At 45.1% G+C, this 461,373-nt stretch carries 461 protein-coding genes, 37 tRNA genes, 11 rRNA genes, 1 other RNA gene, 4 pseudogenes, 3 riboswitches and 7 other annotated features (2 of these 524 running past the window's edge); of the genes and pseudogenes, 116 read left to right on the top strand and 398 right to left on the bottom strand.

Going from position 1 to position 461,373, the window contains the following annotated elements:
- The 16 genes and pseudogenes from hisA to ACZ444_RS03065 form a co-directional block, all read right to left on the bottom strand.
- Positions 1-4, bottom strand: the beginning of a protein-coding gene (gene hisA, locus ACZ444_RS03140) for a 1-(5-phosphoribosyl)-5-[(5-phosphoribosylamino)methylideneamino]imidazole-4-carboxamide isomerase (protein WP_382358767.1). 707 nt of this gene lie to the left of the window's left edge; 4 of the gene's 711 nt are visible here — the first part of the coding sequence; its start codon is at positions 2-4; its stop codon lies beyond the left edge, outside the window.
- Between the two features lie 21 nt (positions 5-25).
- A complete protein-coding gene (gene hisB / locus ACZ444_RS03135; protein WP_382358768.1) occupies positions 26-610 on the bottom strand; it encodes an imidazoleglycerol-phosphate dehydratase HisB in 585 nt (194 codons plus the stop codon).
- Entirely contained in the window at positions 585-1,886 is a 1,302-nt protein-coding gene (gene hisD, locus ACZ444_RS03130; protein WP_382358769.1) for a histidinol dehydrogenase, read from the bottom strand. The genes hisB and hisD overlap by 26 nt, the downstream gene beginning before the upstream one ends.
- A gap of 5 nt (positions 1,887-1,891) precedes the next feature.
- Positions 1,892-2,518 carry an ATP phosphoribosyltransferase gene (hisG, locus tag ACZ444_RS03125; protein WP_382358770.1) on the bottom strand — a complete coding sequence of 209 codons (627 nt, stop codon included), beginning with the start codon at positions 2,516-2,518 and terminating at the stop codon, positions 1,892-1,894.
- Positions 2,519-3,760, bottom strand: a complete 1,242-nt coding sequence (gene hisZ / locus ACZ444_RS03120; protein WP_382358771.1) for an ATP phosphoribosyltransferase regulatory subunit — start codon at positions 3,758-3,760, stop codon at positions 2,519-2,521. It lies immediately after the preceding gene.
- Positions 3,761-4,021: 261 nt separating this feature from the next.
- Positions 4,022-4,522, bottom strand: coding sequence for a DUF3231 family protein (locus ACZ444_RS03115; RefSeq protein ID WP_382358772.1), 501 nt, complete (start codon positions 4,520-4,522; stop codon positions 4,022-4,024).
- Positions 4,523-4,808: 286 nt separating this feature from the next.
- Positions 4,809-5,243, bottom strand: coding sequence for a DUF4064 domain-containing protein (locus tag ACZ444_RS03110; protein ID WP_382358773.1), 435 nt, complete (start codon positions 5,241-5,243; stop codon positions 4,809-4,811).
- 371 nt (positions 5,244-5,614) lie between these two features.
- Entirely contained in the window at positions 5,615-6,361 is a 747-nt protein-coding gene (locus ACZ444_RS03105; RefSeq protein WP_382358774.1) for a YggS family pyridoxal phosphate-dependent enzyme, read from the bottom strand.
- A gap of 34 nt (positions 6,362-6,395) precedes the next feature.
- A tRNA-Ala gene (locus ACZ444_RS03100) sits at positions 6,396-6,467 on the bottom strand.
- 139 nt (positions 6,468-6,606) lie between these two features.
- On the bottom strand, positions 6,607-7,287 hold the full coding sequence (locus tag ACZ444_RS03095; protein WP_382358775.1) for a phosphatase PAP2 family protein: 681 nt from the start codon (positions 7,285-7,287) through the stop codon (positions 6,607-6,609).
- 237 nt (positions 7,288-7,524) lie between these two features.
- A pseudogene (locus tag ACZ444_RS03090) lies at positions 7,525-7,651 on the bottom strand (cell wall hydrolase); the annotation flags it as partial.
- A 144-nt stretch (positions 7,652-7,795) separates the two neighbouring features.
- The gene (locus ACZ444_RS03085) at positions 7,796-8,239 is read right to left on the bottom strand and encodes a hypothetical protein (protein WP_382358776.1); all 444 of its coding nucleotides are present in this window, start codon (positions 8,237-8,239) and stop codon (positions 7,796-7,798) included.
- Positions 8,240-8,587: 348 nt separating this feature from the next.
- Positions 8,588-8,980 carry a cupin domain-containing protein gene (locus ACZ444_RS03080; RefSeq protein WP_382358777.1) on the bottom strand — a complete coding sequence of 131 codons (393 nt, stop codon included), beginning with the start codon at positions 8,978-8,980 and terminating at the stop codon, positions 8,588-8,590.
- Between the two features lie 30 nt (positions 8,981-9,010).
- The gene (gene arcC / locus ACZ444_RS03075) at positions 9,011-9,961 is read right to left on the bottom strand and encodes a carbamate kinase (RefSeq protein WP_382358778.1); all 951 of its coding nucleotides are present in this window, start codon (positions 9,959-9,961) and stop codon (positions 9,011-9,013) included.
- Between the two features lie 299 nt (positions 9,962-10,260).
- Positions 10,261-11,760, bottom strand: coding sequence for a 23S rRNA (uracil(1939)-C(5))-methyltransferase RlmD (gene rlmD / locus ACZ444_RS03070; protein ID WP_382358779.1), 1,500 nt, complete (start codon positions 11,758-11,760; stop codon positions 10,261-10,263).
- Positions 11,761-11,956: 196 nt separating this feature from the next.
- Entirely contained in the window at positions 11,957-12,382 is a 426-nt protein-coding gene (locus tag ACZ444_RS03065) for an organic hydroperoxide resistance protein (protein WP_382358780.1), read from the bottom strand.
- Between the two features lie 242 nt (positions 12,383-12,624).
- Here ACZ444_RS03065 and ACZ444_RS03060 point away from each other — a divergent pair, with 242 nt between their 5' ends.
- Positions 12,625-13,392, top strand: a complete 768-nt coding sequence (locus ACZ444_RS03060) for an SDR family NAD(P)-dependent oxidoreductase (RefSeq protein WP_382358781.1) — start codon at positions 12,625-12,627, stop codon at positions 13,390-13,392.
- Positions 13,393-13,504: 112 nt separating this feature from the next.
- On the opposite strand, the gene ACZ444_RS03055 is transcribed toward ACZ444_RS03060, so the two are convergent.
- Genes ACZ444_RS03055 through ACZ444_RS03030 form a run of 6 tightly spaced genes read right to left on the bottom strand, consistent with a single transcriptional unit; the run spans position 13,505 to position 20,421 of the window.
- Entirely contained in the window at positions 13,505-13,975 is a 471-nt protein-coding gene (locus ACZ444_RS03055; RefSeq protein ID WP_382358782.1) for a glycosyl-4,4'-diaponeurosporenoate acyltransferase CrtO family protein, read from the bottom strand.
- A 19-nt stretch (positions 13,976-13,994) separates the two neighbouring features.
- A complete protein-coding gene (locus tag ACZ444_RS03050; RefSeq protein WP_382358783.1) occupies positions 13,995-15,113 on the bottom strand; it encodes a glycosyltransferase family 2 protein in 1,119 nt (372 codons plus the stop codon).
- Between the two features lie 24 nt (positions 15,114-15,137).
- Entirely contained in the window at positions 15,138-16,523 is a 1,386-nt protein-coding gene (locus tag ACZ444_RS03045) for an aldehyde dehydrogenase family protein (protein ID WP_382358784.1), read from the bottom strand.
- Positions 16,510-18,009, bottom strand: coding sequence for a phytoene desaturase family protein (locus ACZ444_RS03040; protein ID WP_382358785.1), 1,500 nt, complete (start codon positions 18,007-18,009; stop codon positions 16,510-16,512). Before ACZ444_RS03040 ends, ACZ444_RS03045 begins: the two co-directional genes overlap by 14 nt.
- A gap of 19 nt (positions 18,010-18,028) precedes the next feature.
- On the bottom strand, positions 18,029-18,889 hold the full coding sequence (locus ACZ444_RS03035; RefSeq protein WP_382358786.1) for a phytoene/squalene synthase family protein: 861 nt from the start codon (positions 18,887-18,889) through the stop codon (positions 18,029-18,031).
- A gap of 11 nt (positions 18,890-18,900) precedes the next feature.
- Entirely contained in the window at positions 18,901-20,421 is a 1,521-nt protein-coding gene (locus ACZ444_RS03030; RefSeq protein WP_382358787.1) for a phytoene desaturase family protein, read from the bottom strand.
- Between the two features lie 176 nt (positions 20,422-20,597).
- Between ACZ444_RS03030 and ACZ444_RS03025 the strand changes: the two genes are divergently transcribed.
- Positions 20,598-21,482: a MerR family transcriptional regulator gene (locus ACZ444_RS03025; RefSeq protein ID WP_382358788.1), complete on the top strand. Its 885-nt coding sequence runs from the start codon at positions 20,598-20,600 to the stop codon at positions 21,480-21,482.
- A 102-nt stretch (positions 21,483-21,584) separates the two neighbouring features.
- Here the strand turns inward: ACZ444_RS03025 and ACZ444_RS03020 are convergent, their stop codons facing one another.
- Genes ACZ444_RS03020 through ACZ444_RS02995 form a run of 6 tightly spaced genes read right to left on the bottom strand, consistent with a single transcriptional unit; the run spans position 21,585 to position 25,877 of the window.
- Positions 21,585-21,878: a PTS sugar transporter subunit IIB gene (locus ACZ444_RS03020; protein WP_382358789.1), complete on the bottom strand. Its 294-nt coding sequence runs from the start codon at positions 21,876-21,878 to the stop codon at positions 21,585-21,587.
- 12 nt (positions 21,879-21,890) lie between these two features.
- Positions 21,891-23,213: a PTS galactitol transporter subunit IIC gene (locus ACZ444_RS03015; protein WP_382358790.1), complete on the bottom strand. Its 1,323-nt coding sequence runs from the start codon at positions 23,211-23,213 to the stop codon at positions 21,891-21,893.
- 38 nt (positions 23,214-23,251) lie between these two features.
- Positions 23,252-24,265: a MoeB/ThiF family adenylyltransferase gene (locus ACZ444_RS03010; RefSeq protein ID WP_382358791.1), complete on the bottom strand. Its 1,014-nt coding sequence runs from the start codon at positions 24,263-24,265 to the stop codon at positions 23,252-23,254.
- A complete protein-coding gene (locus tag ACZ444_RS03005; protein WP_382358792.1) occupies positions 24,265-25,029 on the bottom strand; it encodes a thiazole synthase in 765 nt (254 codons plus the stop codon). Before ACZ444_RS03005 ends, ACZ444_RS03010 begins: the two co-directional genes overlap by 1 nt.
- The gene (gene thiS / locus ACZ444_RS03000; RefSeq protein ID WP_382358793.1) at positions 25,030-25,233 is read right to left on the bottom strand and encodes a sulfur carrier protein ThiS; all 204 of its coding nucleotides are present in this window, start codon (positions 25,231-25,233) and stop codon (positions 25,030-25,032) included.
- 41 nt (positions 25,234-25,274) lie between these two features.
- Entirely contained in the window at positions 25,275-25,877 is a 603-nt protein-coding gene (locus tag ACZ444_RS02995; protein ID WP_382358794.1) for a thiamine phosphate synthase, read from the bottom strand.
- 95 nt (positions 25,878-25,972) lie between these two features.
- Positions 25,973-26,081: riboswitch (TPP riboswitch) on the bottom strand.
- Positions 26,082-26,257: 176 nt separating this feature from the next.
- Here ACZ444_RS02995 and ACZ444_RS02990 point away from each other — a divergent pair.
- Positions 26,258-27,613, top strand: a complete 1,356-nt coding sequence (locus ACZ444_RS02990) for an IS1182 family transposase (protein WP_464433229.1) — start codon at positions 26,258-26,260, stop codon at positions 27,611-27,613.
- 238 nt (positions 27,614-27,851) lie between these two features.
- On the opposite strand, the gene ACZ444_RS02985 is transcribed toward ACZ444_RS02990, so the two are convergent.
- Positions 27,852-28,358 carry a DUF1722 domain-containing protein gene (locus ACZ444_RS02985; protein WP_382359128.1) on the bottom strand — a complete coding sequence of 169 codons (507 nt, stop codon included), beginning with the start codon at positions 28,356-28,358 and terminating at the stop codon, positions 27,852-27,854.
- 55 nt (positions 28,359-28,413) lie between these two features.
- Here ACZ444_RS02985 and ACZ444_RS02980 point away from each other — a divergent pair, with 55 nt between their 5' ends.
- Positions 28,414-28,884, top strand: a complete 471-nt coding sequence (locus tag ACZ444_RS02980) for an SRPBCC family protein (protein ID WP_382359131.1) — start codon at positions 28,414-28,416, stop codon at positions 28,882-28,884.
- A gap of 67 nt (positions 28,885-28,951) precedes the next feature.
- On the opposite strand, the gene ACZ444_RS02975 is transcribed toward ACZ444_RS02980, so the two are convergent.
- Positions 28,952-29,317 (bottom strand): DoxX family protein, encoded by a 366-nt coding sequence (locus tag ACZ444_RS02975; RefSeq protein WP_382359134.1) that lies wholly within the window; start codon positions 29,315-29,317, stop codon positions 28,952-28,954.
- A gap of 160 nt (positions 29,318-29,477) precedes the next feature.
- On the opposite strand from ACZ444_RS02975, the gene ACZ444_RS02970 reads away from it, so the two are divergent.
- Positions 29,478-29,852 carry a TIGR02328 family protein gene (locus ACZ444_RS02970; protein ID WP_382359137.1) on the top strand — a complete coding sequence of 125 codons (375 nt, stop codon included), beginning with the start codon at positions 29,478-29,480 and terminating at the stop codon, positions 29,850-29,852.
- A gap of 88 nt (positions 29,853-29,940) precedes the next feature.
- Here the strand turns inward: ACZ444_RS02970 and ACZ444_RS02965 are convergent, their stop codons facing one another.
- Entirely contained in the window at positions 29,941-30,732 is a 792-nt protein-coding gene (locus ACZ444_RS02965) for a sulfite exporter TauE/SafE family protein (protein WP_382359140.1), read from the bottom strand.
- A gap of 341 nt (positions 30,733-31,073) precedes the next feature.
- Between ACZ444_RS02965 and ACZ444_RS02960 the strand changes: the two genes are divergently transcribed.
- Positions 31,074-31,805 carry a DUF4396 domain-containing protein gene (locus ACZ444_RS02960; protein ID WP_382359143.1) on the top strand — a complete coding sequence of 244 codons (732 nt, stop codon included), beginning with the start codon at positions 31,074-31,076 and terminating at the stop codon, positions 31,803-31,805.
- A gap of 146 nt (positions 31,806-31,951) precedes the next feature.
- Here the strand turns inward: ACZ444_RS02960 and ACZ444_RS02955 are convergent, their stop codons facing one another.
- The 7 genes from ACZ444_RS02955 to ACZ444_RS02925 all read right to left on the bottom strand — a co-directional run bounded on the left by ACZ444_RS02955 (position 31,952) and on the right by ACZ444_RS02925 (position 38,372).
- On the bottom strand, positions 31,952-32,860 hold the full coding sequence (locus ACZ444_RS02955) for a glycine betaine ABC transporter substrate-binding protein (protein ID WP_382359146.1): 909 nt from the start codon (positions 32,858-32,860) through the stop codon (positions 31,952-31,954).
- 116 nt (positions 32,861-32,976) lie between these two features.
- Positions 32,977-34,206 (bottom strand): NAD(P)/FAD-dependent oxidoreductase, encoded by a 1,230-nt coding sequence (locus tag ACZ444_RS02950; protein WP_382359149.1) that lies wholly within the window; start codon positions 34,204-34,206, stop codon positions 32,977-32,979.
- Entirely contained in the window at positions 34,207-34,560 is a 354-nt protein-coding gene (locus tag ACZ444_RS02945) for a Rieske (2Fe-2S) protein (RefSeq protein ID WP_382359152.1), read from the bottom strand.
- 69 nt (positions 34,561-34,629) lie between these two features.
- Positions 34,630-36,093, bottom strand: a complete 1,464-nt coding sequence (gene betB, locus ACZ444_RS02940; protein ID WP_382359155.1) for a betaine-aldehyde dehydrogenase — start codon at positions 36,091-36,093, stop codon at positions 34,630-34,632.
- Between the two features lie 26 nt (positions 36,094-36,119).
- Positions 36,120-36,476, bottom strand: a complete 357-nt coding sequence (locus ACZ444_RS02935) for a Rieske (2Fe-2S) protein (protein ID WP_382359158.1) — start codon at positions 36,474-36,476, stop codon at positions 36,120-36,122.
- Positions 36,473-37,549, bottom strand: coding sequence for an amidohydrolase family protein (locus ACZ444_RS02930; protein WP_382359161.1), 1,077 nt, complete (start codon positions 37,547-37,549; stop codon positions 36,473-36,475). Before ACZ444_RS02930 ends, ACZ444_RS02935 begins: the two co-directional genes overlap by 4 nt.
- A 391-nt stretch (positions 37,550-37,940) precedes the next feature.
- The gene (locus ACZ444_RS02925; protein ID WP_382359164.1) at positions 37,941-38,372 is read right to left on the bottom strand and encodes a hypothetical protein; all 432 of its coding nucleotides are present in this window, start codon (positions 38,370-38,372) and stop codon (positions 37,941-37,943) included.
- Between the two features lie 197 nt (positions 38,373-38,569).
- Here ACZ444_RS02925 and ACZ444_RS02920 point away from each other — a divergent pair, with 197 nt between their 5' ends.
- From ACZ444_RS02920 to ACZ444_RS02910, 3 genes are all read left to right on the top strand, one after another.
- Positions 38,570-40,120 carry a multicopper oxidase family protein gene (locus ACZ444_RS02920; RefSeq protein WP_382359167.1) on the top strand — a complete coding sequence of 517 codons (1,551 nt, stop codon included), beginning with the start codon at positions 38,570-38,572 and terminating at the stop codon, positions 40,118-40,120.
- A gap of 240 nt (positions 40,121-40,360) precedes the next feature.
- On the top strand, positions 40,361-41,626 hold the full coding sequence (locus ACZ444_RS02915) for an alcohol acetyltransferase (RefSeq protein WP_382359170.1): 1,266 nt from the start codon (positions 40,361-40,363) through the stop codon (positions 41,624-41,626).
- Position 41,627: 1 nt separating this feature from the next.
- Positions 41,628-42,341: a DUF6320 domain-containing protein gene (locus ACZ444_RS02910; protein ID WP_382359173.1), complete on the top strand. Its 714-nt coding sequence runs from the start codon at positions 41,628-41,630 to the stop codon at positions 42,339-42,341.
- 102 nt (positions 42,342-42,443) lie between these two features.
- On the opposite strand, the gene ACZ444_RS02905 is transcribed toward ACZ444_RS02910, so the two are convergent.
- Both ACZ444_RS02905 and ACZ444_RS02900 read right to left on the bottom strand, forming a co-directional pair.
- Positions 42,444-43,466, bottom strand: coding sequence for an LCP family protein (locus ACZ444_RS02905; protein ID WP_382359176.1), 1,023 nt, complete (start codon positions 43,464-43,466; stop codon positions 42,444-42,446).
- 30 nt (positions 43,467-43,496) lie between these two features.
- Entirely contained in the window at positions 43,497-44,075 is a 579-nt protein-coding gene (locus tag ACZ444_RS02900) for a YkyA family protein (RefSeq protein ID WP_464433805.1), read from the bottom strand.
- Positions 44,076-44,234: 159 nt separating this feature from the next.
- Between ACZ444_RS02900 and ACZ444_RS02895 the strand changes: the two genes are divergently transcribed.
- Complete coding sequence (locus tag ACZ444_RS02895) at positions 44,235-45,590, top strand: IS1182 family transposase (RefSeq protein WP_464433229.1); 1,356 nt, start codon at positions 44,235-44,237, stop codon at positions 45,588-45,590.
- Positions 45,591-45,787: 197 nt separating this feature from the next.
- Here the strand turns inward: ACZ444_RS02895 and ACZ444_RS02890 are convergent, their stop codons facing one another.
- From ACZ444_RS02890 to ACZ444_RS02850, 9 genes and pseudogenes are all read right to left on the bottom strand, one after another.
- The gene (locus ACZ444_RS02890; RefSeq protein ID WP_382358983.1) at positions 45,788-46,696 is read right to left on the bottom strand and encodes a polysaccharide deacetylase family protein; all 909 of its coding nucleotides are present in this window, start codon (positions 46,694-46,696) and stop codon (positions 45,788-45,790) included.
- Between the two features lie 144 nt (positions 46,697-46,840).
- Positions 46,841-47,728: an anti-sigma-V factor RsiV gene (gene rsiV, locus ACZ444_RS02885; RefSeq protein WP_382358985.1), complete on the bottom strand. Its 888-nt coding sequence runs from the start codon at positions 47,726-47,728 to the stop codon at positions 46,841-46,843.
- Between the two features lie 21 nt (positions 47,729-47,749).
- Entirely contained in the window at positions 47,750-48,244 is a 495-nt protein-coding gene (locus ACZ444_RS02880; protein WP_382358987.1) for an RNA polymerase sigma factor, read from the bottom strand.
- A gap of 1,045 nt (positions 48,245-49,289) precedes the next feature.
- Positions 49,290-49,937: a class F sortase gene (locus ACZ444_RS02875; protein WP_382358989.1), complete on the bottom strand. Its 648-nt coding sequence runs from the start codon at positions 49,935-49,937 to the stop codon at positions 49,290-49,292.
- Positions 49,938-49,964: 27 nt separating this feature from the next.
- Positions 49,965-51,320, bottom strand: coding sequence for a copper amine oxidase (locus tag ACZ444_RS02870; RefSeq protein WP_382358991.1), 1,356 nt, complete (start codon positions 51,318-51,320; stop codon positions 49,965-49,967).
- A gap of 147 nt (positions 51,321-51,467) precedes the next feature.
- Positions 51,468-52,238 (bottom strand): anti-sigma factor, encoded by a 771-nt coding sequence (locus ACZ444_RS02865; RefSeq protein WP_382358992.1) that lies wholly within the window; start codon positions 52,236-52,238, stop codon positions 51,468-51,470.
- A complete protein-coding gene (locus ACZ444_RS02860; RefSeq protein ID WP_382358993.1) occupies positions 52,228-52,794 on the bottom strand; it encodes an RNA polymerase sigma factor in 567 nt (188 codons plus the stop codon). The genes ACZ444_RS02865 and ACZ444_RS02860 overlap by 11 nt, the downstream gene beginning before the upstream one ends.
- Before the next feature lie 332 nt (positions 52,795-53,126).
- A pseudogene (locus tag ACZ444_RS02855) lies at positions 53,127-53,435 on the bottom strand (IS3 family transposase); the annotation flags it as partial.
- Positions 53,436-53,796: 361 nt separating this feature from the next.
- Positions 53,797-55,227 (bottom strand): serine hydrolase domain-containing protein, encoded by a 1,431-nt coding sequence (locus tag ACZ444_RS02850; RefSeq protein WP_382358995.1) that lies wholly within the window; start codon positions 55,225-55,227, stop codon positions 53,797-53,799.
- 204 nt (positions 55,228-55,431) lie between these two features.
- Between ACZ444_RS02850 and nagZ the strand changes: the two genes are divergently transcribed.
- Together nagZ and ACZ444_RS02840 are read left to right on the top strand one after the other, a co-directional pair.
- The gene (gene nagZ / locus ACZ444_RS02845) at positions 55,432-57,165 is read left to right on the top strand and encodes a beta-N-acetylhexosaminidase (RefSeq protein WP_382358997.1); all 1,734 of its coding nucleotides are present in this window, start codon (positions 55,432-55,434) and stop codon (positions 57,163-57,165) included.
- 387 nt (positions 57,166-57,552) lie between these two features.
- The gene (locus ACZ444_RS02840; protein WP_382358999.1) at positions 57,553-58,557 is read left to right on the top strand and encodes a DUF3231 family protein; all 1,005 of its coding nucleotides are present in this window, start codon (positions 57,553-57,555) and stop codon (positions 58,555-58,557) included.
- A gap of 707 nt (positions 58,558-59,264) precedes the next feature.
- On the opposite strand, the gene ACZ444_RS02835 is transcribed toward ACZ444_RS02840, so the two are convergent.
- The 5 genes from ACZ444_RS02835 to ACZ444_RS02815 form a co-directional block, all read right to left on the bottom strand.
- A complete protein-coding gene (locus ACZ444_RS02835) occupies positions 59,265-59,474 on the bottom strand; it encodes a hypothetical protein (RefSeq protein WP_382359001.1) in 210 nt (69 codons plus the stop codon).
- Positions 59,475-59,594: 120 nt separating this feature from the next.
- Complete coding sequence (locus ACZ444_RS02830; RefSeq protein WP_464433229.1) at positions 59,595-60,950, bottom strand: IS1182 family transposase; 1,356 nt, start codon at positions 60,948-60,950, stop codon at positions 59,595-59,597.
- 114 nt (positions 60,951-61,064) lie between these two features.
- Positions 61,065-62,429, bottom strand: a complete 1,365-nt coding sequence (locus tag ACZ444_RS02825; RefSeq protein WP_382358598.1) for an endonuclease NucS domain-containing protein — start codon at positions 62,427-62,429, stop codon at positions 61,065-61,067.
- Positions 62,430-62,799: 370 nt separating this feature from the next.
- The gene (locus ACZ444_RS02820; protein WP_382358599.1) at positions 62,800-63,375 is read right to left on the bottom strand and encodes a hypothetical protein; all 576 of its coding nucleotides are present in this window, start codon (positions 63,373-63,375) and stop codon (positions 62,800-62,802) included.
- A 697-nt stretch (positions 63,376-64,072) separates the two neighbouring features.
- Positions 64,073-65,233: a reverse transcriptase domain-containing protein gene (locus tag ACZ444_RS02815; protein WP_464433568.1), complete on the bottom strand. Its 1,161-nt coding sequence runs from the start codon at positions 65,231-65,233 to the stop codon at positions 64,073-64,075.
- A gap of 157 nt (positions 65,234-65,390) precedes the next feature.
- Between ACZ444_RS02815 and ACZ444_RS02810 the strand changes: the two genes are divergently transcribed.
- Positions 65,391-66,510 (top strand): IS3 family transposase gene (locus ACZ444_RS02810; protein ID WP_138919703.1). Its coding sequence is split into 2 segments (ribosomal slippage): positions 65,391-65,659 and positions 65,658-66,510, totalling 1,122 coding nucleotides; the frame shifts between segments, so codons are not numbered across the junction.
- Between the two features lie 1,415 nt (positions 66,511-67,925).
- Here the strand turns inward: ACZ444_RS02810 and ACZ444_RS02805 are convergent.
- From ACZ444_RS02805 to ACZ444_RS02790, 4 genes are all read right to left on the bottom strand, one after another.
- Positions 67,926-68,975 (bottom strand): 2,3-butanediol dehydrogenase, encoded by a 1,050-nt coding sequence (locus tag ACZ444_RS02805; RefSeq protein WP_382359290.1) that lies wholly within the window; start codon positions 68,973-68,975, stop codon positions 67,926-67,928.
- 527 nt (positions 68,976-69,502) lie between these two features.
- Complete coding sequence (locus ACZ444_RS02800; RefSeq protein WP_010530576.1) at positions 69,503-70,015, bottom strand: type 1 glutamine amidotransferase domain-containing protein; 513 nt, start codon at positions 70,013-70,015, stop codon at positions 69,503-69,505.
- A gap of 248 nt (positions 70,016-70,263) precedes the next feature.
- A complete protein-coding gene (locus ACZ444_RS02795; protein WP_138600526.1) occupies positions 70,264-70,503 on the bottom strand; it encodes a hypothetical protein in 240 nt (79 codons plus the stop codon).
- A gap of 123 nt (positions 70,504-70,626) precedes the next feature.
- Entirely contained in the window at positions 70,627-70,872 is a 246-nt protein-coding gene (locus ACZ444_RS02790) for a hypothetical protein (RefSeq protein WP_382359294.1), read from the bottom strand.
- Between the two features lie 116 nt (positions 70,873-70,988).
- Here ACZ444_RS02790 and ACZ444_RS02785 point away from each other — a divergent pair.
- Positions 70,989-72,105, top strand: a protein-coding gene (locus ACZ444_RS02785) for an IS3 family transposase (RefSeq protein WP_382359297.1) whose coding sequence is annotated in 2 segments (ribosomal slippage) — positions 70,989-71,257 and positions 71,256-72,105 — 1,119 coding nt in all. Because the reading frame shifts where the segments join, the coding sequence is not laid out codon by codon here.
- 87 nt (positions 72,106-72,192) lie between these two features.
- Here the strand turns inward: ACZ444_RS02785 and ACZ444_RS02780 are convergent.
- From ACZ444_RS02780 to ACZ444_RS02750, 7 genes are all read right to left on the bottom strand, one after another.
- Positions 72,193-72,339, bottom strand: coding sequence for a GNAT family N-acetyltransferase (locus ACZ444_RS02780; RefSeq protein WP_464433803.1), 147 nt, complete (start codon positions 72,337-72,339; stop codon positions 72,193-72,195).
- A gap of 350 nt (positions 72,340-72,689) precedes the next feature.
- Positions 72,690-74,327 carry a methionine--tRNA ligase gene (gene metG, locus ACZ444_RS02775; protein ID WP_382359300.1) on the bottom strand — a complete coding sequence of 546 codons (1,638 nt, stop codon included), beginning with the start codon at positions 74,325-74,327 and terminating at the stop codon, positions 72,690-72,692.
- Between the two features lie 58 nt (positions 74,328-74,385).
- Positions 74,386-74,648 (bottom strand) — a binding site (T-box leader).
- 64 nt (positions 74,649-74,712) lie between these two features.
- Complete coding sequence (locus tag ACZ444_RS02770) at positions 74,713-77,760, bottom strand: non-ribosomal peptide synthetase (RefSeq protein ID WP_382359303.1); 3,048 nt, start codon at positions 77,758-77,760, stop codon at positions 74,713-74,715.
- Positions 77,753-78,313 carry a hypothetical protein gene (locus ACZ444_RS02765; protein ID WP_464433567.1) on the bottom strand — a complete coding sequence of 187 codons (561 nt, stop codon included), beginning with the start codon at positions 78,311-78,313 and terminating at the stop codon, positions 77,753-77,755. Before ACZ444_RS02765 ends, ACZ444_RS02770 begins: the two co-directional genes overlap by 8 nt.
- 251 nt (positions 78,314-78,564) lie before the next feature.
- Entirely contained in the window at positions 78,565-79,920 is a 1,356-nt protein-coding gene (locus ACZ444_RS02760; RefSeq protein ID WP_464433229.1) for an IS1182 family transposase, read from the bottom strand.
- A 193-nt stretch (positions 79,921-80,113) separates the two neighbouring features.
- The gene (locus ACZ444_RS02755) at positions 80,114-81,631 is read right to left on the bottom strand and encodes a pyridoxal phosphate-dependent decarboxylase family protein (protein WP_382357516.1); all 1,518 of its coding nucleotides are present in this window, start codon (positions 81,629-81,631) and stop codon (positions 80,114-80,116) included.
- Between the two features lie 13 nt (positions 81,632-81,644).
- A complete protein-coding gene (locus ACZ444_RS02750; RefSeq protein ID WP_382357515.1) occupies positions 81,645-82,487 on the bottom strand; it encodes an MBL fold metallo-hydrolase in 843 nt (280 codons plus the stop codon).
- Between the two features lie 205 nt (positions 82,488-82,692).
- On the opposite strand from ACZ444_RS02750, the gene ACZ444_RS02745 reads away from it, so the two are divergent.
- From ACZ444_RS02745 to ACZ444_RS02720, 6 genes and pseudogenes are all read left to right on the top strand, one after another.
- Positions 82,693-83,907 carry an MFS transporter gene (locus ACZ444_RS02745; RefSeq protein WP_382357514.1) on the top strand — a complete coding sequence of 405 codons (1,215 nt, stop codon included), beginning with the start codon at positions 82,693-82,695 and terminating at the stop codon, positions 83,905-83,907.
- Between the two features lie 443 nt (positions 83,908-84,350).
- The gene (locus tag ACZ444_RS02740; RefSeq protein ID WP_464433566.1) at positions 84,351-84,656 is read left to right on the top strand and encodes a transposase; all 306 of its coding nucleotides are present in this window, start codon (positions 84,351-84,353) and stop codon (positions 84,654-84,656) included.
- Positions 84,657-84,711: 55 nt separating this feature from the next.
- Positions 84,712-84,786 (top strand): annotated as a pseudogene (locus ACZ444_RS02735) (hypothetical protein); the annotation flags it as partial.
- Between the two features lie 105 nt (positions 84,787-84,891).
- Positions 84,892-85,404, top strand: coding sequence for a transposase (locus tag ACZ444_RS02730; protein ID WP_382357518.1), 513 nt, complete (start codon positions 84,892-84,894; stop codon positions 85,402-85,404).
- Positions 85,405-85,428: 24 nt separating this feature from the next.
- Positions 85,429-85,644: an integrase core domain-containing protein gene (locus tag ACZ444_RS02725; protein WP_464433801.1), complete on the top strand. Its 216-nt coding sequence runs from the start codon at positions 85,429-85,431 to the stop codon at positions 85,642-85,644.
- 583 nt (positions 85,645-86,227) lie between these two features.
- Positions 86,228-86,722 carry a helix-turn-helix domain-containing protein gene (locus tag ACZ444_RS02720; RefSeq protein ID WP_382357512.1) on the top strand — a complete coding sequence of 165 codons (495 nt, stop codon included), beginning with the start codon at positions 86,228-86,230 and terminating at the stop codon, positions 86,720-86,722.
- Positions 86,723-86,896: 174 nt separating this feature from the next.
- Here the strand turns inward: ACZ444_RS02720 and groL are convergent, their stop codons facing one another.
- The gene (gene groL / locus ACZ444_RS02715) at positions 86,897-88,531 is read right to left on the bottom strand and encodes a chaperonin GroEL (RefSeq protein ID WP_382357511.1); all 1,635 of its coding nucleotides are present in this window, start codon (positions 88,529-88,531) and stop codon (positions 86,897-86,899) included.
- Between the two features lie 57 nt (positions 88,532-88,588).
- Entirely contained in the window at positions 88,589-88,873 is a 285-nt protein-coding gene (gene groES, locus ACZ444_RS02710) for a co-chaperone GroES (RefSeq protein ID WP_382357510.1), read from the bottom strand.
- 297 nt (positions 88,874-89,170) lie between these two features.
- Here groES and ACZ444_RS02705 point away from each other — a divergent pair, with 297 nt between their 5' ends.
- Together ACZ444_RS02705 and ACZ444_RS02700 are read left to right on the top strand one after the other, a co-directional pair.
- Positions 89,171-89,884 (top strand): CPBP family intramembrane glutamic endopeptidase, encoded by a 714-nt coding sequence (locus tag ACZ444_RS02705; RefSeq protein ID WP_382357509.1) that lies wholly within the window; start codon positions 89,171-89,173, stop codon positions 89,882-89,884.
- Positions 89,885-89,890: 6 nt separating this feature from the next.
- Positions 89,891-90,094 carry a YdiK family protein gene (locus ACZ444_RS02700; protein WP_382357508.1) on the top strand — a complete coding sequence of 68 codons (204 nt, stop codon included), beginning with the start codon at positions 89,891-89,893 and terminating at the stop codon, positions 90,092-90,094.
- Positions 90,095-90,165: 71 nt separating this feature from the next.
- On the opposite strand, the gene ACZ444_RS02695 is transcribed toward ACZ444_RS02700, so the two are convergent.
- The gene (locus ACZ444_RS02695; RefSeq protein WP_382357517.1) at positions 90,166-90,819 is read right to left on the bottom strand and encodes a redox-sensing transcriptional repressor Rex; all 654 of its coding nucleotides are present in this window, start codon (positions 90,817-90,819) and stop codon (positions 90,166-90,168) included.
- 242 nt (positions 90,820-91,061) lie between these two features.
- Between ACZ444_RS02695 and ACZ444_RS02690 the strand changes: the two genes are divergently transcribed.
- Positions 91,062-92,978 (top strand): ABC-F family ATP-binding cassette domain-containing protein, encoded by a 1,917-nt coding sequence (locus ACZ444_RS02690; protein ID WP_382357507.1) that lies wholly within the window; start codon positions 91,062-91,064, stop codon positions 92,976-92,978.
- A gap of 298 nt (positions 92,979-93,276) precedes the next feature.
- Here the strand turns inward: ACZ444_RS02690 and tsaD are convergent, their stop codons facing one another.
- From tsaD to acpS, 37 genes are all read right to left on the bottom strand, one after another.
- Entirely contained in the window at positions 93,277-94,287 is a 1,011-nt protein-coding gene (gene tsaD / locus ACZ444_RS02685; RefSeq protein WP_382357506.1) for a tRNA (adenosine(37)-N6)-threonylcarbamoyltransferase complex transferase subunit TsaD, read from the bottom strand.
- Complete coding sequence (rimI, locus tag ACZ444_RS02680) at positions 94,277-94,732, bottom strand: ribosomal protein S18-alanine N-acetyltransferase (RefSeq protein ID WP_382357505.1); 456 nt, start codon at positions 94,730-94,732, stop codon at positions 94,277-94,279. Before rimI ends, tsaD begins: the two co-directional genes overlap by 11 nt.
- Positions 94,725-95,426 carry a tRNA (adenosine(37)-N6)-threonylcarbamoyltransferase complex dimerization subunit type 1 TsaB gene (gene tsaB / locus ACZ444_RS02675; RefSeq protein WP_382357504.1) on the bottom strand — a complete coding sequence of 234 codons (702 nt, stop codon included), beginning with the start codon at positions 95,424-95,426 and terminating at the stop codon, positions 94,725-94,727. Before tsaB ends, rimI begins: the two co-directional genes overlap by 8 nt.
- 16 nt (positions 95,427-95,442) lie before the next feature.
- A complete protein-coding gene (gene tsaE / locus ACZ444_RS02670) occupies positions 95,443-95,898 on the bottom strand; it encodes a tRNA (adenosine(37)-N6)-threonylcarbamoyltransferase complex ATPase subunit type 1 TsaE (protein WP_382357503.1) in 456 nt (151 codons plus the stop codon).
- A 10-nt stretch (positions 95,899-95,908) separates the two neighbouring features.
- Positions 95,909-96,877 (bottom strand): thiamine-phosphate kinase, encoded by a 969-nt coding sequence (thiL, locus tag ACZ444_RS02665; RefSeq protein WP_382357502.1) that lies wholly within the window; start codon positions 96,875-96,877, stop codon positions 95,909-95,911.
- Positions 96,878-97,070: 193 nt separating this feature from the next.
- A tRNA-Asp gene (locus tag ACZ444_RS02660) sits at positions 97,071-97,144 on the bottom strand.
- A 66-nt stretch (positions 97,145-97,210) separates the two neighbouring features.
- Positions 97,211-97,284, bottom strand: a tRNA-Met gene (locus ACZ444_RS02655).
- Positions 97,285-97,409: 125 nt separating this feature from the next.
- A 23S ribosomal RNA gene (locus ACZ444_RS02650) occupies positions 97,410-100,335 on the bottom strand.
- Between the two features lie 257 nt (positions 100,336-100,592).
- Positions 100,593-102,159: ribosomal RNA gene (locus tag ACZ444_RS02645) — 16S ribosomal RNA — on the bottom strand.
- The 16S and 23S rRNA genes sit together here with 14 tRNA genes alongside, the layout of an rRNA operon.
- A 161-nt stretch (positions 102,160-102,320) precedes the next feature.
- Positions 102,321-102,394, bottom strand: a tRNA-Ile gene (locus ACZ444_RS02640).
- A 5-nt stretch (positions 102,395-102,399) separates the two neighbouring features.
- Positions 102,400-102,473, bottom strand: a tRNA-Gly gene (locus ACZ444_RS02635).
- 40 nt (positions 102,474-102,513) lie between these two features.
- Positions 102,514-102,590 (bottom strand) — tRNA-Pro (locus ACZ444_RS02630).
- A 6-nt stretch (positions 102,591-102,596) separates the two neighbouring features.
- Positions 102,597-102,673, bottom strand: a tRNA-Arg gene (locus tag ACZ444_RS02625).
- A 60-nt stretch (positions 102,674-102,733) separates the two neighbouring features.
- A tRNA-Leu gene (locus tag ACZ444_RS02620) sits at positions 102,734-102,816 on the bottom strand.
- A gap of 51 nt (positions 102,817-102,867) precedes the next feature.
- Positions 102,868-102,950 (bottom strand) — tRNA-Leu (locus ACZ444_RS02615).
- A gap of 7 nt (positions 102,951-102,957) precedes the next feature.
- Positions 102,958-103,030 (bottom strand) — tRNA-Lys (locus ACZ444_RS02610).
- Positions 103,031-103,129: 99 nt separating this feature from the next.
- Positions 103,130-103,204, bottom strand: a tRNA-Gln gene (locus ACZ444_RS02605).
- Between the two features lie 7 nt (positions 103,205-103,211).
- A tRNA-Asp gene (locus tag ACZ444_RS02600) sits at positions 103,212-103,285 on the bottom strand.
- A 17-nt stretch (positions 103,286-103,302) separates the two neighbouring features.
- Positions 103,303-103,374, bottom strand: a tRNA-Glu gene (locus tag ACZ444_RS02595).
- 6 nt (positions 103,375-103,380) lie between these two features.
- Positions 103,381-103,472: transfer RNA gene (locus ACZ444_RS02590), tRNA-Ser, on the bottom strand.
- Between the two features lie 5 nt (positions 103,473-103,477).
- Positions 103,478-103,552 (bottom strand) — tRNA-Asn (locus ACZ444_RS02585).
- Between the two features lie 214 nt (positions 103,553-103,766).
- A complete protein-coding gene (locus ACZ444_RS02580; RefSeq protein ID WP_382359729.1) occupies positions 103,767-104,231 on the bottom strand; it encodes a SprT family protein in 465 nt (154 codons plus the stop codon).
- Positions 104,232-104,341: 110 nt separating this feature from the next.
- Positions 104,342-106,507 carry a Tex family protein gene (locus tag ACZ444_RS02575; RefSeq protein WP_382359727.1) on the bottom strand — a complete coding sequence of 722 codons (2,166 nt, stop codon included), beginning with the start codon at positions 106,505-106,507 and terminating at the stop codon, positions 104,342-104,344.
- A 191-nt stretch (positions 106,508-106,698) separates the two neighbouring features.
- Positions 106,699-107,301, bottom strand: coding sequence for a SpoIIE family protein phosphatase (locus tag ACZ444_RS02570; RefSeq protein ID WP_382359724.1), 603 nt, complete (start codon positions 107,299-107,301; stop codon positions 106,699-106,701).
- Positions 107,298-108,092, bottom strand: coding sequence for an RNA polymerase sigma factor SigB (gene sigB, locus ACZ444_RS02565; protein WP_382359721.1), 795 nt, complete (start codon positions 108,090-108,092; stop codon positions 107,298-107,300). The genes ACZ444_RS02570 and sigB overlap by 4 nt, the downstream gene beginning before the upstream one ends.
- Complete coding sequence (rsbW, locus tag ACZ444_RS02560; RefSeq protein ID WP_382359718.1) at positions 108,064-108,540, bottom strand: anti-sigma B factor RsbW; 477 nt, start codon at positions 108,538-108,540, stop codon at positions 108,064-108,066. The genes sigB and rsbW overlap by 29 nt, the downstream gene beginning before the upstream one ends.
- On the bottom strand, positions 108,537-108,872 hold the full coding sequence (locus tag ACZ444_RS02555) for an STAS domain-containing protein (protein WP_382359715.1): 336 nt from the start codon (positions 108,870-108,872) through the stop codon (positions 108,537-108,539). Before ACZ444_RS02555 ends, rsbW begins: the two co-directional genes overlap by 4 nt.
- A 71-nt stretch (positions 108,873-108,943) precedes the next feature.
- Positions 108,944-109,954: a PP2C family protein-serine/threonine phosphatase gene (locus tag ACZ444_RS02550; protein ID WP_382359712.1), complete on the bottom strand. Its 1,011-nt coding sequence runs from the start codon at positions 109,952-109,954 to the stop codon at positions 108,944-108,946.
- Positions 109,955-110,050: 96 nt separating this feature from the next.
- Positions 110,051-110,452, bottom strand: a complete 402-nt coding sequence (locus ACZ444_RS02545) for an anti-sigma regulatory factor (protein ID WP_382359709.1) — start codon at positions 110,450-110,452, stop codon at positions 110,051-110,053.
- Between the two features lie 2 nt (positions 110,453-110,454).
- On the bottom strand, positions 110,455-110,811 hold the full coding sequence (locus ACZ444_RS02540; RefSeq protein ID WP_382359706.1) for an STAS domain-containing protein: 357 nt from the start codon (positions 110,809-110,811) through the stop codon (positions 110,455-110,457).
- A gap of 4 nt (positions 110,812-110,815) precedes the next feature.
- Positions 110,816-111,685 carry an STAS domain-containing protein gene (locus ACZ444_RS02535; protein ID WP_382359703.1) on the bottom strand — a complete coding sequence of 290 codons (870 nt, stop codon included), beginning with the start codon at positions 111,683-111,685 and terminating at the stop codon, positions 110,816-110,818.
- A gap of 199 nt (positions 111,686-111,884) precedes the next feature.
- Positions 111,885-112,241 (bottom strand): type II toxin-antitoxin system PemK/MazF family toxin, encoded by a 357-nt coding sequence (locus ACZ444_RS02530; protein ID WP_382359700.1) that lies wholly within the window; start codon positions 112,239-112,241, stop codon positions 111,885-111,887.
- Positions 112,242-112,245: 4 nt separating this feature from the next.
- The gene (locus tag ACZ444_RS02525; protein WP_382359697.1) at positions 112,246-112,533 is read right to left on the bottom strand and encodes a CopG family ribbon-helix-helix protein; all 288 of its coding nucleotides are present in this window, start codon (positions 112,531-112,533) and stop codon (positions 112,246-112,248) included.
- A 265-nt stretch (positions 112,534-112,798) separates the two neighbouring features.
- Complete coding sequence (gene alr, locus ACZ444_RS02520) at positions 112,799-113,917, bottom strand: alanine racemase (protein WP_382359694.1); 1,119 nt, start codon at positions 113,915-113,917, stop codon at positions 112,799-112,801.
- Positions 113,918-114,020: 103 nt separating this feature from the next.
- The gene (locus tag ACZ444_RS02515; RefSeq protein ID WP_382359691.1) at positions 114,021-115,028 is read right to left on the bottom strand and encodes a LolA family protein; all 1,008 of its coding nucleotides are present in this window, start codon (positions 115,026-115,028) and stop codon (positions 114,021-114,023) included.
- A 72-nt stretch (positions 115,029-115,100) separates the two neighbouring features.
- Positions 115,101-116,624, bottom strand: a complete 1,524-nt coding sequence (locus ACZ444_RS02510) for an NAD(P)H-hydrate dehydratase (RefSeq protein WP_382359688.1) — start codon at positions 116,622-116,624, stop codon at positions 115,101-115,103.
- A gap of 64 nt (positions 116,625-116,688) precedes the next feature.
- Positions 116,689-117,057: a holo-ACP synthase gene (gene acpS, locus ACZ444_RS02505; RefSeq protein WP_382359685.1), complete on the bottom strand. Its 369-nt coding sequence runs from the start codon at positions 117,055-117,057 to the stop codon at positions 116,689-116,691.
- A 193-nt stretch (positions 117,058-117,250) separates the two neighbouring features.
- On the opposite strand from acpS, the gene ACZ444_RS02500 reads away from it, so the two are divergent.
- Positions 117,251-118,009, top strand: a complete 759-nt coding sequence (locus ACZ444_RS02500) for a rhomboid family intramembrane serine protease (RefSeq protein WP_382359682.1) — start codon at positions 117,251-117,253, stop codon at positions 118,007-118,009.
- Positions 118,010-118,121: 112 nt separating this feature from the next.
- Here ACZ444_RS02500 and ACZ444_RS02495 read toward each other — a convergent pair whose 3' ends face one another.
- Entirely contained in the window at positions 118,122-118,508 is a 387-nt protein-coding gene (locus ACZ444_RS02495) for a hypothetical protein (protein WP_382359679.1), read from the bottom strand.
- Between the two features lie 53 nt (positions 118,509-118,561).
- Entirely contained in the window at positions 118,562-119,821 is a 1,260-nt protein-coding gene (locus ACZ444_RS02490; protein WP_382359676.1) for a chromate transporter, read from the bottom strand.
- Between the two features lie 356 nt (positions 119,822-120,177).
- On the opposite strand from ACZ444_RS02490, the gene ACZ444_RS02485 reads away from it, so the two are divergent.
- Entirely contained in the window at positions 120,178-121,533 is a 1,356-nt protein-coding gene (locus tag ACZ444_RS02485; RefSeq protein WP_464433565.1) for an IS1182 family transposase, read from the top strand.
- Between the two features lie 498 nt (positions 121,534-122,031).
- On the opposite strand, the gene ACZ444_RS02480 is transcribed toward ACZ444_RS02485, so the two are convergent.
- Positions 122,032-122,385, bottom strand: a complete 354-nt coding sequence (locus tag ACZ444_RS02480) for a hypothetical protein (protein WP_382359424.1) — start codon at positions 122,383-122,385, stop codon at positions 122,032-122,034.
- Between the two features lie 1,140 nt (positions 122,386-123,525).
- Between ACZ444_RS02480 and ACZ444_RS02475 the strand changes: the two genes are divergently transcribed.
- The gene (locus ACZ444_RS02475; protein ID WP_464433219.1) at positions 123,526-124,719 is read left to right on the top strand and encodes an IS256 family transposase; all 1,194 of its coding nucleotides are present in this window, start codon (positions 123,526-123,528) and stop codon (positions 124,717-124,719) included.
- Between the two features lie 520 nt (positions 124,720-125,239).
- Here ACZ444_RS02475 and ACZ444_RS02470 read toward each other — a convergent pair.
- The 6 genes from ACZ444_RS02470 to ACZ444_RS02445 form a co-directional block, all read right to left on the bottom strand.
- Positions 125,240-125,695 carry an ASCH domain-containing protein gene (locus ACZ444_RS02470; RefSeq protein WP_382358402.1) on the bottom strand — a complete coding sequence of 152 codons (456 nt, stop codon included), beginning with the start codon at positions 125,693-125,695 and terminating at the stop codon, positions 125,240-125,242.
- Positions 125,696-125,711: 16 nt separating this feature from the next.
- A complete protein-coding gene (locus tag ACZ444_RS02465) occupies positions 125,712-125,828 on the bottom strand; it encodes a DUF3953 domain-containing protein (protein WP_464433798.1) in 117 nt (38 codons plus the stop codon).
- Between the two features lie 712 nt (positions 125,829-126,540).
- The gene (locus ACZ444_RS02460; protein WP_382358401.1) at positions 126,541-126,747 is read right to left on the bottom strand and encodes a hypothetical protein; all 207 of its coding nucleotides are present in this window, start codon (positions 126,745-126,747) and stop codon (positions 126,541-126,543) included.
- Between the two features lie 118 nt (positions 126,748-126,865).
- Positions 126,866-127,120, bottom strand: coding sequence for a DUF3951 domain-containing protein (locus ACZ444_RS02455; RefSeq protein ID WP_382358400.1), 255 nt, complete (start codon positions 127,118-127,120; stop codon positions 126,866-126,868).
- A gap of 218 nt (positions 127,121-127,338) precedes the next feature.
- Positions 127,339-128,796: a PH domain-containing protein gene (locus ACZ444_RS02450; protein ID WP_382358399.1), complete on the bottom strand. Its 1,458-nt coding sequence runs from the start codon at positions 128,794-128,796 to the stop codon at positions 127,339-127,341.
- Entirely contained in the window at positions 128,789-129,268 is a 480-nt protein-coding gene (locus ACZ444_RS02445; RefSeq protein ID WP_382358398.1) for a PH domain-containing protein, read from the bottom strand. The genes ACZ444_RS02450 and ACZ444_RS02445 overlap by 8 nt, the downstream gene beginning before the upstream one ends.
- Positions 129,269-129,870: 602 nt before the next feature.
- Between ACZ444_RS02445 and ACZ444_RS02440 the strand changes: the two genes are divergently transcribed.
- Both ACZ444_RS02440 and ACZ444_RS02435 read left to right on the top strand, forming a co-directional pair.
- Positions 129,871-130,629 (top strand): GNAT family N-acetyltransferase, encoded by a 759-nt coding sequence (locus ACZ444_RS02440; RefSeq protein WP_382358397.1) that lies wholly within the window; start codon positions 129,871-129,873, stop codon positions 130,627-130,629.
- Between the two features lie 90 nt (positions 130,630-130,719).
- Positions 130,720-131,079 carry a hypothetical protein gene (locus ACZ444_RS02435; protein ID WP_464433564.1) on the top strand — a complete coding sequence of 120 codons (360 nt, stop codon included), beginning with the start codon at positions 130,720-130,722 and terminating at the stop codon, positions 131,077-131,079.
- Positions 131,080-131,557: 478 nt separating this feature from the next.
- Here the strand turns inward: ACZ444_RS02435 and ACZ444_RS02430 are convergent, their stop codons facing one another.
- Positions 131,558-133,045: a degradosome RNA helicase CshA gene (locus ACZ444_RS02430; RefSeq protein ID WP_382358396.1), complete on the bottom strand. Its 1,488-nt coding sequence runs from the start codon at positions 133,043-133,045 to the stop codon at positions 131,558-131,560.
- A 315-nt stretch (positions 133,046-133,360) separates the two neighbouring features.
- Here ACZ444_RS02430 and ACZ444_RS02425 point away from each other — a divergent pair, with 315 nt between their 5' ends.
- Together ACZ444_RS02425 and ACZ444_RS02420 are read left to right on the top strand one after the other, a co-directional pair.
- Entirely contained in the window at positions 133,361-134,266 is a 906-nt protein-coding gene (locus tag ACZ444_RS02425; protein ID WP_382358395.1) for a DMT family transporter, read from the top strand.
- 115 nt (positions 134,267-134,381) lie between these two features.
- Positions 134,382-135,236: a DegV family protein gene (locus ACZ444_RS02420; RefSeq protein WP_382358394.1), complete on the top strand. Its 855-nt coding sequence runs from the start codon at positions 134,382-134,384 to the stop codon at positions 135,234-135,236.
- Positions 135,237-135,278: 42 nt separating this feature from the next.
- Here ACZ444_RS02420 and ACZ444_RS02415 read toward each other — a convergent pair whose 3' ends face one another.
- Complete coding sequence (locus ACZ444_RS02415) at positions 135,279-135,968, bottom strand: alpha/beta hydrolase (RefSeq protein ID WP_382358393.1); 690 nt, start codon at positions 135,966-135,968, stop codon at positions 135,279-135,281.
- Positions 135,969-136,226: 258 nt separating this feature from the next.
- Positions 136,227-136,502 carry a glutaredoxin family protein gene (locus ACZ444_RS02410; protein WP_382358392.1) on the bottom strand — a complete coding sequence of 92 codons (276 nt, stop codon included), beginning with the start codon at positions 136,500-136,502 and terminating at the stop codon, positions 136,227-136,229.
- Between the two features lie 183 nt (positions 136,503-136,685).
- Between ACZ444_RS02410 and ACZ444_RS02405 the strand changes: the two genes are divergently transcribed.
- The gene (locus ACZ444_RS02405) at positions 136,686-137,312 is read left to right on the top strand and encodes a VOC family protein (RefSeq protein WP_382358391.1); all 627 of its coding nucleotides are present in this window, start codon (positions 136,686-136,688) and stop codon (positions 137,310-137,312) included.
- Between the two features lie 75 nt (positions 137,313-137,387).
- Here ACZ444_RS02405 and ACZ444_RS02400 read toward each other — a convergent pair whose 3' ends face one another.
- The 6 genes from ACZ444_RS02400 to ACZ444_RS02375 all read right to left on the bottom strand — a co-directional run bounded on the left by ACZ444_RS02400 (position 137,388) and on the right by ACZ444_RS02375 (position 142,957).
- A complete protein-coding gene (locus tag ACZ444_RS02400) occupies positions 137,388-137,708 on the bottom strand; it encodes a thioredoxin family protein (protein ID WP_382358390.1) in 321 nt (106 codons plus the stop codon).
- Positions 137,709-137,777: 69 nt separating this feature from the next.
- Positions 137,778-138,593 carry a DUF368 domain-containing protein gene (locus ACZ444_RS02395; protein WP_382358389.1) on the bottom strand — a complete coding sequence of 272 codons (816 nt, stop codon included), beginning with the start codon at positions 138,591-138,593 and terminating at the stop codon, positions 137,778-137,780.
- Positions 138,594-138,711: 118 nt separating this feature from the next.
- The gene (locus tag ACZ444_RS02390; RefSeq protein ID WP_382358388.1) at positions 138,712-138,987 is read right to left on the bottom strand and encodes a YkvA family protein; all 276 of its coding nucleotides are present in this window, start codon (positions 138,985-138,987) and stop codon (positions 138,712-138,714) included.
- Between the two features lie 73 nt (positions 138,988-139,060).
- A complete protein-coding gene (typA, locus tag ACZ444_RS02385; protein ID WP_382358387.1) occupies positions 139,061-140,896 on the bottom strand; it encodes a translational GTPase TypA in 1,836 nt (611 codons plus the stop codon).
- 40 nt (positions 140,897-140,936) lie between these two features.
- A complete protein-coding gene (locus tag ACZ444_RS02380) occupies positions 140,937-142,271 on the bottom strand; it encodes a sensor histidine kinase (RefSeq protein ID WP_382358386.1) in 1,335 nt (444 codons plus the stop codon).
- Entirely contained in the window at positions 142,268-142,957 is a 690-nt protein-coding gene (locus ACZ444_RS02375) for a response regulator transcription factor (RefSeq protein WP_382358385.1), read from the bottom strand. The genes ACZ444_RS02380 and ACZ444_RS02375 overlap by 4 nt, the downstream gene beginning before the upstream one ends.
- Positions 142,958-143,129: 172 nt before the next feature.
- On the opposite strand from ACZ444_RS02375, the gene ACZ444_RS02370 reads away from it, so the two are divergent.
- A complete protein-coding gene (locus tag ACZ444_RS02370) occupies positions 143,130-144,545 on the top strand; it encodes a S1C family serine protease (protein ID WP_382358384.1) in 1,416 nt (471 codons plus the stop codon).
- A gap of 351 nt (positions 144,546-144,896) precedes the next feature.
- Positions 144,897-145,679, top strand: a complete 783-nt coding sequence (locus tag ACZ444_RS02365; protein WP_382358383.1) for a hypothetical protein — start codon at positions 144,897-144,899, stop codon at positions 145,677-145,679.
- Between the two features lie 65 nt (positions 145,680-145,744).
- Here the strand turns inward: ACZ444_RS02365 and ACZ444_RS02360 are convergent, their stop codons facing one another.
- The 5 genes from ACZ444_RS02360 to ACZ444_RS02340 all read right to left on the bottom strand — a co-directional run bounded on the left by ACZ444_RS02360 (position 145,745) and on the right by ACZ444_RS02340 (position 147,945).
- Positions 145,745-145,954: a zinc ribbon domain-containing protein gene (locus tag ACZ444_RS02360; protein WP_382358382.1), complete on the bottom strand. Its 210-nt coding sequence runs from the start codon at positions 145,952-145,954 to the stop codon at positions 145,745-145,747.
- 55 nt (positions 145,955-146,009) lie between these two features.
- Complete coding sequence (locus tag ACZ444_RS02355) at positions 146,010-146,705, bottom strand: TraR/DksA C4-type zinc finger protein (RefSeq protein ID WP_382358381.1); 696 nt, start codon at positions 146,703-146,705, stop codon at positions 146,010-146,012.
- A gap of 89 nt (positions 146,706-146,794) precedes the next feature.
- On the bottom strand, positions 146,795-147,241 hold the full coding sequence (locus tag ACZ444_RS02350) for a GNAT family N-acetyltransferase (RefSeq protein ID WP_382358380.1): 447 nt from the start codon (positions 147,239-147,241) through the stop codon (positions 146,795-146,797).
- A 47-nt stretch (positions 147,242-147,288) separates the two neighbouring features.
- Complete coding sequence (locus ACZ444_RS02345) at positions 147,289-147,600, bottom strand: hypothetical protein (RefSeq protein ID WP_382358379.1); 312 nt, start codon at positions 147,598-147,600, stop codon at positions 147,289-147,291.
- A 144-nt stretch (positions 147,601-147,744) separates the two neighbouring features.
- Positions 147,745-147,945 (bottom strand): cold shock domain-containing protein, encoded by a 201-nt coding sequence (locus ACZ444_RS02340; protein ID WP_382358410.1) that lies wholly within the window; start codon positions 147,943-147,945, stop codon positions 147,745-147,747.
- A gap of 294 nt (positions 147,946-148,239) precedes the next feature.
- Between ACZ444_RS02340 and trhO the strand changes: the two genes are divergently transcribed.
- Entirely contained in the window at positions 148,240-149,223 is a 984-nt protein-coding gene (gene trhO / locus ACZ444_RS02335; RefSeq protein WP_382358378.1) for an oxygen-dependent tRNA uridine(34) hydroxylase TrhO, read from the top strand.
- Positions 149,224-149,339: 116 nt separating this feature from the next.
- On the opposite strand, the gene ACZ444_RS02330 is transcribed toward trhO, so the two are convergent.
- The gene (locus ACZ444_RS02330; RefSeq protein ID WP_382358377.1) at positions 149,340-149,717 is read right to left on the bottom strand and encodes a winged helix-turn-helix transcriptional regulator; all 378 of its coding nucleotides are present in this window, start codon (positions 149,715-149,717) and stop codon (positions 149,340-149,342) included.
- A 259-nt stretch (positions 149,718-149,976) separates the two neighbouring features.
- Here ACZ444_RS02330 and ACZ444_RS02325 point away from each other — a divergent pair, with 259 nt between their 5' ends.
- A complete protein-coding gene (locus ACZ444_RS02325; RefSeq protein ID WP_382358376.1) occupies positions 149,977-151,143 on the top strand; it encodes an iron-containing alcohol dehydrogenase in 1,167 nt (388 codons plus the stop codon).
- Positions 151,144-151,315: 172 nt separating this feature from the next.
- On the opposite strand, the gene ACZ444_RS02320 is transcribed toward ACZ444_RS02325, so the two are convergent.
- The gene (locus ACZ444_RS02320; protein WP_464433563.1) at positions 151,316-151,762 is read right to left on the bottom strand and encodes a PCYCGC motif-containing (lipo)protein; all 447 of its coding nucleotides are present in this window, start codon (positions 151,760-151,762) and stop codon (positions 151,316-151,318) included.
- A 278-nt stretch (positions 151,763-152,040) separates the two neighbouring features.
- Here ACZ444_RS02320 and ACZ444_RS02315 point away from each other — a divergent pair, with 278 nt between their 5' ends.
- Positions 152,041-152,520, top strand: a complete 480-nt coding sequence (locus ACZ444_RS02315) for a glutathione peroxidase (protein WP_382358374.1) — start codon at positions 152,041-152,043, stop codon at positions 152,518-152,520.
- 82 nt (positions 152,521-152,602) lie between these two features.
- Here the strand turns inward: ACZ444_RS02315 and proS are convergent, their stop codons facing one another.
- From proS to ACZ444_RS02295, 4 genes are all read right to left on the bottom strand, one after another.
- The gene (proS, locus tag ACZ444_RS02310) at positions 152,603-154,000 is read right to left on the bottom strand and encodes a proline--tRNA ligase (RefSeq protein WP_382358409.1); all 1,398 of its coding nucleotides are present in this window, start codon (positions 153,998-154,000) and stop codon (positions 152,603-152,605) included.
- Positions 154,001-154,148: 148 nt separating this feature from the next.
- Positions 154,149-154,369: a binding site (T-box leader), on the bottom strand.
- A gap of 127 nt (positions 154,370-154,496) precedes the next feature.
- Positions 154,497-155,048 carry a cysteine hydrolase family protein gene (locus ACZ444_RS02305; protein WP_382358373.1) on the bottom strand — a complete coding sequence of 184 codons (552 nt, stop codon included), beginning with the start codon at positions 155,046-155,048 and terminating at the stop codon, positions 154,497-154,499.
- A 157-nt stretch (positions 155,049-155,205) separates the two neighbouring features.
- Positions 155,206-156,036 (bottom strand): bifunctional hydroxymethylpyrimidine kinase/phosphomethylpyrimidine kinase, encoded by an 831-nt coding sequence (gene thiD / locus ACZ444_RS02300; protein ID WP_382358372.1) that lies wholly within the window; start codon positions 156,034-156,036, stop codon positions 155,206-155,208.
- A 17-nt stretch (positions 156,037-156,053) separates the two neighbouring features.
- Positions 156,054-156,536 (bottom strand): DUF456 domain-containing protein, encoded by a 483-nt coding sequence (locus tag ACZ444_RS02295; RefSeq protein WP_382358371.1) that lies wholly within the window; start codon positions 156,534-156,536, stop codon positions 156,054-156,056.
- Positions 156,537-157,111: 575 nt separating this feature from the next.
- Here ACZ444_RS02295 and ehuB point away from each other — a divergent pair.
- From ehuB to ehuA, 4 genes are all read left to right on the top strand, one after another.
- Positions 157,112-158,017, top strand: coding sequence for an ectoine/hydroxyectoine ABC transporter substrate-binding protein EhuB (gene ehuB, locus ACZ444_RS02290; RefSeq protein ID WP_382358370.1), 906 nt, complete (start codon positions 157,112-157,114; stop codon positions 158,015-158,017).
- Positions 158,018-158,171: 154 nt separating this feature from the next.
- Positions 158,172-158,798: an ectoine/hydroxyectoine ABC transporter permease subunit EhuC gene (gene ehuC / locus ACZ444_RS02285; protein ID WP_464433796.1), complete on the top strand. Its 627-nt coding sequence runs from the start codon at positions 158,172-158,174 to the stop codon at positions 158,796-158,798.
- A complete protein-coding gene (ehuD, locus tag ACZ444_RS02280; RefSeq protein WP_382358369.1) occupies positions 158,798-159,532 on the top strand; it encodes an ectoine/hydroxyectoine ABC transporter permease subunit EhuD in 735 nt (244 codons plus the stop codon). The genes ehuC and ehuD overlap by 1 nt, the downstream gene beginning before the upstream one ends.
- Positions 159,529-160,299 (top strand): ectoine/hydroxyectoine ABC transporter ATP-binding protein EhuA, encoded by a 771-nt coding sequence (gene ehuA, locus ACZ444_RS02275; protein WP_382358368.1) that lies wholly within the window; start codon positions 159,529-159,531, stop codon positions 160,297-160,299. The genes ehuD and ehuA overlap by 4 nt, the downstream gene beginning before the upstream one ends.
- Positions 160,300-160,360: 61 nt before the next feature.
- Here the strand turns inward: ehuA and murB are convergent, their stop codons facing one another.
- From murB to ACZ444_RS02210, 13 genes are all read right to left on the bottom strand, one after another.
- Entirely contained in the window at positions 160,361-161,290 is a 930-nt protein-coding gene (murB, locus tag ACZ444_RS02270) for a UDP-N-acetylmuramate dehydrogenase (RefSeq protein WP_464433794.1), read from the bottom strand.
- Between the two features lie 14 nt (positions 161,291-161,304).
- Positions 161,305-162,135 carry an alpha/beta hydrolase gene (locus ACZ444_RS02265; RefSeq protein ID WP_382358366.1) on the bottom strand — a complete coding sequence of 277 codons (831 nt, stop codon included), beginning with the start codon at positions 162,133-162,135 and terminating at the stop codon, positions 161,305-161,307.
- Positions 162,136-162,334: 199 nt separating this feature from the next.
- Positions 162,335-163,117, bottom strand: coding sequence for a SurA N-terminal domain-containing protein (locus ACZ444_RS02260; protein WP_382358365.1), 783 nt, complete (start codon positions 163,115-163,117; stop codon positions 162,335-162,337).
- A 270-nt stretch (positions 163,118-163,387) separates the two neighbouring features.
- Positions 163,388-164,356: a siderophore ABC transporter substrate-binding protein gene (locus ACZ444_RS02255; protein ID WP_382358364.1), complete on the bottom strand. Its 969-nt coding sequence runs from the start codon at positions 164,354-164,356 to the stop codon at positions 163,388-163,390.
- A gap of 234 nt (positions 164,357-164,590) precedes the next feature.
- Positions 164,591-165,349, bottom strand: a complete 759-nt coding sequence (locus ACZ444_RS02250) for an iron ABC transporter ATP-binding protein (protein ID WP_382358363.1) — start codon at positions 165,347-165,349, stop codon at positions 164,591-164,593.
- A complete protein-coding gene (locus tag ACZ444_RS02245; protein WP_382358362.1) occupies positions 165,349-166,287 on the bottom strand; it encodes an iron chelate uptake ABC transporter family permease subunit in 939 nt (312 codons plus the stop codon). Before ACZ444_RS02245 ends, ACZ444_RS02250 begins: the two co-directional genes overlap by 1 nt.
- A complete protein-coding gene (locus ACZ444_RS02240) occupies positions 166,277-167,230 on the bottom strand; it encodes an ABC transporter permease (protein ID WP_382358361.1) in 954 nt (317 codons plus the stop codon). The genes ACZ444_RS02245 and ACZ444_RS02240 overlap by 11 nt, the downstream gene beginning before the upstream one ends.
- A gap of 233 nt (positions 167,231-167,463) precedes the next feature.
- On the bottom strand, positions 167,464-168,189 hold the full coding sequence (locus ACZ444_RS02235) for a DsbA family oxidoreductase (RefSeq protein WP_382358360.1): 726 nt from the start codon (positions 168,187-168,189) through the stop codon (positions 167,464-167,466).
- Positions 168,190-168,327: 138 nt separating this feature from the next.
- Positions 168,328-169,185 carry an MBL fold metallo-hydrolase gene (locus ACZ444_RS02230; protein ID WP_382358359.1) on the bottom strand — a complete coding sequence of 286 codons (858 nt, stop codon included), beginning with the start codon at positions 169,183-169,185 and terminating at the stop codon, positions 168,328-168,330.
- Between the two features lie 143 nt (positions 169,186-169,328).
- Positions 169,329-170,378, bottom strand: coding sequence for a type 2 isopentenyl-diphosphate Delta-isomerase (gene fni, locus ACZ444_RS02225; RefSeq protein ID WP_382358358.1), 1,050 nt, complete (start codon positions 170,376-170,378; stop codon positions 169,329-169,331).
- A 192-nt stretch (positions 170,379-170,570) separates the two neighbouring features.
- The gene (locus ACZ444_RS02220; protein ID WP_382358357.1) at positions 170,571-171,395 is read right to left on the bottom strand and encodes an aldo/keto reductase; all 825 of its coding nucleotides are present in this window, start codon (positions 171,393-171,395) and stop codon (positions 170,571-170,573) included.
- A 93-nt stretch (positions 171,396-171,488) separates the two neighbouring features.
- On the bottom strand, positions 171,489-172,055 hold the full coding sequence (locus ACZ444_RS02215; RefSeq protein WP_382358356.1) for a DNA-3-methyladenine glycosylase I: 567 nt from the start codon (positions 172,053-172,055) through the stop codon (positions 171,489-171,491).
- Between the two features lie 2 nt (positions 172,056-172,057).
- A complete protein-coding gene (locus ACZ444_RS02210; protein ID WP_382358355.1) occupies positions 172,058-172,900 on the bottom strand; it encodes a sulfurtransferase in 843 nt (280 codons plus the stop codon).
- 176 nt (positions 172,901-173,076) lie between these two features.
- Between ACZ444_RS02210 and pepT the strand changes: the two genes are divergently transcribed.
- Positions 173,077-174,306, top strand: a complete 1,230-nt coding sequence (pepT, locus tag ACZ444_RS02205; protein WP_382358354.1) for a peptidase T — start codon at positions 173,077-173,079, stop codon at positions 174,304-174,306.
- A 157-nt stretch (positions 174,307-174,463) separates the two neighbouring features.
- Complete coding sequence (locus tag ACZ444_RS02200; RefSeq protein ID WP_382358353.1) at positions 174,464-175,468, top strand: D-alanyl-D-alanine carboxypeptidase family protein; 1,005 nt, start codon at positions 174,464-174,466, stop codon at positions 175,466-175,468.
- 85 nt (positions 175,469-175,553) lie between these two features.
- Here the strand turns inward: ACZ444_RS02200 and ACZ444_RS02195 are convergent, their stop codons facing one another.
- On the bottom strand, positions 175,554-176,006 hold the full coding sequence (locus ACZ444_RS02195) for a DUF2269 domain-containing protein (RefSeq protein WP_382358352.1): 453 nt from the start codon (positions 176,004-176,006) through the stop codon (positions 175,554-175,556).
- Between the two features lie 106 nt (positions 176,007-176,112).
- Positions 176,113-177,186: a fructosamine kinase family protein gene (locus ACZ444_RS02190; RefSeq protein WP_382358351.1), complete on the bottom strand. Its 1,074-nt coding sequence runs from the start codon at positions 177,184-177,186 to the stop codon at positions 176,113-176,115.
- 42 nt (positions 177,187-177,228) lie between these two features.
- Here ACZ444_RS02190 and ACZ444_RS02185 point away from each other — a divergent pair, with 42 nt between their 5' ends.
- A complete protein-coding gene (locus tag ACZ444_RS02185) occupies positions 177,229-177,789 on the top strand; it encodes a nitroreductase family protein (RefSeq protein ID WP_382358350.1) in 561 nt (186 codons plus the stop codon).
- Positions 177,790-177,912: 123 nt separating this feature from the next.
- On the opposite strand, the gene ddlA is transcribed toward ACZ444_RS02185, so the two are convergent.
- The gene (gene ddlA, locus ACZ444_RS02180) at positions 177,913-179,019 is read right to left on the bottom strand and encodes a D-alanine--D-alanine ligase (RefSeq protein ID WP_382358349.1); all 1,107 of its coding nucleotides are present in this window, start codon (positions 179,017-179,019) and stop codon (positions 177,913-177,915) included.
- 139 nt (positions 179,020-179,158) lie between these two features.
- Positions 179,159-179,400: a binding site (T-box leader), on the top strand.
- Between the two features lie 88 nt (positions 179,401-179,488).
- Positions 179,489-179,870, top strand: a binding site (T-box leader).
- Positions 179,871-179,937: 67 nt separating this feature from the next.
- Here ddlA and trpE point away from each other — a divergent pair.
- The 10 genes from trpE to ACZ444_RS02130 all read left to right on the top strand — a co-directional run bounded on the left by trpE (position 179,938) and on the right by ACZ444_RS02130 (position 186,959).
- On the top strand, positions 179,938-181,335 hold the full coding sequence (trpE, locus tag ACZ444_RS02175) for an anthranilate synthase component I (RefSeq protein WP_382358347.1): 1,398 nt from the start codon (positions 179,938-179,940) through the stop codon (positions 181,333-181,335).
- A gap of 44 nt (positions 181,336-181,379) precedes the next feature.
- A complete protein-coding gene (gene trpD / locus ACZ444_RS02170) occupies positions 181,380-182,405 on the top strand; it encodes an anthranilate phosphoribosyltransferase (protein WP_382358346.1) in 1,026 nt (341 codons plus the stop codon).
- Entirely contained in the window at positions 182,406-183,206 is an 801-nt protein-coding gene (trpC, locus tag ACZ444_RS02165) for an indole-3-glycerol phosphate synthase TrpC (RefSeq protein ID WP_382358345.1), read from the top strand.
- Entirely contained in the window at positions 183,196-183,801 is a 606-nt protein-coding gene (locus ACZ444_RS02160; RefSeq protein WP_382358344.1) for a phosphoribosylanthranilate isomerase, read from the top strand. Before trpC ends, ACZ444_RS02160 begins: the two co-directional genes overlap by 11 nt.
- Positions 183,802-183,806: 5 nt before the next feature.
- Positions 183,807-185,012, top strand: a complete 1,206-nt coding sequence (trpB, locus tag ACZ444_RS02155; protein WP_382358343.1) for a tryptophan synthase subunit beta — start codon at positions 183,807-183,809, stop codon at positions 185,010-185,012.
- A complete protein-coding gene (trpA, locus tag ACZ444_RS02150) occupies positions 185,005-185,775 on the top strand; it encodes a tryptophan synthase subunit alpha (RefSeq protein WP_382358342.1) in 771 nt (256 codons plus the stop codon). Before trpB ends, trpA begins: the two co-directional genes overlap by 8 nt.
- 215 nt (positions 185,776-185,990) lie before the next feature.
- Positions 185,991-186,063 (top strand) — tRNA-Thr (locus ACZ444_RS02145).
- Positions 186,064-186,074: 11 nt separating this feature from the next.
- Positions 186,075-186,164 (top strand) — tRNA-Ser (locus ACZ444_RS02140).
- An 83-nt stretch (positions 186,165-186,247) separates the two neighbouring features.
- Positions 186,248-186,583, top strand: coding sequence for a thioredoxin family protein (locus ACZ444_RS02135; RefSeq protein WP_382358341.1), 336 nt, complete (start codon positions 186,248-186,250; stop codon positions 186,581-186,583).
- A gap of 157 nt (positions 186,584-186,740) precedes the next feature.
- Positions 186,741-186,959 (top strand): spore coat protein, encoded by a 219-nt coding sequence (locus ACZ444_RS02130; protein ID WP_382358340.1) that lies wholly within the window; start codon positions 186,741-186,743, stop codon positions 186,957-186,959.
- 143 nt (positions 186,960-187,102) lie between these two features.
- Here the strand turns inward: ACZ444_RS02130 and ACZ444_RS02125 are convergent, their stop codons facing one another.
- Entirely contained in the window at positions 187,103-187,336 is a 234-nt protein-coding gene (locus ACZ444_RS02125) for a hypothetical protein (RefSeq protein WP_464433562.1), read from the bottom strand.
- 48 nt (positions 187,337-187,384) lie between these two features.
- On the opposite strand from ACZ444_RS02125, the gene ACZ444_RS02120 reads away from it, so the two are divergent.
- The 4 genes from ACZ444_RS02120 (at position 187,385) to ACZ444_RS02105 (ending at position 189,019) form a co-directional block, all read left to right on the top strand.
- Positions 187,385-187,774, top strand: coding sequence for a spore coat protein (locus ACZ444_RS02120; RefSeq protein ID WP_382358338.1), 390 nt, complete (start codon positions 187,385-187,387; stop codon positions 187,772-187,774).
- 25 nt (positions 187,775-187,799) lie between these two features.
- Positions 187,800-188,243 carry a spore coat protein gene (locus ACZ444_RS02115; protein WP_382358337.1) on the top strand — a complete coding sequence of 148 codons (444 nt, stop codon included), beginning with the start codon at positions 187,800-187,802 and terminating at the stop codon, positions 188,241-188,243.
- A gap of 134 nt (positions 188,244-188,377) precedes the next feature.
- The gene (locus ACZ444_RS02110) at positions 188,378-188,794 is read left to right on the top strand and encodes a hypothetical protein (RefSeq protein ID WP_382358336.1); all 417 of its coding nucleotides are present in this window, start codon (positions 188,378-188,380) and stop codon (positions 188,792-188,794) included.
- Between the two features lie 12 nt (positions 188,795-188,806).
- Positions 188,807-189,019 (top strand): hypothetical protein, encoded by a 213-nt coding sequence (locus ACZ444_RS02105; protein WP_382358335.1) that lies wholly within the window; start codon positions 188,807-188,809, stop codon positions 189,017-189,019.
- A 73-nt stretch (positions 189,020-189,092) separates the two neighbouring features.
- Here the strand turns inward: ACZ444_RS02105 and ACZ444_RS02100 are convergent, their stop codons facing one another.
- Entirely contained in the window at positions 189,093-190,040 is a 948-nt protein-coding gene (locus ACZ444_RS02100) for a Gfo/Idh/MocA family protein (protein WP_382358334.1), read from the bottom strand.
- A gap of 197 nt (positions 190,041-190,237) precedes the next feature.
- Here ACZ444_RS02100 and ACZ444_RS02095 point away from each other — a divergent pair, with 197 nt between their 5' ends.
- The 3 genes from ACZ444_RS02095 to ACZ444_RS02085 all read left to right on the top strand — a co-directional run bounded on the left by ACZ444_RS02095 (position 190,238) and on the right by ACZ444_RS02085 (position 193,475).
- Positions 190,238-190,921: an acyltransferase gene (locus tag ACZ444_RS02095; RefSeq protein WP_382358333.1), complete on the top strand. Its 684-nt coding sequence runs from the start codon at positions 190,238-190,240 to the stop codon at positions 190,919-190,921.
- A gap of 129 nt (positions 190,922-191,050) precedes the next feature.
- The gene (locus ACZ444_RS02090) at positions 191,051-192,388 is read left to right on the top strand and encodes a nucleotide sugar dehydrogenase (RefSeq protein ID WP_382358332.1); all 1,338 of its coding nucleotides are present in this window, start codon (positions 191,051-191,053) and stop codon (positions 192,386-192,388) included.
- On the top strand, positions 192,366-193,475 hold the full coding sequence (locus tag ACZ444_RS02085) for a DegT/DnrJ/EryC1/StrS family aminotransferase (RefSeq protein WP_382358331.1): 1,110 nt from the start codon (positions 192,366-192,368) through the stop codon (positions 193,473-193,475). The genes ACZ444_RS02090 and ACZ444_RS02085 overlap by 23 nt, the downstream gene beginning before the upstream one ends.
- A gap of 4 nt (positions 193,476-193,479) precedes the next feature.
- On the opposite strand, the gene ACZ444_RS02080 is transcribed toward ACZ444_RS02085, so the two are convergent.
- From ACZ444_RS02080 to ACZ444_RS02035, 10 genes and pseudogenes are all read right to left on the bottom strand, one after another.
- The gene (locus ACZ444_RS02080; RefSeq protein WP_382358330.1) at positions 193,480-194,757 is read right to left on the bottom strand and encodes a glycosyltransferase family 2 protein; all 1,278 of its coding nucleotides are present in this window, start codon (positions 194,755-194,757) and stop codon (positions 193,480-193,482) included.
- A gap of 288 nt (positions 194,758-195,045) precedes the next feature.
- Positions 195,046-196,248: a hypothetical protein gene (locus ACZ444_RS02075; RefSeq protein ID WP_382358329.1), complete on the bottom strand. Its 1,203-nt coding sequence runs from the start codon at positions 196,246-196,248 to the stop codon at positions 195,046-195,048.
- Between the two features lie 13 nt (positions 196,249-196,261).
- Positions 196,262-197,092: a hypothetical protein gene (locus tag ACZ444_RS02070; RefSeq protein WP_382358328.1), complete on the bottom strand. Its 831-nt coding sequence runs from the start codon at positions 197,090-197,092 to the stop codon at positions 196,262-196,264.
- Positions 197,089-197,778, bottom strand: coding sequence for an ABC transporter ATP-binding protein (locus ACZ444_RS02065; protein WP_382358327.1), 690 nt, complete (start codon positions 197,776-197,778; stop codon positions 197,089-197,091). The genes ACZ444_RS02070 and ACZ444_RS02065 overlap by 4 nt, the downstream gene beginning before the upstream one ends.
- Positions 197,775-198,158, bottom strand: coding sequence for a GntR family transcriptional regulator (locus ACZ444_RS02060; RefSeq protein WP_382358326.1), 384 nt, complete (start codon positions 198,156-198,158; stop codon positions 197,775-197,777). The genes ACZ444_RS02065 and ACZ444_RS02060 overlap by 4 nt, the downstream gene beginning before the upstream one ends.
- Positions 198,159-198,303: 145 nt before the next feature.
- A complete protein-coding gene (locus ACZ444_RS02055) occupies positions 198,304-198,933 on the bottom strand; it encodes a Bax inhibitor-1/YccA family protein (RefSeq protein WP_382358325.1) in 630 nt (209 codons plus the stop codon).
- Positions 198,934-199,173: 240 nt separating this feature from the next.
- Positions 199,174-200,631, bottom strand: coding sequence for an amidase family protein (locus ACZ444_RS02050; RefSeq protein WP_382358324.1), 1,458 nt, complete (start codon positions 200,629-200,631; stop codon positions 199,174-199,176).
- Positions 200,632-200,739: 108 nt separating this feature from the next.
- Positions 200,740-201,234 carry a large conductance mechanosensitive channel protein MscL gene (mscL, locus tag ACZ444_RS02045; RefSeq protein WP_382358323.1) on the bottom strand — a complete coding sequence of 165 codons (495 nt, stop codon included), beginning with the start codon at positions 201,232-201,234 and terminating at the stop codon, positions 200,740-200,742.
- 158 nt (positions 201,235-201,392) lie between these two features.
- A pseudogene (locus ACZ444_RS02040) lies at positions 201,393-203,152 on the bottom strand (GMC family oxidoreductase).
- 16 nt (positions 203,153-203,168) lie between these two features.
- The gene (locus ACZ444_RS02035; protein WP_382358322.1) at positions 203,169-203,933 is read right to left on the bottom strand and encodes a gluconate 2-dehydrogenase subunit 3 family protein; all 765 of its coding nucleotides are present in this window, start codon (positions 203,931-203,933) and stop codon (positions 203,169-203,171) included.
- Positions 203,934-204,408: 475 nt separating this feature from the next.
- Between ACZ444_RS02035 and ACZ444_RS02030 the strand changes: the two genes are divergently transcribed.
- The 4 genes from ACZ444_RS02030 (at position 204,409) to ACZ444_RS02015 (ending at position 208,619) form a co-directional block, all read left to right on the top strand.
- The gene (locus ACZ444_RS02030; RefSeq protein ID WP_382358321.1) at positions 204,409-205,770 is read left to right on the top strand and encodes an FAD-dependent oxidoreductase; all 1,362 of its coding nucleotides are present in this window, start codon (positions 204,409-204,411) and stop codon (positions 205,768-205,770) included.
- A 227-nt stretch (positions 205,771-205,997) separates the two neighbouring features.
- Complete coding sequence (selD, locus tag ACZ444_RS02025) at positions 205,998-207,053, top strand: selenide, water dikinase SelD (RefSeq protein WP_382358320.1); 1,056 nt, start codon at positions 205,998-206,000, stop codon at positions 207,051-207,053.
- Between the two features lie 18 nt (positions 207,054-207,071).
- On the top strand, positions 207,072-208,127 hold the full coding sequence (mnmH, locus tag ACZ444_RS02020; protein ID WP_382358318.1) for a tRNA 2-selenouridine(34) synthase MnmH: 1,056 nt from the start codon (positions 207,072-207,074) through the stop codon (positions 208,125-208,127).
- A 99-nt stretch (positions 208,128-208,226) separates the two neighbouring features.
- A complete protein-coding gene (locus ACZ444_RS02015) occupies positions 208,227-208,619 on the top strand; it encodes a hypothetical protein (protein ID WP_382358316.1) in 393 nt (130 codons plus the stop codon).
- A gap of 58 nt (positions 208,620-208,677) precedes the next feature.
- On the opposite strand, the gene ACZ444_RS02010 is transcribed toward ACZ444_RS02015, so the two are convergent.
- Complete coding sequence (locus tag ACZ444_RS02010) at positions 208,678-210,030, bottom strand: tripartite tricarboxylate transporter permease (RefSeq protein ID WP_382358315.1); 1,353 nt, start codon at positions 210,028-210,030, stop codon at positions 208,678-208,680.
- Positions 210,031-210,036: 6 nt separating this feature from the next.
- Positions 210,037-210,273, bottom strand: a complete 237-nt coding sequence (locus ACZ444_RS02005) for a hypothetical protein (protein ID WP_382358314.1) — start codon at positions 210,271-210,273, stop codon at positions 210,037-210,039.
- A 202-nt stretch (positions 210,274-210,475) separates the two neighbouring features.
- Here ACZ444_RS02005 and ACZ444_RS02000 point away from each other — a divergent pair, with 202 nt between their 5' ends.
- Positions 210,476-211,087 carry a spore coat protein gene (locus ACZ444_RS02000; RefSeq protein ID WP_382358313.1) on the top strand — a complete coding sequence of 204 codons (612 nt, stop codon included), beginning with the start codon at positions 210,476-210,478 and terminating at the stop codon, positions 211,085-211,087.
- Between the two features lie 83 nt (positions 211,088-211,170).
- Here ACZ444_RS02000 and ACZ444_RS01995 read toward each other — a convergent pair whose 3' ends face one another.
- Entirely contained in the window at positions 211,171-211,341 is a 171-nt protein-coding gene (locus ACZ444_RS01995) for a hypothetical protein (RefSeq protein ID WP_382358312.1), read from the bottom strand.
- A gap of 210 nt (positions 211,342-211,551) precedes the next feature.
- On the opposite strand from ACZ444_RS01995, the gene ACZ444_RS01990 reads away from it, so the two are divergent.
- The 4 genes from ACZ444_RS01990 (at position 211,552) to ACZ444_RS01975 (ending at position 214,677) form a co-directional block, all read left to right on the top strand.
- Positions 211,552-211,728, top strand: a complete 177-nt coding sequence (locus tag ACZ444_RS01990) for a YfhD family protein (protein ID WP_382358311.1) — start codon at positions 211,552-211,554, stop codon at positions 211,726-211,728.
- 116 nt (positions 211,729-211,844) lie between these two features.
- Positions 211,845-212,276 (top strand): YueI family protein, encoded by a 432-nt coding sequence (locus tag ACZ444_RS01985; RefSeq protein ID WP_382358310.1) that lies wholly within the window; start codon positions 211,845-211,847, stop codon positions 212,274-212,276.
- Positions 212,277-212,339: 63 nt separating this feature from the next.
- Positions 212,340-212,594, top strand: coding sequence for a DNA alkylation repair protein (locus ACZ444_RS01980; RefSeq protein ID WP_382358309.1), 255 nt, complete (start codon positions 212,340-212,342; stop codon positions 212,592-212,594).
- Between the two features lie 106 nt (positions 212,595-212,700).
- Positions 212,701-214,677 (top strand): acetoacetate--CoA ligase, encoded by a 1,977-nt coding sequence (locus tag ACZ444_RS01975; RefSeq protein WP_382358308.1) that lies wholly within the window; start codon positions 212,701-212,703, stop codon positions 214,675-214,677.
- A gap of 311 nt (positions 214,678-214,988) precedes the next feature.
- On the opposite strand, the gene ACZ444_RS01970 is transcribed toward ACZ444_RS01975, so the two are convergent.
- From ACZ444_RS01970 to ACZ444_RS01955, 4 genes are all read right to left on the bottom strand, one after another.
- Complete coding sequence (locus ACZ444_RS01970) at positions 214,989-215,585, bottom strand: histidine phosphatase family protein (RefSeq protein ID WP_382358307.1); 597 nt, start codon at positions 215,583-215,585, stop codon at positions 214,989-214,991.
- Between the two features lie 79 nt (positions 215,586-215,664).
- The gene (gene panF, locus ACZ444_RS01965) at positions 215,665-217,122 is read right to left on the bottom strand and encodes a sodium/pantothenate symporter (protein ID WP_382358306.1); all 1,458 of its coding nucleotides are present in this window, start codon (positions 217,120-217,122) and stop codon (positions 215,665-215,667) included.
- A complete protein-coding gene (locus tag ACZ444_RS01960; protein ID WP_382358407.1) occupies positions 217,119-217,388 on the bottom strand; it encodes a YhdT family protein in 270 nt (89 codons plus the stop codon). Before ACZ444_RS01960 ends, panF begins: the two co-directional genes overlap by 4 nt.
- Positions 217,389-217,762: 374 nt before the next feature.
- Complete coding sequence (locus tag ACZ444_RS01955) at positions 217,763-218,191, bottom strand: DUF4064 domain-containing protein (protein ID WP_382358305.1); 429 nt, start codon at positions 218,189-218,191, stop codon at positions 217,763-217,765.
- A 166-nt stretch (positions 218,192-218,357) separates the two neighbouring features.
- Positions 218,358-218,474: riboswitch (TPP riboswitch) on the top strand.
- Between the two features lie 83 nt (positions 218,475-218,557).
- On the opposite strand from ACZ444_RS01955, the gene thiW reads away from it, so the two are divergent.
- The 5 genes from thiW (at position 218,558) to ACZ444_RS01930 (ending at position 222,007) form a co-directional block, all read left to right on the top strand.
- Positions 218,558-219,049 carry an energy coupling factor transporter S component ThiW gene (gene thiW, locus ACZ444_RS01950; RefSeq protein WP_382358304.1) on the top strand — a complete coding sequence of 164 codons (492 nt, stop codon included), beginning with the start codon at positions 218,558-218,560 and terminating at the stop codon, positions 219,047-219,049.
- A 12-nt stretch (positions 219,050-219,061) separates the two neighbouring features.
- Positions 219,062-219,865, top strand: coding sequence for a bifunctional hydroxymethylpyrimidine kinase/phosphomethylpyrimidine kinase (gene thiD / locus ACZ444_RS01945; RefSeq protein WP_382358303.1), 804 nt, complete (start codon positions 219,062-219,064; stop codon positions 219,863-219,865).
- The gene (gene thiM, locus ACZ444_RS01940) at positions 219,866-220,636 is read left to right on the top strand and encodes a hydroxyethylthiazole kinase (protein WP_382358302.1); all 771 of its coding nucleotides are present in this window, start codon (positions 219,866-219,868) and stop codon (positions 220,634-220,636) included. It abuts the gene before it with no gap.
- A 3-nt stretch (positions 220,637-220,639) separates the two neighbouring features.
- Positions 220,640-221,248, top strand: a complete 609-nt coding sequence (thiE, locus tag ACZ444_RS01935) for a thiamine phosphate synthase (RefSeq protein ID WP_382358301.1) — start codon at positions 220,640-220,642, stop codon at positions 221,246-221,248.
- 192 nt (positions 221,249-221,440) lie between these two features.
- Entirely contained in the window at positions 221,441-222,007 is a 567-nt protein-coding gene (locus tag ACZ444_RS01930; RefSeq protein ID WP_464433561.1) for a hypothetical protein, read from the top strand.
- Between the two features lie 65 nt (positions 222,008-222,072).
- Here the strand turns inward: ACZ444_RS01930 and ACZ444_RS01925 are convergent, their stop codons facing one another.
- The 6 genes from ACZ444_RS01925 to ACZ444_RS01900 form a co-directional block, all read right to left on the bottom strand.
- Positions 222,073-222,891, bottom strand: a complete 819-nt coding sequence (locus ACZ444_RS01925) for a squalene/phytoene synthase family protein (RefSeq protein WP_382358299.1) — start codon at positions 222,889-222,891, stop codon at positions 222,073-222,075.
- 108 nt (positions 222,892-222,999) lie between these two features.
- Entirely contained in the window at positions 223,000-224,562 is a 1,563-nt protein-coding gene (locus tag ACZ444_RS01920; RefSeq protein WP_382358298.1) for a BCCT family transporter, read from the bottom strand.
- A 219-nt stretch (positions 224,563-224,781) separates the two neighbouring features.
- Positions 224,782-225,522 carry a hypothetical protein gene (locus tag ACZ444_RS01915; RefSeq protein WP_382358297.1) on the bottom strand — a complete coding sequence of 247 codons (741 nt, stop codon included), beginning with the start codon at positions 225,520-225,522 and terminating at the stop codon, positions 224,782-224,784.
- On the bottom strand, positions 225,519-226,277 hold the full coding sequence (locus ACZ444_RS01910; RefSeq protein WP_382358296.1) for a hypothetical protein: 759 nt from the start codon (positions 226,275-226,277) through the stop codon (positions 225,519-225,521). Before ACZ444_RS01910 ends, ACZ444_RS01915 begins: the two co-directional genes overlap by 4 nt.
- Complete coding sequence (locus ACZ444_RS01905) at positions 226,255-227,154, bottom strand: ATP-binding cassette domain-containing protein (RefSeq protein ID WP_382358295.1); 900 nt, start codon at positions 227,152-227,154, stop codon at positions 226,255-226,257. The genes ACZ444_RS01910 and ACZ444_RS01905 overlap by 23 nt, the downstream gene beginning before the upstream one ends.
- On the bottom strand, positions 227,151-227,534 hold the full coding sequence (locus ACZ444_RS01900; protein ID WP_382358294.1) for a GntR family transcriptional regulator: 384 nt from the start codon (positions 227,532-227,534) through the stop codon (positions 227,151-227,153). The genes ACZ444_RS01905 and ACZ444_RS01900 overlap by 4 nt, the downstream gene beginning before the upstream one ends.
- Before the next feature lie 289 nt (positions 227,535-227,823).
- Between ACZ444_RS01900 and ACZ444_RS01895 the strand changes: the two genes are divergently transcribed.
- Positions 227,824-228,369: a DUF4362 domain-containing protein gene (locus ACZ444_RS01895; RefSeq protein WP_382358293.1), complete on the top strand. Its 546-nt coding sequence runs from the start codon at positions 227,824-227,826 to the stop codon at positions 228,367-228,369.
- Between the two features lie 159 nt (positions 228,370-228,528).
- Positions 228,529-228,978, top strand: coding sequence for a YaiI/YqxD family protein (locus ACZ444_RS01890; protein ID WP_382358292.1), 450 nt, complete (start codon positions 228,529-228,531; stop codon positions 228,976-228,978).
- A gap of 52 nt (positions 228,979-229,030) precedes the next feature.
- Here ACZ444_RS01890 and ACZ444_RS01885 read toward each other — a convergent pair whose 3' ends face one another.
- Positions 229,031-230,452, bottom strand: a complete 1,422-nt coding sequence (locus ACZ444_RS01885; RefSeq protein ID WP_382358291.1) for a glycoside hydrolase family 18 protein — start codon at positions 230,450-230,452, stop codon at positions 229,031-229,033.
- Positions 230,453-230,530: 78 nt separating this feature from the next.
- Positions 230,531-231,775, bottom strand: a complete 1,245-nt coding sequence (locus ACZ444_RS01880) for a cytochrome P450 (RefSeq protein ID WP_382358290.1) — start codon at positions 231,773-231,775, stop codon at positions 230,531-230,533.
- Between the two features lie 158 nt (positions 231,776-231,933).
- Between ACZ444_RS01880 and ACZ444_RS01875 the strand changes: the two genes are divergently transcribed.
- The gene (locus ACZ444_RS01875; RefSeq protein WP_382358289.1) at positions 231,934-232,224 is read left to right on the top strand and encodes a DUF3219 family protein; all 291 of its coding nucleotides are present in this window, start codon (positions 231,934-231,936) and stop codon (positions 232,222-232,224) included.
- Between the two features lie 516 nt (positions 232,225-232,740).
- Here ACZ444_RS01875 and thrB read toward each other — a convergent pair.
- From thrB to ACZ444_RS01860, 3 genes are read right to left on the bottom strand one after another with little or no spacing between them, the layout of a single operon-like run.
- Entirely contained in the window at positions 232,741-233,628 is an 888-nt protein-coding gene (gene thrB / locus ACZ444_RS01870) for a homoserine kinase (protein ID WP_382358288.1), read from the bottom strand.
- Positions 233,625-234,686 (bottom strand): threonine synthase, encoded by a 1,062-nt coding sequence (thrC, locus tag ACZ444_RS01865; RefSeq protein WP_382358287.1) that lies wholly within the window; start codon positions 234,684-234,686, stop codon positions 233,625-233,627. Before thrC ends, thrB begins: the two co-directional genes overlap by 4 nt.
- Entirely contained in the window at positions 234,683-235,990 is a 1,308-nt protein-coding gene (locus ACZ444_RS01860) for a homoserine dehydrogenase (RefSeq protein WP_382358286.1), read from the bottom strand. Before ACZ444_RS01860 ends, thrC begins: the two co-directional genes overlap by 4 nt.
- A 178-nt stretch (positions 235,991-236,168) precedes the next feature.
- Here ACZ444_RS01860 and ACZ444_RS01855 point away from each other — a divergent pair, with 178 nt between their 5' ends.
- Positions 236,169-236,936, top strand: a complete 768-nt coding sequence (locus tag ACZ444_RS01855) for a DUF3891 family protein (RefSeq protein ID WP_382358285.1) — start codon at positions 236,169-236,171, stop codon at positions 236,934-236,936.
- Here ACZ444_RS01855 and ACZ444_RS01850 read toward each other — a convergent pair.
- The 10 genes from ACZ444_RS01850 to ACZ444_RS01805 form a co-directional block, all read right to left on the bottom strand.
- Positions 236,918-237,103 carry a hypothetical protein gene (locus ACZ444_RS01850; protein WP_382358284.1) on the bottom strand — a complete coding sequence of 62 codons (186 nt, stop codon included), beginning with the start codon at positions 237,101-237,103 and terminating at the stop codon, positions 236,918-236,920. The genes ACZ444_RS01855 and ACZ444_RS01850 overlap by 19 nt on opposite strands.
- A 30-nt stretch (positions 237,104-237,133) precedes the next feature.
- Positions 237,134-240,004: a UPF0182 family membrane protein gene (locus tag ACZ444_RS01845; protein WP_382358283.1), complete on the bottom strand. Its 2,871-nt coding sequence runs from the start codon at positions 240,002-240,004 to the stop codon at positions 237,134-237,136.
- A 158-nt stretch (positions 240,005-240,162) separates the two neighbouring features.
- The gene (locus ACZ444_RS01840) at positions 240,163-240,618 is read right to left on the bottom strand and encodes a DUF2512 family protein (protein ID WP_382358282.1); all 456 of its coding nucleotides are present in this window, start codon (positions 240,616-240,618) and stop codon (positions 240,163-240,165) included.
- 281 nt (positions 240,619-240,899) lie between these two features.
- The gene (gene ytxJ / locus ACZ444_RS01835; RefSeq protein WP_382358281.1) at positions 240,900-241,244 is read right to left on the bottom strand and encodes a bacillithiol system redox-active protein YtxJ; all 345 of its coding nucleotides are present in this window, start codon (positions 241,242-241,244) and stop codon (positions 240,900-240,902) included.
- A 60-nt stretch (positions 241,245-241,304) separates the two neighbouring features.
- Entirely contained in the window at positions 241,305-241,718 is a 414-nt protein-coding gene (locus ACZ444_RS01830; protein WP_382358280.1) for a secondary thiamine-phosphate synthase enzyme YjbQ, read from the bottom strand.
- A complete protein-coding gene (locus ACZ444_RS01825) occupies positions 241,672-242,406 on the bottom strand; it encodes an RluA family pseudouridine synthase (protein WP_382358279.1) in 735 nt (244 codons plus the stop codon). The genes ACZ444_RS01830 and ACZ444_RS01825 overlap by 47 nt, the downstream gene beginning before the upstream one ends.
- A 27-nt stretch (positions 242,407-242,433) precedes the next feature.
- A complete protein-coding gene (locus ACZ444_RS01820; RefSeq protein ID WP_382358406.1) occupies positions 242,434-243,000 on the bottom strand; it encodes an NADPH-dependent FMN reductase in 567 nt (188 codons plus the stop codon).
- Between the two features lie 135 nt (positions 243,001-243,135).
- Entirely contained in the window at positions 243,136-244,161 is a 1,026-nt protein-coding gene (locus tag ACZ444_RS01815; RefSeq protein WP_382358278.1) for a TolB family protein, read from the bottom strand.
- 11 nt (positions 244,162-244,172) lie between these two features.
- A complete protein-coding gene (locus ACZ444_RS01810) occupies positions 244,173-245,027 on the bottom strand; it encodes a permease prefix domain 1-containing protein (protein ID WP_464433552.1) in 855 nt (284 codons plus the stop codon).
- 5 nt (positions 245,028-245,032) lie between these two features.
- The gene (locus ACZ444_RS01805) at positions 245,033-245,356 is read right to left on the bottom strand and encodes a PadR family transcriptional regulator (RefSeq protein ID WP_382358276.1); all 324 of its coding nucleotides are present in this window, start codon (positions 245,354-245,356) and stop codon (positions 245,033-245,035) included.
- A 138-nt stretch (positions 245,357-245,494) separates the two neighbouring features.
- On the opposite strand from ACZ444_RS01805, the gene ACZ444_RS01800 reads away from it, so the two are divergent.
- Positions 245,495-245,851, top strand: a complete 357-nt coding sequence (locus ACZ444_RS01800; RefSeq protein ID WP_382358275.1) for a DnaJ family domain-containing protein — start codon at positions 245,495-245,497, stop codon at positions 245,849-245,851.
- Positions 245,852-245,940: 89 nt separating this feature from the next.
- Here ACZ444_RS01800 and ltaS read toward each other — a convergent pair whose 3' ends face one another.
- The 9 genes from ltaS to rocF all read right to left on the bottom strand — a co-directional run bounded on the left by ltaS (position 245,941) and on the right by rocF (position 257,192).
- Complete coding sequence (gene ltaS, locus ACZ444_RS01795; protein WP_382358274.1) at positions 245,941-248,001, bottom strand: lipoteichoic acid synthase; 2,061 nt, start codon at positions 247,999-248,001, stop codon at positions 245,941-245,943.
- Between the two features lie 592 nt (positions 248,002-248,593).
- Positions 248,594-249,274, bottom strand: coding sequence for an ABC transporter ATP-binding protein (locus ACZ444_RS01790; RefSeq protein WP_382358273.1), 681 nt, complete (start codon positions 249,272-249,274; stop codon positions 248,594-248,596).
- A 2-nt stretch (positions 249,275-249,276) separates the two neighbouring features.
- Positions 249,277-250,323, bottom strand: a complete 1,047-nt coding sequence (locus ACZ444_RS01785; RefSeq protein ID WP_382358272.1) for an ABC transporter permease — start codon at positions 250,321-250,323, stop codon at positions 249,277-249,279.
- 88 nt (positions 250,324-250,411) lie between these two features.
- Positions 250,412-251,794 (bottom strand): sensor histidine kinase, encoded by a 1,383-nt coding sequence (locus ACZ444_RS01780; protein ID WP_382358271.1) that lies wholly within the window; start codon positions 251,792-251,794, stop codon positions 250,412-250,414.
- Positions 251,795-251,818: 24 nt separating this feature from the next.
- Positions 251,819-252,490 (bottom strand): response regulator transcription factor, encoded by a 672-nt coding sequence (locus tag ACZ444_RS01775; protein ID WP_382358270.1) that lies wholly within the window; start codon positions 252,488-252,490, stop codon positions 251,819-251,821.
- 109 nt (positions 252,491-252,599) lie between these two features.
- Positions 252,600-253,952 carry a phosphoglucosamine mutase gene (gene glmM / locus ACZ444_RS01770; protein WP_382358269.1) on the bottom strand — a complete coding sequence of 451 codons (1,353 nt, stop codon included), beginning with the start codon at positions 253,950-253,952 and terminating at the stop codon, positions 252,600-252,602.
- Between the two features lie 144 nt (positions 253,953-254,096).
- The gene (locus ACZ444_RS01765) at positions 254,097-255,326 is read right to left on the bottom strand and encodes a CdaR family protein (RefSeq protein WP_382358268.1); all 1,230 of its coding nucleotides are present in this window, start codon (positions 255,324-255,326) and stop codon (positions 254,097-254,099) included.
- A complete protein-coding gene (gene cdaA, locus ACZ444_RS01760) occupies positions 255,319-256,143 on the bottom strand; it encodes a diadenylate cyclase CdaA (RefSeq protein WP_382358267.1) in 825 nt (274 codons plus the stop codon). The genes ACZ444_RS01765 and cdaA overlap by 8 nt, the downstream gene beginning before the upstream one ends.
- Positions 256,144-256,289: 146 nt before the next feature.
- Positions 256,290-257,192, bottom strand: coding sequence for an arginase (rocF, locus tag ACZ444_RS01755; protein ID WP_382358266.1), 903 nt, complete (start codon positions 257,190-257,192; stop codon positions 256,290-256,292).
- Between the two features lie 200 nt (positions 257,193-257,392).
- Positions 257,393-257,495, top strand: a riboswitch (purine riboswitch).
- A gap of 133 nt (positions 257,496-257,628) precedes the next feature.
- On the opposite strand from rocF, the gene ACZ444_RS01750 reads away from it, so the two are divergent.
- Complete coding sequence (locus ACZ444_RS01750) at positions 257,629-258,489, top strand: 5'-methylthioadenosine/adenosylhomocysteine nucleosidase (protein WP_464433549.1); 861 nt, start codon at positions 257,629-257,631, stop codon at positions 258,487-258,489.
- A gap of 578 nt (positions 258,490-259,067) precedes the next feature.
- Positions 259,068-260,102: a PTS sugar transporter subunit IIC gene (locus ACZ444_RS01745; RefSeq protein WP_382358264.1), complete on the top strand. Its 1,035-nt coding sequence runs from the start codon at positions 259,068-259,070 to the stop codon at positions 260,100-260,102.
- A 438-nt stretch (positions 260,103-260,540) separates the two neighbouring features.
- Here the strand turns inward: ACZ444_RS01745 and ACZ444_RS01740 are convergent, their stop codons facing one another.
- Together ACZ444_RS01740 and ACZ444_RS01735 are read right to left on the bottom strand one after the other, a co-directional pair.
- Complete coding sequence (locus ACZ444_RS01740; RefSeq protein ID WP_382358263.1) at positions 260,541-260,816, bottom strand: hypothetical protein; 276 nt, start codon at positions 260,814-260,816, stop codon at positions 260,541-260,543.
- Positions 260,816-261,115, bottom strand: coding sequence for a DUF2089 family protein (locus ACZ444_RS01735; RefSeq protein ID WP_382358262.1), 300 nt, complete (start codon positions 261,113-261,115; stop codon positions 260,816-260,818). The genes ACZ444_RS01740 and ACZ444_RS01735 overlap by 1 nt, the downstream gene beginning before the upstream one ends.
- A 377-nt stretch (positions 261,116-261,492) precedes the next feature.
- Here ACZ444_RS01735 and ACZ444_RS01730 point away from each other — a divergent pair, with 377 nt between their 5' ends.
- Positions 261,493-262,044 carry a biotin transporter BioY gene (locus ACZ444_RS01730; protein WP_382358261.1) on the top strand — a complete coding sequence of 184 codons (552 nt, stop codon included), beginning with the start codon at positions 261,493-261,495 and terminating at the stop codon, positions 262,042-262,044.
- Positions 262,045-262,139: 95 nt separating this feature from the next.
- Here ACZ444_RS01730 and ACZ444_RS01725 read toward each other — a convergent pair whose 3' ends face one another.
- From ACZ444_RS01725 to ACZ444_RS01675, 11 genes are all read right to left on the bottom strand, one after another.
- Positions 262,140-262,610, bottom strand: coding sequence for a peptide-methionine (S)-S-oxide reductase (locus tag ACZ444_RS01725; RefSeq protein ID WP_382358260.1), 471 nt, complete (start codon positions 262,608-262,610; stop codon positions 262,140-262,142).
- 775 nt (positions 262,611-263,385) lie between these two features.
- Positions 263,386-264,684, bottom strand: coding sequence for a S8 family peptidase (locus ACZ444_RS01720; RefSeq protein ID WP_382358259.1), 1,299 nt, complete (start codon positions 264,682-264,684; stop codon positions 263,386-263,388).
- A 272-nt stretch (positions 264,685-264,956) separates the two neighbouring features.
- Positions 264,957-266,054, bottom strand: coding sequence for a phosphomevalonate kinase (locus tag ACZ444_RS01715; protein WP_382358258.1), 1,098 nt, complete (start codon positions 266,052-266,054; stop codon positions 264,957-264,959).
- A gap of 12 nt (positions 266,055-266,066) precedes the next feature.
- A complete protein-coding gene (gene mvaD, locus ACZ444_RS01710) occupies positions 266,067-267,044 on the bottom strand; it encodes a diphosphomevalonate decarboxylase (RefSeq protein ID WP_382358257.1) in 978 nt (325 codons plus the stop codon).
- Between the two features lie 359 nt (positions 267,045-267,403).
- Positions 267,404-268,369: a mevalonate kinase gene (gene mvk / locus ACZ444_RS01705; RefSeq protein WP_382358256.1), complete on the bottom strand. Its 966-nt coding sequence runs from the start codon at positions 268,367-268,369 to the stop codon at positions 267,404-267,406.
- Entirely contained in the window at positions 268,359-269,654 is a 1,296-nt protein-coding gene (locus tag ACZ444_RS01700) for a hydroxymethylglutaryl-CoA reductase, degradative (RefSeq protein WP_382358255.1), read from the bottom strand. The genes mvk and ACZ444_RS01700 overlap by 11 nt, the downstream gene beginning before the upstream one ends.
- A gap of 183 nt (positions 269,655-269,837) precedes the next feature.
- A tRNA-Gln gene (locus tag ACZ444_RS01695) sits at positions 269,838-269,909 on the bottom strand.
- Between the two features lie 6 nt (positions 269,910-269,915).
- Positions 269,916-270,001, bottom strand: a tRNA-Tyr gene (locus ACZ444_RS01690).
- Between the two features lie 44 nt (positions 270,002-270,045).
- Positions 270,046-270,121, bottom strand: a tRNA-Thr gene (locus tag ACZ444_RS01685).
- Position 270,122: 1 nt separating this feature from the next.
- A tRNA-Val gene (locus tag ACZ444_RS01680) sits at positions 270,123-270,198 on the bottom strand.
- A 94-nt stretch (positions 270,199-270,292) separates the two neighbouring features.
- Positions 270,293-270,460, bottom strand: a complete 168-nt coding sequence (locus ACZ444_RS01675; protein WP_382358254.1) for a hypothetical protein — start codon at positions 270,458-270,460, stop codon at positions 270,293-270,295.
- A 201-nt stretch (positions 270,461-270,661) separates the two neighbouring features.
- Between ACZ444_RS01675 and ACZ444_RS01670 the strand changes: the two genes are divergently transcribed.
- Both ACZ444_RS01670 and ACZ444_RS01665 read left to right on the top strand, forming a co-directional pair.
- Positions 270,662-272,233, top strand: a complete 1,572-nt coding sequence (locus ACZ444_RS01670) for an AAA family ATPase (RefSeq protein WP_382358253.1) — start codon at positions 270,662-270,664, stop codon at positions 272,231-272,233.
- Entirely contained in the window at positions 272,233-272,571 is a 339-nt protein-coding gene (locus tag ACZ444_RS01665; protein ID WP_464433546.1) for a hypothetical protein, read from the top strand. The genes ACZ444_RS01670 and ACZ444_RS01665 overlap by 1 nt, the downstream gene beginning before the upstream one ends.
- A 448-nt stretch (positions 272,572-273,019) precedes the next feature.
- Here ACZ444_RS01665 and ACZ444_RS01660 read toward each other — a convergent pair whose 3' ends face one another.
- Positions 273,020-274,438 (bottom strand): flagellin N-terminal helical domain-containing protein, encoded by a 1,419-nt coding sequence (locus tag ACZ444_RS01660; protein WP_382358251.1) that lies wholly within the window; start codon positions 274,436-274,438, stop codon positions 273,020-273,022.
- Between the two features lie 469 nt (positions 274,439-274,907).
- Between ACZ444_RS01660 and ACZ444_RS01655 the strand changes: the two genes are divergently transcribed.
- Positions 274,908-276,995: a catalase gene (locus ACZ444_RS01655; protein WP_382358250.1), complete on the top strand. Its 2,088-nt coding sequence runs from the start codon at positions 274,908-274,910 to the stop codon at positions 276,993-276,995.
- A gap of 222 nt (positions 276,996-277,217) precedes the next feature.
- Here ACZ444_RS01655 and ACZ444_RS01650 read toward each other — a convergent pair whose 3' ends face one another.
- The 13 genes from ACZ444_RS01650 to ACZ444_RS01590 all read right to left on the bottom strand — a co-directional run bounded on the left by ACZ444_RS01650 (position 277,218) and on the right by ACZ444_RS01590 (position 285,924).
- Positions 277,218-277,652, bottom strand: coding sequence for a cell wall hydrolase (locus ACZ444_RS01650; protein ID WP_382358249.1), 435 nt, complete (start codon positions 277,650-277,652; stop codon positions 277,218-277,220).
- A 159-nt stretch (positions 277,653-277,811) separates the two neighbouring features.
- A complete protein-coding gene (locus ACZ444_RS01645; protein ID WP_382358248.1) occupies positions 277,812-278,432 on the bottom strand; it encodes an NAD(P)H-dependent oxidoreductase in 621 nt (206 codons plus the stop codon).
- 219 nt (positions 278,433-278,651) lie between these two features.
- Entirely contained in the window at positions 278,652-279,182 is a 531-nt protein-coding gene (locus ACZ444_RS01640) for a YceI family protein (protein WP_382358247.1), read from the bottom strand.
- A 74-nt stretch (positions 279,183-279,256) separates the two neighbouring features.
- Positions 279,257-279,847, bottom strand: a complete 591-nt coding sequence (locus ACZ444_RS01635) for an alpha/beta hydrolase (protein ID WP_382358246.1) — start codon at positions 279,845-279,847, stop codon at positions 279,257-279,259.
- A 23-nt stretch (positions 279,848-279,870) separates the two neighbouring features.
- Entirely contained in the window at positions 279,871-280,479 is a 609-nt protein-coding gene (locus ACZ444_RS01630; protein ID WP_382358405.1) for a flavin reductase family protein, read from the bottom strand.
- Positions 280,480-280,492: 13 nt separating this feature from the next.
- The gene (locus ACZ444_RS01625) at positions 280,493-281,386 is read right to left on the bottom strand and encodes a VOC family protein (protein ID WP_382358245.1); all 894 of its coding nucleotides are present in this window, start codon (positions 281,384-281,386) and stop codon (positions 280,493-280,495) included.
- A gap of 29 nt (positions 281,387-281,415) precedes the next feature.
- The gene (locus ACZ444_RS01620; protein WP_382358244.1) at positions 281,416-282,399 is read right to left on the bottom strand and encodes a ring-cleaving dioxygenase; all 984 of its coding nucleotides are present in this window, start codon (positions 282,397-282,399) and stop codon (positions 281,416-281,418) included.
- 45 nt (positions 282,400-282,444) lie between these two features.
- Positions 282,445-282,810, bottom strand: a complete 366-nt coding sequence (locus tag ACZ444_RS01615) for a DoxX family protein (protein WP_464433791.1) — start codon at positions 282,808-282,810, stop codon at positions 282,445-282,447.
- A gap of 96 nt (positions 282,811-282,906) precedes the next feature.
- Complete coding sequence (locus ACZ444_RS01610; protein WP_382358242.1) at positions 282,907-283,356, bottom strand: MarR family winged helix-turn-helix transcriptional regulator; 450 nt, start codon at positions 283,354-283,356, stop codon at positions 282,907-282,909.
- Between the two features lie 161 nt (positions 283,357-283,517).
- Positions 283,518-284,381, bottom strand: a complete 864-nt coding sequence (locus tag ACZ444_RS01605) for a glycine betaine ABC transporter substrate-binding protein (RefSeq protein ID WP_382358241.1) — start codon at positions 284,379-284,381, stop codon at positions 283,518-283,520.
- Positions 284,382-284,846: 465 nt separating this feature from the next.
- Positions 284,847-285,524 carry a hypothetical protein gene (locus ACZ444_RS01600; protein WP_382358240.1) on the bottom strand — a complete coding sequence of 226 codons (678 nt, stop codon included), beginning with the start codon at positions 285,522-285,524 and terminating at the stop codon, positions 284,847-284,849.
- 59 nt (positions 285,525-285,583) lie between these two features.
- Positions 285,584-285,829: a hypothetical protein gene (locus ACZ444_RS01595; protein WP_382358239.1), complete on the bottom strand. Its 246-nt coding sequence runs from the start codon at positions 285,827-285,829 to the stop codon at positions 285,584-285,586.
- Positions 285,830-285,873: 44 nt separating this feature from the next.
- Positions 285,874-285,924: a hypothetical protein gene (locus tag ACZ444_RS01590; RefSeq protein ID WP_382358404.1), complete on the bottom strand. Its 51-nt coding sequence runs from the start codon at positions 285,922-285,924 to the stop codon at positions 285,874-285,876.
- Between the two features lie 272 nt (positions 285,925-286,196).
- Between ACZ444_RS01590 and ACZ444_RS01585 the strand changes: the two genes are divergently transcribed.
- Both ACZ444_RS01585 and ACZ444_RS01580 read left to right on the top strand, forming a co-directional pair.
- The gene (locus ACZ444_RS01585; RefSeq protein WP_382358238.1) at positions 286,197-288,647 is read left to right on the top strand and encodes a YheC/YheD family protein; all 2,451 of its coding nucleotides are present in this window, start codon (positions 286,197-286,199) and stop codon (positions 288,645-288,647) included.
- 80 nt (positions 288,648-288,727) lie between these two features.
- Positions 288,728-289,360, top strand: a complete 633-nt coding sequence (locus tag ACZ444_RS01580) for a hypothetical protein (protein ID WP_464433541.1) — start codon at positions 288,728-288,730, stop codon at positions 289,358-289,360.
- Between the two features lie 107 nt (positions 289,361-289,467).
- Here ACZ444_RS01580 and ACZ444_RS01575 read toward each other — a convergent pair whose 3' ends face one another.
- The 11 genes from ACZ444_RS01575 to ACZ444_RS01525 all read right to left on the bottom strand — a co-directional run bounded on the left by ACZ444_RS01575 (position 289,468) and on the right by ACZ444_RS01525 (position 297,214).
- A complete protein-coding gene (locus tag ACZ444_RS01575) occupies positions 289,468-289,641 on the bottom strand; it encodes a Spo0E family sporulation regulatory protein-aspartic acid phosphatase (RefSeq protein WP_382358236.1) in 174 nt (57 codons plus the stop codon).
- A 122-nt stretch (positions 289,642-289,763) separates the two neighbouring features.
- Positions 289,764-290,291, bottom strand: a complete 528-nt coding sequence (locus ACZ444_RS01570) for an MFS transporter (protein ID WP_382358235.1) — start codon at positions 290,289-290,291, stop codon at positions 289,764-289,766.
- A gap of 50 nt (positions 290,292-290,341) precedes the next feature.
- Positions 290,342-290,920, bottom strand: coding sequence for a choline uptake/conversion transcriptional regulator CudC (cudC, locus tag ACZ444_RS01565; RefSeq protein WP_382358234.1), 579 nt, complete (start codon positions 290,918-290,920; stop codon positions 290,342-290,344).
- A gap of 308 nt (positions 290,921-291,228) precedes the next feature.
- A tRNA-Thr gene (locus ACZ444_RS01560) sits at positions 291,229-291,301 on the bottom strand.
- Positions 291,302-291,308: 7 nt separating this feature from the next.
- Positions 291,309-291,383: transfer RNA gene (locus ACZ444_RS01555), tRNA-Asn, on the bottom strand.
- An 83-nt stretch (positions 291,384-291,466) separates the two neighbouring features.
- Positions 291,467-291,582: ribosomal RNA gene (rrf, locus tag ACZ444_RS01550) — 5S ribosomal RNA — on the bottom strand.
- Positions 291,583-291,700: 118 nt separating this feature from the next.
- Positions 291,701-294,626, bottom strand: a 23S ribosomal RNA gene (locus ACZ444_RS01545).
- 78 nt (positions 294,627-294,704) lie between these two features.
- Positions 294,705-294,777: transfer RNA gene (locus ACZ444_RS01540), tRNA-Ala, on the bottom strand.
- Positions 294,778-294,792: 15 nt separating this feature from the next.
- A tRNA-Ile gene (locus ACZ444_RS01535) sits at positions 294,793-294,869 on the bottom strand.
- A 126-nt stretch (positions 294,870-294,995) separates the two neighbouring features.
- Positions 294,996-296,562 (bottom strand): 16S ribosomal RNA (locus ACZ444_RS01530).
- A gap of 430 nt (positions 296,563-296,992) precedes the next feature.
- Complete coding sequence (locus ACZ444_RS01525) at positions 296,993-297,214, bottom strand: hypothetical protein (protein WP_382358206.1); 222 nt, start codon at positions 297,212-297,214, stop codon at positions 296,993-296,995.
- A gap of 176 nt (positions 297,215-297,390) precedes the next feature.
- On the opposite strand from ACZ444_RS01525, the gene pdaB reads away from it, so the two are divergent.
- Entirely contained in the window at positions 297,391-298,149 is a 759-nt protein-coding gene (gene pdaB, locus ACZ444_RS01520) for a polysaccharide deacetylase family sporulation protein PdaB (protein ID WP_382358205.1), read from the top strand.
- Positions 298,150-298,230: 81 nt separating this feature from the next.
- On the opposite strand, the gene ACZ444_RS01515 is transcribed toward pdaB, so the two are convergent.
- Entirely contained in the window at positions 298,231-298,878 is a 648-nt protein-coding gene (locus tag ACZ444_RS01515; protein WP_382358204.1) for a KinB-signaling pathway activation protein, read from the bottom strand.
- A gap of 184 nt (positions 298,879-299,062) precedes the next feature.
- Between ACZ444_RS01515 and gerD the strand changes: the two genes are divergently transcribed.
- Positions 299,063-299,656 carry a spore germination lipoprotein GerD gene (gene gerD / locus ACZ444_RS01510; RefSeq protein WP_382358203.1) on the top strand — a complete coding sequence of 198 codons (594 nt, stop codon included), beginning with the start codon at positions 299,063-299,065 and terminating at the stop codon, positions 299,654-299,656.
- Between the two features lie 132 nt (positions 299,657-299,788).
- On the opposite strand, the gene ACZ444_RS01505 is transcribed toward gerD, so the two are convergent.
- Together ACZ444_RS01505 and cwlD are read right to left on the bottom strand one after the other, a co-directional pair.
- Positions 299,789-300,856: an Mrp/NBP35 family ATP-binding protein gene (locus tag ACZ444_RS01505; protein WP_382358202.1), complete on the bottom strand. Its 1,068-nt coding sequence runs from the start codon at positions 300,854-300,856 to the stop codon at positions 299,789-299,791.
- Positions 300,857-300,988: 132 nt separating this feature from the next.
- The gene (gene cwlD, locus ACZ444_RS01500; RefSeq protein WP_382358201.1) at positions 300,989-301,705 is read right to left on the bottom strand and encodes an N-acetylmuramoyl-L-alanine amidase CwlD; all 717 of its coding nucleotides are present in this window, start codon (positions 301,703-301,705) and stop codon (positions 300,989-300,991) included.
- Positions 301,706-301,817: 112 nt separating this feature from the next.
- Between cwlD and ACZ444_RS01495 the strand changes: the two genes are divergently transcribed.
- Positions 301,818-302,222 (top strand): DUF948 domain-containing protein, encoded by a 405-nt coding sequence (locus ACZ444_RS01495; protein ID WP_382358200.1) that lies wholly within the window; start codon positions 301,818-301,820, stop codon positions 302,220-302,222.
- A gap of 27 nt (positions 302,223-302,249) precedes the next feature.
- Here the strand turns inward: ACZ444_RS01495 and ACZ444_RS01490 are convergent, their stop codons facing one another.
- The 67 genes from ACZ444_RS01490 to ACZ444_RS01160 form a co-directional block, all read right to left on the bottom strand.
- Positions 302,250-302,606 (bottom strand): DUF948 domain-containing protein, encoded by a 357-nt coding sequence (locus ACZ444_RS01490; protein ID WP_382358199.1) that lies wholly within the window; start codon positions 302,604-302,606, stop codon positions 302,250-302,252.
- A gap of 37 nt (positions 302,607-302,643) precedes the next feature.
- Positions 302,644-303,048 (bottom strand): DUF948 domain-containing protein, encoded by a 405-nt coding sequence (locus ACZ444_RS01485; protein WP_382358198.1) that lies wholly within the window; start codon positions 303,046-303,048, stop codon positions 302,644-302,646.
- Positions 303,049-303,267: 219 nt separating this feature from the next.
- On the bottom strand, positions 303,268-304,443 hold the full coding sequence (locus ACZ444_RS01480; RefSeq protein ID WP_382358197.1) for a GNAT family N-acetyltransferase: 1,176 nt from the start codon (positions 304,441-304,443) through the stop codon (positions 303,268-303,270).
- A gap of 88 nt (positions 304,444-304,531) precedes the next feature.
- Positions 304,532-304,924, bottom strand: coding sequence for a 30S ribosomal protein S9 (gene rpsI, locus ACZ444_RS01475; RefSeq protein ID WP_382358196.1), 393 nt, complete (start codon positions 304,922-304,924; stop codon positions 304,532-304,534).
- A gap of 19 nt (positions 304,925-304,943) precedes the next feature.
- On the bottom strand, positions 304,944-305,381 hold the full coding sequence (rplM, locus tag ACZ444_RS01470; protein ID WP_382358195.1) for a 50S ribosomal protein L13: 438 nt from the start codon (positions 305,379-305,381) through the stop codon (positions 304,944-304,946).
- A 229-nt stretch (positions 305,382-305,610) separates the two neighbouring features.
- Positions 305,611-306,363: a tRNA pseudouridine(38-40) synthase TruA gene (gene truA, locus ACZ444_RS01465; RefSeq protein WP_382358194.1), complete on the bottom strand. Its 753-nt coding sequence runs from the start codon at positions 306,361-306,363 to the stop codon at positions 305,611-305,613.
- 18 nt (positions 306,364-306,381) lie between these two features.
- Positions 306,382-307,182: an energy-coupling factor transporter transmembrane component T family protein gene (locus ACZ444_RS01460; RefSeq protein WP_382358193.1), complete on the bottom strand. Its 801-nt coding sequence runs from the start codon at positions 307,180-307,182 to the stop codon at positions 306,382-306,384.
- On the bottom strand, positions 307,175-308,047 hold the full coding sequence (locus tag ACZ444_RS01455; protein WP_382358192.1) for an energy-coupling factor transporter ATPase: 873 nt from the start codon (positions 308,045-308,047) through the stop codon (positions 307,175-307,177). The genes ACZ444_RS01460 and ACZ444_RS01455 overlap by 8 nt, the downstream gene beginning before the upstream one ends.
- Complete coding sequence (locus ACZ444_RS01450) at positions 308,023-308,862, bottom strand: energy-coupling factor ABC transporter ATP-binding protein (RefSeq protein WP_382358191.1); 840 nt, start codon at positions 308,860-308,862, stop codon at positions 308,023-308,025. Before ACZ444_RS01450 ends, ACZ444_RS01455 begins: the two co-directional genes overlap by 25 nt.
- A gap of 191 nt (positions 308,863-309,053) precedes the next feature.
- Positions 309,054-309,407 (bottom strand): 50S ribosomal protein L17, encoded by a 354-nt coding sequence (gene rplQ / locus ACZ444_RS01445; RefSeq protein ID WP_382358190.1) that lies wholly within the window; start codon positions 309,405-309,407, stop codon positions 309,054-309,056.
- Between the two features lie 55 nt (positions 309,408-309,462).
- On the bottom strand, positions 309,463-310,407 hold the full coding sequence (locus ACZ444_RS01440; protein ID WP_382358189.1) for a DNA-directed RNA polymerase subunit alpha: 945 nt from the start codon (positions 310,405-310,407) through the stop codon (positions 309,463-309,465).
- A 268-nt stretch (positions 310,408-310,675) separates the two neighbouring features.
- On the bottom strand, positions 310,676-311,068 hold the full coding sequence (gene rpsK, locus ACZ444_RS01435; RefSeq protein WP_382358188.1) for a 30S ribosomal protein S11: 393 nt from the start codon (positions 311,066-311,068) through the stop codon (positions 310,676-310,678).
- An 18-nt stretch (positions 311,069-311,086) separates the two neighbouring features.
- The gene (gene rpsM / locus ACZ444_RS01430; RefSeq protein ID WP_382358187.1) at positions 311,087-311,440 is read right to left on the bottom strand and encodes a 30S ribosomal protein S13; all 354 of its coding nucleotides are present in this window, start codon (positions 311,438-311,440) and stop codon (positions 311,087-311,089) included.
- Between the two features lie 24 nt (positions 311,441-311,464).
- A complete protein-coding gene (rpmJ, locus tag ACZ444_RS01425) occupies positions 311,465-311,578 on the bottom strand; it encodes a 50S ribosomal protein L36 (protein WP_382358186.1) in 114 nt (37 codons plus the stop codon).
- A gap of 36 nt (positions 311,579-311,614) precedes the next feature.
- Positions 311,615-311,833: a translation initiation factor IF-1 gene (infA, locus tag ACZ444_RS01420; RefSeq protein ID WP_382358185.1), complete on the bottom strand. Its 219-nt coding sequence runs from the start codon at positions 311,831-311,833 to the stop codon at positions 311,615-311,617.
- Positions 311,826-312,146, bottom strand: coding sequence for a KOW motif-containing protein (locus ACZ444_RS01415; RefSeq protein ID WP_382358184.1), 321 nt, complete (start codon positions 312,144-312,146; stop codon positions 311,826-311,828). Before ACZ444_RS01415 ends, infA begins: the two co-directional genes overlap by 8 nt.
- 185 nt (positions 312,147-312,331) lie before the next feature.
- A complete protein-coding gene (locus ACZ444_RS01410; protein ID WP_382358183.1) occupies positions 312,332-312,976 on the bottom strand; it encodes an adenylate kinase in 645 nt (214 codons plus the stop codon).
- Positions 312,977-313,008: 32 nt separating this feature from the next.
- Positions 313,009-314,301, bottom strand: coding sequence for a preprotein translocase subunit SecY (gene secY / locus ACZ444_RS01405; RefSeq protein ID WP_382358182.1), 1,293 nt, complete (start codon positions 314,299-314,301; stop codon positions 313,009-313,011).
- The gene (rplO, locus tag ACZ444_RS01400) at positions 314,301-314,741 is read right to left on the bottom strand and encodes a 50S ribosomal protein L15 (RefSeq protein ID WP_382358181.1); all 441 of its coding nucleotides are present in this window, start codon (positions 314,739-314,741) and stop codon (positions 314,301-314,303) included. The genes secY and rplO overlap by 1 nt, the downstream gene beginning before the upstream one ends.
- A 28-nt stretch (positions 314,742-314,769) precedes the next feature.
- The gene (rpmD, locus tag ACZ444_RS01395; protein ID WP_382358180.1) at positions 314,770-314,955 is read right to left on the bottom strand and encodes a 50S ribosomal protein L30; all 186 of its coding nucleotides are present in this window, start codon (positions 314,953-314,955) and stop codon (positions 314,770-314,772) included.
- A 12-nt stretch (positions 314,956-314,967) separates the two neighbouring features.
- Complete coding sequence (gene rpsE, locus ACZ444_RS01390) at positions 314,968-315,474, bottom strand: 30S ribosomal protein S5 (RefSeq protein WP_382358179.1); 507 nt, start codon at positions 315,472-315,474, stop codon at positions 314,968-314,970.
- Positions 315,475-315,497: 23 nt separating this feature from the next.
- Positions 315,498-315,860 (bottom strand): 50S ribosomal protein L18, encoded by a 363-nt coding sequence (gene rplR, locus ACZ444_RS01385; RefSeq protein ID WP_382358178.1) that lies wholly within the window; start codon positions 315,858-315,860, stop codon positions 315,498-315,500.
- A 32-nt stretch (positions 315,861-315,892) separates the two neighbouring features.
- Complete coding sequence (gene rplF / locus ACZ444_RS01380; RefSeq protein WP_382358177.1) at positions 315,893-316,429, bottom strand: 50S ribosomal protein L6; 537 nt, start codon at positions 316,427-316,429, stop codon at positions 315,893-315,895.
- 29 nt (positions 316,430-316,458) lie between these two features.
- Positions 316,459-316,857: a 30S ribosomal protein S8 gene (gene rpsH / locus ACZ444_RS01375; RefSeq protein ID WP_382358176.1), complete on the bottom strand. Its 399-nt coding sequence runs from the start codon at positions 316,855-316,857 to the stop codon at positions 316,459-316,461.
- A gap of 30 nt (positions 316,858-316,887) precedes the next feature.
- On the bottom strand, positions 316,888-317,073 hold the full coding sequence (locus ACZ444_RS01370; RefSeq protein ID WP_382358175.1) for a type Z 30S ribosomal protein S14: 186 nt from the start codon (positions 317,071-317,073) through the stop codon (positions 316,888-316,890).
- A gap of 16 nt (positions 317,074-317,089) precedes the next feature.
- Positions 317,090-317,629 carry a 50S ribosomal protein L5 gene (rplE, locus tag ACZ444_RS01365; protein ID WP_382358174.1) on the bottom strand — a complete coding sequence of 180 codons (540 nt, stop codon included), beginning with the start codon at positions 317,627-317,629 and terminating at the stop codon, positions 317,090-317,092.
- Between the two features lie 26 nt (positions 317,630-317,655).
- A complete protein-coding gene (gene rplX, locus ACZ444_RS01360; protein ID WP_382358173.1) occupies positions 317,656-317,967 on the bottom strand; it encodes a 50S ribosomal protein L24 in 312 nt (103 codons plus the stop codon).
- A 39-nt stretch (positions 317,968-318,006) separates the two neighbouring features.
- On the bottom strand, positions 318,007-318,375 hold the full coding sequence (gene rplN / locus ACZ444_RS01355) for a 50S ribosomal protein L14 (protein WP_382358172.1): 369 nt from the start codon (positions 318,373-318,375) through the stop codon (positions 318,007-318,009).
- A 42-nt stretch (positions 318,376-318,417) separates the two neighbouring features.
- Entirely contained in the window at positions 318,418-318,681 is a 264-nt protein-coding gene (rpsQ, locus tag ACZ444_RS01350) for a 30S ribosomal protein S17 (RefSeq protein WP_382358171.1), read from the bottom strand.
- Between the two features lie 24 nt (positions 318,682-318,705).
- Positions 318,706-318,903, bottom strand: a complete 198-nt coding sequence (gene rpmC, locus ACZ444_RS01345) for a 50S ribosomal protein L29 (RefSeq protein WP_382358170.1) — start codon at positions 318,901-318,903, stop codon at positions 318,706-318,708.
- Positions 318,893-319,327, bottom strand: coding sequence for a 50S ribosomal protein L16 (rplP, locus tag ACZ444_RS01340; protein WP_382358169.1), 435 nt, complete (start codon positions 319,325-319,327; stop codon positions 318,893-318,895). Before rplP ends, rpmC begins: the two co-directional genes overlap by 11 nt.
- 18 nt (positions 319,328-319,345) lie before the next feature.
- Positions 319,346-319,987 carry a 30S ribosomal protein S3 gene (gene rpsC / locus ACZ444_RS01335; protein WP_382358168.1) on the bottom strand — a complete coding sequence of 214 codons (642 nt, stop codon included), beginning with the start codon at positions 319,985-319,987 and terminating at the stop codon, positions 319,346-319,348.
- Between the two features lie 3 nt (positions 319,988-319,990).
- The gene (rplV, locus tag ACZ444_RS01330; RefSeq protein WP_382358167.1) at positions 319,991-320,332 is read right to left on the bottom strand and encodes a 50S ribosomal protein L22; all 342 of its coding nucleotides are present in this window, start codon (positions 320,330-320,332) and stop codon (positions 319,991-319,993) included.
- An 18-nt stretch (positions 320,333-320,350) separates the two neighbouring features.
- Positions 320,351-320,629, bottom strand: coding sequence for a 30S ribosomal protein S19 (rpsS, locus tag ACZ444_RS01325; protein WP_382358166.1), 279 nt, complete (start codon positions 320,627-320,629; stop codon positions 320,351-320,353).
- A gap of 52 nt (positions 320,630-320,681) precedes the next feature.
- Positions 320,682-321,518, bottom strand: a complete 837-nt coding sequence (gene rplB / locus ACZ444_RS01320; protein ID WP_382358165.1) for a 50S ribosomal protein L2 — start codon at positions 321,516-321,518, stop codon at positions 320,682-320,684.
- A gap of 24 nt (positions 321,519-321,542) precedes the next feature.
- Entirely contained in the window at positions 321,543-321,827 is a 285-nt protein-coding gene (rplW, locus tag ACZ444_RS01315; protein ID WP_382358164.1) for a 50S ribosomal protein L23, read from the bottom strand.
- The gene (gene rplD, locus ACZ444_RS01310; protein WP_382358163.1) at positions 321,824-322,450 is read right to left on the bottom strand and encodes a 50S ribosomal protein L4; all 627 of its coding nucleotides are present in this window, start codon (positions 322,448-322,450) and stop codon (positions 321,824-321,826) included. Before rplD ends, rplW begins: the two co-directional genes overlap by 4 nt.
- Positions 322,451-322,474: 24 nt before the next feature.
- Positions 322,475-323,107, bottom strand: a complete 633-nt coding sequence (rplC, locus tag ACZ444_RS01305) for a 50S ribosomal protein L3 (protein ID WP_382358162.1) — start codon at positions 323,105-323,107, stop codon at positions 322,475-322,477.
- Positions 323,108-323,135: 28 nt separating this feature from the next.
- A complete protein-coding gene (gene rpsJ / locus ACZ444_RS01300) occupies positions 323,136-323,444 on the bottom strand; it encodes a 30S ribosomal protein S10 (protein ID WP_382358161.1) in 309 nt (102 codons plus the stop codon).
- 367 nt (positions 323,445-323,811) lie between these two features.
- Complete coding sequence (gene tuf, locus ACZ444_RS01295; RefSeq protein ID WP_382358160.1) at positions 323,812-325,002, bottom strand: elongation factor Tu; 1,191 nt, start codon at positions 325,000-325,002, stop codon at positions 323,812-323,814.
- Between the two features lie 120 nt (positions 325,003-325,122).
- Positions 325,123-327,201 (bottom strand): elongation factor G, encoded by a 2,079-nt coding sequence (gene fusA, locus ACZ444_RS01290; protein WP_382358159.1) that lies wholly within the window; start codon positions 327,199-327,201, stop codon positions 325,123-325,125.
- Positions 327,202-327,243: 42 nt separating this feature from the next.
- Positions 327,244-327,714 (bottom strand): 30S ribosomal protein S7, encoded by a 471-nt coding sequence (rpsG, locus tag ACZ444_RS01285; RefSeq protein WP_382358158.1) that lies wholly within the window; start codon positions 327,712-327,714, stop codon positions 327,244-327,246.
- Positions 327,715-327,749: 35 nt separating this feature from the next.
- Positions 327,750-328,172: a 30S ribosomal protein S12 gene (gene rpsL / locus ACZ444_RS01280; protein ID WP_382358157.1), complete on the bottom strand. Its 423-nt coding sequence runs from the start codon at positions 328,170-328,172 to the stop codon at positions 327,750-327,752.
- A gap of 131 nt (positions 328,173-328,303) precedes the next feature.
- On the bottom strand, positions 328,304-328,555 hold the full coding sequence (locus tag ACZ444_RS01275) for a ribosomal L7Ae/L30e/S12e/Gadd45 family protein (protein WP_382358156.1): 252 nt from the start codon (positions 328,553-328,555) through the stop codon (positions 328,304-328,306).
- Between the two features lie 275 nt (positions 328,556-328,830).
- A complete protein-coding gene (rpoC, locus tag ACZ444_RS01270) occupies positions 328,831-332,451 on the bottom strand; it encodes a DNA-directed RNA polymerase subunit beta' (RefSeq protein ID WP_382358155.1) in 3,621 nt (1,206 codons plus the stop codon).
- Between the two features lie 114 nt (positions 332,452-332,565).
- Positions 332,566-336,102, bottom strand: coding sequence for a DNA-directed RNA polymerase subunit beta (rpoB, locus tag ACZ444_RS01265; RefSeq protein WP_382358154.1), 3,537 nt, complete (start codon positions 336,100-336,102; stop codon positions 332,566-332,568).
- 401 nt (positions 336,103-336,503) lie between these two features.
- Positions 336,504-337,103 carry a class I SAM-dependent methyltransferase gene (locus tag ACZ444_RS01260; protein ID WP_382358153.1) on the bottom strand — a complete coding sequence of 200 codons (600 nt, stop codon included), beginning with the start codon at positions 337,101-337,103 and terminating at the stop codon, positions 336,504-336,506.
- Between the two features lie 80 nt (positions 337,104-337,183).
- On the bottom strand, positions 337,184-337,552 hold the full coding sequence (gene rplL / locus ACZ444_RS01255) for a 50S ribosomal protein L7/L12 (protein WP_382358152.1): 369 nt from the start codon (positions 337,550-337,552) through the stop codon (positions 337,184-337,186).
- 55 nt (positions 337,553-337,607) lie between these two features.
- Positions 337,608-338,114, bottom strand: coding sequence for a 50S ribosomal protein L10 (gene rplJ, locus ACZ444_RS01250; protein ID WP_382358151.1), 507 nt, complete (start codon positions 338,112-338,114; stop codon positions 337,608-337,610).
- Between the two features lie 30 nt (positions 338,115-338,144).
- Positions 338,145-338,290: a sequence feature (ribosomal protein L10 leader region), on the bottom strand.
- 43 nt (positions 338,291-338,333) lie between these two features.
- Positions 338,334-339,032: a 50S ribosomal protein L1 gene (rplA, locus tag ACZ444_RS01245; RefSeq protein ID WP_382358150.1), complete on the bottom strand. Its 699-nt coding sequence runs from the start codon at positions 339,030-339,032 to the stop codon at positions 338,334-338,336.
- Between the two features lie 184 nt (positions 339,033-339,216).
- Entirely contained in the window at positions 339,217-339,642 is a 426-nt protein-coding gene (gene rplK / locus ACZ444_RS01240; RefSeq protein WP_382358149.1) for a 50S ribosomal protein L11, read from the bottom strand.
- 224 nt (positions 339,643-339,866) lie between these two features.
- Complete coding sequence (gene nusG / locus ACZ444_RS01235) at positions 339,867-340,400, bottom strand: transcription termination/antitermination protein NusG (RefSeq protein WP_382358148.1); 534 nt, start codon at positions 340,398-340,400, stop codon at positions 339,867-339,869.
- A 157-nt stretch (positions 340,401-340,557) separates the two neighbouring features.
- Complete coding sequence (gene secE, locus ACZ444_RS01230) at positions 340,558-340,734, bottom strand: preprotein translocase subunit SecE (RefSeq protein ID WP_382358147.1); 177 nt, start codon at positions 340,732-340,734, stop codon at positions 340,558-340,560.
- A gap of 37 nt (positions 340,735-340,771) precedes the next feature.
- Positions 340,772-340,921 (bottom strand): 50S ribosomal protein L33, encoded by a 150-nt coding sequence (gene rpmG / locus ACZ444_RS01225; protein WP_382358146.1) that lies wholly within the window; start codon positions 340,919-340,921, stop codon positions 340,772-340,774.
- A 60-nt stretch (positions 340,922-340,981) separates the two neighbouring features.
- Complete coding sequence (sigH, locus tag ACZ444_RS01220; RefSeq protein ID WP_382358145.1) at positions 340,982-341,641, bottom strand: RNA polymerase sporulation sigma factor SigH; 660 nt, start codon at positions 341,639-341,641, stop codon at positions 340,982-340,984.
- 168 nt (positions 341,642-341,809) lie between these two features.
- The gene (locus ACZ444_RS01215) at positions 341,810-342,319 is read right to left on the bottom strand and encodes an NYN domain-containing protein (RefSeq protein ID WP_382358144.1); all 510 of its coding nucleotides are present in this window, start codon (positions 342,317-342,319) and stop codon (positions 341,810-341,812) included.
- Positions 342,320-342,321: 2 nt separating this feature from the next.
- Complete coding sequence (rlmB, locus tag ACZ444_RS01210; RefSeq protein WP_382358143.1) at positions 342,322-343,065, bottom strand: 23S rRNA (guanosine(2251)-2'-O)-methyltransferase RlmB; 744 nt, start codon at positions 343,063-343,065, stop codon at positions 342,322-342,324.
- Entirely contained in the window at positions 343,025-343,462 is a 438-nt protein-coding gene (locus tag ACZ444_RS01205) for a Mini-ribonuclease 3 (protein ID WP_382358142.1), read from the bottom strand. Before ACZ444_RS01205 ends, rlmB begins: the two co-directional genes overlap by 41 nt.
- Complete coding sequence (cysS, locus tag ACZ444_RS01200; protein WP_382358141.1) at positions 343,455-344,864, bottom strand: cysteine--tRNA ligase; 1,410 nt, start codon at positions 344,862-344,864, stop codon at positions 343,455-343,457. Before cysS ends, ACZ444_RS01205 begins: the two co-directional genes overlap by 8 nt.
- 6 nt (positions 344,865-344,870) lie before the next feature.
- A complete protein-coding gene (cysE, locus tag ACZ444_RS01195; RefSeq protein WP_382358140.1) occupies positions 344,871-345,518 on the bottom strand; it encodes a serine O-acetyltransferase in 648 nt (215 codons plus the stop codon).
- A gap of 98 nt (positions 345,519-345,616) precedes the next feature.
- Positions 345,617-345,834, bottom strand: a binding site (T-box leader).
- An 81-nt stretch (positions 345,835-345,915) separates the two neighbouring features.
- Entirely contained in the window at positions 345,916-347,385 is a 1,470-nt protein-coding gene (gltX, locus tag ACZ444_RS01190) for a glutamate--tRNA ligase (RefSeq protein ID WP_382358139.1), read from the bottom strand.
- 188 nt (positions 347,386-347,573) lie between these two features.
- Positions 347,574-348,695 carry a PIN/TRAM domain-containing protein gene (locus tag ACZ444_RS01185; RefSeq protein ID WP_382358138.1) on the bottom strand — a complete coding sequence of 374 codons (1,122 nt, stop codon included), beginning with the start codon at positions 348,693-348,695 and terminating at the stop codon, positions 347,574-347,576.
- A 227-nt stretch (positions 348,696-348,922) separates the two neighbouring features.
- Positions 348,923-350,296 (bottom strand): DNA repair protein RadA, encoded by a 1,374-nt coding sequence (radA, locus tag ACZ444_RS01180; protein WP_382358137.1) that lies wholly within the window; start codon positions 350,294-350,296, stop codon positions 348,923-348,925.
- A 209-nt stretch (positions 350,297-350,505) separates the two neighbouring features.
- Positions 350,506-352,935: an ATP-dependent Clp protease ATP-binding subunit gene (locus tag ACZ444_RS01175; protein ID WP_382358136.1), complete on the bottom strand. Its 2,430-nt coding sequence runs from the start codon at positions 352,933-352,935 to the stop codon at positions 350,506-350,508.
- 17 nt (positions 352,936-352,952) lie between these two features.
- Complete coding sequence (locus ACZ444_RS01170; RefSeq protein WP_382358135.1) at positions 352,953-354,017, bottom strand: protein arginine kinase; 1,065 nt, start codon at positions 354,015-354,017, stop codon at positions 352,953-352,955.
- Entirely contained in the window at positions 354,014-354,541 is a 528-nt protein-coding gene (locus tag ACZ444_RS01165; RefSeq protein WP_382358134.1) for a UvrB/UvrC motif-containing protein, read from the bottom strand. Before ACZ444_RS01165 ends, ACZ444_RS01170 begins: the two co-directional genes overlap by 4 nt.
- A 16-nt stretch (positions 354,542-354,557) precedes the next feature.
- Positions 354,558-355,025 (bottom strand): CtsR family transcriptional regulator, encoded by a 468-nt coding sequence (locus tag ACZ444_RS01160; protein WP_382358133.1) that lies wholly within the window; start codon positions 355,023-355,025, stop codon positions 354,558-354,560.
- Between the two features lie 151 nt (positions 355,026-355,176).
- On the opposite strand from ACZ444_RS01160, the gene ACZ444_RS01155 reads away from it, so the two are divergent.
- Entirely contained in the window at positions 355,177-355,371 is a 195-nt protein-coding gene (locus ACZ444_RS01155) for a hypothetical protein (RefSeq protein WP_464433520.1), read from the top strand.
- A 246-nt stretch (positions 355,372-355,617) separates the two neighbouring features.
- On the opposite strand, the gene ACZ444_RS01150 is transcribed toward ACZ444_RS01155, so the two are convergent.
- The 29 genes from ACZ444_RS01150 to spoIIE all read right to left on the bottom strand — a co-directional run bounded on the left by ACZ444_RS01150 (position 355,618) and on the right by spoIIE (position 383,063).
- Positions 355,618-356,268: an MgtC/SapB family protein gene (locus ACZ444_RS01150; protein WP_464433518.1), complete on the bottom strand. Its 651-nt coding sequence runs from the start codon at positions 356,266-356,268 to the stop codon at positions 355,618-355,620.
- A gap of 303 nt (positions 356,269-356,571) precedes the next feature.
- Positions 356,572-356,687, bottom strand: a 5S ribosomal RNA gene (gene rrf / locus ACZ444_RS01145).
- Between the two features lie 128 nt (positions 356,688-356,815).
- A 23S ribosomal RNA gene (locus ACZ444_RS01140) occupies positions 356,816-359,741 on the bottom strand.
- A 258-nt stretch (positions 359,742-359,999) separates the two neighbouring features.
- A 16S ribosomal RNA gene (locus ACZ444_RS01135) occupies positions 360,000-361,566 on the bottom strand.
- Positions 361,567-361,802: 236 nt separating this feature from the next.
- Positions 361,803-361,878 (bottom strand) — tRNA-Ala (locus tag ACZ444_RS01130).
- Positions 361,879-361,881: 3 nt separating this feature from the next.
- A tRNA-Pro gene (locus tag ACZ444_RS01125) sits at positions 361,882-361,958 on the bottom strand.
- Positions 361,959-361,964: 6 nt separating this feature from the next.
- Positions 361,965-362,041, bottom strand: a tRNA-Arg gene (locus ACZ444_RS01120).
- Positions 362,042-362,044: 3 nt separating this feature from the next.
- Positions 362,045-362,134, bottom strand: a tRNA-Leu gene (locus tag ACZ444_RS01115).
- 23 nt (positions 362,135-362,157) lie between these two features.
- Positions 362,158-362,229: transfer RNA gene (locus tag ACZ444_RS01110), tRNA-Gly, on the bottom strand.
- Between the two features lie 20 nt (positions 362,230-362,249).
- A tRNA-Leu gene (locus tag ACZ444_RS01105) sits at positions 362,250-362,334 on the bottom strand.
- Between the two features lie 5 nt (positions 362,335-362,339).
- A tRNA-Lys gene (locus ACZ444_RS01100) sits at positions 362,340-362,415 on the bottom strand.
- A gap of 142 nt (positions 362,416-362,557) precedes the next feature.
- Positions 362,558-362,633 (bottom strand) — tRNA-Thr (locus ACZ444_RS01095).
- A gap of 1 nt (position 362,634) precedes the next feature.
- Positions 362,635-362,710, bottom strand: a tRNA-Val gene (locus ACZ444_RS01090).
- Between the two features lie 28 nt (positions 362,711-362,738).
- Positions 362,739-362,854 (bottom strand): 5S ribosomal RNA (rrf, locus tag ACZ444_RS01085).
- A gap of 128 nt (positions 362,855-362,982) precedes the next feature.
- Positions 362,983-365,908, bottom strand: a 23S ribosomal RNA gene (locus ACZ444_RS01080).
- A gap of 258 nt (positions 365,909-366,166) precedes the next feature.
- A 16S ribosomal RNA gene (locus ACZ444_RS01075) occupies positions 366,167-367,733 on the bottom strand.
- A 604-nt stretch (positions 367,734-368,337) separates the two neighbouring features.
- Positions 368,338-369,819, bottom strand: a complete 1,482-nt coding sequence (gene lysS, locus ACZ444_RS01070; protein ID WP_382358104.1) for a lysine--tRNA ligase — start codon at positions 369,817-369,819, stop codon at positions 368,338-368,340.
- A gap of 153 nt (positions 369,820-369,972) precedes the next feature.
- Positions 369,973-370,485: a 2-amino-4-hydroxy-6-hydroxymethyldihydropteridine diphosphokinase gene (folK, locus tag ACZ444_RS01065; RefSeq protein WP_382358102.1), complete on the bottom strand. Its 513-nt coding sequence runs from the start codon at positions 370,483-370,485 to the stop codon at positions 369,973-369,975.
- Positions 370,482-370,847, bottom strand: coding sequence for a dihydroneopterin aldolase (folB, locus tag ACZ444_RS01060; protein WP_382358101.1), 366 nt, complete (start codon positions 370,845-370,847; stop codon positions 370,482-370,484). The genes folK and folB overlap by 4 nt, the downstream gene beginning before the upstream one ends.
- Complete coding sequence (gene folP, locus ACZ444_RS01055; RefSeq protein WP_382358100.1) at positions 370,840-371,673, bottom strand: dihydropteroate synthase; 834 nt, start codon at positions 371,671-371,673, stop codon at positions 370,840-370,842. Before folP ends, folB begins: the two co-directional genes overlap by 8 nt.
- A gap of 101 nt (positions 371,674-371,774) precedes the next feature.
- The gene (gene cysK / locus ACZ444_RS01050; RefSeq protein WP_382358099.1) at positions 371,775-372,701 is read right to left on the bottom strand and encodes a cysteine synthase A; all 927 of its coding nucleotides are present in this window, start codon (positions 372,699-372,701) and stop codon (positions 371,775-371,777) included.
- A gap of 123 nt (positions 372,702-372,824) precedes the next feature.
- The gene (hslO, locus tag ACZ444_RS01045) at positions 372,825-373,703 is read right to left on the bottom strand and encodes an Hsp33 family molecular chaperone HslO (RefSeq protein WP_382358098.1); all 879 of its coding nucleotides are present in this window, start codon (positions 373,701-373,703) and stop codon (positions 372,825-372,827) included.
- Positions 373,704-373,705: 2 nt separating this feature from the next.
- Complete coding sequence (locus ACZ444_RS01040) at positions 373,706-374,503, bottom strand: type III pantothenate kinase (protein ID WP_382358097.1); 798 nt, start codon at positions 374,501-374,503, stop codon at positions 373,706-373,708.
- Positions 374,504-374,644: 141 nt separating this feature from the next.
- Positions 374,645-376,681 (bottom strand): ATP-dependent zinc metalloprotease FtsH, encoded by a 2,037-nt coding sequence (gene ftsH / locus ACZ444_RS01035; protein ID WP_382358096.1) that lies wholly within the window; start codon positions 376,679-376,681, stop codon positions 374,645-374,647.
- Positions 376,682-376,801: 120 nt separating this feature from the next.
- Complete coding sequence (hpt, locus tag ACZ444_RS01030) at positions 376,802-377,350, bottom strand: hypoxanthine phosphoribosyltransferase (protein WP_382358095.1); 549 nt, start codon at positions 377,348-377,350, stop codon at positions 376,802-376,804.
- Between the two features lie 15 nt (positions 377,351-377,365).
- Positions 377,366-378,754 (bottom strand): tRNA lysidine(34) synthetase TilS, encoded by a 1,389-nt coding sequence (tilS, locus tag ACZ444_RS01025; protein WP_382358094.1) that lies wholly within the window; start codon positions 378,752-378,754, stop codon positions 377,366-377,368.
- 78 nt (positions 378,755-378,832) lie between these two features.
- Positions 378,833-379,765 (bottom strand): protein kinase domain-containing protein, encoded by a 933-nt coding sequence (locus ACZ444_RS01020; RefSeq protein WP_382358093.1) that lies wholly within the window; start codon positions 379,763-379,765, stop codon positions 378,833-378,835.
- Positions 379,734-380,474, bottom strand: coding sequence for a VWA domain-containing protein (locus ACZ444_RS01015; RefSeq protein WP_382358092.1), 741 nt, complete (start codon positions 380,472-380,474; stop codon positions 379,734-379,736). The genes ACZ444_RS01020 and ACZ444_RS01015 overlap by 32 nt, the downstream gene beginning before the upstream one ends.
- 135 nt (positions 380,475-380,609) lie before the next feature.
- Positions 380,610-383,063 (bottom strand): stage II sporulation protein E, encoded by a 2,454-nt coding sequence (gene spoIIE, locus ACZ444_RS01010; protein WP_382358091.1) that lies wholly within the window; start codon positions 383,061-383,063, stop codon positions 380,610-380,612.
- A 240-nt stretch (positions 383,064-383,303) separates the two neighbouring features.
- On the opposite strand from spoIIE, the gene ACZ444_RS01005 reads away from it, so the two are divergent.
- Positions 383,304-383,377 (top strand) — tRNA-Met (locus ACZ444_RS01005).
- A gap of 88 nt (positions 383,378-383,465) precedes the next feature.
- Here the strand turns inward: ACZ444_RS01005 and ACZ444_RS01000 are convergent.
- The 24 genes from ACZ444_RS01000 to metG (ACZ444_RS00885) form a co-directional block, all read right to left on the bottom strand.
- On the bottom strand, positions 383,466-383,846 hold the full coding sequence (locus ACZ444_RS01000; protein ID WP_382358090.1) for a S1 domain-containing RNA-binding protein: 381 nt from the start codon (positions 383,844-383,846) through the stop codon (positions 383,466-383,468).
- Between the two features lie 73 nt (positions 383,847-383,919).
- Positions 383,920-384,300: an FtsB family cell division protein gene (locus ACZ444_RS00995; protein ID WP_382358089.1), complete on the bottom strand. Its 381-nt coding sequence runs from the start codon at positions 384,298-384,300 to the stop codon at positions 383,920-383,922.
- A gap of 4 nt (positions 384,301-384,304) precedes the next feature.
- Positions 384,305-384,904, bottom strand: coding sequence for a spore cortex biosynthesis protein YabQ (gene yabQ, locus ACZ444_RS00990; RefSeq protein ID WP_382358088.1), 600 nt, complete (start codon positions 384,902-384,904; stop codon positions 384,305-384,307).
- The gene (gene yabP, locus ACZ444_RS00985) at positions 384,901-385,212 is read right to left on the bottom strand and encodes a sporulation protein YabP (RefSeq protein WP_382358087.1); all 312 of its coding nucleotides are present in this window, start codon (positions 385,210-385,212) and stop codon (positions 384,901-384,903) included. The genes yabQ and yabP overlap by 4 nt, the downstream gene beginning before the upstream one ends.
- A gap of 54 nt (positions 385,213-385,266) precedes the next feature.
- Positions 385,267-385,524 carry an RNA-binding S4 domain-containing protein gene (locus tag ACZ444_RS00980; RefSeq protein ID WP_382358086.1) on the bottom strand — a complete coding sequence of 86 codons (258 nt, stop codon included), beginning with the start codon at positions 385,522-385,524 and terminating at the stop codon, positions 385,267-385,269.
- A 5-nt stretch (positions 385,525-385,529) separates the two neighbouring features.
- Complete coding sequence (gene yabN, locus ACZ444_RS00975; protein ID WP_382358085.1) at positions 385,530-386,981, bottom strand: bifunctional methyltransferase/pyrophosphohydrolase YabN; 1,452 nt, start codon at positions 386,979-386,981, stop codon at positions 385,530-385,532.
- The gene (locus ACZ444_RS00970) at positions 386,981-388,567 is read right to left on the bottom strand and encodes a putative polysaccharide biosynthesis protein (protein ID WP_464433510.1); all 1,587 of its coding nucleotides are present in this window, start codon (positions 388,565-388,567) and stop codon (positions 386,981-386,983) included. The genes yabN and ACZ444_RS00970 overlap by 1 nt, the downstream gene beginning before the upstream one ends.
- A gap of 156 nt (positions 388,568-388,723) precedes the next feature.
- Entirely contained in the window at positions 388,724-389,257 is a 534-nt protein-coding gene (spoVT, locus tag ACZ444_RS00965; RefSeq protein WP_382358083.1) for a stage V sporulation protein T, read from the bottom strand.
- A gap of 165 nt (positions 389,258-389,422) precedes the next feature.
- Positions 389,423-392,965 (bottom strand): transcription-repair coupling factor, encoded by a 3,543-nt coding sequence (gene mfd / locus ACZ444_RS00960; protein ID WP_382358082.1) that lies wholly within the window; start codon positions 392,963-392,965, stop codon positions 389,423-389,425.
- Positions 392,966-393,093: 128 nt separating this feature from the next.
- Positions 393,094-393,324: an anti-sigma-F factor Fin gene (locus ACZ444_RS00955; protein ID WP_382358081.1), complete on the bottom strand. Its 231-nt coding sequence runs from the start codon at positions 393,322-393,324 to the stop codon at positions 393,094-393,096.
- A gap of 112 nt (positions 393,325-393,436) precedes the next feature.
- Complete coding sequence (gene pth / locus ACZ444_RS00950; protein WP_382358080.1) at positions 393,437-393,997, bottom strand: aminoacyl-tRNA hydrolase; 561 nt, start codon at positions 393,995-393,997, stop codon at positions 393,437-393,439.
- 77 nt (positions 393,998-394,074) lie between these two features.
- The gene (locus ACZ444_RS00945; protein ID WP_382358079.1) at positions 394,075-394,707 is read right to left on the bottom strand and encodes a 50S ribosomal protein L25/general stress protein Ctc; all 633 of its coding nucleotides are present in this window, start codon (positions 394,705-394,707) and stop codon (positions 394,075-394,077) included.
- 116 nt (positions 394,708-394,823) lie between these two features.
- Positions 394,824-395,783: a ribose-phosphate diphosphokinase gene (locus ACZ444_RS00940; RefSeq protein WP_382358078.1), complete on the bottom strand. Its 960-nt coding sequence runs from the start codon at positions 395,781-395,783 to the stop codon at positions 394,824-394,826.
- A gap of 15 nt (positions 395,784-395,798) precedes the next feature.
- Positions 395,799-397,178 (bottom strand): bifunctional UDP-N-acetylglucosamine diphosphorylase/glucosamine-1-phosphate N-acetyltransferase GlmU, encoded by a 1,380-nt coding sequence (gene glmU, locus ACZ444_RS00935; protein ID WP_382358077.1) that lies wholly within the window; start codon positions 397,176-397,178, stop codon positions 395,799-395,801.
- Between the two features lie 219 nt (positions 397,179-397,397).
- Entirely contained in the window at positions 397,398-397,688 is a 291-nt protein-coding gene (gene spoVG / locus ACZ444_RS00930) for a septation regulator SpoVG (protein ID WP_382358076.1), read from the bottom strand.
- A 246-nt stretch (positions 397,689-397,934) separates the two neighbouring features.
- Positions 397,935-398,744 (bottom strand): pur operon repressor, encoded by an 810-nt coding sequence (gene purR / locus ACZ444_RS00925; protein WP_382358075.1) that lies wholly within the window; start codon positions 398,742-398,744, stop codon positions 397,935-397,937.
- A gap of 196 nt (positions 398,745-398,940) precedes the next feature.
- Complete coding sequence (locus ACZ444_RS00920) at positions 398,941-399,108, bottom strand: small, acid-soluble spore protein, alpha/beta type (RefSeq protein ID WP_382358074.1); 168 nt, start codon at positions 399,106-399,108, stop codon at positions 398,941-398,943.
- 190 nt (positions 399,109-399,298) lie between these two features.
- Positions 399,299-399,568: a biofilm formation stimulator Veg gene (veg, locus tag ACZ444_RS00915; RefSeq protein WP_382358073.1), complete on the bottom strand. Its 270-nt coding sequence runs from the start codon at positions 399,566-399,568 to the stop codon at positions 399,299-399,301.
- 225 nt (positions 399,569-399,793) lie between these two features.
- Positions 399,794-400,666 (bottom strand): sporulation peptidase YabG, encoded by an 873-nt coding sequence (yabG, locus tag ACZ444_RS00910; RefSeq protein WP_382358072.1) that lies wholly within the window; start codon positions 400,664-400,666, stop codon positions 399,794-399,796.
- A 116-nt stretch (positions 400,667-400,782) separates the two neighbouring features.
- Positions 400,783-401,667 (bottom strand): 16S rRNA (adenine(1518)-N(6)/adenine(1519)-N(6))-dimethyltransferase RsmA, encoded by an 885-nt coding sequence (gene rsmA / locus ACZ444_RS00905; RefSeq protein ID WP_382358071.1) that lies wholly within the window; start codon positions 401,665-401,667, stop codon positions 400,783-400,785.
- On the bottom strand, positions 401,657-402,226 hold the full coding sequence (rnmV, locus tag ACZ444_RS00900; RefSeq protein ID WP_382358070.1) for a ribonuclease M5: 570 nt from the start codon (positions 402,224-402,226) through the stop codon (positions 401,657-401,659). The genes rsmA and rnmV overlap by 11 nt, the downstream gene beginning before the upstream one ends.
- Before the next feature lie 67 nt (positions 402,227-402,293).
- Positions 402,294-403,514 (bottom strand): ubiquitin-like domain-containing protein, encoded by a 1,221-nt coding sequence (locus ACZ444_RS00895; protein ID WP_382358068.1) that lies wholly within the window; start codon positions 403,512-403,514, stop codon positions 402,294-402,296.
- 276 nt (positions 403,515-403,790) lie between these two features.
- Positions 403,791-404,567, bottom strand: a complete 777-nt coding sequence (locus ACZ444_RS00890) for a TatD family hydrolase (protein ID WP_382358067.1) — start codon at positions 404,565-404,567, stop codon at positions 403,791-403,793.
- 104 nt (positions 404,568-404,671) lie between these two features.
- Positions 404,672-406,633, bottom strand: a complete 1,962-nt coding sequence (metG, locus tag ACZ444_RS00885; protein ID WP_382358066.1) for a methionine--tRNA ligase — start codon at positions 406,631-406,633, stop codon at positions 404,672-404,674.
- Positions 406,634-406,915: 282 nt separating this feature from the next.
- On the opposite strand from metG (ACZ444_RS00885), the gene ACZ444_RS00880 reads away from it, so the two are divergent.
- A complete protein-coding gene (locus ACZ444_RS00880; RefSeq protein ID WP_382358065.1) occupies positions 406,916-407,194 on the top strand; it encodes an AbrB/MazE/SpoVT family DNA-binding domain-containing protein in 279 nt (92 codons plus the stop codon).
- A 99-nt stretch (positions 407,195-407,293) separates the two neighbouring features.
- Here the strand turns inward: ACZ444_RS00880 and rsmI are convergent, their stop codons facing one another.
- The 18 genes from rsmI to tadA form a co-directional block, all read right to left on the bottom strand.
- The gene (rsmI, locus tag ACZ444_RS00875) at positions 407,294-408,172 is read right to left on the bottom strand and encodes a 16S rRNA (cytidine(1402)-2'-O)-methyltransferase (RefSeq protein ID WP_382358064.1); all 879 of its coding nucleotides are present in this window, start codon (positions 408,170-408,172) and stop codon (positions 407,294-407,296) included.
- Positions 408,150-408,443 (bottom strand): GIY-YIG nuclease family protein, encoded by a 294-nt coding sequence (locus ACZ444_RS00870; RefSeq protein WP_382358063.1) that lies wholly within the window; start codon positions 408,441-408,443, stop codon positions 408,150-408,152. The genes rsmI and ACZ444_RS00870 overlap by 23 nt, the downstream gene beginning before the upstream one ends.
- On the bottom strand, positions 408,430-409,176 hold the full coding sequence (locus ACZ444_RS00865) for a tRNA1(Val) (adenine(37)-N6)-methyltransferase (protein ID WP_382358062.1): 747 nt from the start codon (positions 409,174-409,176) through the stop codon (positions 408,430-408,432). The genes ACZ444_RS00870 and ACZ444_RS00865 overlap by 14 nt, the downstream gene beginning before the upstream one ends.
- Positions 409,177-409,240: 64 nt before the next feature.
- Positions 409,241-409,582 (bottom strand): DNA replication initiation control protein YabA, encoded by a 342-nt coding sequence (gene yabA, locus ACZ444_RS00860; RefSeq protein WP_382358061.1) that lies wholly within the window; start codon positions 409,580-409,582, stop codon positions 409,241-409,243.
- Positions 409,583-409,595: 13 nt separating this feature from the next.
- Positions 409,596-410,423 (bottom strand): PSP1 domain-containing protein, encoded by an 828-nt coding sequence (locus tag ACZ444_RS00855; protein WP_382358060.1) that lies wholly within the window; start codon positions 410,421-410,423, stop codon positions 409,596-409,598.
- 4 nt (positions 410,424-410,427) lie between these two features.
- Entirely contained in the window at positions 410,428-411,417 is a 990-nt protein-coding gene (holB, locus tag ACZ444_RS00850) for a DNA polymerase III subunit delta' (RefSeq protein WP_382358059.1), read from the bottom strand.
- Between the two features lie 18 nt (positions 411,418-411,435).
- The gene (locus ACZ444_RS00845; RefSeq protein WP_382358058.1) at positions 411,436-411,876 is read right to left on the bottom strand and encodes a YaaR family protein; all 441 of its coding nucleotides are present in this window, start codon (positions 411,874-411,876) and stop codon (positions 411,436-411,438) included.
- Between the two features lie 53 nt (positions 411,877-411,929).
- A complete protein-coding gene (locus ACZ444_RS00840; protein WP_382358057.1) occupies positions 411,930-412,259 on the bottom strand; it encodes a cyclic-di-AMP receptor in 330 nt (109 codons plus the stop codon).
- Entirely contained in the window at positions 412,256-412,909 is a 654-nt protein-coding gene (gene tmk, locus ACZ444_RS00835) for a dTMP kinase (RefSeq protein ID WP_382358056.1), read from the bottom strand. Before tmk ends, ACZ444_RS00840 begins: the two co-directional genes overlap by 4 nt.
- Positions 412,910-412,923: 14 nt before the next feature.
- The gene (locus ACZ444_RS00830; protein WP_382358055.1) at positions 412,924-414,351 is read right to left on the bottom strand and encodes an aminotransferase class I/II-fold pyridoxal phosphate-dependent enzyme; all 1,428 of its coding nucleotides are present in this window, start codon (positions 414,349-414,351) and stop codon (positions 412,924-412,926) included.
- A 93-nt stretch (positions 414,352-414,444) separates the two neighbouring features.
- Positions 414,445-414,636 carry a sigma factor G inhibitor Gin gene (locus tag ACZ444_RS00825; RefSeq protein ID WP_382358054.1) on the bottom strand — a complete coding sequence of 64 codons (192 nt, stop codon included), beginning with the start codon at positions 414,634-414,636 and terminating at the stop codon, positions 414,445-414,447.
- A gap of 166 nt (positions 414,637-414,802) precedes the next feature.
- Positions 414,803-415,069: a pro-sigmaK processing inhibitor BofA family protein gene (locus tag ACZ444_RS00820; protein WP_382358053.1), complete on the bottom strand. Its 267-nt coding sequence runs from the start codon at positions 415,067-415,069 to the stop codon at positions 414,803-414,805.
- A 73-nt stretch (positions 415,070-415,142) separates the two neighbouring features.
- Positions 415,143-415,358 carry a YaaL family protein gene (locus ACZ444_RS00815; protein ID WP_382358052.1) on the bottom strand — a complete coding sequence of 72 codons (216 nt, stop codon included), beginning with the start codon at positions 415,356-415,358 and terminating at the stop codon, positions 415,143-415,145.
- Positions 415,359-415,369: 11 nt separating this feature from the next.
- Positions 415,370-415,966: a recombination mediator RecR gene (gene recR / locus ACZ444_RS00810; protein WP_382358051.1), complete on the bottom strand. Its 597-nt coding sequence runs from the start codon at positions 415,964-415,966 to the stop codon at positions 415,370-415,372.
- Positions 415,967-416,068: 102 nt separating this feature from the next.
- Positions 416,069-416,386, bottom strand: coding sequence for a YbaB/EbfC family nucleoid-associated protein (locus ACZ444_RS00805; protein ID WP_382358050.1), 318 nt, complete (start codon positions 416,384-416,386; stop codon positions 416,069-416,071).
- Between the two features lie 23 nt (positions 416,387-416,409).
- A complete protein-coding gene (gene dnaX, locus ACZ444_RS00800) occupies positions 416,410-418,116 on the bottom strand; it encodes a DNA polymerase III subunit gamma/tau (protein WP_382358049.1) in 1,707 nt (568 codons plus the stop codon).
- 162 nt (positions 418,117-418,278) lie between these two features.
- An RNA gene (gene ffs, locus ACZ444_RS00795) (signal recognition particle sRNA large type) lies at positions 418,279-418,544 on the bottom strand.
- A 91-nt stretch (positions 418,545-418,635) separates the two neighbouring features.
- The gene (gene tadA / locus ACZ444_RS00790; RefSeq protein WP_382358048.1) at positions 418,636-419,106 is read right to left on the bottom strand and encodes a tRNA adenosine(34) deaminase TadA; all 471 of its coding nucleotides are present in this window, start codon (positions 419,104-419,106) and stop codon (positions 418,636-418,638) included.
- A 71-nt stretch (positions 419,107-419,177) separates the two neighbouring features.
- Between tadA and ACZ444_RS00785 the strand changes: the two genes are divergently transcribed.
- Together ACZ444_RS00785 and ACZ444_RS00780 are read left to right on the top strand one after the other, a co-directional pair.
- Complete coding sequence (locus ACZ444_RS00785) at positions 419,178-419,711, top strand: cysteine hydrolase family protein (protein ID WP_382358047.1); 534 nt, start codon at positions 419,178-419,180, stop codon at positions 419,709-419,711.
- Positions 419,712-419,777: 66 nt separating this feature from the next.
- A complete protein-coding gene (locus ACZ444_RS00780) occupies positions 419,778-421,061 on the top strand; it encodes a glycoside hydrolase family 18 protein (RefSeq protein ID WP_382358046.1) in 1,284 nt (427 codons plus the stop codon).
- A 53-nt stretch (positions 421,062-421,114) separates the two neighbouring features.
- Here ACZ444_RS00780 and ACZ444_RS00775 read toward each other — a convergent pair whose 3' ends face one another.
- Positions 421,115-421,633 carry a type 1 glutamine amidotransferase domain-containing protein gene (locus ACZ444_RS00775; RefSeq protein WP_382358044.1) on the bottom strand — a complete coding sequence of 173 codons (519 nt, stop codon included), beginning with the start codon at positions 421,631-421,633 and terminating at the stop codon, positions 421,115-421,117.
- A gap of 86 nt (positions 421,634-421,719) precedes the next feature.
- The gene (locus tag ACZ444_RS00770) at positions 421,720-421,971 is read right to left on the bottom strand and encodes a PepSY domain-containing protein (RefSeq protein WP_464433500.1); all 252 of its coding nucleotides are present in this window, start codon (positions 421,969-421,971) and stop codon (positions 421,720-421,722) included.
- A gap of 234 nt (positions 421,972-422,205) precedes the next feature.
- On the opposite strand from ACZ444_RS00770, the gene ACZ444_RS00765 reads away from it, so the two are divergent.
- Positions 422,206-423,555: a flotillin family protein gene (locus ACZ444_RS00765; protein ID WP_382358042.1), complete on the top strand. Its 1,350-nt coding sequence runs from the start codon at positions 422,206-422,208 to the stop codon at positions 423,553-423,555.
- A 276-nt stretch (positions 423,556-423,831) separates the two neighbouring features.
- Here the strand turns inward: ACZ444_RS00765 and ACZ444_RS00760 are convergent, their stop codons facing one another.
- The 3 genes from ACZ444_RS00760 to ACZ444_RS00750 form a co-directional block, all read right to left on the bottom strand.
- Positions 423,832-424,254, bottom strand: a complete 423-nt coding sequence (locus tag ACZ444_RS00760; protein WP_382358041.1) for a hypothetical protein — start codon at positions 424,252-424,254, stop codon at positions 423,832-423,834.
- Positions 424,255-424,446: 192 nt separating this feature from the next.
- Positions 424,447-424,806 carry a hypothetical protein gene (locus tag ACZ444_RS00755; RefSeq protein ID WP_464433498.1) on the bottom strand — a complete coding sequence of 120 codons (360 nt, stop codon included), beginning with the start codon at positions 424,804-424,806 and terminating at the stop codon, positions 424,447-424,449.
- A 646-nt stretch (positions 424,807-425,452) separates the two neighbouring features.
- Positions 425,453-425,524, bottom strand: a tRNA-Arg gene (locus ACZ444_RS00750).
- Positions 425,525-425,707: 183 nt separating this feature from the next.
- On the opposite strand from ACZ444_RS00750, the gene ACZ444_RS00745 reads away from it, so the two are divergent.
- Together ACZ444_RS00745 and ACZ444_RS00740 are read left to right on the top strand one after the other, a co-directional pair.
- Positions 425,708-426,385, top strand: coding sequence for a deoxynucleoside kinase (locus tag ACZ444_RS00745; protein WP_382358038.1), 678 nt, complete (start codon positions 425,708-425,710; stop codon positions 426,383-426,385).
- Positions 426,369-427,043, top strand: coding sequence for a deoxynucleoside kinase (locus tag ACZ444_RS00740; RefSeq protein WP_382358036.1), 675 nt, complete (start codon positions 426,369-426,371; stop codon positions 427,041-427,043). Before ACZ444_RS00745 ends, ACZ444_RS00740 begins: the two co-directional genes overlap by 17 nt.
- A 30-nt stretch (positions 427,044-427,073) precedes the next feature.
- Here ACZ444_RS00740 and proC read toward each other — a convergent pair whose 3' ends face one another.
- The 6 genes from proC to guaB form a co-directional block, all read right to left on the bottom strand.
- Positions 427,074-427,889: a pyrroline-5-carboxylate reductase gene (gene proC / locus ACZ444_RS00735; RefSeq protein WP_382358035.1), complete on the bottom strand. Its 816-nt coding sequence runs from the start codon at positions 427,887-427,889 to the stop codon at positions 427,074-427,076.
- Between the two features lie 442 nt (positions 427,890-428,331).
- Positions 428,332-428,424, bottom strand: a tRNA-Ser gene (locus ACZ444_RS00730).
- A gap of 166 nt (positions 428,425-428,590) precedes the next feature.
- On the bottom strand, positions 428,591-429,868 hold the full coding sequence (gene serS, locus ACZ444_RS00725; protein WP_382358034.1) for a serine--tRNA ligase: 1,278 nt from the start codon (positions 429,866-429,868) through the stop codon (positions 428,591-428,593).
- A gap of 61 nt (positions 429,869-429,929) precedes the next feature.
- Positions 429,930-430,146, bottom strand: a binding site (T-box leader).
- Positions 430,147-430,218: 72 nt separating this feature from the next.
- On the bottom strand, positions 430,219-431,088 hold the full coding sequence (pdxS, locus tag ACZ444_RS00720; protein ID WP_382358033.1) for a pyridoxal 5'-phosphate synthase lyase subunit PdxS: 870 nt from the start codon (positions 431,086-431,088) through the stop codon (positions 430,219-430,221).
- Positions 431,089-431,162: 74 nt separating this feature from the next.
- On the bottom strand, positions 431,163-432,509 hold the full coding sequence (locus ACZ444_RS00715) for a serine hydrolase (protein ID WP_382358032.1): 1,347 nt from the start codon (positions 432,507-432,509) through the stop codon (positions 431,163-431,165).
- A gap of 195 nt (positions 432,510-432,704) precedes the next feature.
- Complete coding sequence (guaB, locus tag ACZ444_RS00710) at positions 432,705-434,171, bottom strand: IMP dehydrogenase (protein ID WP_382358031.1); 1,467 nt, start codon at positions 434,169-434,171, stop codon at positions 432,705-432,707.
- A 202-nt stretch (positions 434,172-434,373) separates the two neighbouring features.
- Between guaB and ACZ444_RS00705 the strand changes: the two genes are divergently transcribed.
- Positions 434,374-435,336, top strand: a complete 963-nt coding sequence (locus ACZ444_RS00705) for a YaaC family protein (protein ID WP_382358030.1) — start codon at positions 434,374-434,376, stop codon at positions 435,334-435,336.
- Between the two features lie 6 nt (positions 435,337-435,342).
- Here ACZ444_RS00705 and ACZ444_RS00700 read toward each other — a convergent pair whose 3' ends face one another.
- From ACZ444_RS00700 to dnaA, 8 genes are all read right to left on the bottom strand, one after another.
- A complete protein-coding gene (locus ACZ444_RS00700) occupies positions 435,343-436,428 on the bottom strand; it encodes an HD-GYP domain-containing protein (protein ID WP_382358029.1) in 1,086 nt (361 codons plus the stop codon).
- 96 nt (positions 436,429-436,524) lie between these two features.
- Positions 436,525-439,035 (bottom strand): DNA gyrase subunit A, encoded by a 2,511-nt coding sequence (gene gyrA, locus ACZ444_RS00695; protein ID WP_382358028.1) that lies wholly within the window; start codon positions 439,033-439,035, stop codon positions 436,525-436,527.
- A gap of 68 nt (positions 439,036-439,103) precedes the next feature.
- The gene (gyrB, locus tag ACZ444_RS00690; RefSeq protein WP_382358027.1) at positions 439,104-441,029 is read right to left on the bottom strand and encodes a DNA topoisomerase (ATP-hydrolyzing) subunit B; all 1,926 of its coding nucleotides are present in this window, start codon (positions 441,027-441,029) and stop codon (positions 439,104-439,106) included.
- A 113-nt stretch (positions 441,030-441,142) separates the two neighbouring features.
- Complete coding sequence (gene remB / locus ACZ444_RS00685; protein ID WP_382358026.1) at positions 441,143-441,421, bottom strand: extracellular matrix regulator RemB; 279 nt, start codon at positions 441,419-441,421, stop codon at positions 441,143-441,145.
- 15 nt (positions 441,422-441,436) lie between these two features.
- Positions 441,437-442,549: a DNA replication/repair protein RecF gene (recF, locus tag ACZ444_RS00680; RefSeq protein ID WP_382358025.1), complete on the bottom strand. Its 1,113-nt coding sequence runs from the start codon at positions 442,547-442,549 to the stop codon at positions 441,437-441,439.
- Between the two features lie 12 nt (positions 442,550-442,561).
- Complete coding sequence (locus ACZ444_RS00675) at positions 442,562-442,789, bottom strand: RNA-binding S4 domain-containing protein (protein ID WP_464433493.1); 228 nt, start codon at positions 442,787-442,789, stop codon at positions 442,562-442,564.
- Positions 442,790-443,000: 211 nt separating this feature from the next.
- Positions 443,001-444,137, bottom strand: coding sequence for a DNA polymerase III subunit beta (dnaN, locus tag ACZ444_RS00670; protein WP_382358022.1), 1,137 nt, complete (start codon positions 444,135-444,137; stop codon positions 443,001-443,003).
- Between the two features lie 182 nt (positions 444,138-444,319).
- Entirely contained in the window at positions 444,320-445,666 is a 1,347-nt protein-coding gene (gene dnaA / locus ACZ444_RS00665) for a chromosomal replication initiator protein DnaA (protein WP_382358021.1), read from the bottom strand.
- A gap of 556 nt (positions 445,667-446,222) precedes the next feature.
- On the opposite strand from dnaA, the gene rpmH reads away from it, so the two are divergent.
- The 10 genes from rpmH to ACZ444_RS00615 all read left to right on the top strand — a co-directional run bounded on the left by rpmH (position 446,223) and on the right by ACZ444_RS00615 (position 455,601).
- Entirely contained in the window at positions 446,223-446,357 is a 135-nt protein-coding gene (gene rpmH / locus ACZ444_RS00660; RefSeq protein ID WP_382358020.1) for a 50S ribosomal protein L34, read from the top strand.
- 65 nt (positions 446,358-446,422) lie between these two features.
- Positions 446,423-446,767: a ribonuclease P protein component gene (gene rnpA, locus ACZ444_RS00655; RefSeq protein WP_382358019.1), complete on the top strand. Its 345-nt coding sequence runs from the start codon at positions 446,423-446,425 to the stop codon at positions 446,765-446,767.
- Positions 446,768-446,947: 180 nt separating this feature from the next.
- A complete protein-coding gene (gene spoIIIJ / locus ACZ444_RS00650) occupies positions 446,948-447,721 on the top strand; it encodes a YidC family membrane integrase SpoIIIJ (protein WP_382358018.1) in 774 nt (257 codons plus the stop codon).
- The gene (gene jag, locus ACZ444_RS00645; protein WP_382358017.1) at positions 447,718-448,335 is read left to right on the top strand and encodes an RNA-binding cell elongation regulator Jag/EloR; all 618 of its coding nucleotides are present in this window, start codon (positions 447,718-447,720) and stop codon (positions 448,333-448,335) included. The genes spoIIIJ and jag overlap by 4 nt, the downstream gene beginning before the upstream one ends.
- A 293-nt stretch (positions 448,336-448,628) precedes the next feature.
- Positions 448,629-450,005, top strand: a complete 1,377-nt coding sequence (gene mnmE, locus ACZ444_RS00640) for a tRNA uridine-5-carboxymethylaminomethyl(34) synthesis GTPase MnmE (RefSeq protein WP_382358016.1) — start codon at positions 448,629-448,631, stop codon at positions 450,003-450,005.
- A 51-nt stretch (positions 450,006-450,056) separates the two neighbouring features.
- On the top strand, positions 450,057-451,949 hold the full coding sequence (gene mnmG / locus ACZ444_RS00635) for a tRNA uridine-5-carboxymethylaminomethyl(34) synthesis enzyme MnmG (protein WP_382358014.1): 1,893 nt from the start codon (positions 450,057-450,059) through the stop codon (positions 451,947-451,949).
- Between the two features lie 18 nt (positions 451,950-451,967).
- Positions 451,968-452,684 (top strand): 16S rRNA (guanine(527)-N(7))-methyltransferase RsmG, encoded by a 717-nt coding sequence (gene rsmG / locus ACZ444_RS00630; RefSeq protein WP_382358012.1) that lies wholly within the window; start codon positions 451,968-451,970, stop codon positions 452,682-452,684.
- A gap of 291 nt (positions 452,685-452,975) precedes the next feature.
- Entirely contained in the window at positions 452,976-453,842 is an 867-nt protein-coding gene (noc, locus tag ACZ444_RS00625; RefSeq protein WP_382358010.1) for a nucleoid occlusion protein, read from the top strand.
- Between the two features lie 165 nt (positions 453,843-454,007).
- Positions 454,008-454,781 (top strand): ParA family protein, encoded by a 774-nt coding sequence (locus ACZ444_RS00620; RefSeq protein WP_382358008.1) that lies wholly within the window; start codon positions 454,008-454,010, stop codon positions 454,779-454,781.
- Positions 454,762-455,601, top strand: coding sequence for a ParB/RepB/Spo0J family partition protein (locus ACZ444_RS00615; RefSeq protein WP_382358006.1), 840 nt, complete (start codon positions 454,762-454,764; stop codon positions 455,599-455,601). The genes ACZ444_RS00620 and ACZ444_RS00615 overlap by 20 nt, the downstream gene beginning before the upstream one ends.
- A gap of 317 nt (positions 455,602-455,918) precedes the next feature.
- Here the strand turns inward: ACZ444_RS00615 and yyaC are convergent, their stop codons facing one another.
- On the bottom strand, positions 455,919-456,581 hold the full coding sequence (gene yyaC / locus ACZ444_RS00610; protein WP_382358004.1) for a spore protease YyaC: 663 nt from the start codon (positions 456,579-456,581) through the stop codon (positions 455,919-455,921).
- An 85-nt stretch (positions 456,582-456,666) separates the two neighbouring features.
- On the opposite strand from yyaC, the gene ACZ444_RS00605 reads away from it, so the two are divergent.
- The 7 genes from ACZ444_RS00605 to rpsR all read left to right on the top strand — a co-directional run.
- Positions 456,667-457,692 (top strand): YkvI family membrane protein, encoded by a 1,026-nt coding sequence (locus tag ACZ444_RS00605; protein ID WP_382358002.1) that lies wholly within the window; start codon positions 456,667-456,669, stop codon positions 457,690-457,692.
- The gene (locus ACZ444_RS00600) at positions 457,689-458,666 is read left to right on the top strand and encodes a mechanosensitive ion channel family protein (RefSeq protein ID WP_464433488.1); all 978 of its coding nucleotides are present in this window, start codon (positions 457,689-457,691) and stop codon (positions 458,664-458,666) included. The genes ACZ444_RS00605 and ACZ444_RS00600 overlap by 4 nt, the downstream gene beginning before the upstream one ends.
- A 12-nt stretch (positions 458,667-458,678) precedes the next feature.
- Positions 458,679-458,876: a DUF951 domain-containing protein gene (locus ACZ444_RS00595; protein ID WP_382357999.1), complete on the top strand. Its 198-nt coding sequence runs from the start codon at positions 458,679-458,681 to the stop codon at positions 458,874-458,876.
- A gap of 216 nt (positions 458,877-459,092) precedes the next feature.
- On the top strand, positions 459,093-460,193 hold the full coding sequence (ychF, locus tag ACZ444_RS00590) for a redox-regulated ATPase YchF (protein ID WP_382357998.1): 1,101 nt from the start codon (positions 459,093-459,095) through the stop codon (positions 460,191-460,193).
- Between the two features lie 165 nt (positions 460,194-460,358).
- Entirely contained in the window at positions 460,359-460,652 is a 294-nt protein-coding gene (gene rpsF, locus ACZ444_RS00585) for a 30S ribosomal protein S6 (protein ID WP_382357996.1), read from the top strand.
- A gap of 12 nt (positions 460,653-460,664) precedes the next feature.
- The gene (ssb, locus tag ACZ444_RS00580) at positions 460,665-461,135 is read left to right on the top strand and encodes a single-stranded DNA-binding protein (protein ID WP_382357995.1); all 471 of its coding nucleotides are present in this window, start codon (positions 460,665-460,667) and stop codon (positions 461,133-461,135) included.
- 77 nt (positions 461,136-461,212) lie between these two features.
- On the top strand, positions 461,213-461,373 hold the 5' portion of the coding sequence (rpsR, locus tag ACZ444_RS00575) for a 30S ribosomal protein S18 (RefSeq protein WP_382357994.1). 70 nt of this gene lie beyond the right edge of the window; 161 of the gene's 231 nt are visible here — the first part of the coding sequence; the start codon lies at positions 461,213-461,215; the stop codon falls past the right edge of the window.

Below are 461,373 nucleotides of genomic sequence, written 5' to 3'. Positions count from 1 at the left end.
TCATAGACTCACCCCTTTTTATCTGCTACAGCATGCCTTTCGTGCTGGGAATACCTGTCATACGCCCACTGATGCGGCTTGCTTCATCAAGCGCCCGGCCGAATCCTTTGAAAATGGCTTCAATCATATGGTGGGTGTTCTCACCATAGGCAAGATTAATGTGCAGTGTCACCCCAGCATGGCGGGCAAAGGCGAGGAAAAATTCCTTCACTAGTTCGGTATCAAACTGCCCCGCTTTATCCTTTAATCCCTCCACATGATACACGAGATAACTCCGGCCACTGATATCCAGCGACACGGTTGCAAGCGCCTCATCCATCGGTGTTGTCACCGTCGCATACCGGGTGATGCCGGCTTTATCGCCCAGAGCCTCACGAAAAGCCTGCCCCAGCAAAATTGCGCTATCTTCGACCGTATGATGCTGATCCACCTCTAAGTCACCAGCACAGGTGAGCGACAGATCAAATAAACCATGTTTCGCCGCCAGCGTCAGCATATGATCCAAAAACCCGACACCGGACTGGATTGACGCGTTGCCTTCACCGTCCAGATGCCAGTCCAGACGAATCGCTGTTTCGGACGTTTCACGACTGAGAACGCTTTGCCGCATGATTAGCCTCCTTTCTTATCTGCACTGAATTCGCATGTGCTGTCAGCTGCTCCGACCGGGCCAATCGGTCAATCTGGTCAGCCGCCTGTTCGAGCGCGCTGGCACTGTATTCGATAATGCTGGTTCTTTTTATAAAATCATACACGCCGAGCGGTGAGGCAAATTTGGCTGTTCCTGATGTCGGAAGTGTATGATTGGGCCCGGCAAAATAATCACCCAGCGGTTCCGGTGAATAATGACCGAGAAAAATAGCTCCCGCGTTCTGCACGCGATCGACATACGCCCCGGCATCAGCCAGCATCAGCTGCAAATGCTCCGGCGCCAGATCATTTACGATGTCAAAAGCCTCATCGAGACGGTTCACAACAACAATCGCCCCGTGTTGATCAAACGCTTGATCAATAATGGCTTTGCGCTCCAATTGGTCTATCTGTTTTTCAATTTCTGCTTGAATGGCCTTCGCTTCCGAGGAAGAGTTTGTGATACAAATCGCTGCTGCATCCGTATCATGTTCTGCCTGTGACAAAAGGTCAGCCGCTGCAAACGACGGTGGTGCTGTGTCATCCGCCACGATACAAATCTCACTGGGACCGGCGATCATATCAATCGCCACATCACCGTACACCCACTTCTTGGCACGCGCCACATAGGCATTTCCAGGGCCGGTAATCTTAGAGACGCGGTCAATGCTTTCTGTTCCATAAGCAAGCGCCGCGATTGCCTGCGCTCCTCCCAGCTTATAAATGGCTGTCACCCCCGCCAGATCAGCTGCTGCAAGGACTTCATCGGAAATCCGGCCATCCGGACCGGGTGGTGTGGTCATGATGATCTGCTTCACGCCGGCAATCCGGGCAGGAATCGCATTCATCAAGACGGTCGACGGATACGCAGCTGTTCCCCCTGGGATATACAAGCCGACTTTTTCAATCGGCGTTACTTTCTGGCCGAGCTGTTTCGCATTCGTCTGTTCCAGAAACCAGGAGGCCTCTTGCTGGGCCTCATGAAACGCTGTGATATTATCACGGGCTTCTGCAAGAGCATCCATAAAAGCATCCGTCACATTTTCCCGTGCCGCATTTATTTCAGGACGCGAAACAGCAAGATCCGCCAGCTGCACACCGTCAAACTGCGCCGTCAGGTCAAATAGCGCCCTGTCGCCATCCTGTTGCACCTGACGGATGATTGCCTGCACCGCTTCATCCAGCTGCTGGTGCCCGCCGGATGGTTGCCGGCGCCCCTGCCGTTCAGCAAATTGCTCCTGTGTCATGATTTCCATGATGATCACTCCATTCCTGTTTTGAGCTGATTAATGAACGTATGGATGTCGCGTGACTTCGTGGTAAAGCTCGCTTTGTTCACAATCAGCCGCGTACTGATGTCGCCCAGTTTATCGAGTACCAGCAAACCATTCTCCTGCAATGTGGTGCCTGTTTCCATAATATCGACAATCACATCAGCGAGACCGATTAACGGCGCCAGCTCGACCGAACCGTTCAGCTTAATCACCTCAGCAGGTATACCGCGCCTGTCAAAGTAAGTCCGCGCAACGACCGGGTATTTCGACGCCACCATGATTTTTTGTGCTGGATCAGATGGCAGATGCTGCTTGCCTGCCAGGATAAATTGACACTGGCCAAGCGCTAGATCAAGAAGATCATAAACATCGGCCGCGCGCTCCATAATATTGTCTTTGCCAGTGACTCCGGCATCAGCCGCTCCCTTTTCCACATACGCGGGCACATCGAGCGGTTTTACCAATATCAGCCGGAGCTGACGCTGGTCGTCGCTGAAAATAAGCTTCCGGCTTTGCGGATGAAAATCCGGGAAACGATAACCCGCCTGCTCCAGCAGTTCAAGGACACTGTCTGCCGTCCGCCCTTTTGCCAGGGCAAGTGTAATGACCGCCATTCACGCACCTCCTATCGCTTCATGCAGCAGCGATTGCAATTCCTGTCCGTCGGTAAACGCCTGTTCTGTCTGTTGGTCATCAAACCAGTTGCCGTCGGGTGAGAAACAAGCCGTGCAGCTGCTGTCTTCGGCGGTGTGTCCGGAATCCCCCCGCGGATAGGTCACCACGGCATAACCAGCTTCACGCAAATCATTAGCCGTTCTTAAAGCATTGATCTGTTCCTGAGGTTCATAAAACAGCGTTATATCAACAGATGGCGCTGTGCTGACAAGGCGGTTTTCCTGTCGCAGCGCATCTGCTAGATAGCTGGTCTCATAGGCAAAGCCAATCGCCGGAAGCACCGCTCCAAACTGATCAGCCAGCCGGTCATAACGGCCGCCCATCACCACCGGTTTGCCGTAATCCGCTACAACTCCCTGAAAAATCACGCCCGAATAATAGTCCATGTTGTTGATCAGCCCGAGGTCAAATACAACCGCATCCGCCGCGTCATAGGCCTGCAACAGCTTGTTCAGCGCATGCAAATCAGCCAGTTCCGCCTTCATATCAGGCGTTAGGGCAAGCTCCTCGGCACGTTTAAGCACATCCTCCGGGTCGCCGTATAATAATGGAATGGTCTGCAGAATAGCTGCCAGATCATCCGGAACATTGACGTCCGCGAGAAACCGTTTAATATCAGCGAGATTTTTCGATTGCACCAGCATCTGCAGCTGCTCCCGTTCAGCAGGAGCTAAATCGAGCTGACGCATCACAGCTTTAAAGAACCCAGCATGCCCCATTTCAATTTTAAAACGTTCAAATCCGAGATCCTGCAGGCCATGAGCTGCCAGCGTGATCACCTCGGCATCTGTCTCCGGCCGGTCGCTGCCAAAACGCTCCACGCCTGCCTGCAGACGTTCTTCCAGCTCAGAGGCCTCCGGGTACTGCCGGAAAATATGCGACACATAAAATAAACGCGCTTCCCGTGTCGTCGACGAAGCCATCATACGGGTGATGGGGATGGTCACATCAGGCCGCATCACCATCACTTTGCCTGACTGATCAATCGCTTTAATCATATTTTCCCGCTTGACGGTTCCACTGACCAAATCATATAAATCGTACTGTTCAAATGTGGACGTCCGCACCTGACGAAACCCATATGTCTGAAAGCGATGTTTCAGCGTCTTGATTAACGCCTGGCCGGATTGAAATTCAGCCGATCCCGTATCCTGTGAACGATCAAACAAATACGACTCCACACCAGCACCCCCCCTTTAGTTGTATCCAATTCGACTTTATTACTTTATCACTTTATTTAATTAAAGTTTTGTAAAGTATATATGATGAAAAACGCTATGTCAATAGGGTGCGGGTGGGGTGCCAGGTACATACACAATTCTGAATTGTGTATGTACCTGGCATGTATGAAGTGGAACAGCAGATAAGAACGTAAAATCCGCATGAAATCAGATGTGAAACCTTGATTTCATGCGGATTGTTTAATTCAGGACTGAGCCTTTTTAATTATCATGGTGTAATGGCGGTGAAACTAACCATCCTTTGTCTTTGGTCAGTTTTAAATACTTTTCGCCCAGTGTTGCCTTTTGGGTATGAAACTGGCCAAACATCCTGGCAATATCTTCCCGGGTGGACGTGCCCATCATTTCACTGCACGAAACAAGACCTGCTGCAATTTGCCCAGCGACAGATGCGGCAATCTCCTGGTCCATAAAGCGTGCGCCTGCTGGTATATCTTCCACGTGCGCCTTGGGCCGTTCCGGTGGCGTCGGCGGCAGACCCACGCCATTCTTTTTGAGAAGTTCTTCCATTTCTTTAACTTCCTGCTGACCTTGCTGAATGGTATCCTCAAGTAATTTAGTCAGGTCCTCGTCACCTGCATGGTTGACCAGCGTCTGATACTCGGCAATCAGCCCTTTTCCGCCCATTACCGCTGTCCAGACACCAAACACCTCACCATAATGCATCGGCTCATCTGCGGGATTTCCATCTAAAATACCCATTGGCATCCTCCTAATCCATTTCATTGTATAGGTGACACTTTTTAAAGCACACGCCTATTGTGCCTCTGGCGTGGACATCTATTCAGGTGCCAGGTACATACACAATTCATAATGGTTAAATGATTAATCAGCAGTATGATGTTCAAACTCACGTTAAAAAACACAGAAATTAATCCTGTGTTTTTAGTTGCTATTTATTTTGTGAAATCAGGAATTAAAAGGTCCATTAAGGATGTTTTTCATTGAATCCACAATTTGAAAACTGCACATATTTTCACAGAAAGTATTATTGGTCGGCAGCATGAACGTTAAATTTACTCCGTTTAATGAGATAAATTCCAGATACTGCTTGTAAAACAGCCGGTATCAGCGTAAAAAATGATGCCACGGCGGCACAAATTAAAAAGATACCCGATAAATGCTTTTGGGATCTTAACAAGGCTAGACTTATTCCATTCAACACGACTGAAAACCCGATAAGAATTAATGGATAGTGCGCATATTGGTTAAGATAAGACAATATATCAGCAGCCAACGGAGCTGTATCAACATTATCTCGTTGTGCCTTTGGATCTTTAGACAATATGTCAGTCACTACTGTATTTGCCGTTTTATTTTGCTCCAACGGTCCTATCGAGCTTAAAAATATAAACGCAGCTATTAAAAGAACTATGGAACAAACAGATAAAATAACAATAATGGTATGTACAGAAGTCTTCATTGACTTTATCACCCTTTTAGCGCGCTCAGTCTGTTTCAACAACTTGAATAGTTTTAATGAGATTCTTAAACAAACGTTTGATTAACTTTGGCGATCCAGTCTAAAGAGGTGGGGACTATTAAAAGCAAGAGGCTGGGACAAAAGACAAGAATCATAAGCCTGCTTCGGAAAAAGACGCCGCTTTCCGCTCGCGGCTGGTGAGCCTCCTCGTGCTCGTCGCGTTACAAGGCGTGCGTTACCAGTTGCACTCGTGTGATGACCTCCTTTTACTGCTGGCAGATCGAGCACTTTTTCGAGCGCACCCGTTCACTGCCACGCCTGCCGCACAAAAATGCCAGGGTGGGTGTGGCGCCTCCCTGGCATTTGCTGTCTTAATCGTCTGTATCGGAAAGCTGTTCGTTCCAGTAGTAGCTGTCGGGGTATTCGCGGTCACCGAAGATGGCAGTTCCGACGCGAATCATGGTTGCCCCTTCTTCAATCGCTGCCTCCAGATCACCGGACATGCCCATTGAGAGGACGCCCATATCAACGCCCGGATAATCCTGGGCTTTGACCTGTTCCTGAAGTGACTTCAGCAGGCGAAAACTTTCGCGCGTCTCCTCGGAATTGGCCGACAGCTTGCCGATCGTCATCAGCCCTTTAATATGGAGTGTACTGAATTCAGACAGCTGTTCAATTAACGTGAGCACATGCTCCGGCGCGGCACCGAATTTGCTTTCTTCATAAGACGTGTTTACCTGTACAAGAATATCCAGTGTGCGATTATCTTTAAGAAGCCGATTGTGCAGCTTTTGAGCCAGTTTCAGACGGTCAACGGACTGAATACATGTGACATATGGCAGGACATTATTGATTTTATTCGTCTGCAGATGCCCAATAAAATGCCACTGGGCTCGATTATCTTCAATAAGAGGATATTTTTCCTGCAGCTCCTGGGCTTTATTTTCGCCAAGCAGTGTCTCACCGGCATCAAGCGCAGGCTTAATAGTTTCAGCACTGACGGTTTTCGTTGCCAATAAAAGCGTGATGTCGTCAGGATTTCTGTTCGCAGACCGGCAAGATGCATCAATTCTTTTTTTAATCTGATTCAGCTGTTCTTGAACTTTATTGGCGTTCATAACATTTCCTCTTCTTTAACACGAATTTTTGAAAAGGGGGTATCTGGATTCGAACCAGAATATAAGGTCTTGCACAACCTTGGCCTATCCATTTGGCTATACCCCCATAACATTAATTTTTAATTTTTTAGTAACTTTACAAAAACATGTAAACACAGTATAATAGCTAGCAATGAATCTTGTCAAGGACCTCACATGCACTCCCTTGTACCTCATAACGTGCACTGAGACCACCATCTTCTGCGTTAGTACTGCGAATCATGCGCCGCCTTCCGCACCGGCTTAATGAAACGATCGTGTTCCGGAAGATATGTATAAAGAAAAATGCTGAAAAACAGCCACGCTCCTCCGGCCAGTAATCCGCCCAGAACATCAGATAAGTAATGAACGCCCAGATAGACGCGGCTAAAGCCAATCAATCCGATTAAACCAACAGCGCTCATCCAGACCCATCCAGACGGCTTCGACATGCTTTTCATAGCACGGAACAGCAAAAAGGCTAGAAAACCAAAAAAAGCGATTGAATTCATGGCATGTCCACTCGGAAAACTGTCTGAACTCACCTGAACAAGATGCGTTATCTCCGGACGCGGCCGTTCAAAGACAGCTTTCAGCAACCAGTTGCAGAGCCGCACACCCAAAAGATTCAAAACGAACAAAAGCGTCAGCCAATAACGTTTCTGAACGAGCAGCACACATGCGAGAATCACCAGCATCGGATAGCTGACATAAGCCGAGCCCATATAAGTTATAACAACGAAAATAGCTTCTCCTGATGAACCAAGAAAATTGTATAAATAAGACTGCATCTGCTCATCGAAAGCCAGCAGCCAAGGCTGTTTATACGATAAACCAATCACAAGAAATAGTACAGCTGCCACAACCATACAGAATCCTAAAAAAATCCGCTTCTGGAAAACCGGCATGATGCGCATTCCCCTTTCAACGTTGTTTCATCCATCTGAAATACCATCTGCCAGCATACCATATCGCGCATAAAAGGGGCATCGATCGACTGCACCACAATTTCGATCGAGACTCACACAAAATCGATCGGCGACACTACAATTTCGATCGAGACTCACACTACAAGCAGCCAGGAATAGGACGTTATTGTAAAAGTGCCATCCTTCCACAAAAACATCCTTTCGATAGATACCTGGTCCGGCAAACGGCTGGCCGTACCATGTTTGCGGACAATCACCATAGGGGGTTGAAGTACCACAGTGAATATTTTGCCGGTTGGCGCCGCCAATACTTCAGATTTTTTCTCGCTAATCGTCTCTCAGCATCCCGTAGGTTCTCCGACGGCTTCCGCACGCATCATTCTGGCCATTAAGTCAACGTCTTTATCCTGGTATTTAATGAAAGCTATAAATTCACCTCCATAACATTTAATGAAGGTGTTTGCGCAAATAGATATGACTCCTTGGCCTATTCCTTCTGTCCTTCTGCTTGATCACGCAAGTTCTGTTTAAGCTCTTCAAATTCTTCCTCACTTAATTTATCTAAGGGATCCGGCCGGTACCAATGCAAAACTCCATTGAAAATCATGCCTCTGAATATTTCGCCTCCAATATTTAGTTTAAAATAATGGGAAACATGTGCTGGGCCTTTCATAACAGATTCAATTTCCACATCATCTGCATGCTGCAGTTTTTTGTCGCCCTCCAGCAATTGGTGAAGCTCCTTTTCAAGCCAATCCACCTGATCTTGATCAACATCCTGAATGGGGTGCGGATGCATCCATTGAATCTCGTTGTCCGTGTAATGGCCCCTATATTCTTTGCCATCCAGTAATATACTGAATTGCTGCCGTTCATGCGGCCGACCTTTAAAAATGGTCTTAACATCAAAATCTTTATTGTCTTTAACCAATATGAACACCTCACAATGTTGTTGTATGCTCAGCATTTATTGTGCACGGGATCTTACCTTCCATTCAAAACTGGCTTTACAAATGTTATTTTAAAATTATTAAAAATACGTTATAGTGGTAATAATTGCCTATACAAATGCTTTGGGGGTTATGAAGTGCTTTTAGCTCATATTCGAAACAGTGACTTTGCGGAGCAATCTGTGCAATCTCCCCAAGATCGCCACTCCCCTAATAAATGCGTCCGTTGATCACACTAAAATATGGTTCCGATCCTCATATTCTGAAGAAGATCGAAACCATTTTGCCAGGTACAGTCAGTCTTAGCCCTGTTTGCTCGTTTAATACCTTTACACGTTTCCCTCGTCGACCATGAATGATTTCATATCACTGTTTTTAACGTCTCCGTCAGATACAGGCAGAAATATACTTACCTGTTCTGTGGGTTCCGTATCAGCGTTGAAAACGGAATGCACAACGCCTTCAGGAACAATGAACGTATCACCATCCTGATAAGTCAGCCATTCGCCATTCTGCAGGCGTTTCACCTTGCCTTTAATAATATGAATAACTTCCGCTACATCATGATAATGCGGCAGGACGGCTCCACCTGTCTCGAGGTATTCCCGCATGACAGTACTGACATTAACGCCTAAGGCATCCGCGTCTTTGGAGCTCAGGATATTACGATGGTAGACATTGCGGTGTTCCTTGAATAAATGCCATGTTAATTGTTCTCCCACATTCACTGTCGTCCTTGTCAGTCATGAGGATCACTCCTTTTCTGAAGTTTTTACAATCGTTGTTCCGGTTTCACCCTGGATAGCATCCTTAGCCTTTTCCAGCGATGTAATAATTGATCTTCGTCCTTCTTTAGCGCTGACAAATTGTATAGCGGCCTGAACTTTAGGAAGCATGCTGCCCGGGGCAAACTGGTCTTCTTGAATTAGTTGTTCTGCCTCTGCACCAGTCAATTCGTCCAGATCCTGCTGGTCAGGTTCTCCATAATTGATCGCGATTTTTTCGACTGCGGTCAGAATGAATAAAAAGTCTGCATCGAGTTCATCAGCCAGGCACCTGCTGGCGGAATCCTTATCAATCACCGCATCAACGCCTGTCAGGGTATGACTCTCTTCTTCGACGACGGGGATGCCGCCACCGCCGGCTGCGATCACAATACGGCCCGTGTTGACCAGGTCGTTAATAATATCTTTTTCAACCACTTTTATCGGCGAAGGGGACGGAATGACCCGGCGATACCCTCGGCCGGCATCTTCTATATACGTGTCACCTGTTTCTTCCATTAACCTTTTCGCTTCATCTTTTGAATAAAATGATCCGATTGGCTTGGTTGGATTCTCAAATGCCTGATCATCCTTATCAACCGCCACTTGGCTCACAATGGTTGCCACCGATTTATCAATTCCGCGATTCAGCAGTTCTTCACGGATGGCATTCTGCAGGTGATAGCCTATATAGCCCTGACTCATGGCGCCGCATTCAGCAAAGGGCATGCTCGGCACCCCTGAATATTCCTGAGAGCCGTTTTCAAAGGCTAAATTAATAGCGCCAACTTGCGGGCCATTGCCATGGGAAATAATAACGTCGTGCCCTTCTTCAATTAAATCCACAATTGGTTTAGCGGATTCCTGTACTAATTGCATTTGCTCCTCGGGGGTATCGCCAAGAGCGTTTCCCCCAAGAGCAATGAGTATTTTACTCATGAACGCCATCCTTTCCATAAACGTTGTAGAAACGCTGCAGTCCTTTTTCAAAGCATGCCTTAGGCGCATGCTAATTGCTAGCGCTGCTCCCCCCCTTAAATGTTTCCGCTTGTGACTAAGAACAGACCCAGACAAAACGCGGAGAAAGCAATGGTTAAAGTGCATAGACCTCATGTACTTATAGAAGAAAGGATCTATTAACATCATCATATATGTGAATACTCTGATAAATATGAAATAAAAAAAGGGCCGCCATGATGGCAGCCCAGGATTGCCTTACCTATTATGCAGGCAATGCGTTATCGCTTACCTGCCTTCTCTTTTCGTACCAGTTTCGCCACAGCTTCGACATGATAGGTTTGCGGGAACATATCGACAGGCTGAATCGCTTCAACTGCATAGCCGTGCTTCGTTAAATACTTTAAGTCGCGCGCCTGCGTTTCAGGATTACAGGATACATATACCACCCGCTTGGGCTTCAGTTTGGCGATGCTGGACAGGAATGCTTCGTCACTCCCGCTCCGGGGCGGATCCATCAGCACAACATCAGCCTTTTCACCGCGCGAAGCCATTTGCACCATGAATTCGCCGGCGTCGCCCTGATAGAACCGGGCATTTTTCACACCATTGCGTTTGGAATTGCGAATAGCGTCACGCACCGCATCTTGATTTAATTCCACACCCATCACGCTGCCAGCTTTCTGACTGGCAATCAGACTGATGGTGCCAATGCCGGAGTACGCATCCACCACCGTTTCCTTGCCCGTCAGATTGGCCATTTCAATCGCCTTCGTATACAATTTTTCCGTCTGGGCCGGATTAATCTGATAGAACGACTTCGCGGATATTTCGAACGTCATGCCGCCAAGCGTATCGGTAATCGTCCCCTTGCCGAAAAGCACTTTTTCCTGATCACCCAAAACCGCGCTGGTGTTCCGCTTATTGATATTCAGCAGGAGCGTCGTGATTTCAGGATGGGCTTTGCGCAAGGCTGTTATAAAGTTATTCTTGCCTTTGAAGATAGGTGAGGCCGCTACCAGAACGACCATGATCTCACCGCTCGTCTGGCCGACCTTTATCAGCACATGCCTTAAAAAGCCCTGACCGGTATCTTCGTTGTACGGCTGCATTTTAAACGACTTCATCATGCCTTTAATGGTCTGCACGATTTCGTCTGCCTTCGGATCATGAATCAGGCACCGATCCATAGGGATGATCTGATGCGTATTCTGCGCATACAGCCCGCCAATCACCTGCCGATCTTTATTCCGGCCAATAGCCATTTGACTTTTGTTCCGGTAGTCATACGGATGGTCCATCGTCAAAATAGGTTCCGGCTTGCCGAACGGTTTCATGAGCGCATCGACCGTATTTTGCTTAAACTGCCCTTGCGCCTGGTTGCTCATATGCTGCAGCTGACATCCCCCGCATTGCTCATAATACGGACAGGGCGGCTCGACACGGTCTTCAGACTGATGGAGCACCCGCTTCAGCTCCGCATCACCAAACCTTCCCTTTTTGGAGACACGAACCTCAGCTGTCTCACCAGGCAGCAGGTGCGCGACCTCCAGCTGCTTGCCTTCCCATTCGACAAGTCCTTTCCCTTCATTGGTCAGACGCGAGCACGTTACTTTCGCCGTTGTGGCTTTCGGGCCGCCCTGGCGTGCATTTGGGGAGCTGTTTTTTGGATTGCCGCCTTTGGGTTTTCCTTTTGCCGGGCCCTGCTTTTTATTTGGTTTGCCAGATTGATGGTTTGATTGAGCGGGCTTTTTATCGTTACGGTTTTTTTGCTTGGACATAAGCATCTTCCTATCTCTGTTTCTTCTTGAACAACCTATTATAGACTACTTGGAGCGAACCGTAAAATGGAGATATGCAGTATGTAATAACTCTATATTTGGCACTTAATCGTTGCGTCATTTTTACAGATCCCGCGAATCACAAAAAAGGGACAAAGCCACTACGGCCTTGTCCCTCATTTAAGTATCATTTTCGTTAGTCCACTTTTTCTGTCTCCAGCGTCACGTCAATATTGCCTCTGGTTGCTTTGGAATACGGGCACGCCTGGTGCGCATCTTTGACCAGCTGCTGTGCTTCTTCTTCAGAATCAGCGCCTTTCATTTTGACATGAATAGTCGCTGCAATTTTAAAGCCGTCATCACTCGGATCTTTGCAAAAGCTTACGTCTGCAGTCGTTTCAGATTCAATCTTTTTCTTTTGCTGTGACGCGACAAGATTTAAGGCACCATCAAAGCAGGCAGAGTAGGCTGCTGCAAATAATTGCTCAGGATTAGAGCCCTTATCTTCCTTATTAGTGGCCGGATTGACTAAATCCAGATCGATCAGACCATCACTTGACTTAACGTGACCATCCCGGCCGTTTTGGGCTGTAGCGCTTGACGTAAAAATAACTTCACTCATAATAACGTCTCCTCCCTGACATGGGTTGTTTAATCTTCCTATACATTAATCTTCCCTATCACCGTGCAAGATAAACCGGAAACTTAGACTGTTCACCAGCAATTATAAAAGTTCACCGTCTGTGATCAGCTGTCCTGGCCGTATCTGCTTAAAACATGTATCCTATCATGATTTTTTCGCACCGCCATTATCATAACAGTCTATCAACCTATATATACTTATACTAAAGGGGGCTTTTTTAAATGGCGATCAACATGGCTGGCAAGGCTGGTTTAGTAACCGCAGCGGGGTCTGGTATTGGGCGAGAGAGCGCCCTGGCTTTTGCAAACGCAGGCGCTAAAGTCATGGTTTCCGATTTAAGTAAAGATACCGGTCAGGAAACTGTCAGATTAATTAAGGAAAATGGCGGAGAAGCAGTTTTCTTCAAATGTGATGTGACCGATGAAGATCAGGTGAAAGCACTGGTTGATGAGACTGTTTCAGCATTTGGTACCTTGGATTTCGCTCATAACAACGCTGGATTCAGTTTCTCGCAGAATAAAATTGGTGATACCGATTCAGATAACTGGGAGAAAACGGTTAAGGTTACCTTATATGGCGCCTTTTATGGCATGAAACATGAAGTGAACGCGATGGTGAAGACGGGCGGTGGCGCTATTGTTAATACGGCATCGAGCGCCGGAGTCGAGGGCGTTATGAATATGACACCCTATTCCGCAGCGAAATTTGGTGTGGTCGGCCTGACAAAATCTGTCGCCCTGGAATATGGTAGGCAAGGTGTTCGCGTGAATGCCTTTGCACCGGGATCAACGCTGACACCTGCCTTGAAAGGCTGGGCTGATAGTGCGCCGGAGCAATATGAAGCGATCCTGGAATCGATCCCTTCAGGTGACATGGCAGATCCTCAAGATCAAGCGAACGCCGCACTGTTCTTATGTTCGGATATAGCACCACAAGTTAATGGCGTCGTATTGCCAGTTGACGGAGGCTTTACAGCCGGTAAAATCTAATCATACGAAATGCTTCAAGGCTGCCGGTAAATCTCGACAGCCTTTTAATTTTATGACACTTTTAGGTCCTGGTTCCAGCGTCCTTACTCATGCTGCTTAGCGTATGACCAGATCAACGCGCTAAAATCACCTTAATACGTGCGCGGTTATAACGCTGGATCAGAATAAATGGGACATTTGCGAGAAGAGCGTAGCCGATCATCACCCAGCCGGCCCAGACAGGATTCCAGAGGAAAAAGACAGGCGCAGGCACAATCAGCAGCCAGTGTGTCAGCTCGGCACGCTTGGTTTCCGCAGCAAACCGCGTCAGTGCATCCCTGGTTGTGCCATGCAAGTACCGTTTATTATAACTTTGTTTCACAATGGAAGACCCTTCAATCAGCAAGTCCTTCCACCTTTTGACTGAAACTAATTGATTCCAGAGCGCCCCATCCCTTTCCCATGACGCAATGCGAAACCAGCGCCCATCCTTCTCAAAAAAAGAAACGGGCATCTTCAGGCAGAGATACGATATGGCATAGTGACAAATGCCCCAGGCTATAATATCCGAAACCACTATCCAGAGAGCAGTCGCGACTGTCATATCAGATGCCGCTCCTTTCTCACAGTTTGATTCTGCGTCCTTTCCACGTGACAGTCCGTAAAACATGCGTACGATAAAATGAATAAACAAACAGAACAGTGAAAAATAAAAACAAAGCGGGAAAGAACAAACATATCCACCAGTTAAAATCGCCCGCACGCCTTGCTAAACATAAGACATGAGCTGCGTACAACAGGTAACATACAGCGCTTATGCCGGCCCATACCGGGGCTCCAGCGGCCAAAGCAACGATAGGAAAAGCAGTGGCCAAAAAGGCGCCGCTCATCCACAGGCTAATCAGCACCATGACGATCCAATGCGTTGATTGCGAAGCGACAGCAAGATTTTTGGTCCATCCTTCGACGAGCTGTTTCATACCCTCCGGATACATGCGAAAGGCAATCATCCCTTTACCGGCATAATTGCGCACCGGCAGCTGATGATACCTAAAGACATCACTCAAAGCATAGTCATCCATAATCGATTCGGCCGCAGCTTCGTGCCCGCCTGTTAATTGATAGCTGGTCTTATCACATAAAATACAGGGACCAAACGAACCGGCCGTTTTAAATCTGTCCTGCCAGAATGTAAAGACATTAACCCCTGTCAGAACGATAATATTAAAAACAGCCGATAGATTCTCATACAGCTTAGTGATATGATGATAGGGCTGGATCGATAACAGCCCCTGCTCATTCTGTTTCTGATATGCCGTCACTATATGAAGCAGACTATGCTGACCGAGCAATTGAACATCCGCATCCAAAAACATCAGCCAGTCTCCCTGGGCGCAGTCTGCACCATAAGCACAAGCAGCCGATTTCCCTGGAGCCATGTGACTGACGCCTTTATTTTGAATGACTTTTGCCCCATAGGCTTCAGCAACAGCTGCCGTATCATCATCTGATGCATCATCAATAACCAGTATTTCGTAAGCCTGGAGTGATTGGTTTGTCAGGGATTGGAGCAAATCAGGCAATCGCTTGGCTTCATTTCGCGCCGGAACAATAATTGACAGATAAGGCAGCTGCCCCGTTTGGCTGCCAGGCTGAGGTGTCCGGAACGACCACAACATCAGTGTCCCGCCCGTCAAACCTGCCAGCACAAACAAAAGTGCCGTTAAAAACAACATGTTCATCAAACCCGCCCCCTCTTCAAACCATTAAAACAGCCATTTCCTGAATCGCTTAATCAAACCTAAGTTTTGCGTCGGCGCTCCGGGGTATTTTTGTGACAGATGCTTATAATGATAGGCCCGGTAATAGGTCTGTTCAAAGCTGCACTCAGCGAATCCCGCTTTACCGTGAGAGACACCGAACCCGCTCCTGCCGATGCCTCCAAATGGAACATGCGGATTAGCGGCGTGATGAATCACTTGATTAACCGATACGGTCGACTTCATTTCCTGCTGGGCTAATTGAATTGTCCGGTCATCTGTGCTGAATACATACGCCACAAGCCCGTCTTTCTGGAGTTCCGTTCCTTTTACCAGCGATTCTAAATCTGTATAAGGTATAACAGGTAAAATTGGGCCAAAAATCTCCTCACTTCTCACAGCGGCATCACGCGGCAAGTCCGTTAAAATCGTTGGTGTCAGCAGTAACTGATCACGATCGACTTCTCCGCCATAATAGATCGTTCCTTCCGTTAAGCAGTCACGTAACCGGTCCAAATGACGCGTATGAATAAGGCGGCCATAGTCGGGACTGGACCCAGCCTGATGTCCGTAAAAATCAATTATCACTTTTTTCAGCAGCGCAAGCGTTTGATCATACAGTGATTCAGGAACAAATAGTGTATCCGGGGCAATACATGTCTGCCCCGCGTTCAGGAATTTCCCCCAGACAATCTCCTGAATCGCTTGCTCCGAGAAACCTGTCTCATCCATCACACACGGGTTCTTCCCGCCCAGTTCCAACACAACAGGGGTCAACTGCTCAGCCGCCTGGCGATACACCTTTTGGCCAGTCGTCTGACCGCCGGTGAAAAAAATTAAATCAAACTGGAGCGCGATTAATGCCTGAGCCATACTAGCATCACCGGTCACAGCCAGCACCTGACTGGGGGAAAAATAATCAGCAATGGCCTCTGTCAAGGCAGCACTTGTCTGCGGCGCCAGTTCTGACGGCTTAATCACACACGCATTGCCCGCAGCTAAGGCACTGACAACAGGCATTAAGGCCAGCTGCAATGGGTAATTCCATGGACTTAAAACTAACACTGTGCCATAGGGCTGTCTAACTGATTCAATTTTTTCAATAAACCCTAGTTTGACATGGTAAGAACGATCGGGCTTTAACCATCGTTTTAAATGGGCCAGCACATAATCGATTTCATTTAATACAACGGCCAGCTCTGATGTATAGGCTTCAACCGCTGACTTATGCAGATCAGCCTGCAAGCTTTGCAGAAAGACATCTTCTTGTTCTATAAGCATTTGCTTCAGCCGTTTAAGAAGCTGCTCACGTTTGGCCAGACTGAGGTGGCGGTCTTCGGCCAAGCGGTCATCCAGCAATGCCTGCACACGGCTGATGTCAGGACGCGTCATGATTCTGGTCCCGTTTCACAATCATATCCTTCACTTGCTGACCGCTTAACGTCACCATAGGCATCCCGCCACCGGGATTAACCGTTCCGCCAACAAAATACAAGTTATCATAACGCTCACTTTGCTTAGGATGTTTAAAACCACTATTTTGCTTGCGGTCTGACAGAGTCCCATAAATCGAACCCCGATCTGAAAGATACACCCGTTCAATGTCCTCAGGTGTCCACATGTCCTGTGTCACAATGTTTTGCCGCAAATCCGTCAAACCCATCTTTTCCAGCTTGATCAGCACGCGGTTGGCAAAGGCTGCATAGTCCTGTTCTGAGAATGGTTTAGTCTGTTTATATGGGATATGCGGCAGAATCTTTAAGTTTTCATAGCCTTCGGGGGCCTGAGCCGGATCCGTTTTAGTCACATTCACTAGATAAATAACAGGATCATCCGGCAATTCATGGCGATGAAAGATACTATTCATCTGTTTTTTCATATTTTTTGAAAAGAAAAAGTTATGATGATGCAACTGCGGATAGCGTTTGCTCACACCTAAATGCAGGACAAGACCTGAACTGGATGGTTCAAATGTCTTCTTCAGCTTTTTCGCAGGCTTCTTTTCCTGCAGTAATTGTTCGTAAGCCGGGATCACTTCCATATTCGAGACATAATAATCCGCTGTCAGGCGTGTCCCGTCTTCTAACAAGGCTCCGGTTATCGTGCCTTTTTTCTTTTCCAGCTGGCAAACTCGCTGACCTGTATGACACTCAACACCAAGTTCTTCCGCCAGATTCACAAGGCCTTCTGCCAAATGATGCATACCGCCCAGCACATACCAGACGCCCTGGGCATGCTGCATATAAATCAGCATGTTCAGAATAGCCGGCGCATCATAGGGCGATGAGCCCACATACTTCACAAAATAGCTGAGCATATCACGAAATTGCGGATTGCTGATGCGTTTATCAATCCCCTGAAACATAGTCGACGTCAAATCAAAATTCTTAATCGAACGCAGCACACCATGAAATTGCAGCACATCTTTGGTACGATCAAACCCCTGCTTAAAATAACCCTGTTCCGTTGTTTCATAGAGTTTTTTCGAGTAATTTAACAGTTTTTGATACTGTCTGATATCACGCTTCTTAAGCGATGGATTATGCTCTTTCATTTTCTGTAAATGCTGATAGAGATCAATCACATGACCATCAGGGAAAAACGACCGCCATTGATGCTCCAAACGGACAAGCGGCACGTAATCGCTCATCCTTCTGCCGCTCTCTGTAAACAGCCGCTCAAAGATGTGTGGCATCGTCAGGATGGACGGGCCTAAATCAAATCCAAATCCATCCTGCTCCAACCGGTTTAACTTCCCGCCAAGGTGACTGTTTTTTTCATATAACGCGACTTTATAACCCTGCTGGGCCAACGATATAGCCGCTGATAAACCGCCAAGTCCGCCGCCGATTACTACTACGTTTTTGTCCGATCTCATGGTTAAAACACCTTTCGTTTTAAGAACAATTATTCATACCCGCTGTCATCTGCGCTATTTGTTGCGTATCCACATAATTTCGCCGTGATAAACAGTTGTGACCATTTTCCCTGACCACATCTAATATCCCGCGATACATTTGAGCCGACAGGTAGACAGGAAACTGGCTATCGGCATCAAACTGATTAATCTGCTGCAAAAAACGGTCATATAACTGTTCGGCACGCGCCGCGAGACGTTCCCACAATTGAACAAACGCTTGATTAATCAGACCTGTTTCCAACTGATACGGCGTATACGCAAAACGCTGCATTTCCCGCTGCGGCAAATAAATACGATCCTTTTCATAAAAATCTTCCCCAACGTCACGTAAAATATTGGTCAGCTGCATCGCAACACCCAGATCGATCGCCGGCTGCCTCACCCCATCACCCGATCCTGAAGCAAGGACAGGCAGCAGCATTAAGCCAACCGAACCCGCAACATAATAACTGTAATGCTCCAGTTCAGGTAATGTTTGCGGCGGTGTAAAACCAATATCCATCGCCTGGCCGGTCAACTGATCATAGAAGGGCTGGACCTGCATATCATAATGGTCAAAAACATACCTGAGAGCACGCCAAAGCGGATGATCAATCTCCTCATGAGCAGCGAATAAATCCAGCTCATACCTCAAACGCTGCAAAGCCAAACGCCTGTCATGCTCGGTGTCATTATCATCCACACAGTCATCCGCTTTACGGCAAAAAGCATAAATCGCATAGACTGCATTTGCCTTAGCCTCGGGCAGTTCAAGAAAAGCATTATAAAAACTTTTCGACTGCCGTTTAATCACCGCTTCACAGTATAAAAAGTCCGATTCCACTTGTTTCGTATTCATCGCCAATCCCCCTAGGATCCATAATCAAACATAAGACCTTGATCGTCATACAGTAATTCCTGTACAGCAATCCGCGCTGACAATAAGACAATCGGAACCCCAGCTCCCGGGTGGGTGCTGCTGCCTGTAAAATACAGATTCTCGCAATGCGTCGCTTTACTTTGCGGACGCAGATGATTACTCTGCGACAGCGTCGGCTGCAGGCCAAAAGCAGCACCATTGTACGCATTGAATTTGGATTCAAAATCCTTTGGCGTCATATAAGTCTCCGTCACAATCTCCTCGTCGACATTTTCAAAGCCCTTAATGGTCTTTAACGACTCCAGAATATAACGGCGGTAATCCTGAATGGTCTCCTCATCCCACGCATACTTAGCGGTCGATAAGTCTGACACAGGCATTAAAATATAGAGACCATCTTTTCCTTCCGGGGCCATCGAAGCATCTGCCTTCGATCCGATATAAACATAGAATGAAGCAGATTCCAGCTTGTTCCCCTCGAAAATATCATGTAAATTTTTATCCAGATCGTCGTTAAAAACAAAATGGTGCACCTGATCCACCTCATCGTATTTCCGGTCCATACCGAGATACAGCAAAAAACAGGAGCAGGAATACTTCATGCGGTCGATTTTTTTATCCGTATATTTTCCTTTAGCCTTGCTGTCCTGAACAAGATGCTTCATCGCAAAAGGAAAATCAGCGTTACACATCACAAAGTCGGCGCTTTCCTTGCGGCCATCGACATAAATGCCATCTGCTCTGCCATTCTCAATCGAAATTTCCTCAACTTGCGCGTTGTAATGAATCTCACCGCCGAGTTCACGAAACAGTCGTTCCATCGCCGTGGCCATCGTGTGCATACCGCCCTTAATAAACCAAACCCCGTAGAGAAATTCGATCATCGGAATCATCGAATAGAGCGAGGGACCGTTATACGGCGACACCCCTATGTAGAGGGTTTGAAAACTAATCATCTGCTTCAGCCGTTCATCCTGAATATAGCGACTGAGAAAGTGATCCGCGTTGTCCAGCGTTTTCAGCTTCATGGCTTGCTTCAGCATAAACGGATTAAAAAAATCTCTCGAACGGCGAAATGGCCGCTGTATAAAATAGTTTTTGGCAACCGTGAAGCGTTTATAGATTTCCTGCAAGTATGCAAGAAAGCCTTCCGCGTCTTCTTCACTGATAGATTCAATCGTTGCCATCAAATCTGTTAAATCAGATGAAATAGCCATAGACGGCGTACCATCCTGAAAATGAACCCTGTACATTGGATCGAGTTTTTCCATCGGAATATAGTCATCCGGGTCACGACCGCACAATTTAAAAATTTTCCTGTACAACTCAGGCATCATCACAATCGTCGGCCCCAAATCAAATTGATAGCCATCCTGTTCGATCCGATGCATTTTCCCGCCAGGCATGCTTTCTTTTTCATAGACGTCGACCTGATAACCCGCGTGCTGCAGGCGAATAGCACTGGCCAGGCCAGCCACACCCGCTCCAATAACATTAACTTGTTTACGCATTTATAGAACCCCTCTGTCAGCATATGGTGTCTCTTGCTTTACTTAACATTATACAGTATAATTATAAATTGTATAGTGTTTGACCTTAATTTTTGCTGAAAAGTTGTTTTATCTATGTCATTTGTATAATGTTATGGTAATATAGTTGTACATACTTAAAAGGGTGACAATCAATTATGGAGGATTTTCAGGACCAGTCTTATTATATTAAGGATATCGCAGACATCACTGGCCTTTCTGAACAGCTTATACGTAAATGGGAAAATCGCTATGCCATTATCCACCCGAAAAGATTAGACAATGGCTACCGGGTATACACCGAAGCGGATCTGCGGGTTTTACAATATGTTAAAGCTCTGCGGGATCAAGGCAAATCAATGAAGGATGCCCTAAAAATCATGGCTGTCGATCACAAAACAGCTAGGCAGCAGGATGAAACGCCTCAAGCCGAAAAAAGCCCCTGCGTCAGCAAATTAATTAGACGCGGAGCGATTTATGACGAAGAAGGCTTAATGACATTACTGACACGCGCCAATCATCAATACGGTCTTGATTTATTTTTGCAAAACACTGTACAGCCTTTTTTAAAAGAAGTTGGCGAATTATGGCAAAAAGGCATCTGGGACGAGAGCCAGGAGACCGTTTCCAGTCTGGTGGTGAAAGATTTCTTAACACAGATCAGCCGCAACTTTGCTAACAGTTCTCAGAGCCCTCATGTCCTTGGATTTTGCCTGCCGAATGAAACGCATGAAATCCCTTTGCAAATGTTATTATTGCAGCTTGAAATACGAGGGTGGCGGACAACACGGATTGGCGCATCACCAAAATTCTCAGCCATCGAGCAGCTGATCAGGCACATCCAGCCAAAGATCGTGTTACTGTCAGCCGCAACAACGATACCATTTAAAAGCGATCAGCATCTCTTCGAAAACTTAGATCACATAGCAAGGAGATACCCGCATATATCATTCTATATAGGCGGTCATGGCGTCTGGGATTATACAGAAATCGTCAAACCCCGCTATATGCAGGTAGCTTATTCTATAGACGATATCCGATAAACAACAGAAGCATCCGATCATACTCACCTGATGACCCGGTCTCCCTGCCAAAGCAGCTCTGACGTTTCGTAAACTTCGCCCTGAAAAATGTAAATACACTGGCTAAGCAGCTTCTATTTGCAAACGTTCTTTAATCTTTTCATAAACATCGTCTGATCCGATACCAGTCAGAAGTGGCACGCCATCAATAACTTCTGATTGGATATGTTTCGGAACAATCGTTGTGGCAATTAGCGCATCATACTGGTCCCAATTTTGATTGACATCACTCACTTTTCCCTGGTGAAGCTCAACGTCATCTGCAAAGTCTTTTCCACTGAGCCAGTCTTTTAGTTTTTCCATAACAACAGTTGATGTTGCGACACCAGTACCACAAATAATAAGCATCTTTTTCATAATCACCCTCCCCTATTTTTTTATTTTATTCACATACAGTAAACCGCCAAAAGCAAACAGTCCAATGAGGCCAATGCCGTACCAGTTCAAGAGTTTCCCTAACCCTGCAAAAATACCTGTCGTCCAGACAGCACCATCTACCAGGGACGAAATACGTGTATAGCCTTCCATATCAAAATCAGCCGCCATAGCCATATCAGTCAATAATGGCGTGATCCAAGTTGCGATATATAAACCCACGCCTATATAGATCGTCGCTGCCAGAAGTGTTCTGATGATGTTCCCTCTGAAAACCGGTACCATCAGACAGATGAGAAATGGCAGTGTTGCCAAATCGCCAAATGGGAGAACTGTATTGCCAGGCAGGACGACAGCTAATAGCAGTGTGATCGGAACCATAAGCAGTGAAGCTGATAAAACAGCCGGGTGCCCGACAGTCAGGGCGCTATCCATACCAATGTATAAATCACGGCCCGGAAAACGCCGCTTAATCATATCGCTTGCGGCTTGGGAAATCGGATTGAGTCCTTCCATTAACAGCGAAACCATTTTCGGCATCAGCACTAATACCGCTCCTGTTTTGACGGCCAGCTGCATCGTATCCGTTACGTTATAGCCAGCCAGCAGCCCGATAATCAAACCAAGTACTGTGCCGAGCACCATCGAGTCGCCTAAAAATCCGAAACGTTTCTGGATCGCTTCCGGACTGGCTTCAAGCTTATTTAAACCTGGGATTCTGTCAAACACAGCATCAAGAGGCTTTGCCAGGAAATACGAAGGAGCTGAGGCCGCATGGGGGAACGTGATCTGCTTATAGCCAAAATAATTTTCAATCTCCGGAGCCAGCAAATCGGCCAGCAGGAAAATAACCAGCACATGCACCGCAATCGTAAACAAACCTAGAGCAAAATCATTCGTCATGGCGTAAACAAGTGAGCCGGTGAACGCCACATGCCAATAGTTCCATACATCAATATTCAGCGTTTTCGTCAAACCAAACAGCAGCAGGATAAAATTAATCCCAAGAGCTATCGGAATAGCAAGACTTCCCAACGCTGTTCCATAGGAAATCGCTGAGGTAGCCGGCCAGCCTATATCAATGGTGTGCAAATCAAAATTAAAACGATTAACCATCGCTTCAGCTGCCGGTCCCAAACTGGACGTCAATAAATCAATGACCAGATTCAAGCCAACAAATCCGATGCCGACTGTCATCCCTGCGTAGAACGCATTTTTCAGTTTGGTTCCTAATAAAAGAGCAAATAAAAATATAATAATGGGTAGCATGACACTGGCTCCCAGATCAACAAACCACTGTAAGGCTTGCAAAGACACCCCCCTTTTCAGCGAAGCCGCTCCCTTTCAAATACTGATCAGGCAAAATATTGATGATAAAGCGACCTCGCCTCTGTTGCATCGTTTGTTCCATGCACGAGCACGCGTCCATCTTTGAACATAATCATCCGGTTCTGATCGGTACGAAACTGCAATAAAAACGAATTTTGGTTAACGTCACCGAGATTGGACAGATGCTTAGCGATGTCTTCCAGATTGCGTGTTTCTTTCGATGCCGGCCGAATTTGAACAGTGTCCCGGCCGCAAAGCACTTCCGTCTTCGTCTGGCTTTGACTCAGAAATGGATAGATGGGTTCTGTGCTACATGAGGGACAATCAACGAATTTAAGTTTATCGACATTGACCGATGAATGATCATTGGACCAAATATCAAATGAAATAAGTTCACGGCGCAAGTCAGACCAATTCTCTGTCAAAATCTTAAGAGCTTCAGCCGTTTGATAAGCAACAACCATTTGGACGACTGGACTGATCACACCCCCTGTGTCACAAGTCAATCCGCCTACTGGCATGCCCTGCAGCAAGCAATTTAAACAAGGCGAGCTCTGCGGCAGAATGGTATAACTAATCCCGTAACTGGCTACAATGGATCCATAAATCCAGGGAACGCTATATTTCTGCGCAGCATCATTGATAATCATGCGGATTTCAAAATTATCTGTTGCATCCATAATCAGGTCAGTATCTGGTGCGAATTGCTCCATCTCAGTCGGCGTTACATCCGCGATATGCGCTTCGATCGTTACGTCACGATTAATCGCCTGCAACCGTCTCTGAGCTGAAATGGCTTTAGGCATCTGCTGTTCGGCATCCTGTTCCGTGTACAGCTGCTGGCGCTGCAGATTGCTCCATTCAACATAATCACGGTCCACAATGGTAATCTTGCCAACGCCGGAACGGACTAATATTTCCGAATTGCCCGTTCCGAGTGCGCCGGCGCCTATCACAAGAACGTGTTTATTCTGCAGCATTTGCTGGCCATCTTCGCCAATTCCCCGAAATAGAATCTGCCGAGAATAACGTTCATTCATCAGACACTCATCCCCTCTGCCGGACTGCTGGCAGCAGCGTAGCGTTTTTTCGGGATGCGTCCAGCTTCATAGCCCAATTGGCCTGCTTGGACAGCAAGTTTCATCGCCTCAGCCATTTTCACGGGTTTTGACGCTTTCGCTACAGCAGAATTTAACAGAACGCCATCTGCCCCAAGTTCCATCGCTGTGACGACATCTTTAGGAGAACCGATTCCCGCATCTACAATGACCGGCACCGTTAAAAGTTCCGTTATCAAACTCAGATTAAGTTCATTCAGAATCCCTTGCCCGGATCCAATCGGCGAAGCACCAGGCATAACAGCATGAGCTCCTATTTCTTCAAGCCGCTGTGCCAGCACAACATCGTCAGACGTGTACGGCAGGACCGTGTAGCCTTCTTGAACCAGTTCCTCTGTTGCCTTTAACGTTTCCGTCGGATCAGGGAGCAATGTCTTGTCATCACCGATTACTTCCACTTTAATCATGTCACACAACCCTGAGGCGTTAGCCAGTTTAGCCGTGCGGACGGCTTCTTCAGCCGTCTTAGCACCTGCTGTATTGGGCAGCAAGCTATACTTCTCTACATCTAGTTTCTCCAGAAAATTCGGCTGTGACGGTTCGAATATATTCATCCGCCTGACCGAAAAAGTCAGGATATCCGCTTCTGATACATCAACAGCCTGTTTTTGTGTGTCAAAGTCGGGATATTTACCCGTCCCGAGAAATAACCGGGAATTAAATGTTTTATTACCTATCGTTAACATTTAGCCACCTCCTACAAATTGGACCAGTTCAATTTTGTCACCACTGCGAACTTCTTGCTTTTCATGCCTATCCTTATTCAAAATATCACCATTGTACTCCACAATAACGACGGTACTGCTAATATGAAAATACTGTTTCACATCCGAGACTGTCTTCACTGTCTCAGGCATATCAGTCATGTTGCCATTAATATTAAGCTGCATGTTATCACCCCCCTTTAAATGATTAAGCAAGCTTAAGGGTATCAGCCAGCTGTTAAAGCCTTTTTATAGCGCTGGACAGCATCGACGGGATTATCCGCCAGCAAAATACCGGACAGAACAGCAACGCCCGAAGCACCCGTGTCAAGAACATCGTGTACATTTTCCGGTGCTATCCCGCCAATTGCTATAACTGGAACTGACGCGCTCCGGACTGCATGCCGCAGATTTTCAAGTCCTCGTGGTTCCATACCCGGTTTTGACCCGCTCGCAAAAACATGACCATACAGTACATAATCAGCACCGTTAGCCTCGGCTTTCACAGCTTCCTGAACCGAATGAACGGAACACCCGATACGCCAATGTATATTAAGATGTCGGGCATTGGCAGCGTCCATACTCTCGTAAGTCAGCTGCACACCCCCTGTCATTTTCTCGTAAGCAGTGTCTGCATCTGTATTAACGATCACTTTGCTGCGCGGAATACCGGCTTCAGCAAGGTCATCAATCGCCTGCTTCAACTGTTCAGATGTCCATGTTTTTTCGCGTAAATGAAGCCAGTCAATATAGGTGTGAATGTCCCTGATAATCGACGTCAATTCTTCTAGTGATTGTTTGCCTGTGGAAATAACATGAAGCTCTGACATAAATGCCCCCTCTCACACACCAGCCGAACGCAAAAAACCACTTCCCAGCATGGAAAGTGGTTTCGTTTATATCGCAAATCATTAAGAGACTTGCAATGTTCACCTTGCCACTTCCCTACGCCGGCGTTAACCGTCTCAAGTTCAAAGGGTCTCAGAGTCAGTACTCTGATCTCAGCTTTTTAAAAAGCTCCCCTAGTGGGATTATTAAGATATTTTGATTTATTATTAGACTACCATAAAAATTTAGATATGAGCGAATTTCATAATTCATAGCCCTTGCGGCGCAAGGACTTAAAAACGTAAAAAAGGAAGTACCTCCCCAAATCTTGTATAATGGTAGTTGAACTAAAACATCCATAGAGATTGGAGGAATACTTCCTATGACTATTATACGACAACCAAGCTTATTTAGCATCCAAGAACTTTATGACATGGAACCTACCCAAAAGTATGAGGCGATCATTTCCGCCGTTGATTTGGATGCCATTTATCACGACATGGCTAAAAAATCCCGTTTGGGCGCGCCTGAAGAGCTGAATGTTGCAGCGATGATTATTTCCGTTTTCATTCGGTATGTTGAACGCATCCCAACCATAAAAGACCTGAAAAAACGCTTAGATGATGATATTGCCTTCAAATTGAATTGTGGATTTCTGGTTTCAGACAAGATTCCTTCGGAAGCTTCCTATTCCCGCCTTTTAACCAAGCTGAGCGAGTCAGATGCATTGGAAAAGGCCCAGGAAAAAGTTGTTCTTCAAGCCATTGCCGAAGGCTTTATCGCTGATGATACAGTCGCCATCGATGCGACTCATTTCGAAGCACGTGATCAGGCCCCGCCTAAAGAAGAAAAGGCAAAGCCGGAACCGAAAAAACGCGGCCGTAAATCCAGGGAAGAGCGTGACCAATGGCTCCAGGAACAAGCTGAGAAAGAAGCGAATCTGCCTCTTTATGACAGGAAAATCGAAGCTCAACTGGATGCATCTTTAACAGAACTTCGAGACGGTGTTCCCCGGGATCCCCAATGGGGGATCAAGAAAAACAGCGAAGGCAAAAATACATTCTGGTTTGGCTATAAAGGACATCTGGCTGTCGGCACATCAAGTCAATACATTTTACAGGCCCTTTTCTCATCAGGAAATCTAAATGATGGAAAAGCCGCAATTCCTTTATTGAAGGGGATGAATGAACGCTTGCCTCTTTCAAACTTGCGTTATCAGACGATGGATGCGGGTTATGATTTTGAACCGATTTACACGCAGGTCTATCGAATGGGCCAGCAATCTATCATTGCCTATAATAAACGCAATGAATCGGAACCCATAGGGTTTGATAAATATTTTGCCCCAACATGTTTCCGTGAACATTCGTACCGTTATGAAAGTTACGATGCCAAACATGAAACCCTGAAGTACACAAACCCAAAGGAATGCAAAGACTGCCCTTTAGCCCATGAAGACATATGCCAGAAAGTATTCAAGATGAAAATCACTAAAGACCTCAGGCGATACACAGCCCCGGCACGGGGCTCTAAAGCTTGGAACACCATCTACAAGCGCCGATCAGCCGTTGAACGTGTCAATGCCTATTTAAAGGAATTCTTTCAGCTCAACAATGTTCGCCATCGTTCAGGGAAACGCGCTCAGATCCATTTTGATATCGTTACGTTGATGTATAATGCATCGAAATTAGCCGCAGACCGCATTGATGCCGCGTTAAAGCAGCAGCAGGCTGCTTAGAGGAATTTTAAAAAAATACACATTAGAAATTCTGCAGGTCTTTGCGTTTTTAATAAGAGCAATTATGAAATTGATTCATGTAAATTTGTTGTAAATTATTAAATTAATATATTTCAAGTCATCACTGTTATGCGTGAATTCAAGTGATCATGAGCCAAGATTATACAGAAATTGTAAGCTCAGATATTACATGTAGTTTACTTAGTTGACGTTAGCCATTAAATAATGGAAAATCAGATTACGTTCGCCTGATCACGTGATCGCCTTGCCAGAGCAGCTCAGACGCTTCATAAACCTGTCCTTGGTACGTTAAACGCACAGGCACATGGTTAAACGGCTTTTCCCGCTGGCTCGGCCACAGACGCGAGGACAATAAGTAGTCAACGTGGTAATTAGTCGTTTCCCGCTCCAATTCCGCTAATGCTGCAGCAGGCTGATCCCGGATCAAGGCATTAATAGCCTGGCGTCGCTCATTGGACAGCAGCTGTTTAAAATAGCCAGCCGCATGATAGAGCGCGTTGGCTAGTTCAGGCAATGCCTCACTCGCTGTAGACTGATACGTCGCATCAATCCGTTGCAGCAGCGTATAGGCTTCATTCAAGCGTTGGGTGTCCGGGCGCAATAATTGTCTCACGTCGCGGTAAGCCGTCTGATCACACGCTAACACAAAATACTTATTCGCAGCCCAGACCGACTGGGCAGCTTTCAAAACCAATTTTTTATCGTCAATTTGATCGAGCTTCATCGCTATCACCCCTGATTCAGTCGTTATTACTCACATTTCAAAAGGAGTTATTTAAATGAAAATTTATCAAATGCGCCGTCAGCAGCAGCTCCCCATTTCTCTGGAAGAAGCTTGGACACTCTTTTCAGATCCTGGCAAATTACCTGATATAACGCCGTCATGGATGCAATTTACAGTGACGAGCCAGCCGAAAGGAAACATCTATCCAGGTATGATTACCACCTATCATTTGCGGCCACTTTTAGGTATCAGGTTAACCTGGGTCACGGAAATCACGCAGGTCCAGGATCAGGTCTATTTTGTGGATGAACAGCGCTTCGGTCCTTACCGCTTCTGGCATCACGAACATCACTTTAAAGCCATTGAAGGCGGGGTTGAAATCATCGATATCGTGAACTATGCCATGCCCGTGGGCGTCATCGGTCAAGCTGTTCATCAGGTTAATGTCGGAAGGAAACTGCATGACGTGTTTGATTACCGCTACCAAACGCTGAAACAAAAATTTGGCGTGATGCGGCATGTCTGATTAATCGAATATGCTGATATCAAACAACTCCCGCCGTGCTGAGCAGAGCGGATTGTTCTATATCCCATTAGCGTCTTCCCAGCTTTAATGCTCCGACAATCAGTGGAAGCTGCAGCGGTAAACGCAGCCATAACAGCCAGGGATTCGCTTGTTCTCCCGGGCGGACGGCAATTCTTTTTACAGCCATGTACACATTCGCAGGAAAAACGGCCACCATAAACAATGCTAAGAGTTTCCCAGTGATCTGCTGTCCTTTTTTCACCCAGAGCAAAACAGAAAATATGATTTCAAACACACCTGAGATGAGCACGATAGCCCTGCGAAAAGGCAGTGCTTTCGGAACAATTTTACGGAAACCCCGTTCATGGACAAAATGCAGGACACCGGCTGCGGCTAAAAGAAGCGAATACAGCGTTCGAAAAACACGTTTCATACGGGTTCCACCTTTCATAATTTTTCTTATCCTTTGTTCGCATTATCCACGATTTACCGCTGTAGATCAATTCATTACCATCCAAAGCAGCCGATCTTGTGTTAACATTTGCCTTAAACAGCCAAGCATACGCTCAAACAGCTTTAATGGAGGTCTCTCTATGCGCTTATGGCATGAAAAACTTTTACCTGAACTGCCCCGCCAGCAATTGCTCGGTCAGCACCGAGAGTGCTGCGCATTGCGAGGAAATGGCTGGGGAAAAAATCACAGCACCGTTAATTACGTGTTCCGCCATTCGCCATATAAATTGTACCAGTATCATATGAAGGTCATGAATGAAATGAAACGAAGAGGCTATCATATTGATTCATTATGGGAGGACCCGCTCTACCGCGGAAAAAAATGCTCACCCTTTGAGGATGAGCAATTAACGAAAACAGGCACTCAAGAAGGCGAGACAATTTATCCAGAACACGATCAGGACTATTTGCAAGCGTGCATTGATAATCTTCGGGAAAAAGGAATCTATGTATGAATTGATCAGAACCAATAAATATAGTGTTTAAATTATGGATCAACACCAACATCTATGTCCGCTGCGGAAAAACACGTCGCTTTCCTAATTACAGGAAAAAGTCCAGCCATATTTTAACGGCCGTTGCCAGAATAAGAACAGCAAGGATGCCCTGCAATACCTTTGTATTGATCCGCTTGCCGGCATAAGCTCCCAATGGCGATGCAAGTAAGCTGGCAATCATCACTATGACAGCAGGAATGAGGACAACCTGCCCTGTCATGATCTTACCGGCAGTCGAGCCTATGGACGAGATAAAGGTAATCGCAAGCGAAGATGCAATCGTCATCCGGACAGGGAGTTTCAAGACGCGCAGCATGATGGGCACCAGAATAAATGATCCGCCAGCTCCCACAATACCAGCGCCAATTCCGACAAGGAGCGCTAAGGCAGACGCAAGCCACCGCTTAAAATTTTCCGGATTAAAACTGGTTTTATTATCAGCTGAGCCTTTATTCGGAATAAACATCATAATGGCAGCGAGCAATGCCAGTACACCATATATAAAATTAACGCCGCCTTCAGACATGAAAGAGGATAGATAACCGCCAGCAAGACTGCCGATTATAATACTGGTGCCCATATAGCCAATGATGGTTTTATTTAAAAAGCCGCCTTTCCGATAGGCCCAGACACCCCCGATGGTAGCAAACAACACCTGCACAGCCGTAATGCCCGAGACTTCATACGAGCTGAAATCAGCTACACCTAATGCAGCAGGTATATATAACAGCATCGGGAAATTAATAATAGCTCCGCCGATACCGACCATCCCGGAAATAAAAGACCCGACAAAGCCGATCAAAAAAATGGTGAGAATAACAACTAAACTATACGTCATTTATATGCCTCCGTCACATAAGAGAGTCCCTTATTATAGGGACCCCATCAATAGTCACTTATACCGTATGGGGTATATAAATTATTTGAAGATAAGGGTCCATTTTGCTGAACCCTTTACAGGAAAGATGATACATATCACTGTATACCCCCTAAGGTATTTTGTCAACGCTCATTAACCACCTTTTTGTTGAGATGCGTTCATTTTTCCCCTATTTATACCTGCATAATTCAGACGTTAATAACAATAATAAGAAAGAGGAAAATAGCGTTTTGATGTTTAAAATGATAGCAAACTCATGAATATAATAAGTGGCTATACCATACGAAAGGAGAGATATCGTGACCTGGCTGGAGATTATTTCGTGGATTTCGATTACACTAAGCGCCCTGCAGGCCTTGATTATAACGATTGATGTCATCCGGTATCCGCAAAAGATGATGCCCATTATGAATATCGTCTGGCCGCTGACAGGCCTCTATTTTCCCATTGCGGGCATTTGGGCTTATTACGGGCTTGGGAGAGCCAAGGGAGAAATGAACCATGAGGAAATGGAGCACCATGACCACGGTGAGCATAATCATGGAAGTGACCACCATGATATGCATCATCATGGACACGGCGACAAACCGTTCTGGCAAAGTGTCTTTGTTTCCACGACGCACTGCAGCAGCGGCTGTTCGCTCGGTGACATGATTGGCGCCCCTCTTGTGTTTTATACGGGGTTTTTGATCGCAGGCTCGGAGCTGCTGACCGATTATGTGGTCGAGTTTATCCTCGCCTTTATTTTTGGCATTGCCTTTCAATACTATGGCATGGGTTTTCAAAAACACGATCAACCCGGACAAGCTATTAAAGACGCGATCAAAGCCGATACATGGTCCCTCATTTGCTTTGAAATCGGTATGTTCGGATGGATGGCGCTCGCCTATTATGGATTCTTTGTTAACATGCCAGAACCCAACACCGCTGTATTCTGGTTCATGATGCAGCTGGCCATGATGCTCGGTTTTTTAACAAGTTATCCGGCGAACTGGCTGCTCGTGAAAAAAGGTATCAAACATGCCATGTAAGGCGTGTTAGGTGTAATTTCACACCACAAAATTCGTAAACCATAGACCAAACGACAATCGAGTATAATAGGGTTAATAACATGGCCAATTCCAACAATGAGCAAAAACTATCCGGATCATCTAACCCGGGTAGTTTTTATAATCATTTATTTAGTTGGTAATTCTTCGATGCTATCAATGTCCATGTATTCCGGAACAACAAATCCTTGTTTTGCTCCCTCTAGATTAGGACCTAAGTCTACAATTTCATCTTTATATTCCTCGAAATAATTAGCCGAACCTGAAGGGAGCCAAGCCATTAACATGCCATCAATACCACCATCAGCAAGAGATTGCCATGCAACTCCCATATCAACCATATTCAATTCAACGTCGTAACCTAATTCTTCAAGAGCGATCTTAACAACATTTATTGAAGCGGCTGCTGACGACCAATTAACATAGGCCAACTCCACAGTCTCATCTTCTACTGGTTCGATACCCTCTTCCCAGTCGTCAACTTTATCGCGATTGTTTTTAACCCACTCGTTAGCTACATCACTCGCTTCGACATCATCATCTTTCGTTTTTGATAAAATTTTATTCATATCTTCTGGTGCCCATTTAAAGTTGTCCAAGAATTCATAAGCAGAAGTTTTTTCTTCCTCAAGACCTTCTCTCACAAATGTATGGATTTTTTCGGATTCACCTAAAAAGCCTTCGGGATCATCCAAGAACTTCAAGTCATATTTTTCAAATGCCCAGTGTGGCTGCCAAAGTGTCACAACGATCGATTCTTTATTTTCAATGGCTTCATCTAAAGTTGCCAACATAGGTCCTTCAGAACTTGGTGTTAAATCAAGTTCCAAGTCATAACCCTCAACGGCTTTTTTAGCTATATCCATTGTTCCTGACCCGGGATCAATGCCTACGATTTTTTCAAGGTCAGCTGCGTCGTTGTTTGCTTCATTTGTATCATTACCTTCTGCTTCACCAGATTCTTTTTGACATCCAGCTAGCATCAATATCGCACTAATACTTATTAGAATAAACCATCTTTTTGAAAATAATTTCATTGTCTTTCTATCATCCTTTCTATAGATAGTATGGTGAATCGTCCTATCCTTTGTTTCATTGTCTTTTCAAAGTAATACGCTTAACATCTGAAAAAGACTTGATTCCAGACATATATTTATGCTAAGGACCGTTGAACTTTTTTCAATGATATACTGTCATCTGCTAAATCTTCTGGGTCTATAGGTCTTTGTTGCTTAATCATTCTTCTAACAGGCAAAGCATTTTTTGCCTGGTTAGAAATGAAAGCTGCCTGAATAATATTTTGATCATCTAAATAAAAATAAGTGAACGCGTTTGCTTCCATCGATCCGCGCTGAATAATTTGAGACCATGTCTTGGCATGTCCAAAATATTGAAAACGACTTCCATATTGATCTGACCAAAAGTACGGTGTATACGTATAAGGTGACGACTGCGGAGAAATCATGTTCTTCGTCACTGTCTTAGCATGATTGACGGCATGGTCCCAATGTTCAACATGGATGGGACCTGAATGGTATGGCCACGACGTACAATCCCCCGCCGCATAAATATCAGGGATGGATGTTTCACCAAATTCGTTAACAATATAACCGTTTTCCATTTCCAATTGCGGGTGAGTCAGCTCCATATTGGGCGTTACGCCTACACTCAACATGACCGCTTGGCATGGAATTCGTCTTCCACCAGCTGTCATGGCTTCCTGAACTTCTGAATCCCCGTTAAACTGAACAACAGAGTCTTCTGTCATGACTTCGACACCATTACGTCGATGTAGATTCAAAAAGTATTCTGATACCTGCCTGCCCACAATATTTTCCATCGGATAAGCGGATCTTTCTACAATGGTCACTTCTATTCCTAATTGTTTCAAAGAAGAAGCCATTTCAGCTCCAATAAAACCCGCACCTATAATAACGGCTTCTTTCACATGTTGCATATGCTGCTTAATAGCTAGGGCATCTGCCATCCTGCGTAAATAAAAAATGCCTTTAAGATAATCGCCTTCTATGGATAATGTCCGTAACTTTGATCCTGTCGCGATCATAAGCTTATCCCACTCATAATCAAAACCATCTTTTGTCGTGATGGTTTTACGAACCGGATTTATGTTTGTTATTTCTTCACCAAGCTTTAAGTCTATATCCCGGTCTTCATAGAAGTCAGGATGACGTAGTAAAACACCTGAATCATCAGTTTCCCCTGTCATCCATTGCTTGGACAAAGGGGGGCGATCGTAAGGCACCTGATTGTCGCGATCCACCAAAACAATCGAGCCTTGATGGCCCTCTTTTCGCAAATTTTCGGCGGCATGAACACCTGCAATGCCCGCTCCTAGAATCATGATGGTATCGGAGTCAGACACTTACTCACCTCCTTCATAGTTAATCCATACAGATCCATCAACCTCGAGAGTTTGATAAACCTGCAACGGATCTTCAGCCGGACCTTCCAGCACAGAACCATCACCAACATCAAAGCAGGCAAAATGAAGCGGACACGTTAAACAAGTCCCATCCAATTCACCATCGACTAACTCAGAATGTTCGTGCGTACATATGCCATCAAACGCATATACTGTGCCCTCACCCCGGCCGACAACAATTGTCTTCGTATTTGTTTCACATTCGATCAGGTCACCCTCTTCAAGCTCTGAACTTGAGCAAGCATAAATATAACTCTTGTCAGAAACGAAGTCTGATCCCTCGTTATGTGTCATTGCGATCACCTTCAAGTCTCATTTTATATGTCATGTATTCATATCTGCCATAGAGTGATAGTCTATATTTTAAAACCAACTGACAGGAGAAGGATGTAAATTACGATAAACATGCTTTGTCTCCTGGTATTCCTCAAGTCCTTTTTTGCCAAGCTCACGGCCAATTCCTGACTGTTTATAACCGCCCCATGGTGCTTGCGGGAAGTACAGGTTCACATCGTTGATCCAAACAGTTCCCATGCGCATTTTTGCAACACAGCGTTCAGCTTTGGCAATATCGTTTGTGAAAACACCACCGGCTAGACCATAAATCGAATCGTTGGCAAGGCGGACCGATTCTTCCTCAGTCGAGAATTTCTCCACTGTAATAACTGGGCCAAAGCCTTCGTTCTGCACAACGCTCATATCAGTCGTACAATCCGTCAGTACTGTTGGCAAATAGAAAAACCCATCCTGCAGCTGCGAGTCATCAGGTTTTTGGCCGCCAACTGCAATCGTGGCACCTTCATTTTTACCGTTTTCAACATAACTGATCACCTTAGCTAAATGTTCCTTAGAAATTAGCGGCCCCATTTGGGTTGATTCCTCAAAGGCATTGCCAAGCTTAATATTCCTAACCCGGTCAACGAGTGCATTAACAAACTCATCATGAATATTTTCTTCTACTATCAGGCGGGTTCCTGCTGAGCAGATTTGTCCAGCATGGAAAAATACCGCATTCATCGCCTGATCAACTGCTGTTTCAAAATCAGAATCTGCGAAAATAATATTTGGATTTTTGCCGCCCAGTTCCAATGCTAAATTTTTAACATTGGAACTCGCAGCCTGCATAATTCGTTTACCCGTTTCAATGCCGCCCGTGAACGAAATAAGATCAACGTTATCATTAACAGAAAGCTCATCACCAACGGAATATCCAGGACCAAGAACCAAATTGACAACACCCACCGGGATTCCAGATTCCTCCATAAGTTCAAATACTTTAATCGAAGTAAGTGGTGTCATTTCGCTTGGTTTCATGACAAGTGTATTGCCAGCCGCCAGTGCTGGTGCCAATTTCCATGAGGCCTGAAGCAACGGATAGTTCCACGGTGTTATTTGTCCGCAAACCCCAACAGGTTCGTGAATGACTCTGCTTGTTGAATCGGGAATAGGTGAATCGATAACGTCGCCGCCATCCTTATCTGCTATCTCAGCAAAGTAACGAAAAACACTAGCAATATCATCCATGTCCTCACGGCTTTCTATTACTGTTTTACCCGTGTCAAGTGATTCAATTTCTGCTAATTCCTCATGATCACGTTCAATCAATTCCGCAATTTTATGGACCTTTTTTCCACGATCACGAGCCGTCCAATGGGGCCATTCACCATGGTCAAAGGCCCCTTGAGCGGCTTCGATAGCCAATTTTGCATCTCCCCTGCTGCCTTCTGATACAGTTGCAATGGGTTCTTGATTGTAAGGATTGATAATGGCTCGTGTTTCACTAGAATTAGCTTCAACCCACTTACCATTAATGAACATCTTTTTCATATGTCACCTCATGAATCATCAAAAGCTTATTTATAAACAACAACATTGTTCTCCTCGATGGTTACTTCAAAGTTGCGCAGTTTCTGTTCAGGATCGGCCAGCATGCAGCCGCCATTTTTGACATCATATTCAAGCCCATGCCACGGGCAGCGAAGAATTTCGCCTTCTTTGATATACTCATAATTGCCATGAACCGTGGTACGTTTATTATCACCGCGCAGGGCACCTTCCGATAGTGGTGCACCTTGGTGCAGACAACGATTGGCGAATGCATAAAATTCACCGTCCTTTGTGCGACACACAACGATCGGAATGATACCTAATGAATCACTTTTCATATCGCCGGGGTCTATATCTTCTTTTTCACAGACAACTTTCCTCATGTTGTAACACTCCCTTGCATTTGCGGTAATTTAGGATAAGCAGCCCTTGCATTTTCAGAGTAAATCTTTTCTTCCAATTCCTTATCCAGCTTAGGAAGTGCCTGAAATGGTGAATCATAATCCCAATGCGGATAATCCGTTGAAAAGCAGATCATGTTTTCAGATCCCATTTGGTCCACATATTGCATAAATTCTTTATGGCTCATTTCCTCAACAGGTTGCGTTGTAAAGCGGATGTGATCCCGCATGATATCACTTGGCATCCGATTCACCCAAGGTACCTCTTGACGAAGTTCCTTGTACTGCTGATCCATCTTTTTCATTAAATGCGGGACGTGCGTGAATCCTCCCTCAATCATGATAAGATGCAGATTAGGGAATTTCTCGAACACACCGTTGAACACCATGTTTGAAACCTCAATCATATGTGATGTTGGCACCATCGTATGCCACTCGATAAAATAACGCGGCCATCCTCCGAAATGCGTTGGCGGCTCATTATGATGCATCCCAATTGACAAATTATGACGCTCAGCTGCTTCATAAATCGGGTGATAATACGGGTCTCCCCATGATGTTTTATCGATTGGCAGCAATATTTGCACCATCTTTGGATGAGAACCGACTCGTTCAATTTCGCGAACGGCTTGTTGTGGATCTTGAGCTGCTATATGTACAGAACCATATAGACGATCATCTTTTTCCAGCCAATTATCAATTTGCCAGTCATTATAAGCGCTTGCTAAAGCAGTCGCCATTTCATACCAACCGTGCATGGACGATGGAGATGGATCCAGAGCTCCGGTTAAGATACCGTATTCGTGCCCATTTTCATTAAGCAGTTGTTGCTGCATAAAACCTAAATCACTTCCTGCGGCTCCCCCATCAGGCGTTACAGCATCTGCACGATCAACGCCAGCCACTGTTGGCTGAGTATAAGGCATATGTTTTTCCTGCATCCAGTGATTATTCTCTATATAGCCCCTCCACGGCTCATCTAAATAAGGGAGGAGATCCGAATAGCTAACGCGCTCATGAATATCTGTGTCAATAATACGACGCTGAGTGGACATTTAAACAACTCCTTTGTAATGAAAACTAGTAAATATTCATCAGAATTAACAGTTTATCATTTATAGACTGTTTGTAGTTTATAATAGGGTGTTAACTTCTGACAAATCCAATATCTTTAATTGAGTGAACTCAGTGAGCTTCAGTGCGCTTCAGTGAAACTCAGTGAGCTGTTTTCGCCAAAATCGTCTGAATAATAAAATCAACTATTAATACTATTCTGAATAAAAGGGTAAAGGTTTAACAAAAGTAGTAAGGATGGAAAACCACTTCTGAAACATCATCCACGATGGCAACATCAATCGTTTTTAAGATGCTGAGATCACGTTTAAAATGAAATGATTTTTCCTTTGCCAGCGGACTGAATACTGCAAAACCAAGCCCGCTATACGATCACTTCATTACTGAACCTCTGCCTGCAAAGGCACTTAATGCATTGAGCAAAACAATGAAAATAGGATAAATGAGTAAAAGAACCAACACAATCATTCCATCCCCAGGACCACCCTGATCGGCAGGATTGATTATAGGAGGGAATAGAGAAATATATATAAAGACCAATAAAACAAAATAGGGTAACCATAGAAGAACTGACCAAAATGATGACTTCCGATGTTTCAGCCACTTTTTGGTTAACACTATTATAAGAGCGGAAATCAGAACCACGAGAGTCAATGCAGTTATACCAATCACTACACCCGTTACAGTTAACTCCCATTCCATAAGCCTTTGAATTCGTAACGCATTCAAAAACAACTCAATTGGTATAAAAATAACCAATGCGTATAGAACACTGATACCATTTATCTTCCAAAAGGTATTCATTGACTCCCTCTCTTCCACCTAATTTAAACAGACGTTACACAGGAATGTTGCCACCCATTAACAATTATCTTAACACTTTTTCAAGTACCAGGTACACAAACAATTCTGAATTGTTTATGTACCTGGTACTTCACCCACACCATTATGACAAATTCCTCATATCTTATGAGTAACGATATATGAAGAGAGGGAGAATGATGAATTCTAAACTTACAAAATTTGTGGACGCACTGCCAATACCGCAAACCTTGAAGCCAACTCGACCTCGACATGGGAAGCAAGGGGACTTCTACAGAGTACAGATGGAAGAATTCACACAGAAGATGCATAAGGATTTGCAGCCAACCAAACTGTGGGGGTATGATGGACAATTCCCTGGACCACTTTTTGACGTTAACCATGGAGAGCCGATCCAGGTGGAATGGGTGAACAATTTACCAAGCAAACACTTTTTGCCTGTAGATAAAACGGTGCATAACTTGACAGAATTACCAGAAGTCCGGACGGTTACACATTTGCATGGAAGTGAAACAAAATCAGCAAGTGATGGCTATCCCGATGCTTGGTTCACAAAAAATTACCAGGAAGTTGGACCGCATTTCAAGCAAAAAATCTATGAATACCCAAATAAACAGCGAGCAACCACATTATGGTACCACGACCATGCAATGGGGATCACCAGACTGAATGTTTATGCAGGACTTGTTGGAATGTATATCATACGAGACAGACACGAAAAACGATTAAACCTTCCATCCGGCCCATATGAAATTCCACTCGCTATCACCGACCGTTCATTTAATGACGATGGTTCCCTCTATTATCCGCCGCAGCCTGATGATCCAGCAGATAATATACCCAACCCGTCTATCCGGCCATTCTTCCTTGGAGAAACAAACGTGGTTAATGGCAAAGTTTGGCCGTATTTGGATGTAGAGCCGCGAAAATATCGTTTCAGGTTATTAAATGCGGCAAACACACGAGCGTATCAGCTCTATCTTGATTCCGGACAGGATTTTTACCAAATTGGCTCAGATGGCGGCCTTTTGCGAAGAACACTTAAAATGACTAAATTGGCCATGGAGTCTGCTGAACGAATCGATGTGATTATTGACTTTTCTAATTTGGAAGGGCAAACCATTACACTGAAAAATGATCTTGGAGCAAACCCCGATCCCGAGGACGAGACCGATGATGTTATGCAATTCCGAGTTCGCTCACCGCTGAAAGACGACGATACGAAAGCCATCCCTCAGCATTTATCTTCCATTCCATCACTCAAACAAAACAATATTACAAAACAAAGATTTTTAAAGCTGGTTGGTTCAACTGATGAGCTCGGCCGGCCATTGCTTTTGCTGGATAACAAGCTGTGGATGGACCCTGTCACCGAAACCCCTGCCCTGGGTTCAACGGAAATCTGGTCATTCATCAATGTAACAGCGTTTACACACCCCATTCATATTCATCTCATTCAATTTCAAGTAGTAAACCGGCAGCCATTTGATCTTGATTTATATAATCAGGACGGAAGCATTGTGTTCACTGGCCCAGCCACTCCTCCAGAACCCAATGAACGTGTATGGAAAGATACAGTTGCTGCCCATTCAGGAGAAATAACACGGGTGATAGCTGAATTCGGCCCATTTACCGACGATTACGTGTGGCACTGCCATATTTTGGAGCATGAAGACCATGATATGATGCGACCTATGAGAGTTATTGACCCAAAAAAGAACGATAACTAATTCTGCAAGTGCCAGGTACATAAACAATTCAGAATTGTTTATGTACCTGGCACTTATTTATGAACTATCTACTGCTTTTACAGCACGTAAACCACCAGTTTGTTATAATCGGGATTAATGTATTAGATTTTGATAGAGGAAGCACCTCGTCTCTTGTCTTCAGCTTAGATGCTTACCTTCACTATAATAACCAGCGATCTATGCTATAATTTGGAACTAAACAGAAGGAGACGCTATCTGATGGATAATCAATTATGGTACCGGCTTGATCATGCAGCGAAAATGTATTCATCAATTGTTTCGTCACGTGCAACAACGTTATTCAGAGTTTCCGCGACCCTTACGTCACAGATAGATGCCACACATTTGCAATCCGCTCTTGAGGCGACATTGAGGCGCTTTCCTTTCTATAAAGTTCAATTAAAACAAGGGGTTTTCTGGTACTACCTTGAAGCAACCAGCCAAATTCCACTTGTTGAGGAAGAAAATTATTACCCATGTATGAGTTTAGGGATAAAAAGAAGCGGGTCCTTTCTTTTTCGGGTATTATATTATAATAAGCGAATTTCTGTAGAACTATCACATAGCCTAACGGACGGTACAGGTGGACTTAAATTCCTTCAAGAAATGATTATTCAATATCTCCATTTGAAAGAATCAATCGCTGTGAATAATCCAGAACCAGACCAAAAGCAGCTCCAATCAGAGATAGAGAATTCATTTCTAAAGTATTATGAGAAGGAAATTCCAATTTTAAAATCACGTATTGGAAAATCGTTTAAATTGCCAATTGCTCTCGACAAAAAGGGGCGATACTATATAACAACAGGTATTATTGATGTAACAGAACTAAAGCAAAAAGCCCACTATTATGAAACGACGGTTACGATTTTATTAACAGCTATCTATATCGAGAGCTTGCTGAAAATACAGGATGACGTTGCTCGTCGCCATTATCCGATTGTTATTAATGTTCCGGTAGACATGCGTTCTTTCTTTAAAAGTGAGACAATGAGAAACTTCTTTGTAAGTATCTCACCTTCCATTGACAGCAGGCTCGGCAACTATGAGTTCACAGAGATTATCGACGAATTGAAAATTGAATTCCGCCGTTTACTGAGTCCTAAAAGGTTAAAACAATCTATTAAACGCAGTGTTATTGGTGAGAAATCCTTTTGGCTGCGAATAGTGCCATCACCGCTGAAAGATATTATAACCCCCTCCATTTATTCGCTTTTTGGTGAAAGCCAGTATACAAGTGGTTTATCAAATATGGGTGTTGTTCAGATGCCGAGTGAAATTGAACAGTTTATTGAACGATTCGAATGTTACCCTCCGCCAAGCATTGGAAATAAGGTTAAGGCGTTCATGATCAGTTATCAGAAACACCTTTATTTCTCATTTGGAAACTTATCAAAAGACCGCATGCTGGAGCGTGAGTTTTTCCGTAATATTCGAAAAAAAGGAATCGATGTAGCAATTGAAACGAATGATGAGGAGAATTAATATGGCTTATTGCCCAAAATGCGGGATTCAAGTTGAAAGAGACAATCGGCCCTGCCCATTATGTGACTTTCCCATTCCCAAAGTGGATGATACGCAGGCAGATATACCTAATAAATTTCCTAAAGCCGAAAATCCATATCCTGTTCATTTGCGAAGGATATTGAATCGTATTTTTATATTTATCTCCTTATTAATATTCGTCGCGATCAGTCTTATGTTTTATGTGAACTACGAACTGGACGAGGCATTTACCTGGTCTAGATACAGTAATTTAAGTGTACTGGCAGGCTGGGTTTTTTTGTACTTTTCATTTGGTTATGTTCATAGCTATTATAAAATAATTATTGGAATGGCTCTCATTTCGTTAGTCTTGTTAGGTGGCTTGGACATTTTCGATGGCAGCCTTGATTGGTTTATCCCACTCGCATTTCCAATCGTTGTTGGTACGGCTGTTATTGGCTTATGCTACTGCACGCTGATCCGATTTTTATCTGTCAGACGGTTTAATGTTATTGGATTTTTCTTTATTGCAATTGTGATCCTATCCATGTGGATTAACTTTTTTGTCAGCAGTCATGAGGGAGAAGTGAATCTGCTGCAGTGGTTAATCGGTACTGGGTTGCAACTATTACCAATAACATTAGTGATGCTTTACGTGAAATATGGACTACCTGAACGAATCAAACAGAAGGCCGCTCGAAAATTTCATTTGTGATTGTTCTATATTTAAAGGAAAAACAAACAAATGACGAAACAGGACTGCTATTAAAAACCTGGATTGTAAAGTAAAACGTGTGGGGTTACGAATAACCAGATTTCAATCCGCATTCGTTGTAAAATGATCAACTGGATCTAACCCCAGTACTTGGCGTAATTGTTGACTGACTTCTTCTAAATCTGTCTTTTCCGGGATAAAATAGGAGCCATTATTCACCGTCTTTTCCGTTCCTTTTATTTCAATTGTTTTCATAGAGAGATCATTCTTAGCCGCAAGTTGTTTCTCAAGGGCGAAAATTTCTTTGGCTGCTAGATCCGTTTTTACACTTTTCCCTAATATATCAGTGATGTCGCTTACTTTAAAAATAGTTCCTGCTGATATAGCCTGATCGATTGTTGCTTTTAGAAATTGCCGCTGCCGCGTGTCTCTGCCGTATGATGCATTGACTGACCGCTTTCGCATACGAACAAAAGCAAGTGACTCCTCTCCATTCAAATGCGTATCCCCTTGTTCGAAGTAAATCCGTTCGTCATTTTGATAAATGTTTTTCTCCCAAAATCCTTCTTTTATATCAATGTCAACACCACCAAGTGCATCAACAATATCACGAAATCCATCAAAACCGACCGTAACAAAATGATCTATTGGGATATTTAGCAAGTTTTCAACCGTTTCCATTTGCAGCTTCTCCGCGCCATATCCTGTAATAGACCCATAGGTATAAGCTGCATTTATTTTATGCGTACCTGTATATTCTTTTGCATTTTCTATAGTGACTCTTGTGTCCCGCGGAATAGTTACCATATTCATGTCATGTGTTTCAGGATCAATCGTCATTACAATTTGTGTGTCTGCTCGCCCATGCTTCCCATCAGAAGAATAGTCTTCCACACCCATCAGCAAAATAGAAATGGGGTCTTTGTCTATCGTAACGGATTTGTTTCTGAAATCTGATTTATCATTTTCACGGTTCAAGTCGACTTGCGATTGATCAAAGGCATTCATAGCTTGAACACCTGCAAATAGGCTAAATCCGACCAAAATTAATAATAGCATTAGCACTACATAGAGCAATCGTCGCGGCCACTTTTTCTTTCTTTTATTTATTCTTGAGTCATCCAACAAAAAAACCTCACTTTTAATTATGTAATATTAAGCCAATACGTCTTTATCTCTATCTTCTTCCATTTGATTGATACGTTTCTGGGTTAAACTGCTTTTATTATAGTATTGGCTCTTCACTTGGTTATATTGTTTTGTGATGTGATTGAATTCTTGTTCTTGTTCCTTCATCGTTTTATAGTTTTGGTTAATTTTTTTAATTTGCTTATCCAGATTCGACGCCTTTAACGCTTTACTTTGTAATTGTTCATACAGATGGTTGTTTAATTTAAGCACATCCAGGTATTGATGGTAATATGACTCAAATACATTTTGGCGTTTCTCCATCAATTGAACAACGGCAGTCGCTTTCTTTTTCTCTTTGGTGTCGTCAATATCCTGTACAGCCGTTTTGATCTGTGAAGAAACCTTGTTTGCCTTATTAAAGCTATCTTTTGCTTCCTGTAAATAGTGCTTCTGTTTTTCGTTGAGTTGTTGGGCATCTTTCATGTCCTCTTTTATCTGCTGTTTCTGATCGATTTCAAGGGAAATGATTTCATTATAAAGTGCCTTTTCATTTTGAGCTGCTTTTGTTGATGCTTGTTGTTTTTCAGCAAAGTTTTTTTCAATAGCAGCGGATTCTTCTAATTTTTGATAAATGAGCGAATTTCATAATTCATAGCCCTTGCGGCGCAAGGACTTAAAAACGTAAAAAAGGAAGTACCTCCCCAAATCTTGTATAATGGTAGTTGAACTAAAACATCCATAGAGATTGGAGGAATACTTCCTATGACTATTATACGACAACCAAGCTTATTTAGCATCCAAGAACTTTATGACATGGAACCTACCCAAAAGTATGAGGCGATCATTTCCGCCGTTGATTTGGATGCCATTTATCACGACATGGCTAAAAAATCCCGTTTGGGCGCGCCTGAAGAGCTGAATGTTGCAGCGATGATTATTTCCGTTTTCATTCGGTATGTTGAACGCATCCCAACCATAAAAGACCTGAAAAAACGCTTAGATGATGATATTGCCTTCAAATTGAATTGTGGATTTCTGGTTTCAGACAAGATTCCTTCGGAAGCTTCCTATTCCCGCCTTTTAACCAAGCTGAGCGAGTCAGATGCATTGGAAAAGGCCCAGGAAAAAGTTGTTCTTCAAGCCATTGCCGAAGGCTTTATCGCTGATGATACAGTCGCCATCGATGCGACTCATTTCGAAGCACGTGATCAGGCCCCGCCTAAAGAAGAAAAGGCAAAGCCGGAACCGAAAAAACGCGGCCGTAAATCCAGGGAAGAGCGTGACCAATGGCTCCAGGAACAAGCTGAGAAAGAAGCGAATCTGCCTCTTTATGACAGGAAAATCGAAGCTCAACTGGATGCATCTTTAACAGAACTTCGAGACGGTGTTCCCCGGGATCCCCAATGGGGGATCAAGAAAAACAGCGAAGGCAAAAATACATTCTGGTTTGGCTATAAAGGACATCTGGCTGTCGGCACATCAAGTCAATACATTTTACAGGCCCTTTTCTCATCAGGAAATCTAAATGATGGAAAAGCCGCAATTCCTTTATTGAAGGGGATGAATGAACGCTTGCCTCTTTCAAACTTGCGTTATCAGACGATGGATGCGGGTTATGATTTTGAACCGATTTACACGCAGGTCTATCGAATGGGCCAGCAATCTATCATTGCCTATAATAAACGCAATGAATCGGAACCCATAGGGTTTGATAAATATTTTGCCCCAACATGTTTCCGTGAACATTCGTACCGTTATGAAAGTTACGATGCCAAACATGAAACCCTGAAGTACACAAACCCAAAGGAATGCAAAGACTGCCCTTTAGCCCATGAAGACATATGCCAGAAAGTATTCAAGATGAAAATCACTAAAGACCTCAGGCGATACACAGCCCCGGCACGGGGCTCTAAAGCTTGGAACACCATCTACAAGCGCCGATCAGCCGTTGAACGTGTCAATGCCTATTTAAAGGAATTCTTTCAGCTCAACAATGTTCGCCATCGTTCAGGGAAACGCGCTCAGATCCATTTTGATATCGTTACGTTGATGTATAATGCATCGAAATTAGCCGCAGACCGCATTGATGCCGCGTTAAAGCAGCAGCAGGCTGCTTAGAGGAATTTTAAAAAAATACACATTAGAAATTCTGCAGGTCTTTGCGTTTTTAATAAGAGCAATTATGAAATTGATTCAAATACTTTCTGCTCGCTTTTCAGCTTTATGACAACTAGCAACAAGGAACACCAGCATAACTGAGGAACATATCACCATAACCCGCTTAATCACTATCATTCTCTCCTTCTCATGGGCAATCAGTTAATGGGATGGCAGCGTCCTGCGCATCTAAATGTTAATGCAGCCTTTTCGTTTGTTATGTTTTTGGTTTTATAGCCTTCACGCTGCAAATAGTTTAATAGTTTTGGTAAATGTTTAATCGTCGCTGGTTTATCATGCAGGAGCACGACTGGTGTCTCATTAGCCTTCTCAAGCCTTTCTATTTCCTGAATTGTTCTCTCCACAAAACGTTTATCCTTTAGTTTCCAGTCCTTGCTATCCACATTCCAGTCCCATATGTTAAAGCCATTCTGATGCAGTGAATCCCGCATTCCTTCCGTCAAATAGGGAATACTGCCATAAGGAAGACGAACAAAGTTAGACGTTACGCCAGTTACCTTTTGTAAAATGCGCTGACTTTTAGTCATTTCGTTTAATGGTGCTGCTGTCGAGCTATATACTTGCTGAACGCTATGTGTCATTCCGTGCAAGCCCACGCCAAATCCTTCATCCACCATTCGGTTCACAACTTCAGGATGTTTTTTTATGTTTGGTCCTAACATAAAAAAGGTCGCTTTGACTTGATATTGATTTAGTACGTTCAGCAATTGGCTGGTCTCAGGTGATGGCCCGTCATCGAATGTTAAATAAATCGCCTTCTCCTGTTGATCCTTTTCATGTTGTTTTTCTTCTTTTTTGGCCTGTGCCTTTTTCCGTTCTTGTTCTCTCTTGTATTTTATGGATTGATGAAGCTCAGAATTGGAGAAGTCCTGTTTCTCACCAGACGATACTGATAATTGTTCTGCTGGTAATGATGAGATGGACTTTTGATCAGAAGCCTCTTTTTTATTTATGCCCATAAACCCGACAAGCAAGAGTAATAGGGTGATAAAAAGAAGTGATACCATTGTTTTGCCTCTCCGGTTTAAATGTCTGCGTTTGTTCAATTGATATCTCGCCACCTAACTTTATTATCTTGCTATCATAAGGGGTGACAACTTTTTTATATCATTCGAGTACCACTTATGATTGTTTTTTGTGAAAATCCAATAATAGCATCCGCCTCTAGTTAAAAGGTGGAGGATAAACGATTATTTAATGTACGCGTTTCCGACCAGCTCTTTCTCTATTTTCTCCGTTGGAATAATAAACTCAGCAGTTCCCATATAGCCAGGAGCCACTTCATAGTCATTAAACGTGATGACTAATTTTTGATCGTTATTTATATAAAAGCTTTGCTTCTTATCAATATGATCAAATACACCATCCGGTGGCAGATCTTTCACGCCTGCATCACGTACCCAATATATTTTATTCGGGTCTTCTTCCATTCGTTCCCGCATTTGATTCTTAATGACGGCACTAATCGTGTCTATATAGTCATCATTTTTGAACAGAATTGGCAGTGTCAGCATAATTTCCTTTTGTTTATCAATCGTGTCGTATTTCGTTACTTCATAAGAAGATGCTTGTGTTTTCTCAATGGACCTCTTGATTGACAGAATTTTATCGTTATCTGTCACTACTTCATAATTAGATTGTAGTTGTAAGTGACCGCCATCTTTTTCGTCAAGCTGATCTCTTTTTTCCAGGAATGATTCATATAGCTGTTGACTTTCATCTATATACTTCTGATTCAGACTATTTTCAAGGTCTTTATTATCAAAGTTTCTTACCTTGGGAATCTTTAAATCTGCGCTATAATGACGTTCATTCACATGAATCTCTTGTATCGTTAATACTTGTATGATAGATCCAACAACAGGTATTTTCGATAAACTTCCGGCAAACGCAGGGCTTGTATTAATGCTCACCATAAACATGAGAATCGCTGCGGCTAATCCAATGATCCATTTCGGATTCGGACGGCGTGGTTTTTTTATTTTACGGTTGATCGTATTGTGAACCACCTCATCCAGCTCCTTGGGAATGGGTGTGTCCATATAATCCTTTCTTAATCGTTTCAACTTCCAATTCATAAGTTATCCTCCAACATAGTCTTAGTCAGTGAAATCATCCATTTGTATATGTAATAGATCCAAAGCTTTATATAAACGCGTTTTGATCGTGTTTTTATTTTCATTAAGAATGTCTGCTACGTCATCTATTTTCAGATCTTCAAAAAATTTCAATACAATAACACTTCTAAACTTTATTGGCAATTCATCTAACCGTTTCCTTAGATCTATATCTGAATAGACGTCATATTTACCAGGGAAAAGATTCTCTATAGTTTCGTCATCAATCAATGTTACACGCTTGTTCTTCCGCAAAAAATCCAATGCTGAGTTGACAACTATTTTATAGAACCAGCTATTTACCGACTGATTTTCTTTTAAGGAGTTTTTTTTGCGGATTGCTTTCTCAATTGAGTCTTGAACGATATCCAGAGCATCATCAACATTTTTTACATAACTAAATGCTAATCGATAGAACTTTTCCTTGTTGTCTATAATAAATGTTATAACTGTATCCGCTGACTTGTTTTTCTTCATGAAGAAAGAGCTCCTTACACACACCTATGCGTATCTTCTAAGTGTTGTATAACGTTACACTATCTAGACGCATGGGAGAGAGAAAAAGTTTTATTTTTTATGGTCAAAGTTTATACTTTATTTAACTTACCTTGAGGAAGTGTTGATTTGGTGACATGCTATTAGCACGCTCCCATGATTGAATTTTTCATGTATCATGGATAAGCTTGGCCATTCAATTAATCAAATCACCAAAAATGTGCACCTCCACGTCACGCAAGAAATAAAAAAGAAGCCTCTCACAAGTTTGCAGAACTCATGAAAGACTTCATGTGATCAATCCCTGACCACTCCAGTTATTTTGTCAGACTGAATGCTGGCATGACGGGGGCGTAGGGCGTCGTTTACATCATGCCGCCCAAACTTGATAAAGTTATTCAGGGTTTTATAAACACCTGGTTTTTTATCTTATTTTCCGCCATAAATTTCGTAAGCAATATCATCATCAGTTATTTTTTCATTACCCTATGGATTTTTGTATTATGATGACTTCTGGCTCGTCTAGTTAATTTTAAGTTTATATCTAATTGATAATACATATGATCATTTGTAACCGTCAAGTAGTTTTGAACACTTTTTGCTCATTAATTTTTGGTGTATTCATGTAGAAGGTTAATAGAATTTGGGGTGACTGGCAAGGCTCTTTTTTATAATCGACTTCTACGGGAACGTCCTTCATCATTAACTTTTGTGACATTTTCAATCTTGCTCAACTGTTGTTACAAGCTCATCAATACTATGACAGTCTATTAATGTTTTCTATTACAATTGTTCAACCCCCAATCCCGACATCCACTGTGGTCCTTAATCTCCTGATATGTTCCCTGGCATTTGCCAAATTGATATCAATGAGGACCTTTTTGCCTGTTATTCAATTGGGCTTTCAAGGACGTTTCATTTTAATATCTATCCTTAGACGCTGAGAACTTTAAGCATCTTTTATAACGCTAAGGAGACGATTCCAATTTAGGATCCGCCTCCTCATTTCACAGTATCACTCTTTCAGTTATTCTTTTAATTCTGTATAAACAACGAGACGATCAACATGGCCGCCCTTTGACCTGTCGAAGGCACCCGTGCATGTAACTAGGTTCAACATTCTCCTTGAGGTATAACCGAAAATATCTTTCACCGGTGCATCATCCATTGGAAAAACCTGCTTATCGACGACTTCAAATACCAATTTATCCCCTTCGTCATTGAGGATTTCCACTTCGTCACCTTCTTGCATATCTTCCAGGTCAAAGAATACACCAGGACCTGTTTTATCATCGACATGACCGGCAATAACAGCGCTTCCCCGTTCACCTGGTTTTATTCCACGATCATACCAGCCAGTAATCCGGAAATTATCGGGAACGGCCATTTCGCCGTTTTCCATCATACCAACTTCTTCAACAGCCGAATCAACACCAATACTATCAATTTGAATGGTCTCCGGGACAACCCCGTACTCAGGATCTGTTATGACCGGTGATGACTCTGTTTCTATATAGTCATTATCCTGAGGTTCGGCTGAATCATTTACTTCCCGGGCTGCCTCACCCTGACCATTTACCCGATCATTATTAGATTGATCGGAGGAGTCCGTGCCTTGCGTCTGTCCGCAGCTGACTAATACCATCAGCAGCAATATACTTATGACCTTCCACATCACACACGCCTCCTCCCAGGTAGAACATTATTTATCATGGTTTGATGTGGTATATTTCCGTATTGCTACAAGTGCCGCCAATGCAAATACACTTGCACCCAGAATCCATGCCCACATCATATTACTGTTTTGTTCAGCCATCGTACCCATTCCGGTATTAGGCATTTCAGACGGCATATCACTTGCAAACTTATCAGGATTCTGTGCTACGATTCCCGATGACAATAGCTTAGCTGCTCCATACATATGTCCGTATGCATCGCGTGTCTGGTTGAATGCTTCATCGTAGGAACCATTAGCATAGCTATCAAATGCCCCGATCAGCTGATTGACGTGTGTTTGAAGTCCTTCAGCCATGGCAGATGCTTCTACATTGCCGCCGGTCGCCTTTTCAATGAACGCTGAAAAGTCCTCCTTATACATTTGAAGGTTATCCAATGCCTCTTGTTTAGCTTCTTCATCTTCTTCAGCAGTTGCGTTTACATAATCGACAAAATAACCGATATGCTCTGACCACATGTCGTTAAACGCCTGACCGGCTTCATCACCGTACACAGAAGCAATGGCTGCACTCAAATCCTCCGTGTTGCCGCTTAATGCATTGGTTGATGCTTCAAAATCCGGCGCACCTTCAATCCCATTTTGCATGGCAATGGCTGCGATGCCGGCATGCTCTGATAAAAGTTTACCTAAATTTGACCGTAGATCTCCTGCAGGTGTCACGGCCATGGTGTTATTAAACTGATCCGGCATTTGATCAACGACAGCTGATGACAATCCCTTTGCTACCATATGCATATGTCCGATTGCTTCACGTTCATGATTATACGCTTGCTCATAATCCTCGGCCACATAGCTGTCGAAAGCTCCAATTAATTGATCCACATGCATTTGCAGACTGTCCGCCAGTGATCCTGCTTCAAGGCGTTCATCTGTAGCCTTTTCAAGAAATTGGGAAAAGTCCTCACGGTATTGTGATAACTCATCCAATGCTGCCTGCTTTGCTTCTTCATCCCCTTCTGCGGTTGCATTCACATAATCAACGAAATAACCGATATGTGCACTCCACATGTCGTTAAAAGATTGACCTGCTTCCTCACCGTAAACTGATGCGATGGCATCCGATAAATCCTCAGTATTTGATTCCAAAGCGTCTACCGATTCTTGAAAACCCTCTGATCCATCTGCTCCGTTACGCATCACTTCAATGGCCAGGAATGCATGTTCACTCAACAAATGGCCCAAGTCGGCTCTCAAATCCAGTGCTGCGTTATCAACAGAAGGACTATTGTCAGATGTTTCTGCGCTCACCGGCATTCCAGCTGCCGAGAATATAAGCGCCGCACTTAATGGGGCTGCAACCAAAGTTCTTTTCCAATTCATCATGAATCCTCTCCCTTAAAAGATGTTGTTATTCTGTTTTGTGTTAAGCTAACGGGGTAAATTCATAATTGGATCACTATTTTTTTGAAAAAGTGAAGAAAAATCCGGAATGCACTGTCATGGGCGCATTCCGGATTTTTCTTTTTTCTATAGTGATGAACTCAGAAGTATATCTCCCTGGGGTGTTTGACTGTTTGCATCGGGTTCTTTAGTAATGGCTATCGTGTCAAAGTTTGTTTCTCCCTCATAATCCATAACGTAGGAGACACCGCCGTCACCGTCTTCATTTGGTACAAAGGTGCCGGCACGGTATGGCTGTTTATCCTTAAGAACCCACACTTGATAGGTTTCCTCATCTTCGAGCTCCTCTAATCCGCTCGCCTGGACAACCAGACTCGTCTGATTATTTTGGCCTATCATCATGGCAGTTGCCTGCGCTTTAACACCTTTAGATGGCTGCAAAGTCTTCACTGTTTCGAGCGTATCCCGTGAAACATCTTCTCCTGGTTCAGGGGCCTGTTCGGTCGCCTGCTCATCATTATTCGTTAGATAAATTACTGCCGCTCCGTTCCCAACTAAAGAAAGCGTCAATACTGCCGCGATTAATGGTCGATACCATCCTCTCCGCTTTTTAAATGGCTCATTCTGACCTTCCGAAACAGGAACTATATTATCCTTTTCATGCCCATCATCCGCGGTTTGCTTAATGACATTTGATAATACACGTCTTTTCATGCCGCTTGGAGGGTCAACAGGTTCACTGCTGTATGGGAGATCCTCGGTCAATTGCTCAAGTTCCACCAATTCTTTCCGACAATCGTCACATTCCAGTAAATGTGCTTCGAATGCTGCTTTCTGTTCTCCAGTCAACTGGTTATTAAAATAGTCAAGCAGACGATCACAATGGTTAGCCGTCATCCTGAACCCCCCTTTCATTCTTTGATGCCAGTATTTCTTTTAAATGCTTTAAAGCCAGCCGCACTCTTCCTTTAACGGTCCCTAGCGGTATATTAAATGTTTTAGATATGCTGGCCTGCGACATACTTTTAAAGTAAAATAGCTCAATCATTTTCTGCTGCTCTTTCGTTAATTGCTTGATTGCTTTCCGGACCTGTTCACCACACTCCTGCCATTCCACGGTTTCTTCGGGAGTCGGTTCTTGTGCTTGAAGAGAATCCCGTTCTTCCAGTTCATAGGCCGGATCTTTCTTTTTACGCAATAAATCAATACACGCATTCCTTGTTACCGTTAATAACCAGGAAGAGAACTTGCCTTTTTCTTTATCAAAACTTTGCTGCCTTGACCAAATCTTGGTGAATACATCCTGAACAGCTTCTTCTGCAAGAAATTTGTTATTGGTCATGCGATATGCAAAAGAAAATAGCAATTTTTCATATCGATCGTATAACTGTTCCAACGCGTCTTCTTCTTTATTCTGGATACGATAGAACAGTTCTGCATCTTGTTCTCCCATAACATTCTCCTTCTTCAACTCAATGACATATTTATTACGATACCATAATGGTTCTTGGAAGGAAAAAGGTATATACAGTAAACGGTTAAAAAAACATTTTGGATCACTATCTCAACTTTCGCAAACTAAAAACACGCTTTAAATGAGCTGCGGCACCCAGCACCATCTATTGGAATCTGGGTTATGTTCCTTGACAACATATCACAAGTGAATTTCATAATTCGGCTGAATTCCTTTTTGGCACAAGTCTTATAGCAAACGTTTCGGATGACAGTACTTGTTTCAACGTTCCTTGTTTCCAAGTCCTTACACCCTAGCTATCCATACTGAACTTAGATGTCCCCTGGAAGCTGGAATGCCAACACTAAGCTGAACAGATTTTTAAAGGGGCATCGACTTATATACAGTGGTGTTAAATAATTTAATGACCCATGAATCCTAATATTGTTGAACCAATTCACATAATCAAACAATTCTAGGTCAAGGGCTTGTTGGGTAGGGAAAATGGTTCCATTAACGAACTCCGTTTTAATAGTTTTAAACATGGCTTCAGCGACAACGCTATTGTGTGGACCGGCACTGTGACCAATAGTCTCACTATATAAGTCTACCAGAACGCAGATATAATGCCATTTCTGTTCAGCACATGCCGCGTTAGTTCTTCTTCCTGATTATCACGTGCTGGGACGAAGTATATGTGATCCGCCATAACGTTCACAAAAATGAACCCATTTATCAAAGGAGGAGACGTCAACTCGATTTCATTTCTGGGCTTCCTGAGATATGCAACTGGACAATTTGAGCTTTGAATTCTTTAGAAAAAGTTCTTCTTTCTCTTTTGGTCATTCTCCGACTTATATTGAATTAAGTCTATATGACCTTAATGAACTTGTCCAACTAAGTGTAACTTGTCCAATTGAAATCCAGTGCGCTGTTAGCTTGGCTGGACTTCAATTGAAAGGTAAATTATTGGAATTAAATGGATAGTATCGGAAGGTTAAGTCACTCGTGCCCCTCGTTCTTTATCTTAGGGATTTGTCTCGATGCAAATGCAATCCGATAAATTTTCCTCTCTTCATTTCTCATAAAATAAACAGGGAATTCCATTTCTCTCATAGGATATAAAAATTGATCATCCCCACTTGGCTTAAGCCTATTATCCGGCAATCCAGCACCTGCCAAACGGAGACTGCCATTACTCACATAAAATTCAAGGCTCATACCATCATCAGATATGAAGGTTCCTTCAAATTCTTTTAAACTTTCAAGTGTTAAATCTACATTTTCAGTGTTTAAGTATGATGTTTCAATAGACTTGCCCAAGTAACTGGTAAATGCACCAAAAAGCAGTTTTGTAGACGGTGCGCCTGCTAAGTTTGCAAGGGATATTCCTGTTAGATGGCATTCAGGCAAAATATTCATCTGAGCTGTTACGCCTTTCATATCTCCGCCATGATGAATGAGCTTGTATCCAAAGAAATCTGGAATGATCATTAAACCGTATCCATAATAGGTACCCTGTTCGCATTGGATGTGAGGTGTTGTCATTGACCTTACACTTTCAGTGGACAGAATACGCTCATCGCCAATCATTCCGTCATTCTGAATCACTTCCGTGAATTTGAGCATATCATTTACTGTTGACTTTAAAAATCCAGCTGCACGCATGGCTGGCGCATCCCAGGGGTTATTGGACCGGACTATTATCTCGTCACCGTCCTGGTTCCCCACGTCATATAAGACGGCTGCATCTTTATAACCTGGCAAGTCTTCAAGTTGAAAACCACTGTTATGCATACCGGCGGGCTGTAAAATGTTTTCCTGCACATATTGCTCATACGGTTTACCGCTAACCCGTTCGATAATCAAACCTAAAAGACCAAATGCATCATTTGAATAACTGAATTCAGCTCCCGGTGGTCCCAGCAGTGTAAAATCTGATTTTGCAATGGTATCCATTAATTCTGCATAAGTATCAATTGCCTGTATGGCATCAATTGATTCCTTTTGTTCTGCCGTGAATACTGGATCCTTCTCCATACTTTTTTTCACGGCCCCCATTAAAGTAGGCATTGGCGGAAGGCCTGATGAGTGTGTTAAGAAATGATGAATGGTCATTTGTTTTGTGTACGCGTCATTTGGTGTTCTGAATTCCGGTAAGTATTTAGTGACACATTCATTGACAGAAAGTTTTCTTTTCTCTTGTAACTGAAGAATAGCAATGGCCGTAAAAGCTTTCGTTATGGAACCTATTCCAAAGATGGTATCTGGCGATAACGCTAATCCAGCCTCCATATCGCGAAATCCAAAATGTTTTTCGTAAAACAATTCACCCTCTTTGGCTAATCCAAGCGAAAAACCAGGCACCTTGTATTTTTTTAAAAGTTCATCGCAGTATTGTTCGAAGTCATGGTTCAATGTATCCTGTTTCATCAAGCAAACCCTTCCCTTTATTTATTATTTATCACACTATTATACTATCATACATAACGCACGGCAATTCTCAATAATTGAACAATATAATTAATTTTTTCTCCAACTCTTTCACTCATATGTTAAAATTTTATAAATGATGTGAATGGAAAATAACACTGCAGCCTAAGTATAAAATGACTATTCGCGGAAGGAGGAACTACTATGATCAAGCGCATTACCATTATTAGTATCATTGCTGTTATCGCTCTTGGGGCAGCTCTCTTTTTCACCCGTTCATTGGGGGATAATACAAATGATAAACAAGCAAACCAACAACCAAAGAATTCATCATCGGCTCATGAAAAAGAAGAGGTTCAAGAGCCGGAAGCAGCTTTGGACAATATATTCGAATTAGCCAAACAAGGAAAAATTCCGGAAAGCAATATCACTGTCGGTGAAACGACTGTCGATAACGTTAAAGAGGTTTGGGGAGAACCGGATGAGACGACTAATACGGATGTTGGTCTTTTTTTGAACTATCCGTCACATGATATCGATGTCGGTATTACAAACGATGTTGTAACTGATATGCGTTCGTCGCAGGAAACAGTCACATCATTCGACCTGGACACGATTAAAACATATAAACAACCCGATAATACGCGTTACTATCAAGACGAAAATGTTAACCAAATTATTCTTGTTTATGACCTTTCCGATGATTATGTTTTGAAGTGGGTGTTTCCGAAGCCTGCGAACGATTCAGACAATCCTGATGTGGATCATATTTCATTATCGAAGGAAATAAACGAGGATGGTGTGAACGGCGAGAAAAGTGAGGATGCTGAAGAGAGTGATGACAGTTCCGGCGATGTGGGTGACAATGATATGAGTCTTGATGAAAAAATCGGACAAATGATCTTCAGCGGGGTCAATGGAACGGAAGTGACCTCCAAAACAAAAAATATCATCAAGAAATATCATGTTGGCGGTATTATTTTATACGACAAAAACATCCAAAGTGTCGCCCAAACTGTCAACTTTTTAAATGATATGAAGGCTGTGAATGCTGATAACCCTCACCCGTTATTGCTGGGAGTCGATGAAGAAGGCGGGAGTGTGACGCGAATGCCCGATAGGGTGAAAAGCCTGCCGACAAGCCGTTCGATCGGGGAACTGAACGACCCGGATGTGTCCTTCAATGTGGGCACGATTCTTGGCAAGCAACTACAAGCACTTGGCTTTAATTTAGACTTCGCGCCTATCCTCGATGTTAACAGTAATCCGAATAATCCTGTCATCGGTGACCGTTCGTTTGGAAACAATGCGAATATTGTCTCCAGGCTGGGCATTCAGACGATGAAGGGAATCCAGAGCGAAGGAATCATTTCAGTCATGAAACACTTTCCTGGGCACGGTGATACCGCAACGGATTCTCATCTGAAACTCCCGAAAGTTAATAAAAACTATAAGGAACTGTCCAAACTTGAACTGAAACCATTTAAGAAAGCCATTTCGAATGGTGCTGATACTGGCATGATCGCCCATATATTATTGCCAGCAATAGACGAAACTTATCCGGCATCCATGTCGGAAAAGGTGATCACAGGTATTTTGCGAGAAGACTATAATTTTGATGGTGTCGCTATCACAGACGACCTAACAATGGATGCAATTACGAATCAATATAATGTTGCGGATGCAGCAGTCCAGTCAGTCAAGGCGGGAGGCGATTTATTGCTCGTTGGACACAATCCCGATTTAATTGCCACCGTTTTCAATGAATTAAAAGCAGCTGTTAAGAATGGCGAAATCAGTGAAGACAGAATTGACGAAAGTGTCGAACGCATCACGCACTTAAAAGCAAAATACCACCTGTCGAATGAACAGACCCAGGTACCTGATTTTCAATCGATCAATGAGAGAGTAGAAACTATTTCACAGAAGACATCCTGATCAGCGTAAAGGGAACATGCCGGATTTGTTATATAAGAAGGCATTTAAACCTTGGTGAAGGCCTTGAACACTATCAAATGCTTATTCAGAAAACGGACGTTTAAATTGAATAATTGTGTGCTGGGATACCATTTAATTGAATAGGAAAAGGTATGACTTTCAAGCTAATAGCGTGTATTTTATTTTTAAAAGATGACACATTATAACTATCCAAAGGCTTGTGAAGGTTCTGGTCAGGAATCCTGAATACCTTTCAATATATGTCTTGTGAACCTTGAAACTTATGTTTCAGGGTTCCTTTTTTCTGTCTTAAAAAAGATATATGAATACTTTCTTATAGAGCATCAAAAAATATCTATAAACGATTCAGGAGGCTTTTAAGATAAAATGGAACATCAACCAAAATTAACGGCATCGGAAATCTCGAATCTTTGGACATCTTATCAAAATGATTCTATGGCCATTTGTGGGATTAAATACTTTCTAGCCAACATTGAAGATCCCGACATTCGCTCTGTTTTAGAATATGCTCTGGCCATTTCTGAGCAGCATGTTCAACGTGTCAAGGCTATTTTTCAATCGGAAAATTATCCGATTCCGGTGGGATTTACGGAACATGATGTTAATCTCAATGCCCCGCGCCTTTTTTCGGATATTTTGTATTTGAATTATATCCTTAATATGGGGAAATTTGGCCTTAGCTCATACAGTTTAGCTTTATCGCTGTCCTCACGCGATGACATCATGGCATATTATGAAGATTGTTTGTCCGAAACGGTGAAGTTACACAATTGGGCTAAAAGCGTGGCCAAGCAAAAGGGGATATATGTTCGCGCACCTCATATTCCGGTCCCTGAACAAGTCGATTTTGTTCAGAATCAAAGCTTTTTATCTGGAGGTTTGTTCGGTGACCCCCGGCCACTATTAGGTGTTGAAATCGGCAGTCTTGTTTACAATAGCGAACGAAATACACTTGGCCAGGCTCTTATTACCGGATTTAGTCAGGTTGCAAAGCATAGTGACGTTCGTCAATATCTTGAAAGAGGACGTGAAATCTCCGGAAAACATTTTGAAATATTTAATTCACTCCTTCATAAAAATTATCTTTCTGGCGCATCCCCTCTAACATCCGAAGTCACGGACTCCACCGTTTCTCCTTTTTCGGATAAGCTTATGATGTTTCATGTTTCAGCATTAGTTGCTTCCGGGATTGGCCAATACGGTATATCTATGTCGACCAGTCCACGTCGGGATTTAGGCGTCAACTATGCGCGTTTGATGGCCGAAATTGCCAAGTTTTCTAATGATGGGGCGAAAATACTGATTGATCATGGTTGGATGGAACAACCACCCGAGGCTGCGGATCGTCAAGAATTAGCTAAAAAGAAGTAGTCGATGTAGGCATGGAAAAATTGTTTTGGTCTATCGCGCTACCCGTTAAGAATAAGAAAGGACGTTTCCGCAGAAGTCAATAACTTTTACGAAAACGTCCTTGTATATAATTATTGTGAGGTTCTCACTTTTGCACAAGAGTAATCCCCTGTCATGACAAGGGATGGGGGCATAATTTACATCATGCCGCCCATTCTCCATCAAGATTTTCTAGCATTGACTTATATTCGTCCACCTTCAATAACTGGTGTTATTTTTTCAATAACAGAACAACCGTTTGTTTATGTTTGTTGCAATCTAATAAGAATGTGGTCAATTAAGTGGTCAAATTATATTACGTTATTCTAAAACACATACTACAGATTATTAATCAATTAATAGATTAATATCGGAACGAATAGCTTTCACTAAGTTTTCTCTATAATGCGCAAACGTAAAAATGTTTAATTCCAAAAGTGCTTTATAATCATCGACACCAGATATATAACATGGAAACAATATATTCTTAAGTATTGTCAAGGTCTTCTTTAGTTATATTCATAAATGCTGCTGGCATTTCATTCTCGAATACGGAATCGGAAACATCTATAGCAATTGTTTTCAACATTGTATAACCTCTCTTATAGTAGGTTAAAATTAAGACAATCATTTAAGCTTTTACTCGTTGAGGGCTATTGAATAACGTTAAACCAACCCTAATGTTGTCATTACCCGTTATTTTTCTCCTCTAAAAATAACGGATATGTTGAATACTCATTAAATACTTTAATTAACTTTTCTATAAAATTAGGATTTTTATTATAAAATGATGATAGTTCATATCGTTTACCACCTTTAGCTTCTTCTTTAACCGTTTCTTCCTTGCCATCTTTAATTATTTCGCAGTCAGAAACATATTCTAATCCTAAATCTCGCATTACCTCGTTGTTAATCGATTCAATCCAATGAGTAGTTATAAATGAATCAATTTCATAATTGCTCTTATTAAAAACGCAAAGACCTGCAGAATTTCTAATGTGTATTTTTTTAAAATTCCTCTAAGCAGCCTGCTGCTGCTTTAACGCGGCATCAATGCGGTCTGCGGCTAATTTCGATGCATTATACATCAACGTAACGATATCAAAATGGATCTGAGCGCGTTTCCCTGAACGATGGCGAACATTGTTGAGCTGAAAGAATTCCTTTAAATAGGCATTGACACGTTCAACGGCTGATCGGCGCTTGTAGATGGTGTTCCAAGCTTTAGAGCCCCGTGCCGGGGCTGTGTATCGCCTGAGGTCTTTAGTGATTTTCATCTTGAATACTTTCTGGCATATGTCTTCATGGGCTAAAGGGCAGTCTTTGCATTCCTTTGGGTTTGTGTACTTCAGGGTTTCATGTTTGGCATCGTAACTTTCATAACGGTACGAATGTTCACGGAAACATGTTGGGGCAAAATATTTATCAAACCCTATGGGTTCCGATTCATTGCGTTTATTATAGGCAATGATAGATTGCTGGCCCATTCGATAGACCTGCGTGTAAATCGGTTCAAAATCATAACCCGCATCCATCGTCTGATAACGCAAGTTTGAAAGAGGCAAGCGTTCATTCATCCCCTTCAATAAAGGAATTGCGGCTTTTCCATCATTTAGATTTCCTGATGAGAAAAGGGCCTGTAAAATGTATTGACTTGATGTGCCGACAGCCAGATGTCCTTTATAGCCAAACCAGAATGTATTTTTGCCTTCGCTGTTTTTCTTGATCCCCCATTGGGGATCCCGGGGAACACCGTCTCGAAGTTCTGTTAAAGATGCATCCAGTTGAGCTTCGATTTTCCTGTCATAAAGAGGCAGATTCGCTTCTTTCTCAGCTTGTTCCTGGAGCCATTGGTCACGCTCTTCCCTGGATTTACGGCCGCGTTTTTTCGGTTCCGGCTTTGCCTTTTCTTCTTTAGGCGGGGCCTGATCACGTGCTTCGAAATGAGTCGCATCGATGGCGACTGTATCATCAGCGATAAAGCCTTCGGCAATGGCTTGAAGAACAACTTTTTCCTGGGCCTTTTCCAATGCATCTGACTCGCTCAGCTTGGTTAAAAGGCGGGAATAGGAAGCTTCCGAAGGAATCTTGTCTGAAACCAGAAATCCACAATTCAATTTGAAGGCAATATCATCATCTAAGCGTTTTTTCAGGTCTTTTATGGTTGGGATGCGTTCAACATACCGAATGAAAACGGAAATAATCATCGCTGCAACATTCAGCTCTTCAGGCGCGCCCAAACGGGATTTTTTAGCCATGTCGTGATAAATGGCATCCAAATCAACGGCGGAAATGATCGCCTCATACTTTTGGGTAGGTTCCATGTCATAAAGTTCTTGGATGCTAAATAAGCTTGGTTGTCGTATAATAGTCATAGGAAGTATTCCTCCAATCTCTATGGATGTTTTAGTTCAACTACCATTATACAAGATTTGGGGAGGTACTTCCTTTTTTACGTTTTTAAGTCCTTGCGCCGCAAGGGCTATGAATTATGAAATTCGCTCAAATAATAAAATATTAAAACTGTCACTAGCAAAATGTTTATTTATGAGATTTTCAAACTTAATCATATTTCTATTCCATATTAGTTTTCCGTAATATATATATGTACAAGGATATTCAACATCACTAACATCAACCACTAATTCATATGATGGTAATGTGTTGTTTTCTGAATACATTGCTGTATAGATACTTTCTAACACATTATTTCGATCATAAATATACAAACTAATTCTAGTATCTTTATCACTCTGATGATTTCTTAGAACCCTTAATATATCTTCCTCCCATTTTCTATTAAAAGCTAAGGTAGTCGATATATTTTGTGATATTTCATTATACTTTGCCTTTTGTTGTGTATTATAGAAATCAATGAATACATCGGAATTTCCACCATCAAATCCAACTATCTCTTTAATGATTTGTTTGTCTGTTAATCTTATATCACCTTCAATAAAACCAAATCTATTAACTTTAATTACTCTCCAAAAATTTAAACTGTTTGCCAATCCTTCTGGAGTCTCACCCTCAACGAAGTAGTCAAGTTCTTTGTCCTTAATTTCTGTTATAGCATTCATGATCTCCGTAATAATCTCCTGCTCAAGGTAATGTCTCTCAACCTCTTCAGTTCTTTCTTCGTGCTGACTTATATATTCATTAACAACATCCCTACAATGAGATTCATTTTTACAATCTAAATCATCAATAATATCCCAATAACGTTCCAAGCTTTCTTCTAATAATGTAAAGTAAAGGCAATAAGGGTTGGGATATTTACCGTCAACCATTGCCTCTTTTTCTAAGAATACAAAATTAATAATTCCTATTTCTTGAACTTTTTCAGACAAAATAGCTAGAAGTACTTTCATTGTATTATCAGTTTTGCAGTAAAGTCCTAAGTGCATCGCTGAAAACTTCCTCAAGAGGGGGGGGGTTATCGGTTCAACTTTGGTTTTGCTATCGGGAATAAAATGATCGTCAATACTAATGTCGTACCCTTCTACATAATAATTAGTTCTTGAAATCATTTTTGAAAATGGCGTTAATAGTTCTTCCCAATTTGTAGAAATAATTATTATTCTTATCTCACTATCCTTTACCTTATGTTTTTGTTTCAGTAATGCTGTATATTTAATCACCTCATGAATTGCTTGTCTTGATGCTTGTACAGACCTTTTAAGTTCAATTATTACGAAATTACTTTGAGAATCGGTCGCTAAAATATCAATATATCCTCTAGACCCATCGTTATTAGGTAAATAATACTCTTTGTCAATTAACTGTAGCCCTTCTTCGATAAAATTTAAATTATCAGCTAGGTAGTCTCTAATTACTTCTTCGCCCCTTGTCATCAAAACCCTCCGATTAAAAAAATAACTTAAGTAATCCCCGTTTATTACACAGGAAAATTACACCACGAGCATCAATTTATATGAAAACGGTTAACCGTCGATTTATCTTAAATTCAAGCCTTCAACATAATGGCCTGGTTCAGGCACAGCGCTTCTTTAACACTGTGCTCGTTTATTTTAATCGTACTTATTTATTCTAATTACACACATCGTATAATTAGGCGTTCATTTAATCTCGAAAATACATCATAAATAATTATTATAATAAGCAGACGGAAAGGTAAGAGCAATGTCCGTGTTAAATTATAAATAACCAAAATAAATATCATAAACTAAAAGGTGCTTTAAACACATCAGCTTATCGCCGAGGTCACGTGTAAAGCTTTTGATTTGCAGACTCGAAGGTATTTTTAAGATTTATTTTACGTTTAAAGTTTCCTCTGGAAGTTATGATTGTTAATGTATGAATCCCCGGTTGGATACTTTCTTTATTATGCATCCAAAGATGAAGATGTCCTCGTTCGCTCGTATATGGTTCAAGCGTAAATATTGGTTGGAGATAATGTAAAGGATCATGAGAACTGCCAAATAAGATTTCACTGCCATTATCTGGGGTTACTTTGTATGTAGGATTTGTGTATGAATAAGAATTAAAGTACATGGCCCCATCCATTCTAAGTTCCAAAACGGAAAGTGGAAGCGAGCTATTATTAGTTATTATAATTTCTACTAAAGTAATGCTTGTCATATTAGGCTCGTGTTTTTTATTTTTCGATGAATTTGATGCTAACAACCCATCATACGATTTCAATATCCAATTTCTATCTTCCTGAAGTTGATGAATTTTTATTTTAGCATTGCTTCTCCAAAGGCTCGTCATAGCAACAATTATTGAAATAATCAACGAGATAATACTAAGAACAGCTGCTATAATTTCATATGGCATTTAACCCCACCCCCCTAAATTGGTATAAACATACTCTTTAATAATCCACTTATTAACTTTTCTATAAGTAACTTCTTGAATTTTTCCAGTCAAATGTCTAGGAGCTGAATAGCTTGAGTCATCTATCAGCAACTGTAAGAAGAATAATTTATTCTCTTCGCTATTTAATAAGTTATCTAATTCATACCACCCTGAATAATAGATGTTTAAATCATATGTTGGAAAAAATTCAATTCCATACTGTCATTAAACTTAAAACACTTTAGATCAGTGCGATAGTTCCACAACTCGGACAAAAGTTAAGTCAATGGTGGCGGGTTGCTGAATTCGCGCTGATGAATAGTGACTCTTTTCCTGTGTGGTAAATTGGGTTGGCATTAATTGTAAATTGTTTGTCACACACTGGTACAAAAGATGGCGAAGGTGGTAAAAAACGCTTAGCGTAATCAATGTATAAAATCACACTATCAAGAACGAACATCTTGTCTTACGTCTATTGTTGAACCTAAATACTAGTGGTCGAAATTGAAATAAGTTTGGAATTATTGATATTATAGGGTATTACACAAGGCATGTGTAAAATGGCTTATATATAGCTTAACTCGAATCGAGATAACCTTGATACTTTTTGGTATGAAGATGTGTTGTTGCTATTCATGGAATAAAGATAAGTTATAAACTTGTACACTAATCCCCACTAGAATACTTCATTTTCTGTGTAGTGGTTATACTTAATCTTACGTTTAATCAGATAATTTTCAATGAATTTAACATAGTCTTTATTGATAGTTTCTATCTTGTTTAATAAGTCTGAATGTCTTAAATTGCTCTGAAGTAGATAATTCATTGAAACAACACCATCTCGAAAAGTAAATATTCTTTTGCTAAAGAGATAGTTCAACATTTTGCGTATTCGCTGACCATTATCAGTAACTATCTTTCTTCTCTCCAATAATCTATATACTTTAATGTAAAGTATTGTAAACATCCTAGGGTTGAATAGAATGAATCTCCAATCATGTACAATTTGAAGCAAATCTCCTGCATCCATTTTTACTATTTTGTTTGAAAAGACTATATGAGTGAGAACTTTACTTGCATCTTCTCCACTTATAGACAAGTAATTCTTCACAAGGTTATTGTATGCATTTAAGTTTATACCTTCTGAGTCTTCTAAATCGTTCAACTCTTGAATTAAGTTCACCATATCCCCATTTTCAATAATAGATTTTGTTTTCTTCTCTACTTGTTTCTCTATAGAGAATGATGTTCTTTCGCCATAATCAGTTACAAATATTTCATGACCATTTTCAAAATCACCTGCACTAAGTAGTTCCGTTTTATTAGTATTTAATATGAGAGAATCATCCCATAATAAAGAATTAAGTTCATCTATTAAAATGTTTTTTTCCCTGGAACTTGAATCCTTCAAGAAGATAATATACATATCATCTACAAACCTAATTAAATGAAGATCTTCTCTCTTGAGAATTTGGGATAAACTATCATCAAAACTATTCAAATAAAATTGTGACAGTATCGAAGAAGCTATCGAATAATGTAATTGAGGTAACGTGTTAAAGGAGCAAAAATCAAAAAACTCCTTCAAATCATTAACAAGCTTTTCTTCCTGTACAATATTTCTGAGTTTACTAATTAATTCTGAGACTTTTATAGAATTAAAGAAGTCTTTTAAGTCAATTTTTACTGCTTCATGACCAAAGTTTTGCTGTTTAGATTTTTGAAAGTTATTATAGTTTTTGTTAAAAGAAGCATTCTTTTTGATATCATCTTTTTTACTACCAAGGTCTAATATTCCTGAATAAAAAACGTCCATATTTTCCCGAGAAAAATCCAATAAGCTACTTGACTTTAAATAATCTCTAGCAACTTTGAATACCAAAAATGTATAATAGCAATAACACATTGGATTAATTAAATACATTTCCCTTGGTGTAAAAGTATAATGGACCCAAGATTTTAGACACGAAAAAAGGAGATGTTAAGGTAGGTATATGAAACGCAAAAGATATACACCAGAATTCAAATCACAAATCGTGTTGGAAATCTTGAAGGAAGAAAAACCAATGAGCCAAATTGCTTCGGAAAACGGAATCCATGTGAACCAACTTCATAAGTGGAAAACACAATTCCTGCAAGAAATGCCGAAGCTCTTTAACAAGCAGAATGAGGACCAGGAAAAAATGAAAGCCGACTATGAAGAAAAGCTTGAAAATCTCTATGCAGAAGTCGGAAAGTTAACCACGCAATTGTCGTGGATCAAAAAAAAATCTGGCATATACCACGACTAGACGGGAACGGATGGAGATGGTGGACTGGGTAGATCCGGAACTGCCTATCTCCCAGCAGGCTAAACTACTCGGAATCAATCGTTCAAGCCTTTACTATAAGCCTGTTCAACCGTCACCGGAAGAGGTTGCCATGAAACATTGGATTGATGAGATTTATACCAAATATCCGTATTTTGGTTCACGCAGGATTGCTGAAATACTAAAGAAAAAAGGAGTGAATATCAACCGTAAAAGAGTGCGGCGTCACATGCGTGAAATGGGTATACAAGCCATTTATCCGGGTCCTAATTTGAGTAAACGCAATCTACAGCACCGTATTTATCCATATCTGCTGAAAGGAGTGAATATTACTCGGCCCAACCAGGTTTGGAGCATTGATATTACATACATTCGCTTGCATAATAGCTGGATGTATCTAACGGCCATTATCGACTGGTATTCCCGTTACATTATCAGTTGGGAACTGGATCAGACGTTGGCAATTGACTTTGTCCTGGATGCCGTACAACACGCATTCACGCACGGTACACCTGAAATATTTAACAGTGATCAAGGCAGTCATTTTACCAGCCCAAAATACATTAATCTTTTAAAAGAGCATCCATCCGTACAAATTAGTATGGACTCAAGGGGGCGGGCATTGGATAATATCATGATTGAACGCTTTTGGAGAAGCCTTAAGTACGAAGAAGTCTATTTAAAGGACTATGGGTCACCAAGAGCGGCAAGAAGCAATATAAGGGATTATATGAACCTTTATAATCATGAACGGCCTCATCAATCATTAGATTATCAAACACCGGCATCTATTTATTTCGGGTAGCCCGTACCGTTATCCTTTCCATCTTGGGCAATTATCTTTCCTGTGCCAGAACCTGTCAAGGGAAAATACGCCCTTGACAGAACCTGACACAAGAAAGAGCTAGTTAGTAAGATGGGAAAGGGAAAACAATGATAACTCACCCCCCACCTTATTTTTATAAAATATGTGTCTTGACAATGGGGTCCACCTTACTATACCGCTTATATATTTTCTTGAAGGGCTTATTCCATTCTTTTTGAAATATATCCCCATAATAATGGTGTAAATTACTCCTGCCATCAAGGAGCCAATAATTGTTTTTATAATCAATCTTATCCCCCCTGTAACGGAACAATGTGGCCCTATTCAGAAGGACGCACTATTCGATTAGCGTTAGCAATAGGTAAGCCTTTGAAGTTATCTCCAGCTTTTCCCCTGCTCCACATGGAGCATGCAGGTTTCCCCGCACTCCACGCTCCATCTAACGATATGTAATAAATGATAAGTTCCTCGTTAACTTCAAACAAGAGGAAAACTATCGCCCAAACAGAAAACTCTTGCCTGGAAGCTCGCACTGTGGAAAATCCCACGTTCCTACCCGATCGGTGCGATAAACGCTTGGAAAACCATCGTTCCATTCGCTAGACTTGGGGCTGTTCCTCCACTTCCATTACAGAAGATTCACAGGTCGTACCCCTACCTTCACAAGGATAAATACCCTTCAGCATATGCCTTATAGTACCGTTTCGGATGACAGTCCTTGTTTCAACGTCCCTTGCTTCCCAAGTCCCTTACAACGTAGCTATCCATACTGGACGTAGGTGCTTCCTTTAAGCCTGTGAGCTGGATACCGCCTTTGTTCAGTATAGCGTATTTCAGAGGGCGCATTTTTACTCTACACCACTCACGTCATCGTTGGATGACACATAAGTTTCCCTATGTTTTAACTCTAGACCCGTACATTCGGAAGTTTGTCAGTTCCTTTCCCAAAGAACATTCTCACCATATCCAGTTTCTCAGCCGTGCGGCCTATCCGTTGGCATACCTTTCTCTAAAAAAAGAGTGGCTCCAGCCTTCGTTCAGCCGAATCACCTGTGCTTCATACCCCAAAGCCTGTCAGCCTTGACGCATGCAGGATTTGTTGACGGGATGGTTTCAGGAAACATGGTTCCATCATTCCCATCCTTCGTTGTAACGTTAGAATTTAATAAAATTCCCCGCATGTTCACGCCTCAAAGCGTTTATAGCGGAACTTGTCGCGCGCGCCCGTTAATGGAATTATCCACTTCTACTATTAGCTGGTATTGCAGAATATCGTCAATATTCTTCTTAAAGAAGAGTTCAATATCACTTCGCTAATTTATCTACCTGGACCTAGCTGACAGTCATAACAAAACCCCAAGTAACAGCTGCTACTCAGGGTTAAATAATACATTTTATTTCTCACCACTTAATTCCACTAATATTTTTGCTTGTGATTTATCGTTTGTCAATGCTTCGAATCCATTTTCAACAATATCATCCAATTGAATTTGGTCTGTAATAATTCCCTGTGGTTTTAATTGTCCTGTTCCCATTAAATCTACAGTTTGTTGGAATGTAGTAGGTGTATATGCGATTGTTGATGTAACTTTTACACCTGTATTTGTAAGCTGTATTGGATTCCATTCAATCTCCCTAGCAAATATAGAAACAATAACCATTGTTCCACGTGCCCTTGTTGCATCAATTGCTTGTTTAAATGTTGGTGCTACTCCGGCAACTTCAAAGGAAACATCTACTCCATCTGGAACAATTTCCTTGATTGCTGTAACAGCATCTTGTTCGCTAGAGTTAACGACATGGGTTGCTCCTAATTCTTTTGCTTTTTCAATTCTAGTTTCCGACAAATCTAAAGCAATAATCTTGCTGGCACCAGCAGCTTTAGCTGCAATAATTGTCACTAAACCAATTGGACCTGCACCAAATACAGCTACCGTATCACCAAACTGCAGTTTCCCTTCTTTTACAGCTTGTACGGCAACCGCAGTTGGTTCTACTAAAGCTCCATCCTGTAGTGTTAAAGATTCTGGAAGTAGATAAACGTTATCTTCTGGTACATTTGCATATTTAGTAAAACCACCGTCACCGTGAAGGCCGATAAAGCTGAAACCATAATAAGGATCAAGGTCTTCCGACTTATTTCCATAAGTGATTGTTGGATTAATTACTACTCTATCGCCAACTTTATATTTTGTCACCTTTGGACCTACTTCTTCAATAACACCCGCAAATTCATGCCCCATGGTTAGCGGAGCGATTTCTCCAGTTAACGGATCCTCTTTTTCATTTGGTACAAACACCGGTCCCTCTTCATACTCATGTAAATCACTGCCACAAATACCTGCCCAAGCTACCCTTACTTTAACATCGGTATCTTTCGTTTGTTTTAGTTCTATTTCCTCTACCCGTAAGTCTTTTTTTCCATACCAGACTGCAGCTTTCATTGGATATTACCTCCTGCTTAATTAGTAGAAAATAGTTATAAGAATACTATATTGAAGGAATAATCAATATTAATTCCTATGATTTTATTATACTATTGATTTTTCCAACCTTCTATTAAATAGACTTTAATTTCTAACCAAATACACATATCTCATTAACAGTTTTGCGATTGTTTATTTTAATTCGGTTGCATGGTTTATTCTCGGGTCTTTGTTCATATAATTTTACCATTCCTCGATATTTACCTTTTTACTTATCCAGTTTATTCAGTGAACTTTTATTTAACCGTACAAATATTCATAAGAAGAATTCCCCCCTCATCTGAATCTCTTTTTATTTTCATCGTATATGGATTATTTTATTCAATAAAATGACCCTTATATATGATGCTCACGCTAATCCTTATTCAAGAATGGCGCCCGTTTGAGGAAGATCATGGCAGATGGGCATGAGCGCTTTATCTATTATCAAATAAAAAATAAAGAGAGGCTGCATGATTAACAGCCCCCCCTATACGATCGACGAATTATTTTTCTAAAAGCTTTAGAGATTCGCGATTGAATGCAGGAAGATCATCAGGTGTTCTGCTTGTTACAAGGTTTCCATCTACGATTACTTCTTCATCTTTTACAGTTGCTCCTGCATTTTCCAAGTCTTTTCTTACGGAAACAAAGCTTGTTAGCTCTCTACCTTTTAGTTGGTCTGTATTAACGAGAAACTGTGGACCATGGCAAATTGAAAATATGGGTTTATTATCTTGGAAAAATGTTTTCGCAAACTCACTATTCTTCGGATTAATACGTAGTAAGTCAGGAGAAAACCCGCCAGGTACGAGTAATGCATCATAATCGTTTGCATTTACTTCATCTATACCTCTATCTGCTTGTATTTCGTCCCCATTTTTGCCATTGATGGTTTTTTTTGCTTCATTACTGATAATATCTACCGTATGCCCAGCTTCTTTGTAAGCTTTCACAGGATCAGTTAATTCAATTTCTTCTACCATGTCTGTTACAAGGACTGCAATGTGTCGACTCATATAGCACTTCCTCCCTTTATCATTCTCGAATATATTCTAGCAGACTGCCCATAACTTTATTAAGCAGTATGCTCATGAACCGTATTATACACGAACCAAATAACGATGCTCTAACTGACAGGCACTTGTTCCCTTCTACCTTATCGTGTTACATAAACGTGCACTACAATGGCATTTGGGAGCTGGTCTTTATTCCCCAACTGCGCCCGATTAAAGAATAACCATTATTTATTTCAAATAGGCGCAGATTAATTGAACTTCCCAGAATTGTCTCCGTCCATTAGGCTTTTCATGTCTGGAACGTCTTTATAAATTTTTGATATCTTATCTAAAGTTTCCAACTTCACATTATCTCCACCGTTCCCGGTCATTGCAGTGTTAACAAAGCCATAAATAATTTTTAACAATGATCTAGCATTTTTGCAGGCAAGGTTATCAACTTTATTTAAAATATTTTCAAATTCCTTTGTATCAGTTACATCTGTCAATCTAACACCCCTCAATATATGCGAATAATTTTTAATAAGATCTATTTAATTAAATGGTCCTTTAAACCAATAGAAGGCGCAGCAGGTTTTGTTCCGGAATGGCGCCCGTTTGCGGTAGTTTAGTTAGCCTTCTAGTAAACCTATATATGGAATTTCTTTACCATTTAATTTTACAATGTAAATTGGACCATTCTTTTCCTCAGATTTATATATTTCGGTTCCAGCAGGTAATTTTGAAGCAGTAAAGTTATCAAATCCTCCATTATCGTCGGTTTGATTTTTAATTTCGCCGACTTTTTCGCCCGTATTGAGCTCTTCTTCATTTACCCATTCGATATCCTCTGCATTTGTATAGACCGTACCATCCATTAAAAATATATCTACATCTTTATCATCTGATAAAATATCCTCTGGTGTTGGGTTACCAATAACTATAATGGACCCAAGATTTCAGACAGTAAGAAAGGTTGTGTTAAGGTAGGTTTATGAAACGAAAACGATATTCATCAGATTTTAAAGCACAAGTTGTCTTGGAAATCTTAAAAGAAGAGAAAACATTGAATGAAATTTCTTCTGAACAGGGGGTCCATGTCAATCAATTGCGCCAGTGGCGAAAACAGTTTCTAGATCAAATGCCACAGATGTTTCAGAAACAGAACAAAAATCATGAAAAAGAAAAAGCTGCCTACGAAGAAAAGATGGAAAATCTATATGCAGAAGTAGGCCGATTAACCACGGAATTGTCGTGGATCAAAAAAAAATCTGGCATCTACTACGACTAGACAAACGCGCATAGAGATGATGGAATGGCAGGATTCGAACCTGTCCATTACCAAACAAGCCGAATTATTAAGCTTGAATCGAACCAGTCTGTACGATCAGCCGGTATTACCATCGCCTGAAGATGTAGCTGTGAAACACCGAATTGATGAAATATATACGAGGTTCCCCTTCTATGGTTCTCGTAGGATAACGGCCCATCTTCAACTGGAAGGAGTGAATATTAACCGAAAACGCGTTCAACGTCATATGCGTGAGATGGGCATTCAAGCCATCTATCCCGGACCTAACCTAAGCAAGCGAAATCTACAACATCGAATCTATCCTTATTTACTGAAAGGAGTGAAGGTAAGGCACCCCAATCAGGTATGGGGAATCGATATAACGTATATTCGATTACAGAAAAGTTGGATGTATTTAACCGCCATCATCGATTGGTATTCACGCTTTATCATTAGTTGGGCGCTGGATCAAACACTTGAAATGGACTTTGTGTTACAAGCCGTGGATCAAGCATTTTCACAAGCAAAGCCGGTTATTTTCAACAGCGATCAGGGCAGTCATTTTACAAGTTCCCAATACATCCAGAGGCTGAAAGATCAAACGGTTCAAATAAGTATGGATGGAAAAGGCCGAGCTTTAGATAACATCATCACTGAGCGTTTTTGGCGTAACCTCAAGTATGAGGAAGTCTATCTCAAAGCCTATGAGACACCGAGAGAAGCCCGCTTTAACATTCGAGAGTATATCAACTTTTACAACCATGAACGCCCACATCAATCCTTATCCTATGAAACACCAGCTACGATGTACTATGAATAGGTCATTCTTCCTTTCCATCTTTGAGTATTGTCTTTCCCATGGAAGGTTAGGCTGAATAAGATGGACAAGGAACAAGAATGACCCACCTTAAATTTTTAATAATATTGTCTTGACAATGGGGTCCACTTTAAACTTATTTATATTTAACACTTTAAATCCAAAATCCAAAAAGCTATTGGCTGCTTCTGTGCAATAACTGCTCCCCCAATATTTCACTCCAAACCAATATCCTATTCCCGCTTTATTTCCTTCACTGTCTACTCTGAAGGTTAAAGCTCCCGTAAGTTCATCAGTTGATTTTCAGATCACAGCGAACGTATAGTTACCTATATCTTTAGCCTTTTTTGGTGCTTACTTATCCATGTATCTGCAAGTCCATTTGGATAGAGGGGGTGGTATTGCCACAGTAGTTTCTGCCACTTCTTTGTCAGCAGCTAACTCCTCTACACTTCCTGCATCATTTAGATTATAAGGACGTATTAACAATCTTTCAGTTTCAAGTGTCGGTATGATAGTACTATTACATGAATTATCCGGTATGCATATCACGATAAACACTGAAAAAACAACACTATCTTACTAAATTATTTTAGCATACCATCATACAAATCAGTTAATTCTTCTTCAATTCTATTATTATCAATTCTTTCAAATAAAGGCTTTACATCATTTAAGACTATACCTGATACTAGCAACTCTTCCCAACCTGAGCTGTTTAAATTTAGCATTTCTTGGACTTTCTTACTTGAAAATGGAAGGAAAGGGCTGAGAAGCTTAGAAAGATTAGCAATAATGTAGACACAAGAAGCCATCGTATCATTACACGAGGGAATGTCCTCCTTTATTTGAATCCAAGGCTGTTCTTCATCAAAATATTTGTTTGCGTACCGAATAAAATCAAATATCTCTTCAAGAGCTTTTTTAAACTTACCATCAGAAATGAGATGCCCTATTCTCTCGTAAAGTGATTGAACCATTTTTCGAATCTCAACATCAAGTTCTCCTTTAGGTGTAATTCCCTCATATGATTTATTAATAAATTTTAAGGCTCTATTTACAAAATTTCCGTATGCCCCGAGTAGTTCACTATTGTGGCTGTATATAAATTCTCTAAAAGAAAAATTAGCATCTCTACTTTCAGGCGCATTCACTGTTAAGAAATACCGAATAGAATCTGGATGATACTTGCTTAATAAATCTTCTGCCCAAACAGCCCAATTTTTACTAGTTGAGAGTTTTCTTTGTTCAAGAGTTAAGTATTCATTGGATATGATATAGTCAGGAAGAGATTTATTATTTATACCGGACAATATGGAGGGCCATATAATCGTGTGGAAAGGTATGTTATCTTTCCCGTGTACATAATACGATACAGTATCTTCATTCCAGAATTGATTAATATCTTTATTGTTAAGTTTAGCCCATTCTTTACTGGCAGAATAATAACCAGAGACAGCCTCTATCCAAACATAAATCTTTTTATTTTCATAGCCATTTACAGGCACACTAACACCGTTGGGTAAATCTCTAGAAACAGCTCGATCATGCAATCCTTCCTCCAAATATCTTTCAGTTAATTGGATAGCATTATCTCTCCATCTATTTTGATCTTTTGCTGATTTGACAAATTGTTCGAGTTCCTTCTGAAAAGTACTTAATTTAAGGTAGAAGTGTTCAGTCTTTTTAGAAACTGGACTTCCATGACACACTTTACACCTCTGATTAAATAAATCAGAAGGATCTAATATTTTTGAGCAATTGTCACATTGATCTCCCCTTGCGTCGTGGTTACAATACGGACATTCACCTTCTACAAACCTATCAGGCAAGAATTGCTCACAAAAATCACAATAGCATTGTTCAACTTCTTTCAAGTAAAGCTGTTCTTCTTCTAACAATCTCAGGAATACTTCTTTCACTACCTCATGGTGCTCTTCTCCATCAGTCCTACTGTACATATCATACGAAAATCCTAAGTTTTCAAAACTTCTCTTGAACTCACGATGATATTTATCTGAAAGTTCTTGCGTAGAAAGTCCTTCTTTTTTAGCTTGTATAGCAATTGGTGTTCCATTACAATCACTACCAGATACAAATAATACCTCTTCCCCTTTTGAACGAAAATACCTAGCCAGTATGTCCCCCGGTAAAAGACTCGAGATATGCCCTAAGTGCAAGGAACCGTTAGCGTATGGCCAAGCTCCACCTATAAAAACATTCATCTTTATAATCCTCCTTATAAAAAAAGACCTCTCAACCTCAGACATAAGTTCATTTTGTCAAAAGGACGAGAGATCTCGTGTTACCACCTTAATTCACTAATAATTCACACTATTAGCCTCTAGAAGTACATGGTACAATTTCATTTATACTTCGTCATTTGTAACAAGTGACTAATCTCGTCAAAGTCTAATTCAAAAAATGAATATCGACTATGCAGCTCTGAGGTCATATTCAATTAACGATTTTTCACTTCTTCTCAGCATATAGAAGTTCTCTGTAGAAAAATAACATCAATTTACTTTCCTCTTCATTGCTTTTATTTATTTATTATACCGCGTGATTATATCATGCAATAGAAGTTTTCTGAATGATTAAAACAAATAATCAGTTTGAAAAAGAAAAATCTTTTTCCAGCGAGAGGACTTCAATACCATTATCTGTTAGAATTTTTTCACCAAAGTTGGGATTTGTTAGAAACACTAAGTACACAAAACCTTGAGTTGTGAAAGCTGTTACATATATTCTATTAATAGGGAATTTTTCAAGTTGTTCCAGAGTTTTGTTTAAGGATTTAATTGTTTCATAAAGCTCATTTCCTTTAATATTCCCTAAGTAATTTGTTTGCAAGATAGGATTCTTATCATAGATCTCACTAAGTTTACTTTGATAATCATTCATAAATGGATAATCTTTGTAAGCAGTGTACATAGGATTAAACCCTGTTTTGTATAAATCAAGAATATTGTTTATTCTCTGTAAATAATCTGTATAATTTTCAGCTTTGAAAGCAGGGAACGTTATTGAAGAATGGAAGTCACCTAGTTCACTGTTAAAATCAAACTTCTCAAACGATCTTATATTGAATATACTTCTAAATGATAACTCATTCTCGCCAAGTTGTTCAAGCAATAGTTTGCTAGTATAATAATTAATTTCATTTATAGTTTCATTAGAGGATTTTTGAGTATTGTTGGCATACCTCAATACTGTCAGCCCACTATTGACTTTTTCTTTCCAATCATCAATTTTATTGGCCCGATCAATTTGTTTAGTAATATCATAGTCAAGAACTTCCTTTGGTCTTTCATTATTTTCAGAAATATATTCGATGAAGTCAAAATAATTTCCATTATTATCTTTATAATCTTCATTTCTCAATATCTTATGAAATTGACTTTTCAAAACATGCACATTAGAGAAATCTGCAATATTGTGTGATAAGACCCACACTACATTGAATTCTTTACCATTAAAAATAATAACAGGCTGATGTAAGATAGAATTAAGATGGTTGTTAGATAAGTTTTCATGTATAGTGTCTTTAATTTCTTTCAACGAATCTGTCTCGTTTATATCGTATACTGGTATTCTTACCTGGTCTAAATCGCAAAATTCTTTAAAGTAAAGTCCTTCGCCTTCAAAGTCCAGAGTACATCTCAACAATAAATTATTACTAATAATTTTCCTTATAGCTTCTACAATCTCTCCAATTTCTCTAGACTTTTTCACTTTCATCTCTACTTCTATATTACTGTCGAATTTATGGTGAATATAAGCTTTCTGATAATAGTAAGTCCCATGCTTATCAGTTTGTTTTGATGTATTTATCAAGGAATTATTTACTTCAATAGTTCGTTCGATATCAGATATTGTGTCTTCAATGAGTCCATTGGTAAATTCAGCTTTACCTATATTTTTATTACTGTCCCCAAAGTAACTGCCTATCTCTTTGACCGTTGGGTAATTGTACATAAAGTCATCATCCAAAACACATGAAAACTCCTCTTCTATAGAGATAATCGCTTGAATATTATCTAATGAATCTCCACCTAAGTCAAAGAAATTCTCAAATTTACTTATATTTGATGAATTTAAAATATTGCTAAAGATTGTTCGTATTTTCTCTTCATTTTCAGATAACACTTCGTTCTTGTCATTCTCATTTTCACCATTACCTCTAGTAGATTGTAATAGCTTTTGAATATCAATTTTGCCATTAACATTAAAAGGAAATTCTTCTACTTCTTGCAAGATGTTCGGTACCATGTAAGATGGCATTATATTTTGCAATTTCTCCTTAAGGTATGTCTTTTTAAGCGTTTCATGAAAATGGGGAATATAAAAACAATATAATTTTTTATTTTCATAAATCACCTTACTGAATTTAATTTCTCTAATATTTTTCTCTATTAAGCTTTCAATCTCTCCTAGCTCTATTCTAATCCCATTAATTTGCACTTGATTATCTATTCTACCCTTAAAATAAATGTTTCCATCGTAATCTCTATAGCCTAAGTCACCAGTTTTATAATACCTTTCATCATTCTTATACTCTATAAAATTAGCTTTTGTTAAATCCTCCTTGCCTGCATAACCTTGGGCCACACCTTCTCCTGAAATATACAGTTCACCTATTTCACCGAAATCACATTTACTGAAATCATCCCTTAGTAAATGAACCTTAACATCATCCAACTCTTTCCCGATGGGTACAGAGTTAATATCCTCGTTTTTATTACTGATTTTATAGTGAGTTGTATAAATAGTATTTTCTGTAGGTCCATACAAGTTAAATGTCTCAACATTGGGTAACATATCCAACACTTTTGATACTAAACTTACTTTGAACTCCTCTCCGGCTACCATCAGATATTTTAAATTATCATTCATTATGTCTAATTCTTTATTAGTGGAAGTATTCAAAATAACTTCTAATATAGAGGGGGATACTGCCATATGTGTTACTCCATATTCACCGATATAAGGAACAATCTTTTTAAAATCACTTGTAGACTCAAATGATGAAATAACTAAAGATCCTTGTCCCTTTATCCAACCAAAAATTTCAGCTACGGACACATCAAATGTGTATGGCGTAGTTAGTAGGTAACGGTCTTTCGTATTTACTGGATAATACTTTTGCATATTTCTTAAAATATGAGACAAATTGTCTTGGGAAACACAGACTCCTTTTGGATTACCTGTACTACCCGAAGTATAGATTATATACGCCAAGTTAGAGTCTACTATTGTAAAACTCTCTTTTCTTTGAATTGTTATAGAGTTTACATTTATATAATTAATTTTGCTTAATTGACAATCAATATTTGTGTTAGTTAAAACAATATCCGACTTAGAATCCTCAATAAGAAAATTAATTCTATCTTGAGGAAATTTAATCGAAATCGGAAGGTAAGCAGCACCAGCCTTATATAGAGCTAGAATAGTAAGGATTAATGTATTACTAGGCTTCATAAATAATGGTACAACCTGCTCCCTTTTAATACCTAATTCATTTTGAAAATGGTCTGCCAAATAATTTGTGTATTTTTCAACCTGCTCATAACTGTAACTATTTGAATCATCTATCAAAGCAGTTTGCTTTGGTTTTTTTTTCGCTATGTCTCTAAATTCTTGAATGATATTATACATATTGTTCTTTTCCTCCCAACGACAAAAACTCTTGGTATTTTTCATCGAATAATTTGTTTAATGACTCGATTTTAAAGTGACCACTAGTTAGTTCTACAGATTCATGTAAATTTGTCAATTGACCATTAATAAAAGCTCTATAAGCCTCTATATTTATATCGTTACTTTTATATCCCAAATAATCTTTTCCACTTACATCTCCATCTGTCACTAAAAAATTCACTAGTTCTTCGATTAAGAAAGCATGTTTATCTGTAATAGCTTCAAATAATTTAATTAATCTTAAGAACGCTAATTCTTCGATAGATTTTATTAGTTTAATATCTCCTTCAATTAAATAAGGAACTGTCGTAAAAGCAGATAGAATTAACCTATACTTTACATTTACTGAGTTCAAAAATTCCTCAGTATGCTCTATGCTTGGAATGGAAACTGATTTGTTATCCCAAAATTGTCTACCTTTTAAAGCTGATGCAACCTCACTTGTAGTTACAATCAACTTATTTTCATATGGAACCTCAGTATCTAACGGCAAGCCCAAAAACTCACTCATTTTGCAGTATTCCCTGATAAGTTTATTCTTTTTAGACCTCTTAAATCCATCTTTAACGACAAACATCATATCTAGATCTGAATTGCTATTTGTTAATCTCTTGTGACTTTGTGAACCATATACTAATGCAACTAACAATTCATCGTCTTCAAAAAAATCATTTAAATAACTCTTGAATCAATTTCATAATTGCTCTTATTAAAAACGCAAAGACCTGCAGAATTTCTAATGTGTATTTTTTTAAAATTCCTCTAAGCAGCCTGCTGCTGCTTTAACGCGGCATCAATGCGGTCTGCGGCTAATTTCGATGCATTATACATCAACGTAACGATATCAAAATGGATCTGAGCGCGTTTCCCTGAACGATGGCGAACATTGTTGAGCTGAAAGAATTCCTTTAAATAGGCATTGACACGTTCAACGGCTGATCGGCGCTTGTAGATGGTGTTCCAAGCTTTAGAGCCCCGTGCCGGGGCTGTGTATCGCCTGAGGTCTTTAGTGATTTTCATCTTGAATACTTTCTGGCATATGTCTTCATGGGCTAAAGGGCAGTCTTTGCATTCCTTTGGGTTTGTGTACTTCAGGGTTTCATGTTTGGCATCGTAACTTTCATAACGGTACGAATGTTCACGGAAACATGTTGGGGCAAAATATTTATCAAACCCTATGGGTTCCGATTCATTGCGTTTATTATAGGCAATGATAGATTGCTGGCCCATTCGATAGACCTGCGTGTAAATCGGTTCAAAATCATAACCCGCATCCATCGTCTGATAACGCAAGTTTGAAAGAGGCAAGCGTTCATTCATCCCCTTCAATAAAGGAATTGCGGCTTTTCCATCATTTAGATTTCCTGATGAGAAAAGGGCCTGTAAAATGTATTGACTTGATGTGCCGACAGCCAGATGTCCTTTATAGCCAAACCAGAATGTATTTTTGCCTTCGCTGTTTTTCTTGATCCCCCATTGGGGATCCCGGGGAACACCGTCTCGAAGTTCTGTTAAAGATGCATCCAGTTGAGCTTCGATTTTCCTGTCATAAAGAGGCAGATTCGCTTCTTTCTCAGCTTGTTCCTGGAGCCATTGGTCACGCTCTTCCCTGGATTTACGGCCGCGTTTTTTCGGTTCCGGCTTTGCCTTTTCTTCTTTAGGCGGGGCCTGATCACGTGCTTCGAAATGAGTCGCATCGATGGCGACTGTATCATCAGCGATAAAGCCTTCGGCAATGGCTTGAAGAACAACTTTTTCCTGGGCCTTTTCCAATGCATCTGACTCGCTCAGCTTGGTTAAAAGGCGGGAATAGGAAGCTTCCGAAGGAATCTTGTCTGAAACCAGAAATCCACAATTCAATTTGAAGGCAATATCATCATCTAAGCGTTTTTTCAGGTCTTTTATGGTTGGGATGCGTTCAACATACCGAATGAAAACGGAAATAATCATCGCTGCAACATTCAGCTCTTCAGGCGCGCCCAAACGGGATTTTTTAGCCATGTCGTGATAAATGGCATCCAAATCAACGGCGGAAATGATCGCCTCATACTTTTGGGTAGGTTCCATGTCATAAAGTTCTTGGATGCTAAATAAGCTTGGTTGTCGTATAATAGTCATAGGAAGTATTCCTCCAATCTCTATGGATGTTTTAGTTCAACTACCATTATACAAGATTTGGGGAGGTACTTCCTTTTTTACGTTTTTAAGTCCTTGCGCCGCAAGGGCTATGAATTATGAAATTCGCTCTCTTAATATAATTAATGTTATATTTTGTATCTTCGACTCTACTTTGCATAATTTTTTAACCTCTCTACAAATTTTCAACGAATAGCTTGGAGTACTCCTCTTCAGCAATCTTTTTTACATTAGACATTAATCTATTAATATTACTTTCTTCTGTTAAAGGGTTCCCTATAAATAACCTAAGCATCTGCCACTTTACACTTTTATCACTTGATAACTTTTGACTTGGGTCGTGCAAGGTAAATGTATGTAAGTACTGATCTCCTTCTTGCCAAAGTCTTTGATGAATGCTTTTCTGCAATGTATTAAAAGCATCAATATTCTCTATTTCTTCTTCAGGCTTATAAACAAAGACAACGCTGTTTACAGTTACTTCATTTATCCGTACAAAACAATTTTCAGAATCAATTTTTTCAGCGAAATAACTAGCCAAATCATACCTATAATCTACCAATTCTCCTATCTTCTTAGATCCTAAATTCTTTAGTACAAAATATAGTTTCAAAGAATCGAACGCTTTACTACCTAAGAAAGGAGTCATCTGTCCAAAAGACATTGCTTCTTTATTTATTAAGTCACTACCACCAATTACCTTCTTTAGTTGTTCTGGATTTTTAACTAACAGATAGCTTAAATTATATGGTAGCCACATAACTTTATGTGGGTCTAGAGCTATAGAGTCTGCTAACTCAATCCCATCTAACCCAGCTTTCAAAGTGTTACTAAACTTGGCGACAAAACCTTGACAAGCGTCAACATGAAACCAGATATTATGTTCTTTAGCAATCGTGTAGAGTTTATTAAAGTCATCAATAGCCATAGTACGAGAGTCTCCAGCGTAAGCAATAAGAGCTATGAATTTATATTTATTTTTATATTTTTCGATTTTTTCCTTCAAATCTATTTGGTCAATTGTGTAATTACCATTCGTTTTGACATATAAAATGTTATCTTCTCCAAGTCCTAACCACCCCATAGCAACACGTATAGAATAGTGATCAATACCTTCCGGCATTATTACTCTAACATCTTTTACTTTATTGTTTAGACCTGTATTTTTAGCATTTACGAACAATGATTCTCTCGCCAATAATAAACCTACTGTATTTGCCAAAGTACCACCAGTAAGCGCTATGCCACCGCTGTCAGTAATATCCGATATATTCCTAATGTCTTCAAATGAATACCCCATCAATTCTCTTAACCATTGAATAGTTTGTAATTCAATATAGGTTGCTATTGGAGAGCAATGAGTTGAATTAATGAGATTTTGATTCATAAAACCAGATAATATGTTTGCTGCATGAGACGCCACTGAATTTCCGGAATCAGGGAATGCCATAAAATTAGGACTGGAGAAATTTGTTGAGTAAGGAAGTATATTGCTTTCAAACTCACTAATAAGTCTTTCGAGATCCGTTGATTCTTCTGGGAATTGTTCGCTAACAATTGATGAGATCTCAGAATCGTCGGCATAATTAATAACCTTTTCTCTATTTTTATATTCCACGCCCATTTTCAAAGATTCTTCTAATAAGTTGAGATTACTATGGTTTTTATCATTAACAAAGTATTTATTATGCATATTTTAAAACCCCTTAAATATCAATTGTAAATGTATCAAAAGCAATTTTATAATTTTGTCCACTGAATTCATTTTCTATTTTCTTACAATCTTCAAATGATAAATTTTCAAACTCTTCGATATGAGTGAAATATGTGACATTAGCATTTATTTGATTGGCTAGTTCAATTGAATCTTCAAAACTAGCCTCGTTCCTTTCGAATATCAAACCTTCAGGGTAATTCAATTCACCAGTTGTAAAGTGTCTTTCTGTATGGCCAAAGGGCAAAATCGCTATATCAATATCCTTAAAATTAGTTGAAGATGGCCACCAGCCAAATGATTCATCAGGTATTATTAGGATTTTATTTTTATTTGTTCTTAGAATAAATCCGTAAGCGAAATCATTGCTTAGAGGAAAAGCTGTTACTTCGCAACCGTCAAATTTTACTGACTCATTATTAGATAGAACTTCAAGTGAGATATCCCCCTTTTCTTGCATGTGATTTAAGTGATCCCAAAAACCTAATCTCATTTTCGCATCACTTGCAACATTCTCAGGTAAAATAACCCTAGTATTTTTTCCGTCTGATAGAAATTCAGAATTAAACACTTCGAAAATTCTTCGTCCCATAGTATGGTCTGGGTGCCAATGAGAATAAAAACAAGCATTAACACAAGAAATGCTTGCTCTATTCAGTTGATAAAATATATCTTCAGAGGTATCGAACAATACATTTGGGCCGTGTATAAATATTCCGGGTCCAGTTCTCATAAAAGGACCTTTTTTCATACGAGCTTCTAAACTTGCTTTAGAATTACTTCCAGGTCTAGGAGTGCGGAAAGCACCTGCAGTTCCCAAAAATTCCATATACATTTTTTATCTCCTTTCTAAGTTTTCGGTAATTTCGATAATTTCAGATTTTTTCCTACGATACCATATATTTACTAATGAAACAAGACTTTATACTTAATATGATTCCAAATAAAGAAATTTGTTGATTAAAACACTATTATTGTGTAAAAATGTAATTCATGTGATTTCAGTAAGAATCATACATAAAATTTGAGAGGATGTTTATATGAGAAAGCCAATGAGAAATGAATTTCTAATTGTAAGTGGGAATTCAGTAACATTCTTAGGAGATATTATTTTCACATTTGCATTAAATTGGTGGGTCATTGATGTAACTAACGATCCAAAGATTTTGGGGTTAATAATGGGATTGAGTGTAATACCGTCACTTTTTTTCAATCTATTTGGCGGCGTTATAGCTGATAGATTTAATAAGAAATTGATAATTTTCTTAACTGACATAATTAGTGGGATAACTTGCGTTACATTCAGTTTTATAATTATTGATTCAGAGGTTAATATACCCTTAGTTATTACAATGAATGTAATTTTGAGCATTACACATTCCATTTTCTCACCAACAGTAAGGTCTATTTTACCTAGGATAACAAAAAAAGATAGGCTCAAAACTGTAAACTCTGTTTTAAATACTATAACTGAAACTATAAAAATTACTGGTCCTATGCTAGCAGGTGCATTATTTGCTTTATCTTTTATTAGTATTAATGAGATTCTGCTAATAAATGGTGTATCTTTTATTGTTTCCGCACTTTTTGAATTGCTCATCCAATATTCTTCTAATAATGAGAAAGCTAAATTGAATATGAAGTCTGTTATTAATGACTTTAAAGAAGGATTTATTCACTCAAAAAGTAAACCTGTTCTATTTAGATTGTTAATTACAATCTCACTAGTTAATTTTTTCATAGCAGGTTACAATATTCTTTTGCCCTCATACGTAAACGAATATATAGACAGAACTGGCGCATATAGCATATTACTCTCAGCGGAAGCAATTGGAGGAGTACTAGGAGCTCTAATACTAAGCTTATCTAAGAATAAGACAATTACTTTGTCTAATTTAAAGGTAGAACTCACTCTATGTGGCATATTCTTTTTACCTTTTTTCATAATTAACACATATACTTTCACACTTATCGCTACCTTTATTTTTGGCTTCTTTTTAGTAAGATTCAATACATTATTTTTCACTTTCATACAAACTGAAGTAGACCAAAATTACTTAGGAAGAATTTTCTCAATTATCTTCACCTCTGCATCTTTGTTTATGCCTCTTGGAAGCTTTTTATTTGGATATATAATAGATATAATGAACAACTACACTTTCACTTTAATTGGTTTAGGTATCGTTTTAACCAATATTTTAATGAAGAGTAAAGATGAAGGTAGTCAGGAAAACAAGGAATTCAATGCAGTTTAAAATTCCTTTTTATCTCTTAATAAAGGATAAAAAAACTTATGATAGTCTAAGAAAGCTAATTTAAAGCCATCCAAGTTATGTATTGTAAATATCCTTGGACAATTCCATATTCCATAAGGATATTAATAATAACAGAAGTCCGTAATAGGCGATTATATTTACTGCCTATTACGGACTTCTCCATTTATTTTAGAAATTTATATTTACAAAATCGCAAATAAAAAAATAACTGAATCTAATCAGTAGAAAAATATGTATTGTCAAAATCAGTTTGAAATTCCTATATTAAATTGAAGCATAAGCTTATCCATACGACTCTAATCAAGATATTGTTTAGCTTCAGATCTTATTGGACAAAAATACGCCTGATTTTAGGTAATAATCGAGTTTGTCTACGTCCCTCATTATAGCTTATGATTAAACATAAGAAAGGGGAATTTTTTATGCCAAAAAGGAGATTTTCAGCTGAAGAAAAAGCTCAAATTGTTATTAGAGGGCTGGGTAATGAAATTTCTGTAAAAGAATTATGTCAGGAAGTCGGCATTCAGCCGAAAAGTTATTATGAGTGGAAACAAATCTTTATGAAACACGGAATGGAGGGCTTCAACTCAAAAAGGAATCAAAAAGATACTGAGAAAGAGGAAATGAAAAAAGAAGTAGACCGTTTAAAAGAGCTGGTAGCTGACTTATCTTTAGAGAATCATGTAATCATGTTTAAAAAAAAAACGACATTTAAAGCCCTATCTTGATGCAGGAACATACACAAAACTACCTGCGGAAGAAAAACTAGCCATCATCAAATTTTTGGACGTTATACCCAAAAAGTCGGTATCTTGGGCACTTAAGCAATTAAATCTTAGTAAGAGTACCTACTATGAATGGAAAAAGAATTATCGAAATCAAGGTTTTATTGGACTAATGGACAAGCCCCCAATCCCACATATACACCCAGACCAACTCCTTCAAGAGGAGGTAGAGAAAATCTTGGAAATAGGGAAACGGCTGGATCTAAATGGCTATCGTACAGTGACTTATGAGCTAGAAAAGGAAGGAGTTTATATATCTGAATCAAGTGCTTATCGATACATGAGAAAGCATGGCTTAATCATTCCTAAAGGGGAACCAAAACGAGAACCTGCAGGAGATGAGTGGAGACACAAGCCAACCAGACCTAACGAAAATTGGCATACGGATATCACCTATATTTGGATTAGTGGCTATGGTTTCTATTATCTCTTCACCTATTTAGATGGATTTTCAAGATATGTAATTCACTCTGAATTGAGAATGTCTATGACAGTGGAGGATACCATTGATACCCTTAAACACGCGTTACAAAAGGCGAGTTTGCCAGAAGACCATCAGCTTAAATTGGTAACCGATAATGGTAGTCAGTATCGTTCAAATCGGTTTAAAAGGTACTTGGAGAAACAACATATTTATCAAATACGTACAGCTTATAAACATCCTGAGACAAACGGCAAAATAGAACGCTAGCATCGCACATTAAAGGAACAAAAAATTAGTCTTGCGGGATACACCAGTCCACAAGACGCAAAAAAGAATATATACCAATTTGTAGACGATTATAACACATACCGTCCTCATCAAGCTATAGGATATGTCACACCAGAACAAAAACACACGGGAAAGGATGAAGAGGTGATAGCAAATCGGGAGAAAGGAAGGATAGCAGCAAGACATAAACGAAGAAACCTCAATCATGGAGTGGCATAAGCAAATCAAACAAACGACGCACGGGATTGACGTGGAGAGGCGGGGATGATAGCCTGTCTCGGCATGCCAGCACTATTTTTAAATAAGCTGGCTTCCTGGCATAGAGATCATGCCCGCAGAGGCTCCGGGTCAATCCCTCTAAAGGGAAAAGAAAAACAATATTCAAAGAGCAAAAAATCGAAAAAATAAACTAGGGGTTTGTAGACGCTCTATAAATCACTGAATATTTAGATATATCTAGATTCAAGTGTTACCGAAAAATGGAGCATTTTGTCCAAATTCAAAGGAAGCAGTACATAAGATAGTCAATAATTATATGAAACCCTTGAATGACATCGTTTCAGGTTATTTACAGATAAATAATATTAAAAGTATGAATGGGTTTGAAAAGATAACTAGAAGAGTACTCTCATTAGTTAAAAGGAGAGATTTTAGGTCTTCTTAATTCTTTTAAAAAACTCTAATATATTTCAATTTATTTTCATCTCGTGTCTTCGATATAGGGGTGCGATTCTCCGATAATTTCATAGTACATGTATTACAGAACGCACTTTGAATCAAATGCCAAACAGGAGGTGATATGATGATTGGTGCTGTTTTATGGGGGGAAGATGAAGCTAAAAGTTGGTTTATTGAACCAATGAAGTTAAAGAATACAGCAGAATACCTAGGGGTATCCCAATATAAACTCCGTAAATGGGTGAAGGAAAATAAAATTCCTTACAGCAGAATTAATAATAAGTATTTGTTTCACAAGACAATTATAGATGCGTGGAAAAACGGAAAATTTCCAAATGGTGAAGTAAAGATAGTACTTGATAATGAAATAATTGATATTCAACATGAGGAAGCGCTTAGAGAACATTATAAGCGATATCCAGAATTGCTTGAGAAAAAAGAAATCGAAGATAGGATTAGTAAACCTATAGCTTATTCCAATATTGAATATAAAATCAAGCATGAAGGGGTATACCTGACTGTTGGCGATAAAAACAGTGTAGAGGTTACTGTTTGTTTATCCCATACTTCCATCAATGAATTATGTAATGATCTAAAGAGATTTCGCTTAAATAAATAGCATACTGTAAAAGAATGCTATTAGATAACAGGATAAAACAGAGGTTTCCAATAAGTTCAGTAACTCAATGGAAACCTCCTGAAATCTCAACAACTAGTATCGGTCACTTTTCCGGACACTAAAATTAGTTAGAACGGTTATGAACGTTGATATAACAAGGTTTTATAACCTATATTACATCATGCCGCCCATTCCGCCCATGCCACTCATGTCAGGTGCACCGCCGCCGCCATCGCTGTCGTCAGGATGGTCAGCTACAACAGCTTCTGTGGTGAGGAACATAGCTGAAACGGAAGCTGCGTTTTGCAGGGCTGAACGTGTCACTTTTGTTGGATCGACGACGCCTGCATCAACCATATTGACCCACTCGCCATTAGCAGCGTTAAAGCCAATACCAACTTCTTCACCTTTTAGATGTTCGACAACAATGGAGCCTTCAAGGCCGGCATTGTAAGCAATCTGGCGGATTGGTTCTTCCAGCGCACGGAGTACAATGCTGGCACCGGTTGCTTCATCTCCAGTCAGGTTAAGCTCGCCAATTTTGGCAAGAACGTTTACAAGGGCCGTTCCGCCGCCGGAAACAATGCCTTCTTCAACAGCTGCACGTGTTGAGTTCAAGGCGTCTTCAATACGCAGTTTACGTTCTTTCATTTCGGTCTCGGTTGCGGCACCTACTTTAACAACGGCGACGCCACCAGCCATTTTTGCAAGACGTTCCTGCAGTTTCTCTTTATCAAAGTCAGACGTTGATTCTTCTGCTTGAGCGCGGAGCTGAGATACGCGCTGTGATATAGTCTGCGGGTCACCGGCGCCTTCAACGATCGTTGTATTATCTTTTGTCACAACAATCTTATTAGCGCGGCCGAGCTGATCCATGGTAGCATTCTTCAGATCAAGACCCAGATCTTCGGTGATGACTTGCGCACCCGTCATGGTTGCGATATCCTCCAGCATAGCCTTACGACGGTCGCCAAAGCCTGGTGCTTTAACAGCAACAGCGTTGAATGTGCCGCGTACTTTGTTCACAACAAGCGTTGCGAGTGCTTCACCTTCGACTTCATCGGCAATAATAAGAATTGGTTTGTTTTCCTGAACAACTTGTTCAAGCAATGGCAATACTTCTTGCATGTTGCCGATCTTCTTGTCTGTAATCAGAATATATGGATCGTCCAGCACAGCTTCCATCTTGTCCTGATCCGATACCATGTATGGTGATGAATAACCACGGTCGAATTGCATACCTTCAACAACTTCAAGTTCCGTGTTGAAGCCGCTTGATTCTTCAATCGTGATAACACCATCATTGCCGACGCGTTCCATCGCTTCAGCAATCAGCTGGCCAACTTCATCATCGTCAGAGGAGATGGCTGCAACCTGAGCAATGGACTCTTTTCCTTCAACCGGCTTGGAAATGGTCTTCAATTCACTCGTAGCTACTTCTACAGCTTGTTCGATACCGCGGCGGATTCCTACCGGATTAGCACCGGAAGCAACGTTTTTCAGACCTTCACGGATCATAGCCTGTGACAGAATGGTTGCTGTTGTCGTACCGTCACCAGCGACTTCGTTTGTTTTCGAAGCAACTTCTGACACGAGCTGAGCGCCCATGTTTTCAAAGTTATCTTCCAGTTCGATTTCTTTAGCAATCGTCACACCATCATTTGTAATGAGTGGTGAGCCGACACTCTTGTCCAATACAACGTTACGGCCTTTTGGCCCCAATGTTACTTTAACGGAGTCAGCAAGTGTGTTGATACCACGCATCATGGACTGACGTGCTTCTTCACTGAATTTAAGTTCTTTTGCCATTCTAAACGCCTCCTTAGAGAAATCTTATATAGCCTGACATCATTTCAGTGCTGCCGATTAATCGATGACAGCCAGAATGTCGTTTTGACGCATAATTAAGTATTCATGACCGTCGTAGCTGATCTCTGTTCCGGCAAATTTGGAGAAGATGATATGGTCGCCTTCTTTGACGTCCAGCGCAACTTGTTCACCGCTGTCCATAACACGTCCGGAACCGACGGCTGCAACCTTGCCTTCCTGCGGTTTTTCTTTAGCGGAATCTGGAAGCACAATGCCACTTTCTGTTGTTTCGCTTTGTTCCACAAGTTCGATGACAACACGATCCTCTAATGGTTTAATCATGCCGACAACCTCCTTCATTCCTTTTCACTTGTATTTAGGAACTTCTTATTAGCACTCTGATGCAACGAGTGCTAATTCCAATTATTATAATAAATAATTTTCCTGTAAAATGCAAGCATTTGCCTCAGTCTTGCTTTAACGCTTAACCGTGAATCGAATCGATTATAATACAGGCCTTATGTATGCTAAACTGTAGACGTATTCTGTTTGTGTAAATTGATTTTTATACCATTTTTTGCTTAAATACGTTATGACAAGCATACACTATAGCAACTAGAACTAAAGGAGTCGCTAATTTTGCCTAAACGTTACTGGTACGTCATTTTAACATACGTCATCATGCAAGCTTCCGCATTTGTGTTTGCACCATTGTTGTATATTCTGACACCGCTCGGCCAGGTCGACGCCAGCATTTACTGGAGCATTTTCAGCTTTCTTGCAGCGCTTGTCTTAGTCTTATGGCTCATGCGACCAGATATAAAAGCACCCGCACACCCGCAGGCCTCACCGGTCTGGGAGGTTATACTCTGGGGGATTGCCGGACTATGCATGGCTTATTTCGCGAATACAATTGCGTCCGTTATTGAAACCACTGTGTTCGGCATCAATCCTTCTTCACAGAATACGCAGCAAATCATGGAAATTACCCGGACAGTACCGCTGTTCGCGGTGATTACGGCGCTTGTAGCACCAATACTGGAAGAGATCATCTTCCGCAAAATCATTTTCGGCGGGCTGTACAAACGCATGAATTTCTTTTTCGCCGCTGCCCTGTCTGCTTTGATTTTTGGCCTGATCCATGGTGAACCGGAACATATTCTCGTTTATGCATCAATGGGCTTTGTCTTTGCGTTTCTATATGTCCAGACAAAACGGATTATTGTGCCGATCATCGTCCACATGGCGCTGAATACACTGTCCGTGATTGTGCAATTATCACTTGACCCGGAAGACCTGGAAAAAATGATGCAGGAATTAGATCACATCCAAACAATTCTGATAGGGGGCTGACACTTTATGAAAATATCGCCGAAAGCAATGGGTGTCGTCTACTGTCTGCTCGGTGTTTTGTTCACCTATATTGCTATCCAGAGTGCCGATGAAACGATGTGGAATGTCTTCACCATTCTGCTGGCGTTTTTTGCAACCCTTGATTTCGGCATCGGCATACGCATGTTTATTATCAATCATAAGATTAAACAGCAAAAGAAAAAGAAGTAGTGATCAGATGCACTGCTTCTTTTTTTTAGGCCGTTTCCTGAAAACGCACCCAAACGTACGGTCCATGCATTTCACGATGTCATTGGATAATGCTTTAAGAAGTACACAAGTGACTGCAGTTCCACCGCCAGATCAATATGATGCACCCTGATCCCTGCAGGCACCGTAATCCGTGCCGGTGTAAAATTAAGAATGCCGGATATACCAAAGCCAGCCAGCCGGTCCGTGATAGTCTGGGCCGCCTTAGCTGGAACAGTCAAAATCGCAACCGACACATCGGCCAGTCTAGCTTCCAGCTCATCAATATGATAGACCGGCACGCCGCCAATATCGGAACCAGCCTTATTCGGGTCAGCATCAAACGCCAACACAATTTTGGTATTATTGTTTCTCAGGAAATTGTAATGCAAAAAGGCAGTCCCCAGATTGCCGACTCCTATCAGGGCGACTTCAGTCAGCTCATCCTGATCCAGTGTTTTCCGGAAAAATCCCAGCAGATACTCCACATTGTAGCCATACCCTTTTTTCCCTAAAGCTCCGAAATAGGAAAAATCACGCCTGATCGTCGCCGAGTCCACCTTAAGGACATCGCTCAATTCTTTTGAGGAAATACGTCCTTTTCCCTGATGATGCAAATTATTTAAAAACCGGTAGTATAACGGCAGCCGTTTAGCAGTCGCCTGTGGTATCTGATTCTGCTCCAATGTCAATCCTCCCTGTCTCATCAATGCTCGTCTCATTTGACACCCGCATCCGGTCTTCTCTGATCGGTATCTGTAACAGTCATGCCGTATCTTATTCTAACAGAAATTGCTTCATAAGTCGTGATCCCTTTCACACGATGATTGCCCTTTCAGATCGTCATGCGATACACTGGGGAGTGACGTTCAGATTCACCGCACCGACATGTTCAGCAGCCGCTCGTACCTGCTGATGCTAAGACGTCCGATAAATGAGGTGAAAACATATGATACTGATGCAATTAAACAATATAACCAAATCATTTGGCGCTGACGATATATTAAGCGATATTAAACTGGAAATTAAAGAGAGTGACAGAATTGCCATTGTCGGCCGGAATGGTTCGGGCAAATCGACCCTGCTGAAAATTATGGCCGGCGATCTTTCCTATGATGCAGGTGATATATTCAAACCGAAAGATCTGACCATGGGCTATTTGAGTCAGCACACGAGTCTGGAATCTGATAAATCGATCTGGGAGGAGATGCTGACTGTCTTTGATCACCTGCTGAAACAGCAGCAGGAACTTCGCAGAATGGAAGAAAAGATGACCCAGACAGCATCATTATCCAATGCTGACTATGACGAGCTCCTTGCCGATTACGACAAGAAACAGCAGGCATTCGATGCAGCTGGCGGTTATCATTATGAGACGGATATTAAAGCGATTCTGACAGGGCTGAATTTTGGGGGATTCGATTATGACACTCCTATAAATTCGCTGAGCGGCGGACAGAAAACCCGGCTTGCCCTGGGAAAACTGCTGCTGAAAAAACCTGATCTGCTCATTCTGGACGAGCCGACCAACCACCTTGATATTGATACGATGGGCTGGCTGGAAAACTATTTAAGCAGCTATCCGGGCGCTATTGCGATTGTGTCACACGACCGGTATTTTCTCGATAAAACAGTCTCAACCGTTTACGAAATAGCACGCCATCATTCCAAAAAATACAACGGCAATTACAGCTATTACTTAAAACAGCGGGCTCTGGATTATGAGCAGGAAATGCAGGCTTACGAGAAACAACAAGCTGAAATGCGGGAGATGGAAGATTTTATAAAGCGCAACATCGCCCGGGCATCGACATCCAAACGGGCACAGGGCCGGCGCAAACAGCTGGAGAAAATGGAAAAGCTGGATAAACCACAAGGCGATGAGAAATCAGCGTCATTTACCTTTCAGATTAACCGTCAGAGTGGCGGGGACGTGCTGAATGCTGAGGAACTCGCCTTTCAATACGATCCAAGCAACCCGTTATTCAGCCATGTGACATTCCACGCCAATCGCGGTGAACGCCTGGCGCTGGTCGGTCCGAATGGTGTCGGGAAAACAACGCTGCTGAAACTGATCACCGGTCATTTCAAACCCAACTCAGGAACGCTTGATATTGGCACGAATGTCGACATCGGCTATTATGATCAGGAACAGCAGTCACTCTCGTCGAATAAAACTGTCCTGGATGAATTATGGGACGAGCACCCTGATGTTGATGAAAAAGATATCCGCACAGTCCTGGGCAATTTCCTGTTCTCAGGTGATGACGTCTTTAAACCTGTTCACTCACTGAGCGGCGGGCAAAAGGCACGCTTGTCACTCGCCCGGCTGATGATGCAAAAGGCAAATCTGCTTGTGCTGGACGAGCCGACCAACCATCTGGACATTGATTCGAAAGAGGTACTGGAAGCGGCTCTCCAGGAGTACCCAGGTACGATCCTGTTCGTTTCCCACGACCGCTATTTCATCAATAAACTGGCTGATAAAGTGGTTGAAATGCAGCGGGAAGGGTCGACTACCTATCTCGGTGATTATGATTATTATGTTGCCAAGCAGCAGGAAGAAACTGAGATTCGAAAGCTGCAGGAAGCAACCGAAAATGCCAGCAATGATGACCAGCGCAAAACAAAATTTCGGGAAGATAAACAGCAGCAGCGTGAAGAACGCCGCAGAGAGCGGCAAATTCAGGAGCTTGAGAATGCTATCGAACAGCTGGAAAGTGATTTGGCCGAACTGGAGGAACAAATGGCGCAGCCCGATGTGTATGAGGATCCGGATAAATCACAAGAGCTGCTGGGTAAAAGACAAGATCTAAACGCAGAAATTGAGCGATTAATGAACGAATGGACCGACTTACAGGAATGAATTATGACCTAAAGCTTTAATAAATAATTCGCGTAATAAGGCCGCTCCGGAGATAGACGTCGCTTTCCGCGGGCGGCTTGTGAATTAATGTCCCACATGCAGATCAGTGATTAGATTATTCACCTCATCCACAAAATGATGCACATATGCACAACCTTCACACCGTATTAAAAGACACTTATACACACTATCCACAAATTAATCCCCGGTTATGCACATATAAACATCCACAAACTCAAAACCAGCATAGACGTGATTATAAAAAAGATCCACAGGCCAGTGGATAACCCTGTGGATATTAGTTTAACATCAAAGCGGGGTTCGCGTTCATATCCCAGCCGGAACGCTTGCCCTGCTGATAATTAACAAATCCGGCCGCAGCAATCATCGCTGCATTGTCCGTGCAAAGCTTCAAAGGCGGGATCAGCAAAGGAATCCCAGAATTAGAAAATTGATTCTGCAGGGACTGGCGCAATCCCTGATTGGCCGACACGCCACCGGCAACCAGCACTTGTTTCACGTTATACGCTTGGGCCGCTTTCCACGTCTTGGTGGTCAGCACATCCACAACGCTTGCTTGAAAACTGGCCGCAATATCAGCATGCTTTAAAGTCTCGCCGCGCTGCGTGGCATTATGGATCGTATTGATCACAGATGACTTCACACCACTGAAACTAAAATCAAGGCTGCCATCCTTCAGCCATGCGCGGGGAAAATCGATTGATACGCACCCTTCAGCCGCAAGCCGGTCAATCTGCGGCCCGCCGGGATAAGGCAAATTAAGCATTCGAGCCACTTTATCATAGGCCTCGCCGGCAGCATCATCACGCGTCTCGCCGATTAATTCATACGAACCGTGCTCATGCATCAGGACGAGTTCCGTATGACCGCCGGAGACAATCAGCGCAAGCAATGGAAAGGCAAATTCCTGCTCAAACCGATTGGCATAAATGTGACCCGCAATATGATGAACACCGATTAAAGGCTTCTGCTTGGCAAAAGCTAACGCCTTCGCTGCATTGACGCCGACCAGCAAGGCCCCGACAAGGCCCGGTCCTTCCGTTACAGCAATCGCATCAATCTGTTCCCAGGTCATACCTGCTTCGTTAAAGGCCTCTTCCAGAACAAGCGTGATTTGCTCCACATGATGACGGGAGGCAATTTCCGGAACAACGCCGCCGAATCGCTTATGGCTGTCAATTTGCGAGGCAACGGCGTTAGATACAATCTCCCGGCCATTTTTCACAATCGCTGCTGCCGTTTCATCACAACTTGTTTCAATACCTAATATATACGTATCATTCGTCATATAAATTCACCCACATCACCATCGCATCTTCCTGATTATCGGTGTAGTAATTTTTCCGGATGCCGCCTGGGACAAGCCCGAATTTCCGGTACATTTTCTGCGCGACAATATTGGATACACGCACCTCCAGCGACAGGCGTTTTGCCCCCATTCTGTACGCATCGTGCATCACATACGAAAACAATGTCTCGCCGAGTTTCTGACCACGGAATGCTGGAATCACCGTGATATTGGTAATCTGCGCATCATCAATCACCTGCCACATCCCCGCATAGCCGATTAGCTGCTCACCGGCGAACATCACATAATAATAGGCATAGGCATTATGCGTGAGTTCGTGTTCGAAAATATCCCGGGGCCACGGTGCCACAAACGCTTGTGCTTCGACTTCCATAACGCCATTAATATCTGCGTGCTGCATCTTGCGAATAGTTAAATCAGTCATATGTCGCTTGTTCCTTTTCCAGCCATTTTGCCTCAGCCTCAGCCAGCCGCAAATAATTCGGCGTCAGCATATGCAGGTTGTCCGGCTCCTTATACGAACCAGCCAAGGCTAAGTGGGACGGGTTGGCCATATGAAATGGCCCGTCCGGAATAACCGCTTGATCACCCAGATACGTCTGGATCAGCTCCTGATGCTTGTCCATATCCGGACTTAAAAACAAAATCGTCCGTCTGGTAGCAGCCAGACGCTGGAGCCAGTCTTCCATCAGTACATTTTGCTCAGCAGCCGCCAGTGCCAGACCGTTCGTTTGCGACTGATACAGACCGGTATAAACAAGACCGCGCCGGGCATCAAAAAATGGACAGATTGAAGCGTTAAAAAAGCGTCCCTGCCAGGCAAGTGCTTCCAGACTGGACACGCCTGTAACCGGGATTCCCAATGCCCAAGCCATCGATTTAGCCGTTGTCAGACCGATCCGTACGCCTGTGTACGAACCAGGGCCCTTAGCGACAATGATTTTATCGAGATCCTGCGGCGTCATATTAACCTCTTGCAGCAGCTGATTGATCGCCGGCATCAGCCGCACTGAATGATTTTTTCTAAGATTGGTCGTGACCTCACCAATTAATTGACCGTCACGCAATAACGCAATGCCTAATAGCTGGTTGGATGTATCCATTGCTAAGATATTCATGTCAGAGACTCCTTCATCAACCGATCACATCGGCAGCAACCGATTCAAAATGTGCACCCCGCGGGAACAGTTTTAGCAAGCGGGTGTAATCATCAACATAGTCGATGCTGACTGTTAAGTATTCAGACGGGAGATAATCCTGGATAAAATGAGCCCATTCCACGACACAAATCCCGTCTCCATGAAAATATTCCTCAAAACCTATATCTTCATCAGAATCTTCCAGCCGGTAAACGTCCATATGGTACAGAGGCAGTTCACCAGAATATTCTTTGATAATCGTAAAGGTGGGACTATTGACGATGCGCGTCACGCCCAGCCCGCTGGCCAGCCCCTTGGCAAAGGCAGTCTTGCCAGCACCGAGGTCACCTTCTAAGGTGAGCACATCCCCCGGTTTAAGCAATTCCGCCAGCTGCTGGGCAAATTGAGCTGTCTCATCTTCAGACCGCGTTCGAATGCTGTATTCAGTCATCATGTTTCACCTATTTCAGATGGGTATACCCTTGTTTATTTAAACGTGTACGCGATTGCTCCTGATTCTCCAGAAAAACGCTGGACGCCTGTCTTCCACTGCTTTCAACATAACCAATCATGGTAACCGGCGTCCCAGTTTTATAAGCGGCCTCTTGCAGTGCGCCCCAATCATCTTGTGGCAGGGTGCCCAGCAATTCAAAATCTTCACCGCCATACAGTTTCCACTGCTGCTGGGCCTCTGAGAATTGCTCGAAACCTGCACTGACAGGAATAGCCTCATCATAAAGGGTCATCGTTACGCCAGAGGCTTCAGCAATCTCGTTGGCTTCACTCGCGATACCATCGCTTATATCGTTCAGCGTTACTCTTCGCAAGCCTTCCAGTTCGCATGAAAAATTGGCTCTTACAGCAGGCATCCGGTGTCTGTGAATGAAGTACGTTTGATCCCGGTAGTCACCCGGATGGGTCAGCATATGCAAACCTGCAGCCGAATCACCCAAATGGCCTGTCACGAATACCGCATCTCCCGGTTTTGCAGTATGGCGGTATCTGACCTTCTCTCTGCTGGCATAACCAAAGACGGTGACGGACACTGTCAGCTCCGATCCAGCTGTCGTATCCCCACCAATGACATCCATTTGATAAGCCGATCCCACTTCAGCCATCCCGTTATATAATGCACTCAAGTCCGACTCGCTCCACGTTGACGGGACAACAATGGAAACGAGATAAAACGCGGGTCTGGCCCCCATGGCACTCAAATCACTTATATTCGCAGCAAGTGAACGATAACCAATATGGAACGGGCGCATCGTTGATCTGGTAAAATGGATATCTTCCACAAATGTATCAACAGCTGTCACAATATCCTGGGCAGGCTGACGAAAAACGGCTGCATCATCACCAATCCCACGTATAATCGAGGACTGTCGGTAAGTTTTTTGTTTGATTAAATCAATTAACGAAAATTCATCCATGCACCATCACCATTTTCATCATAACTATACCTATCATAGCAAATATTACAGCAAAACAGAAATATATAGAGCAATTCGAGATCACGTTATGATAAGCCTTCTATAAATAGAATAGACCGCTTCCCGATAGAAGGAAACGGTCTCTCACTTACGAGTGTCCAGCATTTAAGCCAACACTATTAATTTAGTAAAGCGGTCCGGACGGGACTCGAACCCGCGACCTCCTGCGTGACAGGCAGGCGTTCTAACCAGCTGAACTACCAGACCAAAGGGAGATTGACACTATCTTTAGAAAAAATCAATTTTAAACAGCATCAATCAAAATATGATTGATTGCGGGGGCAAGATTTGAACTTGCGACCTTCGGGTTATGAGCCCGACGAGCTTCCAGACTGCTCCACCCCGCGATATAAAAGAAGTTGCATAACTAAGACACAAAAACTATTATAAACATTTTTAACTCAAAATGCAAGAGGTTTTTTAACCTTTGCACCCTGAAAACTAAATAAGAGAACCATCAAGCTGCATCCTGTTAGTTAAGTCCTCGATCGATTAGTATCCGTCAGCTTCACGTGTCGCCACGCTTCCACCCCGGACCTATCAACCTCATCGTCTTTAAGGGATCTTACTCACTGAACGTGATGGGAAGTTTCATCTTGAGGGGGGCTTCATGCTTAGATGCTTTCAGCACTTATCCTGACCACACGTAGCTACCCAGCCGTGCTCCTGGCGGAACAACTGGTGCACCAGCGGTGTGTCCATCCCGGTCCTCTCGTACTAAGGACAGCTCCTCTCAGACTTCCAGCGCCCGCGACGGATAGAGACCGAACTGTCTCACGACGTTCTGAACCCAGCTCGCGTACCGCTTTAATGGGCGAACAGCCCAACCCTTGGGACCGACTACAGCCCCAGGATGCGATGAGCCGACATCGAGGTGCCAAACCTCCCCGTCGATGTGAACTCTTGGGGGAGATAAGCCTGTTATCCCCGGGGTAGCTTTTATCCGTTGAGCGATGGCCCTTCCATGCGGAACCACCGGATCACTAAGCCCGACTTTCGTCCCTGCTCGACATGTAGGTCTCGCAGTCAAGCTCCCTTGTGCCTTTGCACGCTTACGAATGATTTCCAGCCATTCTGAGGGAACCTTTGGGCGCCTCCGTTACCTTTTAGGAGGCGACCGCCCCAGTCAAACTGCCTGCCTGACACTGTCTCCGGACCGGATCACGGTCCAGGGTTAGAATGTTCGTACAGCCAGGGTGGTATCCCACGGGTGTCTCCACGTAAGCTCGCGCTCACGTTTCCACGGCTCCCACCTATCCTGTACAAGCTGTACCAACATTCAATGTCAAGGTGCAGTAAAGCTCCACGGGGTCTTTTCGTCCTGTCGCGGGTAATGCGCATTTTCACGCATCGTATAATTTCACCGGGTCTCTCGTTGAGACAGTGCCCAAGTCGTTGCACCTTTCGTGCGGGTCGGAACTTACCCGACAAGGAATTTCGCTACCTTAGGACCGTTATAGTTACGGCCGCCGTTCACTGGGGCTTCGGTTCGCCGCTTCGCGCCAGAGGCGCTAACGCTTCCCCTTAACCTTCCAGCACCGGGCAGATGTCAGCCCCTATACGTCGCCTTGCGGCTTCGCAGAGACCTGTGTTTTTGGTAAACAGTCGCTTGGGCTTCTTCACTGCGGCTCAGGACTCGGCCCTGAGCACCCCTTCTCCCAAAGTTACGGGGTCATTTTGCCGAGTTCCTTAACGAGAGTTCTCCCGCTCACCTTAGGATACTCTCCCTGCCTACCTGTGTCGGTTTGCGGTACGGGCACCTGTGAACTCACTAGAGGTTTTTCTTGGCAGTGTGAAGTCAGGAACTTCGGTACTCAATTTCCCTCCCCGTCACAGCCTGGAACCATTGGCCGGATTTGCCTGACCAATTTCCTCACTGCTTGGACGCACATTTCCGACAGTGCGCATTCCTTATCCTTCTGCGTTTCCCCATCATTCAAATGCTCACGAGGTGGTACAGGAATGTCGGCCTGTTACCCATCGCCTACGCCTTTCGGCCTCGGCTTAGGTCCCGACTAACCCTGAGCGGACGAGCCTTCCTCAGGAAACCTTAGGCATTCGGTGAAAGAGATTCTCACTCTTTTTTCGTTACTCATACCGGCATTCTCACTTCCAAACGCTCCACCAGTCCTCACGGTCTGACTTCACAGCATTTGGAACGCTCTCCTACCATTGTTCCGAAGAACAATCCGCAGCTTCGGTGATACGTTTAGCCCCGGTACATTTTCGGCGCAGAGTCACTCGACCAGTGAGCTATTACGCACTCTTTAAATGGTGGCTGCTTCTAAGCCAACATACTGGTTGTCTGAGCAACGCCACATCCTTTTCCACTTAACGTATACTTAGGGACCTTAGCTGGCGGTCTGGGCTGTTTCCCTCTCGACCATGAACCTTATCACCCACAGTCTGACTCCCAAGGCTATGTAGCCGGCATTCGGAGTTTGACTGAATTCGGTAACCCGGTGAGGGCCCCTCGTTCAATCAGTGCTCTACCTCCGGTACACGCTCCTTGAGGCTAGCCCGAAAGCTATTTCGGAGAGAACCAGCTATATCCGTGTTCGATTGGCATTTCACCCCTACCCACGCCTCATCCCCGCATTTTTCAGCATACGTGGGTTCGGGCCTCCAGTCAGTGTTACCTGACCTTCACCCTGGGCATGGGTAGATCACACGGTTTCGGGTCTGCGACCGTATACTCAAATCGCCCTGTTCAGACTCGCTTTCGCTCAGGCTCCGTGTCTTCCACTTAACCTTGCATACGATCGCAACTCGCCGGTCCATTCTGCAAAAGGTACGCCGTCACCCATTAACGGGCTCCGACTACTTGTAGGCACACGGTTTCAGGTTCTCTTTCACTCCCCTTCCGGGGTGCTTTTCACCTTTCCCTCACGGTACTGGTTCACTATCGGTCACCAGGTTGTATTTAGCCTTGGGAGATGGTCCTCCCGTATTCCGACGGAATGTCACGTGTTCCGCCGTACTCAGGATCCACGCCGGAGGAAATCGCTTTTCGGCTACAGGGCTCTTACCCTCTTTGGCTGATCATTCCAAATCAATTCGCCTAAGCCATTTCTTGATAACTCCGATGGCGTGTCCTTACAACCCCGGAAAGCAAGCTTTCCGGTTTGGGCTGCTTCCGTTTCGCTCGCCGCTACTCAGGAAATCGCGTTTGCTTTCTTTTCCTCCGGGTACTGAGATGTTTCAGTTCCCCGGGTATGCCACCTGCGCCCTATGAATTCAGACACAGGCACTGTCCCATTACGGACAGTGGGTTGCCCCATTCGGAAATCCCCGGATCACAGTCTGCTTACGACTCCCCGAGGCATATCGGTGTTAGTCCCGTCCTTCTTCGGCTCCTGGTGCCAAGGCATTCACCGTGCGCCCTTGATCACTTAACTTAATAAAACATTCGTTTAAACGAACGTCTGGATGTCGTCTTGAATGGTTTGCTCTTATTTAGTTTTCAAGGTGCAAATGTGCATCTCTGCACAAGGCTTCTATCTGCAAGCATCACAGTATGTGATAACTTAGACAGATGAGGGTTTGCTCCCTCAAAACTGAACCAAACAACCAGAGTAGCTGAAAACAGATATCGGTCCGGCCGATACTGCCGCGCTAAGCGACAAGCACCGGCTTCCGTATAATTCTTCCTTAGAAAGGAGGTGATCCAGCCGCACCTTCCGATACGGCTACCTTGTTACGACTTCACCCCAATCGTTGGCCCCACCTTCGGCGGCTGGCTCCAAAAAGGTTGCCTCACCGACTTCGGGTGTTGCCAACTCTCGTGGTGTGACGGGCGGTGTGTACAAGGCCCGGGAACGTATTCACCGCGGCATTCTGATCCGCGATTACTAGCGATTCCGGCTTCATACAGGCGAGTTGCAGCCTGCAATCCGAACTGGGAATGGCTTTATGGGATTTGCTTCACCTCACGGCTTCGCGTCCCTTTGTACCATCCATTGTAGCACGTGTGTAGCCCAGGTCATAAGGGGCATGATGATTTGACGTCATCCCCGCCTTCCTCCGGTTTGTCACCGGCAGTCACCTTAGAGTGCCCAACTTAATGCTGGCAACTAAGCTTAAGGGTTGCGCTCGTTACGGGACTTAACCCAACATCTCACGACACGAGCTGACGACAACCATGCACCACCTGTCACTCTGTCCCCGAAGGGAACACGGTATCTCTACCGCCATCAGAGGATGTCAAGACCTGGTAAGGTTCTCCGCGTTGCTTCGAATTAAACCACATGCTCCACCGCTTGTGCGGGCCCCCGTCAATTCTTTTGAGTTTCAGCCTTGCGGCCGTAATCCCCAGGCGGAGTGCTTAATGCGTTAACTTCAGCACTAAGGGGCGGAAACCCCCTAACACCTAGCACTCAACGTTTACGGCGTGGACTACCAGGGTATCTAATCCTGTTCGCTATCCACGCTTTCGCGCCTCAGCGTCAGTTACAGCCCAGAGAGTCGCCTTCGCCACTGGTGTTCCTCCACATCTCTACGCATTTCACCGCTACACGTGGAATTCCACTCTCCTCTTCTGTACTCAAGTCCTCCAGTTTCCAATGACCTGCCGCGGTTAAGCCGCGGGCTTTCACATCAGACTTAAAAGACCGCCTGCGCGCCCTTTACGCCCAATAATTCCGGACAACGCTTGCCCCCTACGTATTACCGCGGCTGCTGGCACGTAGTTAGCCGGGGCTTTCTGGTCAGGTACCGTCAAAATACTGCCCTGTTTGAACAGTATCTGTTCTTCCCTGACAACAGAGTTTTACGATCCAAGGACCTTCTTCACTCACGCGGCGTTGCACCGTCAGACTTTCGTCCATTGCGGATGATTCCCTACTGCTGCCTCCCGTAGGAGTCTGGACCGTGTCTCAGTTCCAGTGTGGCCGATCACCCTCTCAGGTCGGCTACGCATCGTGGCCTTGGTAGGCTTTGATCCCACCAACTAACTAATGCGCCGCGGGCCCATCTGTAAGTGGCAGCCTGAGGCCGCCTTTCAATCCCTCACCATGCGGTGAGAGGTGTTATCCGTTTTTAGCTCGCGTTTCCACGAGTTATCCCGGTCTTACAGGCAGGTTGCCCACGTGATACTCACCCGTCCGCCGCTCGTTCCACAGGCATCACCCCCGAAGGGGATCTGCTTGCTTCCCGCGCTCGACTTGCATGTATTAGGCACGCCGCCAGCGTTCGTCCTGAGCCAAGATCAAACTCTCCAATAAATAAGAGAGATGCAAACGACTGACACCGATCAATCGTTTTATCTCAGCGTTCATAATGTCTCAAAAAGCTTCATCCAATCATATGAAGACATATGACCGGGAGCCTCTTACCTGACATCTGTTTCAGGCTGGTTGTTTTGTTCAGTTTTCAAGGAGCAAAATGGGCCTGGGTGGACTCGAACCACCGACCTCACGCTTATCAGGCGTGCGCTCTGACCAACTGAGCTACAGGCCCCTTAATGGAGCGGGTGATGGGAATCGAACCCACGACATCAGCTTGGAAGGCTGAGGTTTTACCACTAAACTACACCCGCATAACTGCTTATATTTTAAATTATTTCATTGCAAACTCGCTGGTCGGGAAGACAGGATTTGAACCTGCGGCCACATGGTCCCAAACCACGTGCTCTACCAAGCTGAGCTACTTCCCGTAAATATGGTGCGCCCGAGAGGATTCGAACCTCTAACCTTCTGATTCGTAGTCAGACGCTCTGTCCAATTGCGCTACGGGCGCGTTAAAGCGACATTCTTTATCATATCATAACACCAAGAAATCGTCAATAGTTGATGTTAATGCGGCCGAGAGGACTTGAACCTCCACGGGATAAATCCCACTAGGCCCTCAACCTAGCGCGTCTGCCATTCCGCCACAGCCGCATATGGATAAGATAATCCTCATAATACAACAGCTACAGAAAAACTGTGAAATGCGGATGGAGGGACTCGAACCCTCACGTCGTAAAGACACTAGATCCTGGGTCTAGCGCGTCTGCCAATTCCGCCACATCCGCAAAAAGGTGAGCCATGCAGGGATCGAACCTGCGACCCTCTGATTAAAAGTCAGATGCTCTTCCAACTGAGCTAATGGCTCATAGATAGACTGCAGTATTCATAAACTTTTTCAAACAGTTGATTTGAAATCGTCGCGTTGTAAAGGAAAACGGCGAAGTAAAGAAAGCCTCTTTTAAAATGGCTGGGCTAGCTGGATTCGAACCAGCGAATCACGGGATCAAAACCCGATGCCTTACCGCTTGGCTATAGCCCAACGATAGCGGTCCGGACGGGACTCGAACCCGCGACCTCCTGCGTGACAGGCAGGCGTTCTAACCAGCTGAACTACCAGACCAACCAAAAAATGAGGGATGACCCGTACGGGATTCGAACCCGTGTTACTGCCGTGAAAGGGCAGTGTCTTAACCACTTGACTAACGGGCCATATTCTGGCGGAGAAGGAGGGATTTGAACCCTCGCACCGGGAAAACCGGTCTACACCCTTAGCAGGGGCGCCTCTTCAGCCACTTGAGTACTTCTCCTTATATGGCTCCACAGGCAGGATTCGAACCTGCGGCTACTCGGTTAACAGCCGAGGGCTCTACCGCTGAGCTACTGTGGAATAAGCGATGTGTTTTTCGTCGAAACAATCGATCTAACGAATGCGACGGAAATTATAATACAATATATAATCTTTAATGTCAATGCATTTTCAAAACAAAATTTCAAGATCTTTTTAGTGCGTTGTTTAAACACACTTTTTTAAGGCTTGTATAACTTAACATGGAAAACAGGTTTCGTCAATAATCCTGATGAAATTTAAAACATATCTGGTTTCAGGCCCCGCCATTAAGCATAACTAATTGTCCCCGGCATTTCCCGCATCTGTATTTCGTAAGATTAATCCGGCGTATTCGTTCATAAATATAGCCGCATTGTCCACACTGATAACGGTATTTTGGACGCTTCTCAGCCGATGGCAGCGGCGAACAGTGTCTCGGTGAGCCCGTCTGTTTTAACAAAGCTTTAAAATCCCGGTCGCCATGACGATAGCCTTTCCCTTCGATATGAAGATGATAATGACAAAGTTCATGCTTGAGAATCCCCATAACTTCTTCTTCACTGCTTTCGAGTACATATTTGGGATTCAGCTCAATTGTTTTAGCTGCTGGCATATACCGCCCGCCCGTTGTCCTAAGCCGGTGATTGAATATCACGTCGTGCGAGAAAGGTTTATGGAAATAGTGGCGGGAAAGACGATCAACCAGGTTATACAACTCCGCTTCATTTAAACTGTTCACTTGCAAAACCGCCTTTACCAATTGTCAGGGGACTCGATACTGACGCCAAACGCACAGGCTATCCATGTTAAACACCTGTGCGTTTGGTATAAAAGTCTCCGATCTGCCGGCTATACTGCTGGCTCCGGCTGCACCATCGACAAGCCGATGCGCCCTTTTGCCACATCAATTGTCTCTACCCATACAGTCACAACATCACCGACGGAGGTTACATCCATTGGGTGTTTTACGAACTGCTGCGACATTTTCGAAATATGCACGAGACCATCTTGTTTCACGCCAATATCCACAAAAACGCCAAAGTCCACGACATTGCGAACCGTTCCCTGCATTTCCATGCCTGGCTGCAAGTCTTCCATGGTCAAAACGTTTTGTTTTAATAACGGTTTCGGCAAATCATCACGCGGGTCACGTTCCGGCCGGCTGAGGGCGTTAATGATATCCTTTAAAGTGGGAATGCCCAGGTCCAGTTCATCAGCCATGGCATGAACGTCGACCGCCTTGAGCCTGTCCCGCAATGCTTCGGTGCCGATATCGGTTTTTTTATAGCCAATTGTGTCGAGCAGCTGATCAGCCTGCTGATAGCTTTCAGGGTGAATTGGCGTCCGGTCAAGAGGGTTATCCCCGTCAAACACACGTAAAAACCCAATCCCCTGCTCATAAGTCTTTGCTCCAAGTCGCGGAATCTTTTTCAGCTGGCTGCGGTCTTTGAACTTGCCGTCTTCATACCGTTTCGTCACGATATTATCAGCGACCGTCTTGCTTAAGCCGGATACGTATTGCAATAACGATGTTGAAGCGGTATTAACGTTGACACCCACCTGGTTAACGGCCGTACCAACCACAAACGTCAGCGATGCATTCAGATCCTTCTGGCTGACATCATGCTGATACTGTCCGACACCAATAGACTTCGGATCAATTTTAACAAGTTCCGCCAGCGGATCCTGAATCCGTCTGGCAATGGAGGCAGCACTCCGTTCCTCTACCTGCAGATTCGGGAACTCCTCACGTGCCAGTTGAGACGCCGAGTAGACACTCGCACCCGCTTCATTGACAATAATATAGGAGACATCCAGAGCGTGTTTGCCGATAACGTCGGAAATAAACTGCTCCGTTTCCCGTGAGGCTGTGCCGTTGCCAATTGCTATCAATTCAACCTGGAACCGGTTGATCAGATCCAGCATAGTCTTCTCAGCTCCAGCTGTATCATGTTTCGGCGCGGTCGGGAACATAATGCCTACTTCATGCACCTTACCTGTTTCATCGACGACGGATAGTTTGCACCCTGTCCGGTAGGCTGGGTCAACGCCCAAGACGGTTTTTCCTTTAAGGGGCGGCTGCAATAGCAAGTTTTTAACATTTTTCGAGAAAATATCAATCGCTTGCTCATCCGCCTTTTCTGTTAAATGACTGCGGACTTCCCGTTCAACGGCAGGTTTAATCAGCCTCTGAAAGCTGTCAGCAACAGCGCTCTCCAGGATGCTTTTTGTTTCCTTATTCGCTTCACCTGTGATTACATGGCGCTTTAGATAAGCCAGAATATGTTCATTCGGCGGCTCGATCGACACTTTCAGCACGCCTTCTTTTTCACCGCGATTCAGTGCCAGCGTCCGGTGTGATACCAGCGAGCGCAGGGCCTCAGAAAAGTCATAATACATTTCATAAACGTAGTTCTCGTCTTTGGTTTTATCCTTTGCCTCAGACTGGATACTGCCGCGTTTAAATGTATCATGACGAATGGACTGGCGGTAAGCGGGATCGTCAGCAATCCATTCAGCCAGGATATCATTAACACCCTGCAGCACATCGTCAATTGTATGTAAGCCCTGCTCCTCTGACAGATACGTTTCCGCCTCGCCGGTGACATCTTGAATCGACTGGTCCCAGACACGTACTGCGAGAGGATCCAGCCCTTTTTCTTTAGCTTTTGTCGCCCTGGTACGGCGCTTTTGCTTGTACGGGCGGTACAAATCTTCAACCCGCTGCAGCTGTGTGGCCTGGTTAATCGCCTGCTTTAATTCCTCTGTCAGTTTTCCCTGTTCATCAATCAGACGTATAACTTCTTCTTTACGCGCAGCCAGATTCATAGCATATTGCCACTTATCCTGAATCAGCTTTATCTGCACTTCATCAAGTCCGCCTGTCGCCTCTTTCCGGTAACGGGCAACGAAAGGGACTGTATTGCCTTCGTCCATTAATGCAATCACACGTTTCACGACAGATATTTTCACATCAGCTTCCTTGGCTACCCATTGTTCCAGTTGTTCTTGCATAACGGTTCCTCCTTCATGACGCACGCAACGAAGCATGACCCGTCCCAAGCGGGAAATTGTTCGTTCACAGCCTGACTGGCATCCAGCAAGGAAAGAGCTCGCTGCACAACGCTTTACGTCTGATTTTTCGAGATAGTACCAGTTTACCAAAAAACAGCCGAAATGAAAAAAGCCGGCCATTTCAGCCGGGCTTAACTGTCATATCTTATAGCGATCAGTGTCGTATCATCCAAACACGTTCGTTCATCGGTATAATGGGCAAATGTCTGCACAACCTGATGCACATCCGGATTCAGCAAAAAGCGCCGCGACAAGTCACGGTCCGTTACGCCATCCGAAAACAGAATAAAATTCATCCGGGCAGTCATAGGCTCATGCAGCACTTTAAATGACTGGCGATGACTTCCCAGATAGCCGTGATCAGGTATGTTGCGTTTCTTTTTGCCGTCCTCGGGAATCGCAAGGACCCCAATGTTTCCGATTGAAGAAAACGAATACTGCTGCGTCCGAAAATCGATTCGCAAAATCCCGACAACCGCCCCGCGCTTGCCTGCCAGCTGCTTATTGCACTTTTGCAGCAGCTGTTCGACCGTTGCCTGCAAATGTTCTTGAATAATTGTGATCACCGTTTCAGAGGACTCCCTGGCATATTCACCGCTGCCCAGACCGTCTGCCAGCGCGCAGACATATTCATCGTCAGTCACCGTGTAAAAATAACTGTCCCCGCAGCAGTTCTGATTCTTTTTGTTCCGCTGGAAAACAGCTGTTTCGACTTTAGGCGTCTGATCAGTCAATCGAGCATCTCCGTACTTTCTTCAGTTTGTAATGCTTCACGGAGCTTGCGCAATGAACGGCGCTGCAGACGCGAGACATGCATCTGTGAAATGCCAAGGTGATCACCGGTTTCCTTTTGACTCAAATGGTCAAAGTACGTGCAGCGCAGCACGTCCTGCTCCCTTTCTGATAACACGGGCAGTATGTTCTCCAGAAGCATACGCTGGTCAACGTTGTCAAACCCGCTGTCACCACTTCCGATCAAATCCAGCAGTGCAACGGTGCTGCCCTCTGAATCGGCCTCAACCTTCCGATCAACGGAAAGAGCTTTATAGCTTTTGCCCATCTCCATGGTTTCCAGCACTTCCTCCTCAGAAACCTCAAGATAAGCGGCTATCTCCGGAACAGTTGGGGATTTTTGATTCTCAGTTGTTAATTCATCAATCGATTTTCTGATTTTCGGACCTAATTCTTTGATCCGGCGCGGCACATGGACACTCCATGTCTTATCACGGATAAACCGTTTAATCTCACCTATAATTGTCGGGACAGCAAACGACTCAAATGTTTTCCCCACCGATGGGTCATACCGCCTGACAGCAGCGATTAAACCGATCATGCCCACCTGTGTCAGATCTTCTTGAATGCTGCTGTTTTTCGAATACTTCCGGGCGATGGATTCAACTAGATTCTTGTAGGTTAAAACAACTCTTTCCTGCAGGGATTCATTTTGAGGGTCGTTTTGCAGGGCTTCGACTAATTCATAAATGTCATCTTGTTCCTTATCGGGTTGTTGGGATCTGGTCGTCATCAACACCCACCTCAGTTTCATTCAGGAATTTCGTCATTAGAACTATAGCTCCGTCGTCGTTTGTAATTTCCAATTTATCCATTAATGCATCAATCAGAAAAAGACCAAAGCCATTTTCCTGCAGTTCTTCAACTGACTCGGAGCCTTTGTAAGGCCCAACGCCTCCTTTTAGTTCATTTAGGTCAAAATGGTCGCCGTGATCCGCTACAACAGTCTCCAGACGATCCTGGTAGAGGCCAAAACCAATTGTTACTTCACCTTCGCCGTTCTTGTTATAGGCGTGCTCAACGGCATTCGTAATGGCTTCGGAAACAGCAACTTTTAAATCTTCAATCGCATCATAGGCAAAACCCAGACGGCTGGCAATCCCTGAAATACTGAGACGGACAACCCCAACATAATCTGCTTTAGCGGGGATTTTCATTTCGATAAATTCATGGTCTTTCATCGCTCATTCCCACCTTGAATGGCCGTATCAATCGTCATAATCTGATCCAGCCCTGTAATCCGGAACAATCTTAATACACGGTCCTGCAGATTAATAAGACGCAGTTCGCTGTTATGTTCTTTTGTGGATTTCAGGGCACTGACAAAGATACCCAGTCCTGTACTGTCCATATAATGAACATTTTCCAAATTGACTTCTGCCAAATGATCTTCCGTCTTGGTCAATGGCAGCAATGCTTCTTTTAACTTGGGTGCTGTATAAGCATCCACTTCACCGGACAGGTTCACAACAGACTTATCCGTTTCTTCAGCTACGTCTACTTGTAAATCCATATGCTTCCTCCTCTGGCTAGCGTTCTGCGTTATTTATGCATGTAGTTACATGTTCCCTGAGCTCCGAGCGATTAAACGTCTTTTCGCAGCACAACCAAGGTAAAATCATCACGCAATTGGAAATCCTGGAGACGTTCAAAATGCTTATAGACTTTATTCACCATTTCCTGTGCCGGAAGATCAGCATACTGCTCGATCACCTCAAGGACTTCATCCGTCTCAATAAAACGGTCACCCTGGCGGCATTCGGTCACCCCATCTGTCAAAAGAATCACCATATCACCCTTATGGATAATCCGTTCATACTGGCGGTACTCTGTATCGGGCAGGACACCGAGTATCAGACCTTTCGCCTTAATTTCTTCAAACGTCTGTGTTTGAGCATCGTAATAAAAACCCGGTTCATGACCCGCGGATGCATAGCGTATGCTGCTTTCCTCAGGCAGGTACTGAGCATAAAACATGGTGATAAACATACTCGGATCAACATTCTGCTCAACGACACGGTTCACATTCTTTAAAATATTCTGCGGGCTCATGCTTGCCTCGGGAAGACTTTCCATTGAATATTTGATCATGGACATACATAAAGCTGCCGGAATGCCCTTGCCGATCACATCGGCAACTGTGATGCCCAGTGTTCCGTCAGCACCAGACAAAAAGTGATAATAATCCCCGCTCATTTGATGGGCTGGGACACTGATAACACCAATGTCCAGACCGGAAATATCAGGGGTTTCGGTCGTCAGCAGTGTGTCCTGCATATTGGCGGCAATAGCAATTTCTGACTTGAGTTCCGATTGTTCCTCCCTCAGTGAATAGTATTCCTGGTACGTAATGCCATAGGCAATCATGATTTCCAGCAAAAAATTCAGCGAGTAGCGGAAGTTATCCGGTATAGCAGGATACAGCTCTGACATCACCCGAATATGAAGATTGATAATTTCTTCGGGCGGTACATTGTTCTGAATCAATTCCTTGCTGATTTGCTCGGCACCATAGAGCGATTCCTCATCCTGTGTTTCAATATAATGTTTTAATAATTCCCTATAGTGGCTGATATCTGTACTCGGAACTGCCACAGTCTATATCCCCCTCTCCCTCGCATAATTGGACAACAAAAGGGAAGCATACCGGCACCGGGGTCCTTCCCTTTTATCGTTCTTGCATAAGCATGGTTATCGCAATTGTTTCATCGCCCGAATATCAGTTCCTTTTCCCTCTTCGGACTGAATGTCGAATTGATCAACTAAGCGTTTTACGCCAGGAAGTCCTGCACCAAGGCTTCCTGATGTGGAATAACCGTCCTCCATGACCTCACTGATGCTCGCAATGCCCGGACCGGCATCGTGAGAATGAATCGTTATCCCGTCTGGCTTCGAGTGGGCAGCTTTGTCAAAACATATTTCGCCATTCACGGCATACAGATAGATATTCCGGGCAAGTTCAGATATTGCCGTGGCGATGCGCGCCTGATCAACTGTTCCAAAACCGATATCGCGCGCCATGTTCCTGCCAATCTGGCGTGCCTTGACGATGTCCCATTCATTTTTAATTGGCACACAGGACTGGGCTGTCATACTTAATCCCCCAATTCCTGATGCAGTTTTTTCAGTCCTCGCTCTAAGTCTAAGGCCGTTTGGACATGCTGCAAATGCACGCCTAAGTCATTTAAGGTGATCGCAACAGAAGGCTGGATCCCGGTTAACACAACACGCGCCCCCATCAGATCTGACATGGCAACAACATCACTGAGCACCTTGGCGATAAACGAATCAATCATTTCCACTGACGTCAGATCAATGACAACACCTGAAGCACCTGTCGTGTGAATCTTGTTCAGCAAATCCTCTTGAAATTGCACGGCTGTCTTATCATCCATTTCCTCTTGAATGGAAATTAGTAAATAGTTATGAAGCTTTAAAATTGGAATTCGCATGGTATCACTCCTCACCAAGTGAATCGATCAGATTTTCCACCGGCTCATTCTCCTGGCTGACATCAATGACTTGGCGGCCTGTCAGTTCCAGTGCTTTAACAAATCCTTTTTTAAGTGAGTTCTGGGTCGGAAAACTGCTCAGATCAATACCAAGGTTAACAATCGTCTGGGCAATCTCCGGCCGGATACCGACAAGAATACACGTTGCCCCAACCAGACGCACGGCATCCGCTGCCTGAATAATATGATGAGCCACCATCGTGTCCACAACGGGAACGCCTGTGATATCAATTAACACAACTTCTGAATCATGCTCAATCACACCGTAAAGCAAGTTTTCCATAATGGACTTGGCACGTTCTGTATCAATGGTTCCGACCAGCGGCATAACCGTAATGTTATCCATAATTGGAATAAGTGGAGCAGCCAACTCCTGCAAGGCATCACGCTGCAGAGACAGAATATTTTCCCAGTTGCCTGAGTACTCATTAACCAGCTGTCTGATAACGGGCTCGATCCACGTATCCACGCTCCGCAGCAGCTCTGAGATAAACTGTGTATCAATCGCTTCAGACCGACTGAGTATAAAGTCAATGGCGACGCGCCTGAACTCCTGCAGCCCATCTGTTATGTAGCTTACTTCCCAGCCCAGATTCACCAGTTTTTCGGCGAACTGTTTGAGCTGCTCGGTATCGCCCTCACTTTGAATACTGTTGAAAATAACATTCGCAAATTCCTGATTGGTACTTTCCAATAACTCATCCGGCACACTGAATGAACCACTGGATTTGGTGAGTAAATCAACCTCTTCAAGCCAATTTTCGACAATTTGATCACTATTATCCAATACGATTTTTTTGAACGTCTTATCCATTTGATCCTCCCGCTTGTCCCAATAGGCTGTCGTTATTCTGCATTTACAGACAGCGTACCATAAATTCTGTTCAATTTCGATACTGACGAAAAACGATGGTTTTCCCACCCCGGGAAAACCATCGTTTTTCTAACAAACCGTTCAATGATAAGACATCATACGTCACCTAAACAGGCACCCCGTTGCGGGAGGCTGCCTATTAGTCATACATGTCTTTCAGGCCAAGACTGATTTCTAAAGCCTTATCTATCTTTGCCATCATATGATTATCAAGCTTTGTTATCTTATCGGTCAACCGCTGTTTATCCAGGGTTCTGATTTGTTCCAGCAATATAACCGAATTACGTTCAAATCCATATCTTTTCGCGTCGATCTCCACGTGCGTCGGGAGTTTGGCCTTCTGAATCTGAGCAGTTATCGCAGCAACAATCACCGTTGGACTAAACCGGTTTCCGATATCATTTTGCAGGATCAATACCGGACGGATGCCTCCCTGTTCTGATCCCACGACCGGGGAGAGATCGGCGAAATAAACTTCGCCTCGTTGAACGATCACGTGCCTACACTCCGATCACTGTGCGCTGCAGGTTATTTTTTTCAGCTTCTTCTTCCGCCTGAAAAGCTTCTGAAGCGATAGTCAGATTAATATTGGCCATTTCCATATAGCCTTGCTGCATTGACTCACAGAACTGCTGGATATGCTCTTCTTTTTTATATTCCAGATAGTTTCTTGTTGCCTGACAAATGAAATCACTCAAATCGCTATTTTCGTGTTCCATAAATCCATCCACCTCATTTAGCAGGTTCTTGGGTAAACGTACTGAGATTTCCTGTAAGCTTTCCGACAAAACCATGCACCTCCGACAACTGGTAACGATCTAGATTGAATTCTAATCCAATAGTATCATTGTCGGGCCCATTTTGCAAAGGCTTATCGGAACAAATCTGAATACGCGTTTCAGAGCACTCGTCCCCATATGCGGCTGTTCTGAGTGAGTTTCCAGCGATGCTTCTGAACTGGTTAGAACCTGACTTACATAGTTTGGGCTTCCTGTCTTTATGTTATGGTAAATCAGTTAATTTATGCCTGGATCTTTAAAATTTATGCCTCCATTACCTATAAATTCTGGGCACACGCTCTGCTATCATACAGGGGACTTCATAGCTGATGGTGTCGAGTTTGGCCGCAATGTCGTCAGCTTCAATAATGTCACTGGCCTGCCTGCCAATTAACGTGACCTTCGTACCAGCGGGGTATGCCTGATCCAATTTAATCATCGTCTGATCCATGGTAATGCGCCCCACAATCGGCATCCGTTTGCCATCAACCAGGACATCCATGCCCTGCAGCTTGCGGATCCAGCCGTCCGCATAGCCAATCGGTACGGTGCCGATGAATTCTTCTGCAGCCGCTGTATAAGACGCACCGTAGCTGATGGATTCACCAGCTGCGACTTTTTTAACATACGTCAGTCTGCTGTGCAGGGAAAAAGCCGGCTCCAGATCAATCGTCTGCTCATCTCTCACAGCGTCTGACGGATAAATACCATACATGGAAATCCCAAAACGAATGCCGTCATACATGTGGTCCGGAAAACGGATCGACGCCGCACTGTTTCCGGTATGAACCATGACCGGTTCATACCACACCGCTTTGAAACGTTCCCACAGCTCGGCAAAGCGGTTCTCCTGCATCGCAAAATAGGTGAGGCCTGCTTCATCGGCGGTGGCAAAATGCGTGTAAATGCCGGTCAGCTGGACAGACCGGCTCACCTGCATAGCCTCTGCAACCTCGTCCAGTTCTTCTTGAGTCCGGAGGCCAGCGCGTCCCATGCCTGTATCCCACTTCATATGCACATTGACCGGTGATGGGAGGTCCAGCTGATTCACTTCGCGGATCCAATCCGTCTCAAAACACGTTAATGTCAGATCCTGCTGGACGGCCACCGGAACATCACGGGGCATGATACTTCCGAGCACGAGAATCGGCGCTGTGATACCCGCCTCACGCAGTGCCAACGCTTCTTCAAGCAGCGCGACTGCCAGCATTTTCGCGCCTGAGGCCAGCGCTTTCTTCGATACCTCAACCGCTCCATGACCGTAGGCATCAGCTTTCACAACAGCGATCATGCTGCAGTTTTCCGGAAGTTTGTCGATCATCTGCCCAATATTTTCCCCAATAGCTTCAAGATTTACTTCAGCCCATGTAGGCCGGAAATGCTGCTGCTCCATAAAATCGCCCCTCTCGCTAACCTGACATACTATGCTATTTTACCGGAATCACTAATAAATAAAAAGCAGACCCTTCTCGTATGAGTCTGCTTGCCAAATGTTGCTACTTCACGTCTTTTCCTTGTACCGATTTGGCCACACCAATCATTTCCTCACGCGTTAGTTCCTCACTGGCCAGGACAAAACTCATGCCTTTATGTGTCCATTCCAGCGTATTATCTGCAAGCGCACCGACAGCATGACCCAAGTTTACAATCTCGCCATCGACCATCTGCGGCTCAGACATATTCGACACGGTATCCTGTTGTTCCTCGACCAGCGTAAAGTCTTTTTCACCGGAAAATGTCATGATCACACGATTGCCGTTTTCCGTGTCAGTTCTTTCTTCTTCGATAAGCTCTGAACCTGCCATATTTTTCGGATAAAGCACGGTGAACGTGTCCGCCTCACCTGACACAGTTTGACCATTGGATTCGCCTGCCATGTTTTTATCCATTTTGAAGTCGTCTTCCGTAAATTCAGGGTCCATATTGAACTCCTGGAATTCCACTTGTACAAGCGTATTGCGATCTTTGTCCATCACTTTTACATTAACGGGCGTATACGACTCCTTATCAAACGATACTTCCTGATATGGCAAATTATTGTTGCTCTGGTAATTGGTCTCCGTCTCAAACCGATAATAGTTGTCGCCTGATTCAAATTCGGCGTCATTATCTTTTATAATATCGTTGACCAGTGACTGGTACAGATAAGGCTGGCTGCCGTTCTCTGGCCATTCCTCCTGAAATTTGAAACTTTTATTCAGCTCAGGTGACAGCACAAATACACCGTCCTCATTCTTTAAAATAATCTGCTGTCCTTTCGCGTCCTGGCCATTGCTGAGTGCCACACGGTACAAATCATCCTTCTTATGCCAAACGTCTATCTGGTACTCCTCATCTTCTTTTCCGGTGCTCATCGTCATTTTGGCTTTTGCTTTATACCCTTCCATGGATTCGAGTTTTGACTCCAGTTTTCCGTTAACGTCCTCCTGGGTCTCTTCACCACAAGCTGCGAGTATCAGCATAAAACTGAAGACCATGACAACCGTACCAACTATTCGTTTCATGGACATGTCTCCCTTGTCGCGTTTCACGCAATTTGCGAGCTGTGGTCCCGACGAAGGGAATCGTCACCGCGATCAGTCTGTTATCCATGTACGATAAACATCCGTGATGCCAGCTATGACATCAGAAGCCATTAAGTCATAGACAGAATGTGTGTCATCCGTTAATAATTCAGCTGCCTGTCCCTGAACGAAACAGGCATTCGCCAATGCTTCGGGGAGCTGCTGCGACTGCATGATCATGGCTGAAGCAATGCCTGAGAGCACATCACCACTTCCGCCTTTAGCCAGTCCCTGATTCCCAGCGGTGCTCACCAGCTGACTGCCATCAGGCGCCGTGATAATCGTAAACATTCCTTTTAAAATCACATACACCTGATAATTCTCAGCAAACGCCGCCATGTATGAAAATGGTGACTGCAAGAGGTCCCGGACTGGCACATCCAAAAGCATCGCCATTTCGCCCGGATGCGGCGTCAGCACAACCGGATGTGTGCGCTGTATGAGCTTGTGCAGCACTGGTTTCAAATGATGCAGCGCGTCGGCATCCATAATGAGTGGACAGGCTGCCTCATCAATCACCCGCTCCACTAACTTTCCGGTTTCCGGCCGGCGTCCCATGCCCATACCCATCACGACAGCATCGTACGCGTCAAACGGTATGGACGTTTCGTTATTTAAAAAACCGTCCGTAGCCGCGAGCGTCCGGTAAGTTGCTTCCATACAATGAGCTGCGATAACCGGGATCACGTCGCGTGTCGTCGCAGCCGTGATCAAGCCGGCGCCTGACCGTAAAGCGGCCGTCGTCGTCATGGCGACTGAACCAGGCATCTCAGCGTTACCACCGATCACCAGCCCGTGCCCGTGATCCCCTTTATGCGAATCGCGCTTCCGCTCGGGCATATGCGCCTGAAAATCGTCCGCCATCCAGACACGCCGGTGCCCATGCTTGGCTGTAACGGCTGCCGGAAGTCCAATTGAGACGGTTGTCCACCGGCCGTAATACGCACGCGTCGCTTCCAGAAAAGCACTCATCTTCGGATAGCCGGCAATCATGGTTTCATCAGCCTGTACCGCCTGAAAAGCCGCAACACCTTCATTGGCCGGCAGTCCCGATGGTATGTCAACTGCCATGATATAGCCTTCCGCCTGGTTAAGCAGTGTTATGATCTGGTCAAGCGGCTCGCGTGGCTTGCCTTTTACACCAATACCAAGCATCGCATCAACGATCACATCAGCCCCATCGATTTCCTCACGAACAGCAGCCAAATCGCGCGTCACCCGAACGTGCCCGCCGCATGCCACCAGTAAATTTTTGTGCACCAGTGCCTCACCGCTGATTTTCGTGTTCGGCACGATTTGCACAACAGCCACATCGAAACCTCTGTCCAGAAGCGTCCTCGCAATCACGAACCCGTCGCCGCCGTTATTGCCGCTCCCGGCTAAAACACGGATGCACCCCGTCTTCTGAATACGTGCTTCAATCGTATCCGACATAGCCCGTCCGGCATTCTCCATCAGGATCCTGCCATCAATGCCTATGTCCTGAATAGCTTCACGATCCATATCGTACATTTCTTCCGCGGTGACAATATACACACTATTCCCTCCTGCCCGCACTAGACTATATGAGACAACCATACCGATTATGCCAAACCGCCTATCAGGAATCAGCCGTTTCCTCAATCACGACTTGGGCAATGGCATGATCCCGGCTATGTGAAATCGAGACAAAAATACGCTGCTTCTCATAGCCTGCAACGCTCATTTGGGGCGCGCCGCTCGGGCCGGTCGTCACGTCCATGTGCTGAAAGCTCAATGTTCCAATGCCCCGGCCGGCAGCCTTCGAAAAAGCTTCCTTAGCCGCAAACCGGCCTGCTAAATATTCAGCCTGCCGCCGTTCGCTCGATAAAGCAGTCAAAAAAGACTTTTCCTTATGCGTTAAAATCCGGTCCGCAAATCGTCCAGTCTTTTTCATACGATACCAAATACGGTCTAATTCGATTGTATCAATACCGATTCCTTTAATCATAAAAATGGCTTTCCTCTCTCTTATAAATAGCGTATCATGATACAGGCAAAGTGTATTCCCAGGCAATTATGGGTATACAGCCAGCATATCATACGCTAATAACACGACTGAAACAGCCGGCTGTAAAACCAGAACGGCATTCGTTTAGCATAATCACCAATTTGATCTTGACCAGACACAAGGAGGCAGAGACATGTTTCTTCGCAATGAGCGAAGCATTAAAGAATTTTTCCGGCTTTATCCGATTGTTTCCTGGATCATCATTATCCAGGTGGTCCTCTGGCTTTTGACTGACGTTATCCAAACCCCGCTCGGCACCATGATTCAGTATTGGGGAATAGGCGCCAATCATTTAATCAGCCAGGGCGAATACTGGCGGCTCTTCACTGCGATATTCCTGCACGGTGGGCTTATGCACGTTTTATTTAATTCGTTTGCACTCGTCATCTTCGGCCCGGCACTTGAACAGATGATGGGCAAACTGAAATTTCTCGCAGCCTATATCGGGACAGGATTTATCGCCAGTCTGGCGACGTATTTAATTGGTCCTGATCTGTATGCCCATCTTGGTGCGTCCGGAGCAATTTACGGCCTTTTCGGGATTTATCTTTTCATGGTTGCTTTCCGTAAGCACCTGATTGATCACTCCAGCACCCAGGTGATTACCGTTATTGTTGTCGTCGGTCTGCTCATGACGTTTCTCCGCTCAGGCGTCAATGTTTACGCACACGTCTTCGGCTTCATCGGCGGTTTTGCACTGGCTCCGCTGTTTCTCGCGGGTGTCCGGCCTTACAACCCATGGGTCAGGACACGGCCCGTTAACGATGGATCCATTCATTTCGATCCCAATCGCTGGCAGAAAAAACAGCACAATAATCAGCTCATAAAAAAAGGGCTTTGGATCTTTCTCGGTATTCTTATCGTACTTGGCTTGTTCGGCCGCCTGTTTTAACAGGGGCCGGCTTTTTTTATCGGGGTCCGTTCTGGAGGAGAAACATCACGATACGTTTAAATTTATGTCTTCATCTTTATCCTTCCTAAAAAGTTTGAAGCCATTAATAAAATTAATCGATAGGTAACTGAAGTTCTGCCCCATAGATTAAACCATCATCATCCAAATAACGCCCATTTATTCCTAAATCCATTACTTCCTGATAATAACCAATATGAAAAATGGTTTTATCGTTATTTTTGAAAAATAACTCGTAATCAGGTGACCGATAATCAATATTTGCCGTCGTTTTTGTTCTTGCGTTATCTAATTCATTGACAAGCTTATCTATAAAGTCTGCATCATCAATCGCAGCAATCAGCTCATCACTATCGGATTTAAAAACCTCTATCTCAGTTACATCATCACTCAAATCAAGATTATTGCTCTGACATCCAATTAAAAATAAGGGTGCCAAAAGTGCCAGTGCGAGAAACATTAACTTATTTCCTTTTAACACTGAAAACCTTCTGCAAAAAGTTCTTTCTGCTATTAGTTAGTATTATTGCAAGATCAGATACCGATGAAACTGATAATATAACCACCTGCAACACCCAATATCACGATGAGCCATGCTGGAATCTTCCAAATGTTTAATAAGGCGAATAGGACAACGCCTAAAGCAAAATCTGATGCATCAAATATTGAACTCTTGATAACTGGATCATAGAATGCTGCTAACAAGATTCCAACAACACTTGCATTCACTCCCATAAGAATTCCCTGGAATGTCGAATGTTTACGTAATTCATTTAAAAACGGTAAAGCTGCGATAACTAGCAGAAAGGACGGTAAAAATATACCTACGGTTGCGACAACTGCGCCACCGATTCCTTCCATAATCGTTCCTAAATAACTGGAAAACGTGAATAATGGCCCAGGTACGGCTTGGGCCATTCCGTACCCAGCAAGAAACTGTTCAGGTAACATCCAGCCCGTTGGAACAACTTCTCGTTCGAGCATCGGCAGGACAACATGCCCGCCGCCAAAGACCAATGAACCAACCCTGAAAAAGATATCAAAAATATTAAGCAACGGGTTGTTCGTTAGCTTCGTTATGATAGGCAGCGCAATAAGACCAAAGATCAAAATTCCCAATGAAATGATTCCTGTTTTCTTAGAAATGGTGACAGAAAAAGGTGTTACTTTTGATTCTGCCTTATCTTTAAATAGTTTTATACCTAATACACCTGCGCAGATTATGATAACAATTTGCATCCATGCAGATGGATAAACCAGCATAATAAAGGCAGCCACAATGGCGATAGAAAGTCGTATTTTATCAGGTGTCATTTTCTTGCCCAACCCGATTACAGCGTGTAGTACAATCGCTGCGGCTACGACTTTTAAGCTATGAATAAACCCTGCATCCTCTAAAGTAAAAGTCTGATAAAACATGGCGAAGATGATGAGAACAATCACCGATGGGAGGGTAAAACCAATCCATGATATGATCCCTCCCAAAATGCCTCCTCGCAGCATTCCTATAGAGATACCCACCTGACTGCTTGCCGGTCCCGGAAGGAACTGACACAGAGCAATAATATCCGTATAAGTTTTATCATCCAGCCACTTCCGGCGATCAATGTATTCGTCTTTAAAGTAAGCTAAATGCGCTACAGGCCCTCCAAAAGATGTAAATCCCAGTTTGGTGGAAGCCAATAGGATTTCTAATAAAATCTGAAATCTACTTTTGTGGTGCGGTTGGTTTTCCACATATTCACCTCTGCCTTTATTTGTTGCTGGTGGGAGCATTTCGTTGCTGGTAATCATTTTAATAATATAAATGCAATTAGCGCAGTCAATATACAAAAGTGGCACAAGCGTTATTCCTTTCTTGCGCCCGAATGCTGAAGCCAATCACAATATAAAAATAACGACTAACAGACCTAGTAGTGTCCAAACAAATGAATAACCAATTTTAGTTTCATTAGAGATAGTATTCTTTTTTGCGTTATGTACAATTGCTAAAACAGTTGCATTTATTAAAAATAAAATATGAGCGAATTTCATAATTCATAGCCCTTGCGGCGCAAGGACTTAAAAACGTAAAAAAGGAAGTACCTCCCCAAATCTTGTATAATGGTAGTTGAACTAAAACAGCCACAAAGATTGGAGGAATACTTCCTATGACCATTATACGACAACCGAGCTTATTTAGCATCCAAGAACTTTATGACATGGAACCTACCCAAAAGTATGAGGCGATCATTTCCGCCGTTGATTTGGATGCCATTTATCACGACATGGCTAAAAAATCCCGGTTGGGCGCGCCTGAAGAGCTGAATGTTGCAGCGATGATTATTTCCGTTTTCATTCGGTATGTTGAACGCATCCCAACCATAAAAGACCTGAAAAAACGCTTAGATGATGATATTGCCTTCAAATTGAATTGTGGATTTCTGGTTTCAGACAAGATTCCTTCGGAAGCTTCCTATTCCCGCCTTTTAACCAAGCTGAGCGAATCAGATGCATTGGAAAAGGCCCAGGAAAAAGTTGTTCTTCAAGCCATTGCCGAAGGCTTTATCGCTGATGATACAGTCGCCATCGATGCGACTCATTTCGAAGCACGTGATCAGGCCCCGCCTAAAGAAGAAAAGGCAAAGCCGGAACCGAAAAAACGCGGCCGTAAATCCAGGGAAGAGCGTGACCAATGGCTCCAGGAACAAGCTGAGAAAGAAGCGAATCTGCCTCTTTATGACAGGAAAATCGAAGCTCAACTGGATGCATCTTTAACAGAACTTCGAGACGGTGTTCCCCGGGATCCCCAATGGGGGATCAAGAAAAACAGCGAAGGCAAAAATACATTCTGGTTTGGCTATAAAGGACATCTGGCTGTCGGCACATCAAGTCAATACATTTTACAGGCCCTTTTCTCATCAGGAAATCTAAATGATGGAAAAGCCGCAATTCCTTTATTGAAGGGGATGAATGAATGCTTGCCTCTTTCAAACTTGCGTTATCAGACGATGGATGCGGGTTATGATTTTGAACCGATTTACACGCAGGTCTATCGAATGGGCCAGCAATCTATCATTGCCTATAATAAACGCAATGAATCGGAACCCATAGGGTTTGATAAATATTTTGCCCCAACATGTTTCCGTGAACATTCGTACCGTTATGAAAGTTACGATGCCAAACATGAAACCCTGAAATACACAAACCCAAAGGAATGCAAAGACTGCCCTTTAGCCCATGAAGACATATGCCAGAAAGTCTTCAAGATGAAAATCACTAAAGACCTTAGGCGATACACAGCCCCGGCACGGGGCTCTAAAGCTTGGAACACCATCTACAAGCGCCGATCAGCCGTTGAACGTGTCAATGCCTATTTAAAGGAATTCTTTCAGCTCAACAATGTTCGCCATCGTTCAGGGAAACGCGCTCAGATCCATTTTGATATCGTTACGTTGATGTATAATGCATCGAAATTAGCCGCAGACCGCATTGATGCCGCGTTAAAGCAGCAGCAGGCTGCTTAGAGGAATTTTAAAAAAATACACATTAGAAATTCTGCAGGTCTTTGCGTTTTTAATAAGAGCAATTATGAAATTGATTCATATAATAAATTAAAGCATATATTATCCAACGATTGATTTGTGTTACGTCACTGAGTGGTCCTGTCAGAAATAAGATGAAAACTATGATTAAAGATATCCCAATGATGACGGCATTATAATATACATTTTATCCCATAATCTGTGTTTCAGGAATGTGTCACTTTTCTTAGTCTGAAAGTACATCAATACGCTGAGTAAACCAATTACGATTACTAAAAACATAGCCGTCATCAATGCCGATGTATTAATCACGTCGGTTGAAGAAAAAGGCACTCCTATATCTTTCTTAAACATGTCTGCTACAAATGCCAGCGCTATCAGTAAAGCAATAATAATACCTTGAAATAAAGTCCATCGTGAAAAGAGTATAGTGTATCACTCCCCTGCATTAATCCGTTAAATGGCCTGATTGCTTAAAAACTACATTGATATGATGAATAGTCCTAACGCCATATATATTGTTAATAAAATACTTAGAAAGATACTAAGCAGTGATACTAATATATTGTTTTTGACCTCTTTAATCCCAATAATAAAACCGTATAATACTATTCCCCACCAAACCACATTAAAAATCTTTTCATCGACATTTACTAGTGCTTTATTAAAAAACAATGATAGGATAAGTAATATTTGAAGGACAAGAGCGCTTATGCCTATTAGTGTTGGTTTCCTCATCATACTGGGTTTCTTTCGATATATTATGACACCAGCAGCTATGAAAACCAACGTAAGAAATAATACAAAAAGCATAATCAATTCCATAAAACTCATAAACTACCTCCACGTTTTGTTTCTAGCCTTCTTCCACGAAATCGCCCGATAACGGCACAATTCTTATTCCATAATCGCGCTCGTTCGTTAAATTAACGTGAACGACACAATTAAATAAAAAATTGCAAATAACATTGCCGCGACCAATATTAAGGTACCTTGGGTTATTAAAAAGGCTTTTAATACACCTTTTTGTTTACGCATTGAATATTCTTTAGCAAAAAACAAGTGAAGTGGAATTAAAAATAATGAAAAACAAAAACCAACACCCAGGCAAACAGATATGAACCGAACAAATCCGGGTACATTCGTTTCAAAAAAGTAATCAGATAAACCGAATAAAGGCAATCCATACCAAAACCCGACTGTAAGAATCAATAAAACAAATGTGCTTAAAGTCAAAAATATATTTTTCTTCATCGTTTGCAAATATAACCGCATTATTCTCACACTTAATTTCCAGAAAATATATAATTATTTAGTGTATGGGGGCATTACTATTATAAGGGAAGAATCTTTTTGACATAAAAACACCTCTAGTTTCCGCAACCTGGCTCAATTCTCGAACATCGCTATACCGCAATCACGCCCGAGAACAGTCGATTAAAACAGTTAATTATTCTTTTTAACTTGTTCACTTATGGTGGCTAATTTCTTTTCAATTCTATCCAGTTGTCTAGATCGCTTTGACCGTGAGCGAAAAGCTGACACGATAAGGACAATAATCACTATAAAAACAACTAGAAACGCTAACTGAGATATCATATCTTCCAGATGCCATCCTCCAATAGAAGCCAAATTATAAATAATAAATACCTCCTTTTCACTTAACTAAATGGCCCGATTCCGGCGTTATGCTTAGTCCGGAATTGTGCCATTTTCCGGACGACTATTAGTATATTTATTATTAAACTAAAGAACCTAATAGTTTTAATATCTAAAGTCTACTTCTTATTGTTTTTGTTCAATTCTTCATTTATTTTTTTAAGTTCTTCAGTTTGTGCAAGGATGTTATGGTTAACTTTGAGAGCGTAAAATAGTTTGTGTAAATCGCAATGACTCAATAATGGTCATAGAAAAAGGAAGACCCTTTCCTGTAGAATAGAGTTAGCCAAAACACACCCACAGGAGGTCTTCCCTATGAGCCATCTTACTACAGATTTGCTTGAATCACTAGCCCAAAAACAGGATATTGAAGAAGTTTTTCGCCATCACTTGGAAACAGCGATCAATCAGCTTTTAAAACACGAATTAACAGCTTTTCTGGACTATGAGCCTTATGAGCAGGCTGGCGTTAACTCTGGTAATTCCCGTAACGGATTTTATGGCCGTACGTTTAAGACAGAATACGGCAACCTTGAGCTGCATATTCCCAGAGATCGCAACGGTGCCTTTCAGCAACAAACCCTGGCACCCTATAAACGTTCCAACGACACACTGGAACAGTTTATCATCCACCTGTACGAAAAGGGCATCACAACGGATGAAATCGCCGATTTGATCGAAAAAATGTATGGTCAGCACTATTCCAAACAAACTGTATCCAACCTGACACAGCTTGTGTCAGAAGATGTTAAGGCTTTTCATGAGCGAACGCTGGAACAGCGTTATGTCTGCATTTATCTGGATGCCACGCAAATTCCAATCCGGCGTCAAAGCGTTGAAAAGGAATCGGTCTATATCGCCATTGGCATTGCGGAAGATGGCGGCAAAGAAGTGCTCGACTTCACCATCGCCCCAACGGAATCCGCCGAGGTGTGGGAGGAGCTCGTTCAGCGCTTATATGATCGCGGTGTTGAACACGTCCTTCTTTTCATTTCGGACGGCTTGAACGGCATGACGGATGCGCTGCATCGTGTCTATCCCAAGGCTAAACATCAGGTGTGCTGCGTTCATGTTTCCCGCAACATCGCTAACAAAGTACGTGTGAAAGATCGTGCCGTCATTCTGGATGATTTCAGGGCTGTCTATGAGGCTGAAAGCCGCCAGGATGCTTTAAATGCCCTGGAACAATTTCAAAACAAATGGCATAAGACGTATCCACGTGCTGTCGATGCCGTGATGAAACAGGATCGCTTATTAACGTTTTATGATTTTCCGGCATCCATCCGATCCAGCATCTATACAACAAACCTCATCGAAGGATTTAACAAGGAAATCAAACGCTACGTCAAACGCAAAGAACAATTTCCAAATGAAGATGCCCTGGAACGTTTCCTGGTGACCCAGTTTTTAGATTATAACCATAAGTTCGGTATGCGGTGCCACAGAGGCTTCAAAAAAGCAAAGCCTGAATTACTGCAGATGTTTGAATCGCTGGAGGAACAAGTTTAAACGACTAAAACACTGGCTAACTAAATTCAAAAGGGATAGGGTCATTTACACAAAATTATTGACGCCCCCTTAACTTTTCTTATTGCATCAAATACGGCAAAAATACCAGCGAAGATTAAAATTAAAATTACTAAATTCATTTATTTTCCTTCCTTCTCATTTACTCTTTTACTATTGCGCCCTTATTAATAGAGGCAAGTCATTCCAGGATTCAAAGTAAATGTGTTTTTAATGGCTTGTTTTCATTTATTATTCCGGATATGCGCCAGTTTGTTAAACTATGACTCATATTTATTTTCGAAACAGTCCTTGCAGTAAATAGCCCCATCAGTTGTTTTAACCCACTTTTTAATAATCGCATATGTTCTTCCTACGTGACCTTTTGTTGGAGATTTCACTAATACTGACATAAATTCACCTGGTTTAATTTCTCTACACAGGAATTACATTTAGACTTTTTCAAGTACTCCTAACATTTCATAATACACTTGTTCTTGTTCCGTAGAAGACTTAACGCAATTTATTCCCTATATTTTAATTTGAATCTTTCACACACAACTGGTATTTTATGATGAAATTCTTGATCAGTTTCTTCAAATTCTTTCTTGAAAAAGTCTTCGTGTGCATCACGCCAATACTTCAACGTACGATCACCTTCACCCTCTAAATAGGCGTGCTCTACAGTAACTTCATCAAAGGGAATAATTTCAACAGAAGTATTTTCGACAACTGCTACGGCATTCCCATCCCCATCAAGAATAATATTGTGAAGACCAACGTACGGTAATGGCTCATTTTCATCATACATTGAATAATTGGAGGCTGTCGCTGTTTTTACACCATTAACAACTAATTCTGCAAGCTCATCTGCCATTTCCTTAGAATCACCAAATGCCCACGCTTCATAACTTTCCGGTGCATTCGAGTTGTTCTTTCTAAAGTTCTCCCACATTCGGATGATTGAATCACTACTCATATATACCATGCTCCCGCTAATTTAATACAAACCCCTGTATTGATACGAATAAAATAAATAAAAAAACAGCTATAAGCAACCAACCAAGTAATTTTTTATTAATACGAAATTGTTCGAGCCCCAATACTAGCATCAGTAAGCTTAACAACAACATCACAAGCGACTGAAGTTCAAAGTTATCTGTAATGAGTTGATAGGCAGAAATGATTACAATAATTGGTGATAAGATAGATATAAATATCTTAAACATAAGCTCCCCCTAGTTAATAACTCTTCTGCAATCTGGCCCCATAACAGCATAATTTTTAGAATCGCACCCGTTTCTGGAACACTTAAACTCAATTATTTTTTTGATTTCTTACAAATTGAATAAACCAATATAAGGCTATCCAAGGGAATATGTAACGCGTTATCCATTCAAAAGCTGTGATAACATAAAAAGGATTATATCCTGATAACTCCAATATAAAAAATATTAATACAACAATAATTATACCGTACAATAAGTATTTCACAGCGGCGTTTCCCCCTCTCATTATTTCAACCTTACTACACAATCTGGCCCAATTCTGGAACACCGCTATGCCGCAATCGCGCCCGGTCGTAGTATTTATTTAAAAAAATTTCTTATAGTACGCACTATAAATCCACTTAATCTAGCAATGATTACACCGCAAACAATAAGTATCAAAATAATAAAAGCAAATTTGAAGATAAAATTGTCACCCTCTTTTCTGTTAATGGGGATACTTTTGTTAAACAGAATATCCCTGTAAAGCCACAACGGGCACAGAATTTATTCAGCGAAAGCGCCCCGATAGTTGAATACGATTTCAATACAGATATTATTCAAGAATGGGATCAGTTAAATATTTAATTATAATAACCAGAAATGCTGCTCCAATAAGTATGTACATTGTGTATTCGAAAGTTGAAAGTTTTCTTTGTTTCTTATTGGTATTTAATTCTTTAAGATAGATACCTGAACCAAGAGTGAACACTCCCAAGGCAATTGCCTCTAATACTTCCAAGTAAAAGTGTATTGGTCCCAAGTTTAATCCTCCCTGTAACAATATGGCCCGATAACGGCATAATTTTTAGAATTGCACCCGTTTCTGGAACAGTTCTGGTTAGTTTCCCTATTTTTATGTTTTTGCTAAGTGCTTTAAGTCATTTACGATATTCAGCATTTTTGTTTTTATCGTCACCTTTTTCGTCCTCTTCTTCCTGTTCCTCCTGCTGCACTTCTTCGTGGAATTCTTTACCCTGTCCGTATATTGCTTCCAAAGGCGTATAATAGCTTCTTGGTATTTTATCTGTCGTAATAATTTTAGTAGCAATAAAGATCACTAAAATAAATATAGATGATATTGCGATAAACAAAAGAATTGGAATGATATACATAAAATCCTCACCTTTATTCATTGCGCTGTGTAAATGTTCTTTAGGATAGCCATTGTTATTATTAGATAAGCTTTTTCGATATCCAAATAAGTATTACACCAACTAAAAGAGTGGGAGGATCGCCAGCCGCCCGCGGAAAACGATGGCTATTTCCGGAGCGGTTGACTGGCTCTGCCGGTTTAATCTGGTTGTTCGAGCTTTGTTTGATATTGAATACGTTTTTTGTTCCAGCCTCTTTTCTAGTTGTCTGTACGTGTCCGCTGCCGGGAATACCAGTCCGACAGCACATGGGTATCCGACACAGCCAAATCCTTCACGGTGAAATGCGTGCCAGCTCCCATGGTTCCGATAATGGAAAAATTAGCAGTGGCCAAGTTTTGCCATTTTTGCAGTTTGTGCTGTTTCTTTTCATAGGCCTGAATCCGCTTATGATACATTAAGACCGTATTCCGGCTCAAAAGGCCGCGATACCGAATCGTCACACGCTTTCCTGTCACCTTAAAACCGCCATCCCGGTGACGCAGCCAGCCTAAACCAATGCCGCCGATAACGAGCAGAACGACTGGTATCCAGATAAATTTGAGAAACAGCCAGCCGACGGCCGCGATTAGCAACAAAAACGGCCAGGAAGCACGCAGCATATAAAACTTCCGGGCACGCTTTGGCAGCGGTCTTAAATCATAGTCAACACCGGCATACTCCGGCAAGAAGACTGCCAAGAAGTCATTGACCTCTTCCTCTTTCATAATCGGAAACAAAATGGACGAAAAGTCCTCACCCCTATCCATGGATCCACCGGCAATTTCCGCGAAAACCGTGACATAGCCGAGCGGCTGCCGGATGATAGTTTCCTGAATACCGATAGCCTGAATGCGTCTCAAAGGAATGGTAATTTGCTTTTTCTCAAGCAGACCGCGCGTAATAAATAATTCCTGTTCATTCCGGGTAATGGTGAATTTGCCATATTTAATAATCGTCCCCGCGATGCCCAAGAGCCATAGCAATAACAGAAACAAAACAGCCAAGGTAATGATAATAACCAAACCCAGCCCAATAGCCCAGTTAAACGTGCTCTTAAAAGTCTCCTCAGGGATAAACTGTTCAAACTGGGAAAAACCGGTCAATGCAAAAACTATGATGACGCCAACACTTCCGGAGGTTGTCGCAGCGATAAACAGACGTTTCGGACTGATGGCGCTGTGCGGCCGCTCCGGCTGTTCAGATGTCTCGTTATCCAGCTCATCATTCACTGCCGCTCCGGTATCACCCGACTTCAACTCCCGTCTCAGGGCTTCACCTTCTGCCCGTTTGACGGCACTGAGCGATGCTTCTGCTTCCATGCCGGTTCCAGCTGTTTCGATTTCCACTTTGGTTAAATGGAAAATTCTGTGGATAATACCTGAAGTCAAGTCAATTGATTGAATTCGATTTTTGGAAATATGACGTTTTTTCCGAACGAAAACACCGTGTTCAATCCGCAATTCATCATCCACTACCCGATAGGTAAAGCGGTACCAAACGATAATAGCAATAACAAAATACAACAGCAGCAAGCCGGCCAGAGCCAGCAGATAATAAACCAGTGAATCGTTCCGGAATGAGAAAAAACCTATAATAATTGGCAGGATAAATTGACGTACAGAGAAAATTAAATCAAATAAAATCGATACCGGGTGTAGTCGTTTTGCTTCAGACATCATCTTCATCCACCCTTGCAAGTGCTGATATCCTGTCCCGTAAATCCGAGGCGTTCTCTTCAAGCAGCGCTGGAATTTCATGCGTCGTAGCCGCTGTGGAAATCTCCAGACTGGCCAGATCATACTTTTTCAGGATCGGTCCCTGTTTGGTATCAACGTGCTGGACACGGATCATCGGGACTATGGTTTGTGAGACAATCAAAATACCGTGCTGGATATAGATTTCCTGGTCAAACACCTCATAGCGCCACCGCCGCCAGCGCAATACCGGCAGCAAAAATACTGTAACAAGGGTGGTGACACCACTCAGTATAGCAACCGCTCCCCCGAACCAATAAGAAAAATTATATATATTGGCCAGAACGAAAAGAGCGATCGTGATGAGCCAGAGAATAGCTTCACCTATCACCGCCGTTATTCGCCACGCCTTAATGGCATCCGGCGCAATCCGGTTCATCGGTGGCTGTCGCATAGCATCACTCCATTACTATTAAAATACATCCGCTTACTGCTACACGAATTCATATTACCAAATTATCAGTTATTTTAATACAATTCGCGGAAAAATAAGCCAAACTTCCTGAACAATACATCCGGTGAGAGATCGCTGCTGTAAGTGAGGTGTGCCCTGGCCCATAGATGCTGCGCTCCGCCTCATCAGGCTTCCACGTCGATTGGCTGGTCACATTAAAAAAAAGCTCCTGTAAAGATAAGTAGTTCACTTACCGTGGGGAAAATCTAAAATAACAATATATTTAGCATACCAACTAACATATCAATTGGTATGCTAAATATATTGTTATCGAGTTATTTTGTCATCTATTTACTATGCTAAAATAACTGTGAATTACGGTGTAAATTCGTATGCGAACTATCTATTACTTTTTAAATTGTATAAATTTTATCTGTATTCTGTAATTATTCATTGTGTTCATATGTTAAAATCAAGGAAAATAACATAAATATTGAAATGACTTAATTAGAGTTGCCTTTATTGTAACAAACGGGCCATATTGTTGAATAACTTGTTAGATAGTAAATAGGGGTGTGTAACCTAAATAAGGGAGATTACAGATGCAACAAATAACATTTGAAAACATTTATACACTAGGAAACATAGCGACTGAGAATGCCCTTTATAGACATTTTCATTATCCTGATATGTTAATCAGTTACGATAGCAATTTCATTGAATTTAAAGTTTTACCGTCATTAACTGAATTTAAAAGGGTCGAAATATACTTGAGGGAGTATCATTTTAAAAGAGGTCAAAGGCATTTAAAATTTTATTTTCCCGTGAATATAAAACCGTCAGAAGAATTAAATATATATCTAACTGATATGGGCTATGAAATAGGTTTTCAAGAACTGTATGCTATTCAGCCTAAACAATTTCCTTCGGTCGAAAACAATCCAGATATAGATATTGAAAAAGTGACAAATAAAAATTTGGCAGTAAATCTTGACCTACAATATAGGAATGATTTGGAGTTTGGAAGGGAATTTGCAGATCAGAAGGCTAACCTTATAAAACGTCAGTTTGAAGGTCAAGACATTCAGCAAGTTTTAGCTTTTTATAAAGAATCCCCAGCAGGCTATGTAGATGTTATTATCTCTGATGAAACGGTAGAAATTGATAATCTTACGGTTGACGAATCATTTCGGAACAAAGGAATAGGAAGCCGGTTACAAAAATTTGTAATGGATTCATTTCCGGAAAGGATTGTCATATTAGTAGCCGACGGAGAAGATACCCCAAAGGAAATGTACAAAAAACAAAATTATAAGTATCAAGGATTTAAATATGAAGCACAAAAAATATATCAAGATTAGTTCTTGATTGCTTGTTCATTAATTGGGCGCAGTTGTTGAATAAGCGCTATGCATGAATCGGTGCCATATTATTTAATAAAAGTGAAGGTGATGACATTGAGTTTACTTCTGTTTATTGTTTCGTTTATTATGTTGGATATCATAGGCTCTGTGTTCTACATCGGCGTATTGTTATTGTCTTTCTTCGCAGTAGGAAAGGTCTTTAAAATGAATGGAGATAAATGGAAATCACTTTTCAAACTTGGAAAAGGAACAGGATTTTATTTTATGATGTTTTTTCCTTATTTAGTGATGTTAGTTGTATTGTTTTGGGCGAGCCAAATGTGGTTCGATATGATTAATTTCAAACATAACTTTTTAGGCTCTCTATCTGTGGTCACGTTGTTAACGCTTATTTTGCTTTTTAAATTCCCTAAGATTAAAGATATGGTGAATAATAAATACAGCTAGAAAATTAATGACTTATGGATAAAACCGAGTAAAGTATTGTATTAAACAAACGGGCGCAGCTGTTGAAGAAACACTGTGCCTGAATCGGGCCATATTGTCGAATTATTTAAAGGGGTGATAACTTGAATCAAATAGCGTTAATTATTTCGTCTGTTTTATGCGCTCTTGTAGCATTCTTAAACTTTTCAAATGACGCTTACATTTATGGCATAGTTATGGCTATTTTTTCTCTTTTAGCCTTAGTCGAATGCGTAAAACAATTAATAAATAGAAGCCATACTCAAAGTTAAGCAAAGGGGCGCGTTTGTGTAACAACAACAAAGCAAATATATTATAAAAATCGCTCAATTGATATGAGCGATTTTTTTCGTTTTAAAGTCATACTAAAACGGGTGTTATTTTGTATACTAATTGCATTGTTATTTCGCCTTTTCTCCACAGTAAGTGAACTACTTACTGTAAAGAAGGAGCTTTTTACTTAATAATGTGATTTGCTGCTTGGGCGTTTTTGATAATTGCCTTTGCGATTGTTGCGTCCGCCCTGGTTGCGGCCTCCCTGGTTACGTCCGCTCTGTCCGCGTTTCCCGTAGTATTTCTTATTGGGTGGTCCGCCTTTTTTATTTTTGCCCTGCTGTCCTTTTTTGACACTGATGGGCTGAATAGACGATATGTTGACCGGTATATTGCGGCGTTCTTTCGTCATCATTTTAAGGGCAGCTGCCACAACTGTTTTCGAATCATAGTCCTGCAGCAATTCGCTGGCGGTCTCATAATAATCTTCCAGCGGCTGTTTTTCAATATTCTTCCGCATCTTATCAGCTGCTGCCTGCTGCTGACCGCGTTTTGCTTCCTGATTCGTCGGCGGTGCCATCCGCTGAATTTTACTTTTGGTCACTTTTTCAATGACATTCAAATGTGCCATTTCCCGCGGTGTTATAAACGATACCGCTTCACCAGTACGGCCTGCTCTGCCGGTACGTCCGATACGATGAACATAGCCTTCCGGATCCTGCGGGATATCAAAGTTGTAGACATGCGTCACACCGGAAATATCCAGTCCGCGGGCCGCGACATCCGTCGCCACCAGTACGTCGACACGGCTGTTTTTAAATTTATTCAGTACATTCATCCGTTTGCCCTGCGTGAGGTCGCCATGAATCCCTTCCGCGCGGAAACCTCTTGTCTGCAAGCCATCGGCAATTTCGTCAACCCGCTTTTTGGTGCGGCAGAAAACGATGGCAAGCTGGGGCGAATAATAATCCAAATGATTGGTCAGCGTATCAAATTTCTGTTTTTCAGGAATTTCGATGAAGTACTGATCAATGTTTTCAACGGTCATTTTTTTCTCTTTCATCTTGACCTCTGTCGGGTCATTCATCAAGTTTGTCGCGATATCACGGATTTCCTTTGGCATCGTTGCTGAAAATAGCAGGGTCTGCCGTGTATCCGGTATGTTTTTCAGAATATCACGAATGTCTTCGATGAAGCCCATATCGAGCATTTCATCCGCTTCGTCCAGAACGGTCGTCTTAATATCGGCCGTACGGATCGTATTGCGCCGTATATGGTCAAGCAGCCGGCCGGGTGTTGCAACAACAATGCTTGGACCATCTTTCAGAGCGCGGATTTGCCGTCCCATTGGCTGGCCGCCATAGACCGACATCGACCGGACACCTTTTGCTTGTCCCAGACGATTGATCTCTTCTGCTACCTGAACAGCCAGCTCACGTGTTGGCGCGATAATAAGTCCCTGAATTTTTCGCTGAGACGGGTCAATTTTTTCGATCATCGGAATGCCGAAAGCGGCCGTCTTCCCTGTTCCTGTCTGTGCCTGGCCGATAACATCCTGACCCTGCATAGCAAGGGGGATGGTCTCAGCCTGAATTGACGTTGATTCTTCAAAACCCATTTTCTCCAAAGATTTCATAATAGGCTGTGATATATTAAGTTCTTTAAATGTGGTCACCTTATAACTCTACTCCTTTAATTCAAATGTACGGTTTGATGGTTGATCAGTGCTGGCAAATCCCAGCTGTTCGCCTCGCATCATCCCGCGTACAACGGAAGTGTTCATAAGGTCAACCATCATTAGACGTTAGTGTTTGTAAAAAAAGCTTTTCCGTTTATGGAAAAACTTTGCACGAAAACTCATCCATGTAAAGCCGTCAGTTAATCATAACACAGTTATTGCAATAATATCCACTCTTTCATATGATTTTTTATGTTTAACATGGTAAAATAAACAGGATTCGTCATTGAACAAGTCTAAAGGAGGCTCATTATGCGTATCCCTCCGATTAATCCATATGTCGCGGTGGTTATTGGTGTGGCATCGGTGTCGACATCTGCGGTGCTCGTTAAACTTGCTGATCAGGCGCCTTCTGCCATCATTGCCAATCACCGTCTGCTTTTAGCAGTCATCATCATGGCACCTTTCGTCCTGCTAAAAAGCCGGCACGAATTTCAGCTGATTCGTAAATTGGACTGGCTGCTGTCAGCTCTTGCCGGCATCTTCCTGGCGTTTCACTTTATTTTCTGGTTCGAGTCACTGGACTATACATCTGTTGCCAGCTCTGTCGTCCTCGTGACATTGCAGCCGATATTTGCCTTTTTAGGAACCTATCTGTTTTTTAAAGAACGGTTTTCCTATGGGGCTATCATCAGTATGATCATTGCTTTACTGGGAAGCGTCATTATCAGCTGGGGCGATTTTCAGGTAAGCGGCATTGCTTTGTTTGGTGACATACTCGCGCTCTTAGGGGCTGTTTTGATTACGGGTTACTTCCTCATGGGTCAGCAAGCCAGAAAACATCTGTCACTGATGACATATACATTTATTGTGTACGGCATCAGTTCGCTGACGCTGATTATATATAATCTGTTTGCCGGCAACGCCTTTTTCGGTTACCCTGCCGATCACTGGCTTGTGTTTTTGGGTCTGGCCATCTTTCCGACCTTCCTTGGTCACAGTCTGTTTAACTGGGCCTTGAAGTGGCTGAGCACGTCCACGATCTCGATGGGGATTGTCTTCGAGCCGGTGGGTGCATCCATTCTTGCCTATTTCGTCTTGGGTGAGACGATTACCTGGTCGCAGTGGCTCGGCGGTTCCATCGTTCTGTTCGGTTTATTTTTATTCATCATGAGCACAACCAAAAAACGCAAGGTCACATTATCCGAACGGAACTGAGACAAGCATCCTTCCCCAAATGGCCATCTTTTTCAGCAATTTGGGACATTTTTGCTTCCCATCATCTCCAAACCTGATATAATAAGAACACAACTGACCAGGATTGGGGGAGACTATGCCTATTCAATTAATGACTGATGGCGGGGCGGATATTCCTGAACGGCTCAGCCATGAACTGGCCATTCGCACCGTCCCGTTATATTTGCATTTCGGGACTGAGGAATACAAATCCGACGCGCTGATTAATGGGAAAACATTTAATCAAACGATGGCTGAATCGGACAAAGTGCCGCAGTCATCCGCAGCGAGCCCGCACGATTATTACCAGGCATTCAAACAAACAGATCCGGCTGACCCGATTATAATGCTCAGTCTGTCCCGAGGTCTGAGCACCACTTACGACAATGCTGTCCACGCTAAACAGATGCTTTTGGAAGAAGAACCGGACAGGCAAATCGAGGTCATCAATACCAAAACGGCATCCTGCGGCATCGCATTGCTGCTGCGTGAAGCCGGTACGAAACTAGAAGAACATTATTCGTATGACCAGCTAAGGCTGCATCTACATGAACGTGTTGAACAAACCAATACCCTGTTCGTGCTGAAAACACTGGAAAATCTGATCCTTGGCGGGCGTCTCAGCCGTGTCAAAGGAACCATTGCCAAAACACTCAGCATCAAAGCACTGATGAAGAGTGATGCCAATGGTGCGATTGCGGTATCGGAGAAAGTACGTGGTGACAAAAAAGCCATTCGCCGGTTTATCGAACAGATTGGCGAGTCTATGAAGCATGCTGAAGGCAAAATGCTGACTATGTCACATTACCGCACGGAGGAACGGGCTAAAAGTGTACTGGAACGAATAAAACAGACGTATCCTTTCAGCGACACGCATCTGGCAGAAATGAGCCCCGTCATTGCCACACACGCAGGTGAAGGCGGCTTAGTCATTTCCTTTTTTAAAGACTGAGACAGCAAAAAAGGAGGAAGCTGTCGTGAGCTTCCTCCTTTTTTAGCCATTCAGAAATCTGTACACCATTCGGTTCAGGATGGCACAATCATCACCTAGACAGAGCATATGGCCGGATTGATCAAACAGCACGATTTTCTTTTGCTCTGAGGCAATTTTCTTATCCATGTAGTAGCCTGTTTGGTAGGGAACGATGATATCCTGCTGTCCATGTGCGATTAAGACAGGTGACATTACCTTACCTAAAAATTGGCGGGTAAACCTGACAAGTTTCAGAAATTCAATGTTGGCTTTCAGGGGGACCGTTCCCCATTTATACTTCGAATACAGATAAAGCCTGTTTTGCTCAATATTCCCCTTGAAGCCGTCGGCCGCAATGCCTCTAAGATCCTTCATAACCTTTCGGAACGCTAAATATTTACCTGATGGTGCCAGCAGGACCAATTTGGCAACCATATGTTTTGAAGCCAGGTAGGCTGCAATCATGCCACCCATGGAGAACCCGATCAGATAAATCGTGTCAGCTTTTTCCTCCAGCTGTTTCAAAGCATTTTCAGCTGCTGCCAGCCAATGCTGATATGTGACATACTTCAATGTCAGTTCAAGCCCGTGCCCCGGCAGTGTGGGAACATCCACCTGCCAGTCCGTGTGTTCCCGTAAGTAATCAGCCAAAGGAGCCACCTCATACGGACTCCCTGTATAGCCATGTACGATTAAACATCCGATCATCATCGTTCGTCTCCTTAACACCGCTATACCTTTATTTTCTCGATTTGCAATGCCTTTATGCGCGAACAGATCATAACCGCTATGTGGCCTGTTTCAATTATCATCAGCCCGGCAAATAACCGGACGGAGAGCGTTCGCAGAAAGTATTCAGAGAGGATAATTTAGGATGAAATGGCAGTAACAAATGAAGCAGATTTATCCGGCATGCATCACACACTTTCATATTTAATGTATGCAAACGAATAAAATGTGTGCCGATCATTAATTGCCGTCAAAATGCCGGTGTGACTGATAATGATCTGCGATACCTAATTTATGCTTAATTTTATTAATCTGCATTCCTAATACGGGATCATCATCGACATACGTAACAGGCGTCCCGAACACGCCCTGTTCATGCAGCTGGTCCAGATATTCAGGATGGTCGGTAACATTTTTCGCCTGATAGACAATAGCCGCCTCGGATAAGTCATCGACCAGTTTGCTGCACCGCGGGCTGTTGCTGCTGATATAAACAACCACTTCCTGCTGTTGCATTGCTCATTCACCTCTGGTCCTTTAGTATGAATGTAACCAATACTTTCATACCCGCCAGCTTGTCAATTTAAACGTATCCTGTGAATCATCTATTCGAATAAACACATTTAACAGTCAGCAGCTTAGGTTAACGCTTCCCATAATGGCTGTTTAGGCTTAAAATAACGTTAGGAGGGAGATTTCATGCTTGCAATTGACCACATTGTCATCGCTGCCAAAAATCCAGAGAAAGCAGCAGAAAGGTTTGCACAGGACCACGGTGTTACGATTACGGAAGGCGGAAAACATACAAGCTGGGGAACGTACAACTATCTCGCTTTTTTCCGCAATGACTGCTATATTGAATGGCTCGGTATTTTCGACGAAGCAACTGCAGCGAGAGCTGACAACCCATTAGTCCATTTACTGTTCCAAAGGTTAGCAGAGGGGCAGGAAGGGCCGATTCAGTATGCCCTTAGGACGCAGGATATGGACGACGCTGTGGAAAATCTTAAACAGGCGGGGATGCCATACACCGGTCCTATTCCCGGCAGCCGCAGCAGACCTGATGGCAGCCTGCTGGAATGGCAAATGCTGTTCCCCGAAGCGGAGATGGAGATACTGCCTTTCTTGATTGAATGGAGTGACGGAAGCAACACACCCGAGGATTCGGGACTCATTAATAATAAGACGATCCGCAAACTCGCGGTTCCGGTAACAGACCTTAACACATTTTCAGCGATTTATCAGATAACATTCAATGATCATATAGCCCACCTGGAAAATGCAGACTTACAGCATTCAAAAGATGTGCGTTATATCATTACATAGGCTAAAAGAGAGCGTTCCCGGACGGGATACGCTCTCTGACAAGCATTGATCAAACGTTTGTTTAACTGCCCCGTGCTAGGCCAGCTGCTGCTCCAAAAAGCTGCTGACAGACTCGGGTGTTTTGGTATCGGCACTGTGCTGATGGCCTATCTTCTCGCCCTTTTGGAAAACCAGGATGCTCGGAATACCCATCACATCGTATTTTTCGCCAATGCCTTCGACTTCATCGGTATTGATTTCATACCATTCATAGCTATCGAAGTCCTCCATCACATCCCCGATGAACATGTTCATGCGTTTACAATCCGGGCACCAGTCTGCGAAAAATTTGATGATAACCGGCTTCTCAGACTGAATGATCTCATTAAATTGTGCTTCCGTATCAATGTGTTTCATATGTCACTCCCCCTTAAATGATTCTGCTCTCATTGTAACGATTTCTCGTCCCCATGTCTTCCAGTTTGTTCAGGCTTTATATTCGAGCCGTCCCAGCAAAGCAGCAGCTGCCAGCCCGACTGCAAACGTTATAATACTGGTTATCACAGATGCCGCTCCGGCCGGCCAGCCTGGAAACACGACAAAGACAGAACCGATCACCATGCCAATCACAACCGCAAACATACCTGTATAAAAGTTGTTTAAAAAGTAGCTGACAATCTTGGTCATCAGGACGATCCCAATCACAATGCCTGCACCTGTCACAGCTAAAACATCAAGCTGCAGTTGACTGACAGCACCCATGACGGTCGCAAATGTACCCAGGATCATAAACATCAGTGAGCCGCTGATGCCTGGCAAAACAAGCGCACTGCTGGCAACAACCCCAGAAAAAAACAGTCTGATATAAGCTGCCGACGACAGGTTTTCTATAATATCTCCCCTAGTGGGGTCCAGAAAGCCTAATAACCCGACGAACACAACGCTTGCGATAAGCAGCAAATAATGCTGTATCTGAAATGGCGTTTTAGCCTCTGCTTTATTAAACAGAAAAGGCAACACGCCTAAGATAAGCCCTAAAAAGAAAAATTGGATCGGTCCTGGATACGTTTTAAACAGCCACGTGATAATATGACTCAACGAAAAGATGGCTGCTGCGATTCCAAGACCCAGCGGGATTAAAAAACCAAGCTGCTTTTTCCAGTCTTTACTCAAAAAACCATTAATAGCGGCAATCAGCTGGTCATAAATGCCAAGCACAACAGCAATCGTGCCACCACTGACACCCGGAATCGTATCGCTTGCACCCATCAGCATACCGCGGTAAATATTCTTCCATTCCATCCTTAAAAATCTCCCCCATCAGCGACTCTGCTAATCATCATAGACTTATCATATCAAATGATGTCTGTAAATCCCATCATTTTTATAAGCAGTCGTTCGCCAGTGACCAGACAGCCCCTCAGTCAAACTGATGTTTTTTCTTCAAGTCATCCGGTGCTGTCTTAACCATTCGCTGCAGCAAAAAAACGGCAACAGTTATATCATCAACAGCCCCAACAGGAAAAAGAAAATCCGGAATCAAGTCAAACGGCATGACGCTATAGCCAATTATCAGCACAGCATATAACAGCTTTGTTGTTTTTTTGATATGGTTTGTGCGGAAAAAATCAACCAGAAAGGGAATGGATTTATGAAACGTGAATAAGAAGCGGAGCCGTTTTAATCGCTTTATCATAAACGAACCCTGCCTTTATCGTAAAAAAACTGGCAACAGCATACCCGCCATTGCCAGTTGATAGCTTGCACAATCAGCTTGATTGCGATTTTTTGTTCTGTTTCTGACGTACGTTACCATCCAGGACTTTCTTACGCAGGCGGATTGATTCAGGTGTGACCTCGCAATACTCGTCTTCGGCAATGTATTCAATTGCTTCTTCGAGTGACATGTCACGCGTTTTCTTGATTTTTGCCGTCTGGTCCTTGGACGATTCGCGCACGTTCGTTAAATGTTTTGCTTTCGTGATGTTAACTGTTAAATCATTTTCCCGGCTATGCTCGCCAACGATCATACCACCGTAGATATCTGTGCCTGGCTCAACGAAAATCACGCCGCGACCTTCCAGCTGCATGATGCTGTAAGTTGTTGCTTTGCCATCTTCCTGAGAGACAAGCACGCCCTCACGGCGGCCGCCGGTATAGCCTTTGACAAGCGGCTGGAACGAGTCGAACGTATGGTTAATAATACCATAGCCGCGTGTCAGCGTCATGAACTCAGTTGGATAGCCAATCAGACCACGGGATGGCACCTTAAATTCAATGCGCACCTGGCCATTGCCCTGGTTAACCATATCGAGCATTTCACCTTTACGTTCGCCCAGGGATTCCATGACAGGACCGGTATAATCTTCGGGCACATCAACTTGAACGTGCTCCATCGGTTCACATTTAACCCCGTCAATTTCCTTGATGATCACCTGTGGCTTGGAAAGCTGCAGTTCATAGCCTTCACGGCGCATATTTTCAATTAAAATCGACAGGTGCAGTTCACCGCGGCCTGAGACAGTCCAGGCATCCGGCGTCTCCGTTGGCTGCACATCCAGACTGACATCCGTCTCCAACTGCTTATACAGACGCTCTTCAATCTGCCGGGAGGTGACATATGTGCCTTCCCTGCCGACAAACGGACTGTTGTTCGTGACAAAGGTCATTTGCAGAGTTGGCTCATCAATATGCAGAATTGGCAAAGCCTCCGGATGCTCTGGCGGACAGATCGTCTCACCGACATTAATGTCATCGATACCGGAAATAGCCACAATGTCACCGGCTTTTGCCTGCTGAATTTCGATACGCTTCAGGCCAATGAACCCGAACAGCTTGCTGATGCGGAACCGTTTCTCAGAACCGTCTTTTTTCAGGACGACAACCTGATCGCCCACACTGATTGTTCCGCGTACAACACGGCCAATGCCGATACGGCCAATATAATCGTTATAATCAAGCAAAGTTACCTGAAACTGCAAAGGCTCATCCTGCGTATTGACCGGTGCAGGAATATGATTCATAACAGCAGAGAAAACCGGCTCCATCGTCTCTTCCTGCTTATCCAGATCTGACTCTGTGCTGGATGTCCCGTTTATGGCGGATGCATAAACAACAGGGAATTCCAGCTGCTGTTCATCAGCTCCCAATTCGATAAACAAGTCCAGAACCTCATCAATTACTTCGTCCGGACGCGCATTAGGACGATCGATTTTATTCAGAGCAACGATCGGTGTCAAATTCTGTTCCAGTGCTTTTTTAAGCACAAAACGTGTCTGCGGCATGCTGCCTTCATAGGCATCAACCACTAGCAGAACACCATCCACCATTTTCATAATCCGTTCCACTTCACCACCGAAGTCCGCGTGACCCGGTGTATCCAGGATATTAATGGTTGTATCACCATATTTAATTGCCGTGTTCTTCGACAGAATCGTAATCCCGCGTTCCCGCTCAAGATCGTCCGTGTCCATGGCGCGGTCATCCACTTGTTCATGCTGCTGAAATGTTCCCGAATACTTCAGCATCTGGTCAACAAGTGTTGTCTTACCATGGTCAACGTGCGCGATAATAGCGATGTTACGTAAATCATCTCGTAGTTCCATAAGACAACGCTCCTCATAATAGCTAATTCAAACTATCCCATTATAGCATAGATTCAGACTTAGGCAAAGTAATCATAAATCTGGCGCCACCCAGCTGGGCATTTTCTACCGTTATATCGCCGCCGGACTGCTCGACAACCGCCCGTGCAATTGCCAGGCCAAGGCCTGTTTCACCGCTTTTCCCTTTCACAAAGCGATGAAATATATGCGGCATAAAATCCTCAGGTATACCTTCCCCATCATCAGCAATACTAATCATCTGAGTTTCAACCGTGATGGAAACCTGCGAATGAGCATGCCGGATCGCATTAAATGTAACATTTAACAGCGCCTGCAGCAGTTTTTCCGAATCAGCCAAAAAGACGCTGTCATCATTAACGTGGTGCGTCAGCTCAACATTCTGTTCATTCATCAACGGTAAAGCACGATCGGTCACCTGGTCAATAATATCAGCCGCCCGGATCTTCTCAGGCTGATACGTCGCCTGGTCACTGTCCAGTTTAGCCAGCAGAATCATTTCATTAATAATTGTTTTAAGCCGGCCGACTTCTGTTACCATCAGTTCCAGTCCCTTTTCTTTTGCCTCTTCGTCAAAGACGCCATCACGAATACCTTCCGCATATCCCTGAATCGTCATCAGCGGTGTTTTCAGCTCATGGCTCGCATTCTGGAAAAAAGCCTGCTGTGATTTCATATAACGTTCAAGTTCTGTGGCCATGTCATAAACGCTCTGTTCCACCTCTTTAATTTCACCGGTGGCTCTTACACGCTGGACGTCATCAAACTGCCGTTTTTCAATCTTTTTGAGCTGTTTTTTCAGTTGCGTAAGCGGCGTCACCAGTTTTCTGGTTAACAGATAACTAAGCAGAACAGCCGCGATAGTACCAATAAGAAACACAATAAGCAAACGTCTGAAGAAATCCTGCTGAACAGCCTGCAGATCCGTTAGAGGCGTCAGCAAAATCAGCTCCATGGATGTCCGCTCCGGTGACAGCAAAATACGGGAGGTAACAAATTTTTTATTGCCTGCTTCCCATAAATCTTCCTGGTTATTGGCAAAATAATCATGGGCTAAAAAACTTTTCACATACTGATCCGGCATCGTGGACATGATCACACCATTTTTCTGACGGTCATAGAGAAACAGCTGCAGATCCTGCTCTTGTAAAAACTGACTGAAATCGTCAATGCCTTCCTGCGATGAGTGCTGGTTGTTCAGCACCTGCACGAGCAACTGACCTTTTTGGTCCAGTTCCGACCGTTCGTTATCAATCAGCGTTCCTAAAATCATGGAATAAATGACATAGCCTGCCACAGTCAGAATAACAAGAAGCAGAATCGTAAAGGCCCAATTCAGCTGTGACTGCAGTTTCATAGCGACTCCTCATCTTGACGCAGCCGGTAGCCGTAACCCCATACCGTCTCCAGTGGGATGCCATGAAGCTTTTTCCGGATGCGTTTCACCAGATCATCAACAGCACGGTCACTGCCAAAATAATCCTCGCCCCAAATATTCGTGAGCAATTCTTCCCGCGGATAGGCCCGATTAGGATGCCGGGCCAGCAGCAGCAGCATATCGAATTCCTTGGTGGTGATATCCTTTTCCTCGCCCTGCCAAAAAATCCGGCGGTCGGATTCATGGATCAGTAAATCACCTGACTTGAGCCGGTCGTCAGGTGTGTGACCTGATTCCTCGTGACTGGTACGCTTCAGGACACGTTTAACACGTGCAACCAATTCCCGCGGACTGAACGGTTTCGTTAAGTAATCATCACCGCCCAGCTCAAGACCAAGGATTTTATCAATTTCCTCATCTTTGGCTGAGATGATAATAATCGGCACATCACTTTCCTGCCTTATTTTTTTACAAAATTCATAGCCATCCATCCCTGGCAGCATAATATCCAGAACCCACATATCCGGCTGCCGGGTTTCCCACAGCTCCCATGCGTCTTCCGCAGAGTCCATTGCCGTAATTGTGAAACCTTCTTTTTCTAAATAGGCTTTGACGATATCCTGAATGTTTGCATCATCTTCTACCACACCAATATGATGAGTCATAGGCGGTTCCTCCAACATTTTATAAATTTAGGATTGATTCGGCTAAAAAACGGGAATAGATCACCAAAGCTGATTATTTACACATTTTTGCCGTAATTATACCAAAAAACAACCAAATGTTATGGTTATAATAACACTTGAAATCATCATAACGTAACGAGGTGAGCTAGTCATGGATAACAAATATAATGACAACGACCAAACAAATCATTATGAGAACGACGGCCAGCAGGATCCACCAGAATACGAATCGAACGAATCAGACGAGTCAAATGAATCAAGCCGGCGGGCGGACCCTGAAAACACAGGTATTACACAAAATGCCAGACAAAATGCCCAAAACAGCCAGCCCAACAAGCCAAAACAGCGCAAATCCAGCAACAATCTGCTCAGCGGCATCTTAGGCGGCATCGTATCAGCGGTCATTATCGCTGTACTGTTTGCAACAAATATTATACCAACCGGCGGCAACAATCAGGCAGCCTCCACCAGCACAAACAGCAGCCAGGCCTCTGAATCAGCAAAAGTGGCCAAAACCATTACCTCTGACGGTGCTGCTACAGCCAAAAACATGGATGAGGCAGCCGATGCGGTCGTTGGCGTTACCCGCAAGCAGCAGACAAGTGTTTGGGAACCCAGCAAAAAATCTGGAACAGGCTCAGGCATCATCTATAAAAAAGAAGATGGCAATGCCTATGTTGTCACAAACAATCACGTTGTCGAAGGCGCTCAGGAAGTGGACATCACCCTCAACAATGAAGAACAGCTTGATGCCAAGGTTCTGGGCGCCGACAACTTAAGTGATTTGGCTGTTCTGAAAGTTGACGGGTCGAAAATCGATACCGTTGCCAACCTCGGATCATCCGATGACATGAAAGTCGGGGACACTGTTGTAGCCATCGGCAACCCGCTCGGAATGGAATTTGCGAACACGTTAACGAAAGGGATCGTCAGCGGTCTTAATCGTTCAGTCAGCATGGATACAAGCGGAAACGGCCAGCCCGACTGGGTTACGCAAGTCATTCAGACAGATGCTGCTATCAACCCAGGCAACAGCGGCGGTGCCCTGGTCAACAAAGATGGCAAGGTTATCGGCATCAACTCGATGAAAATCGCTAAAACCACTGTAGAAGGAATTGGCTTTGCGATTCCAATTGACAGTGCGAAACCAATGATAGAACAGCTTGAAAAAGAGGGCAGCATCTCCCGGCCATTCATTGGTGTCAGCACAGCATCCATTAATCAGGTGCCGCCACGCTATCGTGATAAGATTCAAGTACCCAAAAAAGCTAAAGACGGCATGGTCGTAGCGAAAGTTGATTCTGGTTCTCCAGCTGATAGCGCGGGCTTGAAGCAGTTCGATGTGATTACGAAAATCAATGGCAATAAGATTAAAAACTTATTGGACTTACGAAAGTATTTATATAACAAAGCAGATGTCGGCGATACTGCAAAACTGCAAATTTACCGTAATGGTGAAGCGCAAAAAGTGTCACTCAAGCTTGCTGAACGAGAGCAGACACAGCAACAGGCGCAGCAACAGCAGCAACAGCAACAACAGCCGCAAAAGCGGCGGCAGCTACCATAATGAGCAGCAGTCCAATGCGTATCCAGCTATGACAAAGAGGCTGGGACAAAACGAAAGCGACTAACTCAAGCGTCGAACAATGCTCCGATTCAGCGGAGGAAAAGACGGAGACTCCTGCGGGAGCAAAGGATAGGTGAGACCCCGGAGCGCGCCGGCGCTTCGGAGGCTCACCAGCCGCCCGCGGAAAGCGACGTCTTTCTCCGGAGCGGTTCAGTCACGCAAGTGGTTCGCATTTTTGTCCCAGCCTCTTCATTTTTATAAACATGTTAAACTGGATAAGATGGTGATCAGCACGTATACTGGCAGTGAACCTGTATCCTGATAAATGTTACAAGAAATGGAGGTGACGATATGCATTGTCCCTCGTGCGGTCAATATGTTACAAATGGTCAGTTCTGTACAAATTGCGGCACCAGCCTCACGCAGCCTGAGGAAAGCACCGAACACGTAAATAAAGCTGAAGAATACAAAACGTCACCTGAGGAGGCGACCAGCAGTCCACCTTCCCCGTCTGAAGCGTTTGGGGAAAAGATCAAACGGACAAGCGGTGATTTCGGGCATTTCCTGGCGACACTCATTCAAAAACCGAGCGAAGCCAGACGAGCGAACCAGTCAGATATGATATCCGGCATCATCACCATGGTTCTGTTTGCCCTGCTGCTGGCCTTCAGTTATTTAGCTGTACTCAATACCATACCAACAGGGTTTTATGGGCCTATGTTATTCATAGACGGGTTTCTATTGCCTTTTATAACGATTCTCCTGCTGGAATTTTTAATTGCCGGCCTCACCTTTGCTGGTGCCCGACTGGCCGTTCAGCGGTCGACTTTTTCCGTTGTCATCGCCAAATACGGTGCTTATTTAGTCCCGTTCGGCCTTTTATTTATTATAAGTCTTATTCTGTTTTTAATTGGCATTCCCATATTTGCTGGAATTCTGGTCCTGATCAGTCTGCTGGGATTTCTGCTGATAGCACCAGCCTTTATCTTTATGGAACATGCCCCGGATGGATTCGACCGGATTTACGTCCTGATCGGACTCTTTATCATCGTTATGCTGGTATTCAGCCTGTTTGTCCAATCATTTCTGGCCTCCGTTTTGAGCAGTATCACGAATTCCTTCTTCAACGGCTAACTAACAGATAAAAAAACGCCCTGCGCTGCAGTCCTTTTGCAAGACCAACAGCACAGGGCGCTTTTTTAAGCACCGAAGAAAAAGTCAAATATATTGCCAGCAGTTGTACTCTGTTTGTTGTAAAATTCAGAGTATCCGCAGTTTTTGCATGAAACCACAACGAACTGGTTGCTCTGCACATCAAACATTTTGGAGAGGCCTGTCCCCGTCATGGCGACGTCTTTCTGTTCAGCATCCCTGCTGCCGCATTTAACACAGCCGCGATTCTCCTCCACGGTCATCATCTCCCTATAGGGGCGCCAATGGTATGGGCGGCCCTTTAGATTTGAATCAGTAATGATTATAACTGTCTGTCCGCCCCGCGTCTTCGTAGTCCTGATGATTCGGGGTTACACCTGTGAAATGGCCTTCCTGATCAGCGGCCAAAAAACTTTCTTCATCTGTTACACTGCCGACGCGTTCATCACTGTTAACATACATGGCATCATAATCTTCCTGGTCACCGTAGAAGTCAGATGCCGTCTCCGATGTACCATACTGGCTTACATCCTGCCACGCATCTTCAGCATCATAGCCAGTTTGATTTATCCCGGAAACGCCTCCAGGATTAAGATTAGGACTGAACACATCCTCCTCAACAGGCCGGTCATCCTTTTCCAGGTTATTTGCCTGGTCGGCATGTTCATAGCAGTGATCAGCTGTCGGCATAGCCTCGAGGCGCTCAAATGGAATATCCACACCACATTCCCGGCAAATGCCATAAGTGCCATCTTCAATGGCATGCAAAGCTGCATTGATGTCCTGCAGTTCTTGTTCCGCATGGTCATTAAGTGCTATATCTTTGCCCCGTTCAAACATTTCTGTTCCCATATCACCAGGATGATTATCATAATTGGATAGTTCATCCATTGATTCTTTAGCCAGTTCAAGCGAGGTCCCAAAGTGGTCCTGCACCTGCCTGATTAATGTATCCTGCCGTTTGGTCAGGGTATCTTTTAACGCTTGTTGCTGCTGTCTCGTCATCATAGATGTCAGTCTCCATTCCTAAAAAAGTGTGCATTTTTCATAAAAGGAATCACTAATCATACTATGTGACGATACAGATGATTGATACTTTATTTCTGTTCCCAAATCATGTCAACATGGGAAATGCCGCTGTCGAGATAAGCATCCGATAGTTGCCGGAAATCAAGTTCCCCGTAAAAGGACTTTAAATGTGTTTGAGCGCTTAATTTAATAACTGGCTCATGCCACTGACCGGCGATATAGTGCATTGCTTTTTGCATGATTCTGCGCCCATAACCGCCACCCCGGTATTCCGGAGCAACCACAACCCTTCCGATGGATGGCTCTTTAAAAGCCGTATCGCGTGGAAGGAGCCGGACATTAGCGACGATATCACCATCGTCTTCAGCAAAATAATGAAGCGCCTGGCGGTCGTAATCATCGAGCTCAGAATACGCACACGCCTGTTCTACAACGAAAATATTCACCCGCAATTTCATCAGAGCGAATAATTCGTCATTCGTCAATTCCTGAAATGATTTAACATGCCAATTCATTCGTTAGCACTTCCCCATTTCCAGTTTACAGTCGGTTTCTGCATCAATCAATCAGTACGTTTTTGTTTATCAGCATCGATGACTTCCTGCACAACAAACGCCAGATCATCATTCTCAAACAGCTGCAGAATGTTAAGCACAGTTGCATCAGCAATGGTCTCGGACTCCTGTTTAGGGACCGTGAGTTCCAGAGCATCCTGCAAAGCCTGATTGGCCAGTTGTCCAGGGTATGCACGTTCATATAAAGTTTCCGGATCACGGTCACGGTTAATGCACCACTGTGCATACACGAGAATCATCATTTTTTCATCCTGCTGAAAATTGGCAATAACCTGCTGTTCGATATCTTGCTTGTCCATACGTTTTGCACACCTTTCATAGTCTCGTCACCTGCAAGAGGACTGTCATTGCTGCAGAACGCCGCCTTTTTATGACGATCGTGATGTCTTTAAACAAAAATGGTTTATCCCACGGATGAGATAAACCATTTTATGGATTACTATTTATTGACGACGAGTGACGTTTGCAGCTTGTGGGCCGCGGTCACCTTCAACGATTTCGAATTCAACCGTTTCTCCGTCTTCAAGGGTTTTGAAACCTTCTTGATTAATCGCTGAGAAGTGAACGAAAACATCGTCACCATCTTCGCGTTCAATAAAGCCATACCCTTTGTCGGCGCTAAACCATTTTACTGTACCGGTCATCATACTAAACGACCTCCCTTATCCAAATATGTGCAAATCCATTGAACGAAATACTTACACCACTTGTTCAAAAGAGATCGTAAAGTATTACTAATTTCAATTTCCTTTGCTATTTTTCATTGTACGCCCATTTTAGCTAAAATGCAAGGAGCATCACAAAGAAAGTTTTTAGTTTCTTAAATAGCCGCCACTGGCAAATCCCATCGAATCATGATAAAATACCCTTCTGCAAGATTATAATAAGTTATCCACTGCATTTGTATCTTGCAAATACAAAATGAAGGTGGTATTAACATGACAGCAGACCAGACTTATCAAGTGCTGCTTTATTACAAGTTTACCCCGATTGACGACCCTGTAACCTTTTCAGAGGAGCATTTGGCCTTCTGTCAGGAACTGGGGCTTAAAGGACGCATTCTTGTTGCGGATGAAGGACTGAACGGAACCGTATCCGGGACAGTCGAACAGACGGAACAATACATGGAAGCCATGCATCAGGATCCGCGTTTTGCGGACATGACGTTTAAGATTGATGCGCATGACGGGCATGCCTTTAAAAAAATGCATGTGCGGCATCGTCAGGAAATCGTCAGCATGAAAATGAATGAAGATGAGGATATCAGTCCACTGGAAGAAACTGCTGAGTTCCTCTCGCCGAAAGAATTTTATGACGCGATGCAGGAAGAGGAAACAGTCATTCTGGATGCCCGGAATGATTATGAATATGACCTCGGCCACTTTCGCGGTGCCATCCGGCCGGATATTAATGCTTTCCGTGAACTGCCCGACTGGATCCGCAACAATAAAGAGCAGCTGAAAGATAAAAAAGTGCTCACTTATTGCACAGGTGGCATCCGCTGTGAGAAATTTACCGGCTGGCTGATGGAAGAAGGCATCCAGAATGTCGGACAGCTTGACGGCGGCATTGTCAGTTACGGCAAAGACCCGGAAGTCCAGGGCGACCTCTGGGACGGCAGATGCTATGTGTTTGATGAACGCATTTCGGTGCCCATTAATCAGAACGAGCATGTTGTTGTCGGTCGGGACCACTTTGACGGCCAGCCTTGCGAACGTTATGTCAACTGCGCCAACCCGCCGTGCAACAAACAGATTATCTGCTCAGAGGAAAATGAGCATAAATACATGCGCGGCTGCACCCATGAGTGCCGCATCAGCCAGGAAAACCTGTATGTACGGGAGCACCATTTGTCCCAGGACGAGATTAGCCGCAGACTCGCGGTTATTGAAGAAGAAAAACAGACCAAACAAGAAGCTTAATCTACAGAACAAATCGGCATTCTGATCATGCCGATTTGTTTTTTATACGGACAGGTGATAAGAATATTTTATTCACTCCACATAAAAAGCCTGGGCTGTCTGGAACAGCTCAGGCTTTAGTTTGTTTCCTTATCAGGTATTTTTTCGGCATTAGCGTTCATTTTCATAACCGTATCCATATAATGCCGCCCCCATGCATTCATTGCTTCGAGGATCGGCATTAAGCTGCACCCCTGCTCCGTCAATGAATACTCCACTTTCGGCGGGACAACCGGATACACTTCCCTGTGGATAATCATATCTTCCTCAAGTTCACGGAGCTGGTTTGTGAGTGTCTTTTGCGTGATGCCAGGAATCAATGACCGAAGCTCTCCAAAACGTTTCGTGCCTTCTTTTCCTAAATACCACAGAATCAGCATCTTCCACTTGCCGCCTATGACATCCAGGGTCAATTCTTTCTCACAATTATATGTCTTTCTGCAGGCATGTCCCATAATATGCGCCTCCATTTAAGCTCCATGCCTTCTATTTTAGAGCATATTTTCGTGATACGATATCATCCTGCTTTGCCATATATTTGCAAACCTGGCGGCTTCACAGTATCCTGCAGCACACTAAGTAAACCCAAAGTGCGTACTTACATAACGTTTTCAGTATGGTTTACAATAATCAATGTACACATAAGATTTGTCTTATGTAACGGCAGCCAGTCCCTATCGGCTGTTCAAAAAATGTAATTTGGGGGTATACAGCATGAATCGCTTTACAATTCCGCGCGATATTTACTTTGGGGAAAATGCACTTGACGTGCTTACGTCACTGGAAGGTTCAAAAGCCGCGCTCGTTATTGGCGGAAATTCTGTTAAAGAAAACGGAAACCTGGACAAGATCAAACAAAAGCTTACTAACGGCGGCATGGAAACAACCGTTATTGATGGCATCACAACAGAACCAGAAACCGATATGATTAATAAAGGTGTCGAGATCCTGAACGACTTTAATCCTGATTGGATAATCGGCATCGGCGGTGGTTCTCCGATGGACGCCGCCAAAACCATGTGGGTCTTTTATGAGCATCCTGACCTGTCATTTGAGGATGCCACCAAGCCATTTGAACTGCCTAACTTGCGAGGAAAGGCTAAATTTATCGGTATTCCAACGACAAGCGGGAGTGCCTCCGAGATCTCAAACCTGTCTGTCATCATTGAATCAGAGACAGGATTCAAGTATCCACTGGCGGACTTCGAATTAACACCTGATATCGCTGTTATTGATCCGGTCATGGTCGAATCCATGCCTAAGCATATAACAGCCTATACCGGCATGGACGCCATCACGCATACAATCGAAGCATACGTCGCCAAGCCGCGCACCATCTTTACTGACTCCCTGGCTCTCGAAGGGGCTGAAGTCCTTGAAGAAAATCTGGTGAATTCGTATAACGGTGATATGGATGCACGTGAGCAAGTACACTATGCACAAGCAATGGCAGGAATGGCTTTCGCTAACGCCGTGCTCGGAAATGCTCACAGTCTTTCACACAAAAGCGGACCGACATTCGGTATACCACACGGCTGTGCCAATGCCATCTACCTGCCGTATGTTATTCAATTTAACCGGGCTGTCGTGGAAGACCGTTTTGCCGCTTATGCCAAACGTATCGGTCTTGAGGGCACGTCAGACAGCGAATTGACAGATGCACTCATCGAATGGATCAACAGTATGAACACGCAAATGAATATTCCGCATACGCTCAAAGACTACGGCGTATCCGAGGAAATGTTCAAAGCGCATGTCGATGAAATGGCGGCACACGCTGTCGAAGACCCATGCACGGGCACCAACCCGCGCGAAACATCCACGGAAGAAATGAAGAAACTTTATGAAGCAGCATTCTATGGACAAGATGTTAATTTCTAAGCTGATCTATAGATGAGACAAGCTTTTGGCTGGCATGTCGACGGCATTGAGCCGGACGACACATGCCAGCCAATTTTATAGTTGAACCTGCTCACACCTGATGCTCCAGTCACCAAGCCTGCGATATATAAAAACAAGTCGTTCCCAAATCGAAAGCGCCCGCTTCCTGGTGCTATATTTCCGGCGTTGGTGTCGGCTCCGGATAATTTCCGTCCTGATATTTTTCATCAATCGTGCTGCGGATTTCTTTGACCGATGTCCCCTCACTGAATGCGATAACGGATTCCACCGCAATATCCAGACACGTCTGGCATTTGATGGCATGATTATCCCAGACAAGTGATCCATCAGCATTATTTTGATTGATAAAGCAGTCATAGTTGCTTGTATGGCCGAATTCACCGCACCCGCAATAGCACGGAATGGATTCCAGCAAATCCTGGTTCTGTGCGACGGCTTTATAAAGATTTTTCAGATCATCAGACGTTTCATCCAAAAAACTGGGCATTTCTGTGATAGAGCTTGTCGTTTGACGGATATCCCCATTGCTTGCATTATTCTCATGCTCTTCCTGACTTCCGCCACTTGAACAGGCACTTGCGACTAACAACAGCAACATAAAACTAAGTACAAGTGATTTTCGCAATAACAGACACTTCCTTTCCATTACGTTTATCAGCCAAGCCCACAATAATTGATATCATCATAGCACATCCTGTCCAGAAAAAGAAGAGTGACGCCAATAGAGAAAACCCCCTTGATATTAACGGCTATACCCTGTTTTCCCGGGTATGATTCGTTTAACATAGCACAACGATTAAAAGATCCTAATTATGATTAAATTTTTTGACATTTATATTTGGAATTGGTATGGTGAGTTGACTGGAGGCGAATATCATGAGTATCTATCAATTTTCAGCCCAAATGATCGACGGGCAGGAACAACCTTTGGACGCGTATGAAGGAAACGTGCTTCTGATTGTCAATACAGCCAGCGAATGCGGCTTCACACCGCAATTGGATGGTTTACAGAAACTGTACGAACAGTATAAAGATAGAGGCTTCGCTGTTTTGGGTTTCCCGTGCAACCAATTTAACAGTCAGGATCCAGGATCTGATGAGGAAATCGCCACCTTTTGCCAAAGTCAGTACAATGTCCGTTTTCCGATATTCAGTAAAATTGACGTCAAAGGTGCCAATGCGCATCCGCTGTTCACCTACTTGACAGATAATGCCAAAGGGATAGTCACCAGACAAATTAAATGGAACTTCACCAAGTTTCTGATCGACCAGCAAGGTCAGGTTCTTAAGCGTTATGCGCCGCAGACAAAGCCAGAGACAATCCAGCAGGACATCGAAAAAGCACTGCAATCCTAAAATGAGCTGCCCCTATATCAAGAGACAGCTCGTTTCATTGCTGCTATTTGAGACATTTTATCTGACTGCAAGCAGTCCTCAATTAATACGCCTTCGCCCAATAGACCATTTCTTTCGCCTCACGACCACAGCATATGCACGTGTCAGAGATGGCCTCCTGCTCAAACGGAATGCAGCGCGACGTAGCTGATGTGTCATCCTTAATCTTATCTTCACATGCCTCATCACCGCACCACATCGCTTTTATGAAGCCTGGAGACGTCTCCAGGGCCTGCTTAAATTCATCCATGTTAACCGCTGTTGTAGTGGTCTCTTGTAAATGATTCAGGGCCTGATCATACAGATTCTGCTGCACGTCTTCCAACAGAGCCGGCAGCCTTGACTCCAGTTCAGCCAATGGCACGAATTCCTTATCACCGGTATCACGGCGGACAAGCACGACTTGTTCCTTTTCAATATCTTTTGGTCCGATCTCCAGGCGAACCGGGATGCCTTGCATTTCATATTCATTAAACTTCCAGCCTGGTTGTTTATCGCTGGAATCAATATCGACGCGAACAAGCTGCTGCAGCTGATCACGAAGATCATATGCCTTATCAAGAACGCCGGGCTTGTGCTGGGCGGCTGGCACGATCATGACCTGTGTCGGTGCAATTCGTGGCGGTATCTTCAGCCCGCGGTTGTCACCATGAACCATAATCAAGGCGCCCATAATGCGGGTGGACATGCCCCATGACGTTTGATGAACCGGCTGTTCCTCACTGTTCTCATCCAGAAAACGGATATCAAATGCCTCGGCAAAACCGGTGCCTAAATAGTGCGAAGTCCCGGATTGCAGCGCTTTACCATCATGCATCAGACTTTCAATCGTTAGCGTATAATTGGCGCCGGCAAATTTTTCACTTTCTGTCTTTTTGCCGCGCACAACAGGGAACGCCAGATAATTTTCGCAAAGTTCCGTATAGATATCGAGCATCTGGCTCGTCTCAGCTTCAGCATCCTCACGTGTCGCATGAGCCGTGTGCCCTTCCTGCCATAGGAATTCCAATGAGCGCAAAAATGGCCGGGTCGTTTTTTCCCAGCGTACAACGTTGCTCCATTGGTTATACAGCTTCGGCAAATCACGATAGGAATGAACATTTTTGGCATAATAATCACCGAAGAGCACTTCAGATGTCGGCCGGACACAAATCGGTTCGCTCAATTCTTCTTCCCCGCCGTGTGTGACCCAGGCCACTTCCGGTGCGAAGCCTTCAATGTGATCCTTCTCTTTTTGCAGCATACTTTCTGGAATGAACAATGGAAAATAAACATTCGAATGACCGGTTTCTTTAAACTGTCTGTCCAGCTCATCACGAATATTCTCCCAGATCGCGAATCCGTACGGTTTAATGATCATTGTTCCGCGGACAGTCCCGTAATCAACCAGCTCCGCCTGTTTGACGACATCTGTATACCACTGGGCGAAGTCGTCCTCCATGGCTGTTATTTTTTCAACGTATTGTTTATCTTTACTCACAAAAGTCACCCCTCCTGAACATATTGATAGTGGCTGCAAGCACGCTCGTTCTACAACATCTTTGAAACGGTTCGCAGGTCTCTTGAATATAAAAAAGCCTCCGTCCTTAATAAGGGACCGAGGTCTGGTGGTACCACCCTTGTTTACAGACGTTCGTAACGGCTGCACACTTGATATCATAACGGTGATAAACCGCGCACATCTTCAGGCGAAGCCATCCCGATGGCGAACTCAAAGGCAGGTTCCCATTTTCGATCCTGGAAATTCGCACCAGCCATTTCCTCTCTGTAAAGATCTCTTAATGGTACTTATCCTTATCAGCGTTTCAACTATTGTGTTCAAATATATATGGCCTAGCCGTTAAAGTCAAGGCATGCGGTCTCAACGGCTGAAATAAGACTGCTCAAACACCGCTCCAGAAACAGATATTGTTTTCCGCGTGCGGCTGGAGCCTCCCTTAATACACGGTCGCGCCCAGTGTATTCTGAAAATGGCCAAGCGCCCAGTCATGTCCGGCTGCATTAAAACTCGCGACAGCATCCTGATAGACGACAATGTTATAGCCTTTATTATAGGCATCAATCGCTGTGTGCAGCACACAAATATCCGTGCAGACACCAACTATATGAATCTCATCAATTCCGCGTTCACGCAGCTTAATGTCCAAATCTGTACCGGCAAAAGCACTGTAGCGCGACTTATCGAAATAATAGACATTGCTTTTATGCTGATTATCCGCATATACCGATGCCAGGGAACCATACAGTTCCTGGCCTTCTGTTCCGATAATATTGTGCGGCGGAAATAGTGCCGTTTCCGGGTTATAGGTGTCCCCTTCTTCATGTGCATCAATCGCAAAGACGACAAAGTCGCCTGCAGCGATAAAATCGTTGGTGATGGATACGATAGCATTCTCGATAGCCTGTCCTGGTTTACCGCTTGTCAACTTCCCATGATCCGCTACAAAATCAACCGTATAATCCACATTAATCAACGCGCGTTTCCCCATTTATGGCACATCCTTTTCAAACTAGTTAACTGCCTGCGCAATGCTTTATGATACACCTTATTTTAACACAGACAGATTATGACACTTTCATATATCCGCCACATAAACCGATCAGCCTGGACAGACACCACATCTCATTATAACTGAACCAATCTGACTAGAGCTTATCCACTTTAATGGAATGAGTCTCCCCCTTCATACGCTGTGCCGCGTGATAAGTAGGACCTACCATATCGGTGTAGGTAAACCCATATTCAATTGCTGTCGTTACAAAAGTTTTGGCCAGACGGACGGCTTCCGGCATGTCATAGCCTTGAGCCATATAAGCCGTGATCGCGGCCGAGTACGTACAGCCAGCACCGCTCGTATTGTCTGTTGCAATCCGCGGTGCTTCGAATGCTGTCAGGGTTTCGCCATCATACAGAATGTCCACAGCCGCGCCTTCAAGTCTGCCGCCTTTAACAAGCACATACTGCGGCCCCAGATCATACAAATCGATGGCAGCTTGTTTCATATCGGCAACGGTTGCAATTTCGCGCCCGTCCAATAGATAAGAGGCTTCTGGCACATTGGGCGTAATCACATCCGCCATCGGCACCAGCCGTTTCTTTAACACATCAATTGCATCATCTGCCAAAAGCTTGGAATCAAGTTTTCCGACCATAACCGGGTCAACCACTTTAATCGGCACATCTGATGCCGCGATCAAATCAGCTGCTTTATCAATAATGTCTCTGGAAAACAGCATGCCTGTTTTGAGTGCATCCATGCCGACCTGTTTCGCAGCTGTTGAAAATTGCGCTTCGATCGCCTCAATCGTCTGCGGGTGCACATTCTTATCTGTTTCCGGATGATGCGAGACAATCGCTGTTACAATACTCATGCCATAGACATCCAGTTCCTGAAATGTTTTCAGATCGGCCTGAATACCAGCACTTCCTCCGGCTGCCGATCCAGCAATGGTTACAACGCGTTTGGGAAGATTCATTTAAGAACACCCTTTCTTTAAATTATAATTGTAAGCAAAAACCATATAATCATCGCTAATTGAATGACGGCTTTCGCAGCCGCTCCGCTGAAAAATCCGATCAATGACCCAGCAGCTGCTCTGAGAGCGTTCTGCATTGTTTTAGCCTGCATCAATTCAATAACGAACACCGTTATAAAGGGTAAAAGCAGAATGCCAAACGGCGGAATCACAAACGATCCAACTATCACAGCAATAGCTGCACCGCGTTCACCCCACTTGCTGCCGCCAAACCTATTCACGAAATAACTGTTGGCCAAGACGTCTGCACCAAGCAAAATAACTGTCAATACTGCCATCGCTGTCCAAAACGGCCAGCCAAGTTCATCAGCATTCAAAACAAAATGATAAAGCAAAAACCCGGCCCAGACAGCTAAAGGCGATGGGATAGCCGGAAACAGAATCCCAGCGAAACTCGCCATAAAGAGTGCAGCAATAACAATCCAAATTATTATTTCCATTAGTGCTGCCCCCATCCCAATAAAAATTTTGATATCTGCTGGCACAGATTCCGCAATCATTATAACACAGTCAACCTGACCACTTCGATTCCAAGTCCCTCTAACGAATCTGCTTCCTCCATAGTCAGCAGGCCAGTTTGAATCACATCCCATGTAAAACTGCTGGCGAACCAGATTTTAAACTAGTCTAATTAATTGAATATTATATCATAACCATAAATTTCAAGCATATAAAAGGAATATAAGCTATTTACGAGCAACATTCGGTATAGATAAGGACAATTCCCTCAAACGAATCTAATAACGGCTTAGTCCTAATTATCAAAAAAAATCAGGCTTGAACCGCTTTGAAAATTTATTTAACATAATTATATGACCATTTACAGACATTTCCTGACTGACTTTTATTACACGTTTTCAGTGCGGAATAGCCTATAAAGACCCGATTTTCATTTTGACTCGAGGGGGGTGGCCTGCAAAAAAGGGAATATGTCTGCAGACAGAAAGTACTAAGCGAGCAGCAAAGATAATGCTGAATCTGCTTTACTTAAACATTATGGGAGGTCATTCAAACGATGAAAAAACGTTTAGCCGTATTGATTTTTACCGCTTTAATGCTCATCCTGGCAGCCTGCAGTTCAGATGATTCCGGTGATGCCAGCGGCGGTGACGGAGATAGCGGAAGTGACGGTGACTCAAGACTTGCCAAAATTCAGGATAAAGGAACCGTTACCGTTGGATTTGCAAACGAAAAACCATATGGCTATGAAGAAGACGGCGAATTGAAAGGCGCTGCCGTTGATATTGCAACAGCCGTGTTTAAAGAACTGGGTGTGGACGATGTTGAAGGGCATCTATCAGACTATGATCAATTAATCCCTGGGCTTAACGCAGGTAAATTTGACGTGATTACCTCAGGGATGGCAATCAACCCAAAACGTTGTGAAAACGTCGACTTTGGCGAACCGGAAATGACGTATGGGGAAGGGCTGATTGTCCCAGCAGGCAATCCTAAGGACCTGCACAGTTACAGTGATATAGCTGAAACAGGCGCTTCTGTCACCATTATGTCCGGCGCAACCGAAATTGAATATGTGAAGACAGAAGGTGTTGAAGAAGGTCAGATTCAGGATGTTGCAGATATCCCAGCTACATTTTCCGCTGTGGAATCCGGCCGTGCCGACGCAACAACCGGTACTGAAATGACCGTTAAAATGGCACTTGAATCAGCCAACAATGATAATCTTGAATTTGTCGAAGACTTTGAACAGCCGGATATCGAAGGCGTTCCAAGCTATGGCGCCGCTGCTTTTAATCCGGATAATGAAAAGCTTCGCGAAGCTTATAATGAAGAATTAGCAAAACTGATTGATGACGGAACAGTTGCTGATCTGCTGGAGAAGAACGGCTACAATCCCGACACGAACGCTCCACCAGAAGATAAAACGACTGAAGCGATCTGCAGTGGTGAAAAATACTAATCTCAGCTTGATAACTCAGTAGCATATTTCGGCATGATGACTCCATAGGGTCGGACTCCCTCTCAGGGGGTCTGACCCTATTTTATTATCATCAACCGAATTCTAAGAAGGAGTGATTGTTATTACTGCCATTGCTGAGATATTTCCGACGCTTATGCAAGGTGTGAAAATAACGGTTCAAGTATTGATCGGGTCCATCATTCTTGGCTATTTGATGGCATTTATTGCTGGCTTTTGCCGCTTATCCAAAAATCCGATTATCAAATATATAACGGTCTTTTATGTTGAAGTATTTCGCGGTACGTCACTGATCGTTCAGCTGTTCTGGCTTTTTTATGCACTGCCGATCTTATTTGGCATTGACCTTGGCAGTAACTACCTCGCCGGTATTCTGGCGATCGGTTTAAACTATGGCGCCTATATGTCTGAAATTGTGCGCGGGTCCATTTTATCCGTTTCAGGAGGCCAGACAGAGGCAGCAACAGCTTTGAATATGTCGAGCTTCCAGCGTATGCGTCTGGTCATATTCCCACAAGCTCTCCGTATGATGCTTCCGGAGTTTGGTAATTATCTTATCCAGATGCTGAAGGCAACCTCGCTTGTCTCCCTGATCGGCATGACAGATATCTTATACTACGGGGACATTCTCAGGAGCAATGATCTGTCACACGCACCAACGGTTTATTTCCTAGTGCTTGTATTCTACTTCATTATGGCACTGCCATTAATCTGGCTGACCCGAAAAATGGAGGAAGCATCGAAGAAAGGGGTGACTAGCTGATGAATAGTGGCAACTGGCAATGGGATACATTCCTTGATGCTTTTCCGATGATCATACAAGGTCTTGGCATTACAGTGGGACTGACCCTTGCAACCTATTTATTTGCCCTGATATTCGGCTTCGTCTGGACTTTTTTAAATGCTATCCGGATTCGGCCTTTACACTGGCTCTTTAAGTGGATTATGGAATTTATTCGCTCAACACCACCGCTTGTCCAGCTATTTTTCATCTATTATGCCTGGCCAATGGTGCCGGTTGTGGGATTTGCTCTAAATCCGTTCGCAAGCGCTATTATCGGCCTCGGTATTCATTTCAGCACCTATATCGGCGAGGTGTATCGCTCCGGTATTGAAGCCGTTGATAAAGGCCAATGGGAAGCCTCCCGGGCCCTTAACTTTTCTGCTAAGGACAAATGGCTAAAAGTCATTTTACCGCAAGCCATACCGCCAACCATCCCGATGCTGGGGAACTATTTCATTATCATGTTCAAGGAAATTCCGCTGGCATCCACGATCGGTGTTGTCGGTATTCTGAATCTGGCAAACTCATACGGTGCCGAGCATTTCCGGTATTTGGAGCCACTGACCATTGTGGCCGTCCTGTTCCTTGTTCTGAGTTACCCATCCGCCCTTTTGATTAATAAACTGGAGCGGAAAATGAATCAGCGTTTTGATAAAAATGAGCCAACCGGCAGTAAAACGATCAACGATAAAGAAGGAGCTGCATCGTCATGACAGAACCGATTGTAAGTTATCAAGATGTTTATAAATCGTTTGGGGATACGGAAGTCCTGACAGGCATCAATCTGGATATTGAACCAGCTGAGAAAGTAGCGGTTATCGGCCCGAGCGGATCTGGGAAAACAACGATCATCCGCATGATGATGACACTTGAGGAGCCGACATCGGGCGATATTATCATTGATGGCCAGAATTTATGGAAAATGGAAAAAAACGGTGAAATAGTCCCGGCCAATGAAAACCATTTACGGCAGGTCCGCGGAAATGTCGGGATGGTCTTTCAGCATTTCAATCTTTTTCCTCACATGACGATTCTGGATAATTGTATGACAGCACCCATCCATGTGTTAAAAGCGGATAAGCAAGATGCTAAACAGTGGGCCACCGAAATGCTGGAGAAAGTCGGCCTCGGTGATAAGCTGGATCAATATCCAAACCAGCTATCAGGCGGACAGAAACAGCGTGTTGCCATGGCGCGGGCACTGGTCATGCGTCCGGACGTCATGCTGTTTGACGAGGTCACCTCAGCGCTTGACCCGGAACTTGTCGGTGAGGTTCTGGAAGTCATTCGTGACATTGCCAAGGAAGGCGAAATGGCGATGGTGCTGGTGACACATGAAATGGAATTTGCCCGTGATATCGCTGACCGTGTTCTCTTTCTCGATAACGGCGTCATCGTTGAAGAAGGACCGCCTGCAGATGTACTCGAAAACTCCAATAATGAACGGCTGCAAAGTTTCCTGCACCGGTTCCGGTCCTGAATGCATGTTAAAAAAGCTGACCCGTCCTTTACAGGGCAGGTCAGCTTTTCTCATATCTCAATTATGTCAGGGGATCTTCCCCGATAATTTTTACTTCGCGTTCAAGCGTTACGTCAAATGTTTGTTTAACCGTCGCCTGCACCGAATGGATTAAATCAATGTACTCTGTTGCAGATGCTCCGTTGCGGTTAATGATAAAGCCGGCATGCTTCAGGGATACCTGAGCACCGCCAATCTGCCGGCCCTGAAGATGGCTGTCCTGTATTAACTTACCGGCAAAGTAACCCGGCGGGCGCTTAAACACACTTCCGCACGATGGATATTCCAGAGGCTGTTTGGACTCCCGTCTATGTGTTAAGTCGTCCATCACCGTTTTAATCGCCGGATACTCACCAGCCTGCATCACAAATGTCGCTTCAAGAACAATGTAGCCATTAGCCGGGATATTGCTCGAACGGTATGCCAAATCCAGATCAGCCGCATCCAGCACCAGGAGATTCCCTTCCCGGTCAACTACAACCGCGCTTTTCAGCACATCTTTAATTTCACCATGATAGGCACCAGCGTTCATAAATAAGGCGCCACCGACAGATCCGGGAATCCCGCAGGCAAACTCAAGCCCTGTTAAAGTATGTGATAAAGCAAACTGTGACACATCAATAATCCGTGCGCCGCTCTGGGCTACAATATGCATCCCGTCCTTATGAATGGCTGCTAAGCGCCCCAGATTTAAAATAATACCGCGGATCCCGCCATCTTTTATAATCAAATTGGAACCATTCCCCAGCATCGTAAAGGGAATAGCTTCATTTAAAGCCAGTTTCACAATCGCTTGAACTTGTTCATATGTTTCGGGTGTTACATAAAAATCGGCTCTACCGCCAAGCTGTGTATACGTATGCCGATACAGCTCTTCATCCATTAAAACATTTTCCGGTGATGTAATAGCTGCCAGCTGTTCATACGTATGGCGATCATTGATCACAAACATCAATCCTTTGCTGTTCATTCCGTCTCATCGGATGTCTCCAGAAATTTATGAACCATCCGGTCAACCCGGTAATCATCATGCAACTCGCTGTGACCCAGACTCGGGTCATGAATCATTTGATAATCAAGTTGCCTGTCATCTGTTATACGCCGGATTATCGCAACACTTTCTGGTACAGCAACCGGGTCGCCCACACTGCCAATACTTAAGATCTTTAAATGATCCGGTATAGCATCCTTATTCATCTGCAGCTTCTTCAGTGCACGTGAACCAGGTTTAAGATCGTCGGCAGCCGGATCATGATTCGTTTTAAAATAGGCATCGTTGTAAATGCCGCCAAAGGGACCGCCGATAGCAATCAGTTTCCCTATGTCAGGGGATGTGGCTTTATCATGATACTGCTCAATATAATTCGTTGCCACGAGGCTCCCCATGGAATGGCTGACTAAATTAACGGTATTCATGTTAAACGTTTCTTTCATTTGGGCAAGAACCTTGGCAAGCCAGCCAGTTGTCTTCTCCACACTGGCACGATTATTACGGAAAATAACCTGAATCGACACAGGCTTCCTTACCTGCCCATTCGTCAGTTCATGGACCGTCAGTTCGCCTGTTCGAGAGACCTCATAAATCAGGGATGTCTGCCCCCAATCATATGTCTGGTCAAATCGATGCAGCATGTGGGCAAACGAATAATAGGTGCCCTTATAACCATGAACAAACACCGTTGGATGTTCTATTGTTTTGCCTGATGCTTGTGCCTTGTTCAGCGTATACAATCCGAACGCGGCACCCCCGATCAACAGGATAACCGCTACAATACCGATGATAGACTTCGCTTGCATGATCAGACCTCACTGACTAAATCTTATACCAATACAATACATTACTGTACCATATACCAGTATACCATTTACCAGCTTGTTCTGTCTTACCATTTAATGAAATTGTAAGCCATATGGAGGAATCCATCCGCGCAGTTTGCGGCAGCCAAACTGGAGCGAATAAAAAAACCAGGCTCTCATTTAGCCTGGTTTCACTGACTTATAGATTAACGGTCACATCAGCATCGTCACGAAGATCCTTAACGATTGATTGAGTTGCTTTTTGTCTATTCTGCCGTTCAACCCGTTTTTTAAGATCAGGTTTCTTCTCATCGAATGACTTTATATCTGTTTTTTCCTTGTCATCACCTTTTTGCTTGTTGATTTGTTTTTGCTGTTTCTTATATTGATCGTAAGCGTTCTTCACTTCTTTTTTCGATGGTTCAAGATCACCTGATTCCTCATCAATCAGCTTATCTAATTGCACCTGCTTCTTGACCTGGGACATAATCTTATCCTTGTCCATTCCCTGATCTTCAAGGGCTTTTACAAAGTCATCGGTCGACTCAAAATCCTTCCGCTGCTGTTTGGACAGTTCTTTCAGTGTATCATCAACTTCTTCGTCGGATACGTTATAATCACGATTATCCGCTTCCTGAGTCAGCAGTTTATTGCCAACCATACCTTCAGCTGTCTGCTTTTTCATCTTATCCTGGTCCAGATCCTTGCCGCTTATCTTAGCCCGCATAGCCATTTGCTGAAACTGGCCTTTATACGTCTTGGAAAATTCGTCTTTCTTAATTTTCTCGCCGTTGACTTTTGCCACAACATCTGGAACATCGTCTAAGTTCGGTTTAGGCATGTCCTTAGATGCTTGTTCACTCTGATTATTATCAGACGTATCTTTATCCTTATCTTTATCCGCAGAGTCATCGTCATCACCGCATGCTGCCAGTACAACAGCTAAACTTAAAGCGGCCAATAACATAATCAACTTTTTCATAAACGGCTACCCTCATTTCCATTCATTGTTCCTACATTCAAACATATTCAAGGGGGATTGTGCAAATGTCAACTTATGTGCCGTTTTCCGGAAAGGATCCTGCCAAGACAGTTTTCATAGTCGCCTATTACGATTCTGTAACAAACCGCAGCATTAATTTACGCAATTGTGCCGTAAGTAAATGCCAAAACGACTAACCCTGGGACCAGCACAAAGGTTACGAGCCCAAAGAAATGGAAGCAAGAGCTGCTGCCCTGCTTCCATTTGATCTTAATCCAATCCGTTTTCAACCTCATCGATCATTTCCTGCATCGAAAGCAAGCCGCCGCCGGAAAGGTACCATACGTTCGGATCTAAGTAAATAATATGATCATTTTTCGCTGCCGTCGTGTCATTGACAAGCTTGGTATCAAGGACCTTGCTGGCAGTCGTGTCACCGCCGATCGCTTTATCCCGGTCAATCACGAATAAATAATCCGGGTCCTGCTCAGCCACATATTCAAAAGTGACTTTCTGACCGTGCGTTGACGCTTCAATATTCTTATCGGAAGGTGTCACACCGAATACGTCGTGAATGAGACCGAAGCGTGACCCTGGGCCGTACGCACTGATCTTTCCGCCTGTTGATAAGAGAATCAAGCCTTCTTTATCATTAGCCGCTGTTTTATCCTGAAGTTCCTGTATTGATTGTTCAATAGCGCTAAGTTTTTGGTCGACCTTGTCTTCTTTTCCAAAGATTTTGCCCAGTTTCCTGGCGTTATCTTTAAACGATTCCATATAGTTGTCATTGTCAATGCCCACATAGATTGTCGGCGCGATTTTACTCAGTTCATCATAATCATCTGACTGTCGGCCAGAGATAATAATCAGTTCAGGATCTGCTTCATTGATGGCTTCAAAATCAGGTTCGATTAACGTACCAACATTGGTGTAGTCAGAATCCTCATACTTTGATAAGTACTCCGGCATGGAACTTCCCTGAGCAATCCCTTTTACGGGGACATCCAGTTTATCAAGCGTCTCTAAAGCTCCATAGTCAAACACAACGACGTTCTCCGGGTTTTTCGGAACATCTGTCTCATCCAGCTTATCGCTGATCGTAACCGTTTCTTTTTCTGAATCAGTATTATCCCCATCGTTATCTGATCCGGTAGACGCGTCCTCAGCGTTACTGCCGCAAGCTGCGAGAACCATCATTAATAGAAAAACAGATAAAAATGCTGAAAGCTTTTTAAGCATCGTCACCACTCCTTAAAGTTATATAAATCAACAAAATCTGCGACGCACCGACGTATTCTTTACCCAGTGGCTATTTCTTAGTCCCCTTCCCCTGCTGGAATGTCAAATGCCAGGATTAGCACAAATACTGATAGTGATAATCATTATCAATGTAAATTTAAAAAATAAACGCTTGCCACGACTGGGGTGACTCATAGACTGACACAGGCACCCCGATCTTCTATGGCGGAACGATTATGTGTAATACAGACAAATCCGGTTGTTGTTGATGATTTCGATTTGGATGTCCATATCAAACACTTCTTTTAACACTGGCTGCTGAATGATGTCGTCTGTCTCGCCGCCTTTAACGACCTTTCCATCTTTTAAGGCGACAATATGATCCGAATAACAGGAGGCAAAGTTAATATCATGCAGCACAATCACAACTGTTTTCTGCAGTTCGGTCACCATGGTCCTCAAGGCCTTCATAATTTCAACCGAATGATTCATATCCAGATTGTTGAGCGGCTCATCCAGCAAAATATATTCGGTGTCCTGTGCAAGGACCATTGCGATATAAGCCCGCTGCAGCTGCCCGCCGCTAAGCTGATCAATAAATTTGTCCTGCATGTCTTCAAGTCTCATATAATGCAGTGCGTCATTAATATGCCGCCAGTCTTCTGCTGTTAAGCGGCCCTGCGAATAAGGAAAGCGGCCAAAACTGACCAGGTCCTTGATCGTAATGCGGATGTTAACGTGATTGGATTGCTTAAGAATAGAAATCTTTTTGGCCAGATCATTATTTTTGCTTTTCTTGATATCCTCACCGTCAATGACAATCTCGCCGCTGTCCTTATCGATTAGCCGGCTGACCATCGATAACAGGGTACTCTTCCCAGCACCATTCGGGCCTATAAATGAGGTGATTTTGCCCTTTTCCACCGTAAGCGAAACGTCCTCAACCACATTCTTCTGACCGTACTGTTTGGTAACGTGTTTAACATCTAACATTATTTACTCTCCTTTAACAGCAGATAAAGAAAATATAATCCGCCAACAAGATTAATAACAACACTGACAGCTGTTCCAAAGTGAAGGATATGTTCAACAAACATTTGTGCACCTAAAAGCGAAATAACACTGATGAAGAGCGATCCAATAAGTAAAAACTTATGCTGATATGTCCCCATAAAGTGATACGTAATATTAGCCACCAAAAGCCCCAGAAATGTAATCGGACCAACCAAAGCTGTCGAAATCGATACAAGGGCTGCAATAATCAGCAAAAGGCGTTTGACGATCGCATTATAATCCACCCCTAAATTAACTGCCTGATCCTTTCCGAGTGACAACACATCTAAGTATTTAATAAACCGCAGCAAATAAAGACCAATCAGGACAACGCCCACAGCAGAGATAGCGAGCAACTGTGTGTTGACATTGTTAAAACTGGCAAACATGGAGTCTCTTACAACGAGAAATTCGTCAGGATCAATCAGGATTTCCATGAAAGATGAGATGCTGGAAAATAACGTGCCCATAATCAGGCCGACAAGCAATAGATAATAAATATTCTGCCCTTCGCGTTTAAACAGCAGCTTATACAGCAAAGCGGAAAACAAGAGCATCAGCCCAACTGACAGCGTGAAATGGAAATTGCTGTCCATCATGGTCAGCGTGTCAGCACCAAAGACAAACACAACAATGGTCTGAATCAGCATGTATAACGAATCCAGTCCGATAATATTGGGCGTTAGTATCTTGTTATTCGTGATAGTTTGAAAAATGATCGTTGATACAGCGATTGAACAGCCTGTAAGAACCATCGCAATAATTTTGTTAAACCGTCTCGACAGCACATACTCCCACTGACTGCCGATATCGATAAATAGAAATAGAGCAATAAATACGGCGGTTATAATTGCTAGTGTCGTCAGTTTAGCTTTCATTGGCTCTACGCCCCAATAACAAATAAAGGAAAATACCACTGCCGATAACACCGATTGTCAGGCTGATTGAAATTTCATAAGGATAAATAATAAGCCGTCCGACTATATCGCAAAACAGGACAAATACTGCTCCCATAAGCGCGGTGGGAAAAATACTTTTCCGGAGATGATCGCCCTGAAAGATCGTGACAATATTAGGTACAACCAGACCTAAAAAGGGCAGCGTCCCTACAGTGAGTATCACGATCGATGAAACAAACGCGACGATAACAAGCCCCAGATTAACAACCCGTTTATAATTCAGACCAAGACTCAGAGCAAAGTCCTCACCCATGCCTGCAAGTGTGAAACGGTTGGCAAATAAATAAGCCAGCAAGATGGCTGGGATACTGATATACAAAAGTTCATAACGGCCTTCAATGACCATGGAAAAATCACCATGCAGCCAGGATGAGACACTTTGTACCAGGTTGTATTTCAGTCCAAAAAATGTGGTTATCGAACCGACAATATTCCCAAACATCAGCCCGACGAGCGGAATGAATATCGTATTCTTAAACTTAATGCGATCGAGAATTTTCATGAAAATAAAAGTACCCGCGAGTGCAAATGCAAAAGCAATCGCCATTTTTTGCAGCATGCCTGCTGATGGGAAAAGAAGCAATGACACCAGCACACCGAGACGCGCAGAATCCATGGTGCCCGCGGTTGTGGGTGACACAAATTTGTTCCGTGTCAACTGCTGCATAATCAAACCGCAGATGCTCATAGCCGCACCCGCAATAATAATGCTGATGAGTCGCGGCAGACGGCTCACCGTCAGCATTTTCATCTGCTCATCAGTTAAATTGAAAATGTCCCACGGCGCAATATCCGAAACACCTATGAAAATAGACGTAAATGATAACAGGACCCCCACGACCACCAGATGCCATCGTTTCATACAAAACCCTCGAATACACATTAGAATGACTATTAAAATTGATTCATTCTAAATAAGAATGAAAATCATTATCAATTATGCGTTCCGAACCTATTATATCAAATTCCTTGGGAACTGCAATACAATCTGGTTAAAAAATCCGGCTTTTTTTAAGGAGGCAGACCATTTTATAAAAGCCATTAAAAAAGCCCTTGAAGGGTTAATACCCCCTTCAAAGGCGCCGAACTGACTGTTTAATCGTCCTCCACAATTTCACAGCCTTCATCTGTACAGTAAGTTGTTTTCGATTTTTTTGGATTTAATGATTGCAATCCCGGTTTTTCCTGTTCTTCTTCCCATACTTGTTCGAGCACATCAGCGAAAACCTTCTGTGGCTGGGCGCCTGAGACGGCATATTTTTCGTTGAAAACGAAGAAAGGAACGCCCTCAGCACCGAGTTGTCTTGCCTGTTCTTCATCGGCCCGGACATGAATGGCATAATCGTCTTTTTCCAATAAGGCTGATACCTCATCTTTGTCCAGTCCAGCCTCACCCGCAAGCCTGATCAGCGTTTTATAATCACTGATAAGCTCAGACTCTGTGAAATAGGCTTTTAACAATCGTTCGGTCATGTCTTTGCCTTTGCCCTTTTCCGCAGCATATTTGGCGACACGGTGAGCATCAAAGGTGTTGGTAGGCTTCATCGTGTCAAAATGATAGGTCAGTCCTGCCTCAGCAGCCTGCTTACCCACCTGTTCATTCATGCTCTTAGCCTGCTCGAAGGACATTCCTTTGGTTGCGGCCAAACGCTCATGTATATTATCGCCAGCGTTCAGCTCAGCATTCGGTTCCAGTTCATAACTTTTGTATGCAACTTCCACATTTTCACGGTATGGAAATTGTTCCAAAGCAAAGTCCAAGTGGCGTTTGCCTATATAACAAAACGGGCATACAAAATCTGACCATACGTCTATTTTCATCAGCTACACCCCTCTTCTGTTTTTATATTAGCACATCTGCACATAGAATGTTAATACCGTTATTGAAAACGGTTGCAGCAAATCCGCTTGTGTCGCAGCAAATAAAAGGAACCGATATGCCACCGGCTCCCGCAACATTTACTGTTCCGCGTCGTCTACAAAACGGCCATAATCAGGGACGGCCGTTTGATCAAACGTCCGCACAAGCTCATGCAGTCCCTCTGCCAGATCAGCGCCTTCCATCGCCCGGCCATGACCGGGCACCACACAATCAGGCTGCAGGGTCTCCAGCTTTTCCACCGATTGTCTGGCAGCCTCCCAATCTGTTGTCAAATAGCGCGGCGGTCCGTTCACTTCCGTATTTTGCATCAGCACATTATAAAATGAATCCTGCCGTACCGTAATAAAGGCATCACCTGAGATGAGCAGTGAATCGTCATCCCGGTACAAGGAAACATGACCGGGTGAATGCCCAGGCGTATGGAACCATTCCCATCCCGCCATTTCGGGTACCGTATGATCCTCTGGCAATGGCTGAACCGCATCAGCCAAATCAACGGGCTCATTCGGATAGATGCCGGAAATTTTCGCTAATACACCGCCTTCAACGCTCATATCCGGTTTAGGGTAACGCTTCTGACCGGTTAAATATGGCATTTCCAGTTCATGTGCATAAACCGGCACCTGCCACGTGTTCACCAAGTCCACTAATCCACCGATGTGGTCAAAATGGCCATGCGTTAAAATAATGGCAGACGGACGGCTGTCTTCGCCAAAGCGATCCGCTGCAGCCGCGCGAATCTCGTCAGCCGACCCAGGAAGGCCAGCATCAATCATTACCCACTCACCCTGCTCCGGGTCACCGACAAATAAGACGTTGGCGATCTGATCCGTATAATAATACACGTCAGGGGCAGCCTCCCGCCCGTAACCACTATCCACAGAAGTCATCGGAATAAATCGACTGTCTTCAGGTTCGTGCATTTCCTGATCCATTATAACCCCCTCCTTCTGAGAATAGTATCTGGCCCCAGCCTCATTTTATTAAGCGTTATCGCTTTTTCCATAAATTGAATTCAGGCTTTCATGACGCTTGCCACAAAAAACTGCCTTCCTGATTCAGGTCGGCAGCTGTATTATTATTCTTCCAGGAGCGATTGCCCCATAATGGAAACGCGCTTCGTATTTTTTAAGTCATCAAGCGTTTTGGCGCCAATGCCAAACATCGTCATTTTTAATTCAAGTTCAATCTGCTCCATCGCCTTGATAACATCCTGTTCCGATTCGGTTGCTGCCTCCAGCAATTGCCGGGCAAAGCCAATAACGTCAGACCCAATCGTCAGGGCCTTCGCAGCATCCACACCTGTCTTCATCCCGCCGCTGGAGACAACCGGCGCGTCCGGCAGCTTGCTCCTCACGGATACAAGGCAGTCTTTCGTTGGGATGCCCCAGTCATTGAATGCTTCAGCGGCAGCTTTTTTCAGCGGATCATTTGAGCGGAGTTTTTCCACCTGGCTCCAGGATGTGCCGCCAGCGCCAGCAACATCGATATAGGAAATGCCTGCATCGTAAAGTTTTTCCGCGACCGTGCCATCGATGCCAAAACCGACTTCCTTTGCGCCTACAGGAACGTCAAGCGACGAGCAGAGCTCTTTGATCTTCGGCAGCAGATCTTCAAAGTTTAAGTTTCCTTCATCCTGTATAGCTTCCTGCAGCGGGTTAAAGTGCAGCACAATCGCATCGGCACCCGTCAAATCAACAATCCGCTGACACTCCTTTGCGCCGTAACCATAATTCAACTGCACCACACCCAGGTTAGCAATCAGCGGAACACTCGGCGCATACTTCCGAATGAGAAAAGATTCCTGGTGCGCATCACTTTCCAAAAGAGCCCTTGTTGAGCCGAGTGCTATCGCCCAGCCTTTTTCCTCGGCTGCTTTGGCAAGGTTTTGATTAATGGTCGCGGCCAGTTCCGATCCGCCAGTCATCGAACTGACAAGGAAAGGTGCCTTGAGCGGCTTATCCAGAAACTGCGTGCGCGTATCAATATCGGCAAAGTTTATCTCTGGCATAGCATTATGTATAAACGAGATGCCTTCCAGACCTGTTGACTTATTAACGCCTTCAACATTGTCAGTTAAGCAGAGCCGGATATGTTCCGTTTTGCGCTGATTAATTCCTTGAGGCATGGTTATTCACCCTAACACATCATAGTTTAACATGCTTGTCTTTCCTGCATCTCCAGCATACCAGTAAACGGCTGGAAATAAAATAAAATAATTCACACAGGCTGCATACAAAAACAGGCCGGGACATAACTTAATATCAATTCTAATTCAGCTTTAATTGATAAAAATACGTTTGTCCCGGCTCATCTGCACCTATTGCTTGTTCATATCATTGGGCTCAGGTCCCTGCCGCTGGTTGTCATCGAGTTTGGCCATTTGCTCCATTTCCTCCGCAGTCAGTTCAAAGTCAAACACATCGAAATTTTCCTCAATGCGGGCTGGCGTTACGGATTTTGGAATCACAATCGCTTCAGTCTGCAAATGCCAGCGAAGAATAACTTGCGCGATCGTTTTGTTATGTTTTTTAGCAAGGTCACCGATAACGTCATCCTGCAGCGCATTGCCGCCACTCATCAGCGGGCTCCATGCTTCCACATAAATATTGTGCTCGGCACAGAATGCTTTAACGTCCTGCTGCTGCAGATATGGATGGCATTCGACCTGGTTCAGCACTGGCACAACCTCACATTCATCCAGGAGACGCTGCAAGTGCTCAATATTGAAGTTGCAAACGCCAATGGCCTTCACACGGCCGTCATGATACAGTTTTTCCATCGCTTTGTACGTTTCCACATAGTTGTCCACTTCTGGCATTGGCCAGTGGATTAAATAAAGATCCACATAATCAAGTCCCAGACGCTCAAGACTTGCATCAAATGCCTCGAGTGTCGAGTCATAGCCCTGATCGCTGTTCCACAGTTTCGTGGTGATGAAGAGGTCTTCCCTTGGGACGCCGCTGGCAGCAATGGCCCGGCCAACGCCTTCTTCATTGCCGTACACTTTAGCTGTATCAATGGAACGGTAGCCGACTTCAAGTGCTTTGGCTACAGATGTTTCTGCTTCTTCATCCGGCACTTGCCAGACACCGAATCCGAGCTGCGGCATCTCAAGGCCGTTATTTAAAGTTACATAGTTCATTTAAACGCTTCCTTTCTTTAAGGGTAAGTTAAGCCTATCACAGAAGGCAGTCCATTTAAAATGTTGTGTATCGGCTGCCAATAGCTCTCCGGTTCAGAGATCCTGTCCGCTCAGAAAACAGTCTTGCGTATGGTCATTCACCATGCCTGTTGCTTGCATAAAGGCGTAGCAGATGGTCGGTCCAACAAATTTAAAACCACGTTTTTTCAAGGCTTTGCTCATCTGCTCGGATGCCTCTGTTGAAGAAGGAACATCGGCTCCTGTCTCCCAATTGTTCACAATCGGCTCACCGCCGGTAAACTGCCAGATATAGGCAGAAAAACTGCCGAATTGCCGCTGAATCATCAGCACGGCAAGCGCATTTGTAATCACAGACTCAATCTTTTGCCTGTTCCGGATGATGCGTTTATCCTGGATCATTTTGTGCACCCTGTCCGTATCAAAGGCAGCCACTGTTGCCGGGTCAAAATCAGCAAATACTTTCCGGTAGTTTTCCCGCCGTTTTAAAATCGTCAGCCAGCTCAAACCTGCCTGTGCGCCTTCCAAAGACAGCATCTCAAATAATGTCTGATCATCATGAACCGGTCTTCCCCATTCATGATCATGATAGTCAATATAGATAGGGTCATCTGTCACCCATGCGCAGCGTTGTGTCTCCATTATCACTCGTCCTTTGTCTCGACTTCATTTGCATCATAGGAGATCCAGTCACTGAAACTGCCTGGATATAATTTAACATTGGTAAACCCGGCTGAGCGCAAGGCCAGCACATTAGGACAGGCCGACACGCCGGAGCCGCAGGAAACAATGATCTCCTCGTCCTGATTTAATGAAGCGAAGTGTTCCGCCAATTCATCAGTGTTTTTCCAATAGCCCTCGTCATCCAAAACGTCAGTCCAGACGAAGTTTTTCGCGCCAGGAATATGGCCCGCTCGGCGGTACATCGGTTCAGTCTGACCAAGATAACGTTCCCTGGCACGCGAGTCAATTAATGCAGCTGACTGATGCGCCAGTTTCAGCTGTACGTCCTCAATACCCACAGCAGCGTTCTCCCGGATAACAGGCTCGAACGTTTTAGCATTTAATGCTGGTATGGCGGTTGTGACAGGACGGCCTTCCTTCAGCCATTCATCAAATCCGCCATTAAGTAAATGCACATCTCCATGCCCGGCATAATCCAGAAGCCACCAGAGCCTTGCCGCGAACATGTCATTCCCCTGGCCATACACCACAACCGTTGTATCATGATCGATCCCGATATGACCGATTTTTGCTGCGAACGCTTCCATGTCCGGCAGTGGATGACTGCCGCCATGCTTAGCTGCTTTTGCAGATAAATCTTTATTCAGATCCAAATAAACAGCCTGCGGAATGTGACCTTCCAGGTAGGCTTTCCGGCCAGCATCTTCATCCTGCAGCTGGAAACGTGTATCCACAACAACCGTCTGATCCGGATAATGCTGCATGCGTTCTGCCAGCCACGCCGTACTTACAACAACAGACATGTTAACCCCTCCCGATGCGTTTTTTTCGTAACGATCGCTCATGAAGATACTTACTTCCATTCTACCTGATGGATAGGCTTATGAACAGCCCTTCCTGCGCTTCATTTTTCTGGTATAGTCGTGATAAACTGGAAGGACTAATCTAAAGGTTAGACTGAAAAAGGAGCTGACATATCATGAAAGATACATTAATCGAACGCTTCACCCGCTACGCCAAAGTCGAAACACAGTCCGATGAGGCCAGCACGACCACACCATCCACATCCGGACAGCTGAACCTGGCCCATATGCTGGTGGATGAATTAAAGGAAATTGGCATGGCAGACGTCACCATTGATGATAACGGTTACGTTATGGCGACGCTCCCATCCAATACGAACAAAGACGTGCCGGTCATCGGCTTTTTGGCGCATGTGGATACAGCGACTGATTTCACCGGCAAAGACGTCAACCCGCAGATCGTCGACAATTATAATGGCGGTGATCTGACACTCAATCAGGAAAAGGGTATTGTCCTCACCACTGACGATTTCCCCGAACTGCCAGCCTACAAAGGTGATACGCTGATTACGACTGATGGCACGACATTGCTCGGAGCCGATGACAAAGCCGGCGTCACCGAGATTATGACAGCGATGCAGCATCTGATTGACCATCCGGAAATCGAACATGGCAAAGTGCGCGTGGCATTCACACCTGATGAGGAAATCGGACGCGGCCCGCATAAATTTGATGTGGACACGTTTGCGGCTGCATATGCCTATACGATGGATGGCGGTCCTTTAGGCGAACTGCAGTATGAAAGCTTCAACGCCGCAGCGGCCACAATCACCTTCCACGGCAACAGCGTCCATCCCGGCACAGGCAAAAATAAACTCGTGAACGCCGGAAAAATGGCTGCCGAATTTATCAATAAAGTTCCGGAATACGAAGCACCCGAATACACGGAGAAATATGAAGGCTTTTACCATTTGCTGTCCGTAAGCGGTGATGTAGAAGAAGCTTCGGTTTCCTATATTATCCGGGATTTTGATAAAGACAATTTTGCCTCACGAAAAGAAACATTCAACGATTTCACCCAGGAAATCAATGCTAAATATGGCCATGGTTCCGCTGACATCGACATGCATGATCAATACTACAACATGCGTGAAAAAATCGTACCTGTGCAGGATATTGTTGATATCGCATCCCAGGCTATGGAAAATCTGAACGTCACCCCGCTTATCAGACCTGTACGCGGCGGAACAGACGGGGCACAGCTTTCCTACAAAGGGCTGCCGACACCGAATATCTTTGCCGGCGGGGAGAATTTTCATGGGAAATTCGAATACATCTCCGTCGAAACGATGGAGCAGGCAACCAATGTCATCACAGAGATTTCCCGGCTGTTCGCCGCACGTTAAACGAGCGCAAACAGCCTTAGTTCGAACAGATATCTGCAGGTGCAGGCAGCAGATGCATCCGGTCGGGCCAAGTCAATCAGACGGCGGATGCCAACAACGTCATAGCCCGCTATGCTACAATGGATAAATAAAACGGAGAAAGCAGGGAGAGAAGACCATGCGCAACAAACGCCTCACAATCGCCTCAGCAGCACTGGGGACACTGCTGCTTGCAACAGGCTGCAGTGCTGGCGGTGACGATACAGCTGACGACAATAAGCAAACAACCCAGGCTGAACAAACAAGCGCAGCTGATCAGCCACTGGAACTGCCCGATAAGCACCTGCAGAAAAACGATGAAGGCAAGTCAGTGAAAGCCCTGCAGGAAAAACTGCAGAGGATCGGCTATGACATTGCATTAAGCGGAACCTATGATGCGCTAACGATCTGGGCCGTGACAGACTATCAAATGCAGCAGGACAACCTGGATGTCACAGGCGTGTATAATGACCGAACCCAGGAAGCCATGCAGGCATACAAGGATAATGTCAAAGCGATTAAACCAGGCCGAAAGCTTGATAAACCCAGCGACGAAGACACAGCCATCAGCAATCCGCACGAAATCCTGGCACTCGTTAACAAAGATCACGTTCTGCCGGATGGCTTTAAACCATTGAATCTGGTTGAGCCGGATGTCCAGTTCCCATTTGACGAATCACTGCCTAAGAAACAAATGCGCCAAGCAGCCGCCACAGCACTGGAAGACATGTTTCAGGCAGCCAATGAAGAAGATCTTGAGCTGTTTGCCCAGTCCGGCTATCGCTCATTTGACCGGCAGGATGCTATTTTCGCCTCCAATGTCCGTGAAAGTGGTGAAGAAGCTGCGAATCAATTCAGTGCCAAACCCGGCGAAAGCGAGCATCAGACCGGGCTGACAATGGATGTTACCAGTTCTGAGGTTAATTTTAAATTAGTGGAAGACTTTGGTGACACCGCAGAAGGCAAGTGGCTGAAAAAAAACGCTGCCGATTATGGATTTATCATCCGCTATCCTAAAGGCAAACAAGCCATTACAGGATACCAGTATGAACCCTGGCATTTGCGGTATGTCGGAGAAGAGGCAGCAACAGCGATCATGGAACAAGAACTGACACTGGAAGAATATCTCGGAAAAGCAGATTAAAGTACGCCAACAGACCGGCATGAGGAGGCTCAATAACCGCCCGCGGAGAAGATGTCTGTTTCCGGGCGGTTGAGCCTCTTTTTCTTTAAAAAGGCTTCAGAATCATAAGTGCAATGACAAGCAGAAAAATAATGTTCTCCAAATGCTCCCAGAAAAAAAGCTTTTTAGCCATGCGATAATAGTCATCAGGAATTGTCTCGCCCTGATGCTCCCGCAGCAGACGTTTGATCGGCCTGGACCTTGGAGCTAAAACCAGCGGCCCCATAGCAAGCGCGATTAGAAATAAGGCGAGACTTAATACATACCAGCCCTGGCTGTACAACGCAGGGTTCAGTGCTCCCATCCACAGACCGGTCACGAGAAGCAGGATCCCGCCGACCATGACAAAGCCATGCAGATGGCTCCGGATCAGGTAAGCATGCCTCAGTTCAGACATGTTCCGGGCCTTTGTCAAAATATAGGTCAGGATAAAACCCGGCCCCATGCCTAAAATTGCTGAAAACACATGGATAAAAACAAGCACGTCATAAAAGCTCATGCGCCATCACACCACTCTCATCATGTCTATCATACACGACTTGACTTAGGGAAAGGCCTTCTCAGGCAGGACACATTCGGACATTTCCTTGGCGCCATGGCACTCATCAACCGATATAGCGCTGCAAAATCCTGTCAACAGACCGCCCGTACACTTCCCCAAACATATTCAAATGAACGAGCAAATAATACAGCTGGTACACTGGTTTAATAGCGTCATAATCAGCTGACAGCGGGAAGCGTTCCTGATAAGCCTGATAAAAATCACGGCCAAAACCGCCGAATACTTCCGTAAAAGCCAGTTCAAAATGCCGATCACCATACAAAAACGACGGATCAATCACATACGGCTCGCCATCGGGACCGGCGAGCCAGTTACCGCCCCACAGATCTCCGTGCAGATAAGCGGGCGCCACATCGTCCGGCACCCACTTATGCAGATTTTCGAGCAGTTTTTCCATGCGCTCACGCCGTTTGCCTGTCATGGTGCCCTGCTCAATTCCCAGCTGTAATTGTCTCATAAGCCGCTGGTCGCGGTAATAGGCAAGCCAGCTGGCAAATAAGCCATTCGGCTGCGGAAGCGTTCCAACAAAGGTATCAGCGGAAAATCCATGCCATTGACCGGTCGACTGGTGCAGCGCCGCAATCCGGTCACCCAATTGCCACTCAGTGCTGGCTGCAGGTTTTCCGTCCACCCACGCCATGATGAGATAGGCACCCTGCGTGTCTTCAGTCAGGGCATACACATGTGGGACAGCAATAGATTGCGTCTCCCTGATCAGCTCCAGCCCCTGTGTTTCCAGATCAAAGAAATTCTCAGGAGCATTCGGCTGATATTTTATAAAGTATGCCTGATTTGCCGTTCTGGCATAGTAACTGTCATTGATTGAGCCGCCACCCACACGCTGAACCGTCTCCAGCCGGGCATGCTCACCCGCCTGTTCCAATGCTTGCTGAATGCGCTGCGTCATGGTCAGGGATGCTCCTTTAACACGATAATTTAAATCACGGAAAGCACAACCGCTCGTCTTAACGTATAAGCCTTGCCGCCAGTATAGCAGAATCACCCCGCCTGTCATAAGCAGACGGCATGTGTTGCATCCGGCCATTTCCGGCAAAATGCGAGAGGCATCCTTTCGCTTTTTGCGTTTTGCCGCGCCATCAGCTACAATTGACAGCAATTAGCAAAGATATATGCCGAGATGAGAAGTAGGAGGCTATCCATGGAAACAACCCACCAATCAACGGCATTGCAAAAAGTGATCCGTGACCGGCGTGCCGTGAAAAAACATTACAATGCTAAACCTGTCACCGAAGCAGCTGTCTTAAATTTATTGGAAGATGCCGTATGGGCACCCACACATGGTGTCCGCCAGCCATGGCGCTTTATTTTTATCGGCTCTGACGCGAAAGACCGTTTCGCACGCGAAGTCGCGTCTACTTATCCGGAACACCGGCAGCAAAATCGTTACGAGTATCTCTTGGAACCGTCTGCCTTCCTCATTGTTGTGATGGACGTGCCTGCCAGCCAGAAGCAGTGGGAGGAGAATTTCGGGGCCACCGCCTGCATGATTCAAAACTTTTGGCTGCTGGCCTGGGAGCAGAAGCTCGGTGTCGTCTGGAAAACGAACGCCCATATATACGATCCTCAGGTTAAAGACATTCTCGGGGTCGGTGATCAGGAGAAGATTGTCGGCTTTCTGCATCTGGGCTATTTTGATAACAAGCCGGCTAAAAAAGAACGCATAGCCGCTGCTGACAAATTCACACGTTTTCAAGGCTAATAAACATGCAAGACACCGGGACAAATATGAGCGCAGGAAAAGGCTCACCAGCCGCCCGCGGAGAAAATGTCTATTTCCGGAGCGGCTGATGAAACAAAACACATTTATGTCAGTCTATTAACGCTAGTCGTCCTCAAATACAGCACTTTTCAGCTGGCTGTATTGCGCGTGTCGCTCTATCGCCAGTTCAATCAGCTGGTCAATTAATTCAGGATAGGAAATACCGCTGATTTCCCATAGTTTCGGATACATACTGATTCGAGTGAAACCTGGAAGCGTATTAACTTCATTGACATAAACAGCCCCGTCCGTGGTCAAAAAGAAATCGACACGTGCCAGTCCGGCACACTCCAAAGCTTTAAAAACCGCGACAGCCGTTGTCTGCAGACGGCTCACCTCATCAGCTGACAACGCAGCTGGCATTTCGAGGATCGCACCCTCTTCGTCAATATACTTGGACTCATAGGAATAAAATTCAGTCTGCGGCAGCACCTCGCCCGGAACCGACGCTTTGGGATCGTCATTGCCTAAAACAGCACATTCAATCTCGCGCCCTTTCAGCGTTTCTTCAATTACTAGCTTTTGATCGTATTGAAACGCTTCGTTAATCGCCTGATCAAACGCAGCTTGTGTCGACACTTTGCTGACGCCGACAGACGACCCCTGATTGGCGGGCTTAATAAACATCGGCACGCCCAGTTGTTCCCTGGCATACGTAAAATCGATCATCGACCGTTCGGCAAATGTGTAAGCCAGACCTTTCGCCACATTGATGCCAGACGCCTGCAGCAGACGCTTAGCAATATCTTTATCCATGCAGATGGCTGAACCCAGCACACTGGTCCCGACAAATGGCAGATTGGCCATCCGCATCAGCCCCTGCAGACTGCCATCTTCACCCATGGTGCCATGAACGATTGGAAACACGGCATCCAGCTGCTCAAGTTTTTCCGCATCCGCTGCCCTCACCAATTGATGATCGGTCGCACCCGGAACGACGCCCACAGACTTATTTGATTTATGCAGCTGAATCCGTTCAGGATCCTCAGCATTAATCAGATAGGACGCTTGATCATTGATATGCCACTTCCCCTGTTTATCAATTCCGATTAGCATAACATCGTATTTATCGTGATCAATCGCATCGACGATATTTTTAGCTGATTGCAATGACACTTCATGTTCGGCTGACTGACCGCCAAAAATAATGCCTACTTTTCGCTTGGGCATAACTCAGAACTCCTTTTGCAAATGTCTATATTTAAAATAGCATACAAAGGCTTGTTCAAAACAGCAATTATTTATTTTTTAAAAAATCAGTTGACAGAAAACGAAAATCACCTTATGATTGAAAGCAATCAATACAACGAACAAAGCGATGACGAAGAAGAGTAATCTGTTTGTTCCACTCAAGAGAGTCGGTGGCTGGTGTGAACCGACGTGAGCGGCAGATGAATGGCCTTCAGAGCTCCAAACCGAACCGTACAGGCAGTAGGCTTTGGCGACAGTCCCATCGTTACTGGGATGCGTATGAAACAGACATGTTTGATACGGCCAGAGCAGGCTGTTTACAGCTGACAAAGGTGGCACCGCGGGTTCCTCGTCCTTTTATAGGATGAGGAACCCGTTTTTTTATTGAGTCACGCAGCCGCCAGCTGCTGAGCAGGCATAACTCACCACAAACATTTAATATAATCCAGCCAAATCGCTGCGTAAGAAGAGTAGGCTTTCGTGAAGCGTTACAGAGAGCCGGTGATGGTGTGATACCGGCACGTGAATCATAGCTGAATGGCCTTACAAGAGGTTTCCTGAAATCACAGTACGGAAACACGGAGTTCCGCCGTTACACGGATAGGCTGTCGAGGCTGGGACAAAACTTAAGTTGCCAGCTCTAAAGACGAACGACATTCAGGATTTAGCGGCGTCTATTTCCGGAGCGGACTTATTGCTCCAGCTCTTTATGTCACTTGTTCGGACTTTATAGTTAACAAAAAGACATTTGCCCGCCTTCCGCAGCCGAAAAGAGATGGAGATACGTATCTCCAATAAGAGGTGGCACCGCGATCACAATCGTCCTCTGCACCACACACATGTGTGATGCAGAGGACTTTTTTATTGGATCCAGATAAAGAGAGGAGCATCGTTCATATGGCGAACTGCAAATATACCGAATTAAATGCTGACAATCTGACGCCTATTAGTATCTACGAGAACCTTGACGGAAGGAATAAGTTTCTGCTCGAAAGTTCCCGTCATCATGACGAAAAGGGGCGTTATTCGTTTATTGGCGCCGATCCCTATATGGAATTGACCGGAAATGGCGATGTAACAACCATTTATGACCACCGGCGAGGAACAGCCATCAGCCGGAGTGAACCAGTTCTGCACGTTTTTCAGGCCGTATGCCCGCAGCAGGATATAACGCTGCCATTCCCTTTCTTCGGTGGTGCCGTGGGCTACATCGGTCATGACGCCATCCGCAGTCAGGAAACAATCGGGGGTGACTTGCAGGCCGATAGTGCTATGCCGGATGCCCACTTAATGCTGTATCAGTCGATTATTGTGTATGACCATCACGCTGAATCGGTTTTTCTTGTCACAGTGACTATGGATCAAGCATCTGAAGATATCCTGGATGAACGACTTGAGAAACTAAAAAAAGCACTAAGACCATTTCCGACCGCTGATTTGCCAGCTGATGAAGCCATGACATTTCAGCCTGAGATGGATCAGGCGCAATTTATGGACCTTGTCCAGCAGGCCAAAAATCATATAAGCCAGGGCGATGTTTTTCAAATTGTGCTATCCCAGCGGATGAAAGCACCCATTACAAGTGATCCATTTGCCTACTATCGAAAACTGCGCAAGGCGAACCCGTCACCTTATATGTTCTATATCAATTTTTCGGATTACACGGTTTTAGGAGCCTCACCGGAGAGTCTGGTTGACATACACGGTTCAGACGTCACCGCGAATCCAATAGCCGGCACACGTCCGCGCGGCGGGACAGCAGCAGAAGATGAGGTTCTCTTGCAGGATCTCACAACAGATCAAAAAGAGATCGCTGAGCATAAAATGCTGGCTGATCTGAGCCAGTATGACCTGGGCCGTATCTGTGAACAGAACAGTGTGCGCTTCTCCCGCTATATGACAGTGGAATACTACCAGCATGTCATGCACATGGTCTCTGAAGTACACGGGAAGCTCGCTGCCGGCTATACGAGTCTTGATGCACTCCAGGCGTGTTTACCGGCCGGGACGGTTTCCGGCATGCCAAAATCACGTGCCATGGCCATCATCGATCAGCTTGAAGACAACCGGCGCGGTTTTTACGGCGGCGGGGTTGGCTATATCAGTTTCAATCATGACTTGAATATGGCCCTTGCTATCCGGTCTCTGATCATCCAGGGTGATCAGGCCATCTTGCAAACCGGCGCTGGCATTGTCGCCGATTCTGATCCAGCATCCGAGTATGCTGAAACACTAAACAAAGCAAAGGCTCTAATGGACGTTTCCGCGCACCATGTAACATCGGGCCAGACATGACTGAGGCTATCAGCATCATCACTTTCAAGAGAGGAGTTTTAAGCATGAAACAGTATCTGGAAAAATTGCTTGCCAGAGAGGATTTATCATTAGAGGAAATGCAAGCGGCCACCGCAGCCGCTTTTGATGACCACGTCAGCGAAAGTGAACGCGCGTCTTTTCTGACTGCATTACGCGCTAAAGGCGAAACACCGGCGGAAATTGCCGGACTCGTCAAGGCGGTTCGCGCCCAGTCAAGCCAGTCAACGAATGCCGTCGCTCACGTCATGGATAACTGCGGTACAGGGGGGGATGGCTCACACAGTTTTAATATCAGTACAACAGCCGCTTTCGTCATAGCCGGGACTGGTGTGAAAGTCGCCAAACACGGCAACCGCAGTGTGACAAGTCAAACAGGCAGTGCAGACGTCCTGGAGCATCTGGGTGTTTCCTTATCATTTTCCAAACAGCACGTGATCGATATGCTGAACGACAACAATATTGCGTTTTTATTTGCACCGCATGTTCTCCCTGGTATCAAGCGATTCGCGACTGTCAGGAAAGACTTGGCCATACCAACCATCTTCAACATCATCGGACCGCTGACCAATCCAGTAGCCCTCGACACGCAGCTCATGGGGGCTTACCGCCGTGACATGCTGCCGCTCTTAGCGGAAACACTCAAACAGCTGGGACGCAGGCGCGCACTGATCGTTAACGGTGCCGGTTATATGGATGAAGCATCACTCGCGGGTGAGAATCATCTGTCACTTTTAGAAAATGGCAGCGTGCGGTCATTCACCCTTCATCCGTCCGATGTTAATCTGCCGGTTTATGCCAATGAGCAAATCCAGGGCGGTGATACGTCAGACAATGCCCGAATCCTGCGTGATGTCTTAAATGGCACCCCAGGCCCGCATCTCGATACCGTCCTTCTGAATGCCGGGCTGGCCCTGTACGCGAACGGGGCCGCCCCGTCAATCAGCAAGGGGATCGAAATGGCAAATGAAAGCATTCACAGCGGCGCTGCCCTCAAAACACTGAACCGGCTTGTTGACTACAGCCGGCATGCTGCAAGCGAGGTGATGTAAGTGGGTATTTTAACGGAAATTCTTCAGCAAAAAGAAAAAGAAGTGACGTCTTTAAAAGAGCAGCCGCTTCCCGAAAGCACTGGGAAGACGCGCGCAACACCATCCTTTGTCCAAACAATTTCAAGCGCAGAACACATGACGGTCATCGCCGAAATTAAACGGGCCTCACCTTCCAAAGGCTCGATCGACCCTGACGTTGATCCAGCCCGCAAAGCGGCTTTATATGAAGCGTGTGGTGCCGGAGCCATTTCCGTTTTAACGGATGAGCCATTTTTCAAAGGATCTATGGATGACCTTCGCACGATTCGGCAGACGGTTAATGTCCCGCTCCTTGCTAAAGACTTTTTCATCGATCAAGTGCAAATTGATCATGCCAAAGCGGCAGGCGCCTCGATCATTCTGTTAATCGTGGCCGCCATGTCCCCGTTCAAATTGCAGAATCTGTTCGCCTATGCCAAAGAGCAGAAACTGGATGTGCTTTGCGAAGTGCATAATGAACAGGAAATGATGACCGCGATTGAACTGGGGGCTGATGTGATCGGCATCAATAATCGGGACTTAAACACATTCACGGTCGATCTGGCTACGACCGGGCAGCTGGCTTCGCTGGTGACAAATCCGGACACCTTAATCATCAGTGAGAGCGGCCTGGCCTCACGCCGAGACGCCCAGCAGGCAGCACACGCCGGTGCCCGCGCTGTTCTCATGGGCGAAACCCTGATGCGCTCTGATGATGTGCGGGGCATGGTCACTGACTTGCGCGTCCCGCTCCCTGAAGGAGGCCATTTTCATGCACGTTAAAATTTGTGGTATCACGACTTCTGCAGCTGCACAGGAAGCACTCAGAGCCGGAGCGGATTTTCTCGGGTTTGTCTTTGCACCGAGCAAACGCCAGCTGACGCCAGAGCAGGCAGCCCGCATCACGGCGGACTTGCCGCCGTCACTAGCAAAAGTCGGTGTGTTTGTGAACGCCTCCCGCGATACCATTATGACAACAGCCGAACAGGCCGGCCTGGACATGATTCAGCTGCACGGGGACGAACCGCCATCATTCGCTGCGTCACTCCCCTATCCTGTGATCAAGGCCTTCCGATTGCGTGAGCAGCACCCGGAAACGATTAAACGTTATCCGTGCACGTATAACTTGATTGACAGTCCAACAGGACCCGGCCGGGGCGGCAATGGCACAACCTTTGACTGGAAACAGCTCGCAGACAGCAGCCTCGACCCGCACAAAACCATACTGGCCGGCGGACTGACACCCGAAAACGTGCATGCAGCCATTACCGCGGCAGGACCGGCCGCGGTCGACGTGTCCAGTGGGGTGGAAACAGATGGCACGAAAGATCTGGCAAAAATAAACCAATTCATTCAAAACGCCAAACAGAAAGGATGAGAACCATGAGCACGTATGCAAACCCTGATAACGCAGGAAAGTATGGCCAGTTCGGCGGGCGGTTTGTCCCGGAATTGCTGATGCCGGCTTTACTCGAACTGGATGACGCTTATCAAGAAGCCATAAACGACCCGGCTTTCAATGACGAACTTAATGATTATCTGCAGAACTATGTCGGCCGTGAAACGCCGCTCTATTATGCCCAGCATTTGTCAGAAAGACTGGGCGGGCCTAAAATCTATTTAAAACGCGAAGATTTAAACCATACCGGTGCTCATAAAATTAACAATACCATCGGCCAGGCTCTGTTAACACGCCGGATGGGGAAAACGAAAGTCGTTGCCGAGACCGGTGCCGGCCAGCATGGCGTCGCAACAGCAACGGTCTGTGCCCTGCTTGGATTAGACTGTGTCATTTTCATGGGTGAAACCGATATCGAACGCCAAAAATTAAACGTTTTCCGGATGGAGCTGCTCGGTGCGAAAGTCGAAAGCGTCTCCCAGGGCAATGGCACGCTGAAAGATGCGGTTAATGAAGCCCTGCGCTACTGGGTCAGCCATGTATCTGACACGCACTATATTATCGGCTCTGTCGTCGGCCCGCATCCTTTTCCGCAAATGGTGCGCGATTTTCAGTCCGTTATTGGAAAAGAGACAAGAGAGCAGCACCTGCACGCTGAGGGACAATTGCCGGACGCTGTCATTGCTTGCGTCGGCGGCGGCAGTAATTCAATGGGCATGTTTCACCCGTTCATCGAGGATGAGGGCGTTGCCATATATGGAGTCGAAGCAGGCGGCAGCGGCATCGAAACCCAGCAGCATGCCGCTACCCTGACAGCTGGCAATATCGGCGTGCTGCACGGTACGATGACTCATTTGCTGCAGGATGAGGACGGTCAGATTGAGGAAGCCTATTCGATTTCAGCAGGTCTTGACTACCCAGGTGTCGGCCCTGAGCACAGCTATCTGAAAGACACCGGCCGGGTCACGTACACCTCAGTCACCGATCAGGAAGCACTCGACGCATTTAAAGACCTGTCACAGACAGAAGGTATTATTCCGGCTCTCGAAAGTGCTCATGCGGTTGCTTTTGCAATGAAACAGGCCAACCAGATGAGCGAAACCGAGTCGCTGGTTATCTGCCTGTCCGGGCGCGGTGATAAAGATGTTGCATCAGTCAAAGACATGCTGGGAGGGACTGCAAATGACTAATCTCTTTTTAAATCAGACGTTAGAAGCTAAACGCGCGGAAGGAAAAAACCTGCTCATTCCTTATATTATGGCCGGTGATGGCGGTCTGGATATCCTGGAAGAACGCCTCGCCTTTCTGGAAGCTTGTGGAGCGGCAGCCGTGGAACTTGGCATCCCCTTTTCTGACCCGGTAGCTGACGGGCCGGTCATCCAGGATGCCGGCCAGCGGGCATTAGCAGGTGGCACAACACTGGAAGGCGTTCTGGAAACATTGCAGACGTTCCAGACGTTAACCATCCCGGTCGTTTTCATGACTTATTTCAACCCTATCTATACGTATGGGATCGAGCGTTTTGCCAAGGATTGTGCCAGTGCTGGCGTCAGCGGCGTGATTATACCTGATTTGCCGCTGGAGGAAGAACAGATTGTGACTGATAGCTTAAACCAGCGAGACATCAGCCACATCCGTCTGGCCGCCATGACCAGCCCGGATGAACGGCTCACGGCTATCGCCCAGCGGACAGAGGGCTTCCTTTATGCCGTTTCAGTCACCGGAACAACAGGTGCCCGGTCAAAGCATGACAGCCAGGTCAAAACCTATCTGCAAACATTAAAAACAATGACGGATGCACCCGTTTTAGCCGGTTTCGGCATTTCAGCTCCAGAGCAGGCGCGTGACCTCAGCTCCAGCTGTGATGGTGTGATTATCGGAAGCAAAATCGTGGATGCTTTCCATAAAGGTGAAACCGATACGATTAAACATTTGATAGAAGAAAGTATTTAGTCTGTCCTGTCACTTGCCAATAATTGGTGAGTGACAGTCTGTTCACCCTTCCTGCCGGCCTTGGAATAATCACCATCAGGACGTGTATAATAAGGTTTAAACTTAAGTCTTAAGCAATGACCCGCTCATTTAAACTGCAAAAAAATCGAGACAAATCCATTGCACAAAACGACAATTTGTATTATTATTTTCTATGGAATTAAACAAAACAACATGCTGGTGTAGCACAATTGGTAGTGCACTTCACTCGTAATGAAGGGGTTGGAGGTTCAAGTCCTCTCACCAGCACTCTTTTATTTGGGGGAGTACCCAAGCCCGGCTGAAGGGGATGCACTCGAAATGCATTAGGGCGTTGACGCGCCGCGTGGGTTCGAATCCCACCTCCTCCGCTTTATAGAGATTAGCTAAAAACTGTCGCCTTAACGGGCGGCAGTTTATTATATAACAGCAAAACACCAAAGGAGACAGAATCATGAACGACTACACCGACTTAACGACGCTTGAGCAAGTTGATGACTTTCTCACCAGCCATTCACTAACCCTTTTATTTATCTCCCGGACCGGCTGCAGTGTCTGCCACGGCTTATTTCCTCAGGTTCAAGAGCTTCTGGAAGATTATCCGGCCGTCCACATGGGGCATGTCAACGCTGATCATTTGGAGGCGATTGCCGGCCGCTTTTCCATTTTTACCGTCCCCGTCATTCTCGTGTTTGCAGGAGGAAAAGAATATATGCGTGAGGCCCGCATTGTTCAGATGGATTTGTTTGCGGAGAAATTAAATAAACTTTATACAGCTTATCTCACGTAAACAGGATAAGCCATCTGCCAGCCGCCCCCTGCCTGCCCTAGGATGATAGTCTATCAGCAGCTGACACATTAACAGACAAATCATAGACAACAATACAGTCAGCCCCCGCCTTAAAGCCATAAGATGAACCAAAGCTTATAGAAAGCAGGTGATGACTATGGCTGAAGACTCATCTCAGCAGAACATGATTCCTGAGCAAGTTGTCAGGGTCATGATTGACGATATATTCCGCAAAAATAACGTCGAGCCCGAAGAAGTCAAAAAGAATATTCCCTCTGACCAGAAACAAATGCTTAAGAGTATGGTTGATGACCTGAAGGAACAAGTCGAACAATTTAATCAAGGGGAAAAGAAGACGAACGAATCAGATGACTAATGTCTATTAAAGAAAACACCTTCCTAATAGGTGTTTTCTTTATTTTTGTCCAAAAGCGGCTAATCTAGTTAGATATACAATCCAACTAATAGGAAAAACCATAGCTTATTATTAAGAAATGAAAGGAGTGTTAAAAAATGAGGTCAAATCACGAACACCATACGATGAATCCCTACGGTGACAAAAGCAAGTACTTCTACCTCAAGGATAAACGCAAGCGCGGGCATCAGATCAGCTGCGGGCATTGCGGATCCACCAGCAATCAGTACGGGTGCAGCAACTGCGGCAAACATGAGCATAACCACCAGCACCACTGTCAGCAATGCGGCACCCATGATTGCGAACCTGGCTACAGCACTTGCAAAGACTGCAGACACCAACACAATAAACCTGAGTACGACTACAATCATGACCACCCATATGAGATGCCAAAAGCTGAACCAGCCACTGTTTCACAGAGTGCCAGTCAATACGACTTTATGGATCAGGAATCAGCCGAGATGATTTGGGTAAAGGAATCTTGCAACATCCGTGTCGATTCAACAGACACACAAATCGGCGTTTCACTCCAGGCAAGTTTACAGCTGGCAATCGCCGTTGTTCTAAACATTGCCATTGCCGACTCCGGGCAAAGTGAAGCCATATCACAGGAACTCTTCCAGAACTTTGATGCCGAGCAAGTCAATAAACAAAAAATTTATATCTATAACACAAAAGACGCTGTCGTCACCACACGGGATACGGATCTGGCCATCAACATTCAAGTCATGCTGCAGCTGCTTGTAGCCCTTGTTGCGATGGTTGACATTTTATAAATCTTCAAGAAAGGAGCTGGAAAATATGAGCCATATGACAGAAACAAACTGGCGTGCTTTGGACCACTGTGATCAGCCTGCCAAGCAGAACAGCAATGCGACTATAGACCAAAATGCTGTTCAATCGGCAGCTGCCCAGCAAACATCAGATGAATGGATCATCATTAAAGACTCCGAAAACATTGATGTGACAACGACCGACCGGCAAACGGCGGTTTCCCTCCAACTAGGTATCGAGGCCGCCATCACCGCTGTCATTCAAATTGCTATCGCTGATTCAACACAAGCCAGGGATATCAAAAACAGCTTTAAACAGGTTGCCAAAACAAAACAGGCAAACCGGCAAAAGACCATCGTCGAACAATCAAAAGATGTAGAAATCACAACCGAGGATACAGATATTGCCGTAAACGTCCAAATCATGCTCCAAGTACTGCTCGCCGTTGTCGCCAGCCTCGATATTCTGTAACAACCCCCCCATGCCGGGGAGGCTACTCAAGCACCCCATCCACTTAAAAGCACCAGTCACCCGGAGTCTCCCCGGCATGTCTTAATAAACCTTTTACGGGAAATCTTAACTTTTAACGAAAGGAATGATGGATCATGGCCAATTTGACAGATCGTCAGCGAAATCTGCTGCAATTGGTGAATCAGTTAAACCAGAGTTTAATACCGGATCAAAATACAGGACAAGAGCAGACAACAGCCCCAAACGCTGATATGAATAAAAATGTTTCCGTTAATGTACCAGGCTTTGATATGAATACCGGATTGAATCTGGATTTTGGCAAACCGGGCAATACCAATCCACCCACACAGCCATCCCAGCCTTCGAGCCCCCAGACAATGCGGGATGTATTGCTTAACCTCCAAAACGATCAAGTAGAAATCACCACACCATTCGGGCCGGTAACCGGAACACTGATAGCAGTAAAGGATAACTACGCTGTGCTGGTAGAAAGCGATGGATCGTTAAATCTTGTTCCGATCGATAAGATAGAACAAGTCAGTCAATTATAAGGAGGGATTCACATGTTTCAGGCTACGTTGGCAGCTGAACTTGCCACACGCGTTGGATCAAGAGTAGAAATTGCAACGGGTAACAATTTAATTGAAGGTGTTCTCTCAGGCGTAACAGACGATTTGGTTCTGGTCGTTAAGATCGACACAGGCTATGACAATACAACAGTGTACTTGTCATTAGATGCGATTAACTTTGTCCGCTTCCCTGTCGCTGCAGCATAACTCCGGAAACACCTCCCATACACCAAAGCCCCCGGCCCACAACAGGCCGGGGGCTTTTCATCTGCAAATAATGCTAGTGATAAGTGCTGCGCGAAACAATGGCATCTGTAATCTGATTGGCCATTGCCAGCGCTCGTCTGCCGTCCTCACCAGTAACAGAAGGCTCAGAATCAGATTTAAGACAACTCAAGAAGTCCCTTAATTGGAGATATAACGGCTGAGCCGCATCGCCGACTTGAATCGTCTGGGAAACCGGAATCGGGTCCTGACCTGTTTTCTCGGTGAACGTCCGCGTGACGTTAATTTCCTTATGCAGTATATCTGCCTCAATCATGCCATTCTTAGTCAGAATACGAATCGATCGCACCTTCCTGCCGGCCATAAAACTTGATGTCAATTGAGCCGTCTCCCCTTGTGACGTTCTGAGAACAACGGCTGCATGCTTTGGCGTATCCCCTGAAACCTGTCCGACAGCTGCGAAATCAAGCGTGCTGTCTGAAAACCATTCATTAAATATATAGATGTCGTGAATCATTAAGTCCGTCACAACATTAACATTCTGCAGCCGGCTTTCTTCCGGACTGACTCTGTGACAGCTCATGCCAATGATGGATTCAGATTCCAGCAATTCCAGCAACACCTGGATGAATGGATTATAAAGTTCGATATGGCCTGTTTGCAGTTTAACGCCCTTCGCATGAGCCTTTGCAATTAAATCGTCAGCCTCTGCCACAGTATTTGTGAGCGGCTTTTCCATCAGCATATGCACGTTTCGCCGGACACAGGCCAGCCCGATGGCATAATGGCGCTCTGTTGGCACCGCGATACTGACAGCATCAACAGATCCGAGCAGATCATCAACGGACTGAAATGACTGGACCCGATAGTACTCTGCCACGTCACGTTTTGTCTGTTTATCATCATCATAGATTCCGACCAGCTGGCAAACATCGTTCATGGCCAGATACGTCTGGACATGATTTTGTCCCATATGCCCTGTTCCAATGACACCTACTTTCATACAAATCGCCTCACTTGACTAATAGAAGTTCTTCGATAGTCTATGCGCGAGCTTCTCTAAGACAATAGACTGTCATACTGAGAACACGGCAAAATTGGCCTCTGCCCTATGAATTTTACTCGTCCCGTTAAAAAACCACACCGTTCAGGAAAAAACAGCATATGATTTAACACGTGTTTAATAAAGGAGGGATTCGATTGGCATCTATTCCGAGTACCACGCAGGTCGGAACGCATGTCATTTTGGAAGACGGTGTTGTTCTGGGGGAGCGTGTGACGATCGGTCACAACACCACAATTCTAAAGGGGACATATATAGGCGACGATGTGACAATCGGTCATAACTGTGTCCTCGGCATCAAGCCAGGGGGCAATCAGCGTATGCGGAACACAGCCAGCCAGGCTGACCCGTTAATCATTCAGGCAGGCACAACAATCGGACATCTGGCTTCTATCTACGCCGGAACCCGTATCGGGAAAAATGGCTTCATCGGTGATCACGCAAGCATCCGGGAAAATGTCCTGATTGATGATACCTCCGTCATCGGAAGAGCGGCAATCATCGAATTAAATACCAGCATCGGCAAAGCCTGTACCATTCAGACACAAGCCTATATTACGGGCGACACAACCTTGGAAAACAATGTGTTCATCGGCCCTGATGTCTCGATGGCGAACGATAAATATATGGGGACTGAACCATCAACTCTAACTGGCCCTTATATTAAAACAGGCGCGAAAGTTGGTCATAATGCGTCCCTTCTGCCAAATATAACCATCGGATCCAGCAGTATCGTTGGTGCTGGTTCTGTCGTCACCAAAGATGTTGCCGACGCTGTCACCGTTGCCGGCGTGCCTGCGAAACAGCTTAAGACACCATGATTCTGATCAGGCGGCAGGTATTATCTGTGCGGGGCAATCAATCAATGACGCGTTCAAACACAAGCACACGCAAACGCCACTTTCGCAGCATAACATAACGTAACGTTTATAAAGAAATGAGGTTATCGTATGGACGACTCGCACAACCCCGCTGCATCCACTGTCGCCGTTATTGGTCTCGGCAAAATTGGCCTTCCTCTGGCAGCGCTGTTTGCACGTAATGGCTATCACGTCATCGGTGCGGACATTGATCCCACCGCTGTAGCTGCGGTTAATCAAGGAACGTCACACATCGACAATGAACCGGGACTGGCTAATCTTATCACAGCAGCCCGTCACGCTAATACATTAGCGGCAACCACTAATACGGCTGAAGCTGTCGCCCAGGCTGATATTATCGTTGTTATCGTTCCTGTATTAACCGATGACCAAAACAAGATTGACTATCGCAGCATTGATCAAGCCGTTAAGACTATCGCACAGGGCCTTCAGAAGGACTCACTGGTCATATTTGAAACAACCCTTCCGCCCGGCGATACCGAAAACCGCTTCGGGAAAATGATTGAGGAGACATCCGGTTGGCAGCCGGGAAAAGACGTCGATCTCGCTTACAGTCCCGAGCGGGTTTATGCCAATCAGATAATCCATGATTTAGAGCATTACCCCAAAGTCATCGGCGGCATCAATGACCGAAGCCGCAAACGTGCTGCGGCCTTTTATCAAAAAGCCCTTGGGTGCCCTTTAATCGACGTGCGCTCACTGGAAACAGCTGAATTCGCCAAAATCGCCGAATGTGTTTATCGCGATGTGAATATTGCGCTTGCCAACGAACTCGCCATGTTTGCTGACAGGCTTGATGTCCATATGCCGGAAGTCCTTCAGGCCAGCAACAGTCAGCCTTATGCCCATATCCATTCGCCTGGTATTGGCGTCGGCGGCCACTGTATTCCGGTCTATCCTTACTTTTTCATCAATCAGGGCCTGAACACCGGCCTCGTCCCTCTATCACGGCAGGTTAATGACGGCATGGCAAACTACGCTATTAACAAAATCGAAAAACAGATCGGAGCATTGGACGATAAAACTATTCTGATTCTGGGTCTCTCCTACCGGGGCGACGTGAAGGAGCCCGCCAAATCAACAGCCCTTCTGCTCATCGAAGAGCTCAAAAATAAAGGCGCACACCCTTTTGTTCACGATCCCCTATTCTCTGACGAGGACATCCTGAACTGCGAAGCCACGCCACTCACATTAAACAGTCAAGCATGTGCCGATATCGATGGCGTGATACTGCAGGCATTTCACAAACAATACAGCGAACTTGATTTCAGTCAGTTCCCCAACTGCCAAATTGTTCTGGACGGCCGGAATCAACTGAACAAACAAGACATCACGCGGCACGGCATTACCTATGCAGGCATCGGAAACACAGGAGGTGATGGTTTTGACACACATCCCTATGGCTGATCTAAAAGCCGAATGGACTCTTCTTAAAGAGCCCGTCACAGAAGTAGTTAACGAGGTTCTGGCGAGTGGCAGCTATGTATTGGGCGAGAAGGGTGACGAATTGGAAAAGCGGTTGTCCAGCCGTATCGGAACAGCCTATGGTATCGGGACCGCAAGCGGCACAGACGCCTTAAAGCTGTCACTGCAGGCACTGGATATAGGGCCAGGTGATGAAGTGATCACAACGCCATTCACCTTTTTTGCCAGCGCCGGAGCGATTGCCCAGACCGGAGCCACACCCGTATTTGCAGATATTGACGCGGACACGTACAACCTCGATCCTGACCGTATTGAAAAAGCTGTATCACACAAGGCCAGGGCCATCATCATCGTCCATTTATACGGGAAAGCCGCTCCTATGGAAGCTATTATGGAACTGGCTGATGCGTATGGTTTACGGGTGATTGAAGACGCCTGCCAGGCCATCGGTACAGAATACCACGGCAAACAGGTGGGGTCGATTGGTGATCTTGGCTGCTTTTCCTTCTTTCCCTCCAAAAATCTCGGCGCATTTGGCGATGCTGGACTCGTCACGACCGATGATCCGCAACTGTCTGATCGAGTCAGGCAGCTGCGCAATCATGGCAGCTCTGAGAAATACTATCATACAACCAGCGGCACCAACAGCCGGCTTGATGAAGTCCAGGCAGCTGTCCTGCTGGCTAAGCTGCCCTATTTGGACACTTTCCTCCAACAACGGCAAGCCATTGCCAGACGCTACACTGACAACCTGTCCCCGCTGCTTACAAAGCCAGAAACAGTGAAGGACCGGGCGCACACGTTTCATCAATATAATATTGAGCTGAACCACCGCGATGAACTGGCAGCGGCTTTAACACACAAAAATATTGCGACAGCGATTTATTATCCTGTTCCATTGCATCTGCAGCCAGCGTTCAGCAGTCTCGGTTATCAAAAAGGTGATTTTCCGATTGCCGAAAAAGCCGCCGATCACGTGCTGGCACTGCCTATCTTCCCGACATTATCGCGGCAGCAGCAAGACAACGTTATTCAAGCGGTCAACACATTCATGGAAAATCAACACTAGTTTGCTAGTCAAGTGACTTTAAGAAGTCCCGCCAATGGGCATCGTTCTGCTTCGTAATGCTTTCGGAATGCTTACGAACATTGTAGACAGTGAAATCCTCATACTGAAACCGGTGATGCTTAATTAAGCGATTTAAGGTGCTGACATCCTCGTACAGCCTGCCATCAGCAAAATCACTGACCGGAAAACCGCCTTTCCGTTTTAACAAAGATGTCCGGTAAACACGCGGCCCGAGCGGAAAGCGATACGCTAAAAGATCGTTCCTTCCGCTGACAGGCATACCCCTGGCAAGCTGTTTAAATTGAACAGTGCCTGACAGCTGCTTCCATAGTCGCAAATTGCCATATAAGACTGCTCTATCAGCGGGAAGCCTTGCCAAATGCGTTTTAATCACCGAAATGGCGTCAGGATCAAGCCAGTCGTCGGCATCGAGTTCCAGTATAAAATCCGATGTCACATGCGCCAATAAACGATTTAACGCTCGTGCCTTCCCGCTATTCTCCTGCTGAAAAAGCTGCACCCGCCGGTCCTGACTGTAACGCTGCAGGCGCTCATGCGTCGCATCCGTTGACCCGTCATCCATGATCAGCAGCTGATCCGGCTGATCATGCTGCAGCAACGTTGAAGCAACAGCAGTCTGGACATAAGCCGCCATATTGTAAGCCGGCATAATCACGGTAAGGCTGGGGCGCTCGATATGCGCAGGTTCCAGCTGATATTTTTGCATAAATTGATACGTCTCGACTGTATCTCGTTCATGGCTTATCCCAGCTTCTTTAACGAGACCTTCCTTAAAAATCTTTTCTGAATCAGGCACCCTTATAAGCCAGGACGGGAGCAGAGCCTCTTGAAACGGCAGCTCCGAACTCAAGTTTAGCGGTTTTTCGCTGACACGCGACGTGCGGACAAAGACAGGGGTTTGGATCGTTGTGTTCCGGCGCTGTTTGAAGGTCCCTAAGACAGTCTGGTTATCATCTAACTGAAACGTATCAGGTGTTGTGGCTGCCGGCAGATAATCCCTGCCGCTCAGCCATAACACAAAAGGTGTCGCAAGCGTGTTTATCGTCTCCTGCAGCCATTTTCCCATATCCTCACCCTGAGCCGATATCAGCTGCAAATGGTCACTATCAACAGCATCAGTCAAACCGTCAGACGGACGTTCATGCCGGTACAATACCATAACTGAGCTGATCCGGGAGCGAATCGGACGCAGCGAATTGAGTGCTCTGGACAGGGCTGCCTGATCTGAATAATCGATGAGAATGGCTGTTATATCACGCAAGCTGATCCCTCCAATTAACCGGGATGTTATACCAGAACCATCTATATGAACGTTGCTAAAGCATTATGCCTTCAGGCGAATATATTACCAGCCAGCAACACTAGAAAATACGCATCTCTCTTAATAGAAACGCCGCTTCTATTAGCCAATAGCATACATACTATATCGTAATCGATACAAGGCCTTGTTGAGAGTTCCACACCCTAACGATTACGCTTTTAAAAGCCGGCTGACTGCCGGCTTTTTACTTAAGTCTATGCTGCTTCGTTATATCTCAGCTTCATGGCCTCAGTCAATCGTTAAATTAGACAGATACACTGTCGCATTATCGTCAATATCATCAAAGCTGATCCGGCCTTCATACAGCGTGTCACCGGATGCTAAATCAAGCACCAGCAGTCGCTGCGGCATGTCTTCATTTCGCGTCAGGATATAGCCTTTGTTATCCTTGATCCGCATGACAGACCCTGATCTCCGATCTTTTGCACTGGATGAACTGGATGACTCAGGAAGAGCAATTTTTTGCGTTATCTCGCCCTTTTCAAAATTATAAACTGTCACTTTCTCCCCGTTTTTGAAATAAAGCGTTGTGTCATCACGACTGATAGCCGCTTGATCCGCTAATGCTTCGGGCGTATCCAGTTCTTGCGTCTCGCCGGTTTTCAGATTATAGGCCACATACCCAGCTGTTTTTGTTTCAAATTCCTGCGCTTGCTGTTTGTCCTGATCACCCTCCGACACAGTTATTTGCTTCCTTTTTCGGAACAGAATATCCTTGCGGGGTGCTGTTCCGTCACCAGATGTCAGGATGTTAAAATTGACGTCTCTCTTATTCGTGTTTGTATGATCCTGGGATAAAATCGTTTCACCATCACTGATGGTTTGTTCCCCCATATCGGCATGATAGAGACGCTCTTCCTTCTTCCCGTCCTTTGTTATATTTCGTGTGATAAGGACTAATTCATCATCGCTCATTTGCACATCATCAATGTATAGATAATTATAGGTGGCTCTGTCCGGCACAGGGACCGTGAACGATGTTGTCTCCCCGCTTTCTTTATCAAGCACAGCGATATCAAATGCTGCCTTATCTCCTTGAGAAACGATTTGATTGGTCACACTAGCATAAGCAAGCTTGTTGTCTGCTTCCAGATAAGAAACTGCATTGCCTTGTTTACCGCGCATAAACCCGCGGTGCTCTTCCCGCAGTTCTTGAACTCTTTCCTGAACACTACCACGCAGACGCTGAAATAGTGATTGCTCGTTGCTGTACGTGGCACCTGTTTTATCAACATGAACGTTCACTAACTGACCATCTGCGTTATAGTTGCCACCGATCGTAACAGGATCCATTTCATCCGCATCACCACTCACGGTTTCAATCGTTACGCCCGGCAAATCACTCGCCGCCAAAGATGACTGGATATAAAAGGTTCCGATTGTTAAGACGACTACTGTTACAATAGTTATCAAACGCCAATAGCGTTTCATGTGATCACTCCTTTTACACCGTTATTTTTTTCGTCAGTAAATAGTAACCCGTCCATAAGGACCCGGCTGTGACAACCAGTCCCAGTCCAATCTCCAGCCAGATTGTTTCCAAGGGATACAAGTAGTAATGATCTGCAAATACCTTGACCAAAAACGGTGACAGCATGACAGCAAGTGAGAGCAGCGCATAAATAATGCCAGCCGCTATCCCTTTCCACCGGAAACTGCGTTCGAATAAAACAGCCGTGAACAGAACCGATACCGCCATAAACCCGGCACCATAATATAGAATAAATTCTGTAAAGGTGTGTGGAATAAGTATTGTTAGGACGTTCCAATTAAGGATCTGGTTGACTGACATATACTCCCAAAAGTCAACTGGCAGCATCCATTTCAGAATACCCATTTCCAGCGGCAGGAGTATCAGCTCAAAAGATATGAGGCCCAGTGTCATTAAGACAATTGATGAGGCCTTGGAAAGATAGATATTCATGCGCGTCGTTGGCAGCATCAGCAGACGGTAGATAAATGTGTTTTTACCAAACCAGTCACGGTACCAGATCATAAATATATAAAAGATCAAGGCCGCCGCACATATCGCAATGGGTCCCACAAACCAGAGTGTCTGGGTGACATTCAAAAACGACATTGGCGGATTCCGATCAAGAAACTGCGCCTGCGAAAGACCTTCCGTGGTCATGGCTTCGTTAGCTTTGCCCAAGTATTGCTTAGCCTTAACAATGACACCTGTTATCTGCACAATAGCTGTGAAAGCCGCCAGCACAAGATAAATCTTCATGAACCGGCTTAATTCAAAGTTTAAGAGTTTCACAAAACGCTTCATGGCTGATACACCTCCCGCATCACATCAACAACTGATTTGCCCTCGTCTTCCCGGACTTTTTCACAGCTGAATTGCGTCAGCACTTCCCCGTTGTCCAGAAGAACCGCCTGATCGATTAAATGTTCAATATCGTTAATCTCGTGTGTGGTAATAATCACACCGCGGTCCTCTACCAAATGGCTCGTAAACACGTCAGCAATCTGTTCCCGGCTGAAAATATCAATACCGGAAAATGGTTCATCCATCAGCAGATAGTCCACATCAAGTGCCAGTCCGAGCAGCAAGTTCACCTTCGCCCGGTTGCCTTTTGATAAGTTATTAATTTTATCGCCTGCTTGTAACTTAAAGAAATCCAGCAATTCATCAGCGCGTTCCTGATTCCAGCTGTCATAAAAATCAGCCATAAACTGCATCGCTTCAGCTATCGTCATCGTTGGCTGCATAATAATCGCATCAGGAATGAAGGTTATTTTTTCATAACTCTTCTTGCTGAGTTTTTCCCCATCAATCAGAATCTGGCCGCCATTCAGCGGTGTCAGATTCATAATCGCATTCATGATTGTCGTTTTACCGACACCATTAATACCGATAATACAGGTAACCTCACCCTTTTCAGCGGTAAATGACACATCCTGAAGCACACGTTTGCGTCCGAATTTTTTACGGATCCCATTGACCTCAATCATGGCGTTCCCCCCTCGTCTTTCGCGTCATATGTTTCTTTAACACGCTGCAGCACCTCATCAATCGGAACATCAATTGAACGAATGGACCGGACGAACTCATCAACAGCTTCGTTCATTAATTCCTCCCGAACCGATTGAAGAATCGTTTCATCTTTTGTGATTTTACTTGGCACATTCTGCTCCGTATAGATAAGCCCCGCCTCCTCCATTACTTTATAAGCCCGCTGCACGGTATTCGGATTAATTTTTAGCTGGTTAGCCAGCTCTCGCCGTGAGGTAATTTCCTGACCTGGCTCAAATGCACCGGTCGCAATCTGTTCCTTAAAATGCCGAATGACCTGCACATAAACCGGATCCCGTTTGTTAAAATTCACATCCATCACCACAGCTCCCAATTCATCTGATGAAGTAAACTGTATTAATCATTTAATACAGTTTAGCTAAAAAAACGTGTATTAAGCGCCTAATACATGATATACTGTATTATAAGGTTAATACACTAATAAGTCAACAGACTTTTAATAATTAATTATTTTTTCCAGCATAGCGCATAAAGCGAAGAATATACGTGAAAAGATTAATGAAATCCAAATAAATATTAATCACAATCGATGGAATATCCTTTTCGCTGAAGCCATTCCTGGCAATTTGGTTGAAATCATAAAGCGTGTATCCGGCAAATATGCCAATCCCCGCAATGGCAATGATCAAATTGATGGTGTTGGAGAATGGAATAAAGATGCCTGCCAGTGATACAACGACCAATATGAGTAACCCGAAAAACAGGATATTTCCTAAAAAGCCTAGATTAAATTTCGTGACAGAACCAAAGACAGCAAGGGCCGCGAACGCAACTAATGCTATCACAAAAGCTTTAAATACCTCATCTGCGCCCAATACGCTTGCATAGTTTGCGATGATAGCATATAAGGTGATCCCGGATACGAGCATGAACAAATACATAACAAAGTAGCCGAGCCCTTGGTGTTTCCGGGTAAAAACCACAATAATAACCAGAACAAGCTCCAGAATAGACAGTGGCAGCATAAGGCTCGGCGGCACATATTGACCTGCGTACAGTCCGATAACCGCAATCAAAAAAGCAGCGAAAAAGGTCGCCATTAATTTTCCTACAGGATTAGAAGCCTGGTACATTTTCGTAATTCCTTCTTTCTTTATGAACAATTCACATGTCGGATGGATGATTAGTCTTGCATAACCAAGAATAAGTAACCATCCTCCAAATCACATGGTACCATTAAAAGTGATTTTGAAACACATCGTTTTTGAATAACTGTTGACACCTGGCATCCTGCAGTTATTTCTCTTCCGCTTCTTTAAAAACGTCTCCAGCTTTTGTTTGAAGGGTTAGCGGTCTTTTTAAGTCATCCACCCCTATTGTGCTGGACGTCCATCACTTAACATCCCGGGAGACTCACGATGATTTGTGGCCTGTTCAAATGCATACGCCAATCTGATCAAAGCGGGTTCGCTATAAGCTTTTCCTGTGAACGTCACATTCAGAGGCTGGCCTTCATTTGTGAAACCGCCAGGCACCGTAATCGATGGATAGCCTGCACGTGCTGGAATATCGGCTCCAGCGTTTGCCGGAGATAGTAATGCATCCAGATTATAGTTATCCATCACGGCATCGATTCCATCATTTTGTGACCATTGCAAATCGTTCAGTCGACTCGTCAGGTACTCTGGCTCAGACAATGTGCCGCTTGTATCTTCAGAGGCGAGCAGCAGGGATTGCCCATATTTTAATGTGTCTTGGCTGTGCTCCATATTGAACTTGATGACATCTTGTAAGGTATGCGGCTGATCTGGTGCAAGTTTGCTTAAGTAAGCATTAAGATCTGATTTAAATTCGTGAACCATAACATTCTGATCCCATTTCTTATCTGCAGCAGGAATATCTGCGGGATCAACAATCTGAGCACCTGCATGTTTCATTTGTTCAATGGCATCTTCTATGACTGCCTTTGCTGATTCTGTGAGCTCTTTTTGATCGAAAATCCCTTTCCTGACAACCCCGATTCGTGCTGATTTCAACCCAGCTTCATCCAAATACTGCGTATAATTGTCTGCGGCCATTTCACTTCCGGCCAGTGTTATCGGATCTTTGTTATCGGCACCAGTCAGCGCATCGAGCAGAGTGGCTGCGTCGCGGACAGTTCGAGCCATTGGTCCCGGCGTGTCTTGACTGTGGGAAATTGGGATAATCCCTGTACGGCTGATAAGACCAACTGTCGGCTTGATACCAACGATGGCATTCTCTGAAGAAGGGCTTAAAATGGAACCAGATGTTTCTGTACCAATGGCGAGCATTGTCAAGTTTGCAGAAACAGCGGCACCCGATCCCGAACTTGACCCGCCGACATCGAAATCGTTCGGGCCATATGGATTCAGCACTTGACCTCCCCTTGAACTAAAGCCACTCGGCATGCCATCTGTCATAAAGTTCGCCCATTCTGTCATATTTGCTTTTCCCATAATGATACCGCCAGCATCACGTATTCTTTTTGCGATAAAGGAATCTTCTATGGCGTATGAACCGGCAAGTGCTAATGAGCCAGCACTTGTATGTAATGTATCACCGGTATCGATATTGTCTTTTAGTAAAACGGGAATCCCGTGAAGAGGGCCGCGTGACGTTTGCAGCTGCCGCTCAGTATCCAGTGCCTGAGCAATCGCCATGGCATCGGCATTTACTTCGAGTACTGCGTTAAGATACGGATTATAAGCAGCAATCCGTTTTAAATAATAACGAACAAGTTCTTCTGATGTTAGATCCCCACTCTGCATGGCAGTCTGGATAGCTTTTATGGTTAGTTCCTCTCTTGTCATATGACACTCCCCCTGCAGAAGTCATTAAACACATAATTTTGTGACTATACCGTTATTTTACCGGACAGCAGGGTGATGTCAAGTCACTTGGCAATCAAGAGAAACATCTTATTTTATCCGCCACGTCGGCTTGGGCCGGTGATACCTTTTAACCTTTTCTTCTTGCAGCCAAGAGGAACAATTCGGACATATGACGGCTTTTGAAGGGATCGCCAGGCAGCAATAGGGGCATTCTTTTTTCGTCATCGAGTCAATTGGATGTTTGTGCGGGTTTTTCCATCGTTTGATTTGCCGTACGATAATGAAAACGGCAAACAGGATAATAATGAAACGGATAAAGGCCATTGTAAACAAGCCATAGTTGATCGTAATGGCACCTGCTTCTTCAGCCTTCTCCAGCGAAGGATACACATCACCGGTTAAACTTATATACATGTTTTGTATACCGATCTTAGCATATAAAAAACGAATCGGTGGCATAAGGATGTCTTTAACGAGTGAATTAATCAGACCACTGAAGGCCACTCCCAATACTACCCCGACACCCATGTCCACAGCACTGCCTCTGATGACAAACTGACGAAAATCGCGAATCAACCCCATTCCGCTGGCCCCCTTTTCTCATTACTCTATGAAAAAACAGGACAGGCTAGAACGAAACATTCGTTATCGGTGAAAACATTTAAAAACAGCTTCTTTGAAGAAGTCACACACGACCTTCCATCAAGAAGCTGTTCTGCCGTATGCCGTTATTCTAAAAGTCAGACAGTCCCTTTTTCCTGTTTGCCTTCAACTAATAATCCGCCGCCACTTTCCAGGTAGTCAATCATACCTTCTGCCGCCCGGTAAGCGAATGCGCCAATGGTCTCGGTCGGATTCGAGTTACTGAAGTTAGGAAAGGATGATCCGCCCACCACAAACAAGTTTTCCATATCCCATACTTGTGAATAGGTATTAACGACAGACGTTTCGGGGTCTGCCCCCATGATGACACCGCCTCCTGCATGTGTATTGATACTGGACTCCTTTAGCTCCGCTTCGTCGGATACCTCGGCAACATCGATGATATCCGCTCCCATCTTTTCCATGATGGCCTCGGCTTTCTTGCCGATTTCTTTAGCCATGTTCAGCTCTTGGTCAGTAACCTTTGCAGTGATCCGGAGCAGAGGATCGCCATAGGCATCTTGGTACGTTGGATCTAAATCCATATAGTTATGTGAACGCGGCAAGGTTCCCTGCATCCCGCTAACGACTAAATGACGATAGGCATAGTGCAACGAGTTTTCCTTGAATTCTTTTCCCCAGCGAGGGGTTCCCATAGGGACACGATTATTAGAAATTGGTGCGGCACCGTCCTGAAAGATACTCAAATTAAAGCCATGCAGAAAATCCGTTTGGCTATTATCTATATTATCGCCATTATAATCATCCATCACAGAACCTAATCCGCCTGCCCCTGCAAACGTGTTGAATTTTTTATCTTCAAAGAAACCTGTAGCGGCATTGCCGCCCAGCCCCGTATAGTGGGAAGTGAAGTTTTTGCCGAGCATCCCTTTTCCCGTTTTCGGATTGAATTGTTCGCCAATTTCCGATAACATCATTAATTTTGTATTTCCCGAAAAAAATGCGCCAAGTACCACAAGGTCAGCAGGCTGTTCATATTCCTCACGGGTTTCAGGATCAATATATAAAACACCTGTCGCCTTTTGCCCGTCGTGCAGCACCCGTCTCACATGAGCATTATTCCGGAGCTCAAAATTGCCTGTTTTCTCAGCCGTTTTAAGGACCGTAATAATCGGATCTGCTTTCGCACCAAAATCACAGCCATACATGGAACAAAAAGCACAATAAACACAAGCGTTTATGGATTCACCATCTGGATTTTTGTAGTTCTGTGAAATCGTCGCAGCAGGCATACGGTAAGGATGATAGCCAAGTTCTTTGGTTGCTTCCCGGAACATGCTAAGTGGCGTTGATTCTTTCATGGGCGGATTCGGATAGTCATCTGAACGCTCCGGGCCAAGCGGATTTTTCTCACCGGATATGCCCGCCGTTTTTTCCATTTATCGTAATACGGCTCCATATCATCATACGTGACGCCCCAATCCTGGATCGTCATATCATCAGGAATTCTGTCTTCCCCGTATTTTTCTATGACTTTACTGCGAATTTCAAAATCAAATGGAAGCCAGCGATAAGACCAGCCGGACCAGTGTACCGATGTACCACCCGTCCCTTCACCATAAATCGGGTAACCATAATAGACTCGGATGGGATTTGCTGTTTCATCCAGGGTGTTTCTAAATGTCATCGTTTGTTTGGATAGATCCTGAGCTAATTCATGACGGCGCGTATAGCGAAGTTCATCTTTCGATCCGGCGAAATCTGCTGTATCCTGATCTTTCCCGCGTTCCAAACATACAACGCTGTAGCCGGCTTTGGTTAGTTCAGCAGCTGATATGCCGCCCGCCCAGCCGCTCCCAACAACGACAGCATCCACTTTATCTAATTTTTCAGCCATGTGTGTACTCCTTTCATTATGATTTTTGCTGATAATCTGTTAAACTGACCGGATCTTTTTTAACGAATTCATCATCCTCAATGATGTCACTATAAGACATTACGGCACCTGGAAAGTCCTTCATTTTCCAGCCTGACATATGACGATTGCCACCGTATAATGGATCTGAATAAGCACCTTCTAATGTCATGTCCCGGAGCAGACCAAAAAAGCTGCTGGCGTTTACGCCGCCCATTTTCACGTCACCGCTTTCAAAGTCCTTTAAAATGGCCATTTGCTGATCTTCTTCAGCCTTATCAAAGGACGTGTCAAATCGTTCCTGGCTTAGCTGATTCATTTTTCTTATGCCAGATCTAATCACTTCTCCCCTGTTCAAGCTGGAATGCTGCACAGATGTTCCGCCAGTTAGAAAAGGGCCATGCCTGTAATCTCTGCCATTTATCCCCCATGTACCGGCCAGCTGCTTATCGAAAAAGTAGGGAACACCCAGCTCAATCGCACCAGGACCATCATCATTTTTGGGAAATAGCCGTTCAGTTGCTTGCTCAAGCACGACAAAGTCTTCAAATCTTGTAAAGAACATGCGCGCTTCTGTGTATTTATCACCAGATTCTTCTGTTTTTGTGTCCGTTGTTTCATTTGACTGAAACTGATCCGTTAAAAGGCCTCCAAGCAATGAACCACCTGCAACGCCTCCGACCGCTATGCCGGTATTTTTCATAAATCGCCGGCGACCTAAATCAGGTTTTTTATCTTTTGCGTTGTCATCATTATCTGCCATTTTTCGACCTCCCTTCTTCTATCAGTAGTATCATCTTTATAAGGGAATATATACGCGGATGAAAAGCTTTCTCAAGTTTCATTGTTTGTTATCTTTGACCATAAAAAACTCATCCAGCTGCTCACTTTTAATAAAACTCCATAATTGATAAATGTCGTATATAATTGATAATACACAAGTTATAGAACACCAAATTATCAAGATATCTGCTCAGAGAAAATAACAAGAAAGGTTGGCATTATTGTACTTATTTGGAAGCAATTGCCCCCCCTTTCAAACAAGCTCTAACTGTTGACATTGACGCATTATAATATATAATAGTAATTAGATTATAATTATTATAATCAGATAATAGCTACCGACCATAAAATGTGTTAAAAGTAATAGCAGGAACGAGCGTTTATCTCTTCCTCTGCTTTTCTCATCATTCATTTTCGCAGCTATTATGGCGTTTATAAATATGGAGGAATTGATCATGAAATTAATTGTTGTAGGGTCATCACACGCAGGATACGAAGCAACGCAAACACTGCTGAAAGAAATGCCAGATGCAGAAATTCATTTATATGAGCGCGGCGAGACAGCGTCCTTTCTGTCATGCGGCATTCAAAGCTATTTAGAAAATGTCTCACAATCCCTCGATGAACTACATTATGCGACAGCTGATTCATACAAAAAACAAGGTGTCAATGTACACGTGAACAGTGAAGTCACCGGACTCAACCCAGATGAGAAAACCATTACGGTCAAATCCCCGGATGGCGAAACCAAAGAAAGTTACGATAAATTATTCTTAAGTCCAGGAGCGGTTCCATTCGAACTCCCTGTTCCCGGTAATAATCTGACTAACGTTTATTATCTGCGCGGCCGTGATTGGGCTGGTCAAGTCAATGAACGCATGAAAACTGCTAAACAAGCGATCGTCGTTGGCGGCGGCTATATTGGTATTGAAGCAGCTGAAGCGTTCACCAAAGCTGGCATCGATACAACCGTGATCGATACGCTGGACAATATTCTGCCAGCCTATCTGGACAAAGAATTTACCGAAGTAGTGGAAGCAAACGCGGCAGAACACGGCATGAAATTCCGTCCTGGTGAAATGGTCAAAGAGATTGCCGGTGAAAATGGAAAAGTATCTAAAGTGGTTACGGATAAAGCCGAATATGAAGCAGATACAGTTTTAATTGCTGCCGGCGTTAGACCGGATGCCGGTTGGCTAAATGGTATAGTCGATTTAGATGAGCGCGGATTCGTCAAAGTGGATGAATACCTGCAAACCTCCCATCAAGATATTTACGCTGGAGGGGATGCAACAAAAGTTCCTTTCGCCCCCGGTAATGATAAACGTTCTATCCCATTAGCCGGTAATGCCCGTCGCCAAGCTGTTATTGCAGCGAAAAACATGGCAGCAGACGAAAATAAATATAAAATGCCAGCTGTTTCAAGCACATCCGGTTTAGCACTATTTGATTATAAGTTTGCCAATACAGGCATAAAAGATGCTAATGCCGATACACTTAGTGCAGCAATCGATAGTCAATACCATGAAGAACAAATCTTACCAAACTTCATGCATGATGATACGAAAATCGCCATGAAAATTCACTATGAACAAGATTCACACCGCATTGTCGGGGCACAGCTCATGTCACAGAAAGATGTGATGATGGCCATCAACGCGATATCTGTCGCTATTTCTGCTAATTGGACATTAGAGGATCTTGCTTTAGCAGACTTCTTCTTCCAGCCAGAATACGACGACACATGGAACTTCCTGAACGTGTTGGCTCAACAAGCATTGGGCGAAACATTCGGAAGTGACCAGCAGTTATTCTAATTTGACGGTCATCATAAATACACCCGAAACTCTAAAAAGACGTGCAGAGTACGCTTAACAACTCTGCACGTCTTTTACATTGAGGTCGTTAAATAAGAAAACCGGACGTGACAAACAAGAAGAACAACTAGACATCCGAAAAGTGGATTGTCTCCAGTTGATCCCGCAGGCAAGCATCTGCTGTTTGTCTGTGCTAAAATAATCATGATAGTATATGCGCTGAAAGGATGATCAGAATGGCAAACGACGTTAAACTTACATCACTCTCCTCGAAAGGCGGCTGTGGCTGCAAGATTGGTCCGGCTGATTTAGAAAATGTGCTCCGCTCGCTTCCCAAACAGTCGGCACCTAATCCAAATTTGCTGGTTGGTCTTGATACCGGAGATGATGCAGGCGTTTATCAATTAACGAACGATCTCGCTCTTGTCCAGACGACCGACTTTTTCACACCGATTGTTGATGATCCATATGACTTCGGTCAGGTCGCTGCGGCCAATGCCATCAGTGATGTGTATGCGATGGGCGGAACACCCATTACAGCATTAAATATTGTTGCCTTCCCTATCACCACATTAGATGAGAGCATTCTTACCAGTATTCTGCGCGGTGCCGGTGATAAATTGGACGAAGCTGGTGTCTCGCTTGCCGGCGGTCATTCGATCGATGACCAGGAGCCTAAATTCGGTCTGGCCGTAACCGGAACGATCCATCCTGATAAGATTCACGCCAATAGCGGTGCCCGGCCGGGAGATAAGCTAATTTTAACCAAACCTATCGGCGTAGGCATTATGAGCTCTGCTCTGAAGAAGGACATGCTGACACAGGAAGGCATTGATCGTCTGACAAGTGTCATGACGACTTTAAACAAAACAGCTTCCGAAACGATGCGCAACTATACAGTGAACGCAAGCACCGATGTCACTGGGTTCGGACTGCTTGGTCATTTATCGGAAATCGCAGCTGCAAGCCATGTTGATGTACACATTGACGCTGATGCTGTTCCTGTCCTGCCGCGGGCACAGCAATTAGCCCAAGCAGGTGTCATTCCGGGCGGCACAAAAAATAACTTTAACCATGTCAAAGAGCATGTAACATTTTCGGAGAATCTCGCCGAAACAGATCAGTATATTTTATGTGATGCCGTAACCTCAGGTGGCCTGCTCCTGTCCGCAGACAGCAGTGAGGCTGACGCTTTGCTCACGGAATTACAGCAAAAAGGGGTCGAAGCCCACATGATAGGCGAGGTAACAGACGGGAAAAACGGACACATTACAGTCGATTAGTCAGGAAGGGATGAGGATATGTTTCAGGACATAACCTTGCAGGAATTATTAGAGCAGCAGAAACAGGGCAACCAGACCATTATTGATGTACGGTCACCGTCGGAATACAACGAAACGACCATCCCTGGCAGTATCAATATCCCCGTCTTCACCGATGAGGAACGGGCCGAAGTCGGCACTCTGTATACACAAGAAAGCAAGGAAGCCGCCAAAGAACGCGGGCTGGAAATTATGTCCGCTAAGCTCCCAGACTTCATGAAACAGTTTAAAGAGATTGACACACCCAAAACGGTCTTTTGCTGGCGCGGCGGTATGCGCAGCAAAACAGCCGCAACCCTTTTGGATTTAATGGGCCTTAATGTCAGCCGGCTTCACGGCGGCATTCGGGCCTACCGGCAATGGGTCGTCGGCGAACTGGAAAAGGAGGACTTCCCGCCCGATCTTATTGTTCTAAACGGCAATACCGGTACAGGCAAGACGAAACTGCTGCACCATTTAGCGGAAAAAGGCTATCCAATGATTGACCTGGAAGGCATAGCTGGTCACAGAGGATCCATTTTTGGCCATATTGGACTGGAGCCCAAGATCCAGAAAGAATTTGAATCCCAGCTCGTCCAAAACATGCACCAGCTGTATGACGTGCCGTTTGTTTTAATTGAAGGTGAAAGCAAGCGGGTCGGCAAAGACACCATACCGGAATTTTTCTTTAATAAAAAAGAACAGAGTACGCAATTATTTATTAACTTACCTGCCCAGCAGCGCGTTGAGAACATTTTAGAGGACTATCAGCCATGGGACTATCCCGACCAGTTTATGGAGGCATTTGACCGGATCAGGAAACGTATTCATACGCCCATTGCCAAACAGATTGAGGCTGACCTGAATGCGGCCAGATACAGAAGCGTTATCCAGCTCCTGCTTGAATACTACTATGATCCGCGGTACGAACATGCAACGAAGAAATATCCGGACGAAAACACCGAAACGATTCAGGCTGATGATATGGACGATGCTGCTGCCCAAATCGAGACACAGCTAGCGGCTATGTATCCAGATCAGGTAAAATCCGTTTAAACTTTAAACCAGCCTTCGTTCATCCTCTGTTCATAAACATGTGATACCTTTATAATGATTATAAGATCATAGCTTTTTCAGCAAAGGGAGAGATAATGTTTGCGAAATTATAGTAAGGTATTACTTCGTTTTTCCGCCCTGTTCGCATTGATCGGTGCCTTTATCGGGTCACATATGGCCGGATCAGGAGGCGCCATGTTCAAATCAGTGCATGCCCACATTCTGGTTGTCGGGTGGCTGACGTTGTTTGCGTGGGCTGTTTATTACAGACTGTTCACTCCGGTCAAAACGATCATTGCCACTTTGCACGTGTGGACAGCGATTATTGGAGCAATTGGTCTGACTGTCGGCATGTGGTTCTATTATCTCAATCCGTTTGACTTCGCTGATGGACTGACGACGGTTGTCTTTATTGTCGGCGGTTCGATCATGCTGCTCAGCTTTATACTCTTTGCCGTCCTGACATTTATGCCCCGGGAAGAGGATAAGTAATCTCTGAAGCGGCCTGAACAGGCCGCTTCAGACTATTTGCTGGCCAATCCCCCGCCTATTAGAACACCAGGCCAACCAGCCACGGGGCTGCATATAATGTCATAAACTGAATACCATAATGAACACCTCTCCGGTGCAGAAAACCTGCCACTAACCCGATCAGCAGCACCCCTGCAATGTTTAAAGCACCAGCATCCATATACGCGAGCATCAGCACTAAGCCGAAAAACAAACCAAGCAGTGCTTCATGCGGAATATATTTAAACACGAAGGCACAGATTGGCTGCGCATACTTAATCGTAATGAAAAACGTGATACCGATCGCAATAACAGCACCAATCACGGACGCCGCGACGAACTCATTCATCGACAGAATATCATGCAGATTATGCTCATAGCTAAATACCGGTGGTGCATTAAACAACGCATGGCCAGGACCCAATGCTGTTGGCGACAGCGGATAGCCAATGGCGATTAAAGGAATCAGCGTGCCGGCAATATAGGCCGCATTGGTCAGCCCGTCCATACTGGAAATGGCCCTTGATGCGCGTTTGACCGGATCCTTAATGCGGCTTGCAATGGTCTCGCCGAGCAGAATCGTCATGCCGACCGGTGTCAGGAAAAACGTCGCAACCCCAAATACGGAACTGACAGCGCTTGATAGCGTCTCTTTATGATCCAGGATTTTAAATGGATTGGGAAAGCCTTTGTCCGTTTGGGTTTTGCGCATCACAATCTGCTTCTTGCCGTGGCGTGGCAAATTCCGTCTGATGCGGCTATTCAGCAGCTCAAATAACTTTAAGATTACCGGTCCGATCGTAATCCCCAGGAAAAAAGATGTAAAAACTGTGACATCCTCTGGTACAATATTCAAATCCCAGTAGAGGTTGCGCAAGCCCTGAATAATAAACGCAAAAGGCACAATGGAGATCAGCGCAAACCAGCGATGTTTGGTCAGCAGCGCGAGAAAAATCGCCCCGGCGAAAAATACCTGACTGGAATATTCCTGAATGACATCAGCCAGCGGTGTCAGCGCCGTCGCCAAAAGCAGACTCAGCGGAACCGCAACAATAGTTCCAATCACCGAACCAGAAGCCATTTTGCGAATGCTCACATCAGGCTTGCCATGTTTTTTCAGCACCATGGCATGCTCAACCATAGGAGCGGACATCACACCGCCAGGGATTCCCGCAATAGCCACCGGAATAGAATCGGTTAGTTTCTTTGCAACAATTGCCGCGATAAAAAAGGTCAAAATAAGAATCGGCTCCATGCCGGACATCACCAGCACCAGCGTTACCGGTGCCAAAACCGCTGTTTCATCTGTCCCCGGCGCAATGCCGATAATCGTATACAGGCCTGCTGCAACGATCGCAACAAGCACCATTTGCAACATTAACATTATATCCATAAGACCTTACGCCTCATCATTGGTATAACTGAATTGACGTTTCGGTTTAATCAGAATGGTGCTGATAATAAAACCTAATACCGCTCCGACCAGCCCAAAAATGAGCGGCTGCTGTCCTGCAGGTGCGATGATATAGCCGCCGACTGACGTCAAGCTGCAAACGACGAGACTCAGCACCAGGTCTTTTATATTAACGTAATCTTCCCATACTTCGATATTGTCTTGTTTCTCCTCTTGTTCCAAATCCAACAACTCCTTCTTCATACCTCACGATTTCAGATTATACCTATTCAACATTGTTTAAGAAAGGCCTTATTTCGTTATTAATTGCTCCCATCTGTTTTCCGGCCGTTCCGGAAAATGGCAGCTTAGAAACCGTCACTCGGCACATAAAGACATCCTTTTATCCCAAACTAATCATGAATACTTTTTAGGAGGCATTCTCATGCAGAATCAACCGCAAAATTTCACGAGCACGACACAACTGCCACCACAACAGCATTTCGGCGGGCATGATATGTTTGATGGTCATGAAGCCTTATCGGCACTGGCCGGTGCTATGGATAAGTGCGTTCTGTTTGAACAATATATCCAGGACCCGGAATTACTAACCATGTCCCAAAAACACCGGTCTTTCAGCAATCAGCTTTACAACACACTGGTGGACACGTACCAATCCGGTCAGGATCCAGCTGTCGATACCCAGTCTTATAAAATGGATCAATCCAACGATGTCGTTTACGGCATTGAAGCACCCGCACAGCCAACCAAGCCAGTGCAATCACCAGGTGAAATCAACGATCAGTCGATATCCGGATTCATGATGGATTCACTCAAATCAACCGCCACAGGCTTCACAAGCGCGGCCCTTGAATCCACCAATCCGGTTATGCGCCGTGTTTTGGCAGACAGTGTTCCAAATTTAATTGAAATGGCCTATGAAGTATTCCTGTATCAAAATAAAAATCAATATTATCAAATGCCGCAGCTGCAGATCCAGGACATGCAGGCATTCCAGCAGAGTTACGCTCCAGCACAAGGTGTCATGCCGCATTAATGGTTTCATGCGATAGCAAAAAACCGCCTGTTTCGGCCCTAAGGCCAACAGGCGGTTTTTTCATCAGATAGACACTTCATTGTTTAATCGAGCAGTCGATTATTTTCGTCGACTGACATGACACGCGCCGATTCAGCATCCTCGGCATCATACACACCATCACCACGGCAAGCGCTGCATTGATACTGCCAGCCTTCATCATCTGATTGCATGCCTGTGCCATTGCAGGCTTTACAGGTTTCTTCAAATGCCATGATTTTTCCCTCCTTGCTATTGCCGGTCCATTAAAGGGCTGAACCGTCATACATAGCTTTTACAGCAGTCGTCAAATCATTCCCGGTCAAAACTGATCCCGTAAATTAACAGCCCTGCTTGGATATTTATAAGCGGGATAAAGTAATGTTTTGCCGCACATACTACATTTGAAAGGCTTTTGAAAGAGCTTTTCAAGGAGGAGCTTCCTGATGGGCAGAGATGAACACAAGACCAATCGCCGCGGACGGCCGCGTCTGGACCAGACTCCGGAATACGCTAAAACAAACGGTAACGATGTTGAGTTTTTCGAGGAATTTGCAGATTCCGATGACAAAGAGGCACAAGTGCGGCGCCAAGCTGCAGAAGAACGCTCCAACAAACGATAATCGTCATAAAAGTGCTCCGGGCAGTCCCGGGGCGCTTTTTTTGACTAGCATGCTTTGCAGATGTCATGCGTCCTCCCGTATAATGGCAGCAGAAACATTTATAAAGGGTGATACACATGGCAAAGAAAAATGTTGATGACTATTTAACCGAGGGCATCTACGGGGCACGGCAAACAAAGCCCTCTGAGCGCAAACGATTCCTCGGAACACTTCGGGAACGTATTGTCCTCGCTCTCACCAAGGGCCAGATCATGCATAATAAAGGACTTCAGGATCTGGAAGAAGCCATGCGGACATACCCTGATGCCACCCTGCTGATAAATGGCAAAGTAGCCCGCAGATTTCTAAAAAAAGAAATAGCGCTGGCCCGCCAATACCATATCCCCTACACCGAGATCACCAACGAAGAGGCAGAGACAGATATCGGTGCCGTGCTGACATATGGTTATGCGCTCAATCTGAACGCGATTTTCGCAACGGATGACCCGGCTAAAAAACCGGATAAGGATACTTCTTTTTTCAGCAAAATCAAACGCTGGTTCAGCTAAAAAGACTGTGCCTTACATAAAAAGGAGCTGATCCCGGTATCCTAAGGACTGGAGGTGTTTGATATGGCAAAGCACTACCTTTGTCCTAACTGCAAGACCAATCGTTCCCGGTTTAATATGATTGAACAAGCAGCCAGACCGGTTAAATTAGACCCCGGAACCGGTGACATTCTAAATGACTATACCGACAGTGAGCCCGAGATCTTTCACAGAGCATACGATGGCCCAGCTTATAAAATTCAGTGCGGTTCCTGCGGCCTTATTGAAGATGAGAAGCAGTTTATCAAATTCGCCGAACATATGGACAACAGCCGCTAAAACAGATCCCTGATCGCGTTTCCTAAACGCCACAGTCCAGCTTTACATATGTGAAACGTTTTCATATAATGTATATATGTATAAGCAGTAAAGGGGGACTTCAGTGGTGAGCGACATAAAAGAAGGCACGCTGCTATGGGAACCAAGTGAGAAGCGAAAACAACAATCCAACATATATGATTATATGAATTGGCTGCGTGAGCATAAAAATCTGCATTTCACGGACTATGATGCCCTGTGGCAGTGGTCCGTTGATGAAGTGGAAGATTTCTGGGCATCCATTTGGGCATATTTTAATATTCAGGCGAAAGACCCTTATGAAACCGTCCTGACATCCCACGAAATGCCCGGAGCGCAATGGTTTCCCGAGGCAACAATTAATTACACCGAACATATTTTCCGCAATTGGGATGAAACTGAGCCGGCGATCATCCACGCCTCAGAACTGCGCGAGACAGAACATGTTACATGGCAAAAGCTTTATCAGGACACAGCCGGACTGCAGCAAACGCTTAAAAATCTTGGCGTCGTAAAAGGGGATCGTGTTGCATCGTACGCCCCCAATATCTATGAGTCTATTGTCGCTTTTCTAGCAACGGCAAGCCTTGGCGCTATCTGGTCCAGTGCATCACCGGAATTCGGTGTGCAGAGTGTGACGGACCGGTTCCAGCAAATTGAACCGAAAGTAATGATCACCGTCGATGGTTACCGCTATGGCGGCAAAGACTTTGACCGAATAGATGTCGTGGAAACCATCCAGTCGGCATTGCCCGCGTTAGAAGCAACCATCGTGATTCCCTATTTACAGGATGAGCCCACTATTACAGGCTTAAAAAACGTTATGATGTGGGATGGAGCCGTAGCCGTGTCAGGAACACTCACCTATGAGCATGTTTCGTTTAATGAGCCGCTCTGGATATTATTTTCTTCCGGAACAACCGGCAAGCCCAAACCGATCGTACAAAGTCAAGGCGGGATTCTGCTGGAGCACTTAAAGGCACTGACGTTCCATGTTGATCTCCACAAAGGTGACCGGTTCTTCTGGTTTACAACAACCGGCTGGATGATGTGGAATTTCCTTGTCGGCGGCCTCCTGACCGGCAGCACGATTATCTTATATGACGGCAGTCCCGGCTATCCCAACAAACGGATGCTGTGGCAATTTGCGCAGGATACGAAAATGAGCGTCTTTGGAACCAGTGCCAGCTTCATCACTGGCTGCATGAAAGATGGTATCGAGCCGGGCAAAGAATTTGACTTGCGCCATCTTGAAAATATCAGCTCAACCGGTTCGCCGCTGCCGCCAGAGGGCTTTCAGTGGTGTTATGATCATGTGAAGGAAGATGTGTGGATAGCTTCATCAAGCGGCGGCACCGACGTCTGCACAGCATTTATTCTCGGCGCACCGATTTTACCCGTGTATGCAGGTGAATTGCAGTGCCGCGGACTTGGGGCAAAAATTGAGAGCTTCGATGATCAGGCAGAGCCGCAAATCGAGGAAGTCGGTGAATTGGTCCTGACTGAGCCCTTTCCATCCATGCCGATTTATTTCTGGAATGACCCTGACGGCAGTCGGATGCACGACAGTTATTTTGACGTATTCCCAGGTATTTGGCGGCATGGCGACTATTTAAAAATCACTGACCGGCATACTTGCGTGATTTACGGGCGGTCAGATGCGACCATCAACCGCGGCGGCATCCGGATCGGCACAAGCGAGATTTATCGTGCTGTTGATCATGTGAGCGCCGTGAATGACAGTATTATGGTTGATGTTCCTAAAGAGGACGGCGAGTCGTATACACCGCTGTTTGTCCTGATGAAAGACGGCGAGGAACTGACCGACGACGTCAGAAAAACGATCAAGCAGCAAATCCGGGAAAACTGTTCACCAAGACACACCCCGAGCGTTATTCACGAAGTACCGGATCTGCCCAAAACCTTAAACGGCAAAAAGCTGGAAATCCCGATCAAAAAGATCCTGACGGGGCAGGCAGCTGAGAACGTTGTCAACAGAGGTTCCTTAAGCAACCCGGATTCCCTGGATTATTTTGTGCAGTTAGCCGGTCAAAAGAATGCGTAGCCGTATAAGCGGGGAAATACCGGCGGGATAAAAGACATAAGGGCCCGGGACAAAACCGCTGCGGGAAAATGCTGCGCTTTCCGGGGGCGGCTGGCAAGCCTCCTCGGCCTGTCGGCCTGCGGGGTCTTCTCTATGCCTTTGCTCCCCCAGGAGTCTTCGCATTTTCCCTTCGCTCCATTTAGCGACTAAAATAAACCCGAACATATTCACTTTAATAAGTGATATTTGTTCGGGTTGGTTTTGTTGGGGATCGTTTTGTCTCGCCCCAGCCGCCCGCGGAAGGCGGCATCTGTTTCCGGAGAGGGTTAATTCTAGCCTTTATGAAATAACGCACTCTCCGGGAGGTGCCGGGTGTCATTATACAAATCACAATGCCACCCGTCCGCGTCCTTGGTTAAAAGCGTGAGCGATGTATTGTCTAAAGACCCGCTCATTTCTGCTTGCGGCATCAGCTCTGTCAAAAGGTGCTTGATAAAAGTGCCGTGACTGACCACCAGAACATTTTCGTCCGGATGATTGCGCGAAACCTCATCAAGCACAGCCAGCCCTCTTTCAATCACACGGGCACGCGTTTCATAGCCCAGATCCTGTTTATGCCAATCTGTTCCCCACGTTTGCACACGTTCTTGTTCATTAGTCCCTTCAATCAGTCCAAAGCTTGCTTCACGCAATCGCGCATCAGTGTGCAGCGGTTTATGAAGTTTCGCGTTCAGAATCTCAGCGGTCTGTTCAGCCCGCAGCTGCGGACTGACATAGATTCTGTCCCAGTCAGCCGCTTCCAGCGTGTCTCTCAGTAATTGAGCCTGCTGCCTCCCCTCTTCATCCAGTGACGTATCCGAATCACCCTGAACTCTCGCCTCTTTATTCCACTGTGTCACACCATGACGCACGAATCCAATACGACCCATAATCAAAGCAACTCCTTCAAACAATCATTGGGCAAATAGCCCCGCTTATCTAGTTTAGCACAACGGCCACAACAGACAGTTAGTGATAGGTCGCCTCCTCAATCATGGCTCCCGATCTGTTCTGAGTTGCCAGACTGACAATCACATAAGCAAGCAATGCCGCCACGACCGGCAGAACAACCGAATGCAGACCGAACGGCTTTGGAAAGAACGTATCTGATAAAATGTACAGGCCGACACCCGTAATCATCGACGTAAGGGCGCCATATTTGTTGCCTTTTTTCCAGTAGAGCCCCAGCACAATCGGCCACATAAACGCCGCCTGCAAGCCGCCAAAGGCAAATAAATTCAGCCAGATAATCAGATCAGGCGGGTTCAGAGCCATCAGGAAGACAATCACCCCAAGAACTGCGGTTACACCAATACTAAGCCCTTTCACCCGTTTTGGAGGTGCCTTTGGTTCGACATAATTCAAATAAATATCCTTAACGAGTGAAGAACTGACTAAAAGCAGCAGGGAGTCCACCGTTGACATAATCGCTGCCATCGGAGCCGCAAGCACCATGCCTGCCAGCCAGTTCGGCAAAACTTCCAGAGCAATCAGCGGCATGACTTTATCACCCACTTCAATACCTGGCAGAATCGGCCGGGCCAGGACACCAATCAAATGCATATTCAGCATAATAATACCGACGACAATCGTGCCAATGATAATCGCCCGATGCATCGAGCGGGAATTTTTATAAGACATCGCTCTGACTGTAATCTGCGGCAGGGCCACGACACCGACACCGACCAGCAGCCAGAATGACGACACGAATTGGGGTGTGAGCGTGCCTTCAGCACCAAACGGCGTAATCAGATTCGGGTTTTCCGCACGAAGACCCTCCATCAGATTGGACAAACCGCCTCCTGCCACAATCGTCGCAATCAAAAGAATCAGCGTCCCGACAAACATGATCGCTCCCTGAATGGCATCGGTCAGCGCCACTGCCCGGAAACCGCCAATAGTCACATAAATCAGGACAAATAACGCAAAGATAAACAGGGCCGTTGTATATGGAATACCGACCAGTGATTCGATCAGCCGGGCTCCGCCAATCCACTGCGCCGCCATCGCAGAGAATAAGAATATGATGATACTGACAGCTGAAAACAGAACAACCCATTTGGACTTATAGCGTTCCTTTAAAAAATCCACCATTGTCAGGGCGTTATATTTCCGCGTCACAATCGCAAACTTTTTCCCCAGCACCATCAGGACAAAATAACCCGTCGACACCTGAGTCATCGCGAGCAGCACCCAGCCGAGGCCTTCCGTATAGGCTGTGCCCGGTCCGCCAATAAAACTGCTGGCACTGCCATAAGTCGCTGTCATCGTCATCGCAAGGACAAAGCCGCCAAGACTTCGCCCACCGAGAAAGTAATCCTGCATAAACGAACTGGACGACTGTACCGATCTGCTCGCCCAGACACCGGCACCAAATATAATAAGCAAAACGCCAATTAACGGAACTAATGCCTGCCATGTCGTCATAGCTCGTTCTCCTCATCATCCAGTGAGACCTCGACAAACCATTTTTTGACGACAACAGTCACCAGAACAGCCATGACAATAAATCCTACAACACAGCTGTAAAAAAACCAGGCCGGCAATCCAAAAATATATGTATAGTCAGACGGGTCTTGACTGCCAAGACCATACGCAAAGACAAACCACCAGATAAAATTAAATATGGCCAGTCCAACGCCAATCAAGGCCTCACGATTAGCCACCTTATAACGCGGGTCCTCATCGGGCAAATACTGTTTATTCAATGAATAATCCCCCTTGAATGTCCCAGTCGTTCCAGGGCAGGACATTTCTGCGACTATAACTCACTATAACATATTTGTAATATTTAAAAAGTTCATTGCTTAAAACTGCCCTGTGACTAAGCTGGGTTAAAATGAGCGCAGGAAACGACTAAAGACTCCTGCGGGAACAAAAGCATAGATGAGACCCCGAAATACGTCAAGCACAACGCAAGACTTCCCCGAAAAAGCTCGCGGGCGTGACGAGCAGGAGAAGGCTCACCAGCTGCCCGCAGAAACCGACGTCTGTTTTCGGAGCGTTGTGCTCACATTCGAGTTGTTCGGATCACCCTTTGACAGGATACTTTTGTCTCAGCCTCTGCTTATTCCATAGTTATGGTTGACTGAGGTGCTTTTCGCGCCAGGCACATAATACCGGCAATCAAATAAAAGATTCCGCCAAATATCAAAGCTCCAAAGGTGATCAGCGTGGATACCGCCGCCGTCACAATCAACATAATGCCGGCCGCTTTGGGTTTGCTGTTGCCTTTCATAAACACGATTGAGATAATTCCCATAATCACACTAATTACCGTCAGAATAACAAGGAACCAGCCGCCGCCCTGAATACCTTCTAAAGCTACATCCAGCTCGCCTGGTGCTATACCGGGCTGCTGCTTCATTTCATCTGTTGCTTCATTCAAAACCGCCTCGTTATTAGACACCCAGACCATAAGACCGCCTGCGATCGAAAAAAATCCATAAACAAGTGCACCTATAACCGATAAAACGATTTCCCCTGTTCTGCTCATACTGCTCCTGCCTCCCTTATTAAAAGATGCATGACATGGCCATCATCACCAGTCACATAGTTGTAAGTATTTTCTTACCTCTTTCATTCTATCAAACGTTACTAAAAAATTTAACTATCATGACAAATTCTTATTCTTTTGTTAAACTGAATATGAAAAGACAATTAAACACTACTAGGGGTGCCCAAAAATCGCGGGCTGAGAGGAAAGGCGTTCGAAGCTTTCCGACTCTTACGGACCTGATCTGGTTAGTACCAGCGAAGGGAAGTAGTCTGATAACGTATTCAGCTATTTTTTAAGCCAGGTCCAGTCAATGGATCTGGCTTTTTTGATTTTTCTGCCGCCCCTAATGAAAGGAGCATTGGATTGAACCGTACGCACCTCCTGACAACAATGGCTGTTTTTGTCGCGATTGGAACACTGGGAGCTCAACTCTTATGGTTTCCAGCAGGTGTCGCGAAAGCTTATCCTGTGCAGCATGCCGTTAATGTAACAGCAGCTGTCACGCTCGGTCCGGGACCGGCCGTTATCATTGCATTTATGATTGGCCTGCTTCGCAACATGCTCGGTCTGGGGACGCTGTTAGCCTTTCCCGGTGGCATGGTTGGCGCCTTTCTGGCTGGCTGGCTCTACCGGCTGACAAACAGAAAAGGAATGGCTGCCTTTGGCGAAGCGATCGGAACTGGTATAATCGGATCACTGTTCGCCGTGCCCTTTGCACGCATTCTGCTGGGAAGCTCAGCCGGTGCCTTTTTCTTTATGCCGTCATTTCTTGTCAGCAGTGTTTCGGGTGCTTTAATTGGCTGGTTTGTCACAGCAAAAATGAAACAGACAAACGTCATGAAAAATCATGTCTAAGGAGGCATTGCAATGCCATCAATACCCAAAGCTTTAACCATTGCCGGCACAGACCCGACAGGCGGCGCCGGCATTCAGGCTGATCTTAAAACATTTCAGGAATTGAAAAGCTATGGCATGTCCGTTATCACATCCGTCGTCGCCCAAAATACAACAGGTGTTCAGGACGTCCAGAATATGTCATCATCCATGATCAAACAGCAGCTGGAATCCGTCATGGACGATATCCCATTCCAATCATTCAAAACCGGCATGCTGGCAAACGTCCCTATTATGGAAGCGGTCTATGCCGAATTAGCCCAGTTGGATGTGCCTTATGTCATGGATCCGGTTATGGTGACAACAAGCGGCGATACGCTCGTCTCAGAGGAGGCGCGCGATTATTTGCGCGAGGCTTTATTACCGCTGGCAGCAGTCGTTACCCCGAATATCCCGGAAGCCGAAGTACTGACCGGTATGACGATTCAAACAGCTGATGACATGAAGCAGGCCTCCCAGCAGATTGTTCACAAGTACAATGCCGGAGCTGCCCTTGTTAAAGGCGGCCATATGCAAGGTAAAGCCGTTGACTTTTTATACGACGGCCAGACAATTCATACGTTTACGGCAGAGCGCATCGAGACCAGTAATACGCATGGCACAGGCTGCACCTATTCAGCCGCCATCACAGCCTATCTCAGTCAAGGCTATACCTTATATGACGCTGTACGCCTGGCTAAAGCTTTTGTGACCTCAGCCATACGCCATTCATTTTCGATCGGCCATGGCAGCGGTCCGACCAATCACTGGGCCAGCAGAATGGAGGAGTTTAATTAAATGAAACACACGATCATTGAAGACGTACGCAAGACGACACCGCTTATCCACCATCTGACGAATCAAGTGGTGATCAATCTCTCAGCAAACGGGTTGCTGTCGTTCGGGGCAGCACCCGTTATGGGCAAAGCTGAAGAAGAAGCAGCGGATATGGCAGCGAATGCTGATGGTGTTCTCTTGAATATCGGCACCCTGACGTCCTGGGAGCTGCCGGCGATGATTCGTGCCGGCCAAGCAGCGAATGAAAATGGCATCCCGGTTTTGCTTGATCCGGTCGGTGTCGCTGCCACCCCATTCCGGACAAACGCTGTCAAAAGCATTTTAGAAAACGTGAAGCCGACAGTCATTAAGGGGAATGCCGGCGAACTCGCTCATATTGCAGGCATCCCGTGGGAAACAAGAGGCGTTGACTCAATTGGCGATGGCCATGCTGACGACATCGCCACTAAAATTTCTGATATTTACCAGACAACTGCGCTTGTAACCGGCCAGACAGATATCATCAGCAGTCATGGCAGCATGGTGTCAAATCAAACCGGCCACCCGCTTTTAAGCCAAGTAACCGGTGCTGGCTGCCTGCTGGGATCTGTCTTAACAGCCTGCCTGACCACTGACGACACGCTTGAAAACCAAGTTCTGACAGCGGTTGAATTTTACGGACTGGCCGCTGAATATGCTGCCAAACGCTCGGACGTCAATGGCTCAGGGACATTTCTGCCGCATTTTATCGATGCCCTGTCGTTTGATCCCGCCGAACTGGAAAGGACGTGAGCTATGAATTTACGGATATATTTTATCATGGGCAGTCAGAATGCCAGCCATGACAAGCCTGAGGCAATACTTGAAGAAGCCGCTCAAGCCGGCATTACAGCCTTTCAATTCCGGGAAAAAGGTGAAAACGCGCTTACGGGTGAGGCCAAATTAGCCTTAGGACATAGACTGCGTGACATCTGCAGGCGCTACAACGTCTTGTTTTTTATAAATGATGACCTTGATCTGGCTGAACCACTGCAAGCAGACGGCATCCATGTCGGACAGGACGATACACAGCTGGAAACCGTACGGCAGATGTTTCCTGACAAATACATCGGGCTGTCCGTATCCAGTGAACGAGAGATGAACAGCAGCCCGATTCAGCTCGCTGACTACCTTGGAGCCGGACCAGTCTATGCCACATCCTCGAAGGAAGATGCCAAACAGGCAGTCGGCACCGATTGGATCAGATCTCTGAAGCATCACTATCCCAGCATGCCCATTGTCGGAATCGGCGGAATCACAACAGATAATGCCTCTTCTGTGATCAGTGCCGGTGCTGATGGCGTCTCGGTCATCTCGGCCATTACTAAGGCATCCGATATTGGTACAGCTGTTAGAAATCTGTGAACACGCTTGAATTTGACGATAAAACTGGGATATAACGAACGTATCAGCCTTAAAAACGAATGAGCTGCCTCCAGCATTATCAAATGGTGTGCTTTTAAAGTTAATCATGCAAAGCGGATTGGGCCGCCCATACATTATGGACCGACGTCTCATATAGTAATGAGAAAGCTATTATAAGGAGGAAAAAAACTTATGGCCAATCAGCCACCATTTGATGATGAAAGGCTATTTAACTTTTTTGGCTCTCTGGGTGGATGGCCTTCCTACGGCTCAGGACAACCGGGATATGGTCCTGGAGTTGATCCGGGCTTCAGTCAGCCTGGATACAATCCTGGATATGGACCCGGATACGGCCCAGGATATGGACCCGGAGTCGATCCAGGCTTCAGCCAGCCTGGATACGGGCAGCCCGGATTTGGTCCTGGATACGGCCAGCCTGGATACAACCCAGGATACGGTGGACCTTCTGGCTACCCAGGCGGTCAGCAGGCCGGCCCGCCTAATTCACCACCGCCGTCATTCACCCCGCAGAAGCCAGCAACAGAAGGCCCGCCAGGTGTCAGCACGTATGCCGTTGACCCAGGCTCCATCAGAGGATGCCTGTATCAATTCACGTATATCTGGCAGAGATGGGGCGGCTTCTGGTTTTACCCAACGTATGTCGGCCGTCGTTCCGTCTCCGGCTATCGCTGGCAGCGCAACAGATGGGTCTACTACGGACTTGATGTAAACGACATTCAGTCCTTCCAGTGCTACTAAAACCTGCCCAGACACACAACAACAGCTTTTTACACAAAAAAGACCGCTCTTCTAAGCGGTCTTTTTTAGTCATCCTTAATATCCTCAACAATCGTTTCCACTTCATTCCGGGAAATTTTCTCGCGGCCTTCCTTCAAGGCTTTAATCGTCTGTTTAGCCAGGGCAAGCGGTATCCGGCAAAACAGCTTGATCGTCCGGGTATGAATATCGTTCATGTATGCATCGGCCTGAGCAAGGTTGTACTCAGTATAGGCAAACATATCATCCCGCGTCCAGCCATCCGGAACAAAATTAACACCGCGTTCACTGTCTTCGTCCTGATTCCGTAAAATATTAACAGCCTGAAGTCCGCGGCCATAGCCAATGGCCTGCTCACGGTTAGTCTGTGTCCCGTCATACCATTCCCAGATATCTGACAGCATCACACCGACCAGCCCTGCAACATAATACGTGTAATCATCAAGATCAGCCCTGTCCTTAACATCCCAGTCTTTTTCGGCCCATTCAGCCATGCCGCGGGCCATCGTGCCAGTCGATTCTTTCACGTCCGTCACAATCCCGTCCGGACACAGCCTGATCCAATCACCCAGCCTTAGCGTAACCTCAGGCAGAAGCAATTCATACGGTCCCAGAAGTTCACGGTAAACGGCATCATCAAAGCCGTGTTCTAACAAATCGCTCACCGAGCGCAGCAAATACGCTTTAATGTCTGAATTCAGCTCTTCATGGTCCTCTATCTCATCAACCGCACGCATGCATAAATAGGCAGATGCGACCGTTTCCTTCAGCGGTGACTTCAGCAGCGTAATCGGTATATAAAATGTCCGGCTTGTCTGTTTCAGTATAACGTTTGCATCTTTTTGCAGCTTCTTGGTTTCGCTCAAAAATACGCCTCCTTAACACACTGCCATTATACCAAACTATCATCCAAAATAATATGACAATAATAGCAAAAAAAGAAGGGGCACAAATTGGTGTACCCCTCTCGCATTCTATGACCATCTGCGATCAAATTTAACATCTTTGCCCTTACGCGGACGCTCCCACATCAGACCTTGCTCCAGTGCCATTTTCTTGGCAATCTGCGGGGCATTCCACAAAGGCGGCAGCAATAACAATGAAACCGGAACAGCTGTAATGACGATTGAATTCTGGATCGCCGTGATACTGTCTTCACCAATCGTTAGAATCACCATCGTTGTAAGACCGAATATCAGGGCCCAGAAGACACGCAGCCAGCGTTTCGGCTCATCATTGCCGGTCAGTGTTACCGAAACCGTATAAGACATTGTATCTGTCGTCGTCGCCACGAATATAATCGAAATGACGAGAAAAGCAATAGCCATAATCGTGCCCAGCGGCAGCTGATGCATGATCGCCATAACGGCTGCAGGCATGCCCCCTTCACTCAGCGGACCAGATACAGATCCCGGCGTTTCCTGTTCATAAAACACGCCCGATCCGCCAACAACAGCAAACCAGAAATTCGTAACGAGCGGTGCTGCAATCGACACGGCAATGACCAATTCCCGTATGGTCCGGCCGCGGGAAATGCGGCTGATAAAAATAATCAGCATCGGAGCATAGCCGATAAACCAGCCCCAGAAAAAGATCGTCCATGATCCAAGCCAGGCTTCATCACCACGGAATAAGTTCATCGTAAAGAAGTTGTCTAAATAGAAACCAGATCCACCGATAAACGAATTAAGAATAAAGAATGTTGGACCAATCAAAAGCATAATAATCCCGAGCACAAACGTCATCCCAACGTTAAGACGGCTTAAGAGGAGAATTCCGCGATCCACCCCGGTCGCAGCAGAAATGGCTGCAATCGCAACCAATACAACAATAACTAAAATGCTGACCGTCACTGTATTGGGTATACCAAACAGATCATTCAGACCATAGGAAATCTGTAAACCCAGAAAACCAAGCGGTCCCAGCGTACCAGCAGCAGTTGCAATAATGGAAAAAATGTCAGCCGCTGCCCCGATAACACTTTTATGAAAGATCTTTTCACCGAATATCGGAAATAACAATGCCCTCGGCCGCATGGGATAGCCTTTAGTGTAATGAACATACATCATCACAATCGTGGCGAGCGTTCCAAGTATCGCCCAGGCCATAAAGCCCCAGTGCATAAAGCTTTGTCCGAAAGCTGCCATGATATTGCCTTCACCGCCGCCAAACAGCGGGGGCGTATCCATGTAGTGATACATCGGCTCCGAGGCCGCCCAAAAGACGCCACCGCTTGCCAGCAGCGTCACCAGAATCATGGCAACCCAGCGATAATAACTGTATTTCGGTTTCTCCCTCTTCCCTAAGCGAACCTTGCCAAATCGGGAGAAGGCTAAAAAGATACCAATCGCAAAATTACCAAGCAGCAATAGCTGCCAATAGCCTCCAAAATATTCAGCAGCATAATCAAATAAAACCGTAATCGAGTTCCCAACCGCGTCATTGCTGATGAACGATAGAATGACAAATAATATCAAAAAACCACCGCTGACGGCAAAAACGGTCCAATCCGTTTTCGGTTTTTGAGTATTCTTCAAGATTTTCCTCCCCATTGAGGAGCAAGTGCCTATAACACCGTGATGTCATTACAGACCGTTGGATGTAAAATGATTATCCTTTGCTCAAACCATTTCTTAACTCTCTCTCTCTAAAAACCACCGGCTTGCTCGAATTATTTTTATATACGTCTTAAAATTATAAAGTGCATCGAAGCAAGCGTCAACCAAAGTGAATGAAAAGTCCGACACGATTCAAGGCTATGGACCCGCTGACGGCCAGACATAATGAAACGGCATCCCCTCAAGAGCATCCAATTGAACATCTTCAGGTATCTTTAAGTAAATCAGCTGCTCACCGCCCTTTATGACCCGATCAGACCAAGGTCCATTCTCCTCGCCGCTGGTGCTGGTGAATTGCGAAATGGGAAATTCTTGTCTGAATGTGGACAGGTCAATGTCAAAAGGTGTCGAAACGTTGATTCTTATGGCCCCCGACGTGTATTGAACATCTAATGGAGGCAATTTATCTGACATATCCCTTCCCTCTATAATAAGCGGTGTCTGATAATACGTTGCTTGAATCGTGTCACTCTGATCGGAGACTCTTTCCGCATAAACAGGAATTCCCGTATAAGGATCATGGCCGCTCACCATTTCCAGCCGGATATCCTGCTTCTCAGCTGACAGCTCCCAGGATTCCTGCTGATAAATCTGATCAGTCTTGTCAATGCTTCCGTCTTCAGCCATTCCCGCTAATCGTGGGAAGTCATCAACTGGAGCACTCACCGCCTCACCCGGAGCATCCGATGACTCAGGAAGCATCAATGCAGCCGGAACAGCCAGGATAAGCACAGCACTATAGACGATAAAAAGGCGTCTCACCCTTGTCGTATAGCTGCGCCGCCAGTTTCCTTTTGGCAGTTTAAAAGTAGCAAATACGATTAACCCGACGATCAGCAGTAAAATGATGATTGGCATCAATTGCAGTAACGACGTCATGTCCGCACCTCCAGTCGACGGTAAATGATGATCGAGCCGGCAAATAACACAAGCGCGGTCAGCAGTGTTTTACACATGAACAGAAGAAAAGAACTCTCTTCAAAATAAAACGTCCCGATCTCCAGTAATAACTGATCACCGCCTGTGATCCGGGGCCAGAAAAACAATAACCCAATAATCACAGCTGGTATAATGTAAGCAAACATTTTATATAAATGAACGAATGTTCCAACAAGGTAGCCGGCACTGCTGAACATTAAGATAAACATGAACGCTGCCAGTGCCCCCATCAGCCATTCACCCACTGTATCGGTGAAGCCGCCCTGCATAATAGGGGTTGCCGAAAACAGAAAAAAGGTAACGACTTTCAGCAAAAACCCGTATAACAATGCCGTTATACCGCCTAACAGGCTGGTCACCGTCAAAAAGATCATATTGGCTAAATCATGACTTAAATGACTCGACACAAAAACAAAGTCATCATCCCGAAACATTTGCGTTTTCATTTGCACAGCACTTATAAACCCCCACAGCATCGTAAATACGACGACAATACTAGCCGAGTAGGAATCGACGTAAATATGCATCCCCCTGCTAAGACTGGTTGTGGAGGAACCTGTCGAGAACAGCGAAAGAACAAACGCAATCAGCTGCAGTATCATTAAGGTCGTGAAAAAGCCGGAAAACGATTTTAACTTAAAGCGGCATTGCTGCTTAACCGTCTGGAATAAGCTAGGCTTTGTCAAATACATCATCGATTTCCCCCTTTGTGCTATCAGTCAGATACACGCACACATCCCCTGGCGAAACAGCTTCCGCACGAATACCTGCCCGTCGCATCTGCTCCCATTCATCCGTCGAAAAATCATGTTTCACAACCGCATACATGCCAGCTTCTGTCTGTTTTGAATACATAACGTCTCTGTTGCGTGTCCACGCTGATACCGCCTCGAATGGACCACTCAGGCTCACGGCATATTCTTTTAGTTCCTCGACAGGCATGTGTAAGTAATTGTGGCCATCTTCCAGGAGAAGCACATCTTCCAGCAGCTCCTCGATTTCATCCAAATGATGACTGGACACGATAATGGAGCGCGGATGAGCCAGATAATCCTTCAAGAGAGCCCGGTAAAAATCTTTCCGGACAGCCGCATCCATACCATTGGTTGGTTCATCAAAAATCGTTAAGGCGCATCTCGAACACAACCCGACAATCATATTGAACGTGCTTTGCTGCCCCTTTGAGAGACTGGCATAATTCTGATCCGGCTGAAATGAAAAATAAGCAAACAAGCGATCCGCTAATGCCATATCCCAGTTTTCATAAAATCGGCCCGCTTCTTCGAGAATTTCCTTTAATGTCAGCGCCGTTGGAAAATCCAGATCATCGTCAACTAATATCGTATTAGCTGATACCAGCAGATCATCAAATGGCCGGCGGGAGAAGACACGAACATCACCGGAAGACGGCCGCCAGAAGCCCGCTAACAATTTCAGCAGAGTCGTTTTGCCTGCCCCATTGCGCCCGACCAGACCGGTAATCTTGTTTTCCCCTATCGTCACTGTCAACTGATCCAACGCCTTATGCCGTCCGTGCTTCTTGCTTAAATCTCTGCATTCTGCCACGTTCACGTTACATCCCCCTTGCGTTCATTGATTGCAGTCCGAAGCAGCTCGATTAATTCCTGTTCGCCAACATCCAGACGCTCAGCTTCTGCCGCCACTTCCTGGATCTGCTGTTTGAGTGTCTGATTTTTTCGCTTATCTGTAATAACCGCCTTCGCATCACGCACGACAAATTTGCCAAGTCCGCGCTGGTTATACAGAACCCCTTCCTCAGCCAGCATGGTCAGGCCTTTTGCTGCTGTGGCCGGATTAATATTAAACAGATCGGCAAGCTTATATTGCGAATAGACTTTGTCATCCGGCCTAAATGTTTCATTTAAAATTTCGTTTTCCAGCCATTCGGCAATCTGCCTATAAATGGGCTTTGCACCATCCGGATTGATCATTCAAGCTTGCCTCCTTTCCAGTGATGCAGTGCATTAGTTATGTAACTTAGTATAGTACATAAAAAGATCCTATGCAAGGGACCATTGTCGGACATCCGAATGGGTAACCTGCATACGCCATTATATTTTTGACTATTCTTTGAGGGAGGCGGACACCGAAGTAATATCGTAACAGTGATTTTAAATATCAAGAAACGTCATAGATTATAATATCTGTGACTTTCATGAATAAATTTAATGAGTTGTGTATATAGTACCCATAACAGCATTGCCAAGGGGGCTGGGCAAATTGTTAGATCTCAAACGTGAAAGGGTTGTCTTGACAGTAATAATGGTGATTAGCAGCTTAATTCTATTCCTGATCGTTTTTAATGGAAATTCGTTGGCTCAGGATAATAAAGATGAGGAAGGTGATCCTGCATTTGAAAAGCAAATTGAAAACTTCGGAAAAAAACAAACAGATAACGTTCCTGAAGACTATACACTAGAAGAAGCAATGGCGAATGGTGATATTACGCCAAGTGACATGACGTCAAAGCAACGTGAAACAATCAATCAATTTAAAAAGAACGTCAAGAATGGTAATCCTGACTTTATTCGATTTACCCAATTCTCACAAACTGGCGACCCAATAACTACTGAATTCCAATTTAATGGTGAACTTATATACTATCGTTGGGATAGTACAAGGGATGAGAGTGGAAGACATATAAAAGAGGATATGGAAACTGGTGAACGATTTAGCGTACGGGAAGACTACTGTAAAAAGCTTGTAGATGATCCGAGAATGCCATATATCACAAATTGTTATGAGTATGAAAGTTATGAGTTTTAATGTAATCAATTCATAATTTCTTATTCAACTAAAACAGCGATATATGTACAAAAATGCCCCCATATCAATTTGCTGCGATCATCAGCTATAAGCACCGGCAATTGGTTTCACCGTCCTGTTTCTGCTAAAATAACGGTAGACTTAAACGGAGGCGGTATCATGAAGGTATATGTCGATGCGGATGCCTGTCCGGTCAAACAGACCATTATGACGATTGCGGGGGAATTTGCTGTGCCGGTCGTGATCGTAAAAAGCTTCTCACACTTTTCACCCGCTGACGATCCAGCAGGCGTCGAAACGGTCTACGTTGATACAGGCGCTGAAGCTGCGGATTACCGGATTATGCAGCTCGTCCAGACAGGCGATATTATCATTACCCAGGACTACGGACTGGCGTCACTCGGGCTCGCTAAAGACTGCACTGTGCTGCATCATAAGGGCTTTGCCTACACGAACACTAACATCGATCAGCTGCTGCAGACACGTTATTTAAATGCCATGGCACGCAAAAGCGGCAAACGGACAAAAGGCCCGAAAGCCTTCACCTCAGAAGATGAGGCAGCATTCAGCAGGCTTTTTCGGGAAACACTTGACGCGCGACTGGCTTAGTCCCTGCGAAAAAATCCCTTTGAAACGGGCTTTGCCGCCTCAAAGGGCCGTCTCACCATTGCCGCACACGAAAGTTATCCTGCAGAACCGCCCAATTCTGCGGGAAAGAAAAATTCAGCGTCCAATAAGCAGCACCGCGTATGCCATAAGCGCTTACCGTATCGTATTTAGCCTGCATACTGCGGGCATCTTCAAACCAGACCTCATGCCGCTGACCATCATCATCGGTATAACGGTAAAAGGGTGCCTGGCTCGTGTCATCATACTGAATCGCAGTACCGTAATCAACGGCTCGTTCCAGCAGCACTTGCGGATTCAGTGTATCTGCTCTTGTTCCCTCCTCCCAGGGGATCTTCCAATCACGTCCATACAAAGAAATACCCATGAATATCTTATCGCGCGGGATAAGACGCACAGCATAATCCAATACACCTCTAACCTCATCGACCGGGGCAATCGCTCGTGGCGGGCCGCCTGACCAGCCCCACTCATACGTCATGAGAATCACAAAATCACAGATTGACCCATGTGCCTGATAGTCGACTCCCCCGTATAACTGGCCCTGCTGCCCGCCTGATTGTTTAGGAGCAACAGCTGTCGATACAAGAAAACCTTCCGGATGCAGCCGGATAACAGCACGCCGGAGAAACGCATTATAATTTTCCCGGTCTTCCGAATTGATGTATTCAAAATCAAAATTAACGCCTGCGTAGTCCTTTTCCCGCAATTCGTCCAGTAAATTCGTCATGAACTGTGTTTGGGTATCCGAGTCCTGTAATAAGTCAGCAGCCAGTTCAGAATCGAATCCGCCTTCCTCGCCTTGATTCGCCACGACTAAAATGGGGGCCGTATTCGTTTCCGCAGCAGCCTGCCGAACCGGCTGATCTTCCAGTTCTACCAGCTCCCCGTCTTCTGTAAAATGATACATAGAGGGGCCAAGGTACGACAAATGCCTTCCCAAACGCAGAACATCCGATTTCCCGGTACTACTGCCAACCAGGGATGCATACGCAAATGTATCAATGACCGGCCGCCGTATCGCTATAGGAATTATCAGCGTCTGCCCCGGAAATATCAAGCCGGGTGCTGACAAGCGATTCACTGATAGAATGGTCGCCACACTCACACCATATTGCTGGGCAAGCGCCCAGATTGTGTCGCCTGCCTGAACATTATGTGTTATAAAAGGGGTCTGCAGCATCTGCCCAGCATAAATGCGCGATGGATCGGCAATCTGATTGGCTGCGGCAAGCTGCTGAACCGTCACACCAAATCTGTCTGCCACCGTCCTCAATGTATCCCCGGGCTGCACCACATAATCAATGCCCGGCTCCGGAATTACCAGGGATTGACCAACCACCAGAACATCAGGGTCTTCCAAGTCATTTACCGAAGCAATCTGACTGCTGTCAGTGCCATAATTTTGCGCAATCCGCCATAGTGAGTCGCCATTTTTGACAACATGAATCTGCATGGTTACGCCTCCAATCTGTCTCGTATAACAGCCTATTCCGAGATGATTGTCCACGTAACCCAATTAACCGAAATTCTTCTATAAAGTGGCTATATTTTTAATCACAAAGCGGCTTTTTGGCACAGACGGCATCCGAACCATGCTGTATGTCATATCTTGCTGAGGCACCTCATAATCCAGCCGATTTGCCAGACATTCCAGACTTGTCCGGATGATTGCCAGTGTGATTGATTCACCGGCACAGCGATGATTGCTATTATAACGGCCGCCGCCCTGCGGAATAAAATCAAACAGACCGCCATCCCAGTTCCGGAAACGCTCCGGCTGAAATTCTTCCGGTTCATCCCATAAATTCGGATCATGATTCGTCCCATAGACATCAAGCAGAACAAGCGTCCCTTTTTTAAATGAATGCCCGTCCCAGTTAAAATCATGGCGGACTCTCGCCCCTAAAAAGGGCGTGAATGGATAATAGCGGCGCACTTCCTGGACGAACATGCCAGTATAGGCTCCAGCATCGTTTTGCAGTTTTTGTTTGGCTTCTGGAAAGGCGTGCATAGCCAAAGCGCCATAAGTCACATACCGTGCGACAGCTACAATCGGTCTGAGAATATTGATAACGTCTACTGCCGCGGTATGCACAGGCAGCAGATGCCCCTGTAAATCCCGGTGCCAGCTGATGTGAGATAAAGCTGTTTCGGCCCGCGGTGTTAATGTGCCATTCCGGACTTGCTCGATCAGCTGCATGATCCAGCGTTCAGTCCGGTTACGGGCCATTCTCCCTTTCCAATGTCTTGGCCCAACCGCTCCAAAAGCATCAATCATTGCTGCCAAGTCACGCGTCCGTCTCGTCAGCTCATTCGCCCACAACGGCACACCTGCCCACTGGCACGCGATGCGGCACATGATTTCTTCAGTTTCAGGCATGAGCACAAGCCGGTGCCTTTTCTCCCAGCCGGCCAGCGCCACTTCCCACTGTTCTTTCGCAATAGCGGCCAGGTCATTAATACGCTCCGGTGCCATCAGTTTCATAAACATTTCTTTTCGGTGCTTATGCTGCGCACCGTCCTGCATTTGGACACCATTTTTTCCGAAGATGGATTGCTGGATGCGCTTCGGCAGGGCGCCTTTTCGTGTGAATTTGGCAGGATCATAAAAAATCCGGGCAGCCTCCTCACCGCCCATACAGATAACTTTCTGTCCCATAAGCCGGGTCTGAAAGATATCTGATTGAAATTGCCGACGTCTGTCTGGTATATACGTATAGCCTTCTGACATGAGAGTGATCGTATGATCCAATCCCTGTTCACGCGGTATTGTCACAATTGCTGGCTCCTTTCTCACAGATAAATCTGGTTCTGTCTGTTGGTTTTCCCCAGGTGCTCGTTTTTATCCTTGCGACGCCATATAAACCAAAACGTGGCAGCTGCTGAGCAAACCTGTTACGATTGGTTTGAAATTTAAGCAATGAAGGTGATCCTTTGCAGACAACGATTATGATTAATGACATGGCAATCGAAGCGTTTAACGTTAAATTGGATACGATCACGGAAAAGGAACGTGAACGCACCAGGGTGAATTTTTCATTTCATGTCACACACGATACGTATCATGATATCACGACGTTATTATATCAAAATGATTTCACGATTAAGATGCCTGAAAAAGATCTGGCTTTCCCAGCCGTTATCACAACGTACTCAACATCCATCACCAATTTATATGAGCCTGGAAACGTAGGCGAATTTAAACTTGAACTGACCGAAAAATGATAGCCCTCCTTTGAAAGGACCGGGACGTTTCCGAAGCGGTTATTTTCCCAGCTGTTTAAAAGGGGCTGGGTCACAACAAAACGAATAACTCAAACTTGCTTCGAACAGGATCGATTTAGCGGAGGAAAAGACGGAGACTCCTGCGGGAGCAAAGGATAGGTGAGACCCCGGAGCGCGCTAGCGTGAGGAGGCTCACCAGCCGCCCGCGGAAAGCGACGTCCTTTTCCGGAGCGGACTTATGATCAAAATACGTTACGTCCCAGCTGTTTTAATGGGGCTGGGTCACAACGAAAGCGAAACACTCAAACTTGCTTCGAACAGGATCGATTTAGCGGAGGAAAAGACGAAGACTCCTGCGGGAGCAAAGGATAGGTGAGACCCCGGAGCGCGCTAGCGTGAGGAGGCTCACCAGCCGCCCGCGGAAAGCGACGTCCTTTTCCGGAGCGGACTTATGATCAAAATACGTTACGTCCCAGCTGTTTTAAAAACCACACAGCAACTGCTGTGTGGTTCATTTTATGAGCTTAACACGCCGTTGGGATCAGGCTTTAACCGCATCACCTGGTAATCAGGCAGTCTGTCCTGCAGGCGGCTGACGAGAGAATCGCCTTTTCCCTCAGGCAAAAATGAGATCATAGCCGGACCCGCACCACTAATAACTGTTCCATAAGCACCGTGAGCGCCCGCCTCACTTCTGATGGTTTCATAATGCGGCAGCATAGCCTGACGATAAGGCTCATGAAAAAGATCCTGTTCCATCATCCTGCCAGCCCGCGCATAATCGCCAGCAGCAAGCGCGGCGACCAGGACGTTGCTGATCGCACTGGCAGAAGCCGCCTGCTCCCTTGTATAGACCGCGGGAAGCACATCCCGGGCTGCTTCGGTCGTTAATGCCTCGCCCGGTATCGCCAGAACTGTCTCAACGTCAGGTACCGGCAGCAAGACCCGCTCAGCCACTCCGTCAGCGGCAGCTGAAATCACCAGACCACCCATGACAGCCGGTGCGATATTATCCGGATGGCCCTCAATCGACGCACCCAGCTGCAGTTTTTCATCAGCCGTCAGCGACAAACAACAGACCCGATCAGCCAGTTCAATACCTGCCACAATCGCCGAGGCACTGCTCCCCAGCCCCCGGGCCAAAGGGATATCACTCTGCATGGACAGATGGCAGGGAGGAAGCTGTTCATGCCAGTGTGCAGCCGTTTCACGTGCCGCGCTGACTATTAAATGATCATAAGCATCCACCTGCTCCGGCAAATAGGCCGAGTGCTGCTCTATTTCCCACGCATCGGACGCTGATACATCGACTGTTAAATAAAGGCTGAGCGCCAGGCCCAGTGAATCAAAACCCGGCCCAAGATTTGCCGAGCTGGCGGGGACCACGATCCTGAAAGGTGTCATGCTTTCACCAGCTTTGTCACATAATCCGTGACGGCTTTTTCATCATTGGGCAGTGTAACCGGCCCGTCTCCCATCTGCTCAATGGCTGCCTGCGGGTCTTTCAGGCCGTTGCCGGTTAAAACCGCCACGACTTTTGTTCCCGCTGCTATCGTGCCTGCTTGCCGCTCGCGAATCATACCGGCAATTGACGCGCACGAACCCGGTTCAGCGAAAACGCCTTCCTGTCTAGCCAGCCATCTTTGCGCGTTTGCGATCTCCTCATCAGTAACAGACGCGATCGTGCCGCCTGATTCATCCCGCGCCGCTTCAGCCAGTGTCCAGCTTGCGGGGTTGCCAATCCGGATAGCAGTCGCCATAGTTTCTGGATTGGCGACGATCTGATTGTGCGTTAGCGCTGCCGCTCCAGCCGCTTCGAAACCGTGCATTTCGGGCAGGTCCGTGTTTTGCCTGTCAGCATATTCCCGGAAACCTTTCCAATAAGCACTGATGTTACCGGCATTGCCAACCGGAATAGCCAGAACCTCAGGTGCCATCCCCAGCTCATCACAAATTTCAAATGCGGCTGTTTTCTGCCCGTCAAGCCGGTACGGATTAACGGAATTAACAAGCGTTACCGGGGTGGTTTCGCTTAATGTCCGGACAATTTTCAGTGCATCATCGAAATCACCGTCAATTTCCACGATATCCGCACCATACATGACCGCCTGAGCTAATTTACCCAGCGCGATTTTGCCTTTTGGAATGACTATAATCGCCCTGATGCCGGCTTTGGAAGCATACGCCGCAGCAGAGGCGGACGTATTGCCGGTTGATGCACAAATTACTGCCTCGCTGCCCGCTTCAACAGCTTTAGCAACAGCAAGAGCCATGCCCCGGTCCTTAAATGAACCAGTCGGATTAAAGCCTTCAATTTTACCGTATAATTCTATATCTAATTGCTCCGATAACGCTGATAAAGGGATGAGCGGTGTATGACCCTCTTTCAACGTTATCAATGGTGTTTCATTCGTTATAGGCAAATACGCGCGATACGTCTGGAGCAAACCCTGCCCTATCATGTGTCAGCATCTCCTTCTGCTTTGTAAAAACTCACCACGGCCAGAACCGTATCAAGATCCTGCAAGTGTTCTAAAGCCTGCTGCATGATCGCCAGTGACGCTTCATGGGTGACCACCACAATTTCGGCTGTTTCCGGCTGATCAGACGGACGCTGCAGAATTTGCTTAAAACTGATCGCCTGCTCATTAAAGGTGTCCGATATCCGGGAAAACACGCCAGCTTCATCCCGCACATGCAGCCGGAGATAGTACTGGCCAAACTGCTCATCCGTTGATTTCAATTCCTTTTTGAAGCGCGGCTCAATAAATTGACTGCCCGTTACACCGCGGTGCATATTTTTACCGACCGTAACAGCATCCGAAATGATGGCAGCAGCAGTCGGCATGCTTCCGGCACCGGCGCCATAAAACATAGCCTCACCCACTGCTTCGCCATAAACATAAACAGCGTTATACTCATTTTTAACGTCTGCAAGCGGGTGATTACGCGAAATGAGTGCTGGCTGGACATTAATCTCCACACGCTTGCCATCAAATTTAGCGAAACCGATTAATTTCATCGTGAATCCCAGCGTATCAGCATATTTCAGGTCCGCCAGTTCAATACCGTTAATGCCGGTCACGTCAATGTCATCCAAATCAATATACGTGGAAAACGCTAATCGCCCTAAAATCGCCATTTTCCGTGCAGCATCAAGCCCTTCAACATCAGCAGCCGGATCAGCTTCCGCAAACCCGAGCTCCTGTGCCTGTGCTAAAGCATCATCATAACTGACACCTTCCTGATGCATTTTGGTCAAAATAAAATTCGTTGTCCCGTTTACAATGCCCATAACCTGCTCAATATGGTCTGAGGCAAAACCGTCAGTTATTCCGCGCAGGATTGGAATCCCGCCGGCAACACTTGCTTCATAATACAAGTCACAGTTATTCTGTGCCGCAGCCTCATGCAGTTCAGCCCCGTGCAGTGCCACTAAATCTTTATTGGCTGTCACGACGTGTTTACCCGCAGCAAACGCACTTAAAATGTGGCGGCGGGCTTCTTCAATCCCTCCCATAACTTCAATAACCACATCAATTTCCGGGTCATCCAGCACATCAGCAGCATCCAGTGTCAGAACCGTCTCAGAAGCTCCAGTATCAATAGCACGTTTTTTATTGGGGTCACGAACGAGTGCCTTTTTTACCTCGACAGGACAACCAAGCTGATGCATGAGTTTTTTCTGGTGCTTTTCAATCAGCGTCATAACACCTGAACCCACCACACCAACACCGAGTAATCCGACTGATACTTTAGCATCCACCTTATCACCTCTTTTAGCAGTTAGTGATATATATTGAAACATGAATCTGACTTCATGACAATATCGAATTTTTAGACAACACCTGCGGGCAGACTGACTCTCATCCCACCACATTGGCTAAATCCTGAATCGTTTTGTATACTAATCATAATAACCATTAAGCGAAAGGGTGAGGCAAATGATTGTAAGAGAACGCGACCAGGGGTTTGTCATGATTCAACAGCACCATCACGCCCAGATCTCCGGTGAGCTGGCCCGCCAGCTGGATAATGCCTTCTTTGACGACAAAAACCTAAGACCTTCCGTTGAGTACGCGATTGCCAAGCACGATGACGCGTGGAAAATGCTGGATAAACAGCCTTTCTGGAATGATCTGAAACAGGAACCTTATCGATTCACCGACGTTCCCAACGCTGCCAAAACGGTTTTTTACAAACAAGGAATTGACACCGTTCAAGAACAGGATGACTACGCCGCTCTGATATGCAGTGAGCACTACAGACGCTTTTTAGAGAACGATCCGGATGAGGATTCCCAGCAATTTGTCGAGCAGGAAAGACAGCGGCAGCAGTCTTTAATGCAGCACCTTGATGCTTACGACCAGGACTTATACTGGATGCATTGGGACCTCCTGCAATTTTTGGACAGTCTGTCTCTGTACGTTTGTATGAACGAACCGGGTGCCCGCGAAGAGAATAGGCATCCCTTCTTTAAAAACGGTATCACCGTTTCACCGTCTCTCAGTTTTTTTGACACTCATAAAACGCCCATTCACTGGCAGGATAACCAGACCGTGGTCATGGACGCTTTCCCATTCGCTGAACCTGTAACCGTTACCGTTCAGCAAAAAATTATTCCCAAACAAACCCTAGCGGAAAAAGGACTGATTGAAAGTTACAGACAAGCTGACTTCGAGAACGTCTCCATTCAACTAACAGGATCCTGACGCGGCACGCGCGCTCGATCGATTTTCCGATGCTCTCGATCGATTCTCCGGCGCTCTCGATCGTTTTCTCCGCTCGCTCGATCGAATTTGCCGCGCGCTCGATCGATTTCCGGCCAGCCCAATCCAATGCCAGCACAAAATCTAAAAAAAAATCGGGAGAACGCCACAGCGTTTCCCGATTTTTTAACATACCTGGTCTAATCTTTTCCTTCTGAATTATCCGGTGATTTCTTTCCCTGATCAGATGGCTGTGATTCATCGGTATCCGGTACGTCTTCCGGAACATCTTCCGGCATGTCAGCCGGAACGTCCGTCTTGGATATGTCCAGCTCATCCATCAAGTCTTCCAGCTCATTCATAGTCTTAGCAGCTTTTTCCCAATTGCCGTTTGACAGTTCCTTTTGATAGGTATTAAACAGCTCGGAAAAGTTCTCTAATTTTTCTTGTGCTTTTTTGATCGGCTCATCTGATGATTGATCTGATTCATCAGCCTGGTCTTCATCACCGTCTGACTCATCTTTCTTACCGCCGCCATCACTGACTTTATCTACCATCGTATCCAGTGCCGTATCAAAATCACTTTTCATCACAATTTCATCTTCATAAGCTACGACAACCCGCTTCACTTCAGGCAGAGAGGTTTCATTGTTTGATTCGATATAAATCGGCTCAACATAAATGATCGTATCCTCGATCGGTATAGCCAGCAGATTACCGCGAATCACATCAGAACCGCCCTGCGACCACAGGTTCAGTTCCTGAGAAATCTCACTATCCTGGTTGATCCGGTTTTCAATTTGCTGCGGCCCGTAAATATTCCGCTGTTTAGGGAATTCATAGACAAATTTCTCGCCGTAATTCTCGCCATCGTTTCGTACACCGATCCAGCTGATCATATTCTGTCTGTTTTTCGGCGTATATGGCATCATCTGAATAAACTCTTCTTCATCGTGATCAGGCAGCTTCATGGTCATATAATAAGGCTCCATTTCAACGTCCTCATCAAAATACCGTTCGGTCGGCGTCTGCCAAGTGTCTTCACGATTATAGAATACTTCTAAGTTAGACATATGATACGTGCCATACATCGTCGACTGAATTTTGAACAGGTCGGTCGGATAACGGAAATGCGCTTTAATATCATCCGGTACATCTTCAGTAATTAAATCCGGGAAGATATTCTTAAATGTCTGCATGAGCGGATCATCCGGATTAGACGCATAAAAGTTCACATCGCCAGAGTACGCATCAACTGTTACTTTGACCGAGTTCCGGATGTAATTCTGTTCACCCTGGAAAGCCTCGGAATATGGATAATTATCAGCTGACAGATACGCATCAAGCATCCAGACAAGACTGCCATCATCACGAACGACTAAATAAGGATCATCATCATAATCGAAAAATGGCGCAATCCGGTTTACACGATCCTTGATATTCCGCGTTGCCAGCAGCTGACTGTCGTCATTCAGCTGATCCGTCACCAGCATCCGGAAAGACCCTTCATCAAGTGCATACAGCAAGCGTTTGAAGCCTGTCAGCTGAATGCCTTTATCGGCCTGGTAACGATTGCTCTCGTTCTTATCACCTGCCGGATAATCGAATTCATCAACATCACTGTTTGTGATGACATTCGGATAATCCTGCTCGCCAAAGTAGATTTGCGGCTTTTCGACGTCTAAATCGCCTTCAGGCGGCAAATCTTTCACCATATATTCCGGCTGTCCCTGATCGGTCACCTCATTAACGTGACTCATTGCCAATCCGTAACCATGTGTATACCTCAGATTCTGGTTAACCCACGTTTTCGCCTGATCAGGCAAGCTGGAGGTATCCAATTCACGTGCACCCAAAAATACTTGCTCATACTCGCCATCAACCTGATAACGATCAACATCAACGTCATTAAATTCATAGTACGTCCGGAATGTCTGCACCTGATTATAAACATCCAGTAACGGCCGCACATCATTCATACGCACATTATCAATCGTATCCTGATTGCGTTCGACCATATCCGCATCCAGTGAATCATTCCCCGGATGCTGCTCAATGTCCATGTCATCTAAGTCGTAAGCAGCCCTTGTATAATCCAGGTTATCCTGCAAGTAAGGCTTCTCCACGGAAAATTCATTCGGGGAAACCGCAAAGTTCTGAACCGCTACGGATACACCCTGTCCGACGATAATCAGTACAATGTAGACTGCAATCGGCGTCAGCATAGTTCGGATATTTCCCCTGACGAGTTTCACAATCATCCATATCGTCATAAGCAACGCTACCGCAGCCAGGATATAAGCTTTCGGTATATTGACCGCTTCATCCGTATAGCTCAGTCCGTGCACGACACTCTCCTGAAACAGACTGACCATGTTCGTGGTCAGCGTTCCATATGGCTGCAGAAAATGATAGCCTGCCAGAAGCACACCGATAATCGCGAGTGTTGTTCCTAAATGCAGCTGAGCAGAACGGCTCTTCTGGTACATTTGGAAAACGGAATAAGCCCCAATTTCCACCAGCAGGAAAAAGATGCTTAAACCAAGCAGGACCGATACAATTAAATTAAGAACTGGCAGAACGTAAACAAAAAATGAGATATCCAGTCCAAAGTATGGATCCGTCTTGTCAAATGACGCCCGGTTGAAAAACTTCAGTGCCTGTTCCCAGCCAACACCTTGAATGATGCTGCTTCCAAATAAGCCAATGATAGCTGCAATACCAAGCATGATAGCTGTCATGATTTTTCGTCTCTTCAGAATAGGCGGCAGCTGATTAGAATCAAAATGTTTAACGTAAGACCGCCTAATCCAGAAAAGGGTGATAAACGTACAGATAGCAAACAAGATAAACCCGGCAACACCGAGCAGCACTTTACTCGTCAGTATCTTTGTAAACACGGATGAGAAATTTAAAGAATCCATCCAATAATAGTCCGTCATGATTTGCATAGCAAATAAGCCTGCGATCACAAGCACGATGACGGCAAGCACAACATAGCCAATCCATTTATACTTACCGTTCCAATTCATTTTCGGCCGCTGATTAGAGCCTCCGTCAAAAACATCCAATGTAGACCTCTCCCCCTATTATCTCGCAAAATAACATTAATCCTCGTAACATCAGTGTAAAATCTCACTCCCTATCATACATGACAAATACAGGAATTGAAAACGTTTATGATCATTTTTTCGCTGATTTAGAGGGAAATCTGACAAAGTCACATCTGTTACTGGCGATCATCATTTTTCTGATCTTTGTCATCAGACTCGAATTCCTCGGCAAATTCTGTCTGGAACTGGCCATCATATGAAAACGGCCCCTGCTTTTTAAGCGCCTCTTCTTCCAGGTTTTCTATCAGATAAGCATGGATAAAAGGCTCACATAGTGCCATAAAAAAAGCCCCCATAAAAGCAATAGCAGCCATAGAGGTGCCCGTCATAATGAACAGACCTCCAAACAGGAAAAGCGACAGAAACCCAAGAGGAAAATCGGCAATCGAAGCGGCGATATTGCCAAATTTCTTAAGTACAAATAAATCACCAATGACAAACGAAAGTGTTGTTGTTAATAGACTGATCCCAAATAAACTGAAAACGCTTGCATGATAAAAAATACCGAAGAGCGAAAACACCGTAATACCAACCACAATAAACTTAATACCTAATGCTTTTAAATAAACCATATCCGTCTAACCATCCTTTCCGGGAATACGTAACCGTTATTATGCCGGAAAAGCATGGCATTATACCTGATGATGGAAAATCTTATCTCATTTTTTCTGCTAGCAATCTCATTACTAAATGACTGAACCGCTCCGGAAAAAGACATCTTCTCCGCGGGCGGCTGGTGAGCCTCCTCGCGGGCACGCTCGGGGGTCTCACCTACCCTTTGCTCCCGCAGGAGTCTCCGTATTTTCCTCCGCTGATCCGAGCCATTGTTCGACGTTTAAATTATTCGCTTTCGTTATGCCTGCTGCAACGCCTGATTGATGGCATCCTCCGTAATGGCGGAATGGGATGTATGCCAGCGAACATGGTTATCCTGAAGCAGAAATAGCTGCGGTGACTCATGTTTAACGCCCGTTTCCTCAGCCAGCTGATTCGATAGATCCCGGCTCTCAATCACTTTAACTAAATAAGCCTCCGCAGGATCAGCACCCGATTCCAAAAACGCCTGATACTGCTTAAATGCCTCAGCACTAATCGGGCAAGTCGTACTGTGTTTCAGCACAAGCACAGGTTTTTCCGTGGATCTTTTCCACATCTGTTCCAATTCTTCTTTTGTCTGCAGCTCTTTAAAATCAGTCATTCTAATACCTCCTTAATAGTATAGCTTTCACGCAGGACCTATCCTGCAGCACGATCGGCGTTATCCTTCTAGCAGCTTGACGTGGACCGTTCGTGTTCGCGGCCCGTCAAATTCACAAAAATAGACACTTTGCCATGTGCCCAGTACCGGTGCGCCATCCGAGATGATCAGCGTCTCGCTCGCCCCAAAGACGGATGACTTCATATGCCCGTCTGAATTGCCTTCCATGTGAGCATACTCATGTTTGTTCGGAAATGTCTCGTTCAATCCCAGTTTTAAATCTGTTTTGACATCCGGATCGGCATTTTCATTGATGGTAATCGCACCCGTTGTATGCGGACAGTAGACGACCATGATGCCATCCGCAATACCACTTGCCGATAGAGCCTCATCCAAGTGCCTGTCCAGATTCGTAAATGACTGCTTCTCATGTATTGCTATCGTGAATGTGTGCTGTGTTTTGCTCACGCTCATCATCCCCTTTTACAAAATTTGGCCAGAGATGCCACGGATAATCAGCAGGCGGCCAGGACTCGTGCCCCAGCATATCCTTCCTGGTCGGATGCTCGAACGCTAACGTATGGGACCAGAGTGCCAGCTGCTGACCGGGCGAGTTCACCTTCTGCCCGTACTTCTGATCACCATAGATGACACAGCCGCTAGCTGCCAGCTGCACCCGGATCTGGTGCGGCCTTCCTGTATGGAGATGGATGGCAAGTAAATGCAAGCCATCATGCTGACCGACAACCTCATAATCCAGAACCGCCTTCTTTGCCCCTTTCGTCTGGGGTGATGCGACATGCACTTTATTTTCGCTGTGATCTTTCAGCAAAAAATCTTCCAGCGTCCCAGACGAGTGCGGCGGATGGCCGCGGACAACCGCCAGATAGTGCTTCTCAAACGCGCCCCGGCGCAAGCTATCCGACAAACGCGACGCCGCTTTGGATGTTTTAGCAAAAACCATCACACCGCCAACCGGACGATCGAGCCGGTGGACGAGCGCCAAATAGACATTGCCAGGTTTCTGATAGCGTATTTTCAAATCATCTTTCAGCATGGTCAAAAGATCCCTGTCATGTGATTGATCACCCTGAACCGGCATATTCACAGGCTTCTCCACTACAAGGACATGGTTATCTTCATAGAGAATTGAAATAGCCACTGTTTATGCATCCCTTCACCAATCAAATTAAAATGGAAAAGCCGAATCCCTTGCCTTCTGCACCTCGCTGAACACCTGCACGCCATGCATCAAATCCGCCGCAAGCTGATTCAGCCGGGATTTCGCTTCCTCATCAACAATTGTTTTCTGCGCAAAATGCGTTTCTTCAACAAACACATATTTCGGCAGAATAACCGCTTTCATATACGAAAGAACTGGTTTCAGCTGGTGTTCCGGTACTAAATAGTGTTTGGGCGAGCCCGCTGTCGCCAGAATGCCAACAAGCTTACCCTTGAATGCCTCATTGGGAAGCAGATCGAACAAATTTTTCAGCGTACCGGGAATCGACGCCTGAAAAATCGGTGTCCCTATGATAAAGGCATCCGCTGCCATGATTTTTTCCAGAACTACCTTCGTATCACCGGTATAATCCCGGTAATCCCGCCCGTCACTGAAAACGAGCTCATAATCGCCCAAATCAATCAATTCCGTTTCTGCAGTCTCATAAGTATGATTTAATGCCGTTAAGACTTGCTCAACAGCAATTCGTGTTTTCGATCCGACAACGGACCCAGCAATCCCGATGACTTTCAAATGAATGCCCCCCTCAACGTCCATCGATGAACGACCGACGGACACATAACAATTTCTCAAGCCCATTTTACACAAAAAACGTAAAAGTTACAGTTAATTGAACTGGAGAGGGCCATACCTGGCAAAAAACACCACTTACGTATCAGGCATGTTGATCGTCACCGGCTCCCGCTCGTCGCCGTCTGCACTAATTTTCCAATAATTGTAGTCAGAATCCGCTCTGGCAAAATTATTATCAACGGTTACCAGCCATTTATCAGCCTGGTGGAAAGAGACAGGACTTGTGACATGCTCATGGAAATTTGTCAGCTGTTCAGCTTCTTCAGTCTCCAGATTCATCCGGAAACCTTCATAAATGTAAGTGCCCTGCTTATCTTTCGCGGCAACACTGGAAAAAACAGCATGGTCGCCGTCGGATGAAAAAGCTGGTGCTGAAATGACTGTTTGGTTTGAAGCAAAATCCGCTGCCGGCACCAGCGTCTCTTCCTGGCCAGTTTTCAAATCCCGCACATGCAGCTGGTCACCGTTATTAAATGTTGTATACATCAACCGATCACCATCTGGCGACACATTTAGTGATGACATGTCGTAACTTTCTTTCTCGGTTATCTGTTCCGTCTCCCCTGAGGCCAGATCCAGCCGGAATACATCGCAGTCATGCGGCTGTTCAGAGGCAACCGGCGAATAATTTTGATAGGTGTCTGCTTTCAGATAATAAAGGGATTCCCCATCCGGCGAAAAGGCCGCTTCAGTTATGTAATCACTTGTATTCATAAGTGTTTTAACCGAATCATCATGCCTAGCCATGATCCGCAGCTGGCTGTAGCGACGCTTCTCACCTTCAGTTTCTTCCTCCCATTGTTCCATGAACACAAGTTTTTCCCCGTCTGGTGAGAACGTTGGATGAACATACGATTTTCCTTCATCCGGTTTGGCTAACCGTTCGGCTTCACCACCGCTCACAGGAACAGTGTATAACGCAGCGTCATCATCATGATAATAGGAAAAGACCAGCTCGTGATCATCCGGTGACACATCCGTTGTCTTGCCAAATCCCGAAAAGCCTTTAGGAGGGCCTGCCAGCGAACCAGCACCCCAAAGCACCAAGAACAGCACAGCCAGGCCCGCTATCACACTGATATTCTTCATTTTGACCGTCATTTATAAACCTCCTAAATCCCCATAAAAATCAGCAAGGGAATCGCAACCGCCAAGACGGAAAAACCGACACCGGTGGCAATGGCGATTAAAGGCCGTTTAGCGATATAGCCCATCTGAAATCGGTACGTCACAAGCCAAATCGGCAGAGGGGACAACGTCCAGAATACCGAAGCACCGTCCTCGGAAAAAGCCAGAAGTGCCCACAAAAAGAACAGACTAATGCCCGAAACCAGAGAACCTAACAGCAGATTCACCACATAGCTTGTCAGCACAAGACCACGCTTCGGCCGCTCACTCTCAGTCAAATCACTGGCATAATAGGAATGGCGAATGACTGCGATAAATCCCAGAATAATCAGCAGCAGCAGATAAATACTGAAACACAGCGCCTGCCAAACCGGCATACTCTGCATGATGACTACATTAAATCCATTCCAGATAATAGCCGCCAGCAGCGTCACACTCACCCCATAAGCATGGCGTCCGGCAAAGGCTATATTCATAGCGAAAAGCGTCACAGCACCGCCCAATATGAGCTGAACAGCCAGCCAGACAAGTGACGTATCATGCAGAAAAAACGCTATATTCAGATAAAACAGAATGGCAAATGCAATCATACCTATCCCAATCCCGTACAGCAGCCCCCGCTGGTACGGGTAAAGCGATTCCTGCAGCTGACGACCGATCAATTTGGGGTCTCCAAATTCTGAAACCGCCCGCTCTTCCGCTTGTTCATCCGTGAACCCCTCATTAAGATAATGCTGTTTCGCTTCCTGCAAATGACTGAGAAGTTCTTCGTGCATCCCGTCACGTTCACCAGCTGAACTCTGCAGCTGCTCTAAAATCGTCTGGACATGTATTTCCATTCGCGTCATGATAAATCCCCGGACGTTTTGGCAATCAGCTGGTCCACACTGTTCCACTGCCCCAATTTATCATCCAGTGCACGTCGGCCATCATCCTTTATCCGGTAATACTTGCGCCGGCCGCTCCCGACTTCAAGCCAATAGGACCTGATCCAGCCTTTTTTCACCATGCGTTTTAACGCCGGATAAAGCGTTCCTTCGCCCATGTTATACAGCTGATCGCTTTTTTCTTTGAGAACCTTAACCATTTCATAACCATACATATCCTGACTGTTTAACAGATTAAGCAGCAGAATATCGATGCTCCCTTTCATAATTTCGCGATCCATACATCGATCACCTCTTATCGCCATCGTAAAACAATATGCATCGCGTTACAAGGGTAGACTGCAGTGAACCAGCTGCGTGAACATGACCATCTGACAGTCCTATGCTATAATGAAGCCAATGCCAAAAGGAGGTTTTTTATGTACCTCATCGTTGAAGATAAAATTAAAGATGCCATTGATAACGGTGATTTTGACAATCTGCCGGGAAAAGGCGAAAAACTTGATCTGCGCGAAGACCTGCCGGGAATGTCACCGGAACTCAACCAGGCCTATAAAATCCTGAAAAATGCCGGCTTTGTGCCAGAGACAAACAACAAGCAAACAAACAGAAAACATGTCAAAGCAAACGACCTCATGACATATGCCATTGGTGATGACTATCAGCAGGAAGTCAAAAACAGCGAAGAATTTGATAGCCTCGTCAAAAAGCGCAAACTGCACCGCAATTCAAAATTCCCAGCTTACCGCAAAAAAATGATCAAAAAATTGTTCTGATAAGGTCAGTGTCAGCTCGTCTAACTGATTGATTCTAAAACAGCCCCGCCTCCAGTGTTCAATACATTGGAAGCGGGGCTGTTTTTGTGTTACGAGCCGGAGTCATCCTCAGATGTCTTATTTGGTTCTTGATTGCTGTCCTCGTCAGGGATATCACCGGACTCAACATTGGTCTCATTGTCAGACTGCTGATCGCTGTCGTCATCATTTTTGTTTTCGTTATTGTCTTTTCCGTAACGATACTTACTGGAATCAACAGGCTCCCACGACTCACTCGGCTCATAGAAGCGCAGCAGATCACCATTCAGCACTTCATCATTCAAACTCAATTCGTAATGCACTTGATCACGCAGATCCTTCATCTCATCCGTCGGTTCTTTAATAGCGTCACCTGTCTCATTGTCGTAGAAGATGCCCTGAACATAACTGTAATCTTTCGTCATAAAGGACCCGTTCCGGAATGGCACAAAATCTTTGTGCTCATCAGACAGCATGTCAGTACCAAACTGAATATATTTCTTGGAATTAATGCCCAAGAGATGCAAGATCGTTGGCGCAACGTCCGCCTGGCCTGTAAATTCGTGATTAATGCCCTGACCTTTCATGCCCGGGACACGCAGCATAAATGGCACCCGCTGCAGATTAGCATTGACCAGTGGTGTAATCTCCTTATCCATTATCTGGCTCATGGCGCGATTATGATTTTCTGAAATACCATAGTGATCACCGTAAATCATAATCACGGAATCCTTATACAGACCCTCTTCCTTCAGATTAGCAAAGAACTGCTTCAGCGACTCATCAAGATAACGGGCTGTCTGGAAGTAACGATCCACCGTGCCATCGCCAGTGTTGGCAGGCTTTATCGATTCCTCGCCATCATCCAATTTAAATGGATAGTGATGTGTCAGAGTGATCAAATGCGAATAGAACGGCCCATCCTGTTTGTTGAGCTTTTCAAGCTTTGGAATCGATTGTTTAAAGAATGGCTTATCCTTCAAACCATAATTGATTACTTTATCGTCGTCCATATCATAATAGCTGGAATCATAAAACTTATCCACGCCCATCTGTTTATAAACCTGATTCCGATTCCAGAATGATTTGTCATCTCCATGCATAACCGCACTCGTATAGTTCTCTTTCTGATCCAGAATGGCCGGCAGTGACTGATACGTGTTCGTACCTTTTGTGACAAATGCGGCACCCTGAGACAAGCCATACAGAGAATTATCCATTAGAAACTCAGCATCTGCTGTTTTGCCCTGCTCCGTCTGATGGAAGAAGTTATCATAATACGTGAAATCCTGATCATCATGAACAAGTGAATTTAAGAAAGGTGTCACTTCCTCACCATGCAGTTTATAATCAATCAAAAAGGACTGGAATGATTCCAAGTGGATTTTTATAATGTTTTTCCCTTTCGCCTTACCGAAGTATTCGGCGTTCGGTGCCGCAAATTTCTTGTCTGTATAATCCTTCACTTCATCGATATCCTCACTGGAGGCCATCGACCGTTTAGCACTGGCTTTCACAGACTGAACCGTGTTAAACACGGCGAAGTTCGGTGCACCGAGGTATTTAACAATATAATTATTATCAAAAACGCGTTTCAAAAGCTGCGGCCTGTCAATTTCCGCCAGGCCTAAGTTCGCTGCAAACACAATAACGCCAGTCGCAAGGACAGCAAAAGGTTTTTTGATGCTTAAACGAGATGGAGACCAGTTGATTTTCCGTTTGAAAAACAAGACAACCAAAAAAGCAATATCCAGTCCATAAAGGACGTCATGCATTTTCGCAAGATCAACAAAACTCTTGCCGACACTGCCGATATTGTCCGTCTGCATCAGCGTCTGAATCGTGATGAAATCATCATAGAAGCGATAAAACACGACGTTTGCATACATAAATATCGTCAGCAGGGAGTCAATAATCAAAAGCCAAATGCCGAATCGTCTTCCTTTAAAGAACAGCGCCAGACCGAGGAATAACAAGCCGGAACTCACCGGATTGATAAACAGCAAAAAGTGCTGCAGCGCGCCGTTGACCCCTAAGTTAAATTCGGTGATATATATAATATACGTTTTCAGCCAAAACAGAACTAAGGCTAGTAAAAAAAAGCCCATTTTGGTAGATTTTACATTCTTCAATTTCTCCACCTTGATTCACCTCAATAGTCATCATTGCTTAAGCGTTTGTCAGCGTCATTGTCCGGAAAAACTGCGTACGTAAGCAACCTTCAACACAAGCCTTCTTGGCAGCGTGTTTTTTAACCAAATATTATTCTACACCTATGCTATAAATTTGTTAACCCCTGAATGTTTCTGCCTTATTTCAGAGCTGTTTCCCGTCAGCAGCAATCCTTAAACAGACTGTTCTGCCTAAAAACGGGACCCATGCATCCTATGCTTATATGACAGCAACTATGCTAATATCTTCAAGTAAAATAATATAACAAAGCATTCCGTCCGTTATCAAGCATTTTTCAGTACCCAAACTATCATCAATTTATTCAGGAATGACTGAAAACGTGCATGTGGCGAGGCTGAAAATTTTTCTGCTCCTATACATACTTATATATATTATAACACAGAATATGGGCTTTAATCAATTTTATTGGCTGACTTTTCGGTTTGATACGCCGATCGGCACCTGCAAAACAGCATGAAACGGGGCACGAAAAGAAACATTATCTTTTCATGCCCCGTTCACGGCCTATCATACGATTATATAATAAAGCACCTAGCTTTGAACCGTTTCGGCCTCCGTCATCCGGCCATCTGTAATGGTTAACACGCGGTCACATAAGTCCAGAACACGCTCATCATGGGTGACCATAATGCCTGCTTTTCCGCGATCATGGACTTCATTCGCCAGCAGCTCAACCACTTCCCGGCCTCTTGCGGAATCAAGACTGGCTGTCGGCTCATCGGCCAGTATCAGTTCAGGGTCATTCACTAACGCGCGTGCTATGGACACCCGCTGCTTCTCACCGCCGGAAAGCTCACTCGGGAATTTTTTCATACGATGACCAAGTCCGAAGTGCTTCAGCAGATCTGTTCCATGATCGACAACACCATCCGTTTTCGCGGCAATGTTAATCACACGCAGCTGATCAGCGGCGCTGAGGTACGGAATAAGGTTAGCAGTCTGAAATACGAACCCAATTTTGTTCAAGCGCATCCTGGTCTTTTCCTTGTCGCTCAATGCTGTTATGTCCTCGCCGTCCATTTCAATCGTTCCGCTGGTTGGCGACAGCAGTGCTCCAGCCGTTGACAAAAAGGTGCTTTTGCCTGATCCGGAGGGACCCATGACAGCAACAAATTCACCCTTATCGACTTTCATGGATACATCATCCAGTGCCTTGAATTCGTTCGGACCATCTTTAAAAACTTTTGAGACATGGCTCATCGTCAGAGACATGCTTATTCGCCCCCTTCAATAGCTTCAACAGGATCAACTTTAATAACCTGGAACAGCGATATCAGTGAACCAAGCACCGACACAACCAGCAACAGCAGTGAGACGCCCGCCATGTTAGCTGTGTTCATGATAAATGGCATATCATCAGGCATCATGGCTTTAACACCGTATGTCACGCCTATAGCAATCGCGATACATACGACCGAAATAGCCACCATCTGGAACATCAGATTACGGATCAGATAAGAAGTCGATATACCAAGAGCTTTCAGAACACCGAACTGTGCTTTTTTCTGCATCGTAATCACGTAGAAAAAGACCGCCAGAACAAAAGCTGCAATCACAAACAGGAAGACAATCATCATATCAAGCGATGCCTGCTCCTGAGAGTAACTCGGAATCCCGTCCAGAACATCCGATTTCGACAGGACATCGTAGGATGAGCTCAGATCAGCTGTGCTCCCGTTTGTCTGAATGGCAACGGCTGAGACCTTGTCATGACTGGTCTCTCTGTACACAACCGGTGTATGACTGAACCGCTCATGGTCAGCAAATCCTGTAATGGTGTAAGCCGCATCATCAGCGTTAAAGGTGATCGTATCCCCTACGCGGTAACCGTCCTGCTGCAGTGACTCATCAACCAGAACTTCATCAGACTCAGCAGGCTTCGAACCTTTCAAGACATCCGGGACAAGCATCCCCTGCAAATCGGTTTCAAACACGGCAACGTCAGCATCCTGATCAGTATCCTGCTTCGTTATGCTGGACATGGCTATCGTAAGCGGCGCTGCTTTTGTAACATTGTCAGCCTCTCGTGCATCGCTGACAGCGGTATTCGGCATGAGAGAATCTGTCAGCTGCTTGTCAGCATCCTGATCGATCACCAGTTCATCGGCATCCATCGACTTAATCGATCCGGCATTGTCAGTGGACAGCCCATTGGCTAGTCCCGATATAATGAAAATCAGCATGGCAACCAGCAGCATGATGAAGCCAATCAAAATATAACGCAGTTTTGTATGAAGTAATTCGCGTAGCGCGAGAAACATAAAAATCGTCCACTCCTTTCATTTCCATAACCTAGCTTAACGCTTGATTATGAACTGAGAGTGAACGATTCATTACACCATCATTTTTTTATGTTTTGGGAAGCGACACGTGAAATTTGGACCCTTGATCAAGCGTACTGTCGACTGTAATGGTTCCGTCATGCAGTTCGATAATCTTCTTTACGATCGATAAGCCAAGACCTGAACTCTTTTCCGTTCGCGTCCGGGCTTTATCCGCTTTATAAAAACGTTCGAACAAATGCGGAATATCGTCCTCACTGATGCCAGGACCATTATCTTCAATCGTCACCGTCACCATATTTTTGACCGTTTTCCCGTAGATTTTAATCGTTCCGCCGGATTCAGAGTAGCGAATCGCATTCGTCAAGAGATTGGTCCAGACCTGATGCAGCAGTTTCGGATAGCCATAAATGGTGTCCGGAACGCTAGCCAGTTCCACGCCAATGCCTTTCTCGCGCCAGAGCCACTCAGATGCTGCGATCACATCCTTCAGCTGTTCCTGAAGATTAATGGATGTTTTCTCATTCGACCGGGCATCGTCATCAAGGAACGAAAGCGTTAAAAGCTGCCGGCTCAGCTGTGACAGCCGTTTACTTTCATTTTCAATAATGGTCAGATACCGCTGATGTTCCGCCTCAGTCATCTCCTCTTCACGCAGGGCCTGCGAAAAGCCCTGGATCGAAGACAGCGGCGACTGGATCTCATGTGACACATTGGAGACGAATTCCTGCCGTTTCTCTTCCGTCTGAGCCAGGCTGTCAGTCATTTGCTGAAAATCGCGCGCCAGCCGGCCGATTTCATCACGGCGGCGATCATTCAATTTAATATGATAATTACCAGCCGATATCCGGCGGGTCGCAGCACTCAGTTTATCAATCGGCTTCACAATAAAGCGCGTGCTGACCAGCACCATTAAAAAGGTGATAATCACCATCAGAACCAGCATAATCGCCAGGAACATGCGCATCTCGCCAAACTGCTGCTGTGTATTCTGCCGCAGAAATAACGCATAGTCCTTCCCATTATTGGAGGTAATCGGAACACCGACTGTATTCTTTAGTTTATTGTCAAAGAAACCTGTAATAAATGGCGTCCACGGGTAATTTTTAATGCCATGATATGTCGTGCCATTTAGAACCTGCTGGACCGCACCTGAGGGGAGCTCGGCCGTATCAAACGGTTTGCCGAACAGCTCCGTATGCCCAGATTCATCCGCCGCATAGAACTGAAAACCCAAATCTGTCAGCTCCTCCAGAAACTGCCCGAGCGTCTCAGACTCATTCCGTTCATAAATGGAGGCAATATCATGCGCGATCCCCGTTACTTTATCATCATTCACAGGCTTTAAATAAAACTGGTAGTAACCATTTGTCACCAGAAAAGAAGCAATACCGCTTAAAATCATAATCACCATCGTTATGACGATGATCCGCATGTAAAGTGTTCGCATAGGTCCGCTCCCCCATACTGCCGTTTAAGCGATTTCCAGTTTGTAGCCTTTTCCCCGGATCGTCTGAATCCGGAAGTCATCCCCGCTATCAACAAAACGCTCACGGAGCCGCTTAATATGAACGTCAACCGTCCGGTCATAGCCATCAAAATCGTTGCCCCAGACAAGATCAATCAGCTCATCGCGGGTGAAGATCCGGTCCGGGAAACTGGCCAGCTGTGCCAGCAGTTCAAACTCCTTAAGGGGCAGAATAAAGGTCTTGCCATTCGTTGTGACTTCATAGCTTTTCCGGTTAATGACCGTCCCGCCTATCTGAATGGTATCCTCACTAGCCATGCTGAAGCGCCTGAGCAAGGCCTTGATACGATACAAAACCTCTTTCGGCTCAAAAGGTTTAACAATATAATCATCAGTTCCGGAATCAAATCCTTTTTCTTTATCCGTAATGTCACCTTTGGCGGTTACCATCATGACCGGGATGTCATAATCATGCCGGATCTCCGTACAAAGCTGATAGCCGTCCACGTTAGGCATCATAATATCAACAATCGCCAGCTGGACTGAATGCGACAGCAAGAGCTCTGAAGCCTCTTCACCATCCGCAGCCTCCAGTGCCTGATAGCCTTCTTTATGCAGGTAAAAACGGAGCAGCTCACGAATCGACGGGTCATCGTCAGCAATTAAAATCGTCGTCAATGACATCCCTTCTTTCTCGTGCGAACCACACGTCTCCGTCTTTTCCTCCGAACAATCCCTGAGTTTCGTTCGTTATGAGTGTTGATCACGCAAGTTTTGTCCCAGTCGCTTAATCCTGCATCCCGAGAAGTTCATCGATGACGTCGGCCACCTCGCCAGCATGTTTCTCACAGGCCTCTTTAGTCGGCGCCTCGACCATCACGCGAACGAGCGATTCTGTACCGGACGGACGAACCAGCACACGGCCCTCGCCGCCCATTTCCTTTTCGACAGCGTCGATGACCTCAAGAATGCGCGGATTCGTCATGGCCTTATGTTTATCAATCACCTTCACGTTCTTCAGCACCTGCGGATAAACCGTCATGCCGCCTGCCAGTTCAGACAGCGGTTTGCCGGTTTCTTTAAGAATATTGACCAGCTGAATCGCTGTCAGCATACCATCACCAGTCGTATTATAATCGAGGAAAATCACATGACCGGATTGTTCGCCGCCCAGATTGTAACCATTCTGGCGCATCTCTTCCATCACATAGCGATCGCCCACCGATGTTTTATCACTGTGCATATCATTGTCTTCCAGTGCTTTATAAAACCCGAGATTGCTCATAACCGTGGAAACAACCGTATTATGACGCAACACACCTTTCTCGTTCATATAGTTGCCGCAAATAAACATAATCTGGTCGCCATCAACAATCTGGCCTTTCTCATCAACAGCGATCAGACGGTCACCATCGCCATCAAAAGCAAGTCCCAGATCAGCTCCCTTTTCCAGAACAAAGTCCTGCAGCGCTTCCGGTTTGGTCGAGCCAACACCGTCATTAATGTTCAGCCCGTCCGGCGAAGAACCAATGGAGACAATATCAGCCTCCAGATCAGCAAACAGATGAGTCGCTAAGCTGGATGTTGCACCATGCGCACAATCCAGAGCAATTTTAAGATCGGCAAAATCATTATCAATCGAATCCTTCAAAAAGGAGAGATATTTCTGTCCAGCTTCAAAGTAGTTATTAACAACACCAATACCACCGCCAGTCGGACGCGGTAAATGATCGCCCTCATCCATCAGGTCTTCAATCTCCTGCTCCTGATCGTCGGTGAGCTTAAATCCGTCCGAACTGAAAAACTTAATCCCATTGTCTTCAACCGGGTTGTGCGACGCCGAAATCATCACACCAGCTTCAGCCTTCAGCGCTCGTGTTAAGTAAGCAACGCCGGGTGTGGAAATAACCCCAAGCCGCATCACCTCAGCGCCGATCGACATCAGCCCTGCAGCCAATGCATCTTCCAGCATATTACCCGAGACACGTGTATCGCGTCCAATCAGGATTTTGGGTTTATCAGTGTCCGACCCTCGCGTTAAGTGATAGCCGCCAAAACGGCCTAATTTGTAAGCTAACTCAGATGTCAGCTCCGTATTGGCAATACCTCGGACACCATCTGTTCCAAAATATTTTCCCATTGTGTTACCTCTCCTTTATAGTCGTCTAACAATGACTAGAGGTTGTTTAAAGATTATTATTCATAGCGTTTCGTGACCATACATGCTTCGGCCATTCATCCTGATTCAGCCCAGTTTTCGTTAAAAATCGCCGCCGGATAGCCTCTAGGAGGTGATCTCAACTGAAGCCTTATCGAATTCACCGCTTGTCTCAATGCCGTCCGGACCCTTGATGGTAATCGGCAGCTCGTGCTCGCCGTCCGCTAGGTCTGCGGCATCAATCGACGCGGTAAAATCCCCTGCTGTCAGGTCACTGATCGTTTTCTGGCTTCCAGAGGCCGTCACCAGCATCTGATCGTTTTCCGGTTTGCTGAATGTCAGATTCTGCGAGTCATCAAGGTTATTCACCTCAACCGGCACCTTATCAAACTCGCGTGTCTGTGTCAGCTTAACCGCGACGCCAATCGAACCATCTCCGTCGGCACTCACCCCGTCCGGCAGCGCCAGGTCAACATCCATATCACCTGATTCCGTGACATCATCTAAATTAATTTTCTCAGTCGTTACGTTGTCCAGATCCTTGAGCAGATCTTTTTTTGCAAACACTTTCACATCGCTCGGATCCGGTTCGACAGACGCCAGGTCGTAGCCATCAGGCGGGTCACCTGTCGTCTGGACATTCACCGGTACTTTTTTGCTCGAACTGCCGATATCGACGGATGCTTTCACATTTTCCGGTTCAACCCGGACATTCAGTTCATTCCCGCCGGCATCATAGACCTTCACCGGTACTTCCCGGTTGTCAATGGATTTGGTGACATCCGCCAGATCGACAAACACCTTCACAATCGCAACTTTGTCAATCACATCCTTAGAACTGGCAATCGTCACCTGTTCCGGATCTGTCTGGGCCTCGCCTACTTCCATGTCTTCCGGAAGCTGATCCTGATGAATATAATCAACCGAGACCCCTAATTTCTTGGTCGCCCGCTCCTCGATCGTCACTTCAACCGTTTTGGGTTCGACATAAACACTGAGGTCTTCCGGTATACCCGTATACGCGAGGTCAACCCGATGGGTGCCAGGGTCCAGATCGTTCAGGTCCACATAGACATCAAAGTTCTTCTGCTTGGCTGTCGCCGTGATGGTCCCCATGTTGCCTTCAAGTGTCACATCAGCAACTTCCGGAACACCGCTGACGACATAGCTGTCATTATCAATACGAATGTTCACCGGCACATCATCAACCGTCTGCACATCATCACCTGCATTCGGCAAAAGCCGCGAATCATTCTGGTACTGATCCATTTCCACCTGGACAAATATATATAACACAATCGCGAAGGCCAGCGAGACAACACGGATAAACCACCGACTCTTGAACCAATTATCCATTATTCTTCCCCCTCTGATGACGTGACTTGGATTCAGAGGCTTTCATAGATGACGATGCCAGCATCTCATATAAGTAAGTGCGCAAGCCCTCCTGATCGAGATCCTTTCGCATTTCACCGTTACGCGTAACTGCGATGCCGCCTGTCTCTTCAGATACGACAATCGTAATCGCATCGGTCACTTCACTTATACCCATAGCCGCCCGGTGCCTTGTCCCCAGCTCCTTGGAAATGAAAGGACTTTCGGACAGCGGCAAATAACAGGCTGCCGCAAATACTTCTTCATTCTTTATAATCACTGCCCCATCATGCAGCGGTGTATTCGGCGTGAAAATGTTGGTCAGCAGCTGATGGGTCAGCTTGCCATTAATTGGGATACCGGTCTCGGCATATTCACCAATCCCTGTCTCACGTTCAATCGAGATCAAAGCACCAATTCGCCGCTTCGCCATGTACTGACACGACTTCGTGAGCGCCTCAATCTCCTGTTCCAGCTTCTCTTCTTCGGACTGCGATCCTCTGGAAAAGAGATTGCCGCGGCCAAGCTGTTCGAGTGCCCGTCTCAGTTCAGGCTGGAATAGAATAATGATAACCACAAATCCCCAGTTAATCACCTGATTAGTCAAATACTGGATGGTATGCAGTTCCAGGACAATGCTGATCACCCACACAATCAGCACGACAACAATGCCCTTCAGCAGTTGAATGGCCTTTGTCCCTCTGATAAGCATCATTAATTTATATAAAACATACCAGACGAGAGCGATATCTAAACCGATCCGTAATATGTCTAAAAGATCCAATCCCCCATCAAGCATGTTCACACTTCCTTCCGACGCGTTTAAATGCTAGCCGTTTATAGAATACCCATTTAATTATACCATATTATGCCTAATTTCCCCAGCCCAAACTGGCTCAATCGCAAAAAAAAGACACCCTGCCGCGGATGCCTTTTAATGTCACGCTATTTTAATTTCTCGCCAAACAGGGATCCCATCAGCCCAACAGCGAGTGATGCGGTTTTGTTCTGATCATCCAGGATCGGATTCACTTCGACAAATTCAGCCGATGTCAGAATATCCGCCTCCGACAGCATCTCCATGGCCAGATGGCTCTCCCGGTAGGACAGTCCGCCAAGCACGGGCGTGCCGACACCTGGTGCCTCAGCCGGATCAAGCCCGTCCAGATCCAGACTCAAATGAACACCATCGGTCCGCTGCTTCAGACTGCTGATGGCCTCATTCATCACATACGGCATCCCCAAGCGGTCAACTTCATGCATGGAATAAACCGTAATCCCCAATTCCTGCAGCAGGGCTTTCTCCGGCGGGTCAAGCAAACGCGCCCCGATAATCACGATATTTTCCGGTTTTACCTTAGGCGCATAGTTAAGAATACGGGTCAGCTTCTCATGCCCGATTCCCAGACTGACCGCGAGCGGCATGCCATGAATATTCCCGGACGGTGACGTATCACCGGAATTCAGATCGCCATGCGCATCATACCAGATCACGCCCAGGTTCTCATAATTTTTCGCGATACCCGCCATACTGCCGATAGCCATGCTGTGATCACCACCCAGCACCAGCGGAAAGCGGTCTTTATGTATCTCCTGATCAACCATCTCGGCGAGCTTCTGATTGCTGTCCGCGACTTGCTTTAAATTGCGCAAATTTCCTTCCTGTACCGTATTTTGACTATCTGCACGGGAAACGGGCACATCACCCAGATCCTCAACATTATAATGTAAGTCTTCCAAACGCTCCATCATACCAGCATACCGAATCGCGCTCGGGCCCATATCCACCCCGCGCCGGTTCTGACCTAAATCCATCGGTACACCAATTACTGACATATTCTTCTGCATTGTTAAGCCTCTCCCTTTTAAAGCGCTTACTGACATTATAATGGAAAGTTTCTGAATGACTCAACATGACAAAAAAATGTATAGATATGCATCTATGGTTTCTTATATACCTAAAACTGAATGACATTGAATTAAGACGTACTTTTATATTCTATTCATTCATTTTTTTCTTTCATTTTTTTAAAAAGTTAGCTATAATAACCCTATTCAACTTAAAAACTCGTATAATCTCAGGAATAAGGCCTGTAAAGTCTCTACCAACCTACCGTAAATGGGTTGACTACGAGTGAGCGTCCACTTAATATGTGGCTCTTTTATATTTATTTCAAAACCCGGAAAACGGGGCTCACTCTGACTTATGGGGTGTGTCTGGTTTTTCGGGTTTTTTATTTTGGAAGTATCACCTAATAAATAATAGGAAGGGGAAATAAGTATGATGTCTCACCGTTATATTCGAGGGTTTTTTGCTGTTCTTCTTATATTGGTGTTTGCGGTTGTAACAATAGGATGCAGTTCGTCCGAGGAACAAGACACTGCTGCAAAAGGGACAAAGGAAAACACGGCACAGGCTGAACCTGACAATGGGAATTCAGACGTAATTGGAATTATAGGTGCTATGGAAGAAGAAGTTAAGAATCTCCACAAAGAAATGAAAGTTGATCAAACAAAGGAGCAAAATGGGTTAACATTCTTCAAGGGCGAGTTAGAAGACCAGAAAATTGTGGTTGTACGCTCAGGTGTCGGCAAAGTTAATGCGGCCATGACTGCACAAATATTAGTTGACGAATTTGGGGTTGACGCACTCATTAATACAGGGGTTGCGGGAGGTCCAAAATCGAAATTGAATATTGGCGACATTGTTATTTCAACTCGAACTGTCCAGCATGATATGAATGCTGCAGATAAGGATAAAGCAGGTAAAATCCCGCATATGGATAAAACATTTTTTAAAGCTGATCCTGAATTAGTGAAATTAGCTGAATCAGCCGCCGATGAACTACCCGAAAAGATGAGTGCTTATACGGGTACCATCGCCACTGGGGACCAAATGGTGACAGACGACAAAAAATCACATCGGATTGCTATTCGATTTGATGCATGGGCTATTGAGATGGAAGGTGCCGCTATTGGACAGGTTGCGTATTTAAACGATATACCATACGTTGTGATTCGATCTATATCTGATACTGCAGGTGATGGGGGCGAAGAACTTTATAGTAATTTTAAAGACAAGGCTGCCCAAAATGCTATTGATATGGTGAAGCACATTCTTAATAACTATAGTTCGGATAAATGATTCAGGCATAAAACCATACGCGTCTCATACAGAAAGAGGAAATAGGTCAATTTATTACTAGTTTCTGCTCTTAACGAAGGACTATCAAATCCAGCTAGGATTCCTCTTTCTGATGTATGGTTTTATGATGATACCAAGTTCATCATACATCTCATAAAAAGAATTAATTAAAAACTGGCTATATCAGACTTCTAATTATACAATCACGTCTGACTGTTGAACTATCAAACCATCCTGTACCCTGTTCAGTTTTATTTACATCCTCATGATTCGCAAGTTCAAAAAAGTTCAGGAATTTAGGAACGAGATTGACAAATTCTAAATTCACCAACCACAAAAGCCTCCTTTGATTAATGGTATGAGCCTATTTTATTTAAGTTTATATCAGTTTAATTTTAGCACAACGCAATTTTCACATGTAATGTTTTTGGTGAGTGCCCAAAAATAATGCCTCAATTAAAAAAAGACTTGATATATGAAAAAATTCACATGATAATGGTGAAAAGGAAAAAACTGTCACCAGCATTTGTTCATTAACATGTGAATGATTTCACAGGATGAAATAAGGGGGAGGAAACATGAGGTCGTTTTTACAGCGTAAAGGGGTTTCATTATCAGTTAGGACGTATGTTATAACGGCACTGAGCTATATGGCTTTGGGGCTGTTCTCGTCATTGATTATTGGCCTGATTATTAAGACAGCCGGCGAGCAGGCGGTTGCGCTCGGGCTTGGCAATCTTGACTTTCTGGTTGATATGGGCAGCTATGCCATGGAAACCAAGATTATGGGTGGTGCCATTGGTGTGGCGATTGCCTATGGTTTGAATGCGCCGCCGCTTGTGCTTTTTTCGGCGCTGTTTGCCGGTGCATTTGGAGCTGAACTGGGCGGGCCTGCCGGCAGTTATATCACAGCACTGTTTGCCACTGAATTTGGAAAAGTTGTTTACAAGACAACGCGTGTGGATATTATCGTAACGCCCTTTGTTACAATTTTCATCGGATTTGCGGTAGGAACATTTATCGGGCCACCCATTAATACATCCATGGTCTGGTTTGGCGATATTATCAATTGGTCAACTGAGCAGCAGCCATTGATCATGGGTATGCTGGTGGCTGTTTTGATGGGCTGGGGACTGACGGCACCGATTTCAAGTCTTGCTATTGCGATTATGCTTTCAATTGATGGACTGGCAGCGGGTGCGGCAACAATTGGGTGCGCTGCTCAGATGGTCGGTTTTGCTGCAGCCAGTTACCGGGATAACGGTTTCGGCGGTATTTTGGCACAGGGGATTGGCACCTCTATGCTGCAGATTGCCAATGTTCTAAAAAAACCGATCATTATCTTGCCGCCTACCATTTCCGGGGCTGTTCTGGCGCCGATTGCCACCGTCTGGCTGAGTATGTCGAACAATGATCTTGGGGCTGGCATGGGAACGAGCGGATTGGTGGGACAGATTATGACATTTGAGACGATGGGATTCTCATGGGAAGTATTATGGTCCATGATGGCGCTACATGTTGTTGGGCCAGCCATCATCAGTCTGATTATTGCGGAATGGTTCAGGAAAAAAGGCTGGATTAAACCGGGTGATATGACAATTATATATGAATAAGCTGCGAATAAGCGTAGTTAAGGTGCGCCACTCCTTAAATGATAATAGCCAAAGAGGATGGGATTTACGATAATCAGGAAGACCCGATGCGGCTAAAAAGGTTTTGAGCAACATTTATATCAATTTAGTCATTTCATCGTAAACGTGCCTGTTTGCGTAAAGACTACGCTTAAAGGCTATTTGTATAATTCTTGTATAATCCATATATACTTGCAGCACCTAGCACAATTCCTAGTATTAAATTAAGTAGTTCTCTATTCAACTCATTCCAGCTTGCAATAGAGTCGAAGGTTATACCTATGGCAAAAATAAGTACGAACGTGTGAAATATTAACTTAAATCTTCTTATAAATTTATTTTCACTTTCTTTATCTTCAATCAATGTATCAGCACTTCTTAAACGCTAAGATGTTGTTCAATTAAATCGCCCGCGAATAACTACTTCATATCGTAAGTAGTTATTTTGTCTAATTCCCTTTTCCTTCTCTTTTTTAATGCTTCTCTGCCTTCAAGCCATATTCCACCGAAAACAGCCCAAATCAAAAGAAATTTAATAATGTAGTTAAATACGTCAGTTGATGGGACCCAAACTAACCATACAACTGAAATACCTACAGGCAAAATAGCACCGAAATAAATACTTTTTCTCTTAGAAAGAAACACCTGAAGTCCAAGTAAAACAATCACAGCTATAATTATAAAGAAGTTCTCCATCATCTTTCATCCCTTTCTTTTTTGTATTTGTCGATTATTAGCTTTGCTTCCTCAAGTTCAATGCGGTCATCAATTGATAGCTGCTTGATAAATTTTATAAATTCCTGGTTATCCTCTGTATCATTTAAGCTAACCTTTTCTATTAGCCTGTTTAATTTGGTTCTAACAGTCGGATAAGTAACTCCATAAATCTTAGATATCTCTTTTAAAGACCCAGAATTTAGAACAAACCGTTTGATAAACTCCACATCTTCTTCTTCTAAAGATAAAATCCAAGTTGGCACATCTTTTATATTCATTAGTTCTTTCACCTCACAAACATTAACCTTAACTTAACATATTTTTTAATAAAAATAAAAACTAATTTAATAAATTAAAAAATATATTTATATAAAATTGAACAATAATAAAAAACCTATTTATTACTGTTCAATTAAATGGCCTCGTTTGTTGAGTGAATCTCATTTATTTCAATCCCATCACCATGCGAGTTTTAGATGTAATGTTCTAGGAAAGCATTACATCGATTCTAATTATATTAGGCGCAGTAAAGAATTTTAAACAAAATATATATTCAACTTGACAACTATGTATTTATTTTATAAATTATACTTATTGTCAACCATTTATTAAATAGGTTAACAATAAGTATAATTTATGTAGAAAGGAATATTTTATGGGAAATACTAAGTTGCAAATGATGATTGTAACTGCTTTATTCACAGCTATCATCGGGATATTAGCTCAAGTTGCCATACCCCTTCCTCTAGTGCCTATCACAGGACAAACACTCGCAATAGGACTTGCCGCAACGATATTGGGGTCGCGTTATGGCACTTACTCAACAATATTATATATGATTATTGGAGCGATAGGTGTCCCGGTTTTCTCACAAATGACTTCTGGACTGGGCATATTACTTGGTCCTACTGGCGGATTTATCGTTGGTTTCATTCCGACCGTCTATTTTATGGGAAAATATTTAGAGATGACTCGATTCAACGTGACACATGCTATTATAGCTAACGTCATGGGTATGTTTATCACGCTTATATTTGGTACAGTTTGGCTTAAAATTGTAGCGAGTCTAACTTGGTATGAAGCTTTTCTAAGCGGTTTTGCTCCATTCGTGGCAGTTGGCCTTATTAAAGCTGTTTTAGCCGGCTGGATTGGGATTGTCGTACGTAGACGATTGAAAGAAGCTCATATCCTGGTTCCTGCAGCATAATAGATCTCTTGAGTATGTAGGTTAAAAATAAGGGAATGCGTTTAAACGTATTCCCTTAGCCTGAAAAATACTCTATGACATTATCGTACATGTCATTATTTATATTTATCCAGTACATCTTTTGGAATATGACAATAATCATTTGGATATTTATCTAGCCTGTCCTGATGTTCTTCTGCACTTCTCACATAATTTGTAAGAGGTAATACTTCAACTACTATATGGTTATAATCATTTCTTTGACTAAGAAATGCTTTTGCCTCTTCTAAGTGTTCGAATTTCTCACTATATATGCCTGTTCTATATTTCTCACCAATATCCTGCCCTTGTTGATTCAAACTGTATGGATCAATGATTTCAAATAAATAGCCCATTAACTCCCTTATTGTTACAATTTTTGGATCAAATCCTGTTTTGACACATTCAGTATAACCATCATATTCACTCTCAAGTGTATGAGTTGTTCCGTTAGCTCTTCCTGCTTCTGTAAATTTAACGCCAGGTAACGATTTTATAAATGCTTGTACTCCCCATAAGCATCCACCTGCTAAATATACTATCTCCATATTGGTTCCTTTCTTTAAAGACGATTTTGAAACAAGTTAAATAGACCAATTTGTTGAGTCATTTCTATTTCATCTTATCACGGTGGGAGAAATACATGTAATGCCTTAGGAAAAAATTACATCGAGTCATCTAGGGCTTGTTGGTGTCAGACACGGCTAAGCGTGCTTTTAGAAATACCTATTTTAATTTTAACATTATGAGCCGACAATTAGTTCATATACGGGATAAAGGGAACCGCCCTAACTAGACGGCGATATTCAATCCTCCTCCTGTGTACAGGGACCGAATTACTAAAATGGCAAAAGTGGAAACAACAAAACTTTCAGGTTATAAGTCATTAAAATAAAAAGAGCTTATCTTAAATTCAAGAATAAACTCCCATAAAGGTAACTAATACTGGAATCAAATGGAGGTGTTCAAAATTCCTCTTGTCATACATCCAGAGATCACCTCTCTACCTGAACAATATTTGGACAGCATTTTAATTTTTCGTGAAATGATCTCAGGACTCCATTTAGTTTATGTTATCAATTTTCTAATGACTGTGTTTATAGCTCATGATAACAACCTATTTGGTTAAACATTCCAACAGTACTCTCAGCCAAGATAAATGATTTTTTATCTTCACACCTGATACGCTGTCTACTAAGGTGAAGAATAATACTCTAAACAAAGGGAGAATACTGTTAGTTAAGCACTCATAACCGTATGTTATTCTGTACCTCTGACCATTTTACGCTTTCGTAATATTGTTTTTATCCCTGCTAAGCCGAACTATTTTGTCACAAGCTGTATTTGGGAATAACGTTGGGCCATATCAACGGCCTCTTCAGCGTTCATATAGCCCCAAAGATCATCAAGTTCGGAAGGAGCAGTCGCCTGTAAAATGCTTTTCACATCATTCGGACTAAGTGCAGAATTGGCTTCTAACATAAGTGCTACAACACCAGCCACGATAGGCGTTGCCATAGAGGTTCCAGATAGTGATATATAACTTTCGTTCACCATTTGATGCTGCTGTTGCTCTGCTGCCAGGGTAGACTCAGGCGCCAATAGCGACGTTATCTTGGTCCCTGGGGCATAGATATCCGGTTTAATCAAAGAATCAATCGTCGGCCCTCGACTTGAATAATCAGCAATGATATCATCGGATCTTTTCGGCGTATTGTGATCATCCGTTGATCCGACTGTCATGACAAATGGATTAATCGCTGGTGTAGAAATGGTTTGAGATTCCGGGCCGTCATTCCCTGCTGCAGCACATACAACCATGCCGTGATGCCAGGCCTTTTGGACGGTTTGTGAAAGTGGATCCTCACGAAAGGATTCAAATGCTTCGGCCCCTAACGACAGAGAGAGAACACGGATATTGTATTCATCTTTATGGTCGATGCACCACACAATGCCTTTCACAATGGTTGATAGTTTTCCCCCACCATCCTTGTTCAACACCTTCACACCAACGAGAGAAGCCTTGGGGGCCGGGCCCATATATTTCTTGTCGGATTGAGAGCCACTGCTGGCTACATCGCCAGCACAATGGGTGCCATGGCCATTATCGTCATATGGATCCGTTTGATCCTGAATAAAATCTTTAAATGCGATGATTCGATTTTCTGACTCAATTAAATCGGGGTGCGGATGGATTCCTGTATCAATGACCGCAACGGTAACGTCATCTCCGGTGAATCCAAGCTGCTCCTGGACTTTTGTAGCACCAACCCCTTTAGTAGCGACGTCCAGAAACGCTTTAACATCCCGGTCATAAAAAATACGGTCAACGGAGCCATGATCTTTCATTTTTTTGACCATCTTGGGTGTCAACTGACCGTATAACGTATCTTCCAATCCAAGCTCATTTCCTATACTGTTGTTCTTTTCAGCATGACAGCTTGTTACGAAGTCGTGCTTCTGCTCTGTATCAGAGTGTTTATTCAAATAAACAATAACAGATATACTGTGATCCCCTGTTTCCGAGGGATCTTGTTGTTTGTTAAATCGCAGTTGTTCCACCAGACCAGGATCCAATTTGCGACCAGCATTTTCAAACCACAATGCGTTTTTGTCACTCATTCCATTTCCTCCTTGTGATTGACTGAAACAACTTAAAACATGCCTCTCCTGTTTGTTTCGACTGATAAAGAACATCAGTTTCTCATAGTCTAACAGGCCTTTATGCATCATTCAATATTAAAATTGTAAATATTTAAATTATTGTGAAATAAAATGGTTAGGATTCAAATCTCTTCGCAGGATCAGATACTTCGCGGCAGGCTGTATTAGAGGCTAATAAAGAAGATGGCGTTAAACATTAAAAAAGCAGGCTCCCCTTTCAGGCAAACCTGCTAAATCCGTGTTGCGCCGGTCGCATTGGGCCGGAGGGCGAGCGGTTGAATGCCTGCCTCTTCCCAGGCAGCCATTAATGCATCGGCCTGTGCTTTTGACGGCATAAAGGCAATCCCGCAGTCGCCGCCGCCAGCACCGGATGGCTTTCCGGCGCCGCCATGCGCCTCGGCCAGATCACAGAGCGTTGTCAGCAGCGGCGTCTCAACCGGTGCACCGGCCTGGCGCCCCACCGCGGCGAGCGCCTGCCGGTTCTGCCGCGCGCCGTCCATAATCAGCGCGGGATCTGCTTCCCGGATGCCGCGGGTAAATCGTCCGACCGCATCAGCACTATCAGTCAGAAACTGCTGATACAGATCAGGATCTGATTCCTGCAGCCGCAGAATCTTATCGACGAGCTTAGGCGTTGAAGCCGGCGATCCCGTCCAGCCGATGCATAGATAAATCGTGTCCGGAAGCTCCAGCGGCTGGGCTGAGAAATACGGCCAGTCGGCATTCACCAGCTCCGAAATGGTCGCAAAACGCGTTGACGCTTCCCGCAGCCAGCTCGCCTGAAATGAGGCATATTCCAGCCAGCCGCCGAAAGAGGATGCGGCCACATCAGCGCCGGATCCGCCCTTTTGGGTCATCACATGCGAAAGCGCGGCCAGTTTAAAAATCAGCGCATCCGCTGGTTCCTCCGGCCAGAATCGGTGCAGCATCGCCGCCACGACCGAGGTGACCACAGCAGCACTCGATCCCAGACCGTATTTCCTGCCTGAGGCATCGGCCAGCTCGCTGCGGACAGCCAGATGGAAAGGCTCCGGTGTGATTCCCTGTTCCTGTAAATATGTATAAACGGTCGTCATCGCCTCGGCCACAAACCGCGTCCGTTTGTCCGCCGTTTTGACATGGACAGCGCGCGCTTCATAAGCCCACGGCATCTTATAAAGACCGTACGATTCCAGCGTGAGGCGGTTGTCCCGGCTGTCGTCAATCGTCGCGTAAACAAACCGGTCAACCGCCATAGCGACTAATGTCTGATAGTTTTCCAAAACAGCAAACTCGCCGGCAATCATTAATTTGCCGGGGACTTGGACAGTCAATGATGATTCTGACAACGTCGTCAACTCCTAAAGATAGGCTAAGCCTGGTCCGGGCCTGCTTACCGTCACATCCTGAACACCCGGAATCGCCTGCAGCTTCTCGCGGATGGTTTCCTCCTGCTCCGGCAAATAAAGCACCTTCACATTCGGCCCGGCATCAATCGTGAAATAAGCGGGGACACCAGAATCCCGCAAATCCTGGACAGCTTCCATCACCGCCATGGTCGTGCTGTGCCAGTAGCTGAACGGCGGCTGGGCAGCGAGCGTCGTCGCGTGCATCCGGAGGCAATTCGCTTCCGCCGTTTCACCCACTTTCGTAATATCCTTATCACAAATGCCCTGCTTAATCGCGGCGAGATCAGCGGGAATCGACTCGACCCAGGCCGGGTAGTAAACCGAAGTGTCCACGGTCCGTTTCATGCCTTCCCGGCTTAAAATTTTCTTTTCCGCCGAAGACAGCACCACAGCCGCCACGCGCACGTCCCAGTGATCAGCCGGCGCAATCGGAACGGCATAGGAATCCGAGCCATCAGCCTGGGTGCCTTTTTCCCATTCCACAAAGCCGCCGTAAATCGAGCGACAGGCCGAACCGGACCCATGCCGCGTCAGCATCGAAAGCTCCGGGTCCGTCACATCCAGACCAATTGCTTTCGCAGACGCCGCGGCCAGAGCGGCAAAACCGGACGCCGATGAGGCGAAACCAGCTGCTGTCGGGACATGATTCGTCGAATGAACCGTCGCGGACAGATCCAGCCGGCCAGCTGTCTGCCGGATGCGGTCCAGAAACGCCGTCACCTTGCCATAGGCGGCGCCTTCAACCAGCTGATCATCCAAATAAAACTGGTCCTCGGTCAACTCCTCATGAAAGGCAACGGTGGTTGTTGTATAAAAGCCGTCCAGTGTCAGGGACAGACTGTTATTCATCGGCAAAATGCGCGTTTCATCACGCTTCCCCCAATACTTGATGAGGGCAATGTTCGTATGAGCTCTGGCAGTCGCTTGCATAACGATCCCCTTCAGTCACCAGCGAGAGACCGGAACGGACAAAAGAACTTTTATTAACTAAAACCGAACAACTGACATAACTAATTGGAGCTATAACACCGCTCCGGAAAAAGACATCGCTTTCCGCGGGCGGCTGGTGAGCCTCCGAAGTGCGTTCGCACTCCGGGGTCTCACCTATCCTTTGCTCCCGCAGGAGTCTCCGTCTTTTCCTCCGCTAAATCCTGAGTTCCGTTCGTTTTTAGAGCTGAAAACTTAAGTTTTGTCCCAGCACCTCTCCGGTGACGCTGTTTTCGCGTTTCAGATAGTAAAATGAGGCAACATGGCAGTGACACGCCATGTTACCTGAGCTTGCTTCACGTTTAATCGGGCTGCTTTTTCAGGGAAAAGGCCCAGACAGCCTGCGCACCGAATTGCCGCAGCTTTTCCGACAGCTGCCGCGAGTGCATTTCATTCTGCGCGAGTGCAATCACACAGCCGCCATTGCCGCCGCCGGTCAGTTTCGCGCCCAGAGCACCTTCCTGCCGGGCGTAGTCAATCAGTCGGTTCAGACCCGAATCACTGACGCCTAAGGCTTCCAGTTCTCCCTGTGCTTCATCCAGCAGCTGGCCAAGCATATGTTTACTCGCCGACTCCAGCGCCGTGCGCGCCCGGCGGGTCATGTCACCTAAGTGCTCCAGCTTCGTCTGAATCCGTCTGGGCGCTGATTTCAGCCGCTCCGTCACCGATTCCACCGCCTGACGAGTATCCGCCATGCGCCCGGAATCCGCAACAATGAAATGAAAATCACCCTGCGGCTCGATCAGTTCCATCGTCTCATCTTTCTGATACCAGATCGGCAGTCCGGACGTGATCGTCATGGTATCAATGCCGCTCGGAGCACCATGCGCGTGCTTCTCCGACACGTCAGCCAGCCGCAGGATCTCCTGCATCCGGCAGTCTTCACCCGCATACGTGAACAGCGAGCGGACAATCGCCACCGCGACAGACGCGCTCGATCCCAGCCCTTTGCCAGGCGGGATGGTTGACTCCAGACGGATGACTAAATCCCGCTGCGGCAATTCAAGATGCTCGAGCGTATCCTCAATACACGCCTTCAGCCCGTACAGCGAATCCGGAATGGTCGCCAGCGGTCCTTGATAAAAGGTGCTGTCGATCTGAATCGAGCCAGGTGCATACGCCGTCATGGCTTTTGCTTCAACCAGCGGAAAAGGAAGTGAAATGGCCGGCTCGCCATGAACAACGGCATGTTCACCGATTAAAATCAATTTGCTATGAGCTGAACCTACAGCTGTTTGTGCGGACGTCGTTGCCTTTTCAATACTCATTTTGATAATCGGCCACCAATTCTTTAGCTTTTCCCATGCGAACGTCATTCTCCTCTATCAGCCGTTCTGAAATCATATCAATCATCTCTCCTGTAGCTCCTGCTGCAATCGCAACTGAACGGGAATGCAGCGCCATATGCCCTTTCTGAATGCCTTCCGTGGCCAGCGCTTTAAGCGCCCCCAGATTCTGCGCTAGCCCAACGGTGACGATCACCTGGGCGAGCTCAGCAGCTAAGGTCACATTCAACAGTTTATGCGCGAGCTTCGCCATCGGGTGCACGCGGATCGAGCCGCCGACGGTTCCGACCGGCATAGGCAACTCCAATTCCCCGACGAGATTGCCCTGCTCGTCCGTGTACCAGGTGCTCATCGATGTATACATACCACTGCGAGCGGCATGGGCATGCGCACCAGCCTCGATCGCGCGCCAGTCATTCCCGCTGGCGATCACGACCGGATCGATGCCATTCATAATCCCTTTATTATGGGTGACGGCACGGTACGGATCCGAGGCGGCAAATTCATACGCATGAATCACCCCGTCACGCACTGCTTCACCGCTGAAATTACCTGTCTGCAGCTTCTCCGGCGGAATCACGCAGCGCGCCCGCGCGAGGCAGTTCTCCGGATAATTGGACAGGATGCGCAAGTAAACCTTGCCAGCAGTCAAATCCTCAACCACCGGTGCGAGTGATTCGGCCATCGTATTCAGCATATTCGCACCCATCGCATCGCGTGTATCCACATAAAGGTGCAGCACAAGCATCTGATTGTACGACGAATCCGATGCCTCATTTAACAGGCGCACATCCAGATCCCGGGCGCCGCCGCCTCGTTTCTGCAAACTCGGATACGCCTCGTCAGCCGCTTTAAGCAGTCTGGCTTTATTCGCTAAAACAGCATCGCGCGCAGCTGCGAAATCCGGACAGCCAATCACCTGAATCTGACCGGTCATGACACGGCCGGTCGACTCGGCGGTAAATCCGCCCGCATCTCGTACGATTTTCGCAATGTGGCTGGCGGAAGCGACAACAGACGGCTCCTCAATCGCCATCGGCACCACATAATCCTGACCGTTGATGAGGAAATTCAGCCCCAGACCCAACGGCAGCGGAAACGTGCCAATCACATTTTCAATCATATGATCTGCTGTCTCAACCGCTAACGGCTGTTTGGCAAACAGATAAGCTGCATCGTCATCCTGAATCAGATCCATCGACGCCAGCAGCTGCCGGCGCTCGTCCACCGTCATATTATAAAAACCGGGGATCCGGGAAGTCTCCATACCGCCTCACCCTTTTAGATGCATAATCACTATATGGGCATTATACCATATCTATTACGTTCATTATGTAAAAAAACAGCCCAAAATGCAAATAAACAAGGCTGTCAATATGCACAGCCTTGTTTATCCGCGGGCAGCAGGCCTTGAAGCCTTACTTGATGATTTCGTTTATTCATAAAATAGCTGGGCTAGCTGGATTCGAACCAGCGAATCACGGGATCAAAACCCGATGCCTTACCGCTTGGCTATAGCCCAATATGCTGGTGGAGGGGGAGGGACTCGAACCCCCGAACCCTGAAGGAGCGGATTTACAGTCCGCCGCGTTTGGCCGACTTCGCTACCCCTCCGTATGATAACCTGCTTGATAACATCTTATACATAAAAAATGAAATGGTGCCGGCCAGAGGAATTGAACCCCCAACCTACTGATTACAAGTCAGTTGCTCTGCCAATTGAGCTAGACCGGCATGGTGGAGGATACTGGGCTCGAACCAGTGACATCTTGCTTGTAAGGCAAGCGCTCTCCCAGCTGAGCTAATCCTCCGTCTAAAACCGACAAATATTATTATATACAGCGCATCCGGTTTTGTAAAGGGCTGACGACAAATTTTACAGATCCCGCCAAGTTATGTCAGACCTCAGCCATAAATAAACGCGACCACCCAGACAATTACAATCACCGGCAGTGACGTGTAAAGCGACCGCCACGCGCTCATCCCCTGCTTTTTGATCATAAAAAACGCGACAAAAAGTTCCATGATCGTGACTAAAGAAGCCAGTATGATAAGAATCGGAAAAGCATCCATCGGCGTCGCCTCCCCAGCTGCAACCTCTCTAGAATAACATATTAATCGTTTTGTATGAAGATGTGCAACTTAATGAACGACGACCTATTTTTCAAGCGCCAAAAGCTTGTATGAATACCTTCTATTAGAGTTGGTAAAATATAGAAAAATGTTAAAATTCATGGTACAATTTATTTAAAATTAAAAAGGAGCATCGCATGCTTGAGATTACATTCTATAGAAATTGAAGGTTTTAGAAGACATTATAGTACAAAAGTACAATGTTCTGATGCAACTTTCCTAATAGGAGCTAACAATGTTGGGAAAAGTTCTATCCTTAGAGCTATTAAGTATTTGCTTAACGATACAAAAACTATAAATACTCACGACTATTTTTGCATTTTAAATGAAAATGGTGAAAATAGACAAGTCAGTGATGAAGTTGTGATAACTGGTGAATTTAGAAATGTTCCCGAGGAAGCTTATAATTGGATTGGATTTAATGAACATCGTCTTTTTAAATATGATACTTTTGAAAAAGATAATGAAAGTGGACTTCGATTTTTTTATAGGAAGACTTACCGACCTGATCAGAAAAGCTGTACAATTGAAATGAAGCAGTTTAAAAGTAATAAAAAAGAGATTTTTAGTGAATGCAAAACAATACAGGATTACATAAATAATGGGATAGATAGAGAAATATTCGAGTATCTATTTCCAAACAAGCAGGATGATCAAAATGTTACCGAACTAATGTTAAGAAACCTTGAAGCTTATGGAATTGAAGGTTTATTTAACATACAGCAAGAAACCGAGTGGTCTGAAAATCCTGGTGGTATTTCTGGAAATGTGTCTCACAGGCTTCCTAAATTTTTGTTAATATCAGATGATGCTAACAGCGAAGAACTTTCCGGTAATAATGGAGCATTGATGGAAACTTTAAATGAATTATTTAATGATATAAGAAATGAATCAGAAAATTTCATCCAGGCTCAACATTATCTAAGTAAACTTGCAGAAGAACTAGACCCTAATGATGATAAAAGTGATTTCGCTAAATTATTAACTGACTTGAATAGGATAGTGGGAGACATTTTTCCTGAAACATCTTTCTCAGCACAAGCTAATCTTTCTGATGCCGATAAAGTAATTAAGCCTAACTTTGATGTACAATTAGGCAGCAATATAAATACTTCTATTGAATATCAAGGTTCTGGGGTTATCCGCTCTGCAATTTTCGCTATGTTGAGATATAAAAGTATACGAGAAAATAAAAAGAAAGAGTCAGGCAAATATGTAAGGCCGCTATTAATTGCATTTGAAGAGCCCGAAATTTATTTACATCCTCAAGCGGCTATACAAATGAGAGACACTATTTATGATCTAGCAATGGAGCCCGAAAACCAGATAATATGTACAACACACTCTCCATATATGATTGACTTAAGTAAAAATACAGGACAGGTTTTAAATAATATCTTTTTAGATACAACTACAATTGAACATAATGGATCTGAAACTCCAATTGAATTAGTTAGTTCTAATCCTTTTAATGTAAGTGAGGCTTTTACAAATCTCTTAAACGAAGATCAATCGTATGTCAAAATGTTACTTAAAATAGATGACAATGTGAGCCGCATATTTTTCACGAAAAATGTTTTGATTATTGAAGGTGATACAGAAGAAGTCGTAATACGTGAAACTTTATCAAGAATGCCAGAGCATTTATATAAAGAGTTTTCATATAACTGGGAAGTGGTCAAAGCCAGAGGTAAACCAGTAATTATTCATTAGTGAAGTATCTGAAAACATTGGGTATTGATCCATTTGTGATTCATGATAGGGATATGGGAAAACAGAACGCTTCTGCAGTTAATGATTCGATTTTAAAAGCAGTAGGAGATAAAAATAAGGTAGTTGCTCTAGAAGAATGTATGGAAGATCTATTGGGTTACCCTGAACCAAATGAAAATAAACCCTATAAAGCATATCAATTCATAAATGATAATTGGGGAAGTGACTGGGACGGAATTAATCCAGATTGGAGATCAATAATTGAGAGATTGATTTTCAGTAGAATGAGTGGTGGTAATGCTTATAGTGAAGTAGCAGCATCCATAAATAAGGATTGATTTTACGGAAAAGATCTTAATTTTAAAACCCCTCGGGAGAAACTCCGAGGGGTTTATTATATCCACAATTATTGCAGTAACTGCAATACGCCTTGCGGTTGTTGGTTGGCTTGCTTCGCCGCTATGTCTTTCGATCATAGAATAGACTATATCTTCACCCTTTGTTTAGGGTGCTGGGCACTTCGAATGATATGATTATCACCCTATGAATCTCATTGCCATCGTGTTATCTCACGCTAGGCAGTGCATTCTAGTCGTTGGACCTTCGCCAGGTTTTCACCACAGGCGCTTGGCTGCTGATCATCCATTGTATCATTGTTTTGTTTTTTGAACCGTCACGTTCGCTGTTTCCAGCCTGCGTTGTGGTACAAAACACTTTAGGAACTTCCAGCAATTCACCCAGTTATGCTCTAACCCGTTGCCAGATTAGACGCCCTTTCCCATCAAATTACTGAAGGAGTTGTAAAACACCTTGAGGTCTTTGCTGGGCTTGAGCTAACATGCTTTGCGATGCTTGAGACAAGATGTTATTCTTCGTGAATTCCATCATTTCCGAAGCCATATCCGTATCACGAATACGAGATTCCGCTGCTGTCATGTTTTCGGATGATGTGCTCAAGTTATTGATGGTGTGATCCAGACGGTTTTGAACAGCACCAAGCTTCGAACGCTCAGCGGAAACATCATCGATGGCTCCCTGGATGGTGTCTATAGCTGCATCAGCAGAAGTCTGCGTTGAAATATTCAGTCCGTCGCCAGAACCTACTTTAATTTCTTCACCTGCATCTACTTTTGAATCTGTATCTAGCACCGTTTCACTAGTATCAGAAAATGATTTCCATATTTTACCTTTATCACCACCAGCATCCGTCCCTGAAATTGCTACAACATCTCCTTGATCATTTTGCAAACCTGATTCACCAGAATCAACATCACCATGGCTGTCATCTACAACTGTATACGTTCCATCAGCAAGATCGACACCTGAACTAACTGTCGCGGTTGCGGTTGCACCACTAGCAGTAGAATTTACGGTTCCAGAAATAACAGGATCACCACCAAAATCCGTAGTTGCACTACCACCCGTATCTAGTGTTCCACTAGCCAAATCGTCAATTGATTCATTGTTTTGAAGATTCTTATATGTCTTGCCACCATCATCACTCACCGCTGCGATATCACCATTTTCATTCTGAAGTGCATAACTAACATTTGCTGTGTTATTTGGGGAACCAGTACCATCTTTAACAGTAGCGCCGTCCTCAAGCTCCACAACACTGTACTTGCCCTGATCAATATTATTATTGGTATTTTCGGTTACCTCAAATTGTGCTCCGTCAATGCCGCCTACGTTCAGGGAACTGGCACTCATATCATCAATATTAACTGCTAAATTCTGACCCTCATTTGCACCAACATGGAAAGTCAGATCCTTGTTTCCTTTTGCAAAATCACCATTCAACAACTTCTTGCCGTTAAATTCCGTATCGTTCGAAATATCATCCAGAGCTCTGGACAGTTGATCAACTTCATTCTGCAGTTTCTCGCGGTCATCTGGCGAATTCGAGTCGTTCGCTGACTGGACGGACAGTTCACGCATGCGCTGTAAGATCGCGTGGGATTCATTCATCGCGCCTTCAGCTGTCTGAACTAGGGAAATGCCGTCTTGGGCGTTTTTCTCCGCCATTTCCAAGCCTTTAATCTGGCCGCGCATTTTCTCGGAAATCGCGAGACCTGCCGCGTCATCGCCGGCTTTGTTGATCTTCATACCGGATGACAGTTTTTCCAGCGAGCTTTGTGTCGCATTGTTGTTTTGCTGCAGCTGATTCTGTGTATTCAGCGCCGCAATATTATGATTAATTTGCAAATTAATCAACCTCCATGTTTAAGTTTGGCAAGTCCTGTCCATGTGACTTGCGTGATGGCCATGCTATGATGACCTCACTCCTTATATCGGAAGCATTTGGAAAAGATTAAGCCTTTAAACGAAAAAAGTTTAATGAATTGGTCTTTATTTAGTCAAAACGTCACAAGTTGTCCGTAATGAAAGGTGACCGACTCCTGCGGGAAAAGGTAGGCAGGCTAAGTTCGCGACGTCCTGTCGCAACGCCTGCACTAGCACGTCCTGTGCGTCGAAGACCCCCGCAGGAAGTGGTTTTCTTCCGAGGAGGCTGAAGCCATGCCCGCGGAAAGCGTGTCACCTTTCATGCAGGACAACGGTCATACAGATGAAAATATCATGTTCAATTAAAAAATTTAATATGTCAGGTCATATTCCCTTCAAAAGCACATAGAGATGTAACTGGAGTTCATTTCAGAAAAGGATAGGTGATACCATGAGCGAACACGATAACGACCGATCATCAGGAGGGTACCATCACCACCATTACAATGACGCGAAACACCAGCAGCTGTCCCAGTATTATAAACAAAACACCGGTTACAACAAGCCGCTCACCAGTGACACAGGGAAGAAAATTTCGAATGACAACTGGTCGTTAAGAGCCGGCCAGCGCGGACCGACATTGTTTGAAGATCATCATTTCTATAAGAAGCAGTCGCACTTTAACCGGGAGCGCATTCCGGAGAAAGTCGTGCACGCCCGGGGTGACGGGGCATATGGCGAATTTGAGCTGTATAAGTCGATGCGGCACGTCACCCGCGCGCATTTCCTGCAGGAGCCTGGAACGAAGACACCGGTCTTTACCCGGTTCTCCAATTTTATCGGCAGTAAAGGCTCCAAGGATACAGCGATCGACATACGCGGGTTTGCGACGAAGTTTTATACACAAGAAGGCAACTACGATATGCTCTCGCTTTCCTTTGCCATCTTTTCGATTATGGATGCGATGAAGTTTCCGGACTTCGTGCATGCGGTGAAGCCGAATCCGAAAACCGGCGTGCCGCAAGCAACCGTCGCCCACGAGCATGCCTGGGATTATGTGGCGAATAATCAGGAGATCGCCCACTTCATTATGTGGCTCATGTCCGAACGCGGCCGTCCGAGAAGCTGGCGCATGATGGAAGGCTGGCCAGTGAACACATTCCGCTTTATTAACGACCGGGGGCAGTCGACCTTTGTCCGGTTTGTCTGGAAGCCGGTGCTCGGCGTCCATTCCCTAATGCTGGATGAAGCGAATATCATCGGCGGCGTTGACCCGGACTTCCACCGGCGCGACCTGCATGAAGCGATTGAGTGCGGAGCTTATCCTGAATACGAACTCGGCGTGCAGATGATTCCAGAGGGCGAGGAATACAATTATAATTTTGACATACTGGATGATACCAAGCTGTGGCCGGAAGATGTCATCCCGGTCGAGATTATCGGTAAAATGACGCTCAACCGGCTGGTGGAGAATCATTTTGCGGAAGAGGAGCAGTCGTCATTCGACCCGTCCACCCTCGTACCGGGCATTAACTTTACGAATGATCCCGTTCTGCAGGGCCGCTCCTTCGCCTATCGCGATACCGATTATCACCGGCTCGGAACCGGCAACATCAACAATATCCCCGTCAACCAGCCGATTGCCGAGGCGAACACAAATCAGCAAGACAGCTATGTTCGCCATCAGATCGATGTTGATGACGTGAATTATAAAGACAATCAGCTCGCCGGGAATACGCCCTATGTAACACCGCCCGAGCAAGGCGGCTTTAGCCATTATCCCGAGCAAGTCCAGGGTTATAAAACACGCGAACGGCCGGGACCGTCATTCTATGACTTCTTTTCCCAGGCGCGGCTTTTCTGGAACAGCATGACCCACGTGGAGAAGCAGCACATCATCGAAACCTTTATCTTCCACCTCAGCTACGTACCAACCAAGGGCATCAGACAGCAAGTCGTCGATATGTTCGCCAGCGTCGACCAGGGAATGGCCGCTGCGATCGCTGACGGCACCGGGGTCAATCCGCCAGAAGGCTCGCATGTACCCGTTTACGACAGCTCACCAGGCCTGAGCGAGGCGAACACACCGCATTACGCCTATACGCAAAAAGTGGGTGTCCTGATTAACGATGGCTTCCATGGCGAGGAAGTCCGGCACACCCTTGATACATTAAAACAGAATGGCGTGTTCATGGACGTAATCAGCGACCATCTGGGGACCATCGTCGGGTCAGACGGCACCGCGATTGAGGTGAACAAAACCTTCACGTCAACCTATCCGGTCCTGTATGATTCACTCTATGTCGTGGGCGGCCGGCCGCGCCATAGCGAAGCCAGTTTCCGCTATGACGTGATGGATTTTCTCCATTCCGCCTATAAGCACTACAAACCGATCGGCCTTGCCACCACCGGCCAGCACTTCCTGCGGCCGACGCACGAGAACAACCTGTCCGGCGTGGTCTTTGCCGCCAGCAATCCAGACTTTGCCCATGACTTCGTCCACGCAATCGCCTGCCAGCGTTTCTGGGACCGGACATAGGATTAGAGACGTTAAGAAGCCGCTCACATAGTGTGAGCGGCTTCTTGTGGTTTGTGGGGATCGGAGATAAAGAAAATATAAACCTACCGCAAAATGAGCGGTGGCCGTTTCGAAAAAAGGAACCCATCCTATTGAGGCACAGCAGGATGGGTTACTTTTTTGATTGTATGCTTTAATTGTTACAATAAGTGTTAGTATCGTGCATATTACGGCAGCCTGCCCTTAATAAACACTGGCACAGGTTCCAGCTGCTGGTTCATAAAAACAATGCTGCTTAAATTGACCTGTAAATGGCTGACCGTACCACATGTCAGGGCATTCCCCACCTGGATTAAAGTACCAAAGTGCATATTTCGCTGGATGGGTCCGCCAATACTTTAAATTCTTTTTAGCCAGTCGCCTTTCAGCATTTCTGGCTGGCCGGTAAAATAAACTCCCCTTTTGTACCGCTTCAAATGCATAATTGTTGCCTTGGACTTGATAAATGACTTGAGAAATGGTTCTGACGTCTGAAAAATCCAGACAATCCGCCTTATCGCGATTAACAATAACATTTCCAACGTAAAGCATGCCCTGTTTTCCTTCGCTGACAGCTTCCGCTCGCATCATTCTCGCCATTAAGTCAACGTCAGAATCAGTGTATTGGACAATTGCCATTTCAACACCTCCACTGTATGGTATGTAAAAATGGCTCGTATGACAACCTTAACTTAAATACAATAAAAAAACCCGCTTATACGCTTTAATAGCAAGCAGAAGCGGGCTTTTGTCATTTATCTAATGCTTTAGAGGATTTCCTGAACAGATTGCATGGCCTTAAGCCTCATTCGCTTGTCCTTGCTTAACCCATTTACCAACCTGAACAGTACGTTTTGCCTGATGTTTGACAGCATCTGTAACGTCTTCAACCCAGTTGCCTTGCGGGTCGATCGTCACACTTGTACCGTATGGATTACCGCCAGCTGCAAAGATTGAACCATCTGTATACCCTGGTGCAGCAATGATGGCACCCCAATGCATCATGGTAGCATAGAGCGAACGAATGGTTTGTTCCTGACCACCGTGCGGGTTTTGCGCTGACGTCATCGCGCTGACGACTTTATTAGCAAGTTTTCCTTCTCCCCATGCAGGACCTGCCTGATCAAGGAATTGTTTCATATGAGCTGAAATGTTGCCAAAGCGGGTCGGCGTACTGAAGATGATGGCATCGGCCCACAGCAAATCATCGATTTCGGCTTCCGGAATAGCTTTAGTTGCTTCCTGGTTGGCGTCCCAAGCGTCATTTGGGACGATATCTGACTTCGGAGCAATTTTGGCCACTTTGGCTACCTTAACATTCGCTCCCGCTTCTTCGGCTGCCTCTGCTGCCGTGTTTGCTAATGTGACGTTACCCCCGGATGAACTATCATAAACAATGGCTAAATTAAGATCAGACATATTTATCTTCCTTTCTGAATATAAGTTTCTTTAATTATTCTTGTTTGATTCATCTTGATTTCAAGATTCATTATATCAAAATATGATATTTTGTCAACCATGTATGCTTCTTATTCCATGCTGGTCTTCGGCTGCATCCAACACCAACAGTCTGGATCGATCTGTCGGCTGTCTAGCAAGATGCTCCGGCACGGGCGGATGTTTTCCCGCATGACAGGTTTACTTACGTAATTGAATCTCAATATCAATTTTTATTTCATCGCCTACGACAACGCCACCTGTTTCAAGTGCTGCGTTCCAAGTTAAACCAAAGTCTTTTCGACTAATTTTTGTACTTCCCGTAAACCCAGCTGCTTCATCTCCAGTCATGGGGTCTTTGGCCTCGCCTTCAAACACGACGTCGAATGTTACGGATTGTGTGACCCCTCTAATCGTAAAGTCGCCTGTAACATCATAACGATCATTCGATTTTTTCTCGATGTCGGTTGCTTTAAATGTTATATAAGGATGATTCTCTACATCAAAAAAATCAGCTGATCGCAGATGCTCATCTCGATCTTCTTTCCGGGTATTAATACTGTTTGTATCGATTTTCACCTCAATTGAAGCATCTGTTAAATCGTTTGTATCTGCTTCTGCTGTCCCTTCAAATTCGTCAAAAGTACCTTTCACATTTGAAATCATCATGTGCTTCACTGAAAATCCTATTACACTGTGTACCTTGTCCACGTTCCATACTGCGTTTGCCATATTAATCGCCTCCAATAAATTGGTTTCTTTTTGATTTCATACTTGCAGCTTCCATCTTTTGAGGCCTGAACCTTTTAGCTTAGCCATTCCCTTGCTTTTAGAGCAGCATCCTGGGATAGATTGTGTCCTTTAACCCAGGTTGTTGTGACGTTGGCATTTCTTTCTTTAAAGAGATCAATCACACGATTGCTTTCTGCTTCTGATACAATCGGGTCGCCCACGCCAAGCGAAAGAAATACATCTACATCACTGAAATCTTGTTTTTCTGTAACACTTGTCGGATATAATGGTGCGAATAAAGCTGCTTTTTTAAATGTATGAGGGTGTTGCAGCATCATCTGTATAGCAATGTTAGATCCATTAGAAAAACCAACAAGTACAGTGTCTTCCAGCTTAAATGCATATTCTTTTGCCTTTTCCACGATGAAATCATAAAGCTCTTCTCCACGAAAGGCTAAATCTTCCCAGTCATACTGGCCTTCTCCATAACGCTTGAAGAATCTGTTCATACCATTTTCCTGGACATTCCCTCTGATGCCTAAAATGTTATATTCAGAGTCGAGCATTTCTGCAAGAGGAATCAAGTCTGTTTCTGTACCGCCGGTGCCGTGGAGTAACACAAACACGGGTGCCCCTTTTTTCTGTTCCCGATAAATATATTCCATCCTTATCACTCCTTTTCATATAGTTACGGCCGTTCAATTGTAAAGATATTTCCAACTTCAGCATAATCATTTCCCGCAAGTCGACTGACGGCATTTAATTTTAGTGGATCAATATACCCTTGCTGATAAATAGCTTCGTCTATATGATAATGTTTTACTTTCAGCAACAACAAATCTGCAGTTGGAAGATTTTGTTCATTATACACGACCATCGAATCATATAGTTCCACCTCATATCTCACTTTCGTTTCATTAATCCCTGGAACACGAATCGTATGTGAATCCGTCGTTGTAAATTCTGATATATCAAGTTCACTTTTTTCCGCATCCAAGGGAGCTGACGTTTTGTTTGTCGCTGCTACATTATCTGTATCAACCATCTGAACGACAGCTTCCTTGTTTTCGAAAATATTTCTCGCCGTATCTTTCGGACTTTGGTCTATACGCTGTACAGCGATAGATAGTATAGGTGGATCATACGTCGCGATGTTGAAATAACTAAACGGTGCGATATTCACAATCCCCTTGTTGGAAATCGTCGACACAAGGGCGATTGGTCTAGGAATGACAGAACCAATAAGGAATTTCTTTTTCTCTTTAGACGTCAGTGCTTGGGGTGAGAAGTTCAACATGTTATTCACCCGTTTATATGTCCAATTCAGGCAATAATGTTTCATATTCTTGCCTTTTATGTTCATATTGTTCCGGTAATTTCAATGCGGTTCCAAGCGACGCTTTGTCCTCATCCAAATCAAACCCTGGGCCGTCTGTCGCTAATTCAAAAATAACGTTCCCTTTTTCAGGTATATACACAGAGTTAAAATAATGTCTATCTTTTATGACCGTTGTTCTAAACCCTTCTTCTTGAAGACTGGATTGCCATTCTTCTAATACCTCAACATCCGGAACAGACCAAGCGATGTGATGGACCGTTCCAATCCCAAAGCGTCCTCTGGATTGTGGTGGCATAGACGTCATAATATGATGCTTCTCCTCCCCCACAGTTTCATAATGACGATGGTCATTCGGACTAGCCAGTTTTTTCAAACCCATCATATCGGTAAGCAAGTTTTCAGTTCCATCTGGATTGGCTGATAATAAAACGGCTCCATGAAAAGAAAGGATATCAGGTTGATTTGCTGCTGTGTCACCTTCAACAATCGCAAGTTCAAGGCCATGTATATCATCAAACTCAAGTGTATCCTGACCAAATAATTGTGTTTTTTCCACGTGGATATTTTGTTTCGTTAGATGGTCATGCCAGTGATCCATACTATCTTTCGGTACTCTAAATGCAATCCTTCCAACTTGTCCACTGCCCTTTCTCCCATAATTGTCATTTGTCCATGGGAAAAATGTAATAATGGTTCCAGGTGTGTCATGATAATCGCCGAAATATAAATGATAAACGCCCGGATCATCAAAATTAACGGTTTGTTTAACGAGTCGAAGGCCTAATACATCCCGGTAAAATCTTAAGTTTTCATTTGGATCTCCGACAATAGCTGAGATATGATGAATCCTTTTGATTGCTTCCACACTTTCTCCCTCCTTTTCAAAGTCTTTTATCATTCCCGTTCTTTTATAAAATCTTTAGTGCTTCTGACTGTATCAATCGGACGCACATAGCTTTCAATTTTCTCGCGTTTTGGTTCCAGGGCTGGTGGTAAAGATAATGTTTCACCAAGCGTCTCATAAGGCTCGTCACCCATAAAGCCAGGCCCATCTGTCGCAATTTCAAACAGAATTTGGGAGGGAACCTTTAGATATAAGGATTCAAAAAAGTGACGATTAACATAGCCCGAATTTGGAAGACCGGTATGCTGCATATACGCAATCCACTCATCAAGCCCGTCACGATCTTCTACACGGAAAGCAGAATGGTGAACGGTCCCATAGCCTTGGCGAGCAACCGGCAGGCTGGTGTTATATTCTACAATCACTTGTGCGCCGTTACCACCTTCGCCGATTTCAAATAAATGATCAGAACCCTCATGAGCCATTTCTTCAAAACCTAAAACATTTTCTATAATGTGTTTAAAACCCTGATAATCATCCGTTAAAACGCGTATGGGTCCTAGTCCCGCAATGGCATACGCTTCTGGTATTGGTCCCTTTTCCCACGGCGTTCCTGCTGTCACACCGCTGTTATTTTCATCCGAAATCAATTGATATTGCTGACCATCAAAATCAACGAATGGGAGAACCTTTTTATCAAATTCCGTTTGAATACCATTGTGTTCAACCTGCAGACGATCAAACCGGCGCAGCCAATAATCTAAGGCCTCATCACTTGGTACACGGAAGGCTATTCTTCCGATTTCATTTGTGCCATGCGTTCCTTTTGGAGCACCTTGAAAATCAAAAAATGTCATATCTGTCCCCGGATTGCCTGTATCATCGGCAAAGAATAAGTGATACGTCCCGATATCATCCTGATTCACCGTTTTCTTCACGAGACGCATACCCAAAATATACGTGAAAAATTCATAGTTCTTCTCGGCACTGCTTGTAATGGCTGTTACATGATGAATGCCTTTTAATCCTTTCATTATCCAGTCCTCCTGTTCACAGGTATTTAGTTTAATCATTCACCTTTAGAAAATTAACGCGTCTATAGCATAAGCACCTGGACCAACCAGGGCGATGCCTATTGCTACAGCTATAATAATCAGGTTATATTCAAAGCCGCCGTTACTACTCCAAAACCCATTGGGGCCATGCACTTTTATAATGGCCATCAGCATTGCCCCGATGATTAGCAAAGAAGCCAATGGTGTCAAAAAGCCCAAAGCTAATAATAGTCCTCCGCCAACTTCCGATAATCCCGCCATTACAGCCATAGCAGCACCAGGTTTTATCCCGATGGATTCAAAGAAACCAGCAGTGCCTTTTATACCGCCCCCATTAAACCATCCGAATAATTTCTGCGATCCGTGCCCTATAAACGTCAAACCAACCATTAATCGAATAATCAGTAAACCAATACTTGCTGTTACACCATAAGAAACCAATTTAAAAACCCCTTCAATTATTTTTATATATAGCAAAAGTTATTGTTAAGCTTGCTGCGACAGACCTAATTTCTTCAACAATGCTTTGAGTTCATGCTTTTCATCATAGGTCAGTGCACTAAACATGTCATTGACAGCTTCCTCCTGTTTCGGAAATATATTATTCATAAGCATTTCCCCCTGCTCTGTGATAGAGGCATAGGTTACACGGCGATCCTCTGGGCTGGGTTTTCTTTCTAAAAACCCTTTTTTCTCCAGTTTATCAATGACATACGTTATACTGCCGCTGGTCAGCAGTATTTTCTTGCCGATCTGCTGAATGGCCTGTTCTCCCTTGTGATGCAAAAGTTCCAAAACACCAAATTCTGCGGGGTAAAGGCCATACTGCTTAATATTCTGCCGATCTTGCTCCATGACAGCGTGACTTGCGCGCGATAATACAACAAAACACTTTAAGGAGAGATCTTTTTCATCATTCCCGGACGCTGATTCCATATCCTAAACACCCCTTCGTTCATTTATCTTTACTTCAAGATTTATTATATCAAAGTATTTTATTTTGTCAAACCTTCTCGACAAAATCTTTGATATGGGATCAGACATTGGGTTACGGACATACAAAAGCCGCTCACGTCGTGTGGGCGGCTTTTGTATGGCTATTTTTCCAGCCATTCATCAACCTTATCCGGATGATCGTCAATCCATTCCTCAGCCAGATCCTCAGGTTTTTCGTCATCAAATTTCATACTGTTTTGCCATTTCTCAACCATATCCAGCGTTAAATCCATATTCGCAAACACCGTATAGGCGAAAGGTGACGCATTCTCCAGGTCATTCGTCACACCGATATGCACATCATCTAAATGCCAGACGTCCTTAGGATCATCTAAAAACTTAAGATCCATCTTCATAAACATCGGATGCGGACGCCACGCATCAAACACAATGGGTTCTCCATCTTCAAAGGAATCGACAGCCTTCGCCACCATGGCCTGTGAACTGCTGTTTTGCACCTCAAAATCAGCCATGTTATATTCATCGACCATTCTTTCGGTCGTTTTGGACATGCCGCTTCCAGGTTCAATCGCATAGATCTTACCGTCAAATTTTTCTGGATGTTCTTTAACATCCTCAATTGAATCGATATCTTCCAAATAGTCAGGAACAGCGACACCGTATGGCATATCCGAATAGAGCGTTCCCGCTATCTTGAAATCACCTTCGTATTTTTCCAGATACTCTTTTTGCAAACCAGGTGCCCAGACATCAACAAAGGCATCAATATCTCCATTGGACAACGATTGATACAAGATACCGACATCGGCTACCTCAATTTCGACATCATAGCCTTCCCGTTCCAAAATCTCTTTGGACAAGTAAGCTGGCACCGTCGCAAAATCGTATGGATCCTGTCCGATCGTTATGGTCTTATCGTCATCGCTGTCAACCGCCTTATCCTGTGCAGCCTCGCCTTCCTGATCATTGCTGCACGCGGCCAATCCAAACGTAAGCAGTAACACTGATAAAGCTGCTAAACGTATTTTATAAGTTAATTGAATGATTGTCCCTCTCCCTTAATGTTTGTGCCATCGGCTGCCGCATGACCCTCCCTTTGTTGATGCACATTGGAATGCAGAAAAACATAACCAAATTTTCCTGCACAAATTTTTTGAATATAGTTTATGTATATGTTTTCCATAAGGAACAGTGATCTCGGGGGAGGCATTTAAATGGATAAAAGATAAGAAGCCTATGTCATATGCACCGCCAGCGATAAAAAAGTACGGCTGCTTTTGCTCACCTACTTTGAAACTTCTTTTTTATTTTCATGAAAAAGATTGAACTCATTTAGTCTTGCACAAGCTTGCTACAATCCAGACATCATTATTAAAGATAGTGGACACGTTTAAAAAAGCCGATTATTCCATGAATGACCGTGCATGCCTAGGTTAAGCTTATATGTATTTAATAAACTCTTAACTGCTTTATTCACTAAAATCTCTTCTATTCTTTGTAATCATCTTTTCAATAAATTCCAATATACTGCCATTAAATTTTCCACCTGATATTCTATTGCTAATAAACTCTGGTGAAAAGAAAGAAATATATTCATCCTCGGTTGTGTAAGTCTCTTCTGTTTCATAAACAAGAATTCTGGTAGTATCTAAAGATCTAAAAGAATCAATTGACATAACTGAAGTATCAACTGCACCTATAGGAAATAGTAACCTATCGAACGGTTTACTATTTCCCCAATGTTTTCTTATACGCTCTTTAATATTGCCGGATGTACCCACATATACTTGGCAATATTCATCTAATATCATTACATAATATCCAGCACGTTGATCATAATTATTCAAATCCGTAATATCTTGAAACATTGGATATTTATCTTTGAATGCTTGTATTTCACTTTCAAATTTATCGTGATTTAATTGATGATAAAATTTCATATGTAAATCAAAATTTCTTAAACAATTACTCTGATGTTTCAAACACCATTCATCAGTGTAAAATTTACCCTTCTCATCTTCATATGCGTGCAACATATTTTTGAATTTCCCTAAAGAGTTTCTTTTATTAATTAAGGCATATTTTTCACGAGTTAATTTGAGTCCCCATTTTCCCGGAAAAACTGTAACCCCAAAATGGATCGGCATATAGACCTCCTCATTATAACTTTAGTTTTAATTAATAAATAATAACGATCGATATTTCTTTACACAATAAAATGGGCACCCTTGCGGATCAGATGATGAAACAGCCCGTGATCTACATCGAATCGCCCTTTCTGTTCATCATTACCACTATAGCACCTTTTGCCAGTGGCTTCACCGTATTTTAGTTTGATTACGTCAGCAAATGGTGTATAATAACATGTAATTAACACTATCATAATAAAGACCGAGTGGTGCTGATACACCACACGGCCTTGTGTGTCATGCCCTTCAAAGGGGTGACTCACGTGGGTAAAGGTAACCCCCTGCGCTTGTCAAGGCTCAAGGGTGGTTACTTTTTTTCTGACAGAATTGCAACAATTAATGTTGCAAACGAAATCATCACAATTAATGATTCGAAAACTGTCATCAGCGTCACCCCCTTTCTATAAGAAAGAAAAAGGGAGTGAGCCACCACCCATGAAAACCTCATGACACTATCGTGATTATAACATAGCAAAATTTTTAGTAAATTAAAGAAACGTCACCCTAAGCAATCTCGCCAAACACATGCAAACCTCTCTAAGAATCTCGCCTTTTCCCTTTACCTCACCCGTTTCATTGCCGATACTAGTAATAGAAGAAACGCAATCATCATTCAGAGGAGCGAATGCTATGTCAGCATTAACTGGCCAGCAGGAGAAGCAAGTGATCAATCTTTCCCAGACATTGCTGGAGGCAGGTGAACACTTGCACACATTAGTCAAAGCGAAAGAAATCCAGCAGAGCATTTTTACATTAAGTTCGCTGGTGGACGGGATTGCGGCGATCCGTCCTGCGATCAAAGAAGTGCAAGATCCCGATCTATCCGGACAAATCGATAAATTGGAACAACACGTTTTGAATATGACCCGGCTGCTGCAGGCGGGGAATCTCGCCGAAATCAGCGGCATGCTGCAGTTTACTGTTCGGCCGCTGATCAAGTCGATTTACACCACGCTGAACGCGGAAATCGGCAGTACGACTGAGCCAGACAAGCCGTGTGCCATCGGTGTGTTTGCCGCATTCAGAAATCCGCTCGACATTTACACAGATGAACGGATTCAGGCAATGGTTGAGGCAAGCGAGCAGCAGCACGCCCAGCTGTATTTTTTCACATCGGCTGACGTGGACTTTGCCGAGCAGACAATCGCAGCGGATACGTATCAGAATGGCGGCTGGCAGCGTGTAACGGCCTCGTTCCCGGACGTGATCAATAATGTGGGCACCGGCCAGCGAGCACATGCGGAACGGAAATTGCGACGCATGATTCCGTTTACGACCTTTCACGTGGACAATAAATTGTTTTTGCCGAAACGCATGCTGCAGTACCGTCAATATGCAGATCTGCTCGTCCCATTTCAGCCATGCCGCAGTATCAAGGGCATTCACGACTTTATGGACAAGCATGCGCGCGTCGTTTTCAAAGCGCTCGGAAGCAACCGCGGGGAAAACATTTTCTTTGTCACGAAAACAGGCAAACGTTATCACGTGCAGGCTCATAAGAAAGAACAGATCCTCGGACAGGATGATTTTGATAAGTGGCTGGAAAACGTGATTTTAAAGAAACAGGGCGGCTATATTGTGCAGCGCTACATTCATACACGCACGAAGGATGACGAGCCTTACCATATCCGTGCGCATGTGCAGAAGGACGGCGAAGGCAAATGGGTGCTCACACATATTTATCCGCGTATCGGCAACAAGCGGAGCAATTTGAGCAACGTCGCAACAGACGGGCACGTCGAGGACTTCCATACATTTCTCCAGCAGGAATACGGCGAGCAGCTCGGGGCGACGTATGAACAGGACATTTTGGAATTGTCCCTAAATGTGACCCGCCATCTCGATAAATTGTACAATCTGGCCCTGGATGAATTGGGACTGGATTTTGCGATCGATGAAAACGGCCGGTACTGGATGCATGAAGCGAATAATGGTCCGCAGACCGCCTTTCATGAAGCGAAACGCGCTGTGAACACGGTCGCTTATGCCAAATATATCGCAGAAAATGGCATTGTCCGCACCGAGCCCAGAAATAACAACAGCCAGCAGTTTCAGGCAAGGCGTGCGGATCTCCCTGTTATGCAAGACACAGACCAGCCGTCAGTAGCGCTGTTAACCGGCAAACTTGTTTATGATAATCTGACCCGGGACATGATCGCGAAAGCCGCGGACGAAGGCATAACGCTTTTTTCCTTCACGCCGGCCGATATTGATGCGGATGAGATGCTGATTCGCGGCCACTTTTATGAGGATGACGCATGGGTTCCGAAAATCGTCAGCTATCCGGATGTTATTATGGATCGTCTGAAACTCCGGGGAAATGCCAATGCCAGCTGGATTTACGAAGAACTGGAAACGAGCCTATTCACCAACGAATGGCCCGGCTTGCGGCATACCCGCTCTGAGCTGTATGAGCAGCTGCAAAGCGCCGATCCAGAAACCACCATGGCGCCCTGGCAGCGCGTTGGCAGCACACGCGACATTTTCCGGTTCATCGAAACATACGGCAGCATATTGCTTAAACCGGAGCAAGGCCCGGCCCGAGGCAACACCCAACGCGCTGAAAAACGCGCAGACGGCCAAATGACTATCAGCCAGGGAAACACCAGTCAAACCTTCAACGAGCTGCCCTTACGGCATAAATGGAACGAATGGCTCAAGAAAAAACGCCTCGTCGTCCTGCAGGATACCCGTTCACAGACTGACGAGGGGACGCCGTTCACCATTTACACACACGCCTCGCGCTTAAACGGTACCTGGCAACTCGTTGACGGCTTTGCAGAAACAGCACGGCAAACCGCCCCCGGCGAATTTCTGGCCCAGCAATACGAAACGGACACGGCGGACCAGCTCGAGCAACAGATCGAAAGGCTTACAATACAGACAGCTGAGCAAATGCGGCACATATACGGCGAAGTCATCACCGAAATGGCCTGCCATATCAGCATCGACTCAGAAGGCGTTCTGAACGTGCTGGACATCCGGCCAAACGGCCCCGAAGTCATGTTCGATACCGAAGCAATTGCCGCAAGCATCATCACCTACACAAAAGATATGACACAGAATATGGAAGTAAACTAGAAATCTGCATGATTAAGGTGACGGACAACATTGCGAGCACAGCCCCGCGCGAGATTGGGGCTGTGCTCGCTTAATTTTGGGTGCTGCTCGCGCGGATTGGAGTGGTGCTCGCGCTCTATTCAGTGCGCCTCGCGCGGATTGAGATGATGCTCGCGCTCTGTTCCGTGCGCCTCGCGCGGATTGGGGCGGTGCTCGCGTTCTGTTCGGTGCGCCTCGCGCGGCCCTGGGCGCTGCTCGATCAAATTCCGGTGTTCCTCGATCGACTTTGGGCGCTGCTCGATCGAATTCCAGTGCCCCTCGATCGACTTTGGGCGCTGCTCGATCGAATTCCAGTGCCCCTCGATCGAATTTGGGTGGTGCTCGATCGAATTCCAGTGCTCCTCGATCGACTTTGGGCGCTGCTCGATCGAATTCCGGTGTTCCTCGATCGAATTTGGGTGGTGCTCGATCGAATTCCAGTGCTCCTCGATCGACTTTGGGCGCTGCTCGATCGAATTCCGGTGTTCCTCGATCGATTTTGGGTGTTGCTCGATCGAATTCCAGTGCCCCTCGATCGACTTTGGGCGCTGCTCGATCGAATTCCAGTGCCCCTCGATCGACTTTGGGTGGTGCTCGATCGAATTCCGGTGTTCCTCGATCGACTTTGGGACGCTGCTCGATCAAATTCAGGCGCCTCGCGCGACTTATCACGCTGCAGCAAAGATACAGCCTAACTTCCCAACCCAATAAAAAACGCTCATCAAAGGATGAGCGTTTTTTTACGGATTATAGTAGGCCGGATGACCAGCTGCTGAAGCAGGATATATCATGCTGATTGCTGCTAATCGCCTTTACTCTTTTGGTAAGCAAGAATGAGACGATCAAGTTCCTGACTGATGCTCAGTGTCTCCTCATTTTCCATCCCTTGAACAGCTGCCGTATCAACCAGCTGCTGTCTCTTTTGTTCAAGCTTATGAGCTAAGAGGCCCAAATTGCTGTCATCCAACTGTATCATACAAGCTCCTTATATGTTTGATTCCTAGTAATCAATCTATTATAACTCATATTGTATGAAATTGTGTGACAGATCCATGACATCTTACCCAGTAAACCTACCCACAATGGAATGTTACTCGGTTACACACACTTGTCGCGTCCTGCTCCAAGCCCTGCCAGCGTCAGCAGCACAGACACAATCACCAGTATAAAAATCGATACCGTCCACTCACCCCAGCAGCCAAGAAACCATCTCATAAAAAAAGTAACCTGCCAAGCCAATGGCGACTTCAATAAGCTGCCTTCTACTGGTGCATCTGCATCGTCTTCCATATTGTTTTCCTTAGCTTCGGGTGTATCTTTCCTGATAACAAATAGACACACAATAATGGCGGCTAAAGCCAGAATCCCCCACGACAACAATGCGAGTTCCCAGCCCATGCCGGCATTTTTTATCAACGGAACGAACACCCCTGAAGCGGTCGCCGCAAACACCGCCATAGATGTCGAGTACGCACTTGTCATGCGGCCGACTCTATGCGGGAAATTTTCTTTAATAATCGCCGGGAAATTACCCAGGCGTCTCCCAATTCTCGGGGCAAGCGGTGACACAATCGCAAATGTTATTAGCGGCAGACTCGTAATCGTGCCTGCGCTCCAAGTTGCCAAACCATTTTGATCGCGAATCCTCAGTCAAAGAAGAAGATAATCTTTAGCTTCTAATCTCTTCTGTCCACATCTTCTATGGGAATATAATTAAAAATCTCTCCAGATTTCGTTAGCTGGGTCAACCGCTCAAGCCAATGATAATAGATCTTAGCTTCATCAAGCTGCTGATAATCCAGTTCAGCTCTTTGACGCACTTGTTCAGGTGTCTCACTATCGTCGATCACCTGTTTGAGCTGTTTTTGGGAACTATGAATGCTCGTCAGAAACATCCCCACTTCTCGTTCCCACTTCATACCAAAAAACTGGGAAAAATAATTAAAAAAGTTTTTCTCAGCTATAAAGGAATCTCTTCTTGACCCTTTTTGCCATACCTTTTGAACAATATTAATATCCTGGAGTTTCCGAACCGATGTACTCATACTCGGCTTACTCATTCCAAGCTCCTGCTTCATCTGATCCAGGGTAATCGGCTGATGTTTAAAATACATCGTGCCATACAGCCGTCCGACAGAAGGTGTAACACCATAGAGATCCATTGTCTCAGAAATCGTATTAACCATAATGCTTTCTGCCTGATCAACTTTTTCTTCATTTTTGTCCTGATTCATGTTACTTTGATTATCTTCCACAGTGGCACCTCTTTTCCTGAGGAATAACAAGATTTGTTACGTTTTATCGTAACCATTAACAGCGTTTATATCATTATTAACATATTAAACGTTATTATATTTTATAATGACTTTCTGCATCTGTCAACTTCATTTAGAAACGTTTGTGGAGGATGATCATGATTAAAACACTACGAAGCTGGATGTCTATAAAAGATAATCTTCCCTGGAATTAATCTTATTAGCAGAACAGAAACATAGCTTTTTTAGATCAAAAAAAGCGCCAAGGCGTTGTTATACCAACGCCTTAACGCACAATAAACGAAAAGAGCTTCCAATCGGACTCGAACCGATGACCTCTTCCTTACCATGGAAGCGCTCTACCGACTGAGCTATGGAAGCAAAATAATGGCTCCACAGGCAGGATTCGAACCTGCGGCTACTCGGTTAACAGCCGAGGGCTCTACCGCTGAGCTACTGTGGAATAAAAATATGTATAACTTACATTGTGTGCAGTTCATAATGACTGCCTAACCAAATAATATCACACTAATGAATATAATAAAAGCCTGGCAACGTCCTACTCTTGCAGGGGTCAAACCCCAACTACCATCGGCGCTGGAGAGCTTAACTGCTGTGTTCGGCATGGAAACAGGTGTGTCCTCTCCGCCATCGTCACCAGACTTTATATTGATTTTGAAATCACATAACCATTATAAGCATTTTTAACTCAAAATGCAACAGGTTTTTTAACCTTTGCACCCTGAAAACTAAATAAGAGAACCATCAAGCTACATTCTGTTAGTTAAGTCCTCGATCGATTAGTATCCGTCAGCTTCACGTGTCACCACGCTTCCACCCCGGACCTATCAACCTCATCGTCTTTAAGGGATCTTACTCACTGGACGTGATGGGAAGTTTCATCTTGAGGGGGGCTTCATGCTTAGATGCTTTCAGCACTTATCCTGACCACACGTAGCTACCCAGCCGTGCTCCTGGCGGAACAACTGGTGCACCAGCGGTGTGTCCATCCCGGTCCTCTCGTACTAAGGACAGCTCCTCTCAGACTTCCAGCGCCCGCGACGGATAGAGACCGAACTGTCTCACGACGTTCTGAACCCAGCTCGCGTACCGCTTTAATGGGCGAACAGCCCAACCCTTGGGACCGACTACAGCCCCAGGATGCGATGAGCCGACATCGAGGTGCCAAACCTCCCCGTCGATGTGAACTCTTGGGGGAGATAAGCCTGTTATCCCCGGGGTAGCTTTTATCCGTTGAGCGATGGCCCTTCCATGCGGAACCACCGGATCACTAAGCCCGACTTTCGTCCCTGCTCGACATGTAGGTCTCGCAGTCAAGCTCCCTTGTGCCTTTGCACGCTTACGAATGATTTCCAGCCATTCTGAGGGAACCTTTGGGCGCCTCCGTTACCTTTTAGGAGGCGACCGCCCCAGTCAAACTGCCTGCCTGACACTGTCTCCGGACCGGATCACGGTCCAGGGTTAGAATGTTCGTACAGCCAGGGTGGTATCCCACGGGTGCCTCCACGTAAGCTCGCGCTCACGTTTCCACGGCTCCCACCTATCCTGTACAAGCTGTACCAACATTCAATGTCAAGGTGCAGTAAAGCTCCACGGGGTCTTTTCGTCCTGTCGCGGGTAATGCGCATTTTCACGCATCGTATAATTTCACCGGGTCTCTCGTTGAGACAGTGCCCAAGTCGTTGCACCTTTCGTGCGGGTCGGAACTTACCCGACAAGGAATTTCGCTACCTTAGGACCGTTATAGTTACGGCCGCCGTTCACTGGGGCTTCGGTTCGCCGCTTCGCGCCAGAGGCACTAACGCTTCCCCTTAACCTTCCAGCACCGGGCAGATGTCAGCCCCTATACGTCGCCTTGCGGCTTCGCAGAGACCTGTGTTTTTGGTAAACAGTCGCTTGGGCTTCTTCACTGCGGCTCAGGACTCGGCCCTGAGCACCCCTTCTCCCAAAGTTACGGGGTCATTTTGCCGAGTTCCTTAACGAGAGTTCTCCCGCTCACCTTAGGATACTCTCCCTGCCTACCTGTGTCGGTTTGCGGTACGGGCACCTGTGAACTCACTAGAGGTTTTTCTTGGCAGTGTGAAGTCAGGAACTTCGGTACTCAATTTCCCTCCCCGTCACAGCCTGGAACCATTGGCCGGATTTGCCTGACCAATTTCCTCACTGCTTGGACGCACATTTCCGACAGTGCGCATTCCTTATCCTTCTGCGTTTCCCCATCATTCAAATGCTCACGAGGTGGTACAGGAATGTCGGCCTGTTACCCATCGCCTACGCCTTTCGGCCTCGGCTTAGGTCCCGACTAACCCTGAGCGGACGAGCCTTCCTCAGGAAACCTTAGGCATTCGGTGAAAGAGATTCTCACTCTTTTTTCGTTACTCATACCGGCATTCTCACTTCCAAACGCTCCACCAGTCCTCACGGTCTGACTTCACAGCATTTGGAACGCTCTCCTACCATTGTTCCGAAGAACAATCCGCAGCTTCGGTGATACGTTTAGCCCCGGTACATTTTCGGCGCAGAGTCACTCGACCAGTGAGCTATTACGCACTCTTTAAATGGTGGCTGCTTCTAAGCCAACATACTGGTTGTCTGAGCAACGCCACATCCTTTTCCACTTAACGTATACTTAGGGACCTTAGCTGGCGGTCTGGGCTGTTTCCCTCTCGACCATGAACCTTATCACCCACAGTCTGACTCCCAAGGCTATGTAGCCGGCATTCGGAGTTTGACTGAATTCGGTAACCCGGTGAGGGCCCCTCGTTCAATCAGTGCTCTACCTCCGGTACACGCTCCTTGAGGCTAGCCCGAAAGCTATTTCGGAGAGAACCAGCTATATCCGTGTTCGATTGGCATTTCACCCCTACCCACGCCTCATCCCCGCATTTTTCAGCATACGTGGGTTCGGGCCTCCAGTCAGTGTTACCTGACCTTCACCCTGGGCATGGGTAGATCACACGGTTTCGGGTCTGCGACCGTATACTCAAATCGCCCTGTTCAGACTCGCTTTCGCTCAGGCTCCGTGTCTTCCACTTAACCTTGCATACGATCGCAACTCGCCGGTCCATTCTGCAAAAGGTACGCCGTCACCCATTAACGGGCTCCGACTACTTGTAGGCACACGGTTTCAGGTTCTCTTTCACTCCCCTTCCGGGGTGCTTTTCACCTTTCCCTCACGGTACTGGTTCACTATCGGTCACCAGGTCGTATTTAGCCTTGGGAGATGGTCCTCCCGTATTCCGACGGAATGTCACGTGTTCCGCCGTACTCAGGATCCACGCCGGAGGAAATCGCTTTTCGGCTACAGGGCTCTTACCCTCTTTGGCTGATCATTCCAAATCAATTCGCCTAAACCATTTCTTGATAACTCCGATGGCGTGTCCTTACAACCCCGGAAAGCAAGCTTTCCGGTTTGGGCTGTTTCCGTTTCGCTCGCCGCTACTCAGGAAATCGCGTTTGCTTTCTTTTCCTCCGGGTACTGAGATGTTTCAGTTCCCCGGGTATGCCACCTGCGCCCTATGAATTCAGACACAGGCACTGTCCCATTACGGACAGTGGGTTGCCCCATTCGGAAATCCCCGGATCACAGTCTGCTTACGACTCCCCGAGGCATATCGGTGTTAGTCCCGTCCTTCTTCGGCTCCTGGTGCCAAGGCATTCACCGTGCGCCCTTGATCACTTAACTTAATAAAACATTCGTTTAAACGAACGTCTGGATGTCGTCTTGAATGGTTTGCTCTTATTTAGTTTTCAAGGTGCAAAATGGAGCCTAGCGGGATCGAACCGCTGACCTCCTGCTTGCAAGGCAGGTGCTCTCCCAGCTGAGCTAAGGCCCCGTATTCGGTTCCAGATGGTGGGCCTGGGTGGACTCGAACCACCGACCTCACGCTTATCAGGCGTGCGCTCTGACCAACTGAGCTACAGGCCCTCTTAAGAGAGAATTGCTCCCTCAAAACTGAACCAAACAACCAGAGTAGCTGAAAACAGATATCGGTCCGGCCGATACTGCCGCGCTAAGCGACAAGCACCGGCTTCCGTATAATATCTTCCTTAGAAAGGAGGTGATCCAGCCGCACCTTCCGATACGGCTACCTTGTTACGACTTCACCCCAATCGTTGGCCCCACCTTCGGCGGCTGGCTCCAAAAAGGTTGCCTCACCGACTTCGGGTGTTGCCAACTCTCGTGGTGTGACGGGCGGTGTGTACAAGGCCCGGGAACGTATTCACCGCGGCATTCTGATCCGCGATTACTAGCGATTCCGGCTTCATACAGGCGAGTTGCAGCCTGCAATCCGAACTGGGAATGGTTTTATGGGATTTGCTTCACCTCACGGCTTCGCGTCCCTTTGTACCATCCATTGTAGCACGTGTGTAGCCCAGGTCATAAGGGGCATGATGATTTGACGTCATCCCTGCCTTCCTCCGGTTTATCACCGGCAGTCACCTTAGAGTGCCCAACTTAATGCTGGCAACTAAGCTTAAGGGTTGCGCTCGTTACGGGACTTAACCCAACATCTCACGACACGAGCTGACGACAACCATGCACCACCTGTCACTCTGTCCCCGAAGGGAACACGGTATCTCTACCGCCATCAGAGGATGTCAAGACCTGGTAAGGTTCTCCGCGTTGCTTCGAATTAAACCACATGCTCCACCGCTTGTGCGGGCCCCCGTCAATTCTTTTGAGTTTCAGCCTTGCGGCCGTAATCCCCAGGCGGAGTGCTTAATGCGTTAACTTCAGCACTAAGGGGCGGAAACCCCCTAACACCTAGCACTCAACGTTTACGGCGTGGACTACCAGGGTATCTAATCCTGTTCGCTATCCACGCTTTCGCGCCTCAGCGTCAGTTACAGCCCAGAGAGTCGCCTTCGCCACTGGTGTTCCTCCACATCTCTACGCATTTCACCGCTACACGTGGAATTCCACTCTCCTCTTCTGTACTCAAGTCCTCCAGTTTCCAATGACCTGCCGCGGTTAAGCCGCGGGCTTTCACATCAGACTTAAAAGACCGCCTGCGCGCCCTTTACGCCCAATAATTCCGGACAACGCTTGCCCCCTACGTATTACCGCGGCTGCTGGCACGTAGTTAGCCGGGGCTTTCTGGTCAGGTACCGTCAAAATACTGCCCTGTTTGAACAGTATCTGTTCTTCCCTGACAACAGAGTTTTACGATCCAAGGACCTTCTTCACTCACGCGGCGTTGCACCGTCAGACTTTCGTCCATTGCGGATGATTCCCTACTGCTGCCTCCCGTAGGAGTCTGGACCGTGTCTCAGTTCCAGTGTGGCCGATCACCCTCTCAGGTCGGCTACGCATCGTGGCCTTGGTAGGCTTTGATCCCACCAACTAACTAATGCGCCGCGGGCCCATCTGTAAGTGGCAGCCTGAGGCCGCCTTTCAATCCCTCACCATGCGGTGAGAGGTGTTATCCGGTTTTAGCTCGCGTTTCCACGAGTTATCCCGGTCTTACAGGCAGGTTGCCCACGTGATACTCACCCGTCCGCCGCTCGTTCCACAGGCATCACCCCCGAAGGGGATCTGCCTGCTTCCCGCGCTCGACTTGCATGTATTAGGCACGCCGCCAGCGTTCGTCCTGAGCCAAGATCAAACTCTCCAATAAATAAGAGAGATGCAAACGACTGACACCGATCAATCGTTTTATCTCAGCGTTCATAATGTCTCAAAAAGCTTCATCCAATCATATGAATACATATGACCGGGAGCCTCTTACCTGACATCTGTTTCAGGCTGGTTGTTTTGTTCAGTTTTCAAGGAGCAATTTATTGCTGTTGTCTTCAACGACAAGTAATAATATATCATGGTTGCAACGAAGTGTCAATAACTTTTTGACTCACTTTTTTCGGCTTTTTTCGGCAAAAAGTGCTTTTCTTTTGAAGCAACAGAAAATACTATAGCATAATGATTTATTCAGTGCAAGTGCTGAAACAAAAAATGTTAAATAAAATTTCCCCGGACCATAATACAGCTGCCATTCGACCATCGTCTGCTCCTGCTATCATGCAGAGTATGCTGACTAATAACCCCTATTACTACCGGTCACCTGTCCGCTTTGGCATGTATTTCAGACATTCCCTCCTGCTGGCAATTCGCCGGTATAAGTTGAATAGCGTCTGATAGCGTTCCTGCATCACATGCTTAACCACGTGATCAATCCGATGATCGTCCATATCTAATAAAATCTCCTCCAGTTCACGCCGGATAATATACTCCATTTCCCTCTCTTCTGTACCATTCAGCAAAAATCCAATCATAAGTAAAACCCATCCCTGTCTAAAAATATTTCCCTGCAATTGTTACGATTTCCAGCTGTGTTGTTTTATCCTTCTCGACCTGAAACGTGCTTATACATTTTTTATCAGGCTTGTTCATATTGCAGCATCACCAGCCATAGAATGAAATAAGGTTTGTGTGGAGAGGAATGATAGTAGTGAGTCATTTTTATGTGGTGAAAGCTGTGAAATGGAAACGTTATATACTCATTATGGCGCTGGCGCTTTTTGCTGCCTTATTTCTCTGGATTGAAAGGGATGGCGCTTATTCTGTTGTATCTCAAGAGGAACCAACGGCCCTGACTAAAGGGAATGCTAATGAGGATGGCATCGCTTTAACCTTTAATATCAGCTGGGGTGACGAGAAGGTGCACGGCATATTGGATGAATTAGAAAAAAGTGGTGTACAAGCTACTTTCTTTGTCAGCGGCGAATGGGCTGAAAACCATCCGGATATCGTAGAGGAAATCACAGACCAAAAACATGAACTCGGTATGCTCGGATACCGTTATGAAAGCTATCTTGAACAGGACATCGAGACCGTACGGGAGGATTTAGCGGAAGCCAGAGATGTATTTGATAAAATGGGCTATGAGGACGTTGATCTGCTGCGGCCGCCTAACGGCCATTTTGACGAGGATATTATTGAATTGGCAGAGAAACAGGGACTCACTGTCACGCACTGGGGAGTTAATCCGAATGATTGGAAAAATCCGGGGACACAATCGATCACGGATATGGTCATGAAACAGACAGAAAACGGGGACATTATCTTAATGCATGCATCCGATTCGGCTAAACAAACAGCAAACGCATTACAGACAATTTTGCCGGGACTGCAGGAAAAAGGATTTCAATTTGTCACAATATCTGAACTGATTAACCAAGCCCATGCGGACTCACAGCTCGCTGACTAAGTATGTGCCATCCGGCTGACAGACAGCATTTTGCACAATCAAAAGTGAACCCCAATGCAGGCTGACGCATTGGGGGGTTCATCAGGCTTTTGATTGATTTGTCTTAACTTTAGTATTGGTTTTTGCCCCATTATCGGCGTTCCCGCTGCCTGTTAAGCGATGAAGTATCAGTAATTGATATGTATTGCAGGCCAGCAGGGGTATAATCATGAGCCAGGCATAATCGGTCCCGGTTGTGCGCAGGCCAGGCACCCATTCAACTGTAGTCATGACAACCATGAGAAACAACGCTGGTATAAAAGCCCGCCGCTTCGTCTCACGTGCTTTAATTTCCGATATAACCCAGCCGTAACCAAGAATAGCTGCCGCCATTAAGATAAACCAGCCCAAGGAGACATCGCCACTCGCTTCTGAATAAGGAAAATAAACTAGATCAAACACAACAAAGGCGATCAGCAGCGTTTGCACCGTTGGCCAAAACGAACGAAACAAACTGAGACCAAACTGGTTTACGAATAAATAGGCAAAAAAACCGGCCTGACTGATAACGCTTGATAAAAAACCCATAACAAGAAAAAAGAGGATAACCCCCAGCAATTCAAAAGCATCAAACGGGCTTAAGTTAACAGCGTAAGATGCCGGCTTAATGAAAAAACTGGTAATAAGCCCAACAATTCCGCCCAGTAGCAGTGTTTTAACAAACAACCCGACCAATTTTCGACTCGTCATTTATGTTCCTCCCAAAGACTATGCTCATACAAATGTTAACATGTACACCATATTTTAACACGAACTCATCTGTTTTTCCTTTATTAGAACATGCAGCCAGCCCTCATTTTGGAAGGCGTGAGCGCACATAGCCAGCTGCTTTACAACACATAGTAAAGACAACAGGAAGGAGGATTCTGAACTTATGTTTCGGATGTCTTTAATGTCCCTTATCCTGGTGACCGTTTTTTTTATCACCGGCTGCAGCGGACAAAGTGCTTCCGGTAACGAAAAGAACTATGACGAAACCAAAAAAATGGTCGTTGATATACTACAGACCGACGATGGAAAAAAAGCCCTGAAGAACATGCTGTCAGACGAAAGCATGAAACAGCAGCTTGTAATGGACTCTGATATGATGAAGAAATCGGTCGAAAAAACACTGTCTTCCGATAAAGCTACTGATATGTGGAAAAAACTGTTCGAAGATCCGGCTTTTGTGAAAACGTATGCTAATTCCATGGCAAAGGAACACAAAAAATTGATGAAAGATCTGATGAAGGATTCGGAATTTCAGAAGCAGATGCTGGACGTTATGAAGGATCCGCAAATGACCAGTCATATGGTCAGTGTTCTGAAGAGCCAGGAATTTAATAAGCATTTGGAAAAGACGATCAACAACACTATGGAAACACCGAAGTTGCAGAAGAAAATGAACAAAATCATCCTAAAGGCGGCTGAGGAACAATCCAGCAAGAAGAAAAAACAATCAAAGGGAGGAGGCAGCGGCAGTGGCTAAGGCGTACGATTCACGACGCTGCCTGCCGAACTCCCTTTGAAAGAGGTGACACCTTCATGCACCTGTCCAGAACCCCGAAATGAGAGCAAACATCTCATTTTCGGGGTGCTTTTCATGTTTACAGATTCTGTTCTATTCTTCTTCCTCCATTTTAGCCATGATCATCGACGCTATTTTGTGATATTCCTTCCCAAGCGGGTGATCTTCCTGGTAAATTGAAGGCGCAAATTCATCATCCTCATTTTCATATGGCTGCTGCAGCGGCAGCTGACCAATCACTTTTGTCTGCAGCACTTCTGCAAGCTTCTTGCCGCCGCCGCTGCCGAAGACATATTCGCGTTCCCCGGTCTTCTTGCTTTCAAAGTAAGCCATATTTTCAATCACACCGAGAATTTCATGCTCCGTTTTGATTGCCATCTGCCCGGCTCGCGCTGCCACGAAGGCCGCCGATGGATGAGGCGTGGACACGATAAGTTCTTTAGCCGATGGAATTAGATCATGAACATCCATGGCAATATCCCCTGTTCCTGGCGGTAAATCCAGAAGCAGATAGTCCAGGTCACCCCACTCGACTTCCTGGAAAAAGTTATTCAGCATTTTGCCAAGCATTGGGCCACGCCAGATAACCGGGGAGTTATCCTCAACAAAAAAGCCCATAGACATGACTTTGACCCCGTACCGCTCAACCGGTATGATCGTTTCACCGCGTACTTGCGGTCTGTTTTCAATGCCCATCATGTCCGGAATACTGAATCCGTAGATATCCGCATCGATAATGCCGACTTTCTGCCCGAGCCGCGTGAGCGACATCGCCAGGTTAACCGTGACCGTTGATTTGCCGACGCCGCCTTTACCGCTGGATACGGAAATAAAGTTCGGCTGCTTGCTCACACCAAGCAAGTCCTTTTCATCCTCAGCCTCGGCATCGGACTGATATTTCTCAATGACGTCATCAGGCAATTGTTCGAAACGAAGCCCGACTGTTGCCGCACCGTTTTTCTTTAAAATGCTGACAATTTCCTGCTGCAATTCCATTTGCTCAGGCGTGTTCGTCTTGCCAATGCCAACCTTCACGCTGACATGCTTTTTCTCTTCCTTTATGGAAATACTGCGGACACCGCCTGTTTCCTCAAGCGTCCTATGTAAAAACGGGTCCTGGACAGGATTAAGCAGGTTCTGTATCTCTTCTTCTGATAACATGATCTGTCACCATCCCTTTCTGCCATCTATATAAATCACAGTCACTTTTTTGATTACACCCCGATTATAACACAGTTTGTCCAAATTCTAAGTGATACGAATCGGGCCGCAGCAGAGATGGTGGCTTAACAATCAGTCGCCCGGGTCCTCCGTCGTATATGTCAGGATCCCTTCATAAATGCTTGCACTCATTTGCTCCTGGTAAGTCTCGTTTTTTAGCCGCTCCCGCTCTTTATCATTGGATAAAAACCCTATTTCCACAAGTGCTCCCGGTACATTAGCATGTTTCAGTAAGTAAATATTATTTAAAGGAAGTGTTTGCCGTGATGTGTTTTCCAGATTGCGCTTGATTTCAGCCTGGATGCTCTCAGCCAAATGCTTGTTGGCTTCTTTATCCGGATGATAAAACGTCTGGGCACCATGCCACTTTTCCGATGACAGAGCATTCAGATGAAGTGTGATAAAAAGATCTGCGTCTTGATCATTAATAAACGTCATCCGCTTGCGTATATCCTCTGCCTTCCGCCGTGACAGACCTTTGGTATCCTCAGCAGCAAGATCTGTATCCTCTTCCCGCGTCAAATAGACAAGCGCCCCTGACTGCTGCAGAAAATCCCGTGTTTTTTTCGCAACATCCAGCGCAATATCTTTTTCCAGCGCGTCATCATCACCACCAACCGATCCGCCATCCGGCCCGCCATGACCCGGGTCAATGACAATCGTCTGGCCGGACAGCGGAAGGGACCACGTTTCCCAGGTTGATTCCGCTTGCTGAATCGGATATTGAATCAGAAATGCTAAAAGGACAAAACCGAGCCCCCACATCAGTCGTTTGCTGTACCGTTTCATATTGCTCGCCCCTTACCTAGTGGTTGTGCCTATTGTATTGTATGGGACGAGTATGTGGTTTATGATAGTTAAAGGAAGCGCAGTATTTTAACTAGGAAAGGAAGGATAGGCCATGTGGGTAGGCATTGGTGTCATCATCATTGGCGTGGTTCTGCTTGGGCTTGTAGCCTTGCTGATTAAACCGCTCCAGTCATTAACGCACGTGCTCAGCAATCTGGAAAAGACAACAGAAGAGCTTCCAGGCCAGGTCGGGGATGTCATTGAAGGGACAAAAGGCACCATCCATTCAGCGAACGGTGCTATCAGCGAGCTGAATGAACAACTGAGTAAACTGGGTCACGTTTTTCAGTTTATCAATCGGATTGTGTCATCACTCGAAAGTCTGTTAGCGGAGAGTACAGCTATTAATAACGAGATGAAGGCCAAAACAGATAATCCGCTGATGAGCCGCTATCACCTGGAAGACCTGTACGGCGCATTAGCGCTGGGCTATGCGGTATTACAGCGCCGGAAATAATAATTAAATCCCCTGACGTCAGGGGATTTAATTATCCTGTTCATGCTGCTGTTCATTTTCCGGTGCGTTTTTGTTTAATTTGCTGCTGAAGCGCGCTAATGGTGACGTTACTTTCCGCGACATTTCACCGACGTCCTGCACCATATAAAACAGCGGGCTTAATGTGCGCAGCTGCTCATTCACTTGTGATATCGTCACATTTGTCTGATTAAGCACCTGTCCGGTTTCCCGGAAAATGTCATCTAATTGGTTCGGCATCTGCTCGACGGTCTTCTCAATTCCGCGAAGCACATGAGCCAGGTTATTCAGAGTCCAAGCCAAGTAAACAGCAAGGACGAGAAACGCGACGCCGATCAGTATGACGCCGATTCCGGTTAAAGTCATATCGAACCCTCATTTCCTGATATTGTTTAAGACGCTGTTATGATCGCGTTCGTTTATAAAGCTTGTACATAACATCAGCCCATTTAATTGTTTTAGTCAGCCGATTCCGGTTTTTGGGTGACGCCCATGAGGCGGTTTTGTCTGTCTGCCGCTGGACAAACCGGTCTCCTTCATAAACCGACACGCCTGCATCATCCAGAGCCGTAAACAGACTGTCGGTGGCAGCCAGCTTCTCATTCAAATCATCAACTGTTTGCCCGGTTTCTTCTAACGTCTTCTGTAATTCAGGTGTGATATAGTGCATTTTTTGCTCAACTTCATTTAATGTATGACTGATGCTTTCCATGGTGTTGGCTGCACGCTTTAAAACGAGTGACGCATAAATAACAACAAGTGCAAATGCCAGCGCGCATATAAAAACACCTATATAGACGAAATCCATGGAATATCACCCTCCTTTTTGCACTTATCGGATCAGGCATATGAGATGGCCTGTTCCTGTCAGCCAGAGTCCTGCCTGAGTTCTCGCAGATCATCTTTCCCGATTACCACTTTATCATATTCACCGAAATGTTTCCATTCTGTCACACCAAGGCTATGAAATAACCATGACTATTCTAACGCAGGACGCTGAAAAATGATACGTAAGATGCTCCTCAGGCTAAAAGAAATCAGGCAAATAAGTCTGCTGGTCCGGAATCATGCTTTCCAGACATTCAACAGCCCGTCTGTCACCAGCAATCAGTCCAGCCCGGTACAATTCAAGCGGGCGCTTAAAACTCATCAGCATAACAGTCAGCTGCTGCACATTACAATGAACACCGCTTGCCTCACGACTGCTCTCAGTCCGCAGGTGTGTCACATTAGGTCCAGAACCAGTTTGTGACAGCTGATACGTCCCATTATTCTCCGGCAGGAAGGCATCTGTCACATGCAGTGCCACCGATTCAGCTCCCTCATTAAGAAATGGATACTGTTTCAGAAATGCATGAACATCAACGATCCGCGCCATAAAATAGGGATTGATCGTCTGCTCAAAACGCGGCTCATCAACAAGCAGCGGCAAAGGATCATTCTCCGGCACCGTCATCGTGACTGTTTCGGCCATGGAGTCATGATTAGCGATAAATCTCAGGAGCTGCTTATACGCATCAACTGTTTCAGCAATCAATTCGTGCACCATCAGCTGACCCTCTTTCACGCTGTACAGAATATAGCCCTGCGGCTGTCCATGAGCATCATAGGCTGCCGCCTGCTGCTGATTATTTTTTAAGACACGTTCCTTCCACCACTTGTTATCACGGACAAGCATGCCGTTGTAGTGCTGCGCATACGTTGTGTAAATCTGATCCAAGACCGGAATGTCATTATGCAGACGGCGAACATAACCATCGACATCCCAGGACTGTTTTAGACGCGCAATCGAAATACGATACGTCTTTTGCGAAAACGCATATTCCCAGCCATACTTCCGGTAAAAACCGAAGGAAAATGGATGCAGCAAGGAAAGGGTCTGGCCATTGGCGCGCATATATTGCAACGCGGTCTGCAATAATTGCTTAACCGCTCCCTGACGGCGATACTCAGGCCAAGTTGCCACGGAACTGACACCGCCCATTTCAAAAGATTTGCCGTTAATATAGCAGGACAGCGGAACCAGATGCACTTTGGCGGCAATCTGATCATGATCCATCATTCCCCAAATAATATGCCGCGATGCATCAGCTTTTCGTTCATTGAACTCTTGTTCTGACAGCTCATATTGAAACGCAAACTGCGACAGCGCAAAAATAGCATGAGCATCGTCTTCTGGATCCAGACGTTTAATCGTTGTCATCATCATCCCTCCCATGAGCATTAAAGCCTTTTTCCTATTAAAAAGAGCTCTCAACCAATCCTGATTGAGAGCTTCTGTTTTGCGTGTATTAACGTTTCGAGAATTGTGGTGAACGACGGGCACTTTTGAGTCCGTACTTTTTACGTTCAGTCATGCGTGAATCACGTGTCAGATAACCTTCACGCTTAAGGATATCTTTAAAATCCGGATCAGCTTTCAGCAGTGCACGGGCAACACCATGGCGGATCGCACCTGCTTGACCCGTGAAGCCGCCGCCGTCGACGTTAACCAGCACATCATACGTGCCCTCTGTCTCCGTCGCTTGAAGAGGCTGATTCAGAATAATTTGCTGTGTTTGATATGGGAAATAGTCTTCTGCATTGCGTTTGTTAATAACAACACGGCCTGTACCTGGAACGAGACGGACACGTGCAGTTGACGTTTTACGGCGTCCGGTGCCGTAATATTGTACTTGTGCCAAGTTATTTACCTCCTTTTAATTAGCCGCGAAGCTCGTAAACTTCCGGTTTTTGTGCTTGATGCTGATGTTCAGCGCCGCTGTAGACATGCAGCTTTTTGCCCATTTTGCGCCCAAGAGGGCCTTTAGGAAGCATACCTTTAACTGATGTCTCAATCAGTTTGACTGGATGGTTCTTACGCATCTCGTTAGCAGAACGTTCCTTAAGACCGCCTGGCCGGCCGGAATGACGATAGTAGATTTTATCCGTCAGTTTCTTGCCAGTCAGTTCGACTTTGCTAGCATTGATAATGATTACATTATCACCACCATCAACATGTGGTGTATACGTTGGTTTATGTTTGCCGCGCAAGATTGAAGCAATTTCGCTGGACAACCGGCCAAGACGTTTGCCTTCAGCGTCCACAACCAGCCACTTGCGTTCAATATTATTTTCATTTGCCATGAACGTTGTGCGCATAATCTTTCCCTCCGTTTACCGTTTAGTCATTGTTACGATTAATGTTTAACGTTTTAATATTTCAGCACAATTAGTTTCCGGGGCTAATCGTGGTTCAAATAAATTTACCACACATCATATTATACCAGAACCACTCGAATGTCAAGCATTAAAGCTGGGTTTGAGCCGGCTAAATAGCTCGTACTCATAGCCATTTGTCGATTATTTCCCAGGAAATGCTGAATAAACACTAGAATGTGTCGTCATACGTTACTTGCCATAAATAGAGCCCTTGCGGCGGCAGCGTATCGCCCCCGAAGCGGCGGTCTTTTTGTGCCAGCATGTCAGCAATCGAAGACGGTTCCAGCCTCCCTCGGCCACTATCAAGTAATGTGCCGGCAATAATCCGGACCATGTTGTATAAAAAACCGTCACCTCTTACAATAATGACGATTTCGCCGCCGTCCTGCTGACAGGAAACGTCATATAATGTCCGGACCCGTCCACCCTTGATATCTGCCTTAGCTGAAGCAAACGTCGTGAAATCATGGGTCCCTTCCAGGTAATGTCCTGCCTCCTGCATTCTGGTGACATCCAGCTGATGGGGAAAATGGAATAAATAGTTTCGTCTGAACACATCTGGTTCGGTTTCATTAAGAATATAATAGCGGTACTCTTTTTCCACAACATCGAACCGGGCATGAAACGATGCTGGCACCTCGGCTGTTTCAGCGACAAAAATATCCGCTGGCAGCATTGAATTCAGAGCCCGCTTCCACTCAATCGGCGACAGCTGAAACACTGGTTCAAAATGGGCCGTCTGTGCTTTTGCGTGAACACCTCTGTCCGTCCTGCCCGATGGATAGACAGGGATATGAGTCCCCTTGTGAATTTTTGTGAGCGCCTTTTCCAGTTCACCCTGCACTGTGCGAACGTGCGGCTGGGTCTGCAAGCCGGAAAAGTGAGTCCCATCATAGCTGAACACACATTTAATTTTTGCCATACGTTCCTCAGCTCTTTCCTAATAATATCGCGTCATCAAAAGGGCAGCAATCACCAGAATAAACAGCATAAAGATCAGAAAGTCACGCTTGGCCAGCTTCAGCTCACGCAATTTCGTCCGTCCTTCACCACCCTGATAGCCGCGGGCCTCCATAGCCATTGCCAGTTCCTCAGCTCGTTTAAATGCACTGACAAATAAAGGCACAAGCAGCGGTACAACAGCTTTGATACGCTCTTTAACAGGCCCTGTGCGAAAATCAACGCCTCTTGACGCCTGGGCCTTTGAGATTTTGTCCGTTTCCTGCAGAAGTGTCGGAATAAATCTTAAAGAAATCGACATCATCAGCGCCAGCTCATGAACGGGAAACCGGACCTTTTTCAGCGGATTAAGCATGGCCTCAATCGCATCGGTGATTTCAATCGGAGTCGTTGTCAGCGTTAATAACGATGTGACAAGGATAAGCAGGAAAAACCGAATCGATATGGCAAAACCCTGCATGACCCCACCTGAGTAAATCTTAAACCCCAGCAGATCGACCAAAACAGTCCCTTCATTCGTTACAATCAGATGCAGTATAAACGTAAAAACGATCAAAAACCAGACAGGCAGCAGTCCCTTTAAAATAAAGCGAAGGGGAATCCTGGTCGTCAGCATACTTGCCAGCGCAAAGGCAATCAGCACACTGTAACTTGAAACGGAATTAGCTAAAAATACAATGAAAACAAAGAAAAATATAACCGTTATTTTCGTCCGGGGATCCAGTCGATGGACAAGTGATTGACCCGGCACATACTGGCCAATAATTAAAACATTATTCATCGGGGCTGTCCCCCTTCAGGACCCCGCGCATCTCTTCTGCGAGTTCGGCTGCTGATTGCCTCCGGAAAGTGATATTCTGATTAAACCTATCATTAAATGCATTAATGAATTGCACTATTTCCGGCACATCGAGCTGAACGTCATGCAGAGCCTCTTTCTGGGTCAGCACGTCTTCCGGTTTGCCTTCCATATACTTGCCGCCGTTATTTAAAATGATGACATTATCGGCATATTTAACGGCATCTTCCATGCTGTGTGTCACTAAAATGGTCGTCAGGTTCTCCTCCTGATGCAGATCATAAAACATGGCCATCATGTCACGCTGCCCGCGCGGATCCAGACCTGCTGTCGGTTCATCCAGAACAAGCACATCCGGTTTCGTGGCCAGAACACCAGCAATTGCCGCGCGACGCATTTGCCCACCGCTCAAATCAAACGGTGAACGTTCCAGCAGCTCATGCGACAGACCTGTCTCCGCCACCACCTCATCAATGCGTTTATCGATCACATCCGGTGCGACGCCAAAATTCTTCGGCCCAAACGCAATATCTTTTCGGACCGTTTCTTCAAACAACTGGTGCTCCGGATATTGAAAAACAACACCAACATGGCTGCGCAGCGTTTTCATATCCCCCGGCTTGCCATGAGGCGTCAGATGGTAATCCCCCATGACAACTTCGCCTTTGGTTGGACGGACCAGCCCATTTAAATGCTGAATCAATGTTGATTTTCCCGATCCCGTATGACCAATAATGGCGGTGAAGGAGCCGGATGGAATAGCGCAGGAGAAATCAGCGAGAGCCTTATGCGCGAAAGGCGACTTGTCCTGATAAATATAGCTTACATCTTTGAACGTGATATCCATAATTCCTCCAGCAGCTCTTCGTGGTTTAAGGCCTCATGGGTAATGGGCACGCCTGCCTGTTTAAGATTATCGGACAGCGCTGCAACAAAAGGAACATCCAGACCAATGTCGCGCAGTTCCGCTCTCCGGGCGAAAATGTCACGGGGCGCTGCTTCAGCCCAAATCCTGCCCTCATTCATGACAATGACACGTTCTGCCTGCACAACTTCACGAAGATCATGTGTTATGGTGATCAAAGATAAATGGCGCTGTTTCTGAATCTCCGCCACCGTTTGCATAATTTCTGTCCGGCCTTTCGGATCGAGCATCGCCGTTGCCTCATCTAAAATAAGCACTTGCGGAAAAATAGCCAGGACACCAGCGATCGCCACACGCTGTTTTTGACCGCCAGAAAGCTTATCCGGCTCTGTCAGCAAGTAGTCTTTCATGTCCACAGCTGTTAAAACCTCGTCAATCCGCTTGACCATTTCCTGCCTTGGAAGGCCTCGATTCTCCATCCCAAAGGCGACATCATCCTGCACCGTTGTACCGACAAATTGATTATCCGGATTTTGAAACACCATGCCGACATCCCGGCGGATATCCCAGATTGATTCCGGCGTAACCTGGCGGCCATTTATCATGATCTGTCCTTCCTGCGGAAACAGCAAACCATTCATCAGCTTGGCAATCGTGGATTTACCTGAACCATTATGGCCAATGAATGCCATGGCCTCATTTTCATAAATCTCAAATGAGCAATTATTTAATACCCAGGGCTGCCCTTCCGAATACCTGAATGATACATTCCGAAATTCAACCAGTTTATCACGCATCTCAGCTCCCCCTTCTTTTCTCATCTCAGCTCCATAGCTCTGCAGCTCTATTCTCATACGCCAGACACGTCATAAGCCAGACTGTTGTATCGCGTTAAGACAGCACAGTGCGGCGGTTCTTTTATGCAAAAAAAGGGCCTGGATTCACCTCATAAAAGAGATTGTCTCCTGCCCTTATCCATTCGCCTGTATTAAACCAGTTCAATGATTGCCATGTTTGCGCCATCGCCTTTACGCGGTCCCAGTTTAAGAACGCGTGTATAGCCGCCTTGTCTCTCATCATAGCGGCCGGCGACGTCATCAAACAATTTTTGGATAACCTTTTTATCCTCATCTGCCTGCTGATCATACAGGAAAGAAGCTGCCTGGCGACGCGCATGAAGATCACCGCGTTTACCGAGTGTGATCATTTTATCTGCTGTCGATTTCAAATCTTTGGCTTTTGCTTCTGTTGTTTGAATTCGTTCATGAATAATTAAATCCGATGTCAGATTGCGAAGCATTGCCATACGCTTATCGGTTGCACGCCCAAATTTTCTGGCCATGGACTATTCCCTCCCTTTATTGAAAGTCTATCGGCTATTATAGCGTTATTGACGATCAGTCGTCGTCACGCAAACCCAAACCTAAGTCTGCCATTTTCTCCTTGACTTCTTCCAGTGACTTGCGGCCAAGGTTACGCACTTTCATCATATCTTCTTCAGATTTATTAGAAAGCTCCTGTACCGTATTAATGCCGGCACGTTTCAAGCAGTTATAGGACCTGACAGACAAATCAAGTTCTTCAATTGTCATTTCCATAACTTTTTCTTTTTGATCTTCTTCTTTTTCAACCATAATTTCCGTTTTCTGTGCTTCATCCGTCAGGCTGATAAAGATATTCAGATGCTCATTAAACACTTTAGCACCTAAAGAAACGGCTTCCTCGGGACGAATGCTGCCATCTGTGGTTACGTCCATTGTCAGTTTATCATAGTTGCTGACCTGGCCGACACGCGTATTTTCCACTTGATAGCTGACACGTGAAACGGGGGTGAAAATCGAGTCAATTGGGATAACACCGATCGGCTGTTCATCATACTTGTTAGCCTCAGCCGTACGATAGCCGCGCCCATGCTCTGCGGTCAGCATCATATGAAGACTTGCATTGCCATTAATGGTTGCAATAACAAGTTCCGGATTCAAGACTTCAACATCACTGTCAAAAGTCAGATCTGCAGCCGTCACTTGGCCTTCACCCTGCACATCAATCTCCAGTGTTTTCACATCATCGGAGTAAATTTTCAGTGCAAGCTTTTTCAAGTTCAGAATAATCGAGGTTACATCTTCAACAACCCCTTCGATTGTTGAAAACTCATGCTGAACACCATCAATTTGAACGGATGTAACAGCAGAGCCCGGAAGTGAAGATAACAGGATACGACGCAAGGAGTTTCCCAGTGTAGTACCATATCCACGTTCAAGCGGCTCGACAACGAATTTTCCGAATGTCGCATCATCAGTGGTCTCTATCGTTTCTATACCCGGCTTTTCAATTTCGATCATTCTGCCAAAACCCTCCTTTAAAACGTCGAAATCCCGGTTAGACTGCAATCAGTGTCTAACCGAAATTCCCCAAACAGGCAGTTGGTATTTTGCAGTCACTACCACCTCTGGGCTGAAACTGGTTTTCAGATTCATCCATTGGGTGATACAGGTTCTTTACGATCATTGACCATGGCTTAAAAAGCACACGTCATTATCCTATTAAGGATACAATTTCAACCATCATAACCCATTATAGACATAGTGACAAATTTTAAACAACGACACCTTATACACGACGACGTTTAGGCGGGCGGCAGCCATTATGTGGAACTGGCGTTACGTCACGAATAGCGGTAACTTCCAATCCAGCTGCCTGCAGTGAACGAATAGCTGCTTCACGTCCAGCGCCAGGGCCTTTTACAGTCACTTCAAGAGACTTCATACCATTTTCAACGGCATTTTTAGCAGCCGTTTCAGCAGCTGTCTGTGCAGCAAATGGTGTTGATTTACGGGACCCTTTAAAGCCAAGAGCGCCGGAAGAACTCCATCCGATCGAATTTCCCTGCACATCTGTAATCGTAACGATTGTGTTGTTAAATGTGGAACGGATATGCGCAATACCCGTACTCACATTCTTTTTCGCACGGCGTTTACGTGTTGTGTTTTGTTTACGTGCCATATAAATTTCCCTCCTTTATTAGTTTTTTACACGACGCGGCCCTTTAACGGTGCGTGAGTTATTCTTTGTCTTTTGACCTCGCACTGGCAAACTGCGGCGGCGTCTGATACCTCTGTACGATCCGATTTCAATCAGACGCTTGATGTTAAGTGATTGGTCACGGCGCAGATCACCTTCGACGTTATAATTCCCAATGGATTTACGAATGCTGCTCAGCTCGTCTTCAGTCAAATCACGCACACGCGTATCAACAGAGACGCCTGCATCTTCGAGAATATCCCGGGCAGTGCTATCGCCGACACCATAAATATACGTCAAAGAAATAACTGCGCGTTTATCACGCGGAATATCGATACCTGCAATACGTGCCATAAGTGTTTTGCACCTCCTTATTAATTAGCCTTGTCTTTGCTTGTGTTTCGGATTATCACAAATGACCATAACCTGGCCTTTTCGTTTAATAATCTTGCACTTTTCACAGATTGGTTTTACAGATGCTCTGACTTTCATCATCTTACCTCCTTTTACATCGGAGCTCACAAGAGTCTATTTATACCGGTACGTAATTCGCCCTTTTGTTAAATCATACGGCGAAAGCTCAACCGTTACTTTATCACCAGGCAGAATGCGGATGTAATGCATGCGGATTTTGCCGGAAACATGGGCCAATATCTTATGGTCATTTTCCAGCTCCACATTAAACATGGCATTCGGCAGGGTCTCGGTCACAGTACCTTCCACTTCAATAACATCGTCTTTAGCCATCGTGTTGATCTCCCTTCTTCAAATCAGTCACAATTTCACTCCTAAACTTAGTTAAAGCAAACCGCAATTTGCCATTTGTGACACGACCAGTTTCCAGAAGGCTGTTTTGGACTTCCGGGGAAACAAAATCCATTACTTCAACATGGTTCAGGTTTTTCCTTTTCGGCTGATCATATTTACGTTTTTCCCCATCTGCCAGCAAGACATACCGGTCGTCAATTATTTTTAACACAACCGCGTACTGACCTGCTTCACGTCCTTGCAAAATACGAACAACTTGGCCTATTCGCGGAATTGAATCAGCTTCATCCAACAACGATCACCTTCACTTAAGCTATTAATTACTTAACAAAGCGTTATTCGTTAATAGGCGGCAGATCCTGACCTGCGGGCGCCGCTTGATGACCGAAGCGTTCAGGATCGTTATGAACACCTTCTGAACCCATTATACCGTGAACTGGTCCAGAGTGCATCCAATCGATATGCAACCGGGATCCTTTATTGTTTAATCGCTGATTGAATATCCTGAAATACGTGATCAATCATCTGATCACCGTCAACTGTAACAAGATAACCTTTATCATTATAAAAATCAAGTAAAGGCTTTGTTTCTTTCATATTGACATCAATACGGTTTTTGACTGTGTCAGCTTGATCATCTTCACGCTGAATTAGCTCGGAGCCGTCAAGGTCACATAAACCTGCCTGTTCAGGCGGATTATAAATGACATGATACGTCGCTCCGCATACTGGACAAATTCTGCGGCCTGTCAGACGCTCGATCAGCTGATCTTCAGCCACATTGACATGCAGCACTTTATCAAGCGTCCGGCCCATATTTTTCAGAATCGACTCCAGAGCCTCAGCCTGGGCAATGGTTCTTGGAAATCCGTCCAGCAAAAAGCCTTCCCGGCAGTCATCTTTCTTCAGCCTTTCGTCGACGATGCCAATCGTCACATCATCCGGAACAAGTGCACCCTCATCCATATAGGTTTTAGCCTTCCTGCCGAGCTCCGTATCGTCCTTGATCGCGGAACGGAGCATATCGCCTGTTGAAATATGAGGGATGTGATACGCTTCATTAATTTTCTCTGCTTGTGTTCCTTTACCGGCACCCGGCAGTCCCATCAAGATTAAATTCAATCATTTCCCCTCGCTCTCATTGGCAGCACGCTTTATTTAATAAAGCCTTTATAGTGTCGCTTAACCAGCTGGCTTTCCAGTTGTTTCATGGTCTGCAGCGCTACACCTACAACGATCAGCAGACTCGTGCCGCCGATTTGTACCGATTGGGGCACACCTCCAATACTGCCTAAAAGGATAGGCAGAACAGCAACTGCTGCGAGGAAAAGCGATCCCACAAAGGTTAAGCGATACATCACACGTGTCAAATAAGTCTCCGTGTTTTGACCGGGTCTGATGCCCGGAATATAGCCGCCTTGTTTTTGCAGGTTTTCGGCCATTTGTTCAGGGTTAACCTGGACAAACGTATAGAAATACGTAAATGCAATAATCAATGCAACATAAATGACCATCCCAATTGGCTGGGTATAATCAAAGATGTTTTCAATTGTTGCTGCAAATTCATTCCCTTCAAAAAGTCCGGCAATCGTTCGTGGCGCAATAATAAATGCAATCGAAAAAATCACTGGAATAACCCCAGCAGCATTCACTTTTATTGGCAAATGCGTGGAATGACCACCCACAGGTGAGCGATTGACCAGCTTTTTGGCATACTGAATAGGGATCTTGCGCAACGCCTGCTGGATAAAGATGACGCCTACTGTGACAGCAACAATAACCAAAGCGATTAAAGCCACAATGATAATGTTAATGAATAATTCATCACCGGCATCAACAAAGTATTGGGCATATAACTGGTTAACACCATTTGGAATGGCTGCAACAATACCAGAGAAGATGATAATGGATATACCATTTCCGACACCATTTGCTGTTATCTGTTCGCCGAGCCACATTAAAAATGATGTTCCACTTGTCAATACAATAGCAATCAGCAGAAATTTCCATACACTTGGATCACTTATCAGTTTACCGCCAGCCATGGCATTAAACCCGATTGACATGGCAATTGCCTGCACAAATGCCAGTGCAATCGTGCCATACCGGGTTACCTGGGCAATCTTTTTGCGGCCCATTTCACCTTGCTTTTTCCACTCAGTGAACTTAGGAACAACATCCATCTGTAATAACTGCATAATGATCGATGCGGTAATATAGGGCATGATCCCCATAGCAAAGATAGAGAAGTTTTTAAGTGCCCCGCCGCCAAACGTGTTTAGAAATCCGAAAACATTCTGCTGGTTCATAAAGTCGATTGCTTCTTTATTCGTATAAGGAACCGGAATGAACGTACCAAGACGAAAAACAATTAACATTGCCAATGTAAATAAGATTTTCTGTCTGATATCACGTACTCGCATAAAATTGGAGATTGTACGGAACATTAAACCACCTCTGTTTGACCGCCCGCTGCTTCGATGGTTTCTTTCGCTGAAGCTGAGAATTTATGAGCTTTAACAACAAGTTTTTTGTCAACATGCCCATTCCCAAGGACTTTAACACCGGACTTCGGCTTATTGATGACACCTTCTTCTAGTAACAGCTCAGGAGTAATTTCCGTTCCTTCTTCAAAACGATTCAGAGTCCCCAAATTGACAATCGCAAATTCCTTGCGGTTAACATTTGTGAATCCGCGTTTCGGGAGACGCTGAAACAATGGCAACTGTCCACCTTCAAAACCTGGACGGTTGTTACCGCCTGAACGTGCTTTTTGCCCTTTATGGCCTTTGCCGGACGTTTTTCCGGTTCCGGAACCAACGCCCCGACCAACACGCTGTCGTTTATTGCGGCTTCCTTCTGCTGCTTTCAGTTCATGAAGCTTCATTGTGTGCACCTCCTCCTCAACTATATAGTTAGGCCATTTCTTTAACCGTGACGAGATGATCTACTTTATCAATCATACCACGTACAGCTGGCGTATCGTCACGTACAATTGATTGACGAATTTTTTTCAGACCCAGCGATTGAACGGTTTCCCGCTGTTTATCAGTTTGACCAATAACACTGCGCGTGAGGGTGATCTCTAATTGTTTAGACATAATTATTCCCTCCTATCTTAACAGTTCTTCGACAGATTTGCCGCGTAGCCGAGCTACGTCTTCGGCTGTTTGCAGATGAGATAGGCCGTTTAGAGCAGCCCTGATCATATTAATCGGTGTATTGGATCCGAGTGATTTTGTCAGGATATCATGAACACCTGCAAGTTCCAGGATAGGACGAACAGGACCGCCGGAGATAACACCGGTACCTTCTGAAGCAGGTTTCATCAACACATTGCCGCCGCCATATCGACCATTGATCTGATGTGGAATAGTTGTTCCAACGATTGGTACTTCAATCAGATTTTTCTTAGCATCGTCAACTGCTTTATTGATGGATTCCGGTACTTCTTTTGCTTTGCCGGTTCCAAAACCTACGTGTCCATCTTTATCACCAACCACAACCAGTGCAGCAAAACGGAAATTCCGTCCGCCTTTAACAACCTTCGCAACACGGTTGATTGCGACAACACGTTCTTCAAGATCTAATTTGTTTGGATCAATACTCGTATTATTCATCTATGTCCCTCCTTTTACTTCAATTAAAATGCCAGACCAGCTTCACGAGCAGCATTGGCCAATGCTTCAACGCGGCCATGATAGAGGTAACCGCCACGGTCAAATACAACCGCTTGATACCCTTTATCCTGGGCACGTTTTGCAACCAATTCACCGACTTGTTTAGCTGCTTCAACATTACCTGTTGATTCAAGACTTAATCCATTATCTACGGTAGAAGCACTTGCTACTGTATGACCAGTAAAATCATTAATGATTTGTGCATAAATGTGTTTATTTGAACGGTACACGTTCAGACGCGGCCGTTCTTCAGTTCCGAAAACATTCTTGCGAACACGAGCATGCCGTTTTTGGCGTGCTTTATTTCTGTCAGCTTTCGTGATCATCCGGTTCACTCCTTTCTGCTTCCTAGCTCACCTTACTTAGCCGATTTACCCTCTTTAAGGGTTACTAGCTCACCTTCATAACGAAGGCCTTTCCCTTTATAAGGCTCCGGTGGTCTGACCGCGCGGATGTTGGCAGCGACAGCTCCAACCAGTTCCTTGTCAATGCCTTTGATTACAATTCGCGTATTTTGTGGAACCTCAATATCAATGCCTTCAGTTGGCTCCACTTCAATCGGATGTGAATAGCCGGCTGTTACAATCAGTTTATCACCTTGCATTTGTGCACGATAGCCGACACCATTAATCTCCAATGCTTTTTCAAAACCTTTATTGACGCCCTCTACCATATTGGCAATCATGCTGCGGGTTGAACCGTGCAGTGAGCGATGTTCCTTACTGTCATCCGGGCGCTGGACCGTTAGAACATTGTCATTCATAGTGACTGTCATATCAGGATGAACAGTACGAGTCAATTCGCCTTTCGGACCTGATACAGTCACAGTCTTTCCATCTAATTTCACGTCAACACCCTCGGGTATCTCCAAGGGTTTCAGACCGATACGGGACATGTCATACACCTCCAGTCTAACAGATTATATTACCAGGCATAAGCCAGTACTTCGCCGCCAACAGCTTGTGTACGTGCTTCTTTATCAGAAAGAACACCATGTGATGTTGATACAATAGCAATACCCAAGCCGTTCAGAACACGGGGTACTTCATCAGCTTTAGCATAGACGCGCAAGCCTGGCTTGCTGATGCGTTTAATACCGGTGATGACCCGTTCATTATTGTTACTGTATTTTAAGAATATCCGCAGAATACCCTGCTTGTTGTCTTCAATAAATTCATAATCACGCACAAATCCTTCACGTTTCAGGATAGCCGCAATTTCAGTCTTCAATTTAGAGGCTGGAAGCTCTAGCTTTTCATGCCATACCATGTTGGCATTACGAATGCGCGTCAGCATATCTGCAATTGGATCTGTCATAACCATTACTACATTACCTCCTTCCCAAATAGGGGTTTACCAGCTTGCTTTTTTGACACCAGGAATTTGACCTTCGTGAGCGAGTTCACGGAAACAAATACGGCATAACTTAAATTTACGCAAAACACTATGCGGACGGCCACAGCGTTTACAACGGCTGTATTCCTGCACTTTAAACTTTTGCGGTTTCTTTTGTTTCTCGATCAGGGCTTTTCTAGCCATTCTCTTCCCTCCTCGTTTATTGCTGGAAAGGCATACCCAGTTGTGTCAGCAGTTCATGCGCTTCTTCATCGGTATCTGCTGAAGTCACGACCACGATATCCATGCCACGCACTTTGCTTATTTTATCGTAATTAATTTCTGGGAAAATCAGCTGCTCTTTAACACCTAGTGTGTAATTGCCGCGGCCATCGAATCCTTTTTTGGAAACACCGCGGAAGTCACGAACGCGCGGGAGTGATACACCAATCAGTTTTTGCAGAAAATCATACATCCGCTCACCTCTCAATGTCACTTTCGTCCCGATCGGCATTCCCTTACGCAGACGAAATCCGGCAATTGACCTTCTGGCTTTTGTTACGACCGGTTTCTGTCCAGAAATAAGTGCAAGTTCTTCGACAGCATTGTCCAATGCTTTGGAATTTTGCACAGCGTCACCGACACCCATGTTAATAACGATTTTCTCGATGCTTGGTGCCTGCATGACAGAATCATAATTAAATTTATTCATCAAAGATGGCAGAATGTCATCCTGATAGGTTTGCTTCATTTCATTCATCACGAGCGCCCTCCTTTCGACAGCAGTTATTTATCAATTGCTTCTCCGGATTTTTTAGCAATACGGATTTTCTTTCCGTCGCGAATTTCGTTTCCAATACGAGTTGGTTCACCGGATTTCGGGTCGATCAGCATAACATTGGAAACATGTACAGATGCTTCCTGGTTAAGAATGCCGCCCTGTGGATTATCCTGTGAAGGTTGGGCATGTTTTTTAATCATATTGATGCCTTCGACTAAAACACGTTCACTTTTCGGAAACGCTTCGAGAATCGTACCCTCTTTGCCACGGTCTTTACCGGACATTACTTTCACTTTATCGCCTTTTTTTACATGCATGCCTGTCGCACCTCCCTACAAGGCTTTTTTATTGTTCAGTTACAATACTTCTGGAGCCAGGGATACAATTTTCATGAACTTGTTGTCACGCAGTTCACGTGCAACTGGTCCGAAAATACGTGTACCTACTGGACCTTTATCATCACGGACAACAACGGCCGCATTCTCACCAAAGCGAATATAAGATCCGTCTTTACGACGTATACCGGACTGTGTACGAACAATAACAGCCTTTATAATCTCGCTTTTTTTGACAACCCCGCCTGGTGTTGCATTTTTCACCGTGCAGACTACGACATCACCAATGTTGGCAGTTTTACGTCCTGATCCGCCCAAAACTTTAATCGTTTTAACTTCACGCGCACCAGAATTATCAGCAATCTTTAAACTCGTTTCCTGTTGGATCATAAGGTGTGACCTCCCTTCAGATAACTTCCGAATGACTTTAACTTAAATAATAACCGACTCTTCAACGATGCTCACTAAGCGAAAGTGTTTCGTTGCCGAAAGTGGACGGGTTTCCATAATCTTGACGACGTCCCCTTGTTTAGCCTGGTTATTTTCATCATGTGTCTTGAATTTCTTGGAATATCTGACACGTTTGCCATACAACTTATGAAATTCATACGTTTCAACTAAAACTGTAATGGTTTTATCAGCTTTATCCGATACGACACGACCTGTATAGGCTTTACGATTATTTCTCTCAGTCATATTGGATAACCTCCTCTCAGGTTATTAATTAAGGCTTAGTTCCCGTTCACGCACGACCGTTTTCATACGGGCGATTGACTTTTTGACCTCTCGGATTCGTGCTGTGTTCTCTAATTGGCCAGTTGCCAGCTGAAAGCGTAAATTAAACAATTCTTCTTTAAACGATCTGACTTTTTGTTCAATCTCGGCAGTGGTTAATTCGCGAATTTCATTAGCTTTCATTTGATTCACCACCAATTTCCTCGCGTTTTACAAACTTGGTTTGGATTGGCAGCTTATGAGATGCAAGCCGTAACGCTTCGCGTGCTACTTCTTCATCCACACCTGCTATTTCAAACAAGATTTTTCCTGGTTTAACGACTGCTACCCAGCCTTCGGGAGCACCTTTACCGGAGCCCATGCGTACTTCAAGAGGCTTCGACGTATATGGCTTATCAGGAAAGATTTTAATCCAGACTTTACCGCCACGTTTCATATAGCGTGTCATGGCAATACGAGCTGCCTCAATTTGGCGGCTGGAAATCCATGCTGCCTCAGTAGCCTGCAGGCCGTATTCACCAAATGCGACGCTAGTTCCACCTTTTGCTCGGCCTTTCATGCGGCCGCGATGCTCTTTACGATACTTAACACGTTTAGGCATTAACATAATGCATGTCCCCCTTCCTTAATCATCATTTTTTGTTGGAAGGACTTCTCCACGATAGATCCACACTTTGACACCGAGTTTACCATACGTCGTGTCGGCTTCTGCACGACCAAAATCAATGTCAGCACGAAGTGTGTGCAATGGAACAGTTCCTTCGCTGTAAGCTTCCCGACGGGCAATATCCGTACCGCCTAAACGTCCGGCAACTTGCGTTTTAACACCTTTGGCTTCTGAACGCATGATACGCTGAATCGATTGTTTCTGCGCACGGCGGAATGAAATGCGGTTTTCCAGTTGGCGAGCAATATTCTCAGCAACCAATGTGGCATCCAAATCGACTTTTTTGATTTCCACAATGTTGATGTGAACACGTTTACCCGTCAGCTTATTTAATGATTTCCGCAGAGCCTCGACTTCAGAACCGCCTTTACCGATAACCATCCCTGGCTTGCCGGTATGAATCGTGATATTAACACGGTTGGCTGCACGTTCTACATCGATATGTGAAACAGCAGCTGTTTTTAGACGCTTATTCAGGTATTCTCGGATTTCGATATCTTCATGCAATAAGTCTGCATAATCATTGCCGGCGTACCATTTTGATTCCCATTCCTTAATAACGCCAACACGAAGACCGTTAGGATTTATTTTTTGACCCAATGACTATCCCTCCTTCTTTTCTGCTACCACGACAGTTACATGACTGGTGCGTTTATTAATTTGACTTGCCCGTCCCTGCGCTCTTGGACGGAAACGTTTCAACGTAGCTCCTTCATCAACAAATGCTTCCGAAATAACTAAGTTATCCGGCTCCATTTCATAGTTATGTTCAGCATTAGCGATAGCCGAATTCACAACCTTTTCGACAACTGGCGATGCGCCGCGCTGTGTATGACGCAAAATAGCAATCGCTTCTCCAACGTCCTTTCCTCGAATCGAATCGATCACAAGACGCGTTTTACGAGGAGCAATGCGAACAGACTTTGCAACAGCTTTTGCCTTCATTTCGAGTGCCTCCTCCCATTAGCGTTTTGTTTTCCTGTCATCACCTGAATGCCCTTTAAACGTACGGGTAGGGGCAAATTCACCTAATTTATGGCCGACCATATCCTCTGTTACATAAACGGGAACATGTTTCCGTCCATCATAAACAGCAATGTTGTGGCCAACAAAATTAGGGAAAATTGTTGAACGGCGTGACCAGGTTTTAATGACTTGCTTTTTATCGGTCTCATTCAGGCTTTCAACCTTTTTCATCAGATGGTCATCTGCAAATGGTCCTTTTTTCAAGCTGCGAGTCATGAGTAAACCTCCCTTCGCATTAACATATTTTTGCGTTACTCAGGCTATCGCATTACTTTTTGCGTTTACGTTCACGTACAATATACTTGTTCGAAGGCTTACTCCGTTTACGTGTTTTATAACCCATTGTTGGTTGTCCCCAAGGTGATACTGGTGATTTCAGACCAATTGGTGAACGTCCTTCACCACCACCATGCGGGTGATCGCTAGGGTTCATAACAGTACCACGGACAGCTGAACGGCGTCCTGACCAGCGTGTCCGGCCAGCCTTACCTACTTGAATCAGTTCGTGCTGTTCGTTGCCAACTTCGCCAATGGTTGCACGGCATTCAGACAGAATCAGCCGAACCTCTTCGGATGCTAAACGAACAAGTGTATATTTGCCATCACGTCCAAGAACCTGTGCATTAGTACCTGCTGAGCGTACGAGCTGAGCACCATGACCCGGGTTCAATTCAACATTGTGGATGATCGTGCCAACAGGAATGTTCTTCAGCCTTTTAGCATTTCCCATCTTAATATCGGCATCTTCACCTGATCTGATTTCCTGACCTGCTTTCAGGCCTTTTGGAGCCAGAATATAGCGTTTCTCACCATCTGCATAGTTGATAAGAGCTATGTTAGCTGTGCGATTAGGGTCATATTCAATCGTAGCAACGCGGCCAGGTATGCCGTCTTTATCACGTTTAAAGTCAATCAGACGATATTGACGCTTGTGGCCGCCGCCTATATGGCGCATCGTCATTTTACCCTGGTTGTTACGTCCACCGCGTCTGTAAATCGGCCTCAGCAGCGACTTCTCTGGTGAGTCCGTTGTGATTTCTGCAAAGTCGGATGCAGACATACCACGTTTACCATTTGAGGTCGGTTTAAATTTTTTAATCGCCATCTTTATCCCTCCTTTTTATACTTGTTATTCAAACAAATCCAGTTCTTTGCTATCTTCTGAAAGCTGTACGACAGCCTTTTTAATGTCGGGGCGATAACCGCCATAACGTCCCATGCGCTTAAATTTGCCTCTTAAATTGGCTGTGTTCACACGTTTAACTTCAACATCGAATACGAGTTCAACAGCTTCTTTAATTTCCGTTTTATTCGCATTAGGATCAACAACAAACGTATATTTCTTTTCCGCCATTAGATCGGAAGAATGCTCTGTAACGACGGGGCGTCTTATAATATCGCGCGGTTCTTTCATTGTGAAAGCACCTCCCCTGCTTTTTCTGCTGCATCTTTTGTGATGATCAGTTCATCGTACGACAGCAAATCTAAAACATTCACGTCATCTACCGTGATCACATGAGCGTTTGGCAGATTATTTGCTGACCGGACAACATTCGCATCTCTGTCAGCTGTCACAATCAATACCTTGTCATCAACGCTCAAGGCATCAAGCATTTTAACAGCTTCTTTTGTCTTCGGTGCGTCGAATGCAATATCGTCTAAAACAACGACATTATCGTCCTGCACTTTAGAAGACAGAGCAGATCTAAGCGCTAAGCGACGCGCTTTCTTCGGCATCTTGAAACCGTAACTGCGTGGTGTCGGGCCAAACACTGTTCCGCCGCCGACCCATATCGGTGAACGGGTTGAACCGTGGCGTGCACGTCCTGTTCCTTTTTGACGCCATGGCTTGCTTCCTCCGCCGCGTACTTCTGAACGGTTTTTCACATCATGTGTGCCCTGACGCATTGACGAACGCTGCATAACAACAGCTTCATGCATGACGTGTGTATTCGGCTCAATGCCAAATACGGCATCGTTTAATTCAACGTCTCCAGCTTGTGAGCCATCTTGTTTTAATAGTGCTACCTTAGGCATGACATATCCTCCTTTCATCCATAATTATGAATTAGCTTTAACAGCACCCGTTACTTTAACGAATGATTTTTTCGGACCTGGAATGTTTCCTTTGATCAGGATCAGGTTGCGTTCCGAATCGACTCTGACAACTTCAAGGTTTTGGACCGTCGCTTTTCTTCCACCCATTTGGCCGGGCAATTTAGTACCTTTAAACACATGCATGGCTGTCATATCACCCATCGAACCCGAACTTCTGTGAAAGTGCGATCCGTGTGTTTTGGGTCCGCGATTGTAATTAAAACGCTTGATGGTACCCTGGAACCCTTTCCCTTTCGTTGTTCCAGTTACATCGATCAAATCTCCGGTCTGGAACGTATTAACCGTTATCTCCTGACCCACTTCATAGGCATCAGAATCTGCGTTACGGATTTCACGAACGTAGCGCTTAGGGGTCGTGTTTGCTTTTTCAGCATGGCCTTTTTCCGCTTTAGTCGCACGTGATTCTTTTTTCTCAGCAAAACCGAGCTGCGCAGCTTCGTAACCGTCATTCTCAACAGTCCGCTTCTGCAGCACAACATTAGGTTCAGCCTGGATAACCGTTACAGGGGTTAATTCACCCTCATCGGAAAAAAGCTGTGTCATGCCGATTTTGCGTCCTAAGATTCCTTTCGTCATCCGTTACACCTCCTATATTTATCAATCATTATAATTTAATTTCAATGTCAACACCTGATGGCAGGTCAAGACGCATCAGTGAGTCTACCGTCTGTGGTGTTGGGCTGACAATATCGATCAAGCGTTTATGTGTGCGCATTTCAAATTGCTCACGGGAGTCTTTGTCCTTAAATGGGCTGCGCAATACCGTGAAAACCGATTTCTCAGTCGGCAAAGGTATTGGGCCGGACACATTGGCACCCGAACGTTTGGCAGTGTCTACAATCTTTTCGGAAGACTGATCTAAAATGCGATGATCATACGCTTTTAACCGAATTCGAATTTTCTCTTTTGCCATTATTTTCCCTCCTTTGCGCTCAATTTTTAAATGGAGCTGCTCCGTGAAAATTTCTTGATGACACCGCCATGGCAAAGGGGCCGGGTGTATCAACAACCTTCCACTTCATCGCTTTCTGATCAACATTAACATTATACAAAAGTTATGTGACCAATGCAATATTTATAGTATGACTAGTAGATTGCACATTAAATTATTATACAAACAATTTCCCGTGATTGCAAGGGCTGCAGCTGATTTTTTACAGAATAACAGGGATTCACCGGATCTATTCTAAGAGAAAACAGCAAAATCTCTACTCAAGGAAAAACAGGCAGCGTATGGGCTGCCTGTTTCAGATCCGGATCGACTAAATTTTATGAAACAGTTACTGCTGAATTTCTGTTACAACGCCAGAACCAACTGTACGGCCACCTTCACGAATTGAGAAGCGCGTGCCATCTTCAATCGCAATTGGTGAAATCAAATCAACATGCATTTGAACGTTATCACCTGGCATGACCATTTCAACACCCTCAGGGAGCTGAATAACACCCGTTACATCCGTGGTACGAAAGTAGAATTGCGGGCGATAGTTAGCAAAGAATGGTGTATGACGTCCGCCCTCCTCTTTCGAAAGCACATAAACTTCTGCTTTAAACGTTGTATGCGGTGTAATAGAACCTGGTTTCGCAAGAACCTGACCGCGATCAACCTGTTCACGCGAAATTCCGCGCAGCAATGCCCCGATGTTGTCGCCGGCTTCTGCATAATCAAGCAGCTTACGGAACATCTCAACACCAGTAACCGTTGTCTTAGTCGGTTCCTCAGAAAGACCAATGATTTGAACGTCGTCGCCAACTTTAACCGTTCCGCGTTCAACACGGCCAGTCGTTACTGTACCGCGGCCTGTGATGGAGAATACGTCCTCAATAGGCATCATGAATGGTTTATCATGGTCGCGTTCAGGGGTTGGGATATATTGATCGATGGCATCCATCAGTTCATAAATTTTCTGCTGATACTCTTCGTCACCTTCAAGAGCCTTCAAAGCAGATCCTTTAATAACTGGGATATCGTCACCTGGAAAATCATATTCACTCAGGAGATCGCGGACTTCCATTTCAACAAGTTCCAAAAGCTCTTCGTCGTCAACCATATCCACTTTGTTAAGGAAAACAACGATAGCTGGAACGCCAACATTACGTGAAAGCAGGATATGCTCACGTGTCTGAGGCATTGGGCCGTCAGCAGCCGATACTACAAGAATGGCACCATCCATTTGAGCTGCACCGGTGATCATGTTTTTAACATAGTCAGCGTGGCCGGGGCAGTCAACGTGTGCATAGTGACGTGTTTCCGTCTCATACTCAACGTGAGATGTAGCAATTGTAATACCACGCTCTTTTTCTTCTGGTGCATGGTCGATCTGGTCAAAATCCATAGCTTCGACCTCATCGGATTTTTCATGCATTGTTGTTGTGATAGCTGCAGTAAGCGTCGTTTTACCATGGTCGACGTGTCCGATAGTTCCAATATTCACATGGCTTTTGGAGCGGTCAAATTTTTCTTTAGACATATATAGTTCCTCCTTTAATAAATTCACCCTGATTTTCTTTGATTCACAGACTGGGGTAAACAAGTATGCCTGCCCACAGCCTTTACTCAAAGTTATACGTTAGAATACCAAAAAAATCAATTATTCGCCCGTATTTTTCTTAATAATTTCTTCAGAAATGCTCTTTGGCACTTCTTCATAGTGAGAAGAGTGCATGGTGAACGTTCCGCGTCCCTGTGTGTTCGATCTTAGAGATGTCGCATAGCCAAACATTTCTGACAGGGGCACAAAGGCCTTAACCAGCTGTGCCGGACCACGGGGTTCCATGCCATCTACACGACCACGGCGGGCCGTTACATCACCCATGATATCGCCCATATATTCTTCAGGGATAACAATGTCAACTTGCATCATAGGTTCAAGCAGTACCGGCTGGCTTTTGTTTTTGGCTTCTTTCAAAGCCATTGACCCAGCAATTTTAAAGGCCATCTCGTTGGAGTCAACATCGTGATAGCTGCCGTCGAATAATGTTGCCTTAACATCAATCATCGGATAGCCGGCAAGAACACCATTACCCAATGCTTCCTGAATACCTTCATCAACGGATGGAATATATTCACGCGGAATGGTGCCGCCAACAATTTTGTCGACAAATTCATAACCTGCGCCTTCTTCATTAGGTTCGAATTTAACAACAACGTGACCATATTGTCCGCGTCCTCCGGATTGTTTAATAAATTTACCTTCAACCTCGGAAGCTGCCCGGAACGTTTCGCGATAAGCAACCTGTGGTGCACCAACCTGAGCATCAACCTTGAATTCCGCTTTCAGGCGGTTGACGATAACGTCCAAGTGCAACTCGCCCATTCCGGAAATGATCGTCTGGCCTGTTTCATTATCCGTCTCTGTTTTGAATGTCGGATCTTCCTCTGCCAGTTTAGCAAGTGCCATACCCATTTTATCCTGGTCGGATTTTGTCTTAGGCTCAATGGCAACTGAAATAACCGGCTCCGGAAAGTCCATGGATTCAAGAATAACGGGCTCTTTCTCATCACAGAGCGTTTCACCAGTCGATGTATTTTTCAAACCGACGCCGGCAGCAATCTGACCGGCATGGACGGTCTTGATCTCCTGACGGGAATTCGCATGCATTTGCAGAATCCGTCCAATACGCTCCCGCTTGTCTTTAAGCGGATTTCTGACATATGAACCAGCTTCCAGCGTGCCGGAATATACCCGGAAAAATGTCAGCTTACCGACATAAGGGTCTGCCATAACTTTAAACGCAAGTGCGGAAAAAGGAGCACTGTCATCAGCCGGGCGGCTTGTTTCTTCTTCTGTATCCGGAACCATGCCTTCAATCGGCGGTACATCGGTTGGCGACGGCAGGTAGTCAATGACACCATCCAATACGAGCCGAACACCTTTGTTTTTAAAGGCTGAACCGCAATAGACTGGATAAAATTCAACATTCAATGTCGCTCTGCGGATTGCCTGCTTAAGTTCTTCGACAGAAATGTCGTCGCCTTCAAGATATTTCATCATAATATCTTCATCAGCTTCTGCTACAGATTCAATTAATGAAGCATGCAGCTCCTCAGCCTTTTGCTTATAATCTTCAGGGATTTCACCTGGTTCAGCCCGGGTTCCAAGCTCATCTTCATAATGATAAGCTTCCATCGTAACCAGGTCAATAATACCCTCAAAGTTATCCTCTGCACCAATCGGAAGCTGGACAGGGTGCGCGTTAGCACCAAGACGTTCTTTAAGCGTATCGCTTGAATATAAGAAGTCAGCGCCGACTTTGTCCATCTTGTTAACCATAACAATTCGCGGCACACCATATGTGGTTGCCTGGCGCCATACTGTTTCTGTCTGAGGCTCAACGCCGGACTGCGCATCAAGTACTGTCACAGCACCATCGAGCACACGCAGCGAACGCTCAACTTCAACAGTGAAATCCACGTGTCCTGGTGTATCAATAATATTTATACGATGGTTTTTCCATTGAGCAGTGGTTGCAGCAGAAGTGATGGTAATGCCGCGATCCTGTTCCTGCTCCATCCAATCCATTTGGGATGCACCTTCATGGGTTTCACCAATTTTATGGATACGTCCTGTATAGAAAAGAATACGCTCGGTGGTAGTCGTTTTGCCTGCATCAATGTGCGCCATAATACCAATGTTGCGCGTCTTTTCCAAGGAGAAATCTCTGGCCATGTATTCTTCTCCTTTCTCAAGAAAACTTTTATTTGGTTTTGTCTACCAGCGATAGTGTGCGAATGCTTTGTTCGCCTCGGCCATCTTATGCAATTCCTCACGCCGTCTTACAGCTGCTCCAGTATTATTGGAAGCATCCATAATTTCATTAGCGAGACGTTCTTCCATCGTTTTCTCACCACGGAGACGTGCGTAATGAACGATAAAGCGCAAGCCTAAAGCCTGACGCCGTTCAGGGCGCACTTCCACTGGCACCTGGTAGTTTGATCCGCCGACGCGGCGTGCGCGTACTTCCAGAACCGGCATAACGTTTTTCATCGTTTGCTCAAAGACATCCATGGCCTCCTGGCCGCTTCGTTCCTTAACGAGTTCAAACGACTTATAGAGGATTTTTTGTGCTTTCCCCCGTCTGCCGTCAATCATAATCTGATTGATTAAACGCGTTATCAATTTTGAATTGTAAAGTGGATCGGGTAAAACATCACGTTTCGGTACTGGCCCTTTACGTGGCATATGTCCCCCTCCTTTCCCTTAATTTTAGACACGAATTACTTTTTCTCAGCTTTTGGTTTCTTAGTTCCATATTTGGAACGGCCTTTTCTGCGTCCGTCGACACCTGCTGTATCAAGAGCACCGCGCACGATATGATAACGAACACCCGGCAAGTCCTTAACACGGCCACCACGCAACAGAACAACACTGTGCTCCTGCAGATTGTGTCCAATCCCTGGAATATAAGCCGTTACTTCCATATTGTTGGATAAACGAACACGTGCATACTTCCGCAGTGCTGAGTTTGGTTTCTTAGGTGCCAATGTGCCAACACGTGTGCAAACCCCGCGTTTTTGCGGTGAATTTTGCTTTGTAAACCGTTTTTTAAGACTGTTATACCCTCTGTTCAATGCAGGGGAGTCATATTTTTTCGGTTTGTTCACACGCCCTTTTCGCACAAGCTGATTAATTGTAGGCATTGTAAGTTCCTCCTTTCTGATTCGTCAATAGCCAATGACCACCCATCATAACAGGCTATCATAATACCACATATCCAGGTGGTTCATTTTTGCTTAAAAAACAAAGCTTTCGCGACTGCATCGCCAAAACCTTATTGTTTTATCGCCACTGCTGATGCATCAACGTCAATTCCACAAGCTGCGCCAAGTTTCTTTTTTGAGTCAACGCGACGACAGGGTATACCTGACTCACCTGCCAAAAGCGCTGCCTCTCGCGTTAGCTCTTTGTCCGCATCATCAGCAATAAACACTTCACTGATTGTGTCGTGCTTAATGGCTTTAAGTGTTTCCTTCATTCCGATTATTAAATGTGATCGGGATTGGGTTACCTTTTCATAAGACATGCGCATATCCTCCAAAGTAACAAGTATAATCGGAAGCACCCTGGATATATTACCATTCCGGTTTTATAATGTCAAGAATTCTTTCGCCATTTTCCCGAGTGCTCCCAGCTTTGATACTCACGTCAATGCTTGTCCTATTTTGCCAGTCAGTCCTTTTAACTCAGCACACTTTAATAAAACATACCCCGGTTTCTGCAAAGCCGGCCATTAATCCGGGGAGCTAAGTCATGGCCAGAGACGGAAGCTGGAAACGCAGTGTGGGGGAACTCCCCACTTTACTGCACGGTTTCCGACTCCTCCGGTTCTTCCGATTCTTCCGTTGTTTCTTCCGGTTCATCTGTTGCCGTTTCAAGCTGACGGTAGCGGTCGATACCGGTCCCTGCCGGAACAAGCTTACCAAGTATAACATTTTCTTTAAGTCCCATCAGCTCATCACGTTTACCTTTAATCGCAGCATCAGTGAGAACACGCGTGGTCTCCTGGAATGATGCAGCTGATAAGAAGGATTCTGTTTCCAGAGCTGCTTTCGTAATACCAAGTAATACAGGCTGGCCGGTCGCAGGCTGTTTGTTTTCCTGCAATATAGGTTCGTTTGCATCTCTAAACTGGTGAATTTCCAGAAGTGAACCTGGCAGTTCATCTGAATCACCCGACTCAACAATGCGGATCTTGCGCATCATTTGCCGCACCATAACTTCTACGTGCTTGTCATCAATTTCAACACCCTGCATCCGGTAAACTTTTTGCACTTCACGAAGCAGATATTGTTGCACGCCTTCGATGCCCTGCACTTTAAGAAGTTCTTTTGGATCCACAGAGCCTTCTGTGATTTCCTGTCCGCCAATGATTTCATCGCCAACTGAAATTTTCATGCGCGCATTATAAGGGACTGGATATGTGCGCTGTTCAACTTCGCCTTGAACAACAACTTCCAGTTTATCCTTCAATTCCCTAATGTCCTCGACAGTTCCGTGAATTTCACTAATGACAGCCTGACCTTTTGGATTACGGGCTTCAAACAACTCCTGAATACGCGGCAGACCCTGAGTGATGTCATCGCCGGCAACGCCGCCGGTATGGAATGTGCGCATTGTCAGCTGAGTACCCGGCTCACCAATGGATTGGGCTGCGATAATACCAACGGCTTCACCGACTTCCACTTGATCACCGGTTGCCAGGTTGCGGCCGTAGCATTTCTTGCAGACGCCATACTTCGAATTGCAGGTGAATGCGGAGCGAATAATAACTTCTTCGACCCCTGCTTCATTAATCTGTTTGGCCTGATCTTCTGTTATCAAACCATTTTTCGGAACAATAACAGCACCTGTTTCCGGATGATAGACATTTTCAAATGCGGTACGGCCAAGTAAGCGATCAAACAGTGGTTCAATCACTTCTGTATCATCTTTAAGCGACGATACTTTCAAACCACGGTCAGTGCCACAGTCATCTTCACGAATAATGACATCCTGGGCAACGTCCACAAGTCGGCGCGTCAGATAACCTGAGTCTGCTGTTTTCAGGGCAGTATCCGCAAGACCTTTACGGGCGCCGTGTGTTGAGATAAAGTACTCCAGCACAGTCAGACCTTCACGGAAGTTGGACGTAATCGGCAGTTCCATGATTTCACCAGATGGGTTAGCCATCAGGCCACGCATGCCGGCAAGCTGTGTAAAGTTCGAAGCATTACCACGAGCACCGGAGTCACTCATCATAAAGATTGGGTTCTGCGTATCAAGTGAACCCATAAGACGATCCTGAATATCATCTTTGGCACTTGACCAGATCGATATAACGCGGTCATAACGCTCGCTGTCTGTGATGAGTCCGCGTCTGAACTGTTTCTGCACTTTATCAACCTTACCCTGCGCATCGTCCAGAATCTCTTGCTTCTCATCCAAATCAACAACATCCGAAACACCAACAGTTATACCAGCCTTTGTTGAGTAACTGAAGCCGAGATCTTTCATACGGTCCAGCATTTTAGATGTTTCACTGATTTTTAGCTGCTTGAAGACCTCAGCGATAATATCACCCATGATGCCTTTCTTAAATGGCGTAACAAGATCGCGCTGCTTCAATTCCGCTTTGATATCTGTTGTTGGTTCAACAAAGTAGTTATCCGGTATGGCATTTTCCAGATTTTCAGCCGTCGGTTCATTCAGATACGGGAATGAGTCTGGCAGAATTCCGTTGAAAATCAGCTTGCCAACCGTTGTCAAAAGCAGTTTCCTCTGCTGCTCTTCTGTGAAGGAACGTTTATTTAAACTGGATGCTTTAACCGCAACACGCGTATGCAAATGAACATAACCGCTTTGATAAGCAATCATGGCCTCATCTATATCTTTGAACGTGCTGCCCTCGCCAATGGCACCAGGCCTTTCCATAGTCAAGTAATAATTGCCCAGCACCATATCTTGTGATGGTGTAACAACCGGCTCGCCATCTTTCGGATTAAGGATGTTCTGTGCGCTGAGCATAAGAACACGTGCCTCGGCTTGTGCTTCAGCTGAAAGCGGTACGTGAACAGCCATCTGGTCACCGTCAAAATCGGCATTGTATGCTGGACAGACAAGCGGGTGCAAACGTATCGCACGCCCTTCTGTGAGTACCGGTTCAAATGCCTGGATACCTAGACGGTGCAATGTTGGCGCCCGGTTCAGCATGACCGGATGCTCCCGGATAACTTCCTCAAGAACATCCCATACTTCTGGATGGACACGCTCAATTTTTCGCTTAGCCGATTTAATATTATGGGAATAACCTTGCGCAACAAGTTCTTTCATAATAAACGGCTTGAACAATTCCAGTGCCATTTCACGCGGCAGGCCGCATTGGTACATTTTCAGAGTTGGGCCAACTGCAATAACTGAACGTCCGGAATAGTCAACACGCTTACCGAGCAGATTCTGCCGGAAACGGCCCTGTTTCCCTTTAAGCATATGGGACAGAGATTTCAGCGGACGGTTTCCAGGACCTGTAACCGGACGACCGCGCCGGCCATTGTCAATCAATGCATCGACTGACTCCTGAAGCATCCGTTTTTCGTTTTGAACGATGATGCTCGGAGCACCCAGATCCAAAAGACGTTTCAGACGATTATTCCGGTTAATCACACGACGGTAAAGATCATTCAAATCTGATGTCGCGAAACGACCACCGTCAAGTTGTATCATCGGACGGATCTCCGGCGGAATAACCGGCAGTACATCAAGTACCATCCACGCTGGATCATTACCGGAATTCCGGAACGCTTCCAGTACCTCCAGACGCTTGATAGCCCGTGTTCTGCGCTGGCCATGTGCTGTTTTCAGTTCGTCTTTTAATGCCTCAGACTCTTTTTCAATATCAAGATCCTGAAGAAGTTTGCGAATGGCTTCCGCTCCCATTTGGGCTTTGAAGCTATTACCATATTTTTCATAGTATGACCGGAACTCTTTTTCGGAAAGCAATTGTTTCTTTTCCAGCGTTGTATCGCCGGGCTCGGTCACAATATAAGCTGCAAAATAGATGACCTCTTCTAAAGCGCGTGGCGACATATCGAGCATAAGTCCCATACGGCTCGGAATACCTTTGAAGTACCAAATATGTGAAATAGGTGCCGCAAGTTCCAAGTGGCCCATTCGTTCACGGCGGACTTTTGCTTTCGTTACTTCGACACCGCAGCGATCACAGACAACACCTTTGTACCGAACGCGTTTATATTTCCCGCAATGACATTCCCAGTCTTTTGTCGGACCGAATATACGCTCACAAAAAAGGCCGTCTTTTTCTGGTTTTAACGTGCGGTAATTAATGGTCTCCGGTTTTTTAACCTCACCGTAGGACCATGAACGAATCTTTTCTGAAGAAGCCAGGCCGATTTTCATGTACTCAAATTTATTTACATCCAGCAAGGGTCTACCTCCCTTATTAATGTCTGATCATCAAGCCAGACAGAACCGGCATATGTGCCGGTTCTGTTAATCCAGCTGCTCTATTGCCAGCCAGTAGACAAGCCATCCGTCTAATTAGGTTTCTTCACCTTCCAGATTCAGCTTGCTTGCTGATTGTGTCTCTTCTTCTTCAAGCTCCTGCATTTCAATTTCCGATTCATCACTTGCAAGCATCTTGACGTCCAGTCCAAGACTTTGCAATTCTTTAATCAGCACCTTGAACGATTCAGGTACGCCTGGTTCTGAAACATTATCACCTTTGACGATTGATTCATAGGCTTTGACACGTCCTACCACATCATCTGACTTAACGGTGAGAATTTCCTGGAGGGTATAAGCTGCACCATACGCTTCAAGTGCCCAGACCTCCATTTCACCAAAGCGCTGTCCGCCGAACTGAGCTTTACCGCCCAGTGGCTGCTGCGTTACGAGTGAATATGGTCCTGTTGAACGGGCGTGCAGTTTATCGTCCACCATGTGTGCCAGTTTGATCATGTACATGACGCCAACAGAGATACGATTATCAAATGGCTCACCAGTCCGTCCGTCATAGAGAAGGGTTTTAGCATCCTGTGCCATACCGGCCTCATCCAGAGTGGCCAGAAGATCATCTTCATTAGCCCCGTCAAAGACAGGCGTCGCCACATGCAGTCCAAGTTCCCTTGCTGCCATACCGAGATGCAATTCGAACACCTGTCCGATGTTCATCCGTGACGGAACACCCATTGGATTAAGCATCATATCAATTGGTGTGCCATCAGGCAGGAAAGGCATATCTTCTTCAGGTAAGATTTTGGAAATGACACCTTTGTTGCCGTGTCTTCCTGCCATCTTATCCCCTTCTGAGATTTTCCGTTTCTGAACAACATAAACACGCACCAGCTGGTTTACACCGGGCGACAATTCATCGCCATCTTCGCGATTGAATGTCTTTACATCAAGCACAATACCGCCTGATCCATGCGGCACTTTCAGGGATGTATCGCGCACTTCCCGGGCTTTTTCGCCAAAAATGGCATGAAGCAGCCGCTCTTCAGCTGATAATTCCGTGACCCCTTTAGGTGTTACCTTGCCTACCAGAATATCACCATCAGAAACTTCGGCACCGACACGAATAATACCGTCTTCGTCCAGATTCTTCAGAGCTTCTTCACCAACATTTGGAATATCTCTGGTGATTTCCTCCGGACCGAGCTTCGTATCGCGGGATTCTGATTCATATTCCTCGATATGGATTGACGTAAAGACGTCATCCTTCACGAAGCGTTCACTCATAACAACGGCGTCTTCATAATTGTAGCCTTCCCAGGTCATGACGCCAACGACTGCGTTACGGCCCAGTGCCAGCTCCCCTTTTTCCATGGACGGGCCGTCAGCCAGAATTTCGCCTTTGGTTACATGATCACCTTTGCTGACAATCGGGCGCTGATTATAACAGGTGCCCTGGTTGGAACGAATATATTTCTGCATACGGTAAACGTCCAGATCACCCTGAACTTCTTTGCCATCCACTTCCGAAATCCGGCGCACACGGACTTCTTTAGATTCCACATGTTCAACAATGCCTTCATTCTGGCAAATGATCGCGGCACCAGAGTCTTTACCAGACACATACTCCATGCCTGTTCCAACGAGAGGCGCTTCTGGTTCCATTAAAGGAACTGCCTGCCGCTGCATGTTGGCACCCATCAAAGCACGATTGGAGTCATCATTCTCCAAAAATGGCACACAAGCTGTAGCAGCTGAAACGACTTGCTTTGGTGATACGTCCATATAGTCAATCTTCTCACGTGGAACGACCGTATTATCACCACGGAAACGTGCAACCACTTCTTCTGAGGCAAATGAGCCGTCCTCGTTCAATTCGGCGTTTGCCTGAGCCACAATATAATTATCTTCCTCATCAGCCGTCAGATAATCGGTCTGAGTTGTTACTTCACCGGTTTCTGGATCAACGCGGCGATACGGTGTCGCAATAAATCCAAATTCATTAACCTTTGCATAACTGGATAACGAGTTAATCAGGCCAATGTTTGGACCTTCCGGCGTTTCAATTGGACACATGCGGCCATAGTGCGAGTAGTGAACGTCACGAACTTCAAATCCGGCGCGTTCACGCGTCAAACCGCCAGGCCCGAGAGCGGACAGACGCCGTTTATGGGTCAATTCTCCCAGCGGATTTGTCTGGTCCATAAACTGGGACAGCTGCGAGCTGCCGAAAAATTCCTTAATTGAAGCGATCACCGGACGAATATTGATCAGCTTCTGCGGGGTGATGCTCGATGTATCCTGAATTGACATCCGTTCGCGCACAACACGCTCCATACGGGACAGCCCAATACGGAATTGATTTTGCATCAGCTCTCCGACTGAACGCAGACGCCGGTTGCCCAAATGGTCAATGTCATCAGTTCCGCCAACATGATGCAGCAAATTGAAAAAGTAACTGACGGACGATAGGATATCAGCCGGGGTTATATGCTTAACATCCCTATCAACATTTGCATTTCCGATGACATCAAGTTCTTTTTCACCATCAGGGTCTGATGGGTCCATAATCTTAATCGACTGCAGTCGGACAGGCTCTTCCAGAACCTCTTGATTTGTATCAACAAATGATTCGCCCAGCATATTGTCCTGATCTTCCAGATACGGAATAATCTTATCCAGCAATTTACGCTCCAGGCGATCGCCTCTCTGTGCCAGAACCTCACCCGTTTCTGGATCAACAAGCGGTTCTGCCAATACCTGATTCAGCAGACGATTGGAAATATCAAGTTTTTTATTCACTTTATACCGGCCTACACGTGCCAAATCATAACGTCTCGGATCAAAAAAGCGGGAAATCAGAAGACTTCTTGCATTTTCCACGGTCGGTGGTTCACCCGGACGCAGCCGTTCATAAATTTCCAGCAGAGCTTTTTCCGTTGTTTCGGTACTGTCTTTTTCCAGAGTGTTTTTCAGGTACTCATTATCGCCAATCAAATCAATGATTTCCTGATCCGTTCCAAAACCGAGCGCACGCAGCAGTACAGTCACCGGTAATTTCCGTGTACGATCGATTCTTACATAGGCAACATCTTTAGCATCCGTTTCAAATTCCAGCCATGCGCCGCGATTCGGAATAACGGTTGCCGCAACGCCCCGCTTGCCATTTTTATCAAATTTCTCGCTGTAATAGACACTTGGTGAACGCACAAGCTGCGAGACAACAACACGTTCTGCGCCATTAATAATAAATGTGCCCGTATCGGTCATCAGCGGAAAATCTCCCATAAAGACTTCCTGCTCTTTCACTTCGCCCGTTTCATTATTAATCAGACGGACTTTCACTTGCAGCGGCGCATTATAGGTAACATCCCGCTCTTTGGCCTCAGCTACGGGGTATTTAGGCTCACCAAGGCTGTAATCTATAAACTCCAGTGATAAGTTGCCCGCAAAATCCTCAATCGGTGATATATCGTGGAACATTTCCCGCAAACCTTCATCCAAAAACCACTGATAGGAAGCGGTCTGAATTTCAATTAGATTCGGCAGTTCCAATACCTCACTAATGCGTGCATAGCTTCTGCGCTGGCGGTGCCGTCCATACTGAACTAGTTGACCTGTCAACTGCTTCACCCCTCAAATCAAGCATTTTTCATAGATTATTCACATAGGCATACTGTGAAAAATGACTTCTATATTTGGAAAACTGACTGATACTTCCTTGATCCTATCAGCCACGTTGAAACCAGTTACTGGAATAGATGCAAAATAACAATAGTACGCACGCGTACTACTGCTCTAGACATGTATTTAGACAAACCTGCAGACTGAGAAAACTGCAGCCCTGCACACCGGAAAACCGAAAATAAAGAAAGTGTGTTTCATCTTGTTTGTAATTCTGTCGATTGTATCATTGTTTCCGTTTACCGATAATTTATACATACAATAATTCAGGATCGTCTATTGACAAATAAACTGGCATATTAGCATTAAATCATATTAACACAAGATATCGTTAAGGTCAATTACTTAATCGCCTGTAAAATGTAATAGCCTTTACTGCGGTCTGTTATCGTAACATTTCCGAATATGTTTATCAATTTCTTTTGGGCGGATGGCGCTCCCTGCTTCTTTTGTATAACAACCCACAGGCATCCGCCTTTTAACAAAGCATCGTGACTGTCTTCAAACATTTGATGAACCGTTTGCTTGCCAGCTCTAATGGGCGGATTAGTCAGTATAGCAGCAAAGGCGCGTCCATTAAGGTTATGAAACCCGTCACTCAAAACAACGTCTGTATTTGACACGTGGTTGTGATCAGCATTTTTCCTCGCAAGCGCAGTTGCCCGTTCATTAATATCTGACAGCGAAATATGTCTGTTCGGATGATGCGCTGCAACAGCAATGCCAATCGGACCATAGCCACAGCCGAGATCGAGAAAGTCTCCCGCAATCGCCGGCTCAGCAAACTGCTCAACTAACAAGCGCGAACCGTAATCGACTTCATTTTTGGAAAAAACACCATAATCACTTTCAAAGGTAAAATAACTGCCCAGCAGCCTTGAGTGCCATTTCTTTGGTGAACTTTTGGAGTGAGGATGTTGTGAAAAGTAATGATCAGACATACAGGCACCTGCTTTGAAAGTAATGTGAAGATAAATAGACTAGAGCCCGCCGAAAAATCGGCGAGCTCTTGTTATGGGAATTACTTAATTTCTATCGTAGCTCCGGCTTCTTCAAGCTGGCTTTTGATGTCTTCAGCATCATCTTTGGAAGTGCCTTCTTTAACAGCCTTAGGTGTGTTATCGACGACTTCCTTAGCTTCTTTAAGGCCAAGTCCAGTTACTTCACGAACAGCCTTAACAACTTTGATCTTGGAATCGCCAGGATCCTGAAGTTCAACATCGAATTCTGTTTGCTCTTCTTCAGCCTGACCACCATCAGCTGCGCCGCCTGCAGCAGCAACTGGTGCTGCAGCAGATACACCGAATTCTTCTTCAATTGCTTTAACCAAATCATTTAGTTCCAGAACAGACATTTCTTTAACTGCATCAATAATCTGTTGATTATCCATGATAATTCCTCCATTTTCAAGATAGTTTGTTATGCCGGTTTAACCGGGCATTGCTTTATGCGCTTTCTTCTTCTTTTTGATCGGCAACTGCCTGGACGCCATAAGCAAGGTTGCGCACTGGTGCCTGCAATACACTGAGCAGCATTGCAACCATGCCTTCATAATTCGGCAGATCTGCTAATTCAGTGATTTGCTCAAGTGTTGCAACCTCGTGCTCAATGACACCACCTTTAAGTTCTAATGCCGGATGTTCTTTAGCGAAGTTGTTTAAGATTTTGGCCGGTGCTACCACGTCGTCGTTACTGAACGCAACTGCCGTAGGTCCAACCAATGTATCCGATAACGCGCCTAAGTCAACAGCATCAGCTGCACGGCGAAGCATGGAGTTTTTGTAAACTTTAAACTCAACACCTGCTTCACGCAACTGGCGGCGCAGCTCATCAGCTTCAGCTACATCAAGGCCGCGGTAGTCAACCAGAATTGTTGATTGACTGTTACGGAACTTTTCAGCAATCGCGTCAACAAGCTGGCTCTTCTGTTCGATAATATTGCTGTTAGCCATTCTTCCACCTCCTATGAAATGCATCATACCGTACCCATTAAATAAGCCTCCATGCAGACATGGAGGCCTTCTGGTCAAATGATTAACAGGCGCAAATCATTTGCTCATAAAACCTCGGCAGGACATTAAGCGGCAGAGTCCGCACCTGCTGTCTACGGTACAACGTATTTACTGATAACGCTAATCAGTTTACAAGATCAGTTGTTAAAAGTCAATCACTTATTTATTCCGGTAGCTGCTGACATCTATTCGAATGCCGGGTCCCATGGTGGACGTAATAGCGGCATTACGCATATAAACGCCTTTTGAAGCTTGCGGTTTTACTTTCACAAGCGTCTCGGCAACCGCCTCAAAGTTCTCAACTAATTGATCGTTATTAAATGAAATCTTGCCAATAGGGACATGGATATTCGCCGCTTTATCAACGCGATATTCCACTTTACCAGCCTTAATCTCATTAACGGCTTTTTCGACTTCAAACGTAACAGTGCCTGTCTTAGGGTTTGGCATTAGACCCCTGGGTCCCAGAACACGACCCAGTTTACCAACTTCAGCCATCATATCCGGTGTAGCCACAACAACGTCAAATTCAAACCAGCCCTGATTAATCTGGTTAATAAGATCCTGGTCACCTACATAATCGGCACCGGCATTTTTAGCTTCAGTTGCTTTATCGCCTTTTGCAAATACAAGCACACGCTGTGTTTTTCCGGTTCCGTGCGGCAGCACCATAGCACCGCGAATTTGCTGATCAGCTTTTTTGGGGTCAACACCCAGACGGAATGCCGCCTCGACTGTTTCATCAAAATTCGCCTTAGCCGTTTCTTTTAGCAAAGCAACAGCTTCTTCATCGCTATACGATCTAGAACGGTCAATAAGCTTGGACGTTTCCTGATAACGTTTACTTCTTTTTACCATTTTGTTTCCTCCTCGGGTTGTGGTTTATAGCGGTTAGACCTCCCACTCGAAAAATGCTGGAGCCAGCTTCTAAACGAACGGCTTCCGCTCGTTCAGAATAGACAGGCTGGCATTTTTCATGAAAAAAGTTGCGTCGTAATGGCAAGCCATTGTCCGCAACCTGCATTCATGCACGAACTGGCATTTAGTCCTTAATTTCAAGACCAATGCTCTGTGCGGTTCCTTCAACCATACGTACAGCTGCATTAAAATCAGCCGCATTCAAGTCAGGCATTTTCGTTTCCGCAATTTCCTGCACTTGCTCACGCTTGACTGAAGCAATATTATTTCGCACTGCTTCGCCAGATCCGGTTTCAATTCCGGCTGCTTTCTTCAATAACACTGCAGCAGGCGGTGTTTTTGTGATAAATGTAAATGAACGGTCTTCAAACACCGTGATTTCAACAGGAATAATCATGCCAGCCTGATCTTGCGTGCGTGCGTTAAATTCCTTACAGAATCCCATAATGTTGACACCAGCCTGACCCAATGCTGGTCCTACTGGCGGCGCTGGGTTGGCCTTACCTGCTTCAATCTGCAATTTAACAACTTTGATTACTTTTTTAGCCACGAGACACACCTCCTTAAAGTCCGTGATGTGGTAATAGGGTATTCCCCTCCCACTCAAGCATTACCAGTCCCCATACTGCAGCGACGGTAAATAACAAAGGAATTTTAGCATGTATCGGCAAATAATGCAAGTTTTTTCGCACCTCATGCGAGATTATTTGCTGAACATCTCTTTTTCAACACTTAACATGAGTTATTGCTTACATGCCGGATACGGATATCCCATTATAGTTTTTCGATCTGTGAAAAGTCCAATTCGACCGGGGTCTCGCGGCCAAACATCGTGACGTGAACTTTTACTTTTTGCTTGTCTGTGTCGATATGCTCGATCGCACCAGTAAAGTCACTGAACGGACCATCTGTTACGCGCACATTTTCGTTTATTTCAAAATTGACTTGCGTTGTTGGTTCTGCGAGGCCCATGCGTTTTAATATAGAATCAATTTCATCCGACAGAATAGGTGTCGGTTTCGTCCCCTGGCCACTTGATCCGACAAAGCCTGTCACACCTGGTGTGTTCCTTACAACATACCAGGAATCATCAGTCATAACCATTTCTGCCAGAACATACCCAGGGAAAAACTTCTTCTTAACTGTCTTTTTCTTACCGTTTTTAATTTCAATTTCTTCCTCTTCCGGGACAATTGCACGAAAGATTTTGTCCTCCATGCCCATTGACTCAGCACGTCTTTCCAAGTTTGACTGAACTTTATTCTCATAGCCGGAATACGTATGAATGGCATACCAGTTTTTTTCCATGTCAATAGGACAATTAGCTGCCCTTCCCTCCCTTGCGTAATAAATAGCGTCAGCATCATGGCTGCATATTAAAAAACCCGAGGCCTCGGGTTTTTTATCTAAGTCTATCATATACTATTATAGCATAATCATAACATGTTTATTCAATAAAATAACGTTAGAAAAATAAATTCACGATTTGTGAAATACCCATATCAACGATCGCGAAGAATACAGCCACAAAAATAACTGTTGTCAAAACCGTAATAGTATAGCTTGTCAATTCCTGGCGTTTTGGCCAGGTGACCTTTTTCATTTCTCTGGAAACGTCTTTAAAGAAGCTTACGATTTTCACTGCTCGTCTCCCCCCAAATTCTGCCGAAAACGATCACTTATTTGGTTTCACGATGCCATGTGTGCACGCCGCACGTTTTACAATATTTCCGTGTTTCCAGACGTTCAGACTGCCTGGCTCTATTGGAGCTTGTCGTATAATTTCTGCTGGCGCATACCGCACACGCCAAAGCAATACGTTCAGTCATCGTATCACCCCATAACAGGGTTTTTCACTTATACTAATTTAGCATGTCCCACACTCTGTGTCAACGAGCTGTGTTATCTCCCGCTTCCGGCGTTTCCAGCAGCTGTTCCAATTTTTGTTTGATTCGCTGCAGCGCATTATCAATGGATTTGACATGCCGTCTTAATTCAACTGAGATTTCCTGATAGGAACTCCCCTCCATATACAGATTGAGCACTTTCTTTTCTAAAACGCTTAATAATTTAGATAATTTCTCCTGCAAGTCACTTAATCGTTCCTGACTCACAAGCAGTTCCTGCGGGTCAAAGACTTCAGATCCTGCTATAACGTCCATCAGGGTCCGTTCGGAGTCTTCTTCATAGAGAGGTTTGTCCAATGACACATATGAATTGAGAGGTGTATGTTTATGTCGTGTGGCAGTTTTGATAGCTGTAATAATCTGACGGGTGACACAGAGTTCAGCAAACCCTTTGAATGAAGAAAGCTTGTCCCCATCATAATCACGAATTGCCTTGTAAAGACCAATCATGCCCTCTTGCACAATGTCTTCTCTGTCAGCGCCAATAATAAAATAAGTCCGTGCCTTTGCTTTCACATAAGGCATGTATTTATTGATGAGGATGTCCAGCGCTTCGACATCACCCCAGTGGATTAAGCAGATTAAGTCATCATCACCCAGCGATTCCGGCCGATCATCTGTTTCTATCAGATTGACACCCACCAAGCAAGACCCCCTGACTGCCCTTTAACCATTTAGGCGTATTATACAGTAAGCGCTTCCTAATAGTCAACATAGAATCCATAGAATCGCTGCTGTTTAGCTTTTCCCATGTAAATCTGCAGCTGGGGCCGGCGACTATTTCGCGAGACACAGCACAGCTTGCGGACGTCACGTATCTCCCCGCCGCCACTTTTCAAATGTTTCCAAAACATCCTGATTGAGAGGGATTTTAATTTGCGGCCGTTTGTCTTGCTGGTGTTCGATCTGCTGCTCTATTTCCTGGTCAATATCACTCAATTCGATATAGAGTTCCCTCGCAGATTTTCTCAAAGCTCCACGTCCAAAAACCGTCCGCTGTTCGGCATAATCTGAGGTAGCAACATAAACGTGATTAATAACGTTTTTAAGGTCTGTCACAATTCGCTCGATGCATTCATCAGCTGTTTCATTTTCCTTCGTGTAAATGATTTCAATCTCATAGCTGTTCAGTTTGCTCGCGAGCCCTTTCACATAATAGGCATCAAATACAACAATTACCCGCATACCAGTGTATGCTTTATAGTCAGCGAGAAGTTCAATCAGCCTGTCACGTGCTTGTCCTATATCCTGCAGCTTTAACTGCTTTAATTCCTCCCACGCGCCAATGATATTATAGCCATCCACTACTAAAACATCCATGACTAAACACCCGCTGGAAACCTTTTGCGATAAACCTCGTACAATAAAAGACTGCACGCTACCGAAGCATTCAGTGACGACACGTGACCCTGCATCGGAAGGCTCACCGTCCAGTCACACTTATCTTTTACAAGCCGGCTCATTCCTTTGCCTTCATTACCGATAACAAGGGCAATCGGCAAACAGCCGTCCAGCATCCGGTAGTCTTCATGGCCATTCGCCTCTGTGCCAACAACCCAGGTATTTCGCTTTTTCAATTCGTCCAGTGTGCTGGCAATATTCGTTACACGGGCAACCGGGATATGCTCCACAGCTCCAGCCGCTGTTTTAGCGACTGCTGCAGTCAGTCCAACAGAACGGTGCTTCGGAATAATCACACCATGCGCACCAGTAGCGTCAGCTGTCCGCAAAATAGCGCCCAGGTTATGCGGGTCTTCCAGCTGGTCTAAAACAATTAAAAAGGGATCTTCGTGTCTTCTCTCAGCTTCGTCCAGTAAATCGTCCAGCTCCGCATAAGCATGAGCCGCCACATAGGCGATAACACCCTGATGGCTGCCGGATGCCAGCTGATCCAATTTCTTTTTAGGTGTCTTTTGCAGAACGGTTCCTGCCTCTTTGCTCATATGCTGCAGTTTTGTGATAAAGGACCGGTTCAACTGTTCCGATACAAGGACTTTGTTGACGGACCGACCGGATTCCAATGCTTCAATAACCGGATTCTTGCCTATAATGATTTCCTGTTCCATTGTCAGATTTCCTCCCTTCAATAAAAGCTACAGCCTTTTCCAGCAGTTCAGTTAAGCGGTCCTGGTTCCCCTGCAGATAATGGTAGCCAATCAACGCCTCAAAAGCTGTACTATAACGATACGTCTGGACATTTGTATGTTTAGGAATCGTCCCGGATTTGGCATTGCGCCCCCGGGACGTAACCGCCTCTTCTTCACGACTCAATTCACCTGTTTCCAGCCAATGACGAATGACAGCTGCCTGTGCTTTTGCTGACACAAAAGTAACCGCTTCTTTATGAAGCTGATTCGGTTTGACTTGCCCGGCTTCTAACAAATGCTCTCGTATATGGACTTCGAAAACCGCATCCCCCATATAGGCAAGCGCCAGGCTTTTCATCTGTTTAGCATCAGGCATCATGGTCTGCTCGCTTCCACCGGGTTCCCTGAGGCGTATCCTCAAGTATAATGTCCTTCGCTTTCAGCTGATCCCGTATGACATCTGCCCGGGTGAAATCACGGTTTCGCCTGGCCTCTGAGCGTTCATTCAGCAGTGCCTCAATATCCGCATCAAGCAGCTGATTTTCTTCCTCCAGCTGGATGCCCAAAACATCCAAAATAGTTGTAATACCTGTCTGGAACGCTTCAATCACGTCGTGTGCTGTATGTTTTTCCTCCAGATAACGGTTAGCCTCTTTCGTAAGATCAAATAGGACTGCAATCGCATTTGCTGTATTGAAGTCGTCATCCATTGCTTTTTCAAACGTCTGGTTCAAATCATTTATCAGTGTGAACCATTCAGCAGAATGCTCCAGATTCATACTTGATTGTTTCCGGTGCTCCAAATTGTCATAGGCATTTTTAATCCTGTCAAGACTGTTTTTTGCACTGTGAAGCAGTTCATCACTAAAATTAATCGGATTGCGATAATGAACACTCAGCATGAAAAACCGGATAACCTGCGGATCGTGCTGAGCAATCATGTCTTTGGTCAGCACAAAGTTGCCCAGTGATTTGGACATTTTTTCATTGTCAATATTAATATACCCATTGTGCATCCAGTAATGAGCAAACGTTTCGTCATTCATAGCCTCTGACTGAGCGATTTCATTTTCATGGTGCGGAAATGCCAGATCCTGCCCCCCCGCATGAATATCAATGGTTTCACCGAGGTATTTTTCAGCCATAGCTGAGCATTCAATATGCCACCCGGGACGTCCCTGGCCCCACGGCGAATCCCAGGCAATTTCACCGTCTTTTGCTTGTTTCCAGAGAGCGAAGTCCAGCGGGTTTTCTTTTTTCTCACCAACCTGGATGCGGGCACCCGATCGCAATTCATCAATCGACTGATGCGAAAGTTTACCATAATCAGCAAACGAACGCGGTTTAAAGTAAACATCACCATCGACTTCATAAGCGTAGCCTTTATCAATAAGACCGCTGATAAAATGAATAATGTCATCCATCGTTTCTGTCACACGCGGATTGTAAGTTGCCTGTTTAACCCCGAGAGCCTCAATATCCGCCAGGTAGGCATCAATGAACCTATTGGCCACATCCGGCACTTGCTCATTCCGCTCGTTCGCAGCATTGATGATTTTATCGTCAACATCTGTAAAATTCAGCACGTATGTTACATCATAGCCTTTATATTCAAAGTAGCGTCTGACCGTATCAAATACAATCGCTGGCCGGGCATTGCCGATGTGAATATAATTATAGACGGTCGGGCCACAAACATACATGCGTACGCTGTCAGTTTCAATTGGCTTAAAAAGCTCTTTTTCCTGTGTCAGCGTATTATAAATGGTGATGGCCATTATACGTCACTTCCTTCCCTTTAATTGTTCAATTTCTTCTTTCAGCATATCAATTTCCTGCTGCAGTTTATCACAGCGATCGGATACAGGATCAGGGAGTTTTTGGTGGTCCAGATTCTTCTTCACCTTTTCACCATTTTGGACGACAACACGGCCAGGGACACCGACGACAGTCGAATGGTCAGGAACATCTTGCAAAACAATCGAACCGGCGCCGACTTTCGCACTGTTGCCGATAGTGATATTGCCAAGCACCCTGGCTCCCGTAGTGATCATTGCATTATCTTTAATAGTTGGATGCCGTTTCCCCTTTTCTTTGCCTGTGCCGCCCAGTGTCACACCCTGAAACAAGGTGACATTATCGCCAATTTCACTCGTTTCACCAATAACAATGCCCATTCCGTGATCAATAAACAGCTTCCGGCCAATTTTTGCGCCCGGGTGAATTTCAATTCCCGTCAGAAAACGACTGATCTGGGAAATCACCCGTGCGATGAAAAACAAGCGGTGATTAAAGAAAAAATGTGCTAGACGATGGAACCATATCGCGTGCAGCCCGGCGTAAGTGAGAAACACTTCGATATAAGACTTTGCTGCCGGGTCCTGATCAAAGACAGCATTCATATCTTCCTTCATACGCTTGAACAGCCCCATTTTACGGGTCCCCCCTATCTCATAATTGATTAAGCAAGCCGCCTGCAAAGAGCACCCTGATTGTTTCATAAAAAATAAGCGTCTTAGTGTATAGACTACACAGAGACGCTTAAAACGCGGTTCCACTCTGCTTGGAAAATGATACATATCTCCCAGCTTAGGCTCTGTTAACGGCAGAGTGCCGCCGTTATATACTCTCGTTCCATAACGGGCTCCAGGGTGCATTTCAAAGCGATGCTTAGAATCATTTACAGCCGGTGATGACTCTCTCTGCATAAGCATGGCCGCTTTTACTTCTCCCTGTCAACGCTTTTTATTTGAAATTAGCAAAACAATGGCAGTTGCGGACTTTCGTTGTGTCTTCACTATATGATATTTCAGACCAAATGTGAACTGATTAGGCTCCCAGCTGTTTTAACAGGTTATCCAGGCGTTGTACGACCGTATCCTTGCCTAAAAGCTCAATTGCAAGCGGCAGTTCCGGTCCGTGCGTCTGTCCGCTTGTCGCCACACGAATCGGCATGAACAGCCGTTTACCCCGATGGCCTGTCTCTTTTTGGGTTGCTTTAATCTGCTGCTGAATCGTGTCTTTCTCAAAGGTATCAAGATTAATCACCTTATCCGTGAACACCTGGAGAACTTCCGGCGCCTGTTCCTGCCGCAGCACCTCCATAGCTGTATCATCATAACTGACGGACCCTCTGAAAAATAAATCCGTTAAGTCAACAATTTCCGCGCCGTACTGGAGCTGCTTTTGATACAGAGCAATTAATTTCTCTGCCCATTGCCGTGTCTCCTCATCCATCCTTTCCGGCAGACAACCGGCTTCAATCAGATACGGCAGCGTCAATTCAATGATCCTGTCTGTATCGGCATTCTTAATGTATTGGTTATTCATCCATTTCAGTTTATCCTGATCAAAAACGGCTGGAGAAGTTGACAGTCGTTCTGGATCAAAGATGTCAATCAGCTGATCTTTAGTGAATATCTCTTCTTCACCTTCAGGGGACCAGCCCAGCAAGGTAATGAAATTAAACAGCGCTTCAGGCAAGTAACCCATATTGTAATACTGTTCAATAAACTGCATAATATGCTCATCACGCTTGCTCAATTTTTTATGCTGTTCATTCATGATCAAAGTCATATGGCCAAATTTTGGCGGTTCCCAGCCAAATGCTTCATAGATCATCAGCTGCTTAGGCGTGTTGGAAATATGCTCCTCACCCCGCAGCACATCAGTGATTCCCATGAGATGATCGTCAATTGCCACCGCAAAGTTATAAGTTGGTGTTCCATTTTTCTTAACGATGACCCAGTCGCCAAAATCACTTGATTCAAACGAAATATTGCCTCGCACAATATCCATGAATGTATACGTCTGCTGATCAGGAACCCGCAGCCGGATGCTTGGCTCACGGCCCTCCTGTTCATATTGAGCCTTCTGTTCGTCTGTTAAATCACGATGGGCTCCAGAGTATTTCGGGACTTCCCCTCTGGCACGCTGCCCTTCGCGTTCCTGCTCCAATTCTTCTTCAGTCATATAGCATTTATAAGCCAGTCCTCTTTCAAGCAGCTCATCAACATATTTCTGATAGATATCCAGACGATCCATCTGCCGGTAGGGTCCATAATCACCACCGGCATCGGGACCTTCATCCCAATCAATACCGAGCCATTTCAAATAAGTCATCTGACTTTTTTCACCATCGGCAACATTCCGTTTTTCATCTGTATCTTCTACCCGAATGATGAACGTCCCGTCAAAATGCCGGGCATATAGATAATTGAATAGTGCTGTGCGCGCGTTTCCAATATGCAGATTCCCCGTCGGGCTGGGTGCATATCGTACACGGACCTGATTTGCCATGCTGGTGCTCATCCCTTCTGTGAATAATTTGATTTATGATTCCAGATTGAGGATAGGACTTCCTCCGCTATCTTAATATGATTCGTCTTTAAGATTGATAACTATTGTGAAGTCCTGCCCTCACGGACTATAAAAAGTGATAACGTCCAAGTTATCACTTTTTATTCTCTCTATACGTTATACCGTTTTTACTGCGCTTTTTCAAGTAATTTAGGCTTGGCAAAGATCATTCTGCCCGCTGATGTCTGCAGGACGCTCGTTATCAGCACCTCAATTTTCTTGCCAATATGACCATGGCCATCCTCAACAACGATCATCGTACCATCATCAAGATAGGCGACACCCTGATTATGTTCTTTGCCGTCCTTAATCACGTGCACCGTTAATTCCTCACCCGGAAGAACAACGGGCTTAACCGCGTTCGCCAAATCATTAATGTTTAAGACAGGCACTTCCTGCAAATCGCAGACTTTATTTAAGTTGAAATCGTTCGTAACAACAATGCCGTCCATGACTTTAGCCAGTTTAATCAGCTTGCTGTCCACTTCAGGAATATCCTCAAAATCACCTTCATAGATCTCTACCGGTACCGGTAATTCCTTTTGAATTTTGTTCAGAATATCCAGTCCGCGGCGGCCACGATTTCGTTTCAGTACATCGGATGAGTCAGCAATATGCTGCAGTTCACCCAAAACAAATTGCGGAATAACAATCGTTCCTTCCAGAAAACTGGTCTGGCAAATATCAGCGATCCGCCCATCAATAATAACGCTGGTATCCAGAATTTTGACTTTAGGCCCTCTCGCGTTTTTCGCGGGTGCTGCATCACTTTCAGCTGCGTTATTCTCAGACTCAGAACCGCGCTTTTTCTCACGGTCTTTACGGTTTAGCAGATTCATAAGTTCGTCACGGCGGCGAAAGCCTACCTGAAACCCTAAATAACCCAGTAAAATTGTGATAAATAGCGGCAAAACCTGTGACACGATATAGATATTAATTTTTGCCAGTGGAATAGTAACCAAATAAGCGATCACCAAACCGCCAATCAAACCTAAACCGCCGAATAACAAATCACCAACGGGCACTTTGATCAGCGCCTCTTCCACCCAGCGTAAAAATCCGACAATATAACCTGCTATAAAATAAGACAGGATAAATAAAATTATTGCACCTGCAGCCATGCCTATATATGGGGATGCAACCCATGTTTCATCCGTGAAATCCAATAAATGAACTATATCCGGAATATACAAAAATCCAATGGTACCGCCACTTATGATAAAAAATAAATGAACAACCTTTTTTAGCACCACTGTTCACCTCCTGTCATTTATTATTGCCTACTTTCGCTAAAATAATCGTCCTATGGTGAATAAAATATATAATGTCATATAAAGTTTATCATAGTTAAATTTGTCAGTCAATTAAATAGCATAATATTATAGTATATTTAATATCAGGTGTCAAACCATGTATTCATACTACATAATGGAAAAAACTGTATAAGTCCTAAAAAATCATTGTGAGCTATTATCACTTAATGTTCTATCCCAGCCTCTAAAGCTTCCTGCACGGAGTTAACCCCCACAATTTCAACCGAATCAGGCGGTGTCCAGCCCTCCAGATTATTCTGCGGACAGATAACACGTTTAAAACCCAGTTTAGCCGCTTCCTGAACGCGCTGCTCTACCCGGGACACCCTTCTTATCTCCCCAGTCAAACCAACCTCTCCAATAATGATGTCTTCTGGTTTTGTCGGCTGATTTCTAAAACTTGAAGCGATACTGACAGCTACAGCCAAATCAATCGCGGGTTCATCAAGCTTAACCCCGCCTGCCACTTTAATATAAGCATCCTGATTTTGCAGCATCATTCCGACGCGTTTTTCCAAAACGGCCATCAATAGCGGCACCCGATTCGTGTCAATGCCGGTAGCCATTCGCCTTGGATTGCCGAAACTGGTCGCTGATATCAATGCCTGTATCTCGACAAGTACAGGACGCGTTCCCTCCATCGATGCAACAACGGTTGAACCGGCAGCTCCCTGCGACCGCTCCTCTAAAAAGATTTCCGACGGATTCATGACTTCGCGCAAGCCCTCTTCTTTCATTTCAAATATACCCATTTCATGCGTACTGCCAAAGCGGTTTTTCACACTGCGCAAAATGCGATACGTATGGTGCTGCTCACCTTCAAAATAAAGAACGGCATCCACCATATGTTCCAGCATCCGCGGCCCGGCAATCGCACCTTCTTTGGTAACATGACCAACAATGAAAATCGGAATGCCTTTTGATTTAGCAATACGCATGAGTTCGCTGGTGCTGTCACGCACTTGCGAAACACTCCCTGGCGCACTTGTTACTTCTTCACGATAAGTTGTCTGGATCGAATCAATGATAACAAGCGCAGGATTCGTCTGCTCAATGTGATAAACAATGTCCCTTAAATTCGTTTCAGCTAACACATACAATAATTCCGTATTGATGCCGAGACGATCAGCCCGCAGTTTTGTCTGCCGGACAGACTCTTCACCGGAAATATATAAAACAGGCAGCTGCTGATCAGCCAACTGCGCAGAAATCTGCAGCAGCAGCGTCGATTTGCCAATGCCCGGATCCCCTCCAATAAGAGCCAGAGAGCCGGGAACAATCCCGCCGCCGAGAACACGGTTAAACTCCTCCATGGCAATCGTCATGCGAGGCTCCTTCTGCATTTCCACTGCTGTAATGCTCTCCGGATGCTGGGTGGCTTGATGATCCCTGCCTATCGTATGTCCGCGCGACGCAGAAGATGCCTCAAGCTCTTCGACAAGCGAATTCCAGCTGCCGCATTCGGGGCATTTCCCCATCCATTTGGGAGATTCATAACCACATTCCTGACAAACGTAAGTCGTTTTGCGTTTAGCCACTAATATCCTTCCCCTTCGTATCCTCTAGTATAAACGAATGAGCCCAAATGTTAATTACACCCGTCTATCAAATATATAGAGTCTGTTCCATAATTATTCCATACATGCCATTGTACCATTTGCCCAAGCTGGATGCGTGAAGCAAAAAGCTGAAAGGTAAAGGCCTTTCAGCTTTTTTATGACACACATATGATTCATAGCATTACTTTTTAAGTTAAAACTGTAAATTCGCCTTTATTATTCAGGCCGACTTTGACTTTTTCACCTTTTTTAAAGCTCTCTTTTAATAACTCTTCAGAAAGCAGATCCTCAACGTTTTTCTGAATAGACCGGCGCAGAGGCCGTGCACCATATTCCGGATCAAATCCTTCGTTGGCGATTTTCTCCACTGCTTTATCCGTCAGGGAAAATTCGATGTCCTGTTCCTTCAAACGTTCTTGCAGCTGTTTCACCATCAGATTAACAATATATTTCATATGTTTTCTTTCCAGAGAGTGGAACACAATGGTTTCATCAATCCGGTTCAGGAATTCAGGCCGGAAGGATTTTTTCAGGGCATCGGTCACTTTCGTTTTCATGTTCTGATAATCCTGCTCTTCGTTATCCAAAGTGAAACCGACGTATTTATTCCGTCTTAGTTCATCAGCCCCGACGTTCGACGTCATAATAAGAACTGTATTGCGGAAGTCAATAACACGGCCTTTCGCATCCGTCAGGCGGCCGTCTTCCAGCACTTGCAGTAAAATATTAAAGACCTCTGGATGCGCTTTTTCCACCTCATCCAGCAAGACGACCGAATAAGGTTTTGTCCGTACCTTCTCAGTCAATTGGCCGCCTTCCTCATAACCGACATAGCCGGGCGGCGAACCTACCAAGCGCGATGTAGAATGTCTTTCCATGTACTCAGACATATCAAGACGGATCATCGATTCCTCATCAGCAAACATGGCTTCAGCCAGCGCTCTGGCAAGCTCTGTCTTTCCAACACCAGTCGGGCCAAGGAATATGAATGAGCCAATTGGACGCTTCGGATCCTTCAATCCAGCACGAGCTCGGCGAATCGCTTTAGCAACCGCATTAACAGCCTCTTCTTGACCGATAACCCGATTATGCAAGGTATCCTCCAGGTTCAGCAGCCGCTCACTTTCGTCTTTTGTCATCGTTTCAACCGGCACACCCGTCCAAACGGAAACAACTCTTGCAATATCCTCCATCACGACTTCTGTATCTTCCTGCCCCTGTTTCTCCATCCATTCATTTTTGGTCTCATCGACTTCTTCGCGCAGACGCTGCTCAGAATCACGCAATGAAGCAGCCCGTTCAAATTCCTGACCCTGCACAGCAGATTCTTTTTCAGTCCGCACGTCCTCAAGCTTTTGTTCCAGTTCTTTTAAATTGGATGGTACTGTATAGGAACGCAGGCGCACTTTTGAACCTGCTTCATCAATCAGATCGATCGCTTTATCAGGAAGGAAGCGGTCAGTTATATACCGGTCGGATAAATTGGCTGCCGCTTCGATAGCATCATCGGTGATCGTTACACGGTGATGGGCTTCATAGCGGTCACGCAGTCCTTTTAAGATCTGAGTTGTTTCATTCAAGGTTGGCTCATCAACTTGTACGGGCTGGAACCGGCGTTCAAGGGCAGCATCTTTTTCAATATATTTCCGGTACTCATCAAGTGTCGTTGCCCCAATGCATTGCAAATCACCCCGAGAAAGAGCCGGTTTCAAAATATTGGAGGCGTCAATTGCGCCTTCCGCACCACCTGCACCAATCAGTGTATGGAGTTCATCAATAAACAATATGACGTTGCCTGCCTGTCTTATTTCCTCCATCACTTTTTTAAGCCGGTCTTCAAATTCACCGCGGTATTTCGTTCCGGCAACAACGGTCCCCATGTCAAGTGTCATCACACGTTTGCCACGCAATATCTCCGGTACTTCATGATTGACAATTTCTTGGGCAAGTCCTTCTGCTACCGCCGTTTTACCGACACCGGATTCACCGATCAGGACGGGATTATTTTTCGTCCGACGGCTTAAGACCTCAACAACCCGCTGAATTTCCGTGCTGCGGCCGATTACTGGATCGACATCACCGCTTTTGGCACTCTCAGTTAAATCACGTGCCAATGAGTCAAGTGTTGGTGTGCTGGCATTCGATGACTGAGCACCGCGTCCCTGCCGTCCTGCCTGTGACTCATTGCTTCCCAGAAGCTGAAGCACTTGCTGGCGGGACTTATTAAGACTTACGCCCAGATTGTTCAGGACGCGTGCAGCCACACCTTCACCTTCACGAATCAGACCAAGCAAAATATGTTCTGTTCCTACATAAGAGTGACCCAGTTTGCGTGCTTCATCCTGTGACAATTCCACAACCTTTTTAGCACGCGGTGTATAATGAATCGTCTGCATTGGCTGACTGCCTGTGCCGATGAGTTTCTCCACTTCCTCCTGAACCTTCGTTACTTCCACTTCAAGCGACTCAAGGGCCTTAGCCGCGATGCCACTGCCTTCGCGGACGAGTCCCAATAAAATATGTTCTGTGCCGATGTTATTATGTCCAAGTCTGACGGCCTCTTCCTGAGATAAGGCCAGTACCTTTTGTGCACGCTCAGTAAAACGTCCAAACATCATATCATTTTTCCTCCTCGCTACACTTCTAATTGTATGCGTTCCCGAATGAGCGATGCCCGTAACACATCCCGTTCACTCGGCGTCAGATTTTTTTCGGCGTATTGCTGCAGAAATCCGGGCTGTGTCAGAATCATTAATTCATTTAATATCGTACGGGAAACATTTTCAATAATCCCCAAATCAATGCCGAGACGGGTGTCTGATAAACATTGAGCAGCCTCCTTCGACTCAATAATCCGACTGTAGGCTAATATACCATATGAACGATAAATCTGGTCCTCAAGTTGTGTACCTGATTCTTTCATGGTGTAGTGCCGCGCCTTTCGCTCATGTTCGATCAGTTCACTGACAACACTCTGCAAATCTGCGACAATATCTTCTTCTGATTTCCCAAGCGTTATCTGATTGGAGATTTGAAAAATATTGCCAGTCGTTTCACTGCCTTCTCCGTAAATTCCGCGAATGACCAGGCCCAGCTGATTAATAGCCGGCACCATGCGGTTGAGCTGATTCGTCAGCGAGAGAGCAGGCAGATGCATCATAACCGATGCTCGCATCCCGGTCCCAACATTGGTCGGACAGCCTGTTAGATAGCCGTGTTTTTCATCATAAGCATAATCAATCTTTTCCTCAAGCCAATCATCCAGTTCAGACACTTTTGTAAGAACATGATTCAGCTGAAATCCAGGTGAATAAAGTTGTATGCGCAGATGATCTTCTTCATTCACCATAATGGATACCTGCTCATTTTTAGAAATAAGCACAGCCGATGCCTGATTTTGTTTGGCTAAATGCGGACTGATCAGATGCTTTTCAACCAGGACACGTCGTTCGGTCGATGACAAGTCTTCAATAGGCATAAAAGCAAAGTCATGGTAATCCTGAAATGACTGGTTCTCATATTCCCGCTGGATAAAATCACTGATATGCGTCAAATCATCTTCATCGGCCATAATCGGAAATGTATACTGAGCAAAGTTCCGGGCCAGCCTGATTCGTGTACTCAGAATAATATCACTGTCAGGACCATCCTCACGCATCCATGGACTGATTGCCTCATTCATAAACTGCTGCAGTGTCACGCATCATCACCCCGCGTTTGTGCCTCTAATTCCTTAATTTTATCCCGGACTTCAGCCGCTTCCTCAAATGCCTCATTTTGAATTAAGCGCTGCAACTCTTCTTTGTAAGCATCAACTTCTTTTTTAATACGGATTGTCCCGCCAATACGTGCCGGAATTTTTCCGTGATGTGTCGTGTTACCGCCGTGAACCCTGCGGAAAATAGGATCCAGATGCTCCGAAAAAGTTTCATAACATGCTGGACAGCCAAACTTCCCAACTCGTTTAAATTGTGAAAGCTTCATTCCGCATTGTGAGCACTGCGTTTCCTCTGTCTGTGAATCGGATGCCGTTTGGATATTGTCATAAGTGGTGCCGAATAATCCGGATAATAAATGATGCAGTGAATACCCCTCGTCAGGATAGCTCATATAGCCCTTTTCAATGGCACAGATTTCACAGACATAGACATCCGTTTTCTCGCCATTAATAACCTGGCTGAAACGGAGTGTCGCCGGACGATTGTGGCATTCCTGGCACTCCATATGGTGTCCTCCTCACTTATTTGTTTAGATACTTAAGCGTTGCAAGCATTGAGCTCAAAAGGCGTGCACGCACCTCATCCCGCACAGGCAGCTGAAAGGCAATCGTCTCCCGCTTTATAGCACTTAGCATAATGTTGGCCTCGCGCTGTGTTACCAGTTCTTCTTCAAGCAGACGCTCCAAAACATCCACTGCTGCCTGCTGAGAAACAGTCGGGTTAATCATTCCAATAATATCATCGATTAATTCCGCTTTGTCCTGATGCTTAACACGCTTGATCCGAATATAGCCGCCACCGCCACGCTTGCTTTCCACACTATACCCTTTTTCCATCGTAAAACGGGTTTTAATCACATAATTAATTTGTGACGGAACACACTGAAATTCTTCAGCAAGTTCACTCCGTTTAATATCAACCACATCTTTACCTGCCGTCTCCAATATTTGTTTCAAATGCTGTTCGATGATATCCGAAATGTTACGCATTGACCCTTCTCCTCTCATCTTATGACTCATCGTTTACCGGTTTGATAAGATTTGAATTGGTATGATTTTGACTTTGACTAACTTTGACTATACATCCATTATACGATATGTGCACAGAGATGCAAGAGATAGCCTACCCTTATTTTAGACAATGACAACTAAAATGAAACACTGGATAAACGAAGAAGTCAAACAGGCCTTTTTCTATCTCACACTAGTTACGAAAGTGTCTATTGAGAAAGAAACATCAGCCACAGATAGAGGTTTCATACGTATAAAGAATCCTCCCGGGGCATTAATTAAACTGAAGAAGCGGCTGGGACAAAAATACGAACTGCTTGCGTGACTGAACCGCTCCGGAAAATGACATCTTCTCCGCGGGCGGCTCATGACCCTCATCAAGCTGGCGAGCTCCGGGGTCTCACCTATCCTATGCTCCCGCAGGCGTCTCCGTTTTTTCCTCGGCTGAATCGGAGCATTGTTCGACGCTTGAGTTAGTCGTTTTCGTTATGTCCCAGCCTCTTTTAATCATCTCGTATATGATATCATACCGGCTTACAGAGATTAAAATCTGCCGTTCAAATATGAGCGGTCAGCGTCGTTCAGATATACTTTTAACATAGGCAAGTTTCGAAATTTCTTCAAACAAAGCAAGTTGTTCCATATATTGTTTCTCCGATTCGATTTTCACAACAATATGACGGACATCGTCAGAAATCCGCTCTATTTCCACGTGTTTTATCGTAAGTGAGTAGGATTCAAAAATTGAAACAACATGATTAATTTGCAATCCTGGAAGCGCCGCAATTTCAATTAAATAAGAATAGTGCCGCTGAAAGCGTTTTTCAAATTTATTTAGAAATATCAGACTCAATAAAATAATCAGTGTTGTGAACACGGCAGCGAAGTACATACCAGCACCCACAACCAAGCCCAGACCAGCAACTGTCCAAATCGAGGCGGCTGTTGTTAATCCTCTGATCGTCGAGCCATGCACAATAATGGTTCCTGCACCTAAAAATCCAATACCGCTAATAACATAGGAAGGAATACGTGCTGGATCAAACCGTATATTACCGTCAGCACCAATGAATCTGTCAAATCCATATATAGATAAAAGCATCATAAGACACGCACCGACTCCGACCAATATATGTGTCCGGAAACCGGCTGACTGATTTTTTAATTCCCTTTCAAACCCGATTAAACCGGATAAAACTAAGGCACTTAAAAGACGTATCATAAGAGTTGCCAAATCACCTTCAACAAATTCATCCAGAAAGCTTATCATACTCGATCATTCCCTTTACAGAAATTAATAGTATACTGCCATTCACAAAAGCAGATATAAAACTGTGATATACCGCAGTGCTAACAGAATATTAAAAAGGCATAGTTATAAGGGGATATGATTATATTATATGTAACGTCATTTGCATTCATTTCAGCAGTAAGCATGGCTGTAAAATCAGCAGTTCGTGAGATAAAGCTAAATTTAACCTAAAAATAAAAGAGCTGATCCATTAAAGGTCAGCCCTTTTGTATTGCCTGGCAGCATCCTACTCTTGCAGGGGTCAAACCCCAACTACCATCGGCGCTGGAGAGCTTAACTGCTGTGTTCGGCATGGAAACAGGTGTGTCCTCTCCGCTATCGCCACCAGACCTTATGCTATTTTTTATCCTAATGAAGCACAGAAACCATTATAAGCATTTTTAATTCAAAATGCAAGAGGTTTTTTAAAGCTTTGCACCCTGAAAACTAAATAAGAGAACCATCAAGCTGCATCCTGTTAGTTAAGTCCTCGATCGATTAGTATCCGTCAGCTTCACGTGTCGCCACGCTTCCACCCCGGACCTATCAACCTCATCGTCTTTGAGGGATCTTACTCACTGGACGTGATGGGAAGTTTCATCTTGAGGGGGGCTTCATGCTTAGATGCTTTCAGCACTTATCCTGACCACACGTAGCTACCCAGCCGTGCTCCTGGCGGAACAACTGGTGCACCAGCGGTGTGTCCATCCCGGTCCTCTCGTACTAAGGACAGCTCCTCTCAGACTTCCAGCGCCCGCGACGGATAGAGACCGAACTGTCTCACGACGTTCTGAACCCAGCTCGCGTACCGCTTTAATGGGCGAACAGCCCAACCCTTGGGACCGACTACAGCCCCAGGATGCGATGAGCCGACATCGAGGTGCCAAACCTCCCCGTCGATGTGAACTCTTGGGGGAGATAAGCCTGTTATCCCCGGGGTAGCTTTTATCCGTTGAGCGATGGCCCTTCCATGCGGAACCACCGGATCACTAAGCCCGACTTTCGTCCCTGCTCGACATGTAGGTCTCGCAGTCAAGCTCCCTTGTGCCTTTGCACGCTTACGAATGATTTCCAGCCATTCTGAGGGAACCTTTGGGCGCCTCCGTTACCTTTTAGGAGGCGACCGCCCCAGTCAAACTGCCTGCCTGACACTGTCTCCGGACCGGATCACGGTCCAGGGTTAGAATGTTCGTACAGCCAGGGTGGTATCCCACGGGTGCCTCCACGTAAGCTCGCGCTCACGTTTCCACGGCTCCCACCTATCCTGTACAAGCTGTACCAACATTCAATGTCAAGGTGCAGTAAAGCTCCACGGGGTCTTTTCGTCCTGTCGCGGGTAATGCGCATTTTCACGCATCGTATAATTTCACCGGGTCTCTCGTTGAGACAGTGCCCAAGTCGTTGCACCTTTCGTGCGGGTCGGAACTTACCCGACAAGGAATTTCGCTACCTTAGGACCGTTATAGTTACGGCCGCCGTTCACTGGGGCTTCGGTTCGCCGCTTCGCGCCAGAGGCGCTAACGCTTCCCCTTAACCTTCCAGCACCGGGCAGATGTCAGCCCCTATACGTCGCCTTGCGGCTTCGCAGAGACCTGTGTTTTTGGTAAACAGTCGCTTGGGCTTCTTCACTGCGGCTCAGGACTCGGCCCTGAGCACCCCTTCTCCCAAAGTTACGGGGTCATTTTGCCGAGTTCCTTAACGAGAGTTCTCCCGCTCACCTTAGGATACTCTCCCTGCCTACCTGTGTCGGTTTGCGGTACGGGCACCTGTGAACTCACTAGAGGTTTTTCTTGGCAGTGTGAAGTCAGGAACTTCGGTACTCAATTTCCCTCCCCGTCACAGCCTGGAACCATTGGCCGGATTTGCCTGACCAATTTCCTCACTGCTTGGACGCACATTTCCGACAGTGCGCATTCCTTATCCTTCTGCGTTTCCCCATCATTCAAATGCTCACGAGGTGGTACAGGAATGTCGGCCTGTTACCCATCGCCTACGCCTTTCGGCCTCGGCTTAGGTCCCGACTAACCCTGAGCGGACGAGCCTTCCTCAGGAAACCTTAGGCATTCGGTGAAAGAGATTCTCACTCTTTTTTCGTTACTCATACCGGCATTCTCACTTCCAAACGCTCCACCAGTCCTCACGGTCTGACTTCGCAGCATTTGGAACGCTCTCCTACCATTGTTCCGAAGAACAATCCGCAGCTTCGGTGATACGTTTAGCCCCGGTACATTTTCGGCGCAGAGTCACTCGACCAGTGAGCTATTACGCACTCTTTAAATGGTGGCTGCTTCTAAGCCAACATACTGGTTGTCTGAGCAACGCCACATCCTTTTCCACTTAACGTATACTTAGGGACCTTAGCTGGCGGTCTGGGCTGTTTCCCTCTCGACCATGAACCTTATCACCCACAGTCTGACTCCCAAGGCTATGTAGCCGGCATTCGGAGTTTGACTGAATTCGGTAACCCGGTGAGGGCCCCTCGTTCAATCAGTGCTCTACCTCCGGTACACGCTCCTTGAGGCTAGCCCGAAAGCTATTTCGGAGAGAACCAGCTATATCCGTGTTCGATTGGCATTTCACCCCTACCCACGCCTCATCCCCGCATTTTTCAGCATACGTGGGTTCGGGCCTCCAGTCAGTGTTACCTGACCTTCACCCTGGGCATGGGTAGATCACACGGTTTCGGGTCTGCGACCGTATACTCAAATCGCCCTGTTCAGACTCGCTTTCGCTCAGGCTCCGTGTCTTCCACTTAACCTTGCATACGATCGCAACTCGCCGGTCCATTCTGCAAAAGGTACGCCGTCACCCATTAACGGGCTCCGACTACTTGTAGGCACACGGTTTCAGGTTCTCTTTCACTCCCCTTCCGGGGTGCTTTTCACCTTTCCCTCACGGTACTGGTTCACTATCGGTCACCAGGTTGTATTTAGCCTTGGGAGATGGTCCTCCCGTATTCCGACGGAATGTCACGTGTTCCGCCGTACTCAGGATCCACGCCGGAGGAAATCGCTTTTCGGCTACAGGGCTCTTACCCTCTTTGGCTGATCATTCCAAATCAATTCGCCTAAGCCATTTCTTGATAACTCCGATGGCGTGTCCTTACAACCCCGGAAAGCAAGCTTTCCGGTTTGGGCTGCTTCCGTTTCGCTCGCCGCTACTCAGGAAATCGCGTTTGCTTTCTTTTCCTCCGGGTACTGAGATGTTTCAGTTCCCCGGGTATGCCACCTGCGCCCTATGAATTCAGACACAGGCACTGTCCCATTACGGACAGTGGGTTGCCCCATTCGGAAATCCCCGGATCACAGTCTGCTTACGACTCCCCGAGGCATATCGGTGTTAGTCCCGTCCTTCTTCGGCTCCTGGTGCCAAGGCATTCACCGTGCGCCCTTGATCACTTAACTTAATAAAACATTCGTTTAAACGAACGTCTGGATGTCGTCTTGAATGGTTTGCTCTTATTTAGTTTTCAAGGTGCAAATGTGCATCTCTGCACAAGGCTTCTATCTGCAAGCATCACAGTATGTGATAACTTAGACAGATGAGGGTTTGCTCCCTCAAAACTGAACCAAACAACCAGAGTAGCTGAAAACAGATATCGGTCCGGCCGATACTGCCGCGCTAAGCGACAAGCACCGTCTTCCGTATAATATCTTCCTTAGAAAGGAGGTGATCCAGCCGCACCTTCCGATACGGCTACCTTGTTACGACTTCACCCCAATCGTTGGCCCCACCTTCGGCGGCTGGCTCCAAAAAGGTTGCCTCACCGACTTCGGGTGTTGCCAACTCTCGTGGTGTGACGGGCGGTGTGTACAAGGCCCGGGAACGTATTCACCGCGGCATTCTGATCCGCGATTACTAGCGATTCCGGCTTCATACAGGCGAGTTGCAGCCTGCAATCCGAACTGGGAATGGTTTTATGGGATTTGCTTCACCTCACGGCTTCGCGTCCCTTTGTACCATCCATTGTAGCACGTGTGTAGCCCAGGTCATAAGGGGCATGATGATTTGACGTCATCCCCGCCTTCCTCCGGTTTGTCACCGGCAGTCACCTTAGAGTGCCCAACTTAATGCTGGCAACTAAGCTTAAGGGTTGCGCTCGTTACGGGACTTAACCCAACATCTCACGACACGAGCTGACGACAACCATGCACCACCTGTCACTCTGTCCCCGAAGGGAACACGGTATCTCTACCGCCATCAGAGGATGTCAAGACCTGGTAAGGTTCTCCGCGTTGCTTCGAATTAAACCACATGCTCCACCGCTTGTGCGGGCCCCCGTCAATTCTTTTGAGTTTCAGCCTTGCGGCCGTAATCCCCAGGCGGAGTGCTTAATGCGTTAACTTCAGCACTAAGGGGCGGAAACCCCCTAACACCTAGCACTCAACGTTTACGGCGTGGACTACCAGGGTATCTAATCCTGTTCGCTATCCACGCTTTCGCGCCTCAGCGTCAGTTACAGCCCAGAGAGTCGCCTTCGCCACTGGTGTTCCTCCACATCTCTACGCATTTCACCGCTACACGTGGAATTCCACTCTCCTCTTCTGTACTCAAGTCCTCCAGTTTCCAATGACCTGCCGCGGTTAAGCCGCGGGCTTTCACATCAGACTTAAAAGACCGCCTGCGCGCCCTTTACGCCCAATAATTCCGGACAACGCTTGCCCCCTACGTATTACCGCGGCTGCTGGCACGTAGTTAGCCGGGGCTTTCTGGTCAGGTACCGTCAAAATACTGCCCTGTTTGAACAGTATCTGTTCTTCCCTGACAACAGAGTTTTACGATCCAAGGACCTTCTTCACTCACGCGGCGTTGCACCGTCAGACTTTCGTCCATTGCGGATGATTCCCTACTGCTGCCTCCCGTAGGAGTCTGGACCGTGTCTCAGTTCCAGTGTGGCCGATCACCCTCTCAGGTCGGCTACGCATCGTGGCCTTGGTAGGCTTTGATCCCACCAACTAACTAATGCGCCGCGGGCCCATCTGTAAGTGGCAGCTTAAAGCCGCCTTTCAATCCCTCACCATGCGGTGAGAGGTGTTATCCGGTTTTAGCTCGCGTTTCCACGAGTTATCCCGGTCTTACAGGCAGGTTGCCCACGTGATACTCACCCGTCCGCCGCTCGTTCCACAGGCATCACCCCCGAAGGGGATCTGCTTGCTTCCCGCGCTCGACTTGCATGTATTAGGCACGCCGCCAGCGTTCGTCCTGAGCCAAGATCAAACTCTCCAATAAATAAGAGAGATGCAAACGACTGACACCGATCAATCGTTTTATCTCAGCGTTCATAATGTCTCAAAAAGCTTCATCCAATCATATGAACACATATGACCGGGAGCCTCTTACCTGACATCTGTTTCAGGCTGGTTGTTTTGTTCAGTTTTCAAGGAGCAAATCGGATGCCGCCTCTCAAAAGCGACTTAATTAATATAACATCCTTTAACTCTTACGTCAATAGATAATTTTAATTATGGTGGAGCCTAGCGGGATCGAACCGCTGACCTCCTGTGTGCAAAACAGGTGCTCTCCCAGCTGAGCTAAGGCCCCGAATGGTCGGGAAGACAGGATTTGAACCTGCGGCCACATGGTCCCAAACCACGTGCTCTACCAAGCTGAGCTACTTCCCGTAAATATGGTGCGCCCGAGAGGATTCGAACCTCTAACCTTCTGATTCGTAGTCAGACGCTCTGTCCAATTGCGCTACGGGCGCTACTGGTGCCGAGGGCCGGACTCGAACCGGCACGGTAGGAAACCTACCGCAGGATTTTAAGTCCTGTGCGTCTGCCAATTCCGCCACCCCGGCTTTGGATGGATTTAGCAATAAAGAGCGGAAGACGGGATTCGAACCCGCGACCCCCACCTTGGCAAGGTGGTGTTCTACCACTGAACTACTTCCGCGAATAACAATAAATCCTATGTGGTGCGGGCGGAGGGACTTGAACCCTCACGTCGTAAGACACTAGATCCTAAATCTAGCGCGTCTGCCGATTCCGCCACACCCGCAAATCTGGTGAGCCATGCAGGAATCGAACCTGCGACCCTCTGATTAAAAGTCAGATGCTCTACCGACTGAGCTAATGGCTCGCATTTAGTTATTACTGTTAAACTTTACATATTGCTCTGCAAGTATACTAAACGTTTTAAATGCAGCGCCCGATCAGCTAATCACTAATAACAATTAGTTAATATAAGTGATTGAGAACTAAAATTATTATCTTTTAAGAACTGGTGCCGGCCAGAGGAATTGAACCCCCAACCTACTGATTACAAGTCAGTTGCTCTGCCAATTGAGCTAGACCGGCATGGTGGAGGATACTGGGCTCGAACCAGTGACATCTTGCTTGTAAGGCAAGCGCTCTCCCAGCTGAGCTAATCCTCCCATGATTATATAATATTTATTAAATATTGCCTGGCAGCGTCCTACTCTTGCAGGGGTCAAACCCCAACTACCATCGGCGCTGGAGAGCTTAACTGCTGTGTTCGGCATGGAAACAGGTGTGTCCTCTCCGCTATCGCCACCAGACCTTATGCTGTTTTTTATTCTAATGAAGCACAGAAACCATTATAAGCATTTTTAATTCAAAATGCAAGAGGTTTTTTAAACCTTTACACCCTGAAAACTAAATAAGAGAACCATCAAGCTGCATCCTGTTAGTTAAGTCCTCGATCGATTAGTATCCGTCAGCTTCACGTGTCGCCACGCTTCCACCCCGGACCTATCAACCTCATCGTCTTTGAGGGATCTTACTCACTGGACGTGATGGGAAGTTTCATCTTGAGGGGGGCTTCATGCTTAGATGCTTTCAGCACTTATCCTGACCACACGTAGCTACCCAGCCGTGCTCCTGGCGGAACAACTGGTGCACCAGCGGTGTGTCCATCCCGGTCCTCTCGTACTAAGGACAGCTCCTCTCAGACTTCCAGCGCCCGCGACGGATAGAGACCGAACTGTCTCACGACGTTCTGAACCCAGCTCGCGTACCGCTTTAATGGGCGAACAGCCCAACCCTTGGGACCGACTACAGCCCCAGGATGCGATGAGCCGACATCGAGGTGCCAAACCTCCCCGTCGATGTGAACTCTTGGGGGAGATAAGCCTGTTATCCCCGGGGTAGCTTTTATCCGTTGAGCGATGGCCCTTCCATGCGGAACCACCGGATCACTAAGCCCGACTTTCGTCCCTGCTCGACATGTAGGTCTCGCAGTCAAGCTCCCTTGTGCCTTTGCACGCTTACGAATGATTTCCAGCCATTCTGAGGGAACCTTTGGGCGCCTCCGTTACCTTTTAGGAGGCGACCGCCCCAGTCAAACTGCCTGCCTGACACTGTCTCCGGACCGGATCACGGTCCAGGGTTAGAATGTTCGTACAGCCAGGGTGGTATCCCACGGGTGCCTCCACGTAAGCTCGCGCTCACGTTTCCACGGCTCCCACCTATCCTGTACAAGCTGTACCAACATTCAATGTCAAGGTGCAGTAAAGCTCCACGGGGTCTTTTCGTCCTGTCGCGGGTAATGCGCATTTTCACGCATCGTATAATTTCACCGGGTCTCTCGTTGAGACAGTGCCCAAGTCGTTGCACCTTTCGTGCGGGTCGGAACTTACCCGACAAGGAATTTCGCTACCTTAGGACCGTTATAGTTACGGCCGCCGTTCACTGGGGCTTCGGTTCGCCGCTTCGCGCCAGAGGCGCTAACGCTTCCCCTTAACCTTCCAGCACCGGGCAGATGTCAGCCCCTATACGTCGCCTTGCGGCTTCGCAGAGACCTGTGTTTTTGGTAAACAGTCGCTTGGGCTTCTTCACTGCGGCTCAGGACTCGGCCCTGAGCACCCCTTCTCCCAAAGTTACGGGGTCATTTTGCCGAGTTCCTTAACGAGAGTTCTCCCGCTCACCTTAGGATACTCTCCCTGCCTACCTGTGTCGGTTTGCGGTACGGGCACCTGTGAACTCACTAGAGGTTTTTCTTGGCAGTGTGAAGTCAGGAACTTCGGTACTCAATTTCCCTCCCCGTCACAGCCTGGAACCATTGGCCGGATTTGCCTGACCAATTTCCTCACTGCTTGGACGCACATTTCCGACAGTGCGCATTCCTTATCCTTCTGCGTTTCCCCATCATTCAAATGCTCACGAGGTGGTACAGGAATGTCGGCCTGTTACCCATCGCCTACGCCTTTCGGCCTCGGCTTAGGTCCCGACTAACCCTGAGCGGACGAGCCTTCCTCAGGAAACCTTAGGCATTCGGTGAAAGAGATTCTCACTCTTTTTTCGTTACTCATACCGGCATTCTCACTTCCAAACGCTCCACCAGTCCTCACGGTCTGACTTCACAGCATTTGGAACGCTCTCCTACCATTGTTCCGAAGAACAATCCGCAGCTTCGGTGATACGTTTAGCCCCGGTACATTTTCGGCGCAGAGTCACTCGACCAGTGAGCTATTACGCACTCTTTAAATGGTGGCTGCTTCTAAGCCAACATACTGGTTGTCTGAGCAACGCCACATCCTTTTCCACTTAACGTATACTTAGGGACCTTAGCTGGCGGTCTGGGCTGTTTCCCTCTCGACCATGAACCTTATCACCCACAGTCTGACTCCCAAGGCTATGTAGCCGGCATTCGGAGTTTGACTGAATTCGGTAACCCGGTGAGGGCCCCTCGTTCAATCAGTGCTCTACCTCCGGTACACGCTCCTTGAGGCTAGCCCGAAAGCTATTTCGGAGAGAACCAGCTATATCCGTGTTCGATTGGCATTTCACCCCTACCCACGCCTCATCCCCGCATTTTTCAGCATACGTGGGTTCGGGCCTCCAGTCAGTGTTACCTGACCTTCACCCTGGGCATGGGTAGATCACACGGTTTCGGGTCTGCGACCGTATACTCAAATCGCCCTGTTCAGACTCGCTTTCGCTCAGGCTCCGTGTCTTCCACTTAACCTTGCATACGATCGCAACTCGCCGGTCCATTCTGCAAAAGGTACGCCGTCACCCATTAACGGGCTCCGACTACTTGTAGGCACACGGTTTCAGGTTCTCTTTCACTCCCCTTCCGGGGTGCTTTTCACCTTTCCCTCACGGTACTGGTTCACTATCGGTCACCAGGTTGTATTTAGCCTTGGGAGATGGTCCTCCCGTATTCCGACGGAATGTCACGTGTTCCGCCGTACTCAGGATCCACGCCGGAGGAAATCGCTTTTCGGCTACAGGGCTCTTACCCTCTTTGGCTGATCATTCCAAATCAATTCGCCTAAGCCATTTCTTGATAACTCCGATGGCGTGTCCTTACAACCCCGGAAAGCAAGCTTTCCGGTTTGGGCTGCTTCCGTTTCGCTCGCCGCTACTCAGGAAATCGCGTTTGCTTTCTTTTCCTCCGGGTACTGAGATGTTTCAGTTCCCCGGGTATGCCACCTGCGCCCTATGAATTCAGACACAGGCACTGTCCCATTACGGACAGTGGGTTGCCCCATTCGGAAATCCCCGGATCACAGTCTGCTTACGACTCCCCGAGGCATATCGGTGTTAGTCCCGTCCTTCTTCGGCTCCTGGTGCCAAGGCATTCACCGTGCGCCCTTGATCACTTAACTTAATAAAACATTCGTTTAAACGAACGTCTGGATGTCGTCTTGAATGGTTTGCTCTTATTTAGTTTTCAAGGTGCAAATGTGCATCTCTGCACAAGGCTTCTATCTGCAAGCATCACAGTATGTGATAACTTAGACAGATGAGGGTTTGCTCCCTCAAAACTGAACCAAACAACCAGAGTAGCTGAAAACAGATATCGGTCCGGCCGATACTGCCGCGCTAAGCGACAAGCACCGGCTTCCGTATAATATCTTCCTTAGAAAGGAGGTGATCCAGCCGCACCTTCCGATACGGCTACCTTGTTACGACTTCACCCCAATCGTTGGCCCCACCTTCGGCGGCTGGCTCCAAAAAGGTTGCCTCACCGACTTCGGGTGTTGCCAACTCTCGTGGTGTGACGGGCGGTGTGTACAAGGCCCGGGAACGTATTCACCGCGGCATTCTGATCCGCGATTACTAGCGATTCCGGCTTCATACAGGCGAGTTGCAGCCTGCAATCCGAACTGGGAATGGTTTTATGGGATTTGCTTCACCTCACGGCTTCGCGCCCCTTTGTACCATCCATTGTAGCACGTGTGTAGCCCAGGTCATAAGGGGCATGATGATTTGACGTCATCCCCGCCTTCCTCCGGTTTGTCACCGGCAGTCACCTTAGAGTGCCCAACTTAATGCTGGCAACTAAGCTTAAGGGTTGCGCTCGTTACGGGACTTAACCCAACATCTCACGACACGAGCTGACGACAACCATGCACCACCTGTCACTCTGTCCCCGAAGGGAACACGGTATCTCTACCGCCATCAGAGGATGTCAAGACCTGGTAAGGTTCTCCGCGTTGCTTCGAATTAAACCACATGCTCCACCGCTTGTGCGGGCCCCCGTCAATTCTTTTGAGTTTCAGCCTTGCGGCCGTAATCCCCAGGCGGAGTGCTTAATGCGTTAACTTCAGCACTAAGGGGCGGAAACCCCCTAACACCTAGCACTCAACGTTTACGGCGTGGACTACCAGGGTATCTAATCCTGTTCGCTATCCACGCTTTCGCGCCTCAGCGTCAGTTACAGCCCAGAGAGTCGCCTTCGCCACTGGTGTTCCTCCACATCTCTACGCATTTCACCGCTACACGTGGAATTCCACTCTCCTCTTCTGTACTCAAGTCCTCCAGTTTCCAATGACCTGCCGCGGTTAAGCCGCGGGCTTTCACATCAGACTTAAAAGACCGCCTGCGCGCCCTTTACGCCCAATAATTCCGGACAACGCTTGCCCCCTACGTATTACCGCGGCTGCTGGCACGTAGTTAGCCGGGGCTTTCTGGTCAGGTACCGTCAAAATACTGCCCTGTTTGAACAGTATCTGTTCTTCCCTGACAACAGAGTTTTACGATCCAAGGACCTTCTTCACTCACGCGGCGTTGCACCGTCAGACTTTCGTCCATTGCGGATGATTCCCTACTGCTGCCTCCCGTAGGAGTCTGGACCGTGTCTCAGTTCCAGTGTGGCCGATCACCCTCTCAGGTCGGCTACGCATCGTGGCCTTGGTAGGCTTTGATCCCACCAACTAACTAATGCGCCGCGGGCCCATCTGTAAGTGGCAGCCTGAGGCCGCCTTTCAATCCCTCACCATGCGGTGAGAGGTGTTATCCGGTTTTAGCTCGCGTTTCCACGAGTTATCCCGGTCTTACAGGCAGGTTGCCCACGTGATACTCACCCGTCCGCCGCTCGTTCCACAGGCATCATCCCCGAAGGGGATCTGCTTGCTTCCCGCGCTCGACTTGCATGTATTAGGCACGCCGCCAGCGTTCGTCCTGAGCCAAGATCAAACTCTCCAATAAATAAGAGAGATGCAAACGACTGACACCGATCAATCGTTTTATCTCAGCGTTCATAATGTCTCAAAAAGCTTCATCCAATCATATGAATACATATGACCGGGAGCCTCTTACCTGACATCTGTTTCAGGCTGGTTGTTTTGTTCAGTTTTCAAGGAGCAAATCGGATGCCGCCTCTCAAAAGCGACTTAATTAATATAACATCTTTCAACAATGTAGTCAACAATGATTTTTTGTTTTTTTATTGCTGATCACGTCTCTTAACGCGACATTTGTTAATTTACCACGAATTTCAGCCTGAATCAATAGGTTTAAACAAAAAAGTTATTATTTTTTATTGATAAACCCTTATTTAACGATAGACAGTCTGTACGTGCTTATGAAGGGTCAGATAAACAGTCTATAGCAAAAGCTGTATGACGTGCAACTGTGTTGTTGTATCCAGCAATCTCTGCTTAACACATCATTTACTGTATAACTTTCAGCCGACTGTGCGTCTGCACAATTGCTGCAAACCAGATGGCCTAAGAGGCTGAATACCCCGATCAAAACCTTAAGTCAGCCCTGACCGGGGCTATCTCCCCTATGGACAGCGTGCAGTACGCCATTATTTACTGCGCATCAACGGAAACAGCAATACATCCCGAATAGACGGGGAATTGGTTAAAAGCATCACTAAGCGATCAATTCCAATCCCTAATCCACCTGTTGGAGGCATTCCATATTCCAGTGCCTCCAGGAAGTCTTCATCCATTAAGTGAGCCTCATCATTGCCTTCCGCTCGTTCTTTCACTTGTGCTTCAAAACGTTCACGCTGGTCAATCGGATCATTTAATTCGCTGAATGCATTCGCGTGCTCCCGGCCAACGATAAACAATTCGAAGCGGTCCGTGAACCTCGCATCTGTTTCATTCCGTTTTGCAAGCGGGGATATTGCTACGGGGTGGCCGTAAATAAACGTCGGCTGCACCAGCGATTCCTCTACTTTTTGTTCAAAGAATTCATTAAGAACATGACCATATGTCATCGTGTCCTCAATTTCAATACCATTCTCCCGGGCCAATTCCCGCGCTTCTTCGTCACTCATATCCGGCCAGAAGTCAACACCCGTGTACGCCTTAACAGCATCAACGATATGCAGTCGCTGCCATTCCGGTTCCAACTCAATAGTGTCTTCTCCATACTGAATCCGTGTACTTCCAAGAACGTCTTGGGCAATATGAGACAGAAGATTTTCTGTCAGTGTCATAATATCGGTGAAGTCACTGTACGCTTCATACAGCTCCATCATCGTAAATTCCGGATTGTGCCGGGTCGATACCCCTTCATTACGAAATACACGCCCAATTTCATACACCTTTTCCATACCGCCAACGATCAGTCGTTTCAAATGTAATTCGATGGCGATTCGCATATACAGCGGCATTTCCAGGGCATTATGGTATGTCTTAAATGGTCGGGCGGATGCCCCTCCTGGAATACCATGCATCATCGGTGTTTCCACTTCAAGAAAGTCTCGTTCATCCAGATAACGGCGCATTGAGCGTATAATCTTACTGCGCAGGATAAATGTTTCTTTACTGGACGGGTTGGTAATTAAATCAAGATAACGCTGACGGTAACGCTGCTCAACATCCTTCAGCCCGTGATACTTTTCCGGAAGAGGTCTTAACGATTTGCTGAGCAGTGTAAATTCTGATGCTTTCACAGACAGTTCGCCAACTTTTGTTTTAAACATTACACCGGTAACACCGACAATATCACCCATGTCAGCAGACTGGAAAATCTCATAAGCGTCTTCACCAATCATATCTTTCCGGACATAGATCTGAATTTGGCCGCTTAAGTCCTGTACGTGGGCAAAGCCTGCTTTTCCCTTGCCGCGTTTTGTCATAATACGTCCGGCAATTGTTACTGTGTCGTCTTTTTCTTCCAATTCTTCTTTTGAAAATTGATCATACTGGCTGATCAGATCCGCGGCAAAATGGGTCCGTTCAAATCTGCCGCCGAACGGGGACACATTTTTCTCCTGATAAAAGGCCAATTTCTCACGCCGAGCGCGCATATGATCATTTAATTCTTCTGTCACCATTATCACTCCAATTCATCCGGAATAATTTCTTATCGATTAACATTTCAAAAGCCAAAACAGCTGGACGGAAAAATGCCTCAGGGGAAAAACAGCCGGTAACCGCGCCGCGCAAGTCTCTAGTCGTCCAGTTTCCAATTAACGGTGATGCTTTTAGTCATCTGCCGGATTGCTGCCGGGCCAAAAGACAACGCCGTCTGTTTCGCTTCCGGATAATTCATGCCTATAATCCAATATAGTTTTTCCAGTCGCCGGCACCATTAAATCAGGTGCAATTTCGCACAGCGGCACCAGCACAAAAGCCCGTTCAAGCATGCGCGGATGCGGAAGGGTCAGTCGTTCTGTTTCTCTATTCTCCTGATTATGCATTAAAATGTCAAGATCCACTGTACGCGGCCCAAAGCGGACCGTCCGTTTCCTTCCGAGCTCTTGTTCAATCGTCTGGCAGAGATCCAAAAGTTCAAGGGCAGAAAGAGACGAAGCTACTTCAATAACCATATTTAAAAAGTCTGCCTGTTTGGTATAACCAACGGGCACAGTCTCATAAACAGATGATTGTTTAACAACGGTTAGAGATGGGCAATTATTCAAAGTACTGACAGCTTGCTGCAAGTAGGTTTCCCGGGGTTCGATATTTGATCCTAAGGCTATGTAGCTGTTATTCATATGTCACGCTCCCGGAAAATTTCTACGCCAACAGACTGGTAATGGCCGGGTATAGGCGGGTCTGGTTTGGTGACTTTTAATTGACAGGCCTGAAGCTTGTCAAAAGCTCGAAATAATTCGTCAGAAATAGCCTCAGCAACAGTTTCAACTAAATTCTTCGGTTTCCCTTCTACAACTGTTTTCACCGCTTCAAATACCTTGCCATAGTCAATCGAATCCCGCATATCATCTGTGCGGCTCGAAGTGTGTAAATCAAGCATCAATTCGGCATCGACATAAAAGCGCTGCCCGAGCCTGGTCTCTTCAGCATACACACCATGATAACCGTAAAACATCATTTGCTTAAGTATAATTTTATCCAAGACTGGTCACTCCTTGCTTGCCAAGAATGGCATCTGTCACCCGGGCCAGTTCAGCATGTAATTTCACATTATGGACACGAACGATCTGCACACCCTTGGTGATCCCGAGACAAGTCGTTGCTCCGGTGCCATTATCGCGCTCATCAGGCGGCAAATCCAGAATTTTACCGATAAATGACTTGCGCGATGTGCCAAGCAGGACCGGATACCCAAGCTCCGTGAACGCATCCAGATGATTCATCACGGTTACGTTATCCGCAGACGTCTTCGCGAATCCGATGCCGGGATCAAGCACAATCTGCTCGGGAGATACGCCGGATTCAAGAGCAATAGCTATACTTTCCTGCAAGTCCGTCTTCATATCCGAAATAAGTGACGTATAGTTTTGATTTGTCCGATTATGCATCAGGATAATCGGGACATGATGCTCAGCCGCAACCCGGGCAATAGCAGGTTCCTGTTTTGCCCCCCAGATGTCATTAATCATATCAGCGCCTGAGGCAATCGCCTGGCGCGCCGTCTCGGCTTTATACGTATCAACGGAAATCGGAACATGGACATGCTGCTTAACAGCCTCAATAACTGGCAAGATGCGTTCGAGTTCTTCATTCTCTGAAACTGGCTCGTGAGACGGACGCGTTGATTCACCGCCGATATCGATCATATCGGCTCCCTCACGCTCCATTAAGACAGCCTGGGTAACAGCGTGATCGACCGTTGAATAATGACCTCCGTCGGAAAAGGAGTCAGGCGTCACATTCAAAATACCCATAATATGTGTCCGATCGGCTAAGTTCAGGGTTTTAGGACCAGTCGTTAAGTTCATAGCGTGCCTTCTTTCTGACGTTTACTCTAATCCTATCACAGCATGAAAAAAAGGACTAGCATCAGATAACCTGATGCCAATCCTTCAGCCTGACAGACCCTTTAATCATCATACTGAAAAAGTGGCGTTGACAAGTAGCGTTCCCCATTATCAGGTATAATCGCCAGCACTTTTTTGTCCCGTCCCAACGATTGCGCAACTTTTTGGGCTGCCGCTATAGCTGCTCCAGAAGATATGCCGCCCAGAATGCCTTCTTGTCGGGCTACCTCACGAGACGTTTGAAAGGATTCATCATTGGAAATACGAATGACATCATCATATACGCTGGTATCGAGAACATCCGGCACGAACCCTGCACCAAGCCCCTGAATCTTATGCGGCGCGGGTGATTCACCAGATAGGACAGCTGAGTCTTCAGGTTCAACAGCATAAAGCTTAATGCCGTCATAGTGGCGTTTAAGCACCCGTCCAGCACCAGTTATTGTCCCGCCGGTACCAACTCCGGAAATAAAGGCATCCAAACCTTCATCCATCTGCCGGACAATTTCTTCACCAGTTGTGCGTTCGTGCACCTCTGCATTAGCCTCGTTACTGAATTGCTGCGGCATGAAATAGCCATATTCCTGCTGAAGTTCTTCAGCTTTATTGATAGCGCCCGTCATGGCATCGGCACCTGGTGTCAGAACAAGCTCAGCACCATAAGCGCGCAACAGGTTACGCCGTTCCTGACTCATTGTATCCGGCATTACCAATATTGTCTTGTAGCCCTTTGCAGCTCCAACCATAGCAAGTCCGATGCCCGTATTACCGCTTGTCGGCTCAACGATGGTGTCCCCTTCGTTCAGCTCACCCTTCTTTTCAGCAGCTTCGATCATGGCAAGTGAAATACGATCTTTCACTGAACTGCCTGGATTCATAAATTCAAGTTTCAAATAAATCTCAGCACTGTTCGCGTCAGTCGATCGATTCAGTTTAACAATCGGTGTTTCACCAATCAGATCAGCTATACTATTCGCTGTCTGCAACATGACCCCTCCTAAATCCTGAGTAAACTCATAGGTTTTATATATAATCTATGCTTCACTCAAAAAAATGTCAAATAACTCACATCACGAATGTATCATTTTCCGAGTAAATCTCGAGCCAGCATATCAGCTGATCGATTCTTTGAGTTCCTCCAGATCCTGCTCTGAAAACTGATAGACCTCGTTACAAAAATGACAGGTAGCTTCCGCGCCATGATCCTCATCAATCATACTTTGAATTTCCTCCTGTCCCAGTCCGGTGATCGCCCGTTCAACACGTTCTTTCGAGCACCCGCACTGGAAACGGACTGGTAAACGGCTGTGAATTGTTACGTCATCATCTCCAAAAAGTTCCTCCAGTATCTGTTCAGGCGAATAGCCTTTTCGGATCAGTGTCGAAACAGCCGGAAAGGACTGAATCTTCTGCTCCAGATGCTTAATGACCTCATCTTCAGCATCAGGCATGATCTGCACAATAAAACCACCGGACGCCTGTATGCTCAAATCCGGGTTGACCAGGACACCGGCGCCGACCGCTGAGGGCACTTGTTCTGAATTGGCAAAGTAGTACGTGAAATCGTCGCCAATCTCACCTGAAACAATTGGTACCTGACCTGTGAAATGTTCTTTCATTCCTAAATCTTTGACAATGCTCAAGGTTCCTTCTGTACCAACGGCCTGTGCCACATCCAGCTTGCCCTGTTCATTCAGATCAAAATCAACATGCGGATTGGTGAGATAGCCGCGCACATCACCTGTCGCGTCACTATCCGCAACAATGGTGCCAATTGGGCCGCCTCCTTCTACTTTAGCAGTAATTGTATCATCGCCTTTCAGCATAGCGCCCATCATAGCACTGACTGTCATCGTCCGCCCCATAGCAGCTGAAGCTGTTGCCCACGTATCCTGACGCCGCCTTGCCTCGTCCACTGTATCGGTTGAGTTAATGGCATACGCACGAACTTTTCCGTTATAGACCGTTGCCTTTACTAAATAGTCTTTCATCGTCAGTCTCCTTTAAACGAAGCATTATTTTGTTCCATATTTTTGTTATAAATCAGATATAAACCTTTTAACGTCAAATACTTATCCGCATAGTCAATCGAGTCAGATGCATCAGCAATCAGCGATGCCAATCCCCCGGTGGCAATGACAGTTGGTTCCCTCTCAGTTTCCTGCTTCATACGACTGACAATGCCGTCAACCTGACCAACAAAGCCATAAAAAACGCCAGACTGCATCGCCTCCACCGTGGACCGGCCGATTGCATGGTCAGGCGGCTGGATTTCAATCTTAGGAAGCTTTGAAGCCTGCTTATTAAGAGCTTCCACCGAGATTAAAATACCAGGAGCAATCAAGCCGCCATGATAAGCTGCATCGTCATTGATATAACAGTAGGTCGTTGCTGTTCCAAAATCAATGATAATCAGCGGCGTTTCGTATTCCTCAATTGCACCAACAGCATTCACAATCCGGTCAGCGCCAATTTCCTCAGGGTAAGGATAAGACATCTCTAAATACGAGTGAACGGCATCTCTGCCAACCACCATCGGTTCCAGATCAAAATATTTAGAGCACATTTTCTCCAGAGCAAACATAATGGGCGGGACAACAGATGATATTATGACACCTTTTATATCAGAAAATGAGATGCCTGCATCCCACATAAGTGACTTGATTAGAGCGGCAAATTCATCTTCCGTCTTATAACGATCTGTTTTTATGCGCCATTCGTGAATTAATATATCATCCTTAAAAATACCCAGTACTGTGTTTGTATTGCCTGCATCAAGTACAAAAAGCATTCACGACCAAACCTTCCTTATAGATATTTTTGTTTACTATATCACAAAACAGTATGCCCATGAAAAATTGGCCTTTCTGATGTTACTTGAGATGAAAACAGCCCCTCAATTGTTTGAGAGGCTGTATCGTCTATTAGGCATTTATTCGTCTTTACGCTGATTATCGTCATCCGGATTTGCTTCAGTCGACGAATCGCCGTCGTCTGTTTCATCGCTGCGTTCCTGCTCCCGCTTTTCGTTCTCTTCTTCCTTCGCTTCTTCATAGGATTGGAATTCCGGTTCGCCATCATCATCATCTTGAGACTGAATGTTAACCTTAACATCTGCCGATGATTTATCATCTTCTTCTGGCTCCGGCAGCTCACCATCTTCAAAGAGAGATGTGATCTGCTGCTTATCAATGGTTTCGATGTCTTTCAATGTCTGAGCAAACAATTCCAGTTTATCCTTATGTTCGGTAAGGATTGACTTAGCTTGTTCATAGCAGGAATTAATAAAGTTTTGGATCTCTTTATCAATTTCATAAGCGATTGAATCACTGTATCCTGAATCTTCCTGCATATCCCGGCCAAGGAAAGGTCCGCCGCCGCCGCTCTTAAACTGCAGCGGGCCGATTTTGTCGCTCATGCCATATTCTGTGATCATCTTGCGTGCAATATCAGTGGCACGCTCAAAGTCATTAGAAGCACCTGTACTTACTTCACCAAAAATAACTTCCTCAGCAACACGGCCACCCAGCAGCCCTGTAATTTTATCGAACAGCTCAGGCTTGGTCATAAAGCTGCGGTCCTCCCGCGGGAGCATAACCGAATAGCCGCCTGCCTGACCGCGTGGCACTATCGTTACCTTATGAACATCGTCAGCACCGTCCAGCACCAGACCGATGATCGCATGACCGCTCTCGTGATAGGCAACAATATTGCGTTCTTTTTCTGAGATGACCTTACTCCGTTTAGCCGGTCCGGCAATGACCCGGTCAACCGCTTCATCAACATCATCTTTGTTAAGTTTGTCTCTGTCAGAACGCACTGCCACCAGTGCTGCCTCATTCAGCAGATTCTCCAGGTCGGCACCTGTGAATCCTGGTGTACGTCTGGCAATTGTGTCAATATCAACGGTATCGTCCATTGGTTTATCCTTGGCATGAACTTCAAGTACCTCCGCACGTCCTTTCACATCAGGACGGTGAACCGTAATCTGACGATCAAAACGTCCAGGACGCAAGAGAGCCGGGTCAAGAATATCCGGACGGTTGGTTGCGGCAATAATGATAATGCCTTCATTGACGCCGAAACCATCCATTTCAACCAGAAGCTGGTTCAACGTCTGCTCACGTTCATCGTGGCCGCCGCCAACACCGGCACCACGCTGCCTGCCAACCGCATCAATCTCATCAATGAAGATGATACAAGGTGAGTTTTTCTTGGCATTTTCAAACAAATCACGTACACGCGAAGCACCAACACCAACAAACATTTCCACGAAATCTGACCCGCTGATCGAGAAGAATGGTGTTCCGGCTTCTCCCGCAACAGCACGTGCAAGCAATGTCTTACCTGTCCCTGGAGGGCCTACCAGAAGCACCCCTTTTGGAATGCGTGCACCAACAGAGGAGAATCTTTGAGGATCCTTCAGAAAGTCAACAACTTCAACAAGTTCCTGCTTTTCTTCATCTGCCCCAGCAACATCTTTAAACCGCACTTTTTTATGTTCATCACTGGCCATTTTCGCTTTATTCTTGCCAAAATTCATGACGCCGCGGCCGCCACCACCGCCGCCTTGTGATTGACTCAGAATAAAGAAGAAAAACAGTCCTATTATCAGAAATGGAATAATCGTTGTCAGAAATGTAACCCAGCCGCTTGGTTGTTCTTCCTCAGCAACATTAAGTTCACTTTGACCTTTTGCCTTGCTCGTAATTTGCGTAACAATATCTGTTGTATCAGGAACCTGTGCGACAAATTCCTTACCGCCGGACAACTCACCGGTGATACGCATAATGCCATTAGAAGGCTGCATCGTCATTTCACTGATTTCACCACTGTCCAGCTGATTTACAAAGGCCTGGTAATCATATTCTTTTTTCTCATCGCCTTGTCCTTGAAAAACGCCTATTACACCGATAACAACTAAAAATATCAGTAAATAAAATATGACATTTCGAAATATACGATTCATTCCTTACCTCCTCCCAAGCGGGGAAAACTATAGATCATAGTACCATATTAAAAACAGCCTACACAACTAATTGTATTTACCTCATCTGCCGGCTGAATCCAGCTTGTTTAAGACGTTTACTCACGCTTTGTCACCGCCGTAAATTTCCGGTTTCAGAACCCCGATATACGGCAGATTCCGGTAACTCTCCTGATAATCAAGTCCGTAGCCAACGACAAATTCATTCGGTACTTCAAACCCCATCATATCGGCTTTAATGTGTGACGTTCTGCCCGTTGGTTTATCAAGCATCGTAACAATTTTAATGGAGTTTGCCTGGCGATATTTAAATAAATCCACCAAATATTTTAAGGTCAGGCCGCTGTCGATGATATCCTCAACGATCAAGAGATCACGGCCTTCAACTTTCGTATCCAGATCCTTAACAATCTTAACTTCCCCTGAAGAGCGCATGCCGTTGCCATAACTGGATACGTCCATGAAGTCCATCTCCAAGTGCGTATGGATGTGACGCAAAACATCTGACATAAAAGGCAGCGCACCCTTCAGGACGCCGACAGCCAGCGGGAAGCGCCCATCATATTCCTTTGTCAGCTGACTTCCAAGTTCTTTACATTTAGCGGCAATGTCCGCTTCAGTTATTAATACGCGTTCTATATCGTTGTGCATGCTGCTCCTCCTATGTTATGTACCCCGTTTTGTATAACTGATCTGGATGCAGGATCCCTTTTCGGCCTGTATTGGCGGAAGCCCCTTTTTTAAACCAGGAAGCCATAATACGTTATCATTATTATCAGTGATAACCGGCCACATATCCCTCTCATTTACTGGAATTTTAGCATCAATAAAAATATCTTTCAGCTTTTTGCTTCCATTTAGCCCTGACCAGCGCATACGGTCACCTGAACGGCGCGTCCGTATATGCAACGGCCATGCAACTCCTTGTTCAGGGCACAGATAAACCATATGCCCGTCCGCAACCGTCTGAGCGGTTATAACGGCGGAAAAGCGCGTCCCGCCTGGAATCTCCGTCTCGCCGGGAATGTTCATCACTTTATGGTACGGCTGTGCTGGCGTGTTCTGGAAGTAAAACGTTATGGACGCATAAGATCTAACAAGCTTTAATGATTGCGGAAAGTCAAGCCTGCTGTGACCATGATCATCCATAAGCATCGCAAAAAACTGTTCCTCATGACTATAGGAAATACTATCCTTATTATCCTTATACAGATAATCCAATATTAGATGAAGAGCCCGCCTTTGTAAAGGACGGGAGTACGATTTAAATATATAAATATTGAAACGTGCACACAAACCCGGTCCATCGAAGTTTACGACGTTATGAACCATTTTTCTGGCTTCCTGCTGCAGAAAAAGGTCGTCTTCCTGCAGTGATGCGCTCATATGCCGGATTGTCCGGTGCCAACTATGGTTTTTTGCTTTCAGTAAGGGAAGAATATTATGACGGTAATCATTACGTGTATACGTATCCTTCGCATTGGATGGATCACGTCTCGGTCTCAGAGCATGCTGCCTGCAATAATGTTCAATCTGATCCTTCGTAACGCCTAACAAAGGCCGAATGATTTTACCGGATGCAAATGCACGCTCCAGCGGAATCCCCGCGAGCGACTTAACACTAGCCGAGTGTATAAGCCCCATGAGCATCGTTTCCAGTTGATCGTCAGCATGATGGCCAAACGCCAGATAATCTGCCTGATACAGATTCATCTGTTCAGCAAAAAATTGATAGCGCATATCTCTGGCGGCTTTCTGTGTCCCGATCTGTTTTTCGGCCTGATAGGCTCCTACATCCAGAGACGTCCCGACAAACGCAATACCCCATTCCTGACACGTCTGTCTGACAAAGTTAAGGTCATCGAGTGATTCCTGCCCGCGCAGGCCATGATCAATGGAGACAACAATCAGACGCAAATCCCATATCGTTTGCATGTTATAAAAAAAGTGCAAAAGAGCCATAGAATCCGGTCCGCCCGAAACGGCAAGCAAGACCGTTGTGTGACTGCGGACCATTTGGTGATGCCTTATGAACGCACGAACTGTATTATCCATACGCAGTTCCTTTCCTGATCAGAAAATAGCCTTTTAGTACGTCTATATTTTATCACAATTGCTGAATATGACAAAATGTCACATTACAAACAATGAGGAAACATAGTAAAAAAGCGCTGCCAGAAAGATTCCACTGCCCTCAGCAAATGCCGGGGGTGCTGTTTTGCTGTCATAGGCGTATGCAGAGTGCCTTCTCCGGCTCTGTTTTTGAGTCATAAGTCGTATAACATCACGCCGCATAGCCGCACTTGTCGAGTAGTAGCCGAGAAGCGCCTTTTTAAGCGGCGCTTTGCAGGCGCGAAGCAAGCGGGCATCATTTATTTTTTTCATTAAAGTTGCCTTGGGATTCGTACCTTTTTGAAAGTGATTTGGATACTCGAGCGTTAAAAACACCATGGCCAATGCGAACAAATCATAACTAGGTTCAGCTTTGCGTGAACCCATTCCCCAATAACCGCGATCATAGAATTCCGTATACTCTTTGATCGATCGGCCCATTTTTGTTGTCCCGCCGACATCGATCCAGCGTATTTTTGGCGGCTTTGCAAGCACAAGGAGATTGTCTGTTTTCAAATCCCCGAAGACCCAGCCGGCCTGATGCAGCCGTTCCAGGTCGTCGAGCAGCTGCAGCAGCAAAACACCGATCCATTTAGATCCATGTTTCTTAATAAAATGGCCTAATGGTTCACCCTGCAAGAACTCCATGACATAGAATGCGTATTTTTTTTGCGGCGCTGCCGTCCAGTCGTCAACATCGATTAAAGAAGGCCCAAGACGGGTGCCTTGGACCTTCTCAAGTGACTTTAGGACATTGACTTCCATCATCATGGATGTTGAATTGTCACTGATTTTCAGAGCGGCTTGCCTATCGCCATACACACACAGATAGACTGTGCCAACTGCTCCCTGACCAAGTTTTTTTTGTATCGTATAACGGCGCTGATGCCACTTTCCGGTAATAACGGTGCCAGGTCTGATGCTAGGACTCTGCTTCTTCCACGTCTGCTTCATCGTTGCTCCTCAGCTTTTTTAGCAAACCTTTTTTGCTGAATTGGTGCATGGCTTCCCGTATCGCCGGACCTGTTGGCGTTATGCCGCCGCTTGTCAGTTTAGGAAACACGCTGTTGATGCCATCCAGCCTGGGTGACCAATCAAGAACCTTACCAATGTTTTTGCGCTTTTCCGGAAAATTGTAAATGGCAAAGCGGTTGCGTCCGATCCGGGCATTTAAGCTAACCGATAAATCGGTCAGAGCTTCTTTGACAGTAGGGAGCTTATCATGCATGCTGGCACTCGTATCTGTCAGCACAAGCACCTCCAGATCAGATGTCTCGCCCATATCTTCCACGACTTCCATGATTTCGCCCCGTTTCGCCGGTTCTATTTCATCCAGTGTCTGGTCCGGGCCGAGTATCTGCTCCAGTTCCTGATTGACAACACCCTGCAGGGTCTGAGTCATCGACTGTTTTGTGACAGTTTGGACAGTCTGGGCAAGCGCCTCTTTATAAACAATCTGGCTGATGCCGCTGCCAGATGAGGCAATATCCTCCACTTCCTGCAGTCCTGCAGGCTTTTCTGTCTGATCATCACCAAGAATACCAATAACATTAACGGTTATGCCCTGCTGAGCTGCAAGTGCGGCGGTTACTGACGGATCCTCTCCTCTGTTGGAACAGCCGTCTGTGATTAATAGAATTTGTTTTAACGTCCCTTTTTTCACCTGACATACCTCCCTTTTTATCCACTACCATCATCACCACAATGACTGACGGATATACGTATAAAAAAAGCAGCTCGTATGCACCACGAATCGGAACAATAGCGAACTGCTGTATCATTAGCCAGACAGGGCCATCTAAGTTTCTCCGGCTGCAGCTGGATAAATCGGGATCGATGTCCACTGCGGTGAATTCTTGGTTACTTTCGCCACAACCACCGTCATATCGTCGTTAATAGCTCCCTCACCTGTCCGGACAGCTTCCTCAAGTATTAAATCAGCGATGTCCTGGGGGTCAGCAGTCTCCATAGTCCGGATCCTCTGTTTCAGCCACTCATCCGTACTTTCAGCATGTCTCGGTCCTTCCAGGATACCATCACTCATCATGACTAATATATCCCCCGGCTGCAGCTGTTCACCGACAATTTCCACATCAAATTCCTGAATGATCCCCATAGGCAAATTACTTGCCTCAACATGAATAATCTCATCACCCCGTTTAATAAAACTTTGTGTCGAACCGATCTTCAAAAACTGAACGAATGCATTATGCAGGTTAATCACCGCGAGATCGAGAGTGGCATACATCTCATCTGTTGTGCGCAGGGATAAGATTGAATTAATTGATTTAATCGCCACACTTTCCGGAATCCCTGTCTGTAAAATCTGCTGCAGCAGCCTTAAGGTCTCCTCGCTTTCTTCACTGGCACGATGACCGTTACCCATGCCGTCACTGATCGCCATAGCATATTTGCCTTCTCCAAGTTCAATGGTCCGGTAGCTGTCGCCGGATACAAGACCACCGCCCTTTGCGGCATTGGCAATCCCAGTATCAATCACATATTCCTTTGCTGACCCAAATACCAATTGACAATACCCATTCGGAAACGGTGATACCTCCTCTTGTTTCACAACAATCATTTCATCTAAAATATCAGACAGGACAGGAGCGATCAGCTTTGATCCCTCCCCGCGATAATCATAAAAAGACAGTGTCATTTCAATGTCGACATTTCCTTTTTCCAGCCGGTAAATATCCAGTTTTTCCAGCACAATCCCCATATTTTTTAACGTGCTGATGATCTGCATTTCCTGCGTTTCATGATGTTCACGTTCTTTCATAATTTCATTTGCAAAGTCCTCCATGACCTCTGAGACACCCTGCAATTGATCGGAAACAAACCGCTTGCTTTCCGTCACCTGTTTTTGCAATTGTTTGTTGGCCTCGAATACGGACATTTCTTCCCGCATTGTATTTAATACTTTTTTAGGTTTAACACAGTGATTCTCAAATGCACGAAGCGACTTATGATTTGGTTCATTTCCTTGTTCAATGTCACCCTTCAGATCCTCCATTAACGAATACGTCTTATCGAACTGCTGCTCCCAGCACCGTTCCTTTAAAAAACAGGACTGGCACGTTTTTTCCGTTACCTGACTCAGAAAATAATCAGTCTCACGGCTTCCCGAGTTATCATCGTTTGCTTGTTCCGCTGTCGAAAAGCTTTTCGACAACGCCTCGAATACATTGGAAAATTGCTCAACACGTTTAGCTGTGACATTACGGACTTTCTGCAAATATTGTTCCTGATCCTGGGTATGCTCCTCTGTCCCAGGCACATACCGTGACAGTTTTTTGATCCAGCTTGATGGTGTTAACAGAAACAGGGCAATCGCTATAAGTGTTTCCGTTATAGAAGGCAGGATGCTCGCCGCATCAGCATACAGCACAACCAGAAACGTTCCGACCAGAAGACCGGCACTGACACCGATTTTGTTGCCTTCTTTCAAGAGACCTCCGAGCAAACCGGAAAAAGCAAGCAAACTCATTTGGTAAAGGTTGGCGACATTGGCCAGTGATAAGATCAGGCCAACGACAACACCGACTGTCGATCCGATGGCCGCCCCGCCCACAAATGCCAGAAGCAGGACAAAATACCGGGAAAAAATTTGTTCGATTGATGCCTGATAGACGTCCCAGCCGATTGTTCCGGTCAAAATCGATGCCAGAAGAATAATCAGACAGACAATCTCCTCATTTTTTAAAGTAAGTTTAAAACGCTGTGGTGATAATAACGGGATACTCTGCATAAAGATAAGAACAAGAACCGTTCCTAAAACGCCTTCGACTGTCAAAAGCATCCATTCATAGGATGTCAGCTGTCCCCATACCGAATCAAGAAACAGACGGGGAGCGGCAGTGGCAATAAAAACAAACAGCGGTATTAGAATCTGCTGCTTGTTCACATGTTTAAAAATGCCCGCCAGCAACACAAAGAGGAGCATAGCCAGAGCGATAAAGGCACTGTGAGGCAGGGAAAAGGTAAACGCGCCGGCCAAAATAGCTGCCATCACTTTGGGTGCCTTTTCTCGATGGATAACCCAGACTGCCGCCAAAAATGCAATGGCAAACGGTGATACAACCGACAGAATGACAGCTCGTCCAAGCAAAAAGCCGGCAAGGTAAAACAGCCAGCTCTTTTCAAAGAGTAACTTTTTCATGGATGCAGCGAACTTCATATAACCTTTTTTCCACCAGCCCTGCTGAATGTTAACTCCCTTGGATTCCATTCCCGAGACTGAATTGATCATAGTCTACCACTCCTTCTTGCCATTCATTTAAACACATGCAGCATTCGTTTTTTGTCAAAACATCGGAGCGTATTCCTAAAATCGTTCGACTGGTTTCTTCACTGATAAAAGTTTTCTGCACTTGCCCTGCGTATTCTGTTTAGTGTTGTCGGCTTTTCGACTGCGAGTGGATAACCACATAAATGTTTTCCATTGACACAAAGTGATTGCTGTTGTAAGATGTTTTCTGTGAGTGAATTTGGCGGTGTAGCTCAGCTGGCGAGAGCATACGGTTCATACCCGTAGGGTCGGGGGTTCGAATCCCTCTACCGCCATCAAAACAAAAAGCAGGTGCCACATTTGGAATGTGGCACCTGCTTTTTTAGCATCATTTAACATCAATGGTTCATAGACAGCAAACTGTTAGTCCCGTTTAGCACCTCTGCCTCCGCGTTTAGATTCCGTATGCTTCTTCAATGAGGCTAAACGGTCTTCCGAATCTTTGAGAAACTTGTTCATTTTCGATTCAAACGATTCCGAACGCTGCTGATTCTGCTGACGTGGCGGCCGGTCTTTCGCTTTTTTTATGGAAAGGCCAATCTTCCCATCATCCTGGATATTGAGCACTTTGACCGTAACCTCGTCACCGACGCTCAAAAAGTCGTTAATATCTTTCACATACGTGTCAGCAACCTCACTGATATGCACAAGACCTGTTTTACCTTCCTCAATCTCTACAAAGGCCCCAAAGTGTGTGATCCCGGTTACTTTACCCTGCAGCTTGCTGCCTACTTCGATTGACATAAAAAAAGTGCTCCTCCTTAGAAATTTAACAGATATACTTCTTATATATTATAGCCAGTTGTGTGAAAGTGTGTCAATAATCGGGCTTTTCTCCAGGGATATTGAAAATTAATTCATCTTTTTTAGAGAAGAAATAGTTTGTCCGTGCGATATCCAGGACATAGTCCTCGTTATTAAGCAAATCAATTTCATTCCGAAGACTGTCTTCTTTATCCTCAAGTGCAGCCAATTCACTTTGCAATGCTTCGTGCTGTTCCTTTTTTTCCGTATAAAGCGCTTGCTGATTAACATGATAAACCGCCAGGCTGCCAATAGCTAGGGCCATCAGAAGTGAAAATAGAACCAGCCGGCGTATCAGCCGTTTTTTCTTGCGGGCCTGTCGTTCGACATAAGCATCATACTCCTGCATATAATGTGATTCCAGCCGAGTCACATCTTTCTTCTGGAATGGCACAGGCCTACCTCCTTTTGAACATTATGTGTTGGATCCATTTTTTGCATCTATTCTTTATTGTACTATAAAATCCTGCTAATTTGTGTATCTTTTTTTGTATTGTTTGAGGAAGCATCTGGAATCCCAGTCGCAACAGCCAAGAAACCGGCACCCAAAAGACCTTCAGGATAAAACGAAGCAAATGCCACAGCCATTTGCCCATAAACCCGACGGCTGCAAGCAGCAATTGCACGCTAAACACAATTGGAGTCACGATGACCGCCCTGATAATCCGCGTCAGCATACGATGAATTGCCGCCATAACATAAATGACATACTCCAGCAGCCGTTTATACAGACTAGCCGCAAGAGCTTGGTAGATAGCAAATCCCAGTACCAGGGCTGCAAACACATAGAAACGCAGCTCACCGCTGTTGACCCGGAACAATATGTAATACAGCAGCAGGGTCTGCGTCAGCCAGAAACTGATTTCCATAACATAAACCAGAAAAGCACGTTCCCGCCAGTAGATGGAAAGACGCCGAAATGTCTCCAGCGCCATTCCCAGCCAAAACCCACCAGCTGCCATGGAAATCATGGTCAAAAACTGCACATCAAGTGTCATTTGAATAACTTGCTAAAGAAGCCTTTAGCTTTCTCCTGCTGGTGCTCGTCAACATAGGAAAGCTCGTACACCTTGCCCTTAATCGTAACCAGGCCGTCACTTACATCCAGATTTTTCATATGCAGATTCTGGCCGCGGACAATTAAGTAGCCCATGACAGTCTCCAGTAAAAATTCCTCATTATCAAAACTGTCGACTTCTTTGACGCCGGTTATTTCCAGATCTTTGCGGTTATTCATTTTGACCGTATGGCTGTCTTGTGTCGCATATGTCTGCTGTTTAACAGACTGCTGTTCATAGTCACTCATATGCCTCGCCCTCCAATCACTATTACTGTATGACAGAAGGGACAAGGATAGAACCTAATTCACATGTTCTTCATGGGTCACCCGGTACATCGTTTCGGCTTCATCTTTTTTCGCATCTTCTCTTAAATTTGTCACGTCCAGCGTAACCACTTTCTGGCCAAATTTAATCACCAGTTCATCGCCTTCAGAAAGAACAGTCGACGCCTTTGCCGGCTGTCCGTTTATCGTAATCCGCCCCTGGCCTGCAATTTCTTTAGCCAAGGGTCTGCGTTTAACAAGTCTTGAAACCTTTAAAAATTTATCCAGCCGCAATCCAATCACTCTCTTTCCTTTGCTTGATTCCAGTACAGATCCATTTCTTCCTGTGATGTCTGATTCACCGTTTTCCCCTGCTCATTAAGAGCCTGTTCAATAAAGGTAAAACGCGACATAAATTTCGTGTTTGCCTGCTGGAGGGCTAGTTCCGGGTTGATGCTGTAACCTCGCGCCAGATTGGCAATGACAAATAAAACATCGCCAATCTCCGCCTCGATCTCCGTGTGCGTTTCCTGGCGAATAGCCACCTGCACCTCGTCCAGCTCTTCCTGGAACTTCTCCCATATGCCTTGGATATCATCCCAGCCAAATCCGACTTTGGCAGCCTTCTTCTGTAATTTGAACGCCTTAGCCAGACCAGGAAGACCAGCTGGCACCCCATCTAAAACAGACGTCCGCGTTTCGCCTTTTTCTTCCTGTTTCAGTGCGTCCCATGTCTTAGCAACGTCTGGCTCGGTTTCAGCCGACTGATCAGCAAACACATGCGGATGACGATGAATCATTTTGTCAGTCAGCGAACGTATAACATCATCGGCCGTAAAATAGCCGTTATCGTCACCAATCTGACTATGCAGCATAACCTGCAGCAAGAGATCACCCAGCTCCTCCACTATACCGTCATCATCCTGCTGATCAATCGCCTCCAGTAACTCATAGACTTCCTCGATTGCATACATGCGCAATGACTCATGTGTCTGGGCACGATCCCAGGGACAGCCGCCAGGAGCCCGCAATTGTCTGATCACCTCGCGCATCTGGGCAAATGTATGATGAAGCAAGGCATCCGGTACAGGCGGAATATAAATAGATGTGAGATTATGGACATCCGTGAAGGAACGGTCCAGCTCATCCAGCTGCACATCTGTTATCCTTTCTTCAAAGCTGCCAGCTGAGGCAACAATTTTGACTGGGTAATCGTGCGGCAGATCCTCCAGCAGGGTCAGTTTAACATTGGCTGCGGTCATCTGATCATAGACCTGAGCGAACACAATATGATGACGATAATCCAATTGCCGCCGTTCAAAATGAAGGCCATCAACAAATTGCAAGCCATCGATCGGGTCAATTTTAAGTGAAGCGAATAACGCATCAAGATAACTGTCTCCGCCAATGATGTTCACAGGCACCTCATCCTGATCCAACAGCAGCTGAACGGTCTTCTCCGCCAGCATAGGATGACCCGGAACCGCATAGACAAGCGACTGCTGCGCGGCCGTCATCAGAAGCGTATCAGTCATTTGCTGATAGACGTCCGCAAATTGATCCATTTCCTCATAAATATAATCAAATGACTGGAAACGGATATCCTCTTCCTCGAATTGTCTGACTGCCGGATGATCAGCTGTGCGCACATAAACAGCTGATGTCTGGCTCTTCAGTTTCTTATAAATACCAAGCGGCACCTGGTCTAAATCACCAGCACCAAGTCCAATAATATCGATTGTATAGGCCATTAGGAATTCCTTTCTTTATGGAGTCGAATGAATAACCAGCCAAGCGGCAGCCGCGACAGATCCTGCTCACGGAAAGCCCCGAGACGCAGCAAAAGGCCAGAATAAATCGCCGCCCCCGCAAGCGCCATTGTGATAACGTAAACAGCTGAACCGGCTCTTGAGACAATTGGGCCTGTCAGGTAATGAACTCCCAGAATAAAACCGATCATGCCTGCCAGAGCAAGCAGAAGCGCCAGCCAGTTAACCTGCTGCAGCACCTTTAATTCGGGTAATTTCCGTCTCAGAGAAACGATCATCAATCCCGCGAACATCGTTAAGCTGAGAACAGTAGCCAAAGCGCTTCCGGTGATCCCGAAAAAAGGAACCAAAGCATAATTGGCTGTCCATTTTAGGCAAAAAGCAATGGCAACAAAAGCGGCCGTCCGCTTCATATAGCCTAAGCCCTGCAGAATTGAGGCAGCAGTTATCCCAATCGAGCTGAGAAAAACTGCAAGCGCGAGCAGTCTTAAAGCATCTGTCCCGTTTGTATTCTGAAACAGCAGCCGGTTGGTTTCCGGAAAAATTATGATCAATCCAGCAGTCGCCCCAATCGCTAAATAAAAGCTGATTAAACTGGCACTGCGAATCAACTGATGCATCATGTCAGGTTCTTGTTTTAGCTTATCACCCGATAGAGCGGGAAGCAATGCCAAAGCAAATGACGAACCAAGTACCGTACCAAGCTGGATAAGCGGCTGCCCGCGATCAAAAACACCCTTAGCCTGTCTGGCATCATCGACAGATAGACCGTATGCCTTCAGCCCCGGGACAAGGGTGAAGGTATCTGCTAACTGAATAATCACAAGCACCATCTGATTCAAAGCCGCCGTCGTACCTAAAACGACAAGCGTTGTCACATAATACCGCCAGGGAACGGAGAACCATTCGTCTGTAACCGGGTGGTAATGGATAAGAAACCCAAGCAGAATCATCACAGCAGCGAGAAGGCCAGCACACGAAGCTGCAACAGCCCCTGGACCAATCGTGTAGACAGGCTGCTGCCACAGGTATACCCCTGCCGCTGCAGTGATGATCACACTGAGACGCAGCAGCTGTTCACTGATTTGTGAAATGGCAGTTGCCTGCATCAGCCCGATTCCCTGAAATGTCCCGCGCAATAGAGCCGGTAAAGGAATCAGTAAAAAAATCCACGAAGCCAGCCGATAGGTCTGCACCAGTTCAGGATCACCTGTCATCATAGCGATTTTCGGGGCACTCAAGTACATAATAATCCAAATGCTTCCGGCTATAACTGATAATAACACAAACACCGGAATATAAAACGAACGCCAGGAGAGACTCTGGCCCCGCGATGTGATAACCACAACTATTTTAGAGACAGCAGAGGGAAAACCATATAAAGCAAGCATCATAGCAATACTCAAGAATGGATAGATCTGCTGATAAACGTAAAAACCGGTATCCCCTGTTAAATTCTGCAGCGGGATCCGGTAACCGGCACTCAGCAATTTACCAGCCATGCCGGCCAGCGTTAGCCATACAGCTCCCTTAAGCAATGTCTGCTGCGTCGGTTTGTCCTTTTCCATGTTAAACCCTTTCCGGCTAAGTAATGCCGGTATCCAGTATAGCATAAGCTTAAAAAGACTGACCCGAGAGCAATCATCCAATCATACAAAAAAGTGCCATCGCTAATAAGCCATGACACCTTTTCGTTCTTCGCTGTTCATGTAAGAAACCTCTAATTACTCCATTTGCCGGGCCAGGAAGCTGGCAGCTGTCTGAACTGACTTTTGCTCAACTTCCGTCAGCTCGCCTTCTCTTGCAAACAGCACCACACAGCCAACTGGATCACCGTTCGCAATAATTGGACTGATGCATAACGCAGCCAGATCTTCATCCTCCCCGCTGATCAGCTGAGCTGTAACAGGTTCTGTTTGAAATGACGGCGTACGATCTTCCATAGCCCTTTCCGGTTGTAAACCGATGCCTTTATTTAAATAGTCATTTTTGGAATCGCCGGCTACAGCAATAACTTCATCACGATCACAGATCATTACTGGGTAATTAAGCGATTCAAACAATGCCTCGGCATACTCTTTAGCAAATGTGCTCAATTCATTAATGGGCGAGTATTTCTTTAAAATGACCTCAGATTCACGGTCAACAAATATTTCTAATGGATCACCTTCACGGATACGCAGCGTTCGTCTGATCTCTTTTGGTATAACCACTCTGCCTAAATCATCAATACGGCGTACAATTCCTGTTGCTTTCATCAGTCTGGAGCCTCACTTTCTGCGATGTTTGTGTCTGGTGTATGTATTCAGTAGTTTTCCTTAATGAGAAAAAAACACCAGTTGTGGGTTTAGTATGAATCATCCCCGCTCGACTATACATCTCTCTAACACCAGAATTCAAAAACAACGCACTGAAGCGACATGTCAAGAACCAGTGTTGCTTTCCTGCCGGTTAACCTCAGATAACTGACTGATGAAATTTTCCAGAACGTCATACCGCTGCTGCTCAGTATCCCGTGTCCATTTATACAGTACTTTCAGTTTGCTTCCTTCTGTCCCCAGCTGCAAACCGCGGCCAAACTGATTCGCCAATTCAAACAGCTTAGACCCATCAACTTCCTGACTGCGGTTTTCACTTATAAGCATTTCCAATTTGCCAGGTCTTTCAGTAATAGACTCAACCCGCTGCTCTTTTGCCTGCCGTTTAAGTGATGTTACTGTGAATAAATTAGCAATTTCTTCAGGATAATCACCAAAACGATCGATCAGCTCATCCTGCAGGTCCCCGATATCATCCGCCGACGAGACAGCCTGGAATTGTTTATAAATATCAATTTTTTGTTTTTCATCAGAAATATAAGATTCTGGAATATAGGCATCCAGCGTTAATGCTAACTCCGGTTCAAACGTTTCGATTTCATCAAGCTTTTTGCCGGTTTTACGAGCTTCAATGGCTTCCTTAAGCATCTGTGAATACATATCAAATCCAACCGAATCGATAAATCCGTGCTGATTGGCGCCAAGAAGATCACCTGCACCGCGGATGGACAAATCACGCATAGCAATTTTAAAACCAGAGCCAAGTTCTGTGAATTCTTTGATTGCTTCCAGCCGTTTCTCAGCCACTTCACTAAGAACTTTATCCTGCTGGTAAGTGAAATACGTGTAAGCAACCCGGTTGGAGCGGCCCACCCGTCCTCTCAGCTGATAAAGCTGACTGAGACCCATGCGGTCTGAGTTATTAACGATTAGCGTGTTGACATTTGGCATATCAACACCTGTTTCAATGATTGTTGTACTGACCAGTACATCATACTCACCTTCCAGAAAAGCGACAATGATATTCTCCAGTTCCGTTTCATTCATCTGGCCATGAGCCACAGCGATCCGGGCATCATCAACCAGCATTCCTAAATCTCTGGCAACCTTATCAATATCATCCACGCGGTTATGAAGGTAAAACACCTGGCCGCCGCGAGCCATTTCACGCTCAACCGCTTCACGCACAAAAATCGGGTTGTACTCCATGACATACGTCTGGATGGGAAAACGATTTTCCGGAGGCGTTTCAATCACTGACAGATCACGGACTTCAAGCATTGACATATGCAATGTGCGCGGAATCGGGGTTGCCGTCAGTGTCAGGACATCGATATTGGATTGCAGCTGCTTGATCTTTTCCTTATGTTTAACACCAAATCGCTGTTCTTCATCCACGACGAGTAAGCCCAGGTCGCGGTAGGTGACATCCTTGGACAGTAAGCGATGGGTGCCAATCACAATATCAATCGTACCCTTACGAACACCCTCAATTGTTTCCTGCTGTTCCTTTTTGGAACGAAAACGGCTTAGCATGCCAATCGTGACAGGCTGATCCTGGAATCGCTGACGGAGTGTTTCATAATGCTGCTGAGCCAAAATCGTTGTCGGGACCAGAAAAGCAACTTGCTTGCCGTCTACAATAGCTTTGAAGGCAGCCCGTATAGCCACTTCGGTTTTCCCGTAACCGACATCACCGCACAAGAGACGGTCCATCGGGCGTTCCTTTTCCATGTCCGTTTTAATTTCGGTTATACACCGCAGCTGATCGTCCGTTTCCTCATAAGGAAAGGCTGCTTCGAATTCCTGCTGCAATTCCGTATCCTCACTAAAGGCATATCCTTTTCGTGCCTCGCGTTCAGCGTATAGTTCAATGAGATCATCCGCAATGTCCTCCACATTGGATTGGACTTTTCGTTTAACTTTATTCCACTCACTGCCGCCCAGTTTATACAGCTTAGGCTCTTTGCCCTCAGAAGCGACATATTTCTGCACCAGATTAATCTGGTCGATCGGAACATATAATTTGTCATCACCCGAGTATTTAAGCAGCATAAAGTCGTTATGCTGGCCATTCATCTCCAGCGTTTCAATCCCTAAGTATTTACCAATACCGTGGTGTGCATGAACAACAAAGTCGCCCACTTTAAGCTCTTGATAGCTTTTGATCCGTTCAGCATTCGAGATATTCTGTTTTTTACGCGGGCGTTTGGTTTTTTGTGTTTTAAACAGTTCATTTTCTGTAATCAAAACCAGTTTATGCATTGGAAATTCGATGCCATTGGTGATATTGCCAGTCGTAATTGTTGGACGTGTCACAGGGAGCTGCAAGTCTCTTGTGACGTTTGCTTCAATCCCATAGTCCAGGAAAATCGATTGAATTTTTTCTGCCCGCTCGGCATCTGGTGCCAGAACGACAACTGAAAAATCACCTTTTTCCCAGCGCTGCAGTTCATTTTTAAACAAGTTCATCTGACCATGAAATGCCTGCATTGTTCGTGTCGATAAATCAACAATGTTTTGCGGCTGGGTGCCACTTATATGACGCAAAAAAACCGACATATAAATACGCTGGCGGTCAAGACCTTTCCAGACTGTATCCCAGTCATAGGAAAAATGACTGTCCCGCACCATTTTATTGGATTCCAGTAAGGTGCTGTACCATTCCGCTTCCTCTTTATCAAGATTGGTGGCCGTCTCCTGAATCCGGCTCATTTCATCCAGGATAATCAGACCATTTGACGGCAAATAGTCTAACAAACTAGCTGGCTTATCATAGAAGAAGCCAATATACTGATACATCTCCTGGAAGGATTCTAAATTTTTAAACCGCTCAACTGCATAGTCAATTGTCTCAGAAAGTGTTTCTTTGGCTTCGTCTGAAGACAGCTTTTTCAATGATGCCGCCAATGCCGTCTCAAGACGCTGAGCTGTTTGCAGTCTGTCTTCTTTTGTCAACAGCATTTCCGTTGCCGGCCCAATCGTGATGGCTGTCTTTTTTTCCAGTGAACGCTGGCTGTCCGGATCGAATGAGCGTATGGAATCGATTTCATCATCAAACAATTCAATACGCAGAGGATGCTGCTCTGTTAAAGGATAAATATCGATAATCCCGCCACGCCGGCTGAACTCACCGGGTGATGTCACCATCGATGCACGTTCATACCCCATATCTACCAACGACTGCAGATAAGCATCTACATCAATTTCTTCCCCTGTCGAAAAAGGCAGCTGGTATTGATACCAATAGTCGGGCGGTGGCAGTATGCGTTTCAAAGCAGCCACAGGAGCTATTAAAATGCCCGATCGCGTCTCTGACCATTCTGTCAGCGCCTCAATTCGGCGGGCCTTCAATTCCGGACTGGCTACAGCAATTTCAGACGCAATCAGTTCATTAACCGGATATAAGTGCACTTGGTCCTCACCTATAAAGTCTGACAGGTCATCATACAGCTGTTGAGCCTGATCGAGCTGATTTGTCACCAGCAATACGGGTCTCTCGAGTGATGCGTTGACAGTCGAAGCAAAAAGACTTCTGGCCGACCCTGAGAGACCTGCTATCAGCTGCTCCTGCATGCCCTTGGAGATCCCATCAATGACAGATGCTATATCTTCCTTAGACTTTAAAAAATTCTGAATACCGTCCATTTTTTCCCACCTGTTTACGTGCAAAAATGCCTTGGTTTTTCATCAATAGAACGCGTTTAAGATAGTTAATCGTCCTATCCCTGAACCACTTTTAGGGATAACCAAAGCTTTTGACTTAATATATGATATTACTGTATAAAATAGTCCAATTCGTGATAATGCGGATGACGGCTGAGTGATGCTTCACAATGCTCACATATAACTGTTATCCGCATACTGCCATCTGCTTCATAGCTAAGCATATCACGTTTTTCCTCTGATGATAATTGATCGAGCCCGAGCATCGTATCATCCGTCATTTGCTCGTCAACTCGCCCAATCTCCCGGCTGCAATGCCGGCACTCATAAATAATTGCCATAACAATCCTCCTCGCATAAACAATCGGTATCCCCAAGTTTATCCGAAAAACGTATAATTATACCGTATGCAGCTATGCAAGAAGGCGTGTTACTGAACCAATTATCATTCAGTTAGCTGTTATACGCATTCATAACTTCGGCAAACGGCTGCCGCAGCCACATTTCACACGCATCAGCACTTGTTTGGATGCTTGACTGGACATCGCTCTTTTCCTCACTGGCGAAAGACTGCAAAACATAATCCACCACTGACATGGCTTTATCTGGTTTGCTGATTCCGAACCGCAGTCGTTTAAATTCTTTCGTGCCTAAGTGATCAATGACTGAGCGGATGCCATTATGACCCCCGTGTCCGCCTGTATGGCGCAAACGGATTTTGCCTGTGGGCAGATCAAGATCATCGTAGATTACCAGCAAATCTTCTGGGGTTAATTTATAAAAGTCCATTAACGGCCGTACTGATTCCCCCGAAGCATTCATGTATGTTTGCGGCTTAAGCAGAATAACTTTTTCGCCATCATGCGTTTCCACGGTGGACACACCTTCGAATTTATCTTTTTTTAACGTCCACTGGTGACGTTCAGCCAGCTCATCAATCACCATGAATCCTGTATTATGACGCGTTTTATCAAATTTTTTGCCTGGATTGCCAAGGCCTGCGATACACTTCATGTGACAACTTCCTTTAAGCCATATTTGAATGTAGCGGAACCCTCCTATTAGCTGACCAGGAGGGTTCCGCCTTTAAGTTATTCGTTGTTGTTATCATCTGATGCATCAACCAGTTCAGGTTCTGCATTCTCATCCGTTGCCTCGTCTGTATCCTCGATGGTATCCGGCGGAATAACGGTTGCGATAGCTGTATCTTCTTCATCATTGATTTCATAGCTGGCTGAGTGAGGCAGATCACTGACTGACAGTGTATCACCAATGTTCAGCTCAGAAACATCAACGGTGACCGTGTCCGGAATATCAGCTGGCTTAGCCCGTACCTGGACTTCATATAACGGCTGCTGGAGAACACCGCCTTCTTTTTCACCTGCTGGTTCGCCATCAAGCGTAATCCCTACGGACACATCCATCGCCTCGTCCATATTAACAATATAGAAGTCCGCATGCGTCATCTCATCTCTCAGCGGATCTGTCTGATACTGATGCAGCATGACATCAACCGGCTGTTCGTTCTCAACAGCAAGGGAAATAATCGCATTCCGGCCTTCATCACGAATCGTTTTAACCAATTCGACATTGTTGACCGTAATGGCCTTCGACTCCTTATTTTTACCATAAACAACAGATGGAACGTCACCATTTGCTCTAATCTGTTTTGTTACGGATGTTTTTAGGTTGTCGCGTTTCTCTGCTTTTAATGCTACTGCCATTTCCATCACCCTCCATTAGTCAAGACCCGGATTCTGCCGGGTCTCCTATGGCAAATTTTATTCTATAACGTTTCTATTAAAACATAATTGATGCTTTTACACAAAATCACTGGCCATTAGGTATTGTCAAACAAAGTACTGACTGATTTCAACTCATGGACACGTGTAACCGCCTCGGCAATGAGCGGTGCTACTGATAATTCAGTGATCTTTTCACTCTGCTGGCTTTCTGAAAGCGGAATTGAGTTCGTTACGACTAATTCCTTAATTTTGGAATCGTCAATACGTTCAATGGCCGGTCCCGATAAAACCGGATGTGTACAGCAGGCGTAAACGGCGTTTGCTCCATTTTCCACCAAAGCATCCGCAGCAAGTGTGATTGTACCTGCTGTATCTATAATATCATCAATCAGGATGGCTGTCTTCCCTTCAATATCACCGACAATATTCATCACTTCCGCAACATTTGGACGCGGACGGCGTTTATCAATGATCCCGATCGGCGCCTTAAGATAATCCGCCATCATCCTGGCCCGTGTTACACCACCATGATCCGGAGACACAACGATGATGTCGTCAAAGTCTTTCTTTTCAAAGTAGTTGGCTAAAATAGGCACACCCTGCAAGTGATCAATTGGCATATTAAAGAAGCCTTGAATCTGCGGTGCATGCAAATCAAGTGTGATGACACGGTCGGCGCCGGCAGTTTCCAAAAGATCTGCTACAAGCTTTGATGTAATGGGCTCTCTGGAACGCGCTTTTCGGTCCTGCCTGGCATAGCCATAATAGGGCATCACAATATTAATAGTTCTTGCTGACGCACGTTTCAGAGCATCAATCATAATCAGCAGCTCCATAATATGTGTATTAATGGGTGCCGATGTCGATTGCACAACATAGACATCATAGCCGCGAACACTTTCATCAATACTAATTTTGATTTCACCATCACTGAACGACGTCACTGTGCATTTGCTCAGTGTTGTCCCCATATGATCAGCGATATCTTCGGCCAACTCCGGATTCGAATTTAACGATAACACTTTCAGCGTCGGAAATTTTTTGCCATCTGGCATGAGATTAACCCCCCGTTAGTCTTCTTCCTGATTTTTGGCTCGTGATGCATACCCTTCTTTAGTCGTCTGCCGCTCTCTGGCAATCGCCAGTGAATTCTCAGGCACTTTATCTGTAATGGTTGAGCCTGCCGCCACATAAGAACCTTTCCCGACAGTTATCGGTGCAACTAAATTCGTATTGCAGCCAATAAATGCATCGTCTTCAATCGTCGTCAGATGTTTCTCTTTCCCATCGTAATTAACTGTAACCGTTCCGGATCCCAGATTAACACGTCTGCCTACATCAGCATCGCCAATATAACTTAAGTGAGGCAGCTTAGTCTGATTGCCTACATTTGATCTTTTCACTTCAACAAAGTTTCCTACTTTGACGTCGTCGCCAATCGATGCCTCTGGCCGGATATGGGCATATGGACCGATTTGCACCCGGTCGCCAATATGACTGTCTTCTGCCACACTCTGTCTGACAAGGCTGTCTGCACCGATAAAGCAGTCATCGATTTCTGTATACGGACCGATTTCCGTATTCTGGCTGATGGTTGTCTCACCTTTAATGCTCGAACCGGGCTGAATCAGCACGTCCGGCTCGATGACAGCACCCGGTTCAATGTATGTATGATCCGGATCAATCAGCGTTACGCCGTTTCGCATATGGTATTCATTGATGCGCTTTTTAAAAGCTTTTTCAGCACGTGCCAGAGCAACACGATCATTAATGCCCATTGTTTCGTCAAAGTCAGCTGTCTGATACGCGCTGACCCTGTCACCCTGGTTTTGCAGAATTTCAACAACATCAGGCAAGTAATACTCACCCTGAGCATTATCATTTGATACACGATGCAGGGCTTCAAAGAGTGCTTTATTATCAAAACAGTAGGTGCCTGTGTTAATCTCGCTGACTTGTAATTCCGCATCAGAGGCATCCTTATGTTCAACAATCCGTGCAACTTCTCCGTCACTGTTACGGATAATCCGGCCATAACCTGCCGGATCGGGAGCCCCAGCCGTTAAAACGGTTGCCTTGGCACCTTTAGCTTCATGATGCGCAAAAAGTGCCTCATAGGTCTCACTGGTGATCAAAGGTGTATCGCCGCACACAACAATGGTTGTGCCCTCTTGGCTGTTTAATAGATCCTCGGCCTGAAGCACAGCATGTCCTGTGCCCAATTGTTCCTCCTGTAAAACAGTCTGGCTGTCTTCGCCAATAAGTTCAGTTACCTTTGCTGCGCCATGGCCAACGACTGTTATCATTTGTTCAGGATTCACCGGTTTTAACTGATCGATGACATGCTGTACCATCGGACGGCCGCAAACCGGATGGAGTACCTTATATAAATTCGACTTCATTCGAGTCCCCTGTCCGGCAGCAAGAATCACCGCAAAACGATTCGCCATGTGGAGTCCTCCATTCTATTATCCAATTATGAATATATCTCAAAAATACGCTAATTTCAACAGATTTAGCGTTGTAAGAAGAAGGAAAATCGTATGTAAGACTGAGGGCACGCATCTCCGGGGATAAAATCAGTACTTAAAGATGCCACTGAAGCAGCTGGTTTGAAACTAAAAAGAGAAGGCTAACCTGTGGCAAGATTAGACCTTCTGCAAAATATATCAGGATGCACCCGCTTCTTCGTAATTGGTTTCAGCTTCACCAGCACGGTGATACTCACCTAATACGGCATCCTGAATCTTACCACGGGTAGCCGAATTGATCGGATGGGCAATGTCCCTGAATTCGCCATCTGGGGTCCGTTTAGATGGCATTGCCACAAACAAGCCATGATTGCCGTCAATCACTCTGATATCATGAACCACAAATTCCTCGTCCATTGTAATTGAAGCAATTGCACACATTCTCCCCTCTGTATTTACACGGCGTAATCTCACGTCAGTTACTTCCATGATGTTTCACCACCCTTCCTTTGTCCTACTGGCATAATTCAACACATATATAAGAATTCCTGCCTATACAGTGAAAAAATTTAGAAAATAATACCTGATTTCGAAGCGCCGGGCAAAATCAGATCAAACAGGAAGGAGGACAAAGTTAAAAGACGCAGATTCACCGGAGGGAAGATTGCTGCGGGAACCAAGGCATGCGGGCGCGACGGGCACCAAGGGCTCCACAGCCGTTCGCGGAAGGCAACGTCAGTTATAATGACCAGGACGGACATCAATCGTCCTCTGCTTCAAATCAACGTTGCTGATTTTTATAAGTGACGTGTAGTGCTGCACGACACGCTCCTCCTCTTCATCATCCGCCTCAGCCAGCACACCAATAGCCTGGACGTTGGCATTAAACTCACCAATCAGGCTGATCATGCCATTAATAGTGCCCCCTGCTTTCATAAAGTCATCAATGATACAGACATTGGCATCAGCATGCAGGCTTCGTTTAGGAAGCACCATTGTCTGAATTTTTCGCGGAGAACCTGACACATAATTAATACTTACAGAAGATCCTTCCGTCACTTTTGCATCACGTCTTACGATCACAACTGGGACATTCAGGACGGCTGCAACAGCATAAGCCAGTGGGATACCCTTGGTTGCAACAGTCATGACAACGTCAATTTCCCGGTCAGAAAATGCAGAAGCTAAAATATGACCGATCTGGTTAACCATCTTCGGATCGCCTAAAATATCGCTCATGTATAAATAACCGCCAGGTAGAAGGCGTGCAGGATCAGCCAAGGTTTTACAAAGGTCAGCAATAAACCGGCCGCCTCTTTCCTGGGCCATGCTAGGCTGAAAACTGACACCGCCCGAAGCGCCGGGAAGCGTCTGCAGCCACCCGGCCCCTTCTTGCCGTATGACGCGATCAATAATTGTCAGATCTTCACTGATCGATGACTTTGCCGCATCGTATTGATCACTAAAATAAGGCAAAGATGTATGTTCTTTAGGATTTTCCAGAAAATAACGCGTCATTGATACAAGCCGCTCACTTCGTTTCATAGACCACCTCTACTATAACCGAATATTTTAACTAAATATACCACTATTGTACGTGCTTCATCAAGTTATCTGAGATGGTCAAGTGACTGTGCCATATGAAAGTGCCAAAATCTTTTTGCCAGTTGCAGGGTAACCTTTAGGAGAAAGTCAGTCACCCAATATAAAGGGCAAACCCATTAAAGGGTTTGCCCAATCATTACTTCATGTTTTGCTCGGCCATTTCAATTGCCCGTTTCACCATATTACCGGCATCCCTAGCGCGAATGCCTCCCCAGCCTTCCTGCTGTATGGTGTCGTAAATGCCTAACTCTTTAGCGACTTCTTCTTTCAGTTTATCCGACATGACGCTTTTACTTCGTGCCATGAAAGAAACGTCCCCTTTCTTAAGAGTGCCTTACGACAACATTAGTTTATGGGAAATGGCAAAAGAAACACCCGACAGTTGTTGACAAAACAGGAAATACTTAAGACTAATAAATGAGACAGGCTATCTGCAAGCGATGTTCCACACGTCGCTCAGGACCCTGGACAAAGGAAAAAGCAGCAATCACCATTTACTGCTCCGCCATGAGTGCGTGACCTAGCTGATCATCTGGAAAATTTAATTCCACCGTCTCGGTTAGAATGTCGGCATAGCTATATGAAACACGTTCGAATGCATTCTCGTCCTGATCCAGTTCAACAATAAAAACAGACGGGTATATCTCAGCCAATGTGCCGCAGCGTTCAATCGTTCTTCGTCTGCCGCCGTTCGCCTTAAGGCGCAATCGCTGACCAACATGCGATTCAAGACCTTGCTTTATTTCGATCAATGTTTTAGCCACTATACTCCACCTCACTTGTTAATAATGATAACACAGGCTTGTATAATAGTCAAGTAAAACTTGTCATTATAACAGCGCTGCCTTATTTATGTCAATAAGCAAAATTGGCATCCTGTGGTTATTATGGCAAAAACTTAAAAAACTATGTACAACCTTATTAAAAGGTCTGAAATCCGGAGGTGAAACCAGCATACGAGCGTTCCAATCCTCCGTTTCAGATACCTGTTAGTCATCGGCACCATCTGACGGTGTATACGGCATCCCTATCCGCATCAGGCCTTTTGTTTCGACACCGCCCATTCCTTCTTCACCTGTTAATGTATTCTGCAGAACATCCCAGACGCTAACCTTCTCCATAAAAGGGGTATAGGCCATTTTCGCCGCTATATAAACTGGATCCAGTGCATGGATATTAACCCTTGATGGTGAACTTGCAAAGTTTGCACCGGCCTGAATAAGCGACTCAAAGTGAGACTGGCAGGCACCTGCAAAGATAACCACATCATCCAGCCGCGGATGTTTTTGTCTGATGACATCAACGGCTTCCGCGAAATACTGGGTGTTATGGTAAGCCCCCAAGTCACTTTTGGCGCCTTTTTTCTGGGAAAAAGCATCATGTCCCGTAATAACAACGATATGCGGCTTAACACTGTCTGTCAGTGCCTCAACTTCCTGCGGCATATCTTTTTCCTGCACATAAGCACCGTGTACATTTAGCCCCAGGCGCTGGTATAATTCAGTACACTTTCGCATATAAGTCCGGTCTCCATCAATATGCAAAACAGTTGTCGGCAGCTGAAAAAAACCTGCCGTATGGTCATAGCCATGTCCCGATTGATAATCACGTTTTTCCTTCATCAGCTGGTAATCCTGACGGAACAGATGATAAGAATATGCCTCTTGCTTTTTTTCCTGCTTTTTACGTTTCGCCACTTCACTTGCATTGGCACGAACCAGATCACCCAGTGGAGCATCAGCGGCCAGACGAATGTCCTCACCATGCAATATAGCCAATTCTCCAGAAATGGCTGCAATACGGAACAATAAATCATGATGATAGGATGCGCGTGTTACGTGTTCACCAATTGCAAAACTCATAACGCCACCTCACAGCTTCTTCCGGATAAATTTAGATCACTACCTACAGGCTATGAGGTGTAAGCAGGTCCTGTGCCATTATCAAAAAGATCAGCTGCCCTTTAGAAGACAGCTGATCATCTCATCTTTTCAATTAAACGATAGAAAGTGTTTGAAAGAACGGCAAATTCGGCCATTGTCAACGTCTCACCACGCCTTGTTTCATCAATACCAGACGCCTCTAAAGTCTCCACAACCTGGAGCTTGTCAGTCGTATTAAAGTGCCGGATAAGATTATTCCGCAATGTCTTGCGTCTCTGGGCAAAGCACGCGCGTACAATGGTGAAAAAGTACGCCTCATTATCTACCTCGACTGGCGCCTGTTCCCGTCTGGTGAGTTTCAGCACACTTGACCCAACATTAGGCGGCGGCATAAATACATTTTTGGGAACGTTCATGACAACTGAGGCCTCAGTATAATACTGAACGGCAATTGACAATGACCCGTAGCTCTTCTGATTCGGTTCAGCAGCCATCCGGTCCGCTACTTCCTTCTGGATCATGACTGTCAGGCTGGTCACTGGCAATTGATCACGCAATAAGCGCATCAGGATAGGAGTCGTTATATAATATGGAAGGTTACTGACAACATGAACAGGCTGATCAGATGCAAAATATGTTTCGATCATGCGAGCTGCATCCGCTTCTAAAATATCCTCTTGTAGAATGCGTACATTCGAATAAGAGGCAAGCGTCTCATCCAGAATCGGATACAAACGCTGGTCGATTTCATAGGCGACCACTTTGTCAGCATGGATGGCGAGCTGCTCCGTTAACGCACCGATGCCAGGGCCAATTTCAATCACCCCTGCTCGTTTGTCTATACCAGCCTTCCGGATAATATTATTTAAAATGTTGACATCAACAATAAAGTTCTGCCCTAAACTCTTTTTAAAGGCAAATCCATGTGTTTCAAGAATCTCTTTCGTGCGTGTCGGCGTTGCAATCCATTTATCCGTCATAATCTTCCTCCTGCATCACCTGCTGCATGGCTTTGTCAAATTGCTCTTGGGAAATTCGAAACATCGTCAGTCGCTTCAACAGCTGTTTGCCATTCGTATGACCAATTTTCAAAATCTCACCAAGATGATCACGACGGCGGCTTGCCTTAGAACTGCCAATCAAACCGGCGCTCACCAAGTCTTCCCGGGTGATGTCGGCATATTCTTCTGCAGCTAATGAGTAAACACTTTGGAGTGCGTCGCGAATGGCCTCAGCTGATGCATGTTCAATTCCCAGGCTCGTTTGACCTGAACGCCTGTCACGGGCTGCTTCACGTGGCAGGAAGGCATGCTTGCACCCCGGAACAGCCACGCTGATGATATGCCGGATTCGCTTGCCGGGAAAATCCGGATCCGTTAATATGATGACGCCGCGTTTAGCCTGTGCGTGCCTGATCTGTTTTATGACAGCGTCACCAACGGCCGAGCCATTTGTTTCAATTGTATCCGCATCCACAGCCTCACGAACCCTGGCTGTATCATCGCGGCCTTCGACAACCACCACTTCTTGAATTCTCACGCTGATTCCTCTTCTCTTATACAAATATTCCTGCCATTAATCTATGGCAGGAATATTATATCATATCTTAATCAAGAACTTTGACTGTTACCGTCTGCCGTCCGAAACTGCTTGCTTTGCTTTGGGAAGTGAAATGCAAGTCAATCCGGTTTCCTTGAATATTACCCCCGGTATCACCGGCAACCGCATTGCCATAGCCTTCAACCCAAACGCGCGATCCTAAAGGAATCACATTTGGATCTACGGAAACCACATGAGGGTTTTCGTGCAAATTGATGCCTGTTGCTGTAAGGCCTTTGCCATCACAACCAAGACAGTCAACTGTATAAGCCGTTGCATTCATTTGCAGTTCTTTTTTACTGCTGCTGGCAGCTTCCTGATTATTAGAACTGCTCTCAGCAGATAGTTTGGTCACATTTGTGTCTTTTTCTTTCGTGCCATGAGCAACAATCTTGTTCTCACTTTTCTGCTTAACTTCTTTGTTCATTAGCTGCCGGTCAACAGCTTCACCGTTCTCTGTTGTTACTTCATATGTTTTCGCGACCGTCCCTTCCTGGCCTTCACTAACAATCTTGGTCTTTCCTTTTTCCAGACTGTCATCGTCACGTTTTTCCGTGTCATAAGCAATCGATTCATCGACTGTTTCTTTGGATTTTTCAACGCGTGTTATTTTAATATCATCGCCTTTTTCAATCGTCGCATCCAAAGACGGGCTGACCTGATCCAGATCATCCACCTCAATATCATTGTCAGTCAGTAATTCCTCGACGCTCTGCTGTGTGGTTGGATGAATATTTCTCTTTTCGCCGGCATCCTCAACCGTTACATCAAATGCCTTATCAATTGAATAGTCCATCCCATCGGTAATCGCAGCTGCAGCTGGCTCCGATGCCTCGTCATATTTACCAACCGTCAGATCATGATTATCAAGAAATTCGTTGATGGTATCAGCTGTTGTATAATAGGTATCTTTATCATTATTAATCGCTACTGTAAGCTTATTGGCTTCATCATATTTAATTGTCATGCCATCCTCAACTGGTGCATCTATTGTATGTGAAAGATCGTCGTGTTTTGAATACGTAATGCCTTCTTCATCCAGCAAATCCTGGACTGTATCCGCATTTGTTTTAACTGTTTGTTCATCGCCATTATCAGCGACGGTGACTTCTGCTTTCGTTGTTTCTGCTATCATGAATCCGCAAAAAATCATAAGTGCTAATAATCCAGCTCCTGAAAGAATCCAGTGCCGGGTTTTACTGGGCAATAATTTTGAAAAAACCTTCATGCTTATTGCCTCCTTTCTCATCCGCTTACTTGATTATATTAATGGCCCCTTGCCTTTACAACGCCTTTTCATTTACGGTTCCCTAACAATAAGATTACAGAGCGTAATATTTAGCTACTGTGAAACGTCTAAAATCTGTTTTGGCAGTATTCATGCCTGTAATAAAACATCTGCAGACAAAAGAGGACCGCTCCGGAAAACCCCACAAAAAAAGACCCGTCCTAAGACAGGTCTCTTCATAATAGGTGCAAGATGTCATTCTCATAATTAAGTGCGTTACGTTTTTGGGGTGATATTAAAAAACGTAAAGGCGTTAGCTGTTGTCATATGGCTCAATTCTTCAAACGACTGACCGCGCAGTTCAGCAACTTTTTCTGCAACCAATTTAACATAAGCCGGTTCGTTGCGTTTTCCTCTGTTCGGATGTGGTGCGAGAAAAGGAGCGTCCGTTTCCACCAGGAGCCGGTCTGAAGGCACCGCGGCCGCTGCATCCTTAGGCAGGGTTGCATTTTTAAAGGTTACCGGTCCGCCAATTGATATGTAAAAGTCCATATCAAGAAACGACTGCATATACGCTGCTGAGGTATTGTAGCAATGCATAATACCGCCGATATCGCTTGCCTTTTCCTCCTGCAGCAAGTCTCTGATATCCTCAGTAGCCTCCCGGTTATGAATAATAATTGGCATGTTGACCCTCTTAGCAAGGGCTATCTGCCTGCGAAAGACATCTTTCTGAATCTCTTTTGGTGATTTGTCCCAATGATAATCCAGTCCCATTTCCCCGATAGCAACCACTTTCGGGTGTGACGAAAGTTCCTCAATCCAGTTAAGGTCGTCATCAGTCATATCCACCGCATCAACCGGGTGCCAGCCCACAGCGGCATAAATGGTGTCATACCGTTCAGCAATTTCAATCGCCAGCGGAATCGTCTGCCGGTCAAAACCGACAACGACCATGTATTCGACACCTGCATCAAATGCCCGCTGAATAGTTTCTTCCCGGTCCTCAGCGAATTCATCCGCATTCAAATGAACATGTGTATCCACTAACATAGTCTCACTTCCTTATATAAAGTTTTTCCAGCATCTTTTGGAGAAGCATGGCTCAGAGGAAAGAGAACAGACATGATGAACTGCCCCCTTTGCTCAGCCAGAATTTATTTAACCACCGAGCCATTCGGAAGTGATTGATCAACCGATGTCAGAACAAGCTCACCGCTGTCTGTTTCGCCACAGAGAATCATGCCTTCCGACAGCTCGCCACGCAATTTAACAGGTTTCAGATTCGTGACACAGATAACTTTTTGACCGACAAGCTCATCAGGGCTGTAATACTCGGCAATGCCGGAGACGACTTGCCGTTTGTCGGTTCCTGCATCCACCTGCAGCCGCAGCAATTTATCGGTATCTTTGACAGGCTCTGCTTTCAGCACCTCTGCGACACGCAGATCCAGCTTCATAAAGTCATCGATTGTGACCTCACTTTTTTGTTCCGGCACGCTGGAAGCTGGTTTTTCGGTCGTTTTAGCCGGCTTTTGCATCATCGCTTTGATCGCCTGTACCTCTTTATCAACATTAAGCCGTGGGAAAATCGGCTGATCTTTATGCACCTCAGTGCCGGCTGGGATGACACCATCCTGATAAAGGCTGTCCCATGATTGTAAGGCATCATCAGCATGAATTCCCAGCTGCTGGAAAATTTCTTCAGGTGCCTCAGTCAGGAACGGCTGCAGCATAATCGCTATTTTGCGCAGTGAATCAGCAAGATGAGCCATCACATTGCCCAGACGTTCCCGTTTGGTCTCGTCTTTCGCCAACACCCATGGCTCGGTTTCATCAATATATTTATTGGTACGGCTGATCAGCTGCCACAGCGACGACAGGGCAACCGAGAACTGCAGATTATCCATTGCCTCTTCCACTTTTTGAACGGTATCCCGCTGCATTTTTTCCAGAGATTGTTCCGTTTCCGTCTCAGCTGCCTGATAAGCTGGGAGTTTAGCGTCAAAGTACTTGCTGATCATCACAATGGTGCGGTTTAACAAGTTACCGAGATCATTGGCAAGATCATAGTTCATGCGCTCAACGAATCCCTCCGGTGTAAACACACCATCTGACCCAAAAGGCACTTCGCGCAAGAGATAATAACGCACCGCATCCAGTCCGTAAATGTCAATCAGCTGAACAGGATCAACGACATTGCCCTTGGATTTGGACATTTTGCCGTCTTTCATAAGAATCCAGCCGTGGGAGAAGACCTGTTTTGGCAATGGCAAATCCAGCGCCATCAGCATAATGGGCCAATAGATCGTATGGAAGCGAACAATTTCCTTGCTCATCAGATGCACATCGGCCGGCCAGAACTTCTTATATAACTGGTCGTCTTCGGTCCCATAGCCAAGAGCGGTAATATAGTTGCTCAAAGCATCAATCCAAACATAGATAACGTGTTTCGGATCACCAGGCACCTTAATTCCCCAGTCAAAAGTCGTGCGGGAAACTGCCAGATCCTCCAGTCCTGGTTTGATAAAGTTGTTCAGCATTTCATTTTTCCGGGCTTCCGGCTGGATAAACTGCGGATTCTGTTCATAAAACTCGAGCAGTTGATCAACATACTTGCTCATTTTGAAGAAATAGGATTCCTCTTTTACTTTCTCAACAGGGTCACCACAATCCGGACAGTGGCCATCGTCTAGCTGGCGTTCTGTAAAAAATGATTCACACGATGTACAATACCAGCCTTCATACTCATCCAGATAAATATCACCCTGCTGGACGAGCTGGTCAAATATTTTAGCTACCACTTCTTTATGCCGGTCCTCTGTCGTCCGGATAAAGTCATCATGTGTAATCTTTAACTTTTCCCAGAGATTTTGAATACCACTGGCCATCTCATCAACATATTGCTGTGGCTCCTTGCCCTGTTCATGGGCCTTTCGCTGTATCTTCTGGCCATGTTCGTCAGTGCCGGTCAAATACATCACATCATAGCCCCGCAAACGCTTATAACGGGCCATGGCATCGCCAGCAACCGTCGAATAGGCATGGCCAATATGTAAATTGCCGCTCGGATAATAAATAGGTGTGGTAATATAAAATGTTTTCTTTTCCTCGGGCATTGCACACTACCTCCTTCAGATGGTTTCTATTTTAGCTTTTTTTAAGTGCATTTGCCAATAACTCTGTGTCTCCTTGACCACCGTTATTCGAATCATGCCTGAATAGTATCATTTTATCAAACAGCCGGTCCTTTGTTTAGTTACAACAATTTTCACATAACTACAGCATTATAATTGACGGTTACATGACGTGCTGGTAGTATACTCCATAAGTTGAGCCAGAATGGGCCTATTTATCATGACGGCTGTATGCCTAAAGCCGGCTGGAGAGGAGAATGGCATATGAAACAGACCGGAATCACACGGAAAATTGATGGACTTGGACGTGTCGTGCTTCCTGTTGAATTACGACGCACACTGGATATTAACAACAGTGATGAGCTGGATATTTACACGGACGACAATAAGATTGTGCTGAAAAAACAGACACTCGATATGACGTGTCAAGTAACCGGCCACAAATCTGATGATAATTTGGTGTTAGCAAATGGCAGCATTGTGCTGAGTCCTGAAGGGGCAGAACAATTAATGACAGAAATTCAGGCACGCTTAAACCAATAACACACGTCACTCGATCTTAATTAATGTTACGCAGCGGCTAATGCTTCATTTCCGGAAGCGGCAGCCGTTTTTTATACCAGAGTGTTTGTATACGTCCCGTTATTGATCAATATGGAATGCCTGATAAACATCCCGCTTCGCCATTTTCCGGTCAAGAGCCGCGCGTTTAATAGCTTCCTTGCTGGTATACCCAGTCTCATCGATATAATAACGAACATGTTCCACAACCGAAAGATGACTCCACCAGAGGTCACTTCCCTGTTCCGAATCGCCAGCGTTCCCTTCAATAACCAGGCAAAATTCACCCTTCATAGCAGTCTCATCAGCCCAGTCCAGAAGTTCAGCAGCCGTCCCGCGCGTATATTCCTCAAATTTCTTCGTCAGTTCACGGGCAATGGCGATCGGCCGGTTGCCAAGTGTGGCCTTGATCATCGTTAATGTGTCCTTTATCCGGTAAGGCGATTCATACAGCAATAATGTCGCTGACAATGGCTTCAGGCGCTCCAGTTCTGCTTCCTTTTCCTTTTTCTTGCGCGGTAAAAATCCGTAAAACAAAAATTCATCACTCGAAAGTCCGGAACCGACGAGGGCACATAATGCTGCATTTGCCCCTGGCAGTGCAACAGCTGGATAGTCAGCAGCTATAGCCGCGGTCATAAGCTCATAGCCCGGATCTGAAATAACCGGCATTCCTGCATCGCTGACAACAGCAATCGATTCTCCCTTTTCCAAGCGGCTCAGCAGCTCCCGGCCGCGGTTCTCCTTATTATGTTCGTGATAGCTGACAAGGGGTGTTGGGATATCAAAATGCTGCAGCAGTTTCTGTGTATTCCGGGTATCTTCAGCAGCAATCACAGAAACCGTCTCAAGTGTTTTTAATGCGCGAAAAGTAATATCCTCCAGATTGCCGATTGGCGTCGGTACAGCGTAAACTGTGCCGACTTCCTCGTCACTGCTAAAGCTCCTCTGAATTTTCATAGTACATCACTTCTTTCAGCTTGTCCCGGATTAACTGCGCCTTCCCTTTGCGGGTAAGCTGCTTAATCCCGTATTCCCGCTTCATCGCTTCTTCTTTAGTTGGATATTTCTCGACAAAGACAACCTGAAACGGGCCGCGTCCGCGTGTATATTTGGCTCCTTCCCCGTTCTCATGCATCTGCACCCGGTTTTCTAAATCTGTCGTATAGCCAGTATAAAACGTGTTATCAGCACACTTTAAAATATAAACGATATGCTCATGGTTTTCCATAAATGATCGCCTCAGCTTCCGTTGTATAGGTATCGTCTTCATTGTAAATATATAAAGGCGGCAACATGGTCAAATCAGCTTTGCCGTCTCTGATGCCTTCAATCAGCAGCATGTTGGCATCCCGTCCGCGCTTGGGATAAACCAGCTGCAGGCGTTTCGGCTCAATTTTATATTGCCGGAATAATGTTATGATATCCACCAGCCTGCCCGGACGGTGAACCATGGCGACCTTGCCTCCGGGTCTTACATGAAGTTTGCTGGCTTTTACAACATCCTCCAGCGTACTGTATACTTCATGTCTGGCGATGGTCAGATAATCATTCTGGTTGCGTTCAGCTTTTGCCTCCGTTGGAAAATACGGCGGATTGCACGTGACCACGTCAAATGCACTGTGCCCCATACTGTCTTTCATGTCCTTCAGATCCCCGTGCATGATGGTAAGCTGCTCTTCCAGTGAATTCAGCTGAATACTTCGCTTGGCCATGTCTGCGAGCCGCTCCTGAATCTCGATCCCCGTAATTGAAGCATAAGTGCGCCTTGATAATAATAAGGGAACTGCTCCGTTGCCCGTGCACAAGTCGAGGATGGCTCCTTTTTTTATCGGTACATATGCGAAACGCGCCAGCAGCACAGCATCAAGGGAAAAAGCAAATACATTCGGACTCTGAATAATCGACATATCCTGCTCAGCCAATAAATAATCCACACGTTCGTCTTCATAGATGGTTACCATTTTTCCCGTCCATTCCTGTTATGATAGAAAAGCTGTCTCCCAAAAAGAGACAGCTCTTGCGGTGTTACTTCGTTTTACTTAAGAATTGCAAGCAGAACAGACAATCCTCATCTTGTCTCGGCGTGCCAAAATGCACATTGCAAATATGAAACCCTTCTTCGTAGAGCCTTGCCAGATTATCATAACCCTCGCCGGGTATATGAGAATCTTTTACGACTTCGTCTTCCTGAAAATCGTCATCGGCCTGCTCCAGTCGGCCCCGCAAATGATGATTTTCCATCTCCAGACGGTGCTTTTCTTCCAAAAGTCGGCTCAGTTTGCCTTTTAGATCACCAAGCTGTTCATACAGCTCACCAATTTGGGTTTCCATGTCGGACACCTGATCAAAAATTTGTCGTTTTGACACGCTTCTCACCCCACTATTCTGTGGCTTGCGCTGTTATAATGCCTTCCTCAATCATTTCATCCAATGTATATTCAATCTCGCGTTCTTCTTCAAGCAACTTAATATGGATCACACGGTCCAGTATGTTTAAGCCAGTGACTCTTCCTTCACCATATGGTGTACGCACATCTTCACCTATATCCGGCAATTCCCGTTTAGCGGTTTCATAGTCGTCATTTTCATATTTTAAGCAGCACATAAGACGGCCGCACAAACCGGAAATTTTAGCGGGATTCAGAGACAGATTCTGATCCTTGGCCATCTTAATGGAAACCGGTTCGAAGTCTGCCAGAAAAGTTGAACAGCAGAGCAGCCGGCCACAAGGACCAATGCCGCCAAGTCTTTTTGCTTCATCACGCACACCGATCTGCCGCAGTTCGATCCGTGTTTTAAAGGTTGCCGCCAGATCCTTCACCAGGTTGCGAAAATCAATCCGCCCTTCTGCTGTGAAGTAAAAAATAATCTTTTGACGATCAAATGTATAATCAGCATCTACAAGCTTCATATCAAGATCGTGATCTCTAACCTTTTGAGGGGAAATTTTCAGCGCCCTGTCAGCCAGCTCATTATTTTCAGCCACTGTCATTTTATCTTCTTCGCTGGCTTTGCGAATCACTCTGTTAAGCGGCAGAACAACATCATCTTCCTCAACCATTCTGTTCGTTATAACCACTTTGCCGAATTCAACTCCGCGAGCTGTTTCAACAATAACGTAATCATTCTCCTCAAGCGGATAGCTGTCCGGGTCAAAATAATAGATTTTGCCCACCTGCTTAAAACGGACACCTGCCACCTCAATCATCGAATCACCCCTGTATTTGAATGGTAAGCTGCTCCATCACAAGTGTTGGATTGACGTTTTGCCTGAGTTTGTGTTTAGCATCAAGCACTAACTGCAATATGTCAAGCAATTTTTCCTGTGAGAAGGTCATCACCAAATTTTCCAATCGTGCCTCATCCTTAACAAATACAACCATATCATCTTCTTTGCCAAGATGGCAGAAAAGTATATCCTTGAAAGCCAGAAGCAGTAAATCGAGTCCCAATTCCTGCTGTGACCGCTCCTTAAAATGCGGCAGCCATGTCTGATGAATAAACAAAAAAATGTCCTCAGGATTGGTCGAATACGTTTCTACTAATTGTAGCATTCGTTTTCGAGCCTGGGCAAACCAATCATCCTGACTCCAGGAAATGGCCTCATCCAATCGGTTTGTCAAAGCGCTTAACAAAACAGCTGATTTGTATGAAACACCCTCGTCCATTAACTGTTGCTGAAAGGCTTCCGGGTTGAGCGGTTTTAAATCGATCGTCTGACAGCGTGAGCGAATCGTCGGCAGAATCGAAGAACTATTTTCTGTGAGTAAAATCGCCGTTGTCCTCTGTGATGGCTCCTCCAGAAATTTCAACAGACGATTGGACGCATTCACCGTCATCGTCTCGGCACCCTTAATAACATAAACCTTTTCACTGGATTCCAGCGCGGTATAGGAAAATTCTTTTTGCAGTTCTTCAATCTGCTCTTTACGGATTGACTGCCCGTCAGGCTCCAGCCAATGCACATCAGGGTAATTTCCTGAATCAATTCGCTTACACACATAGCATTCCTGGCAGGGTTCAACACCGGACCGGTCATCACAAAACAGCGTCTTCGCCAGTAACAGCGCCATCTCTTCCTTACCGGTTCCACGTTCTCCCTGCAACAAATAAGCATGCGAGATACGGCCCTTTTTAATGCTGTTCGTCATCAATTGGCTTGCGAGCGGCTGAATCTTAGTGAGTTCTTCCCATGACTTCATAGTGCACCCTCTTTTGTGTTACATATATAAATTAACGAGCAGCCCTTTAATCTCACCGATCAGTCCGAGCAAATCAATCGTTTCCTGTTCGTCATCCATTACCTCGTCGGTTAATTCGACCAGTTTATCATCAACAGCTTTAACTAGAGCCAGTTGACTGCTTTCACCATTCATCCGAAAATTGCGGGACTTTTGTAGCGAAAGACCCCCACCGGTCGTCTCTTTTAACAAACGCTTAACAGTTTGTTTAAATTTCACCAGATCACGGACCGAGCGAAATCGTGCCAGCCTATTACCCTGCTGTGACAGATAATCCATCAGCTGGCCGATTTCCTGCTGTTTTAAATGCTCAGTCCGGGACTGAACCATGCTGCTGAACGACGTTCGCCCTTCAGCCGGCACCTGATGTGTTTTGGGTGATGTATCCATTTGGGATTGTAATTCCGGATTTATTTTCATAAAAACTCAGTCCTTAAAAGATTAAGCAGATTGCAGGAGAGTCAATTCAGCTGTTAAAACTTATAGTATTGCTCCATCGGCATAATGAAGACAGTGGCACCGCCGACTTCGACTTTAACAGGCTGGGGAATATATGAATCCGCATTGCCGCCCATTGGCGAAATCGGGGCGACCATTTGTTCACGTTTGGAACAGTTATCCCGGAAGATTTCCAGGGCACGGTCAACATAGTCGTCGTCAGTACCAATCATCAGTGTCGTGTTTCCTTCTTTGAGAAAACCACCCGTTGTGGCCAGTTTCGTTAATTTAAAATCTTCCTCACCTAAAACGTCAGTCAAACGACTGGTGTCTTTGTCCTGCACAATGGCAATCAATAATTTCATTTTCCTTCTTCCTCTCTTAACATGTGATTTACATAGGAAACCACATCCTGTATTGTATCCGCCTCAACGTCTGCAAAAGGCCGATCCGCATCAATAACGTGAATCCTGTCCGGATGCTCTGCCACCAGCTTCCAGTAAGCTGCATATACCTGCTCATGAAACCGGATATGCTCAAGATCGAGGCGATTCCGCTCCCGATTCTCATTGCGGGCAATGCGGTCCAGGCCCTTTTCCGGATTGATATCAAAAAACAGAGTCCGATCCGGCATCAGGTCCTGTATGGCAAACTGATTAATGGCGAGCACCTCATCCATTCCAATACTTCTGGCAAACCCTTGATAAGCGAGACTGCTGTCGACAAACCGGTCGCAGAGGACCATTTTCCCTGACTCAAGAGCCGGCCTGACGATTTCCGTCAGATGCTGCCGCCGGGCTGCTGCATAAAGCAGGGCCTCCGTACGTGCATCCATTGCCGTATGCTCCGGATCAAGAATAATAGAGCGGATCTTCTCCGCAATCTCAATGCCCCCGGGCTCCCGTGTTGCCAGAACGTCATAGCCGCGAGCGGCCAGCTTTTGCTCTGCTGATTTTAAAATAGACGACTTGCCGGATCCCTCGCCGCCCTCAAAGGTTATAAACAAACCATTCACATCTGACTACTCCTTTAATGAAAAACGCTGATGCCTTTATCGATCGTCTGAGGCTGCAGATGCACACCCTGCTGCAGCAGCTGGTATAAGACGTGGATATGCCCATGAGTGATACGCGTGCCTTTTAAAATAAATGGGATGCCAGGCGGATAAGGTGTTATAGGTTCCGCCGCAATGCAGCCTGAGGCTTGTGATAACGGAACCGTTTGTGTGCTGCGCTGCTTCATGGCTGCATAATCGATTGCAAGCTCTGTCACACGTTCTGTCATAAGATTGTCTATTTCATCTTTCTCCATTATATCATGACTTGCTGTATTTTTTAATTCTGCATTAATATAGTTGATCGCATTATTTAATCGTTCATAGTCTGTAAAAGGGGCCAGGCCATGAATAAACAGCACCTGCTTATGGGTGGCCAATTCCGGGTAAATATCAAATTGCTCAAACAGTTGTGCAATTTGATAACCAGTCAATCCTCGTTTTGCCTGTAATATTAGCTTAAGCGGGTCATCGCCCGAGGCAACCTCCCAATGACTGCTTTCTGCCAGCAGCTGCTTCACATGATAGCAGCTCGTGTGGATATCGTCCCAATCATCATTCGTCAGATCAGCTAAAAAGAAACGCGCCAGATCCAGTGAAGCCATTACCGGATACGACGGACTGCTTGATTGAATCATTTGTAAATAATACTGGATGGCTGCATTGGATAAGTGCGCTGACTGCACATGCAAATAAGCACCCATCGTCATGGCCGGAGCCATCTTATGCGCAGACTGTACAACAGCATCTGCCCCAAGTGCTACAGCTGAAGCCGGCAGATCCTTATGCAGGGAAAAATGTACACCATGTGCTTCATCAATCAGAACAGGTATCTGACGGGCATGGGCCCGCGAAATCATTTCATGCAAAGGGAAGGTTTTACCGAAATAATCGGGGTAGGTCAGCACCAAAGCTTTAGCATCCGGATGGTTGTCTAAAGCCGTTTGCACTGTAGCCGTATTGGGGGCTGTCAGCCGGCGGGCTTCACGATCAAATTCCGGGGCGACAAATACCGGCAGGGCTCCGCTCAGTTCAAGGGCATTAAAAATCGATTTATGACTGTTGCGCTGCACGATAACCTTGTCACCGGATGAGCAGACCGACAGGATCATCGCTAGATTGCCAGCCGTACTCCCGCCAATCAAAAAATGCGTATAGTCAACTCTAAAAAAAGCTGAAGCCAGTTCTTCGGCACTCTGTATAACACCGTTTGGTGCGTGCAGATCATCCAGTCCGCTTAACTCCGTCAGATCAAGCGGCAAAATTTCCTGAAAATCCTGGCAGGCATTCGGCGCGAAAATCCGGCCATTTTTATGCCCGGGCACATGAAATGACAACGGTTTTTGATTTTTAAACTGCTTCAATTGCGTGTATAAAGGCGTCTTTGACTGATCACGCTGCATAATGCACCTGCCCTTCTCTCTAGTCGTAATCTGCTTATATCATAAGCCAGTAAAAAAGGTCCCTGCAACGAATTCGCAGCGACCTTAAGTTGATTAGGAATAGAGAGTTGAGTGATTCACATTTTTTAGCTTTCGCAGATAATAGCGGTATTTTTCCTCTCTTGGTTCTGTATGGATGATGTTTGTTTCACATTCGCAACAGATAAATAGTTTGTATAAATGAATGCCCTCTTCCTTCATTTCTTCACAAATACCGCACCGTTCTGCCATCATTTTTTGTTCCATGTCCCCACCTCCGTTAGTTTAGTTTCTCCTAATCTAACGAATTTTATACTGACAAATCTCTTAATCATTGAAACCTTTTTTACGGCTTAATGAATCTTATGTTTATGAGGCTCTTCCTGATACCTTCTTATCTGACAAAGGCCAGGATGGCGGGGATCTTCTTTTTTTACGACAGAATCAGCAAATGAATCGCAGCCAGGGAGGCTAGTCCAAACAAACCAAGCAAGCCGGATACAGCGACGGTAAATACATTAATAGGTATATGCAGTCCGATCGCACCACCAAATACGTTGAAGAAAAATAGAAATAATAAGCCGATTCCCAGCTTAACGGTGGTGCTGGTAATAAATCGCATCGGCTTAACCGGTGCACCCACAATCAGTAAAACGATGATTAAGGCAGCCATTATTGAAATAACCAGGGTAGCATTCATGCCGCATCACTCCTTTTCCTTGCCTCTTTCTATAACCATATGAAAAGGACAAGCGAAAAAGAACCCTTAATAGTCAATGCTGCTGGATCGCGCGGACGTCCCGCCGTCTTGCTTCCCGCAGCAAAAATAGATATTTTGCTTGTGCAAGTTTTAACTGGAACCAGCCACCTTCCGTCGGTTCAACACTCTTATCCATGATCGCCTGAATTTGTCTCCACTCATTTTCCGCCGAAAATAAAGCTTCCAATAATTGATTGTCAGCTTCCTGCCTTTGTTTTTTTTGCTTCATACGCATCACCTTTATAAATCTTGTCTGCCTTCCAATGCTTTAGAGAGTGTTACTTCATCTGCATATTCCAAGTCTCCGCCAACTGGTAATCCATGGGCGATCCGGCTGGTTTTAATACCGGATGGCTTCACCAGACGGGAAATATACATCGCCGTCGCTTCACCTTCAATATTCGGATTCGTCGCTAGAATAAGCTCCTCGACCTCTTCATCCTTCAGTCTGCTAATCAGATCAGATACGTTAATATCTTCAGGACCGATACCATCCATCGGTGAAATCGCACCATGCAGCACATGATATTTCCCGTTGAATTCTTTCATCTTCTCCATGGCAATCACATCTTTTGGATCCTGGACGACACAAAGGACAGAACCATCCCGTGATGTGTCCTGACAGATGGCACACGGATCCTGGTCGGTAATATGACCGCACGTTGAGCAATGGGTCAGCTCCCGCTTGGCATTCACCAGCGATCTGGCAAATTCCATAACATCGTCTTCCTGCATATCTAATACAAAAAATGCCAGACGGACAGCAGTTTTAGGGCCAATCCCTGGCAATTTTGTGAAACTGTCAATCAGTTTCGAAATCGGTTCCGGATAATACATGATACGCCTCCTCGCAGAAAAACACGGCGTCCATTCAAATTGTTTTCCTGAATGATGCTTCGGCGTTCATTCAACATGTCTGCCGGCATCTTTCGGATGACATTAGAACATCCCGCCGGGCAAATTCATACCTTTCGTAAACTGGCCCATCGTGTCATTCGTTTTATCCTCAATCTGCTGGAGAACATCGTTTGTAGCGGTTAAAATTAGGTCCTGCAGCATATCGACATCATCCGGGTCAACCACGTCTTCAGAAACCTGCACATCTGTAATTTCCCGCTTGCCGCTAGCCGTTACCTTAACCATGCCGCCTCCGGATGTCGCCTCAAAGGTCATCTCCTGCAGCTCTTCCTGAGCCTGCTCCATTTTCTTCTGCATCTTCTGCATTTGTTTCATCATATTGTTCATATTGCCTTTCATGGAAAACGCCTCCTCAAAATAATTTATTCATCGTGAATTTCCAGAAGATCATCTCCAGCCAATTTTCGTGCTTCGGTTATGAGAGATTCCTCTTCCTGCTGATCATCGTTCGGTTCTGCTGTCTCTTGCTTGCTTATATAGTCATTGCGCAGCTCCTGCCATTCTTTTGCGGGAATCGGAATAATGGTCTGTTTTTTGCCCGTTACATTTGTAAGAACCGATTCCACAGTTTCCCGGTTATCCAAAAACAGGGAACAATGAATATCGTATTTGAATTGAACAACGAGACTGTCGCTTGATGCAGCGGCAGGTTTGCTGTCCTGTATTGTAGCATGTGCTGGGGCACTTGTCGATTTCAGCTGACTTAAAAACGAAGCCCATTGAGACTGAATTTCTTTAAGAATCGGACGTTCGGCAGCATCCAGTACACGGCGGATTTTCTCATGGGGAACCTTGTAGCCATTCTTGGCCGGCCTTGGGGCTGACCGTTTTGGTTCGTTCGCTGGTGCCTGTGATGCAGCACTCGCCGGTGCTTCCTTCAGATTTGTCAGTTCTTTCTCCAATTGCTCGATTCTGCCTGTCAGCTTTGTTACCGTTTCTGTATCAGCAGCCTGGGTTACTGGAGTATCCGCTTCACTGGTCTGGCTGTTCTGATTGGTGATCGCCAGGATCGCAATCTCGATAAATACTTTCGGGCTGGTTGACCATTTAATCTCCTGCTGACATTGATTCAGACGGGTAATGGCTTCCTGGAGCCACGCATCCCCTGCGTCACGCGCCAGCTGCTCAAACGGTTCATCAGCGATCGCCCGTTCCAATATACGCTCAAGTGACGGAGCACTTTTATACAGGAGTACATCACGGAGAAAGTAGATCAGATCATAGACAAAACGCGCCGGATCTTTCCCGTTCTGAATGAGTTCATCAAGCAGTGATAAGGCCTTTTGTGCATCAGACGCATACATAGCTCGTACAACATCGGTTAAAATCCCCTGCGCGACACCGCCGGTTACAGTTAGAACATCATCCAGTTCAACCTGATCACCACTGTAGGAAATGGCCTGATCCAGAACACTCAAGGCGTCCCGCATGCCGCCTTCTGCCGTGAGGGCAACGGTTCCAAGTGCATCATCTGTCACCGCTATGCCTTCTGATTCAATAACCGTTCGCAGCCGGTCAACAATTGTCTGATTGGATATCGGCTTAAAATCGAAGCGCTGGCATCTGGAAGCGACTGTGAGCGGGATTTTATGCGGCTCGGTTGTTGCCAGTATAAAGACAACATGCTTCGGAGGCTCTTCCAATGTCTTCAGCAGAGCGTTAAATGCACTCGTGGAAATCATGTGCACTTCATCAATAATATACACCTTATAAGGAACTGAACTGGCAGCATACTTGACTTTATCACGTATTTCGCGAACATCTTCAACACTGGTATTCGAAGCGGCATCCATCTCGATAATATCGGAAATCGACCCATCCTGAATACCGCGGCAGGAAGCACATTCATTACACGGTTCACTGACTGGCGCCTGTTCACAATTAATTGTTTTTGCAAAGATTTTCGCAGCACTTGTTTTCCCTGTTCCCCGCGGACCAGAGAAGATGTAGGCATGCGAAAACATTTCCTGTCTAATCGCATTTTGCAGTGTTTGCGTGATATGGCCCTGTCCGACAACGTCCTCGAACGTTTTCGGCCGCCACACACGGTATAGTGCCTGATAGGTCATAGTGGATGCTTCCCTTTCATAAATGCTAATTCAATTATACGCGACTTTATAAGTAAATGTGAACCATAAACCATTATTTCATACGTCGTGCCAATCAGTATAAAAAGACTGCATCAATTGTCCATAACAGGGCATTGATGCAGTCTTTTTTCATTATGTATACCGTGCACCCATGATCGATCAGGCATCCCCAAGCGTTACCCAAGTTCATGGCTCGGCTCAGGTTTGTCCGCGGCACACAAGAATAACCACTTACTGCTGCTTCCTTCCGGATCTGACAGGGTTCATGGGTTCCTGTTGCGCAGGACCTGGGCGTCAACACCACTCCGTTGAGGCAGGCCTCGAAGACACCCAACCTTGCATGGGAATTCGGCCTCGCTGTAGCGGCTTGCGAGTACAGGGCACCGCTAACTCCCCGCTTAGCACGGCACTCATTATTATAATCACTATCAGGCCAAAATGCAATAATAATCATTCAGGTGGCTGCAATTTGCACGTTTTTCACCGGCAGATGGGGGCTCAGTCATCATTACGGCTTTTGCGTTCACGCAGATCTCTGAAAAAGTCCGTCAGCAGGCTGCTGCACGTCGTCTTAAGCACGCCGCTGGTTACCTCAGCCTGATGATTGAACCGCTCATCCTCCAGCAGATTCATAAGCGTTCCGGCGCATCCCGCTTTCAGATCAGGGGCACCATAGACAACCCGTTTCATCCGGGACTGCACAATGGCACCAGCACACATCGGACACGGTTCAAGCGTGACATATAATGTACAATCCTCAAGCCGCCAGCTTCCCATATGACGGTTAGCCTCACTGATGGCAATAAGCTCAGCATGGGATAAGGCCGTCTTTGATGTTTCCCGGACATTATAGCCACGGGCAATAATGTCTCCCTTATAGACGATAATAGCTCCGATGGGAACTTCATTCATCTGTTTCGCCTTATAAGCTTGTCGGATTGCTTCTTGCATGAAGCCTTCATCATCCATCAATAACACCCCGCAACGTTTGAAATTAGCTGTTCAGGAGAAACTGAAAAAGACTGGAAAGGAGTTTTTCTATGACAATACCGCTCGATAAATGCGCCATCTTATTGGTTGATATGCTAAATGACTTTGCTTTTGAAGGCGGTGATAAACTGCTCAGCCATACCAATCAGATATTACCTAATGTGAAAAAGCTGAAGCAGTTTGCAAGAGACCAGGATCTGCCTCTTATCTACGTTAATGATCATTATGGCATCTGGCAGGCTGATCCGCAACGAATTACCAGCACATGCGAAAATGGAGCGAATCAGCACATCATTCAGGACATTAAGCCGGATGCTTCGGACTTTTTTCTGATCAAGCCTCAGCATTCCGCCTTTTTTCAAACACCGCTGCAGTCTCTGCTGATGGAACTTGGTAAAACGCACCTCATTATGGCAGGGATTGCTGGTGATATTTGCCTCTTATTCACGGCTAAGGATGCTTATATGTACGGCTATACCATGCACATCCCGCAAAATTGTACGGCATCCGAGGAAAAAGAGGGGACTGAGTACTCACTTTATTTAATGCGCACCGTCATGAAAGCAGCCACCGATCCCATTTAAGGTCATATAGCCCTGAACGGCATCATACAGTTGTATAAGGAAACAGCTGTTTTAGGAGGGGTTTATTTGCAGATTCATGTTGTAAGTCAAGGTGATACACTGAATGACATTGCCAGTACATATGGCACCTCACTGAATGATCTGATTGATGCCAATGAATTAAAAAAACCGGATAAACTCGCTGTCGGCCAATCACTGGTCATTCCAATCGCCGGACAATTTCACTTTGTACAGCCGGGTGATACCTTGTTTACGATTGGTCAGCAGTTTGGCCTGTCTGCTGATGAATTGGCCCAGGTCAACCAAATACCAGTGAACAGCAGCCTGTCCATTGGAACGCGTTTATACATTCCCGAACAGCCAAAGCCTGACATAACAAGCAATGCGTATATCGAACCAATGGGTGACAATGTGTCAGATACATTAATTAACAGTGCTCAAAAAGCGGCACCCCATCTTACTTATCTGGCCCCGTTCAGCTACGAGGTCAGCCGTGACGGGACACTCACAGCACCGCTATTGGATAATTTCAATCAAATAGCATCAAACAGCAATGCGTCACTTATGCTGGTTGTGGCAAATCTGGAAAACGGCGAATTCAGCCGTGAACTTGGCCACATTATCCTGACAGTCAATAAAGTGCAAAATACGCTTCTGGACAACATCGTTAATACAGCTAAACAAACGGGCTTCCGGGATGTTCATTTTGATTTTGAATTTTTAGCACCAGACGACCGGGAAGCCTATAATACCTTTTTGCGAAAAGCGAAACAGCGTCTAGCAAACGAGGGGCTTATGCTATCTACAGCTCTCGCGCCCAAAACAAGCAGTGAGCAGACAGGTGCCTGGTATGAGGCCCATGATTATGCGGCCCACGGTGAGATTGTCGATATGGTTGTCCTCTTGACATATGAGTGGGGCTACAGCTACGGTCCGCCCCGAGCAGTCTCACCAATCGATGAAGTACGAGATGTCATTAACTACGCTGTCAGTGTCATGCCAGCCAATAAAATTTTGCTCGGTCAGAATCTTTACGGTTATGACTGGACACTTCCCTATACTGAAAATAAACCAGCTGAAGCACTCAGCCCGCAGCAGGCTCTGTCACGGGCACACAAACAGCAGACAGCCATTCGATATGACACAGTAGCACAGGCACCATTCTATACGTATACCGACGATGGGGGCAGCCAGCATGATGTGTGGTTTGAAGACGCCCGTTCCATTCAGGCGAAATTCGACTTAATTAAGGATCAGGGTCTCCTGGGCATCAGCTACTGGAAATTAGGTCTCGCTTTCCCGCAGAACTGGCTGCTTTTAGAGGATAACTTCACGATCACTAAAAAATAAATAAAATCCCCAGGACGCTTGAAAGCAGCGGGTCTGGGGATTCTTAGTGTTTATCAGCTGGCCAGAAGTTTCAATGCTTCCCGGTTAAATGCAGGAATATCGTCCGGCTCGCGGCTTGTGACTAATTGATCGCTGCAGACGACAACTTCCTGGTCATGGACATTAGCACCTGCATATGCCATGTCCACCTGAATCGATTTAAAACCAGTAGCATCGCGCCCTTCCAGCGCTTTTGCCGTAATCAGCAGTTGCGCACCGTGGCAGATGGAAAATACTGGCTTTTTCTCATCCATAAACTGTTTCGCAAATTTAACGAAACGTTCATCCGCACGCAGCACATCCGGTGAAAAACCACCCGGGATAAAGAGGGCATCAAAATCATCCGGATCAGCCTGATCAATCGGCTCATCAATCGTGACAGTCTCTTTTTTATTTTTGCCCGTAACCTGGCGTCCTTTTTCATCGCCAATCGTTACGACATGATGCCCAGCATCTTTAAAAGCTTTAGCTGGCTCGGTGTACTCAACATCTTCAAACATATCAGTGATAACAGTTGCTATATTTTTACCCATTAGAAATCACTCCTTCTCAGGTTATGTTAACCAATACAGTGATTGATATCCTGGCAAAGATCTGCTTAAAATGATCACATTAATGATTATAGTAAACCAGCTATCCTCAGCCAAGCAGGCAGCTCAGCGAACACCCCAGCATCAGGGGAATCGATTTCTGCTTCTGCCTCTCCTCCATCTGTCATTTCTAATTCAACTTCGTAAATACGGCGATCATCATCTTCGTCAAGTTCGGCTTCGACACTGGAATTCACCGCATTATCGTCGATGACAATCAGGCTCGCATCGCAGAAGATAATCAGCATAAGCGCGTCATTGTAACAATTAACTTTTGCCAAACTTCTAAAATAGCGCTGATGTGAATACTATGATAGAAGCGAAAATTTCTTGAGAAAGCAGTTATTGAATAAATAAGTGAAATACTTAATATGTCTTAAGGGGGTTATTTTATTTTTGAGAACGCGCTGACTTTAATAATTCTGGCAATTATTGTAGCCCTAGCACTCATTGCAGGGATTATTACATTTATTATTTTTCGGATTCGCTACAAAACCGCAAGTTCCAATGAAGCCTTGATTGTCACAGGACCCAAGCTAGGTGATCCGGAGAAGGAGCGAAACATTTTTCAGGATGAAAATGGCCGCTCGGTCAAAATTATTCGCGGCGGCGGGTATCGGCTGCGTATGTTCCAGACAGCAACGCCTATTGATCTGACATCATTTCAGCTAAAGGTGGATTCTGAAAAAGCATATACAAGAGAAGGGATTCCAGTAAGGGTCGTCAGCACAGCCGTTATCAGTATCGGAAGTGAACTGCAAATCATGGCAAACTTCGCAGAAAAATTTCTCGGCAAAAAGCAGAATGAACGCGAGGAGGAACTTAAGGACGTTTTGAATGGCCATTTGCGGGCTATTATAGCATCACTTTCCATTGAGAAGATTTACAATGATTTTAAAGAGGTTAACACACAGGTCAAGAAGATTGCTGAATCCGATTTGAAAGGCATGGGCTTTGAAATCACATCGTTTGCATTGAATGATGTAGAAGATGTTGATACTGAAAATGGCTATATTGATGCATTGGGCCGACCGCATATTGCCGAGGTGCAAAAGCAAGCCAACCAAGCGGAATCCGACGCCAAAAAAGAAACGCGCATCTATCAGGCCCAAAACGACCAAGAGGCGCAAAAAGAAGAAAATCATCGCCTGACAGTGGTTGCCCAGTCTAAAAAAGACAAAGACATTAAAGAGGCCGAATTTCAGAAAGAGACAAACCGCGCCAATGCTAATGCTGAGCAGGCAGGTGAACTGGAACGGCAGCGGCTTGCCCAGCAGGTGAAAGATGAAGAACTGAAGGTGCAATACATTGAAAAGCAGCGTGCAGTCGAACTGGAAGAGGAAGAAAACAAACGCAGGCGCTCGATTGCTGACGCTGATGCATATAAAGTAACGAAAGAAGCCGAAGCAGAAGCGGAAAAGGAACGCATCAAAGGGGAGTCAGAAGCAGAAGTCACTCGCCAGAAGGGGTTGGCCGATGCGGAGTCCAAAGAACGCATGGCCGAGGCGATGGAGAAATACGGCGAAGCAGCGGTTGTGGAGATGCTTATCAACGTCCTGCCTGAGTATGCTGAGAAAGTCGCTGCCCCTATTGCGCAAATTCAGGATATGAAGGTTATCGACATGGGCGGCAGCGACTCGCAAGGCGGCTCATCCAAAGTGGCGAATAACGTCACGACAACGATGCTAGGTATTCAGGAATCGCTGAAAGAAACGACCGGCATCGACTTAAAAGCGTTACTGGACGATTATGTATCCAGCGGTCACTCTGATTTGAATAAACATAAAGCAGATCAGAAATCCTTCGACACCGGGCATTCGGATGTGCCGAAATCAGCAAAAGATGAAACCAGCACCACCGAATAAAACACACAAAATGCATATAACGACAGGCGCAATTCACTTCGCTGGAATTGCGCCTTTTTACGTCGAGATGGACTCTAATCATCGCAACTTAGTGAACGTACACAACGCGAAAAAAGTGTTAACTGCTTATGCTGCGGATTAGCTGAATAGTGACACTATGGATCACCTCAATCGAATTGAGGGTTTTACTACCAAAAAGTCTCCAGAAATGCAGAGTTTGCCCTTATTCATTCGTATTCTTAGTTATTTTTGATGGTCTTTATGGGTTTAGGTATTCTATTCGGTATTGTAAAGCTTTTCAATAATTCCTTTAACTAATTTAGGTTTCTTTTTTACGGACATTAATCGTATCCTCATTTCATCGTGGTCATTATGATCGGAATAAACAATACGTCCATTTTCTAATAAAGCTAAATAAAAAACTGATTCTGTCGTTCTATTATCTAAATCCTTTTGCGTCAAGAATGATAATATATATGCTCCTTTTTCATTTAAATTATTTTTAATTTCTTTTGTTTTTTGACTTCCGGGAGATTCTACTGAAACAGAATTAAGTGAATCTCTGACTTTGTTCAGCTTTTCCTTATTCCATATTTTTTTATATTCGACATCTTCGGATAGCTTTTTTTCTATAAATAATTGAGCATAATTATTATCAGGAATTAGACCATCCGACTCAGAGGTACATCCACTGCACAAGAGAGTTAATATTATTATGTATATAAACAGTTTAATCTTATTATTGATGCTTTCCCCTCCTGCGTTGGTTATATTTTAGTTTTCATTTTAACTTTTTAAAAAGAAAGAGACGTTTCAATACTTTAGAGAGCAGTATTTTATTCCACAACTGCCCCCGTTTCGTTAAGTACAATTTTGCACAATCCTTTTTATTTAGGCAGTCTTAATCGTTTTATCACCACTGATCATACTAAAAAAGTTGAGAATTAGTATATAAAACGGATAGACAATAAATCCTCCCATCGCTAAAAGACCAGTAACAGGATTAGGGGCATCTCCACCATAAGTTATCGGAAATAAGGATGCGAATATATAAATAAACAGAACAAAATAGGGTACCCATAGGATGACTGTCCAAAAGTTTGCTTTTCGCTCACCCAGCCACTTTTTTGTTAAGAAAACAAGTAGTATTGTACCACCTATAACGTCGACGATTAATATTACACCAGTCAAAATATTAACCGTGCCAATTTCCCAATTTGTTAATCTGCTAATTCTATACACATTTAGCATAAGTTCAAGAGGAACAAATATCATAAGAGCGTATAGAATACTAATAACATTTAACTTCAGGAAGTATCTCATTGAATAAGCCCCTAACCCTTCTGCTCGTTAGCTTCCCATTATACCCCTTTTACTAAGCTATCTGGTCCGCGTGCTTAACAATGCTTACACTGCGTATATTTTAGCATAAACATTTTAATACCTTCAAAAAAATTCCATAAATAAATCTTAATTATTTTAAAATTAACATCCAAAATAGCAATATGAATCACAAATACTTTCACAATGAAAATTCCGGCTGTTTCTCGTCTAGGTATTCGGAAAAATCGTTAAAAGCAATTCTGTAATCATCTAAAGTGCGCTGCCGGCATCCCACTGATTTTTTAAATGAAATAACGTACTCCAAGGCATCTGTGAGCGTTAAATTAATACTTGTATCTGTTAACTCCTGCGGTACTGTTCTACGCTTCACAATTGGCTTGTTTTTGTGTTTTGAACCGGAAATACAAAAATCCCCTTTCCGAGTTAAGAAACGGAAAGAGGGCTAAAAATGAACCGTCCTCTGTTCTATTTTACTAAGTCGAATCCGTGTGATGGCCAGTAAGGCTTGCGACTATATCACCGGTCACAAGTCCTGCCATAGCGGTGTTTTTGATGCCCCCGGCAGGAATCGAACCTGCGCACATGGCTTAGGAGGCCAACGCTCTATCCGCTGAGCTACAGGGGCATGTTAATCACACGGCCAATTACTTAAATAGCTGTACGGCTGATGAAAAAGCACATAATATATTATACAAAATTTAAAGTAAAATGCAAAGGTGAAAGCTGTTTTGAGATGGAACTGGTCTTTTTTATATGCTAGAATTAGGGTCGTCTGTCGAATAATCTTCATCTGACGGGAGGGAATGTTATGGCAGAGGCACCGTTTATTGCGGTTGAAGGGCCGATTGGCATTGGGAAAACATCACTAGCCGCAAAATTGTCGGCTTATCTAAACGTCCATCTATTGAAAGAAATTGTCGACGAAAATCCATTTCTGGGAAAATTTTACGACAACATCGAGGAGTGGAGCTTCCAGACAGAAATGTTTTTCCTCTGCAACCGCTATAAGCAACTGGAAGATACTGAACGCTATTACCTCAAGCAAAACCAAGGCGTTATCGCTGATTATCATATATTTAAAAACATGATTTTTGCCAGGCGAACCCTGCCTTCTGATAAGTTCACCAAATATGAACAAATTTATGGGATACTAACAGAGGACATGCCCTTACCCAACATCGTGATATATTTGCATGCCAGTCTGGATACCATTTTAAAACGTATCCGCCTGCGTGGACGGGTTATTGAACAAAATATTGAGACGTCCTACCTGGCTCAGATTGCACAGGACTATGAATTCTATATGGACGAATTCGAAAAACGTCACCCAGATATCCCGATTATTCGGATTAACGGTGATGACATGGACTTTATCAGCTATCAACAGGACCTTGAAGCCATCATTAACCGTGTAACCAAACAATTGACTGATTTTCAGGCTAATCCGCACATAAAAGGAGCTCATAATCATGAATTTACGAGATAAATATGGCATTCCGCATAACAGTATTATTACAGTGGCTGGTACGGTCGGCGTCGGGAAATCCACTATGACCAAAGCATTGGCAAACGCGCTAAATTTCAAAACATCATTTGAAAAAGTCGATAAAAATCCATATCTCGGCAAATTTTATGAGGATTTTGAACGATGGAGCTTCCATCTGCAAGTTTATTTCCTGGCTGAACGATTTAAAGAACAAAAAAAGATTTTCGAATACGGCGGCGGTTTTATCCAGGACCGGTCGATTTATGAAGATACTGGCATTTTTGCCAAAATGCATTACGATAATGGCACGATGTCCAAAGCAGATTATGAAACATATACAAACTTGTTTGAAGCCATGGTCATGACCCCATACTTCCCGCACCCGGATCTGCTGATATATCTGGAAGGTTCGTTTGACAGCATTATCGAGCGCATTCAAAATCGCGGCCGCGACATGGAAAAAAACACACCAACTTCTTATTGGGAAGAACTTTATAACCGTTATGAAGACTGGATTAATAACTTTAACGCCTGCCCAATTCTGCGTATTGATATTTCCGATTACGATTTACTGGAACAAGAAGCTTCAATTGAGCCCATATTAGAGAAAGTCGGAAATTCTATCGAACAGTCACATAAGTGGAAAGCTCGTCTGTGACCTGAAAACGCAAATGGAATAGGGATGTGCTTATAGCTTTTTCCCCAATTCCACTGACCGTTCGCGTGCGTGCTCAACACACTTTTCGACACCTGCTTGAACATGATGATCGTCTAATTTTTCCAGTCCAGCCTGAGTGGTGCCGCCAGGACTCGTGATTTTGTCCCGCAGCTCAGACGGACTCAAGCTTGATGTCTGCAGCATTTCACCCGCACCTATAATCGTCTGTGTGATTAAATCATGGGCTGTGTCATAATCCAGACCAGTCTGCACTGCTGCCTTTTCCATCGCTTCCACCAAATAATACACATAGGCAGGACCGCTTCCTGAAATCGCGGTCACAGTATGCATGGACGTCTCCGCTACTTCTGTTGCTGTTCCAATTGTATTGAACAAGGCCAGGGCTGTCTGTAAATCACCCGCTCCGGCAAAATCTCCGCGCGTAACTGCTGTGGCCGACTGCCCGACGGCTGATGATGTATTGGGCATTGCCCGGACGATCGGTATCTTTTGATCCAGCAACCCAGAAATGGCATCGGTGGAGACGCCTGCTACAACCGAAATAAGCAGCTGATCAGCATTTAAGCAGTCCTTAATTGATGTGACAGCATCCTCCAGATCATGAGGCTTAACAGCTATAACCACCACATCAGCACCCGCCGCCGCTTCTTTAGTATCATCCGTTTGCTTAACGGCATAATGATCTTTTAAAAATGCCAGCCGATTGTGATCAGACTTATTCGTGACATAAATTCGTTCCTTTGCCAAAAAATCACTGGCCAAAATGCCTGTTAGAATTGACTCCGCCATCGACCCTGCTCCAATAAAAGCCATTTTTTCAATCATAGTCAGACCTCCTCCAATCTAATAAAAAACACCCTGTGTCCATCCCTCTAAAGGACGGATACAGGGTGTTTCCGTGGTACCACCTTTGTTGACATGCCTGGGCATGCCCACTTGATTATGATAACGCAGTAAAGCTGCGGTCAGGTTTATCTGACAACTCCAAGGCAGGTTTCACAAGCGCCAGAACCGATGGAATTTCGCAGCCGGTGAATTCCAATCTCTTTCGGGAGCGTTTTGCTACTGACCTCTTCACCGTTTAAATATGATGACGCTAACAAGCTGAAATGAGGTATATGCAGTGTATGGTTATGTACTATACACGTTCGATTGAATGTTGTCAAGTTTCAAAAAATAAAGTGTACACTACATTTAAAAACCGCTACAACGAATTGTAACGGTTAGGTGGTATTATTATCTCCAAATTTTATGCGATTTAAATGAATGGAGGAGGTAGAGGGATTCGAACCCCCGCGCGGTTTGACCCGCCTGTCGGTTTTCAAGACCGATCCCTTCAGCCGTACTTGGGTATACCTCCATAATGAAGACAGATTATAATTTACCATGTACGTGAGCTCATGTCAACGATTTATAGTAAATTTTTGTGGCTCTTATGCTAATTAAGGGAAAGAGACTGGGATCTCCCCCGCTTATGTTACTGTCACGCGTTTTTAGAGTTGATTCCCAGCCTCATGTGATTTGTTCTAGGGCTTGATAATGTCTTTTCCGCCCATATACGGTCTCAGCACCTCCGGAATAACAACCGATCCGTCTTCCTGCTGGTAATTTTCCAGAATGGCAGCAACAGTCCGGCCAACAGCGACTCCCGAACCGTTCAATGTATGAACAAATTCCGGTTTGCTGGTTGGCTCACGCCGAAAACGAATGCCTGCACGTCTCGCCTGAAAGTCCTCAAAATTAGAACAGGATGATATCTCCCGGTACGTATCCTGCGCTGGCATCCAGACTTCAATATCATATTTCTTGGCAGCCGTGAAGCCAAGGTCACCAGTGCACATACTCATAACCCGGTACGGCAGGTTCAGCCGCTGCAGCACTGTTTCAGCGTGACCCGTCAGCACTTCCAGCGTTTCATATGAATCCTCCGGCAGTGTAAAATGAACCAGCTCGACCTTATTAAATTGGTGCTGGCGAATCAGTCCGCGTGTATCCCGGCCCGCAGATCCAGCCTCAGACCGGAAATTAGCACTATAGGCTGTATATTTCTTAGGCAGCTCATCACTCGCTAGAATTTCATCCCGGTGAAAGTTGGTAACCGGCACTTCCGCAGTTGGAATCAGAAAATAATCATGATCTTCCAGTTTGAACACATCTTCCTCAAACTTGGGCAACTGTCCAGTCCCGGTCAGGCTTGTGCGATTAACAATCTGCGGCGGCATCATTTCTGTATAACCATGTTCATCAGCATGCAAGTTCATCATAAAGTTGATTAAGGCCCGCTCCAGACGTGTCCCTAATCCTTTATAAAATACAAAACGGCTTCCGGTTACTTTAGCAGCCCGTTCAAAATCAAGAATGTCCAAGTCATCAGCAATATCCCAGTGTGCTTGTTTGTCAAAATCAAAGGATGGCACATTGCCCCATTGCCGCACTTCCTTATTATCATCCTCATCATCACCGATTGGCACACTTTCATGGGGAATATTCGGGATGGACAGCATAATGGTTTCCAATGTGCTCTCGATTTCCTTTAGTTCTGAGTCCAATTGTTTAATTTGCTCGCCGACTTCCCGCATTTCCTGAATCGTCTCTTCCGCATCTTTTTGTTCTTTTTTCAGGACTGAAATTTGTTTGGATGTTTCATTGCGCTTTGCTTTCAGTTTTTCGGTTTCCGAAATGAGCGTTCTGCGCCGCTCATCAAGTTCCCGAAATCGTTTCAGTTCAGATAAATCCTCACCGCGGTGAGCTAACTTTGCCTCGACTTCCTCAAAGTTATTCCGCAAATATTTCAGATCCAGCATCGTCATCGCTCCTCTTCTCTGGTATGTCTTCCAGCAACATAAAAACTCCCGTCCCTGATAAAACAGGGACGGGAGTTTACTTCCCGCGTTGCCACCCTTATTGAAGCATCAGTATGCTTCCGGCTTTAACACGATAACGGCGATTGCCGGACTGGCCTAAGCTGCATTCAGCCAGTCAGTTCAAGGATGGATTCACATGCGGCTTTCATCGGTTTCCACCTGCCACCGACTCTCTGGGTTAAAGCCAGCATGTTACTGATTCCTGTCATAACTGTTTAATCATTTTGTTAAAGGATAGCTGATTTAAAGAACATATGCAAGTATAGGCATTATACCACCAGATGAAAAATCTATTCACTGCGCTCCTGCATACGGTCCTGTCCTTCCAATGTTCCAACATCGATCCCTTTCATAGCTGTTCCAAGATCCTGCGACAGCTCACCGATCAGTTGGTAATCGGTATAATGAGAGGTTGCCTGGACTATGGCATTAGCAAGCTTCTGCGGATTATCAGACTTAAAAATGCCAGATCCGACAAACACACCATCTGCTCCCAGTTCCATCATTAAGGCTGCATCAGCTGGTGTTGCAACACCGCCAGCTGCATAATTGGTTACAGGCAGACGGCCTTGTGCTTTAATGGCCAGAAGCTGGTTATATGGGGCGCCTATTTCTTTTGCGTATGTCATCACTTCATCGCTGGACATTGCTGTAAGTTTCCGGACTTCCGACTGCACCTGGCGCATGTGGCGCACTGCTTCGATAATATTGCCTGTACCCGGCTCACCTTTTGTACGCAGCATCGAAGCACCTTCTGTCATACGGCGGGCAGCCTCACCCAGGTTGCGGCAGCCGCAGACAAACGGAACGGTATAAGCCGACTTCTGTATATGATAAGTATCATCTGCTGGTGTCAGAACTTCACTCTCGTCAATATAATCAACACCCATCGCTTCCATAACACGTGCTTCGACTATATGGCCAATCCGCGCTTTTGCCATAACCGGAATCGAAACGGCGTTCATAACTTCCTTCGTAATCTCCGGGCTGGCCATGCGCGCTACACCACCCGCTGCGCGAATATCTGATGGAACACGTTCAAGTGCCATAACCGCAACGGCTCCGGCATCTTCAGCTATTTTAGCCTGTTCAGCATTAACAACATCCATAATAACACCGCGCTGCGGCATTTCAACTGCCCCTTGCTTCTGCTCATCCATGTAAACCCCTCCTGCTCTAAGTAAACTCACTTGAGTAATCGAGCCTTTCCAATCATTAACCTGTTCCCTTTCAGTTAAAACCAGCCTTTCACTGTATCAGCGACTGTATGAAAAATATTACCAAAAAAACTGCCGATAGCGCCAAGTGTCAGCATAAACCAGTTATCTTTTTCAACTGTACTCTGAGCTGTTAACGCAACTGTTTTTTTACCATCACCTGACGTGATATAACCGTAATCATGATCACCATCGTAGCTGATTTCGGCTGTTCCGACCTGGTCACCTTTTTCAACTGGTGCCGTCAGTTCACCAGCGTCATTCAGCTTATCCTTATCCAAATGATATGTCAGACTGTAATCGTCAGCCTCGTCTCCTTTAACCGGCGTCTTGAATGCTTCTTTTGTAGCGACATCAACTGTGTCAGCTTTGCCTTTTGCAACAGAGACAGACGATTGATCATCAAGCTTGAAACCGGCTGGGAAAACTTCTTCCGTTTCAAATTGCTTAAAGCCATAATCCAAAAGTTTGGCTGTTTCCTTGAAACGTGCTTCCATACTTTTCGTCTTCATCACAACAGATATCAAACGATTATCATTCCGTTCTGCTGTGCCAGTAAAGCAATATTTAGCAAGGTCGGTGTGGCCAGTTTTTAAGCCGTCCACCCCTTTATAATAGAATTGGCGCAATGAACTGGCAGCATCCTTATCATGATCAAGCATCCAGTTCCAATTCGTAACCTTCTTGCCTTCAAATTTAATTGAAGGTTTCTTCGTCACATCGAGAGCCTTTGGATAATCATGTACCAGACGATATGCGAGTAATGCTGCCGAGCGGGATGACATCAGATTATTGGCATCCGGGTCAGTTCCCTCAGGCACATTATCACCAAGAGAGGAATTGGCGAGTCCGGTTGAATTAACAAATTTCGTATCCGTCATGCCGATTTCATCTGCTTTGTCATTCATCATCTTGACAAATTCACCTTCAGATCCAGCTACCAATTCAGCCAGAGCAATCGTTGTGGCGTTATCTGAATTAATCGCCATAGCATCATACAATTCTTTAACTGTATAGGCCTTATCCTTCTTCAAGCCAACGCCTGAAGTAGCTGTGTCGGCAGATATGCTATAAACGTAGTCACTGATTTTTGTTGTTGTATCCCAGCTGATTTGACCTTCATCAATAGCTTCATGCACAAGATATTCGGTCATTAGCTTGGTCATACTAGCTGGAGGCAGGGACGTATCGGGATTTTTGGCATACATAACTTTCCCCGTGTCATAATCGACCAGTATCGCTGATCCGCCCTCGATGTCTACTTCGTCTGCTGCTTTTACGGCTAACGGCTGCACCGCTATTATTGTCACCATTACCGCCACTGCCAGTAATAGTGACAACCGTTTCTTCACGTTGTGTGTCACTCTCTTCTACCTCCACCTTTTGCTTAAAGTCAATTATTATGATACTTCTGATAGTTTATCATAAAAACACGGGAAAAAATAGACAGGGAAAAAGCCCTATCTATTCATCCCATCAGGCGTCATAGAGCCCTTTTATCGGGACTATTCATTCACCTGATTTTTTGTTGTACGACAGACGTTTTTAGTATCTCAGCCTCATGAATAATTTGGTGATTCCTTTGTGATTTGCACATCGTGTGGATGACTTTCCCGCAGGCCAGCGTTGGAAATCCGGATAAACTGGGAGTCATCTCTTAAAGCGTCAATTGTGGCTGTTCCGCAATAACCCATGCCTGCGCGCAATCCGCCAATCAGCTGATGGATCGTATCAGCGAGTGGTCCTTTATAGGCCGTTCTGCCTTCAATGCCTTCAGGTACAAGTTTTTTAGCATCTTCTGCGTCCTGGAAATAGCGGTCTTTAGAGCCTGATTGCATAGCACTGACGGACCCCATGCCGCGATAAACTTTATACGATCTGCCTTGAAAAATCTCCATCTCGCCAGGGCTTTCCGTAACCCCCGCAAACATACTGCCCAGCATCACAGCATGCGCACCTGCTGCAAGGGCCTTGACAATCTCACCTGAGTATTTAATGCCGCCATCAGCAATGACCGGGACATTATACCGCGAGGCTGCAACTGCACAATCATAAACAGCTGTTATTTGCGGGACACCGATGCCTGCAACAACTCTGGTTGTACAGATTGAACCAGGACCGATTCCCACTTTAACAACCGTTGCACCAGCCTTAATCAATTCTTCCGTAGCCTCAGCTGTTGCCACATTTCCGGCGATAATCGCCAAGTCCGGGTACGCTGCACGTACTGTGCGGATTTTTTCAAGCACACTTGCTGAATGACCATGGGCTGTATCAATAACAATGGTATCAACACCCGCTTCAACAAGTTTTTCAATCCGCGTCATAGCATCTCCCGTAACGCCAACAGCAGCTCCTGCGAGCAGACGCCCCTGATCATCTTTTGCAGCACTCGGGAACTCAATCGCTTTTTCAATATCCTTGACCGTAATTAATCCTTCAAGCTTGCCCTGATCGTCAACCAGCGGCAGCTTCTCGATCCGGTGTTTCTGCAGCAAGTGTTCAGCTTCTTTTAAGGTTGTCCCAACAGGAGCGGTTATCAGATTGTCGTGCGTCATGACATCCTGAATACGCATGGCATAATCCAGAATAAAACGCAGATCGCGGTTCGTTAAAATACCAGTTAATTGCTGATCTTCATGATTATTGACAATCGGAACACCAGAAATGCGAAATTTCCCCATAAGGTGTTCGGCATCATAAACCTGGTGCTCGGGTGTCAGAAAAAATGGATTAGTAATGACGCCGCTTTCGGACCGTTTTACTTGGTCAACCTGCTCTGCCTGATCCTCAATCGACATGTTTTTATGAATGATGCCCAGACCGCCTTGCCGGGCCATTTCAATAGCCATGTCAGCCTCAGTAACTGTGTCCATTCCGGCACTGATGAGAGGCGTGTTCAGCTTGATCCTGTCTGAAAGATATAGGCTGGTATTCGCTTCATTCGGCAGGACATTCGACTCGGCCGGCATCAAAAGCACATCATCAAATGTTAATCCTTCTTTGGCAAACTTGTCATCACGCATGTTTAATCCTCCTTCTATCCATAGGCCCTATGGCATGATTATGATTGGTGATTCTGGTGAAACTAGGCAAATAGGTGGTACATACCCTCGATTCTATTTGTATATACAATACGCCAACTCTTCGGCTTTTTCAATATGCTTGAATGATTGTAATAAAAGAAATTTAATTTAAAAAAATCAGATTACTAAAGGAGGAAAGACGATGGACACACAGCACGTAAAGGACTTTTATACGTATCTCCAGTCACAGCAGACCTCCCAGTCCTTTTTATATAGGTGTTATCAGCAGCTGGAAGGTGTTAATGCTGAGGTCAAAAGTTTTGAAAACACTCACGCCTTTATCAATTATCTCGATCACGGACTGCGTTTTTACGAAACCGGAAAACAGCTGGAAACACTGCTGCAGCCGCTGTTGTTATTCTATGGCATGAGTCATCTGCTGAAGGCTGCTTTGTTGACGGTAAGGCCAGACTACCCTGAATCCACAGCAATACTCGCCCACGGTGTATCGGCACGTAAACGGAAAAAGCGAGATTATACATTTATGGCGGATGAAGTCAAGCTTCAGAATAATGGATTGTATCCTTATGCAGCAAAATATTTATTTGCTGTAAACGAGCCACCTTTTACTAAAGTGACTATGGCTCAGCTATTAAGTCTGATCCCGGAAATGGATTCTTTATGGACATTTCAAAGGAAACAGAAACTCGCAGCTGTCGGTGATGCAGGAGGCGGGCAGCTGCAGTTTCCTGCATCCCTGCTGGACAGCTATCACATAACGGCCAATGCCCTGATTAAACGGATTAAACCCTTTGTGCCGGCCATCGAACGGCAGGAGACAAACCGCACCAGTATTGCCGTCACGTTAGACCAGCCTTTTCAGCCTGCAGCAAACAGCCCCTTTTTCACAGACAGTAAATGCCAAAAGCTTTATTTTCCGTACCACCGTGAAAACTTTTTAGCCATACCAGAAGTTCTGCTGCACTATTTGCTGCTCTATAACCTGAGCATGCTCTGTCGTTATGAACCGGAATGGTGGGGTGACCTGCTGACGGACCGGCCCGATCAGGATTATTCTTTTGTTAAGGCATTTTTAAATATAACGTCAGAAAAAGTACCGCTTATGCTCGGCCGGATTCTGCTGCAAAAGCATGACAGCCTTTAAATCAGGCTAGTCCCACATCGCTGTAATGCTGAGGTCCGGGTAATCTGTCAGGGGCAGAATACTGCCTGTATCGTTAACTCTTACGAGCGGACGCGCCGGCTGTTGAGCATCCGTATAAACAACCTCGCCAACCTGACCCGTTGAAAGCCGGACAGTGGCACCGGCTGAGCTATTGACAAAATTATCCATAAACGACTTAACAATGTGGTGGTCGAGTTTCGTATATTGATCATGCCGCAATTGCTCAATCGCGGCGAACGGGGACTGCCTCTCCCGATAACTGCGTTCACATGTCATGGCATGATACAAATCGCATACAGCAATTATACGGGCATAATCATGAATGGTCTGATCTTTCAGTCCCAGTGGATACCCGGAACCATCCAGTCGTTCATGGTGCTGGAGCACAGCCACTTTCACATCTTGTGTGAGTGCAGGAAGTTTTTCCACCATGCGATAGCCATAGACCGGGTGCTGTTTAAGATCCTTCAGCTCGCGGTTAAGCAATGCCCTGTCCTCTTGCAGCAATGCATCATTCACTCGGGCCATACCACAATCACATAACGCACCTGCCAAACCAATCTGCAGCCATCTCCCCTTATCATAGCCCATTTTTTTAGCCAAATACGCAGAAAGAATGCCAACAGATACACTATGATGATAAATATAGTCTTCTTGTAAGGCATGTTGATGCAATGTAAAAACAGCCCGCCCAGGGTGGTCAATTGATTCAAATAAAGGAATGAGCACCTGCCGCACATCTGTAATATCGATAGGATTATGATTCTGCCAGCCTTTAAATAGCTGTTTAAAGTCCGAAACGGCTGTTTTGTACTTGTCAGCAAAGGTGTCTTCAGCTGGCTGAGCACTTAGGGACTGCTGCGCGGCATCATCGGCTGTCCCAGGTTCAAATGGCTCGCCACTGGCCAATGTTTTTGAGATATCAACCGTTTCAACTAAAAATTTTTGTAATACTGTGATATGACTGTCTGTTAAAGTCACGTTTTTAGGAATGATTGGTTTAGCTGTTTTCCCCATCACGTCTTGCAACAGTATACATCCAGACACTAACTGCGATGGCTTAACACGCATGGCCAGGCCTCCTTAAAAGAAAAGGTGGCCCAGCGCGAACACAAACGTATTAGTGTGTTGGCCGGGACACCTGTCAGCTTAGGTTTTATCAGTCACTTAGGACTCCTGATCATTATCCTGCTCGTCTGTTGTTTCCGTTTCTTCAGCATCTTTCTCATCGCCGGCAGCACTTGCATTATCCTCTCGTTCGACATTGGCAACCGTTGCGACTTCTTCATTTTCCTGAAGACGAATCAGACGCACTCCCTGGGCACTGCGGCCAGTCTGGGAGATATCAGCGACGGGGATGCGAATCAGCACACCTGCAACGGTGATCATCATGATGTCTTCTTCACCCGAAACGGCTTTAACAGCGACGACTTCACTGTCTTCAGCCAATTTGCACGTAAAAATACCTTTTCCGCCGCGATTGGTGATACGATACTGTTCTTCCGGCGTCCGTTTACCTATGCCTTTATTAGTCACATGCAGTACATCATAACCGTCATCAAGGATTTCCATGGAGATGACTTCATCATCTTCCCGCAGAGAGATGCCGCGTACGCCGGCTGCATTTCGTCCCATCGAACGTACCTGAATTTCCGGGAAGCGGATCAAATGGCCCATTCGGGTACCCATCATAATATCCTTTGTTCCATCTGTTAACCGGACCGAAATCAGTTCATCATCATCACGCAGACCCAAAGCAATCAGACCGCCTTTGCGTATATTCGCAAACTGTGACAGTTTTGTGCGTTTTGATAAACCATATCGCGTCGTAAAGAATAAATAGTAGTCATCACTGTAGGCCGATACAGAAATGGCAGCATTGATCCATTCATCCTTTTCAATCTGGAGCAGATTAATAATTGGGATGCCCTTAGCCGTACGGCTGAACTCAGGAACTTCATAGCCTTTCGCGCGATACACTTTTCCTTTGTTGGTAAAGAAAAGAATCGTATCATGTGTCGACGTGGAGACTAAGTGTTCCACAAAATCATTTTCATTTGTCCCCATGCCCTGAATGCCGCGTCCGCCGCGCTGCTGTGTCCGGTACGTGGATGCAGGGAGGCGTTTAACGTAACCCTGATGGGTGAGCGTTATAACAACATTTTCTTCAGGAATCAAATCTTCATTTTCTATAAAGTCCGCTCCGCCAGCAATGATTTCCGTCCGGCGTTGATCATTATAGGTCTCTTTGATCTCCGATAATTCGTCCCGGATAATCTCAAGCACTTTCTCCTCATCAGCTAAAATAGCTTTCAGCTCAGCAATTTGCTGGAGAAGCTCATCATATTCGTTGGTAATCTTTTCGCGTTCAAGGCCTGTGAGACGCTGCAGGCGCATATCCAGAATGGCCTGTGCCTGTTTTTCACTCAGGCTGTAATTCGTCATCAGTTCCTCACGTGCGATATCTGTCGTATTCGAATTGCGGATCAGTGAAATAACCTCATCCAGGTGATCAAGTGCGACACGCAAACCTTCCAGAATATGAGCACGTGCCTCGGCCTTTCGCAATTCAAAAGCCGTACGCCGTTTAATAACATCCTTCTGATGATCAAGGTAGTGTTCAATGCATTGCTTAATGGTTAATACTTCTGGACGCCCGTTAACCAAAGCGAGCATATTAATGCCAAAGGTCGTTTGCAGAGCTGTATATTTATAAAGATTATTAAGCACTATATTTGGATTTACATCACGGCGTAATTCAATAACCACACGCATACCATCACGGTCTGATTCATCCCGGAGATCAGTGATGCCCTCAATCCGTTTTTCACGGACGAGCTCAGCAATTTTTTCGATTAATTTCGCCTTATTAACCTGGTATGGCAATTCCGTTGCAATCAGCGATGACTTACCATTTGCGTGCTCATCAATATGTACCTTTGCCCGGATTGCGACTGACCCTTTTCCAGTTTCATAGGCTTTGCGTATACCACTTTTGCCAAGAATTTCACCGGCTGTTGGAAAATCAGGACCAGGAAGATAATACGCCATTAATTCCTGAATCGTAATCTCAGGATCCTTGCTGACAGCCAGTACGGCATCAATTGTCTCACCCAGATTATGGGGTGGAATATTCGTTGCCATCCCCACGGCAATACCAGCTCCGCCATTAATAAGCAGGTTCGGGAACCGCGCCGGAAAGACAGCCGGCTCCCGCTCGGTTCCGTCATAGTTATCGGCATAATCTACGGTATCTTTGTTAATATCACGCAGTAATTCCATCGAAATTTTAGACATGCGGGCCTCTGTATAACGCATGGCCGCCGCCGAATCGCCGTCGACGGACCCAAAATTTCCGTGACCGTCCACCAGCATGTAACGATAACTAAAATCCTGTGCCATACGAACCATCGATTCATAAACCGCTGAATCCCCATGCGGGTGATACTTACCAATCACTTCGCCGACGATACGGGCAGATTTTTTGTGCGGCTTATCTGAATACATACCAAGATCGTTCATAGCATAAAGTATTCGGCGATGGACAGGTTTCATGCCATCACGAACATCAGGCAAAGCCCGCGATACGATGACACTCATGGCATAGTCGAGAAAGGATGTGCGCATCTCCTGGCTGAGATTAATTTCCTGAACGTTTGGACGTTGTTCATCTGCCATTCCATTACCTCCAAATTCTAAATCAAAGTGCCGGCATCAGTTTAATCCGGCATACTTAAAAGGGCCGGTTAGATATCCAAATTCTGAACATACTGGGCGTTTTCTTCAATAAAGTTACGGCGTGGTTCCACTTTATCGCCCATTAGCATGTCAAAAATATGATCGGCCTCCATCGCATCAGTCAATTCAACCTGGAGCAATGTCCGGCTTTCCGGATTCATGGTTGTTTCCCAAAGCTGGGTAGCATTCATTTCACCAAGCCCCTTGTAACGCTGCAGACCTGGTTTTGGTGATTTCGGCAATTCATCAAGAATGCGCTGCATCTCATCATCATCGAAAGCATAACGGGCCGTCTTGCCCTGCTGGACTTTATATAAAGGCGGCTGGGCAATATAAACGTAGCCATGTTCAATCAGCGGCCGCATATAGCGATAGAAGAAGGTTAACAGCAATGTACGGATATGCGCACCATCCACATCAGCATCAGTCATAATAACGATCTTATTATACCGGGCTTTCGTGATGTCAAATTCATCACTGATGCCGGTTCCCATTGCTGTAATCATGGCACGAACTTCATTGTTTGAGAGAATTCTATCAAGCCGTGCCTTTTCGACATTCAGAATCTTGCCGCGCAAAGGCAAAATAGCCTGGAAGTGTCTGTCACGACCCTGTTTAGCAGAACCGCCTGCTGAGTCACCTTCCACGATATACAATTCGCTGATCGCTGCATCCTGTGATGAGCAGTCTGCCAGCTTACCAGGCAGATTACTTACTTCAAGTGCGCTTTTACGGCGGGTTAATTCACGTGCCCTTTTGGCTGCAGTTCGGGCCCGCGAAGCCATTAAGCCTTTTCCAACGACAAGTTTAGCAATGTCCGGATTTTCAAATAAGTACTTGGAAAATGCCTCACTTAATGTGGTGTCTGTCACACGTTTCACTTCGCTGTTCCCGAGTTTTGTCTTCGTCTGCCCTTCAAATTGCGGGTCCGGGTGCTTAATGGAAATGATGGCTGTCATACCTTCACGGACATCATCACCACTTAAGTTCGGATCATTCTCATTAAACATATTATTCTTTCGCGCATAATCATTAATGACACGCGTCAGCCCGGATTTAAACCCGGATTCATGCGCACCGCCTTCATACGTATGAATGTTATTAGCAAAGGAGTAAATATTACTGCTGAAGCCGTCATTATACTGAATAGCAACTTCTACCATGATTTCCGAGTCTTCACGCTCAGCGTAAAACGGTTCATGCAGCACTTCCCGGTCACGATTAATATACTCAACATAGGAGCTGATGCCCCCCTCATAGTGATACTCAACCGGGTCCTCATCCGTCCGTTTGTCTTCGAGTGATATCGTGACACCTTTGTTTAAGAAGGCCAATTCGCGCACACGCTGATCAAGTGTGTCAAAATTGAATTCTGTCGTTTCCGTGAAAATCTCAGAATCGGGTTTAAAATGTGTTGTCGTGCCGGTCACGTCTGAGTCACCAACTACTTCGATATCTCCCTGTGGTGCACCTTTTTCAAAGCCAAGATAATAGACTTTGCCGTCTCTGTGAACATAGACTTCCAAATAACTGGATAATGCATTAACAACAGCAGCACCGACGCCGTGCAAGCCGCCGGAAACTTTGTAACTGCTATGGTTAAATTTACCACCAGCATGGAGTACTGTCATAATGACCTCAAGCGCCGGTTTGCCAGTCTTTTTCTGAATATCAACCGGGATTCCACGCCCATCGTCAGTCACCGTTATACTATTATCCTTTTCGATTATGACCTGGACTTTATCACAAAAACCCGCCAGCGCCTCATCGATACTGTTATCAACGACTTCCCATACCAGATGGTGCAATCCTCTCTCACTTGTCGTACCAATATACATGCCGGGACGTTTCCGTATGGCCTCAAGTCCCTCCAGCACTTGTATTTGATCGGCGCCATAATCTTGTTCATGTGAATTATTTTGATCTGCTGACATTTTTTTCACCTGCGTTTCCTGGAAAAACATAGCCTGCTTGAGAACCGGGCAAGCCATATGTTTTCACATACTTTAATAGGTTTTCCTTGCATCATGGGCTGTTAAAACAAACGTCACTCGATATCATCAGAATAGTCATCCAGTTTACTGATCATAGAACTCATACTGGAGCGTTTTTTAAGTGTGGGAACAGATAGTGAGCTGTAATAGATGGTATCACGGGTTACAACAACTGATTTAGCCTCATCAGCTGGTCCGTAAATTTGCTGCTGGTCAGCTTTTTTCTTGACCATGTCTTCCATAATGCTTGAGGATTTTACAATACTGTAATCAATAATCGAGACAACGTCTTCGGAGCGAATAACATTATCATTGCCAAGATGAATAAACATCCTATCCCCCCAGTATCATGTGTTGATCGTGCCCCCACTGACATGGAATAACTGTGCCTGTTCCAACGTCTGCTCATCGATGCCGTCAATCGTGGTTGTTGAAACAAATGTCTGGACTTTGCCGCGAATCGTATTTAATAAATGGGATTGCCGGAAGTCATCCAACTCACTTAAGACATCATCAAGAATCAGGACTGGATATTCCCCGACTTCATGGCATATCAGTTCAATTTCCGCCAGTTTGACAGAAAGGGCAGTCGTCCGCTGTTGCCCCTGCGAACCGTAAGTTTGTACATTTTTGGCATTGACATGAAAATGAACATCATCGCGATGTGGGCCAATCAATGTTGTACCACGTTCGATCTCCTTTGCCTGCAGTTCGCGGAATTTATTAGCATATATATCTGCCAGTTTTGCCTTAGTCATCCATTCTGATACGTCAACCGTTGGTGCATAACGTATCGTGAGCTGTTCGGATCCGTTGCTGATCCCCTCATGAATCGGGGCGGCCCACTGCCGCAGCAGATCCAAAAAAACAAACCGGCGTTCCACAAGTGTTGCAGCATGCTGCACGATTTGATCTGTTAAAACATGGAGCGTGGTTGTATCTTGTGTTTCGCGCCGTTGCAGCTGTTTTAGCAAATGGTTCCGCTGTCTCAGAATTTTTTGATACTGGCCAAGGTGATAAACGTAGGCCGGCTGAATCTGGCCAAGTTCCATATCGATAAAATGCCGTCTGATTTTGGGTTCACCTTTAACAAGTGATAAATGCTCAGGTGCAAACATGACGACATTTAAACCACCAATATAATCACTCAGCTTTTTCTGCTCCTGCCAGTTAAGTTTGGCTCTTTTGCCTTTTGCTGACAGTATAATCTCCAGCGGAATTGACTGTCCGCGCTTTGTCAGCCTGCCTTCTATTCGGGCATATTCCTGTTCCCAGCGGATCAATTCTTTTTCCCGCGGTGTCCGGTGGGATTTGGTAAAGGCAAGAACATAAATCGCCTCCATCAGGTTTGTTTTCCCCTGGGCATTTTCGCCGATAATGATATTGATTTTGTCATCAAAGGAGACTGACAGCTTTTCAATGTTTCGAAAGTTTTTTAATTGTAGCTGGTCAATATGCATGGCAATTCTCCGTTATTCACCTTTTGTAACGACGTAAACACCAATATCACCCATGTCAATAACATCATACGGATAAAGCTTTCGCCCTCTGCGGTGTTCCATTTCGCCGTTCACCAAAACACCTTCATCCTGCAGGAAAGTTTTTATCATGCCGCCTGAGTCAAATATATTCAGCAGTTTAATGCACTGACCGAGTGGTATATAGTCTGTTTCAATCGTTATTTTTTCAGGATTTTGCATCGTCATCACCAAATTTATCGTTATTCAACAATACGTTTAACTCCCGTCTATTTTACTAAAGTTTTCGTGTTATGGGAAGCGTTAGGTTCATGATTGTGGTTAAAAGTGGCAAAACGAGGCTGGACAAATTCGAAAGTTATCAATCCTAAAGACGAATCATAAGAGAATCTTTTATTCCAGCCTCGTGATATGTGGCTATACACAAATAAGCTCAGTAAGTTCTAACCGGTAAAATCAGCTGTAAGACGGAATTGTCATCAGCAGGCCTAAGTACGAATGGGCGCATGGCTCCGGTGAATTCAATGCGAACATCTTCATTTTCAATCACTTTCAGAGCATCCAGCATATACTTGGCACTGAAGGAAATCTTCAGATCATCCCCCTCAACAGCCTGGAGCTGCACTTCCTCTGAGGCCTGACCAACCTCCGGGGAATTACTTGTAATGTGTAAGTCCTGTTTATTTTCTGTCGTAAGACGTACAACATTATTGCGTTCTTCTCTGGCCAGAAGGGAAGCTCGGTCAATTGTATTAATTAAATCTTTTGTTTTTACATGAATAACTGTTTGGCTCTGTTCAGGAATAAGTCTGGCTGTCTCTGGAAAATTCCCATCCAGAAGCCTGGATAGAAAGTGCAGATGACTTGTCTGGAATAGAATCTGGTTATTCGTAATACTGATTTGGACGTTGTCATCATCGTCATCAAGCACCTTTGCCAATTCATTAAGGCTTTTTCCCGGTACAACAACATTGGAAATGCTGAATTGGGCATTCTCCATGGGAACGCTCCGTGCAGCAAGCCGGTGACTGTCAGTTGCTGTAAAGCTTAGTGTACCATCAGCAAGTTCAATATTGACGCCGGTTAATATGGGCCTTGTTTCCATTGTTGAAACAGCAAAACCTGTTTGCCTGATCAGATTCTTCAATAAGTCAGATGGAATGTCAAAGCTATTGCTGCTGGCTACTTCAGGCAATTGCGGGTACTCACCGGCATCCTGGCCATTAAGCTTAAACAGCGCTTTTCCGGACTTAATGGTTACATTAAATTTGTTATCTGTTTCAATATCAACTGTTTTTTCCGGCAGTTTCCGGACAATATCAGAAAAATAACGTGCCTGCAGCACAATACTTCCAGCCTCAATCTGTTCGACATAAACCATGCCATCGGTCTCAGCAGGTATAAATGATTCAATTGATATGTCTGAGTCACTTCCAGTCAGTGTAATCCCATTAGGACCAGCCTCAAGCTTAATGCCGCTCAAGATAGGAATAGCTGTTCTTGGTGAGATGGCTTTCATTACATCCTGCACACTAGCGATTAATTGCTGACGCTGGACGGTAAATTTCATGAGGTGAATTCTCCTTTTTAAGCATATATTAATTATTTAGTTATAAAAATACAGTCGTAGTAACAGTAGGCTTTGTGATTATGTGGATATCTCATTGCTGCGTAATGAAATCAAGGTTATACACATGTGGATAAAATGTTCACAAGTTTGCATTTTCATTCACAATATCCCCAAGTATTTAACTAAAATGATTTTAAGCCTTCTTTTAATTCCTCGATGTCTTTGTGCAGAAGGGTGTCATTTTCCATCATTTTGACAACTTTTTCGTGTGCATGAATAACGGTTGTATGATCTCTTCCGCCGAATTCCTCACCTATTTTTGGTAAAGATAAGTCGGTTAATTCACGTGCGAGGTACATTGCAATCTGCCGTGGAAAGGCAACTGATTTTGTTCGTTTTTTAGCTGCAAAATCATCTAATTTCACATCGTATTTTTCCCCGACAGCTTCCTGGATGCCATGAACCGTAATTGTCTGTGGTTTGCTGCTTGGGATAATATCCTTCAGAGCATCCGCTGCAAGCGATGCATCAATATCCTCGTTAATGAGCGAAGAATAGGCAACAACTCTGATTAAGGCGCCTTCAAGCTCCCGGATATTGGTATCGATTTGATTAGCAATATAGAGCATAACTTCATTTGGAATGTCCAGTCCGTCAGCTTTTGCTTTTTTTGTCAGAATGGCTATGCGTGTTTCCAGATCCGGCGGTGTAATATCTGTAATCAGTCCCCATTCAAAACGGGAACGAAGGCGGTCCTCAAGTGTTGGGATCTCTTTAGGCGGCCGGTCACTGGAGATAACAATTTGTTTATTATCCTCATGAAGGGCATTAAACGTATGAAAAAATTCTTCCTGTGTTGATTCTTTTCCGGCGATAAATTGAATATCATCTATTAATAGAATATCTACATTACGATATTTGTTCCGGAATTGGGTTGCTTTATTTTCCATAATGGCGTTGATAAATTCATTGGTAAATTTTTCGGATGATATATAAACAACATTGGCTTCCGGATTGTGGTCCCTTACATAGTGACCGATGGCATGCATTAAGTGCGTTTTGCCCAGACCAACACCCCCATAGACAAACAAGGGATTATAAGCTTTAGCTGGTGCTTCAGCAACAGCTAGTGATGCCGCATGAGCAAAGCGGTTTCCTGAGCCGATGACAAACGTATCAAAGGTATATTTGGAATTCAGTATTGTTTTATGAGAGTCCATCTTTTTATTTGTATCTGTTGGCACTTTCTTTTGTTGTTCATCGTCATCGGCTGGCTCCTGGCTGTCCGGGATAATAAATTGCGCTGACAGTCTGGCACCGGTTATTTCGAGTAATATGTCATTAATTAATGTTGTATAACGGCCTTCGAGCCAGTCACGTGCGAATTCATTTGGTGCCATAATGGTAAGCGTATCATTTTCCAGAGCTTTGGGTTCTGTATTTTTCAGCCAGGTTTCAAAGCTGGGTTTACTTATTTTTTCAGCAATTTTTTTTAATGCGGCATCCCAGAGTTCTTCGATGTTTTCCACTGCATGTCACCCCTTTCAATTTTAATAAATTAGATGGCTACGATAGAAAAACCCTTTCGCAAAACAGAAAGGCAATAAAAAATATAAAATTTATCTGTGCATAACTGAATGAGGACACCAATCGTTTTGTCTTCATTTATAAACGAAGTCCACAGGATTGTTGATAAATACATGAACAGGGGTGTTAATAGATATCCACAAGTTATTAACAATCTGTGGATATTGAAAGCGTCATCTAGCGTTTTACACATGTTGAAACACAAACATAATACCAGAAAAAAGTCAGCCATGCAACGGCTCTTCGACATTTGTCCACAAAGTTCAGCACTTGCGTATAAAATTTATCCACACCCTTGTATGATGTGTGTAACTTGTCGATTATTGCTGTGGATTTAGAATGAAAGGGTGACATATAAAAACAGGGCTTGTGGATGGCTTGGTAACTAATTAGAAGGCCAGTTGAAGTTGACAAGGGTCCGGTTTTATCTTTATACTATTTAAGTTACCACAAACGTGTGGTTAGAACGTTTAAATTCTTCAGGGAGGTGTATGACAAATGAAGCGACCATATCAGCCAAATAATCGCAAGCGGAAAAAAGTACATGGTTTCCGTGCACGTATGAGTACAAAAGATGGACGCCAGGTACTGAAGCGCCGTCGCCGTAAAGGTAGAAAAGTATTGTCTGCTTAGACCACTGACATTTTCAGTGGTCTTTTTTCCACTGTGACGGGGAATGCTAATAGAAGGTGATCGGATTGAAGAAAAGATACCGTGTTAAAAATAATCGAGAATTTCAATATGTGTTTAGGCAGGGCAAGTCGTTTGCTAATCGGCAGCTTGTTGTTTATTATCTGGACAAGCCTGATCAAGCGCATTTCCGCATTGGTGTATCGGTCGGTAAAAAAATCGGCAATGCCGTGACAAGAAACCAGATTAAACGTTATTTGCGGCAGGCTTTCATTGAATTGGAGGATCATGTCAAACCGTGCTATGATGTGATTATTATTGCGAGGCAGCCAACAAAGCAAATGAATTTTCATCAGGTGAAACAAAGTCTTCTTCATTTGTTGCGTAAAAAACAGCTGCTGGTGAAAAAATAGCCAAGTTTTCCGTTTTCATCTGGAATCTTGCATTTACTTAATGCTAAACTGTATAAGGATTCTTACATAGAGGTTTTATAACCGCAGCAAGCTTGAAGATGGCTGGTTTTATATGACACTGTCACTCTTCTATGCGTGCAGGCAACTCCCCGTGCTTTAAATCAGTTAGGAGGAAATAAATTGCGTAAAAAAATTTGGCTGCTCGTGGCCTTAATTGGACTGATCGCGCTTCTTTCCGGTTGTACCCAGATTAATGAGCCTATCACTTCAGAGAGTGAGGGGATCTGGAATTCATATTTTGTTTACCCTTTATCTGAAGCTATCAAATATATAGCTAACATATTTAACGAAAATTACGGGGCGGCTATTATTGTTATCACGGCCATTATCCGTCTGATCGTTTTACCGTTAAACATTAAACAATTGAAAAGCTCACAGGCGATGCAGGAGGTTCAGCCAAAGCTCCAGGAAATTCAAAAGAAATATTCTTCCAAGGACAAAAATACGCAGCAAAAATTACAGGAAGAGACAATGAAGCTATTCCAGGAGCATAATGTTAATCCGCTTGCAGGGTGTTTGCCGATTATTGTGCAAATGCCAGTATTGATTGCGCTATATCACGCAATTCGGCGTACACCTGAGATTCAGGAAGGCTCATTTCTCTGGTTTCAGCTGGGCTCACCGGATCCGCTGCATATTTTGCCATTTATAGCAGGTGCCGCCATGTTCTTGCAGCAAAGATTGATGATGAGCGGCAATCAGGGTGCTGCGCAAAACCCGCAAATGAAAGTTATGATGTACATCATGCCTATTATGATTATGGTCATTGCGTTTATCTTTCCGTCAGCACTTGCATTATACCTGGTCGTGAGTAACGTGTTCATGGTTGCTCAGACACTTTTCATTCGTAAGCCCATGATGAAAAAGCAGGAAAATGGGGGAAGTAAAAAGTGAAGGAAATAACTGCTAGTGGGCAAACGATTGCGGAGGCGGTTCAATCAGCATTAGAGCAGTTAAACACCACGCGGGACCATGTTAACATTGAGGTTATTGATGAAGGTAAAAAAGGCTGGCTGGGTGTGTTTGGCTCCAAACGGGCCGTTGTCAGAGTAACAATGGAAGAGAATCATATTAAAACGGCAGAGATTTATCTGCAGAGTATCACGGACAAGATGAATGTAGCGGTCGACGTAACCACTGCTGTATCGGGCAAGCATGTTACATTTGATTTATCCGGTGATAAAATTGCTCTGTTAATCGGCAAGCGTGGCCAGACGCTCAACGCTATTCAATATCTAGTCGACCAAGTGGTGAATAAGAATTCTGGGACATCTTACAACGTAACGGTAGATGCAGAAGGTTACCGTGGCCGCCGGCATGATGCACTTGTTGGTCTTGCTAAGAAAACGGCAGATCAAGTGAAGCGACAGCACAGTCAAGTGGCTCTTGATGCCATGCCTTCCTTTGAACGTAAAATTATCCATAATGCTTTACAGAGTGACCCGCACATTTCAACGACTTCAGATGGGGCTGAACCCTATCGATGTGTTGTGATCAACCCAGCTTAAACGAAGCTAAAGCCGAGGATGGGGTATAGGGAGACTTATCAAGCTTAGAATGAATCATGTTTGATAAAAGCCTCTTTTGTCCCGTCCTCTTTTTTGCTATTTATAAAGAGAGCATGCCCATGATTAAAGGGTGTTTATCCACATGTGGATAAACACCCTTTAATTTCAGGCCGAATTAACACTGTGGATAAGTTTATTTTTTGGCTAATATATGATATTCTATGGTATTGTCAGTGAATAAATAATGTGTTAGTTATAGATAAAATCTGACGGACAGAATGGGGGGTGAGATGATGGAAACAGACACGATAACAGCAATCTCGACACCCGTTGGCGAAGGGGCGATTTCGATTGTCCGTTTAAGCGGTGAGGAAGCCATTCCTGTGACATCCGGACTATTTCAAGGGAAAAACTTGCTTGAAGTCGCGTCACATACGATTCACCACGGTAAAATTATTGAACCAAAGACCAATGATGTGGTGGAGGAAGTCATGGTTACGGTTATGCGGGGACCTAAAACGTTTACCCGTGAAGATGTCGTGGAGATTAATTGTCACGGTGGCATGGTCGCAGTTAACCGTGTGCTGGAAATTGTGCTTGAGCAAGATGTGCGGATTGCGGAGCCAGGTGAGTTTACTAAACGGGCTTTTTTGAATGGCCGGATTGATCTGTCTCAGGCAGAGGCTGTTATGGACTTAATCCGTTCTAAGACGGATAAAGCAATGGATGTCGCTATGAAACAGATGGATGGTCATCTGTCTGAATTAATCAGGCGTCTCAGGCAGGATCTTTTGGAGACTGTTGCTCAAGTGGAAGTGACAATTGATTATCCCGAATATGACGATGTCGAAGAATTGTCTCATAATATGATGCAGACGAAGACGCAAGAAGTCTATAAAGAGATTGACCACTTGCTGGAGGTCTCCAGGCAGGGAAAAATTTTACGAGAGGGGCTGTCAACAGCGATTATTGGCCGCCCGAATGTTGGTAAATCATTATTAATGAATACGCTCGTGCAGGAAAACAAGGCGATTGTTACAGAGGTGCCTGGTACGACTCGCGACATGATCGAGGAATATGTCAATGTACGCGGTGTACCGCTTAGACTGGTTGATACAGCAGGCATTCGCGAAACTGAGGACATTGTGGAAAAAATCGGTGTTGACCGCTCACGCCAAGTGCTTAGTGAGTCAGATCTGACCTTGTTTGTGCTTAATTATAATGAGGAACTGACTGATGAAGATCGTCAATTGTTTGAAGCTGTCCAAGGAATGGACTATATTGTTATTATTAACAAAACTGATTTGGAGCAAAAGCTTGATATGGATGAGGTTAACCAGCTGGCAGAGGATAAACCAGTCATCACGGCTTCGTTGATTCAAGAGAAAGGTATCGATGAACTGGTTTCAGCTATTGCTTCGATATTTTTCGCCGGTGACATTGAGACAGGTGATATGACCTATGTCTCGAATGCTCGTCATATTCAATTGCTGAAACAATCGAAGCAAGCACTGGAAGACGCTATGGAAAGCCTTGAGCTGGCGATGCCTCTTGATATTGCACAAATTGACGTAAGACGTACGTGGGAACTTCTCGGCGAAATTATTGGTGATACAGCCAGTGACAGTCTGATTGATCAGCTGTTTTCGCAGTTCTGCCTGGGTAAATAAAGGCCTGGCAGCATATAAGAATCAGTACAACAAACAGAAAGGGTGAAAGAGATGGTCTATGACGCCGGGCATTATGATGTCATTGTCGTTGGAGCCGGTCATGCTGGAGTTGAAGCAGGTGTCTCTGCAGCCAAGATGGGTGCCAAAACGTTAATGCTGACCCTGAACCTGGATATGGTTGCTTTTATGCCGTGCAATCCGTCACTTGGCGGTCCGGCAAAAGGAATTGTCATTCGTGAAGTGGATGCACTTGGCGGTGTGATGGGTAAAGTCATTGATAAAGCACACATCCAAATGCGTATGCTGAACACACGGAAAGGACCTGCTGTGCAGGCTTTGCGGGCACAGGCAGATAAGCCGTTATATATTAAAGAAATGAAGCATGTCTTAGAAAATCAGGAAAATTTGACTCTAAGACAGGGCATGGTCAATGAGCTGATTATGGAAAACGGTGAGTGCCGCGGCGTTCTCACCGAGACAAAAGCTGCTTATTATGCTGATCAGGTCATTATCACAACAGGCACCTTTATGCGTGGTAAAGTGCTGATGGGGGACCTCGAGTATGAAAGTGGCCCGAATAATCAGCGCGCCTCGATTAAACTGGCTGAAAATCTGGACAGCATGGGCCTTAATTTAACACGTTTTAAAACGGGCACACCTCCAAGAGTCAACAGCCATTCAGTCGATTATTCACAAACGGAGGAGCAGCCAGGTGAACCAAGACTGCAAAGCTTTTCCTATGAAACAACAGATTATTTAGCGGATCAGATTCCGTGCTGGCTGACGTATACCAATGAGTTTACCCATCAGGTTATTAACGACAACTTGACGTCGTCATCTATGTACTCCGGTATGAAACGGGGAACTGGTCCACGTTATTGTCCTTCAATTGAAGATAAAATTGTCAGGTTCCATGATAAGCCGCACCATCAGATTTTCCTGGAGCCAGAAGGAAGAGATACGGAAGAAGTATACGTCCAGGGTCTGTCAACATCTTTGCCGGAAGAAGTGCAGCATGAGATGGTCAAAACGGTTCCTGGATTAGAAAATGCCGAAATTATGCGGATGGGGTATGCGATTGAGTATGATGCTGTTGTGCCGACACAATTATGGCCAACCCTTGAATTGAAAGCTGTTCCTGGGTTGTTTACAGCAGGACAGATCAATGGCACATCCGGCTATGAAGAAGCAGCTGCTCAAGGAATCATGGCTGGTATTAATGCGGCCGCTAAGGTTACCGGCCGGGACCCGCTTGTTCTCGACCGCTCACAGGCCTATATTGGCGTTCTCATTGATGATCTTGTGACAAAAGGGACAAAAGAACCTTACCGTCTGCTGACATCGCGGGCTGAGTATCGTTTGCTTCTGCGTCACGACAATGCCGATTTACGTCTTACGAAAGTTGGTTATGACTACGGCCTGATCAGCGAGGAACGGTATAGTCAATTTGTCGAGAAAAAACGCCTCGTTGAACAAGAAAAAGAACGCTTGGCTAAAATCACGCTTAAACCGGAGCCAGCTGTTCAGCAAATGCTCCAGGAAGCAAATAGTTCCCCGCTTAAAGAGGCTGATAATGCTTATAAAATGCTAAAACGGCCGGAAATCACTTATGCTATGCTGGAGAAAGTCATTGAATCAGATGAATTGCTGCCCGACGTTGTTAAGCAGCAGACAGAAATTCAAATTAAGTATGAAGGCTATATTAAAAAAGCCAATGAGCAAGTTGAGCGGATGCTTAAAATGGAAAACAAAAAAATTCCGGATAATCTGGATTATGACGCTATTGACGGCCTCGCGTACGAAGCTAAAGATAAACTCAAAAAAGTCCGTCCGCTTTCGGTCGGGCAGGCATCACGCATTGCCGGCGTCAATCCGTCTGATGTTTCGATTCTGCTTGTCTATATTGAGCAGGGCAAGATCGCTCGTACAGCCACTGCTAATTAGCATTAAAGGAGTTTATTCATGAAACCTGACCAATTTGTCCAGGCTCTGTATGACTATGGAATTCATTTGAATAAAACGCAGCAGAAGCAGTTTGCTGATTACTTTCAAATATTGGTAGAATGGAACGAAAAAATTAATTTAACAACACTGACAGCAGAAGAAGATGTCTACTTGAAACACTTCTATGATTCACTTTCAGTCGCGTTTTATTACGATTTTACCGGAAGCTTGTCAGTTTGTGATGTGGGTGCCGGGGCTGGATTCCCTGGTATCCCTCTAAAAATATGTTTTCCGGAGCTTAAATTGACAATTGTTGACTCATTAAAAAAGCGCATTCATTTTTTGGATTATTTAGTTGATCAGCTTAATTTGCAAAATGTTGCTGTTTACCATGATCGGGCGGAAGCGTTTGGAAGGCAGAAACAATTTAGAGAGTCATTTGATTGCGTTATTTCCAGAGCTGTTGCACGAATGCAGGTATTAAGTGAATTGTGCTTGCCTCTGACTAAACGGAATGGTGAATTTCTCGCTATGAAAGGATCACAGGGAACTGTCGAGTTGAATGATGCAAGGCAGGCTATAACGACTCTGGGTGGAATCGCGGATACGCCCCACACATTTTATTTACCGGAGGAGAAAAGTATTCGTTCTATTATTACCATACATAAACAAAAAGAAACACCTAAAAAATATCCGCGAAAGCCAGGGATCCCCAATAAAGAACCTCTTAATTAATACTGGATTTGATGCCTGATAATGGACAAAGGATGTTCCAGGCATCACTTTCAGCTGCCAGCTTATTATTTTTCTATGACGATTTTATACTCATTCATGTCTATCTGTGGTAGAATAAAGTTAACGTTTGCCGGTACAGGCCAATGATCAGGAGGCCATAACAAATTGATGCACTTATCGTTTAGTTAATCAATTTTGATATGTTCCACGTGAAACATACCATGTCGTTCACATAAAAGGGGATATGATGGTTTTGCATAAAGAGCATGAGTTTAAAGGTGGTGTTTGCTGGTGGTAAGTCCATTGAACCGCATATTCGGGATGGGAGATAAAAATGAAGAAACAACACCGATGGAGGAAAACTACCAGGCAGATGAAGTAATTGAGCTTTCAACTGATAACATTGTACCTAATAGATTTCAGCCAAGAGCGGTATTTAATGATGAAAGATTACAGGAGCTTGCGCAAACGATTCATACACATGGTATGATTCAGCCAATTGTCGTTCGTGAGATTGAAGAAGGCAGTTATGAGCTAATAGCTGGTGAACGCCGGTGGCGAGCTGCTGAGAAGCTGGGGTGGGAGACAATACCAGCCATCATACGCGGTATGACGGATACAGAGATTGCGTCGGTTGCACTGATTGAGAACCTGCAGCGCGAAGAGTTAACAGTTATTGAAGAGGCTAGTGCTTATAACAGTTTATTGGAACTGCATTCGTTAACCCAAGAAGCACTAGCGCAGCGTCTCGGAAAGAATCAGTCAACGATTGCCAATAAAATACGATTGCTTAAGCTTCCGGAACAAGTGCAAACAGCAATAATGGATAAACAAATTACGGAGCGGCATGCACGAGCATTAAGCAAGGTGGATGATCCCGATAGACAGATTCAGGTGCTTGAGCATGTTTTAGAAAAAGAATTAAATGTTAAACAGACAGAAGAATACGTTCAAGCACAAAATCAGCCGGTTGAGAAGCCCAAATCCGCCGAGAAACAGCCTAAACGCAAAGGTGTTAGTAAGGATATTCGGATTGCTATGAATACGATCCGTCAGTCACTGGATATGGTTTCCGATACAGGCATAGATGTTGAAACAGACGAAGAAGATATGGATGATTTTTATCAAATAACGATTAAAATACCGAAAAAGAAATAAGAGGCAGACAGCCTGATATGGACTGATGAAAGGCCATTCATCTTTTTAGATAGTGAAGATGAGTGGTTTTTACATATCAGAAATCTAGTAAATTATTTATTTTAATAGCCCTTCACAAGGAAAAAGTGGTAGAATGATATTGAGAGATGTTAGGTAGGTGACAGCATGGGAAAAATAATATCCATTGCCAATCAAAAAGGTGGCGTGGGGAAAACAACATCAGCCGTAAACTTGAGTGCGAGTCTCGCCCACATGGATAATCGCGTATTAGTTGTTGATACTGATCCGCAGGGCAACGCGACTAGCGGCGTAGGCATTAATAAAGCTGATATGGATCAGTGTATTTACAATGTTCTGGTGGAAGATCTGCCTGCCGAGAACGTATGCGTAGCGACACAAGTTAAGAATTTAGACATTATACCTGCCACTATTCAGCTTTCCGGTGCGGAAATTGAATTAGTATCAACGATATCGCGCGAAATTCGTCTGCAGAAAGCTCTGGAAAGTCTTAAACCGTTATATGACTATATTATTATTGACTGTCCGCCTTCTTTAGGATTGTTGACACTTAACGCTTTAACATCGGCGGATACGGTTCTTATTCCTGTTCAGTGTGAGTATTATGCCCTGGAAGGACTCAGTCAGCTGCTAAATACAATACGCTTGGTTCAAAAACACCTGAACAAATCACTTATGATTGAGGGTGTTCTGCTGACAATGCTTGATGCACGGACAAATCTTGGTCTTCAGGTGATTGAAGAAGTGAAAAAATATTTTCAGGATAAAGTCTATCAGTCGGTTATACCACGGAATATACGGCTGGGAGAGGCACCGAGTCATGGCGAACCTATAATAACGTACGATCCAAAATCCAAGGGTGCTGAGGTATATCTTGAACTGGCAAAGGAAGTGATCAGTCATGGCGAGAGGGTTGGGTAAAGGAATTAATGCATTTTTTCCTTCTGAACTGGAGGAAACAAGTGAAGACGCTGTGCAACAAGTACCTGTAAACGAGTGCCGGCCAAATCCCTATCAGCCGCGTAAGTCCTTCAGTGCAGATGCGATTGAAGAATTAAAGGATTCGATACTGGAATATGGAATTGTCCAGCCACTGATTGTCCGTGAAAGTATTAAAGGTTATGAAATTGTTGTCGGTGAACGCCGCTTCCGTGCTGCGAAAAAGGCTGAACTGGAAACAATGCCTGCCATTGTTAAAAAATTATCCGATAATAAGATGATGGAAGTTGCCTTGCTGGAAAATTTGCAGCGCGAAGATTTAACAGCAATAGAAGAAGCATATGCCTATCATAATTTAATGAATGAGTCAGGCATGACACAGGATGATCTATCCAGACGATTGGGTAAAAGCCGGTCCCACATTGCTAACACAGTTAGATTGCTGGCATTGCCAGAAGAAGTGATGACATCCATTAACAATGGTGAACTGTCGATGGGGCATGGGCGTGCCTTGCTCGGCCTGCAAAACGAAGAACAGATCATGTTCCTTTTCAGAAAAATACTTAAGGAAAAATTGAATGTCCGTCAGGTGGAGGATCTGATCGTCAATATGGACGAACAGCCAAAAAAGAAAAAGACTAAACCCAAAAAAGATGTATTTCTTCAAGAGCGTGAATCTGTTTTGCGTGACCGGTTAGGTACAGCTGTCTCAATTAATCAGGGAAAACGCAAAGGTAAAATAGAGATTGAATTTTACTCTAATGATGATCTCGAGCGTATTCTAGAAACATTGGATCACTAGTTAAGATAAGATGGTTAGCTGCCATTTAAGCTGGTTGCTATAGGCCTTCTGACTGCAATGAACATCAATATTAAGATAGGACTGACTGCTGCGTTACTAGGCTGTCAGTCTTTTTTACGGCCTAAACTTTTTAGAGACGAATCATCGACTTTTCATTTGTGCAGCTGATTATATGTTGAGCCTTGTACAATGCGTGCTGATTTAACTGGGATATAGGTATAGAAAATGTTTCATGTGAAACAAATACCTGTAAGGAAAGAAATCTGAATCGAATTATCATATATGTGACAGACAGAGTAGGGCAGACATCGTTCCGTTTATAATGGATGATTGTCTGCCTTTTGGTTTGATTGCCAGTAAATGTCTTGTTGATAATTAAAGCTATGTTGTGTCAGAACAGTCGGAACTGAACGTGTATACGTTAATTTCTGGTCAATTGTTTCCAATATGGCTGCTATTTTTTGTGCCATCTGAACAACGAGTGCAAGTCTTGTATTCTGCAATGTTGCATGTTCCATAAAGCCACTGATATTGACGACGCCTGTCATATGAATATCTCCAATGGACGGAAGTTTTTTATTTAAAGCTGCTCCTGGGCTCACGGCCCCCATACTCGTCATAATCGTCCCAACAGAAGCTGGTTTACCAAGAGAGGCATCGACAGCAATAATATAGGGATTTTTATGCCAATAATGAATGTGCTGTATATAATCCACTATATTTGTTGCATGGACAGGGTTTGTTAAGGTGCCATACAGATGCAGGTGCCTAAGTTTCATGTCAGCAAGATGTGAACCAGCCAATGGCCCCAGTGCATCCCCCGTAGAACGGTCTGTACCGATGCATATAACAACATATTCTCTGGGAACGGATGGGAACCAGGAAGTTGTGCGATCGGTTATCTTGTCCACGAGCAGTGAATCCGTATGGTGAATTTGCAGTTTTTCCTTCTTAGAAACGAAACGATTCATGAGATTCATAGCTTATCCTCCACAGACATATTGATATTAGTATACGGAAAAAATGATAAAACTATACATTGATGAGCGTAATGGGGGAGAATTCATGTTGAATGCAGGCGTGAAATGGATGTTTTTAATCATCGGTGCTACTATTGGGGCTGGGTATGCATCGGGACAGGAGTTATGGCAATTTTTTGGTTATGAAAGTGGACTGGCTATTCTGCTATTCGCTGTATTTTTCTCGGTGAGCTGCTATGTGATTATGAATGTCAGCTATCATCAAGCATCAAATGACTATTTGCCAGTGCTTCAAATAATCGTTGGAAAACGATTGAGTAAACTGTATGACGTTATGATATTTTTATATTTATCGGCGACAACTGTTGTTATGATTGCCGGAAGTGGTGCGACTGGACAGGCCTTTAATATTCCGTTCTGGTGGGGCGTTCTGTTTATGGCGGTGACTTTGATTATTTTGTTTTTTAGGGATATCAGCGGATTGCTTACTGTGAATCAGCTTGTTTTACCCTTGCTGCTGGGCGGTTTATTGTTCGTTTTACTGTTATTCATTAAGGATCAGGAGCTGAACCCGTTTGCTTACATCAATGAACAGCGCAATTGGACAGCCGCATTTCCTTTTACAGCACTTAATATATTGCCGTTAATTGCTGTACTGGGGGCCGTCGGTCATAAGGTTAAATCAAAGCGGGAGATTTATATTGCTGCCATCGGAAGTGGTCTTATTTTAGGAATCCTTTCGTTCATTTATAACAGCAGTTTAATTCAGATTGCTGATGAATTGCTTCTTTATGAAATTCCGCTGTTTGCAATATTAAACCATTACTCTTTTAAAATATTGATCGTTATGACAATTCTGTTATGGTTTGCAATCTTTACAACGGCTGCTTCCGGGATACTGGGAATGGTGACGAGGATTCAAAGTATGTGGAATGCACCAACGTGGATGCTTGCCGCTCTCAGCATCGCCGTTATGATTCCTTTGACAACGCTTGGTTTTTCAACATTAATCAATTATATTTACCCGGTATATGGGATTTTGAATTTGTATGTTTTAACACGATTGTTGTTATATCCGCTTTGGCGCCATAAAGTTGAGGAGCAGCTATGACGTACTTTGCTTTTCATAATCCTTTCGGTGTTGTAGAATCGATTTATCGATTGACTGCCGGAGGGTTACATGTGAATTTTATTCTGCAGGAATTTCAGGAACTATGGGACTATATCAGCGGTGCTAAGTTTTGGATGGAAGCCGCTGAGAATATTCTTCAGGCCATTGTCATACTGGCCGTGGCCATATTAATAATCCGGATAGGCAACCGGGTTATTAATCGGCTGTTTGAGTCGCGCGCACGCCAATCTCTGCGTATTACAGAACGGCGTGAAGTTACGATTAAAAAACTGATTCAGAACGTATTGAGATATACCGTCTACTTTATGGCATTTATTATGATTTTGGATGGCGCTTTCGGTTTACCGATTAAAAGTTTACTAGCTGGTGCTGGTGTTGCCGGTGTTGCGATTGGCTTTGGCGCTCAAAATCTGGTGCGGGATATTATTTCTGGTTTCTTTATTATATTTGAAGACCAATTTTCAGTTGGTGATTATGTTTATATATCCGGCGTGGAAGGTTATGTGGAGGAAATCGGTGTCCGTACGACTAAAATTATGAGCTGGACTGGTGAACAGCACGTCCTCCCCAATGGCAATGTGACTCAGGTGACCAATTATTCAGTTCATAACGGTCTTGCCATCGTTGACGTTAATATACCTTATGAGAATGATGCTGATCTTGCAGAACAAATTATTGAGGATGTTTCTGCGACATTGCCTGCTTCTTATGAGGAGATTATTAATCTGCCAGAAATTATGGGTGTGCAATCTCTGGAAACGTCGCATTACGCAATCCGAGTGAAGGCAGAAACACTCCCATCCTATCAATGGGCAGGCGCACGGATTATTCGTAAAGAAGTGAAAGAAGTCCTTTATAAACAAGGTATTCAAATACCAGCGCCGCGTCTGGTTATGTACACGCGTGACGAGGAACCGGCATCGTCGAGTGACGAGCGGCAGCGTGACATGTGAGGAGGATTTGATATGGTGGATAAAGAATTCGGCATTAATGATGTTGTCCAAATGAAAAAGCCGCATCCATGCGGCGAAAATCGCTGGAAAATTGTCCGTATGGGTATGGATATCCGGATCAAATGCTTGGGTTGTCAGCACAGTGTTATGATCCCACGCAAACAATTCACTAAAAAGTTAAAAAAAGTAGTGGAACATGCCGAAACTTAAAAATTAGTGTAAAATGCCGTTTTAGTCTTCTAAACGGCTATTTTTTTGTATCTGGGGAAGCAAGAATAATGAAATTAGGCCAATGGCGGGGGAAATAAGCATATTTACGTGCTTATTTTTCCTTTTTGATGACTTGTCATTTAGTTGTCTTCTATCTATAATTGAACTTGATCGATGCGTTCATATGAACGGAATCCTTAAGGAGTGAAAGTGGACATGTCATTGACAGCAGGAATTGTTGGTCTTCCAAATGTTGGTAAATCAACGTTATTCAATGCCATTACCCAAGCAGGTGCCGAGGCAGCAAATTATCCATTTGCAACAATCGACCCGAATGTAGGTATTGTGGAAGTTCCCGACGAACGATTGAATCAATTGAGTGAATTAGTGAACCCGAAAAAAACGATTCCGACAACTTTTGAATTTACTGATATAGCAGGAATTGTTAAAGGCGCGAGTCAAGGTGAAGGCTTAGGGAACCAATTTTTATCGCATATTCGCCAGGTGGATGCGACTTGCCAGGTTGTACGCTGCTTTCGTGATGATAATATCACGCACGTATCAGGCAAAATCGATCCGCTGGAGGATATTGAGACCATTAATCTGGAGCTGATGCTTGCTGACTTGGAAACGGTTAATAAACGGTTGCAGCGCGTCGAAAAAATGGCTCGTCAGAAAGACAAGGAGGCTGTGGCTGAGTACAATGTTCTTATGAGATTGAAAGAAGCATTGGAAGCTGAAGAGCCTGTCCGAACACTGACGTTCTCTGATGATGAATGGAAATTGGTCAAAGGTCTGCAGCTCTTGACATCAAAGCCTGCATTGTATGCTGCTAATGTGAGTGAAGAAGATGTGCAAAACCCGGATGCGAATGAGGACGTTCAGAAGGTTAAGGAATATGCAGCGAAAGAAAATGCTGAAGTGATCGTCGTCTGTGCTAAGATTGAGGAAGAAATTACGGAACTGGACGCTGAGGAAAAAGCTATGTTTCTCGATGATTTGGGAATTGCTGAATCCGGACTTGATCAGCTCATTAAACGCTCTTATCAGCTGCTTGGCCTTGGTACCTTCTTCACAGCCGGTGAACCGGAAGTGCGTGCCTGGACGTTCCCTAAAGGGATAAAGGCACCCCAAGCGGCAGGTGTTATTCATTCCGATTTTGAACGTGGTTTTATCCGCGCTGAGACGGTTTCGTACGAGGATTTAATGGAAGCAGGATCTATGGCTGGTGCCCGGAATAATGGCCGGGTTCGTCTTGAAGGCAAAGAATACATTGTGCAGGACGGCGATGTCATGCATTTTCGCTTTAATGTTTAGGCAACTGACGGATATGACAGGGTGTTAGAAAGAAATCAGGATCTCTCGAATGCTTGTTTTTCAGTATGTATTTTGGTATAATACCGTGATGTGAGTAATAAATAAAAGATTACTCCTTGCTCTTTCTTGGAAAAGAGCCGCTCAGACCAAAAGGAGGTGTAACGGATGAGACAATACGAAATCATGTATATCATCCGCCCGGACATGGAGGAAGAAGCTCAAACAAGCTTAATTGAGCGCTTCAACAACGTGCTGACGGATAATGGGGCGGAAATTGATAAAGTTGATGAAATGGGCAAGCAGCGACTTGCTTATGAAATCAAAGACTATCGTGATGGCTATTATGTTGTCATTAAATTTAGCGGTGATGAAAATCCAGTTAATGAATTTGACCGCCAGGCGAAATTTTCGGATGACATAATCCGTCACATGGCAATTCGAGTAGATGATGAACAATAGGGAGTGGTTCTGATGTTAAATCGTGTCGTACTAGTTGGCAGATTAACGAAGGATCCTGATTTACGCTATACACCCAATGGCGTCGCTGTGGCGAATTTTACCGTCGCTGCTAATCGACCATTCACCAATCAGCAGGGAAACCGGGACGCTGACTTTATTAACTGTGTTGTTTGGCGCCGTGCCGCTGAGAACTTTGCCAATTATATGCGCAAGGGCAGCATGGTTGGTGTAGATGGCCGTCTTCAATCGCGCACGTATGATGATCGGGACGGGAAAACCATCTTTGTTACCGAAGTTGTCGCCGATAGTGTCCAGTTCCTGGAGACAAAAGGCAATGCACCTAACAGAGAACAGCAGTCAGAAGGATCACAGCCAGCTCAGAATCATGATCAGAACCAGATGAATCCATCACAAACGAGTGATAATCCATTCAAAGATAATGGCGAGCCTATCGATATATCAGATGATGACTTGCCGTTCTAAAAAGTTCAGACATCAGGATGCGCATACAATTGCTTATGCCTCCATTGGTCTGTTTTCACTTAAAAGGAGGGTGCTAAATGGCAGCTCGTCGTGGTCGTTCAAAACGTCGTAAGGTATGTTACTTTAAAGCAAATGGTATTACCCATATTGACTATAAAGACGTTGAGCTTTTGCGGAAATTTATTTCGGAACGCGGCAAGATTCTTCCGCGCCGTGTTACGGGAACGTCTGCAAAATA

The organism is Lentibacillus kimchii, assembly GCF_055381965.1.
This window is presented reverse-complemented; position numbering and strand designations above follow the sequence as displayed.

What these genes read in the sequence shown, in the direction of transcription:
- hisB (WP_382358768.1), bottom strand. Translation starts at nt 610, where the DNA reads ATGCGGCAAAGCGTTCTCAGTCGTGAAACGTCCGAAACAGCGATTCGT.
- hisD (WP_382358769.1), bottom strand. Translation starts at nt 1,886, where the DNA reads ATGGAAATCATGACACAGGAGCAATTTGCTGAACGGCAGGGGCGCCGG.
- hisG (WP_382358770.1), bottom strand. Translation starts at nt 2,518, where the DNA reads ATGGCGGTCATTACACTTGCCCTGGCAAAAGGGCGGACGGCAGACAGT.
- ACZ444_RS03115 (WP_382358772.1), bottom strand. Translation starts at nt 4,522, where the DNA reads ATGGGTATTTTAGATGGAAATCCCGCAGATGAGCCGATGCATTATGGT.
- ACZ444_RS03110 (WP_382358773.1), bottom strand. Translation starts at nt 5,243, where the DNA reads ATGAAGACTTCTGTACATACCATTATTGTTATTTTATCTGTTTGTTCC.
- ACZ444_RS03105 (WP_382358774.1), bottom strand. Translation starts at nt 6,361, where the DNA reads ATGAACGCCAATAAAGTTCAAGAACAGCTGAATCAGATTAAAAAAAGA.
- ACZ444_RS03095 (WP_382358775.1), bottom strand. Translation starts at nt 7,287, where the DNA reads ATGCCGGTTTTCCAGAAGCGGATTTTTTTAGGATTCTGTATGGTTGTG.
- arcC (WP_382358778.1), bottom strand. Translation starts at nt 9,961, where the DNA reads ATGAGTAAAATACTCATTGCTCTTGGGGGAAACGCTCTTGGCGATACC.
- rlmD (WP_382358779.1), bottom strand. Translation starts at nt 11,760, where the DNA reads ATGTCCAAGCAAAAAAACCGTAACGATAAAAAGCCCGCTCAATCAAAC.
- ACZ444_RS03065 (WP_382358780.1), bottom strand. Translation starts at nt 12,382, where the DNA reads ATGAGTGAAGTTATTTTTACGTCAAGCGCTACAGCCCAAAACGGCCGG.
- ACZ444_RS03060 (WP_382358781.1), top strand. Translation starts at nt 12,625, where the DNA reads ATGGCGATCAACATGGCTGGCAAGGCTGGTTTAGTAACCGCAGCGGGG.
- ACZ444_RS03055 (WP_382358782.1), bottom strand. Translation starts at nt 13,975, where the DNA reads ATGACAGTCGCGACTGCTCTCTGGATAGTGGTTTCGGATATTATAGCC.
- ACZ444_RS03050 (WP_382358783.1), bottom strand. Translation starts at nt 15,113, where the DNA reads ATGAACATGTTGTTTTTAACGGCACTTTTGTTTGTGCTGGCAGGTTTG.
- ACZ444_RS03045 (WP_382358784.1), bottom strand. Translation starts at nt 16,523, where the DNA reads ATGACGCGTCCTGACATCAGCCGTGTGCAGGCATTGCTGGATGACCGC.
- ACZ444_RS03040 (WP_382358785.1), bottom strand. Translation starts at nt 18,009, where the DNA reads ATGAGATCGGACAAAAACGTAGTAGTAATCGGCGGCGGACTTGGCGGT.
- ACZ444_RS03035 (WP_382358786.1), bottom strand. Translation starts at nt 18,889, where the DNA reads ATGAATACGAAACAAGTGGAATCGGACTTTTTATACTGTGAAGCGGTG.
- ACZ444_RS03030 (WP_382358787.1), bottom strand. Translation starts at nt 20,421, where the DNA reads ATGCGTAAACAAGTTAATGTTATTGGAGCGGGTGTGGCTGGCCTGGCC.
- ACZ444_RS03025 (WP_382358788.1), top strand. Translation starts at nt 20,598, where the DNA reads ATGGAGGATTTTCAGGACCAGTCTTATTATATTAAGGATATCGCAGAC.
- ACZ444_RS03020 (WP_382358789.1), bottom strand. Translation starts at nt 21,878, where the DNA reads ATGAAAAAGATGCTTATTATTTGTGGTACTGGTGTCGCAACATCAACT.
- ACZ444_RS03010 (WP_382358791.1), bottom strand. Translation starts at nt 24,265, where the DNA reads ATGAATGAACGTTATTCTCGGCAGATTCTATTTCGGGGAATTGGCGAA.
- ACZ444_RS03005 (WP_382358792.1), bottom strand. Translation starts at nt 25,029, where the DNA reads ATGTTAACGATAGGTAATAAAACATTTAATTCCCGGTTATTTCTCGGG.
- thiS (WP_382358793.1), bottom strand. Translation starts at nt 25,233, where the DNA reads ATGCAGCTTAATATTAATGGCAACATGACTGATATGCCTGAGACAGTG.
- ACZ444_RS02995 (WP_382358794.1), bottom strand. Translation starts at nt 25,877, where the DNA reads ATGTCAGAGCTTCATGTTATTTCCACAGGCAAACAATCACTAGAAGAA.
- ACZ444_RS02990 (WP_464433229.1), top strand. Translation starts at nt 26,258, where the DNA reads ATGACTATTATACGACAACCAAGCTTATTTAGCATCCAAGAACTTTAT.
- ACZ444_RS02985 (WP_382359128.1), bottom strand. Translation starts at nt 28,358, where the DNA reads ATGAAGCTCGATCAAATTGACGATAAAAAATTGGTTTTGAAAGCTGCC.
- ACZ444_RS02980 (WP_382359131.1), top strand. Translation starts at nt 28,414, where the DNA reads ATGAAAATTTATCAAATGCGCCGTCAGCAGCAGCTCCCCATTTCTCTG.
- ACZ444_RS02975 (WP_382359134.1), bottom strand. Translation starts at nt 29,317, where the DNA reads ATGAAACGTGTTTTTCGAACGCTGTATTCGCTTCTTTTAGCCGCAGCC.
- ACZ444_RS02970 (WP_382359137.1), top strand. Translation starts at nt 29,478, where the DNA reads ATGCGCTTATGGCATGAAAAACTTTTACCTGAACTGCCCCGCCAGCAA.
- ACZ444_RS02965 (WP_382359140.1), bottom strand. Translation starts at nt 30,732, where the DNA reads ATGACGTATAGTTTAGTTGTTATTCTCACCATTTTTTTGATCGGCTTT.
- ACZ444_RS02955 (WP_382359146.1), bottom strand. Translation starts at nt 32,860, where the DNA reads ATGAAATTATTTTCAAAAAGATGGTTTATTCTAATAAGTATTAGTGCG.
- ACZ444_RS02945 (WP_382359152.1), bottom strand. Translation starts at nt 34,560, where the DNA reads ATGACACATAACGAGGGATCAGACTTCGTTTCTGACAAGAGTTATATT.
- betB (WP_382359155.1), bottom strand. Translation starts at nt 36,093, where the DNA reads ATGAAAAAGATGTTCATTAATGGTAAGTGGGTTGAAGCTAATTCTAGT.
- ACZ444_RS02935 (WP_382359158.1), bottom strand. Translation starts at nt 36,476, where the DNA reads ATGAGGAAAGTTGTCTGTGAAAAAGAAGATATAGACCCCGGCGATATG.
- ACZ444_RS02930 (WP_382359161.1), bottom strand. Translation starts at nt 37,549, where the DNA reads ATGTCCACTCAGCGTCGTATTATTGACACAGATATTCATGAGCGCGTT.
- ACZ444_RS02925 (WP_382359164.1), bottom strand. Translation starts at nt 38,372, where the DNA reads ATGAATACCTTTTGGAAGATAAATGGTATCAGTGTTCTATACGCATTG.
- ACZ444_RS02920 (WP_382359167.1), top strand. Translation starts at nt 38,570, where the DNA reads ATGAATTCTAAACTTACAAAATTTGTGGACGCACTGCCAATACCGCAA.
- ACZ444_RS02915 (WP_382359170.1), top strand. Translation starts at nt 40,361, where the DNA reads ATGGATAATCAATTATGGTACCGGCTTGATCATGCAGCGAAAATGTAT.
- ACZ444_RS02910 (WP_382359173.1), top strand. Translation starts at nt 41,628, where the DNA reads ATGGCTTATTGCCCAAAATGCGGGATTCAAGTTGAAAGAGACAATCGG.
- ACZ444_RS02895 (WP_464433229.1), top strand. Translation starts at nt 44,235, where the DNA reads ATGACTATTATACGACAACCAAGCTTATTTAGCATCCAAGAACTTTAT.
- rsiV (WP_382358985.1), bottom strand. Translation starts at nt 47,728, where the DNA reads ATGAATTGGAAGTTGAAACGATTAAGAAAGGATTATATGGACACACCC.
- ACZ444_RS02880 (WP_382358987.1), bottom strand. Translation starts at nt 48,244, where the DNA reads ATGAAGAAAAACAAGTCAGCGGATACAGTTATAACATTTATTATAGAC.
- ACZ444_RS02875 (WP_382358989.1), bottom strand. Translation starts at nt 49,937, where the DNA reads ATGTGGAAGGTCATAAGTATATTGCTGCTGATGGTATTAGTCAGCTGC.
- ACZ444_RS02870 (WP_382358991.1), bottom strand. Translation starts at nt 51,320, where the DNA reads ATGAATTGGAAAAGAACTTTGGTTGCAGCCCCATTAAGTGCGGCGCTT.
- ACZ444_RS02865 (WP_382358992.1), bottom strand. Translation starts at nt 52,238, where the DNA reads ATGACGGCTAACCATTGTGATCGTCTGCTTGACTATTTTAATAACCAG.
- ACZ444_RS02860 (WP_382358993.1), bottom strand. Translation starts at nt 52,794, where the DNA reads ATGGGAGAACAAGATGCAGAACTGTTCTATCGTATCCAGAATAAAGAA.
- ACZ444_RS02850 (WP_382358995.1), bottom strand. Translation starts at nt 55,227, where the DNA reads ATGAAACAGGATACATTGAACCATGACTTCGAACAATACTGCGATGAA.
- nagZ (WP_382358997.1), top strand. Translation starts at nt 55,432, where the DNA reads ATGATCAAGCGCATTACCATTATTAGTATCATTGCTGTTATCGCTCTT.
- ACZ444_RS02840 (WP_382358999.1), top strand. Translation starts at nt 57,553, where the DNA reads ATGGAACATCAACCAAAATTAACGGCATCGGAAATCTCGAATCTTTGG.
- ACZ444_RS02835 (WP_382359001.1), bottom strand. Translation starts at nt 59,474, where the DNA reads ATGCGAGATTTAGGATTAGAATATGTTTCTGACTGCGAAATAATTAAA.
- ACZ444_RS02830 (WP_464433229.1), bottom strand. Translation starts at nt 60,950, where the DNA reads ATGACTATTATACGACAACCAAGCTTATTTAGCATCCAAGAACTTTAT.
- ACZ444_RS02825 (WP_382358598.1), bottom strand. Translation starts at nt 62,429, where the DNA reads ATGACAAGGGGCGAAGAAGTAATTAGAGACTACCTAGCTGATAATTTA.
- ACZ444_RS02820 (WP_382358599.1), bottom strand. Translation starts at nt 63,375, where the DNA reads ATGCCATATGAAATTATAGCAGCTGTTCTTAGTATTATCTCGTTGATT.
- ACZ444_RS02805 (WP_382359290.1), bottom strand. Translation starts at nt 68,975, where the DNA reads ATGAAAGCTGCAGTCTGGTATGGAAAAAAAGACTTACGGGTAGAGGAA.
- ACZ444_RS02800 (WP_010530576.1), bottom strand. Translation starts at nt 70,015, where the DNA reads ATGAGTCGACACATTGCAGTCCTTGTAACAGACATGGTAGAAGAAATT.
- ACZ444_RS02790 (WP_382359294.1), bottom strand. Translation starts at nt 70,872, where the DNA reads ATGGATGGTACGGTCTATACAAATGCAGAGGATATCGAATGGGTAAAT.
- metG (WP_382359300.1), bottom strand. Translation starts at nt 74,327, where the DNA reads ATGAATGTTTTTATAGGTGGAGCTTGGCCATACGCTAACGGTTCCTTG.
- ACZ444_RS02770 (WP_382359303.1), bottom strand. Translation starts at nt 77,760, where the DNA reads ATGTATAATATCATTCAAGAATTTAGAGACATAGCGAAAAAAAAACCA.
- ACZ444_RS02765 (WP_464433567.1), bottom strand. Translation starts at nt 78,313, where the DNA reads ATGAGTGAGTTTTTGGGCTTGCCGTTAGATACTGAGGTTCCATATGAA.
- ACZ444_RS02760 (WP_464433229.1), bottom strand. Translation starts at nt 79,920, where the DNA reads ATGACTATTATACGACAACCAAGCTTATTTAGCATCCAAGAACTTTAT.
- ACZ444_RS02755 (WP_382357516.1), bottom strand. Translation starts at nt 81,631, where the DNA reads ATGCATAATAAATACTTTGTTAATGATAAAAACCATAGTAATCTCAAC.
- ACZ444_RS02750 (WP_382357515.1), bottom strand. Translation starts at nt 82,487, where the DNA reads ATGTATATGGAATTTTTGGGAACTGCAGGTGCTTTCCGCACTCCTAGA.
- ACZ444_RS02745 (WP_382357514.1), top strand. Translation starts at nt 82,693, where the DNA reads ATGAGAAAGCCAATGAGAAATGAATTTCTAATTGTAAGTGGGAATTCA.
- ACZ444_RS02740 (WP_464433566.1), top strand. Translation starts at nt 84,351, where the DNA reads ATGCCAAAAAGGAGATTTTCAGCTGAAGAAAAAGCTCAAATTGTTATT.
- ACZ444_RS02720 (WP_382357512.1), top strand. Translation starts at nt 86,228, where the DNA reads ATGATTGGTGCTGTTTTATGGGGGGAAGATGAAGCTAAAAGTTGGTTT.
- groL (WP_382357511.1), bottom strand. Translation starts at nt 88,531, where the DNA reads ATGGCAAAAGAACTTAAATTCAGTGAAGAAGCACGTCAGTCCATGATG.
- groES (WP_382357510.1), bottom strand. Translation starts at nt 88,873, where the DNA reads ATGATTAAACCATTAGAGGATCGTGTTGTCATCGAACTTGTGGAACAA.
- ACZ444_RS02700 (WP_382357508.1), top strand. Translation starts at nt 89,891, where the DNA reads ATGAAAATATCGCCGAAAGCAATGGGTGTCGTCTACTGTCTGCTCGGT.
- ACZ444_RS02695 (WP_382357517.1), bottom strand. Translation starts at nt 90,819, where the DNA reads ATGAGACAGGGAGGATTGACATTGGAGCAGAATCAGATACCACAGGCG.
- ACZ444_RS02690 (WP_382357507.1), top strand. Translation starts at nt 91,062, where the DNA reads ATGATACTGATGCAATTAAACAATATAACCAAATCATTTGGCGCTGAC.
- tsaD (WP_382357506.1), bottom strand. Translation starts at nt 94,287, where the DNA reads ATGACGAATGATACGTATATATTAGGTATTGAAACAAGTTGTGATGAA.
- rimI (WP_382357505.1), bottom strand. Translation starts at nt 94,732, where the DNA reads ATGACTGATTTAACTATTCGCAAGATGCAGCACGCAGATATTAATGGC.
- tsaB (WP_382357504.1), bottom strand. Translation starts at nt 95,426, where the DNA reads ATGAATATCTTAGCAATGGATACATCCAACCAGCTATTAGGCATTGCG.
- tsaE (WP_382357503.1), bottom strand. Translation starts at nt 95,898, where the DNA reads ATGACTGAATACAGCATTCGAACGCGGTCTGAAGATGAGACAGCTCAA.
- thiL (WP_382357502.1), bottom strand. Translation starts at nt 96,877, where the DNA reads ATGGATGAATTTTCGTTAATTGATTTAATCAAACAAAAAACTTACCGA.
- ACZ444_RS02575 (WP_382359727.1), bottom strand. Translation starts at nt 106,507, where the DNA reads ATGCAAGAACAACTGGAACAATGGGTAGCCAAGGAAGCTGATGTGAAA.
- sigB (WP_382359721.1), bottom strand. Translation starts at nt 108,092, where the DNA reads ATGACGACCAGATCCCAACAACCCGATAAGGAACAAGATGACATTTAT.
- rsbW (WP_382359718.1), bottom strand. Translation starts at nt 108,540, where the DNA reads ATGAAAGACCATGAATTTATCGAAATGAAAATCCCCGCTAAAGCAGAT.
- ACZ444_RS02555 (WP_382359715.1), bottom strand. Translation starts at nt 108,872, where the DNA reads ATGGATTTACAAGTAGACGTAGCTGAAGAAACGGATAAGTCTGTTGTG.
- ACZ444_RS02545 (WP_382359709.1), bottom strand. Translation starts at nt 110,452, where the DNA reads ATGACAGCCCAGTCCTGTGTGCCAATTAAAAATGAATGGGACATCGTC.
- ACZ444_RS02540 (WP_382359706.1), bottom strand. Translation starts at nt 110,811, where the DNA reads ATGCGAATTCCAATTTTAAAGCTTCATAACTATTTACTAATTTCCATT.
- ACZ444_RS02535 (WP_382359703.1), bottom strand. Translation starts at nt 111,685, where the DNA reads ATGGATAAGACGTTCAAAAAAATCGTATTGGATAATAGTGATCAAATT.
- alr (WP_382359694.1), bottom strand. Translation starts at nt 113,917, where the DNA reads ATGGAGCAGCAGCATTTCCGGCCTACATGGGCTGAAGTAAATCTTGAA.
- ACZ444_RS02515 (WP_382359691.1), bottom strand. Translation starts at nt 115,028, where the DNA reads ATGAAACGAATAGTTGGTACGGTTGTCATGGTCTTCAGTTTTATGCTG.
- acpS (WP_382359685.1), bottom strand. Translation starts at nt 117,057, where the DNA reads ATGATTAAAGGAATCGGTATTGATACAATCGAATTAGACCGTATTTGG.
- ACZ444_RS02500 (WP_382359682.1), top strand. Translation starts at nt 117,251, where the DNA reads ATGTTTCTTCGCAATGAGCGAAGCATTAAAGAATTTTTCCGGCTTTAT.
- ACZ444_RS02490 (WP_382359676.1), bottom strand. Translation starts at nt 119,821, where the DNA reads ATGATTACCAGCAACGAAATGCTCCCACCAGCAACAAATAAAGGCAGA.
- ACZ444_RS02485 (WP_464433565.1), top strand. Translation starts at nt 120,178, where the DNA reads ATGACCATTATACGACAACCGAGCTTATTTAGCATCCAAGAACTTTAT.
- ACZ444_RS02480 (WP_382359424.1), bottom strand. Translation starts at nt 122,385, where the DNA reads ATGAGTTTTATGGAATTGATTATGCTTTTTGTATTATTTCTTACGTTG.
- ACZ444_RS02475 (WP_464433219.1), top strand. Translation starts at nt 123,526, where the DNA reads ATGAGCCATCTTACTACAGATTTGCTTGAATCACTAGCCCAAAAACAG.
- ACZ444_RS02470 (WP_382358402.1), bottom strand. Translation starts at nt 125,695, where the DNA reads ATGAGTAGTGATTCAATCATCCGAATGTGGGAGAACTTTAGAAAGAAC.
- ACZ444_RS02465 (WP_464433798.1), bottom strand. Translation starts at nt 125,828, where the DNA reads ATGCTAGTATTGGGGCTCGAACAATTTCGTATTAATAAAAAATTACTT.
- ACZ444_RS02455 (WP_382358400.1), bottom strand. Translation starts at nt 127,120, where the DNA reads ATGAATAAAGGTGAGGATTTTATGTATATCATTCCAATTCTTTTGTTT.
- ACZ444_RS02450 (WP_382358399.1), bottom strand. Translation starts at nt 128,796, where the DNA reads ATGTCTGAAGCAAAACGACTACACCCGGTATCGATTTTATTTGATTTA.
- ACZ444_RS02445 (WP_382358398.1), bottom strand. Translation starts at nt 129,268, where the DNA reads ATGCGACAGCCACCGATGAACCGGATTGCGCCGGATGCCATTAAGGCG.
- ACZ444_RS02440 (WP_382358397.1), top strand. Translation starts at nt 129,871, where the DNA reads ATGCAACAAATAACATTTGAAAACATTTATACACTAGGAAACATAGCG.
- ACZ444_RS02435 (WP_464433564.1), top strand. Translation starts at nt 130,720, where the DNA reads ATGACATTGAGTTTACTTCTGTTTATTGTTTCGTTTATTATGTTGGAT.
- ACZ444_RS02425 (WP_382358395.1), top strand. Translation starts at nt 133,361, where the DNA reads ATGCGTATCCCTCCGATTAATCCATATGTCGCGGTGGTTATTGGTGTG.
- ACZ444_RS02420 (WP_382358394.1), top strand. Translation starts at nt 134,382, where the DNA reads ATGCCTATTCAATTAATGACTGATGGCGGGGCGGATATTCCTGAACGG.
- ACZ444_RS02415 (WP_382358393.1), bottom strand. Translation starts at nt 135,968, where the DNA reads ATGATGATCGGATGTTTAATCGTACATGGCTATACAGGGAGTCCGTAT.
- ACZ444_RS02410 (WP_382358392.1), bottom strand. Translation starts at nt 136,502, where the DNA reads ATGCAACAGCAGGAAGTGGTTGTTTATATCAGCAGCAACAGCCCGCGG.
- ACZ444_RS02405 (WP_382358391.1), top strand. Translation starts at nt 136,686, where the DNA reads ATGCTTGCAATTGACCACATTGTCATCGCTGCCAAAAATCCAGAGAAA.
- ACZ444_RS02400 (WP_382358390.1), bottom strand. Translation starts at nt 137,708, where the DNA reads ATGAAACACATTGATACGGAAGCACAATTTAATGAGATCATTCAGTCT.
- ACZ444_RS02395 (WP_382358389.1), bottom strand. Translation starts at nt 138,593, where the DNA reads ATGGAATGGAAGAATATTTACCGCGGTATGCTGATGGGTGCAAGCGAT.
- ACZ444_RS02390 (WP_382358388.1), bottom strand. Translation starts at nt 138,987, where the DNA reads ATGATAAAGCGATTAAAACGGCTCCGCTTCTTATTCACGTTTCATAAA.
- typA (WP_382358387.1), bottom strand. Translation starts at nt 140,896, where the DNA reads ATGGAACTACGAGATGATTTACGTAACATCGCTATTATCGCGCACGTT.
- ACZ444_RS02380 (WP_382358386.1), bottom strand. Translation starts at nt 142,271, where the DNA reads ATGAAACTGCAGTCACAGCTGAATTGGGCCTTTACGATTCTGCTTCTT.
- ACZ444_RS02375 (WP_382358385.1), bottom strand. Translation starts at nt 142,957, where the DNA reads ATGACTCATCATATTGGTGTGGTAGAAGATGATGCAAACATTCAGGAT.
- ACZ444_RS02370 (WP_382358384.1), top strand. Translation starts at nt 143,130, where the DNA reads ATGGATAACAAATATAATGACAACGACCAAACAAATCATTATGAGAAC.
- ACZ444_RS02365 (WP_382358383.1), top strand. Translation starts at nt 144,897, where the DNA reads ATGCATTGTCCCTCGTGCGGTCAATATGTTACAAATGGTCAGTTCTGT.
- ACZ444_RS02355 (WP_382358381.1), bottom strand. Translation starts at nt 146,705, where the DNA reads ATGATGACGAGACAGCAGCAACAAGCGTTAAAAGATACCCTGACCAAA.
- ACZ444_RS02350 (WP_382358380.1), bottom strand. Translation starts at nt 147,241, where the DNA reads ATGAATTGGCATGTTAAATCATTTCAGGAATTGACGAATGACGAATTA.
- ACZ444_RS02345 (WP_382358379.1), bottom strand. Translation starts at nt 147,600, where the DNA reads ATGGACAAGCAAGATATCGAACAGCAGGTTATTGCCAATTTTCAGCAG.
- ACZ444_RS02340 (WP_382358410.1), bottom strand. Translation starts at nt 147,945, where the DNA reads ATGACCGGTACAGTAAAATGGTTTAGCGCCGACAAAGGGTATGGCTTT.
- trhO (WP_382358378.1), top strand. Translation starts at nt 148,240, where the DNA reads ATGACAGCAGACCAGACTTATCAAGTGCTGCTTTATTACAAGTTTACC.
- ACZ444_RS02330 (WP_382358377.1), bottom strand. Translation starts at nt 149,717, where the DNA reads ATGGGACATGCCTGCAGAAAGACATATAATTGTGAGAAAGAATTGACC.
- ACZ444_RS02325 (WP_382358376.1), top strand. Translation starts at nt 149,977, where the DNA reads ATGAATCGCTTTACAATTCCGCGCGATATTTACTTTGGGGAAAATGCA.
- ACZ444_RS02320 (WP_464433563.1), bottom strand. Translation starts at nt 151,762, where the DNA reads ATGTTGCTGTTGTTAGTCGCAAGTGCCTGTTCAAGTGGCGGAAGTCAG.
- ACZ444_RS02315 (WP_382358374.1), top strand. Translation starts at nt 152,041, where the DNA reads ATGAGTATCTATCAATTTTCAGCCCAAATGATCGACGGGCAGGAACAA.
- proS (WP_382358409.1), bottom strand. Translation starts at nt 154,000, where the DNA reads ATGGAGGACGACTTCGCCCAGTGGTATACAGATGTCGTCAAACAGGCG.
- ACZ444_RS02305 (WP_382358373.1), bottom strand. Translation starts at nt 155,048, where the DNA reads ATGGGGAAACGCGCGTTGATTAATGTGGATTATACGGTTGATTTTGTA.
- thiD (WP_382358372.1), bottom strand. Translation starts at nt 156,036, where the DNA reads ATGAATCTTCCCAAACGCGTTGTAACCATTGCTGGATCGGCAGCCGGA.
- ACZ444_RS02295 (WP_382358371.1), bottom strand. Translation starts at nt 156,536, where the DNA reads ATGGAAATAATAATTTGGATTGTTATTGCTGCACTCTTTATGGCGAGT.
- ehuB (WP_382358370.1), top strand. Translation starts at nt 157,112, where the DNA reads ATGAAAAAACGTTTAGCCGTATTGATTTTTACCGCTTTAATGCTCATC.
- ehuC (WP_464433796.1), top strand. Translation starts at nt 158,172, where the DNA reads ATGCAAGGTGTGAAAATAACGGTTCAAGTATTGATCGGGTCCATCATT.
- ehuD (WP_382358369.1), top strand. Translation starts at nt 158,798, where the DNA reads ATGAATAGTGGCAACTGGCAATGGGATACATTCCTTGATGCTTTTCCG.
- ehuA (WP_382358368.1), top strand. Translation starts at nt 159,529, where the DNA reads ATGACAGAACCGATTGTAAGTTATCAAGATGTTTATAAATCGTTTGGG.
- murB (WP_464433794.1), bottom strand. Translation starts at nt 161,290, where the DNA reads ATGTTTGTGATCAATGATCGCCATACGTATGAACAGCTGGCAGCTATT.
- ACZ444_RS02265 (WP_382358366.1), bottom strand. Translation starts at nt 162,135, where the DNA reads ATGCAAGCGAAGTCTATCATCGGTATTGTAGCGGTTATCCTGTTGATC.
- ACZ444_RS02260 (WP_382358365.1), bottom strand. Translation starts at nt 163,117, where the DNA reads ATGAAAAAGTTGATTATGTTATTGGCCGCTTTAAGTTTAGCTGTTGTA.
- ACZ444_RS02255 (WP_382358364.1), bottom strand. Translation starts at nt 164,356, where the DNA reads ATGCTTAAAAAGCTTTCAGCATTTTTATCTGTTTTTCTATTAATGATG.
- ACZ444_RS02250 (WP_382358363.1), bottom strand. Translation starts at nt 165,349, where the DNA reads ATGTTAGATGTTAAACACGTTACCAAACAGTACGGTCAGAAGAATGTG.
- ACZ444_RS02245 (WP_382358362.1), bottom strand. Translation starts at nt 166,287, where the DNA reads ATGAAAGCTAAACTGACGACACTAGCAATTATAACCGCCGTATTTATT.
- ACZ444_RS02240 (WP_382358361.1), bottom strand. Translation starts at nt 167,230, where the DNA reads ATGAAACGATGGCATCTGGTGGTCGTGGGGGTCCTGTTATCATTTACG.
- ACZ444_RS02235 (WP_382358360.1), bottom strand. Translation starts at nt 168,189, where the DNA reads ATGAAAATAGACGTATGGTCAGATTTTGTATGCCCGTTTTGTTATATA.
- ACZ444_RS02230 (WP_382358359.1), bottom strand. Translation starts at nt 169,185, where the DNA reads ATGGATCAGGAAATGCACGAACCTGAAGACAGTCGATTTATTCCGATG.
- fni (WP_382358358.1), bottom strand. Translation starts at nt 170,378, where the DNA reads ATGCCTCAAGGAATTAATCAGCGCAAAACGGAACATATCCGGCTCTGC.
- ACZ444_RS02220 (WP_382358357.1), bottom strand. Translation starts at nt 171,395, where the DNA reads ATGAACTATGTAACTTTAAATAACGGCCTTGAGATGCCGCAGCTCGGA.
- ACZ444_RS02215 (WP_382358356.1), bottom strand. Translation starts at nt 172,055, where the DNA reads ATGGAGACACAACGCTGCGCATGGGTGACAGATGACCCTATCTATATT.
- ACZ444_RS02210 (WP_382358355.1), bottom strand. Translation starts at nt 172,900, where the DNA reads ATGTCTGTTGTTGTAAGTACGGCGTGGCTGGCAGAACGCATGCAGCAT.
- pepT (WP_382358354.1), top strand. Translation starts at nt 173,077, where the DNA reads ATGAAAGATACATTAATCGAACGCTTCACCCGCTACGCCAAAGTCGAA.
- ACZ444_RS02200 (WP_382358353.1), top strand. Translation starts at nt 174,464, where the DNA reads ATGCGCAACAAACGCCTCACAATCGCCTCAGCAGCACTGGGGACACTG.
- ACZ444_RS02195 (WP_382358352.1), bottom strand. Translation starts at nt 176,006, where the DNA reads ATGAGCTTTTATGACGTGCTTGTTTTTATCCATGTGTTTTCAGCAATT.
- ACZ444_RS02185 (WP_382358350.1), top strand. Translation starts at nt 177,229, where the DNA reads ATGGAAACAACCCACCAATCAACGGCATTGCAAAAAGTGATCCGTGAC.
- ddlA (WP_382358349.1), bottom strand. Translation starts at nt 179,019, where the DNA reads ATGCCCAAGCGAAAAGTAGGCATTATTTTTGGCGGTCAGTCAGCCGAA.
- trpE (WP_382358347.1), top strand. Translation starts at nt 179,938, where the DNA reads ATGGCGAACTGCAAATATACCGAATTAAATGCTGACAATCTGACGCCT.
- trpD (WP_382358346.1), top strand. Translation starts at nt 181,380, where the DNA reads ATGAAACAGTATCTGGAAAAATTGCTTGCCAGAGAGGATTTATCATTA.
- ACZ444_RS02160 (WP_382358344.1), top strand. Translation starts at nt 183,196, where the DNA reads ATGCACGTTAAAATTTGTGGTATCACGACTTCTGCAGCTGCACAGGAA.
- trpB (WP_382358343.1), top strand. Translation starts at nt 183,807, where the DNA reads ATGAGCACGTATGCAAACCCTGATAACGCAGGAAAGTATGGCCAGTTC.
- trpA (WP_382358342.1), top strand. Translation starts at nt 185,005, where the DNA reads ATGACTAATCTCTTTTTAAATCAGACGTTAGAAGCTAAACGCGCGGAA.
- ACZ444_RS02135 (WP_382358341.1), top strand. Translation starts at nt 186,248, where the DNA reads ATGAACGACTACACCGACTTAACGACGCTTGAGCAAGTTGATGACTTT.
- ACZ444_RS02130 (WP_382358340.1), top strand. Translation starts at nt 186,741, where the DNA reads ATGGCTGAAGACTCATCTCAGCAGAACATGATTCCTGAGCAAGTTGTC.
- ACZ444_RS02120 (WP_382358338.1), top strand. Translation starts at nt 187,385, where the DNA reads ATGCCAAAAGCTGAACCAGCCACTGTTTCACAGAGTGCCAGTCAATAC.
- ACZ444_RS02115 (WP_382358337.1), top strand. Translation starts at nt 187,800, where the DNA reads ATGAGCCATATGACAGAAACAAACTGGCGTGCTTTGGACCACTGTGAT.
- ACZ444_RS02110 (WP_382358336.1), top strand. Translation starts at nt 188,378, where the DNA reads ATGGCCAATTTGACAGATCGTCAGCGAAATCTGCTGCAATTGGTGAAT.
- ACZ444_RS02105 (WP_382358335.1), top strand. Translation starts at nt 188,807, where the DNA reads ATGTTTCAGGCTACGTTGGCAGCTGAACTTGCCACACGCGTTGGATCA.
- ACZ444_RS02100 (WP_382358334.1), bottom strand. Translation starts at nt 190,040, where the DNA reads ATGAAAGTAGGTGTCATTGGAACAGGGCATATGGGACAAAATCATGTC.
- ACZ444_RS02090 (WP_382358332.1), top strand. Translation starts at nt 191,051, where the DNA reads ATGGACGACTCGCACAACCCCGCTGCATCCACTGTCGCCGTTATTGGT.
- ACZ444_RS02075 (WP_382358329.1), bottom strand. Translation starts at nt 196,248, where the DNA reads ATGAAACGCTATTGGCGTTTGATAACTATTGTAACAGTAGTCGTCTTA.
- ACZ444_RS02070 (WP_382358328.1), bottom strand. Translation starts at nt 197,092, where the DNA reads ATGAAGCGTTTTGTGAAACTCTTAAACTTTGAATTAAGCCGGTTCATG.
- ACZ444_RS02065 (WP_382358327.1), bottom strand. Translation starts at nt 197,778, where the DNA reads ATGATTGAGGTCAATGGGATCCGTAAAAAATTCGGACGCAAACGTGTG.
- ACZ444_RS02060 (WP_382358326.1), bottom strand. Translation starts at nt 198,158, where the DNA reads ATGGATGTGAATTTTAACAAACGGGATCCGGTTTATGTGCAGGTCATT.
- ACZ444_RS02055 (WP_382358325.1), bottom strand. Translation starts at nt 198,933, where the DNA reads ATGTACCAGGCTTCTAATCCTGTAGGAAAATTAATGGCGACCTTTTTC.
- ACZ444_RS02050 (WP_382358324.1), bottom strand. Translation starts at nt 200,631, where the DNA reads ATGACAAGAGAGGAACTAACCATAAAAGCTATCCAGACTGCCATGCAG.
- mscL (WP_382358323.1), bottom strand. Translation starts at nt 201,234, where the DNA reads ATGGGGTTGATTCGCGATTTTCGTCAGTTTGTCATCAGAGGCAGTGCT.
- ACZ444_RS02035 (WP_382358322.1), bottom strand. Translation starts at nt 203,933, where the DNA reads ATGGCAGATAATGATGACAACGCAAAAGATAAAAAACCTGATTTAGGT.
- ACZ444_RS02030 (WP_382358321.1), top strand. Translation starts at nt 204,409, where the DNA reads ATGAAATTAATTGTTGTAGGGTCATCACACGCAGGATACGAAGCAACG.
- selD (WP_382358320.1), top strand. Translation starts at nt 205,998, where the DNA reads ATGATCAGAATGGCAAACGACGTTAAACTTACATCACTCTCCTCGAAA.
- mnmH (WP_382358318.1), top strand. Translation starts at nt 207,072, where the DNA reads ATGTTTCAGGACATAACCTTGCAGGAATTATTAGAGCAGCAGAAACAG.
- ACZ444_RS02010 (WP_382358315.1), bottom strand. Translation starts at nt 210,030, where the DNA reads ATGGATATAATGTTAATGTTGCAAATGGTGCTTGTTGCGATCGTTGCA.
- ACZ444_RS02000 (WP_382358313.1), top strand. Translation starts at nt 210,476, where the DNA reads ATGCAGAATCAACCGCAAAATTTCACGAGCACGACACAACTGCCACCA.
- ACZ444_RS01995 (WP_382358312.1), bottom strand. Translation starts at nt 211,341, where the DNA reads ATGGCATTTGAAGAAACCTGTAAAGCCTGCAATGGCACAGGCATGCAA.
- ACZ444_RS01990 (WP_382358311.1), top strand. Translation starts at nt 211,552, where the DNA reads ATGGGCAGAGATGAACACAAGACCAATCGCCGCGGACGGCCGCGTCTG.
- ACZ444_RS01985 (WP_382358310.1), top strand. Translation starts at nt 211,845, where the DNA reads ATGGCAAAGAAAAATGTTGATGACTATTTAACCGAGGGCATCTACGGG.
- ACZ444_RS01980 (WP_382358309.1), top strand. Translation starts at nt 212,340, where the DNA reads ATGGCAAAGCACTACCTTTGTCCTAACTGCAAGACCAATCGTTCCCGG.
- ACZ444_RS01970 (WP_382358307.1), bottom strand. Translation starts at nt 215,585, where the DNA reads ATGGGTCGTATTGGATTCGTGCGTCATGGTGTGACACAGTGGAATAAA.
- panF (WP_382358306.1), bottom strand. Translation starts at nt 217,122, where the DNA reads ATGACGACATGGCAGGCATTAGTTCCGTTAATTGGCGTTTTGCTTATT.
- ACZ444_RS01955 (WP_382358305.1), bottom strand. Translation starts at nt 218,191, where the DNA reads ATGAGCAGAACAGGGGAAATCGTTTTATCGGTTATAGGTGCACTTGTT.
- thiD (WP_382358303.1), top strand. Translation starts at nt 219,062, where the DNA reads ATGCCATCAATACCCAAAGCTTTAACCATTGCCGGCACAGACCCGACA.
- thiM (WP_382358302.1), top strand. Translation starts at nt 219,866, where the DNA reads ATGAAACACACGATCATTGAAGACGTACGCAAGACGACACCGCTTATC.
- thiE (WP_382358301.1), top strand. Translation starts at nt 220,640, where the DNA reads ATGAATTTACGGATATATTTTATCATGGGCAGTCAGAATGCCAGCCAT.
- ACZ444_RS01930 (WP_464433561.1), top strand. Translation starts at nt 221,441, where the DNA reads ATGGCCAATCAGCCACCATTTGATGATGAAAGGCTATTTAACTTTTTT.
- ACZ444_RS01915 (WP_382358297.1), bottom strand. Translation starts at nt 225,522, where the DNA reads ATGACGTCGTTACTGCAATTGATGCCAATCATCATTTTACTGCTGATC.
- ACZ444_RS01910 (WP_382358296.1), bottom strand. Translation starts at nt 226,277, where the DNA reads ATGATGTATTTGACAAAGCCTAGCTTATTCCAGACGGTTAAGCAGCAA.
- ACZ444_RS01900 (WP_382358294.1), bottom strand. Translation starts at nt 227,534, where the DNA reads ATGATCAATCCGGATGGTGCAAAGCCCATTTATAGGCAGATTGCCGAA.
- ACZ444_RS01890 (WP_382358292.1), top strand. Translation starts at nt 228,529, where the DNA reads ATGAAGGTATATGTCGATGCGGATGCCTGTCCGGTCAAACAGACCATT.
- ACZ444_RS01885 (WP_382358291.1), bottom strand. Translation starts at nt 230,452, where the DNA reads ATGCAGATTCATGTTGTCAAAAATGGCGACTCACTATGGCGGATTGCG.
- thrB (WP_382358288.1), bottom strand. Translation starts at nt 233,628, where the DNA reads ATGACACCTTTCAGGATCGTGGTCCCCGCCAGCTCGGCAAATCTTGGG.
- thrC (WP_382358287.1), bottom strand. Translation starts at nt 234,686, where the DNA reads ATGATAGGGCAGGGTTTGCTCCAGACGTATCGCGCGTATTTGCCTATA.
- ACZ444_RS01855 (WP_382358285.1), top strand. Translation starts at nt 236,169, where the DNA reads ATGATTGTAAGAGAACGCGACCAGGGGTTTGTCATGATTCAACAGCAC.
- ACZ444_RS01840 (WP_382358282.1), bottom strand. Translation starts at nt 240,618, where the DNA reads ATGGTTTATTTAAAAGCATTAGGTATTAAGTTTATTGTGGTTGGTATT.
- ytxJ (WP_382358281.1), bottom strand. Translation starts at nt 241,244, where the DNA reads ATGACTGATTTTAAAGAGCTGCAGACAAAAGAAGAATTGGAACAGATG.
- ACZ444_RS01830 (WP_382358280.1), bottom strand. Translation starts at nt 241,718, where the DNA reads ATGAGCGTGAGCAAAACACAGCACACATTCACGATAGCAATACATGAG.
- ACZ444_RS01815 (WP_382358278.1), bottom strand. Translation starts at nt 244,161, where the DNA reads ATGACGGTCAAAATGAAGAATATCAGTGTGATAGCGGGCCTGGCTGTG.
- ACZ444_RS01810 (WP_464433552.1), bottom strand. Translation starts at nt 245,027, where the DNA reads ATGGAAATACATGTCCAGACGATTTTAGAGCAGCTGCAGAGTTCAGCT.
- ACZ444_RS01805 (WP_382358276.1), bottom strand. Translation starts at nt 245,356, where the DNA reads ATGGATCGCGAAATTATGAAAGGGAGCATCGATATTCTGCTGCTTAAT.
- ACZ444_RS01800 (WP_382358275.1), top strand. Translation starts at nt 245,495, where the DNA reads ATGTACCTCATCGTTGAAGATAAAATTAAAGATGCCATTGATAACGGT.
- ACZ444_RS01790 (WP_382358273.1), bottom strand. Translation starts at nt 249,274, where the DNA reads ATGTCTCTGACGATGAGCCATGTCTCAAAAGTTTTTAAAGATGGTCCG.
- ACZ444_RS01785 (WP_382358272.1), bottom strand. Translation starts at nt 250,323, where the DNA reads ATGTTTCTCGCGCTACGCGAATTACTTCATACAAAACTGCGTTATATT.
- ACZ444_RS01780 (WP_382358271.1), bottom strand. Translation starts at nt 251,794, where the DNA reads ATGCGAACACTTTACATGCGGATCATCGTCATAACGATGGTGATTATG.
- glmM (WP_382358269.1), bottom strand. Translation starts at nt 253,952, where the DNA reads ATGGGAAAATATTTTGGAACAGATGGTGTCCGAGGTATTGCCAATACG.
- ACZ444_RS01765 (WP_382358268.1), bottom strand. Translation starts at nt 255,326, where the DNA reads ATGGATAATTGGTTCAAGAGTCGGTGGTTTATCCGTGTTGTCTCGCTG.
- cdaA (WP_382358267.1), bottom strand. Translation starts at nt 256,143, where the DNA reads ATGCTTGATGGGGGATTGGATCTTTTAGACATATTACGGATCGGTTTA.
- rocF (WP_382358266.1), bottom strand. Translation starts at nt 257,192, where the DNA reads ATGCAGAAGAATATGTCAGTAATTGGTGTACCGATGGATTTAGGTCAG.
- ACZ444_RS01750 (WP_464433549.1), top strand. Translation starts at nt 257,629, where the DNA reads ATGTCTCACCGTTATATTCGAGGGTTTTTTGCTGTTCTTCTTATATTG.
- ACZ444_RS01745 (WP_382358264.1), top strand. Translation starts at nt 259,068, where the DNA reads ATGAGGTCGTTTTTACAGCGTAAAGGGGTTTCATTATCAGTTAGGACG.
- ACZ444_RS01740 (WP_382358263.1), bottom strand. Translation starts at nt 260,816, where the DNA reads ATGGAGAACTTCTTTATAATTATAGCTGTGATTGTTTTACTTGGACTT.
- ACZ444_RS01735 (WP_382358262.1), bottom strand. Translation starts at nt 261,115, where the DNA reads ATGAATATAAAAGATGTGCCAACTTGGATTTTATCTTTAGAAGAAGAA.
- ACZ444_RS01730 (WP_382358261.1), top strand. Translation starts at nt 261,493, where the DNA reads ATGGGAAATACTAAGTTGCAAATGATGATTGTAACTGCTTTATTCACA.
- ACZ444_RS01725 (WP_382358260.1), bottom strand. Translation starts at nt 262,610, where the DNA reads ATGGAGATAGTATATTTAGCAGGTGGATGCTTATGGGGAGTACAAGCA.
- ACZ444_RS01720 (WP_382358259.1), bottom strand. Translation starts at nt 264,684, where the DNA reads ATGAGTGACAAAAACGCATTGTGGTTTGAAAATGCTGGTCGCAAATTG.
- mvaD (WP_382358257.1), bottom strand. Translation starts at nt 267,044, where the DNA reads ATGCAAGCGACTGCCAGAGCTCATACGAACATTGCCCTCATCAAGTAT.
- mvk (WP_382358256.1), bottom strand. Translation starts at nt 268,369, where the DNA reads ATGAGTATTGAAAAGGCAACGACGTCCGCACAAACAGCTGTAGGTTCA.
- ACZ444_RS01700 (WP_382358255.1), bottom strand. Translation starts at nt 269,654, where the DNA reads ATGGAGACTTCCCGGATCCCCGGTTTTTATAATATGACGGTGGACGAG.
- ACZ444_RS01675 (WP_382358254.1), bottom strand. Translation starts at nt 270,460, where the DNA reads ATGGATGCTTTTCCGATTCTTATCATACTGGCTTCTTTAGTCACGATC.
- ACZ444_RS01655 (WP_382358250.1), top strand. Translation starts at nt 274,908, where the DNA reads ATGAGCGAACACGATAACGACCGATCATCAGGAGGGTACCATCACCAC.
- ACZ444_RS01650 (WP_382358249.1), bottom strand. Translation starts at nt 277,652, where the DNA reads ATGGCAATTGTCCAATACACTGATTCTGACGTTGACTTAATGGCGAGA.
- ACZ444_RS01645 (WP_382358248.1), bottom strand. Translation starts at nt 278,432, where the DNA reads ATGTCTGATCTTAATTTAGCCATTGTTTATGATAGTTCATCCGGGGGT.
- ACZ444_RS01640 (WP_382358247.1), bottom strand. Translation starts at nt 279,182, where the DNA reads ATGGCAAACGCAGTATGGAACGTGGACAAGGTACACAGTGTAATAGGA.
- ACZ444_RS01635 (WP_382358246.1), bottom strand. Translation starts at nt 279,847, where the DNA reads ATGGAATATATTTATCGGGAACAGAAAAAAGGGGCACCCGTGTTTGTG.
- ACZ444_RS01630 (WP_382358405.1), bottom strand. Translation starts at nt 280,479, where the DNA reads ATGTTGAACTTCTCACCCCAAGCACTGACGTCTAAAGAGAAAAAGAAA.
- ACZ444_RS01620 (WP_382358244.1), bottom strand. Translation starts at nt 282,399, where the DNA reads ATGAAAGGATTAAAAGGCATTCATCATGTAACAGCCATTACAAGCAGT.
- ACZ444_RS01615 (WP_464433791.1), bottom strand. Translation starts at nt 282,810, where the DNA reads ATGGTTGGTTTGACGTTTATAGGGCACGGATCGCAGAAATTATTCGGA.
- ACZ444_RS01610 (WP_382358242.1), bottom strand. Translation starts at nt 283,356, where the DNA reads ATGGAATCAGCGTCCGGGAATGATGAAAAAGATCTCTCCTTAAAGTGT.
- ACZ444_RS01600 (WP_382358240.1), bottom strand. Translation starts at nt 285,524, where the DNA reads ATGCCGATCCATTTTGGGGTTACAGTTTTTCCGGGAAAATGGGGACTC.
- ACZ444_RS01585 (WP_382358238.1), top strand. Translation starts at nt 286,197, where the DNA reads ATGTCAGCATTAACTGGCCAGCAGGAGAAGCAAGTGATCAATCTTTCC.
- ACZ444_RS01575 (WP_382358236.1), bottom strand. Translation starts at nt 289,641, where the DNA reads ATGATACAGTTGGATGACAGCAATTTGGGCCTCTTAGCTCATAAGCTT.
- ACZ444_RS01525 (WP_382358206.1), bottom strand. Translation starts at nt 297,214, where the DNA reads ATGATTGGATTTTTGCTGAATGGTACAGAAGAGAGGGAAATGGAGTAT.
- ACZ444_RS01515 (WP_382358204.1), bottom strand. Translation starts at nt 298,878, where the DNA reads ATGACGAGTCGAAAATTGGTCGGGTTGTTTGTTAAAACACTGCTACTG.
- gerD (WP_382358203.1), top strand. Translation starts at nt 299,063, where the DNA reads ATGTTTCGGATGTCTTTAATGTCCCTTATCCTGGTGACCGTTTTTTTT.
- ACZ444_RS01505 (WP_382358202.1), bottom strand. Translation starts at nt 300,856, where the DNA reads ATGTTATCAGAAGAAGAGATACAGAACCTGCTTAATCCTGTCCAGGAC.
- cwlD (WP_382358201.1), bottom strand. Translation starts at nt 301,705, where the DNA reads ATGAAACGGTACAGCAAACGACTGATGTGGGGGCTCGGTTTTGTCCTT.
- ACZ444_RS01495 (WP_382358200.1), top strand. Translation starts at nt 301,818, where the DNA reads ATGTGGGTAGGCATTGGTGTCATCATCATTGGCGTGGTTCTGCTTGGG.
- ACZ444_RS01490 (WP_382358199.1), bottom strand. Translation starts at nt 302,606, where the DNA reads ATGACTTTAACCGGAATCGGCGTCATACTGATCGGCGTCGCGTTTCTC.
- ACZ444_RS01485 (WP_382358198.1), bottom strand. Translation starts at nt 303,048, where the DNA reads ATGGATTTCGTCTATATAGGTGTTTTTATATGCGCGCTGGCATTTGCA.
- ACZ444_RS01480 (WP_382358197.1), bottom strand. Translation starts at nt 304,443, where the DNA reads ATGACAACGATTAAACGTCTGGATCCAGAAGACGATGCTCATGCTATT.
- rplM (WP_382358195.1), bottom strand. Translation starts at nt 305,381, where the DNA reads ATGCGCACAACGTTCATGGCAAATGAAAATAATATTGAACGCAAGTGG.
- truA (WP_382358194.1), bottom strand. Translation starts at nt 306,363, where the DNA reads ATGGCAAAAATTAAATGTGTGTTCAGCTATGATGGGACTCACTTTTCC.
- ACZ444_RS01460 (WP_382358193.1), bottom strand. Translation starts at nt 307,182, where the DNA reads ATGAATAATGTTTTAATTATTGGCCAGTATGTGCCGGGTCAATCACTT.
- ACZ444_RS01455 (WP_382358192.1), bottom strand. Translation starts at nt 308,047, where the DNA reads ATGGATATCACGTTCAAAGATGTAAGCTATATTTATCAGGACAAGTCG.
- ACZ444_RS01450 (WP_382358191.1), bottom strand. Translation starts at nt 308,862, where the DNA reads ATGCGTGATAAACTGGTTGAATTTCGGAATGTATCATTCAGGTATTCG.
- rplQ (WP_382358190.1), bottom strand. Translation starts at nt 309,407, where the DNA reads ATGGCCAGAAAATTTGGGCGTGCAACCGATAAGCGTATGGCAATGCTT.
- ACZ444_RS01440 (WP_382358189.1), bottom strand. Translation starts at nt 310,407, where the DNA reads ATGATCGAAATTGAAAAGCCGGGTATAGAAACGATAGAGACCACTGAT.
- rpsK (WP_382358188.1), bottom strand. Translation starts at nt 311,068, where the DNA reads ATGGCACGTAAACAAAACACAACACGTAAACGCCGTGCGAAAAAGAAT.
- rpsM (WP_382358187.1), bottom strand. Translation starts at nt 311,440, where the DNA reads ATGGCACGTATTGCAGGTATCGATATTCCGCGTGATAAACGCGCAGTT.
- rpmJ (WP_382358186.1), bottom strand. Translation starts at nt 311,578, where the DNA reads ATGAAAGTCAGAGCATCTGTAAAACCAATCTGTGAAAAGTGCAAGATT.
- infA (WP_382358185.1), bottom strand. Translation starts at nt 311,833, where the DNA reads ATGGCTAAAGACGATGTTATTGAAGTGGAAGGTACTGTGACCGAGACC.
- secY (WP_382358182.1), bottom strand. Translation starts at nt 314,301, where the DNA reads ATGTTCCGTACAATCTCCAATTTTATGCGAGTACGTGATATCAGACAG.
- rplO (WP_382358181.1), bottom strand. Translation starts at nt 314,741, where the DNA reads ATGAAGCTTCATGAACTGAAAGCAGCAGAAGGAAGCCGCAATAAACGA.
- rpmD (WP_382358180.1), bottom strand. Translation starts at nt 314,955, where the DNA reads ATGTCTAAACAATTAGAGATCACCCTCACGCGCAGTGTTATTGGTCAA.
- rpsE (WP_382358179.1), bottom strand. Translation starts at nt 315,474, where the DNA reads ATGAATAATACGAGTATTGATCCAAACAAATTAGATCTTGAAGAACGT.
- rplR (WP_382358178.1), bottom strand. Translation starts at nt 315,860, where the DNA reads ATGATCACGAAAGCTGACAGAAATAAAGCACGCCAAAAACGGCATGCT.
- rplF (WP_382358177.1), bottom strand. Translation starts at nt 316,429, where the DNA reads ATGTCCCGTATCGGTCTGAAACCCTTGGAGATACCCGAGGGTGTTGAC.
- rpsH (WP_382358176.1), bottom strand. Translation starts at nt 316,857, where the DNA reads ATGGTTATGACAGATCCAATTGCAGATATGCTGACGCGCATTCGTAAT.
- ACZ444_RS01370 (WP_382358175.1), bottom strand. Translation starts at nt 317,073, where the DNA reads ATGGCTAGAAAAGCCCTGATCGAGAAACAAAAGAAACCGCAAAAGTTT.
- rplE (WP_382358174.1), bottom strand. Translation starts at nt 317,629, where the DNA reads ATGAATGAAATGAAGCAAACCTATCAGGATGACATTCTGCCATCTTTG.
- rplX (WP_382358173.1), bottom strand. Translation starts at nt 317,967, where the DNA reads ATGCATGTAAAAAAAGGCGATAAAGTGAAAGTAATGTCCGGTAAAGAC.
- rplN (WP_382358172.1), bottom strand. Translation starts at nt 318,375, where the DNA reads ATGATCCAACAGGAAACGAGTTTAAAGATTGCTGATAATTCTGGTGCG.
- rpsQ (WP_382358171.1), bottom strand. Translation starts at nt 318,681, where the DNA reads ATGACTGAGAGAAATAATCGTAAAGCCTATACAGGTCGTGTCGTATCG.
- rpmC (WP_382358170.1), bottom strand. Translation starts at nt 318,903, where the DNA reads ATGAAAGCTAATGAAATTCGCGAATTAACCACTGCCGAGATTGAACAA.
- rplP (WP_382358169.1), bottom strand. Translation starts at nt 319,327, where the DNA reads ATGTTAATGCCTAAACGTGTTAAGTATCGTAAAGAGCATCGCGGCCGC.
- rplV (WP_382358167.1), bottom strand. Translation starts at nt 320,332, where the DNA reads ATGAAGGCAAAAGCTGTTGCAAAGTCTGTTCGCATTGCTCCTCGTAAA.
- rpsS (WP_382358166.1), bottom strand. Translation starts at nt 320,629, where the DNA reads ATGACTCGCAGCTTGAAAAAAGGACCATTTGCAGATGACCATCTGATG.
- rplB (WP_382358165.1), bottom strand. Translation starts at nt 321,518, where the DNA reads ATGGCGATTAAAAAATTTAAACCGACCTCAAATGGTAAACGTGGTATG.
- rplW (WP_382358164.1), bottom strand. Translation starts at nt 321,827, where the DNA reads ATGAAAGAACCGCGCGATATTATAAGACGCCCCGTCGTTACAGAGCAT.
- rplD (WP_382358163.1), bottom strand. Translation starts at nt 322,450, where the DNA reads ATGCCTAAGGTAGCACTATTAAAACAAGATGGCTCACAAGCTGGAGAC.
- rplC (WP_382358162.1), bottom strand. Translation starts at nt 323,107, where the DNA reads ATGACGAAAGGAATCTTAGGACGCAAAATCGGCATGACACAGCTTTTT.
- rpsJ (WP_382358161.1), bottom strand. Translation starts at nt 323,444, where the DNA reads ATGGCAAAAGAGAAAATTCGAATTCGGTTAAAAGCGTATGATCATCGC.
- tuf (WP_382358160.1), bottom strand. Translation starts at nt 325,002, where the DNA reads ATGTCTAAAGAAAAATTTGACCGCTCCAAAAGCCATGTGAATATTGGA.
- fusA (WP_382358159.1), bottom strand. Translation starts at nt 327,201, where the DNA reads ATGGCCAGAGATTTCTCCTTGGAAAAGACGCGCAACATTGGTATTATG.
- rpsG (WP_382358158.1), bottom strand. Translation starts at nt 327,714, where the DNA reads ATGCCACGTAAAGGGCCAGTACCGAAACGTGATGTTTTACCCGATCCA.
- rpsL (WP_382358157.1), bottom strand. Translation starts at nt 328,172, where the DNA reads ATGCCTACAATTAATCAGCTTGTGCGAAAAGGGCGTGTGAACAAACCG.
- ACZ444_RS01275 (WP_382358156.1), bottom strand. Translation starts at nt 328,555, where the DNA reads ATGTCTTATGAAAAGGTAACCCAATCCCGATCACATTTAATAATCGGA.
- ACZ444_RS01260 (WP_382358153.1), bottom strand. Translation starts at nt 337,103, where the DNA reads ATGTCTGATCATTACTTTTCACAACATCCTCACTCCAAAAGTTCACCA.
- rplL (WP_382358152.1), bottom strand. Translation starts at nt 337,552, where the DNA reads ATGGATAATCAACAGATTATTGATGCAGTTAAAGAAATGTCTGTTCTG.
- rplJ (WP_382358151.1), bottom strand. Translation starts at nt 338,114, where the DNA reads ATGGCTAACAGCAATATTATCGAACAGAAGAGCCAGCTTGTTGACGCG.
- rplA (WP_382358150.1), bottom strand. Translation starts at nt 339,032, where the DNA reads ATGGTAAAAAGAAGTAAACGTTATCAGGAAACGTCCAAGCTTATTGAC.
- nusG (WP_382358148.1), bottom strand. Translation starts at nt 340,400, where the DNA reads ATGGAAAAAAACTGGTATGCCATTCATACGTATTCCGGCTATGAGAAT.
- rpmG (WP_382358146.1), bottom strand. Translation starts at nt 340,921, where the DNA reads ATGACTGAACGTATTGCTTTGGCGTGTGCGGTATGCGCCAGCAGAAAT.
- ACZ444_RS01215 (WP_382358144.1), bottom strand. Translation starts at nt 342,319, where the DNA reads ATGGATGTTTTAGTAGTGGATGGCTATAATATCATTGGCGCGTGGGAG.
- rlmB (WP_382358143.1), bottom strand. Translation starts at nt 343,065, where the DNA reads ATGGAACAGGAAATCATTATAGGCAAGAATCCGGTTATTGAAGCATTG.
- ACZ444_RS01205 (WP_382358142.1), bottom strand. Translation starts at nt 343,462, where the DNA reads ATGCCTGATGCTAAACAGATGAAAAGCCTGGCGCTTGCCTATATGGGG.
- cysS (WP_382358141.1), bottom strand. Translation starts at nt 344,864, where the DNA reads ATGGCCATCACCATTTATAATACGCTGACACAGGAAAAAGAGCTTTTT.
- cysE (WP_382358140.1), bottom strand. Translation starts at nt 345,518, where the DNA reads ATGGGGCTGTTCAAGCGTATGAAGGAAGATATGAATGCTGTCTTTGAT.
- gltX (WP_382358139.1), bottom strand. Translation starts at nt 347,385, where the DNA reads ATGGCAAATCAGGTCCGTGTACGATATGCACCCAGCCCGACGGGGAAT.
- ACZ444_RS01175 (WP_382358136.1), bottom strand. Translation starts at nt 352,935, where the DNA reads ATGATGTTTGGACGTTTTACTGAGCGTGCACAAAAGGTACTGGCCTTA.
- ACZ444_RS01165 (WP_382358134.1), bottom strand. Translation starts at nt 354,541, where the DNA reads ATGGAGTGCCAGGAATGCCACAATCGTCCGGCGACACTCCGTTTCAGC.
- ACZ444_RS01160 (WP_382358133.1), bottom strand. Translation starts at nt 355,025, where the DNA reads ATGCGTAACATTTCGGATATCATCGAACAGCATTTGAAACAAATATTG.
- ACZ444_RS01155 (WP_464433520.1), top strand. Translation starts at nt 355,177, where the DNA reads ATGACAACTAAAATGAAACACTGGATAAACGAAGAAGTCAAACAGGCC.
- ACZ444_RS01150 (WP_464433518.1), bottom strand. Translation starts at nt 356,268, where the DNA reads ATGATACGTCTTTTAAGTGCCTTAGTTTTATCCGGTTTAATCGGGTTT.
- folK (WP_382358102.1), bottom strand. Translation starts at nt 370,485, where the DNA reads ATGAATAACAGCTACATAGCCTTAGGATCAAATATCGAACCCCGGGAA.
- folP (WP_382358100.1), bottom strand. Translation starts at nt 371,673, where the DNA reads ATGAACTTAACGACTGGTCCTAAAACCCTGAACTTAGCCGATCGGACA.
- cysK (WP_382358099.1), bottom strand. Translation starts at nt 372,701, where the DNA reads ATGTTGCAGACAGCGAATAGTATAGCTGATCTGATTGGTGAAACACCG.
- hslO (WP_382358098.1), bottom strand. Translation starts at nt 373,703, where the DNA reads ATGAAAGACTATTTAGTAAAGGCAACGGTCTATAACGGAAAAGTTCGT.
- ACZ444_RS01040 (WP_382358097.1), bottom strand. Translation starts at nt 374,503, where the DNA reads ATGCTTTTTGTACTTGATGCAGGCAATACAAACACAGTACTGGGTATT.
- ftsH (WP_382358096.1), bottom strand. Translation starts at nt 376,681, where the DNA reads ATGAATCGTATATTTCGAAATGTCATATTTTATTTACTGATATTTTTA.
- hpt (WP_382358095.1), bottom strand. Translation starts at nt 377,350, where the DNA reads ATGCACAACGATATAGAACGCGTATTAATAACTGAAGCGGACATTGCC.
- tilS (WP_382358094.1), bottom strand. Translation starts at nt 378,754, where the DNA reads ATGGATAATACAGTTCGTGCGTTCATAAGGCATCACCAAATGGTCCGC.
- ACZ444_RS01020 (WP_382358093.1), bottom strand. Translation starts at nt 379,765, where the DNA reads ATGAAGCAGACGTGGAAGAAGCAGAGTCCTAGCATCAGACCTGGCACC.
- spoIIE (WP_382358091.1), bottom strand. Translation starts at nt 383,063, where the DNA reads ATGATCAATTCAGTCTCGGGAATGGAATCCAAGGGAGTTAACATTCAG.
- ACZ444_RS01000 (WP_382358090.1), bottom strand. Translation starts at nt 383,846, where the DNA reads ATGTCAATCGAAGTAGGCAGCAAGCTGCAGGGTAAAGTAACCGGGATC.
- yabQ (WP_382358088.1), bottom strand. Translation starts at nt 384,904, where the DNA reads ATGACACTTGATGTGCAGTTTTTGACCATGATTTCCATGGCAGCTGGT.
- yabP (WP_382358087.1), bottom strand. Translation starts at nt 385,212, where the DNA reads ATGAGTGACTATGAACAGCAGTCTGTTAAACAGCAGACATATGCGACA.
- yabN (WP_382358085.1), bottom strand. Translation starts at nt 386,981, where the DNA reads ATGGCCTATACAATCGATATTATTGGACTTGGTGCTGGTGATTTAGAC.
- ACZ444_RS00970 (WP_464433510.1), bottom strand. Translation starts at nt 388,567, where the DNA reads ATGGAAAAGGACAAACCGACGCAGCAGACATTGCTTAAGGGAGCTGTA.
- spoVT (WP_382358083.1), bottom strand. Translation starts at nt 389,257, where the DNA reads ATGAAAGCAACAGGAATTGTACGCCGTATTGATGATTTAGGCAGAGTG.
- mfd (WP_382358082.1), bottom strand. Translation starts at nt 392,965, where the DNA reads ATGGACGGTATTCAGAATTTTTTAAAGTCTAAGGAAGATATAGCATCT.
- ACZ444_RS00955 (WP_382358081.1), bottom strand. Translation starts at nt 393,324, where the DNA reads ATGGCAATTATTTATGAGTGCCGGCATTGCAGCCGGGAGATTGGGCGA.
- pth (WP_382358080.1), bottom strand. Translation starts at nt 393,997, where the DNA reads ATGAAGTGTATCGCAGGCCTTGGCAATCCAGGCAAAAAATTTGATAAA.
- ACZ444_RS00945 (WP_382358079.1), bottom strand. Translation starts at nt 394,707, where the DNA reads ATGGCAGTAGCATTAAAAGCAGAGAAACGCGACAACCTAAAAACATCC.
- ACZ444_RS00940 (WP_382358078.1), bottom strand. Translation starts at nt 395,783, where the DNA reads ATGCCAGATGGCAAAAAATTTCCGACGCTGAAAGTGTTATCGTTAAAT.
- glmU (WP_382358077.1), bottom strand. Translation starts at nt 397,178, where the DNA reads ATGGCGAATCGTTTTGCGGTGATTCTTGCTGCCGGACAGGGGACTCGA.
- spoVG (WP_382358076.1), bottom strand. Translation starts at nt 397,688, where the DNA reads ATGGAAGTAACTGACGTGAGATTACGCCGTGTAAATACAGAGGGGAGA.
- purR (WP_382358075.1), bottom strand. Translation starts at nt 398,744, where the DNA reads ATGAAACGAAGTGAGCGGCTTGTATCAATGACGCGTTATTTTCTGGAA.
- ACZ444_RS00920 (WP_382358074.1), bottom strand. Translation starts at nt 399,108, where the DNA reads ATGGCACGAAGTAAAAGCGTCATGTCGGATAAACTGAAAGAAGAAGTC.
- yabG (WP_382358072.1), bottom strand. Translation starts at nt 400,666, where the DNA reads ATGAGTTTTGCAATTGGTGAACACGTAACACGCGCATCCTATCATCAT.
- rsmA (WP_382358071.1), bottom strand. Translation starts at nt 401,667, where the DNA reads ATGACGGATAAATGGATTGCAACGCCGACACGCACGAAAGAGATTCTT.
- ACZ444_RS00895 (WP_382358068.1), bottom strand. Translation starts at nt 403,514, where the DNA reads ATGAAGGTTTTTTCAAAATTATTGCCCAGTAAAACCCGGCACTGGATT.
- ACZ444_RS00890 (WP_382358067.1), bottom strand. Translation starts at nt 404,567, where the DNA reads ATGTTAGTGGATACACATGTTCATTTGAATGCGGATGAATTCGCTGAG.
- metG (WP_382358066.1), bottom strand. Translation starts at nt 406,633, where the DNA reads ATGCCCGAGGAAAAGAAAACATTTTATATTACCACACCTATTTATTAT.
- ACZ444_RS00880 (WP_382358065.1), top strand. Translation starts at nt 406,916, where the DNA reads ATGAAACAGACCGGAATCACACGGAAAATTGATGGACTTGGACGTGTC.
- rsmI (WP_382358064.1), bottom strand. Translation starts at nt 408,172, where the DNA reads ATGAAAATTCAGAGGAGCTTTAGCAGTGACGAGGAAGTCGGCACAGTT.
- ACZ444_RS00870 (WP_382358063.1), bottom strand. Translation starts at nt 408,443, where the DNA reads ATGGAAAACCATGAGCATATCGTTTATATTTTAAAGTGTGCTGATAAC.
- ACZ444_RS00865 (WP_382358062.1), bottom strand. Translation starts at nt 409,176, where the DNA reads ATGGTAACCATCTATGAAGACGAACGTGTGGATTATTTATTGGCTGAG.
- ACZ444_RS00855 (WP_382358060.1), bottom strand. Translation starts at nt 410,423, where the DNA reads ATGATTGAGGTGGCAGGTGTCCGTTTTAAGCAGGTGGGCAAAATCTAT.
- holB (WP_382358059.1), bottom strand. Translation starts at nt 411,417, where the DNA reads ATGAAGTCATGGGAAGAACTCACTAAGATTCAGCCGCTCGCAAGCCAA.
- ACZ444_RS00845 (WP_382358058.1), bottom strand. Translation starts at nt 411,876, where the DNA reads ATGAAAATAAATCCGGAATTACAATCCCAAATGGATACATCACCCAAA.
- ACZ444_RS00840 (WP_382358057.1), bottom strand. Translation starts at nt 412,259, where the DNA reads ATGAAATTATTGATTGCCATTGTGCAGGACAAAGACACCAGTCGTTTG.
- ACZ444_RS00830 (WP_382358055.1), bottom strand. Translation starts at nt 414,351, where the DNA reads ATGCAGCGTGATCAGTCAAAGACGCCTTTATACACGCAATTGAAGCAG.
- ACZ444_RS00825 (WP_382358054.1), bottom strand. Translation starts at nt 414,636, where the DNA reads ATGGAACAAAAAATGATGGCAGAACGGTGCGGTATTTGTGAAGAAATG.
- ACZ444_RS00820 (WP_382358053.1), bottom strand. Translation starts at nt 415,069, where the DNA reads ATGAATGCTACCCTGGTTATTTCAATAATGGCTGCCTTAATCATCGTT.
- ACZ444_RS00815 (WP_382358052.1), bottom strand. Translation starts at nt 415,358, where the DNA reads ATGAAGCAAAAAAAACAAAGGCAGGAAGCTGACAATCAATTATTGGAA.
- recR (WP_382358051.1), bottom strand. Translation starts at nt 415,966, where the DNA reads ATGTATTATCCGGAACCGATTTCGAAACTGATTGACAGTTTCACAAAA.
- ACZ444_RS00805 (WP_382358050.1), bottom strand. Translation starts at nt 416,386, where the DNA reads ATGAAAGGCAATATGAACAATATGATGAAACAAATGCAGAAGATGCAG.
- dnaX (WP_382358049.1), bottom strand. Translation starts at nt 418,116, where the DNA reads ATGACCTATCAGGCACTATACCGTGTGTGGCGGCCGAAAACGTTCGAG.
- tadA (WP_382358048.1), bottom strand. Translation starts at nt 419,106, where the DNA reads ATGGATGATGAAGGCTTCATGCAAGAAGCAATCCGACAAGCTTATAAG.
- ACZ444_RS00785 (WP_382358047.1), top strand. Translation starts at nt 419,178, where the DNA reads ATGACAATACCGCTCGATAAATGCGCCATCTTATTGGTTGATATGCTA.
- ACZ444_RS00775 (WP_382358044.1), bottom strand. Translation starts at nt 421,633, where the DNA reads ATGGGTAAAAATATAGCAACTGTTATCACTGATATGTTTGAAGATGTT.
- ACZ444_RS00755 (WP_464433498.1), bottom strand. Translation starts at nt 424,806, where the DNA reads ATGCTAAATGTGTATAGAATTAGCAGATTAACAAATTGGGAAATTGGC.
- ACZ444_RS00745 (WP_382358038.1), top strand. Translation starts at nt 425,708, where the DNA reads ATGGCAGAGGCACCGTTTATTGCGGTTGAAGGGCCGATTGGCATTGGG.
- ACZ444_RS00740 (WP_382358036.1), top strand. Translation starts at nt 426,369, where the DNA reads ATGAATTTACGAGATAAATATGGCATTCCGCATAACAGTATTATTACA.
- proC (WP_382358035.1), bottom strand. Translation starts at nt 427,889, where the DNA reads ATGATTGAAAAAATGGCTTTTATTGGAGCAGGGTCGATGGCGGAGTCA.
- serS (WP_382358034.1), bottom strand. Translation starts at nt 429,868, where the DNA reads ATGCTGGATCTGAAATATTTGCGGAATAACTTTGAGGAAGTCGAGGCA.
- pdxS (WP_382358033.1), bottom strand. Translation starts at nt 431,088, where the DNA reads ATGGATGAGCAGAAGCAAGGGGCAGTTGAAATGCCGCAGCGCGGTGTT.
- guaB (WP_382358031.1), bottom strand. Translation starts at nt 434,171, where the DNA reads ATGCGTGATGACAAGTTTGCCAAAGAAGGATTAACATTTGATGATGTG.
- ACZ444_RS00705 (WP_382358030.1), top strand. Translation starts at nt 434,374, where the DNA reads ATGGACACACAGCACGTAAAGGACTTTTATACGTATCTCCAGTCACAG.
- ACZ444_RS00700 (WP_382358029.1), bottom strand. Translation starts at nt 436,428, where the DNA reads ATGCGTGTTAAGCCATCGCAGTTAGTGTCTGGATGTATACTGTTGCAA.
- gyrA (WP_382358028.1), bottom strand. Translation starts at nt 439,035, where the DNA reads ATGGCAGATGAACAACGTCCAAACGTTCAGGAAATTAATCTCAGCCAG.
- gyrB (WP_382358027.1), bottom strand. Translation starts at nt 441,029, where the DNA reads ATGTCAGCAGATCAAAATAATTCACATGAACAAGATTATGGCGCCGAT.
- remB (WP_382358026.1), bottom strand. Translation starts at nt 441,421, where the DNA reads ATGTTTATTCATCTTGGCAATGATAATGTTATTCGCTCCGAAGACGTT.
- recF (WP_382358025.1), bottom strand. Translation starts at nt 442,549, where the DNA reads ATGCATATTGACCAGCTACAATTAAAAAACTTTCGAAACATTGAAAAG.
- ACZ444_RS00675 (WP_464433493.1), bottom strand. Translation starts at nt 442,789, where the DNA reads ATGCAAAATCCTGAAAAAATAACGATTGAAACAGACTATATACCACTC.
- dnaN (WP_382358022.1), bottom strand. Translation starts at nt 444,137, where the DNA reads ATGAAATTTACCGTCCAGCGTCAGCAATTAATCGCTAGTGTGCAGGAT.
- rpmH (WP_382358020.1), top strand. Translation starts at nt 446,223, where the DNA reads ATGAAGCGACCATATCAGCCAAATAATCGCAAGCGGAAAAAAGTACAT.
- mnmE (WP_382358016.1), top strand. Translation starts at nt 448,629, where the DNA reads ATGGAAACAGACACGATAACAGCAATCTCGACACCCGTTGGCGAAGGG.
- mnmG (WP_382358014.1), top strand. Translation starts at nt 450,057, where the DNA reads ATGGTCTATGACGCCGGGCATTATGATGTCATTGTCGTTGGAGCCGGT.
- rsmG (WP_382358012.1), top strand. Translation starts at nt 451,968, where the DNA reads ATGAAACCTGACCAATTTGTCCAGGCTCTGTATGACTATGGAATTCAT.
- ACZ444_RS00620 (WP_382358008.1), top strand. Translation starts at nt 454,008, where the DNA reads ATGGGAAAAATAATATCCATTGCCAATCAAAAAGGTGGCGTGGGGAAA.
- ACZ444_RS00615 (WP_382358006.1), top strand. Translation starts at nt 454,762, where the DNA reads ATGGCGAGAGGGTTGGGTAAAGGAATTAATGCATTTTTTCCTTCTGAA.
- yyaC (WP_382358004.1), bottom strand. Translation starts at nt 456,581, where the DNA reads ATGAATCTCATGAATCGTTTCGTTTCTAAGAAGGAAAAACTGCAAATT.
- ACZ444_RS00605 (WP_382358002.1), top strand. Translation starts at nt 456,667, where the DNA reads ATGTTGAATGCAGGCGTGAAATGGATGTTTTTAATCATCGGTGCTACT.
- ACZ444_RS00600 (WP_464433488.1), top strand. Translation starts at nt 457,689, where the DNA reads ATGACGTACTTTGCTTTTCATAATCCTTTCGGTGTTGTAGAATCGATT.
- ACZ444_RS00595 (WP_382357999.1), top strand. Translation starts at nt 458,679, where the DNA reads ATGGTGGATAAAGAATTCGGCATTAATGATGTTGTCCAAATGAAAAAG.
- ychF (WP_382357998.1), top strand. Translation starts at nt 459,093, where the DNA reads ATGTCATTGACAGCAGGAATTGTTGGTCTTCCAAATGTTGGTAAATCA.
- rpsF (WP_382357996.1), top strand. Translation starts at nt 460,359, where the DNA reads ATGAGACAATACGAAATCATGTATATCATCCGCCCGGACATGGAGGAA.
- ssb (WP_382357995.1), top strand. Translation starts at nt 460,665, where the DNA reads ATGTTAAATCGTGTCGTACTAGTTGGCAGATTAACGAAGGATCCTGAT.